The sequence below is a fragment of the Paenibacillus sp. FSL L8-0494 genome, assembly GCF_038003695.1.
Lineage (GTDB): Bacteria > Bacillota > Bacilli > Paenibacillales > Paenibacillaceae > Paenibacillus_AQ > Paenibacillus_AQ odorifer.
In genome coordinates this window covers 5,995,008-6,456,380 of sequence record NZ_JBBOPQ010000001.1, presented here as the reverse complement: position 1 = coordinate 6,456,380, position 461,373 = coordinate 5,995,008, and the positions used below count along the sequence as shown (strand labels likewise).

406 protein-coding genes, 15 tRNA genes, 7 rRNA genes, 2 pseudogenes, 3 riboswitches and 2 other annotated features (1 of these 435 cut by a window edge) are annotated in these 461,373 nt (G+C 44.1%); of the genes and pseudogenes, 375 read left to right on the top strand and 55 right to left on the bottom strand.

Annotated elements, in window-relative coordinates:
• From NYE35_RS29165 to NYE35_RS28845, 65 genes are all read left to right on the top strand, one after another.
• Positions 1 to 701, top strand: partial view of a M23 family metallopeptidase gene (locus NYE35_RS29165; RefSeq protein WP_036681550.1) — the 3' portion only. 43 nt of this gene lie to the left of the window's left edge; the window shows 701 of its 744 coding nt (coding positions 44-744); the start codon falls outside the window, past its left edge; its stop codon occupies positions 699 to 701.
• Positions 702 to 973: 272 nt separating this feature from the next.
• Entirely contained in the window at positions 974 to 1,261 is a 288-nt protein-coding gene (spoIIID, locus tag NYE35_RS29160) for a sporulation transcriptional regulator SpoIIID (RefSeq protein WP_036681548.1), read from the top strand.
• Positions 1,262 to 1,390: 129 nt separating this feature from the next.
• Positions 1,391 to 2,389 (top strand): rod shape-determining protein, encoded by a 999-nt coding sequence (locus NYE35_RS29155; protein ID WP_036681546.1) that lies wholly within the window; start codon positions 1,391 to 1,393, stop codon positions 2,387 to 2,389.
• A 47-nt stretch (positions 2,390 to 2,436) separates the two neighbouring features.
• Positions 2,437 to 3,315, top strand: coding sequence for a flagellar hook-basal body protein (locus NYE35_RS29150; RefSeq protein ID WP_038573634.1), 879 nt, complete (start codon positions 2,437 to 2,439; stop codon positions 3,313 to 3,315).
• Between the two features lie 52 nt (positions 3,316 to 3,367).
• Positions 3,368 to 4,189 carry a flagellar hook-basal body protein gene (locus NYE35_RS29145; RefSeq protein WP_038573632.1) on the top strand — a complete coding sequence of 274 codons (822 nt, stop codon included), beginning with the start codon at positions 3,368 to 3,370 and terminating at the stop codon, positions 4,187 to 4,189.
• A gap of 10 nt (positions 4,190 to 4,199) precedes the next feature.
• A complete protein-coding gene (locus tag NYE35_RS29140; RefSeq protein WP_036681538.1) occupies positions 4,200 to 4,424 on the top strand; it encodes a DNA-directed RNA polymerase subunit beta in 225 nt (74 codons plus the stop codon).
• A gap of 263 nt (positions 4,425 to 4,687) precedes the next feature.
• The gene (gene fabZ, locus NYE35_RS29135; RefSeq protein ID WP_036681536.1) at positions 4,688 to 5,110 is read left to right on the top strand and encodes a 3-hydroxyacyl-ACP dehydratase FabZ; all 423 of its coding nucleotides are present in this window, start codon (positions 4,688 to 4,690) and stop codon (positions 5,108 to 5,110) included.
• 42 nt (positions 5,111 to 5,152) lie between these two features.
• Positions 5,153 to 6,874, top strand: a complete 1,722-nt coding sequence (locus NYE35_RS29130) for a phospho-sugar mutase (protein ID WP_036681534.1) — start codon at positions 5,153 to 5,155, stop codon at positions 6,872 to 6,874.
• Between the two features lie 128 nt (positions 6,875 to 7,002).
• The gene (locus NYE35_RS29125; protein ID WP_076106989.1) at positions 7,003 to 9,039 is read left to right on the top strand and encodes a DUF5693 family protein; all 2,037 of its coding nucleotides are present in this window, start codon (positions 7,003 to 7,005) and stop codon (positions 9,037 to 9,039) included.
• Entirely contained in the window at positions 9,015 to 10,148 is a 1,134-nt protein-coding gene (gene csaB / locus NYE35_RS29120) for a polysaccharide pyruvyl transferase CsaB (RefSeq protein ID WP_036681529.1), read from the top strand. The genes NYE35_RS29125 and csaB overlap by 25 nt, the downstream gene beginning before the upstream one ends.
• Positions 10,149 to 10,154: 6 nt before the next feature.
• The gene (locus NYE35_RS29115) at positions 10,155 to 10,910 is read left to right on the top strand and encodes a WecB/TagA/CpsF family glycosyltransferase (RefSeq protein ID WP_036681526.1); all 756 of its coding nucleotides are present in this window, start codon (positions 10,155 to 10,157) and stop codon (positions 10,908 to 10,910) included.
• Positions 10,911 to 11,026: 116 nt separating this feature from the next.
• Entirely contained in the window at positions 11,027 to 12,154 is a 1,128-nt protein-coding gene (locus NYE35_RS29110; RefSeq protein ID WP_036681523.1) for a glycosyltransferase family 4 protein, read from the top strand.
• Between the two features lie 160 nt (positions 12,155 to 12,314).
• Positions 12,315 to 16,241, top strand: coding sequence for an S-layer homology domain-containing protein (locus NYE35_RS29105; RefSeq protein ID WP_341122338.1), 3,927 nt, complete (start codon positions 12,315 to 12,317; stop codon positions 16,239 to 16,241).
• A 154-nt stretch (positions 16,242 to 16,395) separates the two neighbouring features.
• Positions 16,396 to 16,737, top strand: a complete 342-nt coding sequence (locus NYE35_RS29100) for a hypothetical protein (RefSeq protein ID WP_036681520.1) — start codon at positions 16,396 to 16,398, stop codon at positions 16,735 to 16,737.
• 542 nt (positions 16,738 to 17,279) lie between these two features.
• Positions 17,280 to 20,090, top strand: a complete 2,811-nt coding sequence (locus tag NYE35_RS29095) for an Ig-like domain-containing protein (RefSeq protein WP_179088126.1) — start codon at positions 17,280 to 17,282, stop codon at positions 20,088 to 20,090.
• Positions 20,091 to 20,177: 87 nt separating this feature from the next.
• Complete coding sequence (locus NYE35_RS29090) at positions 20,178 to 20,717, top strand: hypothetical protein (protein WP_038573625.1); 540 nt, start codon at positions 20,178 to 20,180, stop codon at positions 20,715 to 20,717.
• Between the two features lie 153 nt (positions 20,718 to 20,870).
• The gene (locus tag NYE35_RS29085) at positions 20,871 to 21,140 is read left to right on the top strand and encodes an alpha/beta-type small acid-soluble spore protein (RefSeq protein ID WP_036681516.1); all 270 of its coding nucleotides are present in this window, start codon (positions 20,871 to 20,873) and stop codon (positions 21,138 to 21,140) included.
• 339 nt (positions 21,141 to 21,479) lie between these two features.
• Positions 21,480 to 22,682 (top strand): methionine adenosyltransferase, encoded by a 1,203-nt coding sequence (gene metK, locus NYE35_RS29080; protein ID WP_036681514.1) that lies wholly within the window; start codon positions 21,480 to 21,482, stop codon positions 22,680 to 22,682.
• Positions 22,683 to 22,882: 200 nt separating this feature from the next.
• On the top strand, positions 22,883 to 26,917 hold the full coding sequence (locus NYE35_RS29075) for an Ig-like domain-containing protein (RefSeq protein ID WP_341122337.1): 4,035 nt from the start codon (positions 22,883 to 22,885) through the stop codon (positions 26,915 to 26,917).
• A 214-nt stretch (positions 26,918 to 27,131) separates the two neighbouring features.
• Positions 27,132 to 29,864, top strand: coding sequence for a stalk domain-containing protein (locus tag NYE35_RS29070; RefSeq protein WP_341122336.1), 2,733 nt, complete (start codon positions 27,132 to 27,134; stop codon positions 29,862 to 29,864).
• 57 nt (positions 29,865 to 29,921) lie between these two features.
• Positions 29,922 to 31,082: a sensor histidine kinase gene (locus tag NYE35_RS29065; RefSeq protein ID WP_036681511.1), complete on the top strand. Its 1,161-nt coding sequence runs from the start codon at positions 29,922 to 29,924 to the stop codon at positions 31,080 to 31,082.
• Positions 31,083 to 31,086: 4 nt separating this feature from the next.
• Positions 31,087 to 31,809 carry a response regulator transcription factor gene (locus NYE35_RS29060; protein WP_036681509.1) on the top strand — a complete coding sequence of 241 codons (723 nt, stop codon included), beginning with the start codon at positions 31,087 to 31,089 and terminating at the stop codon, positions 31,807 to 31,809.
• 135 nt (positions 31,810 to 31,944) lie between these two features.
• A complete protein-coding gene (locus NYE35_RS29055) occupies positions 31,945 to 32,388 on the top strand; it encodes a glycosyltransferase family A protein (protein ID WP_051491194.1) in 444 nt (147 codons plus the stop codon).
• A 138-nt stretch (positions 32,389 to 32,526) separates the two neighbouring features.
• Entirely contained in the window at positions 32,527 to 34,539 is a 2,013-nt protein-coding gene (locus NYE35_RS29050) for a DEAD/DEAH box helicase (protein ID WP_341122335.1), read from the top strand.
• Positions 34,536 to 35,390: a ComF family protein gene (locus tag NYE35_RS29045; protein ID WP_256717638.1), complete on the top strand. Its 855-nt coding sequence runs from the start codon at positions 34,536 to 34,538 to the stop codon at positions 35,388 to 35,390. The genes NYE35_RS29050 and NYE35_RS29045 overlap by 4 nt, the downstream gene beginning before the upstream one ends.
• A 166-nt stretch (positions 35,391 to 35,556) precedes the next feature.
• Positions 35,557 to 35,967: a TIGR03826 family flagellar region protein gene (locus NYE35_RS29040; protein ID WP_038574933.1), complete on the top strand. Its 411-nt coding sequence runs from the start codon at positions 35,557 to 35,559 to the stop codon at positions 35,965 to 35,967.
• Positions 35,968 to 36,070: 103 nt separating this feature from the next.
• A complete protein-coding gene (flgM, locus tag NYE35_RS29035; RefSeq protein WP_036678454.1) occupies positions 36,071 to 36,358 on the top strand; it encodes a flagellar biosynthesis anti-sigma factor FlgM in 288 nt (95 codons plus the stop codon).
• A 12-nt stretch (positions 36,359 to 36,370) separates the two neighbouring features.
• Positions 36,371 to 36,871: a flagellar protein FlgN gene (locus tag NYE35_RS29030; RefSeq protein ID WP_036678457.1), complete on the top strand. Its 501-nt coding sequence runs from the start codon at positions 36,371 to 36,373 to the stop codon at positions 36,869 to 36,871.
• A gap of 54 nt (positions 36,872 to 36,925) precedes the next feature.
• Complete coding sequence (flgK, locus tag NYE35_RS29025) at positions 36,926 to 38,509, top strand: flagellar hook-associated protein FlgK (protein ID WP_326047541.1); 1,584 nt, start codon at positions 36,926 to 36,928, stop codon at positions 38,507 to 38,509.
• Positions 38,510 to 38,524: 15 nt separating this feature from the next.
• Positions 38,525 to 39,442, top strand: a complete 918-nt coding sequence (gene flgL / locus NYE35_RS29020) for a flagellar hook-associated protein FlgL (protein WP_341122334.1) — start codon at positions 38,525 to 38,527, stop codon at positions 39,440 to 39,442.
• A gap of 14 nt (positions 39,443 to 39,456) precedes the next feature.
• Positions 39,457 to 40,023: a DUF6470 family protein gene (locus NYE35_RS29015; protein ID WP_341122333.1), complete on the top strand. Its 567-nt coding sequence runs from the start codon at positions 39,457 to 39,459 to the stop codon at positions 40,021 to 40,023.
• 114 nt (positions 40,024 to 40,137) lie between these two features.
• Entirely contained in the window at positions 40,138 to 40,584 is a 447-nt protein-coding gene (locus NYE35_RS29010; RefSeq protein ID WP_341122331.1) for a flagellar assembly protein FliW, read from the top strand.
• A 1-nt stretch (position 40,585) separates the two neighbouring features.
• Complete coding sequence (gene csrA / locus NYE35_RS29005) at positions 40,586 to 40,828, top strand: carbon storage regulator CsrA (RefSeq protein ID WP_341122329.1); 243 nt, start codon at positions 40,586 to 40,588, stop codon at positions 40,826 to 40,828.
• A 219-nt stretch (positions 40,829 to 41,047) separates the two neighbouring features.
• A complete protein-coding gene (locus NYE35_RS29000; RefSeq protein WP_341122328.1) occupies positions 41,048 to 41,860 on the top strand; it encodes a flagellin N-terminal helical domain-containing protein in 813 nt (270 codons plus the stop codon).
• Between the two features lie 88 nt (positions 41,861 to 41,948).
• Positions 41,949 to 42,761: a flagellin N-terminal helical domain-containing protein gene (locus tag NYE35_RS28995; protein WP_076137237.1), complete on the top strand. Its 813-nt coding sequence runs from the start codon at positions 41,949 to 41,951 to the stop codon at positions 42,759 to 42,761.
• A gap of 99 nt (positions 42,762 to 42,860) precedes the next feature.
• Positions 42,861 to 43,922 (top strand): tetratricopeptide repeat-containing glycosyltransferase family 2 protein, encoded by a 1,062-nt coding sequence (locus tag NYE35_RS28990; RefSeq protein WP_341122326.1) that lies wholly within the window; start codon positions 42,861 to 42,863, stop codon positions 43,920 to 43,922.
• Positions 43,923 to 44,013: 91 nt separating this feature from the next.
• Positions 44,014 to 45,900, top strand: a complete 1,887-nt coding sequence (locus NYE35_RS28985; protein WP_341122325.1) for a glycosyltransferase — start codon at positions 44,014 to 44,016, stop codon at positions 45,898 to 45,900.
• Between the two features lie 31 nt (positions 45,901 to 45,931).
• Positions 45,932 to 47,548, top strand: coding sequence for a glycosyltransferase (locus NYE35_RS28980; RefSeq protein WP_341122323.1), 1,617 nt, complete (start codon positions 45,932 to 45,934; stop codon positions 47,546 to 47,548).
• Between the two features lie 3 nt (positions 47,549 to 47,551).
• Entirely contained in the window at positions 47,552 to 48,319 is a 768-nt protein-coding gene (rfbF, locus tag NYE35_RS28975; RefSeq protein WP_076279140.1) for a glucose-1-phosphate cytidylyltransferase, read from the top strand.
• Complete coding sequence (rfbG, locus tag NYE35_RS28970; RefSeq protein WP_445321960.1) at positions 48,320 to 49,396, top strand: CDP-glucose 4,6-dehydratase; 1,077 nt, start codon at positions 48,320 to 48,322, stop codon at positions 49,394 to 49,396.
• A gap of 19 nt (positions 49,397 to 49,415) precedes the next feature.
• Positions 49,416 to 50,645 carry a class I SAM-dependent methyltransferase gene (locus NYE35_RS28965; protein WP_341122321.1) on the top strand — a complete coding sequence of 410 codons (1,230 nt, stop codon included), beginning with the start codon at positions 49,416 to 49,418 and terminating at the stop codon, positions 50,643 to 50,645.
• Positions 50,646 to 50,768: 123 nt separating this feature from the next.
• Complete coding sequence (rfbC, locus tag NYE35_RS28960) at positions 50,769 to 51,305, top strand: dTDP-4-dehydrorhamnose 3,5-epimerase (protein WP_341122319.1); 537 nt, start codon at positions 50,769 to 50,771, stop codon at positions 51,303 to 51,305.
• Positions 51,302 to 52,237, top strand: coding sequence for an NAD-dependent epimerase/dehydratase family protein (locus NYE35_RS28955; RefSeq protein WP_341122317.1), 936 nt, complete (start codon positions 51,302 to 51,304; stop codon positions 52,235 to 52,237). Before rfbC (NYE35_RS28960) ends, NYE35_RS28955 begins: the two co-directional genes overlap by 4 nt.
• Entirely contained in the window at positions 52,221 to 53,405 is a 1,185-nt protein-coding gene (locus tag NYE35_RS28950) for a class I SAM-dependent methyltransferase (RefSeq protein WP_341122316.1), read from the top strand. Before NYE35_RS28955 ends, NYE35_RS28950 begins: the two co-directional genes overlap by 17 nt.
• A gap of 372 nt (positions 53,406 to 53,777) precedes the next feature.
• Positions 53,778 to 54,122, top strand: a complete 345-nt coding sequence (locus tag NYE35_RS28945; protein WP_076279145.1) for a hypothetical protein — start codon at positions 53,778 to 53,780, stop codon at positions 54,120 to 54,122.
• Positions 54,123 to 54,257: 135 nt separating this feature from the next.
• A complete protein-coding gene (locus NYE35_RS28940; protein ID WP_076137249.1) occupies positions 54,258 to 54,641 on the top strand; it encodes a flagellar protein FlaG in 384 nt (127 codons plus the stop codon).
• A 21-nt stretch (positions 54,642 to 54,662) separates the two neighbouring features.
• Entirely contained in the window at positions 54,663 to 56,156 is a 1,494-nt protein-coding gene (gene fliD / locus NYE35_RS28935) for a flagellar filament capping protein FliD (RefSeq protein ID WP_341122315.1), read from the top strand.
• 22 nt (positions 56,157 to 56,178) lie between these two features.
• The gene (fliS, locus tag NYE35_RS28930; protein ID WP_036678499.1) at positions 56,179 to 56,568 is read left to right on the top strand and encodes a flagellar export chaperone FliS; all 390 of its coding nucleotides are present in this window, start codon (positions 56,179 to 56,181) and stop codon (positions 56,566 to 56,568) included.
• Positions 56,561 to 56,896: a hypothetical protein gene (locus NYE35_RS28925; protein WP_341122314.1), complete on the top strand. Its 336-nt coding sequence runs from the start codon at positions 56,561 to 56,563 to the stop codon at positions 56,894 to 56,896. Before fliS ends, NYE35_RS28925 begins: the two co-directional genes overlap by 8 nt.
• A 234-nt stretch (positions 56,897 to 57,130) precedes the next feature.
• Entirely contained in the window at positions 57,131 to 57,328 is a 198-nt protein-coding gene (locus tag NYE35_RS28920; protein ID WP_019915069.1) for a cold shock domain-containing protein, read from the top strand.
• A 317-nt stretch (positions 57,329 to 57,645) separates the two neighbouring features.
• Positions 57,646 to 59,079 (top strand): S-layer homology domain-containing protein, encoded by a 1,434-nt coding sequence (locus NYE35_RS28915; RefSeq protein WP_341122313.1) that lies wholly within the window; start codon positions 57,646 to 57,648, stop codon positions 59,077 to 59,079.
• 229 nt (positions 59,080 to 59,308) lie between these two features.
• On the top strand, positions 59,309 to 59,857 hold the full coding sequence (hpf, locus tag NYE35_RS28910) for a ribosome hibernation-promoting factor, HPF/YfiA family (RefSeq protein WP_036678506.1): 549 nt from the start codon (positions 59,309 to 59,311) through the stop codon (positions 59,855 to 59,857).
• A gap of 270 nt (positions 59,858 to 60,127) precedes the next feature.
• Entirely contained in the window at positions 60,128 to 62,635 is a 2,508-nt protein-coding gene (secA, locus tag NYE35_RS28905) for a preprotein translocase subunit SecA (protein WP_036678509.1), read from the top strand.
• Between the two features lie 364 nt (positions 62,636 to 62,999).
• A protein-coding gene (gene prfB, locus NYE35_RS28900; RefSeq protein ID WP_143758633.1) for a peptide chain release factor 2 occupies positions 63,000 to 64,113 on the top strand; the annotation gives its coding sequence in 2 pieces (ribosomal slippage) (positions 63,000 to 63,071 and positions 63,073 to 64,113; 1,113 coding nt in all).
• Between the two features lie 99 nt (positions 64,114 to 64,212).
• Positions 64,213 to 65,097 (top strand): YitT family protein, encoded by an 885-nt coding sequence (locus tag NYE35_RS28895; RefSeq protein ID WP_036678511.1) that lies wholly within the window; start codon positions 64,213 to 64,215, stop codon positions 65,095 to 65,097.
• 177 nt (positions 65,098 to 65,274) lie between these two features.
• Positions 65,275 to 66,330, top strand: coding sequence for an N-acetyl-gamma-glutamyl-phosphate reductase (gene argC, locus NYE35_RS28890; protein ID WP_076212557.1), 1,056 nt, complete (start codon positions 65,275 to 65,277; stop codon positions 66,328 to 66,330).
• A 20-nt stretch (positions 66,331 to 66,350) separates the two neighbouring features.
• Complete coding sequence (gene argJ, locus NYE35_RS28885; RefSeq protein ID WP_076273703.1) at positions 66,351 to 67,583, top strand: bifunctional ornithine acetyltransferase/N-acetylglutamate synthase; 1,233 nt, start codon at positions 66,351 to 66,353, stop codon at positions 67,581 to 67,583.
• 41 nt (positions 67,584 to 67,624) lie between these two features.
• A complete protein-coding gene (gene argB, locus NYE35_RS28880) occupies positions 67,625 to 68,455 on the top strand; it encodes an acetylglutamate kinase (RefSeq protein ID WP_076099670.1) in 831 nt (276 codons plus the stop codon).
• A 69-nt stretch (positions 68,456 to 68,524) separates the two neighbouring features.
• Positions 68,525 to 69,811, top strand: a complete 1,287-nt coding sequence (locus NYE35_RS28875; protein ID WP_341122312.1) for an aspartate aminotransferase family protein — start codon at positions 68,525 to 68,527, stop codon at positions 69,809 to 69,811.
• On the top strand, positions 69,808 to 70,776 hold the full coding sequence (argF, locus tag NYE35_RS28870) for an ornithine carbamoyltransferase (RefSeq protein ID WP_036678521.1): 969 nt from the start codon (positions 69,808 to 69,810) through the stop codon (positions 70,774 to 70,776). Before NYE35_RS28875 ends, argF begins: the two co-directional genes overlap by 4 nt.
• 292 nt (positions 70,777 to 71,068) lie before the next feature.
• The gene (locus NYE35_RS28865; RefSeq protein WP_036678522.1) at positions 71,069 to 72,304 is read left to right on the top strand and encodes an argininosuccinate synthase; all 1,236 of its coding nucleotides are present in this window, start codon (positions 71,069 to 71,071) and stop codon (positions 72,302 to 72,304) included.
• Positions 72,305 to 72,398: 94 nt separating this feature from the next.
• A complete protein-coding gene (gene argH / locus NYE35_RS28860) occupies positions 72,399 to 73,814 on the top strand; it encodes an argininosuccinate lyase (RefSeq protein WP_341122311.1) in 1,416 nt (471 codons plus the stop codon).
• A gap of 137 nt (positions 73,815 to 73,951) precedes the next feature.
• Positions 73,952 to 75,151, top strand: a complete 1,200-nt coding sequence (locus NYE35_RS28855) for a phosphoenolpyruvate hydrolase family protein (RefSeq protein WP_341122310.1) — start codon at positions 73,952 to 73,954, stop codon at positions 75,149 to 75,151.
• 150 nt (positions 75,152 to 75,301) lie between these two features.
• The gene (locus tag NYE35_RS28850) at positions 75,302 to 76,510 is read left to right on the top strand and encodes a Tm-1-like ATP-binding domain-containing protein (protein ID WP_341122309.1); all 1,209 of its coding nucleotides are present in this window, start codon (positions 75,302 to 75,304) and stop codon (positions 76,508 to 76,510) included.
• Between the two features lie 43 nt (positions 76,511 to 76,553).
• Complete coding sequence (locus tag NYE35_RS28845) at positions 76,554 to 77,390, top strand: phosphoenolpyruvate hydrolase family protein (RefSeq protein WP_042192344.1); 837 nt, start codon at positions 76,554 to 76,556, stop codon at positions 77,388 to 77,390.
• 130 nt (positions 77,391 to 77,520) lie between these two features.
• On the opposite strand, the gene NYE35_RS28840 is transcribed toward NYE35_RS28845, so the two are convergent.
• Positions 77,521 to 78,309, bottom strand: a complete 789-nt coding sequence (locus tag NYE35_RS28840; protein ID WP_036678530.1) for an alpha/beta hydrolase — start codon at positions 78,307 to 78,309, stop codon at positions 77,521 to 77,523.
• Between the two features lie 188 nt (positions 78,310 to 78,497).
• On the opposite strand from NYE35_RS28840, the gene NYE35_RS28835 reads away from it, so the two are divergent.
• From NYE35_RS28835 to NYE35_RS28825, 3 genes are read left to right on the top strand one after another with little or no spacing between them, the layout of a single operon-like run.
• Positions 78,498 to 79,046: a type IV pilus modification PilV family protein gene (locus tag NYE35_RS28835; protein ID WP_076179798.1), complete on the top strand. Its 549-nt coding sequence runs from the start codon at positions 78,498 to 78,500 to the stop codon at positions 79,044 to 79,046.
• Positions 79,030 to 79,572: a type II secretion system protein gene (locus NYE35_RS28830; protein ID WP_076179799.1), complete on the top strand. Its 543-nt coding sequence runs from the start codon at positions 79,030 to 79,032 to the stop codon at positions 79,570 to 79,572. The genes NYE35_RS28835 and NYE35_RS28830 overlap by 17 nt, the downstream gene beginning before the upstream one ends.
• 14 nt (positions 79,573 to 79,586) lie before the next feature.
• A complete protein-coding gene (locus tag NYE35_RS28825) occupies positions 79,587 to 81,386 on the top strand; it encodes a hypothetical protein (protein ID WP_076179800.1) in 1,800 nt (599 codons plus the stop codon).
• A gap of 85 nt (positions 81,387 to 81,471) precedes the next feature.
• On the opposite strand, the gene NYE35_RS28820 is transcribed toward NYE35_RS28825, so the two are convergent.
• Entirely contained in the window at positions 81,472 to 86,073 is a 4,602-nt protein-coding gene (locus NYE35_RS28820) for a DUF5057 domain-containing protein (RefSeq protein WP_341122308.1), read from the bottom strand.
• A gap of 364 nt (positions 86,074 to 86,437) precedes the next feature.
• Between NYE35_RS28820 and NYE35_RS28815 the strand changes: the two genes are divergently transcribed.
• The 8 genes from NYE35_RS28815 to NYE35_RS28780 all read left to right on the top strand — a co-directional run bounded on the left by NYE35_RS28815 (position 86,438) and on the right by NYE35_RS28780 (position 94,939).
• Positions 86,438 to 88,102 carry a GspE/PulE family protein gene (locus NYE35_RS28815; protein WP_038573557.1) on the top strand — a complete coding sequence of 555 codons (1,665 nt, stop codon included), beginning with the start codon at positions 86,438 to 86,440 and terminating at the stop codon, positions 88,100 to 88,102.
• A 43-nt stretch (positions 88,103 to 88,145) separates the two neighbouring features.
• The gene (locus NYE35_RS28810; protein WP_341122307.1) at positions 88,146 to 89,195 is read left to right on the top strand and encodes a type IV pilus twitching motility protein PilT; all 1,050 of its coding nucleotides are present in this window, start codon (positions 88,146 to 88,148) and stop codon (positions 89,193 to 89,195) included.
• Positions 89,195 to 90,400, top strand: a complete 1,206-nt coding sequence (locus tag NYE35_RS28805) for a type II secretion system F family protein (RefSeq protein ID WP_076144668.1) — start codon at positions 89,195 to 89,197, stop codon at positions 90,398 to 90,400. Before NYE35_RS28810 ends, NYE35_RS28805 begins: the two co-directional genes overlap by 1 nt.
• A gap of 190 nt (positions 90,401 to 90,590) precedes the next feature.
• Complete coding sequence (locus NYE35_RS28800; RefSeq protein ID WP_076144670.1) at positions 90,591 to 91,082, top strand: type II secretion system protein; 492 nt, start codon at positions 90,591 to 90,593, stop codon at positions 91,080 to 91,082.
• A gap of 102 nt (positions 91,083 to 91,184) precedes the next feature.
• Complete coding sequence (locus NYE35_RS28795) at positions 91,185 to 91,934, top strand: prepilin peptidase (protein ID WP_341122306.1); 750 nt, start codon at positions 91,185 to 91,187, stop codon at positions 91,932 to 91,934.
• A 15-nt stretch (positions 91,935 to 91,949) separates the two neighbouring features.
• Positions 91,950 to 93,551 carry a pilus assembly protein PilM gene (pilM, locus tag NYE35_RS28790; RefSeq protein WP_076140755.1) on the top strand — a complete coding sequence of 534 codons (1,602 nt, stop codon included), beginning with the start codon at positions 91,950 to 91,952 and terminating at the stop codon, positions 93,549 to 93,551.
• Positions 93,535 to 94,140 carry a type 4a pilus biogenesis protein PilO gene (pilO, locus tag NYE35_RS28785; RefSeq protein ID WP_038573548.1) on the top strand — a complete coding sequence of 202 codons (606 nt, stop codon included), beginning with the start codon at positions 93,535 to 93,537 and terminating at the stop codon, positions 94,138 to 94,140. Before pilM ends, pilO begins: the two co-directional genes overlap by 17 nt.
• A 196-nt stretch (positions 94,141 to 94,336) precedes the next feature.
• The gene (locus NYE35_RS28780) at positions 94,337 to 94,939 is read left to right on the top strand and encodes a DL-endopeptidase inhibitor IseA family protein (RefSeq protein WP_051491029.1); all 603 of its coding nucleotides are present in this window, start codon (positions 94,337 to 94,339) and stop codon (positions 94,937 to 94,939) included.
• Positions 94,940 to 94,976: 37 nt separating this feature from the next.
• On the opposite strand, the gene NYE35_RS28775 is transcribed toward NYE35_RS28780, so the two are convergent.
• Positions 94,977 to 95,384, bottom strand: a complete 408-nt coding sequence (locus tag NYE35_RS28775) for a CBS domain-containing protein (protein WP_076140758.1) — start codon at positions 95,382 to 95,384, stop codon at positions 94,977 to 94,979.
• 153 nt (positions 95,385 to 95,537) lie between these two features.
• On the bottom strand, positions 95,538 to 96,965 hold the full coding sequence (locus tag NYE35_RS28770; RefSeq protein ID WP_076140760.1) for a VanW family protein: 1,428 nt from the start codon (positions 96,963 to 96,965) through the stop codon (positions 95,538 to 95,540).
• A 342-nt stretch (positions 96,966 to 97,307) separates the two neighbouring features.
• Between NYE35_RS28770 and ftsE the strand changes: the two genes are divergently transcribed.
• The 5 genes from ftsE to NYE35_RS28745 all read left to right on the top strand — a co-directional run bounded on the left by ftsE (position 97,308) and on the right by NYE35_RS28745 (position 103,241).
• On the top strand, positions 97,308 to 97,994 hold the full coding sequence (gene ftsE, locus NYE35_RS28765; protein WP_036678556.1) for a cell division ATP-binding protein FtsE: 687 nt from the start codon (positions 97,308 to 97,310) through the stop codon (positions 97,992 to 97,994).
• Positions 97,984 to 98,898 (top strand): permease-like cell division protein FtsX, encoded by a 915-nt coding sequence (gene ftsX / locus NYE35_RS28760; protein WP_036678558.1) that lies wholly within the window; start codon positions 97,984 to 97,986, stop codon positions 98,896 to 98,898. Before ftsE ends, ftsX begins: the two co-directional genes overlap by 11 nt.
• A gap of 28 nt (positions 98,899 to 98,926) precedes the next feature.
• Positions 98,927 to 100,225, top strand: a complete 1,299-nt coding sequence (locus NYE35_RS28755; protein ID WP_341122305.1) for a murein hydrolase activator EnvC family protein — start codon at positions 98,927 to 98,929, stop codon at positions 100,223 to 100,225.
• 124 nt (positions 100,226 to 100,349) lie between these two features.
• Positions 100,350 to 101,816, top strand: a complete 1,467-nt coding sequence (locus NYE35_RS28750) for a S41 family peptidase (protein WP_076107072.1) — start codon at positions 100,350 to 100,352, stop codon at positions 101,814 to 101,816.
• A gap of 399 nt (positions 101,817 to 102,215) precedes the next feature.
• The gene (locus tag NYE35_RS28745) at positions 102,216 to 103,241 is read left to right on the top strand and encodes a PDZ domain-containing protein (RefSeq protein ID WP_341122304.1); all 1,026 of its coding nucleotides are present in this window, start codon (positions 102,216 to 102,218) and stop codon (positions 103,239 to 103,241) included.
• Positions 103,242 to 103,714: 473 nt separating this feature from the next.
• Here NYE35_RS28745 and NYE35_RS28740 read toward each other — a convergent pair whose 3' ends face one another.
• A complete protein-coding gene (locus NYE35_RS28740; protein ID WP_076107075.1) occupies positions 103,715 to 104,368 on the bottom strand; it encodes a response regulator transcription factor in 654 nt (217 codons plus the stop codon).
• A 17-nt stretch (positions 104,369 to 104,385) separates the two neighbouring features.
• Complete coding sequence (locus NYE35_RS28735) at positions 104,386 to 105,543, bottom strand: sensor histidine kinase (protein WP_076107076.1); 1,158 nt, start codon at positions 105,541 to 105,543, stop codon at positions 104,386 to 104,388.
• Positions 105,544 to 105,707: 164 nt separating this feature from the next.
• On the opposite strand from NYE35_RS28735, the gene NYE35_RS28730 reads away from it, so the two are divergent.
• The 6 genes from NYE35_RS28730 to NYE35_RS28705 all read left to right on the top strand — a co-directional run bounded on the left by NYE35_RS28730 (position 105,708) and on the right by NYE35_RS28705 (position 114,095).
• The gene (locus tag NYE35_RS28730; protein WP_036678569.1) at positions 105,708 to 106,643 is read left to right on the top strand and encodes an ABC transporter ATP-binding protein; all 936 of its coding nucleotides are present in this window, start codon (positions 105,708 to 105,710) and stop codon (positions 106,641 to 106,643) included.
• 17 nt (positions 106,644 to 106,660) lie between these two features.
• Positions 106,661 to 107,833 carry an ABC transporter permease gene (locus tag NYE35_RS28725; RefSeq protein WP_051491030.1) on the top strand — a complete coding sequence of 391 codons (1,173 nt, stop codon included), beginning with the start codon at positions 106,661 to 106,663 and terminating at the stop codon, positions 107,831 to 107,833.
• Positions 107,826 to 108,986 carry an ABC transporter permease gene (locus NYE35_RS28720; protein ID WP_341122303.1) on the top strand — a complete coding sequence of 387 codons (1,161 nt, stop codon included), beginning with the start codon at positions 107,826 to 107,828 and terminating at the stop codon, positions 108,984 to 108,986. Before NYE35_RS28725 ends, NYE35_RS28720 begins: the two co-directional genes overlap by 8 nt.
• 122 nt (positions 108,987 to 109,108) lie before the next feature.
• Positions 109,109 to 109,432: an L-rhamnose mutarotase gene (locus NYE35_RS28715; RefSeq protein ID WP_038573529.1), complete on the top strand. Its 324-nt coding sequence runs from the start codon at positions 109,109 to 109,111 to the stop codon at positions 109,430 to 109,432.
• Positions 109,433 to 109,654: 222 nt separating this feature from the next.
• Positions 109,655 to 110,809, top strand: a complete 1,155-nt coding sequence (locus NYE35_RS28710) for a cation:proton antiporter (protein ID WP_036678577.1) — start codon at positions 109,655 to 109,657, stop codon at positions 110,807 to 110,809.
• Positions 110,810 to 111,086: 277 nt separating this feature from the next.
• Positions 111,087 to 114,095 carry an efflux RND transporter permease subunit gene (locus NYE35_RS28705; protein ID WP_339824442.1) on the top strand — a complete coding sequence of 1,003 codons (3,009 nt, stop codon included), beginning with the start codon at positions 111,087 to 111,089 and terminating at the stop codon, positions 114,093 to 114,095.
• Positions 114,096 to 114,164: 69 nt separating this feature from the next.
• Here NYE35_RS28705 and NYE35_RS28700 read toward each other — a convergent pair whose 3' ends face one another.
• The 7 genes from NYE35_RS28700 to NYE35_RS28670 all read right to left on the bottom strand — a co-directional run bounded on the left by NYE35_RS28700 (position 114,165) and on the right by NYE35_RS28670 (position 122,212).
• Entirely contained in the window at positions 114,165 to 115,352 is a 1,188-nt protein-coding gene (locus tag NYE35_RS28700) for a copper amine oxidase N-terminal domain-containing protein (protein ID WP_341122302.1), read from the bottom strand.
• 44 nt (positions 115,353 to 115,396) lie between these two features.
• Complete coding sequence (locus NYE35_RS28695) at positions 115,397 to 116,677, bottom strand: hypothetical protein (RefSeq protein ID WP_341122301.1); 1,281 nt, start codon at positions 116,675 to 116,677, stop codon at positions 115,397 to 115,399.
• 16 nt (positions 116,678 to 116,693) lie between these two features.
• Positions 116,694 to 118,352, bottom strand: a complete 1,659-nt coding sequence (locus tag NYE35_RS28690; protein WP_038573521.1) for an HlyD family efflux transporter periplasmic adaptor subunit — start codon at positions 118,350 to 118,352, stop codon at positions 116,694 to 116,696.
• The gene (locus NYE35_RS28685; protein WP_370510553.1) at positions 118,349 to 120,577 is read right to left on the bottom strand and encodes a peptidase domain-containing ABC transporter; all 2,229 of its coding nucleotides are present in this window, start codon (positions 120,575 to 120,577) and stop codon (positions 118,349 to 118,351) included. Before NYE35_RS28685 ends, NYE35_RS28690 begins: the two co-directional genes overlap by 4 nt.
• A gap of 208 nt (positions 120,578 to 120,785) precedes the next feature.
• Positions 120,786 to 121,034: a hypothetical protein gene (locus NYE35_RS28680; RefSeq protein ID WP_341122300.1), complete on the bottom strand. Its 249-nt coding sequence runs from the start codon at positions 121,032 to 121,034 to the stop codon at positions 120,786 to 120,788.
• Between the two features lie 12 nt (positions 121,035 to 121,046).
• Positions 121,047 to 121,301 (bottom strand): hypothetical protein, encoded by a 255-nt coding sequence (locus NYE35_RS28675; RefSeq protein ID WP_036678596.1) that lies wholly within the window; start codon positions 121,299 to 121,301, stop codon positions 121,047 to 121,049.
• A gap of 437 nt (positions 121,302 to 121,738) precedes the next feature.
• Complete coding sequence (locus NYE35_RS28670) at positions 121,739 to 122,212, bottom strand: hypothetical protein (protein ID WP_341122299.1); 474 nt, start codon at positions 122,210 to 122,212, stop codon at positions 121,739 to 121,741.
• A 313-nt stretch (positions 122,213 to 122,525) separates the two neighbouring features.
• On the opposite strand from NYE35_RS28670, the gene NYE35_RS28665 reads away from it, so the two are divergent.
• Entirely contained in the window at positions 122,526 to 123,317 is a 792-nt protein-coding gene (locus tag NYE35_RS28665) for a helix-turn-helix transcriptional regulator (RefSeq protein ID WP_036678603.1), read from the top strand.
• A 118-nt stretch (positions 123,318 to 123,435) separates the two neighbouring features.
• Here the strand turns inward: NYE35_RS28665 and gcvPB are convergent, their stop codons facing one another.
• From gcvPB to gcvT, 3 genes are all read right to left on the bottom strand, one after another.
• Entirely contained in the window at positions 123,436 to 124,896 is a 1,461-nt protein-coding gene (gene gcvPB, locus NYE35_RS28660) for an aminomethyl-transferring glycine dehydrogenase subunit GcvPB (RefSeq protein ID WP_036678605.1), read from the bottom strand.
• Positions 124,893 to 126,245, bottom strand: a complete 1,353-nt coding sequence (gcvPA, locus tag NYE35_RS28655; RefSeq protein ID WP_036678609.1) for an aminomethyl-transferring glycine dehydrogenase subunit GcvPA — start codon at positions 126,243 to 126,245, stop codon at positions 124,893 to 124,895. The genes gcvPB and gcvPA overlap by 4 nt, the downstream gene beginning before the upstream one ends.
• Before the next feature lie 107 nt (positions 126,246 to 126,352).
• Positions 126,353 to 127,465, bottom strand: coding sequence for a glycine cleavage system aminomethyltransferase GcvT (gcvT, locus tag NYE35_RS28650; RefSeq protein ID WP_094901220.1), 1,113 nt, complete (start codon positions 127,463 to 127,465; stop codon positions 126,353 to 126,355).
• 186 nt (positions 127,466 to 127,651) lie between these two features.
• A riboswitch (glycine riboswitch) is annotated at positions 127,652 to 127,750 on the bottom strand.
• Positions 127,751 to 128,028: 278 nt separating this feature from the next.
• On the opposite strand from gcvT, the gene gcvH reads away from it, so the two are divergent.
• Positions 128,029 to 128,421, top strand: a complete 393-nt coding sequence (gcvH, locus tag NYE35_RS28645; RefSeq protein WP_036678614.1) for a glycine cleavage system protein GcvH — start codon at positions 128,029 to 128,031, stop codon at positions 128,419 to 128,421.
• 428 nt (positions 128,422 to 128,849) lie between these two features.
• On the opposite strand, the gene NYE35_RS28640 is transcribed toward gcvH, so the two are convergent.
• Entirely contained in the window at positions 128,850 to 129,680 is an 831-nt protein-coding gene (locus NYE35_RS28640) for a flagellar motor protein MotB (RefSeq protein WP_036678617.1), read from the bottom strand.
• Positions 129,677 to 130,459, bottom strand: a complete 783-nt coding sequence (locus NYE35_RS28635; protein WP_038573511.1) for a flagellar motor protein — start codon at positions 130,457 to 130,459, stop codon at positions 129,677 to 129,679. Before NYE35_RS28635 ends, NYE35_RS28640 begins: the two co-directional genes overlap by 4 nt.
• A gap of 179 nt (positions 130,460 to 130,638) precedes the next feature.
• Between NYE35_RS28635 and uvrB the strand changes: the two genes are divergently transcribed.
• The 7 genes from uvrB to galU all read left to right on the top strand — a co-directional run bounded on the left by uvrB (position 130,639) and on the right by galU (position 144,659).
• The gene (uvrB, locus tag NYE35_RS28630) at positions 130,639 to 132,630 is read left to right on the top strand and encodes an excinuclease ABC subunit UvrB (protein ID WP_036678623.1); all 1,992 of its coding nucleotides are present in this window, start codon (positions 130,639 to 130,641) and stop codon (positions 132,628 to 132,630) included.
• Positions 132,631 to 133,123: 493 nt separating this feature from the next.
• A complete protein-coding gene (uvrA, locus tag NYE35_RS28625; RefSeq protein WP_036678625.1) occupies positions 133,124 to 135,997 on the top strand; it encodes an excinuclease ABC subunit UvrA in 2,874 nt (957 codons plus the stop codon).
• Positions 135,998 to 137,027: 1,030 nt separating this feature from the next.
• On the top strand, positions 137,028 to 137,237 hold the full coding sequence (locus tag NYE35_RS28620) for a DUF2759 family protein (protein ID WP_036678627.1): 210 nt from the start codon (positions 137,028 to 137,030) through the stop codon (positions 137,235 to 137,237).
• Positions 137,238 to 137,365: 128 nt separating this feature from the next.
• Positions 137,366 to 138,463, top strand: a complete 1,098-nt coding sequence (locus NYE35_RS28615) for a S1C family serine protease (protein WP_094902726.1) — start codon at positions 137,366 to 137,368, stop codon at positions 138,461 to 138,463.
• 27 nt (positions 138,464 to 138,490) lie between these two features.
• A complete protein-coding gene (locus NYE35_RS28610) occupies positions 138,491 to 140,404 on the top strand; it encodes a stalk domain-containing protein (RefSeq protein ID WP_094902724.1) in 1,914 nt (637 codons plus the stop codon).
• 523 nt (positions 140,405 to 140,927) lie between these two features.
• Positions 140,928 to 143,450 (top strand): U32 family peptidase, encoded by a 2,523-nt coding sequence (locus tag NYE35_RS28605; RefSeq protein WP_094902722.1) that lies wholly within the window; start codon positions 140,928 to 140,930, stop codon positions 143,448 to 143,450.
• 321 nt (positions 143,451 to 143,771) lie between these two features.
• The gene (gene galU / locus NYE35_RS28600) at positions 143,772 to 144,659 is read left to right on the top strand and encodes a UTP--glucose-1-phosphate uridylyltransferase GalU (protein WP_036678633.1); all 888 of its coding nucleotides are present in this window, start codon (positions 143,772 to 143,774) and stop codon (positions 144,657 to 144,659) included.
• A 75-nt stretch (positions 144,660 to 144,734) separates the two neighbouring features.
• On the opposite strand, the gene NYE35_RS28595 is transcribed toward galU, so the two are convergent.
• Positions 144,735 to 147,488, bottom strand: a complete 2,754-nt coding sequence (locus tag NYE35_RS28595; RefSeq protein ID WP_076107098.1) for an O-antigen ligase family protein — start codon at positions 147,486 to 147,488, stop codon at positions 144,735 to 144,737.
• Between the two features lie 132 nt (positions 147,489 to 147,620).
• Here NYE35_RS28595 and rfbA point away from each other — a divergent pair, with 132 nt between their 5' ends.
• From rfbA to NYE35_RS28470, 25 genes are all read left to right on the top strand, one after another.
• Positions 147,621 to 148,493 (top strand): glucose-1-phosphate thymidylyltransferase RfbA, encoded by an 873-nt coding sequence (gene rfbA, locus NYE35_RS28590; RefSeq protein ID WP_038573503.1) that lies wholly within the window; start codon positions 147,621 to 147,623, stop codon positions 148,491 to 148,493.
• A 36-nt stretch (positions 148,494 to 148,529) separates the two neighbouring features.
• The gene (locus NYE35_RS28585; protein ID WP_244886397.1) at positions 148,530 to 149,909 is read left to right on the top strand and encodes an ABC transporter permease; all 1,380 of its coding nucleotides are present in this window, start codon (positions 148,530 to 148,532) and stop codon (positions 149,907 to 149,909) included.
• Positions 149,910 to 149,923: 14 nt separating this feature from the next.
• A complete protein-coding gene (locus NYE35_RS28580; RefSeq protein ID WP_038573500.1) occupies positions 149,924 to 151,141 on the top strand; it encodes an ABC transporter ATP-binding protein in 1,218 nt (405 codons plus the stop codon).
• A gap of 2 nt (positions 151,142 to 151,143) precedes the next feature.
• Entirely contained in the window at positions 151,144 to 152,580 is a 1,437-nt protein-coding gene (locus tag NYE35_RS28575) for a class I SAM-dependent methyltransferase (RefSeq protein WP_052097350.1), read from the top strand.
• Positions 152,581 to 152,601: 21 nt separating this feature from the next.
• The gene (locus NYE35_RS28570; protein WP_341122298.1) at positions 152,602 to 156,408 is read left to right on the top strand and encodes a glycosyltransferase; all 3,807 of its coding nucleotides are present in this window, start codon (positions 152,602 to 152,604) and stop codon (positions 156,406 to 156,408) included.
• Positions 156,409 to 156,459: 51 nt separating this feature from the next.
• Positions 156,460 to 157,398 (top strand): NAD-dependent epimerase/dehydratase family protein, encoded by a 939-nt coding sequence (locus tag NYE35_RS28565; RefSeq protein ID WP_038573497.1) that lies wholly within the window; start codon positions 156,460 to 156,462, stop codon positions 157,396 to 157,398.
• A gap of 3 nt (positions 157,399 to 157,401) precedes the next feature.
• Entirely contained in the window at positions 157,402 to 158,391 is a 990-nt protein-coding gene (locus tag NYE35_RS28560) for a glycosyltransferase family 2 protein (protein WP_038573496.1), read from the top strand.
• A 217-nt stretch (positions 158,392 to 158,608) separates the two neighbouring features.
• Positions 158,609 to 159,967, top strand: a complete 1,359-nt coding sequence (locus NYE35_RS28555) for a DUF2142 domain-containing protein (protein WP_038573495.1) — start codon at positions 158,609 to 158,611, stop codon at positions 159,965 to 159,967.
• Positions 159,968 to 160,019: 52 nt separating this feature from the next.
• A complete protein-coding gene (locus NYE35_RS28550) occupies positions 160,020 to 160,730 on the top strand; it encodes a glycosyltransferase family 2 protein (protein ID WP_038573494.1) in 711 nt (236 codons plus the stop codon).
• 14 nt (positions 160,731 to 160,744) lie between these two features.
• Positions 160,745 to 161,113, top strand: a complete 369-nt coding sequence (locus tag NYE35_RS28545; protein WP_038573493.1) for a DUF2304 domain-containing protein — start codon at positions 160,745 to 160,747, stop codon at positions 161,111 to 161,113.
• Between the two features lie 108 nt (positions 161,114 to 161,221).
• A complete protein-coding gene (locus NYE35_RS28540; RefSeq protein ID WP_254924606.1) occupies positions 161,222 to 161,488 on the top strand; it encodes an EamA family transporter in 267 nt (88 codons plus the stop codon).
• Between the two features lie 223 nt (positions 161,489 to 161,711).
• A complete protein-coding gene (gene rfbC, locus NYE35_RS28535) occupies positions 161,712 to 162,260 on the top strand; it encodes a dTDP-4-dehydrorhamnose 3,5-epimerase (RefSeq protein WP_038573489.1) in 549 nt (182 codons plus the stop codon).
• A 54-nt stretch (positions 162,261 to 162,314) separates the two neighbouring features.
• The gene (gene rfbB, locus NYE35_RS28530) at positions 162,315 to 163,337 is read left to right on the top strand and encodes a dTDP-glucose 4,6-dehydratase (protein ID WP_076222327.1); all 1,023 of its coding nucleotides are present in this window, start codon (positions 162,315 to 162,317) and stop codon (positions 163,335 to 163,337) included.
• A gap of 24 nt (positions 163,338 to 163,361) precedes the next feature.
• Entirely contained in the window at positions 163,362 to 164,225 is an 864-nt protein-coding gene (gene rfbD, locus NYE35_RS28525) for a dTDP-4-dehydrorhamnose reductase (RefSeq protein ID WP_076222326.1), read from the top strand.
• A gap of 118 nt (positions 164,226 to 164,343) precedes the next feature.
• The gene (locus tag NYE35_RS28520) at positions 164,344 to 165,369 is read left to right on the top strand and encodes a glycosyltransferase family 2 protein (RefSeq protein ID WP_076222325.1); all 1,026 of its coding nucleotides are present in this window, start codon (positions 164,344 to 164,346) and stop codon (positions 165,367 to 165,369) included.
• Between the two features lie 157 nt (positions 165,370 to 165,526).
• Positions 165,527 to 166,426, top strand: a complete 900-nt coding sequence (locus NYE35_RS28515) for a glycosyltransferase family 2 protein (RefSeq protein ID WP_052097542.1) — start codon at positions 165,527 to 165,529, stop codon at positions 166,424 to 166,426.
• A complete protein-coding gene (locus tag NYE35_RS28510) occupies positions 166,423 to 167,829 on the top strand; it encodes an undecaprenyl-phosphate glucose phosphotransferase (protein ID WP_038573482.1) in 1,407 nt (468 codons plus the stop codon). The genes NYE35_RS28515 and NYE35_RS28510 overlap by 4 nt, the downstream gene beginning before the upstream one ends.
• Before the next feature lie 108 nt (positions 167,830 to 167,937).
• Positions 167,938 to 168,804, top strand: coding sequence for a phosphatidylinositol-specific phospholipase C/glycerophosphodiester phosphodiesterase family protein (locus tag NYE35_RS28505; protein ID WP_036678660.1), 867 nt, complete (start codon positions 167,938 to 167,940; stop codon positions 168,802 to 168,804).
• A gap of 226 nt (positions 168,805 to 169,030) precedes the next feature.
• Positions 169,031 to 169,750 (top strand): heptaprenylglyceryl phosphate synthase, encoded by a 720-nt coding sequence (locus NYE35_RS28500; RefSeq protein WP_094902717.1) that lies wholly within the window; start codon positions 169,031 to 169,033, stop codon positions 169,748 to 169,750.
• Positions 169,751 to 169,811: 61 nt separating this feature from the next.
• On the top strand, positions 169,812 to 172,151 hold the full coding sequence (pcrA, locus tag NYE35_RS28495) for a DNA helicase PcrA (protein WP_036678664.1): 2,340 nt from the start codon (positions 169,812 to 169,814) through the stop codon (positions 172,149 to 172,151).
• 77 nt (positions 172,152 to 172,228) lie between these two features.
• Positions 172,229 to 174,241 carry an NAD-dependent DNA ligase LigA gene (gene ligA, locus NYE35_RS28490; RefSeq protein ID WP_341122297.1) on the top strand — a complete coding sequence of 671 codons (2,013 nt, stop codon included), beginning with the start codon at positions 172,229 to 172,231 and terminating at the stop codon, positions 174,239 to 174,241.
• 181 nt (positions 174,242 to 174,422) lie between these two features.
• Positions 174,423 to 175,130: a response regulator transcription factor gene (locus NYE35_RS28485; RefSeq protein WP_036678667.1), complete on the top strand. Its 708-nt coding sequence runs from the start codon at positions 174,423 to 174,425 to the stop codon at positions 175,128 to 175,130.
• 19 nt (positions 175,131 to 175,149) lie between these two features.
• Positions 175,150 to 176,262 carry a sensor histidine kinase gene (locus NYE35_RS28480; RefSeq protein ID WP_341122296.1) on the top strand — a complete coding sequence of 371 codons (1,113 nt, stop codon included), beginning with the start codon at positions 175,150 to 175,152 and terminating at the stop codon, positions 176,260 to 176,262.
• A 62-nt stretch (positions 176,263 to 176,324) separates the two neighbouring features.
• The gene (locus tag NYE35_RS28475) at positions 176,325 to 176,909 is read left to right on the top strand and encodes a hypothetical protein (protein WP_341122295.1); all 585 of its coding nucleotides are present in this window, start codon (positions 176,325 to 176,327) and stop codon (positions 176,907 to 176,909) included.
• 53 nt (positions 176,910 to 176,962) lie between these two features.
• Complete coding sequence (locus tag NYE35_RS28470) at positions 176,963 to 178,765, top strand: transglycosylase domain-containing protein (RefSeq protein WP_256715550.1); 1,803 nt, start codon at positions 176,963 to 176,965, stop codon at positions 178,763 to 178,765.
• Between the two features lie 4 nt (positions 178,766 to 178,769).
• On the opposite strand, the gene NYE35_RS28465 is transcribed toward NYE35_RS28470, so the two are convergent.
• Positions 178,770 to 180,026 (bottom strand): MFS transporter, encoded by a 1,257-nt coding sequence (locus NYE35_RS28465; RefSeq protein ID WP_341122294.1) that lies wholly within the window; start codon positions 180,024 to 180,026, stop codon positions 178,770 to 178,772.
• Between the two features lie 404 nt (positions 180,027 to 180,430).
• Between NYE35_RS28465 and NYE35_RS28460 the strand changes: the two genes are divergently transcribed.
• From NYE35_RS28460 to NYE35_RS28080, 77 genes are all read left to right on the top strand, one after another.
• Positions 180,431 to 181,988 (top strand): 16S ribosomal RNA (locus tag NYE35_RS28460).
• Between the two features lie 101 nt (positions 181,989 to 182,089).
• A tRNA-Ala gene (locus NYE35_RS28455) sits at positions 182,090 to 182,165 on the top strand.
• Between the two features lie 142 nt (positions 182,166 to 182,307).
• Positions 182,308 to 185,234 (top strand): 23S ribosomal RNA (locus NYE35_RS28450).
• Positions 185,235 to 185,308: 74 nt separating this feature from the next.
• Positions 185,309 to 185,425, top strand: a 5S ribosomal RNA gene (gene rrf / locus NYE35_RS28445).
• Together the 16S, 23S and 5S rRNA genes with 1 tRNA gene alongside form the textbook arrangement of a ribosomal RNA operon.
• Positions 185,426 to 185,847: 422 nt before the next feature.
• Complete coding sequence (locus tag NYE35_RS28440) at positions 185,848 to 187,020, top strand: GNAT family N-acetyltransferase (RefSeq protein WP_036680463.1); 1,173 nt, start codon at positions 185,848 to 185,850, stop codon at positions 187,018 to 187,020.
• Positions 187,021 to 187,313: 293 nt separating this feature from the next.
• Positions 187,314 to 187,775 carry a CtsR family transcriptional regulator gene (locus tag NYE35_RS28435; protein WP_341122293.1) on the top strand — a complete coding sequence of 154 codons (462 nt, stop codon included), beginning with the start codon at positions 187,314 to 187,316 and terminating at the stop codon, positions 187,773 to 187,775.
• Between the two features lie 30 nt (positions 187,776 to 187,805).
• The gene (locus NYE35_RS28430) at positions 187,806 to 188,330 is read left to right on the top strand and encodes a UvrB/UvrC motif-containing protein (protein ID WP_036680467.1); all 525 of its coding nucleotides are present in this window, start codon (positions 187,806 to 187,808) and stop codon (positions 188,328 to 188,330) included.
• A 28-nt stretch (positions 188,331 to 188,358) separates the two neighbouring features.
• Positions 188,359 to 189,423, top strand: coding sequence for a protein arginine kinase (locus NYE35_RS28425; RefSeq protein ID WP_076225055.1), 1,065 nt, complete (start codon positions 188,359 to 188,361; stop codon positions 189,421 to 189,423).
• 35 nt (positions 189,424 to 189,458) lie between these two features.
• Positions 189,459 to 191,927, top strand: a complete 2,469-nt coding sequence (clpC, locus tag NYE35_RS28420) for an ATP-dependent protease ATP-binding subunit ClpC (RefSeq protein ID WP_341122292.1) — start codon at positions 189,459 to 189,461, stop codon at positions 191,925 to 191,927.
• A 186-nt stretch (positions 191,928 to 192,113) separates the two neighbouring features.
• Entirely contained in the window at positions 192,114 to 193,481 is a 1,368-nt protein-coding gene (gene radA / locus NYE35_RS28415) for a DNA repair protein RadA (RefSeq protein WP_036680472.1), read from the top strand.
• A 13-nt stretch (positions 193,482 to 193,494) separates the two neighbouring features.
• Entirely contained in the window at positions 193,495 to 194,571 is a 1,077-nt protein-coding gene (disA, locus tag NYE35_RS28410) for a DNA integrity scanning diadenylate cyclase DisA (RefSeq protein WP_036680475.1), read from the top strand.
• 64 nt (positions 194,572 to 194,635) lie between these two features.
• Positions 194,636 to 195,373, top strand: a complete 738-nt coding sequence (pssA, locus tag NYE35_RS28405) for a CDP-diacylglycerol--serine O-phosphatidyltransferase (protein WP_036680477.1) — start codon at positions 194,636 to 194,638, stop codon at positions 195,371 to 195,373.
• A gap of 178 nt (positions 195,374 to 195,551) precedes the next feature.
• Positions 195,552 to 196,640, top strand: a complete 1,089-nt coding sequence (locus NYE35_RS28400) for a PIN/TRAM domain-containing protein (RefSeq protein ID WP_036680481.1) — start codon at positions 195,552 to 195,554, stop codon at positions 196,638 to 196,640.
• Positions 196,641 to 196,735: 95 nt separating this feature from the next.
• A complete protein-coding gene (gene ispD, locus NYE35_RS28395) occupies positions 196,736 to 197,434 on the top strand; it encodes a 2-C-methyl-D-erythritol 4-phosphate cytidylyltransferase (RefSeq protein WP_036680484.1) in 699 nt (232 codons plus the stop codon).
• The gene (ispF, locus tag NYE35_RS28390; protein WP_036680486.1) at positions 197,431 to 197,919 is read left to right on the top strand and encodes a 2-C-methyl-D-erythritol 2,4-cyclodiphosphate synthase; all 489 of its coding nucleotides are present in this window, start codon (positions 197,431 to 197,433) and stop codon (positions 197,917 to 197,919) included. The genes ispD and ispF overlap by 4 nt, the downstream gene beginning before the upstream one ends.
• A gap of 51 nt (positions 197,920 to 197,970) precedes the next feature.
• On the top strand, positions 197,971 to 199,434 hold the full coding sequence (gltX, locus tag NYE35_RS28385) for a glutamate--tRNA ligase (protein ID WP_341122291.1): 1,464 nt from the start codon (positions 197,971 to 197,973) through the stop codon (positions 199,432 to 199,434).
• Between the two features lie 553 nt (positions 199,435 to 199,987).
• Positions 199,988 to 200,680 carry a serine O-acetyltransferase gene (gene cysE, locus NYE35_RS28380; RefSeq protein WP_036680489.1) on the top strand — a complete coding sequence of 231 codons (693 nt, stop codon included), beginning with the start codon at positions 199,988 to 199,990 and terminating at the stop codon, positions 200,678 to 200,680.
• 49 nt (positions 200,681 to 200,729) lie between these two features.
• Complete coding sequence (cysS, locus tag NYE35_RS28375; RefSeq protein ID WP_076099625.1) at positions 200,730 to 202,136, top strand: cysteine--tRNA ligase; 1,407 nt, start codon at positions 200,730 to 200,732, stop codon at positions 202,134 to 202,136.
• Complete coding sequence (locus NYE35_RS28370; protein ID WP_038573467.1) at positions 202,133 to 202,567, top strand: Mini-ribonuclease 3; 435 nt, start codon at positions 202,133 to 202,135, stop codon at positions 202,565 to 202,567. The genes cysS and NYE35_RS28370 overlap by 4 nt, the downstream gene beginning before the upstream one ends.
• 36 nt (positions 202,568 to 202,603) lie before the next feature.
• On the top strand, positions 202,604 to 203,368 hold the full coding sequence (gene rlmB / locus NYE35_RS28365) for a 23S rRNA (guanosine(2251)-2'-O)-methyltransferase RlmB (RefSeq protein ID WP_076179553.1): 765 nt from the start codon (positions 202,604 to 202,606) through the stop codon (positions 203,366 to 203,368).
• 2 nt (positions 203,369 to 203,370) lie between these two features.
• Positions 203,371 to 203,892: an NYN domain-containing protein gene (locus tag NYE35_RS28360; RefSeq protein WP_036680494.1), complete on the top strand. Its 522-nt coding sequence runs from the start codon at positions 203,371 to 203,373 to the stop codon at positions 203,890 to 203,892.
• A 158-nt stretch (positions 203,893 to 204,050) separates the two neighbouring features.
• On the top strand, positions 204,051 to 204,695 hold the full coding sequence (sigH, locus tag NYE35_RS28355; protein ID WP_036680496.1) for an RNA polymerase sporulation sigma factor SigH: 645 nt from the start codon (positions 204,051 to 204,053) through the stop codon (positions 204,693 to 204,695).
• 391 nt (positions 204,696 to 205,086) lie between these two features.
• Positions 205,087 to 205,236: a 50S ribosomal protein L33 gene (rpmG, locus tag NYE35_RS28350; RefSeq protein ID WP_076099620.1), complete on the top strand. Its 150-nt coding sequence runs from the start codon at positions 205,087 to 205,089 to the stop codon at positions 205,234 to 205,236.
• A 20-nt stretch (positions 205,237 to 205,256) separates the two neighbouring features.
• Entirely contained in the window at positions 205,257 to 205,448 is a 192-nt protein-coding gene (gene secE / locus NYE35_RS28345) for a preprotein translocase subunit SecE (RefSeq protein ID WP_036680497.1), read from the top strand.
• A 21-nt stretch (positions 205,449 to 205,469) separates the two neighbouring features.
• Positions 205,470 to 206,003: a transcription termination/antitermination protein NusG gene (gene nusG, locus NYE35_RS28340; RefSeq protein ID WP_036680499.1), complete on the top strand. Its 534-nt coding sequence runs from the start codon at positions 205,470 to 205,472 to the stop codon at positions 206,001 to 206,003.
• Between the two features lie 74 nt (positions 206,004 to 206,077).
• Entirely contained in the window at positions 206,078 to 206,503 is a 426-nt protein-coding gene (gene rplK / locus NYE35_RS28335) for a 50S ribosomal protein L11 (protein ID WP_036680502.1), read from the top strand.
• Between the two features lie 82 nt (positions 206,504 to 206,585).
• Positions 206,586 to 207,278, top strand: a complete 693-nt coding sequence (gene rplA / locus NYE35_RS28330) for a 50S ribosomal protein L1 (protein ID WP_036680504.1) — start codon at positions 206,586 to 206,588, stop codon at positions 207,276 to 207,278.
• A gap of 67 nt (positions 207,279 to 207,345) precedes the next feature.
• Positions 207,346 to 207,498 (top strand) — a sequence feature (ribosomal protein L10 leader region).
• Between the two features lie 64 nt (positions 207,499 to 207,562).
• On the top strand, positions 207,563 to 208,066 hold the full coding sequence (gene rplJ / locus NYE35_RS28325; protein ID WP_076099619.1) for a 50S ribosomal protein L10: 504 nt from the start codon (positions 207,563 to 207,565) through the stop codon (positions 208,064 to 208,066).
• Positions 208,067 to 208,131: 65 nt separating this feature from the next.
• On the top strand, positions 208,132 to 208,491 hold the full coding sequence (gene rplL / locus NYE35_RS28320; RefSeq protein WP_036680508.1) for a 50S ribosomal protein L7/L12: 360 nt from the start codon (positions 208,132 to 208,134) through the stop codon (positions 208,489 to 208,491).
• A 111-nt stretch (positions 208,492 to 208,602) separates the two neighbouring features.
• Entirely contained in the window at positions 208,603 to 209,202 is a 600-nt protein-coding gene (locus NYE35_RS28315; RefSeq protein WP_038573463.1) for a class I SAM-dependent methyltransferase, read from the top strand.
• Between the two features lie 422 nt (positions 209,203 to 209,624).
• Entirely contained in the window at positions 209,625 to 213,170 is a 3,546-nt protein-coding gene (gene rpoB / locus NYE35_RS28310; protein WP_038573461.1) for a DNA-directed RNA polymerase subunit beta, read from the top strand.
• 116 nt (positions 213,171 to 213,286) lie between these two features.
• Positions 213,287 to 216,898 (top strand): DNA-directed RNA polymerase subunit beta', encoded by a 3,612-nt coding sequence (rpoC, locus tag NYE35_RS28305; protein WP_036680514.1) that lies wholly within the window; start codon positions 213,287 to 213,289, stop codon positions 216,896 to 216,898.
• A gap of 180 nt (positions 216,899 to 217,078) precedes the next feature.
• Complete coding sequence (locus tag NYE35_RS28300; RefSeq protein WP_038573459.1) at positions 217,079 to 217,330, top strand: ribosomal L7Ae/L30e/S12e/Gadd45 family protein; 252 nt, start codon at positions 217,079 to 217,081, stop codon at positions 217,328 to 217,330.
• 133 nt (positions 217,331 to 217,463) lie between these two features.
• Entirely contained in the window at positions 217,464 to 217,883 is a 420-nt protein-coding gene (gene rpsL / locus NYE35_RS28295) for a 30S ribosomal protein S12 (protein ID WP_036680518.1), read from the top strand.
• Positions 217,884 to 217,928: 45 nt separating this feature from the next.
• A complete protein-coding gene (rpsG, locus tag NYE35_RS28290; RefSeq protein ID WP_036680520.1) occupies positions 217,929 to 218,399 on the top strand; it encodes a 30S ribosomal protein S7 in 471 nt (156 codons plus the stop codon).
• Positions 218,400 to 218,446: 47 nt separating this feature from the next.
• Complete coding sequence (gene fusA, locus NYE35_RS28285) at positions 218,447 to 220,525, top strand: elongation factor G (RefSeq protein WP_036680521.1); 2,079 nt, start codon at positions 218,447 to 218,449, stop codon at positions 220,523 to 220,525.
• Positions 220,526 to 220,634: 109 nt separating this feature from the next.
• Positions 220,635 to 221,825, top strand: coding sequence for an elongation factor Tu (tuf, locus tag NYE35_RS28280; RefSeq protein ID WP_036680523.1), 1,191 nt, complete (start codon positions 220,635 to 220,637; stop codon positions 221,823 to 221,825).
• A 265-nt stretch (positions 221,826 to 222,090) separates the two neighbouring features.
• Entirely contained in the window at positions 222,091 to 223,440 is a 1,350-nt protein-coding gene (locus NYE35_RS28275; protein ID WP_076273159.1) for a globin-coupled sensor protein, read from the top strand.
• 225 nt (positions 223,441 to 223,665) lie between these two features.
• Entirely contained in the window at positions 223,666 to 223,974 is a 309-nt protein-coding gene (rpsJ, locus tag NYE35_RS28270) for a 30S ribosomal protein S10 (protein ID WP_017692074.1), read from the top strand.
• A 42-nt stretch (positions 223,975 to 224,016) separates the two neighbouring features.
• On the top strand, positions 224,017 to 224,640 hold the full coding sequence (gene rplC / locus NYE35_RS28265) for a 50S ribosomal protein L3 (protein ID WP_036680532.1): 624 nt from the start codon (positions 224,017 to 224,019) through the stop codon (positions 224,638 to 224,640).
• Positions 224,641 to 224,665: 25 nt separating this feature from the next.
• Complete coding sequence (gene rplD, locus NYE35_RS28260; RefSeq protein ID WP_036680536.1) at positions 224,666 to 225,289, top strand: 50S ribosomal protein L4; 624 nt, start codon at positions 224,666 to 224,668, stop codon at positions 225,287 to 225,289.
• Positions 225,289 to 225,582 (top strand): 50S ribosomal protein L23, encoded by a 294-nt coding sequence (gene rplW, locus NYE35_RS28255; protein ID WP_036680537.1) that lies wholly within the window; start codon positions 225,289 to 225,291, stop codon positions 225,580 to 225,582. The genes rplD and rplW overlap by 1 nt, the downstream gene beginning before the upstream one ends.
• 29 nt (positions 225,583 to 225,611) lie before the next feature.
• The gene (rplB, locus tag NYE35_RS28250; protein ID WP_036680541.1) at positions 225,612 to 226,442 is read left to right on the top strand and encodes a 50S ribosomal protein L2; all 831 of its coding nucleotides are present in this window, start codon (positions 225,612 to 225,614) and stop codon (positions 226,440 to 226,442) included.
• Between the two features lie 76 nt (positions 226,443 to 226,518).
• Positions 226,519 to 226,797, top strand: a complete 279-nt coding sequence (gene rpsS / locus NYE35_RS28245; protein ID WP_036652940.1) for a 30S ribosomal protein S19 — start codon at positions 226,519 to 226,521, stop codon at positions 226,795 to 226,797.
• 33 nt (positions 226,798 to 226,830) lie between these two features.
• Positions 226,831 to 227,163, top strand: a complete 333-nt coding sequence (gene rplV, locus NYE35_RS28240; protein WP_036680546.1) for a 50S ribosomal protein L22 — start codon at positions 226,831 to 226,833, stop codon at positions 227,161 to 227,163.
• A 13-nt stretch (positions 227,164 to 227,176) separates the two neighbouring features.
• Positions 227,177 to 227,842 (top strand): 30S ribosomal protein S3, encoded by a 666-nt coding sequence (rpsC, locus tag NYE35_RS28235; protein ID WP_038573452.1) that lies wholly within the window; start codon positions 227,177 to 227,179, stop codon positions 227,840 to 227,842.
• Positions 227,843 to 227,844: 2 nt separating this feature from the next.
• Positions 227,845 to 228,279, top strand: coding sequence for a 50S ribosomal protein L16 (rplP, locus tag NYE35_RS28230; protein ID WP_036680552.1), 435 nt, complete (start codon positions 227,845 to 227,847; stop codon positions 228,277 to 228,279).
• A complete protein-coding gene (rpmC, locus tag NYE35_RS28225) occupies positions 228,269 to 228,466 on the top strand; it encodes a 50S ribosomal protein L29 (protein WP_019908232.1) in 198 nt (65 codons plus the stop codon). Before rplP ends, rpmC begins: the two co-directional genes overlap by 11 nt.
• Positions 228,467 to 228,509: 43 nt before the next feature.
• Positions 228,510 to 228,776 (top strand): 30S ribosomal protein S17, encoded by a 267-nt coding sequence (rpsQ, locus tag NYE35_RS28220; RefSeq protein ID WP_036680554.1) that lies wholly within the window; start codon positions 228,510 to 228,512, stop codon positions 228,774 to 228,776.
• A 38-nt stretch (positions 228,777 to 228,814) separates the two neighbouring features.
• Positions 228,815 to 229,183 carry a 50S ribosomal protein L14 gene (gene rplN / locus NYE35_RS28215; protein ID WP_036680556.1) on the top strand — a complete coding sequence of 123 codons (369 nt, stop codon included), beginning with the start codon at positions 228,815 to 228,817 and terminating at the stop codon, positions 229,181 to 229,183.
• 48 nt (positions 229,184 to 229,231) lie between these two features.
• On the top strand, positions 229,232 to 229,585 hold the full coding sequence (rplX, locus tag NYE35_RS28210) for a 50S ribosomal protein L24 (protein WP_076099615.1): 354 nt from the start codon (positions 229,232 to 229,234) through the stop codon (positions 229,583 to 229,585).
• A gap of 31 nt (positions 229,586 to 229,616) precedes the next feature.
• Positions 229,617 to 230,159 carry a 50S ribosomal protein L5 gene (gene rplE, locus NYE35_RS28205; protein WP_036680558.1) on the top strand — a complete coding sequence of 181 codons (543 nt, stop codon included), beginning with the start codon at positions 229,617 to 229,619 and terminating at the stop codon, positions 230,157 to 230,159.
• Between the two features lie 49 nt (positions 230,160 to 230,208).
• Positions 230,209 to 230,394 (top strand): type Z 30S ribosomal protein S14, encoded by a 186-nt coding sequence (locus NYE35_RS28200; RefSeq protein WP_013312154.1) that lies wholly within the window; start codon positions 230,209 to 230,211, stop codon positions 230,392 to 230,394.
• A gap of 32 nt (positions 230,395 to 230,426) precedes the next feature.
• Positions 230,427 to 230,825 carry a 30S ribosomal protein S8 gene (rpsH, locus tag NYE35_RS28195; protein WP_036680560.1) on the top strand — a complete coding sequence of 133 codons (399 nt, stop codon included), beginning with the start codon at positions 230,427 to 230,429 and terminating at the stop codon, positions 230,823 to 230,825.
• Between the two features lie 30 nt (positions 230,826 to 230,855).
• A complete protein-coding gene (gene rplF / locus NYE35_RS28190; protein ID WP_036680562.1) occupies positions 230,856 to 231,398 on the top strand; it encodes a 50S ribosomal protein L6 in 543 nt (180 codons plus the stop codon).
• Between the two features lie 84 nt (positions 231,399 to 231,482).
• Positions 231,483 to 231,851 (top strand): 50S ribosomal protein L18, encoded by a 369-nt coding sequence (gene rplR / locus NYE35_RS28185; RefSeq protein ID WP_036680564.1) that lies wholly within the window; start codon positions 231,483 to 231,485, stop codon positions 231,849 to 231,851.
• 27 nt (positions 231,852 to 231,878) lie between these two features.
• Positions 231,879 to 232,376, top strand: a complete 498-nt coding sequence (rpsE, locus tag NYE35_RS28180; protein ID WP_036652980.1) for a 30S ribosomal protein S5 — start codon at positions 231,879 to 231,881, stop codon at positions 232,374 to 232,376.
• 14 nt (positions 232,377 to 232,390) lie between these two features.
• On the top strand, positions 232,391 to 232,576 hold the full coding sequence (rpmD, locus tag NYE35_RS28175) for a 50S ribosomal protein L30 (protein WP_036680567.1): 186 nt from the start codon (positions 232,391 to 232,393) through the stop codon (positions 232,574 to 232,576).
• Positions 232,577 to 232,616: 40 nt separating this feature from the next.
• Positions 232,617 to 233,057 carry a 50S ribosomal protein L15 gene (gene rplO / locus NYE35_RS28170; protein ID WP_036680569.1) on the top strand — a complete coding sequence of 147 codons (441 nt, stop codon included), beginning with the start codon at positions 232,617 to 232,619 and terminating at the stop codon, positions 233,055 to 233,057.
• On the top strand, positions 233,057 to 234,355 hold the full coding sequence (gene secY / locus NYE35_RS28165) for a preprotein translocase subunit SecY (protein WP_076099614.1): 1,299 nt from the start codon (positions 233,057 to 233,059) through the stop codon (positions 234,353 to 234,355). Before rplO ends, secY begins: the two co-directional genes overlap by 1 nt.
• Positions 234,356 to 234,451: 96 nt before the next feature.
• Positions 234,452 to 235,096, top strand: coding sequence for an adenylate kinase (locus NYE35_RS28160; RefSeq protein WP_038573451.1), 645 nt, complete (start codon positions 234,452 to 234,454; stop codon positions 235,094 to 235,096).
• Positions 235,097 to 235,100: 4 nt separating this feature from the next.
• Positions 235,101 to 235,853 carry a type I methionyl aminopeptidase gene (map, locus tag NYE35_RS28155; RefSeq protein WP_038573450.1) on the top strand — a complete coding sequence of 251 codons (753 nt, stop codon included), beginning with the start codon at positions 235,101 to 235,103 and terminating at the stop codon, positions 235,851 to 235,853.
• 11 nt (positions 235,854 to 235,864) lie between these two features.
• Positions 235,865 to 236,173: a KOW domain-containing RNA-binding protein gene (locus NYE35_RS28150; RefSeq protein ID WP_036680581.1), complete on the top strand. Its 309-nt coding sequence runs from the start codon at positions 235,865 to 235,867 to the stop codon at positions 236,171 to 236,173.
• 2 nt (positions 236,174 to 236,175) lie between these two features.
• Positions 236,176 to 236,391: a translation initiation factor IF-1 gene (infA, locus tag NYE35_RS28145; RefSeq protein ID WP_036652996.1), complete on the top strand. Its 216-nt coding sequence runs from the start codon at positions 236,176 to 236,178 to the stop codon at positions 236,389 to 236,391.
• Between the two features lie 53 nt (positions 236,392 to 236,444).
• Entirely contained in the window at positions 236,445 to 236,558 is a 114-nt protein-coding gene (rpmJ, locus tag NYE35_RS28140; RefSeq protein WP_003322638.1) for a 50S ribosomal protein L36, read from the top strand.
• Positions 236,559 to 236,577: 19 nt separating this feature from the next.
• Positions 236,578 to 236,946: a 30S ribosomal protein S13 gene (gene rpsM, locus NYE35_RS28135; RefSeq protein ID WP_036680583.1), complete on the top strand. Its 369-nt coding sequence runs from the start codon at positions 236,578 to 236,580 to the stop codon at positions 236,944 to 236,946.
• 19 nt (positions 236,947 to 236,965) lie between these two features.
• Positions 236,966 to 237,361, top strand: coding sequence for a 30S ribosomal protein S11 (gene rpsK / locus NYE35_RS28130; protein ID WP_019908251.1), 396 nt, complete (start codon positions 236,966 to 236,968; stop codon positions 237,359 to 237,361).
• Between the two features lie 130 nt (positions 237,362 to 237,491).
• Positions 237,492 to 238,436 carry a DNA-directed RNA polymerase subunit alpha gene (locus NYE35_RS28125; protein WP_036680585.1) on the top strand — a complete coding sequence of 315 codons (945 nt, stop codon included), beginning with the start codon at positions 237,492 to 237,494 and terminating at the stop codon, positions 238,434 to 238,436.
• A 34-nt stretch (positions 238,437 to 238,470) separates the two neighbouring features.
• Entirely contained in the window at positions 238,471 to 238,836 is a 366-nt protein-coding gene (rplQ, locus tag NYE35_RS28120; protein ID WP_019908254.1) for a 50S ribosomal protein L17, read from the top strand.
• Positions 238,837 to 239,153: 317 nt separating this feature from the next.
• Positions 239,154 to 239,936: a tRNA pseudouridine(38-40) synthase TruA gene (gene truA / locus NYE35_RS28115; RefSeq protein ID WP_036680587.1), complete on the top strand. Its 783-nt coding sequence runs from the start codon at positions 239,154 to 239,156 to the stop codon at positions 239,934 to 239,936.
• 229 nt (positions 239,937 to 240,165) lie between these two features.
• A complete protein-coding gene (gene rplM, locus NYE35_RS28110; protein WP_036680589.1) occupies positions 240,166 to 240,603 on the top strand; it encodes a 50S ribosomal protein L13 in 438 nt (145 codons plus the stop codon).
• 20 nt (positions 240,604 to 240,623) lie between these two features.
• Positions 240,624 to 241,016, top strand: coding sequence for a 30S ribosomal protein S9 (gene rpsI, locus NYE35_RS28105; RefSeq protein WP_025706574.1), 393 nt, complete (start codon positions 240,624 to 240,626; stop codon positions 241,014 to 241,016).
• 197 nt (positions 241,017 to 241,213) lie between these two features.
• Positions 241,214 to 241,852, top strand: a complete 639-nt coding sequence (locus NYE35_RS28100) for a hypothetical protein (protein WP_076273158.1) — start codon at positions 241,214 to 241,216, stop codon at positions 241,850 to 241,852.
• 228 nt (positions 241,853 to 242,080) lie between these two features.
• Positions 242,081 to 242,773, top strand: a complete 693-nt coding sequence (locus NYE35_RS28095) for a phosphoadenylyl-sulfate reductase (RefSeq protein WP_036680616.1) — start codon at positions 242,081 to 242,083, stop codon at positions 242,771 to 242,773.
• 37 nt (positions 242,774 to 242,810) lie between these two features.
• Complete coding sequence (gene sat, locus NYE35_RS28090; protein WP_094902172.1) at positions 242,811 to 243,980, top strand: sulfate adenylyltransferase; 1,170 nt, start codon at positions 242,811 to 242,813, stop codon at positions 243,978 to 243,980.
• A 78-nt stretch (positions 243,981 to 244,058) separates the two neighbouring features.
• Complete coding sequence (cwlD, locus tag NYE35_RS28085; protein WP_038573445.1) at positions 244,059 to 244,799, top strand: N-acetylmuramoyl-L-alanine amidase CwlD; 741 nt, start codon at positions 244,059 to 244,061, stop codon at positions 244,797 to 244,799.
• 90 nt (positions 244,800 to 244,889) lie between these two features.
• Positions 244,890 to 245,999, top strand: coding sequence for an Mrp/NBP35 family ATP-binding protein (locus tag NYE35_RS28080; RefSeq protein ID WP_076317120.1), 1,110 nt, complete (start codon positions 244,890 to 244,892; stop codon positions 245,997 to 245,999).
• 59 nt (positions 246,000 to 246,058) lie between these two features.
• Here NYE35_RS28080 and gerD read toward each other — a convergent pair whose 3' ends face one another.
• Complete coding sequence (gerD, locus tag NYE35_RS28075) at positions 246,059 to 246,745, bottom strand: spore germination lipoprotein GerD (RefSeq protein ID WP_036680627.1); 687 nt, start codon at positions 246,743 to 246,745, stop codon at positions 246,059 to 246,061.
• 131 nt (positions 246,746 to 246,876) lie between these two features.
• Between gerD and NYE35_RS28070 the strand changes: the two genes are divergently transcribed.
• Both NYE35_RS28070 and NYE35_RS28065 read left to right on the top strand, forming a co-directional pair.
• The gene (locus NYE35_RS28070; RefSeq protein ID WP_038574906.1) at positions 246,877 to 247,467 is read left to right on the top strand and encodes a KinB-signaling pathway activation protein; all 591 of its coding nucleotides are present in this window, start codon (positions 246,877 to 246,879) and stop codon (positions 247,465 to 247,467) included.
• Between the two features lie 243 nt (positions 247,468 to 247,710).
• The gene (locus NYE35_RS28065) at positions 247,711 to 248,532 is read left to right on the top strand and encodes a PPK2 family polyphosphate kinase (RefSeq protein WP_094902170.1); all 822 of its coding nucleotides are present in this window, start codon (positions 247,711 to 247,713) and stop codon (positions 248,530 to 248,532) included.
• Positions 248,533 to 248,582: 50 nt separating this feature from the next.
• On the opposite strand, the gene pdaB is transcribed toward NYE35_RS28065, so the two are convergent.
• Positions 248,583 to 249,386 carry a polysaccharide deacetylase family sporulation protein PdaB gene (gene pdaB / locus NYE35_RS28060; protein ID WP_036680629.1) on the bottom strand — a complete coding sequence of 268 codons (804 nt, stop codon included), beginning with the start codon at positions 249,384 to 249,386 and terminating at the stop codon, positions 248,583 to 248,585.
• Between the two features lie 108 nt (positions 249,387 to 249,494).
• On the opposite strand from pdaB, the gene NYE35_RS28055 reads away from it, so the two are divergent.
• The 20 genes from NYE35_RS28055 (at position 249,495) to NYE35_RS27960 (ending at position 257,329) form a co-directional block, all read left to right on the top strand.
• Positions 249,495 to 250,106 (top strand): stage II sporulation protein M, encoded by a 612-nt coding sequence (locus NYE35_RS28055; RefSeq protein WP_036680630.1) that lies wholly within the window; start codon positions 249,495 to 249,497, stop codon positions 250,104 to 250,106.
• Between the two features lie 252 nt (positions 250,107 to 250,358).
• Entirely contained in the window at positions 250,359 to 250,589 is a 231-nt protein-coding gene (locus tag NYE35_RS28050; RefSeq protein ID WP_036680631.1) for a hypothetical protein, read from the top strand.
• 360 nt (positions 250,590 to 250,949) lie between these two features.
• A 16S ribosomal RNA gene (locus NYE35_RS28045) occupies positions 250,950 to 252,507 on the top strand.
• A 124-nt stretch (positions 252,508 to 252,631) separates the two neighbouring features.
• Positions 252,632 to 252,748, top strand: a 5S ribosomal RNA gene (rrf, locus tag NYE35_RS28040).
• Between the two features lie 46 nt (positions 252,749 to 252,794).
• A tRNA-Ile gene (locus tag NYE35_RS28035) sits at positions 252,795 to 252,871 on the top strand.
• 24 nt (positions 252,872 to 252,895) lie between these two features.
• Positions 252,896 to 252,971, top strand: a tRNA-Ala gene (locus NYE35_RS28030).
• A gap of 139 nt (positions 252,972 to 253,110) precedes the next feature.
• A 23S ribosomal RNA gene (locus NYE35_RS28025) occupies positions 253,111 to 256,037 on the top strand.
• A gap of 74 nt (positions 256,038 to 256,111) precedes the next feature.
• Positions 256,112 to 256,228 (top strand): 5S ribosomal RNA (gene rrf / locus NYE35_RS28020).
• A 6-nt stretch (positions 256,229 to 256,234) separates the two neighbouring features.
• Positions 256,235 to 256,310: transfer RNA gene (locus NYE35_RS28015), tRNA-Asn, on the top strand.
• Position 256,311: 1 nt separating this feature from the next.
• Positions 256,312 to 256,387: transfer RNA gene (locus tag NYE35_RS28010), tRNA-Thr, on the top strand.
• Between the two features lie 11 nt (positions 256,388 to 256,398).
• Positions 256,399 to 256,473: transfer RNA gene (locus NYE35_RS28005), tRNA-Glu, on the top strand.
• Positions 256,474 to 256,513: 40 nt separating this feature from the next.
• Positions 256,514 to 256,589 (top strand) — tRNA-Val (locus NYE35_RS28000).
• Positions 256,590 to 256,632: 43 nt separating this feature from the next.
• Positions 256,633 to 256,707: transfer RNA gene (locus tag NYE35_RS27995), tRNA-Gln, on the top strand.
• Between the two features lie 5 nt (positions 256,708 to 256,712).
• A tRNA-Lys gene (locus NYE35_RS27990) sits at positions 256,713 to 256,785 on the top strand.
• Positions 256,786 to 256,801: 16 nt separating this feature from the next.
• A tRNA-Leu gene (locus NYE35_RS27985) sits at positions 256,802 to 256,885 on the top strand.
• A 6-nt stretch (positions 256,886 to 256,891) separates the two neighbouring features.
• Positions 256,892 to 256,966 (top strand) — tRNA-Gly (locus tag NYE35_RS27980).
• Positions 256,967 to 256,973: 7 nt separating this feature from the next.
• Positions 256,974 to 257,050, top strand: a tRNA-Arg gene (locus NYE35_RS27975).
• Positions 257,051 to 257,082: 32 nt separating this feature from the next.
• Positions 257,083 to 257,156, top strand: a tRNA-Pro gene (locus NYE35_RS27970).
• 11 nt (positions 257,157 to 257,167) lie between these two features.
• A tRNA-Gly gene (locus tag NYE35_RS27965) sits at positions 257,168 to 257,241 on the top strand.
• A 14-nt stretch (positions 257,242 to 257,255) separates the two neighbouring features.
• Positions 257,256 to 257,329 (top strand) — tRNA-Pro (locus NYE35_RS27960).
• A gap of 100 nt (positions 257,330 to 257,429) precedes the next feature.
• Here the strand turns inward: NYE35_RS27960 and NYE35_RS27955 are convergent.
• Both NYE35_RS27955 and NYE35_RS27950 read right to left on the bottom strand, forming a co-directional pair.
• Positions 257,430 to 257,843 (bottom strand): ImmA/IrrE family metallo-endopeptidase, encoded by a 414-nt coding sequence (locus NYE35_RS27955; protein WP_036681396.1) that lies wholly within the window; start codon positions 257,841 to 257,843, stop codon positions 257,430 to 257,432.
• Between the two features lie 28 nt (positions 257,844 to 257,871).
• Complete coding sequence (locus tag NYE35_RS27950) at positions 257,872 to 258,303, bottom strand: helix-turn-helix domain-containing protein (RefSeq protein ID WP_038573442.1); 432 nt, start codon at positions 258,301 to 258,303, stop codon at positions 257,872 to 257,874.
• Positions 258,304 to 258,591: 288 nt separating this feature from the next.
• Here NYE35_RS27950 and NYE35_RS27945 point away from each other — a divergent pair, with 288 nt between their 5' ends.
• From NYE35_RS27945 to NYE35_RS27830, 24 genes are all read left to right on the top strand, one after another.
• Complete coding sequence (locus NYE35_RS27945) at positions 258,592 to 259,089, top strand: ArpU family phage packaging/lysis transcriptional regulator (protein ID WP_038574900.1); 498 nt, start codon at positions 258,592 to 258,594, stop codon at positions 259,087 to 259,089.
• 530 nt (positions 259,090 to 259,619) lie between these two features.
• Complete coding sequence (locus NYE35_RS27940; protein WP_094902363.1) at positions 259,620 to 260,033, top strand: phage tail terminator family protein; 414 nt, start codon at positions 259,620 to 259,622, stop codon at positions 260,031 to 260,033.
• Positions 260,030 to 260,209: a hypothetical protein gene (locus tag NYE35_RS27935; protein WP_036681241.1), complete on the top strand. Its 180-nt coding sequence runs from the start codon at positions 260,030 to 260,032 to the stop codon at positions 260,207 to 260,209. The genes NYE35_RS27940 and NYE35_RS27935 overlap by 4 nt, the downstream gene beginning before the upstream one ends.
• Positions 260,209 to 261,531, top strand: a complete 1,323-nt coding sequence (locus NYE35_RS27930; protein ID WP_038573439.1) for a phage tail sheath family protein — start codon at positions 260,209 to 260,211, stop codon at positions 261,529 to 261,531. The genes NYE35_RS27935 and NYE35_RS27930 overlap by 1 nt, the downstream gene beginning before the upstream one ends.
• A 1-nt stretch (position 261,532) precedes the next feature.
• Entirely contained in the window at positions 261,533 to 262,003 is a 471-nt protein-coding gene (locus tag NYE35_RS27925) for a phage tail tube protein (RefSeq protein WP_036681245.1), read from the top strand.
• Between the two features lie 126 nt (positions 262,004 to 262,129).
• On the top strand, positions 262,130 to 262,552 hold the full coding sequence (locus tag NYE35_RS27920) for a phage tail assembly chaperone (RefSeq protein WP_076296481.1): 423 nt from the start codon (positions 262,130 to 262,132) through the stop codon (positions 262,550 to 262,552).
• A gap of 194 nt (positions 262,553 to 262,746) precedes the next feature.
• Positions 262,747 to 264,792 (top strand): hypothetical protein, encoded by a 2,046-nt coding sequence (locus NYE35_RS27915; protein WP_094902365.1) that lies wholly within the window; start codon positions 262,747 to 262,749, stop codon positions 264,790 to 264,792.
• Between the two features lies 1 nt (position 264,793).
• A complete protein-coding gene (locus tag NYE35_RS27910) occupies positions 264,794 to 265,546 on the top strand; it encodes a LysM peptidoglycan-binding domain-containing protein (protein WP_076105552.1) in 753 nt (250 codons plus the stop codon).
• A 9-nt stretch (positions 265,547 to 265,555) separates the two neighbouring features.
• Entirely contained in the window at positions 265,556 to 266,518 is a 963-nt protein-coding gene (locus NYE35_RS27905) for an XkdQ/YqbQ family protein (RefSeq protein ID WP_076105553.1), read from the top strand.
• Positions 266,519 to 266,523: 5 nt separating this feature from the next.
• Positions 266,524 to 266,820, top strand: a complete 297-nt coding sequence (locus tag NYE35_RS27900; RefSeq protein ID WP_036681399.1) for a DUF2577 domain-containing protein — start codon at positions 266,524 to 266,526, stop codon at positions 266,818 to 266,820.
• A complete protein-coding gene (locus NYE35_RS27895) occupies positions 266,817 to 267,248 on the top strand; it encodes a DUF2634 domain-containing protein (protein ID WP_076099869.1) in 432 nt (143 codons plus the stop codon). The genes NYE35_RS27900 and NYE35_RS27895 overlap by 4 nt, the downstream gene beginning before the upstream one ends.
• Positions 267,241 to 268,299 carry a baseplate J/gp47 family protein gene (locus NYE35_RS27890; RefSeq protein ID WP_094902367.1) on the top strand — a complete coding sequence of 353 codons (1,059 nt, stop codon included), beginning with the start codon at positions 267,241 to 267,243 and terminating at the stop codon, positions 268,297 to 268,299. Before NYE35_RS27895 ends, NYE35_RS27890 begins: the two co-directional genes overlap by 8 nt.
• Position 268,300: 1 nt before the next feature.
• Complete coding sequence (locus NYE35_RS27885) at positions 268,301 to 268,714, top strand: phosphoglucomutase (RefSeq protein ID WP_094902369.1); 414 nt, start codon at positions 268,301 to 268,303, stop codon at positions 268,712 to 268,714.
• Position 268,715: 1 nt separating this feature from the next.
• Entirely contained in the window at positions 268,716 to 269,738 is a 1,023-nt protein-coding gene (locus tag NYE35_RS27880; RefSeq protein ID WP_094902371.1) for a DUF2793 domain-containing protein, read from the top strand.
• Positions 269,739 to 269,749: 11 nt separating this feature from the next.
• Complete coding sequence (locus NYE35_RS27875) at positions 269,750 to 270,085, top strand: hyaluronate lyase N-terminal domain-containing protein (protein WP_076208480.1); 336 nt, start codon at positions 269,750 to 269,752, stop codon at positions 270,083 to 270,085.
• A 3-nt stretch (positions 270,086 to 270,088) separates the two neighbouring features.
• On the top strand, positions 270,089 to 270,700 hold the full coding sequence (locus tag NYE35_RS27870) for a putative phage tail protein (protein ID WP_036681263.1): 612 nt from the start codon (positions 270,089 to 270,091) through the stop codon (positions 270,698 to 270,700).
• 11 nt (positions 270,701 to 270,711) lie between these two features.
• Positions 270,712 to 272,247 carry a hypothetical protein gene (locus tag NYE35_RS27865; RefSeq protein WP_094902373.1) on the top strand — a complete coding sequence of 512 codons (1,536 nt, stop codon included), beginning with the start codon at positions 270,712 to 270,714 and terminating at the stop codon, positions 272,245 to 272,247.
• Between the two features lie 20 nt (positions 272,248 to 272,267).
• The gene (locus NYE35_RS27860) at positions 272,268 to 272,711 is read left to right on the top strand and encodes an XkdW family protein (RefSeq protein WP_094902375.1); all 444 of its coding nucleotides are present in this window, start codon (positions 272,268 to 272,270) and stop codon (positions 272,709 to 272,711) included.
• Positions 272,712 to 272,736: 25 nt separating this feature from the next.
• Positions 272,737 to 272,955 carry a hypothetical protein gene (locus tag NYE35_RS27855; protein WP_036681268.1) on the top strand — a complete coding sequence of 73 codons (219 nt, stop codon included), beginning with the start codon at positions 272,737 to 272,739 and terminating at the stop codon, positions 272,953 to 272,955.
• Positions 272,956 to 273,049: 94 nt separating this feature from the next.
• On the top strand, positions 273,050 to 273,331 hold the full coding sequence (locus tag NYE35_RS27850; protein ID WP_036681272.1) for a hypothetical protein: 282 nt from the start codon (positions 273,050 to 273,052) through the stop codon (positions 273,329 to 273,331).
• A 2-nt stretch (positions 273,332 to 273,333) separates the two neighbouring features.
• On the top strand, positions 273,334 to 273,534 hold the full coding sequence (locus NYE35_RS27845; RefSeq protein ID WP_036681274.1) for a hypothetical protein: 201 nt from the start codon (positions 273,334 to 273,336) through the stop codon (positions 273,532 to 273,534).
• Positions 273,527 to 273,916, top strand: coding sequence for a hypothetical protein (locus NYE35_RS27840; protein WP_340952431.1), 390 nt, complete (start codon positions 273,527 to 273,529; stop codon positions 273,914 to 273,916). Before NYE35_RS27845 ends, NYE35_RS27840 begins: the two co-directional genes overlap by 8 nt.
• The gene (locus tag NYE35_RS27835; RefSeq protein WP_341122290.1) at positions 273,888 to 274,580 is read left to right on the top strand and encodes a M15 family metallopeptidase; all 693 of its coding nucleotides are present in this window, start codon (positions 273,888 to 273,890) and stop codon (positions 274,578 to 274,580) included. Before NYE35_RS27840 ends, NYE35_RS27835 begins: the two co-directional genes overlap by 29 nt.
• A 12-nt stretch (positions 274,581 to 274,592) precedes the next feature.
• Positions 274,593 to 274,874, top strand: coding sequence for a holin (locus tag NYE35_RS27830; protein WP_341122289.1), 282 nt, complete (start codon positions 274,593 to 274,595; stop codon positions 274,872 to 274,874).
• A 104-nt stretch (positions 274,875 to 274,978) separates the two neighbouring features.
• Here NYE35_RS27830 and NYE35_RS27825 read toward each other — a convergent pair whose 3' ends face one another.
• From NYE35_RS27825 to NYE35_RS27810, 4 genes are all read right to left on the bottom strand, one after another.
• On the bottom strand, positions 274,979 to 276,289 hold the full coding sequence (locus NYE35_RS27825; protein WP_341122288.1) for an MBL fold metallo-hydrolase: 1,311 nt from the start codon (positions 276,287 to 276,289) through the stop codon (positions 274,979 to 274,981).
• A complete protein-coding gene (locus NYE35_RS27820; RefSeq protein WP_341122287.1) occupies positions 276,286 to 277,965 on the bottom strand; it encodes an ABC transporter permease in 1,680 nt (559 codons plus the stop codon). The genes NYE35_RS27825 and NYE35_RS27820 overlap by 4 nt, the downstream gene beginning before the upstream one ends.
• Positions 277,966 to 277,970: 5 nt before the next feature.
• Positions 277,971 to 279,050 carry an ABC transporter substrate-binding protein gene (locus NYE35_RS27815; protein WP_341122521.1) on the bottom strand — a complete coding sequence of 360 codons (1,080 nt, stop codon included), beginning with the start codon at positions 279,048 to 279,050 and terminating at the stop codon, positions 277,971 to 277,973.
• Between the two features lie 90 nt (positions 279,051 to 279,140).
• Positions 279,141 to 280,109 carry an ABC transporter ATP-binding protein gene (locus NYE35_RS27810; protein ID WP_076099886.1) on the bottom strand — a complete coding sequence of 323 codons (969 nt, stop codon included), beginning with the start codon at positions 280,107 to 280,109 and terminating at the stop codon, positions 279,141 to 279,143.
• A 165-nt stretch (positions 280,110 to 280,274) separates the two neighbouring features.
• Here NYE35_RS27810 and NYE35_RS27805 point away from each other — a divergent pair, with 165 nt between their 5' ends.
• The 8 genes from NYE35_RS27805 to glmS all read left to right on the top strand — a co-directional run bounded on the left by NYE35_RS27805 (position 280,275) and on the right by glmS (position 292,412).
• Entirely contained in the window at positions 280,275 to 281,168 is an 894-nt protein-coding gene (locus NYE35_RS27805) for a LysR family transcriptional regulator (RefSeq protein ID WP_036681285.1), read from the top strand.
• A gap of 234 nt (positions 281,169 to 281,402) precedes the next feature.
• A complete protein-coding gene (ppc, locus tag NYE35_RS27800) occupies positions 281,403 to 284,195 on the top strand; it encodes a phosphoenolpyruvate carboxylase (RefSeq protein ID WP_341122286.1) in 2,793 nt (930 codons plus the stop codon).
• Between the two features lie 514 nt (positions 284,196 to 284,709).
• Entirely contained in the window at positions 284,710 to 285,276 is a 567-nt protein-coding gene (gene sigW / locus NYE35_RS27795; protein ID WP_036681288.1) for an RNA polymerase sigma factor SigW, read from the top strand.
• Between the two features lie 121 nt (positions 285,277 to 285,397).
• Positions 285,398 to 286,012 carry a zf-HC2 domain-containing protein gene (locus tag NYE35_RS27790; protein WP_036681404.1) on the top strand — a complete coding sequence of 205 codons (615 nt, stop codon included), beginning with the start codon at positions 285,398 to 285,400 and terminating at the stop codon, positions 286,010 to 286,012.
• A gap of 214 nt (positions 286,013 to 286,226) precedes the next feature.
• On the top strand, positions 286,227 to 287,057 hold the full coding sequence (cdaA, locus tag NYE35_RS27785; RefSeq protein ID WP_036681290.1) for a diadenylate cyclase CdaA: 831 nt from the start codon (positions 286,227 to 286,229) through the stop codon (positions 287,055 to 287,057).
• Complete coding sequence (locus NYE35_RS27780; RefSeq protein WP_051491181.1) at positions 287,050 to 288,510, top strand: CdaR family protein; 1,461 nt, start codon at positions 287,050 to 287,052, stop codon at positions 288,508 to 288,510. Before cdaA ends, NYE35_RS27780 begins: the two co-directional genes overlap by 8 nt.
• Before the next feature lie 88 nt (positions 288,511 to 288,598).
• Positions 288,599 to 289,939: a phosphoglucosamine mutase gene (gene glmM / locus NYE35_RS27775; protein ID WP_036681292.1), complete on the top strand. Its 1,341-nt coding sequence runs from the start codon at positions 288,599 to 288,601 to the stop codon at positions 289,937 to 289,939.
• Positions 289,940 to 290,579: 640 nt separating this feature from the next.
• Positions 290,580 to 292,412 carry a glutamine--fructose-6-phosphate transaminase (isomerizing) gene (gene glmS / locus NYE35_RS27770; protein ID WP_036681297.1) on the top strand — a complete coding sequence of 611 codons (1,833 nt, stop codon included), beginning with the start codon at positions 290,580 to 290,582 and terminating at the stop codon, positions 292,410 to 292,412.
• Positions 292,413 to 292,888: 476 nt separating this feature from the next.
• On the opposite strand, the gene NYE35_RS27765 is transcribed toward glmS, so the two are convergent.
• Entirely contained in the window at positions 292,889 to 293,563 is a 675-nt protein-coding gene (locus NYE35_RS27765) for a DUF4097 family beta strand repeat-containing protein (RefSeq protein WP_094902380.1), read from the bottom strand.
• Between the two features lie 253 nt (positions 293,564 to 293,816).
• On the opposite strand from NYE35_RS27765, the gene NYE35_RS27760 reads away from it, so the two are divergent.
• The 9 genes from NYE35_RS27760 (at position 293,817) to NYE35_RS27720 (ending at position 300,432) form a co-directional block, all read left to right on the top strand.
• Positions 293,817 to 294,611 carry a MerR family transcriptional regulator gene (locus tag NYE35_RS27760; protein WP_052097344.1) on the top strand — a complete coding sequence of 265 codons (795 nt, stop codon included), beginning with the start codon at positions 293,817 to 293,819 and terminating at the stop codon, positions 294,609 to 294,611.
• A 500-nt stretch (positions 294,612 to 295,111) separates the two neighbouring features.
• Entirely contained in the window at positions 295,112 to 295,489 is a 378-nt protein-coding gene (locus tag NYE35_RS27755) for a GNAT family N-acetyltransferase (protein WP_076099892.1), read from the top strand.
• A 192-nt stretch (positions 295,490 to 295,681) separates the two neighbouring features.
• Positions 295,682 to 296,170: a DUF2199 domain-containing protein gene (locus NYE35_RS27750; RefSeq protein ID WP_038573408.1), complete on the top strand. Its 489-nt coding sequence runs from the start codon at positions 295,682 to 295,684 to the stop codon at positions 296,168 to 296,170.
• 574 nt (positions 296,171 to 296,744) lie between these two features.
• Complete coding sequence (locus NYE35_RS27745; RefSeq protein ID WP_036681352.1) at positions 296,745 to 296,963, top strand: helix-turn-helix transcriptional regulator; 219 nt, start codon at positions 296,745 to 296,747, stop codon at positions 296,961 to 296,963.
• Positions 296,947 to 297,381 (top strand): hypothetical protein, encoded by a 435-nt coding sequence (locus NYE35_RS27740; protein WP_094902382.1) that lies wholly within the window; start codon positions 296,947 to 296,949, stop codon positions 297,379 to 297,381. The genes NYE35_RS27745 and NYE35_RS27740 overlap by 17 nt, the downstream gene beginning before the upstream one ends.
• Before the next feature lie 58 nt (positions 297,382 to 297,439).
• Complete coding sequence (locus NYE35_RS27735) at positions 297,440 to 297,811, top strand: iron chaperone (protein ID WP_076296443.1); 372 nt, start codon at positions 297,440 to 297,442, stop codon at positions 297,809 to 297,811.
• Between the two features lie 419 nt (positions 297,812 to 298,230).
• Positions 298,231 to 299,019: a helix-turn-helix domain-containing protein gene (locus tag NYE35_RS27730; RefSeq protein WP_094902384.1), complete on the top strand. Its 789-nt coding sequence runs from the start codon at positions 298,231 to 298,233 to the stop codon at positions 299,017 to 299,019.
• Between the two features lie 357 nt (positions 299,020 to 299,376).
• Positions 299,377 to 299,877, top strand: coding sequence for a hypothetical protein (locus NYE35_RS27725; RefSeq protein ID WP_094902386.1), 501 nt, complete (start codon positions 299,377 to 299,379; stop codon positions 299,875 to 299,877).
• 30 nt (positions 299,878 to 299,907) lie between these two features.
• Positions 299,908 to 300,432, top strand: coding sequence for a hypothetical protein (locus NYE35_RS27720; RefSeq protein ID WP_038573400.1), 525 nt, complete (start codon positions 299,908 to 299,910; stop codon positions 300,430 to 300,432).
• A 55-nt stretch (positions 300,433 to 300,487) separates the two neighbouring features.
• Here NYE35_RS27720 and NYE35_RS27715 read toward each other — a convergent pair whose 3' ends face one another.
• On the bottom strand, positions 300,488 to 301,321 hold the full coding sequence (locus tag NYE35_RS27715; RefSeq protein WP_052097339.1) for a helix-turn-helix transcriptional regulator: 834 nt from the start codon (positions 301,319 to 301,321) through the stop codon (positions 300,488 to 300,490).
• 170 nt (positions 301,322 to 301,491) lie between these two features.
• On the opposite strand from NYE35_RS27715, the gene NYE35_RS27710 reads away from it, so the two are divergent.
• The 15 genes and pseudogenes from NYE35_RS27710 (at position 301,492) to NYE35_RS27640 (ending at position 325,237) form a co-directional block, all read left to right on the top strand.
• Positions 301,492 to 303,543, top strand: a complete 2,052-nt coding sequence (locus NYE35_RS27710; protein ID WP_038573399.1) for a beta-galactosidase — start codon at positions 301,492 to 301,494, stop codon at positions 303,541 to 303,543.
• A gap of 69 nt (positions 303,544 to 303,612) precedes the next feature.
• Positions 303,613 to 303,722: riboswitch (TPP riboswitch) on the top strand.
• 102 nt (positions 303,723 to 303,824) lie between these two features.
• Positions 303,825 to 305,567 (top strand): phosphomethylpyrimidine synthase ThiC, encoded by a 1,743-nt coding sequence (gene thiC / locus NYE35_RS27705; RefSeq protein ID WP_038573398.1) that lies wholly within the window; start codon positions 303,825 to 303,827, stop codon positions 305,565 to 305,567.
• Between the two features lie 85 nt (positions 305,568 to 305,652).
• Positions 305,653 to 306,639: a phosphotransferase gene (locus tag NYE35_RS27700; protein WP_076099896.1), complete on the top strand. Its 987-nt coding sequence runs from the start codon at positions 305,653 to 305,655 to the stop codon at positions 306,637 to 306,639.
• A gap of 253 nt (positions 306,640 to 306,892) precedes the next feature.
• A complete protein-coding gene (locus tag NYE35_RS27695; RefSeq protein ID WP_094902388.1) occupies positions 306,893 to 310,426 on the top strand; it encodes an alpha-amylase family glycosyl hydrolase in 3,534 nt (1,177 codons plus the stop codon).
• A 93-nt stretch (positions 310,427 to 310,519) separates the two neighbouring features.
• On the top strand, positions 310,520 to 311,398 hold the full coding sequence (locus tag NYE35_RS27690; RefSeq protein WP_076273178.1) for an aminoglycoside phosphotransferase family protein: 879 nt from the start codon (positions 310,520 to 310,522) through the stop codon (positions 311,396 to 311,398).
• Between the two features lie 249 nt (positions 311,399 to 311,647).
• The gene (gene ahpC, locus NYE35_RS27685; RefSeq protein WP_036681373.1) at positions 311,648 to 312,211 is read left to right on the top strand and encodes an alkyl hydroperoxide reductase subunit C; all 564 of its coding nucleotides are present in this window, start codon (positions 311,648 to 311,650) and stop codon (positions 312,209 to 312,211) included.
• 14 nt (positions 312,212 to 312,225) lie between these two features.
• Entirely contained in the window at positions 312,226 to 313,755 is a 1,530-nt protein-coding gene (ahpF, locus tag NYE35_RS27680) for an alkyl hydroperoxide reductase subunit F (protein WP_036681374.1), read from the top strand.
• 266 nt (positions 313,756 to 314,021) lie between these two features.
• On the top strand, positions 314,022 to 314,843 hold the full coding sequence (locus tag NYE35_RS27675; protein WP_036681377.1) for a methyl-accepting chemotaxis protein: 822 nt from the start codon (positions 314,022 to 314,024) through the stop codon (positions 314,841 to 314,843).
• Positions 314,844 to 314,959: 116 nt separating this feature from the next.
• Entirely contained in the window at positions 314,960 to 315,676 is a 717-nt protein-coding gene (gene deoD / locus NYE35_RS27670) for a purine-nucleoside phosphorylase (RefSeq protein WP_076273179.1), read from the top strand.
• A gap of 302 nt (positions 315,677 to 315,978) precedes the next feature.
• Complete coding sequence (locus NYE35_RS27665) at positions 315,979 to 321,522, top strand: fibronectin type III domain-containing protein (protein ID WP_341122285.1); 5,544 nt, start codon at positions 315,979 to 315,981, stop codon at positions 321,520 to 321,522.
• Positions 321,456 to 322,121 (top strand): S-layer homology domain-containing protein, encoded by a 666-nt coding sequence (locus NYE35_RS27660; protein WP_341122519.1) that lies wholly within the window; start codon positions 321,456 to 321,458, stop codon positions 322,119 to 322,121. The genes NYE35_RS27665 and NYE35_RS27660 overlap by 67 nt, the downstream gene beginning before the upstream one ends.
• A gap of 416 nt (positions 322,122 to 322,537) precedes the next feature.
• Positions 322,538 to 323,382: pseudogene (locus NYE35_RS27655) on the top strand (cation diffusion facilitator family transporter).
• A gap of 74 nt (positions 323,383 to 323,456) precedes the next feature.
• Complete coding sequence (locus NYE35_RS27650) at positions 323,457 to 323,777, top strand: metal-sensitive transcriptional regulator (RefSeq protein WP_036681383.1); 321 nt, start codon at positions 323,457 to 323,459, stop codon at positions 323,775 to 323,777.
• Between the two features lie 106 nt (positions 323,778 to 323,883).
• Positions 323,884 to 324,213, top strand: a complete 330-nt coding sequence (locus tag NYE35_RS27645) for a four-helix bundle copper-binding protein (RefSeq protein ID WP_076099969.1) — start codon at positions 323,884 to 323,886, stop codon at positions 324,211 to 324,213.
• A gap of 175 nt (positions 324,214 to 324,388) precedes the next feature.
• On the top strand, positions 324,389 to 325,237 hold the full coding sequence (locus NYE35_RS27640) for a globin-coupled sensor protein (protein WP_341122284.1): 849 nt from the start codon (positions 324,389 to 324,391) through the stop codon (positions 325,235 to 325,237).
• A gap of 279 nt (positions 325,238 to 325,516) precedes the next feature.
• Here NYE35_RS27640 and NYE35_RS27635 read toward each other — a convergent pair whose 3' ends face one another.
• Positions 325,517 to 325,687, bottom strand: coding sequence for a hypothetical protein (locus NYE35_RS27635; protein ID WP_155288200.1), 171 nt, complete (start codon positions 325,685 to 325,687; stop codon positions 325,517 to 325,519).
• A 137-nt stretch (positions 325,688 to 325,824) separates the two neighbouring features.
• On the opposite strand from NYE35_RS27635, the gene NYE35_RS27630 reads away from it, so the two are divergent.
• From NYE35_RS27630 to NYE35_RS27615, 4 genes are all read left to right on the top strand, one after another.
• The gene (locus NYE35_RS27630; RefSeq protein ID WP_341122283.1) at positions 325,825 to 326,118 is read left to right on the top strand and encodes a PadR family transcriptional regulator; all 294 of its coding nucleotides are present in this window, start codon (positions 325,825 to 325,827) and stop codon (positions 326,116 to 326,118) included.
• Positions 326,119 to 326,163: 45 nt separating this feature from the next.
• Positions 326,164 to 326,700 (top strand): DUF2812 domain-containing protein, encoded by a 537-nt coding sequence (locus tag NYE35_RS27625; RefSeq protein WP_036681393.1) that lies wholly within the window; start codon positions 326,164 to 326,166, stop codon positions 326,698 to 326,700.
• Between the two features lie 233 nt (positions 326,701 to 326,933).
• Positions 326,934 to 327,521: a glycosyl hydrolase family 8 gene (locus tag NYE35_RS27620; RefSeq protein ID WP_341122282.1), complete on the top strand. Its 588-nt coding sequence runs from the start codon at positions 326,934 to 326,936 to the stop codon at positions 327,519 to 327,521.
• On the top strand, positions 327,460 to 328,167 hold the full coding sequence (locus tag NYE35_RS27615) for a hypothetical protein (protein ID WP_341122281.1): 708 nt from the start codon (positions 327,460 to 327,462) through the stop codon (positions 328,165 to 328,167). The genes NYE35_RS27620 and NYE35_RS27615 overlap by 62 nt, the downstream gene beginning before the upstream one ends.
• Before the next feature lie 80 nt (positions 328,168 to 328,247).
• Here NYE35_RS27615 and NYE35_RS31500 read toward each other — a convergent pair.
• Positions 328,248 to 328,453, bottom strand: a pseudogene (locus NYE35_RS31500) (hypothetical protein); the annotation flags it as partial.
• A 617-nt stretch (positions 328,454 to 329,070) separates the two neighbouring features.
• On the opposite strand from NYE35_RS31500, the gene NYE35_RS27610 reads away from it, so the two are divergent.
• The 3 genes from NYE35_RS27610 to NYE35_RS27600 all read left to right on the top strand — a co-directional run bounded on the left by NYE35_RS27610 (position 329,071) and on the right by NYE35_RS27600 (position 333,024).
• Positions 329,071 to 329,871: a CPBP family intramembrane glutamic endopeptidase gene (locus tag NYE35_RS27610; RefSeq protein ID WP_094903311.1), complete on the top strand. Its 801-nt coding sequence runs from the start codon at positions 329,071 to 329,073 to the stop codon at positions 329,869 to 329,871.
• 137 nt (positions 329,872 to 330,008) lie between these two features.
• Complete coding sequence (locus tag NYE35_RS27605) at positions 330,009 to 332,390, top strand: ATP-binding protein (protein WP_094903313.1); 2,382 nt, start codon at positions 330,009 to 330,011, stop codon at positions 332,388 to 332,390.
• Positions 332,368 to 333,024 (top strand): response regulator transcription factor, encoded by a 657-nt coding sequence (locus tag NYE35_RS27600; protein WP_038573390.1) that lies wholly within the window; start codon positions 332,368 to 332,370, stop codon positions 333,022 to 333,024. Before NYE35_RS27605 ends, NYE35_RS27600 begins: the two co-directional genes overlap by 23 nt.
• On the opposite strand, the gene NYE35_RS27595 is transcribed toward NYE35_RS27600, so the two are convergent.
• Positions 333,005 to 333,370, bottom strand: a complete 366-nt coding sequence (locus NYE35_RS27595; RefSeq protein ID WP_076099965.1) for a hypothetical protein — start codon at positions 333,368 to 333,370, stop codon at positions 333,005 to 333,007. The genes NYE35_RS27600 and NYE35_RS27595 overlap by 20 nt on opposite strands.
• 122 nt (positions 333,371 to 333,492) lie before the next feature.
• Here NYE35_RS27595 and NYE35_RS27590 point away from each other — a divergent pair, with 122 nt between their 5' ends.
• The 9 genes from NYE35_RS27590 to arsC all read left to right on the top strand — a co-directional run bounded on the left by NYE35_RS27590 (position 333,493) and on the right by arsC (position 341,092).
• Positions 333,493 to 334,011, top strand: coding sequence for a DinB family protein (locus NYE35_RS27590; protein WP_038574881.1), 519 nt, complete (start codon positions 333,493 to 333,495; stop codon positions 334,009 to 334,011).
• Between the two features lie 16 nt (positions 334,012 to 334,027).
• Positions 334,028 to 334,171, top strand: coding sequence for a hypothetical protein (locus NYE35_RS27585; RefSeq protein ID WP_162636847.1), 144 nt, complete (start codon positions 334,028 to 334,030; stop codon positions 334,169 to 334,171).
• Positions 334,172 to 334,378: 207 nt separating this feature from the next.
• Positions 334,379 to 336,340 carry an ABC transporter ATP-binding protein/permease gene (locus tag NYE35_RS27580; protein WP_094903317.1) on the top strand — a complete coding sequence of 654 codons (1,962 nt, stop codon included), beginning with the start codon at positions 334,379 to 334,381 and terminating at the stop codon, positions 336,338 to 336,340.
• A gap of 28 nt (positions 336,341 to 336,368) precedes the next feature.
• Positions 336,369 to 337,037, top strand: coding sequence for a response regulator transcription factor (locus NYE35_RS27575; protein ID WP_038573388.1), 669 nt, complete (start codon positions 336,369 to 336,371; stop codon positions 337,035 to 337,037).
• A complete protein-coding gene (locus NYE35_RS27570; protein ID WP_094903319.1) occupies positions 337,038 to 338,381 on the top strand; it encodes a sensor histidine kinase in 1,344 nt (447 codons plus the stop codon).
• A gap of 27 nt (positions 338,382 to 338,408) precedes the next feature.
• Positions 338,409 to 338,825 carry a GNAT family N-acetyltransferase gene (locus NYE35_RS27565; RefSeq protein WP_094903321.1) on the top strand — a complete coding sequence of 139 codons (417 nt, stop codon included), beginning with the start codon at positions 338,409 to 338,411 and terminating at the stop codon, positions 338,823 to 338,825.
• A gap of 81 nt (positions 338,826 to 338,906) precedes the next feature.
• Complete coding sequence (locus NYE35_RS27560; RefSeq protein ID WP_036680319.1) at positions 338,907 to 339,233, top strand: ArsR/SmtB family transcription factor; 327 nt, start codon at positions 338,907 to 338,909, stop codon at positions 339,231 to 339,233.
• 128 nt (positions 339,234 to 339,361) lie between these two features.
• Positions 339,362 to 340,651, top strand: coding sequence for an arsenic transporter (locus NYE35_RS27555; protein WP_076273496.1), 1,290 nt, complete (start codon positions 339,362 to 339,364; stop codon positions 340,649 to 340,651).
• Positions 340,652 to 340,672: 21 nt separating this feature from the next.
• Positions 340,673 to 341,092 (top strand): arsenate reductase (thioredoxin), encoded by a 420-nt coding sequence (gene arsC, locus NYE35_RS27550; RefSeq protein WP_076296875.1) that lies wholly within the window; start codon positions 340,673 to 340,675, stop codon positions 341,090 to 341,092.
• A gap of 17 nt (positions 341,093 to 341,109) precedes the next feature.
• Here arsC and NYE35_RS27545 read toward each other — a convergent pair whose 3' ends face one another.
• A complete protein-coding gene (locus tag NYE35_RS27545; protein WP_094903323.1) occupies positions 341,110 to 342,294 on the bottom strand; it encodes an oxalate decarboxylase family bicupin in 1,185 nt (394 codons plus the stop codon).
• Positions 342,295 to 342,458: 164 nt separating this feature from the next.
• On the opposite strand from NYE35_RS27545, the gene NYE35_RS27540 reads away from it, so the two are divergent.
• From NYE35_RS27540 to NYE35_RS27525, 4 genes are all read left to right on the top strand, one after another.
• Positions 342,459 to 343,313: a copper amine oxidase N-terminal domain-containing protein gene (locus tag NYE35_RS27540; RefSeq protein ID WP_094903325.1), complete on the top strand. Its 855-nt coding sequence runs from the start codon at positions 342,459 to 342,461 to the stop codon at positions 343,311 to 343,313.
• Positions 343,314 to 343,368: 55 nt separating this feature from the next.
• Entirely contained in the window at positions 343,369 to 344,925 is a 1,557-nt protein-coding gene (locus tag NYE35_RS27535; protein WP_094903327.1) for an SAM-dependent methyltransferase, read from the top strand.
• 45 nt (positions 344,926 to 344,970) lie between these two features.
• Positions 344,971 to 345,231 (top strand) — a binding site (T-box leader).
• Positions 345,232 to 345,312: 81 nt separating this feature from the next.
• Positions 345,313 to 346,992, top strand: a complete 1,680-nt coding sequence (locus NYE35_RS27530) for a glutamine--tRNA ligase/YqeY domain fusion protein (protein ID WP_094903329.1) — start codon at positions 345,313 to 345,315, stop codon at positions 346,990 to 346,992.
• Positions 346,993 to 347,198: 206 nt separating this feature from the next.
• Positions 347,199 to 348,491, top strand: a complete 1,293-nt coding sequence (locus NYE35_RS27525) for an Nramp family divalent metal transporter (protein WP_076104178.1) — start codon at positions 347,199 to 347,201, stop codon at positions 348,489 to 348,491.
• Positions 348,492 to 348,587: 96 nt separating this feature from the next.
• Here NYE35_RS27525 and NYE35_RS27520 read toward each other — a convergent pair whose 3' ends face one another.
• The gene (locus NYE35_RS27520) at positions 348,588 to 349,736 is read right to left on the bottom strand and encodes an N-acetylmuramoyl-L-alanine amidase (RefSeq protein WP_076104179.1); all 1,149 of its coding nucleotides are present in this window, start codon (positions 349,734 to 349,736) and stop codon (positions 348,588 to 348,590) included.
• 149 nt (positions 349,737 to 349,885) lie between these two features.
• Here NYE35_RS27520 and NYE35_RS27515 point away from each other — a divergent pair, with 149 nt between their 5' ends.
• A complete protein-coding gene (locus NYE35_RS27515) occupies positions 349,886 to 350,893 on the top strand; it encodes a TIR domain-containing protein (RefSeq protein WP_170914300.1) in 1,008 nt (335 codons plus the stop codon).
• Entirely contained in the window at positions 350,890 to 351,129 is a 240-nt protein-coding gene (locus tag NYE35_RS27510) for a hypothetical protein (RefSeq protein ID WP_036680302.1), read from the top strand. The genes NYE35_RS27515 and NYE35_RS27510 overlap by 4 nt, the downstream gene beginning before the upstream one ends.
• A 60-nt stretch (positions 351,130 to 351,189) precedes the next feature.
• Here NYE35_RS27510 and NYE35_RS27505 read toward each other — a convergent pair whose 3' ends face one another.
• Positions 351,190 to 352,275 (bottom strand): LLM class flavin-dependent oxidoreductase, encoded by a 1,086-nt coding sequence (locus NYE35_RS27505; RefSeq protein ID WP_076104180.1) that lies wholly within the window; start codon positions 352,273 to 352,275, stop codon positions 351,190 to 351,192.
• 542 nt (positions 352,276 to 352,817) lie between these two features.
• Between NYE35_RS27505 and NYE35_RS27500 the strand changes: the two genes are divergently transcribed.
• Positions 352,818 to 354,101: an ArsB/NhaD family transporter gene (locus NYE35_RS27500; protein WP_036680299.1), complete on the top strand. Its 1,284-nt coding sequence runs from the start codon at positions 352,818 to 352,820 to the stop codon at positions 354,099 to 354,101.
• Positions 354,102 to 354,692: 591 nt separating this feature from the next.
• Here NYE35_RS27500 and NYE35_RS27495 read toward each other — a convergent pair.
• Positions 354,693 to 357,923: an S-layer homology domain-containing protein gene (locus tag NYE35_RS27495; RefSeq protein ID WP_341122280.1), complete on the bottom strand. Its 3,231-nt coding sequence runs from the start codon at positions 357,921 to 357,923 to the stop codon at positions 354,693 to 354,695.
• Between the two features lie 326 nt (positions 357,924 to 358,249).
• Here NYE35_RS27495 and NYE35_RS27490 point away from each other — a divergent pair, with 326 nt between their 5' ends.
• The 8 genes from NYE35_RS27490 to NYE35_RS27455 all read left to right on the top strand — a co-directional run bounded on the left by NYE35_RS27490 (position 358,250) and on the right by NYE35_RS27455 (position 366,034).
• On the top strand, positions 358,250 to 359,026 hold the full coding sequence (locus NYE35_RS27490; protein WP_036680296.1) for an ABC transporter ATP-binding protein: 777 nt from the start codon (positions 358,250 to 358,252) through the stop codon (positions 359,024 to 359,026).
• A 106-nt stretch (positions 359,027 to 359,132) separates the two neighbouring features.
• A complete protein-coding gene (locus NYE35_RS27485; protein ID WP_036680294.1) occupies positions 359,133 to 359,936 on the top strand; it encodes an ABC transporter permease in 804 nt (267 codons plus the stop codon).
• Between the two features lie 35 nt (positions 359,937 to 359,971).
• Positions 359,972 to 360,859 (top strand): ABC transporter permease, encoded by an 888-nt coding sequence (locus NYE35_RS27480; RefSeq protein WP_036680293.1) that lies wholly within the window; start codon positions 359,972 to 359,974, stop codon positions 360,857 to 360,859.
• Positions 360,860 to 360,883: 24 nt separating this feature from the next.
• A complete protein-coding gene (locus NYE35_RS27475; protein ID WP_036680291.1) occupies positions 360,884 to 362,491 on the top strand; it encodes an FAD-dependent oxidoreductase in 1,608 nt (535 codons plus the stop codon).
• Positions 362,488 to 362,820 carry a 4Fe-4S dicluster domain-containing protein gene (locus NYE35_RS27470; protein WP_036680289.1) on the top strand — a complete coding sequence of 111 codons (333 nt, stop codon included), beginning with the start codon at positions 362,488 to 362,490 and terminating at the stop codon, positions 362,818 to 362,820. Before NYE35_RS27475 ends, NYE35_RS27470 begins: the two co-directional genes overlap by 4 nt.
• A 47-nt stretch (positions 362,821 to 362,867) precedes the next feature.
• Positions 362,868 to 363,926 (top strand): ABC transporter substrate-binding protein, encoded by a 1,059-nt coding sequence (locus NYE35_RS27465; protein ID WP_038573371.1) that lies wholly within the window; start codon positions 362,868 to 362,870, stop codon positions 363,924 to 363,926.
• Between the two features lie 159 nt (positions 363,927 to 364,085).
• Positions 364,086 to 365,696, top strand: coding sequence for an FAD-binding protein (locus NYE35_RS27460; protein ID WP_094903438.1), 1,611 nt, complete (start codon positions 364,086 to 364,088; stop codon positions 365,694 to 365,696).
• Positions 365,693 to 366,034, top strand: coding sequence for a 4Fe-4S binding protein (locus tag NYE35_RS27455; RefSeq protein ID WP_036680283.1), 342 nt, complete (start codon positions 365,693 to 365,695; stop codon positions 366,032 to 366,034). The genes NYE35_RS27460 and NYE35_RS27455 overlap by 4 nt, the downstream gene beginning before the upstream one ends.
• 66 nt (positions 366,035 to 366,100) lie before the next feature.
• Here the strand turns inward: NYE35_RS27455 and NYE35_RS27450 are convergent, their stop codons facing one another.
• On the bottom strand, positions 366,101 to 366,646 hold the full coding sequence (locus NYE35_RS27450; RefSeq protein WP_038573366.1) for a glutathione peroxidase: 546 nt from the start codon (positions 366,644 to 366,646) through the stop codon (positions 366,101 to 366,103).
• A 628-nt stretch (positions 366,647 to 367,274) separates the two neighbouring features.
• Between NYE35_RS27450 and NYE35_RS27445 the strand changes: the two genes are divergently transcribed.
• The 6 genes from NYE35_RS27445 to NYE35_RS27420 all read left to right on the top strand — a co-directional run bounded on the left by NYE35_RS27445 (position 367,275) and on the right by NYE35_RS27420 (position 373,619).
• Positions 367,275 to 368,351 (top strand): bifunctional 3-deoxy-7-phosphoheptulonate synthase/chorismate mutase, encoded by a 1,077-nt coding sequence (locus NYE35_RS27445; protein ID WP_036680279.1) that lies wholly within the window; start codon positions 367,275 to 367,277, stop codon positions 368,349 to 368,351.
• A gap of 195 nt (positions 368,352 to 368,546) precedes the next feature.
• Positions 368,547 to 369,992 (top strand): SulP family inorganic anion transporter, encoded by a 1,446-nt coding sequence (locus NYE35_RS27440; RefSeq protein WP_036680277.1) that lies wholly within the window; start codon positions 368,547 to 368,549, stop codon positions 369,990 to 369,992.
• A 218-nt stretch (positions 369,993 to 370,210) separates the two neighbouring features.
• Positions 370,211 to 370,693 carry an RrF2 family transcriptional regulator gene (locus tag NYE35_RS27435; protein WP_036680276.1) on the top strand — a complete coding sequence of 161 codons (483 nt, stop codon included), beginning with the start codon at positions 370,211 to 370,213 and terminating at the stop codon, positions 370,691 to 370,693.
• A gap of 21 nt (positions 370,694 to 370,714) precedes the next feature.
• Positions 370,715 to 371,713 carry an LLM class flavin-dependent oxidoreductase gene (locus NYE35_RS27430; RefSeq protein ID WP_038573362.1) on the top strand — a complete coding sequence of 333 codons (999 nt, stop codon included), beginning with the start codon at positions 370,715 to 370,717 and terminating at the stop codon, positions 371,711 to 371,713.
• Positions 371,714 to 371,906: 193 nt separating this feature from the next.
• Positions 371,907 to 372,680: a hypothetical protein gene (locus tag NYE35_RS27425; protein WP_094903437.1), complete on the top strand. Its 774-nt coding sequence runs from the start codon at positions 371,907 to 371,909 to the stop codon at positions 372,678 to 372,680.
• Between the two features lie 105 nt (positions 372,681 to 372,785).
• Positions 372,786 to 373,619: a prohibitin family protein gene (locus tag NYE35_RS27420; protein ID WP_036680268.1), complete on the top strand. Its 834-nt coding sequence runs from the start codon at positions 372,786 to 372,788 to the stop codon at positions 373,617 to 373,619.
• A 75-nt stretch (positions 373,620 to 373,694) separates the two neighbouring features.
• On the opposite strand, the gene NYE35_RS27415 is transcribed toward NYE35_RS27420, so the two are convergent.
• A complete protein-coding gene (locus tag NYE35_RS27415; RefSeq protein ID WP_038573358.1) occupies positions 373,695 to 374,687 on the bottom strand; it encodes a ketoacyl-ACP synthase III in 993 nt (330 codons plus the stop codon).
• 10 nt (positions 374,688 to 374,697) lie between these two features.
• Complete coding sequence (locus tag NYE35_RS27410) at positions 374,698 to 375,039, bottom strand: hypothetical protein (RefSeq protein WP_076099934.1); 342 nt, start codon at positions 375,037 to 375,039, stop codon at positions 374,698 to 374,700.
• A gap of 297 nt (positions 375,040 to 375,336) precedes the next feature.
• Between NYE35_RS27410 and deoC the strand changes: the two genes are divergently transcribed.
• The 7 genes from deoC (at position 375,337) to NYE35_RS27375 (ending at position 384,735) form a co-directional block, all read left to right on the top strand.
• Positions 375,337 to 376,014, top strand: a complete 678-nt coding sequence (gene deoC / locus NYE35_RS27405) for a deoxyribose-phosphate aldolase (protein WP_094903436.1) — start codon at positions 375,337 to 375,339, stop codon at positions 376,012 to 376,014.
• Positions 376,015 to 376,325: 311 nt separating this feature from the next.
• Positions 376,326 to 377,618, top strand: coding sequence for a homocysteine synthase (locus NYE35_RS27400; RefSeq protein WP_036680260.1), 1,293 nt, complete (start codon positions 376,326 to 376,328; stop codon positions 377,616 to 377,618).
• Between the two features lie 206 nt (positions 377,619 to 377,824).
• On the top strand, positions 377,825 to 378,895 hold the full coding sequence (locus NYE35_RS27395; protein WP_341122278.1) for a hypothetical protein: 1,071 nt from the start codon (positions 377,825 to 377,827) through the stop codon (positions 378,893 to 378,895).
• A 981-nt stretch (positions 378,896 to 379,876) separates the two neighbouring features.
• Positions 379,877 to 381,016, top strand: a complete 1,140-nt coding sequence (aroB, locus tag NYE35_RS27390) for a 3-dehydroquinate synthase (protein ID WP_341122277.1) — start codon at positions 379,877 to 379,879, stop codon at positions 381,014 to 381,016.
• Between the two features lie 324 nt (positions 381,017 to 381,340).
• Positions 381,341 to 383,305, top strand: coding sequence for a heavy metal translocating P-type ATPase (locus tag NYE35_RS27385; RefSeq protein WP_076104185.1), 1,965 nt, complete (start codon positions 381,341 to 381,343; stop codon positions 383,303 to 383,305).
• 183 nt (positions 383,306 to 383,488) lie between these two features.
• Positions 383,489 to 384,430 (top strand): thioredoxin-disulfide reductase, encoded by a 942-nt coding sequence (trxB, locus tag NYE35_RS27380; RefSeq protein WP_036680254.1) that lies wholly within the window; start codon positions 383,489 to 383,491, stop codon positions 384,428 to 384,430.
• 68 nt (positions 384,431 to 384,498) lie between these two features.
• Positions 384,499 to 384,735 carry a glutaredoxin family protein gene (locus NYE35_RS27375; RefSeq protein ID WP_036680252.1) on the top strand — a complete coding sequence of 79 codons (237 nt, stop codon included), beginning with the start codon at positions 384,499 to 384,501 and terminating at the stop codon, positions 384,733 to 384,735.
• A gap of 135 nt (positions 384,736 to 384,870) precedes the next feature.
• On the opposite strand, the gene NYE35_RS27370 is transcribed toward NYE35_RS27375, so the two are convergent.
• Complete coding sequence (locus tag NYE35_RS27370) at positions 384,871 to 385,071, bottom strand: hypothetical protein (protein ID WP_036680251.1); 201 nt, start codon at positions 385,069 to 385,071, stop codon at positions 384,871 to 384,873.
• 193 nt (positions 385,072 to 385,264) lie between these two features.
• Positions 385,265 to 386,425: an ROK family transcriptional regulator gene (locus tag NYE35_RS27365; RefSeq protein WP_036680250.1), complete on the bottom strand. Its 1,161-nt coding sequence runs from the start codon at positions 386,423 to 386,425 to the stop codon at positions 385,265 to 385,267.
• A gap of 268 nt (positions 386,426 to 386,693) precedes the next feature.
• Here NYE35_RS27365 and xylA point away from each other — a divergent pair, with 268 nt between their 5' ends.
• The 4 genes from xylA (at position 386,694) to NYE35_RS27345 (ending at position 393,299) form a co-directional block, all read left to right on the top strand.
• Positions 386,694 to 388,010, top strand: coding sequence for a xylose isomerase (gene xylA, locus NYE35_RS27360; protein WP_036680248.1), 1,317 nt, complete (start codon positions 386,694 to 386,696; stop codon positions 388,008 to 388,010).
• Between the two features lie 250 nt (positions 388,011 to 388,260).
• Positions 388,261 to 389,757 carry a xylulokinase gene (xylB, locus tag NYE35_RS27355; protein WP_076128710.1) on the top strand — a complete coding sequence of 499 codons (1,497 nt, stop codon included), beginning with the start codon at positions 388,261 to 388,263 and terminating at the stop codon, positions 389,755 to 389,757.
• 207 nt (positions 389,758 to 389,964) lie between these two features.
• On the top strand, positions 389,965 to 391,752 hold the full coding sequence (locus tag NYE35_RS27350; RefSeq protein WP_076273151.1) for a sensor histidine kinase: 1,788 nt from the start codon (positions 389,965 to 389,967) through the stop codon (positions 391,750 to 391,752).
• On the top strand, positions 391,749 to 393,299 hold the full coding sequence (locus NYE35_RS27345; protein WP_076275108.1) for a response regulator transcription factor: 1,551 nt from the start codon (positions 391,749 to 391,751) through the stop codon (positions 393,297 to 393,299). The genes NYE35_RS27350 and NYE35_RS27345 overlap by 4 nt, the downstream gene beginning before the upstream one ends.
• A 78-nt stretch (positions 393,300 to 393,377) precedes the next feature.
• Here the strand turns inward: NYE35_RS27345 and NYE35_RS27340 are convergent, their stop codons facing one another.
• On the bottom strand, positions 393,378 to 393,779 hold the full coding sequence (locus NYE35_RS27340; protein ID WP_076142236.1) for a hypothetical protein: 402 nt from the start codon (positions 393,777 to 393,779) through the stop codon (positions 393,378 to 393,380).
• 453 nt (positions 393,780 to 394,232) lie between these two features.
• Here NYE35_RS27340 and NYE35_RS27335 point away from each other — a divergent pair, with 453 nt between their 5' ends.
• The 7 genes from NYE35_RS27335 (at position 394,233) to NYE35_RS27305 (ending at position 403,430) form a co-directional block, all read left to right on the top strand.
• Positions 394,233 to 394,550 (top strand): transposase, encoded by a 318-nt coding sequence (locus tag NYE35_RS27335; protein ID WP_036683594.1) that lies wholly within the window; start codon positions 394,233 to 394,235, stop codon positions 394,548 to 394,550.
• The gene (locus NYE35_RS27330; protein ID WP_341122426.1) at positions 394,499 to 395,425 is read left to right on the top strand and encodes an IS3 family transposase; all 927 of its coding nucleotides are present in this window, start codon (positions 394,499 to 394,501) and stop codon (positions 395,423 to 395,425) included. The genes NYE35_RS27335 and NYE35_RS27330 overlap by 52 nt, the downstream gene beginning before the upstream one ends.
• Positions 395,426 to 395,812: 387 nt before the next feature.
• Positions 395,813 to 396,793 (top strand): ABC transporter permease, encoded by a 981-nt coding sequence (locus tag NYE35_RS27325; RefSeq protein WP_036680239.1) that lies wholly within the window; start codon positions 395,813 to 395,815, stop codon positions 396,791 to 396,793.
• A gap of 64 nt (positions 396,794 to 396,857) precedes the next feature.
• Positions 396,858 to 397,763, top strand: a complete 906-nt coding sequence (locus NYE35_RS27320; RefSeq protein ID WP_036680237.1) for a carbohydrate ABC transporter permease — start codon at positions 396,858 to 396,860, stop codon at positions 397,761 to 397,763.
• A 142-nt stretch (positions 397,764 to 397,905) separates the two neighbouring features.
• Complete coding sequence (locus NYE35_RS27315; RefSeq protein WP_080742630.1) at positions 397,906 to 399,663, top strand: ABC transporter substrate-binding protein; 1,758 nt, start codon at positions 397,906 to 397,908, stop codon at positions 399,661 to 399,663.
• A 115-nt stretch (positions 399,664 to 399,778) separates the two neighbouring features.
• Positions 399,779 to 402,151 carry a glycoside hydrolase family 95 protein gene (locus NYE35_RS27310; RefSeq protein WP_341122275.1) on the top strand — a complete coding sequence of 791 codons (2,373 nt, stop codon included), beginning with the start codon at positions 399,779 to 399,781 and terminating at the stop codon, positions 402,149 to 402,151.
• Between the two features lie 139 nt (positions 402,152 to 402,290).
• On the top strand, positions 402,291 to 403,430 hold the full coding sequence (locus NYE35_RS27305) for a transglutaminase domain-containing protein (RefSeq protein ID WP_076224285.1): 1,140 nt from the start codon (positions 402,291 to 402,293) through the stop codon (positions 403,428 to 403,430).
• 109 nt (positions 403,431 to 403,539) lie between these two features.
• Here the strand turns inward: NYE35_RS27305 and NYE35_RS27300 are convergent, their stop codons facing one another.
• Positions 403,540 to 405,021, bottom strand: coding sequence for an amino acid permease (locus tag NYE35_RS27300; protein ID WP_052097335.1), 1,482 nt, complete (start codon positions 405,019 to 405,021; stop codon positions 403,540 to 403,542).
• A 199-nt stretch (positions 405,022 to 405,220) separates the two neighbouring features.
• A riboswitch (Lysine riboswitch) is annotated at positions 405,221 to 405,426 on the bottom strand.
• Between the two features lie 101 nt (positions 405,427 to 405,527).
• Positions 405,528 to 406,664: a virulence factor gene (locus tag NYE35_RS27295; protein WP_341122274.1), complete on the bottom strand. Its 1,137-nt coding sequence runs from the start codon at positions 406,662 to 406,664 to the stop codon at positions 405,528 to 405,530.
• A 223-nt stretch (positions 406,665 to 406,887) separates the two neighbouring features.
• Here NYE35_RS27295 and NYE35_RS27290 point away from each other — a divergent pair, with 223 nt between their 5' ends.
• Both NYE35_RS27290 and NYE35_RS27285 read left to right on the top strand, forming a co-directional pair.
• Positions 406,888 to 407,853, top strand: a complete 966-nt coding sequence (locus NYE35_RS27290) for an MBL fold metallo-hydrolase (RefSeq protein ID WP_076100575.1) — start codon at positions 406,888 to 406,890, stop codon at positions 407,851 to 407,853.
• A gap of 155 nt (positions 407,854 to 408,008) precedes the next feature.
• Entirely contained in the window at positions 408,009 to 409,634 is a 1,626-nt protein-coding gene (locus NYE35_RS27285) for an ABC-F family ATP-binding cassette domain-containing protein (RefSeq protein ID WP_038573336.1), read from the top strand.
• 325 nt (positions 409,635 to 409,959) lie between these two features.
• Here NYE35_RS27285 and NYE35_RS27280 read toward each other — a convergent pair whose 3' ends face one another.
• Positions 409,960 to 410,145, bottom strand: a complete 186-nt coding sequence (locus NYE35_RS27280) for a hypothetical protein (RefSeq protein ID WP_036680230.1) — start codon at positions 410,143 to 410,145, stop codon at positions 409,960 to 409,962.
• Positions 410,146 to 410,278: 133 nt separating this feature from the next.
• On the opposite strand from NYE35_RS27280, the gene NYE35_RS27275 reads away from it, so the two are divergent.
• Positions 410,279 to 411,148 carry a cation diffusion facilitator family transporter gene (locus NYE35_RS27275; protein WP_341122273.1) on the top strand — a complete coding sequence of 290 codons (870 nt, stop codon included), beginning with the start codon at positions 410,279 to 410,281 and terminating at the stop codon, positions 411,146 to 411,148.
• A 203-nt stretch (positions 411,149 to 411,351) separates the two neighbouring features.
• A complete protein-coding gene (locus tag NYE35_RS27270) occupies positions 411,352 to 412,437 on the top strand; it encodes a C40 family peptidase (protein WP_341122272.1) in 1,086 nt (361 codons plus the stop codon).
• Positions 412,438 to 412,658: 221 nt separating this feature from the next.
• Here the strand turns inward: NYE35_RS27270 and NYE35_RS27265 are convergent, their stop codons facing one another.
• A complete protein-coding gene (locus NYE35_RS27265; protein WP_036680226.1) occupies positions 412,659 to 413,036 on the bottom strand; it encodes a hypothetical protein in 378 nt (125 codons plus the stop codon).
• A gap of 223 nt (positions 413,037 to 413,259) precedes the next feature.
• Positions 413,260 to 413,427, bottom strand: coding sequence for a DUF1328 domain-containing protein (locus NYE35_RS27260; RefSeq protein WP_036680225.1), 168 nt, complete (start codon positions 413,425 to 413,427; stop codon positions 413,260 to 413,262).
• Between the two features lie 189 nt (positions 413,428 to 413,616).
• On the opposite strand from NYE35_RS27260, the gene NYE35_RS27255 reads away from it, so the two are divergent.
• The 9 genes from NYE35_RS27255 to NYE35_RS27215 all read left to right on the top strand — a co-directional run bounded on the left by NYE35_RS27255 (position 413,617) and on the right by NYE35_RS27215 (position 424,096).
• Positions 413,617 to 414,123, top strand: a complete 507-nt coding sequence (locus NYE35_RS27255) for a DUF948 domain-containing protein (protein WP_036680224.1) — start codon at positions 413,617 to 413,619, stop codon at positions 414,121 to 414,123.
• A 59-nt stretch (positions 414,124 to 414,182) separates the two neighbouring features.
• Positions 414,183 to 414,707, top strand: coding sequence for a hypothetical protein (locus NYE35_RS27250; RefSeq protein ID WP_341122271.1), 525 nt, complete (start codon positions 414,183 to 414,185; stop codon positions 414,705 to 414,707).
• 237 nt (positions 414,708 to 414,944) lie between these two features.
• Complete coding sequence (locus NYE35_RS27245) at positions 414,945 to 416,111, top strand: SpoIIE family protein phosphatase (protein ID WP_076179350.1); 1,167 nt, start codon at positions 414,945 to 414,947, stop codon at positions 416,109 to 416,111.
• Between the two features lie 2 nt (positions 416,112 to 416,113).
• Positions 416,114 to 419,782: a response regulator gene (locus NYE35_RS27240; protein ID WP_076275112.1), complete on the top strand. Its 3,669-nt coding sequence runs from the start codon at positions 416,114 to 416,116 to the stop codon at positions 419,780 to 419,782.
• A 79-nt stretch (positions 419,783 to 419,861) separates the two neighbouring features.
• Positions 419,862 to 420,728 (top strand): CheR family methyltransferase, encoded by an 867-nt coding sequence (locus NYE35_RS27235; protein ID WP_051491113.1) that lies wholly within the window; start codon positions 419,862 to 419,864, stop codon positions 420,726 to 420,728.
• Positions 420,729 to 420,749: 21 nt separating this feature from the next.
• Entirely contained in the window at positions 420,750 to 422,420 is a 1,671-nt protein-coding gene (locus tag NYE35_RS27230; RefSeq protein WP_038573327.1) for a response regulator, read from the top strand.
• Positions 422,421 to 422,516: 96 nt separating this feature from the next.
• The gene (locus NYE35_RS27225) at positions 422,517 to 422,855 is read left to right on the top strand and encodes an STAS domain-containing protein (protein WP_036680220.1); all 339 of its coding nucleotides are present in this window, start codon (positions 422,517 to 422,519) and stop codon (positions 422,853 to 422,855) included.
• Positions 422,856 to 422,873: 18 nt separating this feature from the next.
• Complete coding sequence (rsbW, locus tag NYE35_RS27220) at positions 422,874 to 423,329, top strand: anti-sigma B factor RsbW (RefSeq protein WP_036680217.1); 456 nt, start codon at positions 422,874 to 422,876, stop codon at positions 423,327 to 423,329.
• Positions 423,326 to 424,096 carry a sigma-70 family RNA polymerase sigma factor gene (locus NYE35_RS27215; RefSeq protein ID WP_036680216.1) on the top strand — a complete coding sequence of 257 codons (771 nt, stop codon included), beginning with the start codon at positions 423,326 to 423,328 and terminating at the stop codon, positions 424,094 to 424,096. The genes rsbW and NYE35_RS27215 overlap by 4 nt, the downstream gene beginning before the upstream one ends.
• A gap of 189 nt (positions 424,097 to 424,285) precedes the next feature.
• Here the strand turns inward: NYE35_RS27215 and NYE35_RS27210 are convergent, their stop codons facing one another.
• From NYE35_RS27210 to NYE35_RS27200, 3 genes are all read right to left on the bottom strand, one after another.
• Entirely contained in the window at positions 424,286 to 424,618 is a 333-nt protein-coding gene (locus tag NYE35_RS27210) for a DUF5665 domain-containing protein (protein WP_036680215.1), read from the bottom strand.
• Positions 424,619 to 424,766: 148 nt separating this feature from the next.
• Positions 424,767 to 425,264 carry a YtxH domain-containing protein gene (locus NYE35_RS27205; RefSeq protein WP_038573324.1) on the bottom strand — a complete coding sequence of 166 codons (498 nt, stop codon included), beginning with the start codon at positions 425,262 to 425,264 and terminating at the stop codon, positions 424,767 to 424,769.
• Positions 425,265 to 425,519: 255 nt separating this feature from the next.
• Positions 425,520 to 427,280 carry a glycoside hydrolase family 13 protein gene (locus tag NYE35_RS27200; protein WP_341122518.1) on the bottom strand — a complete coding sequence of 587 codons (1,761 nt, stop codon included), beginning with the start codon at positions 427,278 to 427,280 and terminating at the stop codon, positions 425,520 to 425,522.
• 452 nt (positions 427,281 to 427,732) lie between these two features.
• Between NYE35_RS27200 and NYE35_RS27195 the strand changes: the two genes are divergently transcribed.
• The 4 genes from NYE35_RS27195 (at position 427,733) to NYE35_RS27180 (ending at position 432,551) form a co-directional block, all read left to right on the top strand.
• Entirely contained in the window at positions 427,733 to 429,079 is a 1,347-nt protein-coding gene (locus NYE35_RS27195) for a sugar ABC transporter substrate-binding protein (RefSeq protein ID WP_076142229.1), read from the top strand.
• Between the two features lie 18 nt (positions 429,080 to 429,097).
• Positions 429,098 to 430,405: a sugar ABC transporter permease gene (locus tag NYE35_RS27190; RefSeq protein ID WP_341122270.1), complete on the top strand. Its 1,308-nt coding sequence runs from the start codon at positions 429,098 to 429,100 to the stop codon at positions 430,403 to 430,405.
• Positions 430,402 to 431,238 carry a sugar ABC transporter permease gene (locus tag NYE35_RS27185; RefSeq protein ID WP_036680210.1) on the top strand — a complete coding sequence of 279 codons (837 nt, stop codon included), beginning with the start codon at positions 430,402 to 430,404 and terminating at the stop codon, positions 431,236 to 431,238. Before NYE35_RS27190 ends, NYE35_RS27185 begins: the two co-directional genes overlap by 4 nt.
• 308 nt (positions 431,239 to 431,546) lie before the next feature.
• A complete protein-coding gene (locus NYE35_RS27180) occupies positions 431,547 to 432,551 on the top strand; it encodes an asparaginase (protein WP_036680204.1) in 1,005 nt (334 codons plus the stop codon).
• A 130-nt stretch (positions 432,552 to 432,681) separates the two neighbouring features.
• Here the strand turns inward: NYE35_RS27180 and NYE35_RS27175 are convergent, their stop codons facing one another.
• Positions 432,682 to 432,906, bottom strand: coding sequence for a DUF1128 domain-containing protein (locus tag NYE35_RS27175; protein WP_036680203.1), 225 nt, complete (start codon positions 432,904 to 432,906; stop codon positions 432,682 to 432,684).
• Positions 432,907 to 433,050: 144 nt separating this feature from the next.
• On the opposite strand from NYE35_RS27175, the gene yyaC reads away from it, so the two are divergent.
• From yyaC to NYE35_RS27145, 6 genes are all read left to right on the top strand, one after another.
• On the top strand, positions 433,051 to 433,575 hold the full coding sequence (gene yyaC / locus NYE35_RS27170; RefSeq protein ID WP_036680201.1) for a spore protease YyaC: 525 nt from the start codon (positions 433,051 to 433,053) through the stop codon (positions 433,573 to 433,575).
• A gap of 108 nt (positions 433,576 to 433,683) precedes the next feature.
• Complete coding sequence (locus NYE35_RS27165) at positions 433,684 to 434,490, top strand: alpha/beta fold hydrolase (RefSeq protein ID WP_036680199.1); 807 nt, start codon at positions 433,684 to 433,686, stop codon at positions 434,488 to 434,490.
• Between the two features lie 194 nt (positions 434,491 to 434,684).
• Complete coding sequence (locus NYE35_RS27160) at positions 434,685 to 435,356, top strand: DUF6483 family protein (protein ID WP_341122269.1); 672 nt, start codon at positions 434,685 to 434,687, stop codon at positions 435,354 to 435,356.
• A complete protein-coding gene (locus NYE35_RS27155) occupies positions 435,314 to 436,174 on the top strand; it encodes a PhzF family phenazine biosynthesis protein (RefSeq protein ID WP_235219441.1) in 861 nt (286 codons plus the stop codon). Before NYE35_RS27160 ends, NYE35_RS27155 begins: the two co-directional genes overlap by 43 nt.
• Positions 436,175 to 436,262: 88 nt before the next feature.
• Positions 436,263 to 437,453, top strand: a complete 1,191-nt coding sequence (locus NYE35_RS27150; RefSeq protein WP_081382568.1) for a class I SAM-dependent methyltransferase — start codon at positions 436,263 to 436,265, stop codon at positions 437,451 to 437,453.
• Positions 437,454 to 438,326: 873 nt separating this feature from the next.
• Positions 438,327 to 440,933, top strand: coding sequence for an O-antigen ligase family protein (locus NYE35_RS27145; protein WP_341122267.1), 2,607 nt, complete (start codon positions 438,327 to 438,329; stop codon positions 440,931 to 440,933).
• Here NYE35_RS27145 and NYE35_RS27140 read toward each other — a convergent pair.
• Both NYE35_RS27140 and NYE35_RS27135 read right to left on the bottom strand, forming a co-directional pair.
• Complete coding sequence (locus NYE35_RS27140; RefSeq protein ID WP_076104198.1) at positions 440,922 to 441,578, bottom strand: SdpI family protein; 657 nt, start codon at positions 441,576 to 441,578, stop codon at positions 440,922 to 440,924. The two genes, NYE35_RS27145 and NYE35_RS27140, sit on opposite strands and share 12 nt — an antisense overlap.
• Positions 441,578 to 441,916: an autorepressor SdpR family transcription factor gene (locus NYE35_RS27135; RefSeq protein WP_051491108.1), complete on the bottom strand. Its 339-nt coding sequence runs from the start codon at positions 441,914 to 441,916 to the stop codon at positions 441,578 to 441,580. The genes NYE35_RS27140 and NYE35_RS27135 overlap by 1 nt, the downstream gene beginning before the upstream one ends.
• 216 nt (positions 441,917 to 442,132) lie before the next feature.
• On the opposite strand from NYE35_RS27135, the gene NYE35_RS27130 reads away from it, so the two are divergent.
• The 20 genes from NYE35_RS27130 (at position 442,133) to NYE35_RS27035 (ending at position 459,495) form a co-directional block, all read left to right on the top strand.
• A complete protein-coding gene (locus NYE35_RS27130) occupies positions 442,133 to 442,891 on the top strand; it encodes a glucose 1-dehydrogenase (RefSeq protein ID WP_076100948.1) in 759 nt (252 codons plus the stop codon).
• 350 nt (positions 442,892 to 443,241) lie between these two features.
• Complete coding sequence (locus NYE35_RS27125; protein WP_036680184.1) at positions 443,242 to 443,856, top strand: DedA family protein; 615 nt, start codon at positions 443,242 to 443,244, stop codon at positions 443,854 to 443,856.
• Entirely contained in the window at positions 443,853 to 444,419 is a 567-nt protein-coding gene (locus NYE35_RS27120) for a thioredoxin family protein (protein ID WP_038573311.1), read from the top strand. Before NYE35_RS27125 ends, NYE35_RS27120 begins: the two co-directional genes overlap by 4 nt.
• Before the next feature lie 4 nt (positions 444,420 to 444,423).
• Entirely contained in the window at positions 444,424 to 445,053 is a 630-nt protein-coding gene (locus NYE35_RS27115) for an MBL fold metallo-hydrolase (protein ID WP_076100951.1), read from the top strand.
• A 545-nt stretch (positions 445,054 to 445,598) separates the two neighbouring features.
• Entirely contained in the window at positions 445,599 to 446,144 is a 546-nt protein-coding gene (gene sigY / locus NYE35_RS27110) for an RNA polymerase sigma factor SigY (RefSeq protein WP_036680178.1), read from the top strand.
• Entirely contained in the window at positions 446,131 to 446,460 is a 330-nt protein-coding gene (locus NYE35_RS27105) for a YxlC family protein (protein ID WP_036680177.1), read from the top strand. The genes sigY and NYE35_RS27105 overlap by 14 nt, the downstream gene beginning before the upstream one ends.
• Positions 446,457 to 446,672 (top strand): hypothetical protein, encoded by a 216-nt coding sequence (locus NYE35_RS27100; RefSeq protein WP_036680176.1) that lies wholly within the window; start codon positions 446,457 to 446,459, stop codon positions 446,670 to 446,672. Before NYE35_RS27105 ends, NYE35_RS27100 begins: the two co-directional genes overlap by 4 nt.
• A 52-nt stretch (positions 446,673 to 446,724) precedes the next feature.
• On the top strand, positions 446,725 to 446,916 hold the full coding sequence (locus NYE35_RS27095; protein WP_036680175.1) for a PLDc N-terminal domain-containing protein: 192 nt from the start codon (positions 446,725 to 446,727) through the stop codon (positions 446,914 to 446,916).
• Positions 446,916 to 447,830 (top strand): ABC transporter ATP-binding protein, encoded by a 915-nt coding sequence (locus NYE35_RS27090; protein WP_038573303.1) that lies wholly within the window; start codon positions 446,916 to 446,918, stop codon positions 447,828 to 447,830. The genes NYE35_RS27095 and NYE35_RS27090 overlap by 1 nt, the downstream gene beginning before the upstream one ends.
• The gene (locus NYE35_RS27085) at positions 447,827 to 448,597 is read left to right on the top strand and encodes an ABC transporter permease subunit (protein WP_076104199.1); all 771 of its coding nucleotides are present in this window, start codon (positions 447,827 to 447,829) and stop codon (positions 448,595 to 448,597) included. Before NYE35_RS27090 ends, NYE35_RS27085 begins: the two co-directional genes overlap by 4 nt.
• A 147-nt stretch (positions 448,598 to 448,744) precedes the next feature.
• Positions 448,745 to 449,128, top strand: coding sequence for a hypothetical protein (locus tag NYE35_RS27080; protein WP_036680170.1), 384 nt, complete (start codon positions 448,745 to 448,747; stop codon positions 449,126 to 449,128).
• 256 nt (positions 449,129 to 449,384) lie between these two features.
• A complete protein-coding gene (locus NYE35_RS27075) occupies positions 449,385 to 449,882 on the top strand; it encodes a sigma-70 family RNA polymerase sigma factor (RefSeq protein ID WP_036680329.1) in 498 nt (165 codons plus the stop codon).
• A gap of 24 nt (positions 449,883 to 449,906) precedes the next feature.
• A complete protein-coding gene (locus tag NYE35_RS27070; protein ID WP_341122266.1) occupies positions 449,907 to 451,079 on the top strand; it encodes a DUF4179 domain-containing protein in 1,173 nt (390 codons plus the stop codon).
• A gap of 156 nt (positions 451,080 to 451,235) precedes the next feature.
• Positions 451,236 to 451,523 carry an Asp-tRNA(Asn)/Glu-tRNA(Gln) amidotransferase subunit GatC gene (gatC, locus tag NYE35_RS27065; RefSeq protein ID WP_036680166.1) on the top strand — a complete coding sequence of 96 codons (288 nt, stop codon included), beginning with the start codon at positions 451,236 to 451,238 and terminating at the stop codon, positions 451,521 to 451,523.
• Positions 451,524 to 451,550: 27 nt separating this feature from the next.
• Positions 451,551 to 453,008, top strand: a complete 1,458-nt coding sequence (gatA, locus tag NYE35_RS27060; protein ID WP_036680165.1) for an Asp-tRNA(Asn)/Glu-tRNA(Gln) amidotransferase subunit GatA — start codon at positions 451,551 to 451,553, stop codon at positions 453,006 to 453,008.
• An 11-nt stretch (positions 453,009 to 453,019) separates the two neighbouring features.
• Positions 453,020 to 454,465 (top strand): Asp-tRNA(Asn)/Glu-tRNA(Gln) amidotransferase subunit GatB, encoded by a 1,446-nt coding sequence (gatB, locus tag NYE35_RS27055; RefSeq protein ID WP_036680163.1) that lies wholly within the window; start codon positions 453,020 to 453,022, stop codon positions 454,463 to 454,465.
• Between the two features lie 122 nt (positions 454,466 to 454,587).
• Positions 454,588 to 455,058: a GNAT family N-acetyltransferase gene (locus NYE35_RS27050; RefSeq protein ID WP_036680161.1), complete on the top strand. Its 471-nt coding sequence runs from the start codon at positions 454,588 to 454,590 to the stop codon at positions 455,056 to 455,058.
• A gap of 45 nt (positions 455,059 to 455,103) precedes the next feature.
• Positions 455,104 to 457,005 carry a DUF4097 family beta strand repeat-containing protein gene (locus NYE35_RS27045; protein WP_341122264.1) on the top strand — a complete coding sequence of 634 codons (1,902 nt, stop codon included), beginning with the start codon at positions 455,104 to 455,106 and terminating at the stop codon, positions 457,003 to 457,005.
• A gap of 126 nt (positions 457,006 to 457,131) precedes the next feature.
• Complete coding sequence (gene perR, locus NYE35_RS27040) at positions 457,132 to 457,563, top strand: peroxide-responsive transcriptional repressor PerR (protein ID WP_036680160.1); 432 nt, start codon at positions 457,132 to 457,134, stop codon at positions 457,561 to 457,563.
• A gap of 210 nt (positions 457,564 to 457,773) precedes the next feature.
• Positions 457,774 to 459,495, top strand: a complete 1,722-nt coding sequence (locus tag NYE35_RS27035) for a glycosyl hydrolase family 18 protein (protein WP_341122262.1) — start codon at positions 457,774 to 457,776, stop codon at positions 459,493 to 459,495.
• A gap of 117 nt (positions 459,496 to 459,612) precedes the next feature.
• Here NYE35_RS27035 and NYE35_RS27030 read toward each other — a convergent pair whose 3' ends face one another.
• Entirely contained in the window at positions 459,613 to 459,978 is a 366-nt protein-coding gene (locus tag NYE35_RS27030; protein ID WP_036680151.1) for a DUF2614 family zinc ribbon-containing protein, read from the bottom strand.
• A gap of 127 nt (positions 459,979 to 460,105) precedes the next feature.
• Here NYE35_RS27030 and NYE35_RS27025 point away from each other — a divergent pair, with 127 nt between their 5' ends.
• Complete coding sequence (locus NYE35_RS27025) at positions 460,106 to 460,984, top strand: nucleotidyltransferase-like protein (protein ID WP_036680149.1); 879 nt, start codon at positions 460,106 to 460,108, stop codon at positions 460,982 to 460,984.
• Positions 460,985 to 461,373 lie beyond the last annotated feature (389 nt).

The following is a 461,373-nucleotide window of genomic DNA, read 5'->3' as shown; positions in this document are numbered from 1 at the left end:
TCAAAAAAACTCAGGGAGATTTACCTGGTGCAAAACCTTCTTCATGGAACAGACTGGTATCTAAACGTTGGGTATTCCCAGCAGTCTACACGGCGGCAGCGGCAATTATACTAACCTTGGTGTGGGTCTATCAGGATGCCGGCCAAAAGCCGCTCAACCAGGACACTGCCGCCACTTCGCAGCAAGTAGGAACTTCCGCTAATGAAGCTGGTACAACAACCGGAGGTCCAGATGCACTTGAAGTTGTTGCTTCAACGGAAAGTATGACTTGGCCAGTAGCTAATCCAGGTGAAGTAGAAGTAGTTAAGCCGTATTATGATGAGAATGGTACAGAGGACAATCACGTTGCCGCTATGGTGCAATATAACGACAAATTTATTCCTAATGTCGGAATCGATATTGCCCGTGAAGACAACAATACGTTCGATGTCAAAGCAGCGCTCAGCGGTGAAGTGACCAGAGTGGAAGATGTTGCGGTATTAGGTAAAGTGATTGAAATTACCCATCAAGGTAATTTGAAGACTGTATACCAAAGTCTTGGTGAAACAAAAGTTAAACAAGGCGATGTAGTGAAGCAGGGAGATACTCTTGCCACAGCTGGTCGCAGTGAGATCGAAAAGAACCTTGGAAATCATGTACACTTTGAAGTGTACGAAGATGGCAAAGTAGTCAATCCATCGGATTTACTGCCACAGCGATAAAAATTTCTATAGCAGGGGGCGAAAGCCCCCTATTTTTTTGTGTATATAGGGATTTTTAAGGTTATGTTTGTGATGAGCCTTTTGTTTACGCGGGAAACGGTTGTTGACCTAAAGGGACAGCGACGGCTTTTCATCATGCTAATAACACGGGTTATTAGGTTGTCCATTAAATAAAATGAGCCCTCCATAGCTTGTCATGTCTTGAAAGCGCGAATATATAAGCCCGCCCCTCATATAATGTACCAAACTATCCACAGTTGGGAGGCGGGAGCGTGCACGATTACATCAAGGAACGTACGATCAAAATCGGACGCTGCATCGTGGAAACCAGGCATACGGTCCGGACCATAGCCAAGGAATTTGGCGTTTCAAAGAGCACGGTGCATAAAGATTTAACTGAGCGTCTGCCAGAGATCAACCCTGATCTGGCCGATCAGGTGAAGCACATTCTCGAATATCACAAGTCCATCCGACATCTTCGGGGGGGAGAAGCCACAAAAATCAAATATAAAAAATCGACGGGGAAAAAACGTGAGGTTGCTGTAGCATCAAAGCCATGAGATTTTCGGAAATTTAAGGAAATATTCAGCTTTAATACATTGTGTACTTCCCCTAAAGTATGGTATTTTTAAATTTAGTACTAACTGCTGTTTTTTCAATTAAAATAACACTTTGGGGGCTCTTTCATTATGTTTAGCAAGGATATCGGAATCGACCTCGGCACGGCCAATGTGCTCATACATGTTAAGGGAAGGGGAGTCGTTCTGGATGAACCTTCCGTGGTCACACTTGAAAGTGATACGAAGAGAGTCCTTGCGGTGGGAGAACAGGCACGTCGCATGGTTGGACGTACACCTGGAAATATTATAACAATCCGTCCTCTCCGGGATGGTGTCATTGCAGATTTTGAAATCACAGAAATGATGCTTAAGTATTTTATCGACCGCGTTGGCGGCCGGTCCTGGTACGCACGGCCCCGTATTCTGATTTGCGCCCCTACAAATATTACATCTGTGGAACAGAAGTCCATACGGGAAGCGGCGGAGCGGAGCGGGGCTAAGGAAGTTTTTATGGAGGAAGAGCCAAAAGCCGCTGCAATCGGAGCGGGAATGGATATTTATCAGCCTAGTGGGAACATGGTCGTCGATATCGGTGGCGGAACGACGGATGTAGCCGTACTTTCTATGGGCGACGTCGTTACCGCTTCTTCGATTAAAGTCGCAGGAGACAAGTTCGATGAGGCCATTTTAAGATATATTAAACAAAAGTATAAGCTGTTAATCGGCGAACGTACGGCAGAGGATATTAAGGTTACAATTGGCACCGTGCGTCCAGGCCTGATGCAGGCTGAAATGGATATTCGTGGTCGTGATATGGTAAGTGGACTCCCTCAGACGCTCACTATTACTTCAGGCGAGGTAAAAGAAGCACTATGGGATCCGGTTTCTTCTATTGTGGCAGCTGCTAAGTCCGTTCTGGAACGTACACCGCCTGAGCTATCCGCAGATATTATTGACCGGGGTGTTGTTCTAACTGGTGGTGGCGCTTTACTTAATGGATTGGACGAGCTCCTCTCGGAAGAATTACATGTTCCGGTGTGGATAGCGGAAGACCCGATGCATTGTGTAGTTAAGGGAACAGGAATAATGCTGGATAATTTGGACAAGGTCGTTAAGAAAAAGTTCTAAGCAGCCGATATAAAAGGTAGCAAAAGATTCGGAAGGGGACTACCTTCATGATAAGAGGATTATATACAGCCGCTGCAGGTATGGTTACACAGCAGCGTAGACATGATACGGCAACACAGAACATCGCTAACTTGAATACAACGGGGTACAAGCAGGTTGACAGTGTCAATCATGCTTTTCCGGATGTATTGATCTCTGCTATGAGTAATGGCAATACCAAGCCAGTGGGGCGTCTTAACACTGGGGTTTTTGCAGAACAGTCGATATCCCAATATTTACAGGGTGATTTAAGGGAGAGCGGCAAGACCATGGATTTTGCTTTATCTACGGATTTGCAAGTAGCTGATCCTGTGACAGGTCAAAATATCTCCTTTGATGGTTCGGGCAAATATGTAAGCCCTGAGGGTGAGGTTGTTTATCGTCCACAGGCCTTCTTTACTGTACAGGATGCTGAAGGGAATAATCTGTATACGCGAAATGGGAGCTTCTCAATAAACGCGGCTACAGGAGAGGTACTGAGCAGTGGTGGCTTCAAGGTTCTTGATTCCACAGGCAAGCCCCTTGTCTTGACAGGAAATCAGGACACCCTTAAAGTGGACGGGCAGGGTAATTTGCTTAATCCAGTAACAGGACTTCCGACAGGGACCAAGCTTGGTGTGAGTGTAGTAACAAAGCCACAGGAGCTTGTACGTGACGGTAATGGTGTATTTCACGCTGATGATGTAGAGGCGGCAGATATCCGTTTCTCTAACGGAACAGATAACATGCAAGTACGCCAAGGTTACTTGGAAAGCTCCAATGTAGATCCTACTCAGGTTACTGTGGATTTGAATGCCGCCTATCGGGCTTATGAAGCGAACCAGAAGATTGTTCAATATTATGATGGCAGCTTGCAGAAGGCTGTAAGTGAAGTTGGCAGGGTTTAGGCAGTGCTTAGGAAATGAGCTTTACAGGTAGAGCTTATAGGAGGTTTGATCTATGAACAACTCAACGATTAGTGCAGCAGTCTCCATGTCGAGCCTTCAGCAGCGGCTTGATATTATAGCGGATAATCTAGCCAACATGGATACCAATGGTTATAAGAGCAAGCAGGGCTCTTTTGAGGACGTGCTGACTCGTGTACAACAGCAATCGGATGATTATGACCAACCGGGCCGTTCTACACCCCTAGGCTTTAATATGGGTTTTGGGACTTATGTGCCTTCGATCTCAACGAATTGGGAAGAGGGTCCCCTTAAAGAAACAGGGAGTCCGACCGACTTAGCCATTCAGGGCAACGGGCTTTTTGGTGTTCAGGTCAATGGTACTACGGCGTACACACGTCAGGGTGATTTTCACTTTATTCCTGACACGACTGATGCCAAGATGATGGTATTGGTTGATAACACAGGAAACTCCGTTTTAAATACAGAGGGCAAACCTCTAACGGTTCCTGTAGGTGTGAATGCTGCTATCGATGAATCCGGTCGTGTGTTAACGAAAAAGACGGAGAATGGACCTGTTCAGGTAGCGGGTACTATAATGATAGTAGAACCTAAGACACAGAATGCCTTAAAGGCTGTCGACGGGAATTTCTATATGCTTGCAGATGGAGTTACAGCACAGCAGGCTTTTGTACAAAGAGCGGCAGGCGAGGCATCTGGAATTGGAGTGCGCTCAGGATGGCTGGAGCAGTCGAATGTCGATATGACCTCAGAAATGACAGAAATGATGCAGATTCAACGCACGTATCAACTCGTAGCTCGGGCACTTTCGTCCAGTGATCAGATGTTTGGTCTAGCCAATAACATGCGCGCGTAGAGGTGAAGGAATGGATCGACAGGAAAAAGTTAAATCGGAAGAGAAGAAAGAACCCTCTCCACGAGGGATCTCCAAATGGACCATGATACAATGGGTTCTTATTCCCTTGCTTCTCGTAGCTGCACTTGGAGGCGGCCTGGCCGTCGGTTACGTTGTCCTGGGTAAGAAAGAGTTAAGCGATGCTCTGCAGTGGAGCACGTGGAGACATGTATATGATTTGGTTTTTGCTCCATAAATGAAGATGATTTAACCACTCCCTTGTTATACAAGGGAGTTTTCTTTTTTATGCTGAAAAATGTATAATGGTGGGGGGCCTCGGGCAGCAAAAAGGGCCCTCTCCGCCATGCTGCCGCATCCGGTGGAGAAAGCCCCTTATCTCAACCTCCACTTCTGCAGTTGGTGAAGGATAAATATAGTTTTTACCGAACCTGCCTAATTTTATGCATTTCGGCAAAGAATAAAAGAAAATGTGCAACATCCGAAAGGAGTTTTGTCATAATGCTGGATATCAACCAAATTCAAGAAATCATCCCCCATCGGCCTCCATTTCTGCTGGTGGACAAAATTATCGAGATTGAAATGGGCAAAAAAGCTGTAGGAATCAAAAATGTAACGATCAATGAACCGTTCTTTGTAGGTCACTTTCCGGGCTATCCGGTAATGCCGGGTGTACTGATTACAGAAGCCCTTGCACAAGTGGGTGCGGTTGCTATCCTGGGAGTAGAGGCTAATCGCGGCCGAATCGGTTTTTTAGCTGGGCTGGACGGATTCCGTTTCCGTGGTCAAGTGGTACCGGGCGATACACTTACTCTTGAAGTAGAGATCACCCGTCTTAAGGGCAGCATCGGAAAAGGACAAGCTACTGCTTCCGTTGAAGGTAAGGTTGTAGCCTCTGGAGAAATTATGTTTGCTCTGAGCTAAATATTTTATTTTTTTATAAATATATCTAAAGGAGAGATTCATATGACTCAATTAAGTGCAAAAGCGGCAGACACATTATCCCGCTGGTTGCAGGACCCTTCTGTTGACGAGGCTACAAAGGCAGAGCTTCGCGCTCTGGAGAATGAGCCACAGGAGCTTGAAGAGCGTTTTTACAGAGACTTAGAGTTTGGTACAGGCGGCTTGCGTGGGGTTATTGGTGCGGGCAGCAATCGTATCAATCGTTATACTGTTGGCAGAGCTACACAAGGCTTCGCTAATTATATTCTAGAAAAGCATACTGGAGAAGGCAGACCTTCGGTTGTTATCGCGCATGACTCTCGCCGCTTCTCGCCTGAATTCACACTTGAGGCTGCTCTCGTACTGGCTGCTAATGGTATCGAGGCGCATTTGTTTACTTCCCTTCGTTCAACACCACAGCTGTCATTCAGTGTGCGTTATTTGAAAGCAACGGGTGGTATTGTAATCACCGCGAGCCATAACCCTCCTGAATACAATGGTTATAAGGTCTATAATTCGGAAGGCGGACAGCTTGTACCACACGAAGCCGAAAAGGTCATTTCTTACATACTAGAGGTTGACACTTTTGATGGTGTAAAGCGGATTTCGCAAGAAGAAGCTGAAGCTCAAGGGCTGTTGCACTGGCTAGGAGAGAAGGATGACGAAGCGTTTACTGATACTGTTGCTGCGGTCAGTCTTGCAAGTGAAGAGATTGCCTCTACGCTTGGAAAAGACTTCAAAATCGTATACACTCCGCTGCATGGTACAGGTAATTTGCCAGTCCGCCGTGTACTTGAGAAAATCGGCTTCACCCAGGTGCATGTTGTACCTGAGCAAGAGCAGCCGGATTCTGAATTCTCTACAGTGAAATCTCCGAACCCGGAGGAACGTGAAGCTTTTACGCTGGCTATGAAGCTGGGCGAAGAGTTGAATGCTGACCTTTTGATTGGTACAGATCCTGATGCAGACCGTATGGGTGCGGTAGTTCGCGACAATGAAGGTAAATTTGTTGTTCTGTCCGGCAATCAATCCGGAGCACTGATGATTCATTACTATTTGAGTCGTTTGCAGGAACAAGGAAAGCTGCCTCGCAATGGTGCGGTTGTAAAGACTATCGTTACTAGCGAAATGGGGGCTGCTGTAGCTTCTCATTATGGTGCAACTGTATTTAATACGCTGACTGGCTTCAAATATATTGGAGAAAAGATGACGCAGTTCGAACAATCCGGAGAATACACATATCTTTTCGGATATGAAGAAAGCTATGGTTATCTTGCAGGCAATTATGCTCGTGATAAGGATGCTGTTCTTGCTGCTATGCTTATCGCTGAAGCAGGTGCTTATTATAAAGCTCAAGGCAAAACATTATATGATGTTCTTCAGGAATTGTACGAGCAGTTCGGATACTTCTTGGAAAGCTTGGAGTCCCGTACGCTGAAAGGCAAAGATGGCGTTGCGCAAATTCAAGGAATCATGAATGATTGGCGTTCTAATGCACCACAAGAAATTGCTGGATCTGCCGTAACAGAAATTCAAGATTATTCCCTGGGCTTAAATGGACTGCCGAAGGAAAATGTACTGAAGTATTTGCTGGCTGACGGATCTTGGTTCTGCCTGCGCCCTTCCGGCACAGAACCTAAGATTAAAGTTTATTTTGCAGTAGTGGGTGACTCCCTGCAGAATGCTAAGGATAAGGTTGCTGCACTGTCGAAACAAGTTATGGCTCGCGTTGACGGGGGACAATAATAAATATAGAGTGCCTTCTATATTGTGAATTATATTTTATGTAGAAACGGGTACCGTCTCTAAAAGGATGACGATCCGTTTCTACTTTTGTTAAAAGAGTTTTTAAAGCGAAAGAGGAGGTACTTTTGGTGCGGCAAAAATGGCAACGTTGGAATATTACTTCCCGAAAGTGGCTGTGGATCATAGTTGTGGTTGGCGTTATAGCAGCCTTGCCTGTGGTCTATGATCGACTGCAGACGGAGAAGTCTTCCAAGACAGTAGAATTTGTATTTGATTATCGTGATCTGGTTGATGTAGCCAGCTATCGTGCAAATCCACAAGATTATATTTCCGAGCAGTTAGATCGCCTTAAAGACGCGGGTGTTCAGAGTATGGCGATTTACGAAAGCACACTGGAAGATTATCGTAAGGCGCGTCGTCTGATGATATGGGGTGCGGCTGATATAGCTAATCTTACGGACACGATCATTCCTGAAAATGAGAACTATACCTATATTCTTTTTACCAGTGCTGATTACAGCGATACTTTAGCGCCTGTAATTAAAGAAGCATTTAGTAATCTTGGGATTAATTCAAGAGACTGGAGTTTCCGCGGACAGCAGGGTCTTATCATTGAGACCCCGCTAGAAGATGCTACATTGAAGCCGCTCCAGCCCGATCCATTTACATTGGAGATGCTGCACAACAAGGGATTCAGTATTGTACCTCGTCTTGTGGATTCTCTGACTTATAATGAAGCCACGGTAAAGAAGCTGTTGGATCGTTATGAGGAATTGGGTGTTAAACGGATTCTATTTGAAGGTGAGTCTGTTAAAGGGTTTAATGATGATGCCGATACTGGCAGTATCACTGACTTTGCTAATCTCCTTAAAGAACGTGGAATGGGGATTGCAGCAATTGAGAATATTAAGAAACAGCAAAAGGGCTTTAACAGGCTCGCTTATTTGCTGGATTATAATGTGACACGTTTATATTCCCTTAGTGAGGGAGATTCTGCCTTAGATCCAAAAGTGATTTCGGACCGTTTCGCTCTGGCAACAAAGGATCGGAATATCCGCATGATCTACTTAAACACGATTCCTGCAAGAAATACTGCTAAGGCACAGGTTACAGATACATTAGATAACCTTATTACCAGCCTAAGCGAACCAGGCGGAGCTGTTGAGCAGATTAAAGACAATGGATTTAAACTGGGACAAGCTACGGCATTTGAGGTTGTAGATTCCTCTTATCAACGTTACTTTAAGCTAGTTGCGGTGGTTGGAGCAGTGTCTTTAGTGGCTCTGCTGGTCTCTTACTTCATTCCACAGCTCACGCTTGCTGCCTGGGTGTTAGGTCTGATTGGAAGTGCAGGCCTGATGCTAGTGAAGCCTGAAATGTTTGAACAAGCGCTCGCGCTTGCCGCTGCGATAAGTGCACCAACGCTTGCCGTTGTGCTTGCCATTCGTAAGGTTAATGAAATGGGGCCACCTCTACGGAGCAATCCCCTTACCTATAAGGCTATGAGCCCGCAACGCCGGTTTACACATAGTTTAGTGCTTTATTTTAAGACTTCACTGATCTCTTTGAGCGCTGTGCCGTTTATGATAGCACTGCTTAATAATGTTACTTATAGCCTGGTTCTCAACCAGTTCCGTGGTGTCAGTCTGCTTCATATGGCGCCTATCGGTCTTGTGGCACTTTACGTGCTTTTGTATCGTGGGGATTTTGTCTTTAACAAGACAGGTAAGCTGCTGCGGACACCAATCACATTTGCGATGATTATCATTGCCTTTGTTTTGGCGGTTGTTGGTTATTATTACATGACCCGTACAGGTAACGGTGGCAGTGTGAGTCCGCTGGAAATGGTTTTACGTACCTTCTTGGAAAATACGGTTGGCGTTCGACCGCGTAATAAAGAGTTTTTGCTAGCGCATCCGTTATTAATTCTTGGTGCATTCTTGGCCTTTAGATATCGGAATGCAGCGTTTATCATGATTATTGCTGTAATCGGTCAGCTCTCCATGGTGGATACCTTTGCACATATTCACTCGCCAGTTCTGATCTCGCTCATTCGTGGCTTGCTCGGTCTTGGATTAGGACTGATCATTGGTGTGATTGCCGTAATCGTATGGCAAATTGCAGAAGGGTGTTGGAAACGATGGTCGCCACTCCTAAAAAGATAGTTATTTCCGGTTATTACGGTTTCCATAACAGCGGGGATGAGGCGGTACTGCAATCTATATTGATTGCACTGCAACAACATTCTCAAGCTGCAGGTATAGAGATCGAACCCATTGTCTTGTCCATCGATCCTGAGTGGACTAGCGCCACATATGGAGTGAAATCTGTGCACCGGATGAAGCTGGTTGAAGTCCGTCAAGCTATTTATGAGAGTTCTGGTCTGATCAGCGGTGGAGGTAGCTTGCTGCAAGATGTAACAGGAAGCAAGAGTATTCCTTACTATTTAGGTATTATCAAGCTTGCGCAGTGGATGGGTAAACCGACCTTTATTTATGCTCAAGGTATCGGACCTGTGAATCGTAAGCTTTTCCACCCATTAATCAAATCAGTGTTTCGCAAATGTACCTATATCTCTGTGCGGGATGAACAATCCCGCGAGCTTTTACTTTCTATGGGATTAGAACAGAAGAACATAGAGGTTGTTCCTGACCCGGTGATGGGCTTATCTTTACCTGATGATACTGATGCTGCTGAATTACCAGAGTCTTCAGATTCACTTCCGGTAGTAGGTATTTCGGTACGTTATTGGGAACAAGATCGCAAGGAGCTGGACGCTCTTGCTCAAGGCTTGATTAAGGCGAATCTTGAGAAACCATTGCATTTAAGATTCCTTCCGTTTCATCTTCCATCTGATATTGAAGCCTCACGTTATGTGATGGAGAAGCTGGAAGAAAATATAAGCCAGCATGGGGGTCAGGTCAGTATTTGTGAAGATGCCAGTCATCCGCAACACATGCTGCGGGAAGTAGGGCAATGTGAAGTGCTGATCGGAATGCGTCTTCATAGCCTGATTTATGCCGCAGGGCGGCGAGTTCCGCTGATTGGTATCTCTTATGATCCGAAAATTGATCATTTTCTAGACAGAGTTCGGTGTCAGCCTGTGGGCACGACCCAATCATTAGATGCTGGACAAGTTGCTGCTGAGATAGGCCATCTTTTGGAAACAACAGAGGGATGGAGAAATGAGCGGGAGACGATCCTCTCCTCGTTGATTCAAGAAGCAGGGGCTCCAGCACGGCAAATCGTAGAATATTTCCACCATAAAGGATGATCTAAAGTGAAAGCAGAAAGCGCGGTACCTACAGTTCCTATTTTTGGGATTAGAGTCTCCAAGGTGGATATGGCAGCAACTGTTGCTTATTTGACAGAGGCGGTTCATACCCGTATCCCGCATCAAGTGATTACAGCTAATCCGATTATGGTTATGGCTGCTTTGGAAGATCCAGCTTATATGGAGATAATGAAGTCAGCTGAATTGGTTGTCCCAGATGGAACCGGTGTGGTATGGGCTGCTAATTATTGTAAGGAGCCTGTAACCGAACGGGTAGCTGGGTTTGACCTGTTACATGAATTGATGCAACAGGGTGAAAGATATGGATGGAAGGTATATCTCCTTGGTTCTACACCTGAGGTGATTCAGGAAACCGCTGAAAGGTTACAATTGCAATATCCGCGTGTTATTATTGCAGGATATCATGACGGTTATTTTGGTCCGGAATCGGACGATGAAATTATTGCTGGAATTGTTAAAACCAATCCTGACTTATTATTTGTGGCCAGAGGCGCGGATAGTCAGGAACCATGGATTGCAAAACACAAATCCAAGTTAGGTGTTCCGATCATGATGGGGGTCGGCGGCAGCTTTGATGTAATTTCTGGCAAGAGCAAGAGAGCGCCAAAAGTTTTCCAAAAAATGAGAATTGAATGGTTGTACCGTTTATTAAAAGAGCCTACGCGGTACAAAAGAATGCTTGCGTTGCCGAAATTCGCATTAAAAGTGGTGCGTGAGAAAGATAAAGTAACAAAAGTCTAGTCAAATGCCGATATTCACCTAGAAAATCAGATGAATAGCCTAAAAAAGGGATTGGAATTTGTTTTTGTAACAGCGTATAATTCAATGCGGTAGAGAAATGGGGGTCGACTGATCAAATGTTAATCATATACATCGCTGGATTTATCGTATGCATGGGACTCGCACTTGGCCTCACACCTTTGGTGAAAAAATTCGCCATTAAGATTGGTGCGACAGATGTGCCGAATGCTCGTAAAGTGCACACGAAAATTATGCCCCGCCTTGGCGGATTAGCTATTTTTCTGGCGTTTGTGTTAGGCCTGCTTGCCGTATTGCCGATTATTCCATATGAGTTCACTCCGCGGGAGGCCAACTTCATCAAAGCGCTGCTGTGTGGCGGCGGACTGATTGTACTTATCGGAGGTTTGGATGACCGATTTGAATTATCAGCAAAGTTGAAGCTGCTGGGCCAAATTGTTGCAGCATGTATTGTAGTTTTCGGTTTTGGTATTACTGTAGATTTTGTGAATATTCCATTTAACAATACGTATTCTTCATTGGAAAGCTGGATTGCTATCCCGCTTACGATTTTCTGGATTGTTGGTGTCACCAATGCTGTTAACCTGATTGACGGGTTGGACGGGCTTGCTGCTGGTGTATCAGGGATTGCGATTGCTACGATTGCGGTAATGGCTTTCTTGATGGGTAACACGATGGTTGCCATGTTATGCCTGTTGCTTCTGGGCAGCATAATCGGATTCTTGTTCTTCAACTTCCATCCCGCCAAGATTTTCATGGGGGATACGGGATCGCTGTTCTTAGGCTTCTGCTTAGCTTTACTTGCTTTGCTAGGGTTTAAACAGATTGCCGTGGTTTCGTTTATTACACCTTTGCTTATTATTGGTGTACCGTTGTCGGACACGTTCTTTGCGATCGTGCGCCGTAAGCTGCAGAAGAAACCAATCTTTGCACCAGATAAAGGTCACTTGCATCATTGCCTTCGCGAGCTAGGCTTTAGTCATCGTCAGACTGTGCTCATTATTTATGGTATTGCTGCATTTTTCGGAGTTTTAGCTGTTATTCAATCCTCTGCCGCTCTTTACGAGGCGAACTGGGTTACCTTTGTAGTCATCTGCATCATGCTCTTCTTCTTGCAGATCGGTGCGGAAGTTACAGGTTTGATCGGTAAGACTAAACGTCCGCTGATTGATTTCTTTTTAAGAATTCGTATGAAGGCTAATCCGGAAAGAGGTTCCAAATCTTAATTTATTAATGGTATTATTCTAATATTTTCTATAACTAACAAAACTCATCCCTTTTCGGATGAGTTTTTTGTTGTTTTCCCTAAAAATATCGCTTCCTATGACCGATAAAGAACAAAGTGAAGGTTTACGAGAATTTATACTCAAAGGAGAGATATAACACATGCAACGCTTTAAGAGACCGTTCGTTTGGCTGATGCTGGCGGCTTTGATCGTTTCTATGTTCCCAGGTAAATACACGCCCATAGCGGCAGCGGCTACCACGAGCTCCACGACTTTCTTCAGTCCGGATGATCTCACATTACGGAATACTGTTCTGTTGAAACAGGATGTTGTAGCAACAACAGCTAATCCTAATCCTGAGGGACTTATTGACCGTTCTAGTGTTTACAAAGTAAGTAGCCCTACCTTTTCAATTACAGGAACCTACTCTCAGGTAACATCTTCCACGATGAAGGTTACTGTAGAGCAGCTTACAAAAGATAGTCAATCTAATAAATGGGTAACAGATGCTACTCACCTGACTACGGGAGCGGTAACAACAGATACCAATAGCCCAGATAATCGTTTTGTAGCATCTGGTCTTGTTTTGTATACAGGTTTTAATAAGGTGACCTTTTCTGGTATGCAAGGGAATCTCCAACGTTCAGAATCATTTTATGTTCTTTACGATAAAGTTCCCTATGTAACAGAATTAAAAGTTTTGGGTGGTCCTTCTGCGCTTAATTTAAATGAAGGAACACAGGTTGTCGTACCAGTATCTACAGTTACTCTTCAAGGTAAAGTAACGAATGCCACTAAAGTCAGTGTCTCCGTGAATGGAGGAACTGCATTACAAACTTCCCTATTGGAAGACGGAACATTTTTCACACCCGCGCTGAACTTGAGTCCGGGATTAAGTACGCTTAAGATTGTTATTCAAAATGCTTCGGATTCAATAACAATAGACAGATCCGTATATTTCTTTGATAAGGATCAACCGTACGCTTCTTTGAACATCAACCACGACAATGCGGACTATAATATCTTAAATGATAATGTGCCTACGTTGACTGCTGATTTGACTCCAAGTGTTGCAGGTTTTACTGGACAGATCTTAGTTCCATATAACGTGGCTCCGTTTGCAACAAATGCTGTGCTAACTCTTAATAAAGGTAATAGTTCCGAAAAAGTTGTAACGATTAGTGCTGTGACAGAAGAATTAACAATTCCTGGTCCTGATGGCGTTACTCCAACGTATAAATTGGTTAAATTTAAGACTGCAGCTGATTTAGAAATCTTGGCGGGTGTAAATGACTTTAAATTGTCTGTCGATTATGGCAGCCACAGCAGTTCTCATCTTTATTCATATAAATTTTTGAAAAATGAGACTGTTATAACAGAAATGTACTACCTTCCTGGATATACAGGCTCAGGTGATCTTACCAATATCTCTAAATTGCCATTGAATGGCCAACAGTTAGAGACGGATAGTTTCTATATAATGGCGAAGACAAATAGATCAACAACCCCGGCAGATATAACTGCAAACTATTTGCCATTGAGTAATAAACCACTATCCATAGTTTATGTAACTGCAGGCACAGGAACAAATGAATATATTTATAAAATATCAGGGTTCTCTAATGGTCAACAAAAGGTACAATTCCGTTATAAAGGATCAGAATCCTTCTATAATGCTGATATTTCATATGTATCGAAAAACTATATATATGTAAGTAATCTGCAAGATGGTCAGACCTACGAATTCGATTCCAGTGTAGAAAGAAAACTTAATGTTTCGGGGGAATATATCGGGTTCGAAAATATAGAAAATGCACAAGTGCAAATTAACGGCACAGACAGTAACTCATTAACTAGCAATCCTTTTAAGCTTGAAGTAGAAAAAAACTCAACAGTAAATAAAACAACTTTTAATTTCACTGTGATAATCAGTCAGACGGGACCCCTGGTATACGGTGAGAATAAAATCGTATTTACTGGAGTCTCAAGAGATAATGCTGGTAACCAACGTATTATCAAAAAAGAACTTAAAATCTACATCATTGATACCAATATTTCTGGGGTAAAACAATTCCATCCTACTTTAGGGGATAATCGTTTACCATTTACAACTACAACCCTTTCTAATGAAGTCGAGCGTAATGCCATGCTGGCATTGCCAGCTGAGATTGTATATAAGGATGAAAAATATACAACAAGCAAAGATAAATTCGACTTGGTACTACAAGGTAGTGGTGCTACAACGCTGAATCTTTATCAGGGCTCTACTTTGGTGTTTACTTCGACGGGGCAAGATAAGCTGCTAATTGACGGTACGGAATCCGCTGGACCTATTGGTCCTAAACGTTATCCTGATGAAGTGGCTGCAAATGGTCTGTACTATGACTACATTGGCAGTGCTAAAAACTTTATTTTAAGATTACGTGACATTAAATTTGATGCCCCAGGAAGTCAAGTTTATACCCTAGAGCTTATTAACAAAACAGGAGCAAGAACTACACAACGTCTTGAAGTAGTGCGGGAAGTTGCTCCATATCGTCTTCTGTCACCTGTAGCGACGGTAGGTGAGCAAATTGTTGTTAACAAAAACTTTGTTCGTTTTGATATTGAGGCTGAAGGTGCCACTAAAGTAATAATTGGCAAAGAAGAAGCAATTAAACGTACGGATTTGCCAAATCAAGATCGCTTCACCTATGATTATGTGGGTTTAAAAGCAGACAAATCGAATCCTATTAAGATACAAGTGGTTCGTGCTAACTCCACAATAAGCGATACCATAAATGTGTATTATGCCAGTGCTGTGCAGATTGATACACAATATATGGCGGAGAAGGTAGCTACGAAGTATAGTGTCTTTAATAAAACCTTGGAATTGAACTTCCCTAAAGGTACGATTATGAAGGGATATACTAGCTCTGGTGCTGCAAAATATTATCCTAATACAAAACTGTTGTTTGGTATCGCGGATCCCGCTGATGGCGTTGTTGAACGTAAGAATGATTACGGGAACATTATCAACGTAACGGGTAGTGACGACAGAACCGAAGGCGGGGGCGGGCAGCTTGTGATTCCACAGGATCTTGCTCTACGCTTTACATCAACCGTTTCTACTAATAACTTTTCGAGAGTATCGGATATCTATTGGCTTAGTGGGGGTCTAGGAAATGATGGCGTTAATCTTGAGACCAACGGGGTTACCCCGCATTTCGTGGATGCAAGTGGAAAGACTGGATACTTTACACAGTATAGTCAAACGAGAAAAATCGTACCTTCCCAACGTGGTGAATTGACGCTTACTTTCAACTCCAGCATTGTGGATGAAGTGGGATCGACTATTACAGTATTCCGATATACAGATTCAGGCAAGTGGGAGAACTTAGGCGGGGTCGTAGATACGAAAAAACATACCATCACCGTTCCATTCGATGAATTTGGTTATTACACTGTTATGAAGCTGCGCCGTGGTTTTGTTGATATTACGAATCATCCATGGGGCAGAAATATAATGAATGGATTGTATTCCAAAGGATTTATGACTAATCTTCGAGCAGATGCATTCGGAGCCGATGATTTGACCACTCGTGGTGAATTCGCTACATTGTTGGTGAAATCATTAAGTATTCCTTTGAACTATGATGCTAATAAACAAACCTTCTTTGATATTGTGCCAGAAGCCGTCGCGGCCACATGGGATTTCAAACACATTGAGACAGCTGCTAGGGCAGGTATTGTTACAGGCCTCAGTGATGGCTTCTTTGGGCCTGATCAAGCCTTAACACGTGAACAAGCCGCAGTAATGATAGCTAGGGCGTTGAAACTCAAGATGTCTTTGAATGACAGTAAACTGCTGGCAAGCTTAAGCAAATCATTTGTTGATACAAGTAACATGGATTTCTACTCACGTCCTGCAATTGAAGCTATATCTAAAGCTAAGATTATGGAAGGAAGCGCTGTGACCGTTACAGGCCAAAAGAAGCCCGTCTATAACTTTAACCCGAAGGGTAAGTTGACTAGAGCAGAGGCTGGTAAGATTACTGTGGCACTCTTACAGAAGAGTACAAGCATCTTCCCTAAGAACTTTAACTAAAGAATAAAAAAGTGCTCCGGCTTGCGAAAAGTATTCGTAGGTCGGAGTTTTGATGTAAAGATAACAATTACCAGCGACATAAATTTTGTAATCTGCACCGATTTACGATACAATAATGTAGAAAATATTATTTTCTGAAAGGTGAAAGCCATCGATGAAACCGATTTTATCAAAAGCACAGTTGGATTACATGAAAGCCAAGAATATGTTTGAGAATAGAGCAAAAGTGTTGGAGAAGGAAATTGCAGCTAAACGGGCACTACAGGAGATCACTCAAGAGGTCATGGAAGAACTGGTGCAAGCAACAGGATTCCACGATTCATACAACGAGCTTGTTGTTACTGAGAATGCTCTGATCGAATGGTCTCATACTACAATCAAGCATGAGAAGAGCTACCGCGAGAACCGCGCAGCTATTGATGCAATGTATGACAATGTGAACTCGAGTCCTGAGAAGCGTCAGGAATTGATCCAATTATCTATGAAGATTCGTTAGAAACAATGTAATAGAAGCAGGCGTCGGCAACGGCGCTTTTTTTGTTTTTTGTAGGAATGTTTAAATTAATAGTACAAGTGTTAATGATTCTTAGTAAATATTGCATAATGACGTTTAGAAAGCGACTATGATATACTGTTTTCCGTAGGCACCCATGATTAACAATAGTTAGTAGAACATACATATGTATCTTCTAATGGGATCACACCGGAAAATATAAAAAAGAAGATTTTTTTTGAGAAACCGCAACTTTTTCAAATCTTCTGCGTTTAAGGTGTAGAGTCATTTACACAGAGGCTGAAATTAACCGCTGGTAAAGCCAATTTAACAAAATGGAAAAATTAGCTTTACGTGACTTGAGGCACATTGTATAATACTTAGGTATAATTAGGAATCTAGTATTGTCATGTCCTAAAATCGTTTACCAGTTTCTGTGATACCCGTCACAGACATTATTTATACTTAATTTGCTCAACTCGGGAAAGGGGGTGCATCGGCTAATGAGTGACATGAGCTACTCAACTAAAGAAAAATCTCAGTTTATGAACGTCCAAGGAGGAGAAAAAAAGGTTATGAAGAAAATTTTATCCGTAGCATTATCTACAGCAATGGCATTCTCGATGTTTGCCTCTGTAGCGTTTGGTGACGCAGCAACAACTCCGCAACAAAAATTTGATGCTTTGGCAGCGAAAGGTATTCTCAACGGATACCCAGATGGTCAAGCTCACCTTGAAAAAGATCTTACTCGTGCTGAGTTCGCGAAGATCGTTACTAAATTGTTCGACCTTACTGAAGTAAGTAACAAATTGTCTTACAAAGACAAAGGTTACAACGCATCGAACTGGGCTGTGCCTTACATCGAAGCTGTTACTGCAGTAAACTACATGCAAGGTAAAGATACTGTTAAAGGTATCTTCGATTACAACGGTAAAGTAACAGTTGAAGAAGTTGCGGCTGTATTGTTCCGCGCTTTGAAATTGGAACAACCAACTACAACTGATAACTCTGCATCCGCATGGGCTAAAGGTTATGCTCAAGCAGTAATCAATGCAGGTTTGGTTGCTAAAGACACTAACTTCAAAGCTAACGCTAGCCGTTCTTTGGTAGTTGAAACAGCTTATGCTGTTGATCAATTGAGCCAAGCAGCTACAATCGTTTCTGCTGAAGCATTGAGCCCAACTAAAGTAGTTGTTACTTTCTCTGACAAAACTACTACAACTGTTGAATTGACAACTGCTCTTGTAGCAGGCGTTGAAACTACAATCAACTTCAAACACAATGATCATGATTACACTACAAAAGTAACTTTGGCAGCTCCTAAGGTTGTTTCCGCAGAAGCTCCAAATGCTAAACAAGTAGTAATCAAATTTAACCGTTCAATCGATGTTGATACACTGGCTGAATCCAGCAAAGTTATCGACGGCGTAGTAAAAGTAACTAAAGTGGGTAGTGATGTTAACGAAGTAGCTAATGCTAATGTTACCTTCAACGCTGACAACACTGAAGCTGTTATTACCCTGCCAGGAGTTAAATTCCTTAAAGGTAACTACACTGTAGTTCTTAACGATGCTGTAACAACAACATCTGCTGAAGCTATCCCAGCTTACACACAACTGATCACTGTTGCTGATACAGTTGCTCCAACACTTGCTTCTGCTAGCTCTACTGCAAAAGCAACTACTAAAGATGTATACGTGAAATTCAGCGAACCAGTTAAAACTACTGGTATTGTTGCTTACGTAAATGGTCAAGTAGCTACTGTAACTGTAACAAATGATACTTACACTGAGTATAAATTGTCTGCAGGAACATTGGATAGCGGCAAAACTTACGATGTATCGTTGCTTAACGTTACTGACTTTGCAGGTAATGTAGCTAATCCTAACCCAATCAAAACTACTGTAACTGTAGTTTCTGACGTTGCTGCTCCAGTAATCAAGAGCGTAACTCCAGTAAGTGACAAGTATGTTGAAGTTGAGTTCGACAAAACAGTTGATCGTGCTTCTTTGGTTGGTAATGTTCGCTTGTTGAACTCCGTTGGTGAAAGCCAAGGTACGTTCCAAGTGTTGACTACTGACAATGGCAAGAAGTTCACCCTTCAAAGCCCATTGACTAGCTTCCCTTCAACTGGAACTTTCACTGGTTCTGTAGTATTCGGAGCTTCTGTAAAAGATACTCTGGGTAACATTTTGGGAACAGCTGCTAGCCAAGCAATTACCTTTACTAAAGACACTGTAGCTCCTACTGTAACTGGTGTTACTTACACAACTACAGCTGTTAATAAAGGTCTGGTTCTGAAATTCTCTGAAAATGTTGTATACAAAGGTAAAGGCACCCTGCAACTGATTAATGATACTACTGGTGAAGCTACAACTGTACTTCACAATTCTAGTCTTGTTAAAGGTAGCGGAAGTACTTTCACTATCACTGGTGTAAGTGTACCAACTGCTGGTAGCTACACATTGCGTATTCCTGCAGGATTGTTCGTAGATAAATCCTACAGTGCAAATGAACTGACTGCTGCAGTATTGCCTGTAACAATCGGATCTACTTCAACTGACGATAAAGCTCCAGAATTGTTGGTTGTTAATGGCGCTGCTCCTATCAAGTTCTATGATAGCAAATCTGTTGGTGATGACACTTATGGTGATGCTTTGATCACTGTTGATCTGTTTGATGCTAGCGGTTTGAAATCATCCACAATTCTTGATAAAAACAGCTACACATTGAACAATGCTGGTCTTCCAAGCACTTCTTACGTTACAATTAAAACATTGAACGAAAAAGGCGAAGAAGTATCATCTGCTACTAACCCAACTCGTGCTCGTGCATATGTATATATCCCTAGCTCCAGCATCACAGAAACTAAAGACTATGTCTTTGCTGTGAATGGTGTTACTGATACTGCTGGTAACGTAATCGATGGTACAGTTGCACAACAAAAAGGTAAGCTGACTAGCAGAATTAGCCCTGCGTTTGATTCAGCTGTAGTATCCAGCGGAGGTTCAACTGAACTGATTCTCGGATTCTCCAAAGACCTGAATGAAGCTACAACTGAAGCTGACTTGAAAGCGAACCTGGAATTCTACATCAACACTGATGTTAATTCTAGCAACAAAATTTCATCAGATAACATTCTTTCTATCACTCCGATTAAATACGGATCTGATAAAGGAAAATGGTCTGTTAAATTCTCCAAGAAAATCATTGATTCCGCTGCTGGTGCTAAAGAAGAACTTGATCTTAACGCCAACGGTGTTAACAGAATCATTGTTAAAGTTAAGAAAGACGCTGCAATCTTCGATGCTGATGGCAACAAGATCAAAGGCGAAACAGAAATCTCCGCTAAGTAATCTCCGATTACCGAAGCACAGAATAGCCTCTTCGGAGGCTATTCTTTTTTTATAGGTTTTTATCCCCAATAATGAGGAGGAACTTCTTTGAAATCGGTATGGAAAGTAACAACCGCTGCTGTATTGCTGGCTGGTGGTATATGGGCTGGGTCTTTGCTAAACATTACTGCTGAAGGTGCAGGTGTTGGTTCTCAGCCTGGCACAACGGATGATCCTGTAGTTACTAAAAGCTACGTCGATCAGCAAATTCAGAAAGCACTTTCAGGTGGTGCAGTGACGACTCCGGTAGCGACTGCTACACCTGCGCCTAGTGCAACCACAGCGCCAGTAGCTACACCTGGTCAAAATAGCAGTAATGAATCTGTGATTGTTGATGTGAAGCCTGGCCAAACTTTAATTGCTTCTGCAGGCGCTGAGTTTATCGTTCGCGCGGGTAAAGCAGTAATCGTTTCACAAGATGCGAATGGTGTGGCCGATTTAACAGATGGTAAAGATCTTACAAATGGACTAGCTGCACCATCTAACCACTTATTGTCCTTCCCTCGTGATGGTCGTGGTATAGCTGTTCAAGAGGGTCAAACCCTTGGTCTTGTTGTGATGGTTCGTGGTGGATATACCTTGAAATAATGTGTAATGATATATATTCATAATGCCCGTAAACGGACTTAATCATACCTTCAAACTGTTTTCCAAAGTTACAAATCATTGGCGCGATTGAAGATTAAGTGATGGACGCACAATATTCCTGTAATCTTACAAATTCACAGGAGGTGCTGTAACATGGCACGTAATAATCGTACAGTCGTACCTGAAAGTCGGACAATGCTGAAACAAATGCAATATGAAATTGCAGCTGAATTTGGTTTATATGGGGCTCATTATGGAGGCGGGGCAGACACGGAGTTTGCTTCTGAGTTAGGAGCAGTCGGAGGTAGTGGTTCTGGCCGTAGTCAGTACCTTGGGCATCTGAGTTCAAGGGATAATGGGTCTGTTGGAGGAGAAATTACGAAGAGACTCATTAAGCAAGCTGAACAGTCTCTTTTTCAATAATATCAGGGGTTAGGATACCCTTATTCCTTATCTGATATTGCTTTTTTATAGCGTGAAATCAATATTCATACTCTCACGGGGGGCTCTGTGTTTAATTGACACCACCCCCTAAATAAGATAATATGACTTTTGAGGAAAGCCTTAGACCTTTTCCATATGGAAAAGGTTCATTTTTTGAAGAGTTTAGTGAATGCAGGCATTAAATTTTGCGAAAATCCTTCATAAAAAGAAATCAGGCAAACCTGAATTATTTATATTATTTAGTTTTATTATTTGGCCTGTTATCATTAAGGAATCCCTTATACAGTGTCAGACTAACCATATGGGAGGTTGTTATACTTGTCTATTAAAGGGCGTCATTTGTTTACTTCTGAGTCCGTTACGGAAGGGCATCCGGATAAAATCTGTGACCAGATTTCCGACGCAGTATTGGATGCATTTTTAGTTAATGATCCTAATGCACGTGTAGCCTGCGAAGTAGCAGTAGCAACAGGTCTTGTACTGGTGATCGGGGAAATCAGTACCAAATCAGAGTATGTTGATATTCCTGCCATCGTACGCAATACCATCAAAGAAATTGGATACACACGTGCAAAGTATGGTTTCGACTATAATACATGTGCTGTGTTGAGTTCTCTTAACGAGCAGTCCGCTGATATTGCCCAAGGTGTTAACTCTGCTTTAGAACACCGGGATCCTGCTCAAGTAGCTGAAGAAACAGCTAATATTGGTGCAGGCGATCAAGGACTCATGTTTGGGTTTGCTACGAACGAGACACCTGAACTGATGCCACTGCCGATTGCTTTATCACATCGTATTGCACGTCGTTTATCTGAAGTTCGTAAAAATGGAACCTTGGACTATCTTCGTCCAGACGGCAAAACACAAGTTACGATTGAGTATCAAGATGAAAAACCTGTACGCGTAGACGCTATCGTAGTATCTACACAACATGCAGAGGAAATTTCTCTTGAACAAATTCAGGCGGATATTAAAGAACATGTTATTTTGCCTGTTGTTCCTGCGGAACTGCTTGATGCAGAAACCAAATACTTTATTAACCCAACCGGACGTTTTGTTATTGGGGGTCCTCAAGGGGATGCTGGTCTAACTGGCCGTAAGATTATCGTCGATACATACGGCGGATATGCTCGTCATGGCGGCGGAGCATTCTCAGGTAAGGATCCAACTAAAGTGGACCGTTCTGCGGCTTACGCGGCTCGATATGTAGCTAAGAATCTTGTAGCTGCTGGTTTGGCCGACAAATGTGAGATCCAACTTGCCTATGCCATCGGTGTAGCTACTCCTGTCTCGATAAATGTGGATACATACGGAACAGGTAAAATCAGTGAAGAGAAAATGGTTCAACTGATCAGCAACAACTTTGATCTTCGCCCTGCGGGCATCATTTCTATGCTTGATTTGCGTAAACCGATTTACAGACAAACTGCAGCTTACGGTCATTTCGGACGTACTGATGTTGATCTTCCATGGGAACGCGTAGATAAAGCAGAATTGCTAAGAGATCAAGCAGGGTTGTAATTCATCATACGGTCTTATAATATGTTAACCCGCAAGTTGGCCATGGTGTCAGCTCTGCGGGTTATTTTGCGTGCAAAAACGAGCAAGGCTAGTGAAACTAACCATAGAGAAGTAGACTACTAAACTTTGCCAGCCTTTTAGCCGAAATATAAGAATATACATAAAGACGATAGTATGGCTTGAGAGGAGTCTATCACGGAATGAGAAGAAAAATTTCAATATGGACGGCACTTATTCTAGCGGGAGAGTTAGTACTTGGTTCGGGTTATCCTGCTATTGGAATAGGGAATTCAGCAGTGTACGCTGCATCAGAGTTTGGTATAACAGTCTCGCCAGCGCCTGGAGCAAGTTATGTAAATATCGGATCATCTCTTAGACTGAGCTTTGATCGTCAAGTAAACCCGCAGTCAGGTGAAATTACCATCACGGGTCAGGGTGATAGCTCACCTTTTTTAACGATTCCTATTGGTAGTTATGGTCTAATTGGTAGTTCAAAAGATTACGAGCTTAAGCTAAATCAACAGTTTACTTCAAACAAGACTTATACAGTGACAATCCCTAAGGGGTTGTTCAAGGATAATGATGGTAATGAGTCAGGTGTTACTTCATGGGCATTTACCACTGCGCCTGAGAGTAATACAGCGATTACGGCAGGCAACTTTTCACCTGCTAATAATACAAGAGTGGATGCAGGAGCCCTTAAGGAGCTAAGTCTAACCTTAAATAAAAACCTGTTAAAAGGTGGAGGTTCCATCCGGATTTTGTCGTCTGCAGATAATGCAACCGTACAAGAGTTCAAAATTAAGGATGATGATACTAGAGTTAACGTTCAGACTGATGCTAACTCTACTACAGTTAAACTAACATTGGATAAAACATTGGCCTCCGGAAGTAACTATTATGTTCTTATAGATTCTTATGCTTTTAAGGATGTTGATAATCGAACGTATTCCGGGATTTCAAGCGGTGATGTGTGGAGCTTCTCTACTAAAGGTGTGGCAGAGATTCCAGTGACTCCTGCACCGGCAAACGGATCAGGTGGGGTATCTACCACTGGAGCCCTACAGCTTACATTTGATCGTCCTATGATGCCTGCAGCTGGAACCATAACAGTATCTCCAGGTGCAGCTAACGATGCTAGAACGAGATGGCTTAATGTAAACTCCCCAGCCGTTACAGGAGGAAGCAGCAGAACTATAACATTACTTCCAGCATCAGCAGCATCACCCTTGCTAAACAGTACGCAGTATACGGTGACGATACCGCAGGGAGCTTTTTATGATCAAGACGGAAATGTATTTCCAGCTTCGGGTGCGTATACCTGGACATTTACAACGGCTTCTTTGACAGGACTTAATGTCAGCGCGCTAAACCCAGCTGACCGGAGTGAATCCATAGCTAACAACAGATCATTTTCTGTCACATTCAATCGTAATGTGAATTATAACAGTGCCGTGGAAAATGGTGTAGCGCTTTATAAAAGTGGTGGCGCACAGGTTCCGGTTACTGTTAACCGGAGTACAACTGCAGCAAACGAATATGTAATTACGCCTAAAACAGCTTTAGATAGCGACTCAACCTATTATATTGATATTGCTAAAGGAGCCTTTGTAGACGCTATTGATGCTAATGTTATCTATGATGGACTAAGCGGCAAAAATTCATGGAGCTTCCGGACCTTGTCTCAGGACAAAACAGCTCCACAGCTCACATCTGCATCACTCGAGAACAATCGGACCATTCGTTTAAAATACAATGAGAGTCTTAACTCTTCCATTGCACTGTTGATCTCCAGCTTTGGTGCTACGGTGAATGATGAGAATCGTACAATTGAAAGTGTCTATATCCAGGGAGACAGCGCCTATGTGGTACTCAGTACAGGGGTAGCGGTTGGACAGAACGTGAAGGTTAGCTATACAGGGGGGCTGCGGACCATTCAAGATCCAAGCGGAAATGCAGCCAGCACCTTTAGCTCAAAGCAGGTTACTAACACTATCGAGTCCTCCATGCCTACACCAAAAGATGGACGGATCACAGGTAGAACTGTAGCGTTGAATTTCAATGACTCTTTAAAGGCAGTTTCCTCTTACGCACATAGTCAGTTTCTAGTGACTTCAGATGGGGGATCTCTAGGGGTCAACTCCATAAGCTCCAGCGGGAACACTGTATATTTAGGGATAAATAGCGATGCTTCTAATGGCCAGACCGTTCGTGTCTCCTATTATGCAGGCTCTTATCCTTTGCAGAATTCTTTTGGACAAAATATTGCGGATTTCACAGATTTCTACATTCGCAACAGCAACGATACAATTCCACCCGTGTTCCAAAGTGCAACCGGAGGTGGCAATAAAATCCTTCTGAATTACAATGAAGGCTTGTCAACGACAAACCTCCCGATGAACAGCCAGTTCTCTGTGCTTGTTGGCAGCACTCCTAACTATGTTACGAATGTATCCGTCAGTGGCTCACAGGTCACGCTAACGCTCCAGAGTGCTTTGACGGTGAATCAGAATGTTACGTTATCCTATGTTCCGGGGACTACCGGAATAAGCGATTTAAATGGAAACCGTGCAGCTTATATTAACCTGCAGCCTGTGTCCATCTCGGAAAATAGCGGCACTAGCATACCTGAGATTAGTTCTGCCACCATCAATGGCGACGAGCTTACGGTTACATTCAGTAAAAACATGCAGGCATCTGGTTCCCTCTATGCTAATCAGTTCGGAGTTAGAGCAGATGGAAGCAGTATGGGTGTACAAAACTACACTTTGTCAGGGGATATTTTAAAAATAACAACATCCTCAGCAGTAAAAACCGGGCAAACTGTTGATTTGTCTTATATGTCAGGTTCAGGTACGATCAAGGATTTAAGTGGTAATATACTGTCCTCCTTCTCTTCACTTTCTGTTAAGAACCTAACCGGCGTGAGCACCGGAACGGGAAATCGTCCATCCTATCTAGGGACGATTGCAACAAGTGAGTTTGGAAAAGAATACGCGCTGCTGAAGAGTGACTCTTCACAAATCGTGGATGACCGTTCGTTATACAATCAATCTGTAAAAAGATATACCTTAAACACAGATCGCCTGACGGCCAGTTTTGAATATCTGTATAAGGCAAGTAGTGATACATTAGCTTTTGAGGTGCCTGCTACAGAACAATCGGCCTATGTGACTGTTCCTTTAAAGCCTTTGCTTGATGCTGTAAATCGCAGTAAAACCACAAAATTTATGATACGTTATGGCGATCACTTATATAGCGTAGGACTAGACGATATCGATATGAACGGATTAGCGACAAGCTTGATTGCAGACAGTAAAAATATCTCGCTGGTGTTCCGCTTAGAAAAGGTTCCGGCAGGTACGTTCTCCCCATTTGAGCAAAAGCTAAAAACTATGGGGATGCAGAGCGTTACTAGTCTTATGGATGTCCGGGTGACTGCGATAGTAAGCAGCAATTATTCTAATGCTAAGGCATTATCGGTACCTGGAGAATACACTGTGCGTACAACTTCTTCATTGAACAATGCGCAGACATCTGCTGCTAGACTGGATCTTTCCTATTACGATGCAGCCTATCTGCCAACAAAAGTAAGTACGGTAGGTAGCTATACGATTATTCGTGCTCGTACGGAGGGTAATCAGGTGTTAGGAACTTTTATATCAACCCGGGCCTTCTCAGATATGAGTAAGCATTGGAGTAATTCGATCGTAGCTGAGCTTAGTGCAAAGACTATCATCGATAGCAGTTACGGGACTACATTTAGTCCAGAAAAAAAGATTACCCGTGCAGAGTTTGCAGTAATGCTTAGCCGGGGACTTGGTTTGCTAGGCGATCGCGAGACCGCACAGCGCTTCCGGGATGTGCAGCCTTCCACACAAACGGGAGACTATATTGGTGCAGCAGCTAAGGCTGGTATTATTACAGGCAACACGGATGGCTCCTTCCGGCCTAATGATAATATCACTCGTGAGCAGATGGCAATCATGATGATTCGGGCAATGGAATACACCAAACATCCTATTACATTAAGCGGCACTTCTGCTTCAACGCTGGCTCGCTTCAAGGATAAGTCCAAAATTCAGAATCAAAGTGCAGAATTCGTAGCTAAAGCTGTGCAATCGGGGATTATTTTGGGAATGACCACAAGTGAGTTCCAACCTCAGGGTAATGCCACTCGTGCACAAGCTGCTGTGATGTTGCATCGGATGCTGAAGCAAACAGAATATTTATAGAATAAATAGATTGGTAAAGCCTGGCATTCTGCTGGGCTTTTTTTATGTTAATAGTTTGTGTTACGAGACTCTATAAAGCTTGAAATCTCTCAATTTCGCAACTTTTTCGCTTATTTTCAGTCTATTAAAAGAGTACTAGAAAAATAGGAACCAGTTTCCAGACTTTTGATAACGGACTTGAAGAGTAAAAAAGAGATGGGAGAGTTACGTCGAAATGAATGAAGTTTTCATGGAGAAGAAGAGTAGAGAAGTTGTTCGGGGAATGAAATTATCATCTACTAAAAAATGGGTTTCCGCTTCATTAGCAGGTGTGTTGTGGATTATGCCGGTAATTGGCAGTGAAGGCTTAGCTATGTTTGGTCATAGTTCCACACCAATTGCTGCCGCAGCCACATCTAATTTTAAAGTAAGCAAGCTGGGAGAAGAAGTAATTACTTCGGGCGCCATTATGATGAAATACAAATATACGGCTACACGTTCAGGAGCGAGCGCTTCTGGCTTGGCGGATGTTATTCGCGTTGACCTCAACAATCCATATGTTTCTTTAGATGTTATGACAGGTAAAGGTGGAAACCTGACAACACGTCAAAGTACTGGCGGGATGGCTAAGGAAACTGGAGCCGTGGCTGCAGTAAACGGAGATTATTTTAATACAGGCGGGGAAGGTGCTCCGATTGGTGGACAAGTATCCAGTGGAGTATTGGTATCCACCCCTTCGCAATTGGATGGAATGTATGCCTTTGCAGTGACTAAGGACCGCAAGCCTCTTATTGATGAGTTCAGCTTTGAAGGAATGATAACCGCACCTGACGGCGCACAGTTTGAGATATCCGGTATCAATAAAGGTGCTTATAGTCCTGAAGGTGGAAGCTCTACTTATAGCCATGCTAATGCAATGTATATCTATACGGATGTATGGACCGCACTCGATCGTCCCAAAAACAGCTCAACCACACCGACAGAGGTGCTCGTTGAGAACGGCGTAGTTACTCAAATATCTGAAAATGCTGCGCTTCCTACAGCGGTTCCAAAGGGAGCTTATATTTTGCGGGCCCATGGCTTAGCCGCACGGTATGTTACTGCCCATCTGACTGTTGGACAACCGGTAACAAGTGTGTACTCCCTGAAATCCAAGACTACGCAGCAATCGCTAGATCCTGCTAATCTGCAAACAATGATTGGTGGACATACGATTCTTGTAAATAACGGAAAAGCTGCAACGTTCTCTCGCTCGACTAGCAGTATTGGCGGTTATCGTGCACGTACGGCTTTAGGATACTCTCAGGATGGACGTTATGTATATATCATAGCTACTGAAAAAAATGGCAACAGCTCAGGAATGTCATTAACCGAGCTGCAATCTTTTATGACCAATATTGGAGTCTGGAAAGGGCTTAACTTAGACGGAGGCGGCTCTACAACGATGGTAGACCGGCCTCTCGGTGAAACCTCAGCCACACTAACCTTTAATACAGAGTATGGCACAGAGCAGCGCAGCATCGTTAACGCGCTTGGTGTTTATACTAACGCACCACAAGGTGAAGTGAAAGGAATTAAAATTAGCGGAAGCACTTCACTATTAGTTGGACAAAAGGCTACTTATTCGTTAAAAGGTTATGACACTTACTATAACCCTATAGATGTAGCAGCAGGCAATCCTACTTGGACATCAAGTGGAGGAAGCGCAACTGTAAGTGCAGGAGAAGTAACGGCAGTGAAGCCAGGCACCGTTACCTTAACGGCTAAAAGCGGCGTAGCAAGCGCTTCTACAACCCTTACAGTCTTGGGTGGAGATGATCTATCCAGCATGAGTGTAGGCACTGCTACAGCGCCACTGACAGCTGGGACAACTGTATCTGTCCCTGTAAAGGCCGCTACGAAGAGTGGAGCAACCATAAGCGTTCCAGATTCAGCGCTGAAGTGGGAGTTTGTAGGCTTTAAGGGAGTCGTGCAAAATGGCAAGCTTACTGTAAACTCTGTGGATGCAGGGGTTACTACAGGTTACGCTATTGCTCGTTATGATGGGTTTAGCACAGCGGTTGTATTATCGACAGCAGCAGCTACAACATGGGAAGATTTCGAGAAGGTAAGTTATCCAGTCAACTTTACTACCAATGTGCCAGCGGTACAGGGGACTGCAACAATAGTAGACGGATCGGCTGAAAGAGTAGGGTCCAAGGTGCTGTCACTCAGTTATGATATGACGGCTGGCAGCGGTAAAATGTACGCTTATGCTCAACTTAACGGCACAAGTGGAAAAGCCGTTCCAGCGCTTGCAACTTCGATGTCAGTTGATGTGATGGGCGATATGAGCTTAAATTGGCTGCGTGCTGAGTTTGTAGACAATAGTGGAGCTACAGCCTATGTAGATCTTGCGAAGATTATCGATTGGAACGGTTGGAAGAACATAAACATCGACTTGTCAGGATCAGGGATTAAATTCCCGGCTACGCTGAAGAGACTTTATGTAGTCAATGTAGAGGAAGGCCAAGATGAACGGGCGAAGACAGGTACCGTTGCTTTTGATAATATCACCTTCACAATGCCTTCACTTTCCAGTGATGCAGGGTTACCAAAGGGTACAGCTTCGATGAGCATCGGCTCCAAAGCAATGACCGTAAACGGAAATAAGAAGGCTATTGATGTAGCTCCAATTGTGAAAGACGGCAGTACTTATGTGCCGATCCGTTATGTGCTAGATGCTTTTGGAGGGAATGCTACCTGGGATCAGGTGAATAAGAAGATCATGGTGTTGCGCGGAGCCAAGGCACTGGATCTGACGGTAAATAAAAAGGAATACCTGTTAAATGGTAAGCGACAAAGTGCTGAAGTAGCACCTATTATTTTACAGGGTAGGACTTTAGTACCTCTGAGACTAGTTTCTGAACAGTTAGGATTAACTGTAAAATGGGAACAGAAAACGAAGACCGTAACTATCGAATCGTGATATGTTAATATATAAGGAAAACCTTAATACGATCCGATAGAAAAGGGGCAAGCATCCGTGGAATTTCAAGCCGATGCGATTGATCGCGTTATTAAAAATACCATCGACGTGATGGAGAGCAGCAAGTATCAGATTTTTGAAATATTGCAGGTTGCACGTGATGAACTTGCTGCACTCAACAAGGAACTGCAGCGGGTCATGGACGAAACGGATGAAACGTTGAAAAAGGTAGACAAGCTGGAGCTACAGTATCACCGCTCCAGAATCCGGCTGACAGAGGTCAGCCGGGACTTTGTCCGCTACTCAGAGAAGGATATCCGTATTGCTTATGAGAAGGCTACGGAGCTTCAGCTCGAACTCATGATGACGCGTGAGCGAGAGGTCTATCTTCGAAGCAGACGTGATGAATTACAAATGCGAGTGCGCAGTGTCGAAAATTCTGTAGAGCGTGCAGAGTCAATTGGTTCGCAAATGAGCGTAGTGCTCGAATATTTGTCGGGAGAACTAGGCCAAGTGACGAGAATTGTCGAATCTGCGAAGAACAGACAGATGATCGGACTCAAAATTATCCTGGCTCAAGAAGAAGAACGGAAGAGAATTGCCCGGGAAATTCATGATGGTCCCGCTCAAATGCTGGCAAATCTAGTCCTTAGGACGGAAATTGTAGAAAGAATGCTGGTAAAGCAGGAATTTGGGCTGGTGCAGGACGAAGTAGTAGATTTAAAAGGGCAGGTTCGTAACAGCCTGGAAGAAATGCGTAAGGTTATTTTTAATTTACGACCGATGGCTCTCGATGATTTGGGCTTAATTCCGACTTTGCGGAAATATGTGCATGATTTTGAAGAGAAGACGAAACTGCGGACGACTTTGGAAACCCGGGGACAGGAACACCGACTATCTTCAGCGATGGAGGCGGCGGTATATCGTCTTGTTCAGGAAGCATTGTCTAATGCAGCAAAACATGCCTACCCAAGCTTCGTATTGGTGGAGATTACATACCAAGCGCAGTTAATTAAGATTGTGATTAAAGATAACGGATTAGGCTTTAATGTACAAAAGTTAAAAAATCAGCAAGGTAATCGGGAAAGCTTCGGGCTAGTAGGTATGCGGGAACGTGTAGAACTGCTTGAAGGAAGAATGGAAATTGTATCAGCCGAGAATCAGGGGACAACAATCGTGATCCATATTCCGACGAATGTGGAGAAGGGGAAGGAGTAGTGTGATGGAGAACTTAAACTCTAGTAAAACGCCCATTAAGGTTCTTTTGGCGGATGATCATCAGCTTTTTCGTGAAGGGCTGAAACGCATTTTGAATATGGAGGAGGATATCGAGGTCATAGGGGAGTGCGGCGACGGTATTCAGGTATTAGAGTTTTGTAACGGGACTAAACCGGACATCGTATTGATGGACATCAATATGCCTGTTGAGAATGGCGTAGAAGCCACTCAAAAACTTCGGGAAATGTTCCCGGAGGTTAAGGTAATTATTTTATCCATTCATGATGATGAGAGTTATGTATTTGAAACCCTTCGTAAGGGCGCCAATGGTTATTTATTGAAGGATATGGAGGCCGAATCCCTTATTAATGCCATTCGTTCGGTCTGTGAAGGACATGCCTTTATCCATCCAAAGGTTACTGGAAAGCTTATCAATCAATTGCGGCGTATGACTTACCTTAACGAGACTGGTGTAACTACAGATACAGTGGTGAAGGAAGCTGGTGTTAAATTTATTGCTGGCGATAACAATCCTCTGACCCGCCGTGAAGCAGAAGTGCTGCGTCTAATGGCTGAAGGTAAGAGCAATAAAATGATCGGTGAATATTTATTCATTAGTGAAAAAACAGTTAAAAACCATGTTAGCAGTATTTTGCAAAAAATGGAAGTGGATGATCGGACTCAAGCCGTTATTAATTCGATTAAATATGGCTGGGTAACCTTGTAAAAGCTTCACAGTAATACGTTACATATAGGAAAGAAATTAAGTAGACACAGCTTGCTTCCCTGATGGGTATTCTAGGCAGTCACCGACCTTTTAATGCCGGCATATAGTGTTGGTATACAGAGGAGGTGCATCTCCATGGTAGCCCAGTTGATATGGATTGCGGTTGTTTATGTATCCGCTGCAGTGATGATTCATATGTTGCATAACCGGCAGAAGGTGCGTAAAACACCGCAGTCCGGAAAATGGATTCATTATATTTTTATTACCCGTAATCATGAATCTGTTGTGGAATGGTACATTCGGGCACTGACATTTCAAGCTCTTCTAACCGGAAAACGATTGCGAGTAACGTTCATGGATGATGGTTCGAGTGATGGAACACTTGGGATAGTTTCCAAAATGGCCGCTAGCGGCTGCTCTATCGATCTTGCAACATCTTTGTACTCTCTTCAGATGAGTGAAGAATTACAGCATGAAGGAATTGTAGTAGACTTGCGGCTGTCAGGGCAGTCTGTATCGCTGCCTTTTATGGGGATGGCAGGAAGTAGGGGATGCGAATCAAAGCGCAACAGATCTTAAGTAAATATGTAAGTAACGGGTGAAGCACACTCTCCAAGAACTGGGGGAGTGTGCTTTTTGCGTTTGGGGAGACGGAGTCGTGAATTTGGGATCAAATATGGAGTTGCTAAGTACAAGCGAAAGGTAGGAGGGATTATTATGCAAGTCGCTGTATATGCTGTGGAATGCAAGGGGAGCTGGAGGGTTAGAATTTCATTAGATCTTAGGGTAGATAGATGGTGGTGGTCTGTAGCTAGACCGGAGAAGAAAGATGGGAGTTCCTTAGCGGCGAATAGATTGGTTCTGCTTTCTTCTGCGTTGCCGCTAGGTTGGGCTGTGAAGCTCCGGGACAACTTTAAACAAAGAAGCGCAATGGGAACCTGGGGGATTAAGGAGTGGGGGCAATATATTAATAGTATGCTTGAGGCTGAGTTGAGAGAGGAGAAAGAGACAGGGGGACTGTGGGAGGCACAGTGGCTGAATGATGGAATATTCATATGGAAGCCTAATGAATCAAGTTTCGGAATAGATCAGGACAATAAGAAGAATGAAAGATACGATTGGTGTGAAAAAGAGGATTTTCAATCTGGATTACTAGAATCTGATTCAGAACAATTATTGCGGGCTGTGGCCGGGCGCTCTTTATTGGAGCCGGAAGTAGAAGCGCTGCTGGCAGAAGAATTGCCAGAGCTAGGGGGTTGCTGGCGCCAGGCGGCACAACTGGCGCATCTGCAGGGGCGGCTGTTGCTTACAGCCGCCGTAGGCAGTGCGCCCCCGGCTGCGCACGGGGCGCGGGCCCGCCAGCTCCCTGCGGGTGCTGGCGTTATGGTGCGGGCGGCGGCTAGGCTGCCGCACTTATTGTGGCGCGGCGCTGTCGCTCGCCGCGCGGTTTCGCGCTGCCTGCGTTGCGGCAGCGTGCCCACCGGCCGCACGGCATGCGCCGCGTGCGGGCTTATGGGCTGCGCCTATTGCGAGGCCTGCCTCGCGCTTGGGCGCAGCCGGGCTTGTGCGCTGCTGCTGCGCAGCGCAGCACTTCCGGCCGTGCGGTGCACGGCCGCCCTTGACCCCGCCGCGGCCGCAGGCCGGTGGGGGCTGAGCCCAGCGCAGGCGGGAGCCGCTGGCGCTGCGCTGGGTTTTCTGGCGGAGGCGCGCAAGCGCTCCGCCAGTACCTGCCCAGAGCGGTTTCTGCTCTGGGCGGTAACGGGAGCGGGGAAGACGGAGATGATCTTCCCGCTCCTAGAGGCTGTGCTCGCCGCCGGAGGGCGGGCGCTGGTAGCGACGCCGCGCCGCGACGTCGTACTTGAGCTCGCGCCGCGGCTCGCCCGGGCTTTTCCGGCGGAGGACATCGCCGTACTTTATGGCGGCAGCGCAGATCGCTGGGTGAGCGGTCGCTTAACGCTCGCTACCACCCATCAGCTCCTGCGCTTCCATCAAGGTTTTGATCTCGTAATCATTGACGAGCTGGATGCGTTTCCCTACCACAATGATCCTATGTTGGCCTATGCCGCTGAACAAGCCTGTAAAGTGGACGGCTCTTTCATTTATTTATCAGCTACGCCACCACAAGAAATGCAGCGTTTGGTCCGGTTAGGCAAGCTTCCACATGCCAGAGTGCCTGTCCGCTTCCATGGTCATCCCTTGCCTATCCCGCAGCATTTGAGTATGCCCTCTGTTCTAACCTTTCTGAAGCGTGGAAGTTTGCCAAGATCGCTTATACAGAATCTTCAAAAGTCACTGGAGCGAAAAGCACAAATTTTTCTGTTTGTGTCTCGCATAGCTCATATCGAAGGCTTGCTGATCCTACTTCGTCGTAGCTTTCCTGGCGTGGTTATCGAAGGCACCTCGTCCAAGGATTCATTTCGGGCAGAGAAGGTGACTGCTTTTCGCAACCATATCATCTCTTTGTTAGTAACTACTACGATCCTGGAACGGGGAGTTACCGTGCCACGCAGTGATGTGTTTATTTTGGATGCAGACAGTGGTCTTTTTGACGAAGCCTCTTTGGTTCAGATGGCAGGCCGTGCTGGTCGTTCTAAAGACGATCCTGACGGGCATGTTGTATTTGCCTCCCCTCAGTGGAGCCGATCCCAGCGTGGAGCGATTGCTCAGATTCGTACTATGAATATCATCGCTCGCCGCCAAGGATATATTCGTAAAGGTGGGGCTATATGAATACCAAGCTTACAGGGTTACGAAAATCTCTGTCTTTCCTCCTTACCCCCTCCGTGCCTCAATGTCTAACCTGCGGGAAGTACAGCCCACAGTCCTCACAGTTGCCTGGTATCTGTAAGAATTGTGCGGAATCCATTCCTTGGATACGCATTCCACGTTGTTTGATATGTGGGCGGCATGTAGGCTGTCCAGACTGTACTCGCAGCGCTGAGCCCTCACCCATTGTATGTAACCGGAGTGCGGTAGCCTACACTAATGAGATGAGAGAATGGCTCGGTCAATATAAATATCGCGGGAATGAACGATATGCCCCTCTGCTTGGTCTCATGCTGGATAGGGCATATTTAACCCTAAAGGAGGAGAAGCAACAGGGGGCTCTTTCATCCCAGAAGGCATCGTTTTTTCATCTTATTCAACATAAAAGGTACAAAAAAAACAGCCTTTGGTCAGCTGATTTATTAGTTCCGGTACCTGTCAGTGATTCAAGGCTTCTAGACCGGGGGTTCAATCAAGCGGAAAGATTGGCCGATGTTCTATCTCATCATAGGAAGATTCCTCAGCTACCGCTACTAATTCGTACGCATCATACGGTTAAGCAGAGCTTTAAAGGACGTGCGGAGAGACTGGCAGATATGAAGAATGCTTTTGGAGCGAATCCGGCAGTCTCCACACCATTTAAGGATTGGCTGAAAGATAACTCACCTATAAGCCGTCCTATTCGAATTATTATTGTTGATGATATCTATACAACGGGAAGCACGATTCGTGCTTGCGCCGAAATTCTAAAACAAATGGTTTCAAACTATGATTATGCTACAGAAATCTATAGCCTAACCTGGGCGCGTTCCTAAAGCGAAAATGCATGATTGTGAACAGCTATATCTATTTCATTAAGGATTAGTTGCGGTTGGTAGCGTTTCTTCTGTCCCATAGACGAATTCCTTGCAATCATGTAATCTAGGAGCATAAGAATATTATGCATTGCACAGAATGTACGGAGAGGAGCGGCTGCTTGTTATGAATCTAGACAATTGTCCAAGGTGCGGCCGGTTGTTTGTCAAGAATCTTATGGGGTTGTGCCAGGCCTGTATCAAAGAGCTGGAGCATGAATATGAGATCTGCGTGAATTATTTACGGGAAAACAAAGGAACCAACATTCAGGAGCTCTCCGATGCTACGGGGATTTCTATTAAAGAGATTACCCGCTTTATTCGAGAAGGCCGGATTTCTATAGCTAATGCACCCAATATGATGTACCCTTGCGAAGTGTGTGGTACACTGATTCGGGATGGCCATATGTGTGACAGCTGTCGTAGCCGGCTCAGGAAAGATCTCACGAATGCTGTCAAGGAAAATTCTGCTGAGGATACTACTAAAAAGACATCTGATGGTGCATATCGTGCCATAGATAAGCTGCGTGACCTATAAAATCTGCAAAAAAACGTTTGCAGCTATAAAGAATGTTTCAGTCTACGCCGATAAACTTAGTAAAGATTATCGGCTTTTTTATATTAGAAGGAAGGTGGAAGTTATGAAAATTAACGAGACCGGACGAATTAACGCGATTAATCCGTATCAACGCAGCGCGGAAGCGCAAAGGCAGGAACAAATGAAGAAAAGCACACGCAAGGATGAGGTTTCGATCTCTGATGAAGCGATTCAACTCTTGCAAGCACAAAACACTGGCAAGAATGATCCAGAACGCGCACTTAAGATCGACAATCTAAAGCAGCAGGTCTCCGCAGGTACCTATCAAGTTGATGCATCTAAGCTAGCAGAGAAACTCGCCCCTTACTTCAAGCAATCCTCCGAGAATTAGGTGAAAACATCCATGGCATTGACGACATTAATAGAACTATTGGAGCGGCTAGATGGAGTGCATGTTCAAATGCTGGATCTGGCCGCTGAGAAGAAACAGACAATTATGGATAACAAGGTGGATGCGTTAATCGACATCCTTAATCGTGAATCCAAGCTAATGAAGGTAATTGGGCAGCTCGAGGAAGAGCGAATATTAGCCGCATATACCGTTTTGCAAGGTGTGGGTATTCGTTCCAACCTGAACCTGAATCTAACGGAGCTGTCCAGGCTTATCTTTGACCCTGAAGACAAGGCACGACTGCTGCATATTCAGCAGAAGCTTTCAGGCACTTTGCATCGCCTGAAAGAAGCCAATGACCTAAATCAGAAGCTGATAGAGCAGTCGCTTACATTTATAGATTATTCTTTGGATCTGTTGGTCGGAAGACCAAATCAGGATATCACTTATCATCGTCCGTCCGACAAAGGTAACAACGTAAATCGGTCGGGGATTTTTGATGCACGAGGTTAGAATTGTACTGATGAAGTGTTCTGCCGGAGCAGAACATAAGGAGGAGTAAGAAGCATGACATCCACATTTCACTCGATAGAGACGGCGAGACGCAGCCTTTTTACTCAGACCGCAGCTCTTAATACAACTGGACACAATATCGCTAATGCGAATACCGAAGGTTATACTCGTCAACGTGTTAATATGCAAGCCTCTTTACCTATTGAAGCGTACGGATTGTTAAAATCTACCGTTCCCGGTCAAATGGGGACAGGGGTGGAATTCTCATCTATCGATCGGATTCGAGAAATGTTTCTGGATGATCAGTACCGTGGTGAGAACGCTGCTTTCGGCAACTGGAGTCTTCAAGCAGATACGCTCTCTAAGCTGGAAGCTATCGTTAATGAGCCATCGGATACAGGCATTCGTACAGTTTTGGATAACTTCTGGAAATCGTGGTCGGATCTAAGTAAGAACCCTGAAGATCCAACAGCCCGTAAGATTGTAGTGCAAACTGCACAATCTTTGACGGATGCTATGAACTATATGAGCACGCAACTGAATAATCTGGAGCGGGATCTAACCACTAATATAGATGTTAAGGCAAAAGAAGCTCAGGGTTACCTGACCGCTATCGCAGATCTAAATAAATCGATCTATAAGATTGAGGGTATGGGGGATCATGCGAACGATCTACGTGATCAACGCGACCTGATGGCGGACAAGCTCTCCAAAATTGCTAATATTACTGTTGTAGAGACGGAAGCAGGTTATAACATTTCTTTAGGGGGACAACCTCTCGTAGAGGGTGGGGAAGTAACTGCAACCGTAGATGGCGCGTTTCTTAATAATGCTTATGCCTCCGGAACCTTGAAGGGCGGCGAGGCTTACGGAATGATTTTTTCCAATAATACCTATGTTGCCGATTACAAGAAACAGCTCAATGATTTGGCGAGCACTATTGCTACAGGTGACGTTGAAATTACAGTGCCAGCTGGCTCCAATCTTCCTGAGGGCACAGTGTTGACTAGTGATGCCAAGATTACACAAGCTGACGGTACCGTAGTTACTTTGACCGCTGGTCAGGCCATGCCTAAGGGCGCAACAATGTATGAGGACGCCAAGACCATTGTCAAAGGGTTAAACGGACTTCACAAGTTAGGTTACGCGATGGATGGAAGCGTCGGACGCGATTTCTTTGTAACATCAGGTGAGGCTGGAACAATCAAACTTAATCCCGAAATTGCAGCTGACGTAAACCTATTTGCAACTTCGTTACGTACAACTATTGATGCTGATGGTAAAACACAGGTTGTTAAAGGAAATAACACCTTGGCACTCTTATTGACTAACCTGAAGGATAGTAAATTTACTAAGCCGGACGGCAGTGTGAGCAACACTGTGGGTGGACTTTTTGGCTCTATGGTTGGTCAACTCGGTATTCAATCACAGGAAGCTGCACGTCAGACCGATAACTCTGATTATCTGGTAGAGCAAGTTAACTCCCGTCGTCAATCAGTCAGCGGAGTATCACTAGATGAAGAAATGTCGAATATGCTAGTATTCCAGCATGCTTATAGTGCCGCAGCGCGTTTTATGACTACTTTTGATGAACTGCTCGACAAATTGATTAATTCCACCGGCACAGTCGGCAGATAAAAGGAGATATAGCGTATGTTGAGAGTAACCTCTAACATGATGAATTCACAGCTTCTGCTTAACTTAAATCGTAATGCACGTACAATGAACGATACACAGTTACAGCTTTCCAGCGGACGCAAAATCAACAAGCCTTCCGATGATCCAGTAGGGATCACGTATTCCCTGCGCTACCGTGCGGAGCTTTCCTCTAATGAACAATATACTAAGAATGTAGATAGTGCTCTTTCGTGGCTTGATTACAATGATACAGTGCTGGGTCAAGCTGGAGATGTCGTTCAAAAGATTCGTGAACTGACTGTACAAGCTTCGACAGGAAGTAATCCACAGTCTGCACTCGATAGTATTAATGAAGAAGTATTACAGTTAAAAGAACAACTTGTCGATATCGCTAACAGCACATTGAACGGTAAATATATCTTTAATGGTGAGCAATATACCACTAAACCTTATGATTTTTCTAAAGGCACAGATGGTACATATGATGTATCTAAGCCGATTACTACGGATACAGGTCAGATTCAGTTTGTTGTAGGTGAGGATGTACGAATGCCAATTAGTACGACTGGTAATGACATATTTGGTAATACTGGGGAAGCGGATAATCTGTTTACTATTATTAATAGTATATCAGATGCTTTAAAATCGGGTAATACTTCAGCAATATCCAATCAACTTAACACTATTGATTCAAGGATGAATACTATTCTATCCGCTCGATCTGAGGTTGGAGCAAAAACTAATCGTGTAGAATTGATGCAGGAACGGTTAAGTGATTTAAATATCAACCTAACAGATCTTCAAGCTAAGACTGAAGATGCTGATTATGAGGGGTTGATCATGCAATCGAAGATTCAGGAGAATATTTATAACGCGTCCTTGTCAGTCGGTGCTAAGATTATATCTACAACTCTTGTGGACTTTATTAGATAACAGAGGTGGTTATCGTGCTACAACCGCTACTACAAATACGCCAGACACCTGCTTTGATTGGCATGGATGCTGATTTAGGGATCTTATCCATCACCCAGCCCAAAGCAGAGGTGAATATTACAACCACTTCGGCGGAGCTTACGGTTGAATCTTTTCGTCCAGAGCTTTTAATAGACCAATCTAGAGCTTGGGCGGCTTTTACCGGGGGCAGTTTGCCCGACATGAACAAGCGAATTTATTCAGGCATACAGCAGTTGTATCTTCAGGGAATTGCTAGGAAGGTAGAACAGGGAAATCGAATGGCCCATTTTTTTAAACCAGGCAATACGATTGCGGAAGTATATGGCACAGACACAGAACCAAATTCGTTTCCTGAGACTCGAGGACCAGCATCATACGATAATGTGGATATTCATTTTGAGACAAGGGATCCGGAAATTGAATTTCACCCTGCAGAGGTTCACATTCAAGTGGAAGGGCGTCGTCCGGAAATTGAATACACTCGTGGCAAGTTAAATATATACATGCAGCAATACGCTTCCATACATTTTATTCCGCCGGAAGTGAATTTTCAATTGTAGCTCTTGAGCTATAGATGTGCTTGAGAGCGCCTCTATAGCTTTTCTGCTTTTTTTGAAATGTTATTAATAAAAGAAATAATTTTTACGTAGTAATACTTTTAAGGAGTGATCATTTTGATTATAGAGACATTATCCTGGGGTACATTGGAAGTAAATGAAGATCAGTTATTTCATTTCTCAAAGGGAATACCCGGGTTCGATGAAGAGACTGATTTCGTACTGATAACTATGGAGGATACTTCCTTTTGGTATTTACAATCGGTTAGGGAGAAGGGATTATCGTTTCTACTAGGCGATCCTTTTTTGTTTTACCCATCTTATGAATTTGAACTTCCTGATGCTGATGCTGAGGAATTAGAGATTCAATCGAGTTTACTGATTCGCTGTATTATTACACTGAAGGATCAGATTCAACTATCCACAATAAATCTGCTGGGACCTATCGTATTGAATCCTGATGCTAACACCGGAAAGCAGATTGTTTTGCATAGTGCTTCATACCATACAAAGCATCCCTTGTTACAGGAGAAGTTGATTGTAGACGGAAAGGATGGTGGATAATATGCTCGTGCTTTCCCGTAAGAAAGGGGAGTCTATCGTTATACAGGATCAGATAGAGTTGACGGTTCTAAGTGTGGAAGGGGATACTGTTAAGATTGGTATCTCGGCTCCAAAACATGTTGATGTATTCCGCAAAGAGATATACTTGTCTATTCAGGAAGCAAATCGTGAATCAGTCGCGACTGCACCATCTGATCTTAACGTGATCATGGATCGACTAAGAGGAATCCAAGATAGTATTTAAATCTCACGAAAAAGCGGGAAAATGCATGATGTGCAGACCCGTTTTTTTAGTATAGGATAAAAGTTCTGAAAAATTATTGATTATTACTAAATTACTCTAAACAGATCATGGTATGTTGTCGATATATAGTTTAGACGCTGAACCCGCAGGGCGGCCGACCTTAACGGTTTGGCGTACCACATGGATGTGGAACTAATATATTTCAAGGAGGAAATTCAAATGATTATCAACCACAATATCGCGGCGCTGAATACTCACCGCCAACTATCTATTAACACTGGTAACACTAGCAAGAACATTGAGAAACTCTCTTCCGGTTTACGTATTAACCGTGCTGGTGACGATGCCGCTGGTTTGGCGATCTCGGAGAAAATGCGCGGTCAAATCCGTGGTCTTGATCAAGCATCTCGTAATGCTCAAGACGGTATCTCCATGATTCAAACTGCTGAAGGTGCATTGAATGAAACTCACTCCATTCTTCAACGTATGCGTGAACTTTCTGTTCAATCCTCAAATGATACTAACGTAACAGCTGACCGTGCAGCGATTAATGAAGAGTATCAAGCATTGGCACTCGAAATCACGCGGATATCAAATGACACAGAATTTAATACTCAAAAACTTTGGGATGGATCTACAACAGCTGTTGAATTCCAAATAGGCGCTAATAAAGCACAAACTATTTCCTATACTTTCTCTAAAGCTGATGCTACTACATTGATGGTTGCTATAGGTGATTTGACAGATAAAACTAAATCACAAACAGCGCTTGGTAATCTTGATATAGCGATTGGTAAAGTATCTACAGAACGTTCTAAGTTAGGTGCTGTTCAAAACCGTTTGGAGCATACTATCAATAACTTGAATACTTCTTCTGAGAACCTCACTGCAGCTGAATCCCGTGTTCGTGACGTAGATATGGCTAAAGAAATGATGGCGCAAACAAAGAATAGTATTCTTTCCCAAGCTGCACAAGCTATGCTTGCACAAGCGAATCAACAGCCACAAGGCGTTCTTCAATTGCTTCGTTAATCTAAAGTAGAGTTAAGATGATTTAACCAATAATATATATACACCTATCACATGGATGTGAGGGTTAAAATCCAAGGAGGAAATTCAAATGATTATCAACCACAATATCGCGGCGCTGAATACTCACCGCCAACTATCTATTAACACTGGTAACACTAGCAAGAATATTGAGAAACTCTCTTCCGGTTTACGTATTAACCGTGCTGGTGACGATGCCGCTGGTTTGGCGATCTCGGAGAAAATGCGCGGTCAAATCCGTGGTCTTGATCAAGCATCTCGTAATGCTCAAGACGGTATCTCCATGATTCAAACTGCTGAAGGTGCATTGAATGAAACTCACTCCATTCTTCAACGTATGCGTGAACTTTCTGTTCAATCCTCAAATGATACTAACGTAACAGCTGACCGTGCAGCGATTAATGAAGAGTACCAAGCATTGGCACTCGAAATCACACGGATATCAAATGACACAGAATTTAATACTCAAAAACTTTGGGATGGATCTACAACAGCTGTTGATTTCCAAGTTGGTGCTAATGCCAATCAAAAGATATCTTATACTTTTGGTGACATGGATGCAGCAGCGTTAATGACTACTGTTGGTGATCTAACGACTAAAGCTAATTCACAAACAGAGCTAGTAGCTGTGGATGCAGCGATCGCTAAAGTTTCTACAGAACGTTCGAAACTTGGTGCTGTTCAAAACCGTTTGGAACACACAATTAATAACTTGAATACATCTTCTGAAAACCTCACTGCAGCTGAATCTCGTGTTCGCGATGTAGATATGGCTAAAGAAATGATGGCTCAAACGAAGAATAGTATTCTTTCCCAAGCCGCACAAGCTATGCTTGCACAAGCGAATCAACAGCCACAAGGCGTTCTTCAATTGCTTCGTTAATTTTTACTGTTTTAGGAGGGACCTTAGTTTAACTAGGGTCTTTTTTTATTTTATTAATTAATTAATTTATTTATTTATTTATGATTGGAGGATTTTTTTATGCTAACTTTAGCAATGATTGTAAAAAACGAATCAGAGAAGCTCGGAAGATGCCTTGAGAGTGTGAGGTCAATCGTAGATGAGATAGTTGTAGTTGATACTGGATCTGTAGATGATACCAAGAAAATAGCAAGTGCTTATGGAGCGAGAGTATTTGATTTTCAATGGGTGAATGACTTCTCAGCTGCAAGGAATTTTGCGTTGGAACAGTGTGAAGGAGATTGGATTTTAGTATTGGATGCTGATGATCGTATCATTAAAGCTTCACGGAAAGAAATTGATGATTTTATCACTAATAATAATTCATTGGGACGAATCAGAATTACTAATAGTTTTGATTACGATGGGGAGTTAAGAGAGTCAGAAGCGAATGTTACTAGGTTATTTCCAAAGGGGCTATTCTACACAGGAAAAATCCATGAGCAGATTGTTTCCGATCTTCCAAGGAAAAATGTGCCGATTTATGTTTATCATGATGGGTATTACAAATCAGATAAGTACAAACGAAATATAAAAATGCTTGAACTTGAGCTAGATGAATATCCTGATGATAATTATCTTCTTTATCAACTAGGTAAAGAGTACAGAATAATAAAGGATTTTATTAATGCTGAGGCCTATCTATCAAGATGTTATAGTGGAATTACTGATATAGACGGGTACAAGCCACAATTGATAATCGAGTGTTTGTATACAATGTTAGGGGTGGGTAATTTCGAAGAGGGACTTGCACTGATAGAAAAGGAGGCTAGGCTGTTAAGCGATTTTCCAGACTTCTATTTCGTCAGTGGTTTGTTTTACATGGAACTAGTTTTTAGTGATATCAATAAATATATAAGATATTTTCCATTAATAGAGAAATCTTATCTAAAGTGTTTATCTATAGGAGATACGGATAAATATGAGAGTGTAAAAGGGACAGGTACATTTTTAGCAACCTATAATTTAGCGGTATTTTATGAAACTACTGGTGATTTGAATAAGGCCAGGAAATATTACGAGTTATCTGCCCAATATAATTATAAGTTGGCTCGTAAACGTTTTGAAATTCTAAGTGGTTAATATGCTGATTTCATTTTCTTTACTTATCATGTATTTGGTTACGACCGATAATAATAGTATGAATTTTTATCCCTAGAACTGAGAGGTAGTCATGAAGAAAACAGTGTCCTTATGCATGATTGTGAAGAACGAGGAGAAAACACTTGCCCGATGTCTGGATAGTGTCGTTGGTAAGGTTGAGGAAATTATTATTGTAGATACTGGTTCAGAGGACAATACAATAGAAATTGCAAAGCGATATACCTCTAACATATATAGTTTTCAATGGACAGGAAGTTTTGCTGAAGCAAGAAACTTCAGTATTCGGCAATCTTCATGCGACTATATTTTGGTAATGGATGCAGATGAATACCTTGATGAAGATTCAGATATTCATAAGGTATGTGTTACTGGGTTCGATTATTATGTTTTGAAAATTAAAAATTATCTATCATTCGATCAAACATTTATTCATTATAACGTAAGGTTATTCGTAAATAATGAAAACCTCTACTTTGAAAATCAACTTCATGAGCATTTAAATATATTTGATGAAAGATTTAAATTTGTGGGTAATGATGTGGATTTACTTCTTCATCATACTGGTTATAGTAATGAAACCATAGAAGAAAAGGACAAGCTGCAACGGAATCTTCCTATCATGATTAGGGAAGTTGAAGAAAATCCTAACGGCTTTAATTTGTTTAATATGGGGAAATTATATTTAAGCCTTGGTCAATACCATAAAGCAGTGAATTACTTTAAGAAAGCCTATCCCTTAAGTAAAAGTACCTTGTATTTGCCCGATCTATTAACTTTGTTTGCATCTACTCTAGGTAAACTAAATAGGTATGAAGATGGTTTGAGTGTTATTAATGAAGCTGTACGTTTGTATAGTGAGGATTCTGAAATGAGTTATACTCAGGGGCAATTATTTATGGAGGCTGGATATCTTAAAGATGCAGAGCTATCGTTTAGAAAGTGTCTTTTGATGGGGGATCAGGGACAAGGGGCTATGGTTTACGAAGGGTCAGGTGGCTATAAAGCGAGATTTATGCTGGCTGAAGTATATGAGCGGCAAAGGAAGTTGGCTGAGAGCTATGAGTTAGTAATCAAAGTTCTTGAAGAGAAGAAAACACATATACCTGCACTCACAAAATATTTCGAGATCGTTTCTAAAGCTAACATACCTGCGGATGATGTATATCAAAATTTAGAGCTCATCTATAACGTTGAGAACATTAATGACTTACGAAATCTGATTGATACACTATATGAACTAAGACATCCACTTTTAAATGAATATATTGCGAAGTATAAGTTACAAACTCAGCCATATATTTGTGCTGTTGCATCGCAGTATAACAAAAAATATGAGTTAGCTCGGATACAGTGGTCCAATATTTCACAGCTACCTGATGAAGTAGGAGGAGATCTGCTGTTGCTTGCAATAATCCTTCAGGATCTGTCTCTTTTTCATAGAGTACGGCCACTTCTAAATGTGAGCAAAAAGGAAAGTGAAACAATAGTCAATTTGATTAATAGAGAAGACAATTCTACTATCCGCTTAACCTCTCATGTGGAAAAATTGCTTTTTGAAGTTTCTCGTCACCTTGTAATCTTGCAAGAGTTTGATGTTTTTCAAGTTGTATTAGAGTTTCTTTATAGAGGTAGTGTTGAAACTAAATATAACTTGTGCTTTTTCCTTGCAGAATATAGTTTTGTTGAGGTAGCTATTGATATGTTAATCAAATTATATGATGAACAACCATACAATATAAAGACTATCACGTTACTAGGAGATCTTTGTTTACATAGTGGGTATATTGAAGATGCTCATCTATTCTATAGCAAGCTTATGGATCTGAAACCTGATTATAATACTTATGAACGCTGTTATGACTGTTATAAAAAACAGGGCGATATTAAAGCTATGAATATCTTAAAGAATGAAATTAAACGAAAGTTCCCTTTAGTTTCTTGGGTGGATGCGTCTTAAATTAATCAAAAAAATGAATGGGGATTAAATAATGATAGCTCAGAGAATTCAAGAATATATTCATAGTGGTGATCTCTATAAAGCTAAAGAGTTGATGTCAGAGCTTGAAGATAATAGCTATTTGGTTAAAGAGGTCGAAATCTACACGATGAAAGCTGCTATAGCCGTAGCTGAGAATAAACTACATGAGGCAGAGGAATTGTTATTGAAGGGATTACTTATTGATTCAGAATATATAGATGTGCTTTTTAACCTTGGATATGTCTATAAGTTGCGTAACAATCTTATCCAATCAAATTACTTTTTTGAAAAAGCGATAGATGTAACAAGGGATAATGCACTAATTAATGCAATCGAACAATTTATCGAAGATAACAGATATCTCAATTCGTTAACTGAGAAACCACTGGTAAGTATTATTGTATTGGCGTATAACAAATTGGATTACACTAAATTATGTATAGAAAGTATATTGAAATATACACTAGACATTAGTTATGAGTTAATTCTTGTTAATAATGGTTCAACAGATGGGACTAGGGAATATTTTGATTCATTGCCATCTGTCAAGCCGCTTCATTTGATGAAAAATGTAGGTGTTACTAACGGTTTTAATGAAGGTATGAGAGTCGCTGAGGGTAAATATACGGCTTGTGTATGTAATGATTTTATTTTCACTCCTCGTTGGTTAGAGAATTTATTAATATGTATTGAGTCTGACGAGAGGATAGGGTATGTATCACCTGGGGCTAGTATGATTAGTAATCTACAGCAGATTAACGGTGAATATAATAACCTTGAAGAAATGCTTCAGTTCGCAGAACGTTACAACCATTCGGATCCTCGCAAATGGGAAGAACGAGTAAGACTGCTTCCATGTGTATTAATGGTTAGAACAGAGTTACTTAAACAAATCGATTATTATGATCCTAGATTTTATTATGGTGAGTTTGCTGATGATGATATTAGTTTTCGTATTCGAAGAGCAGGTTATAAGTTGATATATTGTAAAGACACATTTACTTATCACTTTGGCTCTGTTACGGTGCGAGATGATCAGGTCAATAATAATTCACTAAATGTAAGTAGGGACATTTTTATAGATAAGTATAATTTGGACTCATGGACAGATGCTGTAATGAATATTGGATTGCTTAAAGAAATTTCAGTTAAATTGTCATGTACTAATGCATCAATTTTAGGAGTCAATACTAGATGTGGTAGTAACCCATTGCAGTTGAAAAATATGTTGAGAGAAAAAGGAATACTTGATACGTGTATAACGAATTATTGTTTGGATCATAAATACCTGCAAGATATCATAACGGTTTCAGATGACTACATCCAAGGAGATATTGAAAATATTGATATTGAGCTGAAAAATCAGAAATTTGATTATATCATTTTCGAATACGATTCAAATAATTTAAATAATCATCCTCTGATCATTGCGCAATTGAGCTCCAAGCTAAATCATGGAGGTCAATTAGCATTAATCTTAAAACACCCTCAATTCGACAAAAATAACATTAGTAAGGATATTGAACGTATTCAAATATCTGGTATGACGTACTATTACTGCAATGTGGCAGCTACAAACAATTCCTCTGGGGTGGAATTGGAGATTATCCTTAGAAGGGATGTTTAGCGGGTGAAAGCAGTTATATTAGCAGGTGGGCTAGGCACAAGATTGAGCGAAGAAACAGTAGTTAAGCCCAAACCAATGGTGGAGATTGGTGGGGCTCCAATGCTTTGGCATATTATGAAAGTATATTCGAGCTATGGAATTAATGAATTTATTATATGCCTGGGTTATAAAGGATATTTAATAAAGGAGTTTTTTGCGAATTATTATATGCATACATCAGATGTTACATTCGATTTCACAACTAATGAAATGCAAGTTCATAAAAATAACTCGGAATCTTGGAAAGTGACATTAGTTGACACAGGTGAACACACCCTAACGGGAGGAAGGCTAAAGAAAGTCCAACAGTATGTTGGTGATGAAACTTTCTGCTTTACATATGGAGATGGTCTTTGTGACGTTAATATATTAGAACTTGTAGAATTTCATAAAAATAAAAATAATCTCTCAACAGTAACAGCGGTTCGGCCACCGGGAAGGTTTGGGGCGTTTGAGTTTAAGAAAAATGAGATTATAGGATTTCAGGAAAAGCCAATGGGAGATGGAAACTGGATTAACGGGGGATTTTTTGTCCTTGAACCAGAGGTTTTTGACTTAATAAGTGGTGATAATACAACGTGGGAAGAAGAACCTATGGAGAGGTTGGCGAAATCTGGAGAACTATCAGCCTTTATGCATGAGGGATTCTGGCAGCCAATGGACACTCTAAGAGATAAGAACAAGCTAGAAGAAATGTGGAACACAGGGACCGCTCCTTGGAAAGTGTGGTAATTGATGCAAACTAATTTTTGGGTCTCTAAGAAAGTACTTATTACAGGACATACAGGCTTCAAGGGTAGTTGGTTATCGTTATGGCTTCAGCATTTAGGAGCTGATGTATACGGATATAGTAGTTCTTTACCAGTGAGTGAGCCACATTTATATGGAATTGCTCAAGTTTCAAAAAATATGGACTCTATGTATGGTGATATATTGGATTACGAACGGCTACAAATATTTATTCAAAAGATTCAACCAGAGATCATTTTCCATCTTGCTGCTCAACCTTTAGTAAGAGAGTCATATATTGAGCCGATAGCTACATTCTCTACTAATGTTATGGGTACGGTTCATATGTTAGAAGCAGCTAGGCATACTGAATCAGTCCGATTAGTTATTAATGTAACCACAGATAAATGCTACGAAAACAGTAGTAACTCATTACTGGGGTTTATAGAGAAGAACCCTGTTGGAGGTTCTGATCCTTATAGTGCGAGTAAGGCATGTTCTGAGATTGTGACAACCGCCTATGAAAGATCATTCTATACGAATAGTAGTAAATTATTGTCATCTGCCAGAGCGGGCAATGTTATAGGTGGAGGGGATTGGGCTCCTGATCGTATTATTCCAGATATCATTCGCTCTATTACTAATAAACAACCATTGAATATCAGATATCCCCAAGCTATCCGACCTTGGCAGCATGTATTGGATTGTTTGAATGGGTATTTGTTGTTAGCCCAAAAAATGTGGGAATCAGGAGAAAAGTATATAGGATCGTGGAATTTTGGCCCTGGTGAATCCTCAATTATATCTGTTGCTCAGCTCATTGAAGAATGTAACAAATATCTTGGGAATAAATTAGAGGTGTTATATGAATCCGATACTCAGCCATATGAAGCTACAACGCTGGTCCTCAACAGTGAGAAGGCTGAAAAACTGTTAAATTGGGGTATAGAGTTGCCTGTTAAACAATCAATTGAATGGACGATGGATTGGTATACAAACTATATGAGTAATAGTCTTAATGATTTAACGTTAAGACAAATAAGTAACTATGAAAAAATAAAAGCTGCTAGACTTTCATAACATAAGGGGATATGAATAAATGTCAACCGGAATATGTCGTTTTTGTGGTACAGAACTAAAGACCACTTTTCTAGATTTGGGGATTTCCCCTTTGGCAAATTCTTATGTGAAATCTATAAATCAGATGGAATACATGTATCCATTAAGAACTTATGTTTGTGATCACTGCTTTTTGGTTCAGGTAGAGGAATTTGAGTCTCCAGAACATATATTTAGTGAGTACGCTTATTTCAGCAGCTATTCGGATAGTTGGTTAAATCATTGCCGCATTTATGTTGAACAAATGATAGAACGGTATCGTTATACAAGTGAGACACGTGTAATTGAAATTGCTAGTAACGATGGTTATCTATTACAGTATTTTAAGGAAAAAGGGATCTCTGTATTAGGGATCGAGCCTGCAGCAAATGTCGCGAAATCCGCTATTGAAAAAGGGATCGATACTTCGATAAATTTTTTCGGAACTGAATTAGCAAAAAGCCTAAGGGAAGCAGGGAAGATGGCAGATCTCTTGCTCGGTAATAATGTACTTGCCCATGTTCCTGACTTAAATGATTTTGTCGAAGGAATGCAAATTCTATTACAGCCCCAAGGGACTATAACGATGGAATTCCCTCATTTGTTTCAGCTCTTAGAACATAATCAGTTTGATACTATATATCACGAACATTATTCCTATTTTTCATTTACGACTGTTAGTCGACTTTTTGCTAAGCACAATCTTTCGATCTATGACGTTGAGCAGTTGGAGACTCATGGTGGTTCTATACGAATTTATGCATGTCATTCAGAAAATAAAGAACTTGCGATCAGTCCGGCTGTTTATGAAATGCTGGAAAAAGAATTAGTATATGGTATGACAAATGTAGAGACGTATACAGGGTTCTATACAAAGGTAGTTCAATTAAAGAGACAGATTATGAGTTTTCTTATTGACCTTAAGAATCAGGGGAGCACTATTGTAGGGTACGGTGCCCCAGCTAAAGGAAATACCTTAATTAATTATTGTGGTATTGATCGTGACTATTTGGATTATACAGTGGATCGAAGTCCATACAAACAGGGAGCTTTTCTTCCAGGATCGAGGATTCCTATTTATTCGCCAGATCAGTTGAAGTTGACAAAACCAGATTATGTATTTATTCTACCTTGGAATTTGAAAGAGGAGATCATGGAACAGACCTCTTTTATTCGTGAATGGGGCGGTAAATGGATTATACCAGTACCGGAGGCGTCTATTATTGAATAATCAGGAAATCACAGGGAGTCATATTCATACGAAATATTATGATGAAGAAGAAAAACCTTCAATAACTATAGATCCAGATGGGGATTGAAATGTATAGCAACAGAGTAAATGGAGGCAGATTAAATGCACTTTACAGAAACGACATTAGCTGGATCCTATCTAATAGAATTGCAGTTATTAACTGATTCGCGGGGGCATTTCGCAAGATCTTGGTGTCATGAAGAATTCGCGAGTCGAGGATTGGACAACTCTTTTGTACAGTGCAATATTTCATATAATAAAAAAAAGGGAACCTTAAGGGGCTTACACTATCAGGCATTTCCTTATGAAGAAACAAAATTAGTTCGCTGTACTAAAGGTTCCATTTATGATGTTATCGTTGATATTAGGCCTAATTCACCGACCTATAAACAATGGTTTGGTATAGAATTATCAGAGACTAATTATAAAATGCTTTATATACCCAAGGGTTTCGCACACGGATTTCAAACTTTATCTGATGATACTGAAGTATTTTATCAGATGGGCCAAGTTTATAAAGATGAGTACGCACGTGGAATAAAATGGAATGATCCGGACTTTAATATAGTATGGCCGAAAGAAGAAAATGATAGAATAATTTCCGAAAAAGATTTGAATTATGTTAGGTATAAGCAATGAAAAAAATTATTGTAACTGGTGCAAATGGATTTATAGGAAGTCATGTACTAAATGAGTTGGCAGTAAAAGAGGATCAAATCTATGCAATTACGTCAAGTCTTGTAAACAAAAAAAATACCGATAAAATTACTTGGCTGAAGGTCGATTTACTCAATGACGATCAGATGAGGGAGATGTTTACATTAATAAATTCTCCTACGCATCTTTTGCATCTTGCATGGGACACTACACCAGGTCAGTATTGGAATTCGTCTGCGAATTTTAAATGGCTAAAAGCGAGCTTATCACTATTTGATATGTTTTGTTCTTTAGGAGGAAAGAGGATTGTAGGTGTGGGATCCTGTGCCGAATATGATTTGAGTCAGGGGATTTGCAGTGAGCTGGAGACTCCTCTTAATTACAATAGTATATACGGATCTAGTAAAAATTCATTATTTCATATGTTAATGTCGTACCAAAAACATTATGGAGTTTCTAGTGCATGGGCACGGGTGTTTTATTTGTATGGCCCTCGGGAACATGAACTTCGTCTGGTTCCTTCTGTTATTTTATCCTTATTAAAAGGTGAACAAGCAAAATGTACACATGGACAGCAAATTCGTGATTATCTGTATGTTAAGGATGCAGCAAAAGCGTTAGTTAATGTATTAGATAGTGAGATTAGTGGTCCTATTAACATTGGTTCAGGTAAGCCAATTAGATTGCATGAAATTGTAAGTAATATAGCGGATATTCTAAATAAGAAGGAACTTATTCAGCTTAATGCAATCCCAGCTTCAGTAGATGAACCGGAAATTGTGTTGGCTAACGTAGAACGGTTGAGAGAAAATATTGACTGGAGTCCTTCTGTCACTTTAGTACAAGGAATATATGAAACCGTAGAGTGGTGGCAATCCTATCTTTTTGGAGGCAAGAATGGTGACGAGAAATAACTGTCCAGTATGTGAATCAACAAATCTAAAGAGCATCATAACTCGTGAGAATATACCAGTGTTTCAAAATCTATTGATTAATAGCTTAGAGAGCGCAAAGCAGATTGTAAAAGGTGATCTAAACATTCTCCAATGTATAGACTGTGGTTTTGTTTATAATAGCTCTTTTGATTCGGATAAGGTTGTTTATGGTAGTGATTATGAGAATACTCAGTCCTATTCGTTGTATTTTGAAAAGTATTTAAATGAACTTACTTCTAACCTTGTTAATAAAAACGGCGTAAGAAATCTAAATGTTGTAGAAGTAGGTTGTGGAAAAGGTATTTTTCTAAGAAAAATAGTTGAAGCTGGCAATAATTATGGATATGGATTTGATCCGAGTTATATTGGACCTGATGTGGAGCTAGATGGGAAATTGAGATTCGAGAAGAGGTTGTACGATGAAGAGTGTGTTCATATAAAGGCGGATGTTGTTATTTGCCGGCATGTTATAGAACATATTTCGGAGCCACTAGTTTTACTAAAGACAATTAGAAAGGCACTAATTCATTCTCCTAATGCTAGAGTCTTTTTTGAAACACCATGTGTAGAATGGATTTTTAATAATAAAGTAATGTTTGATTTTTTCTATGAACATTGTTCTTATTTCAATAAGAGTTCTCTAGCTAAAGCATTTGAATTAGCTGGATTTGAAGTAGTGAATATTGAACATCTATTTAATGGCCAATATATGTGGTTAGAGGCTAGGCTTGTGGAGACTAGTGAGAAATTCGATGATTTCACATCTATAATGGATATTGTAACAAATAGTATGCAGTTTTCTCAGCATGAGAGGGAATGGAAGCAGAAAGTACAGGATCGTCTCGCTGAGCATTCTGAAAAGGGTGAAATTGCGATTTGGGGTGCAGGTGCCAAAGGTGTAACCTTTTTGAATTTAATTGATCCAGATTTGAAGTATATTAATTGTGTAATAGATGTGAATCCAAATAAAGTAGGCAAATATTTACCTGGAACAGGTCATGAAATAGTTGGTATTAACGTATTACAAGACAAGGAGTTATCAACGGTAATTGTAATGAATCCTAATTATTTGGAAGAAATTAAACAGATAATTGTACAGCAGCATTTAAATATAGAGCTAATAAATATTGACTCTTGGAATGATTGAAAAAATCCACCTTTCAAAACATGTTAATGGAAAGGAGCGATTCTAATAGAACTATCCCTCCCTTTATATAACTTTAAAGAGTATACATCAGCTCAACTTAATCATTTTTTTCCAGACAAACAAATAGTCCATTTTCAAGAAGTTGGGAACTCTCTATTTGATCTTGCCTTAGATCGTACAGAGTATTGTTTTTCCAAGATAGCTTTGGAGTCTTACAGGAAAAATGGTACTACATTCTTCAATCATCTGCATTCTGATCAATACGCTATTTTTCTTTGGTTCTTGTCGAATACCGTATGGAAAGAAAGTGGAAATACGGCATTAGCTAATAAAATTTTTTATATTAATAAAGCATTTCATGGATTTAGTTGTATGTACGATACGAATTTACCAAATATTTTTTTGCTCTTTCACACTGTGGGAACGGTGCTGGGCAAGGCTGAATATTCCGATTTCTTAGTCGTTGGGCAAGGTAGTACGGTTGGGGCTCAAAATGGAATCTATCCGAAGCTGGGGAAAGGTGTATCGTTACTGCCTTATTCCTCAATCGTTGGTAATTGTATAATTGGCGATAGAGTTTCAGTAGGGATTGGTGCATCAGTCTATGAAAAGAACATTGAAAGTGGAATGGTTGTTTATAGAGAAATGGACGGATCCATTAGATGTAAATTTAAACAAAGATGTTGGGCACAGCAGCATTTTTTAATAGATATATAACATACTAGTTTATAGAAGAGGCACTATTATTGATCTAGAGTTAACCTATTAAAAATAAATTCATAACTCCACTGCAATAACTTTGATCTTATACCGATATATAAACTAATACTAATTTTCGTGGAGGTTTTGCTAATGGATTTCCAGTTTTCTCTATCAGCCAAATCGATAGATCGGACTAACAGTAATCCGAATTACGAGACCACTAATAAGAAAGATAACAACGAGAGAACGAAAGCAAATAGTGCCTCGGACTTAATTACAATGGAAAGACAAGGAATTAAGGTTCCAATTGGGGAAGAACAACTGCTCCGAAACATCGCTCGTGCTGTTAAAGCATTAGAAGGGCCAACGACCTCCTTGGAAGTAAGTATTCATGAGAAAACCCACGCCTTAATGGTAAAAGTTATGAACAAAGAAACAGGTGAACTGATACGTGAGGTTCCACCTGAAAAAACACTTGATTTGGTAGCTAATATGATGGAAATCGCTGGAATTCTTATTGATGAACGTGTATAGAGAGGAGCTGTATGAGACGCGATGAGAGTAAGTGGACTTTCTTCTGGAATAGATGTTGATAGTATTGTAAAAGAAATGATGACAGCAAAACGGGAACCGCTAAATAAACTTAATCAACAGAAAACAATTTTGGGGTGGCAAAGAGACAGCTATCGTGAGTTTAACGCTAAGTTAGTTGACCTTAAAATGAATAAATTGATTAAATGGAATACTGCCTCCCAAATGAATTCACAAAAAGCTATTGTGTCGGGAAATACATCTGCGATTCGGGCCGAGGCTACTGCAGCTGCTAATGGAGTTGAAATGTCGGTTACTGTGGAAAAGCTTGCATCTAAATCCTCATTAGATTCAACAACTAAATTAACAACGTCTTCTGGCGCAGGTAAAGCTACACTAAATACGCTACTTAGTGACTTAGTAAGTAGTACAGCCTCTCCTTTTGAGCTTGTGATTGACGGGGGAGAGACAATTACCTTTACATCTGAGGATACCATTTCAACAGCCATGGCTAGAATTAATAACAGTTCGGCAAACGTAACTGCGGTCTTCGATGAAGTTAGTGGGAAGTTGTCGATTAAGGCTAACAAATATGGAACAGACAATGTTATTGAAAATGATAAGTTAAGTGGTTCTTTTTTAGACTTAATGAATATGGATCGTAATGACCCTAGTTCATTCCACGGTGCAGCTGATGCATTAATTAAAGTGAAAACATCCGGAGTGGAAGAAGAATATACTTCAAACTCTAATACGTTAACAATAAATGGGGTGGAACTTACACTTCTAGCTAAAAGCGATACCACTGGTGGTGTCTCAACGATATCGACTCAGACAAGCCCTGATAAGTCTATGGAAACCATCAAAGCATTTGTCGAAACATATAATGACCTTATAAGTCTAATGGCAAACAAAATAGGTGAAGAGAAGTACAGAGCTTATACCCCTCTGACAGATGAACAGAAAGCAGCAATGACAGACAAAGATATTGAGTTGTGGGAGGAGAAGGCTAAAAGCGGCTTGCTTAAAAATGACTCTATTCTTTCAACTGCAATTTCGGATCTACGATCAGCAATAACATCAAAACTAGGCGATCTTAGTTCAATTGGGATTACTACAGGGCAATATTTTGAGAATGGAAAACTGTATCTAGATGAGGATAAACTTAAACAAGCTATATTAACCAATCCTCAAAAGGTAAATGATTTATTCCGCGGTACAGCAATAGATAAAACAGGAGGAATATTTGGGGCGGTATCTAATGCAGCCGATAAAGCCTTGGATAAAATTGTTTTGAAGGCAGGTACATCAAAATATTCTACAGATATTAAAAGTGTATATAAAACAGAAAGTGTTATGGGTAGAATGTTGAAGGATTATGACTCGCGAATCAGTAATTTGCAAGATCGCTTAAATGATTTGGAGACCAGATATTACAAACAATTTACTGCGATGGAAACAGCAATGAATAAATACAACTCTCAGTCCTCAAGTTTGACTAGTCTCTTATCGAGTTAATATGAAGTAAAGGGTGACACAAATGATAAATTCTCCTTATGAAAAATACCGTCAGTCATCGGTAAAAACATCGACCCCCTCACAGTTACTGATTATGTTATTTGATGGAGCGATTAGATTTGTAAGGGCGGGTATGGAAGGAATAGATTCAGTTGACTATCAAAAGACAAACATTAACCTGGGGAAAGCGCAAACAATTGTTAGTGAATTGATGTCGACACTGGATCCTACCTATGACATATCTAAAAGTTTGAATGATCTATACGAATATATAAATCATTTGTTGATTCAAGCAAATGTGAAGAAGGACAAGGTACCTGCAGAAGAGGCGTTACAGTATTTGACTGAGTTTCGAGTAACTTGGTTAGAGGCGTCAAAGCTGGTACCAACACATGAGAAGACCCATGGATAATTGTATCTTAGAGTTAAATAAGATTACTCAAGATATTATTAATAGACTAGATAATTGTTCATATGAAGAATTAAATGATTTCGTCGAACAACGTCAAATTTTGATAGATCAACTCGAACAGCATGTGAAAAAACAGTCGATCGGTGTAATCCAGCATCATCAGTTACGAGAGTTGTTGGAGACCGATCCTATGATAATTACAAGAATGCAACAACTTAAAAGCGAGGCAGCTAAGTGGCTTCAACAGAGAGAACAGGCCAAAACACAGCGCAACGCCTACGAGGCCGCCTACACCCCAGACAGTTTTCTTATGGATCGCAAAAAATAATTTATCGGTGTTTCACTATAGGAGTAGACGGGTATTAAATACCGTCTGCTCCTTTTTTTGATCATTGTACCGAATCTATTTCTTGTTTATGGAAAATTTAATAGTTTATTTTACGTGGTAAATTATTGAATGTAAACATTTTCTTTTCCAATTGACAATAAAGAAGTTACGGTGGTATAGTCGAATTGTGAGCAAGACTCACGTTCATCTGATGACGAAGGGAATGTTTAATCAATGGAAGGTAAAGTAAAATGGTTTAACGCAGAAAAAGGTTATGGTTTTATCGAGACTGCAGACGGTGGCGACGTATTCGTACACTTTTCCGCGATTCAAACTGATGGTTTCAAGACATTGGATGAAGGTCAATCCGTAGAATTCGATATCGTTGAAGGTGCACGTGGACCACAAGCAGCTAACGTAATCAAATTATAATCATCCGGCGAAGCCGAACTACATATAAGTAGATGGTTAGCAATTTAGACAGCGCTAGCAGGGATCTTGGAATCTTCCAAGATCCTTTTTTTGTGCGTTCATATGTGTCTAGTATAGCCAATCCTAGTAAAGAAAATAGCCTATTTTGTAAATTCATTTTATGGAAAATGTTAGAACTCTGCAAAAGGTGGGTAATAGATATACGTTGAGCTGTTTATCTTACCTCGACACACACTATGTTAGCCTAGGTTACTACATTCACGAAAAAATTCAATATAGCCTAAGCTATCAAAACAATTAGGAGGGTGATTAGCAGGATGAAGAAGATGTGGCGCGGTCTTATGACCGGAATATTAGGTACTAGTATGTTATTAGGGTCTCTCGGCAGCGTATCTGCTGCAACTGTACCTAAGGATATTCAAGGCCACTGGGCACAAGGTCAGCTGCAGGAATGGCTAGATAGAGGATACCTTGGAGGCTACCCAGATGGAACGGTGAAACCAAACAAAGCAATTACGCGTGGTGAGTATGTGACTATGGTAAATCGCCTGTTAGGGTTTACAACTAAAGCAACAGTAACTTTCAAAGACATGAAGAGCACAAACTGGAATTACAGTGAAGTGGCTAAAGCCGTGGAAGCTGGATATATCGGAGGATACGAGGATAATACGTTCCGTCCTAATAATCCGCTTACAAGAGAAGAGGCAGCTGTAATTACTGCAAAATTACTTAAATTGAGCACCAATACAACTTCGAACAAATTTAAAGACAATGCACAAATTGCAGCATGGGCAAAAGGTGCTGTAGCAGCCGCAGTGGAAAAGAAGATTGTTAACGGTTATCCAGATGGAACCTTCGGTCCTAAGAGATCGTTAACACGTGCCGAGGCTGTAGGTATTATCAATACTTCAGCTATCTATTATCCTGGTAGTGGCACAGGTGGTGGTGTAACACCTACACCAACTCCAACGGCTACTCCGACACCAACAGCTACACCAACCCCAACTGCTGCTCCAGGTGGTAGTACTGGCGGAGGTTCTGGCGGTGGTAACGGTGGCGGAAGTAGCACAGCGCCAACAGTAAGTGGGGCAACCTACGGTAATGTTGGTTCGGTCACAGCGGATGTATACCTGACACCTTCCGTAACTGGTGCAGTATACTATGTTGTAGCTCCTTATAATGCTGATGTAACTGCTCCAACTGCATTGCAGGTGGAAAAAGGACAAATTAGTAACGGGACTGCAAGTGGTATCCATGGTAGTGTTGCGACTGTAGCTAACACAACGGTTACATTCTCTGTTTACGGATTGAATCCTGGTACAGAATATGCAACATATATCACGCTTGCGGATGTAGCTGGTAACTTATCTACTGTAACGACAGTTCGGTTGACTACTGCTCAAGCTACTGCTAGCTCGATTTCGCTTTTTGAGCCGGGACAAGTTAGTACAGTTACAGCAGATGTATATGTTAAATATGGTGTAACAGGTGGCGATACAACCCCAGTTAGATATGTAGTATTGCCGGCAAATGAGAAGGCACCTACTGCAGCGCAGATTGCCTTAGGTCAAAATGGTAGCGGTACTGCATTGGCTGCTCCATGGACTAACACGCTTACGTTTGCTCCTGGTGTAAAGCATACACAGACTTTAACTGGTTTAGCAGCAAATACTGCCTATAAGGTATATGTTATTGCAGGATCGGGTTCTCAATGGTCTCCTGTAGAAATTATTCAAATTCATACCAAATAGCCTGACCTTATGTGATTTCATTCGGAGAATATAAGAGTGGAATCCGTACTATAATAACGACAGGTTTACTTTTGGTCCGGTAGGGCGATTGGTTGCTCTTACCGGACTTGTTTTATTTGTGAACGCTATGACAACATTTGTTATCTAAATGTAAGGGCTGTAAGGAATTGCTTTTTACTTAGCGCTTACAATTTGGTATAATGAAGGTGTAACTAAAGGAGGAGTGGCCATGCAATTCACCATTCGAGGTCAACAAATTGACGTGACCGACGCTTTGAGAGAGTATGTTGATAAGAAGCTCAGCAAACTTGAGAAGTATTTCGAAGCACCCCCTACCTCTGAAGGGTCTGTGACGCTTGGCGTAGTTCGCGGCCTTCATACGGTGGAAGTAACCATTCCGCTTGCTGGCGTGACGCTTCGTGCGGAAGATCGCAGCGATGACATGTATGCTTCCATAGACGCCGTTGTGGACAAGCTGGAACGCCAAATTCGCAAACACAAAACGAAGCTGAACCGTAAGTTCCGTCAAGAGGGACTCAAGACGCTGTTTGTGGATGGAGCTAGTGCCGCTGTTGCTGTAGAAGAACAAGATTATGATGATTTAGAAGTGGTTAGGAACAAACGCTTTACGATGAAGCCGATGGATGTGGAAGAAGCGATTCTTCAAATGAACATGGTAGGACATAATTTCTTTGTGTTTTCCAATATCGACACCTCGGAAGTTAGCGTAGTTTACAAACGTGATGATGGTAAATATGGACTGATTGAACAGGGCTAAGATACGATGATGCCAGTTATGCTCTAAGTATAAAGGGCCTCGAGAGTTAGTCAGGACTTAAGAAATTTAAACCGAGCCCCTATTCGCTTATAGCGAATAGGGCTCTTGTGCGTATATATGAAAAAATGTGGCTGTTACACCTTGTATTGCGGCATCTCTTACAAACTGTTACAATTTATGAAGCAGCGGAATCGAATTTATAAATGGCCCTTTCAATTTTGTGAGGATGGGCTCGGTTCCACCATCTGTGTTGCATGAAAGGGGTTAACCATGCTAGGACTTGTAAAGAAAATATTCGGAGACACAAACGATCGTGACGTTAAACGTCTCATGAAGACAGTCGATGTAATTAATGGATTGGAGCCGGAATTTGTAGCACTATCCGATGAAGCTTTAAAAGCTAAGACGGAAGAGTTCCGCGCCCGTATTGAGAAAGGCGAAACCTTGGAAGAAATTCTTCCTGAGGCGTTTGCAACCGTACGTGAAGCTTCCAAACGGACGCTTGGCATGCGGCATTTTGATGTACAATTAATTGGTGGTATGGCTCTGCATGAAGGTCGAATCTCCGAGATGAAGACTGGTGAAGGTAAGACTCTAGTAGGAACATTGCCGGTTTACCTGAATGCTTTGCTTGGTAAAGGCGTACATGTAGTAACGGTCAATGACTATTTGGCTCAGCGCGACAGCGCACAAATGGCACAAATCTATAACTTCCTGGGCATGACGGTTGGGGTTAACCTAAGCGGTATGGACCATGCTGATAAACAAGATGCTTACGCCTGCGATATTACGTATGGCACGAACAACGAATTTGGTTTCGATTATTTGCGTGACAACATGGTGCTTTATAAAGAACAAATGGTTCAGCGCCCTCTTTATTTCTGTATTATTGATGAAGTGGACTCCATTCTTATTGATGAAGCCCGTACACCTCTTATCATTTCCGGACAAGCTGAGAAGTCTACTGAATTGTACTTTGCAGCAGACCGTTTTGTGAAAAAGCTTAAAGCTGAAGAAGACTACACAGTTGATATCAAAGTGAAGTCCGTAGCCTTGACTGAAAAAGGTGTAGCTACTGCTGAACGCGCTTTTGGTATTGAGAACTTGTATGATCACAGTCATGTAACCTTGAATCACCATATCGTCCAAGCCCTGAAAGCAAACGTAATTATGCGTCGTGACGTAGACTACGTTGTTAACGAGGGTGAGGTCGTTATTGTTGATGAATTTACGGGACGTTTAATGTCAGGCCGTCGTTATAGTGACGGTTTGCACCAAGCGATTGAAGCGAAGGAAGAAATCGAAGTACAGAATGAGAGCATGACGCTTGCTACGATTACTTTCCAGAACTATTTCCGTATGTATCGCAAATTGGGCGGTATGACAGGTACAGCTAAAACTGAGGAAGAAGAGTTCAAGAAGATTTATGGTCTTGAAGTTCTTCAAGTTCCTACGAATAAACCAAATCAGCGCATAGATATGCCAGATGTCGTCTACAAGAGTGAGAACGGTAAGTTCAACGCTGTTGTGGCAGAAATTGTAGAGCGTCACAAAAAGAACCAACCTGTACTTGTTGGTACAGTATCGATTGAGAATTCAGAGCTCGTATCTGAAATGCTGAAGCGCAAAGGCGTTAGACACCAAGTGCTTAACGCGAAGCATCACGCTGCTGAAGCTGAAATCATTACACATGCAGGTCAGCCAGGTACAGTTACGATTGCTACCAACATGGCAGGTCGTGGTACGGACATCGTTCTGGGCGAAGGTGTGACAGATCTTGGAGGTCTGCATATCATTGGTACAGAGCGTCATGAATCGCGCCGGATTGATAACCAGCTGCGTGGTCGTGCGGGTCGTCAAGGGGACCCAGGTTCTACACAATTCTACTTATCCCTTGGTGATGAGTTGATGAAGCGTTTCGGCGCTGACAACGTTTTGAGTATGATGGATCGCCTTGGGTTTGAGGAAGATCAGCCGATTGAGAGCCGCATGATTACGCGTGCTGTGGAATCTGCTCAGAAACGTGTTGAAGGTAATAACTTTGATATTCGTAAAGTCGTATTGCAATATGATGACGTTATGAATCAACAGCGTGAAATTATTTATAAACAACGCCGTGAGATTCTGGAGTCTGAAAATATTAAAGATATCGTGCTTGAAATGATCAAGCCGGTTATTGAACGTATTGTTCACGCACACTGCAGTGACGATATTCCTGAAAACTGGGAGCTGCAAGAAGTTGCTGATTACGTAAACAGCAAGCTGCTTGAAGAAGGTGCTTTGACTCGCGATATTCTGTGGGGCAAGGAAGCAGAAGAGATCATTGAGTACATCTTCGAACGTGTACTTGAGAAATATGCTGCTCGTGAAGAACGCCTGGGTTCAGAATTGGTACGTGAATTCGAGAAGGTAATTGTGCTGCGCTCCGTGGACAGCAAGTGGATGGATCATATCGATGCGATGGATCAATTGCGTCAAGGGATTCACCTGCGTGCTTACGGTGGTACAGATCCACTTCGCGAGTATCAATTCGAAGGTTTCGAAATGTTTAATACTATGACGGCTACGATTCAAGAAGAAGTAGCTACTTATATTATGAAGGCTCACATCGAGACAAATCAGGAGCGTCAATCCGTTGTAGAGGAAAATAAAATTTCCACTAACAGCGAACCTGCTGAGAAACGTCCGGTACATGTTGAGGCTGCGGCTGGTCGTAATGATCTTTGCCCTTGCGGAAGCGGCAAGAAGTACAAGAACTGCCACGGTCAAAACGCATAAGACAAACGTTTAGTAGCGCTCATATTCAGGTGTTGAAGATGTAAGTCTTTAACCCTGATCTCTATGGGTATACTAACCATAAAGAGCGGCTGGGCCCGGGGGTATCCCCCGTTTACGGCCCAGTCGCTTTTTTGGATATTTAGCACTTGAGTGAATGTGGAATGGAGAGAAGGTTTGGAACTGGAAAAACGGAGTGTTGCCTTTGTTTCGGGATTCCAACCGCTATGCGGTTATCAATTCAAGGAATCTGGAAACAACAGCGATCGGAAGTCCAATCCTTCTCGGAATGGCTGAACATTCACTCATTACTAACTTTCCAATAGCGAGGACCGTAACAACCTATTTTGAAAGGTGAAGTGACCATATGATTGAAGCTAATGTAAAGCAGGATCTGCGTGAAATAGGCAAGAAACTAACTGACCTTAGGGGGTCTCTTTGACTTAGATCTTAAGCAAGAGATGATCTCGAACTTTGAAGAAAAAATGGCTGCTCCAGGCTTCTGGGATAATCCAGAGCAGGCACAGAGCGTGATCGGCGAGATGAATGCCGTGAAATCGTCCGTGGATCAATACGAGAAGCTGCAACAAGAATACGACGATGCTGCAATGATGGCGGAGCTTGCGGATGAAGAGGGCGATGAAGGTCTTGCGGCAGAGATTGGGGAGACGATCAGCAGTTTAGGCAGTAAAGTTGATGAATTCGAGCTGCAATTGCTACTTAACCAGCCGTATGACAAGCTGAATGCTATTCTTGAGCTCCATCCGGGTGCGGGCGGTACGGAATCCCAAGACTGGGGCCAGATGCTGCTGCGGATGTATACCCGTTGGGCTGAAAAACGTGGATTCAAGGTTGAGGTGCTGGACTACTTACCGGGTGATGAAGCGGGAATTAAGAGTGTCACACTACTTATTAAAGGCTTCAACGCCTACGGATATCTGAAAGCTGAAAAAGGTGTACATCGGCTAGTACGGATTTCTCCGTTTGACTCTTCGGGCAGAAGACATACTTCTTTTGTATCCTGTGATGTCGTTCCGGAAATTGCCGATGATGTAGAGGTTGAGATTCGTACGGAGGATCTTAAGATCGATACGTATCGTGCAAGTGGCGCCGGTGGACAGCATATTAATACCACAGACTCCGCGGTACGGATTACTCACTTACCTACGGGTGTGGTGGTAACCTGTCAGAACGAACGTTCACAGATCAAAAACCGCGAACAAGCGATGAAAATGCTGCGTTCCAAGCTATATGAGCGCAAACTGCAAGAGCAACAGCAGCATTTGGATGAGATTCGCGGTGAGCAATCCGATATTGCTTGGGGCAGTCAGATCCGTTCCTATGTATTCCATCCGTATAACATGGTTAAGGATCACCGTACTTCCGTGGAAACGGGGAATGTTGGCGCTGTGATGGACGGAGATATTGATGCATTCATTGATGGTTACTTGCGTAGCCAGATCAAGATTGAGGCAGAATAAAAGAGAGTTTCGGGGAAACGGATACCATTCATGGATTAGGATGGGATGGCCGTTTCTTCTTTCGTAGAGCAAGATGACACTTTAAGGAGAGCCTTTGAAATGCAAAAAGTCAATTCACGTAATAAACCCCCACTGATTCCTCTGAATGGGCCACTCCGACATGTGGTGGATACGATGTTAATTTTGCTCGGATCGCTAGTTACAGCGCTGGGGTTTAATCTTTTTTTTCTGCCTAATCATATTGCTTCTGGTGGTGTATCTGGTCTGTCTGTATTGGCTGAAGCTTGGTTTGGGGCTGAACCGGCATTTACGCAGTGGGCGCTTAATATTCCGTTGTTTGTACTCGGGGTAATCTTCTTGGGTAAACAATACGGAGTTCGCTCGCTGCTTGGGAGCTTTGTGTTGCCGCTCTTTATCTTGTTGACAAAAGATTTGCCTGCACCTACCACCAATCCACTCTTAGCTTCCATTTATGGCGGTATCTGTGTGGGGGTGGGGTTAGGTCTTGTGTTCCGCGGACGGGGCTCGACAGGTGGACTTACTATTTTGGCGCAGATTATTCAAAAGATATCCGGTCTCAGCTTCTCGATTTCCGTAGTGCTGTTGGACGGGACGGTCATTGTGCTGGCTGCTTTTATACTCGGTATGGAACAAGCACTATATGCACTGATCGGTCTGTTTGTTACAGGTAAGGCCATTAATGCGATAGAGGTAGGCTTCCGTTATACAAAGGTGGCTTACATAATCTCGGACAAGACGGAAGAAATATCTGAGGCGATTTTGAATGATCTGGATCGGGGTCTGACGAAGCTAGATGCACATGGCGGTTATACTGGTGATGAGCGTACGGTGTTGATGGTTGTAGTAGGCCAGAATGAGGTTTCCAGATTAAAAGCGATTGTTCAATCGGTAGATACTAGTGCTTTTGTGATTATAACTGAGGCGCATGAGGTGCTGGGTGAAGGGTTTAAAAGAGAAGTGTAATTTCTCCTCAAGGAGAAGCTATGCTTCTCTTTTTTTGTAAATACAATTATATTTAGGAATAAAGAAAGTTAACACTATGTGTTGTATTTATATTAATTGAGTCGTATAATAATACATATTTCTAAGACGGTATGCATTATATTATTTATTATAATTCATGATAAGCAGGAAGTGGGGATGACAGTGGAAGGCAAGCTGAGAGCGGCGATTGTTGGATCAACGGGTTATGGGGGCGTAGAGCTGATTCGGCTGCTACAAAGTCATCCTAAGGTAGAGATTACTTCGGTAATTTCCTCATCAAGTGCAGGGGATGCTATAGAGGAAGGTTTTCCGCATTTGACGGGCATCATTGATCGAAGGCTGGATGGCGTTGACCCGGCTCAGATGGCTGAGCGGGCGGATGTGGTATTTACGGCGACGCCGTCGGGTGTGAGCGCAAAGCTGGTACCGCAGCTGCTGGAAGCTGGACTTAAGGTCGTGGATCTGTCCGGTGATTTCCGATTGAAGGATGGTGCAGAGTATGAGCACTGGTATAAACATCCGGCTCCGGCTGATGAATATCTAGAGCAGGCTGTATACGGACTTTGCGAGGTGTTTGGAGAGCGTGCGGCTGGGGTAGATTTTATATCTAATCCAGGCTGTTATCCTACAGCTACACTTCTTGGACTAATTCCTGCAATTCAGGCAGGTTGGATTAAACACGACAGTATTATTATTGATGCTAAATCAGGAGTTACTGGAGCAGGACGCGGAACAAGCCTGATGGTGCATTATGCAGAGATTAATGAGAACTTTAAAGCTTATAAAATCAATAAGCATCAACATATACCAGAAATTGAGCAGACGCTCACAGAGGTTGCTGGAGAAAAGGTAACGGTAACGTTCACCACACATCTCGTGCCGATGAGCCGGGGAATTATGAGTACGATGTATGCAGGGATGATGGACAATTATACGGAGCAGGATTTTGTGAATTTATACCGTGAATATTATGCGGGCCGGCCATATGTGCGGGTGCGTGATGTAGGTGTGATTCCGGCGACAAAAGAAGTTAGCGGCTCTAATTATTGTGATATCGGATTTGCAACAGATACTCGTACAGGGCGGGTGACCATAGTCTCCGTCATTGATAATGTTGTAAAAGGTGCGGCAGGGCAGGCAATACAGAACCTTAATTTGATGATGGGATGGGAGGAAACCCTTGGCCTCGGCTACACACCTGTGTATCCATAAGGATCAGCGGTACAAATAATATGAGCGAGATTGAGTTATTTACCACCTTGGAGGGTGGAAGTATCACTTCACCTAAGGGTTTTAAGTCCGGAGGATTGCATTGTGGATTAAAAAAAACAGATCGCAACGATCTCGGAGTGATTCTGTGTGAAGTTCCGGCAACGGCTGCGGCTGTGTATACGACGAATGTTTTTCAGGCGGCTCCGCTGAAAGTGACTCGCGAAAGCCTTTCGAACGGAGTATTGCAGGCGGTTATCGTGAACAGCGGGAATGCCAATGCCTGCACAGGCGAACAAGGCGAAGCAGATGCTTATGAGATGCGCGCTGCTGCGGCTCAGCATTTAGGTGTGGCCGTTAATGATGTGGCTGTTGCTTCGACTGGAGTTATCGGTGAACTGTTGAAAATGGACTGCGTACGTAACGGGATTACTGCAATACCAGAGAAGCTGGACGGAGGAGCTGTTGGCGCGGAGGAATTCTGCCAAGCTATTCTTACCACCGATTTAGTTAAAAAAGAGATTGCCGTGAAGGTGCTCGTTGGCGGTGTAGAAGTTACAATTGCCGGAGCTGCAAAGGGCTCAGGGATGATTCATCCTAACATGGCTACGATGCTTGGCTTTATGACCACAGATGCTGATATTGCAGCGGAGGATTTACTTAGTCTTTTGCGTTCAGCTACGAATGTTACTTTTAATATGATTACAGTCGATGGAGATACTAGCACCAATGATATGTTAGTGTCGATGGCGAGTGGGCTTGCCGGTAATGAGAAGCTGACACGGCTGCATCCGGATTGGGACGCTTTTGCTGCTGGATTCACTTATGTGTGCCAGACGCTTGCCAAAGCGATTGCTCGAGATGGCGAAGGTGCAACTCACCTGATTGAGGTTCAAGTGAATGGGGCTGTTCATGATGAGGCGGCGGCAGCGATTGCTAAGACAGTGGTTGGTTCTAGTCTAGTGAAATCTGCTATTTTTGGAGCGGATGCGAACTGGGGGCGGATTATTGCTGCGGTTGGGCGCGCGGGTGTTCCGGTATCGCCGGAGCATGTGAACATTTCGTTAGGGGATATTGAGGTGCTTTTGCACTCGAAGCCAATTGCTTTTGACGAGGAAAAGGCTTTGGCCTATTTGCAAAAAAGTGAAACTGTGCTGATCACTGTGGATCTGCATGATGGAAGCGGAAAAGCAACGGCTTGGGGCTGTGACCTAACTTACGATTATGTGCGTATTAACGCTGCATATCGCACTTAATTTATGGCGTGTTAAGCCCAAAAGGGAAGGATATCGATTATATGACGCTAAATAGCGAGCTTGAACTTATAGATGCTTTAGATGGTAGTGGGTTGTTTGTAATGAAATGCGGCGGCAGTACGCTTGCGGCTCTACCTGATTCTTTTTTTGAGGATTTGCGAGATTTGCAGGAGGAGGGCATTCAGCCAGTAATTGTTCATGGTGGAGGGCCAGCCATTTCTGAGAATCTAGCGAAACTGGGCATTGAAAGCAGCTTTGTGAATGGCCTGCGAGTAACCACCGAGGAAGTACTAGATGTTGTAGAGATGACCCTGGCAGGGAGTATAAACAAGGCGATTGTCCGGCGAATTCAAGGGAGCGGCGGTCTAGCTCTGGGGCTTTCGGGCATCGATGGGAATATGATCCTTGCTAAACCAGTAGCGAACAGCGCCGAAGTAGGTTTGGTAGGAGAAGTAACGGAAGTTAAGGCTGAGATCGTAACTGGTATTGTTGGGATGGGTTATATTCCTGTCATTGCACCTATCGGAGTAGATGCAGCAGGTCAGCGCTACAATATTAACGCAGATACGGCAGCAGGGGCAGTTGCTTCCTATGTGGAGTCTCCCAAAATGATCGTCGTCACAGATGTGCCAGGCATCATGAGTACAGTGGAAGGTGAAAAGATTGTGCTTCCCTCCGTTACTGTACAGGAAATCGAAGCCTTGATCGAAAGTGGGGAAATCTACGGTGGCATGATCCCCAAAGTGCGGGCAGCTATCGATTGCATTCAGGGCAGCGTATCAGAGGTTATCATTGTGGATGGAAAAGAACCACGGGTGCTTAGTCGAGTACTGCAAGGTGAAGCGATAGGTACACGTATTATTCGTTCGTAGAATCATAGATGAATACAAATTAGAGGCGCAGCCTGTTCACAGGAGCAGCCGATGGGAGAGTGACTTAGAATGAGCAAGCTTACACAAGCGGAGTTGGATTCGCAAGCAGGGGCACAGCAGACCGATACAGTAGGATCAGGTACACCGGATGTTGCAGCAGGCAAGCTGAGTGCAGTGTTCCCTTCTTACGCCAGATATGATATCAGCCTAGTTAAAGGCAAGGGTACCTGGGTATGGGATGATAAAGGCAATAAGTATCTGGATTTCACCAGTGGATTGGCTGTGACCAGTCTAGGTCATGCTCCTGAAAAAGTCGGCGCTAAGCTGAAGGATCAGATTGATACGCTCTGGCATGTCTCGAATCTGTTCCATATTCCGGGACAAGATAAAGTTGCCAACCTTCTGACAGAGAATAGCTGCGCTGATCAAGTATTTTTCTGCAATAGCGGGGCAGAAGCGAATGAGGCTGCTATTAAGCTGGCCCGCCGTTACCATCAGAAGATTAAAGGTGTCGACCGTTATGAGGTTATCACATTCGAACAATCCTTCCATGGACGTACACTGGCAACACTAACAGCTACAGGCCAGCAAAAGGTAAAAGAAGGCTTCCTGCCGCTTCCAGCAGGTTTCAAGACCGTACCCTTGCATGATCTCCCAGCGTTAGAAGCTGCTATCGGAGATCATACAGCTGCTATCATGCTGGAGATGGTACTTGCAGAGGGTGGCGTGCTTGAGGTAGAACCTGAGTTCTTGAACGCTGTAGTGGCCTTGTGTAAGAAACACGGATTGCTTCTGATTGTAGATGAAGTACAGACAGGTATGGGACGTACAGGCAAGCTGTTCGCTCATCAGCATTATGGAATTGAACCGGATATTTTCACCTTGGCAAAGGGGATTGCTAGCGGGTTCCCGGCAGGTTTAATGCTTGGCAAAGGATATTTGCGTGAAGCCTTCTCAGCGGGCAGCCATGCGTCCACCTTCGGGGGAACACCGCTAGCAACAGCTGTTATGGCAGCGACGATTGAGACGATGCTGGAAGATGAGCTTCCACAGCGCGCCGAAGATATGGGTAAATATCTGACAGGTCTTTTGAAAGAGAGGCTGGTGGACTGTTCTTTTGTGAAGGATATCCGTGGTAAAGGACTGTTGATCGGGATTGAATGTCAATCCTCAGTAGGCGATATTGTACTGGCTGGACAAAAGAAAGGCCTGTTGTTCGTGACAGCCGGTCCTAATGTTCTTCGTCTGCTGCCTAATCTATATGTAAGCAAAGAGGAGATCGACCAAGCGGTGGACATCCTATGCGAACTCATTCATACTTATGCTAAACAAGCAAACGGGGAGGTAAGCTCATGAGTCAGGGCGTACAGAGTAACAAGCACACCATTGCGCAGCAACTGAAAGGCCGTGATTTACTGGAGCTGAACGATTACAGCCCGGAGGAAATTACGTATCTGATTGATTCGGCGATTGAGCTTAAGAAGAAGCAGAAAAATGGCGAAGAATTTCAGCCGCTGAAGGGGAAAACGATTGGTCTTATTTTTGAAAAATCCTCTACACGTACGCGTGTGTCGTTTGAAGTTGGAATGTATCAGCTGGGAGGGCATGCCCTATTCTTGAGCAAAAATGATATCCAGCTTGGACGCGGAGAAACCGTTGGAGATACAGCGCAAGTAATGTCGCGTTATCTCGACGGGATTATGATCCGTACCTTCGGCCATGACAAGGTTGAAGATCTCGCTCGTTATGCTTCTATTCCCGTAATCAACGGTCTTAGCGACCTGGCACATCCTTGCCAAGTGCTGGCGGATTATCAAACGATTTATGAGCACAAAGGAAAGCTCAAAGGCCTGAAGCTGGCTTACATCGGCGATGGCAACAATATGGCGCATTCCTTAATGATTGGCGGAGCTAAGCTGGGCGTGGACGTATCTATCGCCGGACCGGAAGGTTATGAGCCAGATGCAGCGGTTGTCGCAGAAGCTCGTGAGATCGCTAAAGAAACCGGAGCGAAGATTGTGGTCACTCGCAGCCCGCAAGAAGCTGTACAAGACGCTGACGTCATCTATACAGATGTATGGGCGAGTATGGGCTTCGAGGAGGAGCAAAAGGCACGTGAAGCGGCATTCAAGGACTATCAGGTCAATGAGGAGCTTGTAAAAGGCGCTAAGAGCGATTATCTCTTCCTGCACTGCCTGCCAGCCCACCGTGAGGAAGAGGTCAGCACAGGCGTAATTGACGGCCCTAACTCGGTGATCTTTGATCAGGCTGAGAACCGCCTGCATGCGCAAAAAGCTTTAATGGCTGCGTTGATGAGTTAAGGAATTTAAAAAATATAAAATATAAATCACTATATAAATTGAATTAATGTTGGGCGAAGTTAGACTTTGGACGATGGAGTAATGGAGCGGAATTTTTGGAACTGTAGGAGCGTAGCGTTCGCCTTTATCATCAGATTTCATCCGCACAATGCGGTTTGAAATAAAAGAAATCTGATGATAACAGCGACCGGAAGTCCAAATATTCAGTGTAATTGCGATTTATCGTCAGAGTGCTGGCAAAGGCACGTTTATTTTAATTTATATAGCCCACACGAAAGGAAGTTGCCACACCATGGCTAAAGAAAAAATTGTACTCGCCTATTCCGGCGGATTGGATACATCCGTTATTTTGAAATGGCTTAAAGAAACCTATGACGCGGAGATCATCGCCTTCACAGCCGATATCGGCCAAAAAGAAGAGCTCGACGGTCTGGAGGAAAAAGCACTTGCTACTGGCGCATCGAAAGTATACATCGACGATCTGCGCGATGAGTTCGCTAGCGATTTCATCTACCCGATGTTCCAATCTGGCGCACTTTATGAAGGCCAATACTTGCTCGGAACTAGTATTGCTCGTCCATTGATCGCTAAGCGCATGGTAGATATCGCCATCGCTGAAGGCGCAACGGCTATCGCGCACGGCGCGACAGGCAAAGGGAACGACCAAGTCCGTTTCGAGCTTGGCGTAGCTGCATTGGCTCCGAACATCAAGGTGATCGCACCTTGGCGTCTAGAAGAGTTCCGCAATCAATTCCCAGGTCGTGCGGAAATGATCGCTTATGCGGAAGCTAATGATATTCCGGTACAAGCCTCTGCGGCGAAGCCGTATTCGATGGACCGTAACTTGCTGCATATCAGCTATGAGAGCGGCGTACTGGAAGATCCTTGGTTTGATCCAAGTGCACCAGAGAACAAAGGAATGTTCCTACTGAGCAATGCTCCTGAGGATGCTCCGGATGAAGCGGAATATTTGGAGCTCGAATTCGTTAAGGGAGACTGCGTAGCCCTGAATGGGGAGTCTTTATCACCCCTTCAAGTTATGGAGAAACTGAATGATCTAGGTGGTAAACACGGCATCGGACGTGTAGATATGGTTGAGAACCGTTTTGTCGGCATGAAGAGCCGCGGCGTGTATGAGACTCCAGGTGGAACGATCCTGTTCGTCGCTCATCGCAAAATGGAATCCATCACGATGGACCGTGAAGTGATGAACCTGCGTGACAGCCTGATCACTCGTTACAGCACTTTGGTGTATAATGGTTTCTGGTTCGCTCCAGAGCGTATCGCACTGCAAGCTCTTGTAACACAGAGCCAACAAAATGTAACGGGTACTGTTCGTCTTAAACTGTACAAAGGCAACATCATCGGCGCTGGAGTGAAGAGCCCAGTCAGCCTGTACAATCCTGAGATTGCAACGATGGAAGCTGATCCTACACAAGCTTATGATCAAGGGGATGCCACTGGTTTTATCCACTTGAACGCTTTGCGCCTTAAAGTTTCTACAGGTGTAAATGGAGCTTCTAAATAGTACGATAACATATACTTAAACGGGCAACCCCGAAGGCCGTTCCTCCCGTCAGGATAGGAGCGGCCCTCTGGCGTCCAAGAGGAGGAAACAACAGGTGAGCAAGCTTTGGGGCGGACGGTTTACTAAAGGAACGAACAAGCTGGTGGAGGAATATACGGCTTCCATTGGCTTTGATAAGGCTTTGGCCAAAGAGGATGTGCAAGGCAGTCTGGCACATGTCACGATGCTGGGCAAATGCGGAATCCTTCCACAAGGAGACGTGGAAACAATCAAACAAGGTCTGAACAAAGTGCTGGACAAGGTCAATGCTGGAGAGGTTGTTTTCTCAGTATCGGATGAAGACATCCATATGAATATTGAAAAACATCTGATCGAGGAAATCGGTCCAGTTGGTGGTAAGCTGCACACAGGACGTAGCCGTAACGATCAAGTGGCGACGGACATGCACCTTTACTTACGTGGCCGTGTAGTTGAGCTAGTTAGTTTGCTGCATGAGCTGCAGGAAGCTTTGATCGAACAGGCAAAAGACAATGTGGAGACCATCATCCCTGGTTATACGCATTTGCAACGGGCACAGCCGATCCTGTTTGCTCACCACCTGTTGGCTTACGTATCGATGTTCCGCCGCGATGCAGAACGTCTGACGGACAGCTACAAACGGATCAACGTGCTACCACTCGGAGCAGGAGCGCTTGCTGGAACGACCTTCCCGATTGACCGTCATTTTGTAGCGGAACAACTGGGTTTTGACAGTGTGTATGAGAACAGTCTGGATGCTGTCAGCGACCGCGATTTCATCGTGGAGTTCTTGGCGAATGCTTCCCTTATCATGACACATCTATCCAGACTCAGTGAGGAACTGGTCCTGTGGAGCAGCACAGAGTTCAGCTTTGTAGAACTGGATGATGCTTTCTGCACAGGCAGCAGCATTATGCCGCAGAAGAAGAACCCTGACGTACCAGAACTGGTACGGGGCAAAACAGGCCGTGTTTACGGCAACCTGATTGGTTTGCTGACGGTGCTGAAATCATTGCCACTGGCGTACAACAAGGATATGCAGGAAGACAAAGAAGGCATGTTCGATACGGTTACTACGCTGACTGGTGCACTACAATTGTTCGCACCGATGATCTCCACTATGAAGGTGAACAAAGGTCGTATGCGTGAAGCTGTGAACACGGATTTCTCGAATGCAACGGATATCGCCGACTTCTTGGTAGGCAAGGGTCTTCCTTTCCGCCAAGCGCATGAAGTAATCGGGAAAACGGTACTCTACTGTATCAATGAAGGCAAGTTCCTCTTGGATCTGACGCTGGAAGAGTTCAAGCAATTCTCACCGCTTTTCGACGAGAATATCTATGCTGTTCTTCAGCCGGAGGCTGTAGTTAACGCTCGTAACGTTTATGGCGGCACAGCAACCGTTCAGGTGAAGGCTGCAATTGAACGGGCGGAGCTGGCATTGCACGAAGCTAATGAATGGGTTGTACAACACGGGGATGCTATATTGTAAACCGTATCAATATCAAATCTCGCCTCAGACCTTTATAGGTGGCAGGCGGGATTTTTTTTATTATCTAAATGAACTATGACTGGATTAGCAGTATTCTTTACGGTTATCCTTAGGTTAGGATAGGAGGGTTCGTAGATATGAACAGAAAGCAAACCCTAGACGAGCTTAGATCGGAATTAAAAGTAGGCAATCATATTATTGGAGTAGCCACCGGTGCTGGTATAACGGCAAAGTATGCGAAGCAGGGTGGAGCTGATTTCATTCTGATGTTAAACTCGGGTAAATTTCGCCAGATGGGGAGGAGCTCTCTCGCTGGTATTTTACCATTTTGTAATAGCAATGATATGGTGATGGACTTTGCATCTAGAGAGATCATACCGTTGGTCAGAGATATCCCTATTATTTTTGGCCTCAATGCAACTGATCCGACAAAAGATATGGAATCCTATATAAGTGAAATAAAGAATAGAGGCTTTGCCGGCATTAATAATTACCCCACGGTTGGTTTAATAGATGGTCAATTTGGAGAAGCGCTCGAAGAAGAGGGGAATGGTTATCTACTTGAAGTAGAAGCCATAAGAATAGCCCATGAGAAGAATTTGTTTACCATTGCTTTTGTATTTGACGAAATCCAGGCAGCACAGATGATTGAGGCTGGAGCGGATATTATTTGTGCCCATCTAGGTCTAACAGAAGGCGGGTTATTAGGCGCTAAGAAAGTATTCTCTCTGGAAGCTGCCAAGGTTAAAGCGGACAAGATATTTAATACATGCAATGAGCTAAAGCCAGATTTAATTAAGCTGGTTTACGGTGGTCCGGTGAAAACGCCAATTGATGTGCAATATATGTACAGCAATAATCAAAACTTGATGGGATATATCGGAGGCTCTGCTTTTGAAAGAATTCCATCGGAGAAGTCCATTACGAATATAACCAAAGCTTTTAAAGTGTCGGGGACGCTGGATGAAGATGATTTTATGGTCAAAATGTTAGATGGCATCACAAAGCACTATGATTATGTTGAATTTGTAAAAGAATACGTAGCTCAAAATTATAGGAATGAGATCTTGTTTGCAGATTTAGCTAAGGTGGCACATGTATCCCGAAGTTACTTGAGTAGTTTGTTTACCAAAAAAGTAGGCTGCAGCTTTCAAACGTATCTCGTGCAATTTCGGATGGATAAGGCGGCGGAAATATTACATAGAGACCATATCCAGTTATCTGAGCTAGCGCCATTAGTTGGATACCAGGATTATGCGCAGTTTAGCAAAATGTTCAAGAAGTATAAAGGGTTCTCTCCAAAACAATATAAATCTAACATAAACACAAAAACATAAGACATAAAAGCGTTTTCATCCATAAATCAAAGAAGTATGATTAACTCATAAGTTGATCATGCTTTTTTGAAATATAAGAAAGCATAAGTTTCACATTATACATTATGCTTATATTTCTTGTTGCAGATATTTGAAGAGGAGGTTGAAGAAATGAAGACGATTGCTATTGCCGGAACTTTTGACACCAAGGGTGAAGAATATCTCTACATTAAAAATTTATTGGAAAGCTTGGAGCTGGGTACGTTTACAATTCATACAGGTGTGTTTGAGCCCACTTTTACACCGGATATCTCTAATAGAGAAGTAGCAGCAGCCGCGGGTGTAAGTATAGATGAGCTCGTTGCCAAAAAAGATAGAGCACTAGCAACAGAATTATTAACCAAAGGTATGGAAAAATTAGTACCTGAATTATATAAGCAAGGCAAATTTGATGGAATTATCTCCTTTGGGGGCACTGGAGGCACTTCACTTGTAACACCGGGTATGCGGGCATTACCTATTGGTGTACCTAAAGTGATGGTTTCGACCGTAGCTTCAGGGAATACTGCTCCATATGTAGGCACTAGTGATATTGTCATGATGCCATCCGTAGTGGATGTTGCCGGACTGAACTCTATTTCAACAAAGATTTTTACAAACGCAGCTTTCGCCATCGCCGGTATGCTTAAATTTGAGAATAAACAAGTGATAGAGAAAAAACCATTAATAGCTACAACAATGTTTGGGGTAACAACCCCCTGTGTGACGGCAGCCCGTAACTATCTTGAAGCTAGAGGATATGAAGTGCTTGTATTCCATGCAACAGGTGTAGGTGGCCAGTCCATGGAAGCGCTAATCGAGGCTGGTTTTATTGAAGGTGTATTGGATCTGACCACAACAGAATGGGCGGACGAAATTATTGGCGGCGTGCTGAATGCTGGACCTCACCGGTTAGAAGCTGCTGGTAAACATCATATCCCACAGGTTGTCTCGGTAGGCGCGCTTGATATGTGCAACTTTGGCCCTTATGATACGGTACCAGCCAAATTTGCTGTACATAAGTTTTATAAACACAATCCAACAGTTACTCTGATGAGAACAACAGTAGAAGAAAATGAAGCCATCGGCAAAAAGCTTGTCGAGAAATTAAATATGGCCAAAGAGAAAACGGTGTTAATGCTGCCGCTTAAAGGGATATCTGGCATTGATGTCGCAGGGGAAGCTTTTTATGGGGTAGAGGAAGATCAAATGTTATTTGATACCTTAAGAAATGGTGTAAACAGAAATGTTGTCGAGGTTATCGAAATGGATTGTGCCATTAATGATGTGGAGTTTGCAGAAGCAGCAGCGCAGAAGCTAATAGATCTCATGAGCAAATAAGATTTTTATAAGATAAATAAATATTTAAATGGAGGCGTTACACATGAACAAAAATACAAGAACTGAAATCATGGCGAAGTTTAGAGAAGAAGTGGCAAATGGAAAGATTCTTTTAGGCGTGGGAGCCGGCACAGGAATTACTGCGAAAAGCAGTGAAGCTGGCGGAGCAGATATGCTGATTGTTTATAATTCAGGAAGATACAGAATGGCAGGCCGTGGATCACTGGCGGGGTTATTATCTTATGGGGATGCCAATCAAATAGTAGTCGAAATGGGCTCGGAGGTATTGCCTGTTGTAAAAAACACCCCTGTATTAGCAGGCGTATGCGGAACAGATCCATTTAGAGTAATGGAGGTTTATTTAAAACAACTTAAGGAACAAGGTTTTAGCGGCGTACAAAACTTCCCAACTGTAGGTTTGATCGATGGCGTATTCAGACAGAATCTAGAAGAGACCGGTATGGGATATGGTTTAGAAGTAGATATGATTAGAGCTGCGCATGAATTGGATATGCTCACCACTCCTTATGTATTTGATCCTGAGCAAGCAAAAGCCATGGCAGAAGCCGGCGCAGATATTTTGGTGGCACATATGGGCTTGACTACCAAAGGTACAATTGGAGCTAAGACTGCTCTGACATTGGATGATTGTGTAGAAAGAATCGAAGCGATTATTAAAGCAGGGAAAGCAGTAAATCCAGATATTATGGTGATTTGTCACGGCGGACCGATTGCAGAGCCAGAAGATGCGGCGTACGTAATTGAACGGACAGAAGGCATAGACGGATTCTTTGGTGCATCGAGTATTGAAAGATTTGCTGCTGAAAAAGGAATCACAGAACAGACTGGATTATTTAAAAAAATCACCAAACAAGCATAATTGCCTTCGGCGTCCTTATAAGGACGGTAAGCAATTAAGCGAGAAGAACCCTCCGAAGAGGGCAATCTGAGTAGAACAGATATTAAGGTGCAGCTTATGGCTGCATCTTTTTGTTGTCTAATAAGTACAGCTAGTTACTTCTTAAAGGTAGCCATGCCAGCACATCGCGGATTTTGGCATCCCAGTATCCCCATTCATGTGTCCCCGGACCTTCTTCGTAGGTTAAAGAAAGTGAGGTTGCCTGGCAGGCATCGCGGAATCTCAAGTTATCGGTGTATAGGAAATCTTCTGTGCCACAGCATTGATACAACGCTGGTTTTGGTCCCGTGGAGCGGTTCACTTCCTCAAGCAGCCAAAGAAGGTCTTCCGGCGTTCCAGCGGTATCTTCTTTTCCGAAGATCATTTCGTATTCTTTGCTTTTAGTGGTAGCACCTTCCCCGTTCAAGAAATTATGCGCCATATCAAGTGCTCCAGACAAACTCGCTGCTGCTGCAAAAGATTCCGGTTTACGCAGTCCCAGCTTAATCGCTCCATAACCACCCATCGACAACCCGGCTACAAAGTTCTCCTCGCGTTTATCGGAAAGCGGGAAAAATGAGCGCGCCAGCATCGGCAACTCCTCACTAATGAAGGTCCAATAACGGCCCCCCATGGCCATATCTGTGTAGAAACTGCGGTGCACATTTGGCATTACCACAGCTATCCCCATCTCCGCTACATACCGTTCTATGGAAGTCCGGCGCAGCCAGATCGAATCATCGTCAGACAAGCCATGCAGTAAATACAAAGTAGGGTGAAGATCACCTCTTGTTACATTACTCATCCCGATTTGTGTAGTTGTTTTTTGCGGCAAAATTACAGTCATTGAGGTATTCAAACCTAGTACTTCTGAATAAAATTTGCACTCTATTAAAGCCATTTCATTCATCTCCTCTCTTTCCAAATCATAGCATAGACCAAAAGGGAGAGATATTGTAGAAATATCTGAATTATAAGGGTTTTGAGGATTGCTGTAGCTGGATATGAGAGAATATAATGGAAGTAGAAAATTTAGGAAAAACGTGCAAATACGAAAAGTATTTTCATAGGCGAGAGGCGGAAAGTAGGATGAAACCGGGCCTAAAGCAGGAAAAAGGATTTACATTAATCGAAGTGCTGGCAGCTATAGTTATTTTATCGATAGTTTCTCTGGTGCTTACGTCTTACTTTACTAACGCCATGAGTTACTCTAAATCGAACCAGAACAAAACGATTATGGTCAATCTGGCGCGGAATGCGCTATTTTATGTGGAGAAGCAGGATTTTAAGGCGATGAAGGAATTTTTTACGCAAGGGGAAGATGCGATAGAGGCTGAAAAATGCCAAAAGGATACGGATGATTCTCTGAAGTGTGAGGATTACAAAGGGCTTGTTCAGGATACAGAAATCTTAAACCAGGTTTTGAATCCTGCAATAAATGGTGTGAACTATCAGATAGATATTAAATATCAGCGTGATCTACATAACCAAAGCTTGGAATCTAGTGATCCGGAGAAACAGAAGATGGCAGTATATTTGTTGCCTGTGTTGGTCAAAGTCAGCAGAGCGGATTCTTCTGGCGGACCTCAAAGTGAACCTGTTGTGGAGGGATATATTACCGATGAGAAAATTCGTTAATCTTCTTCGCAGAGAAGGCGGCTTTACATTAGTAGAGCTAATTGTGGCACTATCATTGTTTACAGTTGCAGCAGGAATTATTTCGGGGATAACAATGCTGGGCTTACGAAGCTATCATAAAATATCGATTGAAAACTCATTACGAGACGAAGGTGATTTGTTAATGTCCGCAATTATAACGGAGTTGTATACATTTGCTCCTGAGAAGGTCACTCCAACTATTCTCAAAAATGATTCAGGGACTATTATTGATAGCTACATTACGTTAGAACGTCAGGATGGAACTAAGTCTCAGATTCGTATTGTTAATGGTGCTCTTACAATAGCAAATCCTGATGTAGTCGATCCACCAGTAGATGCAAGAACTGAGACGATATCTAAATTAGAACAGGATTCTGCTATAACTTTAGAGTGTCAGAATAGCATCCCTTGTGATAGCGGCTTGATATCTATAGATTTATCGCTAGTTCAGAGCTACGACGGAAGGGATTACCCATTGGAGTTGAAAAGTAAATTCGGATTCTAGGAGGAGCAGGAGGGATGAAGAATAATGAAAGAGGCTCAGCCCTAGTATTAGTTATGTTTGTTGCTCTTCTACTTACTATACTCGGAGTAGCTGTACTCGGGGCAACGATGGGTGGCGCACAACGAACGGAGACAAGGGAAAACGACGTGCAGAGCCTGCATCTGGCTCAAAAGGGGCTCGATGAAGCAGCGGCATACATACAGACGAAGTTGGACGGGCGTACGGATATTGATCCTGATCATATGGAAGATGAGATTAAAAGTATTGTTAATGAGGTGACCACCAAAGTTGTCGGCGTTAACAATGGCGTAAGTACGGGGCTATCTGGAGCTGGCGGTACGATCAAAAGCATCACCTATGAGAAGCAGGATAAGCAAAAATATTATGTCGATATTGAAGCACAAGCCACAGTTAATGGCGTCATCAGACAGCTGAGACAAAAGATAGTCATTGATACCTATCCTGATTTTCTTAAATATGCTTTTGGATCGGAAAAAGTATTAACATTAAACGGAGCACCTGGTCTCCATGGCAATATATATGCGGGTGAAGAACTAAACATCAGCGATACGGCTGTTTATACGTATAAGAAAGTGAAAGATCTTAAAGAAAAGACTCAATATCCTAAAGTAGAATTACTAAAAGACCCTGCCAGTCTAGCATCTACGGAACCTCTTCCTGAGGTGCATGTGCAATCACTTGAAAGTATTAAATATTCCGGAAATGGAATTATTAATGCAGCAGTAAATAAAAACAACGCCTCAATTATTCTTCCTAACATACTGGGAGTTAATAAAGAGCAGGTGTTTATCAAACCGCAAAAAAAGTTCGTGCAGATTAATGTGCTGGAATCGTTTCTTGATAAAGTGGAGGAAGCGACAGGGTTGACCGGGAAAAGGTCTGAACTTAAGCAAGCTATTAAGGATAATCAACTGGGGAATTATTTAAGCACAACAACATTAGATAGACTACCCGATGAGAATCCACCCTACACTGAGCCAGTACTTGAAGATAATCCGACAAAAGAAGAAAAGGATAAGTATGAACTAGAGTGCAGCCAATACGAAGAACAATTGAGAATATATCAGAACTCCTTGTTGGATAAAGATTTGAATAATTCTACGTTTTATAACGGTAATCTGCTTATCGATGGAATTGATTACAAACAGTTAAAGTTTAGTGATGAAGCCAAAACAGGTAATCCTTCTAATAAGCCCAAATGGCTTATTGTTAATGGTGATCTGGAGGTAAATAACTATAGCCCAGATATAACTAAAATTTTGGAGATACAAGCTAATATTCTAGTTACAGGTAATGTTACTATTAAAGGTCAGGTGAAATTCAACTCTACTATGTTTGTTTTAGGAGAAACGAAAGTAGAGGATGCCGTGATCCAAGGTTTAAGTAGTAAGGAGTTAGTCCTCATATCTCAAGGAGATGTGCTCATTAACCGAATTGATACTTTTACTAATCCACCTAAGAAAAAAGTTGAGCAGGATTCATTTTATATGAAAGCTTTTTTTTACACGGATAGTGACGCTGATTTGTACGGAGTGGGGTCAATCTTTTGGTTAAATGGTGGCTTCTTTGCCAAAGGGAATCTTACAGTAAACGCAGTACTAGGAGGAGTAACTGAGCCCTTAGATCCGGCTCTCGGCTTTAATTTTGAAAATCAGGATGCGGATCGATATAATTTGGGTCACCGTTTTCAGATTCAATATAATCAGGATGTTTTTACTCATCAGCAGTCTAGCCTCCCGCGTGTGCAGCAGGTGAATGTAACTGTAGGCCCTCTGGAGCTTGTGAGTCATTGAGACCAATTGAAAAAGGGTATCCTTAAGCGAGTGCTTAGGGATACCCTTTTTTTCGTTGGAAGTTTCTTATTTTTAAATGTAAAGATTAGTAACGATCGTCATTCTGGGGTTCTACAACCTTAACCGTAATATCTGCTTCTGCTGTTGTGCCTGTGCTTCCGGTATAAGTCACTGTAATGGTGGTTGATCCCTTTTTGACACCGGTAACAATTCCTCTGGTATCAATATTGGTTCCATTATCGACACTGGCGATTGAAGAATTGTCGCTTACCCAGCTCAAGTTATCTTTGATGTCTTTTATCGAGACGGAGGTTGGGAATGCCCATAAAATATTGGTTAATTGGAAAGTATGGCCCACTTCAATAGTAATAGACTGTTCTTTAAATCTTATTCCCGTTAACTCAACGATGTTAACCTCATGTGTTGAAGTCATATCTTTGAATGAAACCTCAATCAGCAGTCCTTCTTTAGCGGTATCACCAGCCGTCAATTTAGCGGTTGAGCCATCACTAGAAGGCGTAAGAGTAGCAATATGATCATTCGTAATAGTGTCATCCGTAATATTTTTATCCGTTGATTTCACGAATCTCCATCTTAGCGTTGCTGGATCAGCATACGTAGGATTTCTACTTGCGCTTAGATCGATTTGCCCTCCTATCAATACCGTTGTTGGACCTGTAATCGACAATGAGGTTAGTGGGTTAGTAACTGTTATGGTTTTCTCTTGGGTAATTGGAACCGGGTTACTTGAATTTACAGTAAGACTTACTAGGTAAGTTCCTGACTGCGTCGCACTGAAAATCTTTTCGGTATCATCACCGGGATACTCTGGATTGGTATTAATTACAGCAGTGCTTGCCCCAGAGGTAATGTTTTTAACGGACCAGATATAGGTTATGTTGGTCTCAGGTTCTTTACTGTCTTGAACGTACGAGGCACTTAACGTAATGGATTCATAGATTTTCCCTGTTTCATATCCTTTAATTGATAGAGAACGAGAATTACGTTCTTCTACAGTTATGAATGCAGTACCAGTAACTTCGCTACCATCAAGAGCCTTAACAGTGACTTGTGCTGATCCTTTGGCCAAACCGATAATATCGCCACTGTTGGAGTCTATTTGCACAACTGAAGCATTACTAGTTGTCCAGAGGAATGCAGAATTACTTAAATCTGAAGGCGTAACTATTGGGATTAGTCGAATCTCATCTCCTACATAAATAGTTTTGTCATCCAATTGCAGGGCGTTAATCTTATATTCGGCTGTAAAAGTTAAAGTCTCAAACGAAATTGTAGTCCGCGCTAAATTAGTCGATGAAGGATCTGTTGGGATTGGAACAGGTAGCGGATAGATTTCCGCTGGTAGGCTACCGGCAAAAGGGAAATGGTATAAAGTGGCACTACTCATATTCATTGAAGCTCCAATGATTGTTCCATACACCTGTCCTCCATCAAAGTTTATAGTAGATCGTGGTGCCAGAATGGTTCCGTATACGTTGGCTTGGGAAATTAGCAAAGGCTTGGCGTTAGGGAAGTTGTATAGCACACGGCTACCGTCGCTCCCCAGTGGGAAATGTAAGAATGGTTCACTGTTACTGTCTTGTTGTACATTAACAATTACCGTTGATCCTTGCGGAACCTTAAGCTCGGAACTGTTAAGCGTATTTAACGCTGAACTAGAAATATTAACAATATTGATATCTGAGTTACCTGTGACCGTAAGTTTTCCGTATTCATGAGTCGCCGTGGCATTGGAAGGCAGCTTGGCAATAGCATCAGAGAGTCCAAGGAGATAACTCTCTTGCTTGTTGAAATCGAGAAGTTCTCCGTAATTGATGGTACCATTTTGGATAGAACCAGGACGTTGGTCTTTAACGGTGCCTTTAACCATTAGGTTTCCGTAAACTGTTCCTTCAGGAAGGGAAACATCTCCGCCCGTGACAATACCATATGGCACTTGGTCTTTAAATTGTTCATTTACTGTAATACCCGCGTTGTTGAAGTTGACTGTTCCCCCGGAAGCCAGTGGTCCCTTGATAGTTCCACCACGAAGTGAAGTGGTATGAAGGATAAGTGCATTGTATTTACCTAAGATTCCTAGCGGTGGCAATGTGGCATGAATATCGATATAACTAAGTTTGGAATCATTTAAAATATAGGTTTGGGTCTCGGTCGGTTTAACTGTGATTTGGAACGTTATAGGCTGTTCAGAGTCTGGTTTATAGATTTGGGCGCCGTTCACCGTTTTTAATGAATAGGTTATGTCATTTAGATTGCGTGTCAATCTAAATCCACTGGTTGCATTTCCAGTGACGATCGTACCGGCAGGTAATTCTCCTGAAATCTCCAGGTTAGGTGGGAGATTCTCGGTAAATACAATATCCGATATTAATTGTGTGTTAGAGGTCTGGTTGACCGTGCCGACTTTATCAAACGGTACAGATTTTGGGGTGATGGAATAACTAAGAGTGACCGGTTCTCCCTTTTCTATTTTGCCATTCACAACATTCTGAGAGAGAGATCGTGTTACACTCAAATTGGTGTTTGACGGCAGGACATTTACTCTGAGCGTTTTACTTGAGAGCGCACCATTTTGATCCCAAGCTTTAATTTCGATGTCGAGTAGACCTCCGTTTGGAAGCGGATTGTCAACTGTTCTATATATATTTTGACCGGATTTGATGTTCATCTTACTTATTTCAATCTTGGGAAAGTACGTGTTCCCTGATTTGAAACGGACTTCAGTTGTTAGATCACGATCGTTAAAGTCCAAATCAGTTACTGTATAGTCGACAAGGAGTGTTTCTTGATAAGACGGAATCGATGAATCATTAGCCGGCGTATGCACGGTAATCTCTGGAGCATGATTGGCCCCAATAAAAGCACGATACATAGTATTAACGAACAATTGTTGTTCCCAGTCCGGGAATTTCTTTAGATTGGCTGGAATATCACTTACTCCAAAAAAGTGACCTGTACCTGAGTAGGTAATATTTCCTTTGGAATATGTGTAATATTGATTCCAGCTATCCTCGGTATCACGTTGGTATTGATTATATTCTCCATTTGGTTTTATCCTCGTACCTGATGCTTCACTTTGAATGTTATACCAAGATACTACTTCAGGATCTTCCAAATTAAGTGTGAAGTACTGGTTATGTGTTGGTGCAATTTGTGGTGTGGAAATATCGATTTGCTGGTTGCTGTCGTCCCTCTTGCTTAGATAAAAAGGATATTGCATCAAAAGCCCGTCATTCACCGGCTTAACCTTGGTGGAAAGATTGATGGCATTATGGCCTAAGTTGGTCTCAGGATTCACCTGACCAGTAATCCCCATGAAATTATTGATCCAGTTCTTTTTATTTGCATCTAAATTAATGATGGTATCGTGAGTGAACAAGGCGCTTTGCTTGAAGGTACCAGTAAATTGTGTAATAGCGTTGATCGCATTAGTGTTTAAATTAGATTTTTTGTAGTATTCGTCTACAAATCCAAAGATGAGCATGTCATAAGTGCCATTTAGTCCGTAACTATGTGTTGCAGCATAGCTGTCATCAATATAGTTTTTGAATTCAGTCATCGTTTTGATTTTTATATCGAGCTTATAGTCAGATGTATCGAGAAAATTCGGATTCATATTACTAGTGTTCAGGAGGCTGCTTTCTGTTAGAGTGTCAGGCATAACCTGAAGAATATTTACTATGGTTTTCTCGCCACGGTAACGAATTACACCGCTGTCGAAGTCTTTTAATTGTGTACTGTGGTAATCATTAACTTCTAGCTTCCAGTAGAGTAACCCAGAGTATGTTTTTGGCAAAGTGTATTCAATAGTTCCGCTGGATGTACTAATCTCAGTTTCAGCAACGACCTGTTTTTCTCCCATTTTGATGGATTTATCAAGACCAACGTACAGTTTGACTGAGAGCGGAGCACTATTTTGTGTAGAGGGTGTGGTGACATTGAAATTAAAAGAAAGCTTCTCCCCAGGAACATAGATTTTGCTGTTAGTTGCATTAGGGTCATAGTTGGGAATTCTATTCGTAATTTGTAGATGAGGGCGTTTCTTCAAGTCGTTTATGTATTTGGAGTCTTGTTTTTTTAAATCGGCAAAAATATCCGCGAGTTCACTGTCATCTACAAACTTAACATTTGGGTTGGAGGTGGAAAGACGATAACTGTTAAAAGAGCTGTACAGTATACCTTGCTCAGTTTGAGGTTTTGCATCTTTGTCTTTAAAGGGCTGGCTATGAAAAAAAACATATAATCCCTTGTTGATAAATTCCTTTGTAATTTGATCAGCCTTCAGATGAGTAATGTCGTTCTTCATACTTTTGGTATTAAGGGCCTTAGCTCTATTTTCCTCAGAGGCGGGTTGTTGATTACTTACCTGTGCAGGATTGTAAGTTCCCTTCCCGATATATACTGCATCATATCTCCCGTCCAGATCATCCCGCAGCGCCACAAAGCGCTTCATACTCATCGTGTCAATGGTAAGGTTAGATATTCCCGTTTTTAGAGACGCAAGCTCACTAACCCCATTCTCCGTAACCTCCAGCATACGAATTTGGTATTCATTTGAACTGGCATCGACATTCATAAAGTGATTTTTGATCGGCAGAACAAGCAGAAGGAGAAGCAGGGTAGTTACTGTAAAAATAAAAACTTTTTTGTTGCTGGCAAGTTTCATTGTCATCTCTCCCTGATTGTTAACTATTGGCAGATATGGTTGTATTCCGTCTCGTATATGCTAGATTCCGACAGCCTTTTTCATTCCGTGTCGTTGTAAAATTATCCAATCTATGTTATATACATTCTAGGACATTCAGCATTGATAGACAACATAAATCTATTGAAATATACCTATTAAATTATAACTAAAGTCCTAGTTAGATTGAAAAATACTCAAAATTGACAAATTTATGGAAGGCGTATTTATGGTAATTATATCTTTCGTTTTTGAGCGAATTTTGCTGGGAGTTTGATTTCTATTTATATAAAAAATATCCATTATTTCAGCCGGCATAAATAACGGCATACGGAGATGAATAGACTTGGCTATCGCGAAAAAGAGACTGGGAGACTTGCTGGTAGAAAATAATATTATTTCGCAGGACCAGTTGCTTGAGGCTCTCGCGGAACAGCGTAAGAGCAAACGTAAGCTCGGCGATCTGCTAATCTCTCAAGGCTATATTACGGAGCAGCAGTTGATTGAAGTGCTTGAATTTCAACTCGGCATCCCGCATGTCAGTTTATTTAAATACCAGATAGATCCCGCAATCACGCAGATAATCCCTGAAAGTATGGCTAAGCGATATCAGGTGCTTCCATTCTTAAAAGAGGGCGGCAAGCTGATGGTTGCGATGGCGGACCCGCTGGATTATTTTGCGATAGAAGATTTACGTATGAGTACTGGCTTCCGGATCGAACCCGCTATTTCTACGAGAGATGAGCTGCAGCGGGCGATTGCGCGTCACTATGGCATGCGCGATTCTATGAATCAGATGCTGGTAGAACTCCCGACACAGGAAGAAATAGAAGAGACAGAGATTACAGATGAGGACTCCCCAATCGTACGTTTGGTCAACCAGATGATTCAGCAGGCAGTTGCTCTGCGGGCGTCTGATATACATATGGATCCAGGTGAAAATAATTTAACCATCCGCTACCGCATTGACGGAACCTTACGGACAGAGCGGATTATTCCTAAGCAGATGCAGGGCTTTATCACCGCCCGTCTGAAAATAATGGCCCGCCTGAATATTGCAGAACGGCGTTTGCCGCAGGACGGGCGGATCAAAATGCAGTTCGATTACAAAATGGTAGATATTCGTGTGTCTTCATTACCAACGATGCACGGAGAGAAGATTGTGCTGCGGTTGCTAGACTTAAGCACAGGGGTCAAATCCATAGATGCTTTGGGATTCAGTGAGGGGAATGCAGAAGCTTTTAAGGAGATGATAGCTCGTCCTTATGGGATTTTGCTGATCACAGGACCTACCGGTAGCGGAAAAACAACAACTTTATATTCAGCGTTGAATCAACTTAATGTAGAAAGCGCAAATATTATCACAGTCGAAGATCCAGTGGAATACCAGCTTGAAGGAGTAAATCAGGTGCACGTAAACTCGGCTATTGGACTAACCTTTGCAGCTGGGCTACGTTCGATTCTTCGACAAGATCCGAATATCGTAATGGTTGGTGAAATACGGGATGCGGAAACTGCAGAAATTGCTGTTCGCGCCTCATTAACGGGTCATCTAGTATTGTCTACTTTACATACAAACGATGCGATTAGCTCCGTCTCCCGATTGCGGGATATGGGGGTAGAACCTTATTTGATCGCTTCTTCGCTGATTGGTGTGGTAGCACAGCGGCTGGTGCGCAAAATCTGCACTGACTGCAAAGAAACCTACAAACCATCTGAACAGGAAGCAATTATGCTACGTAGCTTAGGACTACCTGCGGAAGAATTACAGCGTGGACGCGGCTGTGGTAGCTGTAACAATTCTGGCTATCGTGGACGAATAGCGATTCATGAAGTACTCAGTATTGATGATCACTTACGGCAACTCATTACAAACACTGCCTCAGTAGAAGAACTGCGTGCAGCAGGTAAAGCGCGTGGGCTTGTTCAACTGATGGATGACGGACTGCTCAAGGTCAGTCAAGGAATTACAACGCTTCAAGAAGTCATGCGCGAGACGGTCTCACATTAGAGGTTAACAGGGATTTAGCATTCTAACTTAGGGGGAGCGGCTAATGCCAACGTATACGCGGGATATTAGACAACTATTACAAACGGCTTACTCCTCCAAAGCTTCTGACTTACATATTTCCGTAGGATCACCGCCGGTTATTCGGATGGATGGAAAGCTGCACTCGCTTGAGGGTGAATCCGTGGTTGCTGAAGAAGCGGCAGATATGGCCAAAACGCTACTTGGTAATGAACGAATTGAAGCATTTCGGAATGCGGGCGAGTTCGATTTTTCATATCCGCTTGATGGTGGGGTAAGATTCCGGGTGAACGTTTATCGTCAGCGGGGCGAGGTTAGTATCGCCGCCCGGGCCATTCCTGCAGAGATTCCGAGTCTGGAACAGCTGTCGATGCCTTCGATTTTAACTACTTTGTCGCTTAAGCCACAAGGTCTAATTTTGGTTACAGGACCCACAGGCAGCGGCAAATCTTCTACGCTTGCAGCTATGCTGAATTATATTAACCAGACGGAGAGCAAGCATATAGTGACGTTGGAAGATCCGATAGAATTTCTACATAACCATGGAACCTGTCTAGTAGATCAACGTGAAGTGGGAAGTGATACGGCTAGTTTTGCTAATGGATTACGTGCTGCCTTACGTCAGGACCCGGATGTTATTCTCGTTGGTGAGATGCGGGATTTGGAGACCATTTCAGCAGCGGTTACGGCCGCAGAGACAGGTCATCTTGTGATGGCAACCTTACACACAACAGACGCACCACAGACGATTGACCGAATTATCGACGCTTTTCCGGGCCATCAGCAGGGACAGGTTCGTTCACAATTAGCATCAGTGCTGCTGGCAGTAGTCAGTCAGCGGTTGTTCCCAAGGGCTGGAGGTCGGGGGCGTTTATGCGCAACGGAAATTTTGGTCAATACACCTGCCGTAGCCAATCTTATTCGTACCGAAAAAACACATCAGATCAAAAATGTAATGCAAACCGGGCGCTCACAAAGCATGCACACCTTGGACATGAGCATCCGTGACTATTTATCGCAGGGGCTTATTGATCCAGCAGCAGCTAAGGCGTTTATGGCGGAGGTGAGCAGCTGATGCCTCTTTTTGAATATCAGGTGAAGACATCCGCGGGCAAATCTATCAAAGGGAAACTAACAGCAACCGATAAACCTACGGCGATGGAGGAGCTACGCAAGCGGGGACTTACGGTATTTTCACTGATTGAACGCAAAACCACAATTTTATCGATGGACATTTATATTGGTAATCCCGTTAAGCCGCTTCATTTCATCATTTATTGCAGGCAGTTTGCCACGCTTATGCGGGCGGGGGTATCGATTGTGGATGCAACGCGTATTTTGGCAGAGCAGACCGAGAGTAAGCCACTGCGCAAAGCGTTAGTAGATGTTAATTCCAGCCTGATGCGGGGGATATCGTTCTCACAAGCCGTTCAGGATCATAAAAAAATCTTCCCGCAGCTATTTGTCAGCATGATCCGTGCCGGTGAGGAATCCGGTGATATTGAGGGGACGTTGGACAGGCTGGCTATGTTTTTTGAGAAACAGCACACCACGACAGAGAAGATAAAATCAGCGCTTACGTACCCGATTACCGTAGGGGTTATGGCGATTGCCGCGGTTATCTATCTACTTTGGGCGATTGTGCCGCAGTTTGTAACGATGTTTGAATCGATGGATGCCGAGCTTCCGGCAATTACACAGATGGTCTTGGCACTTAGCAAAAGCATTCAAGGTCAATGGTATTTCTGGATACTCGGAGTACTTCTCCTAGTGATAGCTTTTCAGATTACAAAACGTACGGAAAAGGGTGCTTACGCTCTGGATTATGCCAAGCTTAAGATACCTGTGTTCGGTAAGCTGAATCAAAAAGGCTCGATTGCTCAGTTTACGCGCACTTTTTCTTCTCTTTATGCCAGCTCTGTACCGATTCTACAATCCTTGGTGATTGTTGAGGAGGTAGCAGGAAATAAGGTCATCGGGAGATTCATCCGTAGTGCAGGCGATTCGCTGAGACAAGGAAATCCACTATCTGAGCCGCTAAAAAAAGCTTGGGTCTTTCCGCCACTAGTTACACAGATGATAGCGATTGGCGAAGAGACAGGGGCGCTCGACACGATGTTGTCCAAGGTAGCTGATTTTTATGAGATGGACGTGGAGAATACCGTCGACCGTCTGAAATCGCTGCTTGAACCGCTGCTGATTGCTTTTTTAGCTGCTGTTGTAGGTGTCATTGTAGCTGCCATTATGCTGCCGATGTTCAGTCTGTACGGTAATATGTGAACCTCTTGGTTCCTTGTATATATTGAGAGGGGTGACGCCGGGGAGGCGGGGCAAGATCCACGAACTTACGCTGGCGATTAGACGACGATGGACGAGCTGTTTCCGTAAGCACAAGATAGATGATGCTGGATTCACTGAAATGAAGAATATAGGTCTTATCAATCACACACCACTTAGAGGGGGAAATCAAATGTTAGCACAAGCGATTAAGAGAAGATTAAGCAAAGAGGAAAATCAAAAGGGGTTTACGCTGATTGAGTTGCTGGCGGTTATTGTTATTTTGGGGATTATTGCGGTTATTGCAATACCGATGATTGGTGGAATAATTAATAATACTAAGGAGGACGCTAATGCATCAACTGCTCGACAAATTTATGATGCTGCACGTATGTATGTGACTGCCGAGTTAAATGGAACTTATCCATCAGGTACATTAAGTATTCCAATTACAGGATCAGCCGCATCAGGAAGTACTGCTGCTGTTTCTGGTCTTCAACAAGATGGCTACCTAGAGAGAGGTCTTGTATTACCAAGTACTAAAGCTGCCATTACAGGTGGAGTGGTTAATTTTGTGAATGGGCAATTAAGTACGACTACAGGTACTCCAGCTCTGACTATTATAACAGCGGCTGGAACAGAAACCTTCACGGCACAAGAAGTTTTGGACTCTGAGAAAAAATAAGGATCTTACATTTATTGGTTTAATGAAGTTTGATTATAATATCCTTAGGAATCGGACTTCCCGATTCCTTTTTTAAAATCCAGAAGCTAACAGAGGACAGCCATGATGATATTTATCGCAAGTTACATCACATTACTGGGTCTGATTCTAGGCTCCTTTTATAACGTAGTGGCGCTGCGGGTTCCGGCCAAGGAATCCTTGCTTAATCCGCCGTCACATTGCCCGAACTGCAACACGCGGCTAAAAGCGCGGGATTTGATTCCGGTGGTAAGCTACCTGCTGTCAGGAGGCAAATGCCGATACTGCGGAACAAGGGTATCGCCATTATATCCGCTTGGAGAAGCGGCAACGGGTTTGCTTTTTTTATGGGTGTATTTGCAATTTGGCCTGACGGGTAAGGGAATCATCGGGTTCATTCTTGTGAGTTTAGCGGTTATCGTGACGGTTGCGGATTTGAAGTACATGCTGATTCCCAATAAGGTATTGTTGTTTTTTTTACCGCTGCTGCTGATTCTTGTACTGTTATTTCCGGATGGACCGATATGGCATCATCTGCTAGGAGCTGTGCTTGGGGGAGGGGTTCTTATCCCTTTTGTTCTATTAGGTGGCATGGGGGCTGGAGATGTGAAGTTATTTGCGCTGCTGGGTTTGGTGATTGGCTTTCCGAATGTGATTTTGGCTTTTTTTGTGGCTTGTCTGCTTGGGAGCGTGGTGGGCGGACTGCTGATGCTGCTCGGTGTAATCAAACGTAAACAGCCGGTACCCTTCGGCCCATGGTTAGCTATAGGAGCTTTAATTAGTTTTGGATATGGTTCACACATCATCGGCGCGTATCTCTCGCTTATCGGATAGGAGGACATCGATCACATGCTTGGATTAGGCCCCAAAGTGGCCGGACTTTCAATTGAAGCTGCCGGAATCCGTTATATTAGTTTTAAGAATAAACAGTCATGGGAAGTCCGTAAAAAACGGTTTCTCCCGCTCCTTCCAGGCATGATCATTGAGAATCAGGTGGCGGATAGCGAGGCGCTTTATGATCGGGTAAGGCAGTGGGTGAAGAAGGAAGGCTTACGGGGCAGTAAGGTTTCTTTGTCCATTCCCCCTTCACAGATCATTATCCGTAAAATGAGTATTCCTAGTACCAATGACAAACAGGTAGAACAACTCGTGAAGCTGGAAGTGGAGACGGGACTGCATTTACCTTTTGAAAATCCTGTCTACGATTATGTAACGCTCGAAGTGGGTGAGGAGCAAAGCCATCTGCTCGTATTTGCTGCTCCGCGAAAATCGATTCAGGATTACGTAGAAATTCTGGAGCGGGCGGGTCTCCGGATAAGCAGTGTCGAAATTTCGGCAACCGCCTTGGCGCGTGCTATAACCACTGGGCACGGGGAGAGCTTTGCGGAGACGATGCTGATTAATATGGAGCCATCGGTAATGGACATTTATATGTTCAGAAACGGGAATCCGGTCTTTATTCGTACGATAAACTTACTTGATCTACATAAAGGAAGAAATTTAGCGGGAATGGATCTTTTGACAGACAGTGAAACCTTGGCAGAAACAGCTGTCGCTGTAGAAGAACATTTATCGCCCGAGCAAATGGTGGAAATCACTGCGGAAATCTCCCGTATGCTCAGCTTTTATCAATACAGCTTGCATGACGGTTCCACTCGTATCAATAATTTAGTGATTACGGGCACTCCCTCAATTCGTAAACAACTGGACCTAGAACTCCAGCAGTCCCTAGCTGAACTTGAAATAACACCAATAAGTCTGGAACAGATGGCTAGTGCTGCTGTTTCTGACCCTGAACTAAATGATTACCGTGTAGCTGCCGGGACTGCTCTAAAAAATAGCATCAACACGGATACGATTGATTTATTGCCGAGAGAAGATCGGGAGACGTTGCTATTTCCTTATGTCACGATGGGGCTTGTAGCGATCTGGCTGCTGGGGATGATCGGAACGGGGATTTATTTTTCTGCCAATAAGGGTCAAATCTCTAACGGTAAAGAACAGCTGCAAGGCCTGCAGGATCGCAGTTTTATGCTCCAAGTTGAGCTCGCGAAGCTTAAGAACAGCGGACCTGGACAGCTAGATCGGAAAGCAGCCATCACAGTACTTCAGGACAATAAGGTGATTGCAGTCCCTATGTTGGACGAATTAGTGGAAGGATTGCCTAAGGAGGCACTAATCCGTGATATTAACTATACCTACCGGACATCTATAGATCTGACTGTAAATGTATCCACTATGGAGGATGCGTCCAACTATTTAAGACAACTTCGCCAAATGTCTTTTACGACCGATGCCTCTATTCAAAAGCTTACTGAAGGAGCCGAAGATGCCATTTCATACAATACGTATACGGCTATTTATAAAGTGAACTTAGCAGCGGCTAAGCAGCAGGCAAATAATACAGATGCAAGCCAAGGGGAGGTGAGCAGCGATGGAACAGATCAATAAATATCGCTCTCCCATCGTACTAGGTGTGTTAATTCTATTCCTGATATTGTTTGCGTTCTATATGCTGGGTGTTCAGCCGGCCAATAAGGAAATTTCCGCACAGAGCAGCGAGATCAGTCAGTTGGAAAAGGAAGCAGAAGTCCTCCAAAACAAAATCTATGAGCTGAAGGGCAGCGGCACTGAGGGAGATCTAGAACAGAAGGAATTACTGGGGGAACTCCCAAAGGGCGATGACAGCGAAGGTCTGATTGTTGATTTGCGGGAGGTTAGCACGTCCTCACAAGCGCGGCTAAAGGATCTTAGTTTTGTTATGGATGAGGCTAATCCGATTCAGCAAATGACAGGTTCAGCTGAGGTGTCATTCCCGACGGTCAAACAGATCAAAATGACTGCAGTGGTGGAAGGGACATATTCGGGGATCCGGCAATGGATGGATGAACTACAAGCCTTACCCCGTATTGTGAATGTGGACTCTTTCAATTTTCAGCAATCCTACGAGGATCGTACTAAGAACAATACGGAGAGTATTTTGACTGCTAACGTAGCTTTTACAGCGTATTTTGAGGCCACCGCAGCAGCATCCGATTAGGGTTCTTGTACTACTTTATTTAACTATATTACTCCGCTTTTCCTGTGAATCAGGAGGGTGGAGTTTTTTTATATTTTCAAAAGAGTTGTAATACGTTTTCATTCCTCTGTTTATTGGGTATTTTAGCTTGCGGGGTGCATAAGCTGAAACAGTGGCGATCGCCTGTATTTTTCAGATGAAAGAGGAGGAACTTCAGATGAACAAAAAATGGATGCTTGGTTCGTTGGCCCTATCCTTAGGCCTTTTATCAGCAGGTAGCGGAGTTATGGCAGCTTCATCATCAGTGGGAAGCTCGGCAATAAAAAATGTGGCTGTGATTGGCACAGGAAAAGAAGGCCCAGCTACTATAAACAATTTGACGGTAAAAAGTGTGGTACCGCTTGTTGTACATGCCAGAGCAATCTATTTCTATACTAGCCGCGGGGGCAACTTTTTCCCGATGGAAACCTTCATGTATAAAGCGCAAGAGTACCGTTACCTTTCCAATGATATTGGGACAAAGGCGAAGCTGATGAATTACATAAAAAAAGCCTACACGCATAATGCAGCAGCTTATTATGTGCAGACTCAATTTTTGGAGCATGAAGGTAGAATGTCACAGGTGAATGCGGATCTTGGAAACTCATTAATGTTTGAAAAAGCCACCGCCCGAATGCTCTCCAAAACTGCAACAACCGCTGAATTTGACTTAACAGTTCCTTATTCGAGCGGGCAGGAAGGCAGTGAGTCGGTGTATGTGAAGCTGAAAAAGGTGAATGGATACTGGAGAATTGATACGTCACCGGATATTCTTTTTTGAGGAAGGGTTAGGGTAGAAGAGGAAGGGCAAAGAGGCTCTACGCTTGGGCGCGGATAAGGTCAGAGGTATAAGCAACACCAGCGAATTTACCTTTGCGAGTGATAATGACACAATCATTTTTCATAGGGTCTGGGCGGTTCATAGCGAGGCTCAATACCGTATCGAGTGGAGTGGAAATGTCAAGAATGAGCGGGGTTTTGTTCATAAGCTTCATGGCAGGTTCTCTGTAGAACAGATCTACTCCGGATCTTCCTGTAGCTTTTAAAAAGAAACGTTCGCTCATCAACAATCCGAGGGGTTCATTCATAGCATTGCAGACGACGATACATTTGGATTCTGGATGCTGAAACATGACGCGAAGGGCTTCTCTGCAAGTGCGTGAGGCAAAAATAGCAGGAGCACTGCGGACAATACCAGTAAGATCATTTACAAGAGCTGTTGTCATAGGATGTTCATCCTTTCTGATTATGGGTCTACTTCTAATGTACCCCTGAATCGTAAATTTCAAAGCCGGGTAACGTAAGCTACAGGTAAAATAGATTGCTGGCAAAAATAACCGGTCAGACCTTAGGGGCTCTGACCGGTTATTTGTTGTTAGCTATTCACTGCGGACCCCGTCCTCCACCAGCTGCTTTCGGGGGACATCGGGGATTATGGATTTGCTCACGCCTCCACGATTAATGGCGATTAATCGTTTTTGTGCGTAATATACGTCGCGGGACAGTTTATTCACCTCAGTGGATTTACCGTCAACATACTTTGTAATGTAGGTTTCTACAATATATCCGGTTTTCCCATTTTGAATAACGCGTGAGCTGCCACGAGGCAGTGAAGAATCGTTTACGTATTTATCGACTGGAGGGAGTACTTCTACTGTTTTTGAATGAACTTTGTAAGTGACATTTTGCGGAAACGTGCCGAACAGCTTTATGGTCAGTGATTTACCCTGCACAGCTGCTTTAATTATGAGATATTTGCCAGTCGTATTGCGAAAACGAAAGTTGATATAACCTTCAGCGAATGTTGCGTCCTGACCTTTGGGCAAGTAGTTGACGGGCAAGGAATGATTACGGCGTTCCACAATTTCTAGCCCTATACGCAGTGCGGCATTGTAAAGAGTGCTCGACACTTGGCAGATCCCTCCACCAACACCTGCTTGCAGCTTGCCGTTCACAATCACCGGCGCTTCACGGAAGCCGTAATTCACCTTTGCTTTTTCTATAGCTTTTCCATAATCAAAGACGGCTCCAGGCGGGAGAATGGTTCCATCCACAGCTTTGGCAGCAGCTTCCACGTTGTAGCTTCGTCCAGGTCCACTTGCACCTAGAGAGGTGCTGAACTGCATTACTTTTCGCTCGATACCTTGTTCCTTTAATTTCTTTAAAGTTATGTCAGGCTGCAGAATTAACAAAGGGACCTCCATCGTGATTCCTTTCTCCAGCAGGGTATTTAGATGATTAAAGCTGGTGGGGGCAGCTGCTCCTAAGGAAGTCTCCAGAGCTGTCCAATCAACCTCCAGGGAAGTTTTCTCAGAAGTATATACGATTCGGTCATCGCCTGTAATTCGCCGCGTAGCGTCCACTGGTTCACCAAAGGACTCCTTCTCCCAAGTGGGACTTAGAATTTTCTGGAATTGTGCGATTTCCAGATGAGTTTCAAGCTTCCACAGCTGAGGGAAGTTATAGCGTGCCTTTACCCGCTCCCAAAGCGTTCCTTCGGCAAGCTCTTTTAAGCCCTGCTGAAAAGCAGCGGCTTCATAACTCAACCCAGTCTTACTAAGAGTTAGGGGTAAATCTGCATTGCCCTCCACTTTTAGCACTAGAGGGACGGATTCTAGGGCATGCAGCCGTTTATCCAGCTGGGAGCGGACCTCGGTGAGGGTGATGCCTCCGACCTGCCAGCCGGCAAGGGTTGTACCCTTTGGAAGCGTGGTTTTGCTGCCATATAGATGAAGCCCTCCGTAAATACAGGAGCCGATAAGGACGAGTGCGATAACCACTATGAGGGCAGCATGGATTTTTTTCATGATTAATCTCCTTTTGGGGATTTGGATTGCGCTAAGCAGGCGCGGCCCTGTAACAGAACTTAAAGAACACTTCGTGGGATACCGATAATAAATTAGTAAGAAATAAGTAGTCTCTAATAAAGGGAGTTACGACATCTGATAACAGGCACCGCTAGGTGCTTTTTTATATGTATATGTCCAGTCACTACAAAACTTTCGAATAGTCGTGCAGTTACGGGGTACTCAATCAGTTACAGATTTGTTACAATAGATACATTGCGGAAATATTGAAGTTTATGGAAACTTGAGGTGGACAATGTCGATTCGCACAAGTGGAAAATGTCATAATTGGGAAGTGAGAAAATGATTGAAATGCAAGATGTATGGAAAACGTACCCTAACGGAACTCACGCACTGCAAGGAGTTTCAGTGAAAATCGACCGCAATGAATTCGTGTACGTTGTCGGCCCTTCCGGCGCGGGTAAATCTACTTTTATGAAATTGATTTATAGAGAAGAAGTGCCTACCAAAGGACAGATTTCGGTGGGAGGTTTCAATATAGGAAAGCTAAAACCACGCAAAATCCCTTATGTCCGCCGTAATATCGGCGTTGTATTTCAAGATTTTCGGCTTTTGCCCAGAATGACGGCATACGAGAATGTAGCTTTTGCTATGGAAGTTATTGAAGCGCCGAAAAAAGTCATCAAGAAACGTGTGAATGAGGTTCTTGATTTGGTTGGGCTGAGAAGTAAAGCGAATCGTGAGCCCTCACAGCTTTCTGGTGGTGAGCAGCAACGGATCGCTATTGCACGGGCTATCGTCAACAATCCTTCTGTTATTATTGCGGACGAGCCTACAGGTAACTTAGACCCCGAGACTTCATGGGGCATTATGCAGCTGCTTGACGAGATTAATTTTCGTGGAACAACGATTGTAATGGCTACCCATAACAGAGATATTGTGAACAAAATGCGCAAACGGGTGCTTGCGATTGAGAATGGAAACATTGTCAGAGACCAAGCGAGAGGGGAATATGGTTATGAGTTTTAAAACCTTCTTGCGACATGTGCGGGAAGGCTTTAAAAGCGTATTCCGTAATGGCTGGATGTCGATCGCCTCAATCACTTCGATTGTTGTTTCTCTTTTTGTTCTAGGTGTATTTATTCTTCTTGTCCTCAACGTAAATTCTGTAGCTGATGAGGCAGACAGTCAGGTACAGATCAAAGTGCACCTAGCTTTGAATACAGATCAGAAGATGCGCGAGACCCTGCAGACTGAAATTGGCAATATGCCGGAGGTCAGCAAGATTACGTTCATCTCCAAGGAACAGGGACTTAAAGATCTCCGCGCGGATATGGGCGAGGAGGCAGCAGAGCTTCTGGAAGGGTTCGATGAAGATAATAACCCGCTTCCAGATACCCTTCAGGTAGAGGTTATTGAACCTACAACCGTTGCTTTTGTGGCTGAGAAGATTCAAGCCCTTAACAAGACACATACCGAGCAGCCTATCTACAAAGTGAAATATGGCAAAGGCTCGATAGAAACATTGTTTAAAATCACGCGTGCCGTACGTAACATTGGCTTTATTTTTGTAGCGGGGCTGGCACTTATGTCTATGTTCCTCATCTCCAATACTATTCGGGTGACGATTCTTGCCCGGCGTAAAGAGATTGGGATTATGAAGCTGGTAGGCGCGACAAATTATTTTATTCGTTGGCCTTTCTTTATAGAAGGGGCATTAATTGGACTCATTGGATCATTGATTACTTCGGGCGTTTTATATGCCGGCTACAACGGTTTGGAATCTTCGGTACAGGGAGATCCTATGCTCGGATTGCAGTTGATCCCTTTCAGTGATATTTGGCTGCTGCTCGTGGGTCTGTTAGTTGGACTAGGCGTGCTAATCGGCGTCTGGGGAAGTACGGTTTCTATTCGTAAGTTTTTGAAAGTTTAATTTAAGAGTGAAGGATGGGGAGTGCGAGTTGAAGAAGATTGCCGCCGGACTAGCCGTAATGTTACTAGCTGTCACTATATTCCAACCCTCTGATGGATATGCCAAAAAAACAAGTGTTGCCGAGATCGATAAGCAATTAAAGCAGCTGCAACAAGAGGTGCAGGAAGCTAAGGCGCAGCAAGAGAAAGCGGAGTCCCAAACACAGGAAGCGCAGCACTATAAGAATAAGACAAATATTAATTTACAATATGTATTGCAGCAAGTGGATCAAGTTAAAGGTAAAATGACCGACATCTCTAACAAAATTTCCGATACAGAAGAATCCCTTAACGTTACAGCAACGGAATTGGATGAAGCAGAGGCACGAGTGGCCTCAAGAGAAGAACTCTTAGGATCCCGTGTCCGGTTGATGTACACGGATGGAGCGGTGTCTTACCTAGATGTTTTGCTCTCATCGACAAGCTTCTCTGATTTTCTGGGCCGCACCGATTCGCTTAAGATGATTGTGGATCAGGATCAGGAGCTGTTAGTCCAACACAAGCTGGACAAGCAGACAGTTGTAGAGAAGAAGCAGGAGCTTGAGGGGCAATATGCTCAAGCCAAGCAGTTATACACCTCCTTGGAAAATCAGAGAAGCCTGCTGAAAGAGAAGGAAGCGGAGAAGCAGGAGCTTATCGCATTTTATGATAAGCAGATTCAAGAAAGCGATGATCTAAGTGAAGAGCAGAACGAGAAGCTGGTTAAGCTGGCGAGCGAACGTTCTGCTTTGGAAACCCAAAAGGATAAGATTAAAGCTGAGGAAGCGGCTCGCAAAGCAGCAGCCGCCAAAGCAGAAGCAGCACGCCGGGCAGCAGCAGCGGCCAAGAAAGCTGCAGCTAGCAAGGCAAGCAGCAGTTCAAGCTCCAGCTCCTCAACCGCGTATGCTGGTGGAGATGGACCCTTCCTGCTGCCTGTAGGTTCGGCAAGAATCTCTTCCTCCTACGGACCACGGACACACCCAATTACGGGTGAGAAGGGGAAAGTACACACCGGGGTAGACTTTGCAGTTCCACAAGGAACCAATATTCATGCGGCTGATTCCGGAACGGTAATCGTAGCTGAATGGTATAGCGGCTATGGATATTGTGTAATTGTTGATCATGGCGGCGGAGTTTGGACCCTCTACGGACATATCCGTAAAGGTGGTATCAAGGTTAGCCCTGGGGATAGAGTCAATCGTGGGGATGTGATTGCTGAATCCGGTTCTACAGGTAATTCGACGGGCCCCCATCTCCATTTTGAAGTTCGGATCGACGGCAAGACAGTAAATCCGATGCCCTATCTCTAATTTTTAAGAACTTATAACTCATATTATTTGAACGTACGGCATATACTGGAAGAGATACCGTACCTTTCAGGACGGACTTATGGAGTTGTTTGCGAGATGGACAAGAAGGGACGGTGGGAACATCATGTTAAAAAAAAGCACAGCGGCGTTTATGATTATCGCCGCCCTGCTATGCGGTAGTCTGGTGACCTTGGGCGTGACGGGTTATAGTCATGTTATTGGACAAGCTGCAGGAGAAGGACTGGCCTCAGCATTGCAGGTTACTGGCCTTCAGCAGAAGGAATCCCAGAAGCTTGGAACTGCTCTCAGTCTGATTGAGAGCAATTACTACGAGACAGTAGATCGGGAGAAGCTGATAGACGGTGCTGTCAACGGTATGATGGAAGCGCTGGGCGATCCTTATTCCAACTATATGGGTAAAGAAACAGCTGAGAAATTCGAAGAAAGCATTGAGGGTTCCTTTTCAGGTATCGGTGCGGAGGTCTCTTCGGATAATGGCAAGGTAGTCGTGGTCTCTCCGATCAAGGGCTCACCTGCTGAGAAAGCTGGGATTCAGGCCAAAGATGTTATCTTGTCCGTTAACGGTGAATCGCTGGAAGGTATGGAGCTGAATGCAGCTGTTGCCAAGATTCGCGGTCCTAAGGGCAGTAAGGCCACTTTGAAAATACAACGTTCCGGCGCTGTAGAGCCGCTGGAATTTGTTCTTACCCGGGATGATGTGAAGCTCGAAACAGTCTACGCTACCATGGAAAAGGACAATGTGGGCGTAATCGAGGTTACGCAGTTCTCCTTGAATACCGCAGAACGATTCAAGGAAGAGCTGGAGAAGTTAGAGAAGCAAGGCATGAAGGGACTTGTTATTGACGTCCGCAATGATCCAGGTGGTGTTCTTCCGATTGTTATTGAAATGGCAGAGCAATTTGTTCCAGCTGGCAAATCTATAGTGCAAATAGAATACAAAGACAAAAAACGCGAAGTTAGCACCTCAAAAGGATCGAGTAAAGCTTATCCAGTGGTCGTGCTGATGAATAAAGGTAGCGCAAGTGCTTCGGAAATATTGGCGGGTGCCTTGCAGCAGTCGGCAGGAGCTAAGCTAATCGGTGACAATTCTTTCGGTAAAGGCACCGTGCAGACGAGCTTTGACAAACAGCTTGGAGACGGCAGCTTGCTGAAAGTTACCATTGCCAAATGGCTTACGCCAGACGGCACATGGATCCACGGCAAGGGAATTAAACCGGATATCGCGGTAGCGCAGCCGGATTACTTCTCGGTGGCTCCAATTAACAAAAGCGTGGCGCTGCAATATAATATGAACAACGCTGATGTGAAGAGTGCACAGACGATGCTGGACGGTTTGGGTTACAAGCCTGGACGTAAAGATGGCTATTTCGATGCTGGCACTAAGGACGCAGTGAAGAAGTTCCAAAGTACAGCAAAGCTCCAAGTCACAGGCATAATTGACGCCAAGACAGCGGAGGCGCTGGAAGCAGCGCTGATCAAGGTCATTCAAGACCCTGCTCACGACAACCAACGGAATAAAGGGATTGCTGAGATTCAGAAGGAAATTAAGGCGGCAGCGTCGAAAAAGTAAGAAGGCTGAATTCAGCCTTCTTTTTTTCTTTTAGATAAGAAAATGCCAACCGACGTAGAGGAATTAGAATATATACAAATCAGTCATCGGACGAAAAGGAGTGTGACGAACAGTTTGAATGTGATTCAGGAACTGTTAGGAAGCTTGGGCACTGCGTTCTTACACTTATTGATCCAGCCGTATTACTACATTGCTATTATATTTATTGCGTTATATTACCGTAGGCAGGTGGCATTAGAACGAAAGCTGATACATGTAAAATTACATAGCTGGGGTCAGGAAACGTGGCGGACGGTATGGAGTGGTTTAGTCCTGGGTTTGGTCGTCTCTATAGCAGCCGTTCTGCTAGGAATATCGTTATCAGGTACCGCTGTAGCCTGTATTTGGGTAGTTAGTCTCGTGTTGTCGCTACTGCGTGTGCGGTATTTGTGCTTTGCGTATTCTATAGGCTTGTTAGGTATCATTCAGTTTGTAATTTCTTTCTTTCCAGATGCTTTAGATAGTGGAACGGTAGGGAATATTACCACCGCCATACGGGAGATGGATATTCCTGCTTTGCTAGTGTTAGCTGCGCTGCTGCACATGGCGGAGGCACTGCTGGCCCGCAGACAAGGGGCCAAGCTTGCAACGCCGCTCTTCCTGAAGGGAAAGCGAGGCATGGTCGTTGGCGGCTATCAGCTGCAGGCCTTCTGGCCGCTGCCGCTGTTCCTGCTGATCCCATCGGGAGCAGGAACGGATTTGCCATGGCACTCGCTGCTGGGCGGCAGCCTTGGCATCGTCTCTTTGCCCGTCATCATCGGCTTCAGCGAGATGACGCAGGGCATGCTGCCCGGGCGCAAGGCGGCCCGCACTGCAGGACGACTGCTGATCTACAGCATCGTCCTGCTCGGCTTAAGCCTGCTTGCCGCTTGGTGGAGCCCGCTGACTCTGGTCGCGGCGCTCGCAGCCATTGTGCTGCACGAAGGGTTAAGCTGGTACAGCGCTCTGGAAGAGCGCAGCATCAGCCCCATCTTCGTGCATCCACCGCGCGGCCGCAAAGTGCTGGCCGTGCTGCCGGGCAGTCCCGGCCAGGAGCTGGGCATCCTGCCCGGCGAGATCTTACTGAAGGTCAACGGGGTCCTGTTGACCGATGCGGCGCAGCTACATGAGGCGCTGCGCATGAATCCAGCGTTCTGCAAGCTGGAGGTGCTGAACCGTGAAGGGGAGAGCAAATACCTTCAAAGCCCGATCTATGATGGGGATCACCATCAGCTCGGTATTATTTTGGTGCCGGAGACGGATGGGATGATTACCGCTGAGGCGAAGCCTTCCAGCATCTACAGCATCATCGGGATGAAGACAGGCATACGCAGCCGGAACCTTCCGGACGGCCAACTTAAACGAAAAAAAACCACTGAAGCCAAGCGGGAATCAGCGGAAGGATAACTAGAAGATGCCCCATCAGCCATGAAATGGTGAATGGGGCATCTTTGTTTTGATTAGATGGTAGTTTCGCGTGCGAGAAGTTGCTATCGGACCCAGTTGCCCCTAATCGCAGCATTTTCGCTTTTTTAGAATGGTAACGGACCCGAAAGCCACTATTGGCATTAAAAACACCCCAAATGAGCCTCTTTCTGAGGAATAACGTCGCTGGGGTCCGAAACTCTGCTCAAACGCCGATAAAATTGTAAATAGCGTCGCTGGAGTCCGAGCCCGCCCGCGCCAAGGAGTAACGTCGCTGGAGTCCGAAACTCTGCTCAAACGCCGATAAAATTGTAAATAGCGTCACTGGAGTCCGAGCCCGCGCCAAGGAGCAACGTCACTGGAGTCCGAGCCCGCGTCCAAGGAGTAACTTCACTGGAGTCCGTAAGAAAAACTAACTTTGGCAGCGGCCTATTCACATGTTATATGTTACTAGTTCAACCCCGCATGTTCTTCAAATAAAAAATTGCAATTTGCGTACGATCGCGGAGCTCTAATTTGCTTAATATATCCGTTATGTAATTTTTGACGGTACCTTCGCTTAAAAAAAGCTGTCCGGCGATTTCTTTGTTGCTATGCCCCTCAGCGATAGAAGCCACTACAGCCAGCTCTGTTTTGGTCAATCCGAACGATTCCAGTGGCTGTACCTGTGGCAATTCTTGCCGTGCCGTAGGCTGCAGAAAGGTTGCCAGCTTGCGGGCGATATCAGGGTGGATAAGCATGTTCCCATCAAAAACCGTTTTAATGCCCTGGATGATCCGGTCTGGCGGTATGTTTTTGAGCAAATATCCACTAGCTCCGTTACGCAGTGCTTCAATGATATATTCATCGTCATCGAAAGTGGTCAGCATCAATATCGCAATTTGCGGAAAAGCCTGCTTAATCTTCTCCGTTCCTTCAACGCCACCGCAGCCGGGCATGCGGATATCCATCAGAGCTACATCGGTCTTTAATCCTTTTTGAAGTAATTCCAAGGCCTCGTTACCTTCACAAGCTGCTCCGGCAACTTCAATATCTGGGTCCATACCTAGCAATACTTGCAGACTTTGGCGAATAAAGGGGTCGTCGTCAACAATCAACACTTTAATCATTAGCATGGCTCCTTTCGTTATACAATCTCATCTTGCTTATAAATGGGCAGCCGTGTAACGACTGTAAAATGTGGCGCCTGCCTTAGTTCGAGTGTTCCGCCGATCAGATGAGTGCGCTCGTACATTCCTTTCATCCCGTCTCCACCACTCCCCAATAATTTGCGGAGCTTCTCTTCTTCTGGAAGTGATCCATTGTTGCTAACCTCCATAGTGATTCCTGCTTGCGCGTAGTCAATTTTGATCCGGATGGACGTTGCTTTTCCATGCCGCAAGGCGTTGGTTATAGCTTCACGGGCGTTTTTGTACAGGATTACTTGAATACTGGGATAGAGTGGATAAGGTATGCCCTGTACTTGGTATGAGGTCTCGATCCCCGTCTCACGTCCAATTTCTTCGAGCAGCCGGTCTAACGCATAAGCTCCCTCAAGCTTCGGAGTGTAGTTGATACGTTTAACTGCGGACCGCATATCGTCCATGCTGGCCGACAGCTGGTCACGAATCAGTTCCATCATTTGCATTCCGCTCTCGGGAGAGGTAGGCAAGGTCTGGAGGGCGGCCTCCATCATCATTTTAATCCGGATTAGCCGGTGGCCGATATCGTCATGGAGCTGTCGTGAGATGCGGACGCGCTCTTTGGATTGGGCAGACTCTTCTACTTGCGCGCTGAACTCCAGCAGGCGGTTGCGAGCTTCATCGAGCTCGAAATGCTTTTTGCGTAACTCATCATATAGAAGAAGAGTGTCTTCGCGCCTCTGGCCAGCTTTTAATAATAGCTTATTTAGGTAGGCAGTGAGCAGAAATGAAAAGTTAATGTAAGTCACTACGAGCGATGGAGAATTCTGGAGTGCAACGTTCAAAGCTATCAGATGTACACCTGTGAACACATAAGGCACTGCTTTAGGCTGGAGTCTGGAATAATAAAGCAGTGCTGATATAGCGGGGAAAATCATCATGCTGCCATATTGATAACATAACCAGGCCGTGAACAAGATTTCAATGATACTAATCAAAGCATGAATGGATCGAGGGAGCTTTGGCACCATGACCACAAGGAATAGAAGCATCAGGATATGCAGCGTGAAGATTCCATAATCGTTATATTGATAGACATAAATGGTAATAAACGCAGGGATTAAGATGAGTCCGTAACGCAATAAGTTTAGCTCTCTGGGCACGCCTTAGTCATCCTTTATGTTTTTTAATAATCTTAGCATATTATCCCACTACTTCAGGAGATGACTTTAGTCACCTTCAAAAAATGACCTTTCGTACATCCGTAAAAATTCAACCTAGAATAAAATTGAAAATATAGAAGCACACACGACAGGGGAGATAAGAGATGGCAATCGCGGTGTTGACCGATGTGGTGAAACGGTATGAGAACAAATTAACGGTAGATCATGTGAATGTTACGATTCAAGCAGGAGAGATCTTTGGCCTGCTAGGCCCGAACGGGGCAGGTAAAAGTACAACTATAAGTATGATTTGCGGCCTGCTAAAGATTGATAGTGGAGACATTGTTATTGATGGGTTATCAGTCTCTTCGTATGCACTGGAGGTTAAGAAAAAGATCGGCTTAGTTCCGCAGGATTTGGCTTTGTACAATACAATGACAGCAGCTGAAAATGTGACTTTTTTCGGAAGATTGTATGGTTTGCGGGGAAAATTGCTGAAAGAGCGGGTGGCGGAAGCTCTTGCTTTCACAGGACTTAGTGACCGTGCCAAAGAAAAACCAGCCACTTTCTCCGGAGGGATGAAGAGACGTTTGAATATCGCCTGTGCCATCATGCATCATCCAAAGCTGATTATTATGGATGAGCCGACCGTAGGGATTGATCCGCAGTCTCGTAATCATATCCTTGAGTCGGTCAAAGAGCTAAATCGGCTTGGCTCAACCGTCATCTACACTAGTCATTATATGGAAGAGGTTGCAGCCATTTGTGATCGGGTAGCGATTATGGATAAGGGACATATCATTGCTTGTGGTACGGAAAAGGAGCTGCGGGAACGGGTTTCTCAGGAAGAAAAAATAGTGGTCAAAGCAACGAACATCACCCCGGAGCTAATCAATGAGCTTAGTCTACACCCGCGGATCACGAGAGTGGAAAGTAAAGAGGGAACGGTAGAAATGTATCTCCCCTCCTCACAGGATGAGCTGCAGGATATCTTATTTATTTTTGCTAAACATGAAGGGGTTATTGGTTCTTTGAATATAGAGGAGCCGGATCTGGAGACATTATTCCTTAGTTTGACAGGACGGACATTGCGCGATTAAAGGAGGGAGAGAACGCTTTGAGAAATATTTGGACAATTATGATTTATGAGCTTCGCAGGCTGTTTATTTCACGCTCAATCATCATTAATATGTTTCTGCTACCGCTGCTTTTGATCTTTCTGCTGGGTGCCTCCCTTTCCAGTGTAATCGGTGATAAGGCAGCGTCTGAGATTGATCCAGTACGTGTTGGTATAGTTAATCTTTCTGGAGAAGGATATGAAAGCTCGGCGATGATAGACAGCTTTTTGAAGACGCCGGAGCTTAAGGATATCATCATTCCGGTCAAAGTAGGGAGCCGAGAGACAGCGGAAAGCGGCTTGCGTACCGGAAAATATGGTTATGCGGTTATTGTTCCTCCAGGCTTCGATAAAAAAGTACAAAGCGGTGATACTGCACAGCTAGAGTTTATTCTGGGTAAAGATCGGACAGATAATATGGTTGCGGGGACGGTATTCGATAACTTTTTGAACAATATTAACTATAAGCAGTCCGTAGCTATGACGCTGGGTCCAGAAGCTTTGACTGTTACTGCACCAAGTTCGGGGGAGCAGCCTTCTGTTAAGGTTGGGGCGCTCAGTGAAGGTGGCCGATCCTATACAGCCTCCCAATTCTATGCGGTATCCATGATGCTGATGTTTCTGCTATATAGCGGTTTGACCGTCAGTACCTCTCTTTTTAATGAAAAAGAAAATCATACCCTCTTCCGAATAACTTCAATGCCGGTAAAAGGTTCTGAGCTGTTTATTGGTAAAATGTTAGGTGTAGGGGTTGTAAGTGTAGTGCAGTGTGCAGCGATTATTATCCTGACTCACTTGTTGTTTGGCGTAAATTGGGGCAATCGTCCGGGCTTGCTGCTGCTCTTCTGTCTCTTAATGATCATTGCTTCCATGACGTTATCGATTGTCATTTCAATGTTTAGCAAAACTAAAGCAAGTGCAGGAAGTATTATTAATGTTATCACTGTGGTCATGACCTTTATTAGTGGAGGGATGGCTCCACTTCCGGAATCATGGGTGAACTCCGTCGGGGCATTTACCCTGAATCACTGGGTGCTACAAGCTGTTCTAAAAATGATGCTGCATGCAGAGGTCTCAGAGATTTTGCCGAATCTGCTGGTCATGTCGATCATCTGTCTAGTTCTATTCAGTGGAGCGGTTATCTCGTACCGGAAGGTAGGTTACCATGGATAAGATCTTAACGATTGCTTGGAATATGGTGAAAAGAACAATCGGTTCTCGGAATGGGCTGCTTACGTATATTCTTCTGCCCTGTATTGTCGTGTCGGTGATAGTAGCAATTAGTGGAAGTATGGGTGAAAGACCGGCTACTATTTTATATTCGAATATGGATGATGGTGCAGCAGGTAATCATTTGCTTACCGAGCTGGAGAATACCGGTGATTATAAGCTTGTAGAGAAGACAGATGAGGCTAATTTGAGGGAGAGTATTATCGATCAGAACGGAGAAGCCGGTGTTTTGATACCGCAAAACTTCACCTCCGCACTGCTTGCTGGAGAAGAGCCGCAAATTAGTGTGTATGAGCTTAAGGCTACCGAAACATCAATTATGGTGAAAATGAAAATCAGTGTAATTGCTGATGAAATGCGAAACACTGCGGGACTAATTGGAGCAGCTCGGGCTGAGGCTACTGGCTCGGACTCACAGTTTGCTGCCGTAATGCAGAGAGCAGAGCAACATAGTGTAGGCAGTATAAGAACAGATTATGATTTATATCCCAAAGAGGGCTTAAGCATCGTCACAGGATTTACTTTGATGTTCTTAATGGGGCTGGTTACAAGTTCAGTGTCGCTTATTATGGATGATCGAAGAGAAAGAACGATGAAACGTATGTTCAGTGCCCCGGTTCGCTCGTATGAGATTGCCCTCGGTAATTTTCTGGGAAGCTTCATCGTTGGGTTAATTCAAATCATTGTAATACTTGCCTTAGGCCGTTATGTGCTGCAGTTTGACTTTGGGTTACCGCTCTACTTGTATTTCTTGGTTCTTGCAGCATTTATGCTCGTTTCCATGGGTTTAGCTAGTACGGTAGCAGGTCTGATTCGCAATCCCAATAATACGGGCATGCTTAATTCGCTGATCCTGACCCCGACATGTATGCTTGGAGGCTGCTTCTGGCCGTTATCCATTATGCCGGACTATATGCAGAAGGCAGCTAATTTTGTACCGCAAAAATGGGCGATCCAAGCGATCGATATCGCTGCTACAGGTGGGGGCTGGAATGAATTATGGCTGCCCTTTGCCATCTTGGGCCTTATGGCCGCCGTGCTGCTGGCGATTGGTTCTGCTATTCTTCGTCCGAGTGAAGCCGGAATTAACGCTTAAGAAATTTCCAGAGAATATAGATATGCATAGCTTGGACTACTCTATTCAGGTACAATAATAGGTATCAAATGTCCCTAGTTCTTAATATATGCAAAAGAGGGGATTTCTAGGAGGATGAGCAGATGAGCAGCAATAAATTGGCTTGGACATGGCGGGTGAAGGAAGAATGTTTAGAGGAGTATGTAGCTATGCATTTAAATCCTTGGCCAGAAATTTTGGAGGAGCACAGTAAGGCTGGTATTTCTAACTATTCCATCTTTCAGAATGGCAATCAATTTTTTTACTGTTATGAGTGTGAGGATAGTAAGGCGGCTTTTGATTACATTGCCAAAAGTGATGCCTGCAACCGCTGGAATGCGATTACCTCTAAGATGGTTGAAGGGTCATTTGATTTCAATGATGAGGTGCCTATGCAGCCCTTACGTGAAGTGTTCTATCTGAAATAAGTAATTGCATTCTAGAACAAATCAAATGTGCATAATTATATTATCGGCGCATCTGGTTTACAGTTATTTTAAATATAGGTATAATATAATTTATAAAGTTAAATTGAATAATTATTTGTTTTTTGGAGGAGCCTGTCAACAAGGGCTCCTCTTTGTCTTTTTTTGGCTTGGAGAAGCTCCTGGTTGGCAGTTCTTATATACAACAAGGGAGTGGATAGAAAGATGGAGTTTGTTTTATATCTTATGCTGATCATATTGTTCACCAAAGTAGCTGGTGATCTATCTGTGCGGCTTGGGCAACCAGCTGTGCTAGGCAAGCTTATTGTGGGAATCATACTGGGGCCTGCGGTACTGGGCTGGGTTCAGGATGGAGAGTTTATTCATTATATCTCTGAGATCGGTGTTCTACTGTTAATGTTCATAGCAGGGCTTGAGACGGACCTGGATCAATTGCGCAAGAACTGGAAATCAGCTTTTGCAGTAGCCGTCGGTGGAATTATATTACCCTTTTTGGGTGGGTTCGCCTTAGGAGAAATGTTTGGTTTTGCTTATCATAATGCATTGTTTATGGGCGTTATTCTTAGTGCAACATCGGTCAGCATATCGGTGCAGGTGTTAAAAGATATGAATAAGCTGAACACACGTGAAGGCTCTACAATTCTGGGGGCTGCTGTAGTAGATGATATTCTGGTTGTTATTTTGCTCGCTGTTCTGATGAGCTTTTTCGGTACAGGGGCAGACGTTTCTATTGGTCTTCTAATTGGGAAAAAGGTGTTGTTCTTTGCCGTAGCGATTGTTGCCGGCTGGTTTATTGTTCCTCGGGTCATGAAATGGATGGCTCCGCTGAAGGTGACAGAGGCAGTTATCTCAGCAGCGTTAATGATTTGTTTCGCATTCGCCTATTTTGCTGAAATCATGGGGATGGCAGGAATCATTGGTGCCTTTGCGGCTGGGATTGCTATCTCGCAAACTTCCTTTAAGCACACGGTAGAATCCAAGCTCGAGCCGATTGCTTATTCGATTTTTGTGCCGGTCTTTTTTGTAAGTATCGGACTTAGTGTTTCCTTTGAAGGGGTAGGCAGTCAAATAGGCTTCGTGATCTTGCTTACGGTGGTTGCCATTCTGACCAAGCTGTTTGGTGGCGGTCTGGGCGCGCGTCTTACAGGCTTTGATAACCACTCGTCTGCCATTATTGGGTCAGGGATGATTTCACGGGGGGAAGTTGCGTTGATCATTGCCGCCACAGGGCTGCAAAGCGGCTTGTTACAGCAACAGTATTTTACTTCGGTCATTATTGTTGTCATTGTAACTACACTTGTAACGCCGCCACTATTGAAATTTATGTTCCGTGATCCAGTACGTGCGGAAGGGAAATAAACCATAACAAAAGGGAGTCCTGTTGGCCATTTATATGGCTAACGGGGCTCTTTTTTTATGCTCACGTTCCAGTTGCCATCATCAAGAAAAAGTACGGGGATCTGTCTGCAGAAGGGGAAAGTTCCCCGTCTTAAGACTGAGTACGAAACCAGCCGTAGGGCTGTTTTGACTTCAGCCAAAAATGACTAAACTAAATCTCGGGATGGAAATTAATACATAATCAAACAGACATAAGGGGAGTGCCAGAAATCATGTGGAGTGGAAGGGGAAAAAGAAAATGAAATGGTTAACAAAATGGTCGTTCGGTAACAAGGCTGCGGTGGGGCTTTTAGTAGTCATGGCTCTTGTGGTGGGAGGGATGAGCTACACTTCGTTACCGATGGAATTTATGCCAGAGGCGGATAATCCTCAAGTGACTGTAACTGTGCTGGGTCCTGGCCAGGATACACATGCTATGGAGACTAATGTAACGAAGCCGATAGAAGCTGGAGCAGCTTTTGTGAAAGGGAAGAAGGAAATACTGTCCACTTCCGGAGACGGATATGCGCAGGTGAATATTTTTTATGATTCGAAAACGAATATGAAGGATGCTGCGCAGGAGGTCCAGAAGGTCGTCGATTCATTGAAGTTTCCGGAAGGGGTAATGGCTCCTTTTGTACTTCAGTTGAATACCTCCATGATTCCTGTATCCCAGGTTACCCTTACTTTTGAAGAAGGCCTGACTAAAGAGAATCTTAAGCTTGCGGAAGAAACTATCATTCCAGAGATGCAAAAAGCTGAAGGGGTAGCGAACGTTGCTTTATATGGTAAGGTAACTCCGCAGGTCAGTGTTAAGCTGGACCCAAAATTAATGGCTGAGAAGGGAGTCACGACTCCACAAGTATTAGGTTTACTTCAAGGACGTAATGTTTCGGCATCCCTTGGGGAGCAAACGATTGGTGGGCAAACCGGTAATGTTAACGTAGTTTCTACGATAGATAGTATGGATACTTTAAAAAAGCTTCCTGTATCTGCGGGCGTTAAGCTGCAGGATATCGCTGCTGTCGAATTGAAGCAGGATCAGGAAAGTGTCAGCCGTTCGAACGGGAAAGACGTTCTATTCGCCATTGTGACCAAAGAGGCTAATGCGAATGCAGTCAGTGTCGGAGATAACATTCAGGCTGCCGTAGATCATATTAATAAAACTATTCCTAATGCAGAAGCAGCAGTGGTATTCAGTACATCGGATATGGTAGTTACCTCGGTGAACAGTATGATGCGTGAGGTATTGCTAGGTGCATTATTTGCGACGATCGTGATTCTGTTGTTCCTGCGTAACCTGCGGGCTACTCTGATTACGGCAGTATCCATTCCGCTTTCGTTAGCGGTCACCTTATATCTGCTGAACATTTCCGGCATAAGCTTAAATATCATTACACTCGGGGGAGTCGCGGTTGCGGTAGGCCGCTTGGTCGATGATAGTATCGTGGTGATTGAGAACATTTACCGTAGGCTGCAAAAAGAACCCCTTTCCCGTGAAATGATTATTAGCGCAACTGGGGAAGTGGCTAGAGCGATTACCTCATCAACCATTGCTACTGTAGCAGTATTTCTGCCGATGGGTCTCTTGCGTGGTAGTTTGCAAGCTTTCTTACTGCCGTTTGCTTTAACAGTGACCTATTCATTGCTTACTTCACTCGTAGTAGCTTTGACGGTTGTTCCTCTGTTAAGCTCATGGCTGCTGAGAAGGACATCAATGAAAGAACATGAACCTTCTAAATGGTTTATCCGCTTTCTGGACTGGAATCTTCGCCGTAAATGGGTTAGCTTATCGTTGGGTCTCCTGCTTCTGATTGGCTCCATTGCTGCTTATGTGACTATGCCAAAAGGGGCACTCGATGCATCAGATGCCAGCTATGTTTCTGTTCAGATGAATTATCCGAAGGATGTTCCTGTCAAAGATATTTTGGAAAAGGGAAAGCAGTTAGAACAAGATTTGATGAAGCAGCCACAAGCAGAAACGGTAATCATGCAATCAGGGAATAGTGCGGACGCCGCTAAGTGGGGGAATGTTACCTCTGAAACCTTAGTGGACTATACCGTTGTTATGAAAAAAGGTGCAGATGCTCAGGCTTTTATTGATCATGTTCGTGAGGTAAAAGATTCATACACTGGAGCAACGCTTGTTGCCAACCAAATGAGCATGATGGGATCCAGCTCTACCAGCGAATATATTGATATTGTCGGAGATAATCTTACGGATATTACTAATGTAGCAACAGAAGTTACTGCTAAGCTGAAGACCGTAGAGGGGATTCAAAAAGTCAGCAGCAATATGGAGGATACCAAACCTGTATTTTCCTTTAAGGTAGATCCGGCGCAAAGCAATGCGCAGGAGATTTCGATGCAGCTGTCAGCGATGCTTAATCCGATTCCAATGGGGCAAATTGAGCTCGATGGTGACGCAGCAGGTGTAGTGTTAGATCCTATGGTTCAGCCGCAAACGGAGCAGGATTTAAAAGCACTGACGCTCATGACGGTTGAGGGGCCGAAGCCACTGTCTCAGCTCGCAACTTATGAGGTTCGGAATGAGCCTGCAATGTTGTTCCATAAAGATGGGAAGCCGTATGTACGAATTACAGCAGAGGTTGATCCGAAGAAGGTATCTGAGATCGGTGCGAATATTAAAAAAGAAACGGATAGTCTTACACTTCCGAAAGGCGTGACCTTATTTGCAGGCGGAGCGTCAGTTGATCAGTCAGAGGATTTCAACGACCTGGGTATGACGGCATTAATCTCCATCGGGTTGGTGTATCTGATCATGGTACTCACCTTTAAAACTCTTCGGGCTCCACTGGCGATTATGTTCTCCTTACCGCTCGCAGCGATTGGTGCGATTGTTGGACTTATCGTGTCCGGTGTAACGCCTGACTTCACAGCTCTATTTGGGGCGTTGATGTTAATAGGTATTGTTGTTACGAATGCCATTGTGCTCATTGACCGGATTAAGCAAAATGAAGCCACTATGAGTATCCACGAGGCTATTCTAGAAGCTGCCGGAACACGGATGCGTCCGATTCTCATGACGGCGATTGCCACCATTTGCGCCATGACACCGCTGCTGTTCGGCCATGCCGAGATGGGCAGCATCGTCTCGCAAAGCTTGGCGATTGTAGTCATTGGCGGCTTAACCGCAGCAACACTGCTTACGCTGATTGTAGTGCCGGCGATTTACGAGTTGTTCTACTTCCGTAAATCGGCAAAAGAGCGTAAAGGAGCAGAAAAAACTAATGCTCCGGCGCTTTAAATAGGCAAACGGCAAGCCTCCGGGTTAATGGGGCTTGCCGTTTTTATGTTTTGTTACAAATCCTTATAATTATGGAGTTAACTTGTCTACACTAATCGGATAGGTCTGATCCAGCATCCATTTGCCTGCTTTGGATTTCTTCAGCGTTGTGACAGAGGTGGAGCGGTTATCCTGAAACTCAGGACCCTTAAGCTTGATGCTCGTCTGAACCATATATACGGCTGTGGTATCCTGGGTATAATGAATGATTTTGGCAGATTCCAGAGTGAACTGTAGATCATAGACTGTGAAAATTTGGCTGAAGAGCTGTTTGGTTTGTTCGAGAGCAGGGGACTCAGGATCAATAGTAGATAGCACACCTTGAATATTCTCTGCATTGGTATAGTCCAAGTTGCTCTTAAGCACAGCTAATATATCCGTTTCATCCGACTTCGTCACAGCTGGCTTAGCGTTCAGCAGTTTATCTGGGAGTATATATTGTACGCCTTTAATCTGCAGGTTGTTGATTTTCCAGTCTTCAGTGCTGGCAGTACGCGTTAAGCTATAAATATATTCAGAGGTATTGTCTAAGGTGAATGGACCGCTGAGGTGTGTAGTCGTTTCAACGGCGTGAACCGTAGCCTCTGTGGGTTGAAGGCTGATAACCTCTAATTGATCAAGTGAAGTGGTCGAATCGTATTGTTCCATTTGGCTCTTAATCTGTGGCCCGATGACCACAAGAGGAGACTTGCTATCGATTAGGCTCATGAACCCTTCATAATTCTCATTGTTGGTATAGGTTACGTATTTTTCAAAAAAAGCATTGATTTCCTGCGGGTTTACCTGGTTAGTCTTGCCTGTAATGGTTACTGTCTTCGAGTGTGCATTCCAGGAGACTTCATTACCTGTAGCCTCCCCAACGAAGCGCAGCGGAATGTAAGTGGAATTATTGATGAGCTTAGGGGCAACAGAAAGTTGGGTTATTACACCATTGACGCTGGCCTGCTTGCTGCCTAGTTGCAGTGTAATCGTAAGCCCTTCCTTAGTACCCGTTATGGTACCTGTGGTTTGATTCCAATCGATTGAAAGTCCTAGTTTTTCAAAAACCGGGCGAAAAGGAACGACAATTGTACCATTATCATTGAAGGGAGCCTGTCCCTTCAGTGCGAGCTGTTGCTGATTGATCTGAATGGAGATTGGCTTCTCTGCGGCATGGACAGGCCATGCGATAGCGGTAGAAAGAAGAGTTGCTGCGATTATGCTGGATATGGTTTTCATCTTGTGATTTCTCCTTTGAGTTATGAATGATAATTTAATGGTTATTAGAGGATGACTCCACTAAGAGCCAGAGTAACCTTTGCTTGGAATAAAGCGTACTTTACTTTTTGCTTATCGAATTGCCGATTTAAGTTGAGTAAATCGAGCTTGTTCTGATCTGCCTGAGCTGCTGAAATTAATCCGCTATTTAAGAGAGTATCATTATCCTGGGAGACGCGTACGAGCTCCAGTTGCTGCTCTTTCAGCTCTGAATATTCAAAATCAATTTCATTGGCTTCCGGCCTATAAGTTGCCAGTTTTTCTTCGAGTTGTTGTTGTACTATATTTTTGTGTGAAATCTGGCTGGCCCATAGAACAGAATAATAAGTGACGAGTTCAGCATCGGAAGCTTTAGCTGCATCAAGATTATCTTTGGCGAGTGTGATTCGTGCATCTTCCTCGCGTAAATCATAATTGCTAGAGAGGCTGACTACAGTGTTCCAATTCACAGGCTCTGGTGCACTGGAGATGACATCATCCAGCAGGACTTCTGAATAGGATGATAATCCTAACTCAAGCTTAAATTGTTCTAGCTGAGCTTCATAACTCCTAAGGTTACGTTCAAAAGCAGATTTTCGTTCCGCATTTTTACGATTAAAATCGTCCAAACTTCTCTTAGACAGTAGACCATGCTCGTATGATCGCAAGGTATCCACAGAATGTTGAAACCAATATTGGCTTTCTTGTTTGTCATACTCAATCGTTTTTTTTAGAGAAGAGAGTTGATAATATTTCTGCACAGCGTAGTAGCGGATGAGGGCTTCTGTTTTTTGAAGTCGTAACTGATTAATTACTTTATCTGTTTCTAATGTGCGCAACTGGTCACGAAATTCCTTGAGCTGCGCTGTTTTAGTCTCTTGATTGTAACTGTTTTGGCTTTCAGTCTGAGCGCTAACCCATTGATTCAGAGATGTGTTAATCATAATTTGAATGAGAATGGATTGATTAACCCCTGCCTGTTCTTCTTTACTTAAATCAGAGTAACCAGGAATACTACTGATAAAAATATCAGGATTTACTGGCAGCAGTCCGCTAGTTATGACTACATTTTTTTGTTCCAGCTTTTTCTTTTCAGATGATACATACGAGAATTTGGAATCCGTTTCTGCAATATTCCATTGTGAGAGCTTGATATCTACATAGTTAGTTAATGCTAGCTGGATTGTTTCTTCCATGGAAAGCAATTTTGTTGCACTAGATACCTGCGTATCAGCATGAGCTGTAATGGAATGCGGCAATAGGAGTAATAAGAAGGAAAGTATCAAGAGAGCTGTTTTCTTTAACATTTAGCTGGCAACCTCACTATTCCTTTAAGTTGATTTTTTCAAGAACAAAATCAATGATCTTCTTGGAGTCGGTAATAACAGAGGCTTGCGCTATCATCCCTACACGAAGCTCTCCACGTTCACCTCTGCGATTAACAAGTGGGTCATTGGATATCGTTGCTTCCACCAAATAGTAGCTTAGACCGTCTTGCTGAACAATTGAATCTGTGCTGATAGATGTAATCGTACCTTTTTGGGAACCGAAACTTTGTTTAGGGAAGGCTGAAAAGCTGAAATCAACTTTATTGCCAATCGCTATTTTTCCTGCTTCTGCGTTAGGTACGGCGATGCTCATTTTATATTTTGACTCGTTGCTAGGAATAATGGAGATCAAGGCTTCGCCGGATTGTACCATGTCCCCGATGTTGGTTTCTTTTAAAATATTAATGGTCCCAGAAATTGGTGCTATGAGCAGTCTTTTGTTTCGTTCAAGCTCAAGTTGCTTAATAGCCTCTTGCAGCGTAATTAAGGTTCTTTTATTTTCTTCTATTGCTGAATGAATCTGTACAATACGGTCAAGTTTCAACTTTTCCAATGAGGTTTTTTCGGTTGACCGGTTAAGTTTCTCTTGATTCAGTAGATCATTTTGCTGCTCAGCCAGCTGTTTCTTTTGCATTTCTAAAGTTTTTCGTTCTGAAACTGAGGGATCATGCCCATTTATTAGCAAATCGAGGCTGACCTCTATCTCAACCAATTGTTGATTGTAATTGGTGATATTGCTTTCTGCGCTGAGCACGGCTTCGGTTTGGAATTGGTTGATTTGCAAATATGAACTTTCATATAGATGCTGTTCATCTGTAATCTGAGATTGAGGCACAAGGCGGTCCCCCAAGCTGAGCGAACGGTTGTAGATTTCTTTTTTCTCAGCAGATTGTTTAGATAGTTGCACATATTTAATTTGGTATGTATTATATTGTTCCGTCCGTTTGGTATCTGTAGATGGAAGCAGATTTTGATTCTCTTTGATGGATTGCACAAGCAATTTCTCGTTTGTAATTTCAACATTCAGCAGTTTCTTTTTTCGTTCCAGTTCAATTTTATTTTGAAGAGATTTATCCAAACTGGATTCGGCACTAAAGGCAGAAGATTCTTGCAAACCTATATTCTCGTGAATGGCAGCTGTAAGCTGATCCTGGGTTCCTTGATAGGTCTGCTGCTGCTGGCTGTATTCAAGGAGAAATTGTTCTACCATGTCATAATAGTAAACTTCGTCTGCATGTTCAGAAGAAAATTGATTGTTTAAATTGCTAATGCTTTGTTTATAAAGCTCGAGATAGTGCAGTTTCTTAGTGAGCTTATTGATTTCGGAGTTACGATTGGATAATTCTATATCGAGTTCTTTATGCTCAAAGGAAATTAACTGCTCGCCCTGCTTAATTTGCATCCCTTCATGGATATATACCTGTTCCACTTTTCCCACAGATGAAGTCTGAATGGTACTGACTTTTTCATTGGGCCTAACTACAGCAGAGGCTTTGGCGACTTCATCGATCTGGCCAAAATAGGACCAGACCAACGCAGACCCCAATAGAATAAATAAGATAAGTATGAAAATAGAAATCACAGGACTGGTCTTGGATTCCATGATTTCTCTGCTATCGGTCATTTCTGATAAGTTATGTATTTGTGCGCTCATACGAGAGACACCTCGCCTACTCCTGCAGCAGCATATTGAATGGTGTGATCTTGTTTTTGTTCAACCCCGGGGAGTTGATCTTTCCACAAGCCGTAGTACTTTCCACGGTAATCTAGAAGCTCCTGATGTGTCCCACACTCAATAATCCGCCCCTGATCCATGACATAAATTCGGTCACAACGCATGATTGTACTCAAACGGTGAGCGATAATAATCGTAGTCATGTCTTCAAAAGCATTGATCGTCTCCGATACTGCCTTCTCCGTTGTAGAATCCAGGTTACTAGTGGCTTCATCCATAATAAGAATATCCGGCTGTTTGAGCACCGCTCTGGCGATAGCCAGTCGCTGCTTCTGTCCTCCGGAAATATTGGTCGCATTCTCTTCTAACAAAGTGTTGTAGCGGAGTGGAAGCTGATTGATGAATTCGTGAGCCTGTGCGGTTTGGCAGGCGGTAACAATCAGTTCCAAATCCATATCCTGATCGACACCCAGACATAGATTTTCCCGAATTGTTCCGCTAAAAAAGAAAGTATCCTGTGAGATATATGCGATCCGCTGTCTTAAGCTATCTAAATGAATATCTTTAATGTTGTAGTTGTTAATTAAGATATCGCCTTCTTCGTGTTGGTAAAATTGCATAATTAATTTGATTAGTGTGGTTTTACCCGAGCCGCTCTCACCGACAAAGGCAATTTTCTCACCCTGTCTAAGTGTCAAATCGATATCATGAAGTACAAGGGAACGTGTACCGTATCTGAAGCTGACACGATCAAATTTAATATCACCTTTTAATGAAGCAGGTTGAATCTTCTTGTCCTCATCATTATGCTTCTCCGCTTCCAAATCAAGAATTTCTCCTAATCGGTCAGCAGCGACAATGGCCGTTTGCAAAGTGGGCTGGAGGTTGATTAAGTTCTGGATGGGTTGCAGGAAGTAAGCCAATAACGAGTTATAGGTAATCAATTGGCCCATTGTCATATTGCCTTTTATCACTTGTCTTGCTCCGACCCACAGTATGGCTACTCCTCCAACGAGTTGTACAAAACTCTTGAGGGAGGCTTGAATGTTATTGAAAAGACCAAAACTGAAGACAGATCTCAGAAATGAGATGAACTTCTGTTCAGTTTCATAGCCCACTTTCGATTCTGCATGATAGGCTTTAACTGTCTCGATACCATCTATTGATTCAACAATATAGGAGGTGAGCTGAGCATTTTTTTCCATCTGTTCGCGGTTTAAACGGTCAAATGGTTTGTGGAAGCTCCAAACCAATACCAGATACATTGGCACCATAAGTATAGTAATTCCGAATAAAAGAGCACTTTGCGAATATAGAATAATTCCACCGGCAATAACCATGATAATATCGATCATGATGGTTAGTGTTGCGCTGGAAATGGCATCTCGTACTTTCGAAGCATCCATAAGCCTTGATATTATTTCTCCTGTCTTACGTGTACCAAAAAAATTCATTGGGAGCTTTAACACATGGTGGTAATAGCCAAGTATGAGTGAAATATCGAGTTTTTGGCTCAACGTCAGTAAGATATGGCTACGAAAGGCATTTAATAATATTTGAAATATGTAGAGAATGATGACTCCAACAGATATTATGTTAAGTGTCTTTTTTAATCCAAAGGGTAGAATTTCGTCTAAAAGAAATTGGAAATAGAATGCAGCAAGTATACCTAAGATAGTGTAGAGTATAGATGTTAGAAAAATTCCTCCTAGCATTCTTTTTTGAGGAATCAGCAATCCAAAGAAACGAGCAAATAGACCTTTTGTTTGGTCCCCTTTTTTGAATTGAGGAGTGGGTACCATTAAGATAAGGACACTTGTCCAGATTTGGAAGAAATCTTCCGGTGTATATTTAACTATGCCTTGGACTGGATCTGCAACAATTATTTCCTTATTTGATATTTTATGGATTACAACATAGTGTAATAATGTCTGATCTATAATGACATGGGCAATAGCGGGAAGTGGGAAGTTTTCGAAGAAGGCTTCATGGCTTCCCTTGACTCCTTTTGCTGTAAACCCAAGTTTTTCTGCTGCTTTTATGAGTCCATATATATTGGTTCCCATTTTATCAGTTCCGGCTACTTCACGAATTTTAGTGATTGGATATTTGAGACCGTATTGTTTGGAGATAGTTGCTAGACAGGCTGCACCGCAGTCTTTAATATCAAGCTGTTTAATACAATAGTATTTCTTAAACAGAATAAACCCCACCTACTATTAGTGATTTGTACATATTCATTGGGATCAACAATATCTTATCCATGTAGAGAATGATTTCGTAACTGAAACAAAATCTTTTTGTAAATAAGCCTCACTAGAAGATTGCTTCTCTGACCTAATAGAAATCATAATAAGCTCCAAGTGAATGATATTTATTCTCTTGGAGCTACTAAATATTCAGGAAAGTGTTTTATATATTTTTATTAGCAATTCCTGCGGAAATTATAATGATACTAGATGTAGTTAAGGCAGTATAGCCAAAGGCGCATGCTGCTACTACTGGAAGACTAACTGGTGCTGTTGCCGCAACTGCTATTAAAGTGGCTCCAGCAATAACTCCACCTATACCAGTTGCAATTTGTCCCCAAAGAGCACCGCCCTGAATATCGTACAATTCAGATCCTTTTAATAATTCAAAACCACTACTTGAAATTTCCAATTCAATCCCCCCTTATCCAAATATTGCGACTCCTACGCCTGCTACTGCAGCAGCTAAACCTAATGCAGGAAGAGCTGGTACTGTGGCAATTGCTCCTAAGATTGCGCAGCTACTAGCGATTGCTGGTACTCCAGCAGCAGCAACCCCAACGCCCACTACTGAAGAGGCTACGCCGACTGCTTTAGTTAACCAGCCACCACCATTAAGATCCATCAACGAAGATAAATCAAGTTCTTCAAACGTACTATGATTAAAACTGAGTTCCATTATGTCACCTCCTTTAATCATGATTTATATTAAATCGGGAGTGAATGATCAAATGAAAATCCCTGATTTAATTCCATATTCATTTTTCGTGTTTGGCTAGAAAATTCAATCCAATTAATATGAGAGCGATAAATCCTGTGAAACAAAAGGGTATCCATATGGGACCATTAGTAATCCTATTCATTTTGGCTATCAATATAATTCCTGAGCAAATAACTGAAAAATACACCTTCCAAAGCTTAATATTTTGATTTCCCAGTCTAAGCTTATTCCATTCACTGATGATAAATAGATTCAAAATCAAAAGAGTTCCTAATACAGTAATTGTAGTATCTTGAAAGGTATCGATATAATAAATAAAACTCAAGATAGTGAAAATTAATGTGATACTAAAACAGAAAATCACTATTTTTTTTTTCATAGCCGGCTCCTCATTTTTATAAAATAGATGGATTTACACCTACATAAATGTCAATAATCATTTTTTCTAAGGAAGCTTCAGAGTTATCTGAAGTGTACACATTATAAAATGCTGTGATTTGTTGAAGTCCCTTATCTGATATGTACTTTATAATAGATTCATATGTACTTTGTACTCCAACAGGGTTCCCCATGAATCTGCAGGATAGGGCATTAACTAAGTGGAAAATTTTTTTGTGTTTATAAGTTTGATCTGATGGAAAAGGCTTATTGAGAGGAATCATAATCTCCATGTCCATTAAATATTCCCCATTAACAATCTCCACCGAGAATGTGCTCGTAATAAGGGGTCCTGCTTTCACTGCTTGATATTTTTCTATTATTTTTGCAGTTTGAGCTATTTCTATTTGTAATTCTTCTTGATTCATCTTCTTTCTAACGGAAAGGACATTTTCAAGCAAAATTTCTTGATTTTTTTGAATTTCAAACAATTCAGCACCTCCTAAAAAAGATCATAACTATGTGAATTTTCACAAACCTATCGTAATTGTTAAACTCCCTGATGAGTGGATTAATAACTTTATAGTAACTAGAATATCTATTAAGATACATATCCCTCAGTACATATTCCCTTTTGAGTTAATCTGTGCTAAAATATATTTTTTTTACAATAAATCCACTTTATTTAACAATTTTTTATCTTTTTGATCTAACACAAACCTCACGACTTATGTCATTGTTTTCTTTTGAATGGAGTGTTATGCTCTGTTTAATTAATACCATAAGTTGGGAGAATGGTTTGTTTTGGATATTCTTGAATGTGAACGAGCTTGGTTTACGGTAGATGATGTAGATAAAAAATCTAATAATTCCTTGTGTGAATTTTGCCAACCTTGGAGTAACCTCAAAACAGAAAAATCCTTTTCTATAGAAGAGCTGGTTCCCTACGAGGTATTGGTTGAAGTACTACATTCAGAATTGGCGAAAGTAACGGAATTTCTCTTATTGCCCTTTGTTTTTTTCTTAACAGATCAAGCCGGCAATATTATTAATATTGTTGCTCCTTTCGAAGCGTTTCAGAAGAAAGTAGATCATTTTGGAATTAGGAGTGGAACTAACCTTTCGAAGCAATTCTCTGGAGTAAATGCAGTTTCACTAGCGATGGAGGTTAAATCAATTGCAGTAGTGCGTGGAGAAGAGCATAGTATGCCAATGTTTAAAGAGTGGAATTGTGTATGCGCTCCTATAATGATAAATGGTTGTATATGTGGATATATCGACATTTCATTTGAAGCCGAGAGGCAAATTGGCTTTTCGATTCTCTTTATTAAACAATTATCCGAAAAGATTGTTCTGAAGTTGAAGGAACGAAGCCCAAAGTTAATTGAGTACAGATTTCAGGAAAAGTGTGATTCGTATCGATTATCGCCCAGAGAAAGGGAGGTAGCGTATCACTGGTCACTAAGAAAAGGTGCGTTGCAAATTTCCAATGACCTTAATGTGAAAGAGGGGACTGTGCGGAATATCGTTAAGAGTATTTATAGTAAGATGGATATCAGCGAGAGATGGGAATTGATAGAAATACTTAAGTTGTAAATTTTGATGATAAACATCAAAATACTCGTTTGTACATAAGATATAAAAGCCATCCTCCGAAATTAATCAACAACGGAGGATGGCTTTTATCTGTCTAGAACATTTTTTTGATAAGTACTTAACCGCAAGAACAATTCAAAACTGGCTTACGCGCAGCCTGTGTCTCATCCAAACGGCTAATCTCTGTGGTATGCGGTGCGTTGATTACAATTTCTGGTGTCTCCTGCGCTTCTTTCACAATCTGAATCATCGTATCGATGAAGCCGTCGAGCGTTTCTTTACTTTCGGTTTCCGTCGGCTCGATCATCATGCATTCCTCAACAGTCAGAGGGAAGTACACGGTTGGCGGGTGGTAGCCGAAGTCGAGCAATCGTTTAGCAACGTCTAAGGTGCGCACGCCATATTGCTTGAGGTTTTTGCCGGACATCACGAATTCATGCTTACATACACCCGGATATGGGATTTCAAAATACGGCGCCAGACGGTGCATCATATAGTTCGCATTCAGCACAGCATTTTCGGATACCTCACGCAGTCCGTCTGGACCATAGGTCCGGATATAGGCATAGGCACGAACCAGAATACCAAAGTTTCCATAAAAAGCTTTCACGCGTCCAATAGATTCAGGACCACCGAAGTGAAGTGAGAAGCTGCTATCTTCATTCTTTACCACAGTAGGTTGTGGCAAGAATGGAATGAGGATAGATTTTACGCCGACTGGTCCGGCTCCAGGGCCGCCACCGCCATGTGGGGTGCTCATTGTCTTATGCAAGTTCAGATGCACAACGTCAAAGCCCATGTCGCCAGGGCGGGTAATGCCCATAATGGCATTGGAGTTGGCTCCATCGTAATAGAGTAAGCCCCCTGCTTCATGCACGATCTCAGCAATCTCGACAATTTGGGTCTCGAACAAGCCGAGTGTGCTTGGGTTAGTCAGCATCAGTGCGGCTGTGTCGCTACCGACGGCTGCCTTCAGTGCTTCAAGATCGACCATTCCTTTATCTGTGGAAGGGATCGTGATCGTTTCAAGTCCTGCTGCTGAGGCACTAGCAGGATTGGTTCCGTGCGAGGAATCCGGCACGATAACCTTAGTACGCGTCTCGCCGCGACTTTCATGGTAGGCGCGGATCATCATGAGGCCGGTCCATTCACCATGAGCACCTGCGGCAGGCTGTAAGGATACTGCATCCATGCCCGTCAGCGCGGACAGATCATTTTGTAGGGTATACATTAATTCAAGTGCGCCTTGAATACTTTCTTCCGGTTGGTAGGGATGAATTTTGGCGAAGCCGGAGAAGCGGGCAACATCTTCGTTAATCTTCGGATTGTATTTCATCGTGCATGAACCGAGTGGATAGAAGCCATTGTCTACACCAAAGTTGCGACGTGAAAGAGAAGTGTAGTGACGAATGACATCCACTTCCGATACTTCTGGAAGTACGACGGGTTCGCTACGGAGTAAATCCGATGGAATTAGGGATTCCAAGGTTTCTTCCTGCGGCACATCGCATAGTGGCAAAGAATAGGCCGAACGGCCCGGACGGCTTAATTCAAAAATTAGACTTTGCTCCGGTTTCATAAACAGCCCTCCAGTGCGCTAGCGAATTGGTCGATTTCGGTTTTGCTTCTTTTTTCCGTTACGGCAACCAGCATATGTCCAGCAAGTTCAGGATAATCACGACCCAGATCATAACCCCCAAGATAACCTTCCTTCAGCAGCTTCGAATTAATAGAGGCCACACTGCTGCCTTCAGGAAGCTTCACGACAAATTCGTTAAAGAATGGGGAGGAGAAGGCAAGTTCAGCACCTGTTAGTCCGCTGAGTTTATTAGCAGCGTAATGGCTTTTGCGAATATTTAGCTCGCCTACTTCACGCATGCCTTCTTTGCCCATAACGGACAAGTAGACGGATGCGCAGAGAGCCAGCAGCGCCTGATTGGAGCAGATATTCGATGTCGCTTTTTCACGACGAATATGCTGCTCACGCGCTTGAAGTGTAAGAACGAAGCCACGTTTACCGTTACGGTCTACCGTTTGGCCAACGATCCGGCCTGGCATGCGGCGCATCAGGTGATCAGCTACGGCAAAGAATCCGCAAGTTGGACCCCCGAGAGAAGCTGGAATACCAAGTGGCTGAGCATCACCCACTACGATGTCGGCTCCAAGTTTGCCCGGAGTTTCAAGTACACCTAGAGCTATTGGGTTCGCGCTGACTACAAGAAGACCTTTAACCGCGTGAATCAGCGGCTCAACCGAGCGAAGATCCTCGATGCTGCCGAAGAAGTTAGGCGATTGAATAAGCACTGCGGCAGTATCTCCATCGATAGCTTCAGCGAGTTTAGCTTGATCGGTAACACCGTCTTTATAGTCAATCTCCACCACCTCCAGACCCCAAGCATTAGCCGAAGTACATAGCACTTGGCGAGCCTCAGGATGAACGGTACGGGAGACGATTAATTTTTTGCGTTTGGTAGCACCAGCCGCGAGAACCGCTGCTTCGGATAAAGCTGTAGCGCCATCATACATACTGGCATTGGCAACTTTCATACCGGTTAGTTCGCAAATGTAGGATTGGAATTCGAAGATCGCTTGCAGCTCACCTTGGCTGATCTCCGGTTGATAAGGAGTGTAGGCAGTGTAGAATTCAGAACGGGAAATGACATGGTTGATGACCACAGGGATGTGATGATCGTATAATCCGGCGCCGAGGAAGCTGGCGTGAGAATCAAAGTCGGCATTTTGGTCAGCCAAACCTTTCATGTGGCGCAGCAGGGCGTATTCATCGAGTGGTTCAGACATCGGCATAGTGCCTTGGTAACGTACCGCTTCAGGAATATCGGAGAACAGCTCATCTATAGACTGAATCCCGACGGCCTCCATCATCTCTACGCGGTCCTGTTCTGTCATGGGCAGATAACGGTGCTTCATTAAGGTTTCACTCCTTGGCTTTTTTTAAAATATAAGAAAGTACAATTTTCACGCTATACTTTATCCTTCTATTTCTCGCTTAAAAGCTCACCGTCCTTATATGGACGCTAAAGGCGTTTATACTTGTAAAAAGGGGCCTTGATCACTACAGCCTTAAGCTGCTTGCCGCGTATCTCTACGTAAACCTCTGTGCCTATTTCACTGTAAGCAGCATCAATCAAAGCCAACCCCAGGTTCCGTTTCAGCGTAGGGGACTGTGTTCCGGTTGTGACCTCACCAATCTTAACCCCATCTGCCCAAACAGGATAATGGGAGCGTGGAATGCCTCGATCAATCATTTCTAGGCCGACAAGGCGACGGGGAATCCCAGCTTCTTTTTGCTGTATTAGTGCATCGCGTCCGATAAAGTCTATTTTGTCCAGCTTCACGAAGAACTGTACTCCTGCTTCAAGCGGGGTGATGTCAGCGGATAGTTCCTGACCGTACAGTGGTAATTTTGCCTCAAAACGCAGGGTATCCCGTGCACCCAGTCCAGCAGGTGTTAATCCGTGGGGCGCGCCTGCTGCAAGCAGTCCGTTCCATAACGTTTCTGCACCTTCCAGCGGAGCGTAAATCTCGAAGCCATCTTCACCGGTATAACCCGTACGGGAGATAAGTACCTCTACACCGCAAACGGTGGCGCGTTCGATGAAATGGAAAGGCTTGAGTGTTGAAATAGGAGCATCAGTAACTTCCGCGAGAATGGTTTCTGCCAGAGGACCCTGCAAGGCGAGCAAAAGCGTCTCGTCAGAGACATTAGTGAGCGTGACTTCGCCGAATTCAGAGGTCAAATGCTCTTGCAGCCACTGGAAGTCTTTGTCGATGTTGGAGGCATTAACGACGAGCATATAATGCCCTTCGCTTAGGCGATACACGAGTAGATCGTCGACAACTCCGCCATTTGGATAACAGAGCAGTGTATATTGTGCCGCACCATCCGTGAGACGGCTGACATCATTGGTTGTCATTTTTTGCAAAAAGGCTTCTGCACCGCTCCCAATCACCATGAATTCACCCATATGCGAGACATCGAACAGCCCAGCCTGCTGGCGAACGGCTTCATGCTCTTTTACGATACCTGTAAACTGTACTGGCAGCTCCCAGCCACCGAAGTCAATGCATCTGGATTCCGCATAAGCGGAATAGAGATCATAAAAAGGTGTTCTTCTCAAAGCATCCATGTCGTCACTCCCCTTGATCTGATTACATACGAAAAAAGGACAGGCAGAAGCAATCATGCATAAATGCACAAATCGCTTTCTGCTCTGTCCTTTGTACCTGAGAGTTACCCTGCCGTAACTAGCTTGCAGGTTTCCCCGTTGGTGATCTGACGCATCTAGCCTTGCGTCTGATGCTCTCCAGAGATACGTCCGACAAAGGTCCTTTTGCCTGAGAGATTCACCCCTGTTAGGGCTTACTCCTTCGGCGCCGTCTTCAAGTGAGACAGTCTCTCCCTATGCCATCATCCGCAACTATATTTATTTCAAATATAAGAAAGTATATGGTTCACATTATACATTATCCTTATATTTCTCCGAGAAACGGCGATTGTCTATAAAAAGACGACAACGTCGTTTCTTCTTGTATGTCTCCATTAAACGGGTATAGTCGGGCGCTGTCAACAAGAAAACGTCGAAAAAATGACAAATTTAAATTTCCTGTTAGTAATATTGACATTGTGAGCCGGGATAACTTAGGCTATAACTAAATTTAGAACTCCAAATTGGAAATGAGGCGGCTTGAAATGAGTGAAGTATTAGACAACCTTCTTTACAGCGAAGAGCATGAATGGGCACAGCAAGTAGAAGGACGAGTAGTACGTGTTGGGATTACGGACCATGCTCAGCATTTATTAGGCGACATCGTATTTGTTGAGTTTCCTGAGGTAGGATCAACCATTTCGGCCGGTGACAGCGTAGGCAGTATCGAATCCGTTAAGACGGTATCGGAATTGTATTCGCCCGTCTCTGGGACGGTTACCAAGGTGAATGATGGATTAGAAGCTAGTCCGGAGCTTATCAATGATCAGCCATATGGCGGGGGTTGGATTTTTGAGATTGAAGTTGATGGAGAATATGCTGATGCTGTAAAAGGTCTGTTAGATGCAGCCGGTTATAGCGCGTTAGTTGCTGAATAATTGGAAATTGGGGACGGGAAATAGTCTGATCAAGTGTGATGTTTTTAGCAGCAAGTTTCTGCGATTTGGGGACTTGCTGTTTGTGTTTCTTATGTAGATTGTGCGAGTATTCGTAAACCCAATCGAGTGGTTTGAGGGTCTAGTGGAGTATGGAATTAGGGAAAACCTCCCTCATTTTAGACGATTATAGCTTGAGAGTTAGGGTTTTAGGGAATTCCTCCCTAATCATCTCGGTAAAACCACTATTTCAGACTAAAAAGAGTAATAATCAGGGAGTAATTCCCTCATTCCGCGATTGGATACGATAATAGGTGAATAATCAGGGAGGTTTTCCCTAATTAAATTGGATGAAGCCCCTTGTTAGCTCAATGTGGTAATTGCAAAGGCTCCTGCCGCCGAACTTAGCTCTGAGCGCAAACAACTATATTTTATTCCACCTCTTGAAGCTGTCGAAGTACAATGATCTCTACGCGTCGATTTTTTTGTTTGCCTGCTACCGTAGTATTATCTGCTGTTGGTCGGGTATCGGCATAACCTGCATATTGAAAAGTGTCCGGGTTCAGTCCTTCATTATCTAAGAAAAAGCGCAGCACAGAAAGCGCACGAGCACCCGATAGCTCCCAATTGTCGTTATAACGGGAAGCTGATGACACTGGTGTATTATCCGTATGTCCTTCAATGCTGATCGTTGCCCCGATATCTTTGAATAAGCCTGACAACTGCTGAAGAGCAGGAAGGGCTGGTGACTTCACATCTGCTTTACCCACATCAAAAAGAAAACGGTCGCTGAGCGTGATTTCTATGCCCTGCGGTTTGTCGGCTACAAATATTTGTTCACCGAGATTATTCTCCTCCACATAGTGGGTGATCACACCCATTAACTCAGCAAGCTTCGCCTCTTGTTCTCGAAAAGCCAACTCCCGTGCTGAAGGTGTTTCATTCTCCGTTTGTTTATCAGAACCGTCATTTGGTTTTGCAGTTGCGTTCCCATTCCCATCTGTACTCTCTGGTTTGTTGTCAGGGGTCTTTCCAGCATCTAAAATACCATCTCCGCCTTCAAGAACAGTGCTGCTCGACTTGAAAGTCTGGGATAAAGAGCCGGTTACGATATTGTATTTGTCAGTGTCCAGGCTGCTCATCGCATACAATATAACGAAAAATATAAGTAAAAGCGTAATTAGATCTGCGTAAGTAATCATCCAACGATCACGGCTTTCTCGATTCTCTACCCGCCGTTTGCGCCGGTCTCTTTGTCTCATATAAAACCTCTTGCTTCTGCACGGTCATCTGTGGTGGTGTCTGAAATGAAGGAGTTCAGTTTTTTACGCACCAGCAACGGATGATCCCCGTTTTGTAGAGAAAGAATGCCTACTAGCAGCATCTCCATGCTATGCAGCTCACTTTGGCTGCGGGATTTGATTTTGGAAGCAATGGGTAAAAATATTAGATTAGCGATGGCTACTCCGTACAGTGTTGCAGTGAACGCTACTGCGATAGAGGTACCTAGATTTGATGGGTCTGTAAGGTTGCCCAGTACCCTAATGAGTCCCATAACTGTACCGATGATCCCCATCGTTGGAGCATATCCACCAGCGGCTTCAAAAATCTTGGCGTAGCTTTCATGCTTCAATTCTTTCGCATCCATTTCCAATTCCAAAATCTGTCTTACCTGCTCAGGGTCAGTGCCATCGACGATAAGCAGCAGTCCTTCACGGGTAAAAGGATCAGGATGTACCTCCGCTTGTTTTTCGAGCATTAAAACGCCGCCACGGCGGGCCACTGTGGCCATTGCGATGAGCTCTTCTGCCTTCTCTTCATCACGTTCAGGATTGCGGCCAAAAGCCATGCGCAGAGCGGTGGGAATGGAACGTAGCTTAGCTGCCGGGAAGCTGATCATTACGGCGGCAATCGTACCTCCAAATACAATCAAAGCTGCATTAAGCTGCAGCAGTCCGGAAAGGCTTCCGCCTTCCCAGAGGTAGCCGCCGATTAGCGCAGCCAGTCCGGCCACTAGGCCGATTATTGCGGTAATATCCATGCTTCAAGCTCCTAACATTTCTGTGTATTATGGTTTGCATCGATCTAAGCAACACTGTATAATGAACGGGAACACATATTCTTATCTTCCATATTTTTTACTATCGTATGGAGAGAGAAGATTCAGACAACAATTATAATATATTAATCTAGTTTAGACGATAGAGGGGAGACGGGCAAATGAGTGATATTGTCGTCAGTACGAAGACTTTTGAATTGGAGTCCGAGTATACACCCCAGGGCGATCAGCCTCATGCCATAGATGAATTACTACAAGGCATCCGGCAGGGTAAGAAGCACCAGACGCTGCTGGGAGCGACAGGTACAGGGAAGACCTTTACTGTCGCGCAAGTTATTTCCAAATTAAATCGCCCCACGCTGGTTATTGCGCATAACAAGACACTGGCTGCCCAGCTGGCAAGTGAGTTTAAGGAGTTTTTCCCGAATAATTCGGTAGACTATTTCGTCAGCTACTACGACTATTACCAACCAGAGGCGTACATTCCCTCCTCCGATACTTATATTGAGAAAGATTCCAGCATTAACGAAGAGATTGATAAACTTCGCCACTCCGCGACAAGCTCCTTGTTCGAACGGCGTGACGTTATTATTGTAGCGAGTGTGTCTTGTATTTACGGTCTCGGTTCACCAATGGAATACGGAAGCTTGCTGTTGTCCTTGCGGGTTGGGATGGAGAAGCCGCGCAATGAGATTCTGAGCAGACTGGTGGATATTCAATACCAGCGCAATGATATCAATTTTGTACGCGGAACATTCCGTGTACGTGGTGATGTGGTTGAAATCTTCCCGGCATCTCAGGGTGAACATGCGATTCGCGTTGAATTGTTTGGCGATGAGATTGAGCGGATCACTGAAATTGATGTTTTAACGGGTGAATTGATCGGTGAACGCGACCATGTCGCCATTTTTCCGGCTTCTCACTTTGTTACCAAGGAAGAAACGATGCGTGTAGCAATAGTCAATATTGAACGGGAGCTGGAAGAGCGGCTGACCGTGCTTCGTGACGCAGGCAAGCTCCTGGAAGCGCAACGTCTGGAACAACGGACACGTTACGATATTGAGATGATGAAGGAAGTGGGTTTCTGTTCGGGGATCGAGAACTATTCCGGGCCGCTAACCTTCAGGGAGCCAGGAGCAACTCCATATACGTTAATGGATTATTTTCCTGATGATATGTTAATTGTCGTAGATGAATCCCATGTTACCCTTCCGCAAATTCGGGCGATGTATAACGGTGACCGGGCGCGTAAGACAGTGTTGGTAGAGCATGGTTTCCGTCTGCCTTCTGCACTGGATAACCGTCCGCTTCAGTTCGAAGAGTTCGAAGATAAAGTGAACCAGATCATTTACGTTTCCGCGACACCTGGACCTTATGAAATGGAACACTGCGAAACTATGGTGCAGCAGATTATCCGTCCGACTGGGCTATTGGATCCAATCATTGAGGTTCGTCCTACAGAAGGCCAGATCGATGATCTGATTAGCGAAATCCGTGACCGGGTTGAACGTGATGAACGTGTACTCGTTACCACTTTGACGAAGAAGATGTCGGAGGATCTGACAGACTACTTTAAGGAAATCGGTATTAAGGTTCGTTATATGCACTCTGACATCAAAACACTGGAACGGATGGCGATCTTGCGGGATCTTCGTCTCGGTACGTTCCATGTACTGGTAGGGATTAACCTCCTGAGAGAAGGTCTCGACTTACCGGAGGTATCTTTAGTTGCAATTCTCGATGCCGATAAAGAAGGGTTCCTTCGTTCCGAACGTTCACTAATTCAGACGATTGGCCGTGCGGCTCGTAACTCTGAGGGTCGTGTAATCATGTATGGTGATCGTATAACTGATTCGATGGAGAAAGCGATGAGCGAAACATCGCGCCGTCGCGCCATTCAGATTGCTCATAATGAGAAACATGGCATTACCCCAACCACCATTAATAAAAAAGTGCGTGACATCATCGAGGCGACGAAGGTTGCTGAGTCTAAAGCCGATTATCTCACAGGTGTTGGTGGCAAGATGAATAAGAAAGAAAAACAAAGTCTGATCCAGCGTCTGGAAGCTGAAATGAAGGACGCTGCCAAGAACCTGCAATTCGAACGTGCGGCAGAGCTGCGTGACGCATTGCTGGAGCTTCGGGCTGAGTAACAAACCATTAATGCATCACCGATATTTAAAATAGGTATTGAACGGTGCTGTCCTAGACCGTTCTTTTTGAATCAATAGAGGGCCGCGTATCCAGTAATGTTTATGGCACTTAAACGTATCCCGCAGGGACAGCGCCCGCAATGTACTTGGCACTTACGCGTATCCCGTAGGACAGCACCAGGCAATGTACTTGGTACTTATGCGTATCCCGCAGGGACAGCACCATGCAACGTCTATGACAGTTGCTTGTACCTGCTTTTAGGTAGTGCGAGAATGTCCAAGCGGTCCCGCAGGGATAAGCGCTCTGAGCATTATAGTCACTAAGTTACGTCCCACCATACTCCTTCTCCAGAAAATGCGGGTGTCCAGAGGGTGCAACCCTTGGGGCCCTCCCTTGGAAGAGAGGGTTTGGGAGGGATCGAAAGGCTTTGAAAAGGCTTTGAGAATATTTTGAAATAAAGTTGAAATAGTTTTTTTAAAAGGAGAGGTTCCGTTGGCGAACGAAAATATTGTAATTAAAGGCGCGAGGGCGCACAATCTCAAAAACATCGATGTGACGATTCCACGTGACCGTTTCGTCGTGCTGACGGGACTTAGCGGCTCAGGTAAATCGTCGCTTGCATTTGATACGATTTATGCTGAAGGACAACGGCGTTATGTTGAATCTTTGTCGGCTTATGCACGTCAGTTTTTGGGACAAATGGAGAAACCAGATGTGGATTCAATTGATGGTTTGTCCCCGGCGATATCTATAGATCAGAAGACAACAAGCCGGAACCCACGCTCCACGGTAGGTACAGTTACGGAGATTTATGACTATTTGCGGTTGCTCTTTGCACGTATTGGTCATCCCCATTGCCCAGAGCATGGTATTGAGATTACCTCCCAGACCGTTGAACAGATGGTAGACCGGATTATGCAGTATCCCGAGAAAACTCGGTTGCAGATCCTGGCGCCAATCATTTCAGGACGTAAAGGTGAGCATAAAGGGCTCTTCACAGATATCTCCAAGCAAGGCTTCGTACGTGTGCGTGTGGACGGGGAGCTAAGAGATCTGTCTGAGGATATTGAACTAGAAAAGAATAAAAAACATACAATAGAAGTTGTGGTAGACCGGATCGTTGTTAAAGACGATGTGGAGACCCGACTGACGGATTCACTGGAGACGGCGCTTAAGCTTTCGGGCGGTAAAATCCTTGTGGATATCATCGGCCAGGAAGAGCTGCTTTTCAGTTCTAACTTTGCTTGTCCAATTTGTGGTTTTAGTATTGAAGAGTTGGCACCACGGATGTTCTCTTTCAACAGTCCGTTTGGAGCTTGTACAGAGTGTGATGGACTTGGCATGAAGATGGTGGTCGATCCAGACCTGCTTATTCCTGATGCTGAGAAATCCATCGAAGAAGGTGCTTTTTTAGCTTGGACTGGAAGTACTTCTAATTACTATCCGCAATTCCTGAAGTCGGTTTGTGAACACTTTAAAATTCCACAGAACGTTCCGGTAAGCAGTCTGACACCTGATCATATGAATAAATTACTGAACGGTACAGGCAGTGAGAAGGTCCGCTTCCGTTATGAAAATGATTTCGGTCAAAAGAAAGATGCGATGGTTGCTTTTGAAGGGATTATACCTAACCTAGAGCGGCGTTACCGTGAAACTGCTTCGGATGGTATTCGTGAATTTATCGAAGGATTTATGAGTGCTAAGCCATGTCATGTATGTAAAGGTAAACGTCTGAAAAAAGAAATATTAGCTGTGACTATCAATGATCATAATATTTCTGATGTTACGGACCTTTCAATAGGAGACTGCCAGCATTGGTTTGAAGAGATAAAATTGAGCGAAAAAGAAACAGCCATCGCCAATCTCATTCTAAAAGAGATCTGCAATCGGCTTGGATTCCTTGTGAATGTAGGCTTGGATTATTTGACGCTTAGCCGTGCAGCGGGTTCGCTTTCCGGTGGTGAGGCGCAGCGTATTCGGTTGGCTACTCAGATTGGTTCAAGTCTCATGGGTGTATTGTACATTCTGGATGAGCCAAGTATTGGCTTGCATCAACGGGACAATGATCGCCTGATCTCTACGCTTGCGCATATGCGTGATTTAGGCAACACGCTGATTGTTGTAGAGCATGACGAAGATACGATGATGGCAGCGGATTATATTATTGATATTGGTCCGGGCGCAGGTATTCATGGTGGACAAGTTATGGCTCAAGGGACGCCAGAAGAGATTATGAAAGATCCAAATTCATTAACGGGTGAATATTTAAGTGGACGTAAATTTATTCCGGTTACCGCTAAACGCCGTCCTACCGATGATCGATGGGTAGAAATACGTGGTGCTAAAGAGAATAACCTGAAAAATGTGAATGTGAAGATTCCATTAGGTGTATTTACAGCGGTGACAGGTGTATCGGGTTCCGGTAAATCCTCGCTTATCAACGAGATTCTTTACAAGAGTTTAGCACGGCAGCTGAATAAGGCTGTGAAGGTGCGTCCTGGTCAGCATAAAGAAATTCGTGGACTAGAAAATCTCGATAAGGTTATTGAAATCGATCAGTCGCCAATCGGGCGGACACCGCGCTCCAACCCAGCAACTTATACAGGTGTATTCGATGACATCCGTGACCTATTCTCCAAGACAAATGAGGCTAAGGTACGTGGTTTCCAAAAGGGACGCTTCAGCTTTAACGTAAAAGGCGGACGTTGTGAAGCTTGCCGTGGAGACGGGATCATTAAGATTGAGATGCACTTCTTGCCGGACGTATATGTCCCTTGCGAAGTATGTAAAGGCAAACGGTATAACCGCGAGACACTAGAAGTGAAATATAAAGGCAAAAACATTTCAGATGTGTTAGAGATGACGGTAGAGGACGCAACAGAGTTTTTTGTGAATATTCCGCGTATCCATCGTAAAATGCAAACACTGATGGATGTAGGACTTGGTTATATTAAGATTGGTCAACCGGGAACCACTTTATCCGGTGGTGAAGCACAGCGGGTAAAATTGGCTTCTGAGCTCTACCGTCGCAGCACGGGTAAAACACTTTATATTTTGGATGAGCCTACGACAGGCCTGCATGTAGATGACATTGGTCGTCTGCTTGAGGTATTGCATCGTTTGGTGGATTCCGGAGAATCGGTTCTTGTTATTGAACATAATCTGGATGTAATCAAGACAGCGGATTATATCATCGATATGGGACCGGAAGGTGGTAGCGGCGGTGGTACCGTCCTGGCAACAGGAACACCGGAGAAGATCATTACTGTCACAGAGTCTTACACAGGTAAATATCTGAAGCCGGTTCTGATTCGTGATACAGAGCGGACCGAAGCGCTTATGCTTGAGACGGCGGAAACCAAATAAACAGTGAGTAATATAACCTATGTATAATAAGGCCTCGGTATCTTGCCGGGGCTTTTATTGTAGGTTGTAAGCAATAATTTCTTGAAGGGAAACATCTGACAACTAACAGCTAATAGCTAACCTCGTCCTCTAGAATGGAGTCAAAGCCACTTAAGGCGTTGTAGGATTATCTGGTAATTGTGCGAAAGATGGCTCATAGATATATGATGTGATATTTCTAGCAAAAGTTATACGAATTCTATAGAAAAAATGGATTTAATAATAGGCAAGGTAGGCATATGTAGGACATGTTCGTAGTAAGATTCAATGAGGAGTATTCTGTTGATAGGGTTAACGGGTAATTGATTAAAGTTAGGGTCAAAAGTTCCTTGAAAACCGAATAATTAATCATCATATCACTCTATCAAATAACTGTTTGTTAGATTAGGGAAAACCTCCCTGAAAATCCGAGTTTTTAGATCATATAAGGTAAAATCCGGGAAAATCTCCCCAATTATCGGGTGAATTTACTCATATACCCGGTTTTCTAATGATTTTTAGGGAGGAATTCCCTGATAACCACAAAATGAACTGTTAATCGGACAATTTTAGGGAGAATTTCCCTAATTCTTTAAAAACCTAAATTTTGAGCTCAGAATGTTAAGTTCTAAGTTCTAAGTTCTAAGTTCTAAGTTCTAAGTTCTAAGTTCTAAGTTCTAAGTTCTAAGTTCTAAGTTCTAAGTTCTAAGTTCTAAATTTCAATTCACTGCTCAATTTATCTCAACTCTAAAGCAGTTAACGGACTTTCTATTGTAACCTTCATGACGATAGAGTTGATTGGGCTCACAGCACTTTTCACTAAGCCGCACCCAATTGTCAGTGATTAATCTCATCGTCATTACGGATTTTGCAGGGATAAAATATATTTTTTGCGACAAATACATAATTTTTCTACAAAACCTATTGCATCGCCCAAATGGTAGCGATAACATAGAAGGTGATATGGGGATTACTGGATCTTGCTTGACAACATTTTTGAGGAGGTAAGGTTATGCTGCTTGCAGAAGTTGCCGCGCAAGGACCGTCTAAATTTCATACCTTTGATGTGTTTATGATTTTATTTACCATCTTGATTTTGGTCGGGGTTGTTCGACTATTGAAAGCTCCCCAGAAGAACAAATTTGCCATTGGTTTTGGAGCCGTTAGCTTGCTGGTTTTTGTGATCTCTGACTATGCCATGGTGATGCATTGGTTAAGTTAATGAAAGAACTAAATTGAACAGCTTTGCACCAAAAGACTCCTTTAACGCCATGGGCGCATTGAAGGCGTCTTTTTTCAAATAATATAATGTAAAATTTATCCATGAGCAAAGAGAGGGTCTGGTGAGGAATGAGGAGTATTGGGGAGAAGCTGGCGAGGAAAGGACTAGGTCTATTACTATGCGGCGTAATGCTGTCAGGAGTATGGAGTCAGTCGGTGTTTGCTTTTGATAGTACTAGTAAGGTGGTCAGTAAAGCGGCGGCAGAAGATCCGATACCTGGAATTATTAAAAGTATCACTCCCTCTGTTGTGGGCATTATCGGCAAAGACGAGAGTGGCGGGAATAGTGGCCCGGATGATCGGTATAATCTGACGCATGGCTCCGGCATCATTGTGAAATCGAACGGATGGATTGTAACCAATGCTCATGTAATCAAGGATCTGCAAAATGCCATAGTAGTCACCTCGGACTCCAAAACCTACAGTGTTAAAGAAACATATCTGGATGAAGTTAGTGATCTTGCGCTGATCAAAATCAATGCCACCCATTTAAAGCCCGCCAAGTTTATTCCAGCGAATAGCAAAACAGTGGTTGGGGAGAAGGTTATTGCTATCGGAACACCGATTAGCTTTTCTCTACGAAATTCAGCGACTGTAGGCGTTATAAGTGGTCTTAACCGTGAGGTAGATGCGGCTTATCGTCTTATCCAGAGTGACACAGCGATTAATCCCGGAAATAGCGGAGGGCCGCTAGTAAATATGAAAGGTGAGGTGCTGGGAATCAACAGCCTGAAATACTCAGCGGTGGGTGTGGAAAATATGGGGTTTTCGATTCCAGCGAATACTGTGCAGTATATTATGAACCAGCTTTTAAAATATGGTGAGGTCCAGCATCCGAGTCTGGGGCTAGAGCTGGAGGCAAGCTGGTCTACGGTTGTGGGATTGCCAACGCTGGATCCTTTGTCCGTCACTAAGGTAGTGTCTTCAGAAGCGCTCAAGTCAGGGGTTGCTGAAGGGGACGTCTTGTATAGCATCGATGGGCATCGTGTGGTCTCACTAGTTGATATTAATGAATTGTTCAAAAGCTACCTGCCGGGAGCAACTGTGCGGCTGGTTATGCAAAGCGATGGGGATATCGTCGTCCGTAAACTCGTGCTCACTCAAGGTGATCCGTTGTTAAGCGGAGATGATTATGAAACGGATGGGGACGAGCACGCGGAAGAGTGATTAGCAAACTGGAGAGGGGGACGGTAAATGGGCTTGAAAATTTTAAAACAAGGATTTTGTGCGATGCTGGCCTTATTACTGCTATTTTCTATATTACCCATACAAACAGCATTAGCTTCACAAGGAGATAAGCTACAGCTGAGTCTAAAAGTTGGCAGTACTTCAGCTACGGTGAATGGTAAGAAGGTGGTTATCGAGCGGCCTTATACGGAGAACGGAACGGTTATGGTCCCGCTTGGGGTTTTTAAAAAGACGTTTGGCAGCACTGTTTCCTTAGAGCAGAACAATGTGGTAAAAGTAACCTATGGTGCTCATTCAGGGGCGATGACGATTGGGAGCGATATCGCTTGGAAGGATGGAATCAAAGTTAAACTGGGTTCAGCGCCCCGGATGGTTTCAGATGTGCTGATGGTACCGCTTCGCTTTGTAGCTGATGTGTTAGGTGCGACACTCTCTCAAGGGAGTGGGGATGAGCTAATGGTTACCCTAGTTCCTATAGACAGCGAAGAAGATACGCCAGAGGAGACTGGGATTGACAGCGATGTTGGTAAGACTCAAATTGGAAACAGCTATTTTCAATGGACACTGAATTATCCCTCAGGGCTGATTGCTGGAAATAGCGGTGGAGATGAAAGTGTGGCTACCTTTTCAAGTGCGGACAATCTATATTATGTGGAGATTCATGTAAGTGACCAGGCGGTTGCGGTAGATGCGGAAGGGCTGCTGGAACAGCTGGTTCGGGAGGTCGAGGCAGGTGGGGAGTTGATATTGGATCGGGAGTCGTTCCCCAAAGCCGCGATACCTTATGCTAGATTGATCAGTAAAGATTCCAGTGGAGCGCTCTGGGAAAGCAGACTGTTATATGCTGAAGGTCGACTCTACGAGATTTATTTGACGGATAACAAAGCAGTTAATTATAAAGATTTTGCTAAATACACAGGATTACTTAACTCTTTCCAGCCTTCTTTTAATACTAAAAACAAAAAAATCCGTGATCTTTCTACGGTGAAAAGTGGATTGCGTGACGCGTACAATGAGGACTATGGGATTTCACTACAGGTTCCCGCAGATTGGAGTAAGGACGACCAGCATCTCTATTATGAGAGTAAGCAGGGAAGTCATCTGAGTGTGGCGGTTACCTCGGCACCTGCTGGTTCTACACTAGAGAGCTGGGCTGAAGATCTGAAAACGAAAACTAAAGAGAACTTTGTAGCGGATGCTTATGTTCTGAAAGACAGCAACAAGTCGGAGATCTCCGGTGTATCTGCACAAATCAATGAGCTACAGCTAAATTACGGCAACGGTGTTACTACAGAATATCAAGCTCTCATACTCAAAAATGGGTATCGCTATTATTTTGAATATGTAACAGCTGCTGGGCAAGATGACGATAAGGCAAAATTCAAAGCCATCATATCCTCTATTGATATTGATTTTGATCTGCTGAAGGAGAACTTCGGGCGACTCGCTAGTGATGATTATAAGACGCTCAAAAATAAGACATTAACCAAAGTATCCAAAACCTACGGTTATGCCATTGATATTCCAAGTTTATGGACACCTTATCAGGATATTTTTGAGACGCAGTCGATTGAATATCGCTTCAGCGGAGGACGTCTACAGATCAACTCAAAATCCGAGGGTTCAGTGGATTATACAGTTAATGTTCTCAAAGATGCTTATCAAAATAAAAATAATGATCCCAAAGGCCCTCGTATAGAAAGTGTAGTGGAGTCTACCTTTGCGGATGTCCCTGCTACGATCATAACTGCACATCAAATCAAAAATGGTATCCCTCTTCGCAGCAAGCAGGTTGTGTTTGGTAAAAATGATGTGGTCTACATGATTACCGTTACGCTGAATGATGCCAATGCCACTGCAGAACAGCAGGCTCTATTAGACAAGACGTTACAATCGTTTCGGTTTACAGGCAGCAAGTAGTTAAAAGAGTACCAATGTCGTAGCTGACACACGAATAGAAGCGTATAATTCAATCAGACGAAGAACGTCCCAGTTGCCGATTTGGCTTGGGGCGTTCTTTTTTGTATAAAGAGGGAAAAGGGATTGGACCCAATGTTATCCAAGTTGGACACAATGTGAATAACTAAAGGGTGGATTAGTGTATTCGATTTGATACAACATTCTATTATATGTCACGATATTCCTAGTGAATTGTTGTAAATGTTGCAACTTTTTGTGCCAGTTGTCGATACTAGAGTGTGAGAATGATGCTTTATGTACAACATTTAGTTGTCGAAGCGCTGGATTAGGCAATAAAGTTGCATGTTCTACAACATTCATGGAGTAAAGTGCAATAGGCAAGAAGTCAGCTTCCTGACAGCATTATGACTTTTATTCTATATAAATGTTGGTAAACGCATAGCGCTCAAGTGTGATATTTGATACAATTATCAAGTTAATCAACTAGAAATGACCCGTCAAATGGCGGTTTGGGAGGATATAAATGAAAGAGCAACAAATACGCAGAGAAGACGTGGAGCTATTGGCACCCGCAGGTGATTGGGACTGCATGCGTGCAGCGGTAGCAAACGGAGCGGATGCTATCTTTTTTGGCGTAGAGAAGTTTAATGCACGGGCCAGAGCGAACAACTTTCGCATGGACGAGCTGTCGGAAATTATGGCGTTTTTGCATAGCTATGGTGTGAAGGGCTTTTTGACCTTTAATATACTGGTTTTTGAAAATGAATTGTCTGATGCAAAAGAACTGATTGATGCATGCGTGGATGCTGGCGTGGACGCAGTAATTGTACAAGATTTAGGTTTGGTCAAAATGATCCGCGAAATCTCACCGGATTTCCCGATTCACGGATCGACACAGATGACCATTACTTCGCCGGAAGCGGTCGAGTTTACTAAACCTTTTAGTTTGGAACGTGTGGTATTAGGTCGTGAGAACAATCTGAAACAAATTCGTACGATCGGGGAGCAAGCCCGCCTGCCGATGGAAGTATTCGTACACGGTGCTTTGTGTGTTTCCTACTCCGGTCAATGTCTGACCTCTGAAATGTGGGGCGGACGTTCTGCCAACCGCGGTGAATGTGCGCAGGCTTGCCGCCTGCCTTATGATCTGATGGTGGATGGTGAGGTAAAACCTATGGGAGACGTAACTTATTTGCTCTCTCCTAAGGACCTGGCAGCAATTGATCTAATGCCTGAGCTGATCGAGGCGGGTGTGACTTCTTTTAAAATCGAAGGTCGCCTCAAAAGCCCGGAATATGTAGCGAATGTAGTTAGTAAGTATCGTAAAGCGATTGATCGGTATTTTGAAGGCGATCTGTCTAAACCTTCGAAGGAGGAGGTGCGTGAGCTGCAACAAAGCTTCTCCCGCGGGTTTACACATGGTTTCCTGGATGGAACGAACAATAAGAAACTGGTAGACGGGACTTTCCCAAAAAGCCGTGGTGTATATTTGGGGACTGTTGAGCAAATTCTGCGTGACGGAGTGGTCTGCCGTATTCATGCACCGCTTAAGCGTGGGGACGGAATTGTTTTTGACGCTGGGGATCCGACGAAAAAAGAAGAAGGCGGTCGTGTCTACGACCTTCGTCGTAAAGGTGTGAAGCTGGAAGGCGAAGCCGGAGAAGGTTGGATCATCGACATCGTAGCCGGTCGTAATGATGTAGATCTTCGTCGTCTAAATGTCGGTGACCGCATTTGGAAGACAAATGACCCTGCGTTAGATAAGGCGCTGCGCCAGACTTATGAAACCGAAAAGCCGTACCGGGTATTTCCGGTACATGTTAGAGTGCAAGGCTGCGTCGGCGAGAAGCTGACGACTTGGTGGACGGACATTCAGAAGAACGTTACCGTCCGTGTGGACTCGGAGCTCGCGCTGGAAGCCGCGCAAAAGCGTCCGATGGATACCGCGCTGCTGGAAGAACAATTCGGCCGCCTGGGCGGGACCGTGTTCCAGCTTGACGCGTTGGAGTCGCATCTGCAAGGCGAAGTCATCGTCCCTATGCGCGAGCTGAACAGCATCCGCCGCCAAGCGGTGGAGCTGCTTGCGGGCGAGCGCCCGAAACCGCCCGTCTACGTGAAACGGGCGATCGAGGTTTACGGCGACGCCACCCGCAGGGGTGTCGCTCCGCAGCGCGCTGGTGAAGCGGAGCTCACCGCGCTGTGCCGCAGCCTGCCGCAGGTGCAGGCTGCGCTCGAGGCCGGCGTGAGAAACATCTACGCCGACTTCGAGTTTATCAAGCAGTTCCCGGCAGCGGTAGATGCGGTACGGGCTGCAGGGGCCAGCATAGCGCTGGCCACGCCGCGCATTCATATGCCGGGCGAGAACGGCTACCACGCGAATATTCTTCGCTTGCAGCCGGATGCTGTGCTCGTGCGTAATACAGGCGCGTTATATTATTATCTGCGCCGCCGCCAGGAGCAACCGGATGCTGTGCATCCACGCCTGATTGGCGATTTCTCATTGAATATCGCCAATCATAAAGCAGTGGATTTGTTCCTTGAGGCAGGCTGTGACATAGTAACGCCATCCTATGACTTGAACATTCAACAGATGGTCGATCTGCTTGAGCACAGCGATACTTCCCGGATGGAGGTCGTTATCCATCAGCATTTGCCGATGTTCCATACTGAACACTGTGTGTACTGTACCTTTATGAGTGAAGGCACTGACTATACGAACTGTGGTCGTCCTTGTGAAGAGCACCGTGCTTCTTTGCAAGACCGTATTGGAATGTCACATCCAGTTCGTGTGGATGAAGGCTGCCGTAATACCGTCTATAACGCTGTTGAGCAGTCTGGTGCGGAGTATTTGAACAATTTCCGTGACCTAGGAGTATCTTCATACCGTGTGGAGTTCTTGGAAGAGACGCCAGAGCAAGTGGCTGAGGTAATCAGCCTCTACAGCCGCGCTCTGCGTGGTGAAATCTCTGGGACGCAGGTATGGAAGAGCCTAAAGGCTACTAACCAACTTGGCGTAACGCGTGGGCAATTGGTGAACGCGAAGTAATAAGAGTTAAGAGTTAAAGATAAGGGCTAAGTAACTACCAGGTAGATGCTGGTATTGCTTAGCCCTTTTTATTAGATTTGATCTCGTCCTCATCCTAATTTGCATATACTAAATAATAGTATATTATTGGGGCAGCAAAGTATTTAAAATAGCAATTTGATTATAATTCCTACCCTCTTATTTCATTGGAATAGATATACAAATATAACAAACACTCTGACATAAATGTGCTGTAACTGCTATAATTGAAAGAAATATGCCATTTTAGGGTACTTACAGATATGTAATTGAAAAGAGTATATGATAGAAGGAGTTAATGTGATGAAGATCCGTAAAGCGATTATTCCCGCCGCAGGTCTCGGCACTCGTTTTTTACCTGCAACTAAAGCAATGCCTAAAGAAATGCTACCGATTGTAGATAAACCGACGATCCAATATATTGTTGAAGAAGCTGTTGCTTCCGGGATCGAGGATATTATTATTGTAACAGGGAAAGGTAAACGTGCGATTGAAGACCACTTTGATAACTCTTTTGAACTGGAATTTAACTTAGCAGAGAAGCAGAAGTGGGAGCTGCTTGAATCTGTTCGTAAATCTTCCGAAATGGCAGATATCCACTACATTCGTCAAAAAGAACCAAGAGGTCTCGGACATGCAATTTGGTGTGCACGTAAATTCATAGGAAACGAACCGTTTGCTGTCCTGCTAGGCGATGATATTGTTGAAGCGAATAAACCTTGTCTCAAACAGATGATAGATGTTTATGACGAGTATAAATCTTCTATCGTGGGTGTTCAGCCTGTTCCATGGGAAGAAGTATCACGGTATGGTGTTGTAGATGCTTCGCCTTTGGCAGAACGGGTATATAAAGCTAATCGTCTAGTAGAAAAGCCAAAGAGAGAAGAGGCTCCTTCTAATCTAGCAATTTTAGGACGATACATCTTAACTCCACGTATCTTCGATATGCTAGGTGAGCAGCAGGTAGGTGTAGGTGGAGAGATCCAACTTACTGATGCGATAGCACGTCTAAGCGAGGTTGAACGAATTATTGCCTATGACTTTGAAGGTAAACGTCATGATGTGGGTGAGAAAATGGGCTTTATCCAGACTACCATTCATTATGCACTTCAACACGAGGAGCTTAAAGATGACTTGCTTCGTTATATGAAAGAGCTTGTCGAGAGCGAAGCAGCTAAGGTCGGGCTATAAGTAAATCTCATATAATCTAAAAAAAGGCGCGCCGCTGTTATTACAGTGGCGCGCCTTTATGGTTTCTTTCTTTTATTAAAATTGTGAATTTGTAATGGCCTCAACTTGTGCTGCTTCCGCAGGATCAGCTGCGATCAGCGAATCGTATAGTGCCTGATCCTCGCCACCAGTTTTCGCCAGTGCAGCAAGGTACCAACGAGCAATCTCACGATTGGTTGCATCAGCGAAATCTTGGCTTAAGGCTGTTTTTAAGATGGAGGCTGCAATTTGTATCTTTCCAGACATATATTGCATTTTCCCTACCTTCAGTGTCACATCCGGAGTAAATGTCTTCGAAGGATCATTATCCGCAAGTACATGATCGTAGGCCAAAAGCCCAATAACAAAGCCAGCTTTCATGTTGTCTATTCTATCTGGATTATCTTGTTGTGCATAAGCTGCCTGCCCCAAATCAAATGAACGGCTGATGAGTGAACTGTACCAATTTATATCCCATGGAGTTTCACTGTTCATAATATCCGTGTAATTAGCATCTGAATTAAGCTTGAGAGTGGTCTTCGCCGCATCCTCTTGTCCGGATAAAAGTTGCATTTTGCCAACGTTTAAAGCAATAGTTGGCGTTACTGAGAAAGGACGCCCTTGCAGTTGTTCTGGTGGAAGAGTCTTCAGATGTTCAATCCCAGCTAGAACGTGGTTATATGCTTCTTGCACTTCATTGAAATACTCTTGTTTCTTTGTCTCATCCTTTTGATTAAGTGCTTGCTGACCTAAGGCAAAGGAACGGCTGATTATTGCATCATACCAATCGATATCCCAGTTGAACTTATCTGCGTTGTCACGGTAAATACCCAAGGCGACGTCGCTTTGACCTTTCAGATCGTAGTAGCTCACTAATTGGAGCAGAAGATTTTTGTTGTATGGCTCATCTTTGAGTGCGCGAGTTAATACACTGTATGCCTCGTCAAGGAACTGTTCCTGTTGTGTTTGACTAAATACCTGCTGATCCAAGGCCGATAGATAAATTGTCGATTCTGGATGACTTGGACGTTTGTTCAAAGTCTCAATCAATGGGGCTCTAAGCTCTTCGTAGGAAGTGCTATAACTTCTCAATTGTTTAGCTTTCAAAGCAGAGTTACTGGAGCCAATATAGCTGATTGACAAGAACACTAGGAACAAGGTTCCTAAAGAAAGCACAGCGAGGTATCCAAAACGGATGCCCGCTTTATTCCAATTTTTCCGCAGTGGCTTGCTATCCATAACGGAGGCCATTCCGGCAAGGCCAATAAAAACTAGTATGCCCATAAAGGCATAACTCATGTTGAAATCAAGTAGACTGTGCACAAGAATAGATAGAGCAATAATTAGATAGAAGAAACCATTCTCAAATTCGTTTTTATCCCGTTTTACATATCCACGAATATATTTATAGAAGATATACAGAATGAAGCTCATAAATATGATAAATCCAACAATACCTACTTCAATGAGGAATTGTAAGAAGAAGTTATGCACCTGCCGGCTTGTATAAGGGTTGTTCTGATAATGCTCATACAGCGAGGCCCAGCCTCCTCCACCAGCACCGAGGATCGGATAATCCTTAACTACCTTCAAGGCATCCTTATAAAAAGTAATCCGCTCGAGTACGCTATGTTGCTGGAAATTGATGTTCTCGAGGCGAGTCTCCATATTGTCAGGTAAGATGCTTTTTGCACTCGTACCGATAAGCAAGAAAGCTACAATAGCAATTAGAGCGACAGATCCGAGCGGAATCCAAAGACCTGTCCGTTTACGTGACGACACTTTCTCCAATTTCATATGTAACCATGGAGATACGAAACGTTGGATCATCCAGCCGATAATGGCAACAACTATTGAAGCACCCAGCAGGTATCCCCAACCCTTTAAGGCAGCGGATGAAGTGAAATTTGTATTTAACTCTAAGCCCAGATTGGTCACTGGAGTTGTAATTAGTAGCGAAGCAATACCAGCAACTCCTAGATGCAGAATCCAAAGGATTTGCTGTGCAGGTTTTAGGAATAGAAGTAGGAGTATGAATACTACAGGTAGCAGGACTAAGCCGCCACGAGATAACGTCAGTAAGATAGAAACAATGATAGGTACCAACATAAAGCTGTGTGTTAACGTTCCATACCAATTTTTAGAGCGAATAAGCGCGAATATCGCTACAAATAGAAAGGCCATCAAGAAGGCAGCGTACGTATTTGCGTACTGAAAGATCGAAGTCAGACGAAGTCCGTTAGAGTCAGTCATAACAGCATCTAAATAGACATCATTTCGGACGGTGTTTGAGAACCAACCTATAAGATCTCCTGCTAATTTACCACTGCCTAGCCAATTTAAAAGTCCAAAACCCACTATAAAATACGCAATCGCTAATATAGCATTTTGAATGACAACATTTACTTGCTTTTGCTTCATGAGATAAAAGGCTATAATGAAAACTGCGGCATATGTACACTGAATGAACAGCATATTCATCGCCGTATAATGCGAAACTGCGACAAACAGTGACAGAGCATAGGTCACAGGGAGCAATAATGCTGCCCAAGCTACTAAATCACTCTGCTCTTCAAGCTTGAATTTTTTGTAGTTCAAGCCAACACAGACTAGCAGCATCAGTGCGCTTAATAGTGCGGATACGTATATTGGCTTCTCGTAATCTACTAGCGATCCATTAAACAATCCCACTTGAAATGGGGTCCAACACAAAAATAGAATAAAACCAACAACTAATGCCCAAATCGGACTTGCTATCTTTTCAACATTTCTCGACTGAGCGGCGTTTTTACCGTATACTGGTTTCGACACGTTATAATCTCCTTTTCCTGTAATTACATGAGTATTAATAGCATACATGTAGTATTTTACTACAAGACTAGTAAACAGTAACAGTTATTCCTAAAGAATAATAACACTAATTAATGAACGAGGCGATCAATTTTGAAAGGCATAATATTAGCAGGAGGTTCTGGGACTAGGTTGTATCCACTAACAAGAGCTATATCAAAGCAGATGCTTCCGATTTACGATAAACCTATGATTTATTATCCGCTATCAGTTTTGATGTTGGCGGGTATAAAGGAAGTTTTAATTATATCTACTCCTCGAGACTTACCTTTTTTCGAAAATTTACTAGGAGATGGTTCAGCTTTAGGAATGAAGTTGATGTATAAAGTTCAAAGTGAACCCAATGGATTAGCGGAAGCGTTCATTTTGGGTGCTGATTTTATTGATGGTGATGCTGTTTCTCTTGTATTAGGAGATAATATCTTTTATGGTCTTAATTTCTCTAAGATATTGCAAGAATCCTCTAAACTAGAAGAAGGAGCCTTAATATTTGGCTGCTACGTAAATGACCCTAAAGCGTACGGTGTGGTAGAGTTTGATCAGGATAAGAGAGTGATTTCAATTGAAGAAAAACCACGAAATCCTAAATCGAATTTTGCAGTTCCTGGGCTCTATTTTTTCGACAAAGATGTTGTGCAAATCGCGCGTAACGTAGAACCATCTGCAAGAGGGGAATTAGAGATAACTTCTGTAATTGAAAAATATCTGGAGCAGGATAAATTAAAAGTTGAACTAATGGGAAGAGGTATGGCATGGCTAGATACGGGAACACATGACTCCTTACTGCAAGCTTCGAATTTTGTAGAGGCCATTCAGAAAAGACAAGGGCTTTATATATCTTGTGTTGAAGAAATAGCGTTTCGCATGAATTATATTGGGAAAGAACAGTTAGTAGCATTGGCGGAGCCTCTTTTGAAAACTGATTATGGAAAATACTTAATTGATGTTGCGGAAGGTAATGTCTGAGATTGTTATATATAATTAGCAGAGGGGCACTATATAGTGAGATTTAGTAAAAAAAGACTTGCGAAATTTGGAATTGTTGGAGTGATATCTCTTTTTATTTTTTACGCTTTTTTCATATTTTTTATTCAACCATCTAACAAAATGAAATTGGAGCTAACTGTAAAGAGTGGAGAAAAAGATTATTTTCAAGTGTATTTTTTAAAGAATAATGAGCAGTTAAATGAGGAACAGTCGGTAGTTGCGAATTATAATAAAGTGGGAAAGTTTGAACCACTTAAGTTCCCTTTAGATGATGATGTTCAAAAATTAAGATTAGATTTAGGTACAAAACCTGGAGATTTATTTATAAGCAATATATCTATTAGCTCACCCTTACACTCTTATGAAATCAACATGAAAGATATTGATTTAAAAAACAGTAATCAAGTAGAAAATTTAAAATACGAACAAGGAAATTTGTCTGTTTCAGTTTTAGGAGAAGATCCTTATATTGAATTTGTTCCTTCGAACGAGATAAAAGAAAATATAATAAAAGATAATCAAACAGTTCAGCAACTTCTTGCCTTTGGTATAGCATTATTAACTGCTATTATTTTTTTAGTTTTTGTGAAATTACGTTCTGATATCAAATATTTATTTCAAGAGCTGTATTACAATAAGAAGATGCTCTATTTCTTATCGGTAAATGATTTTAAAACAAAGTATGCAGGTTCATATTTGGGTGTGATTTGGGCATTCGTACAGCCAGTCGTTACTGTTTTGATATATTGGTTTGTTTTTGAAGTTGGATTTAGATCGGGTTCGGTACATAGTGTTCCTTTTATACTATGGTTAGTGGCAGGTATTGTTCCGTGGTTCTTTTTTGCGGAAGCCTGGGGAAGTGCGACAAATTGCCTAATGGAGTATAGTTATTTAGTAAAAAAAATAGTTTTCCAAATTAGATTACTTCCTTTAGTGAAGATAACATCTTCTTTCTTTGTACATTTATTTTTTGTTATTCTGACCTTTATTATCTTCCTTCTGTATGGTGTTAATCCCTCTATGTACGCTACACAGGTAGTGTACTACTCATTGTGTACGATCTGTTTTGTCTTTAGTTTATCGCTCATTTCGAGTTCCCTCATAGTCTTCTTTAAAGATTTAGGACAAATTATTAGCTTGATATTACAGTTTGGTATGTGGTTAACCCCAATTTTGTGGAGTTCAACTATGCTTCCGGCCTCTTATCGTTGGATACTTAAAGTGAATCCTGTCTATTATATTGTCGAAGGATATCGTGATGCTCTAATTAATAAGGTATGGTTCTGGGAACGGTATAACCAATCTATTTATTTTTGGTTACTCACATCGATATTGTTCTTAATAGGTATTACAATTATGAAGAGAATGAAACCACATTTTGCAGATGTGCTTTAGAAAAGGTGAGGGATATGAGTAAAGAGTTGGCTATTAGAGCTGAAAATATAACAAAAGTGTACAAGCTTTATGAGAAGCCTGTACACCGTTTAAAAGAGTCTTTGAGTATTCGGAAAATGACTTACCATCGTCCCTTCTATGCACTTAACGATGTTAGCATGGAAATATATAGAGGCGAAGTAGTTGGTATAATTGGAAAGAACGGATCAGGGAAGTCTACAATTCTAAAAATTATTACTGGTGTGTCATCACCTACCTCTGGAGGGGTTTATGTTAATGGCAAAGTCTCTGCATTATTAGAACTTGGTGCAGGATTTAACTTGGAGTATACAGGTATAGAAAATATATACTTGAATGGTATGATGATGGGGTTTGGTCGAGAGGAAATGGATGCAAAATTAAATAGTATTCTGGAATTTGCAGATATAGGTGATTTTGTTTATCAACCAGTTAAAGCTTATTCCAGTGGTATGTTCGCAAGGTTAGCTTTTTCAGTAGCTATTAATGTGGATCCAGAAATATTAATAGTCGATGAGGCGTTGGCAGTTGGTGACCTGAAATTCCAAATAAAATGTATGGAAAAGTTTAGTGAGTTTCGAGACAAGGGTAAAACTATATTATTTGTTTCTCATGATATAAACAGTATAAAGCGTTATTGCAACAGAGCAATCTGGTTGAATTCAGGAAGGATCGAAGCACAGGGCGACACCGACTTGATATGTGATCGTTATACCGATTATCTGAAATACGGCGAAAAATCTACAAAATCTAATGAAAATGAGGATAATAAAGAAAAATTAAAACTGAATGATGATATGATAGGTGTTATCGAAAGATTTCAGATTATTGATACTAATGGTAAGGAAATTGATGAAATCGAATATAACTCCAATTTCAATTTAAAGATTGATTTTGAAATGAATACTGATAATTTAGATATAGTTATTGGGGTAGCTATTCATACTATCGATGATATCTACGTCTGCGGTGTTAATACTTTATTAGATAAAGAAAAAGTTTCTTATAAAAAAGGAATAAACACTATTTATTTGGAATACGAAGGATTTAATTTATTGGGTGGCAGCTATTATTTTGATGTAGCAATTTTTGAAAACAATGCTCATGTACCCATTGATTATAGAGCAAGAATTAAAGAGTTTTTTGTAAGATCTGCTTATATAGGTGAGGGTATTTGTGTTCTTCCGCATAAATGGAAAATGGATGGTGATTGATAGTGAAATATGATTTCGATTTGGATGTCTCGTCTAAAAACTCTTTGTCACTTATTATAAAAAAAATCAGACCAGGGTCGACAGTATTAGAATTTGGTCCTGCTGCTGGAAGAATGACAAAATATTTAAAGGAACAATTAAATTGTAAAGTTTATATTGTTGAGATAGACGAAGTTGCTGCAAAGAAAGCTTCATTTTTTGCTGAAGATGTAGTAATAGGTAATATCGAAGATTTTAAATGGTTTGAGCAGTATGAAAATGTGAAGTTTGATCACATTATTTTTGCTGATGTATTAGAACATCTCTACAATCCTCAGATTGTTATGAACAAATGCGTAGAACTCCTAAAAATAGGGGGTTCTTTGTTGATTTCAGTTCCCAATATTGCCCATAATAGTGTCATTATTGATTTGCTGCACAACAAATTTGAATACAGAAAAACGGGTCTACTTGACGATACTCATATACGTTTTTTCACATATACCAGTTTAATAAATATGATATCTACCTGTAATTTAGCTGTTAAGTGGGAAGATGCAATTATAAAACGCGTGGGTGAAACAGAATTGGGTAATTTTTTTGATGGGTTACCAAATGGTGTTGTTAAATTCCTGAAAAATAGACCCTTATGTGATTTATACCAATTTGTTATGGAACTACAACCCCAACAGGAGAATTCTAGCAAAATAAGAAATGTTGTAACTAAGGGAGATTACTATTATTCGCAGCTATATGTTGATTGCGGTGATGGTATCACAGAAGAACAAAGCTTAACGATAAGAGCGAATGCTTCTTCTCGAGAGTATGAATTTGATTTAATAGGATACGAGGGGATCGAAAGATTGCGATTTGATCCATTGAATGTGAATTGTATCATTAATATAGAGGAAATCGTTTGTATTGATAAAAACGGTGAGCAACTAGTTATAGATAGATATGGTAATAACGCGGATTTTTCAGATGGGAGTACGTTTTTGTTTCTTCATGAAGACCCACAAATTCTCTTTGATTCACCACGAATGGAACTAAGTAGAATTATCGTTAGACTGAGTTGTATAGATTATGAGTTTAGTAAGCCTGATTGGTTATTAGGAAAACTCAGAGGTTCTGAATATAAAATACAATCGATAGAAAAGGAATATACTGATCTCCTGTTGGAAAATTCGAATTTAAAGCTGAAAAATAAGCAATTTGAAGTTCTTCTTGAAGATAGTCTGGAGAAGAGTAAAGAAAGTATAGAGGAATTGTTGCAGAGAATATCAAGTGTAGAAGAAAGGTCAGACAAAGAATTAATCTTGAGGAAACAAGAAGAATTGAAGGTTAGTCAAATAACTGAAGAGTTAAATATGAAAACTGAAGAATTGAACGTGAGAGTTAATGAACTCAATAAAATATATTCAACAATTCTAGGAAAACTAATTGCTAGAATGATTAAATAAACGAGATTGGTGTGATAAAAGTTGAATGAAGCTACAAATTTAGTACAGAATATTATCGAACGAAATCATATCAAAAAAAATATTTTAAGGCAAACGACTCGGTTAAATTCTTTAGAAGTTGAGAACGCATCTGTAGGTACGCACGGACTATTAGTTTCAGAAAATAATAAGTCAGTATTTATTAATTTCAAACTTGAAACCAGTAAGAAATATTATAAATTAGTATATAATATTTCGAATACAGAGACTACTGGAGAAGTTATATTACATGTGAAAGGCAATAATCAAAGGCATGAAAAGTACCATCTAGGAACATTTTATGGAACTCCCATTGTGTATTTCTTAAAGTGTGATTTTGATGCGGAGATTATTACATTGGAAATAGCAGAGGCTTCTTCTTTTACTCTCGGTCAGTTGGAACTAATTGAGATATCCAATTCTGAGTATAAGGCGAATAAATTGAAGCAATATACGGGGAAGTTACGCAGGGTTGTTAGTAAACAACCACATCTGAGAGCAAAATTCTTTAAAGAATTGAAGGAGAACGGGCTAAAGCAGGCTATCCAAAAAACGAAGAGTAAACTCTATCAGAACGTGGATAGTTACAATAATATTCAAGTGAGCGGTCAGGATTTTAAAAGGGAAATCTCGTTAAAACAGAGTAATACTGTTTTATTTGTTTCTCATGATGCGCAAAATGCGGGGGCATCTATCCTTTCTCTTAACATTGTAAAAACGTTAAAGAAGGTTTTTAATAAGGATGTTATTGTTTTGTTACTAAAAGGCGGTCCACTTGTTAATGAGTTTTCCAAGTATGCTACCATAATTAATTTCAATCAGAATTCTCTCTCCTACTTAGAGAATGAAGAAGAAGTTAACAAAATAATTAATGAGTTTAAGGATAAAGGAGTAAATATTTGTATCTCTAACTCCGTTGTTTCAAATATCCTTACTAAATTAATGTTTGAACATGGTATAAAGGTTATTTCACTTGTCCATGAACTACCCACTTCTATAAAGACTTATGATTTTATAGAAGCAGCAAATTATGCTGTTCAATATTCTGACAAAATTGTGTTTCCAAATAATTTTGTTAGAGAGTCTTTCGCAGATTGTTTTCCAGTAGATGAAAAGAAGGTACATATAAGACCTCAAGGCATATATAACAAACGTAGAGGTGCTTTGGATAAACAGGCTGCAAAAAAGAAACTTTGTGAAAATTTGAAGATTGAACCAGATTCGACTATCCTCTTAGGCGGGGGATACGGTGATCTTCGTAAAGGGTTTGATATTTTCTTCTCAATAGCAAAAGAAATGTTAGTGGGGGAGAATGGAGGAAAACTACATTTTGTATGGGTTGGGCAAGTCGAACCAATACTGGAAAAGTGGATGAAACATGATGCGGAAATCTTAAAGTTAGACTCATATATCCACCAAATTGATTTTCAAACTAATCTTTCCCCGATCTTACAGGGAGCTGACTTATTCTTACTTCCTTCACGGGAAGATCCATTTCCTTCTATTGTATTAGAGGCAATTGATAATGGTACGCCTACAGTTACTTTTGAGGGGAATGGCGGCATGGGGGAATTTATTAAAAGGTTAGGTGTTAGACCAGCCCCATATTTGAATACTAAAGATTTTGCATCAGAGATTTATAGGATTTTAGGCGATGAGCAATCATATGAAAGTATAAAGCAACTTGGGCTGGAATTAATCGAAAAGGAATTGGATTTTTCAGATTATGTTAACCAATTGTTGCATATGACACAAGGTGAGGAGACTTTTAGCAAAGAGGTTTCTGTAATCATCCCCAATTATAACTATGAAAATTATATCGAAGATAGATTGAACTCTATTATTTATCAAACAGTGAAACCAAAAGAAATTATTTTTCTGGATGATATGTCTACTGATAATAGTGTGCAAGTGGCAGAAAGAATACTAAAGAGATCTAATATTCCTTATAAGATAATAAAAAATGAAGTGAATGTGGGTTGTTTTGGCCAATGGATCAGAGGAATTAAAGAGGCTACTGGAGATCTAATATGGATTGCTGAAGCTGATGATTTATGTGAGAGTAATATGCTAGAGAAGTTAATCCCATCATTTGATGATGACGAGGTGAACTTGGCTTATTGCCAATCTGAAATTATAGATGGAAACTCTACTAAAGTTGGCTATATTTATTCTGAGTATACAAAGGATTTGTCATTAACTAAATGGGATTCTTCATATTGCATTGAAGGTAGAGAAGAAGTAGTCGAGGGGCTGGCTATTAAGAATACCATCCCTAATGCTAGTGCTGTATTATTCAGATCTTCTGCACTTGAGGGACTGGAAGAAATGCTATGCGATTATAAGATTGGAGGAGACTGGTTAGCGTATTTATATGCGCTAAAATTAGGAAAGATCTCTTTTGTTTCCGATATATTGAATTATCATAGAAGACACTCTAGTAGCATTGTAAGCAGAAGTGAGCAGAAGCTTGAATTGTTTAAAGAGATGTTAGCTATCAAATTATTTATTTTAGAGAACTTTGAGATCCCCGGATTTATAGTAGATAGATTTCTTCAACATATTCCAAATGAATATGCAAGATTAGGCTGTAAAGGTTATGAGAGTAAGGATATACTGAAAAACGATGTATTAGCTGATAAATTCTTGAACTTAGAAAATGAAGCTAGAAAGAAAGTTAATTCGGTTAATTATTTACGTATCAAAAAAAGGATACTATTTGTTGCTCCTGATTTTGAGGTGGGAGGAGGACAAATGTTGGTTGTTAGATTAGCCAATTTTTTTGCTTCCTTTCAAGATGTGTATGTGTACAATGCTAGACCTTGGTTAGAAGATTCAATGATGTCAGGTATGATTTCAAAAAATGTGAATGTTTTGAAAAGTAATGGTAACCCGGATGAACTGAGATCATATATTAATGATTTGAAAATTGAGGTTATAAATAGTCATATTTGGTGGTCCGATAAAATTACCTATCATGCAATTCAAGGTAATCAAAATATTAATTGGGTGTTAGCTATGCACGGATGCTACGAGGCATTAATAGAAAATCCTGATTGGGATAATGATTTTTCAAGTCTAGTTAAACCTGTTCTTGATCGAGCTAACAGTATTATTTATGCAACTAATAAGAATAAAAGAGTATTTGATACTGTTGAAGTAAATAATATCGATAAGTTATACAAAGTGTATTATGGATATCAATTACAAAATATCGGTTTAAAAGATAAGACGGAACTTGGTATAGCAGAAGACGATTTCGTATTTGGCCTTGTATCTCGTGCAATAAAAGAAAAGGGTTGGGAAGAGAGTATCACCGCTGTTATTAACTTAAATGAAGAACTTGAAAGAAAGATTCATTTAATTTTAGTAGGGCATGGTCAATACGCTAATGAGATGAGAGAGAAATATAAAGATAATAAGTTCATCCATTTTATCATGGACTTGAAAAAACCATCTGAATGGATCGGATGGGTAAAAGCATTTGATGTAGCAATCCTTCCGAGTTATTTTATATCTGAAAGTCTTCCCAATTCTATCATTGAATATCTTGCTTATGATAAGCCTGTAATATCTACTAATATTGGAGAAATTCCAAAAATGTTACATTCTGTAAAAGAGGATAAATATGCAGGTATCATACTTGAACTTAACGAGGAAAGAATAGTTGATGTTCAAGAACTTACAGATGCAATGCGAGTGATGGTTACAGACTCAGGACAATACTCTGAATATGCAAAAAATACGAAATTATTATTCGAACAATTTAAAATGAGCAATTTTGCGTCTGCGTATTTTAGATTGTTCTGATTTTCCCCCTTTTATAAAGAGGGAGAGACCGACGAAAGGGTTGTTTAACTTATGAATGTTTTTATATTGGGCGGGGCTGGATTTATAGGGGCACATCTAACGAAAAAAATGTGTGAAAGTAACTATAATGTTACTGTGTACGATCGACACATCACCGATAAAAGTTTGCCAGATGTTGAATTCACTGCAATAGAAGGGGATTTCTTGACGGAAGATCACTTTGATAATTTACTGGAAAACCAGGATGTTGTTATACATCTGATAAGTACGGTATCTCCTTATTCTTCCATGTTAAATATTACCGACTCCTATAGGAATGATGTTATAAAAACCTTAGAACTGCTTGAAGCAGCGAAGAGAAAGAGGATAAAGAAAGTGATTTTCTTGTCCTCGGGAGGAACTGTTTATGGAGATTTCAATGAGGTAGATCTTCTAAATGAAGACAGCAACTCTCACCCTTTGAATCATTATGGGATAATGAAACTTACTATTGAAAAAATTCTATTAATGTACAATCAACTATATGATATGAATAATATTATTTTGCGTGTAGCCAATCCGTATGGTCCTGGACAAGACCCTGAGAAGAAGATTGGTGCTATTTCAGTGTTTTTAGACACTATATTAACTCGTAATACTATTACCGTTTGGGGCGATGGTTCAACGGTAAGAGATTACATTGAAATATCAGATGTGATTGAGGCAGTTATGTCTGCTGTGGAATATATTCATACAGAGCATAGCGTTAAACCTATTTTTAACGTGGGCACAGGAATTGGTACAAGTATTATTGAGATAATCAAACAGATTGAGATTATCACTAAGGTTAAAGCACATGTGGATTACAAAGGCATGAGAGATATTGATGTGAAGCGAAATGTACTCGATCCAAGAAGAGCTAAAGAATATCTGGGATTCGAGTCTAAAATTAATGTTGATCAGGGGATAAGAAAACTGTTGTCCGAACGCGACAAGTTTTTAAGGGAATAAATCATGAATGTATCTATCGTTATTCCTAATTTTAATGGCGAAAAATTTTTGATTGACTGTCTGACTACTTTAAAAGAACAATCATATCAAGATTATGAAACTATATTGGTTGATAATGGTTCGACAGATGATAGTATTAAACTTGCACTAGAAATAATGCCGGAAATTAATTGCCTATTACTAGATGAGAATAAAGGATTTAGTGCTGCAGTAAATCAAGGGATTTTAAATAGTAAAGGTAAATATGTGGCCTTACTAAATAATGATACTCTTCTAACGGTCAAATGGCTTGAAAATCTTCTCGCCTGTATTGAGAGCGATGAAAATGTTTTTTCTTGTTCCAGTAAAATGATCCAATTTCATGATAATAAACTCATAGATAATGCTGGTGATGCGTTTACTGTGTTTGGATGGGCATATCAAGAGGGACATGGTGAAAATATAAATAAATACTTGGATAATAGGTACATTTTTACTTCTTGCGCGGGTGCGGCAATATATAGACGGGAAGTTTTTGATAAGATAGGTTATTTTGATGAGCAATTTTTTGCATATTTAGAGGATGTGGACATTGGTTATAGAGCTCGTATAGAAGGTTACGATAATTTATATTGCGCAGAATCAATTATCTATCACATAGGAAGTGCTACCACAGGAAACGGATATAATTCTGTGAAAGTAAAATTATCTGCCAGAAATAATGTATACCTGCTCTATAAAAATATGTTAGGGATTCAACTGCTTCTCAACGCCCCATTCCTAATTGTAGGGCATTTATTTAAATATCAATTTTATAAAAAAATTGGTTTTCAAAAGGAGTATTCTGAAGGAATACGTCAAGGTATTACCAATAGGAAAAACCTTACCAAAACTGAATTTAAAATTAGTAATATGCGTAATTATGTTAGTATACAATGCTGGCTTATTAAAAAGGGTTTGCAATACGGAATTGTGAAAATTAAGAAGATGTTAAAATTGAAAAATGATATCTGATAATATTTATAGAAGAAATAGTTCCTAGGATATCGTACTCACTAGAGTAACATTAATAATTTAGCGATCAATTATGGAATGATATTTTAATATTATCTGATTGTGAAAAAGTGTGTGATTTATAGTGAATTAATGTTTTTTATTTATTTTACGCTATAGATTTTTTCTTGTTTAATAGAATAATTCGGATAAATAGAGAAAGAAGGTGGGTACAAGAATGAGTAGGAAATTAAAGCCTCAAAATATTTTTTTGATTTTAGCATCTATTTTTGGACTGATATGGGTGGTGTTTGTTCCTCCATTTCAATCAGCTGATGAATTCGCCCATTTTTATCGGGCTTATGAAATTTCAGAACGTAATTTAGTAACTGAAAATATTAATGGTGAGATCGGAAATTACCTTCCTATTGCAATTAGGGATTTTGAAGCTGCGGTTGGAGGAGGGACCATCACACGGAATTATGAAAACAAAGCAACGATTGAGAGTTTGAAAAATGCTGCTAAAATTCATGTTGTTCCTGGTGAAAATGATTTTTTTCTTTTTCCAAGTTCCGCGGTTTATCATCCAATAGTATATTTACCACAAGCAATTGGGATCAAATTGGGAAATTTACTGAATTTTAATTTATTATTTACTTTCTATTTAGGTCGACTTTTCAACCTATTTACGTACATAGCGATGACCTATCTCTCGATAAAATTAATCCCCAAGTTGAAATACACTTTTTTATTGCTCGCTATTATGCCGATGACTATTAATCAAGCAGCATCCCTTAGTGCAGATGCGCTAACAAACGGAGCACTATTTCTGTTTTTCGCCTACCTCATGTATTTAATTTTTGATCCCAATATTAAATTTATTTCTAGAAAACAATTTATTTCTTTATTAATAATAACTTGTATAGTGGCGGCTTCTAAGAATGCATATTTCCTCATTTGTCTTTTGGTATTTCTATTACCAAAAGAAAAGACAGCCAGTTTCAAGCAGTATATTACTTACGTCGCTACTATAGTAGCTTCAAGTTTACTTGTTCTGTTGTCATGGGGGCTAATATTAAAGAGTATTAAAGTAACTTTTCCAATTGATCCTATGATGCAATTGAGTACAGCTTTGCATCACCCTTTTGATTATATTCATAAATTGGTAAATACTTTTATCGATTTTGACTATTTATATGTTCAATTTGTTGGTGTTTTTGGTTGGGGAGAGACTTCTGTACATTATTTCAGTGCCATTATCTACCTATGTATGCTCGTGACGTCTGTAATTATTGAAATGAAAAATAGCGATAATAATCTTCTTCATATTAAGAAAGGATTTATTTTGTTTGCAGTATCATTACTAACTGTAATTATTATAGCATCCACGTTATATCTTACATGGACGCAAGGTGAGGATAATGTCATATATGGATTGCAAGGAAGGTATTTTATACCGATATCCATAATATTTCTGTATTCTATTTATTTATTGACTCCAATTATTAAAAGGATACGGCAACAATATATCTACATGGCTTTGATCTTTATTGTTTTGTTGTTATCCTTGCAAAAAGTTGTGCATCGATTTTGGTAAGGTATTATTTTCCTGGAACCAGTTAGAACAACACATCTTAAAGGGAGTAAGTATGAATAAAAAGAAAATCCTATTGATAATACCTGCTTATAATGAAGAAGATAATATTTTGCGGCTTTTAAACAATATCAAAGCAACTAACATTCCGAATTCAGAGATATTAGTCATTAATGATTGTTCAGCTGATACTACTAGTCGTATGTGTAAAAATATAGGGGTTTCAGTTGTGGATCTTCCGTGTAATTTGGGTATTGGTGGAGCAGTTCAAACGGGATATAAATATGCTCACAATTTTGGTTTTGACATTGCTATTCAAGTAGATGGGGATGGTCAGCATAATCCTAAATATATTTCCAAATTAATAGAGCCCTTATTAAATGATGAAGCTGATTTGGTAATTGGTTCTCGTTATATTGAGAAAACGGGATTTCAAAGTTCAAGGATAAGAAGAATTGGTATAAATTATTTTTCTAATCTTTTGTTGCTCCTTACTAATCAAGTCATTACTGATCCGACATCTGGATTTCGTGCTTGTAATAAAGGTGTAATTGAACTTTTCTCGAAGAGATATCCTACAGATTATCCAGAACCTGAGTCAATAATGTATCTAAAGAGAAACGGGTTTTCTTTGAAGGAAGTTCCTGTGGAGATGAAATCGAGGCAGGGAGGAAAATCGTCCATCACAAAATTGAAATCAGTATATTATATGCTGAAAGTCTCTTTAGCTATACTTATTGATAAAATGAGAAAGCAAATTGTATAAGAAGGAAGTAAAATATGATATCTTATAAGCTTCAAGTTATTTTGTTAATTGGTTCTGTTCTTTGCTTTGTTCTTCTTATCAATATGATTCGTAAATATCGTATTGAGTTGAAGTACTCAATGTTATGGTTATGTATAATGTTAATTGTCCTTGTTCTTTCCATATTCCCCAGTTCGTTTGAAACGATTGCTGGTCTGATGGGTATAGAGATACCTGTAAATGCACTGTTCTTGCTTTCTATTTTTGGAGTTACTTTAATTTTATTTTCATTAACTATAGTGATATCGAGGTCAACAATAAAAGTGAAAGAATTATCACAAGAAATTGGGTTGCTTAAGTACGAAGTGGAAGAGTTAAAACGAACAAAAAATAATGAAAAATGAGGTGATACTACGTTACGTTCATCTGGTATAATTAATGCTTTGTTGCTTTTATTTAACATTGTCATGTTAGCTTCGGGACAAATTTTCTTTAAATTAGGACTAGAGAAAATGGGAGGGGTTAGTTTAAATAATGCATGGAAAGCATTATTTAATATCCAAATTATAGCAGGTCTACTGCTATATGTTTTTGCAACATTAGTTTGGTTTGTTGTTTTATCTAGAGTGCCTTTAAGTGTTGCTTACCCTGTACAAAGTATAGCTTATGTTCTAGGCTTACTCGCTGCTCTGTTCATATTTAATGAACCAGTTTCACTTATGAAATGGCTAGGAATGATAGTAATAATGGTTGGCGTTTTTGTAATAGCAGTGGATTAATCTATATGGATATTATTTTTGATCAGGTGAAGATATATTTATTTTTTTATCCAAATACAGCGTAATATAAAGATTATTATTTTCACACCGTGAAGACTTAAAAAATCCTTGTGACTGAAACCGATGGACATAATTCTCAATGAAAGCTAGTGGTTAACACAGGTAATCACATGCCGAAGAATTAGGAAAACTGGAACTTTAGATGTAAAGGAGTTTTGTGATTATGAAAGTTACACCTCTACAACTACAAGGCGCTAGTATACTAGAACCTGTGGTCCACGGCGACAACCGGGGTTTTTTTATGGAAAGCTACAACGAAGAAATCATGCACAAGCTTGGCGTTAACTATCAATTTATCCAAGATAACCAATCTCTTTCTGCAGAGGTTGGGGTGTTGCGTGGCTTACATTACCAGTTAAACCCTAAAGCTCAAACTAAATTAATTCGCGTCTTATCCGGTGCTATTTATGATGTTATCGTCGATATCCGTCGTACTTCTCCAACATTTGGGCAATGGGTGGGAGTAATTCTTAGCGAATATAATAAGCGTCAGCTACTGGTGCCTAAAGGCTTCGCGCATGGTTTTTGTACGTTAGTGCCTAACACCCAAGTATTATATAAGGTGGACGAATATTATTCCCCTGAAAATGATCGTGGCATATTATGGAATGATCCAACCTTAGGTATTGATTGGCCGACTTCTAGTCCGATATTGTCGGATAAGGATCAACGTCATCCATTACTGAAAGATGCGGAAATAAACTTTGATTAACAGTGGTAAGCAAGAACTTGAATATAATCTCAAAGAACAAAAGGTGGGCTATAAATGAAACTGCTAGTTACTGGCGGGGCTGGGTTTATCGGCAGCAACTTTGTGCTGTACATGTTACAACAACACCCTGATTACGAAATTGTTAATGTAGATGCATTGACGTATGCAGGTAATCTAGAGAATCTGAAAGCAATTGAGAATAATCCTAATTACACTTTCGTGAAGGCCGACATTACAGATGTTACTCTGATGGATGAACTGATTAGCCAGGGTGTGGATGTCGTTGTTAATTTCGCGGCTGAATCGCATGTGGATCGGAGTATTTTAGAGCCGGAAGTGTTTGTGAAGACGAACGTACTTGGAACACAAGTACTTTTGGATGCGGCGAAAAAATACAGTATCACTAAGTTTGTTCAAGTATCTACGGATGAGGTATATGGATCACTGGGTGCGACTGGATTATTCACCGAAGAAACTCCTTTGGCTCCTAACAGTCCATATTCAGCAAGCAAAGCAGGCGGAGACTTGCTAGTACGTGCATATCACGAAACGTTTGGACTGCCAGTGAATATTACCCGCTGCTCAAACAATTATGGCCCGTACCAATTCCCGGAAAAACTTATTCCGCTGATGATCTCCCGCGCACTTGCTGATCAAGCGTTGCCTGTTTATGGCGATGGAATGAATATCCGCGACTGGTTGTATGTTGAGGATCATTGCAGCGCGATTGATCTGGTTATTCACAAGGGTGTGAACGGCGAAGTCTACAACATTGGTGGTAATAATGAACGTACGAATGTGCATATTGTAAACACGGTATTGCAGGAACTAGGCAAGCCTGATTCTTTGATTACTTATGTTCAAGACCGTCCTGGTCATGATCGCCGTTATGGTATTGATCCAACTAAGATTATGAATGAACTGGGATGGAAGCCGAAACATACATTTGAAACAGGTATTAAAGAAACTATCCAATGGTATCTCAATAACCGCGAGTGGTGGACCCGTATTCAATCTGGGGAATACCAAAAATATGCTGAACAGCAATATGGTGATCGATTAGGTGACTCATTGTAATTTTGATACGGGGGTAAAATAGCTATGAAGGTACTTGTTACAGGTGCGGCCGGACAACTAGGTCAGGACGTAGTTTTACTGCTCCAGCATCAAGGTCACGAAGTGTTGGCTTGCGATCGTCAGGAGATGGATATTACTGATCTGGATCAGTGCATCCAAGTTATTGGCGGTTTTGGACCGGATGCGGTTATTCACTGTGCTGCTCATACGGCAGTAGATGCGGCAGAAAGTGATATTGATGCAGCTTATTTAATTAATGCTACTGGAAGCCGAAATGTAGCGCTAGCTTCTGAAAAAGCTGGAGCCAAGCTGGTGTATATTAGCACGGATTATGTGTTTGATGGTATGGGAGCACAGCCTTACCATGAATATGATAATACAAACCCTAAGAGTATATACGGCAAATCGAAACGTGCGGGTGAGGTACTCGTTCAATCCCTCTCCTCTAAGTATTTCATCGTACGAACATCATGGGTGTACGGCAAATACGGGAATAACTTTGTCAAAACAATGCTAAAGCTTGGTCAAGAAAAGCCAATGCTTCAAGTTGTCGATGACCAAAAAGGTTCGCCTACTTATACAGTCGATTTAGCTCGATTCTTGCTTGAGCTTGTTCAAACTGAGAAGTATGGTGTATACCATGCGTCAAATAGCGACTCTTGTACCTGGTTTGAATTTACACAGGCGATCTTTGTAGAGGCCGAGGATATTTTGGGTTTCAAATTCACTGCTACGCTTGAACCGTGTGCCACGGAACAGTTTCCGAGACCTGCACCACGTCCTCGGAATTCGGTGATGGAGCATCTGTCGATACGTACGAATGGTTTTGAGGACATTCGGCCTTGGCGTGAAGGCTTGAGAGATTTCCTCTTAGAGCTAAAAGAATAGAATAACACCAATTGAAACTCCCAAATCGTTTATAACGATGCGGGAGTTTTTTGTGTTCTTTCGTTATAATAAGAAGGAAGCAGGTAGTTAATTAGAAATTACAAAGTCGAGGATACTCATGAATAACAAAACAGTTAGTGTACATATCGTGACCTACAACAGTGCGGATGACATTATAGATTGCTTAGAGGCAGTAATGGCACAGGATTATCCTATTGAGAAAATTGTTGTTGTGGATAATGCGTCTTCGGACGATTGTGCAGAGAAAGTGAATATGTTCTTTAACGCGATCGATAAAGGGGCTTTTTCAAGTAATTCACTAGAGGATTTAGAACCGTTCAATTCACAAGCTAACATGGAAGCGCCCACGAGCCTGCTACTTATCCAAAATCAAAAAAACACAGGCTTCGCCCCAGCTCATAACCAAGCTATAGCTACTACAGAAACAGATTATGTGCTCGTTCTCAATCCGGATTTGACGCTGGCTCCAGACTATATCTCTAGACTAATCGCACAAATGGAAGCCAACCCGCAGATCGGCAGCGCCACAGGTAAGCTTTTGCTAAAGGTTGATCACGGATCAGTAGATAGCACTGGTCTTCAGATGAACAAGGCACGTCGTGCGTTTGACCGTGGTGCAGGTGAGCCAGCAGAACAATGGACACAGTCGGGGACAGTATTTGGCGTTTCTGGGGCTGCGGCGATGTATTCTCGGCGGATGATTGAAGACGTTAGTGTTGGTGGGGAGTTTTTCGATGCAGATTTTTTTGCCTATAAGGAAGATGTGGATGTGGCTTGGAGGGCGGAGTTATTCGGCTGGCGGGGATATTATGATGCTGAGGCAATTGGGTATCATGAACGTGGGTGGAAAACGTCTGGCCGCAGTACCAAACCGATGTTTATCCGACGAATATCTTACATTAATCGCTACAAAATGATCTACAAGAATGAATCGGCTCGAACTATGCTGAAGACAATCTTGGTTTCTCTTCCCTATGAAATTGCCGCTCATGGTTATATGCTTCTGAGAGAGCCAAAGTTAATCGTAGCATGGAAATCCTTTTTTACTCAGCTCCCAGCGTTGAAAAAGAAACGAAAATATATACAGACCGTCGTAAAAGAGAGAAAGAAACCCGTAAATTGAACAGTATCTGGTAAAACCTCCCTGAAAGGTCATCTCCTCTCAGGGAGGTTTTATGTTATAATAATTGTCGGTAGATTACTATATTTGTCAGGAGCGTTACGCAGTGAATGTAGATGTAAGCATACTTATTGTCAATTACAACACGTGTCGCCTGACGATGGACTGTATCAGGTCGGTATATGACTCAGAAACGAACTATTCCTATGAGATTATTTTGATAGACAACAATTCCCATGATGATTCGGTAGAGATGATTGGTAGAGAGTTTCCAAGTGTCATGTTGATCGCAAATAACGACAATGTCGGTTTTGCCCGTGCAAATAATCAGGGGATGGAAGCTTCATCCGGACGTTATGTGCTTTTGCTCAATTCAGATACGGTGGTACGCAGGGACACGCTGGAGACGATGATCTCCTTTATGGATGGTCGGTCCGATGTTGGGGCGTCAGGATGTAAGATTATTTTGCCAGATGGGTCGCTGGATAAAGCGTGTAAGCGTGGATTTCCTACACCGTCAGCTTCCTTCTATTATGCTTTTGGTTTCAGTAAGTTATTTCCAGATCGACCGAAGTTTAACGGTTACCAGTTAGGTTATCTGGACCCTGATCTTGATTACCCGATAGATTGTCTGGTGGGTGCGTTTATGTTGTTGCGGCGGGAGACGATTGATCAGGTCGGCGGATTAGATGAAGAGTTTTTTATGTACGGTGAGGATTTAGACTGGTGCTATCGTATTAAAGAGGCTGGGTGGGAGATTTATTATTATCCGAAGACTTCCATCGTACATCTTAAAGGCGGCAGTGCCAGACGTAGACCGTTCAAGATCGTCTATGAATTTCACAGGGCAATGATTTTATTTCATCGTAAGCATTATAGTAGGAAGTACAACAGTATTATAAATGGAACAGTATATGCTGGTGTTGGTGTGAAATTTGCTCTGTCCCTTTTGCGGAATGCCCTAATCTTTCCTAAAGCAGTTCCATCACCTGCACAGAGTCTTAGCTCTGCTACGGAAACTGGCGCTCGTAACGATAAGAATACTGAGGTGAGATTATGATTCGGCGGAATCAGAAATTTTTGACACAGCTCTATATGGTTGCTGACTTTCTTGTCATCCAACTGTCCTTTTTAGCGGCTTGGTGGATCAAGTTCAAGAGCGGATGGATGGAATCCTATAACACGCTGCCCGTAGAGTCTTACGCTTATTGGAGTTTAATTTATGGCGGAGTGGCAGTTCTAATTGGTATACTCCTGTCACTGTATTTGCCTAAGCGTAAGAAACGTTTTGTCGATGAATTTCTGAAGATTTTTCAAGTGCATATAATTGGTATTTTTATTCTGCTGGGTTTGATGTTTTTTGTGAAAGAAATTGATATCTCCCGTGTCTACCTTGCTATTTATATGGGATTTAACGTTCTTTCCATTATGCTTTACCGTTATGTGCTGAAGAAGATGCTTAAATCTTTGCGCGAAAAAGGATTGAACCGCCAGTTCGTACTTATCATCGGCGCAGGTACTCTTGGTAAAAGATTCTACAACAATTTGGAACAATATCCTGAGCTTGGATATGAAGCCATTGGCTTTTTAGACGATTACCATACTTGGGACGGGATTGAGGAGCAACGGTATAAACCTATCCTGGGAACGGTCGATCAGTTATCCGGAATGCTGGAGATGCTGCCTGTGGACGAGGTTATTCTAGCCTTGCCGCTCGATGCGCATTCTAAATATCCTTCGATTATTGCGGCCTGTGAAAAAGCAGGGGTACGCACATTGATTATTCCGGATTTCTTTGATTATTTACCGGCGCGTCCTTACTTTGATAACTTCGCAGGTATGCCAATGATTAATGTTCGTGATATTCCACTGGATATGACGGGTAATAAGATGGCAAAACGTTTGTTTGATATCGTGTTCTCTCTATTCGCGATTATTATGATATCTCCCGTGATGCTGATCGTAGCTCTCGGCGTACGTCTTACCTCACCGGGACCGATTATATTCCGGCAGGAACGGGTGGGACTTAATCGGCGTAATTTTATGATGTATAAGTTTCGTTCAATGAAGATGCAGCAGGACGGGGAAGAAGATACAGGTTGGAGTACGCGGGAAGATCCGCGTAGAACTCGATTTGGAACCTTTATCCGTAAGACAAGTCTGGATGAGCTTCCGCAATTTTTTAATGTGTTACTGGGTCATATGAGTGTAGTTGGCCCACGGCCAGAACGACCATTTTATGTAGAACAATTCCGTGATGAAATTCCGAAGTATATGGTGAAGCACCATGTGCGTCCAGGAATTACGGGCTGGGCACAGAGCAATGGGCTGCGCGGGGACACTTCAATTGAGGAACGGATTAAGCACGATATTTTCTATATCGAGAACTGGTCCTTACTGTTCGACATTCGAATTATTTTCAAAACGATTCGCAACGGCTTCGTTAACAAAAACGCATATTGAGACCTGCACTTATTTAGATTTGTGAAATTTTAATAATACCCCGTTTTGCCACTGGCAGAGCGGGGTATTAAATTTCTAATCTAAACTTTGTAAAGGAAACTCACAACTATGAATAAGAAAAAGATTATTGCAACCGTAGTAATGATTGTCGCACTAATAATGATATTTGTAATAACGTTGAACAAAGAGGAAGAGCAACCCGTGAGCGGCTTTGAAGCGCACAAAATCGTTGCACATGCCATGGGGGGAATCAACGGCTATGCGTATACCAATGCTTGGGAGGCATTTGTCGCTAACTATGAACGGGGCACTCGCGTATTTGAAGTTGATTTTTTGCTATCGAAGGATGATCAGTTGGTTGCTCGGCATGAATGGACAGGCAATATGAGCAAGCTTTTAGGTCAGTTGGAGGTTCTCCCTGCTAATAAACAGGGTGTGGCACTAGATTACGAGGAATTTATGGACAGCCCCATCCTGAATATATACTCTCCCCTTGATATTGAGAAGGTGCTTGATCTAATGCAGAATTATCCAGATGCTTATATCGTTACGGATACCAAAGAAATCCAACCGGAACTTATAGAGAAGCAATTTACATTGCTGACCGAAGCGGCGCAGCGTCGGGATCCAGCGTTGTTGGAGCGGATAGTTCCACAGATCTACAATCAGCCGATGCTTGATGAGATCAATAAGGTGTATTCTTTTCCAGAAGTGCTTTACACCCTGTACCAATCTAAGGATACGGATGAACAAGTTATTGAGTTTGTTAAAAAAACAGGTGTGGATATTACGATGCCAGTTAGCCGGGCCACCAAGAGTTTTGTCAAACAGTTAAAAAATATTGGAGCTCGTGTATACGTTCATACAGTGGATGAAGAGGATGAGATTAGAGAGCTATCTCGTATGGGTGTAGACGGATTTTATAGTGATTTTGTGCCTGAAAATGATTTGAATAACCTCAGAGGTATACGCTGAAATCTTTCTCCACTCATTACAACTAATATATCCCTGCAAAGTGCTGCTTTCCTCAGATGCGTATTCAGGTACTTTGCGGGGACCCAAAATTTATATGCGAAAAAATGTTCGTATTTTTGTTCGCTTTAAATTGACACACCTCCTGTGCTGGCATAGACTAGATCTATATCTTTTGCGGCGGCAGGAGTGTTTTGTCTTGCCCAAATGACAATTAAGGATGATTCTCATGAAATCAGTACAGCAAATGATCAAACCTTGGCGGCATGTGTTTAAGTTGGACCCGGATCGTATGATTTCTGATGAGGATTTGGAGGCTGTTTGCTTGTCCGGCACGGATGCCATATTGATAGGGGGCTCTACAGGAGTAACCTATGAGAATACAGTAGATCTCTTATCAAGAGTAAGACGTTTTGAGCTGCCCTGTGCACTCGAGGTATCCGAACTTGAAGCTGCTGTACCCGGATTTGATCTTTATATGATTCCTATGGTGCTAAATACACCCGATCCAGCTTGGATTGTAGGTCATCATCGTCGAGCTATAGAGCGTTATGGATTTATGATCCCATGGGATCAGCTGCTAACGGAAGGTTACGTCGTTTTGAACAGTGATTCTTCAGTTGCGCGGATTACAGGGGCCGAGACAACCATTAATGCTGAAGAGGCGGCTGCGTATGCCCAGGTTGCGGACAAGCTGATGTCTCTGCCAATAGTATATCTTGAATATAGCGGTAGATTTGGGGAGATGGAGACAGTACGTATCGTGCGTGAGATGGTGGAGCAAGCCCAACTATTTTATGGAGGCGGCATTACTTGTGAGGCGGAGGCCGAGCAGGCAGCAGCTCTATGTGATACAGTAGTTGTCGGCAATATTATTTATCGGGATGTAGAGCAGGCAATTCGTACGGTATTAGCTGTTAAAAAGACGGTGCAAGAGCAGTTCGAGTAGCGGCTAGCTTATGGACTACTTATGATTTGTAATTTCATTTTTGGAAAGGAGCATGTTACACATGCAACTTATTAACATACAAGACGCGGTCAGCCGATTGAATCCTCCACAAAGGCAGGCTGTCGAAACTACTGAAGGACCCCTTTTGATTATGGCTGGTGCGGGCAGTGGGAAGACGAGAGTGCTGACTCACAGAATTGCCTGGCTGATTGCTAATCGAAAGGCGCCGCCTTGGGCGATTTTGGCGATTACATTTACGAATAAAGCTGCGAGGGAAATGCAGGAACGTGTATCTAAGCTCGTTGGACCTGAGGGAAGAGATATTTGGGTATCTACCTTTCACTCCATGTGTGTTCGGATCTTGCGGAAGGATATTGAGCGGATTGGATTTACCTCCAACTTCTCGATTCTGGACTCTACAGATCAGTTATCAGTCATTCGTAATTGCATGAAGGAACTGAATATTGATACGAAAAAATTCGAACCGAAAGCTGTACAAGCCATAATTAGCGCATCTAAGAATGAGTTGATAACTCCGGCGCAGTATGAGCAAAAAGTCGGTGATTATTTCGAAGGTTTAGTTGCTAAGGTTTATAAAATGTATCAAAGACGTTTGAGAAGCAATAACTCGCTTGATTTTGATGATTTGATTATGAAGACTATCGAATTATTTAAGGAAGTTCCCGAGGTTCTGGATTTTTACCAAAAGAAATTCAAATACATCCATGTGGATGAGTATCAGGATACGAACAGAGCACAATACATGTTGTGCCGCATGCTGGCAGACAGCCACCACCGCATTTGTGTGGTAGGGGATAGTGACCAGTCGATCTATCGCTGGCGTGGTGCGGATATTACGAATATTCTTAATTTTGAAGAGGATTATCCGGAAGCGAAGACGATTCTGCTAGAACAGAATTACCGTTCAACCGCTAATATCCTGAATGCAGCCAATGGGGTAATCGCGCTTAATAGTGGCCGTAAACCGAAAAAGCTGTGGACCGATTCCGAGGAAGGCGCCAAGATTAAGGTGTACCGGGCGGATTCCGAGCATGACGAAGGATATTTTGTAACCGGAGAAATCAGCAAAAATGTGAAACAAGGTCAAGCCTACCAGAATCACGCGATTTTGTATCGGACGAATGCTCAGTCACGGGTAATAGAGGAAATTCTGATCAAATCAGATATTCCATATCAAATCGTTGGCGGGATCAAGTTCTATGATCGTAAAGAAATCAAGGATCTGCTGGCATATCTGCGTTTATTGTCTAACCCTGATGATGATATCAGCCTGACGCGTATTATTAATGTTCCTAAGCGTGGATTAGGAGATACAACGGTTGGTAAGCTGGCAGCTGCGGCTGGTGAACGTGGTGTTTCTATTTTCCGCGTTCTGCAAACGGTCGATGATTTGGGCTTTGCTGGACGGACGCGGAATATGCTAGTAGAGTTCTACGATATGATTGAAGCTCTGCATCGTATGGTGGAGTTCTTGTCTGTAACCGAATTGACGGAAAAAATACTGGAGATGTCGCAGTACCGTTTGGAGCTGCAAAATGAAAATACACTCGAATCACGTTCGCGGCTAGAGAATATCGATGAGTTCTTATCGGTGACGATGGAGTTTGAAAAGAACAATGAAGACAAGTCGCTGGTCTCCTTCCTCACGGATCTTGCACTTATCGCAGATATCGATAGTGTGAACGATGATGAAGAGGATCGTAGTGATGCGGTTGTGTTAATGACGATGCACAGCGCCAAAGGTCTGGAGTTCCCGACGGTATTTATCGTCGGAATGGAAGAAGGCGTGTTCCCACACAGCCGTGCCTTCCAGGACAACGACGAGCTGGAAGAGGAACGCCGGCTTGCGTATGTAGGGATCACCCGCGCGGAGAAACAACTGTTTCTCTCTTGTGCGCGGATGCGCACGCTCTTTGGGCGGACGACGGCGAACCAACCGTCCCGCTTCTTAGAGGAGATTCCGGAGGAACTGAAGGAAGATACCGTTAAGACTCAAGACCGCTTCCAGCGCGGAGGCGCGGAGGTAGGCGGTGCTTACGGCGGACGCGGCTTCGGCAGCGGTGGCCGTGGGAACTTTGGCGGCCGAGGTGGCGCCGCCGGAGCTACACCGGCAGGCGGCGGAAGCACGGCGTCAGCGGCGGCAAGCAAGAGCAGCGTGACCGTGACCTCCGGAGGCGCACAGCGTGCTACCGGAGCAGGGGCTGCAGCAGCTGGCGATTACAAAGCGGGTGACAAGGTCTCCCACGGCAAATGGGGCACCGGCACCGTTGTATCTGTTAAAGGCAGCGGGAATGACACGGAGCTGCAGATTGCTTTTCCGGCACCAGTGGGTGTGAAACGTCTGCTTGCGGGGTTTGCGCCGATTACCAAAGTGGAATAATAGCAGACAACGATTAACGAACGGATATTTAGACCACGCTAACTTTAGGAAACTTATTGACGGAGGGATGTACCTGCATGGATGCTATGCATGTGATGGAAGAGCTTGTTGCGGAATTAAATAATTATAATTACCACTACTACACGCTGGATGCACCGCTAGTCAGCGATAAGGAATACGATGTTTTATACGACAAGCTTGTAGCACTGGAGGCTGAGAGTGGCTTCGTGCTACCAGATTCGCCTACACAACGTGTAGGTGGAGAGCTGCTTAAGGGCTTCACGCCGCATCGGCATCTGGCACCGCTTTGGAGTCTGGATAAAGCACAGAATATTGAACAGCTGCGCAGCTGGAATACCCGGGTGCTCCGGTTAGTGAATGAATACAATCTTAAAAATCCAGACAACCCTCTTCCTGATCCTTGTTATGCAGTAGAACTGAAGTTCGATGGCTTAACGCTGAATTTAACCTATCGTAATGGTGTTCTCGAACAGGCATCGACGCGTGGCAATGGTGTAGTTGGCGAAGGAATACTTGCACAGGTGAAGACCATCAAATCCGTTCCATTGACGATTCCCTTCAAGGATGGGGTCATTGAGGTTCAGGGTGAAGGGATTATGAATCTGTCTGTGCTGGCGGATTATAATACAAGGGCTGCAGAGCCGCTGAAGAATGCGCGTAATGCAGCAGCAGGTGCACTGCGTAATCTTAATCCGAAGACTACTGCGGACCGCCGTTTGAACGCTTTTTTCTATAATGTAGGCTTTGCAGAAGGCGCGGAGTTCGCTGACCATCAGGAAATGATGGATTTTCTGCGGAATAACAAATTTAAAGTGAACCCATACCTGACCTACTGCAATGATTTTGATGATGTAACTGAGCAGCTCGCTGGAATCGAGGAGAGTCGTTCGAGTCTTGATTATCTCATTGATGGGGCTGTAATTAAGATCACGGATTTTAGAATCCGTGAGGTGCTTGGATATACTGACAAGTTCCCGCGTTGGGCAGTAGCTTATAAATTTGAAGCCGAAGAAACGACGACCGTGCTGGAGTCCGTTAGCTGGAATGTAGGTCGTACAGGTAAAGTGACTCCGCTGGCTCGGGTTGAGGCTGTAGAGCTTGCTGGAGTTACCGTTCAGAACTGCACCCTGAATAATGTGGGTGATATTGAGCGCAAAAACTTGAAATTTGCCCTAGGTTCGCGGGTCTTTATTCGCCGTTCCAATGATGTTATCCCAGAAATTCTCGGCAAGGTAACAGAGGAGAATGACGGTGGAGAGATTATTTTCCCTGAGGAATGTCCAGCTTGTGGATATCCGTTAGAAATGCGCGGAGCACATCTTTTCTGTAACAATAAACTGAATTGTAGGCCGCAGATTATCAGTCGGATCACCCACTTTGCTTCGCGTGATGCGATGGATATTGAGACATTCAGTGAGAAGACGGCGGGTCAGCTCTATGATGAGCTTAATGTACATGACTCTGCGGATCTGTATGAACTGAACTTTGAGCAGCTCGTACAGCTGAACCGTTTTGGTGAGAAAAAAGCACAGAATTTGCTGCAAGCTTTAGAAGATAGCAAAGGTAGAGATCTTGCTTCATTTCTCTTTGCGTTAGGGATCCCTAACACAGGTAAAGCAACGACGAAGATGTTGGCTGATCATTTCCGCGATCTGGATGCCGTGATGCAGGCCAAAGCCGAGGAGCTCGCTGAGTTACCAGACATTGGTGGGATTGTCGCCGAGAGCATTGTCAGCTTCTTCGCAGATCCAGTTGTAGTAGCTAATGTTTCCCGCTTGCGGGCGTTGGGTGTGGAAGCGAAGGCTCCTGAGGCGCCACGTCCTGTTAGTACCGATTCCTTCTTTAGTGGCAAAACGGTCGTATTGACCGGTTCCTTGCAAAAGCTTACCCGAGATGAAGCAGCTGAACGTCTGGAAGCACTCGGAGCAAAGGTGTCGGGAAGTGTGTCCAAGAAGACGGATTTAGTTATCGCTGGTGAAAAAGCTGGCAGTAAGCTGGCTAAAGCGCAGCAGTTAGGTATTCAGGTCATTGAGGATGAAGATGAGCTAATTCGCTTGTTGGATATGTAAGTAACAAACTATATTCGATTCCAAGAGGTTCCAGGTTCCATTTCGTTTAAGTACGAGAGGAGCAGGGGCCTTTTTTGCGTGGATTACAACTAAACGTTTCTTTTTTAGAAAAAAATTCGGATGATCTGCTAATATATAGGCTATAGATATTTATTACTATATTTGAAAGGAAACCCTTCCTGTGAAGAGAGAAACGATATTGTTAGTAGACGATGAGAAGGAAATTGTAGAACTGTTAACGATTTATCTCTGTAATGAAGGCTATAGACTGCTAAAGGCTTATGATGGAATGGAAGCGCTGGAATGTCTGCAGAAAGAGGAAGTTGATCTAATTATTCTTGATGTCATGATGCCTAAAATGGACGGGCTAGCTGCATGTATGAAGATCCGTGAAGAGCGGAAAATGCCAATTATCATACTATCAGCCAAAAATACAGATATGGACAAAATCTCCGGCCTGAGCCTCGGGGCAGATGACTACGTGGGCAAGCCGTTTAATCCCTTGGAGATTGTGGCACGAGTAAAATCACAGCTGCGCCGTTATCACGGATTTAATAAGGATAGTAATACGTTGGGAAACGACAGCAAACTAAGCTTTGAGGATCTGACTATAGATACGTCTAAGCATGAGGTGTATGTAGACCAGCAGAAGATTAAACTGACTCCGCGGGAATTCTCTATTCTAGAGCTTTTGGCGAGACACCAAGGTCAAGTGCTTAGCTTGGAGCAAATTTACAATAAGGTATGGAATGAACCTTTTCTAGATGGCGGTAACACAGTGATGGTACATATTCGTAATCTCCGAGACAAAATCGAAATCGATTCGAAACGCCCACGTTACATACAAACCGTCTGGGGAGTTGGCTATAAATTGGACGGACCTTCCTGAAAGGATTAGGTGAGGCTTCTTGAATTCTAAATATATAACGACGATTCGCTGGAAGTTTATGTTCGCTTTTTTGCTGAGTGTGCTTTCAGGCGCTTTGCTGCTTATGGCAGGGTACCAACTCGTCAACTTTATGATCTATCTAAATCCGGCTTCAGAGTCGGCGCCCTATTCACGCATACTGCGCTGGATTATTAATCATATTGGTTCTATGCCACTAATGACAGCAGCGGGTATTATCAGCTTTTTATTATTCTTTTTTATCTACACTCGTAAAGTTGTGCTGTATCTGGAAGAGATCACGAAAGGGATTCGAGAAATTACAAGCTCCGGGATGTCCCATAGAATTGAAGTCAGAACCACGGATGAGCTGGGTGTGCTGGCTGAGAATATTAATGAAATGGCTGAGCGTTTGCAGCACTCCATAGAGGAGGAACGTAAAGCTGTAAATGCAAAAAATGACTTGATCACAGGTGTTTCCCATGATTTACGCACCCCGCTTACCTCTGTCTTGGGTTTTCTGGAATACATCGAACAAGATCGATGTCAGGAAGAAGCGGAAATACGGTATTACGTGGATATAGCCTACAACAAATCCCTGGTGCTGCGTAAACTGATCGATGATCTTTTTGAATACACACGTGTAAATAGTGGAGAGTACCCTTTGGTTATGCAGAGATTGGATTTGAAGGCTTTCATACGGCAGCTGGCGGAGGAGTCAGTTCCTGAACTAACAAAGGCGGATATGCTCTATGAGATCAAGGACGTTGCTGATGAGTTATGGATAGAGGCTTCGCCTAAAGAATTAGTACGTGCTTATGAAAATCTGATTACTAACGCGATCCGTTACGGCAGAAGCGGCGGGAAATTGGAGATAGGTTTCAGTAAAAAGGAAAATGATGCTGTGGTCCGTATTAGCAACTTCGGAGAGAGGATTGCGGAAAGTGATATCCCTTTTATTTTTGAACGATTCTATCGGGCAGAAAAGTCGCGTTCACAGCATACAGGCGGCTCAGGGCTTGGACTTGCGATTGCCAAAAGTATCATCGAACGCCACAATGGCGTTATTTATGTAGAAAGTACATCTCTTCGCACGGATTTTATTACCCGTTTCCCATTCTTCATAGAATCTTAAGAAAACTCTGGCGGGTTCTTAAGATTTGGAAGTTATCCTTGTGGCACAAGGAGGGAACTACCATGCCAAAACTTCGGACGGTTCGTATCAGCTATTTATATATTTTTATGGGTTGCGCTCTTTTGAGTGCTGCCTTTCTTTTTGTTGTCCAGCGGGCTGTCGCTTTGCTGTATTCTCATTATTCGGGCCAATCAGAAGCCTTTTTTGTCCGGCTTATTCATTGGGTTATTAATCATATGGGTCAAACCCCTAGTGCCATCCTTCTATTTATTCTAGTCTTCGGTGGGCTGTATGTTCTTCGTTCACAGAAAATAGCTGATGATTTGCGCTCGCTAGTGGTGGGAACCTCGGAGCTGGCAGACAAAGGAGTCGCTCAGAACATCAAGGTTCTTTCTGGAGGAGAAATAGGTGAAATTGCTGCTAACCTCAATCGAATGCAAAGAATAGAAGTTCCAGATAGGGATGCAAGTTCAAAGCGGATAGAGGACACACCAGCAGTAGCTTTATTAATAAGGACTAGGGCGATACTTCGCACCCTCCGTGAGGTTGAAGAGGATGAGGCGGAAGTACATACACTTCTTGCAGCAGCGAATGATGAAGTGCGCAGTATGGAGCGGTTCCTGGAGAACCTGATTATCGAATCATGAGCAGATGGAATGCACGCACCCGGATATTGCGAGTAGGGTACCTATTATTTGATGTGAGTGTTATTAGTACGGTATTGGCGCTTTTGATTTTGTTCTATGTATACCAGTATGGGGGGGGCGTACTTAACCGGCATGAGGATAGGCTGCAATTGCCAGAATCAAGCCTCATCACAGCTTCAGATGGAACAGTTATACGAATGACTCCGCTACCGAGCTCGGGTTATAGGCTTACAGCAGAGCTTGAGGAGATGCCGGCTTTATTAATAGATACTTTTTTAACAGTAGAAGACCGCCGTTTTTATAGCCATCAAGGGGTCGATTATAAAGGGATATCACGCGCTTTCTTAAAAAATATCTTGGACATGAGTTTATCAGAAGGTGGCAGTAGTATTACTCAACAGCTTGCTCGCAATCTTTATTTGAACAGAGATAAGAACATGCTGCGCAAGTTAAATGAAACCTCTATTGCTTTTGCCTTGGAGCAGCGACTGACGAAACGTGAGATTTTGCAGCTGTACCTCAATCAGATTTATATGGGGCGGGGACAATATGGAGTAAAAGCAGCAGCGAAGCGTTACTTCGGCGTGTCTGATCTGAAAAAATTGGAGATCTGGCAAATAGCCACTCTGGCGGGAATCCCTAAAGGACCCTCTATTTATAACCCAGTAGACAATAGTGCATTATCCAAAACGAGAAGAAATCTAGTGCTAAAGATGATGTTCAATCAGCGACTAATCACGTATGAGCAAATGCAGGAAGCTCTGAATAAACAATATCAGCCTCCAGCTGCGGTCGAAAATGGGGTTGCCGGAGTGTATTATGTGGATGCCGCCCTTAAGGAAGCGGCTCAGATCACAGGGAAATCCGTAGAGGAGCTTCGTACAGGCGGCTACACTATAGTTACAGGTTTGAACATCAAAGCACAGCAGGCACTTGAGCAGGCCGTTCTCAAAGAGGCTTCATTTCCACCTGACGGAAAAGATCAGCAGGTAGAAGCAGCTATGACCATAATGGATCATCGTACAGGAGAAGTAGTGGCGTTGATTGGTGGGCGAGATCAAAACGAGGGCAATTTGAACAGAGCTATTATTGATGCACGTCAGCCTGGTTCCAGCTTTAAGCCGATCATTGATTATGGACCTGCACTCGAGAGCGGGAAATTCAACTCGAATAGTGTGCTGTCCGACCGTAAAGTTGCTTATGGCAGCTATAAGCCTGAGAACTTGAACGGTATATACCAAGGTCAGGTTACAATGAACACAGCTTTGCAAAAGTCCATCAATGCACCAGCTGTATGGCTATTGAAGCAGGTTGGAATCTCTTCTGCGCGGCAATTTGCCGCCAAATTAGGAATTGTACTGACGGAGGAGGACAATCATTTATCTATAGCTTTGGGGGGGCTTCATAATGGGGTTTCTCCACTAAAAATGGCCCAGGCCTACAGTGTCTTTGCTAGTGGAGGCAAATTTAATGCGGCTCATATGGTGCGCTCCATAACGGATTCAAAAGGGAAGGTCTTGTATACTCATCCCTCTGAATCACGTCAGGTAATCTCGCCGCGTACCGCAGAAGCGATGACGGCTATGTTACGCAATGTTGTTAATGAAGGAACAGGGAAAAAAGCGCAGATGAACAGACCAGTAGCGGGAAAGACCGGTACGACCCAATTGGACTTGGCTGGCGTGAGTAAGAAAGCCAATCGGGATCTTTGGTTTGTAGGCTATACTTCGGAGTGGACAGCTGCGGTATGGATGGGTTTTGATCGTACGAATCAGGATAATTATATGACTGAAGGCAGCGGGAAGGCTGCCGCTCTATTTTCTACAGTAATGAGTAAAGCCTTAAGTGATCATTGAGAAGTTATTGCGCCGCCCATTCTTCTAATTTCTCATCTCTAGGAAGCAGCAAGGCAAGAAACCCAAGCAGCGGGAGGAAGCCGCAAGCGATGAACACTTTAGCAATCCCGATATTATCAATGAGGTTGCCGAGGACTAATGAGCCGATCCCGCCGAGTCCAAAAGCAAGTCCCGTGATCAGACCTGAAACTGTGCCAATGTTGCCCGGATATAGCATTTGAGCATAAATGACGGTAACCGAGAAGCTGGACAGAAGTATAAAACCGCCAATCAGCAGCAATACAGCCGCCCATAATGGACCTACAAAGGGTAGAGCAAGCGCAAAGGGGACGGTTCCGACCATTGACAGTAAGATGAGATTACGCCGTCCAAAACGGTCAGCCAGCGGACCCCCAAAAAATGTACCCACTGCGCCAGCAGCCAAATACATAAAAATATAGATTTGGGCTTTATCCAGTGTCATTTGATATTTGTCCATTAGATAGAAGGCGTAGTAGCTACCGATAGAAGCGCCATACCAAGACCTAACAAAGACTAGGAATACAAGAATAATCGTTGCTGTTCGTATGCTTTTTCGGCGGGTGGGGTCGATTGCTCGTGCTGTTGATTTTTTATGAAAGGTATAACCGGCATCTAGCATTTCTCTATACCAGCGAGCTACATAGGTCTGAACAGCGATTCCGGCAGCCGCGACGATCGTGAAGCCTAGGGCACCAATCTGGCCAAAGGGGATGAATACCCATTTCGTAAGCATTGGACCAAGGGACTGTCCAGCATTGCCGCCCACTTGAAAAATAGATTGCGACAATCCCTTTCGCTGACCTGCGGCCATATGAGCAACACGCATACCCTCTGGGTGGAAGGTGGCTGAACCGAATCCGATCAGGATAACCGAGAATAAGACCAGAAAATAGCTATAGGCATAAGCCAATAGAAGTACACCTAAAAATGTGCTGCACATACCTAGTGGTAATAATATAGGACGGGGTTTACGGTCTGCAGCATATCCAATGACGGGTTGGATTACTGATGACGTCATATTTAAAGCGAATGAGATCCATCCAATCTGGGCGAAAGAGAGCAGTAGATTATCTTTGAGAATAGGGAAGATTGCTGGAATGACTGCCTGTATAGAATCATTAAATAAATGAACAAAACTGACAGCTAACAAAATTTTATAAATCGTTGCCTGCTGCAGATTACGCTGCTCCTTGTCCTTGCTGTCTACCGTGGACGCAGCGTCTGTAGGTTTGGTCTTCATTTTGACTCCTCTCTGTACTGTTAGTTAGAAGGTAAGATTGGCGAATACGATAAATTCTATTTAGCCACAAATAATGGATGAATGGTATCAATTTGTGTTGTATCGAAGTTATTTATACGAATGATTTTTTTATTTCAAAAAAAGCTTGCAAACTCAATGACAGCATGGTATATTATCTCTTGTGCTTACGACGCATCGCACATACGAAACACAAGCGATGAAAAAATAAGTTGACAAGATAGAAACAAACATGATACACTCTAATTCCTGTGCAAGAGACATTGAATGTCGAAATGCTGGGAGCAAGTTCTTTGAAAACTGAACAAATGGAACACGTTAATTTTTAAAGAGATTCATTTAATGAATCGTCAGTTTCAAAATGAGCATATCGCTCTTTTCAATACTAATTGGAGAGTTTGATCCTGGCTCAGGACGAACGCTGGCGGCGTGCCTAATACATGCAAGTCGAGCGGAGTTATTTTGAAAGCTTGCTTTCAAAATAACTTAGCGGCGGACGGGTGAGTAACACGTAGGCAACCTGCCCTTCAGACTGGGATAACTACCGGAAACGGTAGCTAATACCGGATAATTTCTTTTTTCTCCTGAGAGAAGAATGAAAGACGGAGCAATCTGTCACTGAGGGATGGGCCTGCGGCGCATTAGCTAGTTGGTGGGGTAACGGCCCACCAAGGCGACGATGCGTAGCCGACCTGAGAGGGTGAACGGCCACACTGGGACTGAGACACGGCCCAGACTCCTACGGGAGGCAGCAGTAGGGAATCTTCCGCAATGGGCGAAAGCCTGACGGAGCAACGCCGCGTGAGTGATGAAGGTTTTCGGATCGTAAAGCTCTGTTGCCAGGGAAGAACGTCCGGTAGAGTAACTGCTACCGGAGTGACGGTACCTGAGAAGAAAGCCCCGGCTAACTACGTGCCAGCAGCCGCGGTAATACGTAGGGGGCAAGCGTTGTCCGGAATTATTGGGCGTAAAGCGCGCGCAGGCGGCTATTTAAGTCTGGTGTTTAAACCTTGGGCTCAACCTGAGGTCGCACTGGAAACTGGGTGGCTTGAGTACAGAAGAGGAAAGTGGAATTCCACGTGTAGCGGTGAAATGCGTAGATATGTGGAGGAACACCAGTGGCGAAGGCGACTTTCTGGGCTGTAACTGACGCTGAGGCGCGAAAGCGTGGGGAGCAAACAGGATTAGATACCCTGGTAGTCCACGCCGTAAACGATGAGTGCTAGGTGTTAGGGGTTTCGATACCCTTGGTGCCGAAGTTAACACAGTAAGCACTCCGCCTGGGGAGTACGGTCGCAAGACTGAAACTCAAAGGAATTGACGGGGACCCGCACAAGCAGTGGAGTATGTGGTTTAATTCGAAGCAACGCGAAGAACCTTACCAGGTCTTGACATCCCTCTGAATCTGCTAGAGATAGCAGCGGCCTTCGGGACAGAGGAGACAGGTGGTGCATGGTTGTCGTCAGCTCGTGTCGTGAGATGTTGGGTTAAGTCCCGCAACGAGCGCAACCCTTAACTTTAGTTGCCAGCAGGTAATGCTGGGCACTCTAGAGTGACTGCCGGTGACAAACCGGAGGAAGGTGGGGATGACGTCAAATCATCATGCCCCTTATGACCTGGGCTACACACGTACTACAATGGCCGGTACAACGGGAAGCGAAGCCGCGAGGTGAAGCCAATCCCATCAAAGCCGGTCTCAGTTCGGATTGCAGGCTGCAACTCGCCTGCATGAAGTCGGAATTGCTAGTAATCGCGGATCAGCATGCCGCGGTGAATACGTTCCCGGGTCTTGTACACACCGCCCGTCACACCACGAGAGTTTACAACACCCGAAGTCGGTGGGGTAACCCGCAAGGGAGCCAGCCGCCGAAGGTGGGGTAGATGATTGGGGTGAAGTCGTAACAAGGTAGCCGTATCGGAAGGTGCGGCTGGATCACCTCCTTTCTATGGAGAATCGTTCTCTGCAATGAGAACATTCAAATCGGAAGCTAAGCTTCCAAAACTAATTAACGTGTATCCATTTGTTCGGTTTTGATGGAATTTGCGGGGCCATAGCTCAGCTGGGAGAGCGCCTGCCTTGCAAGCAGGAGGTCAGCGGTTCGATCCCGCTTGGCTCCACCAACAAACTTCATCTATTTGTTATGTCTATACACTTGATCCTTGAAAACTGGATACCGAAACGAATTTGCGTTTTAGAACATCTTTTAGCAACTTGTGCAAACAAGTAAATGTTATTAGTGAGATTTTTCTTCGGAAGAATCAAGGTTAAGCTAATAAGAGCACACGGAGGATGCCTAGGCGCCAGGAGCCGACGAAGGACGTGGCGAACAACGAAACTGCCTCGGGGAGCTGTAAGCAAGCTTTGATCCGGGGGTGTCCGAATGGGGAAACCCAGCTGTGGTAATTCGCAGTTACTCATACCTGAATACATAGGGTGTGTAGAGGCAGACCAGGGGAACTGAAACATCTAAGTACCCTGAGGAAGAGAAAACAATAGTGATTCCGTCAGTAGCGGCGAGCGAACGCGGAACAGCCTAAACCAAGGGGCTTGCCTCTTGGGGTTGTGGGACGTCTCACATGGAGTTACAAAGGAATATGGTAGGTGAAGAGGTCTGGAAAGGCCCGCGATAGAGGTAAAAGCCCTGTAACCTAAACTGTGTTCTCTCCGAGACGGATCCCGAGTAGTGCGGGGCACGTGAAACCCCGTATGAATCCAGCAGGACCATCTGCTAAGGCTAAATACTACCTGGCGACCGATAGTGAAACAGTACCGTGAGGGAAAGGTGAAAAGCACCCCGGAAGGGGAGTGAAATAGAACCTGAAACCGTGTGCTTACAAAAAGTCAGAGCCCGATCTATGGGTGATGGCGTGCCTTTTGTAGAATGAACCGGCGAGTTACGTTTAACATGCAAGGTTAAGCCGAGAAGGTGGAGCCGCAGCGAAAGCGAGTCTGAATAGGGCGATTTAGTATGTGGACGTAGACCCGAAACCGTGTGATCTACCCCTGTCCAGGGTGAAGGTGCGGTAACACGCACTGGAGGCCCGAACCCACGTACGTTGAAAAGTGCGGGGATGAGGTGGGGGTAGCGGAGAAATTCCAATCGAACTCGGAGATAGCTGGTTCTCCCCGAAATAGCTTTAGGGCTAGCCTCGGTATAAGAGTAGTGGAGGTAGAGCACTGATTGGGTGCGGGGTCCGCAAGGATTACCAAGCTCAGTCAAACTCCGAATGCCATATACTTATTGCCGGGAGTCAGACAGTGAGTGCTAAGATCCATTGTCAAAAGGGAAACAGCCCAGACCATCAGCTAAGGTCCCCAAGTGTGTGTTAAGTGGGAAAGGATGTGGAGTTGCACAGACAACCAGGATGTTGGCTTAGAAGCAGCCACCATTGAAAGAGTGCGTAATAGCTCACTGGTCGAGTGACTCTGCGCCGAAAATGTAACGGGGCTAAACACACCACCGAAGCTATGGCTAGATACGTATGTATCTGGGGTAGGGGAGCGTTGTGTAGGGGTTGAAGGTGTACTGAAAAGAGCGCTGGACACTACACAAGTGAGAATGCCGGTATGAGTAACGAAAAGATCAGTGAGAATCTGATCCGCCGAAAGCCCAAGGTTTCCTGAGGAAGGCTCGTCCGCTCAGGGTAAGTCGGGACCTAAGGCGAGGCCGAAAGGCGTAGTCGAAGGACAACAGTTTGAAATTACTGTACCACCGTAATCCGCTATGAGCGATGGGGTGACGCAGGAGGGTAGTGACGCGGACTGATGGATGTCCGTCTAAGCAGTGAGGCTGATGTGTAGGCAAATCCGCACATCATTAAGGCTGGGCTGTGATGGGGAGCGAAAATTATAGTAGCGAAGGTCATGATCTCACACTGCCAAGAAAAGCCTCTAGCCAGGAGAAGGTGCCCGTACCGCAAACCGACACAGGTAGGCGAGAAGAGAATTCTAAGGCGCGCGGAAGAACTCTCGTTAAGGAACTCGGCAAAATGACCCCGTAACTTCGGGAGAAGGGGTGCCCCGGTAGTGTGAATAGCACGAGGGGGCCGCAGTGAAAAGGCCCAAGCGACTGTTTAGCAAAAACACAGGTCTGTGCGAAGCCGCAAGGCGAAGTATACGGGCTGACGCCTGCCCGGTGCTGGAAGGTTAAGGGGAGTGGTTAGGGGTAACCCGAAGCTATGAACCGAAGCCCCAGTAAACGGCGGCCGTAACTATAACGGTCCTAAGGTAGCGAAATTCCTTGTCAGGTAAATTCTGACCCGCACGAATGGCGTAACGACTTGGGCGCTGTCTCAACGAGAGATCCGGTGAAATTTTAATACCTGTGAAGATGCAGGTTACCCGCGACAAGACGGAAAGACCCCATGGAGCTTTACTGCAGCTTGATATTGAATTTGGGTACGATCTGTACAGGATAGGTGGGAGCCGTAGAAATCGGAGCGCAAGCTTCGGTGGAGGCGCCGTTGGGATACCACCCTGATCGTATCTAGGTTCTAACCTAGTACCCTTACCGGGTACGGGGACCGTGTCAGGCGGGCAGTTTGACTGGGGCGGTCGCCTCCTAAAGAGTAACGGAGGCGTTCCAAGGTTCCCTCAGAATGGTTGGAAATCATTCGCAGAGTGCAAAGGCATAAGGGAGCTTGACTGCGAGACCTACAAGTCGAGCAGGGACGAAAGTCGGACTTAGTGATCCGGTGGTACCGCATGGAAGGGCCATCGCTCAACGGATAAAAGCTACCCTGGGGATAACAGGCTTATCTCCCCCAAGAGTCCACATCGACGGGGAGGTTTGGCACCTCGATGTCGGCTCATCGCATCCTGGGGCTGAAGTAGGTCCCAAGGGTTGGGCTGTTCGCCCATTAAAGCGGTACGCGAGCTGGGTTCAGAACGTCGTGAGACAGTTCGGTCCCTATCTGTCGTGGGCGCAGGAAATTTGAGAGGAGCTGTCCTTAGTACGAGAGGACCGGGATGGACGTACCGCTGGTGCACCAGTTGTTCCGCCAGGAGCATGGCTGGGTAGCTACGTACGGACGGGATAAGCGCTGAAAGCATCTAAGCGTGAAGCCCCCCTCAAGATGAGATTTCCCAATTAGTAAGACCCCTTGAAGACGACGAGGTAGATAGGTTGGAGGTGGAAGTGCAGCAATGCATGGAGCTGACCAATACTAATCGGTCGAGGGCTTATCCTATACTTAGAATGCAAATTCGTTTCGGATTCAGTTTTCAGGCGATTAAGCCTGAGCATTTACGCTGTAAATGCCCGTTTGGTGGCGATAGCGGAGGGGTTCCACGCGTACCCATCCCGAACACGACCGTTAAGCCCTCCAGCGCCGATGGTACTTGGACCGAAGGGTCCTGGGAGAGTAGGACGTTGCCAAGCACAAATAGACCACTGTTGATAACTCGACAGTGGCTTTTTTGCGTCTATTATAGATTGTGGAAAACTTGTGGATAATTCATTGGAATTTGCAGAAAACTTACGCACATGTGGATAGATAATTAAAAGGCAAAAAATCACCGAATGGTGTGGATTAAGTACATATTTATGTAGATCTGTCAACAGAAAACCTAAGTAATACACGGGTTGCTGTGGATATAGTCAGATTTATGTGGATAGAGGGATTGATAAGTGGATAATTATTTTAACTTGAATAGGACAAGATTACAAGACTATTTTTGAAACTGCTTAAAGCTGTGGATAACTAAAAAAAAGTTCGAAAAATATCCTTATAATTCGCACACAATACACTCTCTTGTTATACTAACCATAAAAGTAAATTCATAAATGGTGAGGTGAGTTTTGTGGATATCAGACAGTTGCACTCAGAAGAGTTTGATCTAAGCATGGATTTATCTGAATATGCTTTTCAATACAAGCTGCCTAGTGAGAAAAGGGCTAATGCTAAGGAAAGATTTAAAGCAGAACGCGTATGGGGTGCTTTTGAAGAAGGTACTTTGGAAGCCAAACTTACTCTTCTTCCATTCCAAGTGTACATACAAGGTAGATTAGTACCTATGGGAGGGCTCGCTGGGGTAGCGACATGGCCAGAGAATCGCAGACAGGGTCATGTGGCAAAGCTCCTAGCGCATACGCTGCAAACGATGAATGAGGCGGGGCAGACATTATCTTTTCTGCATCCGTTCTTGATCCCCTTTTATCGCAAATTTGGTTGGGAAGTTTATTGTGAATATAAGAAATACTCCATTCCTGTTGCCAAGTTTCCCAAGAAGGTTGAAGTTGAGGGCAAGGTAAGACGCGGTGTTAAAGATATCGGAGTATTGGACAACTTATACAATCGTTTTGCAGTTAGATATAACGGAACACTTAAGCGTGATTTGGACTGGTGGGAGAACTCTGTTCTGGATGATGAAGGTCAGACTGCGGTATTTTATTCACAGCTTGGGGAACCTGAAGGATACGTATTATATAAGATAGAAAATAGAGAACTGGTCATTGATGAATTTGTGTTTTTGAACGAACAGGCCCGGCAGGGGCTGTGGACATTTCTTGCGAATCACGATTCAATGGTGACCGGTGCATCGCTAAAACTGGTGCCATCCGATGATATGTTACCCTTTTTGCTGCCTGATCCGCGTATAGAGCAGGAGAACTATCCTTATTTTATGGCGCGTATTGTGAATGCTAAAGTATTTGTGGAGAGTTATTCTTTTAAGCGTCACAGCAGTCAGAAGAAACAGGTTATTTATATTGAAGATAAATATGCACCATGGAATGACGGGTTGTGGGAATGGACGGTCTCCGAAGAGGGAGCAGCAGCTTTCTTGCGTATAGAGGGTGAACGGGATGCAGCTGACTTAAGCTGTGATATTGGCACGCTGACGATTCTAATGTTTGGATATAAACGCCCTGCAGAGCTGGCTCGTTATGGACTTGTGACTGGTAGTCCGACGGCTCTGGAATGGCTCGAAGAAATCATTCCGCAAGCTGAAACCGCACTTTTTGATCATTTTTAGAAAATAATTAGGCTCTCCCCTTCGAAAGATGCTGGGAGAGTTCTTTATTTCCGAATACATTCGCTGAAAAAAGTGAAAAATAAGAGAATCCTCTTGGAATTAGCACAGAATATGTTATAATATTAAAAAGTCAAAGAAAGTCAAAGTCAACGCACCTGATGACATACAGTGCGATCCTCTGAATCGTGAAGTTTTCTTCAGACTTATATGAATGAAGTTCACTAATGAATGTCATTAAGGATGCGGGCCGCAACCGATATTATGAAGCTTTAAAGAGCACTGGAGGATGAGTGATGCGCAATATCTCTGATATTATTGAACAATATCTGAAGAATATTTTGCATGAAAGTCCCGAAGGTACGGTGGAAATCCAGCGAAATGAACTGGCGGACCAGTTCTCATGCGTACCGTCACAGATCAATTATGTTATTAGTACACGCTTTACACTGGAAAAAGGCTATGTGGTGGAAAGTAAGCGTGGTGGCGGGGGATATATTCGTATTCAACGTTTTGAATTGCCGCCCAACGTGGCACTGCATGCCCATTTAAACCATACTATAGGTGGCGGGATAGATCAGAACGCTGCCGAAGGGTTGATTTATCAACTGGAGGAAGCTGGTTTTCTAAGCAAGCGTGAGGCGTGTCTTATGCGCGCTGCTGTTTCTCGGGATTGCCTAACGGTTAAGATTCCATATCGGGATGAGATTCGGGCCAAGATTATGAAGGCGATGTTAATCTCTTTGTTAGGCAAATAATTGTCAATCATAAGGGAGGGGCTTTCGCTTATGCAATGTCAGGAATGTGGCGTCAAGCCAGCAACACTCCATTTCACCAAGATCGTGAATGGAGAGAAGACAGAATTTCATATCTGCGAGAGCTGTGCGCGGGAGAAGGGTGAACTGATCCCGGGAACTGCTGGAGGATTCTCCATTCACAGCTTGCTGTCCGGTCTGCTTGATCTTGAAGGGGCCGGTAAGGAAAAGACGGCTGCTACGAAGACTACGCAGAGTCTGCAATGTGAGAATTGTGGGATGACGTACTCGCAGTTTAGCAAATTGGGTCGTTTTGGCTGCAGCTCCTGTTATAAATATTTTAACAGTGCACTGGACCCGCTCTTTAAACGGGTGCATGGCAGCACTTCGCATGTAGGCAAGATTCCCAAACGTGCTGGAGCACAGATTGTGTTCAAACGGCAAATTGATGAATTGAAGCTGGAATTACAGCAAAGTATCGCACAGGAGGAATTCGAAACTGCGGCAGAGCTGCGGGATCAAATTCGCCAACTTGAAAAAGAAATGGCACAAGAGTAAAGTCTTTGATATATAGGGGGGATATGACATGTCAAGTCTCCGATTTACTGAACAAGCGCTTAGTGATTGGATGCGCTCGGGAGGCAGTCACTCCGAGATTGTAATTAGCAGCCGTATGCGTATTGCACGTAACTTAGAGCATCTTCCATTCCCTATGCTTGCTTCCTTAGAGCAATCGGAAGAAGTATTAGAGCTGCTGGCCCCTGTGTTTCATGGGGAAACTGCTGCCGAATTCGGATCTTTTCAACTGATAAAGCTTGCTGAAGTGAATGAACTGGACAAAAAGGTATTGGTCGAGAAACATCTCATCAGTCCTAATCTGGCTAATGATTCACGTGGTGCAGCTGTGATATTAAATGAAGATGAGTCGGTCAGCATCATGATTAACGAAGAAGACCATCTGCGGATCCAATGTCTGTTCCCGGGTCTTCAGGTAAGAGAAGCATGGGAACGTGCGACAGCCATCGATGATATCTTCGAATCGGCTGTTAATTACGCTTTTGATGATAAAAGAGGATACTTGACCAGTTGTCCCACCAATGTGGGTACAGGGCTGCGTGCCTCAGTAATGCTGCATTTGCCAGCACTAGTAATGACCCAACAGATCAATCGCATATTGTCAGCAGTGAATCAAGTGGGATTGACTGTAAGAGGAATTTATGGTGAGGGCAGCGAAGCAGTAGGGAACATCTTTCAAATTTCCAATCAGATTACTCTCGGTCAAACGGAAAGTGAAATCATCGAGAACCTTCACAGTGTAGTCACCCAGATTATAGAGCATGAACGAAATGCCCGTGAAAGGCTGCTGGTAGATTCCGCTTTAAGAATTACAGACCGAGTGAAAAGATCTTATGGGATTTTGTGTTATGCAGCTCTAATGGAGCTTAAAGAATCCGCACAACGGCTGTCTGATGTGAGACTTGGGGTCGACCTTGGCATACTGGAAGGCCCTTCGATTTCCGTGCTTAATGAGCTTAACGTTAAGACACAGCCAGGATTTCTGCAAAAAATGTTCGGTGACGAGATGAACGCCACTGAACGGGATATGTATCGGGCGAAACTGCTCCGAGAAACACTGGGAACACAACTTTAATATAGATATTTATTATTCATGGAGGTGCAGGAGATATGATGTTTGGAAGATTTACGGAACGCGCACAAAAAGTGCTAGCTCTAGCGCAGGAAGAAGCTGTTCGTTTAGGACACAACAATATTGGCACAGAACATATTTTGCTAGGACTTATTCGTGAAGGAGACGGCATTGCTGCTAAAGCATTAATCGCTTTGGGTCTGGGTCTTGAGAAAATCCAGGACGAAGTGGAGACACTGATTGGCAGAGGCCAAGAACAACCTACGAACATTGCTTATACTCCTCGCGCCAAAAAAGTAATCGAGTTGTCGATGGACGAAGCCCGCAAGCTGGGACATACGTATGTCGGCACTGAGCATATTCTGCTAGGACTTATTCGTGAAGGAGAAGGTGTCGCGGCTCGTGTGCTTAATAACCTCGGCATCAGCTTGAACAAAGCTCGTCAGCAAGTGCTTCAGCTTCTGGGAAGCAGCGAGGCTGCATCCAGTCATAGCGGAACACCTGCTAATGTCAGCACACCGACTCTAGACGGCCTAGCACGCGATTTGACGGCTTATGCCAAGGATGGCAACCTGGATCCGGTTATCGGTCGTAGCAAGGAAATTGAACGTGTTATTCAGGTACTGAGCCGCCGGACGAAGAACAACCCCGTGTTGATAGGTGAACCTGGGGTTGGTAAAACAGCTATTGCTGAAGGCCTGGCCCAAAAGATCATTAATAATGAAATTCCAGAAACACTGCGCGACAAACGCGTAATGACGCTCGATATGGGTTCTGTAGTGGCTGGTACTAAATATCGCGGTGAGTTTGAAGACCGCCTCAAGAAAATCATGGATGAGATTCGCCAAGCGGGGAATATCGTACTCTTTATCGATGAGCTTCATACGCTGATCGGTGCTGGTGGCGCAGAAGGTGCTATTGATGCATCTAACATTCTTAAGCCGGCTTTAGCCCGCGGAGAACTTCAGTGCATCGGTGCGACTACGCTGGATGAATATCGTAAATATATTGAAAAAGATGCAGCTTTGGAGCGTCGTTTCCAACCAATTACGGTGGATCAGCCGTCTCCAGAAGAAGCGGTACAAATTCTATTTGGACTTCGTGATCGTTATGAAGCACATCACCGTGTGAAAATTACGGATGAAGCTATCGTGGAAGCTGTAAAGCTGTCTGATCGTTACATTCCGGATCGTTTCCTGCCGGATAAAGCCATTGACCTTATCGATGAAGCAGGGTCTAAAGTAAGGCTTCACTCTTACACTATCCCGCCAAATCTGAAGGAACTAGAAATGCGCTTGGATGATATCCGCAAGGAGAAGGATTCCGCTGTTCAGAGCCAAGAGTTTGAGAAAGCGGCTGCCCTGCGTGATACGGAGCAAAAAATCCGTGAAGAGCTTGATACGACTAAGAACCAGTGGAAAGAAAAACAAGGACGCACGGATTCTGAAGTTACTCCTGAAGATATCGCACAGGTTGTAGCAAGCTGGACGGGGATCCCTGTAAGCAAGCTGAAGGAAGAAGAGACCGACCGTCTGCTTAACATGGAGGCTCTGCTGCATGAACGAGTGATTGGTCAGGACGAAGCTGTTAAGGCTGTCAGCCGGGCATTGCGCCGGGCGCGTGCGGGTCTTAAAGATCCGAAACGTCCAATGGGCTCGTTTATCTTCCTCGGTCCTACGGGTGTAGGTAAAACTGAGTTGGCACGTGCGCTTGCTGAAGCTATGTTCGGCGATGAGAATGCGGTCATTCGTATTGATATGTCGGAATACATGGAGAAGCACTCCACGTCCCGTTTAGTTGGTGCCCCTCCTGGATATGTCGGCTATGAAGAAGGCGGCCAATTAACAGAGAAGGTACGTCGTAAACCATACTCTGTAGTACTGCTTGATGAAATTGAAAAAGCGCATCCGGAAGTATTCAACATTTTGCTGCAAGTGCTTGAAGATGGTCGCCTTACCGACTCTAAAGGCCGGGTAGTTGACTTCCGTAATACACTTATCATTCTGACCTCTAACGTAGGCGCACAGGCAATCAAGAAGAATTCGACACTTGGATTCACGGCTGTGCAAGATGCAGGAGCAGAATACGGCAATATGAAGGGCAAGGTTATGGAAGAGCTCAAGAAGAGCTTCCGTCCAGAGTTCTTGAACCGGATCGACGAAATCATCGTCTTCCACTCACTCGATGAGAAACATATCGCTGAGATCGTTACGTTGATGTCTGATGAGCTCCGCAAGCGCCTGCGTGAATATGATGTTGATTTCATACTCACGGATGCAGCGAAGGCCTTCTTGGCTAAAGAAGGTTATGACCCAGCCTTTGGTGCACGTCCATTGCGCCGGGCAATTCAGAAGCATATTGAGGACCGTCTTTCTGAGGAATTGTTGAGAGGAAATATCCAAAAGGGTGATTCCCTCAATATTGATGAGGTCGGCGGAGAACTTGTGGTGACTAAAGTGGACGCTCCAGTAGCGCCAGCGCTTGAAAAAGAAGTAGAATCCGAATAAAATAAACAAGGCTTTCGCTCCTGATTTATAGAGGAGCGGAAGCTTTTTTTATTGGAAATAGATCAATTTAAAATATACATTTAATGCAAATACCGAATGACCTTTCGTTAAAGGGGTAGAAATGGTAAACTTTCATTAGAAGAAAATGATCCGAATTGTAAACAGTTCGGACCGTAAGGAGAACAAATGGCTAAAGCAAAAACAAAATTTTTTTGCACCGACTGTGGATACGAATCGCCAAAATGGTTCGGGAAATGCCCAGGGTGCCAGGCTTGGAACTCCATGGTGGAGGAAACGGAAAGCGTAGTCAAAACACAGGGAATGAATGCCCCTATTTTTCATAGTAAAGAAAAGGCACAGTCGATCATAAGTATAGAAAGTGACAAGGAACCGCGCATACTGACAGGTATAGGTGAGCTTAACCGTGTTCTCGGTGGGGGGATCGTACCAGGATCGCTGGTACTAGTAGGGGGAGACCCAGGAATCGGTAAATCTACGCTCTTATTACAGACCTCGCACGCCCTTACAACACAGGGATTGCGAGTACTGTATATCTCGGGCGAAGAATCGGTAAGGCAAACTAAGCTGCGCGCGGATCGCCTCGATGCGTTGTCAACGGAGCTTTATGTACTATGTGAGACAAATATGGAAAGCATAGAAGAAGCGATCGAACAAATCCAGCCACAATTTCTTGTCATCGATTCTATTCAGACCGTATTTATGCCAGAAGTAACGAGTGCGCCAGGCAGCGTGACCCAGGTTCGGGAGTGTACGACAAGATTTATGCGTATCGCTAAGATTCGTGGAATTGCAACAGTTCTCGTTGGTCATGTTACCAAGGAAGGGGCTATTGCTGGACCACGGATGCTTGAACATATGGTGGACTGCGTGCTGTATTTTGAGGGTGAGCGGCATCATACGTATAGACTTTTGCGGGCTGTAAAAAACCGCTTTGGCTCTACGAATGAAATCGGCATTTTCGAAATGGGTGAAGCGGGGCTTACCGAAGTAGAGAATCCATCGGAGCTCTTTTTATCGGAACGTCCGCTTGGCGTGGCTGGTTCTACTGTGGTGGCTAGTATGGAGGGAACTAGACCTGTGCTTGTAGAACTTCAGGCACTTGTTGCTGCCACCCACTTCCCTTCCCCACGGCGAATGTGCACAGGCATGGATCACCAGCGGATGGCACTTATTATCGCTGTACTCGAGAAACGGATGGGCATGTTCCTGCAGAATCAGGATGCATACCTTAATGTTGCCGGGGGAGTAAAGCTGGATGAACCGGCGATTGATCTAGCTGTAGCTATTAGTATCGCCTCCAGTTTTCGTGATATTTCAACAAAACCTTACGACGTTTTCTTCGGAGAAGTAGGACTTACCGGTGAGGTAAGAGGCGTTTCGCGCGCGGAAATGCGCGTTAAGGAGGCCGCAAAACTTGGCTTCCGGCGGGTGATTATGCCTGAGAAGAGCATGAAGGGATGGAAGCACCCGCAAGATATCCAGATTATTGGCGTCAGTACCGTAGCAGATGCACTATCGGTCGCGTTAGATTAGGGGGCACAGGGATATGAAAGAATATAACCAATTAGAGAATATGAATGATCTGCTCAGACTGGCGGCACCGGGTACACCTTTTCGGGAAGGTTTGGAGAATGTGCTGCGCGCTAAGACAGGGGCACTTATTGTCGTAGGGTACAGTCCTGAGGTGATGGACGTAGTGGATGGCGGATTCTCCATTAACTGCGATTTTTCGCCCAATTATTTATATGAGCTAGCTAAAATGGACGGAGCTATTATTCTAAGTGAGGATTTAAAGCGTATATTGTATGCTAATACACAACTTATACCGGATTCCTCTATCTCATCCATCGAGACGGGGATCCGTCACCGGACCGCGGAGCGTGTAGCGAAGCAAACGGGTAAGCTGGTGGTTTCCATTTCACAACGCCGCAATATCATCACGCTTTATCAAGGCTCGATACGTTATGCACTCAAAGAGATCGGCGCAATTTTGGCAAAGGCTAACCAAGCGATTCAGACACTCGAGAAGTATAAAGCAGTGCTCACGCAAGGACTGACGAATTTGTCAGCTTCAGAATATGAGGGCATTGTTACCGTTGCTGAAGTAGTGGGTGTTATCCAGCGTGTAGAGATGGTTTTGCGCATAAAAATGGAGATCAAACGCTATATCAACGAATTGGGCAACGAAGGACGCCTGATCAGCATGCAGATGGAAGAACTGGTTGGAAATACAGAGGAAGAAGCATGGCTTCTATACAGAGACTATGCTAAGGAAGAGCAGGAAGATAAAATCCGTGAAATTATCGCCGGTCTCAAACGGATAAGCGATGATGATCTGATGGATGACAACCATATTGCCCGTATACTGGGTTATTCTTCTACGGCAATTACCTCTGAAGAAGTGGTGACTCCACGCGGTTATCGCCTGCTTAACAAAATTCCGCGGCTTCCGAATGTGATCATTCACAATCTGGTGGAGCGGTTTGAAATGCTGCCTAATTTGATGTCCGCAAGCATAGCTGAATTGGATGAAGTGGACGGAATTGGGGAGGTGCGGGCCCGTAATATTCAGGATGGGCTCAAACGTTTACAGAAGCAAGTTCTTATTGACAGGCAAATGTAAATAACATACAATCACGTAATATTGGGGACGTTAAAGGCCAAAGTTAGAAAATTGAGGTGAAGAAATGATACAAAAATCAATTCCGAGTCTTTTTACGATAGGTAATTTGATGCTCGGAATGTTTGGTATCATGATGGCGTTTGACGGTAAGATTAGCATGGCCGCTATCATGGTTATTATTGCTATGCTGTTAGACGGCTTAGATGGTCGAGTAGCTCGCGCTCTAAAATGCGAAAGCGAATTTGGCAAGGAGTTGGATTCCTTATCTGATGTCGTTTCTTTCGGAGTCGCACCGGCCGTTATTTTGTACGTCTCAAGCCTGCAGGATCTGAACTCTGCATTAGGCTGGACAGTAACTGCGATTTTTCCGGTGTTCGGTGCTTTGCGGTTAGCCCGTTTTAATGTTCGTCCGGGGGTTCCGGGTTATTTTATCGGTTTGCCAATTCCTGCTGCAGGTGGTGTACTGGCCACATTAGCTCTTTTTAATAAAGATGTTTCGGCTCCGTTTATGATCGTTGCTACACTGCTCTTATCCTATTTGATGGTCAGCACTGTTAAATATCCTAATTTCAAAAAGATTGGATTGCCGAAAAAAGCGGTGGTTGGAGCGCCAGTGGTTATTGTTGTTGCAGTGGCTGTAGCTGTTGTGTTCCCAGAGCAAATCGCTAAGCTGATCTTTGTCTTACTTGGAATTTACGCATTATACGGCTTTAAGCAAAATATTGATCGGTTGACAGCCAGACGCCGTCATCGTCGTCGTAGCCGTTCAGAGGATAAAGTGTATCACTCCAAGAATGGTTAATCGGCCCATAAAGGTAAGGTAACTGAATAAATTATGACCAAAGGTTTTGTCTTCCCTGGGGGATGGCAAAGCCTTTTTGCATTTCCAGCGCTACCCCAAGTTTATCGTCTTGAAAATTGGAACATACTGGTGAGGAATAGATCCATTTAGGATGAATAAAAAGGAGGTGCGTTAGGTTATGTGGAAAAAAGTGATTTTGTCTTTTGCCTTAATATGTGGTGCTTGGTCAGGTTTTTCGCTATACCATGCGCTCGAAAGAGGATTCCCCAAGGGGATGGAGAAGCTGGGTGAAAGCTTACCTGTTGAAGGAAGCATTTTATTTACGGTGCTGGGTGCCATTATTTTTTTGTTTGCGGGGTCTTTATGCGCGGAATGGGGAGGTTCAAAACTGCGGGAGGCGGTTCACTACTGTTCGCGTATTCCAATGAATGAATTAGCTGCAAGTGCAGCTGGGCTTACAGGGGGGCTTCTGTTATCTCTCTTGTTATATCCTGCAATGATCTGGCTGGGGAAAGCTGGGCAGCTGCTGCAAGTGCCGGCAACGTTAGCTTTTGGATACCTGGGACTGCGGATCGGTTTGGAGAAAAAAGAGGAGCTAGCTGCACTTTGGACATCTGGACGCTGGGGCCAAGCGGCTGAGCCGGAAGGCCGCGGGCTTGAGGAACATAAAATCCTCGACACAAGTGTTATTATCGATGGAAGAATCGCTGACATTTGTAAGACGGGATTTATTGAGGGAACCATTGTCATACCTGAATTCGTGCTTGAAGAGCTCCAGCATATTGCTGATTCTTCGGATCTGTTGAAGCGGAACCGGGGACGGCGTGGGCTTGATATTCTAAACAAAATTCAAAAAGAGCTTGATGTGAAGGTATTGATCTATGAGGGAGATTTTGAAGAAATCTCTGAGGTTGACAGTAAGTTAGTGAAGTTGGCGAAGGTACTGCAAGGTAAAGTAGTCACTAATGATTTCAACTTAAATAAGGTTTGCGAATTGCAGGGCGTTTCCGTACTGAATATTAACGATCTGGCGAATGCTGTGAAGCCAGTAGTGCTGCCTGGTGAGGAAATCGTAGTTCAGGTCATTAAGGATGGCAAAGAGCATGGGCAAGGTGTAGCCTACTTAGACGATGGAACGATGATTGTTGTAGAGGGCGGACGGGAATATATCGGGACTACGATGGAGGTTCTGGTCACTAGCGTGCTGCAAACTTCGGCCGGACGAATGATATTTGCTAAGCCAAAACTTTTGGAAAAAGCGCAATAAGTGAAGATAAAGTGTATGGGGACTGTCCTATGGGTTGGAAATGCCCGCCAAACACGTTATGATGGGATTATACGTGAAAGACAGGAGCCAGATTAATGTCAAACAGTGTGGGCGTCGTCATTGTGGCGGCAGGCAGAGGAACGCGAATGGGAACTGCGGAGAGCAAGCAATATTTGTTACTGCAGGGGAAGCCGATTATCGTTCATACGCTGGAGGTATTCCAGCAGCACGAATTGATCTCTGAAATCGTGCTCGTAACCGGTGAAGAGGATGTTGAACGCTGCCGGGAATGGATACAGCTCTATAAGCTGGACAAGGTTAAGGCTATAGTAACTGGTGGATCTGAGCGTCAGCATTCCGTACATAAAGGGTTGTTGAAACTTACGACACAGTGGGTAATGGTACATGATGGTGTTCGTCCGTTTGTACAGCCGAATGAAATTGAGGCTTGCTACGAACGAGCGAAGCAGATGGGTGCTTCGGTTCTTGCTGTACCCGTCAAGGATACGATCAAACAGGTGGATAATGAAGGACAAGTACTGTCTACGCCGGATCGGCGAAGTCTGTGGGCGATTCAAACCCCGCAGACTTTTCGTCTTTCTGATTTGCTGGAGGCTTATGCAGCGGCGGAACGGGATGGCTTTCTGGGCACCGATGACTCCAGCTTGGCGGAGCGTGCGGGGATTCCGGTTTCTGTGGTAGAGGGAAGCTACAGAAATATTAAGATTACGACACCTGATGATTTGGATTATGCAGAATTCACAGAAAGAAACAGGGGAGAGGGACAATCATGATCGCTGTAGGACAAGGATTTGATGTGCATCAGCTGGTAGAGGGCAGGCCTTGTATTATTGGGGGAGTTACGATTCCTTACGAAAAAGGATTGCTTGGGCATTCCGATGCAGATGTACTGCTGCATGCAGTTAGTGACGCGATTCTAGGCGCACTTGGACTTGGTGATATCGGCAGACATTTTCCGGATACAGATCCAGCCTTTAAGGACGCAGATAGCTTGAAGTTATTAGAAGAGGTATGGGCACTTGCTCGTGAGCGAGGATATAAGCTGGGAAATATCGATTCAACAATTATCGCCCAAAAGCCTAAGATGGCTCCATACATTCCACAAATGACCGAGATTATCGCACGTGCGCTTAATGCCGACCCGTCCAAGGTGAATGTTAAAGCTACTACAACTGAGCAGCTTGGTTTTGCCGGACGCGGCGAAGGAATTGCCGCACAATCTATTGTCTGTCTACTCCAAGATGTGATATCATCTTGAGATGGTCTAAGTAGTAAATTAAGTTCAACCATATGAAGCGGAGGGAATACAATGACGGATGAAGTCCGGGTGCGTTACGCACCGAGCCCTACGGGACATTTACATATAGGTAACGCCAGAACGGCGCTGTTTAACTATCTGTTCGCCCGTAATAAAGGCGGTAAATTCATTATCAGAATTGAAGATACAGACGTAAAGCGCAATGTCGCTGGTGGTGAAGAGAGCCAGCTTAAGTATTTGAAATGGCTGGGTATGGATTGGGATGAGAGCGTTGATGTGGGCGGAGAGTACGGACCTTATCGTCAGACAGAACGTCTTGACTTATATCGTGTACATTGGCAGGATTTGCTGGACAGAGGTCTGGCTTACCGCTGCTATTGCACAGAGGAAGAGCTGGAAGCGGAACGTGAAGAACAGACTGCTCGCGGAGAAACGCCTCGTTATTCTGGCAAACATCGTGATCTGACTGAAGAGCAACGTCTAGCTTTTGAAGCTGAGGGACGAGTTGCCAGCATTCGCTTCCGTGTGCCAGAAGATCGTACGTATGCGTTTGATGATCTCGTAAAAGGCAGTATTTCTTTTGACACAAAAGAAATGGGTGACTTTGTTATTGTGAAGAAGGACGGAATTCCGACCTATAACTTCGCGGTAGCTGTTGACGATCATCTGATGGCTATTACCCACGTATTGCGTGGAGAAGACCATATTTCCAACACACCCCGCCAGCTTATGATCTATGAAGCGCTAGGCTGGGAGCCACCTTTATTTGGTCACATGACGCTTATTGTTGGCGACAACCACAAGAAGCTCAGCAAACGGGATGAATCCGTTATTCAGTTTATCGAGCAATATGATGAATTGGGTTACTTGCCTGAGGCTCTGGTTAACTTCATTTCTCTGCTTGGCTGGTCTCCAGAGGGAGAAGAAGAGATCTTCAGTAAAGAAGAACTTATTTCTATTTTTGATGCGGACCGTTTGTCCAAAAGCCCGGCTGTATTTGATAAAAACAAGCTGGCGCATCTGAATAATCATTATATTAAGCATGCTGATCCTAAACGGATCTCTGCACTGGCTATTCCACATCTGCAAAAAGCGGGTAAAATACCTGCTGTGCTGAACGAAGAGCAACAAACATGGGCGGAAAGCCTTGTCGCGTTGTATCAAGAGCAGATGACTGCAGCTTCTGACATCGTGGCGCTATCGGAACTGTTCTTCCGCAGTCACCTAGAGTTAGAGACGGAAGCAGCGCAGGTTCTGGCTGAAAGCCAAGTCCCTGAGGTATTGTCTGCTTTCCTGGCTAAAGTTGAAGCCTGTCAGGATTTCAGTGCAAGCAACATGGCTGTTCTGATTAAGGAAGTACAGAAAGAAACAGGTCATAAGGGCAAAGCACTCTTTATGCCAATTCGTGTGGCTCTGACCGGACAAACGCACGGACGTGATCTTAATATAACCATTGCTTTGCTCGGCAAAAATCGCGTTATCGAACGTTTGAAATCACAAATTAAGGGCGCTTAAGGTCGTATTTCATACGACTAAACCCCCTTGTCAGTATCTTGTCTTTTGCGCTAAGATAGAATTATATGATAATAGCTGTGATCAGGAGAAGTACGTCCATTGAAGACAATTGCCAGAGAGAATAACCGAGAAAGGGACACCCTTTCGGGCTGGGAGTTATTCATTTGTCCGGGGCAGAACATGCGCCTGTGAGCTGCACGGTTGAATGACCTTTTTAAGGCTCATTAGATCGCGCCGGGAACGTCGCCGTTAATGATGCCAAGTGGAATGAAGAAATTCTGCCGTTTGTTACAATAGCGGCTCATTTGATTCGTTCAAGCAGAGTGGAACCGCGGTTAAACGTCTCTGCAGCATTATGCTGCAGGGGCGTTTTTTGTCTAAATATAAGCAAAAATAATTTTCATACAATACTCTTTGTCTTATATTTTTACGAGATAACAAACCAAGCGAACACTCACAGCATATGTATGATAAGGATGATGGGCCTGGAGACAATACCTTTCTTGTGTACCTGTAAACAGGAGATAAGGAAGTTAAGAAGAGAGGAACCGTGATGTTTAAGCATATTAAGTCGGACATTCGGGCGGTATTTGATAACGATCCTGCTGCCCGCAGCTGGTTCGAGGTTGTCTTCACATATGCCGGCTTGCACGCCATTTGGGGTCACCGGATCGCCCACTCTTTTTTCAAACGCCGCTGGTATACAATGGCTCGTATGGTTTCGCAGTTTAGCAGATTTATGACTGGTGTTGAGATCCATCCCGGAGCTGTCATCGGAAATAGGCTGTTTATTGACCATGGTATGGGGATAGTTATCGGAGAAACCTGCGAAATCGGTGATGATGTTATAATCTATCAAGGGGTTACGCTTGGAGGAACCGGAAAAGAAAAAGGTAAGCGACATCCCACGGTTGGCAACAATGTAGTTATTGGTTCCGGTGCGAAGGTTTTAGGATCTTTTCGTATTGGTGACAATTCAAATATAGGTTCGAATGCTGTTGTGTTGCGTGAAGTGCCTAACAACAGTACAGTAGTAGGGAATCCAGGTCGTGTGGTAAAACGTAATGGAGAACGGGTATCCGATCGGCTCGATCATACGAAGATGCCTGACCCGCTTGTCGATTCACTGCGGTTTTTGCAGAAAGAAATCGAAGAAATTAGGGAAAAGCTTGGCGCAGAAGATAAACAAAAAACCGCACAGCGGATAGCAGAAGCTCAGCAGTATATTGGTGACTATGAAATTTAAGCATCCCGGTATTAAGGAATCCGGAAGAACAGAAAGGGCTGGAATAAGGATGGCTTTACAAATATATAACACAATGACACGCAGCAAGGAGCAGTTTGTGCCCCAGGAGCCGGGCAAAGTTAAGATGTATGTGTGTGGTCCAACCGTTTATGGATATATGCATATCGGAAATGCTAGACCTATAATTGTTTTTGATATGGTCCGGAATTACTTGGAGCAGTTAGGTAATGAGGTGCGTTATGTTACGAATTTCACGGATGTTGATGATAAACTGATTCGCAAAGCCGAAGAAATGAACACTACTGTAGCAGAGGTAGCGGAAACTTTTATTGCTGCTTACCGTGAGGATCTGGAAGGGCTTGGTGTTAAACCGGCAACCTTGAATCCCCGTGTAACGGAAAGCATGGAGCTGATCATTGGATTTATTAAAGAGCTTGAGGAAAAAGGATACGCATACGAAAGCGGCGGCGATGTATATTACCGCACTTCAAAATTTGAAGACTACGGTAAATTATCTCGTCAGAATCTGGATGAGCTGCAGTTTGGTATCCGTGTTGAGGTGGACTCACGTAAGGAAAAACCGGAGGATTTTGTGCTTTGGAAAGCAGCCAAACCTGGTGAAGTGCACTGGAGTAGCCCTTGGGGAGACGGACGTCCAGGCTGGCATATTGAATGCTCGGCTATGGCGCGCGAGTTCTTGGGAGATACGATTGATATCCATGGTGGTGGACAAGATTTGCAGTTCCCGCATCATGAATGCGAATGCGCTCAGACCGAAGCTCTGACTGGTAAACCACTCTCTAATTACTGGATGCATAATGGATTCATCAACATCGGAGACGAGAAAATGTCGAAATCGCTCGGTAATGGCTGGCTTGTAAAAGACATCCGTGAGCGTTTTAAAGCAGGAGCTATCCGCTATTTCATGCTATCGACCCATTACCGCAACCCGTTGAATTTCTCAGAGGAATCTATGACTTCCGCCGAAAAGAGCGTTGAACGGATCACGCTTGCAGAGAGTAACGTTAAACATCGGCTTGAACTCGCTGCTGATGGTGCTCAAGGTGAGGTCAACTCAGAGATTAATGATAAGCTGTCGGCTATAGTGGCCAATTTCCATGCTAGAATGCAGGATGACTTTAATACGCCTGATGCGATCACGGCTATGTTCGATTGGGTGAGCCTGGCAAACCATACGCTTGCGAATAACGAGGCTGCTCCTGCTGATTTTGCTGCATTACTGCAAGCTTTTGGCGAAATGAATGCTGTGCTGCGTTTGACGCCTGAACTGGAAGAGGAAATTGCAAGTGAAGAAGTTGAACGGTTGATCGCCGAGCGGGTTGAAGCTCGTAAGAATAAGAATTGGAGCCGGTCTGACGAGATCCGTGATGAATTAGGCCGCTTGGGCATATTGCTTGAGGATACTCCACAAGGAATGCGGTGGCGTCGTAAATGAGTGAGGAACGCAAGTTTGATAACGGATGGTTTCCTTATGAGCCTTCCAAACCTGCGCGACTACTTTCGCCTATTGTTCTAGCTTATGTAGGAGATGCTATCTATGAGGTGGCTGTTCGCCAGTATTTAGTATCTCTTCCGAATTTGCGTCCGAACCATTTGCATCGTTCTGCTACAGGGCTGGTATCCGCTAAAGCACAGTGTGCAATTCTGAACTTTTTGGAGCCTAGTCTCACGGAAGAGGAGAAGGATGTCGCCCGTCAGGGGAGAAATGCGAAATCGGGAAGTGTTCCTAAGAATGCGGATGTGCTTGAATACCGTCATGCTACAGCTTTTGAGTGCTTGATTGGTTACTTGTACTACACAGGACAACAGGAGAGAATAGAAGAAATTGTGCACAAGGGTATACAGTTTATGTTGAAACAGCCGTGATAGGCTTTGGCGAAATAGAAAATAGGAGAAGTGAACATGGAAGAAGAATTGAAGACTGAAGAGGAAATATTGGCAGGGAAGCATTCTGTGCTTGAAGCGCTTCGTGCTGGTCGTACATTAAATAAAATATGGATCGCAGAGACAGCCCAGAAGCATCTGACAGCACCCATCGTTGCCGAAGCCCGGAAAGCGGGAATTGTCATTCAGCATGTGGACAAGCGTAAGCTGGATCAACTGGCACCAGGTGTGCAGCATCAAGGGGTGGTTGCACAAGCAGCACCATTTGCCTATGTTGAAGTGGATGATTTGTTAGCTATAGCAGAAGCCAAAGGAGAACCGGCATTCCTTATTTTGCTTGATGAAATTGAAGATCCTCATAACCTGGGTTCGATTCTGCGGACGGCGGATTGTACTGGAGTACATGGGGTAATCGTACCTAAACGCCGTTCGGCTCAGATAACTGCGACCGTGTCCAAAACATCCGCGGGTGCTGTGGAGTATGTTCCGGTTGCCCGGGTTACAAACCTGGGTCAGACCATTGACCGTCTAAAAGAGCAGGGAGTCTGGGTAGTAGGAACAGACGTGGATACCGATCAGAATCTATACCAATCCGATATTTTCACGGGTCCGGTAGCTGTTGTAATCGGCAATGAGAGTAAAGGAATGGGACGCCTGATTCGTGAAAAATGTGATGTGCTTCTTAAGCTGCCGATGGCCGGAAAGATCAATTCATTAAATGCCTCTGTCGCCGCAGGAGTCATTATGTATGAAGTGATACGCCGCCGGCAACAGCAGGGATAGCTATGGCCGACTGGCGCGATGTGCTGCTTGTGGATGGATATAACATGATCGGTGGCTGGCCGGAACTTGTGGCACTGTCCCAGATTGGTATGCAGGAAGCACGCGACCGCTTGATGGATTTGCTGGCAGATTACCAGGCTTTCTCTGGACGAAGAGTTATTGCTGTTTTTGATGCATACCGTGTTCCGGGGTTGGGAAGGTCTTTTGTCCAGGGTAAGGTCCAGGTGTACTTCACCAAGGAAAAAGAAACCGCAGATGAATGCATTGAGCGACTGGTTGGGGAATATAGCAATCGGCGCCGGCAGATCTATGTGGCTACGAGTGATTTTATAGAGCAGCATATTATTTTTGCACAAGGTGCATTGCGAATTTCGGCAAGGGAATTGCATCTGGAAATTGAAGAGAATCAAAAACAAGTAAAAAAAGCTATCGAACCTGGCGGTGTCAGTTCTACTCGTCATTCTTTGGAAGACAAACTGCCTCCCGATGTGCGCAGTAAGCTGGAAAAATGGCGCAGACAGTGAGATCGAGGAAGAATCAGGAAATATTTTATTCCAATTTATGCTATTCTAGATTGATTTTGGACAAACTCCGGTTGACGGTGGAAGGTAACATAATATATACTGATCCTATATTTCGCGAAGTAACGATGTGTCTTGCGTTGCAGCCGGGGGGATTCTTGGTGAGTGTCGACCTCAAGGAAATAATGCTGTCTGAGTATGATTTCATAAGTGATGAAGATATTGTCGAGGCTTTCCGTGGTGGCGACAGTGGCGCATTAGAACACTTGATTAATAAATACCGTAACTTTGTACGTGCTAAAGCCCGCTCTTATTTCTTGATCGGGGCAGACCGTGAAGATATTGTACAAGAAGGAATGATTGGTCTATACAAGGCTATTCGTGACTTTAAAGGTGACAAGCTCTCTTCATTTAAGGCTTTTGCTGAGCTCTGCATTACACGACAGATTATAACGGCTATTAAGACGGCCACTCGTCAGAAACATATTCCGCTGAACTCTTATGTTTCCTTGGACAAGCCCATTTATGACGAAGATTCTGATAGAACACTTATGGATGTCATTTGTGGAACACAGGTTCTAGATCCAGAAGAGCTAATTATTAATCAAGAAGAATTCATTGGTCTTGAAGATAAGATGGCGGAGATTCTAAGTGACTTGGAGCGCAAGGTTCTGATGTTGTATTTAGACGGAAGATCCTATCAGGAGATTGCTGAAGATCTTAAGCGGCATGTGAAGTCTATTGATAACGCTCTACAACGAGTAAAAAGGAAATTAGAAAGATATCTAGAAGTACGTGACAATTGATGATATAATGAACAAGAGAGGGCTCGGACATCGAGTTCTTTTTTTTAGTCTTTTTGAAATCACCCGGATAGAATTAGGTGCTTGCACTATAAATTTCTATTTGAGCCGATTTTAGTCGTTGCCGTTGAAGGTAGGTTTATACACAGACGGAATACCCCATAATGGTAAGGAAGACAGCGAAGTGTGAGGAAGAGATAGACCCAAAGACAGGGTACGGCCATATGACTACTAAACCCGGAATTACCCAGTGCAGAACGGAATTCTTTCGTTGACACAGACCTTGACATTATGCTAAAGTGTTTTAGGTAGGCCTAAATTCGCGGCTTTTTTTTAGGATCAATATTTGCGTCTTCTAATGTGAATTAGAAGGACGTCTCGGGAGGTGCACATCATGCGGGTAATTATCACTTTGGCTTGTACAAGTTGCAAACAAAGAAACTATGCGACTACCAAAAACAAGCGAAATCACCCCGACCGCATGGAGATGAAGAAATTTTGCAAGTATTGTAACTCGCAAACTCCTCATCGCGAAACCAGATAGTCTGTGGAGGTGTAGTCGGCATGAAACGTAGTTTCAAGTCTATGTTTTCCTTTTTCACTGAGAGCTGGAGTGAACTCAAAAAGGTTCGCTGGCCAAGTCGTAAAGAATTGACCAACTATACATTGATCGTTCTCGGTACGATTGTAGTTGTCGCTATTTACTTCTGGGTTCTGGACATCGGTATTTCCGCTGTGATTGAAGCGATTATTTAGAGAGGTCCCAGGTGGCTTGATATGGAAAAAAGATGGTATGTCGTTCATACCTATTCTGGGTATGAGAATAAGGTCAAAGCCAATTTGGAAAAGCGCGTTGAGTCCATGGGCATGGAAGACAAAATATTCCGCGTTCTTGTTCCTATGGAAGAAGAAATCGTAAACAAAGACGGTAAGAAAAAAACCGTTATGCGTAAAGTTTACCCCGGATATGTTTTGGTGGAAATGGTTCAGACTGATGATTCCTGGTATGTTGTCCGCAATACTCCGGGCGTTACTGGATTTGTTGGTTCGACAGGCTCAGGGTCTAAACCAACAGCTTTGCTTCCGGAAGAGGTAGAACAAATTCTGAAGCATATGGGCATGGTTGAACCTAAAGCGAAGATTGATTTCGAAATCAAGGAATCCGTACGTATTATGGTTGGTCCGTTTGCGAATTTTGTGGGCTCCGTGGAAGAAATTTTGGCTGACAAGAGCAAGATCAAAGTGCATGTTAACATGTTTGGACGGGAAACCCCGCTAGAGTTGGATTTCACTCAAGTGGAGAAAATATAACATAAGCTAGGGTTTCTTGTGGGAGAGCGCTATTGGCGTTCGAAGACCACTATTTTTGCAAGGAGGTGTCACTCATGGCTAAAAAAGTTATTAAAATGGTGAAACTGCAGATTCCTGCAGGGAAAGCGAATCCAGCGCCTCCAGTAGGTCCGGCGTTAGGTCAAGCAGGTGTCAACATCATGGCATTCTGTAAGGAATTTAATGCTCGTACTGCCGACCAGGCTGGCTTGATCATTCCGGTTGAAATTACAGTATTTGAAGACCGTTCCTTTACTTTCATCACTAAAACTCCTCCGGCTGCTGTTCTGCTTCGCATCGCTGCTAAAGTAGAAAAAGGATCCGGCGAACCAAACAAGAAAAAAGTAGCAAAAATCGGCCGCGCTGCGGTACGTGAAATTGCTGAAACAAAAATGCCTGACCTTAACGCTGCAACTGTTGAAGCTGCAATGCGTATGGTTGAAGGTACTGCCCGCAGTATGGGTATCACAATCGAAGACTAGTAGTTTTCGAAGAATCGGTCATTCGTGACCCGCAAGTATGTGGGAGGAATTTCCGCTAACACCACAAAGGAGGAACATTTTCATGGCTAAACATGGTAAGAAATACCAAGAAGCTGCTAAGCTGATCAACAGCGAAGCAACTTACGAGCCTTCAGAAGCTGTAGAGCTTGTGAAAAAGGCAGCGACTGCTAAGTTCGACGAAACCGTTGAAGCAGCAGTTCGTCTGGGTGTAGACCCGCGTAAACAAGACCAAGCAGTTCGTGGTGTTGTTGTCCTGCCTCACGGCACTGGTAAAACACAACGCGTGCTTGTATTTGCAAAAGGTGAAAAAGCGAAAGAGGCAGAAGCTGCTGGCGCTGATTTTGTTGGTGATCAAGACATGATCAACAAAATTCAACAAGGCTGGTTTGAATTTGATGTCTGCGTAGCTACACCTGATATGATGAGTGAAGTCGGTAAACTGGGTCGTCTGCTTGGTGGTAAAGGTCTTATGCCTAACCCTAAAGCTGGCACAGTTACATTCGATGTTTCCAAGGCTGTGCAAGAAATCAAAGCCGGTAAAATCGAATACCGTCTCGACAAAGCAGGTCAAATTCACGCGCCAATCGGTAAAGTGTCCTTTGATGCTGCACAATTGAACGATAACCTTAAAGCTCTTATCGACGCTTTGAACCGTGCGAAACCAGCTGCTGCTAAAGGTGTATACCTTAAAGGCATCTCGATTTCTTCCACAATGGGTCCTAGCGCTCGTGTGAACACAACCGTCTTCAGATAATTAAGGGTTGACTCTTTGAGTCAATTTTGATAATCTATAACAGTTGTGAAACTTAAGGTATCAATCTTAACCTTGAATATGCTTACCGTAGACAGTAGGTGCCTTAGTGCTTAATTTCCTACCGAGGTGTTGTGATAGAAACAAGAAGTAACGAGCTCGCTCGTATAACTTTCGTTTTATCAAGCCTTCGTGATTCTGCGGAGGCTTTTCTACTGCCTGCGTAGGAGCGGTGAAGCTTTCCTTGGAAAGAACGCCGACACATAAATTTTCAGGAGGTGTATACATTGGCAAATGCAAAAGTAATTCAAGCAAAACAAGACGCGGTTGACGTCGTTACTGCAAAACTGCAAAACAGTCTTTCGACTGTTGTAGCTGACTACCGTGGATTGAACGTTTCCCAAGTGACTGAACTACGTAAGCAACTTCGTGAAGCTGGCGTTGAGTTTCAAGTCCTGAAGAACACATTGCTACGTCGCGCAACTGCTGCGGCTGAGTTGAGTGAATTGGATGAAGTTTTGACTGGTCCAACAGCTATCGCATTCAGCACAACTGATGCAGTAGCACCAGCTAAAATTTTGAACGATTTCGCCAAGAAAAACGACGCTTTGAAATTGAAAGGCGGCGTAGTTGAAGGTCGTGTCATTGACGCGGAACAACTGAAAGCACTGGCTGAGCTTCCATCCCGCGATGGTTTGCTGTCCATGCTGCTTAGCGTACTTCAAGCTCCAATGCGCAACTTCGCGCTTGCAGTTAAAGCTGTTGCTGAAAAAGAAGAACAAAGCGCGTAAGCCTTTGACTCTTGCAGCATAATCAATACCACAAATAAATTTAAATATAAAATGGAGGTTCAATCATGAGTAAAGAAGCAATCTTGGAAGCAATTAAAGGCATGAGCGTATTGGAACTGAACGACCTGGTTAAAGCAATTGAAGAAGAATTCGGCGTAACTGCAGCAGCTCCAGTAGCAGCTGGCGGTGCGGTAGCAGCAGTAGCTGAAGAGCAATCCGAATTTGACGTAATTTTGACAGGCGCTGGCGCTTCCAAAATCAACGTTATCAAAATCGTTCGCGAAATCACTGGTCTTGGCTTGAAAGAAGCTAAAGATCTTGTAGACAACGCACCAAAAGCAATCAAAGAAAAAGTAAGCAAAGACGAAGCCGAAGCTACTAAAGCAAAATTGGAAGAAGCAGGCGCAGCTGTAGAAGTGAAGTAATTCCTTCTATTACTGAAAACCCCTTGAACTTGTTCAAGGGGTTTGTTTTATAAATAGAGTTAGTAGGGCGTATATACCAACTGCTAACATAATAGGAAAGGGAGGAAAGAGATGTCGCAACATTATTATTCGCAGCAGCCGGAAGTACGTCATGACAGACGTAGCATTGATACCGTACTAAGAGGCAAAAGCTTTCGTTTTACGAGCGATGCCGGTGTATTCTCTAAAGGAGACATCGATTACGGTAGCCGAGTTCTTATTGAAGCTATGATAATTCCGGACGGTTCAGCGGTGCTTGATGTAGGTTGTGGTTATGGGCCGATTGGCATAAGTGCAGCATACCTAGCTCCCAAAGGACATGTGACCATGATTGATATTAACAGTCGTGCGGTAGAACTGGCGCGTGAGAATGCTCAGCACAATGGAATCCGGAATGTTACGATAATGGAAAGCGATGTGCTCGGCGCATTGAATGAGCAGCAGAAGTTCGATGTGATTCTAACTAATCCTCCGATTCGTGCAGGAAAAGCTGTAGTGCATAAGATATTTGAAGATGCGTATGAACACTTAAATGAGGGTGGCTATCTGTGGATTGTAATTCAGAAGAAGCAGGGCGCTCCATCAGCAGTGGCAAAACTAGAAAGCTTGTTCTCAATGGTGGAAGAAGTGGGGAAAGACAAAGGCTATCGTATTATTAAAGCGCAAAAATAAAATACAATAGGTTATTGACATGTGATAGTGATAATGGTATTATTATAAAATGTCAGTATTAAGATAGGCTCCATGTCTTTAGTTTGCTGAAATGTCAAGCAATATATTGTCGCCCGGCTAGCGCATGCCGCACGGCAAGTTTTTGCGAGTTGGTTGTCTATGCTCTAACGCAGCGAATGCTACGTGGTAATAGATAATAGCGCATAAACTATTGCTTGGTGACGTATAATATGTACGTTTTGGGCAAATCTACTTGATAAGGAGTATTTTGGTCATGGATAAATGCGCTCTTTTTTCGAAGATTTCGATAAGGGCTTTTCTTTTATTTATGACTGAATCCTTGTAGTATGGTTCCATTATACGGTTCCAAACAAGGGTTCGCAATCAATTTTTAAGTGAGTAGACATGAGGGGTGAGTAAAGTTGGCAGGACATCTTGTTCAGTATGGTCGACGCACTCGGCGGAGCTATGCGAGAATTAACGAGGTACTCGAGGTCCCGAACCTGATCGAGATCCAACAAAAATCTTATGATTGGTTTTTGGAGGAAGGATTGCGGGAAATGTTTCAGGACATCTCGCCGATCCAGGATTTCACAGGTAATTTGGTACTAGAGTTCATTGATTACAGCCTGGGTGAACCGAAATATACGGTTGACGACGCTAAAGAGCGGGACGTAACGTATGCGGCTCCTCTGCGTGTAAAGGTGCGGCTCATTAATAAAGAGACCGGTGAGGTTAAAGAGCAGGAAGTGTTCATGGGAGATTTCCCGCTGATGACGGAGACCGGCACTTTTATTATTAATGGTGCGGAACGGGTTATTGTCAGCCAGTTGGTTCGCTCTCCAAGCGTCTATTTCAGCACAAAAGTGGATAAGAACGGCAAAAAAACCTACACCGCCACAGTAATCCCGAACCGCGGAGCCTGGTTGGAACTTGAAACCGACGCTAAGGACATTATGTATGTTCGTATCGATCGGACTCGTAAAATTCCTGTTACCGTACTTTTGCGTGCTCTCGGTTTCGGTAGTGATGCCGAAATTCTGGAATTGCTTGGCAATGATGAATATATTCGCAATACGCTGGATAAAGACAACACGGACTCCACGGAGAAGGCGCTTATTGAGATTTATGAGCGTTTGCGTCCGGGCGAACCGCCGACACTAGACAATGCCAAAAGTTTGCTGGTTGCGCGTTTCTTTGATCCAAAACGCTACGACCTAGCTAATGTAGGCCGTTACAAAATCAATAAAAAGCTACACATTAAGAACCGTCTTTTCAATCAACGTCTTGCTCAGCCTTTGGTTGACGACTCTACTGGAGAAATCCTGGCAGAATCCGGCCAAATGGTCGATCGTAGACTGCTTGATGAATTGATTCCATATTTCGAAAAGAATGTTGCCTTTAAAAACTACCGTGTTACTGGCGGAGTTATGGACAGCGAAGATATTCCTCTTCAAACAATTGACGTGTTCTCGCCAATTGAAGAAGGCCGGGTTATTAAGCTGATTGCTAACGGCAACATCGACAAATCTGTTAAGCATATTACTCAAGCTGATATTATATCCTCAATCAGCTACTTTATTAATTTGCTTCACGGAATTGGCAATACCGATGATATTGACCACTTGGGTAACCGTCGCCTGCGTTCTGTGGGTGAACTCTTGCAGAATCAGTTCCGTATCGGTTTGTCCCGTATGGAGCGTGTTGTTCGCGAAAGAATGTCAATTCAGGATGCTAATGCGATTACGCCACAGGCTCTGATCAACATTCGTCCGGTCATCGCGTCCATTAAAGAGTTCTTCGGTAGTTCCCAGCTGTCTCAATTTATGGATCAGACGAACCCGCTTGCGGAACTTACGCATAAACGTCGTCTGTCCGCACTCGGACCTGGTGGTTTGACACGTGAACGCGCGGGCTTTGAAGTTCGTGACGTCCATCACAGTCACTACGGTCGGATGTGTCCAATTGAAACGCCGGAAGGTCCAAACATCGGGTTGATCAACTCCTTGTCCACCTTTGCCCGCATCAATGAATACGGCTTTATTGAAGCACCGTATCGTTGGGTGGATCCGAAGACTGGTAAGGTGACTGAGCAAATTGACTATCTGACTGCTGATGAGGAAGATAATTATGTAGTTGCTCAGGCTAACGTGTTGATCGAAGAAGATGGCACCTTTAAAGAAGATATGGTAATCGTTCGTTACAACAAAGACTCAGACAACATTACAACGATGCCAAGTAATCGTGTCGATTACATGGACGTTTCGCCTAAACAGGTTGTATCTGTCGCTACGGCGCTTATTCCGTTCCTTGAGAACGATGACTCCAACCGCGCACTGATGGGATCTAACATGCAACGTCAAGCCGTTCCGCTTCTAATTCCAAAAGCTCCGCTGGTCGGAACAGGGATGGAACATAAATCCGCTAAGGATTCTGGCGTATGTATCGTTTCCAAGTATGACGGTATTATCGAACGTTCTTCAGCTAATGAAATTTGGCTGCGTCGCGTTGAGACTGTCGAAGGCAAGGAAGTTAAAGGCGATATCGTTAAATATAAATTACACAAATTTATGCGTTCTAACCAAGGTACCTGTATTAACCAACGTCCTCTAGCTAAAAGAGGGGACATTGTTAAGAAGGGTGATATCCTGGCAGACGGTCCTTCCACAGAAATGGGCGAACTTGCTCTTGGCCGTAACGTAGTCGTTGCGTTCATGACTTGGGAAGGTTATAACTACGAGGATGCGATCCTGTTAAGTGAAAAGCTGGTTAAGGAAGATGTATATACTTCGATTCATATCGAAGAATACGAATCTGAAGCTCGCGACACTAAACTGGGACCTGAAGAAATTACGCGCGATATTCCGAACGTCGGCGAAGAAGCTCTGCGCAATCTTGATGAGCGCGGAATCATCCGTATTGGTGCGGAAATCAGCGCTGGTGACATTCTGGTTGGTAAGGTTACTCCTAAGGGTGTGACTGAACTGACAGCAGAAGAACGTCTCCTGCACGCTATCTTTGGTGAGAAAGCTCGTGAAGTACGGGATACCTCTTTACGCGTTCCTCATGGTAGTGATGGTATTATCGTGGACGTTAAAGTCTTTACACGTGAGAACGGCGATGAGCTGCCTCCTGGTGTAAATCAATTGGTTCGTGTCTACATCGCTCAGAAACGTAAGATTTCTGAGGGTGACAAGATGGCCGGACGTCACGGTAACAAGGGTGTCGTTGCCCGTATCCTGCCAGAAGAAGATATGCCGTTCCTTCCGGACGGTACGCCAGTACAGGTTGTTCTTAACCCTCTGGGCGTTCCTTCTCGTATGAACATCGGACAGGTGCTTGAGGTCCATATTGGTATGGCCGCATTGCGTCTGGGAATTCACATTGCAACGCCGGTATTTGACGGAGCGCGTGAGTACGACGTGTTTGATACGATGGAAGAAGCAGGTATGCAGCGTAATGGTAAGACTGTATTGTATGATGGCCGTACAGGTGAACGCTTCGAACGTGAAGTTACTGTTGGTGTCATGCACATGATCAAACTGGCGCACATGGTTGATGATAAGATTCACGCCCGTTCAACAGGACCTTACTCACTAGTTACGCAACAACCATTGGGTGGTAAAGCTCAATTTGGTGGACAGCGTTTCGGGGAGATGGAAGTGTGGGCGCTTGAAGCTTACGGTGCTGCATATACATTGCAAGAAATTTTGACCGTGAAATCCGATGACGTGGTTGGTCGCGTGAAGACGTACGAATCCATTGTCAAAGGTGAAAATGTACCGGAACCAGGTGTTCCTGAGTCGTTCAAGGTATTGATCAAAGAACTGCAGTCCCTGGGTATGGATGTTAAGATTCTTAGCGGTGACGAGCAGGAAATTGAAATGAGAGAATTGGACGATGAGGACGAGACGTCAGGCGACAAACTAAGCCTCAATTTAGAAGGTTCAGAAGTCGGAGTAGAATAATCAAGCTGGAGCTTAAAAGTTCCATTTTATAAAGGACCGCACGCCCTCTTTTGATGTAACAGTCAGAAGAGGGTAAAGCGGTACTAAATCAGGATTAGGTTAAGGAGGGTTGCTCCTTGTTGGACGTTAACAATTTTGAATTTATGAAAATCGGACTCGCTTCTCCGGAGAAGATTCGTTCATGGTCCCGCGGAGAAGTTAAGAAACCGGAAACCATTAACTATCGTACATTGAAACCGGAAAAAGAGGGTCTTTTCTGTGAGCGTATCTTTGGACCACAAAAAGACTGGGAATGTCATTGCGGTAAATACAAACGTGTCCGTTATAAGGGCGTAGTCTGCGACCGTTGTGGCGTTGAGGTTACCCGTGCTAAAGTTCGTCGTGAACGTATGGGTCACATTGAATTGGCTGCTCCGGTATCTCATATCTGGTATTTCAAAGGTATCCCAAGCCGCATGGGGCTTGCACTAGATATGTCTCCAAGATCACTTGAAGAAATTATCTATTTCGCATCTTATGTTGTAACGGATCCAGGTGAAACTCCACTGGAAAAGAAACAACTTCTGTCCGAGAAAGAATATCGTAGCTACCGTGAAAAATACGGTTACGGGTTCCAAGCCGGCATGGGTGCTGAAGCTGTTAAAAAGCTTCTTCAAGATATCGACATCGATAAAGAGCTGGAATTCCTCAAAGAAGAACTGCGTACGGCCCAAGGCCAACGTCGTAACCGGGCGATCAAACGTCTGGAAGTCATTGAAGCATTCCGTAACTCCGGCAACAAGCCTGATTGGATGATCATGGATGTTCTTCCGGTTATTCCTCCGGAGCTTCGTCCGATGGTTCAGTTGGATGGTGGCCGTTTTGCTACGTCCGATTTGAATGATCTCTATCGCCGTGTTATTAACCGGAACAACCGTCTGAAAAGACTGCTTGATCTCGGTGCTCCTGACATTATCGTGCAGAACGAAAAACGGATGCTCCAGGAAGCTGTCGATGCTCTCATCGATAACGGCCGTCGGGGACGTCCGGTAACCGGTCCTGGTAACCGTCCACTTAAATCGCTCAGCCATATGCTGAAAGGTAAACAAGGACGTTTCCGCCAGAACTTGCTCGGTAAACGGGTTGACTACTCTGGACGTTCCGTTATCGTTGTAGGACCGTACCTCAAGATGTATCAGTGCGGACTTCCTAAGAAAATGGCGCTAGAATTGTTCAAGCCTTTTGTTATGAAAGAATTGGTTAATAAGGGCCTTGCCCACAACATAAAGAGCGCGAAACGTAAAGTTGAACGCGTAAGTCCTGAAGTTTGGGATGTACTCGAAGAAGTAATTAGAGAACACCCAGTGCTTCTAAACCGCGCACCAACACTTCACCGTCTCGGTATTCAAGCATTTGAACCGATTTTGGTGGAAGGTCATGCTATTCGTCTTCACCCACTCGTATGTACGGCGTACAATGCCGACTTTGACGGTGACCAAATGGCGGTGCACGTTCCTCTGTCTGCGGAAGCTCAAGCGGAAGCACGCATTCTCATGCTTGCATCTGGTAATATCTTGAACCCTAAAGACGGTAAGCCAGTTGTAACACCTTCCCAGGATATGGTCCTTGGTACTTTCTACTTGACCATGGATAACAAGGAAGAAAAGGGTAGTGGTATGATTCTGCGTACCGTTAACGAAGCTGTATCAGCTTACCAACGCGGAACTGCAGGACTTCATGCTCGTGTTGCTATTCCGGCTAAAGCACTTGGCAAAACATGCTTTACGGAAGAACAACAAAATGCAATGTTGATTACTACGATCGGTAAGATCATCTTTAATGAAATCTACCCAAGTAGTTTCCCTTATATCAACGAAGCAACCAAAACCAACTTGCTGCACGGCACACCAGAGAAATACTTTATCTACGAAAAAGGCGCGAACATTCGCGAGCTGATTGAATCTGCTCCAGAAGCCAGTGCTGTAGGTAAAGAATATCTGGGTCTGATAATCGCTCGTTGTTTTGAAACTTATCACACAACCAAAACTTCTATGATTTTGGATAAAATTAAACAGCTCGGATTCACTTACTCCACACGTTCTGGTGTTACAGTTGCCGTGTCGGACGTTATTGTTCCTGAGGAAAAGGTTACCATCCTGAAAGAGTCTGAAGCTAAGGTTGATGTGGTTGCTAACCAATATCGCCGTGGTTTGATCACCAATGACGAACGGTATGACCGTGTTATTGAGATCTGGTCGAAGACTAAGGATGATCTTACGAACATCCTGCTTAAGTCGATGGACCGTTTCAACTCTATCATGCTCATGGTTGACTCTAAAGCGCGTGGTAACAAATCGCAGATCACTCAGCTGGGTGGTATGCGTGGTCTGATGGCAACACCTTCAGGTCGGATTTTCGAATTGCCAATCAAGGCGAACTTCCGTGAAGGTCTTACCGTCTTGGAGTACTTTATCTCCACTCACGGAGCGCGTAAAGGTCTTGCCGATACCGCACTTCGTACCGCTGACTCAGGGTATCTGACACGTCGTCTTGTTGACGTTGCCCAGGACGTTATTGTCCGTGAAGAAGATTGTGGAACCGATAAAGGCTTCACAGTTAGTCGTATTCAGGATGGTAAAGAGGTTATCGAGGATCTGTATGACCGTATTGAAGGTCGTTACTGCTTCGAAACTGTTCGTCACCCAGAAACAGGCGAAATCATTGTTCACCGCAATGATTTGATTGACTCCGATAAAGCGGAGGCAATTGTAAACGCAGGTGTAACTAAGCTGCAAATTCGTTCTGTACTGAGCTGCCGTGCCCGTCATGGTGTTTGTAAGAAATGTTACGGACGTAACTTGGCAACTGGTAAACACGTTGAGATTGGTGAAGCAGTTGGTATTATTGCGGCACAATCTATCGGTGAACCAGGAACCCAGCTTACAATGCGTACGTTCCATACCGGCGGTGTTGCCGGTGATGACATCACTCAAGGTTTGCCGCGTATTCAGGAGTTGTTTGAAGCTCGTAACCCTAAAGGTCAAGCTACAATCAGTGAGATCGATGGCGTAATCAAGGAAATCCGTGAAACCAAAGACCGTCGCGAAATCGAGGTTCAAGGTGAAGCAGAATCCAAGACTTATTCCATAACTTATGGTTCACGTCTACGTGTTAGCGAAGGCCAAGAAATCGAAGCCGGCGATGAGCTGACAGACGGTTCGATTGACCCTAAAGAAATGCTGCGTATCAAAGGGATCCGTGGGGTACAAAACTACATTCTGCAAGAAGTACAGCGTGTATACCGTAACCAAGGCGTTGAGATCAATGATAAGCACATTGAAGTTATGATCAAGCAAATGCTTCGGAAGATCCGTATCATTGACGCAGGTGACACAAGTCTGTTGCCAGGTGCATTTGCGGATATTCATGAGTACGAAGGTGCTAACAAGGAAGCTATCTTGTCTGGTAAAGAGCCTGCTGTTGCTAAACCAGTCTTGCTCGGTATTACCAAGGCGTCTCTTGAAACTGATTCCTTCTTGTCAGCTGCATCATTCCAAGAAACTACTCGTGTCCTAACAGACGCTGCTATCAAAGGTAAAGTAGATAAGTTGCTTGGACTTAAAGAAAATGTTATTATCGGTAAGTTGATTCCTGCAGGTACTGGGATGAACCGTTACCGTAACGTTAAGCTAAGTGATCCAAATGCAGAAAGCGAACTTGAATCATTAGAGACGGTTCCTGCTGAATAAATTAGCAATCATGGTAGTGTGCTCATGTCATACCTACTCATAGGTGTGGCATGAGTGTTCTGCTGTGTATAATTTCTATAAAAATTGTTGCTGAATTTCTTGACACCATCTATTGATAATGCTAAAATGTCTAAGGTGCGTGAGTAGCCATGTTATCCTTGTTCATTGGAGGTAAAGAGAATGACTGATGATAGAGGACTACAGGATGCTCAGGTCAAGATCGGTACCAAACAAACCGTCAAGGCGGTAGAGTTGGGCCTAGCCGCAGAAGTCTATGTGGCAGAGGACGGAGATCAAAGGCTTACTTCCAGGATAGTTTTGCTTTGTAACAAACAAGGTGTTAAGATCACATATGTGGATACGATGCTGAATTTGGGCAAGGCCTGCGGAATAGAAGTTGGCGCTGCGATGGCAGCCGTCTTAAAACAATAGCTACAGAAATGTTTTTGTACTGGGGTGAACACCAGCAGCAAGAACTTTTCATTTGTCTTTTTATGAACCGCCTGGGTCTGTGGGCTTAGAGTTCTTAAATCGACTATCATTTCAGGAAGGGGGTGGCAACAACATGCCAACAATTAACCAATTGGTTCGTAAAGGCCGTCAAGCCAAAATCGAAAAATCTAAATCTCCCGCTCTTCAAAAAGGGTATAACGCCCTCAAGCGTGAGGCTACAAATTTGAGCGCTCCGCAAAAACGCGGTGTGTGCACTCGTGTAGGCACAATGACTCCACGTAAACCAAACTCAGCGCTTCGTAAATATGCCCGTGTTCGTTTGACGAACCGTCTCGAGGTAACAGCTTATATCCCGGGTATCGGACATAACTTACAAGAGCACAGTGTTGTATTACTTCGCGGAGGTAAAGTAAAGGACCTTGCAGGGGTTCGTTACCATATCGTTCGTGGTGCTTTGGATACAGCAGGTGTAGCTAACCGGATGCAAGCTCGTTCTAAATACGGTGCAAAACGTCCTAAAGCTAAGAAGTAAGATAACAATATCTGAATAATAAACATTTAAGAAAGGGGGATATCCATGCCACGCAAAGGTCCAGTTACAAAGAGAGACGTATTGCCAGATCCGTTGTATAATAGCAAGTTGGTTACTCGTTTGATTAACCGCATTATGCTGGGTGGTAAAAGAGGTGTCGCTCAAAGCATTCTGTACAATTCATTCAAATTGATTGAAGAACGTACGGGTAAAGATCCGATGGAAGTTTTCGAAGCTGCCATCAAGAATATCATGCCGGTTTTGGAAGTCAAAGCTCGTCGTGTCGGTGGTGCTAACTATCAAGTACCTATCGAGGTTAAACCGGAGAGACGTACTGCTCTGGGATTACGTTGGCTCGTAAACTACTCTCGCAACCGCGGTGAGAAGACTATGGAAGAGCGTTTGGCGGCTGAGATCATCGACGCTTCCAACAACACAGGCGCTTCTGTTAAGAAACGTGAAGATACACACAAAATGGCTGAAGCAAACAAAGCGTTCGCTCACTACCGTTGGTAGGATAAAGGTCATTCAAATAACTTATATTTTGAAGGGAGATCCATTTCATGGCTAGAGAGTTCTCCTTAAAAAATACACGTAACATCGGGATCATGGCGCATATTGATGCTGGTAAAACAACTACCACAGAGCGGATTCTTTTCTATACAGGCCGTACGCACAAAATCGGTGAAGTTCACGAGGGTGCTGCTACAATGGACTGGATGGAGCAAGAACAAGAGCGCGGAATCACGATTACGTCCGCTGCTACGACTGCTGCGTGGAAAGGTCACCGCATCAATATCATTGATACCCCAGGACACGTTGACTTCACTGTTGAAGTTGAACGTTCCCTGCGTGTATTGGATGGGGCAGTTGGTGTATTTAGTGCAAAAGAGGGCGTTGAGCCTCAGTCTGAAACCGTATGGAGACAGGCTGACCGTTATAACGTTCCCCGGATTGCATATGTAAACAAAATGGACATTATCGGTGCGGATTTCCTTAACGTAATCGAAACTATGCGTGATCGCCTTCAAGCCAATGCAGTTGCTATTCAATTGCCAATTGGTGCAGAAAGTGATTTCACTGGTATTATCGACCTAGTTGAGCAAAAAGCACACATGTTCAGGGATGATCTGGGCCAAAACATCGAAGTAACGGATATTCCGGAAGAATATTTGGCCAAAGTTGAGGAGCTGCGTCTCGAGTTGATCGAGAAAGTTGCTGAACTTGATGAGGATCTGACTATGAAGTATTTGGAAGGCGAAGAAATTACAATTCCGGAAATTAAAGCTGCAATTCGCAAAGGCGTAGTTGAAGTTAAATTGTTCCCTGTAATTGCTGGATCTTCCTACCGAAACAAAGGGATTCAGCTTATGCTGGATGCTGTTGTTGATTACTTGCCTTCTCCTCTTGACGTTCCAGCTATTACTGGACATCTTGATGACGGTACAGAAGCTGTTCGTCACTCTTCGGATGAAGAGCCGTTTGCAGCTTTGGCATTTAAAATCATGACAGACCCTTATGTTGGTAAACTTACGTTCTTCCGTGTTTACTCAGGCGTACTTGAGTCCGGATCATACGTAGTTAATGCAACTAAGAACAAGCGTGAACGTATTGGTCGTATCCTTCAAATGCATGCGAACAGCCGTCAAGAAATTTCCATCGTGTATTCTGGCGACATCGCAGCTGCTGTTGGTTTGAAAGATACCAGTACAGGTGATACACTGTGTGATGAGAAGAATCCAGTAATTCTGGAATCAATGAACTTCCCTGATCCAGTTATCGAGATCGCTGTTGAACCAAAAACTAAAGCTGACCAAGATAAAATGGGTGTTGCTCTCGGAAAGTTGACTGAAGAGGATCCAACTCTTCGTGCTCACACTGATGAAGAAACAGGCCAAACAATCCTGGCTGGTATGGGTGAACTTCACTTGGACATCATCATCGACCGTATGCGTCGTGAGTTCAAAGTAGAAACCAATGTGGGTAAACCACAGGTTGCTTACCGCGAAACGTTCAAGGCACCTGCTCGCGTCGAAGGTAAATTTGTACGCCAATCTGGTGGTCGTGGTCAATACGGTCACGTATGGGTTGAATTTGAACCCCTCGAACCAGGTACTGGTAGCAAATTCGAAAGTAAAGTTGTGGGTGGCTCGGTTCCTAGAGAGTACATCGCTCCTGCACTTGCGGGTATTGAAGAACAAATGAAAAACGGCGTACTTGCTGGCTTCCCGCTAGTAGACGTTAAAGCTACCATCGTAGATGGTTCTTATCATGATGTCGATTCCAACGAAATGGCATTTAAAATTGCCGGTTCGATGGCACTCAAAGCAGCTAAAGACAAGTGTAAGCCTGTCCTGCTTGAGCCAATCATGAAAGTAGAAGTAACTGTTCCTGAGGAATATATGGGTGATGTAATGGGTATGCTGAACTCCCGCCGTGGCCGTATCGAAGGTATGGATTCCCGTGGTGGAGCGCAAATTATCCGTGCTAAGGTGCCTCTTTCCGAAATGTTCGGATACTCTACAACACTTCGTTCTGGTACACAAGGACGTGGCGTATTCTCAATGGAGCTTTCTCACTATGAAGAAGTTCCTAAATCCATTGCGGAAGAGATCGCTGCAAAGAACAAAGGCGCTGAATAATTACCAGTTTTAACTTGCCGTCCCGGGTATAAACACTCAGTCATCTAAGATTACACGTATGCGGGCGGCTCAAATATAAGGAACCCCACATTAAGGAGGAACTGTTCAAATGGCAAAGGCAAAGTTTGAACGTAACAAACCGCACGTTAACATCGGTACTATTGGTCACGTCGACCATGGTAAAACGACTCTGACTGCTGCAATCACTACTGTATTGTCCAAAACTTACGGTGGCGCAGCTATCGCATTCGATCAAATCGACAAAGCTCCTGAAGAGCGCGAACGTGGTATCACAATCTCCACTTCCCACGTTGAATATGAAACTCCTAACCGTCACTACGCTCACGTAGACTGCCCTGGTCACGCCGACTATGTTAAAAACATGATCACTGGCGCAGCGCAAATGGACGGAGCTATCCTGGTTGTATCCGCAGCTGATGGCCCAATGCCACAAACTCGCGAGCACATCCTGTTGTCCCGTCAAGTAGGCGTTCCTTACATCGTTGTCTTCTTGAACAAATGCGACATGGTTGAAGACGAAGAGTTGTTGGAATTGGTTGAAATGGAAGTTCGCGACTTGCTTAGCGAGTATGACTTCCCAGGCGACGATACTCCAATCATCCGTGGTTCTGCTCGTGAAGCTCTGCAAAACCCAGATGGCGATTACGCTAAAAAAATCATCGAAATGTTTGAAACAATCGATGAGTACATTCCACTTCCTGAGCGTCAAACTGACAAGCCTTTCTTGATGCCTGTCGAAGACGTATTCTCCATCACTGGCCGCGGTACTGTGGCAACTGGTCGCGTAGAACGCGGAACAGTTAAAGTCGGAGAAGAAATCGAAATCGTTGGTATTCACGAAGATACTAAGAAATCCGTAGTTACGGGCGTAGAAATGTTCCGTAAATTGCTGGATTCCGCTCAAGCTGGGGACAACATCGGAGCATTGCTTCGTGGTGTTGACCGTAACATGATCGAGCGTGGCCAAGTATTGGCTAAGCCGAACTCCGTTAAACCACACACTGAGTTCACTGCTCAAATTTACGTTCTGACAAAAGAAGAAGGTGGCCGTCATAAGCCTTTCTTCACTGGATACCGTCCACAGTTCTACTTCCGTACAACTGACGTAACTGGTATCATCAACTTGCCAGAAGGTACTGAAATGGTTATGCCTGGTGATAACATCTCCGTAACCGTACAACTGATCTCCCCAATCGCTATTGAAGAAGGTACTAAATTCTCCATTCGCGAAGGTGGCCGTACAGTTGGTGCTGGTAGCGTAGCTTCTATCCAAAAATAATAATTCGACTTCTATCTGCGGGTAGATTCCGAATTACAAACACCCCTGATTCTTCTTGCGGAGAATCAGGGGCTTTTTTTTTTTTTTTTCTCTGAAAAGGATTTATTATTCGACAAAGATTGATAATCAAAGCATACTATTATGATCTTTTTCTACATAATTCGTCAAATTACAACAATCAATTGTTTACAATTATACTAATCTTAGAGTAAAATGAAGGAGGTATAATAATGTAAAATAATAGGAGTTGTGGGAGGGTGTTAATATGGGGAAATGTCCTTTTTCCTTCATGCATGCGTTAACTGCACGTAATAATAATGTGGATTCTCCTGCCTCTCGTTCCTTAGACTTCAAGGATCAGAATCATTCTGTTGCGGAGTCTTTTCATAAACTGGAAGGACATGGCGAACTTAACGAGCAGATGAGGATGATTGATCTAACTGAAGCAGATCTGAACTTACTACGCAGGGTGAAACCTGTTGTTGAGCAGAATATAGACTATATCATTGATCAATTTTACAATTCTGTATTAGGTGTAAATAAACTCGAAGCTATTATTTTGGAACATAGCAGTATAGATAGGTTAAAAACTACTCTACGTGGTCATATCCTAGAGATTTTTAATGGAAAGGTTGACGATGAGTACATAGCAAAGCGTCTAATGATCGCTAATATTCATAAAAGAGTAGGGCTTGAGCCTAAATGGTACTTATCTGCTTTTCAGAATCTTCAGAACGTATTTATACGCGTTATATATAATGAAACAAACGATGACAATATACGCCTTCGAGTGGTTCAGACGGTGACTAAACTGCTTAATCTTGAGCAGCAATTGGTGCTAGAAGAATATGAGAAGGAGAATATAAGAGAGAAGGAGGAGCAATATTTATTAGTAAAAAATGAATTGAAACAAAAAATTTCAGAGTTTAGCGTTGAACTGATAGATTATAGCATCGATACTAATGCTGCTGTGAAGCAGCTAGTGGCAAGCAGCAATGAAGTAAGTAGAACATTCCAACGTACGGCTTCATCCGCTCTGGAGTCACAGGGATTAGCTGCAGATGGGCATGAACACTTGGACGATTTGACTGAGCAAATTAATCTCATATATCAGACCACCAGTGAGATGGAAGACTCGATCATTGAGTTAAGCGATTCCTCTAAACAAATTCAAAAAATCGTGAACTCAGTAAGGGAAATTGCTGATCAGACTAAAATCCTCTCACTTAATGCAACGATTGAAGCCGCAAGAGCTGGTGAGCATGGTAGAGGGTTTAGTGTGGTTGCTCAAGAAGTTAGCCGGCTTGCGGAGGATACTAAGAATACTGTGATTCAGATCGTAGAGCTAACAAATAAATCAGGACTCCTCACTCAGCAGGTTGTAGAAGAGATTCGTAAGGTGCAGGACTTAACTAAGAATGGGAAACACCAATCGGTCGAGACTAGTCTTTTGTTCTCTGATATTGTAGACGCTATGCGTAGCAGTACACAGGAGATTGTAATAGTGGAAGAAGAAATAAGAACCTTAATCCAAACCATTGAGGGGATCGGAACTGCAACGGCTCAGACTGCTTCCTCCGCAGAGATTTTTAAGTCTGCGACAGAGAATCTTTAACATATATATAGTAGAAGAACAGCGCATGAAAAAAATATGCGTTGTTTTTCTATTTTTGCTTGCAATACTGCTGCCTATTATATATAATAATAAATGTTGTTCTGAGACGTTGCGATGATGTGAGAGGTTACTGACACACCCGGCCCCTTTGCCATGGGGACGAGGTCAGAAAATTTTCACGGAGTATGTCCGATACCAAATTGGGCGATAGAAGGAGGGACTAAAATGGCAAAGCAAAAAATTCGTATTCGCTTGAAAGCATACGACCACAGAATTCTTGATCAATCCGCTGAGAAGATTGTTGAAACAGCAAAACGTTCGGGTGCAGGTGTGTCCGGGCCGATTCCGTTACCAACTGAGAAGCAAATCATTACTATTCTCCGTGCGGTACACAAGTACAAGGATTCCCGTGAACAGTTTGAACAACGGACTCACAAACGTTTGATCGATATTGTGAACCCAACACCACAAACTGTGGATGCCTTGATGCGCTTGGATCTACCGTCCGGTGTAGATATCGAAATCAAATTGTAATTCTATTTTAAGTAACTTAGGAAAAGAAAAGAGGTGTCAACATTGAAAGGTATCTTAGGAAAAAAACTCGGTATGACTCAAGTGTTTACTCCAGAAGGTAACGTAATTCCTGTTACTGTTATCGAAGCAGGACCTTGTGTAGTACTGCAAAAGAAAGACCTGAATATCGACGGATATGAAGCAGTGCAATTGGGCTTTTCTGATAAAAAAGAAAAACGCTCCAATAAGCCTGAACAGGGTCACGCCAAAAAGGCAAATGCAACACCTAAGCGCTACGTTCGTGAAATTCGCGGTGTTGATCTCGGGTCTCTCGAGGTTGGACAAGAGCTGAAGGCTGATATCTTTGCTGAGGGCGAATTTGTTGACGTAACTGGTACATCTAAAGGTAAAGGTTTCCAAGGTAACATCAAACGTTGGGGACAAAGCCGCGGACCAATGGCACACGGATCGCGTTACCACAGAAGACCGGGTTCCATGGGTTCTATCCAAGCTAACCGTGTTCCTAAGGGCAAACGCCTTCCAGGACATATGGGTCACACGACTATTACGGTTCAAAAGCTTGAAATTATCAAGGTTGATGTTGAACGTAACGTATTGCTGGTTAAAGGCGCTATCCCAGGTCCTAAAAACAGCTTCGTGAAAGTTAAACAAACCGTTAAGAAATAATTATTGAAGAAAGGAGGAACATGAAATGCCAAAAGTAACACTTTTTAATATTAGTGGCAACGAAGTTGGTGAAGTGGAATTGAGCGATACAGTATTCGGTATTGAACCGAATGAGCACGTTCTACATGAAGCTGCGCTTATGCAAAGAGCTTCCCTACGTCGTGGTACACACAAAGTAAAAGGACGTTCTGAAGTTCGTGGCGGTGGACGTAAACCTTGGAAACAAAAAGGTACAGGTCGCGCTCGTCAAGGCTCCATTCGTTCTCCACAATGGAAAGGCGGCGGCGTTGTCTTCGGACCAACACCACGTAGCTATTCCTGGAAACTGCCTAAGAAGGTTCGTCGTTTGGCGATCAAATCCGCTTTGTCCTCGAAAGTACTCGAGAATGACATTATCGTATTGGATAGCTTGACAATGAATGCTCCGAAAACGAAAGAATTCGCAGCAATCTTGAACAATCTGAAAGTAGATCGTAAAGCGTTGATCGTAGCTACTAGCTATGATGATAACGTAGCACTTTCCGCTCGTAACATCCCTGGGGTGAAATTCGTAGCGGCTGACGGCATTAATGTTCTTGACGTACTGACGTACGACAAACTGATCATCACTAAAGAAGCAGTTCTGAAGGTAGAGGAGGTGTTCGCGTAATGAAAGATCCTCGTGATATTATCAAACGTCCGGTGATTACGGAACGTACTTCCGACTACATGAGCGAAATGAAATACGCTTTTGAAGTGGATATCCGTGCTAACAAAACCGAAATCAAAAAAGCTGTCGAGGCTATTTTCAAAGTAAAAGTAACAAATGTGAACACAATGCGCGTACCTGGCAAACTGAAACGTTATGGTAAATATTCTGGTTACACTCCAGAGTGGAAAAAAGCCATCGTTAAGCTTAGCCCGGACAGCAAACCGCTTGAATTTTTTGAAGCGGTAGAATAATACTCTGTTGAAGTAAGGAGGGAACTACAGTGCCAATCAAAAAGTACAAACCGACCTCTCCGGCAAGACGCGCTATGTCCGTGTCTACGTTTGAAGAAATTACAACAAACCAGCCAGAGAAATCGTTGCTTTCTCCGCTGTTCAAACATGCGGGACGCAACAACCAAGGTAAAATTACGGTTCGTCACCATGGCGGCGGACATAAACGTAAATACCGTATTATCGACTTCAAGCGGACTAAAGACGGCATACCAGGTAGCGTTGCTACAATCGAGTATGACCCGAACCGCACATCTAATATTGCTTTGATCCACTATGCTGATGGAGAGAAACGTTATATCATCGCTCCTAAAGGTCTAAGAGTTGGGGATAAAGTAGAGTCCGGTCCTGCGGCCGACATCAAAATTGGTAACAGTCTTCCACTGGAGAACATTCCAGTAGGTACAGTTATCCACAACATTGAGTTGAAACCAGGTAAAGGCGGACAATTGGTTCGTGCAGCTGGTACAGAAGCTCAATTGCTTGGTAAAGAAGAAAAATACTGTTCCGTTCGTTTGTCATCCGGTGAGGTTCGTAAGATCCTTAGCGTATGCCGTGCAACTATCGGTTCCGTAGGTAACGAAGATCACGAATTGATCAAAATCGGTAAAGCTGGACGTAGTCGCTGGCTCGGCCGTCGTCCTGAAGTTCGCGGGGTAGTAATGAACCCTAACGATCACCCACACGGTGGTGGTGAAGGTCGCGCTCCAATCGGACGTAAATCGCCAATGTCTCCATGGGGCAAACCAACCCTTGGTTACAAAACGCGTAAGAAAAACAAGGCATCTGATAAATATATCGTTCGCCGCCGCACTAAATAAGACGCTTCTGGCAAGTTAATAAAGCGCGAAGCGTCGATTCGCGGTTTGAAGAACCGGATGAAGGGAGGATTCACACATGGGTCGCAGTTTAAAGAAGGGGCCGTTTATCGATGGCTACCTGCTTAAAAAAGTTGAGGAACTGAACGAGGCTGAAAAAAAGGTTGTAGTTAAAACTTGGTCCCGTCGCTCAACCATTTTCCCTCAGTTTATCGGACATACGTTTGGTGTATATGACGGCCGTAAACACGTGCCTGTATACGTAACAGAAGATATGGTAGGTCACAAGTTGGGCGAGTTCGCGCCAACACGTACTTACAAAGGCCACGCGGGTGACGATAAGAAAACAAGAAGATAATAATAAGGTCTCTGTTTGAAAGGAGGTTAAACAATGGAAGCAAAAGCACATGCAAGATCGGTGCGAATTTCCGCTCGTAAAGCGAAACTGGTTGTTGACTTGATTCGCGGTAAGCAAGTGGGGGAAGCAATTGCTATTCTTCGCCACACTCCGAAATCCGCTTCTCCGGTCGTTGAAAAGTTGCTTAATTCGGCAATTGCGAATGCTGAGCATAACTATTCTTTGGACGTGAACAGTTTGTTCGTTAGCGAGGTTTTCGTTAACCAAGGACCTACTATGAAACGTTTCCGTCCGCGCGCCATGGGCCGCGCAAGTCGGATCAATAAACGCACGAGCCACATTACACTGGTGGTATCTGAGAAATAAGGAGGGATAACACGTGGGTCAAAAGGTAAATCCAATCGGACTCCGAATCGGTATTATTCGCGATTGGGAATCTAAATGGTATGCAGGAAAAGATTTCGGTACTCTTCTGATGGAAGACGTCAAAATCCGGGAATACCTTAAAGGCAAATTGAAGGATTCCGCTGTTTCCCATATCGAGATCGAAAGAGCGGCTAGCCGCGTGAACGTTACAATTCATACAGCTAAACCAGGTATGGTTATTGGTAAAGGCGGAGCAGAAGTAGAAGTACTTCGCAGCGCAGTTACAGCAATCGCTGGTGGCAAAAAAGTACACATCAACATCAATGAAATCAAGCACCCTGAATTGGATGCAATTCTTGTAGCTGAGAGCATTGCTCAACAATTGGAACGTCGTGTATCGTTCCGTCGTGCCCTCAAACAAGCGATTCAAAGAACTATGCGTTCTGGCGCAAAAGGGATTAAAACTCAAGTGGGCGGACGTCTTGGCGGAGCTGAGATTGCTCGTTCAGAAGGTTATAGCGAAGGAACAGTTCCACTTCATACGCTTCGTGCCGATATCGATTACGGAACGGCTGAAGCACATACAACTTACGGTCTTATCGGCGTAAAAGTATGGATCTACCGTGGAGAAGTTCTTCCCCCAGCTAAGAAACAAGCTGCTCAGGAAGGAGGCAACTAATCATGTTGGTACCAAAACGCGTAAAACACCGCAAGCAACAACGCGGACACATGAAGGGTATGGCAAAAGGCGGTACTGAATTGAACTTCGGCGAATTCGGCCTGGTTGCACTTGAACCGTCTTGGATCACTAACCGTCAGATCGAAGCTGCTCGTATCGCGATGACACGTTATATCAAACGTGGCGGTCAAGTTTGGATCAAGATTTTCCCAGATAAACCTATTACTCAAAAGCCTCTCGAGGTTCGTATGGGTAGTGGTAAAGGTAACGTTGAGAAATGGGTAGCCGTAGTTAAACCGGGCAAGATTATGTTCGAACTCGGAGGCGTGTCGGAAGAAATCGCTCGTGAAGCGATGCGTCTTGCCGCTCACAAGCTGCCTGTAAAGACTAAGTTTGTGAAACGTGAAGAATTGGGTGGTGAAGCAAATGAAAGCTAATGAACTTCGCAACTTAACCACTGCTGAGATTGAACAAAAGATCGCTGGATTCAAAGAGGAACTTTTTAATCTCCGTTTTCAATTGGCAACTGGCCAATTGGACAACCCAACTCGGATTCGTGACGTGCGTAAGGAAATAGCTCGTGCTAAAACCGTGATCCATCAAAGAGTGCTTGGGATTAGTTAAGTGAGACGGATCGCAGATCCGTATTCAGGAAGGAGGCTAACTAATGAGTGAAGAACGTAATGCACGTAAAGTGCTAATCGGTAAAGTGGTCAGTGATAAAATGGATAAAACCATCGTAGTTGCTGTTGAAACCTATAAAAAACACAATTTGTACCACAAACGCATCAAGTCTACGAAGAAATTCAAAGCACATGATGAGGGAAATGTTGCAAAGATTGGCGATACCGTAAAACTCATGGAAACTCGTCCGTTGTCTAAGGACAAACGTTGGAGACTAGTTGAAGTGGTAGAAGCAGCGGTTATCATCTAAGATAATCAAGAGAGTTTTTCCGGAAGGAGGAAATTATAATGATTCAACCATTTACACGTTTGCATGTGGCTGACAACTCTGGTGCGAAGGAACTGATGTGTATCCGCGTACTGGGTGGTACTGGACGCCGTACAGCAGCAATCGGTGATTTGATCGTTTGTTCCGTTAAACAAGCAACACCAGGCGGCGTTGTCAAAAAAGGTGATGTTGTTAGAGCGGTAGTTGTTCGTACGAAACGTTCCGTTCGTCGTAAAGATGGATCTTACATCGCATTCGACGAAAATGCAGCTGTTGTTGTTAAAGACGACAGAAGCCCTCGTGGAACACGTATCTTTGGACCAGTTGCTCGCGAACTTCGCGATAAAGACTACATGAAGATCGTTTCCTTGGCACCGGAAGTTATCTAATAAACACGGCACCAATAAGTTGAAGGTTAGTTATAGGAGGTGTAATAAATGCCTAGAGTGAAAAAAGTTCTGGAATCCCATAACAATAAACTGCACGTGAAGAAAGATGACGTGGTGCTTGTGATTAGTGGTAAAGACAAAGGCAAAAAAGGCCGTGTCATCGCTGCTTATCCTCGTGAAAACCGCGTTCTGGTAGAAGGCGTCAATATGGTGAAAAAACACCAAAAGCCGAACCAGCTGAATCCACAGGGTGGAATTATTGAGCAGGAAGCTTCGATTCATGTGTCCAACGTAATGCACATCGATCCGAAGACCGGCAAAGTAACCCGTATCGGTTACAAAGTTTTGGACAATGGTAAAAAAGTTCGGATTGCTAAAAGATCCGGAGAGATTATCGACTAATCTAGCCCTTAAGAAAGGAGGTTAAATCTTCATGGCAGCAAGAATGAAAGAACGTTTTCTTAACGAAATTACACCTGCTTTGATGCAGAAGTTTAACTATACAACTGTTATGCAAGTGCCTAAGATCGAGAAGGTTGTCATCAACATGGGTGTGGGTGACGCTGTTCAAAACTCCAAAGTACTTGATGCTGCAGTTAATGACATGCAGTTGATCGCTGGTCAAAAACCAGTAATCACTAAAGCTAAAAAATCCATCGCTGGTTTCAAACTACGCGAAAATATGCCGATTGGGGTTAAAGTAACACTGCGCGGAGAGCGTATGTATTACTTTTTGGACAAATTGTTCAACGTAACACTTCCACGTGTACGTGACTTCCGTGGTGTTTCCACTAAAGCCTTTGATGGCCGTGGTAACTACACACTTGGTCTTAAAGAACAATTGATCTTCCCCGAGATCGAATATGACAAAGTGGATAAAGTCCGCGGTATGGACATCGTTATTGTAACGACTGCTAAGACGGACGAGGAATCCCGCGAGCTGCTGGGTCAGCTGGGAATGCCTTTCGCAAAATAAAGTCGGTTAATCCATTTTCTCCGAAAATGTTTAGGAGGTGTCAGGCTAAGTGGCAAAAACTTCGATGAAAGTTAAACAACAACGTACGCCTAAGTTTAAAGTACGTGCATATACACGTTGCGAACGTTGTGGTCGTCCACATTCGGTACTGCAAAAGTTCAAAATTTGCAGAATTTGTTTCCGTGAATTAGCTTATAAAGGCCAGATCCCTGGCGTGAAAAAAGCAAGTTGGTAAGAAGTTTATAAACGGGAAGGAGGTTTACACACATGACTATGTCTGATCCTATTGCAGATATGCTTACTCGTATTCGTAACGCTAACATTGTGCGTCACGAGACGGTAGAAATGCCTGCTTCTACTATGAAGAAACAAATCGCTGACATTTTGAAGCGTGAAGGTTTCATCCGCGATGCGGAATTCGTTGAAGATAGCAAACAAGGGATTATCCGTATCTTCTTGAAATACGGCCCTAACCAAGAGCGTGTTATTTCTGGTTTGAAAAGAATCAGTAAACCAGGCCTTCGCGTATACACGAAGAGCAATGAAGTGCCTCGTGTACTCGGTGGTCTAGGAATCGCGATTATCTCCACATCTAAGGGAGTTATGACCGACAAAGAAGCTCGTCAATCAAAATCTGGCGGAGAAGTTGTCTGCTACATTTGGTAATAAACGTCACAAGATAAGGAGGTGCAACACATGTCTCGTATTGGTCGCAAACCAATCGCAGTACCTAGCGGTGTAGATGTCACTTTGGACAACGCCGTTATTACAGTAAAAGGTCCAAAAGGTTCTTTGACTCGTGAGCTTCATAAAGACATGAAGGTTACAGTTGAAAATAACGAAATTACCGTTGTTCGCCCGTCGGATAACAAATTGCATCGTTCACTTCACGGCACAACCCGCTCCGTTGTCAACAACATGGTAGCAGGTGTGACTGAAGGTTTCTCGAAATCTCTGGAACTGGTTGGGGTCGGATATCGTGCAAGCAAATCCGGAGATAAAATCGTTCTGAACGTTGGTTATTCCCACCCGGTTGAAATTACACCGGAAGCTGGTATCGAGTTCGAAGTTCCTGCGAACACGAAGATCATCGTTAAAGGTATCGATAAAGAACGCGTTGGCGCATACGCTGCTAAAATCCGTTCCGTTCGTGAACCAGAACCGTACAAAGGTAAAGGTATCAAATATGAAGGCGAGCGTATCATCCGCAAAGAAGGTAAAGCTGGTAAGAAGAAATAACCAGTTTAAACTTAATTGTAAGATACCCCGTGCATCTTAAAGTGAAGCTGTTTACGGCAAACTGAAGGGAGTGAAAGGGAAGTCATGATTACAAAAGAAGATAAAAACAAGGCTCGTCTCAAAAGACACCTGCGTGTTCGTAAGAAGATCCAGGGAACTACTGAGCGTCCACGTTTGAACGTATTCCGTTCTTCGAAACACATCTACGCTCAACTGATCGATGATGTTAAAGGGGTTACTATCGTATCCGCTTCTACACTTGATAAAGATCTGAGCGCTAATATCGGTAATGGCGGCAGCGTTGAAGCTGCAGCGAAAGTTGGCCAATTGGTCGCTGAGCGTGCCAAAGAAAAAGGCTATGCAGTGGTCGTATTCGACCGCGGAGGTTACTTGTACCATGGACGGATTCAAGCATTGGCTGATGCAGCTCGTGAAGCTGGTCTTGAATTCTAGAATAATTCTTAAAAGGAGGTTAACGACTTGCGTGTAGATCCGAACAGTTTAGAACTGACAGAAAGAGTTGTACACATTAACCGTGTTGCAAAAGTTGTAAAAGGCGGACGCCGTTTCAGCTTTAGTGCACTTGTTGTTGTGGGCGACGGCAACGGCTACGTCGGTGCTGGTATCGGTAAAGCCGGCGAAGTTCCGGATGCCATCCGTAAAGGCATTGAAGACGCCAAGAAAAACCTGATTCACATCCCAATCGTAGGAACTTCGATTCCCCATCTCGTTACTGGACACTTCGGCGCAGGACGCGTGTTGCTGAAACCAGCATCAGAGGGTACTGGCGTTATCGCTGGCGGTCCAGTTCGTGCGGTATTGGAATTGGCAGGCGTTGGCGACATTTTGACAAAATCACTGGGTTCTTCGAATTCCATGAACATGGTCAATGCAACTTTGGAGGGACTTTCCCGTCTGAAACGCATTGAAGAGGTCGCGAAACTTCGCGGCAAATCTGTCGAAGAATTGCGCGGTTAAGGAGGGGAACGTCAATGGCAAAATTGCAAATTACCCTCGTACGTAGTGTAATCGGACGTCCAGAAACACAACGTGTTACTGTTAAGACGCTCGGCCTGCGTAAACTCAACACGACAGTGGTTCACAATGACAGTCCTGCAATTCGCGGAATGATCAATAAAGTGAGTCACTTGCTATCTGTAACTGAAATTGAAGGCTAAACGCCTCGCATAAATTAACAAACATAAGGAGGTGCAAACGATGAAGTTACATGAACTTGCTCCAGCTCCTGGTTCCCGCAAAGAACGCAATCGCGTTGGTCGTGGTCCTAGTAGCGGAAATGGTAAAACTTCCGGTCGCGGTCACAAAGGTCAAAACTCACGTTCTGGCGGTGGTGTTCGTCCGGGCTTCGAGGGTGGACAAAATCCGCTCTATCGTCGTCTGCCTAAACGTGGTTTCGTCAATCCTACCCGTAAAGAGTATGCGATTGTGAACCTGGAAGATCTGAATAGCTTTGCAGAAGGAACTGAAGTGACTCCGCAGTTGTTGCTTGAAACTGGTGTTGTCAAGAATTCCAAAAGCGGCATCAAGATTCTCGGCAACGGTGAGTTGACCGTAAAATTGACTGTACAAGCAAATAAGTTCTCTCAATCTGCGGTAGAGAAAATCGAGGCTGCCGGCGGTAAAACCGAGGTGATCTAATGTTCAAGACGCTTAAGAATATCTGGCATGTTGAAGATTTGCGCAAAAAGATCCTGTTTACCTTGTTCATTCTGATTATCTACCGTATCGGTTCGTTTGTTCCGGTTCCTGGTGTGAACAAAGATGTACTGCAAACAGCAAATCAGAGTGGTGACGCTTTGATGGGACTCTTGAACACCTTTTCGGGCGGAGCGCTCAAAAACTTCTCGATATTTGCGATCAGTATTTACCCGTACATTACAGCATCCATCATCGTGCAATTGCTGTCGATGGATGTTGTTCCTAAGTTTGCTGAATGGGCTAAACAAGGGGAGCACGGGAAAAAACAATTGGCGCAAATCACTCGTTACGGTACAGTGATATTAGCCCTGATCCAAGGTTTTGCTACGTCGATAGGGTTTAACCGGATTTATGGAACTCAAATGATGCCGAATGCGACATTTGCTGATTACTTGCTGGTTGCCATTATCTTGACGGCGGGTACTTCTTTCTTGATGTGGCTTGGTGAACAGATTACCGAAAAGGGAATCGGGAACGGGATTTCGATCCTGATTTTTGCGGGAATCGTCGCCGCCATTCCGGGATATATCACAAGTACGGCTAACTCAAGTTTTATTCAGCCGGATCAGGTGTTCCTGAATATTCTTAAAGTCGTTATCGTGCTGATTGTGATTGTAGCGATTATTACAGCAGTTATCTTCGTACAGCAAGGTATTCGGAAGATTCCTGTTCAATACGCTAAACGCGTAGTCGGCAATAAAATGTACGGTGGACAGAATACACATATCCCATTGAAAATTAATGCGGCAGGTGTAATTCCGGTAATCTTCGCCGTATCATTGCTTCAGTTCCCAGTTGTTCTCTCCAGTTTCTGGTCAACACATGCCTGGGCTCAATGGATTGCTAAGTATTTAGCAACCGATGCTCCACTTGGTATGCTTCTGTATGTAGTGATGATCATTGGATTCACGTTCTTCTATACGTTCGTGCAGATGAATCCTCAGCAGATGGCTGATAACATGAAGAAGAATGGTGGGTACATTCCAGGTATCCGTCCTGGTAAAGCTACAGAGAAATATTTGACTAGAGTAATGTCTCGTCTGACTATGTCCGGCGCTTTGTTCTTAGCTTTGATCTCTGTTCTGCCGATGTTCTTCGGTGCTTTATCTGGATTGCCTAAAGAAGTTCGAATTGGTGGTACATCACTGCTGATCGTAATCGGTGTGGCATTGGATACTATGAAGCAGATCGAGAGCCAATTGATCAAACGCCATTACAAAGGCTTCATCAATAAATAGGTGATAGGTTCCGGTGAAGCTTAAGTTTTTATTCTTCCCGGCACCTATTATGCTGTTTCTTGCTTGGTGGCGAACTTTTGGGGGGAGAGAGAAATCGTGAACATTTTATTCATGGGCCCTCCTGGGGCAGGCAAGGGAACACAAGCGGCAGAAATCGTTAAAGAATTTGGTATTCCTCATATTTCGACAGGAGATGCTTTCCGTTTGGCAATCAAACAGGAAACTCCGGTAGGATTGAAGGCCAAATCATTTATAGATCAAGGTTTGCTTGTACCAGATGATGTGACCATTGGGATAGTCGAAGAACGGTTGCAGCAGTCCGATTGCGAAAAAGGATTTCTATTGGATGGTTTTCCAAGAACTCTTTCGCAAGCGGAAGCGCTGGATGATATTCTTAGCCGTTTGAACACTTCTTTGGATCATGTCATCAACTTGAATGTTGACCGTGGATTGCTAATGGCGCGTCTTACTGGACGTCGTATCTGCAGCGTTTGCGGAGCATCCTACCATTTAATCTTCAACCCGCCGAAGCAAGATGGCATTTGCGACATTGATGGCGGTGAGTTATATCAACGTCCGGATGACAACGAAGAAAGTGTAGGCAAGCGCCTGGATGAGTATGATAATAAAACAGCGCCGCTGCTTGCGTTTTATGATAATAAAGGTCTTTTGCGTCAGGTAAACGGGGAAAACGAAATTAATGTCGTTACTTCTGAAATCGTGTCTTTAATGCGGGGTTAATGTAATGATCATTTGTAAATCCGAACAGGAACTTGCCTTTATGAGGGAAGCTGGTCGAATTGTTGCCGAGAGTCACCGTCTTATTGCTCAGGCCATTGAGCCTGGCATTACAACGGGCGAGCTCGACAGAATCGCCGATCAATACATTCGCAGTCAAGATGCTGTGCCGTCTTTCAAAGGCTACAACGGTTTTCCTGCCAGCATTTGCGCTTCAGTCAACGAACAATTGGTGCATGGATTTCCAGGTAAACGTAAACTGATCGAAGGCGATATTGTTACGCTGGATATCGGTGCAGAGTACCGCGGTTATCACGGTGATTCCGCCTGGACCTACGGTGTGGGCAGCATTTCCGAAGAGGCTCAGCGTTTGCTGGACGTTACGGAAGGCTCCTTGTACGCGGGACTGGCGTTAGTTAAGCCGGATGTGCGCTTGTTTACAATCTCCCATGCTATTCAGCAGTACATCGAAGAGGCTGGTTTCTCAGTCGTACGTGAGTATGTTGGTCATGGTATTGGGGCAAAACTGCATGAAGAACCGCAAATTCCGAATTATGGCATAGCGGACCGCGGACCACGTCTGAAACCGGGTATGGTGCTCGCGATTGAGCCGATGGTAAACGCAGGAAAGAGACATGTCAGAACACTGGAAGATAACTGGACTGTCGTTACGGTTGATGGCTCACTATGTGCTCACTTCGAGCATACAGTAGCAGTTACTCCGGACGGCATGGAAATTTTCACAAAACTGAATGCGTAGGTGATCTCCTCTTGAATACTGTGAGCAGCCCGCAGGTTGGTCAATTAGTGAGAATTCTCAAAGGCAAAGATGCCGGAGAGGCAGCCGTTGTTATCGCAGTTGTTGATAGCAGATTTGTATACATTGCAGATGGAGACAAACGTAAGTTTGATGGGCCAAAGAAGAAGAATATTCTTCATCTTGAGCTCATACCCTTCATCAGCAGTGAGGTTGTGGACAGTTTGAAGGAAACTGGGCGGGTAACAAACGGAAAGCTGCGATTCGCAGTCATGAAGTATGCTGGACCCACCGGAATAAGTGCTGATGAGAAAGGAGACTAACTGTGGCTAAGGAAGATGTCATTGAAGTAGAAGGTACTGTCCTTGAACCGTTGCCAAACGCAACGTTTAAGGTTGAGCTTGAGAACGGTCATCAAATACTTGCCCATGTATCCGGTAAATTGCGGATGCACTTTATCCGTATTTTGACCGGAGACAAAGTGGTCGTGCAGTTATCGCCTTATGATTTATCAAAAGGTCGTATAACTTACCGTAAATAGATGGGAACTACGAAAAAAGTTTTGCTTCGCAAAACTTTGAGGAGGTAATTAACATGAAGGTAAGACCTTCTGTAAAGCCCATTTGCGAGAAATGTAAAGTAATCCGCCGCAAAGGGACTGTTATGGTGATTTGCGAAAATCCGAAACACAAACAAAAACAAGGTTAAGAAGGGGGTGTAGCGTAAAATGGCTCGTATAGCTGGAGTGGATTTGCCACGTGACAAACGCGTTGAGATCGCCTTGACTTATATTTTCGGAATCGGTAAAACGACTTCTCAGAAAATTCTTAATGAAACAGGCATTAGCGCTAATACACGTGTCCGTGATTTGACGGAAGATGAAGTCAGCAAACTGCGTGAAACGATCGACAAAACGGTTAAGGTTGAAGGTGACCTGCGTCGTGAAATTTCCTTAAATATTAAACGTCTTACTGAGATCGGCTGTTACCGCGGTGTTCGCCACCGTCGTGGATTGCCTGTTCGCGGTCAACGTACTAAAACGAATGCCCGTACCCGGAAAGGCCCGCGTCGTACGGTAGCAAACAAAAAGAAATAATAAGGGGGGATAAGAGACAATGGCTAAACCGAAAAAAGTCGTACGTACCAAACGTCGCGACCGTAAAAATATCGAATCCGGCGTGGCACATATTCGTTCCACGTTCAACAACACCATCGTTACCATCACGGATCCTCACGGAAATGCAATTTCCTGGGCAAGCTCCGGCGGCCAAGGATTTAAAGGTTCCCGTAAGTCCACTCCATTCGCAGCGCAAATGGCAGCTGAATCGGCAGCTAAAGCAGCTATGGAGCACGGCATGAAGTCGGTTGAGGTTATGGTTAAAGGACCGGGCGCGGGCCGCGAAGCAGCCATCCGTTCCCTTCAAGCTGCAGGGCTTGAAGTTAACCTTATTAAAGACGTAACTCCGGTTCCTCACAATGGATGCCGTCCGCCTAAGCGTCGTCGCGTATAGTGAAATCAGTATTGTGAATGTGGTATAATTCTGACGCATCTGCTAATAATAGGTGTTTAGGCATACTACATGATGCACCTGATGGGGTGACAGTTTCATATAGGAGCGACGTTGAAGGAGGGGTAAACTCGTGATAGAAATCGAAAAGCCGAAGATTGAGACCGTAGAAGCTAATGATGAAGGTACCTATGGGAAATTCGTAGTTGAACCGCTGGAACGTGGGTATGGCACGACTCTGGGGAACTCGCTTCGCCGGATATTGCTTTCTTCGCTTCCAGGAGCCGCAGTGACTTCGGTCCAAATTGACGGCGTTCTGCATGAGTTCTCGACCGTTCCAGGCGTAATGGAAGATGTGACGGAAATCATTCTGAACCTTAAAGCCTTGTCTCTGAAGATTCATTCAGACGAGGAAAAAGTGTTCGAGATTGATGCTGAAGGGGAAGGCATCGTTACCGCAGGTGATATCCGTGCGGACAGCGATGTTGAGATCCTCAATCCGGATCTTCACATTGCAACGCTGGGACCTGGTGCGAGACTTCATATGCGTATTTTTGCAGGCCGTGGTCGCGGCTATGTCCAAGCGGACCGGAACAAACGTGACGATCAGCCAATTGGTGTTATTCCAGTTGACTCCATCTACACTCCAATTTCACGCGTTAACTACGGCATAGACAATACACGTGTTGGTCAAGTGACCAACTACGACAAATTGACGCTTGAAATTTGGACGGATGGAAGTATCAGACCGGAAGAGGCTGTAAGCCTCGGAGCCAAAATTTTGAACGAGCACCTCGTTCTGTTCGTAGGTCTTACGGACGAAGCGAAAGACGCCGAAATTATGGTTGAAAAAGAAGAAGACAAAAAAGAAAAAGTACTTGAGATGACAATCGAAGAGCTTGATCTTTCTGTTCGTTCCTACAACTGCCTCAAACGTGCTGGTATTAATACCGTACAAGAGCTTACCACGAAGACTGAAGAAGATATGATGAAGGTGCGTAACCTTGGTCGCAAATCTTTGGAAGAAGTTCAGGAAAAGCTTGAGGAACTTGGTTTGGGTCTCCGCACAGAAGAATAGCTGCAGATTGCTTTAGTAAAGGAGGGAAAACACAATGGCATACCAAAAATTGGGCCGTGATTCCAGTGCGCGTAAAGCGTTATTTCGCGACATGGTAACGGATCTGTTTTTATACGAGCGCATCCAAACAACGGAAGCTAAAGCGAAAGAAGTTCGTTCTATCGCTGAAAAGCTGATCACTAAAGCTAAAAAAGGTGATCTTCATGCTCGTCGTCAAGTAGCTGCATTTGTTCGCCGCGAGACTGTTGATGGTGAACAAGATGCAATTCAAAAATTGTTCTCTGACATTGCTCCTCGTTACACTGAGCGTCCAGGTGGATACACTCGTATCCTTAAACTAGGACCTCGTCGTGGCGACGCTGCGCCTATGGTTTATCTTGAATTGGTAGACCGCGCGTAGTATCACAAGTATTGATTTCCGATGCTTCCCTTTCATCCAGCCCTCTTTGGAGTAAAGATGGGGGAAATATCAGCGTTATTGTGCTGCAGAGGCGCAAGACTCTGCTGTACTAATAACCGTGGGAATCACCTTGGTTCAATTGAAGGAGCTCCCGCAGGGGCTCTTTTTTTTGAAATTAAGGATCCTATAGGACTTGTAGTTCTATATATGAAAAATGGATGCCGTCCTTCTAGGGACGGCGAAGCCATTTCTTCAAATAGAAGATCAGACAGTGCTTCGATCGACGTTCTGCTGACCGGTTTAAAAAGGAGAACGGAATGCGCAATCTATTGATGAAGGTCAATTATGACGGAACGAATTATGATGGCTTTCAGACCCAGCCTCAGGGCAATACGATTCAGGATCGGCTGGAGCAAGCCATACTCCATCTGACTGGTGAGAAGCTGAAGATTACTGCTTCAGGCCGCACAGATGCCGGAGTACATGCCTATGGCCAGCCTTTTAACTTTACAACCTCCTCTCGAATCCCAACTGAACGTTGGTGTCTAGCGCTTAATGCCCGGCTGCCACAAGACATCGTGGTTACAGAGGCTAGGGAAGTTCCGCTAACGTTTCACTCTCGTAGAGGGGCTAAGCGTAAAACTTACCGATACACGATTAATGGCAACAGGTTTCCAGATCCGTTTCAACGGCGCTGGCAGCTTCACCATCCAGTGAAGTTGGATATTCCTGCGATGCAGCAAGGCTTAACGCAAATTATAGGGACACATGACTTCACTTCGTTTGCATCACGACGGTCTACGAAGACTTCTCATGTACGAACGATCTTTGAAGCTCATATGGAAGTAGATCGCAGTATGTGCCGACCCTCTTCATCAGATCAAGGAGTTATCCATACTTATATAACGGGTAGTGGATTTCTTCAGCACATGGTTCGCATTATTATGGGGACTTTGATCCATGTGGGGGAAGGTAAAATACCTGCTGATAAGGTTGCTGAAATATTGGCAGCATGTGATCGATCACATGCTGGTCCAACAGCTGTGGCCATGGGGTTAGCTTTGTGGAGTGTTGAATATGACGAGATTGAAAGTGAATAGTTTTTTCTATAAATTTCTTCCTAATTAATAGGCTAAATGTTTAAAAATCACTTGCACTTGTTATGTTTATACTGTAATATAAAAGTTGTGTTTTCTTGATGGCTATCCCACAGCCCCGATCAGGAAAATGCCAAAAAAATGCTTTGCTTAACTCACATAATCGTAATTCAATGAGAAACAAGATATACGAAACAGAAGATTTTCGTACGAGAACAAGGAGGAAACATTCATGCGTACCACCTATATGGCGAAGCCGAACGAAGTTGAACGCAATTGGCACATTATTGATGCCGAAGGCAAAACACTCGGTCGTTTGGCCAGCGAAGCCGCTGCTTTGATCCGTGGCAAACACAAACCGCAATTCACTCCACACGTTGATACAGGAGATTTCGTTATCGTAATCAACGCTGAGAAAATTCACTTGACCGGTAAGAAATTGCAAAACAAAAAATACTACCGTCACTCGATGCACCCAGGTGGTTTGAAAGTTACTAATGCTGAAACTCTGCTGAACACTAAACCAGAACGCGTAATTGAATTCGCGGTTCATGGTATGATTCCTAAGACTCGTCAAGGGGACCACATGAAGCTGAGATTGAAAGTATATGCAGGCGCCGAGCATCCACATGCAGCACAAAAACCTGAAGTTTACGAACTTCGCGGATAAGAATAGAGGAGGACAGTTTCATGGCACAAGTACAATACTATGGGACAGGTCGTCGTAAACATTCGGTAGCACGTGTTCGCCTTGTACCGGGTGAAGGACGCATTGTCATTAACAAACGTGAGATGGACGAATATTTCGGTGTGGAAACACTGAAAATGATCGTAAAACAACCTTTGAACCTGACTGAAACACTGGGCAACTACGATGTAATCGTTCTTGCACATGGTGGCGGCATTTCCGGTCAAGCTGGAGCAATTCGTCACGGTATCTCCCGTGCATTGCTTAAAGTTGACCCTGAATATCGCGGTGCATTGAAGAAAGCCGGCTTCCTGACTCGTGACCCACGTATGAAGGAACGTAAGAAATACGGCTTGAAGGCTGCACGTCGTGCGCCTCAGTTCTCGAAACGTTAATATCTACAGAATTCAACCCTTGGCCTTACGGCCGAGGGTTTTATTTTTTTATATCAGAACAGAATCATATTTAGAGCTGTGTTTCAAACTAACCTATTTCTTTCGGAATAGGTTTTTTTATATTTATAATTTTTTTATTTAAATCATAGCAACTTTTTCCATTTATAGGCGTTTGAGGTTATAAAGGTGGTCAATATATGAAAAAACAAAATAAGTTTCTTTCAATAGGTGTGTTGGCTTTCGTATTGGTTGTCGGTGCTGCAGGATTGATTAACAATAACAAAGCTGTAAAGGGAGATAATTCTCCTGCATTTATTAGTTCTGAAGCAAAAGTTATTGGTTATCGTGATTTTAATGAGCTAGACAACACGGCTGAATTGATACTGAAAGGCAAAAAAGCTAAAGTCATAAATACATTTATCGATAAAAATGAATTTGGTGAAACGATTGATTATCATACGCAATCTGCAATAAAGATTAATCAGATTTTCAAATCCGATAATCCAGATATTGTAGAGGGCTCTGAAGTTACTGTGCAAGAAAATGGAGCTATCGAAACAACAGAAGATGGAACATTGATCTATGGAATTGAAGGTTATCAGTTAATGAATGAAGATGAAGAGTATTTATTATTCTTAGATAAAAGTTTAACCGATCCTAATGTTTATTTTGTTAAAGGAGTTTACTACGGTAAAATTCCTTTGAGTGAACCAAAAGTGAATAAGATACTGGAACAGTCTGAGGAAGAGTCTTCTCAAGATTTAGAAATCTATGGTGAGTATCCTGAAGCGTTAAATACTATATTTAAAGAAGCCTTAGAAAAATACGGGAGATAAAAAAGCACATAAGAAACCTTTAGCCGTTATGCTTAAGGGTTTTTCTTGTTTAGCCCCTTTCCACAAGAAATGGGCTTTTTTTGCATCTATTTACTAATTCTAACGGTTGAAACGCATTGACTTCCTCAGTAAAAGTTATATACTATTTCATATAGAATTAGTTGGTTTTATTACTTCTTTTACCTCATTTATTCATACGATTAATATTTTGGATGGAGGAATACCTTAATGAACCTGCTCGAGAAAGAGGATTTAATCAAAGTTAAGGCCGAAGAATTAGAAACTGCATCACCCGAGGAAATTATCCGCTGGGCTGTAGAAACATTTCCTAACATTACTTTTGCCTGCAGCTTTGGTGCCGAAGATGTAGTGCTAGTTGATATGCTTCACAAAGTTAGTCCGTCTACAGACGTCTTTTATCTCGATACAGATTATCATTTTAAGGAAACCTATGAGACCAGAGATTTGATGGCGGATAAATACGGGCTGGAGTTCGTACGAGTGTCTCCACAAATCACTCCGCAGGAGCAAGCACTTCAACACGGTGATGCGTTATGGACAGTAGATCCTAACCAATGTTGTGGGATTCGTAAAGTAGAGCCGCTGACTCGTATCCTATCTCAATATGAAGCTTGGATTACAGGCATTCGTCGTGACCAAGCGCCTACCCGTGCTAATGCCAAAAAGGTTGAGTATGATTATAAATTTGGTTTGGTTAAGTTTAATCCAATTGCGGATTGGACAACTGAGGATGTATGGAACTATATTCGTGAAAATGATGTAATTTATAACCCTCTACATGACCGTAACTATCCAAGTATCGGCTGTGAGCAATGTACACGTCAGGTTATGCCTGGTGAAGATCCGCGTGCTGGACGTTGGGCTGGATCAGAGAAGACTGAGTGCGGATTACACAAGTAAGACCTATCCCCGTGAGAACCCAGAAGGAGAGACGATAATGACTTCAATACGTCCGCATGGCGGAACATTAGTAAACCGTGTAGTAGAGGGTACAGAAAGAGAAGAATTGCTGCAGCTTGCACGTGAATATAAGGCGATTGCCGTGAACACCTGGACTTTATCTGATTTGGATCTAATAGCGGTAGGTGCATTTTCTCCACTAACTGGATTTTTGAATGAACAAGATTATCACTCCGTAGTCAAAAACATGCGTTTAGAAGATGGCACAGTGTGGAGCATTCCAATAACACTTGCTGTAGAAGAGGATGTGGTCTCTGGTTTAGCTATTGGAGACAAAGTATCTCTAATCGGTGAAGAGGATGGCGAGATCTACGGTTTAATGGATATTGAGAGTATTTATACGGTTGATCAAAACCTTGAAGCGCAAAATGTATTCAAAACAACAGACCCTGAACATCCAGGAGTAAGTAAGCTGTTGGCCCGCCCGGCTACCTATGTAGGAGGACCAATTACAGTGCTGAATAGACCACAGCCAGAAAAGTTCGGAGAATTTTATTTTGACCCTTCAGCTACACGTAAGATATTTGCAGACAAAGGCTGGAGAACAGTTGTAGGCTTCCAGACGCGTAACCCAGTTCATCGTGCACATGAATATATTCAGAAGTGCGCTATGGAGGTTGTAGACGCTCTGTTCTTAAACCCGCTTGTGGGTGAGACGAAGTCTGATGATGTACCGGCAAATGTACGAATGAAGAGCTACCTGGCGCTTTTGGAGAATTATTATCCTGAGGATCGTACCTTTCTAGGTGTTTTCCCGGCAGCCATGCGTTATGCAGGTCCGAGAGAAGCGATTTTTCATGCTATGGTTCGCAAAAATTACGGCTGCACCCATTTTATTGTCGGACGTGACCATGCGGGTGTAGGTGATTACTACGGAACTTATGAAGCACAAGAAATTTTCGCGAATTTTACCGCTGAGGAACTTGATATTACTCCATTATTTTTTGAACACAGCTTCTTCTGTAAAAAATGCGGAAATATGGCTTCCAGTAAAACCTGCCCGCATCCTGGCGACGATCATATGACTTTGTCGGGTACAAAGGTACGGGCTTTGCTTCGGGAGGGTCAATGTCCACCTCCTGAATTTACGCGACCTGAGGTTGCGCAGATTCTAATTGAAGGCATGACTCAAGAAGTAACAGCTTAATCATCGTTAGCTAGTACTATTTGGCCTTCTTGTCCCATATAGATGAGTATTATCTATCGGGACGAGGGGGTCTTTGTTATGTCTGGCCGAAAACACAGTAAAGTCTCGGTCTGGATCTCATGGAGCAGTATCAAAAAATGTATGCTGGGCGCGACACTGCTGGCTATAATGATCGGCATTATAGCGTATGACATGCCTACTGCCAAAACGTTAAATTATTGGAGTCTTCCTTTGTCTGGTAAAGTGATCGCTATCGACGCTGGACATGGGGGAGCAGATGGAGGGGCAGTTAGCCGGGAAGGGCTAATTGAGAAAGACATTAATCTTGCGGTCTCTCTTTATTTACGTGATTACCTGCAACAGGCAGGGGCTATTGTTGTGATGACCCGTGAAGGGGATTATGATTTAGCTCAGGAGGGCACTAAGGGCTATTCTAAGCGCAAGACTGAAGATCTTAAGCAAAGAGTAAGAAGCATTGAAGAGAAGGGCGCAGATCTTTTTATAAGCGTTCATATGAACAGTGTACCTTCGAACCGGTGGAGCGGGGCGCAGACCTTTTACTATCCCAATCACAAGGATAATAAAGCTATCGCAGAGTTTGTACAGAGTGAGCTGAAGACTACACTGGAGAATACTGATCGTGTAGCTAAGACTGTAAATACTGTTTATCTATTAAAAGCATTAAAAATACCTGCGATCCTTGTAGAGGTCGGTTTCTTGTCGCACCCTCAGGAATCAGTTCTGCTCGGAGATGATGTTTATCAACGCAAGGTAGCGACTAGCATATATCGTGGCATTCTTCGTTATGCTTCCGAGTAGCCGGGACTACTCATCAGGAGATGGGTAATGCTATAATAGACAAAAACTCCGGAAGAATTCTCCTCCGGAAAGGAAACAGAGGTGCTTTCCATGCTGACTAGGGAACATATCCAGGAAATACTGCAGTCATTAACAGACCCGGAAACCGGAAAAAGCCTTGTGGAACTACAGCTGATCCGTGACATTATGATTAAAGAAGATCGTATTTCTTTGTCAATCGTATGTCTGGATCCTGAAGAGCAAAGTCGCATGGACCTAGAACAACAGGTTCGTGAGTTGCTTGAAGCGGGTGGAGTCACTAATGTACATATCCGGCTGCGTGATGCAACCGATTATGAACGTGCTCTGCTTCGCGGAGAGAGTGCTGGGGAAGAGCCATTGGCTGATGAACCGGGGAAACTTAAGGGACATGCAGCAGGCCTTGACGATCATGAATTAATCAATGAGAACTCTGGTGTTAACTTTATCGCCATTGCCAGTGGTAAAGGCGGGGTTGGAAAGTCTACGGTTACTGTGAATTTGGCAGTAGCTCTGGCTAGAAAAGGTAAAAAGGTTGGATTGATTGATGCGGACATTTATGGGTTTAGCATCCCTGATATGATGGGAATCGAAGAGGGCCCCGTTGTAGAAGAGGGAATCATTATTCCTGTGGAACGTTTCGGAGTGAAGGTCATGTCTATGGGCTTCTTTATCCGTGAGAATAGTCCGGTAATTTGGCGGGGACCTATGCTTGGCAAAATGCTGCGCCAATTCTTTGGTGATGTGGGCTGGGGAGAACTTGATTATATGCTGCTTGATCTTCCTCCAGGTACAGGTGATGTGGCGCTTGACGTACATCAGATGCTCCCTCACAGCAAAGAGATTATTGTTACGACCCCTCATGCTACCGCAGCGTTTGTGGCGGCTAGAGCGGGCTCTATGGCTCTGCAGACAGAACATGAGATTATTGGAGTCATTGAGAACATGGCTTATTATGAGTGTAAAGACTGCGGTAAAAAAGATTATATTTTTGGCAGAGGTGGAGGCGCGCGGCTTGCGGAGACACTCCATACGGAGCTGCTTGCACAAGTTCCATTGGGCGCACCGGACAACCATATTTCTGAACCGGATTTCTCGCCTTCTGTATACAAGGAAGACACACCAACTGCCTTGTTGTTTGCTGATATCGCCGATAAGCTGATTGCGAAATATGAGCACTAATTATTGTGCATAAAAAGAGGCCGTCCCACTTTGTTAGGTGGGATAAGGCCTCTTTTTTGTTATGTGCTTGAATCATCGCCGCTACCGCTGCCACTTTCACCACCGCTGCCGCTGCCTTCCTGTTTATCGCCGCTTTCGCCGCCCTTTTTCTGTTCCTTCGGCTCGAGCTCGTCCTGAACGACCTTTTTAAGTAAATTCAATACCTCCATCCGGAATAATGGAGTCTGCATAGATTCCTGGATGGTCTTCATGGATTGCTTTCGGTAGTCAGGTGTTTTGGTGAGATTAAGAAACATGGTCATCATTTCTGGAGACTTCATGATTTCTTCGACGGATTTTTGATATGTGGGATCTTTAATTAGTTGCAGGTGCAATTCTTTGCTTTGTGATTGAATGGCTTTAGCAAAATCGCCTGCGAACTTGGGATCAGTCATAATTTTCTCGATTTCCTTTTGATATTCCGGTGCAGTGAGGGTATCTTTAACAGCGGTTTTTATATCCTCTGTTGTTTGAAGTGGCATCATTTTCATACTCATTCCGCTGGTGCCTCCAGAACTGGAATTTGATAATGATTCCTCAACCGCTTTTTTCCCATCTTCACTTTTTAATATATCAATAACCATGGTCTTCATTTCTTTATAACTGCCCTGACCAGAAGAAGAACTGCTCTGCTCACTTCCGCAAGCCGTTAAGGCCATAACAAAGCTTAAAGCCAAACCCACAGATCCGATAAATCTCCATTTCATTGGCGCTGCCCTCCTTTATTAGGATTCTCCAGTTGTATTATGCCGCATTAACACACATTTATGTTGCTGATGTAATGGTGTTTTGTCGGTATCCTTGGTAAAATAAATCTGACATAGGGGAGGTGAAGTGGCTGAGTATAAAAAAATGGTTTTATTTATTTTGGACAACCCTTCTAATAGGAGCGGGCGGAGCAGTAATCGCAGGTCTGGCACTGCAATTCGTGAACGGTCGAATTGATTTCAAAAGTGTCGCTGATTTCTTTTTATACCCGTTGATACTATTCGGCTACGGTATGCTTGTCAGTGTTTATGCGCAACTTGGTTTTTTTGCTTATCTAATTTTGAATTACATGGGCAATGGTGTTTTCCCACCAAAAATTTGGAAATACATACAACTGGTGCTTTCTGTGCTCGCATTGCTTGAACTGATTTTTTTGCGTACCGTCGTTGGCGGGGAAAGAAGTGTCTTGTCTGATCTAATACTAGGAATCTTTATTTTGTTAGCTGCCATTATTGTGTCTTATTTCAAAGTGAAAAGTACAAACATCTCAGCTTGGATTCCAACCCTCTTTTTTATGACAGCTATTTCAATTGTGGAAATTATCGGCGTGCTCCGTATAGGTGTTGATAGTGCGACAGTGTTTATTGTTGTTCCGCTCATCGCCTGTAATGCATTCCAAATTTTGATGCTTCACCGTATTCTCAAGCCGGCAGCCGGATAAAGGCTGGGGCGAATTCAGCAAATCATGAACCCCGTGCTCTGGCCTTCAGAAGACGGGGTTTTTTGCTCTAGGATGTATCCTAACGATTAAAATCCGCTGGAGGAGGTTAATCTTAAAGAACAATAGAGCGGATTCTTTGTGTGTAGCAACGCTCACAAAACTAAGCAGATGCTTCCGAAGCGAGTTTTGTACGTAGTAATACAAAGCGTAGCATCGCTCACAAAACTTTCAGGAGGGGAATATATGGACATCAAGCGCTATATGATAAAAGACACAAATGAAATCCAGCTTAACAAGCTGGACCCGGACGATACAGGTAATTTTAAATCAAAAAAAGAAGCAGAAGCCAAAACAGAGCAGTTAAAGGAACGGTTGGCAGAACTTCAAGATATTCTTTTTGCACAGAAAAAGCATTCACTGCTAGTAATTCTGCAAGGGATGGATTCCAGCGGTAAGGATGGAACGGTTAAACACATTTTTTCAGGGATCAATCCACAAGGCTTTACAGTGACCAGCTTCAAGAAACCTTCTCTGGAGGAAGAAGCTCACGATTTCTTATGGAGAGTGCATCAAAAGACACCCCCTAAAGGCTACATCTCTGCATTTAACCGCTCACACTATGAAGATGTATTGGTACCGCGGGTACATGGGGGACTGAAAAAGGATGACTTGAAGCGCCGCTTTCGTTACATACGGCAGTTTGAGGAGATGCTGGTGGAAGAGGGAACGACAATTATCAAGCTTTTTCTGCATATTTCAAAAGAAAAGCAGCTTAAGAAAATCAAAGAACGGCTTGAAGATCCCAAAAAACACTGGAAATTCGACGCAAGTGATCTACAGGAGCGGGAGTTTTGGGATGATTACCAAGAGGCATATGTAGATGTTTTTAAGGAGTCTAGTATTGATAAAGCACCCTGGTACTGGATACCAGCCAATCATCAATGGTACCGCAACTATTTGGCCTTATCCATCGTTGTAAAGACACTGGAGAGTCTGGATCTGAGCTATCCGAAGCTGAATACCCCCACACCCGACATATCGGAGCTCATTTCCCCGCGTCATTAATATTTGGATAAGACCAACATCTATTGCGGTACCTAAGATTGGGAGGAGCGTTACAGCCCAGCAGCATCCTCTAAGGCACTATTTAGTGAGGCCGAGTCACGAACCTCTTTACCCTCTGCGTTGCTTTGGCTGATCAGCTCAGAGACGGTAACGAATTCATAACCTTGTCTGCGGAGCTCATCGATAATTTGCGGAAGAGCTTCGTGAGTTTGTTTGCAGGAATCGCTGGCATGCAGTAGAACGATATCACCAGGATGTGCTTTAGTCGTTACACGCTTCACGATATTGTCTACACCTATGTTCTTCCAGTCTAGAGAGTCTGTGTCCCACTGGATGACTTTGTAACCAAGATCATTGGCCACTTGCAGAACTCTTTTGTCAAAATCACCATTAGGCATACGAATTAGATTGGGTTCTTTACCGGTTAATTCTGTAAGCACAGTGTGAGCCGTTGTGATCTGAGTGCGAATCTCTTCGTTACTTAGAGTGCTGTAATTGACGTGTTTATGGCCATGACTGCCAATTTCGAATCCTGCGTTTTTGATGCTTGTTACAATATCCGGGTGAGTCTTACTCCATGGTGACGATAGGAAGAAGGTGGCTTTGTCCACTTTCTTGTCTTCAAGTACCTTCAAAATTGGTTCGGGTCTCTTTTCCCCCCAGCTAATATCGAAGGTTAGGGCAATCAGCTTCTTCTCTGTTGGCACACTGTAAATGGCAGAAGGTCCAGCCTCAGAAAAAACGGTGATATTACCCCTCTCGACATAGACAACTCCAGCAGCAAGAAGCACAGCGGCGAAGATATAGATGAACCTTTTGATCTTTTTGCCGCTGAATACATAAAAAGAATTCATTAATGACAGCGCTCCTCTCCCATGCGAAATGCTTGTTTGTTCTAAATGTATGCTCGTACCGCACGGTTATGACCTAAGAAACAGAGATCACAATTTCAGGAGGTATTTATGTTGTCGTTCTTCACGTTTGTTAAAGATATTAAATCGATCCGCAAGGCTTTGCTGCTGTCCTGTCTGCTCTTCGTAATAGGAGCGGTTGTTGGCTGGGTAGCCACAAGTAGTCTGGAAAAACTATTGGTTCAGCAATTGGAAGGGCTAAGTGAGATCAGCGGAAACTTAAGAGACACCTCTAATCCGCAATGGAACTTCTTTGTATTTATATTTTTGAATAACGCCATCAAGGGCGTGGTTATTATTTTCCTGGGAGCGTTGTTCGGCATATTGCCAGCTATATTCTTATTTATAAACGGAGCGGTAATTGGCTACTTGATACATTTATCCGCACTGCAAGGACAGGATTTGTTCGATTTAATCGTAAAAGGATTACTGCCACACGGGATTATAGAGATTCCGGCAATCATTATCGCGTGTGCCTTTGGACTGCATTTTGGCGGGAAAGTGATTTCAAGTTTATTTCGATCTACAGATAGAAAAGAGGAGAGAAGCGCAGACTGGTCTGCTTTCATGCGTCAAACACTTACGGCTTCCATATGGACTGTAATCCTGTTATTTGTTGCAGCCATTATTGAAAGTACAATTACTTTTTCACTTTTATCATAAAACTTCCGGGAATAGAGCATAACATTAAGGGCGTTCATCCAAGGATTACCTAAAGGTAAGGAGTATATAATCGAGACGAAACCATAAAGGGAATTTTTAATAATTATGGTTATAAAAAGAGGACTCCGGTTAATCTAGTGTAAGAGGATCTTAAGGCAGCTTTCTCCATGAGATGTACTTACTGATTATGCAAAAAGGTTTTGGGGGTTTAGAGAAGGTGTTAATTGCAACTTCATGAAGGAGGCCAAGCATATGTTGGGAATGTTGTTTAACGAAAAGGAATGCAAGGAACTGGATTATGTTTTGAGAAAAGAACTAGATGAGATGCTGTTAGATTTGAGTGATCAGCGCTTGGACCAAAATATCAGGCACGCCATCGCTAATAGATATAAGACTGTATTCCGGATGTATGCTCGCTTCGCTCCTCAGAAAGAGCTTTCCAAGTATGCATGGGGTGGACGTTCTTCTCAGTATAAACACTGAAGATATACGAGAATTGCTACAGTTTTATAAAGTTTTCAGATTATTTAATAAAATAGCTTGACTAAAAAGGAGTGCTCATGATAAATTATATCTCGCGCTCCTTTTGCTTGTGTAAAAGGGAAGCGGAAGGCAAGAAAAATTGAAAAAAAAGATTTTTCAAAAAAAAAGACTTGCCAAACAGCTTAACACTGTGATATATTATAAAGGTCGCCGCTGATAAACAACGACGACGAAATGAGAGACATTGATCTTTGAAAACTGAACAACGAGTGAGTAGGAAATCACGCAAGTGAAATCCAAATTAGAGAATTAATTTTCTCGTCAGATGTTTCAAAATGAGCATATCGCTCTTTTCAATACTAATTGGAGAGTTTGATCCTGGCTCAGGACGAACGCTGGCGGCGTGCCTAATACATGCAAGTCGAGCGGAGTTATTTTGAAAGCTTGCTTTCAAAATAACTTAGCGGCGGACGGGTGAGTAACACGTAGGCAACCTGCCCTTCAGACTGGGATAACTACCGGAAACGGTAGCTAATACCGGATAATTTCTTTTTTCTCCTGAGAGAAGAATGAAAGACGGAGCAATCTGTCACTGAGGGATGGGCCTGCGGCGCATTAGCTAGTTGGTGGGGTAACGGCCCACCAAGGCGACGATGCGTAGCCGACCTGAGAGGGTGAACGGCCACACTGGGACTGAGACACGGCCCAGACTCCTACGGGAGGCAGCAGTAGGGAATCTTCCGCAATGGGCGAAAGCCTGACGGAGCAACGCCGCGTGAGTGATGAAGGTTTTCGGATCGTAAAGCTCTGTTGCCAGGGAAGAACGTCCGGTAGAGTAACTGCTATCGGAGTGACGGTACCTGAGAAGAAAGCCCCGGCTAACTACGTGCCAGCAGCCGCGGTAATACGTAGGGGGCAAGCGTTGTCCGGAATTATTGGGCGTAAAGCGCGCGCAGGCGGCTATTTAAGTCTGGTGTTTAAACCTTGGGCTCAACCTGAGGTCGCACTGGAAACTGGGTGGCTTGAGTACAGAAGAGGAAAGTGGAATTCCACGTGTAGCGGTGAAATGCGTAGATATGTGGAGGAACACCAGTGGCGAAGGCGACTTTCTGGGCTGTAACTGACGCTGAGGCGCGAAAGCGTGGGGAGCAAACAGGATTAGATACCCTGGTAGTCCACGCCGTAAACGATGAGTGCTAGGTGTTAGGGGTTTCGATACCCTTGGTGCCGAAGTTAACACAGTAAGCACTCCGCCTGGGGAGTACGGTCGCAAGACTGAAACTCAAAGGAATTGACGGGGACCCGCACAAGCAGTGGAGTATGTGGTTTAATTCGAAGCAACGCGAAGAACCTTACCAGGTCTTGACATCCCTCTGAATCTGCTAGAGATAGCAGCGGCCTTCGGGACAGAGGAGACAGGTGGTGCATGGTTGTCGTCAGCTCGTGTCGTGAGATGTTGGGTTAAGTCCCGCAACGAGCGCAACCCTTAACTTTAGTTGCCAGCAGGTAATGCTGGGCACTCTAGAGTGACTGCCGGTGACAAACCGGAGGAAGGTGGGGATGACGTCAAATCATCATGCCCCTTATGACCTGGGCTACACACGTACTACAATGGCCGGTACAACGGGAAGCGAAGCCGCGAGGTGGAGCCAATCCCATCAAAGCCGGTCTCAGTTCGGATTGCAGGCTGCAACTCGCCTGCATGAAGTCGGAATTGCTAGTAATCGCGGATCAGCATGCCGCGGTGAATACGTTCCCGGGTCTTGTACACACCGCCCGTCACACCACGAGAGTTTACAACACCCGAAGTCGGTGGGGTAACCCGCAAGGGAGCCAGCCGCCGAAGGTGGGGTAGATGATTGGGGTGAAGTCGTAACAAGGTAGCCGTATCGGAAGGTGCGGCTGGATCACCTCCTTTCTATGGAGAATCGTCTTCTGCAATGAAGACATTCAAATCGGAAGTTTAACTTCCATAATAGAACCTTCGGGTTCGAATACTCACTCGTGTTCAGTTTTGAAAGAGCAAGTCTCTTTCGTATGCGTTTGGTGGCGATAGCGGAGGGGTTCCACACGTACCCATCCCGAACACGACCGTTAAGCCCTCCAGCGCCGATGGTACTTGGACCGAAGGGTCCTGGGAGAGTAGGACGTTGCCAAGCGGACAACCAATTCATTGGTTGATTCACAATGTTATATATGTTATATGGGCTTTTAGCTCAGTTGGTTAGAGCGCACCTCTGATAAGGGTGAGGTCGGTGGTTCGAGTCCACCAAGGCCCACCATATAACATTATAGAGTAATTTTATGGGGCCATAGCTCAGCTGGGAGAGCGCCTGCCTTGCAAGCAGGAGGTCAGCGGTTCGATCCCGCTTGGCTCCACCATAAATTTTTAAATGAATAACTTTTTCAACTTGATCCTTGAAAACTGGATACCGAAACGAATTTGCGTTTTAGAACATCTTTTAGCAACTTGTGCAAACAAGTAAATGTTATTAGTGAGATTTTTCTTCGGAAAAATCAAGGTTAAGCTAATAAGAGCACACGGAGGATGCCTAGGCGCCAGGAGCCGACGAAGGACGTGGCGAACAACGAAACTGCCTCGGGGAGCTGTAAGCAAGCTTTGATCCGGGGGTGTCCGAATGGGGAAACCCAGCTGTGGTAATTCGCAGTTACTCATTTCTGAATACATAGGAAATGTAGAGGCAGACCAGGGGAACTGAAACATCTAAGTACCCTGTGGAAGAGAAAACAATAGTGATTCCGTAAGTAGCGGCGAGCGAACGCGGAACAGCCTAAACCTAAGAGCTTGCTCTTAGGGGTTGTGGGACGTCTCACATGGAGTTACAAAGGAATATGGTAGGTGAAGAGGTCTGGAAAGGCCCGCGATAGAGGTAAAAGCCCTGTAACCTAAACTGTATTCTCTCCGAGACGGATCCCGAGTAGTGCGGGGCACGTGAAACCCCGTATGAATCCAGCAGGACCATCTGCTAAGGCTAAATACTACCTGGCGACCGATAGTGAAACAGTACCGTGAGGGAAAGGTGAAAAGCACCCCGGAAGGGGAGTGAAATAGAACCTGAAACCGTGTGCTTACAAAAAGTCAGAGCCCTATTAATGGGTGATGGCGTGCCTTTTGTAGAATGAACCGGCGAGTTACGTTTAACATGCAAGGTTAAGCCGAGAAGGTGGAGCCGCAGCGAAAGCGAGTCTGAATAGGGCGATTTAGTATGTGGACGTAGACCCGAAACCGTGTGATCTACCCCTGTCCAGGGTGAAGGTGCGGTAACACGCACTGGAGGCCCGAACCCACGTACGTTGAAAAGTGCGGGGATGAGGTGGGGGTAGCGGAGAAATTCCAATCGAACTCGGAGATAGCTGGTTCTCCCCGAAATAGCTTTAGGGCTAGCCTCGGTATAAGAGTAGTGGAGGTAGAGCACTGATTGGGTGCGGGGTCCGCAAGGATTACCAAGCTCAGTCAAACTCCGAATGCCATATACTTATTGCCGGGAGTCAGACAGTGAGTGCTAAGATCCATTGTCAAAAGGGAAACAGCCCAGACCATCAGCTAAGGTCCCCAAGTGTGTGTTAAGTGGGAAAGGATGTGGAGTTGCACAGACAACCAGGATGTTGGCTTAGAAGCAGCCACCATTGAAAGAGTGCGTAATAGCTCACTGGTCGAGTGACTCTGCGCCGAAAATGTAACGGGGCTAAACACACCACCGAAGCTATGGCTAGATACGTATGTATCTGGGGTAGGGGAGCGTTGTGTAGGGGTTGAAGGTGTACTGAAAAGAGCGCTGGACACTACACAAGTGAGAATGCCGGTATGAGTAACGAAAAGATCAGTGAGAATCTGATCCGCCGAAAGCCCAAGGTTTCCTGAGGAAGGCTCGTCCGCTCAGGGTAAGTCGGGACCTAAGGCGAGGCCGAAAGGCGTAGTCGAAGGACAACAGTTTGAAATTACTGTACCACCGTAATCCGCTATGAGCGATGGGGTGACGCAGGAGGGTAGTGACGCGGACTGATGGATGTCCGTCTAAGCAGTGAGGCTGATGTGTAGGCAAATCCGCACATCATTAAGGCTGGGCTGTGATGGGGAGCGAAAATTATAGTAGCGAAGGTCATGATCTCACACTGCCAAGAAAAGCCTCTAGCCAGGAGAAGGTGCCCGTACCGCAAACCGACACAGGTAGGCGAGAAGAGAATTCTAAGGCGCGCGGAAGAACTCTCGTTAAGGAACTCGGCAAAATGACCCCGTAACTTCGGGAGAAGGGGTGCCCCGGTAGTGTGAATAGCACGAGGGGGCCGCAGTGAAAAGGCCCAAGCGACTGTTTAGCAAAAACACAGGTCTGTGCGAAGCCGCAAGGCGAAGTATACGGGCTGACGCCTGCCCGGTGCTGGAAGGTTAAGGGGAGTGGTTAGGGGTAACCCGAAGCTATGAACCGAAGCCCCAGTAAACGGCGGCCGTAACTATAACGGTCCTAAGGTAGCGAAATTCCTTGTCAGGTAAATTCTGACCCGCACGAATGGCGTAACGACTTGGGCGCTGTCTCAACGAGAGATCCGGTGAAATTTTAATACCTGTGAAGATGCAGGTTACCCGCGACAAGACGGAAAGACCCCATGGAGCTTTACTGCAGCTTGATATTGAATTTGGGTACGATCTGTACAGGATAGGTGGGAGCCGTAGAAATCGGAGCGCAAGCTTCGGTGGAGGCGCCGTTGGGATACCACCCTGATCGTATCTAGGTTCTAACCTAGTACCCTTACCGGGTACGGGGACCGTGTCAGGCGGGCAGTTTGACTGGGGCGGTCGCCTCCTAAAGAGTAACGGAGGCGTTCCAAGGTTCCCTCAGAATGGTTGGAAATCATTCGCAGAGTGCAAAGGCATAAGGGAGCTTGACTGCGAGACCTACAAGTCGAGCAGGGACGAAAGTCGGACTTAGTGATCCGGTGGTACCGCATGGAAGGGCCATCGCTCAACGGATAAAAGCTACCCTGGGGATAACAGGCTTATCTCCCCCAAGAGTCCACATCGACGGGGAGGTTTGGCACCTCGATGTCGGCTCATCGCATCCTGGGGCTGAAGTAGGTCCCAAGGGTTGGGCTGTTCGCCCATTAAAGCGGTACGCGAGCTGGGTTCAGAACGTCGTGAGACAGTTCGGTCCCTATCTGTCGTGGGCGCAGGAAATTTGAGAGGAGCTGTCCTTAGTACGAGAGGACCGGGATGGACGTACCGCTGGTGCACCAGTTGTTCCGCCAGGAGCATGGCTGGGTAGCTACGTACGGACGGGATAAGCGCTGAAAGCATCTAAGCGTGAAGCCCCCCTCAAGATGAGATTTCCCAATTAGTAAGACCCCTTGAAGACGACGAGGTAGATAGGTTGGAGGTGGAAGTGCAGCAATGCATGGAGCTGACCAATACTAATCGGTCGAGGGCTTATCCTATACTTAGAATGCAAATTCGTTTCGGATTCAGTTTTCAGGCGATTAAGCCTGAGCATTTACGCTGTAAATGCCCGTTTGGTGGCGATAGCGGAGGGGTTCCACGCGTACCCATCCCGAACACGACCGTTAAGCCCTCCAGCGCCGATGGTACTTGGACCGAAGGGTCCTGGGAGAGTAGGACGTTGCCAAGCGGATATTCCCTGATAGCTCAGTTGGTAGAGCACTCGACTGTTAATCGAGTTGTCACAGGTTCGAGTCCTGTTCGGGGAGCCATGCTCTCATAGCTCAGCAGGTAGAGTGCTTCCATGGTAAGGAAGAGGTCACCGGTTCGAATCCGGTTGAGAGCTCCACAGATTTGCAAGGCCCGTTGGTCAAGGGGTTAAGACACCTCCCTTTCACGGAGGTAACATGGGTTCGAATCCCATACGGGTCACCAACTTTTACTTGTACTTACCCTTAGAGGGTCCCATAGATATGGAGGCTTAGCTCAGCTGGGAGAGCATCTGCCTTACAAGCAGAGGGTCGGGGGTTCGATCCCCTCAGCCTCCACCATAATCTTCCTAAGAGATTGTGGGCAACATAGAGGTACCATCAATGGGGATTAGCCAAGCGGTAAGGCAACGGACTTTGACTCCGTCACTCATAGGTTCGAATCCTATATCCCCAGCCAAGTGCGAGCCATTAGCTCAGTTGGTAGAGCACCTGACTTTTAATCAGGGTGTCGAAGGTTCGAGTCCTTCATGGCTCACTTTTATTATTATCATGCGCGTGTGGCGGAATGGCAGACGCACCAGACTTAGGATCTGGCGTTTCACGACGTGGGGGTTCAAGTCCCTTCACGCGCACCACTTATTGCGGACGTGGCTCAGCGGTAGAGCATCGCCTTGCCAAGGCGAGGGTCGCGGGTTCGATTCCCGTCGTCCGCTCCATAATTTTGCGCCCTTAGCTCAGCTGGATAGAGCGTTTGACTACGAATCAAAAGGCCGGGAGTTCGAATCTCTCAGGGCGCGCCATTTTTATTATTAAGCAATTATAGTATTTATAACGGGATGTAGCTCAGCTTGGTAGAGCACCTGGTTTGGGACCAGGGGGTCGCATGTTCAAATCGTGTCATCCCGATTTTCACCTTTGCGGGTGTAGTTCAATGGTAGAACTTCAGCCTTCCAAGCTGATAGCGTGGGTTCGATTCCCATCACCCGCTCCATAATTTTATAGTAACGGGATGTAGCTCAGCTTGGTAGAGCACCTGGTTTGGGACCAGGGGGTCGCATGTTCAAATCGTGTCATCCCGATACTCAGCTTAATCGCTGCTCAAAAGCTCTTACTTCGGTAAGGGCTTTTTTGTTATGTATTGAATAAACATATAAATACAGCCTAAGAACGTATGTTCTATTATTCCTCCAAAAAAAATCGGACTTCCGGTGGAATTCCAATCCGTAGATAATAGTTTCTCCATGATTCCTCTTGTTCGGGGCTTCTGCCCGAAGAAAGTAATTTTACAGCAAAGACATTAGCTTGACGTTCAAGCTTCCCAGGAGAGAAATAGGAGCTTTCCTCCAGAAAAAAGCGATTGATCCCCTTGTGAAGCCGATCATGCCCTAATTCATGCGCACAAACGAAGCGCTGCCATTCTACAGGCAACTCATTATGAATGACGATAAACCTTCTTCTTAGTTTTCGATAATATAATCCCTTTGTGCCAGTCCCCAGGTTCATGAAACGAATTTGAATGCCTAGTGCTGCGGCAAGCTCGAACGGGCAGTTGGTTTTATATTTTTTAATCAGACTATTGATCAGTTCATCCATGTTCTTCACCTGCAGCATGTTAGTATAGTTATTTAGTGTCTTTGGATTTTTTTCTCTTATTCATCTGTTTGGCTTCCCAGAACAATCCGGTTAGTACATCTTTTATCCTCTGTTTATCTTCTTTGTCTAATGGAATCCCATCAAACATCAGCTCTCCATCATCCTCTAGCATTTTTCGAAAGTCTCGTTTATCTTTGCTTGTAGCCCAATCTGGGACAGCCTCATCGCTTGAAAGAGTCTGGTCCTGCAAATACCCTGCCTGATCCATTAGCTCCTCGTAGGGGACGCCAGTGGCCTCAGCAATTTTGCGTAACGTGGTTGGTTTAGGAACCCCTCTTAATCCATTCTCAATCCGGGAAATTTGCGAACCGCTAATTCCGGCTGCTGCTGCTAATTGATTAATGGTGAGTCCCTTTGTTTCCCGAAGATGCTTCATATAATCCCCGAATTCCTGTTTCATCTCAACTCACTCCTTATTGGCTGTAACCTTATGATAATAATATAAGCCATTTTTGCCAATAGGTAAACAACAAAGCGTATATTATTGCCAAAAGGCAAGATAATGGAGGGATATACGCTCTTTTTCGATAAAAACAGCCTAAAACGGGGTTTTACGAGATTGGTAAAGAAGTGGTATATTATAGAAAAATACGAACAGAATACGAACAAGATTTATTTTATCACATTGGGCTGGAAAATTCCGCAAATTTAATCTCATTCAGTTAAACCCAAAAGGAGTGCATAAATGATGAACATATCAACTTTACCAGAGTTGGACCGTCGCCGAACCCAGGTCGCTATAGAGAGCATGTTGGAGAAATACCGTATTTTTAAGACCGTTACATTTGAAGCGAAGGAAGCAAGCACAACTTATTCATACACAGAAAGATTTCATGGTCCTACTAACACTGTAACTGATCAGACTGCTGCGATAGCTTCTTATAATGTGGACATCCCCGCCGCAAGGAGGGCTTACTGTTCCGCAATAGACTCTGTGGTAGAGAGACTCGATACGAGAGAACAGCAGCTGGTACGGGAAAGGTATATGAGAAGAGACGAGATGTACGATTATACGATTTACAATCATGTGTTTGATCCACCGGTAAGTAAGGACACTTACGTGAAGATACGCTCGAAGGCTTTTTACAAGATGGCATTAGCGTTAACGGATCTCGGTTTACTATCTCTGCAAACTTTAGTAACAACAGCGCCTAGGGTAAAGAAAGAGAAAATGAGTATTACTTAATAGAAATAGAATAGTGTGATTAGTAAAGAAGACTGTATCGTCCGAGCGGATGATGCGGTCTTTTTTTGAATTATAAGAAAGTATAAGTTTCAGGATGTACTTTATCCTTATAATCCCGCACAAAAACTTGCCGTCCATAAAAGGAGGGACGAAGGCTCTTAAGCTTGTCTTCAATTATGTTCCTCCGAAAAACCGCTCTATACCATCCAAAAGCTAGCCAAAACCTCGTCCGTTTACCCTCTCCGCAAGGAAAATATGGGGGTATGATTATAACATGGCAAATGAAGCAAAAGAACACCGCAAGAGCATGAATGCTCTGCTAATAGTTCCGCCCTAAGGGTGATGAGAACAAACCTAGCGGTGAAAGATTCTTCTCGCATTTGCCTAATGAAGAAGGGATATTATCCAACCTCGGATAGTATCCTTTTTTCTTAAACTAGTTGAGGGGGTGTCTGCTTAATGTTCATGCAGTTGAAGGTTAACACCATCAAAGATCGACGAACGATCGCAGATCAGAAAGGAATGGAGTGATGTCGGTACAACAATTGCGAGAACACATTACAAGTACACTTGAACGGTATTTTCCTGATGTGCCTGTATATGTAGAAGGAGAAAAACCTCAAACAGCCTATTTTCATCCCGGACTGATCTCAGCAACACTGGATCGGCAGCGGGAGGGCAGGTATTTAGCGGTCTACCGTTTTGGCATCCGTTATGAGCAAGGCAATTTGCTGGAAGCTGAAAGAATGGCAGATAAGCTAAGTGAGGCGATGGCAGGGATGGAGCAGGATGGTGGAGCTTTTCGTGTAGTTAGGCAAGCTTGGGAAGCTGGAACTGAGGGGCATGGGCCGCTGTTTACAGTTGACTATATGTTGTATTTGCAAAACGACGAGCCTGACAGCATTAAGATGGGACAAATGATTGGAGGAGAACGATTGAAATGAGTACTAAAGGGAGTAACGGGAATGGGTTCAGTAAGGAACAGATTGTGAATTCCTCACTTTTTACGCCGAGGGAAAAGGATATATTGAACGTTATTTTGCAGGATGGCAAGAACTATACGCTCGAAGAAGCAAAGCAATCTATGGGATTGTTCAAAAATAAGGAGGTAATGAACTAATGGCAGGCGGAACATGGACAACGCAAAATAAGGTGCGCCCTGGGGTATACGTAAATGTAGCATCAAATCAAGGTGCCATCGGCAAAATGGGAGAACGCGGGATTACGGCATTGGCGCTTGCCCTATCTTGGGGAGAACCGGGAGTAATCATGAAGATTACCCCGCAGGATGATGTGAATAAGCTGCTAGGAGTTGATTTGGAACATCCAACTCTATTGCCAGTGCGTGAAGCGCTGAAACGGGCGGGAACCTTGCTGCTCTATCGATTGAATGAAGGCGTTAAAGCGGCAGTCACAAATAACGGTCTTCAGGTAACAGCTAAATATGGCGGTGTACGCGGAAATGATCTTTCGATTGTGATTGAGAAAAATATAGAGAATGTTGCTCTTTTTGATGTAAAGACTTTGCTTAATGGAACAGAACTGAACAAGCAAACGGTTGGAACGGCTGAGGAGTTGGTCGCGAACGATTATGTTCAATTCCAGAAAAATGGTGCAGAAGGCTTGAAGCTAATTGCAGGCATGCCGCTTACAGGGGGGGCTAACGGAACCGTGACGAATGGAGCACATAGTGACTTCCTGTCTGCTCTTGAGGTGCAAGAATTCCAAACAGTGGGTCTAGTATCGCAGGATAGTGCTCTCAAGGCACTCTACAGTTCTTTTGTGAGACGGCTTCGGGATACAGAAGGGAAAAAGGTACAGGCTGTACTATCCGATTATGCGGCTGCAGGTCATGAAGGTGTGATTAGCGTGAATAATGGGGTAGTACTGAGCGACGGAACTACGATTGATAACGTCAATGCCGTTGCTTGGGTAGCTGGTGCTACAGCAGCAGCAGCTGTTAATGAATCGCTGACTTATCAGGGTTATGATGATTCGGTGGATGCTGATGTAAGACTTAGCCATTCTGAGACTACAGCTGCGTTGCTAAAAGGAGAGCTTATCTTTACTTACAGTGGCGGACGGGCTGTGGTGGAACAGGATATTAATACATTTACCGCATTTTCACCGGACAAAGGCAAAGCATTCTCCAAAAATCGTGTACTTCGCGTGCTGGATGGAATTGCAAATGATATGAAGCGTATTTTTGAGAACTACTATATCGGTAAGGTCGCGAATAATGAAGATGGCCGTGCTCTTTTCTGGTCACAGTGTGCGACTTATATGAATGATTTGCAGGATATGGGTGCGATTGAGGGCTTTAACGCGCAGACAGATGTTGTAGTTGTGGCTGGTGCAGATAGTGACAGTATCGTGCTGGATGTGGCTGTGAAACCGGTAGATTCCGTAGAAAAAGTATATATGAAAGTGAAGGTGGTTTAAGATGGCATTTTTAAAAGCTAGTGATACGATTTCCGGCCAGGAGGGCCGTGCTTATGCTGTGATTGGTACGCAAACCGAAGAGATGTTCTATGTGAAAACTCTTGAGGCTACAGTAGAAAAAACAAAGGCAGAGGTGAAAACACTGGGCCGCCGGGGTGTTCAGCATAAAGCGACTGGATGGTCGGGCAGCGGTTCGATGACGATTTTTTATATGACTAGTCGTTTCCGCCAGATGATGCTCGATTATATGAATACGGGTGTTGATCAGTACTTCGATATTGAGGTTACGAACGAGGATCCATCGTCCAGCGTGGGGGCACAACGGATTATTCTAAAAGGGGTGAACCTCGATAGTGTCATCATGGCCTCACTCGATACAGAGTCAGACGCTCTGGAAGAAGAAGTTAGCTTTACCTTTGAAGATGTGCAGATTGTGCAAGCTTTTGGTGCTCCGGCAGGTTCCGGGCTTTAATTAAGACAACTAGATAGAATGGAGTAAGCAAGACCCGAACGTAGAATGAGCGACGGGTCTCTTCTCTGTCTATTGGCAGCTAGTAGCAGGAGAAGTATCTAAATAAATAATTCTAGGAGGAAGACAATGAGCGAATTAAGTTTGTTTTTTGCCCAAAATGTAGCATGTGACACGACCGAGGAGTTTGTGGTATCCCAGCGTTTTAAGGATAAGGAAGGAAATGCGGTGGCCTGGAAGCTGCGCAGTATGACTGAGGATGAGAATCAGGAATGCCGCAAGACCGCAACCCGCAAAGTCAAAGGGAAAAACGGAGTGTATACCTCTGAAATTGAGCCTAACGATTATATGGCGAAGCTGATGACCTCAAGTGTAATGCATCCGGATCTAAAAAATGCTGAATTGCAGCGTTCTTATGGCGTACTTGGTGCTGAAACACTGCTGCGTAAAATGCTGCTTCCGGGTGAATTCGCGGCGTTGGGTGAGCGGGTGCAGGCCTTAAATGGTTTTGGCACGGATATGAACGAGCTGGTGGATGAAGTAAAAAACTAATCAACGAGGGCGATAGTGAGGCCAATTTTGCTTATTACGCCCTCCATGAGCTGCACATTTTACCCCATGAGCTGATGAAGCTGTCTTCCCGCGAACGCGCCGCAATATATGCGATGATTGCTGTTCGTGTGGAGAAGGAGAAGCGCGATCAGGCACGGAGTAAGGCGAGGAAGAGATAGTTAGGGGGTGAGAGAATGGCAGGTGTACAAAATAATATAGCTGGAATACAGCAAGTTTCCAATCAATGGATCAATGATATAACCAATCAGATTACAACACAGGTCTCGGCAAATATTTCAAATTCCTTTTCAGCAACCTTAAACCGTATCAGTATGAAAATAGTCAATAAACCCGTGTACAACATCACTAATAATTACAGTGCAGCTTATACCAGAATTCAAGCTTCTATTGGAGGTGCGGTTCAGGCTCAGGAGAGACTGAATGATGCGGCTGATAGAGGGGCTGGAGGAGCTGAAAAGCAAGCAGGAACCTGGGAAAAGCTTACGGGGGCCTTTGAAAAGGCTAAGGGTATGGTGGAAAAAGTTAAGGGTGTCATGGAGAAGGTGCTTGTGCCAGCTGCTGAGCAGCAAAAGTGGGAAGATCTTTTCAAAGCAAAAACCGGAAATGCTGATGTTGGTGTAGCTATGTTTGATAAATTCAAGAAGAGAGCGCTAGAAACCGGACAGGACGTCAGCAAGTCTATGGAAAGTGTCTTGTCGTTTTATCCTAAAACACAAAATACGGACCAGCTAGATAAGCTAATGGATTATTCCACAAGGCTTAGTATGATGTCTCCAGAAGGTAAGGATATTGGCGATACTTCATCAGCTATTAATTCTGCATTTGATGGAGACTCTAGTGACTTAGCATCGATGCTTCAGGTAGATGAAGAGGAGCTTGGTGGACTCGACCTAGTAGCCAGTACGGGGAACATGGGCGCTTTTTTAAGTACTTTGGGAGATATCATGACAACGGCAGGTATGACGAGTACTTCGCTGCAAACCATGATGGATTCACCCGTAAATCAGTGGCAGACACTTCTTGGAAACTATAACAATTCCTTAGCTGGCATGGGACAAGGGGCACTTGCAGCATTTTCTCCGCTGTTAAGCATTCTTAACGATGCGTTCTCAGAAGGAACCTTTCAGCCTATTATCGATGGGATGGCCATTGGATTGGCTATTATAGCACAAGGTTTTTCACAAGTTGTACAGGGAGCCTTATTCCTTTGGAGTGTTCTTAGCAGCACGTTGCCTTATGTAGTACCCATTCTTTTGGGAATTGTTGCTGGGATTATTGCTTATAAAATTGCTATGGGTGCAGCAGCAATCGCAACAAATATGTCAGCAATTGCGACTGGGATCGCTACCGTAGCGCAAGGGATTTACAACGCTGTGTTAAATGCCAATCCTATTGCGCTTGTAATTGGACTTGTTATTGCACTTATTGTGGCTTTTTTAGGAATTGTTGCAGCTCTTCAGCCAGTAAGAGATTTTCTTGCCAATATGTTCAGGGCTCTCGGACAGATCGTTGCAGATTTTGTAGGTTATGTGATTGATCTATGGACCGGATTTATTAATGGTATCATTGATGCTGCCAATTTTTTATTAGGTGGTATTAATAAAGTAATTGGGGCTGTTGGTAAATTTATAGGTATAGAATCAGAGATTAATCTTCATCTTGAACGGGTTGACAGCAGTCAATTTAAACAGAACGTGGAGATGAGCATTGAAAATACTTTTGATACGGCTGCGAAATATACGCAAGAATTTGATGTTAACAAATTTAAAGAAAGCCTAAACGTAGGGGGGAATACGAATAACGAGACTACAATCAATCAATGGAATACTACTCATCAAGATGATTCAACGAAACCTCCGAAATCGCCTACCATTCCTGAGGTTCCAGTAGTTCCTGTGACGAAAACTCCTGCGTTAAATACGCCTTCCGCTGTAGGTTCTTTTCAAAATGCAGGAGTACCTGGTAATCTGAACACCGTCAACCGTGTGAACGAGCTCGGCTCCATCAACGACACCGTAGACATCTCCAGTGATGATCTGAAAATGCTCCGCGAGCTGGCCGAGATTCAGGCGATCCAGAATTTTGTGGAGCTTACGCCGACGGTGCAGGTGACGACCGGAAATATTAACAATGCCGGAGACATTGATACGATTATCAACAAGATCGGGCAAAAGCTGAACGAGGAGTTTGTCTCTACGGCGCAGGGGGTGTATACGTAACGTGGAAGAGTACGGGATTTTTTTGGGTTTTAATAATCAGGAGGATGCAATCCGGCTGCCAGTCAATCCAGAGACCTTGGAAATCAAGGAGAGTGGAGATGGAAAAAGCTATACCATTATCGATCTGGGTGAGATCAATACGATTGCTTATCCGAAGCTTACGGAGATCACGATTGAAAGTATTTTTCCGGCACAAAGGTATCCGTTCGTATTGGTGCAGGAGGACGGGCTGAAGAGACCTTTTGAATATGTGGAGCTTATTAAGAAATGGATGACGAGTCGTCGGCCCATTCGGTTTGTGTTCTCCGGTGTGAGGTATCCCGATGATACGAAAAAGGATAAAAAGAAGTTAAACAAACCACAGAAATGGCTAGAGGAATCTTCAATTAGTGAGGATGCATCTTTAAAAATTGATTTTGCTGTGAATATGGCTATGAGCATCGAAGGTTTCACTTGGAAGCTTAGTGCGGGTACGTCAGGGGATATTGAATATTCGTTATCTCTCAAAAAATACGTATTCTATCAGGCGGTAGCTGTGAAGGTTGTTAAAGGTGAAGTGAAGGCGGAGCAGAAGAGGGCCAATGAAAAGGCAAAGCCTACTACCTATACCTTAAAAGCTGGAGACAGTCTATGGAGCATCGCTCAAAAAAACCTAGGAGATGGCTCGAAGTACAAAGCCATTCAGAAGCTTAATGGCATTCCGGATAGTGAGCTGAAAAAGCTGCCCATCGGTAAAGTCATCAAGCTGCCGTAGGAGGCTGTTATGGAACTGCTAGTGAAGAATAAAGAAGGGAATATATGGGATATTTCTGGCATCGTCTCAGATATTTCTTGGAAAACTGCACGGTCAGGTAAACCGTCAACGCTAGAGTTAACGCTTGTGGACAACGGAATTTATCAGCTCCCCAAGTTCGGGATCAGCAACGGTGATATTATTCAGTTCAGTAAAGATAATGTAGATGTATTTTACGGATTTGTGTTCAGCATTGATACGGGCTCGGATCAAGAGATTAAGCTGACTGCCTATGATCAGATTCGTTATTTGCTGGGCAATGGTAGTTATGTTTTGCAGGATGTTACGGCTAGTGATGTGATCAAGAAAATAACAACGGACTACGGATTAAAGACAGGTGTGCTGGAGGAGACAGAGTACCGGATTCCTTCTTTAATTGAAGATGACAAAAAGCTGTTGGACATCATTATGGGAGCCATCGGCAGTGAGCTTCAGTTTAAGGGGCGGCTGATGGCTTTTTACGATGATTTTGGGAAGCTGACGCTGCGTAAACCGGATTCTATGCTGCTTAACCTGGTGCTGGGAGCGGGGCATTATCTGTACGATTATTCGCTCAAAAAAAGTATTGATGACGATACGTACAACACGATTTTTCTGTACAAGGACAACGAGGCATCGGGCAAACGCGATTTCTATCCGGTCAGTGACAAGGACAATGTGAAACGCTGGGGTATCCTGCACTTGTATCAAAAGGCTGATGACAAAGCGAATGCTGCACAAATTCAGGAGAAGGCAAACAATCTGCTGAAAATGCACAATCGTGAAAAGCTTAGTCTCTCCATACAGGCGATTGGTGATATGCGTGTAAGAGCAGGCAATTTCATTTATGTCCTATTGGATGAATTCGAGACTCAATTGTTTCTGGTGGACCAATGCAGCCATAAGATTTCTGGAGGGGAGCATACAATGTCCCTCGATATTAAGGTGGTGTAGAAATGATGTTAGATATTATTAAAAAAGCAAGTCTAGGAGCCGTGGGAAGTACAAATCCCGTGGCTTTTTCTTATGGAACGGTAACGGTGGCAGCTCCTTTGCAGATTCAGGTGGATCAGCGGTTTGTTTTATCGGGGAATGCGTTAGTGCTGCCTGAATCGGTAATGGAAAGCAAGATAGACATCGAGGGCAAAGAAGTAATACTTCGGCGAGGATTAGCGAGTGGGGACCGCGTATTAATGGTTCGAATGCAGGGCGGACAAAGCTACATTGTTCTGGATCGGCTGGTGAGTCCGATATGATCCCGGCGATTGGAAAAGCTGGACCGATAACGGCCCTGCTTGAGGGGGAGGTCAACCTTGAGCGTGGGGAAAGTCCTAGTCTTACGTACCGAATGGATTGGGAGAGAAAAAGGATTACAGGCCAAACGGATGGACTGGAAGCAGTTCAACAGGCAGCGGCAAAAATTTTGCGAACCGATCGGTTTGAACATCTGATTTACAGTTCGGATTACGGAACAGAGTGGCGGTTGGTGCTTGGCAAGGATCGGCTGCTGGTTAGAGCTGAAATCAGACGTATCGTTAGTGAGGCACTACTTCAGGATGAACGAATCCTTAGCTTAGAGAATATTGTTGTTTCGTTTACCGGAGATAATCTAACTTTTGACTGCAAGGTCGTCACACGTTACGGAAATTTTCAGCTGAGAAAGGAGTGGAATGAGGATGTATGAGGATCAGACGTATGAGGCTCTTTTGGAGCGGATGCTGGACCGGATTCCATCAGGATTGGATAAACGCGAGGGCAGCATCATTTATGACGCGTTGGCTCCAGCAGCCGCTGAGTTGGCACAGATGTATATTGAGCTGGATGTGAATAATAATCTGTATTTTGCAGATACGGCTACCGGAGAGTACTTGGAGCGAAGCATCTCCTGGTCAGGCATTGTAAGGCGTGAAGCCAGCAAGGCACAGCTGAAAGGGATTTTTTATAAGGCGGATGGAGGATTGTTGGATGTTCCACTCGGCAGCCGCTTCTCACTCGAAATGCTGAATTATACGGCTGTGGAGAAGTTATCTCCTGGAGTGTATCGCTTGGAAAGTGAAACCGCTGGAGAAGAAGGAAATCGATATTTTGGCTCTTTACTGCCAGTGGATTATATTTCAGATCTAGCGCGCGGAGAAATAGCCTCTCTTCTCATCCCTGGGGAGGACATTGAAACGGATGATGCGTTACGCCAGCGTTATTTGGATTCAGCCAGACGCCCAGCTACTAGCGGAAATAAATATCACTATATGGAGTGGGCACTGCAAGTTTCGGGTGTGGGAGGCGCACGTGTTTTTCCATTATGGAAAGGTCCTAAAACTGTGAAGGTGATTATTGTGGACGCCGAAAAAAAACCTGCATCCGAGCTGTTGGCGGCTCAGGTACAGCAATACATTGATCCAGTTTCAGGAGCGGGTGAGGGACAAGCGCCGGTAGGGGCTGTTGTGACCGTGGCGCCGGCTGCGGGCAAAAACATCAGTATAAGCGCCAAGGTAACCCTTGCTTCTGGCTATGCACTGCAAGCTGTAAACCAAGGCTTTCAGGTGATGCTTGAGAAATATCGCAAGGAGAAGGCTTTTTCAGCAACCTATATCAGTCAGTCTGTCATCGGGGCATTATTGCTTGCTACTGAAGGAGTCGCGGATTACACAGAGCTGAAGTTGAACAGTGGAGCGGGCAATGTGATGTTGAACGAAGAAGAAGTACCGTTGTTCGGTAACGTTCTACTGGAGGTGTAGCATGGGTTATCCAGAGCAAATTGATATTTTTCAAGAAAAACTTAATAAAAAGGCAAACGGTAGCAGCTATGTTATCGAAGAGAGATTACCGCTTGTAAATGGCGTTCACAGTGGTCTTCTAGCGCATGACAATATTAATAATCAGACCATTGCGGTGTACACAGGGTCACAGTATTCCGGGATCGAGCTACGCAATTTCACTGTGTCTTTTCCGGATGAGGCGCCCTGGCGGCGGTTGATTAAGATTTTTGCCGATGTGCCTGAGGTATATGTGACTTACGAAACCCCCGGCGATACGGTTGAAGCAGAGGATATTAACGGTTTGCAGGTGAGTCTTACCGCTGTCCAGACTGAAATAGAGCGTTATAAGAACAAGGGCCAGATTGACGGAGGATCATTTAGAAGAGAGGTGTAAAATGGCACAGACCATACAAATAAAGCGGGGTACAAAGGCTGAGCTAACGAGTTATGGCGTGTTGAAGGCAGGTGAGCTTGGTTTTTGCAGTGATACTAAGGAAGTTTATATTGGTGACGGCACGTCCAATTCCATGGTCGGTAGGGCGCTGTCCGGGCCAGAAGCTTCGCGTCCGGTTGCAGGATCCGTTGGTCGTTTGTATTACGTGACTACGGGTTCGAATAGCGGATATTTATATTTTGATGATGGGGCAGCATGGCGGCGGGTGAATGCGCAGAAGCTTACCGATCTGACAGGTACAATTGATGATATCGCTGATGGAGCAACCTATGCGAAGGTGCTTAAAGCGGATATTAGTGCGGGACATATCAATAAAGTATCGGATGGGACAAATGTAAAGACTGCCGCTGAGATCAAGACTCACATTGATGATGTGGCCAAGCACCGGACGATCAATGATGCGGGGACTACGATTACAGACTTGTGGTCTGCGCAAAAGATTAAAAATGAAATTGAGCTGGCTAAGCATAACATCGAACCGCAAGCATCGGTAAAAGACCAGAACCTGCTGGCTCCACCTGCCAGTCCGGTTGAAGGGGATCGATATATTATTCCAGCAGGGGCAACCGGGGCATGGGCGGGCAAAACGAATCAAATTGTTGAATACCAATCTGCCGCTTGGGTATTTTATGTTCCTGCCGTAGGTTGGACCGCTTACGTCGATGATGAGCAGAAAATTTACAGCTGGAACGGTAGCGCATGGGTACGTACCGGTGGTGCACTACAGACCATTACAGCCGGGAACGGGCTGATTGGTGGGGGTCAAGCCGATGCTGTGACGCTGAACATTGGTGCGGGTAATGGGATCACGGTCACTGCAGACGCGATTGCGGTTACCGCTGGAAAAGGAATCACCGTGGATGCAGCTGGTATAGCTGTAAGTGTGGATGGAAGCAGTATCGTTTATGATGCTGCGAATGGCAATAAACTTACCGTGGCCAGTATTGATGGCGGAACATTCTAGGGGGCGGGACAATGGCTCTAAAAACATTGATTCAAATACGCCGCGGCTTGGAAAGCGCCATTGGAGCGCTGGCTATTGGTGAGCTTGGATATTGTACAGACAGTGGCAAGCTGTACATTGGTTCCGCCGCTGGTAATGTCTTGCTGGTAGCCGCGCAGAGTACCGGGGATATGCTGAAAAGCATTTACGATACGAATAACAATGGCAAGGTGGATTTTGCGCAACAAGCGGATAGTGTAGCTTGGGCGGGGGTAGCGGGTAAACCAACGGTATTTCCTCCAGCGGCGCATACACATGATTATTTGCCCAAAGGCCCCCTAACCTGGAATCAACTGAAGGGGGTGTAGAGGATGAGTTACGGCAGCTCTTTATACAGCGAATTGCAATATTCCGCAGATAAAGATTCGAGCCATCCGGGTGAAGTCGAGGCGCCTGATCTAATGCAGTATTTACCGGATTATTACAAGGATGTCCGCGAAATGGAGAAGCTTCAGGAGACCATCGGGCTAGAAATTGGTGGACTGAAGGTAGGTACTATAGATGTACTGGATCAGGCGTTTATTGAAACGGCTACAGTGAGCCTTGGTCGCTGGGAATCCGAACTTGGACTCAGCAGCGATCCATCCAAGTCTTATGCCACTCGTCGAGAGATGATTAAGGCAAAGCTGCGTGGAAATGGGACCACCACACCGGAGATGATTCAGCGGACGGCATCAGCTTTTTCAGGTGGAGTGGTTGAAGTAAAGGAAGTGCCTGAGGAGTACCGTTTTGAGATTCATTTTGTGAGTACACTAGGGATTCCTCCGAATATGGCAGGGTTGATTCAAATCATCGAAGAGATTAAACCTGCGCATTTAGCTTATGAATTTGTGTTCAGCTATACCTGGTGGGACTCTGTTAAGGCTTTGACTTGGGAGAGTGCTCACAGTAAAACATGGAACGAATTAAGAACTTATAGATAGGAGAGTGACATATGCAAACCACAGGAAATTTGGGCTTAAAGAAGCCAGAGGGAACAGATATCGTTGATATTGCCGATCTGAACGGGAATATGGATATTTTGGACAATGCCGTTAATGGCAAGGTCGATAAAGTAACAGGCAAACAGCTGTCCACGAACGATTACACCGCCGCCGAGAAAACGAAGCTGGCGGGTATTGCTACGGGAGCGAATAATTATGTGCATCCTAATCACACGGGGGATGTCACTAGTACTGGTGATGGAGTTACGGCTATTGCGGCTGGGGTGATTGTAAACGCCGATGTTAATGCTTCAGCCGGAATTGATGCTTCGAAGATTGGAACGGGAGTGGTCTCAAACGCGGAGTTTGGGTACTTGGATGGGGTTTCTAGTGGGATTCAGGGGCAGTTGAATGGTAAGGCGCCGTTGGTTACTACGCCTCAGCAGACGACAGCGGATATTACGTACTACGTACGGACGGACGGGAATGATTATAATACGGGATTGGTGAATACGGCGGGTGGGGCGTTTAGGACTATACAAAAGGCGATTAACAGTATTCCTAAACATGTTCTTCATAGCGCTACTATCAATGTCGCTGCCGGTACGTACGCCGAAGATATCTCTTTTGCAGATGTGAGTGGTGGCACGGAAGTATGGCTTAACGGAGGAACAAGCTACGAGACGGCCGCAAACTTCAAGGTTAAAAGTATGACCTTTTACGGTGTTAGTAATCAAGTAGTTGTAACTGGATTCACAGCAACTTCTACAACGAGAGTCGGATTTTTTATTAATAACTCGATATTTATTCAGATGCTATATTGCCGTATATTAGCAGATGGCAAGGCAAACTCCGTTGGAGGATTCGAGGCTAGTAACCATTCTGGTTTGCGACTTTACGGCTGTGAAGCTTCTAATCGTAATGCAGGCATCGTCAGTAACCAAGGATCAACGGTAATATCCAGAAATAGTTTTGGGACCTCAAATACTATTGGACTTTCAGCATACGACGGTGGCACAATAACAAAAAAAGACGGTCAGCCCGCGGGCACAATAAATGAACAGATTGACGCAGGTATCATAACTAGGGGTGTACTTAACCCATGGGGAGATAACACGATTGATACACGCCCCTTTGCAGCAATGTATATGGATGCCGGTGGCGACGTACCTTTAACTGCCGGTGTAGATAAAAAACTTTTTTTTAACGGTGTGCACATGAGTCAGAAGGGAGTAGCTGAACCTTCACAAGGCGGTTTCTATGCGCCCGAGAGAGGGATTTATGAATTATCTGTTCGGGTTGGATTTGGGATTACGACGAGTGTTACAAGCGGTGTTGCAATTAAGATCTATATAAACGGAGTTCTAAACTGCACATTGAGCGAGGGAGCTATCACAACTGCACTTATAGGCTGTACCCTTAATGGTAATACTACTTTGGTTTTAAATCCAGGAGACCGTGTTCATATCTATGCCGTTGCCCTTCACAATTCAAATGTTTCATGGGCTTCTCAGTACACATATGCCACTCTTGCGAGAGTGGCATAACTAATGGAGGTGACTAAAATATGGATTTAATGAAGAACTTGCTATTCCTATTTCCAGATAGTCAGTTGGGAGTCGATTTCACTTTGAGAGACGACGGCCCAATAGTAAAGTATCTTAAAGAACCTTTGCTTACGAAGCATGTACAGACGCCTGGTGAGACTACGGAAGAGGTAGATTGGATAGAAGGCGTACATTATATACTTCGTCCAGCACACCTCGCAGAGTTAGAAGAGGGCGTAGATTATGAAATAGAGGAACGCGGCCCATACATCGCAGCCTGGAACCTAGAAGTCCCGCAACCAACGGAAGCAGAACTGGAAGCGGCGTGGGAAGCATATCTAGAAGCAGAAGCTAACAAACCACCAGAATTAAGCGAAGTCGAGCAACTCCGTGCTGAGAATACTGCTTTGCAAGACAGGCTTCAAGATGTCGAAGTCATTATGGCTGAATTACTCAGCATATAAACCCAAAAGGAGGTGAGTTGTAATTATGACAATGGATTCAATAACAGCCGCCAAAATCCGCTTGATGGCCAATGCCTGCATCACTCGTTTTGATCGTGAGGAGGGTCCGATAGAGAATATCATTTCTTCCTATAACATGCAGCCGGATAATGAGATTTTGGTTAAGGATCAGATTATCCAGAAACGATCAGAATTTCATTTTGCTGAAAACGATTCGACTGAGCAAGCTTCATCAGCCAAATAATTAGCACGCATCCACACAGGAGCGTGTTTTTTTGTGCCCTCGGTGGTGCCGGGGGCTATTACGCATCAACATCATTACAGAAAGGAGCGGACGAATGGGCGAAGGGGATATTGCGCAATTGGAGAAGCTGCTGCCGCTGGCGGATAAGTATGGGCTGGCTTATATTGTTGCTTTCATTTTGATGATCGTGCTGATGGTGTTATTGCGTGCGATTGTCAAAGGGAACCTTGTACCGCGAGAAATGCTGGATCGGGCAGAGGAGGATCGGGATCGTCTGCAAGCGATTTTGGATAAGGAGCGCTCGGAGTTTATGCAGCCCACACTGGACGTCTTAAAGAAACTGAAGATTGACCATACGGAAGACAGGGGGAGTTAGAAATGCTGTCACAATGGATTCGGCGGCTGCTTCTCCCCCGGCATGTTGATAAAGAGATGGAGCTCCGTAGAGCCTCTACCAGCGTTACACTGACCATAAGTCATTATAAAAATGTCTCGCAGGAAATTCAGGAGGAGATTGATCGTAACCGGTTCGCCAAATATTTAGTTTATGATCGAGGGGATCATGATGCACATGATTGAATTTTTATTATTGGTGCTATATGGCACTAATACGGCTTGCGGATTATACATTATTCATCGCCACAGGCAATATTTTTACGAAAGATTCCAAAAAGGTGTGGTCAGCGTGTTTATGCTGGCTATGCTTTTTTTCTTATTGGCTTATACATTCAATATGCTTATCGTTCTACTATTCCGTTTGGCAGAATTACTAGGAGTGGACATGGCAACATGGCTGACTTGGCTTAATTATAGCTGGGCTATTGCCCAATTCGGTACAACTGGTGGAATTATAATATTAGCGATACTGACACGTTCGGGGAAATACGACCAATTTATTTATCTGAAAAAGATAGACAGAAAAGAGGAACTTCATGCTGACAATAACTCAGGTAAAAAATAAATCAGCCCAACGCCTAACAGGACTACACCCCGTAGTCCGTTCCGCTGCTACTGCTCTAATCGAACGTTGCTACAAACTCAACATCCCCATTCTCATTACGCAGGGACTTCGCACAATTGACGAGCAGGATGCTCTATATGCCCAAGGCCGCACCAAGCCCGGAGCGATTGTCACCAATGCACGTGGCGGATATAGCTATCATAATTTTGGATTGGCCGTAGATTTTGCTCTTTTGCTGCCGAATGGATCTAGTGTGTCTTGGGATATGTGCCGGGACGGTAATAACAACCAGATCGCAGATTGGCAGGAGGTTGTAAAGGAGGCAAAAGGGCTGGGCTTCGAGTGGGGAGGCGACTGGACAAGCTTCAAGGATTACCCCCATTTTCAAATGGCGTTTGGGTTAACACTCACACAGTTACGAGCAGGGACAAAGCCCTCAACATCTGCGGTGGAGTCAGCGTATAAGGTCATCAATCGGAAGGAGGAGGAAGAATTGAAGAGTGATGTTATTGCTGTCGTAAAGGTTAACGGGGTTAAAGTTGCAGATGGAGTGCTTGAAAAAGGCATCACCTACGTCCCTGTACGTGTTATTGCAGAAGCGCTGGGTGCTCAGGTAGGTTATGATTCAGCGACTCGAACGGTTGAGATTACAAGTACCCGCTAAGGAGGGAAAAGGATGGAAATTGGAACAATTTTAGATGATGTTATGGCGTTCGCCTCTATATTAGCGGTATTCGTACTGGCACTGGTTCAGTTGGTCAAAAATAGCATCAACATCCCGCGTAATGCAGTCCCGATTATCGGACTGGCGATAGGTTTGCTCATCGGCGTAGTAGCGTATCCTTTTACCGAACTTGATTTAGTGCTTCGCCTTTGGGCTGGGGGTCTTGCAGGCTTATCTGCAACCGGGTTGTTTGAACTAGCTTTTAAGGATCACCCGGGCACGACGAAAGAGTAAGTGGATAATAGGTACGAATCATAAAAAAGGGCTGTTCCAAAAAGTCTGAAAAAGACCTAAGGAAGAGCCCCATTGTTTTTCTCATGATGTTACATAAATAAGATTCAGAACGAAAGCGTGCTGCCGGGTTGTAAAGAATATAGTCCTGTGAAACCTTCTCCCTTTAATATAGAAGCTACTTGGTCGATATGTGGTTTGGGAGCATGGACGAGCACTGTCCGGTGGCTGGGAATCGTTTGGAGCATTTTGCGAATGTCCGGCAAGCCTTGATGGACTTTATAGCGGATAAGTGAGACTGTACAGCGCACGCTGCTAGATTCTCCGATCATAGCTTGCTTAACAAGGCGATGTCCAAAGCTTCCCGCCGCTAAATGTCCCGTAAAAATCACATGGTTGTCAGGAGAAACAGAGAGCTGGTGAAAGTATTCTTGTGCTTTTGCTGACTGCATCATCCCGTCATTAGTGAATACGATAGCTCCCTTAAGATTCAACATTGCCTTCGCGCGTTCGTCCGAATTAGATACAACACACAAGCTTTTTCTGTTAAAAAGCGCATTTACGCGCTGAATAGCGTCCTCTTTCAGCCATTCCACCTTGTTGCTTAAAGCTCGTAAAGGAGCGACGAGTGCTTCTTCAACGATCAACTGATGATCTGGAAAACATTCATTTGCCCATACGATCAATTCCTGGCTTCTGCCATGGATAGGCACGGGAAGGAGGACTGAGCCCCCTTTTTGCAAGGTGTTATGGATGGCTATCTCTAATTGCTGTAATTTTACAAGCTGCTCATCAGGATCTGCCCCATAAGCAGCATCGATAATGGACAGATCAGCCACATTTTTAGCTTCGGCTTCCATAATTGCTGGGGTGTCTGCCGTGAGCAGCTGCGACTCCTCCGTATAATCCCCCGAGAAAAATACAGTTTTGTCCTCCCATTCTAGGCCCAGCCAAACCGAACCTGCTAAATGCCCGCTACGTCCCCATTGAACTCGAAGGTTAGGCGCAAGCGTCAGCCAAGTTTGAGGGGAGACATACTCCTCTAAATACTTGAATTGAATAGCTTCTTTATCCGTTTCCTCATAGGGGAGCGGGGCGGATTGAGCTGCCACATATTTATCCCAGGCCTCGAAATAATCAGGAAGCTGTAATGAGGTGGATCTAGTAGTCCATACCTTACCTCTGTATCCGTGTTTATAAAGTAAGGGCAGCGCTATGGAATGATCCTCATGAGCATGAGACAGAAATACTGCCTGCAAATGTGGAATAATATCCTTATCAAGTAGGGGGTATTCCCCTGGGCCTTCTTTTTTTACGCCACAATCGAGCAGGATGCCATTTCGTGAATCCTTGCCCTGCAAAAGATAGGAGGAACGGCCATGCTCTCCGGCCCCTCCCCAAATCGTTAGTCTGCTCATTGTTGTCTCCGCTTTCTATCTGGGCTTAAATATTCTAAGACTAATAGTAATAGGGTAGTGATGCCTACAGAGATTACAGCCATGGCCATCCCCATCGCTACCGCCCCTTGTTCAAACTGGGCGAAAATATAGGTCGCCGAGGTCTGCATTGAAGGTGGCAGAATGAGTAACGAGGCTACCAGTTCCCGATTGGAAATGGTGAAGGTCATCATCCAGCCAGCCACCATCCCTGGAAGGATGAGGGGAAGCAGGATACGGCGGAACACATACAGCTTACTACCTCCGAATACTTGTCCCGCTTGTATCAGAGAGGAATCGATCTGCCCATAGCTTGCTTTTACATACTGAACAGTATAAGGAAGGAAAAGTACGACATAAGTCAGTACAACCATCCAGTAGGTATTATAGAGCGGGATAGGCATCCAGCGGGCATTCCACAGCAGAATTAGCCCTACTACAATTACAATTCCCGGGACTGTATTTGGAAGCAAGCTGAATAAATCTGTAATTTTCTGCTTGAATGTAGCCCCTTTTCCTACCGTTAGGGCAAACCAAGTCCCGAGAATAACAGCGATACTGGAAGCAACGATAGCTAATGTAAAGCTATTTAATAAGGCCTCAAGTCCTTGCGAACCCGGGGATAACAGCTCTGCATAATGTTTTAAGGTTAGATTGCTCCAGGATACACCTTCTCCCCGAAGCTTCAATAATGAGGCTGTTATGATAGAGAAATAAGGAATGCCGATGGATGCCAGAAGCAATAGAAGAACATAACCCCAGCTAAGAAACCCTACGATTCCTGTACTCTTATAACGGTTAGTACGAGTTCCTTTTCCACCGATCAGACGGTAAGAGTAGCGGCTGCTAATTACAGTTTGGATGTACCACATGACAAGGCAAACTCCGAGCAGCAAGGAGGCTAGTGAAGTAGCCTTACCGAAATCAATCGGCCAACTGGAGATATATTTATGGATCTCAGAGGTCAGAACGTAAAAGCCGATCCTACGGCCAAAGGTCGCAGGGGTACCGAATTCAGCAATTGTTTTAACGAAGATGAGCAGTGCTCCAAGCCCATAGCTAGAGAGCAGTAAAGGAATAATCACTCTTTTAAATCTGTAAAAGAAGGGGGCGCCGTGAACAGAGGCTGCTTCCTCCAGATTGCCCCCGATCTGCAAAAGCGCATTGCGCAGCAGCAGATACAGGAAGGGGAACAGGTGAAGGCTCATGATCAGCACCATACCCCCATAGCTAAAGAAATACGGTGTAAGCACGGAGGAGGAGGGCAGAAATTGCTCCATATACCCACCCGTCTGCATAAACAACATCCAGCCCATAGAACCAATGTAAGGCGGCGTCATAAATGGAATTAACAGCACGACATCCAGCCAGTTGTGGCGCCCTAAGTCAGTTTTTGCCATAATCCAGGCTAGAGGCAGCGCAAACAAAGTAGTTAGCAGAATAACGCTTACCCCAAGCCCGATAGAATTCAGCAGTACCTCTACTAGGTCATTGCTCCCCATAATGGTTCGTAGTGGTGCGGTTATATCGAGATGCCCCTCTGGATAAACACTGGTCCAGAAAATGAGCAGGAGTGGCAGCAGCACGAGCACGGTTAGTATAAATAAAGCCAGTCCACCGCTCACCCATTTAAATGAGCGCAAAGAGTTAGTATTCATTACGCTTATTTAAAAATTTGTGTGAAGGTCGAGGAAACTTCATCGCCGTGCTCGTTCATCCATTCCCAATTCACATCAAATGTTTTAATTTCTTCAAGATTGGTACGATTTTCTGCCTTCACGTCAGTTCTGCCTGGCAGCAAATAGGCTTTGGCAACAAGGGCTTGCGCTTCATCGGATAGAAGGTAGTCGATAAAAGCCTTAGCGTTATCTACATTCGGGCTTGTCTTAATGATCGCAGCGGGACGAGGGCTGATTACAGTTCCTTCAGCAGGGTAGACGATATCCACAGGTTCTCCGTCAGCTTTTGCTTTATAAGCCATGTAATCTACGCCAGCAGCAACGACGGATTTAGCACCGGTAATCACCGGATCAAGTGCCTCTTGATTGGCGCCTGCCATAGCTACTTCATTGCTTTTATATTGTTTAAAAAGATCCCAGCCACTGTCCCCCTTAGCACTTAAATACCCAGTCATGAAATCAAGAGCCGAGCCGGAAAGTGAAGGATCGGGGATATTGACTGCACCCTTCCATTCCGCTTTAGTGAGATCATCCCATGAAGTCGGAGGTGTGCTTACTTTTTTAGTATTGTAGACAATCCCCAGTGCGGATGCGCTATAGCTAAAATAATTGCCATCTGCTGTGTCTGACCAATCGCTAACGAGCTTATCTGCATTAACCGCCTCTTTATATGGAAGTAATAATCCGTCGTTTTTCATTCCTTGCATGGACGGAAGAGAGGCGAGGACAACAACATCAACGACCGGATTGGATTTTTCTGCTTCCATGCGGGCAAGTATTTTTCCTGTAGTGCCTTGGAACATTTCAACCTTAACGCCAGTTTTGGCTTCAAAGCCGTCTTTGATTTTATTGGCTAAACCTTCAGGGCCTGCACTGTAAACGACAAGATTGCCGCTTAGTGTCTTTTCTGTTGGTTGTGGGGCTTCAGTTTGCGTCGCCGCCGCAGTATCGGTTTGGTTGTTGCTTGCGTTAGCCGCAGGGGTGTTCGAGGAGCCGCAGCCCACTAGAGTAATGCCAAGTGCAGTTGTTAGAAGAAGTGAACTTAACCCTTTTGTCTTTTTCATTTGATTCAATGTAATTGCCTCCCTAATATTGTTGTGTGCATCTTGCTGCATGGAACAGCATCATATAGAGCCATTCCATGCAGTGGACGCTTAATTCAGATGATGGATTTGGTGCTCTGAAGCGTACAGCTGAATCTTTTCCCCTACAGGTAGGCGCCGATCATGATAAGCGGTCCAAGTCCCATTGTGCTCCATGTTCAGAATGATCTCATAGCGATCCCCCATATAACTCACATGCTGAATAGTCCCTGTAAAAGGAAGAAAGGAAGCATCCTCCTGAGACCAGCGTAAATGTTCTGGACGCAGCATCTGTTTATCCGGAACGATCCAGTTGGATTTTCCAATAAAGTGGGCTACAAAAGGATGGCTCGGTTTTCGATAAATGTCCTCAGGAGAACCACTCTGTAAAATAGTGCCACCTTGCATTACAACTACTTCATCTGACATAGACATCGCCTCGGTTTGATCATGCGTCACATACAGGGCTGTAATGCCCATGTTTTTCACCAAGGAGATTAACTCCAGCCTCATTTCATCTCGCAAGACCGCATCTAGCGCACTTAATGGCTCATCGAATAATACAAGCTGAGGGCGCATGACTACGGCTCGGGCAAAAGCAACCCGCTGCTGTTGTCCACCGGACAGCTGGTGTGGAAAACGCAGCTCTAACCCCTCCAGCTTGACCGATCGAAGTGCCTCCTGTACCCGAACCCGTAAATTCTTTTTTTGTTTGGAAGCTCGAAGTCCGAAGGCTACATTCTCGAACACAGTCAGATGCGGCCAGAGGGCGAAATCTTGAAAAACCATGCCAAAGTTACGGCGATGAATAGGGTGGCTAATTCTTTTGCTGCCTGAAAAAATAAACTCATCATCGATCAGAATTTCTCCTGCATCCGGTGTTTCCAGCCCAGCAATCAGACGGAGTAGTGTCGTCTTTCCACAACCTGAAGGACCGAGTAATGTCGTAAAGCTTCCAGCGGGAATCTTCAGATCTGCAGCCTTTAAGGCATGCACATCTCCGAATTTCTTTTCCAATCTGTGGATTGTAATTTCCTTCATTCTATCTACCTGCCTGTTCTTAAGCTTGTTCTTAGTGTAAAGGTAAAGAATTCCCGCTATATTTGCTGAATGTAACTGTGATATTAACTTTTTTGCCGATTTATTTTAACATTCATAGAATTCTTCTATGTTACCGTTTAGGAAAAGGCGAGGGAGTGGAAGAGAATGAACCTTAATCTAATGAAGCTGGAAATTGTAGAACTGCTGAATAAACATAAAAAAATTACCACGGTAGCAGATAAACTTGGACTAAAGCAGCCGACCGTTACGTATCATTTGAAGAATTTAGAGCAGCAATTGGGGGAGAAGTTATTTGAATCCAGAATGGATAAAATGATTCTTACGGAGAGTGGCAAAGCGTTTCTTCACTATGCGATTAAAATCAATGCGCTTGCAGCGGAAGCGGAGCGGGTGGTAAAAGAGTTCAGTCAGGCAGGCCGGGGGACGCTGAAGATTGGTGCCAGTTATGTTCCAGCTACATATATTCTTCCAAAAATATTGGGGCTGTTTGGCGAACAACATCCGGGGATTACCATTTCTTTATCGGTTAAGCCTTCACCGGTGATCAAAGAAATGCTTGCCAGTCATGAGATTGATCTTGGTATCTTGTCTACGGAATCTTTTTATCTGCCTGATCTGCATACTCAAGCCTTATGTGAAGATGAGCTTGTCCTTGTTTTTGCACCTACACATGATTTTGCCGGATTTTCTAATTTAAACTCGGCGATGATCGCTTCAGCGAGCTTTATTTTGCATGACAAGGAATCAAGCACACGCCATTTGACGGATAAATGGTTTGAACGAGAGGGAAAAGAATCAAAACCGCATATTTTGCTCGATTCACTGGAGGCGATTAAGCAATCGCTTATGAGTGGACAGCATGTCTCATTTATTTCACGACTTGCTGTGGAGGACGAGGTAGCCAGAGGAAGATTGCTAATGCGAGCCATTCCGGATTATAATTTTGAAAGACATATTTATTATTCGTATAACCGTGATCGTCATTATTCTCCTTTAATTGGACTGTTCATTGACCAGCTCCGCACAATCCGAATATAAGCATACATAGAGAATATACGATAGAGCCATTATATATATGAAAGAATACATAAAATATAAGGACTGTATAAATTCAGAAATTGGTGTATAATCTTAGGTACTGTGTCGCTTTACAGCACAAAAAAGTTGCAGATTTTCAAACGGTTTTATTGTATGATATGAGGAAGCTTTAATAGACGATATTTAGACAGACAAACTTAACACATTGATCCGGAAGAGAATGGGGGGAGCAGCATGACCGAACTTACGACTACCGTCAGCAAAAGCAACTCTAACAATCTGCTGCGACGGGACGTACGGTTCTTGGGGAACATTTTAGGAGAGGTCTTGGTTCACCAAGGCGGTAACGAACTGCTAGAGATCGTGGAGAAGATCCGCGAGACCAGTAAATCGCTACGCTCACTATTTTTACCTGAACTGCATAGTGAATTTAAGGAGTTAATCAATTCTTTGGATCCGGAGAACCGTCATCAGGTAATAAGAGCGTTCGCCATTTATTTTCAATTGGTGAATATTGCCGAACAGAACCACCGGATTCGCCGTAAACGTGACTATGAACGTTCAGCTGGGGAGACAGTTCAACCCGGTTCTATAGAAAGCGCTATTCAAGAGCTTCGTGAACGTGATTTCTCTCATGAGGAAGTCAACGAGATTATTGAAGGATTGTCTCTGGAACTTGTAATGACGGCACATCCAACGGAAGCCATGCGCCGTGCGATTCTCGATATTCATAAACGGATATCCGATGATGTTATGGGTCTTGATAACCCTACTCTAACTTTCCGTGAACGTGAACAGCTTCGCGAGAAGCTATTGAATGAAGTGATTACGCTTTGGCAAACGGATGAGCTACGTGACCGCAAGCCAACAGTACTCGATGAAGTGCGCAATGGAATGTACTATTTCCATGAGACTATTTTCCATGTATTGCCGGATGTGTATCAAGAGCTTGAACGCTGTCTGAGCAAATACTATCCTGGACAGAATTGGCATGTGCCAACCTACTTGCGTTTTGGATCATGGATTGGTGGAGACCGTGATGGTAACCCTTCGGTAACCTCAACGGTCACTGCGCAGACTTTACGCATGCAGCGTAAGCTGGCCATTCGTGAATATCAGCGGATTATGCGTGAACTCATGAAATATCTAAGCTTTAGCACAAGTATTGTTAAAGTAACGCCTGAGCTAGTAGAATCCATCGAAGCTGATCGTCAGATCATTAACCTAGGCAAGATGGAAGAATGGCGCAATGACAATGAACCTTACCGTATTAAACTTAGCTACATGATCTCTAAGACACAAAATGTTTTGGATGATGAGAAAAAGGATACTCCTGAGCGTTATGCTACACCTGAGGAGTTCATAGATGATTTGAATGTCATTGACCGCAGTCTACGGTATCACTACGCCGACTATGTGGCCGATACTTATATTAAAAAGCTAATCCGCCAAGTGGAGCTGTTCGGATTCCATACGGCAACTCTTGACGTGCGTCAACACAGTCAAGAACATGAAAATGCCATGACAGAAATTTTGGCGAAGATGAACATTTCGCCGGACTACTCTAAGTTGACGGAGATCGAGAAGATTGATCTGCTGGAGAAATTGCTGAATGATCCACGTCCGTTGACCTCTTCTTACCAGACGTATACTGAAAGTACAGAGGAGTGTCTGGCTGTTTACCGGACGATCTTCGCATCGCAGGAAGAGTACGGCAAACAATGTATCACCAGTTATCTGATCAGTATGGCTGAAGCTGCGAGTGACATTCTGGAGGTTATGGTCTTCGCCAAAGAGGTAGGACTATTCCGCAAGGATAATGACGGTACAGTTGTATGTACCCTGCAAGCAGTGCCACTTTTTGAAACGATCGATGACTTGCATGAAGCACCGCAAATTATGAACACACTGCTCAATATGCCGATCTACCGTGATGCGGTAAGAGCAATGAATGATTTGCAGGAAATCATGCTTGGATATTCAGATAGTAATAAAGATGGCGGCGTGGTTACTGCTAACTGGGAACTGCGTGTTGCCCTAAAAGAAATTACAGCGACAGCGGATAAGTTCGGAATCAAGCTGAAGTTCTTCCATGGCCGTGGTGGAGCGCTCGGCCGCGGGGGTATGCCACTTAACCGCAGTATTCTTGCTCAGCCAGCTTCGACAATTGGCGGCGGGATTAAGATTACCGAGCAGGGAGAAGTGATCTCCTCCCGTTACTCGATGCAAGGGATTGCTTACCGCAGTTTGGAGCAAGCGACATCTGCACTTGTAACTGCAGCAATTAGTGCGAGAGTGCCACAAGCGGATCTTTATGAAGAGAAATGGGAAGAGATTGTTGCCCGGATTTCTGAAGTCTCGCTGAACAAATATCAGGATTTGATCTTCCGTGATCCGGATTTCCTGACTTATTTCAAAGAATCAACACCTCTGCCTGAGGTAGGAGAGCTTAATATCGGTTCCCGTCCTTCCAAACGGAAGAACAGCGATCGTTTTGAAGATCTGCGCGCAATTCCTTGGGTATTTGCATGGACACAAAGCCGTTATTTGCTCCCAGCCTGGTACGCTGCTGGAACCGGACTGCAGAGTTTCTATGAGGGTAAGGAAGAGAATCTGAAGATAATGCAACATATGTATGAGAACTTCTCATTCTTTACTACACTGATAGATACGCTGCAAATGGCTATTTCAAAAGCGGACTTGATCATTGCTAAGGAATACGCCAGCATGGGCAAGAACGAGGAAGCACGTCAACGGATCTTTGGCCAGATTGAAGATGAATTTAATCTGACCTCTGAGCTGATCCTGAAGATTACAGGCCAGCAGGATATTCTGGATAACGTTCCTGTGATTCAAGAGTCGATCAGACTCCGCAATCCATACGTTGATCCGCTTAGCTATCTGCAGGTTCAATTGCTATCCGAGCTTAGAGCGCTCCGTGAAATCGATGGAGATGATAGCGAACTGCTTCGCGAAGTATTGCTTACCATCAACGGCATTGCCGCCGGTCTTCGGAATACCGGCTGATATAGTCCTAACAACAAAAAGTCCGCCCTATTTGGGGCGGACTTTTTTTGCCTAATACAAGTTGTTGTGATCATAAACTGTATATTGCTGCTGTGAACTTTACTTGTTCCTAAATATTGGAGAGTCAAACCCGATATTTTTTTTATTACCCTACCCAAGTAACCGAGATGTAATCGGAGGTAAATAAAGTGGCACTTATTACTTCGGTGATGGAGCAGCGTAGAGAATATTTGGAACTGTAGGAGCGCCAGCGTTCGCCTTTATCCTCAGATTTCGACCGCTATATGCGGTTTATAATCAGGAAATGTGAGGATAACAGCGACCGGAAGTCCAAATATTTCTCGGAGCCGCACTTAATCGCCTATACCAAGTTGTCCAGTTTTTAACTCAGTTTACATAGAAGGTTACAATACAATCCTTGATTTTTACACAAACTTGAATTACGATTTAATTGCTTGTACCGTGGATATTTGCGAAGAAATACCAAGGGCGGCAAGTCTGGGGGAGTTAACAGGTGGAGAATTTGGAAGGCAGATTGACAAAGCTCGCCTTGAAGGGCGACCAAAGGGCATTTGCCGAGCTTGTGGAACTATATAAAGACAAAATATATCATTTAGCTTACAGGATGTTGAACAATCGCCATGAGGCGGAGGATATTGTTCAGGAGACCTTTTTGCGTGTGTATAGGAATTTGGATCGTTATGATGATAAACAGAAGTTCTCCACATGGATTTACCGGATTGGAACGAACCTCTGTATTGATAGATTGCGTAAACGAAAACCAACCTATTCGCTGGATGCTGAAATGAACGATCAGGAGGGCCTTGATGGCTATTCGTTGATTCCGAGCGACAATGTGACACCTGAGACCGAACTATTGCTCTCTGAGACGCAGGGGCTAATCTATGAAGCAATTGACAGTCTGCCTGTGAAATACAGGTCGGTGATGATTCTGAGATACCTGCAGGATCTGTCCCTTCAGGAGATTAGTGATGTCCTGGATATGCCCGTGACCACGATTAAGACGCGTGTACACCGAGGCCGTGAATTTTTGCGTAAAAAATTAGGCCCAAAAATGTAAAAATAGATTTTATTTATGAAACATCTTTTCGAGAGCGACGTATGTAAGTTAAGCAAGTCTTATGTGTCCTGACCCTTTGTCTTAGGATAATTAAATAGCACTCATGAAAGGATTGGCTCCTATGGAATGCAAACTGGCCGTCTCTATGATGCATGACTACTTGGATGACGACTTGCCCGAACAGCAGCAGAGGGAATTGAAGGAGCATCTTCTATCCTGTCCAGATTGCCGTGCAAAGTTTAAAGAATTGGAACAGACAGATATGTTGATGTTCTCCCTAATGCATCAGAATCCTGTAGCTTCAGATGATCTTGTGAGCCGGATAATGAGTTCATTGCCAAAGACTAAGAAAGAAAAAGCCTTTATTACCTGGATCAAGAGACACCCTGCACTTACAGCGGCATCTCTATTCCTTGTCGTTATGCTGATGAGCACCGTAACTTTTTGGAGTCCAGACAGACAACTTGTAGTTAGAGGTGTTGATTTGGATCAAGTGGTCATCAAAGGGGATACTGTAATTGTACCTTCCGGCAAAATAATTACCGGAGACCTTACCATAGAGAACGGTAAAGCACAGGTATATGGAGAAGTGAACGGCAACGTGACAGTCATTGACGGATCTCTATATCAGGCTTCAACAGCTCATATTTCTGGGCAAGTCAAAAGCATAGACCAGGCAGTAAGCTGGTTCTGGTATAAAGTGACGAACATGTTCTCTGAAGTTGCCTACCGTTAATGCGGGCAGTGGTTACCTTGAGCAGGAATATTAATTAGCGCCTCTTTTTCCGGAAAGATGGCGCTTTTTTGTTTCCTTAAATTGGGTGGTTTCGGAAAGGATTGAGGGACTAAACTTGCAACTGAAGCCCGAACGTTATAACCTAGATATGATACAGAGCTAACAGACATTTTACATAAACCCAGCTAATTTGAAATGACGGGGGTTTTAGGCAATGAGTTATTTTACTGAGCTAACATGGAAAGATTCCATTAAAGATATAATTGATATCCTAATCGTCAGTTACATTATTTATAAAGTGCTTAATATGGTACGCGGGACGCGGGCGATTCAGCTTTTAAAAGGGATATTGGTTCTGGTCTTGATTTGGGCGGTAAGCACAATCTTGGACTTGTATACACTTAAATGGCTAATGAATCAAATGTTTACTTTCGGGGTCCTAGCTGTCTTTATCATTTTTCAGCCGGAACTACGAAGGGGACTGGAGCAGCTTGGACGGGGCAGATTTTTCGGACGGGCTGGAGAAAGTGACGAAGAGATCAGTAAGTTAATCGGCGAAGTGATTAAAGCCGTGAATTATTTATCTCGCAGAAAAATAGGGGCGTTAATCGTTTTTGAGCGGGAGACAGGGCTAAACGAATATACAGAGTCAGGTATACCCATGCGTTCCCTGGTCAGCTCCGAATTACTCATTAACATCTTCATTCCCAATACACCTCTGCATGACGGAGCCCTTATTATGCAGGGAAATCAGATTGCTGCGGCTGCTTGTTACTTGCCTTTGTCCGAGAATCCTTTTATCAGCAAAGAACTGGGAACCCGTCATCGCGCTGCTATAGGAATAAGTGAGGTTGCGGACTCGGTGTCTGTCATTGTCTCAGAGGAGACAGGGCAGATTTCCCTTGCAATTAATGGCCAGATCGTGAGAGACATTAAGGAAGAATCCATGATATCGAAGCTCCATCAAGAGCTTAGTGTAAGTTCATCGCTGAAGGAGAAGGGTTCAACTTTCTGGAAACGGAAGGGGGACAAGAATCATGGATAAGTGGATGAACAATAACAATTTCAATAAGATTCTGGCCCTTGTGTTCGGGATCATTTTGTTTACGATGGTTCATGTCGATACTGCGCCTTCTGGACAGACAACAGTGGATATTAAAACAAAAACTATTGAGAATGTGAAGATTGAAGTGACCGGCCTTGACGAGGATAAATATGTCCTTGAACCTTTGGCTGTCGACAGTGTGAGTCTGGAGGTAGCGGGTAAAAATTCCGATATCTCCTTTCAGTTCTCGGATGACTATAAAGTAATGCTTGATCTGACTAAGGTCGAACCTGGAGATACCACGTTGCCACTTTATTATAAACTGCCAAAAGGTGTATCCCTGGTAAGAATGAATCCTAAAGAGGTTACCGTACATGTAGAATCACGGAATACAAAGTCTTTTCCCATATCCTTGGTTACGAAGGGGAAACCTGCAGAGGGCTACCAAATAGGCACCCCGGTCCTGCAGCCTACAGATACTGTCGAAGTCACACTTGCTGATAATGAACTGAGCAAGGTAGCTAAGATACAAGGAACCATTGAGCTTAACGGTGAAAATGAGACATTTAAAGAGAAAAAATTGAAGCTACACGCTTATGATAAGGATGGAAATGAAATTAAAAATGCTGTAATTGAGCCTTCTACTGTATCCGTGGAATTGCCGATTACCTTACCGTTTAAGAGTTTGCCGCTGGAGATTGGCTTTACTGGACAACTTCCGGATTCTCTCGTATTATCCAAATTGACACCTGAGCAGGAAGCAGTCGTAGTGTATGGACAAGCAGAGGCTTTGGCAGCTTTATCAGCCTATGAAGCCACTGTTAACCTTAGTGCAATAGATTCTGCTGGAACGAAACAAGTAAAGGTCGATTTGAAGCCTCCGGCTGGAACGGAGAAAGTCATGCCCGAAGCTGTGAATGTTTCATTAACCATCTCAGAAATTGCTGAGCGGACGATTGAGGCGGTACCTGTCAAGCTTCAGGGTGTGGGGGATGATCTGGAAGGAAGTATTGTTAATCCTTCAAGCAAGGAAATAGCGCTTACCTTAAAGGGTGCGCCTGCTTTACTAGATCAACTTGATAAGAAAGATATAGGGGTTGTGGCTGATGTTAGCGGTCTTTCGGCTGGAACCCACGAGGTTTCTTTGCGGGTATCGCTGCCCCAGTTTATCGCACTAGCCAATTCAGGGGTGCCTCTTACTGTGACCGTGCAGCTGTTATCACCTGCAGCGCCAGTTCCTACACCTCATCCAGATACGGGGGGGGTAACTACTACTCCTGAGCCAAGTTCTGAACCTGTTATAGGTGATGAGGAACCTACGGAGAAGCCCACTCATAGCGGAGAGGCTGGAGCAACACCAACGCCTGTACCAACGGATACCAATCCGGAGAATAACGGCACAGCTAACACAAGTACGAATTCCGAAAATCCTGTAGGTACGGGTGGGACGTAATCTTTTGAGCCCAGAGGTACACCAAAATAGTATGCAAATCATATGATAGTACATTAAGCTAACGTAGCGTATTCAAAGGAGAAAAATAATGGGGAAGTATTTTGGAACAGACGGTGTGCGGGGAGTAGCAAACCGTGAATTGACTGCAGAAATGGCTTATAGCATTGGCCGTTGTGGAGGATATGTACTAGCGGGTAACTTGGATAAACCGAAGGTTGTTATCGGAATGGATACACGTATTTCCGGTCCTTTATTGGAATCCGCGCTGATTGCGGGCTTATTGTCTATTGGAGCTGATGTAATCCGTATAGGCGTAGTTAGTACACCTGCTGTTGCCTATATTACGAGATTGTTAAAAGCAGACGCAGGCGTCATGATCTCAGCTTCTCACAATCCGGTAGAGGATAACGGCATTAAGTTCTTTGGTGGGGATGGCTTCAAGCTAACAGATGAAACCGAACTGCAAATTGAAGAGCTTATGGATGCGGAGGTAGATGAATTGCCTCGTCCTATCGGTTCAGGTTTAGGTATGGTTACCGTAGATAATGATGCTAAGTATCTTTATCTGGAGTATTTGAAAACTACCATTTCTCAGGACTTTAAGGGAATCAAGGTTGTACTGGACTGTGCGCATGGCGCAGCGTATGAGCTTGCTCCAAGACTGTTCAGAGAGCTTGGCGCTGAGGTGATCTCTATCGGGGCTGAGCCAGATGGATTGAATATTAATGATGGATTTGGTTCGACACATCCAGAGACTTTGCGTGAAGAAGTCTTACGTCATGGAGCTGATTTGGGACTTGCTTTTGACGGAGATGCAGACCGCTTGATCGCTATTGATAATAATGGTGATGAAGTCGATGGTGACTTTATCCTTTGTATTTGTGGCGATGCGATGAACCGTGCAGGTAAGCTGAAGGATAGCACGATTGTATCAACCGTTATGAGTAACATCGGATTTTATAAAGCTACCGAGAAATTATCCCTGAATACCGCTAAGACAGCTGTAGGGGATCGTTATGTTATGGAAGAAATGCGTCGTGGAGGCTTTAATCTAGGTGGAGAACAGTCTGGACATGTTATTTTCCTGGATTACAATACTACTGGTGATGGTATTCTTACAGCTATTCAGCTGGTAGACACACTTAAGGCTACAGGCAAACAGCTTAGCGAAGTTAAGAGTATGATGACTAAATACCCGCAGGTGCTGGTTAATGTTCGTGTACAGGATAAGACTAATTACCCTAATAACGTAGCTATAGAAGCGGCTATCGCTGAAGTAGAAGGCAAGCTAGGCGACAATGGCCGTGTGCTTGTACGTCCGTCAGGTACGGAATCTCTAATCCGCGTTATGGCAGAGGGACCGGATAAGGCAGATCTGGATCTTTATGTGAATCAAATTGTGGAAGTAGTTCAACGCGAATTGGTATAATCCATTACCTTAACTATAAGGCTGGTGCAGTGAGCGAGAGCGATTCGGACTCGTTGCACCAGTGTTATTTTATTTTAGGATTGGATCGTTTGAACTGGTTTTGTAAAATTTAGGTTGGTGCGCCATTGCCAAAGTACTACAAGGTGCATATAATAGATTAAGTGTCATTCTAGAAGGAAAGCGGGGATTGTGAGGTTAGCAATAGCAAGCGCCAGAGCTTGGTCTAGCGCGGGGGAGAAGGGAAAGCTGCTTACTTGTTATGTAGGCTATGGCTTGAACGGATCACGGCAGACGTAAGCTGACGAGGTGGAGGTGTTCGAAATGTTCGGCGGGGACCTCCCGGTGATGCACCAGAGCCGTAAATGGATACGGAAAATGAAAGGGCGACCTTTCACACAACGTTTTCATGGGTGCAATAAATTATATTATTCATGTGTGCGCGCATCAGAAGGAAACACGTTATTTCTGCCACGGCAGAGGAGAAGGCTGTGCATTTCATGAACATTAGAATGTAAGTGACAGTTTATTTTGTTGATCCTAAAATACAACAGAATATTTGCTTTTTCTCAAAAACATGCCGCACGGCACGTTTCTTTCCTTATGCCGCCACATTACGATAACTCGGACGGGGGAAATTATAATGTGTGGTATTGTAGGATATATTGGTAATCAGAATTCGCAGGGAATCTTGGTTGAGGGCTTGAAGAAATTGGAATATCGTGGATATGATTCCGCTGGTATTGCTGTATTTACCCAAGAAGGACTGCAAGTAGTGAAAGCTCAAGGCCGTTTGGCGAATCTGCAGTCGAAGCTCCAAGACAGCCCGCTGGCAGGTAGCGCAGGTATCGGACACACACGCTGGGCCACTCACGGTAAACCATCCGATGAGAACTCACATCCACATACGGATAACAGCATGAAGTTCTCGGTAGTTCACAATGGTATTGTCGAAAACTATCTGGATCTGAAAGAAGAGCTGATCGCTGGCGGATGCCACTTTGTCTCTGAAACAGATACAGAAGTTATTTCACATCTGATTGCTCGCGAATATGACGGGGATATCGTGAAGGCTGTACAAAAAGCGATTACGTTCATGCGCGGTGCGTTTGCATTAGGCGTCCTGACTGAATATGAACCAGATAAACTGGTGGCTGTGCGTCAAGCTAGCCCGCTCATTATCGGTCTTGGCGAAGGAGAAAACTTTATCGGGTCAGATATTCCTGCACTGCTTGAATATACCCGTAACGTATATATTTTGAATGACGGCGAAATGGCTGTGCTGACAAGAGATGCTGTCGAATTGATGACGATTGAAGGCAATTTTATTTCTCGGGAAATGATTACTGTCGATTGGGATGCAGTTACCGCAGAAAAAGGCGGCTACGAGCATTTCATGCTGAAAGAAATACACGAGCAACCTAAGGCTTACCGCGACACAATGCGTGGTCGCATCAATGCGGAAGGCAACAAGGTTGTATTGCCTGAATTGAACATGACTGAAGAACAAATCAAGAACATCCGTAACATTCAAGTCGTTGCTTGCGGAACAGCATACAACGCAGGTGTGGTAGGACGTACTATGATCGAATCCTTGGTTCGTATTCCGGTTGAGAATGATATTGCTTCGGAATATCGTTATCGTTCACCAATCGTGACTCCAGAAACGTTGGTTATCGTAGTCAGCCAATCCGGTGAGACTGCAGATACTTTGGCAGCTCTGCGTGAAGCTCAAGCTAACGGTGCACATGTATTGGCGATCACTAACGTAGTGGGCAGCTCTATTGCTCGCGAAGCAAACGATGTGTTGGTAACCTTGGCGGGTCCGGAAATTGCAGTAGCTTCGACCAAAGCTTACACTTCACAATTGATCGCGTTTGGATTGTTTGCTCTTTACTTGGCTGAAGTTCGTGGAACACAAACCGAAGCACAAGTTACTAAGATTCTTGCAGCTATGCAATCTCTGCCAGAGCAAGTGGAAGAGATCCTAGCTCAAAAAGAAGCAATCAAAGGTTATGCTGAACAAATTTCTGAGCACAAAAACTTGTTCTTCATCGGCCGCGGCGTAGACTACGCTGTTGCTCAAGAAGGATCCTTGAAGCTGAAAGAAATTTCTTATATTCACTCCGAAGCTTATGCTGCAGGTGAATTGAAACACGGTACATTGGCTCTGATCGAAGAAGGTGTTCCAGTTATTGCCCTGGCAACTCAGGAAGCTGTACTTGAGAAGACCGTCAGCAACATCAAAGAAGTGAAAGCTCGTGGCGCAGACGTGCTGGCAATCACTCACCAAGAGCATTTGACTGACCTGCTTAGATCAGTTGATCAAGTGTTCGTGATTCCAAAGACACTTCCAATGCTGACAGCAGCTTTGTCCGTAGTGCCTCTGCAATTATTGTCTTATTATGCTTCTCTTGCGCTGGGTCATGATGTGGATAAACCACGTAACTTGGCGAAGAGTGTTACTGTGGAGTAGGTTTGGTGATATAAAAGTACAGTTGTTGTCAAAAAAAAATAAAGTATTAGACTGAGATGCTTCATTAAGCTAACTGGCAGGATAGTTTGAATATCCAATATACGGTATTATTTAAATTATATCGTTAGTAGTACTTTTTATATGCATCGGATACATTCAGTTCCAAAGGATGGTTCAAAACAGTCAAACAAAATCATGAAGGTATAAGCCGCTGTAATGCGGCTTATACCTTATTTTGATGGAATTCACGATCAAGCTTAATTTTGGCCCTCGGGTACATCATAAGATAATCGATTTACGGGTCGGATTAACAACTTTATCAAGGTGATTTTCCATTACAAGAGGGAGGGATATTGTATCGGTCATAGGCCGGTGGAATAGTCGAAGAGGTAGGACCAGAAGTTTCAAAAGTGAAACAGGGGTTATCCCTTTCAATATTGTATCTGACTTCATACGAGCTAATATTTAACTACTGGCTACTCAGAAAATTGTAAGGTAATATCGCCGTTATTTGTATAAGCAGATAATTTTTTTGAACCATTCTCTTTATTGGCAGGCAAATTGCTATCTCCTTTCTTTACCTTGCTTAAGATCGCGAAATCATCATATGACCCTAGAATTGAACCGCTAATATTTCCGTTTTTTGTTTCAAGGGTTATAGCCGTCCCTGCATTCAATTTGTCCAGTTGGATATTTCCGTTATTTATGTTTACTTCCACTGTCCCCAAAAACGCGATTGTTGGGAATACAATACTTTCATTTGATGTTTTTAAAGTCAAATTTTTTAAAGTTGCGTCAGGTATCCATACCTGAATAGTTCTGGTTACTTGCGAGCCTTTTCCTCCGATATAGTCGTTCCATTCCTTATTACTGTCACTTACCATTGATAGTTCTTTATCATCAGATAGATCAATCTTGTAAAAATCTTTCTCACTTTCATAGTAAACAATATGAATTTGTTCATCTTTAGATTGGAGGATAGTTATTTTTTTGTCCTTTACATCAATTGTTAAAGTATCAATCTTTTGGGCAGGGATGATGTAATTTTTTTCCTCCATGGAAGTGGAGTGGGAGGAGCATCCTGCCAATGATATCAATAGTGTCACCAATATGCCTATAGTAGTTAGTAATTTTTTTGCAGTACTTTTCATTATAAAATGCTCCTTTGTTAAATCATTTTTCTTTTTAATGCCAGTCCTACGAATACCAATCCTAAGCTGCTCTGCAAAAAAAATTGCGATATGCAACTAAGCATTAGAGCTAAACATAATGATCTTGAAAAAGTCTACCCAAATATGTTGCAAGAGTTGGATCGGATCATTTTTGTATTTCGTTGCGTTTATCAGTCGCATATGTTTTAATCATCATAAACTTTTGTGTTACAAAAAGGTCAAGAGGGTAGATATGAACAACTATTTTACAATTAAGCAAGCAGCAGAAATCGTAGAGATGACCAGTGAGACCTTGCGGCACTATGATCGTATTGGGTTAGTCAAGCCATGCCATAAAGATGAATTGTCGGGATATCGATACTATTCCGAGCAGGAGCTCGTAAAGCTGCAAACCATTGAACTGCTCAAAGCAATGGATCTTACTTTAATGGATATTAAAGATATATTGCAGCAGAATGATCTCTCTAAAGTAATTGATTTTCTAAAACAGGCAGAAAAAAGAGCAGACGATAAAATTGCTCGTCTGCAGTATGCAAAATCGAAAATTAAACGTGCCTATCTACATTATGAAAATAAGTTCCACAACGATTATAGTCAAAGTGAAAATTACTTTGTCAGACACATAGAGGAAAGGGTAATTATGTTTTCGAATAAAATGGAAAGCCCCACACTTAAGAATTTATGGGACTATCACAGACATTTCTATCAACAAATTGAGACTTCTCTGCATTCACAATTTCTGTTTGAAGATATGGCGGGAATGTTTACGACTGAAGGAATAACACGGTTATTTGCTGTTTGCTTGAAATATCCGTCTTTAGAGGGGTTAACTGTGCTACCAGAAGGGGACTATCTGTGTGCAAACTGTACCGAAGAGAATAAGAATGCTGTATTACAAAATTTACTTGAAAGGGCAAAGACGGAATACGATGTGTGTCCAGATTTTGTTCTTCATAACATTATTGTGACTGGAATATTGCAGTGGGATTATCAGATACAACTGTTCATTAAGAAAAGCACATGTTAGATTAAAAACAAAGGAAAGGTTTAGGAAGAGAAAATCGTTTGATTAAAAGTAGCTAATTTAGCGGCTTTTTTTTGATTAAGCAATCACGTTTCTTGCCCCAGGCTGAGGACAAGAACGTTATACTTCGCCGATTAGCTAAATATTTAACTATAGTTCAATGTTATCTATTTAGCTAACTGGCAGATTAACGCTATATGCCTCTTAGGATTTGTATGCTTAAGTGAAAAAAGTATTATCATGAATTCTCTAATGTGAATAAATACAAATTCCACTTCAGTTAATCCATTTTCTATACATATTTTTTAATAGTATATTGAGGTAAATAAAGTGATTATTCACTTTGATAAATCCGAAATTTCTTTGTTGGTATTATTTTATGGCTTCGTAAGGATTGCAAAACCATCGAAATATGGGAGTTTAAAACAGATGTTGTGCCGTAGTTAGTTTTATGAAAGGAAGGTATAGGGGTGAGTATTTATTACGCTCCAAGCTAAGAGGATATCACTAAGGATGCACTCCAAGAGTTATTTCTTTCGGTAGAATGGGAGTCTGGCAAGTATCCAAACGAGCTTTTACAAGCAATCGGAGGGTCTCATTCAATTGTTACCGCTTGGGAAGGAGGAAAGCTTGTCGGTTTAATAAATGCTTTGTCAGATGGTGTTTTAACGGTATATTTTCATTATATGCTTATTAATCCGAGTTATCAGAGTATAGGTATTGGTATAGGTAAGGAAATGATGAATATAATGCTTGATAGATATAAAGGGTGTAAAACAAAAGTATTAATTTCTTATCCTCATGCAGTGAATTTCTATAATAAAATTGGCTTTAATACAGAGGATGGAGCTACACCAATGTTTATCTCAGAGTTGATATGATTAAACTAATGGGTCACGATAGTTTAATCGCAACAAGAAGGCAGCCGATCAGAGGATCAGCTGCCGTTTTTATTGAATTAAAAGGGCAGGATAACTAAGTAATTTCGCGAATACTCAACAGATGGAATTATCACAAAGTTCCCAAATAAGACGTTATAAGAAATCGGCGAGAAACTATAAGGAGCAGAAAACATGAAATGCCCTCACTGTAACAACGAATTAAGTGAACTTCCTTTATGTTACGGAAGTGAAGCACCATATTATTTTTACACTGTACCAGAAGAGAAAAGAACAGAATTAATTAGAGATTTTTGTGTAATTGATGAACAGCATTTCTTTATTAGAGGACATATTGAAATACCAATAATTGATAGCAAAGAGAAATTTATATGGAGTGTGTGGGTTTCTCTTAGTGAAGAAAACTTTCTGAAGTCTAATGAATTATTGCACGTAGAAGGAAGGGAGACGGAAGAACCTTATTTTGGTTGGTTATCGACTGAACTTTCAATATATCCAATAACTACATTATCGTTAAAGACAATGGTGCATACACAAGAGGTTGGTGCTGTTCCGTTAATAGAATTAGAACAAACGAATCATCAACTTGCAGTTGAACAAAGAGAAGGAATTACAATGGAGAGAGTTAAAGAAATTGCTCATTTAATAAATCATAGTCAGTAAGAGAAGAATTTGAAAGTATAGTCGAAGAAGCTGCCGACATCTTATTAAATCATATCTACGCCGCTCTGCTTGGTCTGCTAAGGATTTTCGGTGAACCGTAATTAGCAGACAACCCTGCAAGGCTAAACTCGGTGCGTAATGTCGTTTAAGCTAACAGGAGACTTTTGTTCAATGAAACAGAGACAGTCTAATATTTTATTTTCTGCTGACAATGACACGTTAGTCCCGATGATGTGAATAATCATCGGGACTTTTTTATTAAAAAGGCAAACTTTCGGAGGGTATATTCTTGAGGCAGGCTAAGCTAACTGAACTTTTCTTTCATAAGTTTTCGCCCGTAAAACACTCAACGTCACCCCGTACTCCTATTAGGGAGTTAGCGGGTGGCGTTTTTTCATGCCCAATTCTACAGATGTAGTATCAACAAGGCGTGCCCTAAATCATTACACCTATAAAGATCACGGGTTAAATTGCAATCAATTTCAGCTGATGGAAAGTTAGCTTTACATACACACTTCAATGTGTTATTCTTACGGAAAGTTAACTTTCCATAATTGCTTCAGGAGGTAAGATATTGAAAAACAGGCTTGAAGAGATTAGAAAAGAAAAAGGTATTAAACAAGAAGAACTAGCGGATAAATTGGAAGTATCCAGGCAAACGATTGGTTCACTTGAAAATGGCCGGTATAACCCATCCATCATTCTTGCATTTAAGATTGCGCGATTTTTTGAAATGAGTATTGAAGATATTTTCATTTACGAGGAGGAGCTGGGTAATGAAAACGGCAAGTAAATGGGTGCTCTTAACAATTGCAGGTGCTATTATGGTTTATATGGGTGGATTTATTTTAACTGACGAGAAGCTAAAAGGAATTTCCGGTTTGCTCATTGGTGTGGGTTCAGTCCTTGCAGTGCTTGGAGTAGGAAATATGGGGTATTCGTTATGGCTTAATAAGCCTCAGAACAAAGTAAAAAATGATGAGAAAGTTAGAATGAGTAAAATTGAGGCTAATGACGAACGGAAAATAAGAATAAGAGAAAAAGCCGGTTGGAAAACTAATATTGTTAACTTTTACATCCTAATGGCTCTAACTGTTGTATTTAGTTTAATGGGAGTAGATCAAACTGTAGTCACTGTGTTATGTGGTGTTTTTGTTTTTCAAATCTCCTTAGGAATCTTCCTGTTTAATTATTATGCTAAGAGAATGTAATTGGAGTGACGTAACATCAATTAGACCATTTGAAAATATTTTTTTAGGAGAGAATGACATGGAAGTATTTGCAGAATATTTAGCGCAAATTGATAACCCGCAACATCGGGAAAGAATGGAAGAAGTTTTGACTTGGGTAGCCAGAAAATTCACTGATTTAAAGCCAAAAGTTGCGTGGAATCAGCCTATGTTTACCGATCACGATACTTTTATTATTGGCTTTAGTGTATCCAAACATCATTTGGCGGTTGCCCCTGAAATTGCAGGAATTAATCGTTTTTCTGATGAAATTGTGCAGGCAGGTTATGATCACACCAAGCAGTTGTTACGCATCCGGTGGGAAAGTCCAGTTGATTTCTCATTACTTGAAAAAATGATCGAGTTTAATATTTTGGATAAGGCAGACTGTTCAACTTTTTGGCGGAAATAAAACGTATTATTTAGCGTTCAATTCATTTTAAGCAAATTTATATGTGGAAGCACCGTAGGACAAGTCACTTTAATACGTGATTTGTCTTTTTTATTTGAATTCTCAGCACAAAATATTCAATATTTTGGAAGGTGGATGGAATGTTGAAAGCGAATTTATACACGTTAGTTCAACCTGTTATGCGGAGACAATCCTAGGAGGCTAAGACTATGACTCGGTGCTGGAACGCTCTAAGCCACTAGTATTCCTGAACGCGGAAACGTTTAAGAGGTCAGGGTATTGCTGCGATTCTAGATGTCAGAAGAAAATGTATTACGCATTTGCAACTGCAAGTGTCGTAAACGCAACCTCAATCATATAGCATAGACTCCATTGTTTTTCTATAATTAAGGCAAGATATAGCAAAGGAGAGCAAGCAAATGTCTTTCAGTGAAAAATTGTTGCAACTTAGAAAAGAAAAAGGTTATTCCCAGGAAGTGCTGGCCGAAAAACTGTGCACAACCAGACAGGCAGTCAGCAAGTGGGAAAACGGACAGGGGTACCCCGAAACCGAAAAATTGCTAATGATTGGAAACCTGTTCGAGGTGTCCATTGATTATTTGCTAAAGGAGGGCGAGGTAAAGGGCGGCGTTGAAGAGCGTGGGTATTATGTCAGCCAAGAGATGGCGGAAGGGTATTTGATTCATCAGCGAAAGTCATCCAATCGCATTGCGACAGGTGTGTGCCTTCTAATTATGTCTTTTTTGCCGTATTTGATGCTTCGGAAGGAACAAGTCATTTATTCTTTTCTTATTATCATTTTGTTGGCGGCAGCGGGTGTCGTTGTTCTTGTGTCCGCCATACTGAAAGACGAGGAAAGGTACCATGTGCTGGATAAAGAGGCTCTTATGCTGGATCAAGGTTATGTGAAGCAATTAACAGAACGTTTGAATAGATTGAAGAGTAGGTACGCAGCTGTGATCATTGTGGGTGCTGGCATGTTGGCGGTAGGTGGAATGGGCTTTTTGCTAGAGAGAAAGGGGATCTCCAAAGGCGTGTTAATTCCTTATTATCCTATTTGCGTCATTTTGATTACTATAGGCACATATGTAATTATTCGAACATCTACTTTGTTGTCCTCCTATAGTCTGCTGATCTACAATGAGAAGCATATTAATCGGAGGAATGACGGCTTTTGGAGAAAAATAAGAAAAAAGTTGGCAGAATAATAAGTTAGGCTCTTGAATCAATGTATAATATTTGGCAGATGTCTATTGTTAACAATATATAACGAATCCTGATTAAGAAAGCAAATAAGTTAAGGAATATTATGTTAATGGGGAACTTTAGTTCAATGAAACAGCGAAAGTCTAGGATTTTATTTTCTCGTCCATTGCTGTCGCTGTTTCAATTTCTAGGGTCAGTTTAAAACTTATTTTATGAAGTCAGACGGTATAACAATTAGAAGAGCAGCGTGGAATGGAGAGCCTATAAGACGCTAAAGAGTTTGATGATACTAAATTCATACAACAAGATTAATCTATGGGGCTATCGCGGAGATAATAAACAATGCAAGGAGAGAACCTATGAAAAAATTAAGGACAATCATAGTTCCGTTATTCTTAATCTTTTTATTGGGATGTAGTGATGAGGAAATTAGCGATAATTCAAAAAAAGAATATAGCAAAGCTGAACAATTTATTACCGATATGGGCTATCTGATCATTAGTAATGAAGGAATTGTTTCTGAATATTTATTAGATAAAAAACTGCTGACGGAAATGCCATACATACAATATTGGAGTGTTCAAAGTGTTGATCCAATCGATTATATAGGTAAGGAAATAACTACAAGTAAGTTAATCGTTAAAAACCACCCCTTAGATAATGAGAAGGATAATACAAAAAAACAAACCCTGATTTTTCTGCTAGAAGCAGACGATGAAGTGATAGGAGGCTATAGTTTTCCTGATTTCGATGAATTACATATGGGTTGGGTTTACACCATTGATGGAAAAACACTCGAAGAATTGACCGGAGAAGCTTTCCCGAAATGGTCTAAGGAGTGGAATTTAAGATATAAATAAAGGTTTGGGAGTATTTATAAAGGAGCAGATATGAAAAAACTAATCCTAGTACTTGTAGCTGTGGTTATTATTTCGAATGCGATATGGAGTTATTTATATTTCAATAAAGAGGTCGAAACAAATTTAAACACTGGTGTTCAAGTATATACGCTTAAGGGTACAGGGGATACATGGGATGTTTTAGATTACAAAATAATAATTTCATCTAGCAAAATTTTACGGGGACATGGGAAGTTAGTGTTCAAGGGAGACCCAAGCGCTTTAGTGAATAGTAGCTATTATAAGTATGAAGTCAATGAAAAAAACACTAATAATAAGGATGAAACAGTTCTTGTAAATGAAGCTAGGTCAACGGATGGACCCGTTTCAATATTAAGTAACACTGATATCGGGTCTATAACAGGTCCGTATTCGTATGACGAATTAAATAAAAATAGACAAAATTATGAAAACACCACTTTATCTATTACATGGAATGATAATGAAGGGGAGATTCATTCCGAAACAATAAGTTTAGATATTGAGAGTGAAATTTCTCTTAAGGATGATCTTTAAGGGTGATAAGTCCAAGAGACTAAGATTGAATCTCTACGGACTGAAGGAAGATCGTCTACGCCCCAAAAGCCTGCCGGTATTTCACAGGAGACATGCCTTCAAACCTTCTGAACACTTTAATAAAATAGCTGGATTGGGCAAAACCGGACTGAGTCGCAACCTGAGCAATGGAGAGTCCTGTGGAAACCAGTAAAAGCTTGGCTTTAGCCAGCCGACAATCGGTTAAATAACGGTTTGGAGTTTTGCCCATAACCACCCGGAACAGCCTTAGAAAATGATAGCTGCTGTACCCGGTCAATCTTGCCATCGATTCCAGAGACCAAGGGCTGGCACATTCGACATGAATGATATCTGCAGCACTCCGGATGGACTGTCTAACCTCGTGCGGTACTGAGCCGTGAAGCGGCTCGGAGTTCTGCAGCAATTTAACTAGAAGCTCATACAGCAGAGCAGATAGTCTTGGCTCGCTACGGGTCACGTAGGAAGCGCTCAGTAGGTACATTTCCTCGAATAGCTCGTCCAGCTTAGCATCCAAATCAAAAGTGAACAGGTATGCACGGGACTGGTCCACTTCCTCTAATAAGGGGAGGACGATTTCAATATTAAAATGAACCCATCGGACATCCCAAGGCTCGCCTGGGTCAGAGCCGTATTGCTGATAAGCCCCTTTTGGGTACAGAAAACCTCGTCCTCTACTCATCGGAATACGTTCGCCCTCATGGAATACATAACCCTCCCCACCAAAGATCAAATGCAGGTTATAACTCCCCAGAAACCCTTCGCTTCTTCTCTCTGTATGTTGTGGAAAGTGAGTGTAATGTCCCAAAAATTCAGGATAACAGACATATTTTGAAAAAGCCGGTGTCGGCAAATACCATTGTTTCTTCATGTTTGGCAGCACCCATTTCTGTAGCGCAACAGAGCGCAAGTTGGATTAAGGCAATAAACGCAAGATTGTTATATGATAGCAATATTTTGTTATATAAGACCTCTTATCATTGATACTACAATAGAATTATAAAATATTGAAAGCATATTTTTAATACTTTGGAGGTAATGATGAAGAAACCTGTCGCAACTGAAAAATTCGAGCTTGGCGTTTGTTATTATCCGGAGCACTGGCCAGAAAACATGTGGGAGGACGATTATCGCCGGATGCGTGAACTCGGCTTTACGATCATTCGGATGGGGGAGTTTGCTTGGTCTATTTTTGAACCCACAGAAGGGGAGTTTCAGTTCGGGCTCTTTGATCGGGCGATTGATCTAGCACATAAATATGGTCTTCAGGTTGTACTTGGTACTCCGACGGCAACGCCTCCAGCTTGGTTGACTGATAAATATCCAGAAGTATTAAATGTAACCTACGAAGGTGTTACACTTCAGCATGGCATGCGCCGCCATTATAATTACAGCAGTCCTAAATACCGGGAACTGTGTGCACGTATTGCAGAACAAATGGCTGAACATTACGGCAATCATCCGGGTGTAGTTGGCTGGCAAATTGATAATGAGCTCAACTGTGAGATCAGTGAATTTTATTCGGAGAGTGACCATAAGGCCTTCCGGGAATGGCTACAGCAGAAATATGTTACGCTTGAGCATTTGAACGAGGCATGGGGAGCTGTTTTTTGGAATCAAAGCTATAGTGACTGGTCTCAGGTCTATCTTCCACGTCCGACTCCAGTACCGAAGCAACCCAATCCTCATCAGGCATTGGATGAAAAACGGTTTATTTCGGACAATACAATTTCTTTTGCCAAAAACCAAGCGGATATCATTCGTAAACTTGCCCCTAAGCAATGGGTAACCACGAACGGTCTGTTCGGTCATCTCGATAGCCATGAAATGACGGATGAACTGCTGGATTTCTTCAGCTATGATTCCTATCCTCAGTTCTCTACTATTTTTTATGACCCGAATGAGCGGAATCCGCTGAATGATAGAGGCTGGGGACTGTCATTATCTGTTGTTCGTTCGATATCCCCGAATTTCTGCATTATGGAGCAGCAGTCAGGCCCGGGTGGCTGGGTGAACCGGATGGATATGCCTTCTCCAAAGCCCGGGCAGATGCGGTTATGGACTTATCAGTCGATCGCTCATGGGGCAGATATGGTGTTATATTTCCGCTGGCGGACAGCTACGATGGGCAATGAAATTTATTGGCATGGAATCAATGACTATCATAATCAGCCTAACCGGAGAGTGCGGGAAGCGGGGCAGATCGGTCAGGAGCTGGCAGCAGCAGGTCAAGCGTTTATCGGTACTCATAATCAGGCTAACGTTGCTATTGTTCGTGATTATGACAATGAGTGGGATGGAGAATACGATGTTTGGCATGGCCCGTTTATGTGGAAGAGCAATAAGGAGTGGTACAAGGCTCTTCAGCGGAAGCATATCCCGAATGACGTGCTCTATCTGCGCAAAAAAACAACGCTGGAGGAGCTTGCAAGGTACGACGTGCTTATCTATCCTCACCCAGCGATTATGACAGATGAGACAGCGTCTCTGCTGGATGAATATGTTCAACAAGGCGGCAAACTGATCTTCGGCTGTAGAACTGGCTATAAGGATGAGCGCGGTCAATGTTATATGCGTCCTTTCCCAGGTACTGCTAAGGATCTATGCGGGATCACAGTTGAAGAATTCACAATGGTTAAGGGCAGTCGTCAGCCAACAACAATTAGCTGGTCGGGCGCGACCGAAGTCGTTACAGGAGCAGATGACTTTAATGATATTCTCAAAATAGAGGAAGCTTCGGTTGAAGTGATGGCGGTTTACGCCTCTGATTATTATGCGGGAAAACCGGCGGTAACTAGAAATCGTCGCGGCAAGGGTGAGGTTTGGTATTACGGAGCCGTATTTAACGAACAGGCAGCGGCTGAGATCATAAAATTAATTGATCTACAATCGCCAGCAAATTGGCTGGAGCTCCCAGAAGAGGTAGAGCTGCAAGTCCGTACCGGAGCTTCTTCCAGTTATGCTTTTTTGCTTAATTATAGTGAGACTCCTGTCACGATCCATCTTCATGAGACCAAAACAGATTTACTGAGCGGCACAACATTGTCGGGCGAGGTGCTTCTGGAAGGATTTGGGGTATTGGTGTTATACTAACGTACACATTGATCTCACATTTGAGTAGATTTGGATAATTCTCTCTTTTCGGTTATACTTTGAAGTAGCAATTATAGTCACGGGAGCTTGGTGGGACCAGGCTGAGAGGATAGTTATAACTATCGACCGTCAAACCTGATCTGGATAATGCCAGCGGAGGAAATGGAGCTCTATTTCTATTTGTCTACTCTAAGGCCGCATCTTATACAGATGTGGCCTTTTCTATGTGTGGGGAGTAGACCGTCTCCGCTTGATCAAATCACCTTATAGGAGGAATTGAGATGACAAGCGAATTGAACAACGATCCAATCAATCTATCAGCTTTTCCAGCAAGTCAAAAAGTCTATGTAAAGGGTTCACGGTCTGATATTCAGGTCCCTATGCGGGAGATCTCACTTAGTCCAACTGCGGGCATAGACGGCGAAGAGGAGAATGCCCCAATTCATGTCTATGACACAAGTGGGGCTTACACGGATGCTAATATTCATACTGATATTCGTCAGGGGTTAGAGCCCAATCGTCTAAGCTGGATTGAGGAACGAGGGGATGTGGAAGCGTACGAAGGAAGAACCGTGAAGCCTGAAGATAACGGGAATGCAACGGGAAAAGCTGTGGCGGAAGTGTTTCCAGCGCTCCATAGAAAACCTTTGCGAGCGAAAAAGGGGCGTAATGTCTCTCAAATGCATTATGCACGCAAAGGGATTATTACTTCGGAAATGGAATACGTTGCGATTCGTGAGAATGTGACACCGGAATTTGTAAGAGATGAAGTAGCCCGCGGCCGCGCCATCATTCCAGCGAATATCAATCATCCAGAGAGTGAACCAATGATTATTGGGCGTAATTTTTTGGTAAAGATCAATGCCAATATTGGAAACTCCGCAGTATCCTCATCCATAGAGGAAGAGGTGGAGAAAATGAGATGGGCTACCCGCTGGGGTGCAGACAATATAATGGATCTCTCCACAGGTAAAAACATCCATACGACACGCGAGTGGATCATCCGTAATTCTCCTGTTCCTATTGGAACGGTGCCTATTTATCAAGCTTTGGAAAAAGTGAATGGGAAAGCGGAAGATTTAACGTGGGAAGTATACCGTGATACGCTCATTGAGCAAGCGGAGCAAGGGGTGGACTATTTTACCATTCATGCGGGAGTTCTGCTTCGTTATATCCCGTTGACGGCACAACGTATGACAGGTATTGTTTCAAGAGGTGGCTCCATTATGGCGGCATGGTGTCTTGCGCATCATCAAGAGAACTTTTTATATACACATTTTGAAGAGATATGTGAAATCATGAAGCTGTACGATGTTTCTTTTTCCCTAGGCGATGGATTACGTCCGGGTTCGATTGCTGATGCGAATGATGAAGCACAATTTGCCGAGTTAGAGACGTTAGGTGAATTAACAGCTATGGCTTGGAGTCATGATGTACAGGTGATGGTAGAGGGTCCAGGACATGTGCCGATGCACTTGATTAAAGAGAATATGGATAAGCAACTTGAAACTTGCAACGAAGCCCCTTTTTATACGTTAGGTCCACTGACTACAGATATTGCGCCGGGGTATGATCATATTACCTCTGCTATAGGTGCAGCGATGATTGGTTGGTTCGGTACAGCAATGTTATGTTACGTAACTCCGAAGGAGCATCTTGGCCTGCCTAATAAGGAAGATGTACGTGTAGGGGTCATTACTTATAAAATAGCGGCACATGCCGCAGATTTGGCGAAAGGGCATAAAGGAGCACAAGACCGGGATAACGCTCTTTCGAAAGCCCGTTTTGAATTTCGTTGGCGTGATCAATTTCATTTATCGTTAGATCCTGAGCGAGCGCTCGAATATCATGATGAGACATTGCCTGCGGAAGGCGCTAAAACAGCTCATTTCTGTTCCATGTGCGGGCCGAAATTTTGCAGTATGAAGATCTCTCATAATATCCGTAATTCGACGAGAATTGAATCAGGAATGCAAGAGAAGGCAGAAGAGTTTCTCCAAGGCGGGAGCCTCATTTATAGATAACTTTTTCTGCTAAAAAGAAATATCTAAAAGAAGTCGTCATTGGCGGCTTCTTCTTTTATACTTTGAATAGATAGGAGTTGATGAAATGGAAGCGATTCGTTCAGAGGAAGCCATTTTAGAGGATTTAAGTAATAGTTTCTATCATTTTTTTGGATTGAAAGTCCTTCATGCTACCCCAATAAAACGTGGCTGGTTAAATCTTAAATGGAAAATCACAACGGATTCAGGGCAATTTCTACTTAAACAATACAACAAAAAAAGATATAAATTGTATAACCCAGAAGAGCTGAACTTTGCCTTTTCTCAACAGAAAAGATTGTATCTACAGGGGCTCCCATGTCCCGGATTGTTGGCTTATAACAATAATGTTTTACTGGAATCAGATCAGGGAGAAACGTTTATGGCAATGGAATATTGTGAAGGCCGTGTCATAGAGCCGGGTAAGATTAATATCCATCAAATGTTTGATTTGGGTCGTGCCACAGGTAAAATGCATCGTTTATTAAATGATGGGACCATTAGTTTGAAAAGAACCCCACAATTTATTCCACAAAGCCCTGAGGAACGTTTAGAACATTGGAATGTACTCCTACAACAATCAAAGGAAATGGGTAAAACCTCACTTATCACTGACCTAGAGATACAACTAAGAGCGACTGAAGAAATAGATCCGGAAATATTCGAAGGACTTGAAGCTGGATGGGCACATCGTGATTTATGGGTTGATAATCTTTTATTTCAAGATAGCCAATTGTCTGCAATTCTAGATTTTGATCGGTTCAAATATGATTATCCGCAGCTAGATGTAGCGCGAGCAGTGATGTCATGTGCTCTAGATGAAGATTTAGATGGAGCACTAGCCTCAGCATTTATTGACGGATATCGTGAGGAACGAACGGTGGAGCAGGGGGATTTAACAAAATCATTGCAGTTGTTGTGGTATATGGAAAGCCCGTGGTGGATTAATGCCGCGATGGACAAACATAGTGTACCTCCAAAACGTTTTGCAAAAGAAATGAATTGGCTGGCTAAGAACCTGAACAATTTACCTGCTATCTTAGGGAACTTATAGTGAAAACGATTGAATTATAGCCTAAAAGATGCATTGACCAGCCAAAGTTTGGCGCCTATAATCTTAACAAGGAAAATCCACCACATATAGAGCTATTTGTAAACGCATTCAATGAGCTTTTTCCTTATTTATCATGGAAGGAGGAGATCAAAACTATCAAGTATTTCTTTTTTTCTCATTTTTGCAAACGTTTGCACCACACGATAAGCATAAAAATCGTAGCTGCACTAAAAATTATGAGGAGGTTATTTACTTGGTATCCAAACAATCCAGGCGTTATATTTCGTGGTTAATTATTTTTTCGCTCATTTTTAGTTTATTTGGTTTATCGGGTGGAGCATCGGCCAGCAATACGGATCATACAGTCACCTATACCAATCCTACAGCGACAGCTGTGACCTTACATTGGACTACGAATAACTGGGCTAATACTACGGACACGGTGATGACCAAAAATGGAACCACGTTCACCGCCAACCTCAATGTTCAGGAAGGTGCCACCCTTATTTATTGTTATCACATCACGGCTCCAACGGATAGTTGGGACAATAACGGCGGGAAGAACTGGACGGTGGTTATTCCGGTTGCCGGGAAATACGAAGCAGAGAGTGCATCCCTGTCTGGTGGTGCAAAAGTAAATACGAATCACATCGGATATTCGGGCACTGGTTTTGTTGATGGATATACAACTACAGGAGCAGCCACCACTTTTAACGTCCAGTCTTCCGCAGCAGGGTCCTATAATGCCACACTTCACTATGCTAATGCATCTGGCAGTGCAAAAAAGGTGTCCATTTATGTCAATGGAATAAAGGTTACACAGACAACATTAGCAAACCTGGCCAACTGGGATACATGGGCAGACCAAATAGAAATACTCTCCTTACAGGCAGGAAATAACACGCTTGCTTATAAATATGACTCGGATGATAGCGGGAATATTAATATCGACTATGTGACCCTTTCGGCCGGAGCTACCCCAACACCAACGATAACTCCTACCCCAACAGTGACGCCAACACCTACGGTAACTCCTACACCAACGGTGACACCAACACCTACGGTAGCTCCTACACCAACGGTGACGCCAACACCTACCGTAACTCCTACACCAACGCCAACACCAACACCTACCGTAACTCCTACACCAACTTCAGCGGGGCTAACCGTTCACTTTAAGAAACCAGCAAGCTGGAATGCAGCGATCCGCATCCATTACTGGAATCTGAATCCGGCAACCGTTCCGACTAGTGGAGCATGGCCGGGAATACTGATGAAATCGGACGGAAACGATTGGTATAGCTATACTGTTCCAAATGCTACAGGTGCAAGCCTGATCTTTAATGACGGCAATGGCAAACAGACGGCTGACTTATCTCGCAGCATAAAAGAGGGCTGGTATAACTCAGATAATGTATGGTATGACGCCAATCCAGACGTTCCTAAGGTTCCGGTGATAACCGTCTCTCCTGTGCCCAAAACCTATGATTCTGCCCAAACGGTGACACTATCCAGTACAAATAGCGGCGATAAAATTTATTATACGACCAATGGCTCGACACCTACGACAACCTCAACGTTGTATACGACTCCAATCCAAGTACCTTCATCTTTGACTATCAAAGCATTCGGCGTTAACTCTATAGGGCAAGCGGGTAATGTAGGCTCTTTTGCTTATGTGATTGATCTGAATGCCGATTTGCAAGCTCCGATTATCACTGCGAATCTGCCTGTTGGGAATTCGAGCTCAGCGGTTTCCGTATCTTTTAATATAAAAGACAACAAGGCGGCAACAACTACAGCATATTACACAGATAATGGTACGGAACCAACAACGAGTTCAAAAGTCTATATCTCAGGCAATGCACTGACATCTCTTGCAGGACCGTCTATCTTAATTAACAAGACGACAACCTTAAAATTTCTTGTGATCGATGGTGCCGGAAATGAAACCAAACAGAGTTTTGTTTATAACATTGGTAATAAGGGCGATTTTCGTGAAGATACGATTTATTTTGTAATCACTTCCCGGTTCTATGACGGTGATTCCAGTAACAACGAGCATGCATGGGAGGATGCCAAGGCAGGAAATCCGGACTCTGATCCAGCTTGGAGAGGGGATTTCAAAGGACTGATTCAAAAGCTCGATTACATTAAAGCCCTAGGCTTCAGTGCCATCTGGATTACACCTGTGGTGCAGAATGCCAGCGGTTATGATTATCATGGGTACCATGCAATTAATTTTGCAAAAATAGATCCAAGATATGAATCCGCAGGGGCTTCTTATCAGGATTTGATCAATGCGGCGCACGCTAGAGGGATAAAGGTTATTCAAGATATTGTCGTCAATCATACCGGTAATTTTGGAGAAGAAAATCTGTTCCCGATGTTCAAAAAAGATCCGGCGGCGGCGGACACCGTGAGTAACATGCTCAAAATTACGGATAAGCTGCCAGCTAACTATGATTCCATGACCCCTGATCAGCAATATCAGGCAAGACTTGCCTTAATGAAGACTGCGGAGACTAACAATAACATTTACCATACGGAAAAAAGTCTTTCTTGGGAGTCTTATACCGTCCAGACAGGACAGATTGCGGGAGACTGTGTGGACTTAAACACAGAAAATCCTCTAGTGAATCAGTATCTAATCGACAGCTATAATCAATATATTGATATGGGTGTGGATGCTTTCCGGGTCGATACTGTAAAGCATGTAAGCCGGTATATTTTTAACAAATATTTTGTGCCGGCATGGAAAACAAGAGGGGGCTCAGACTTCTTTGTCTTTGGGGAAGTGGCTACTCGGTACAGAGATGTGTGGAACAGTGGAATCCCCGCGATATCAACACCATTTTATACTTGGAAAAGCTCAAAATCCTATCCGGGTGACGGTCAAAATGATTACGCTTCCAACAAGCTATCGGTGGAACAAGAGTGGGCAGATAACTCTACTACAGCAGGACAGCCTACCTCGAACAATGCTTTTTTAACAGGAAATACTTATCATACGCCTGACTATTCGATGAAATCGGGTATGGATGTTATTGATTTTCCAATGCACTGGGCCTTCAAGACTGCTCAGGAAGCATTCAGTATGAGAAGCGGTGATCAATTCTATAATGATGCTACCTGGAATGTAACTTATATTGACTCTCATGACTATGCACCTGACCAGGCACCAGAAAATCAAAGATTTGCCGGCACACAGGACACTTGGGCTGAGAATCTCGCTCTGATGTTCACCTTCCGAGGAATACCTGCGATCTATTATGGTTCTGAAATTGAGTTTAAAAAAGGATCAGTCATAGATGTAGGTCCAAATGCACCGTTAAGTACAACAGGCCGTGCTTACTTTGGCGATCATATTGAGGGTAGTGTTACTGTTCAAGATTACGGTAAATATACCAATGCTACTGGCACACTTGCAGACTCGTTAAATTATCCTCTGGCGAAACATATCAGACAACTTAATTTAATCAGAAGAGCTGTTCCTGCTTTGCAAAAAGGCCAATATTCTACAGAAAATGTATCAGGTGATTTGGCATTTAAAAGAAGATACACTGATAGTAGCAAAGGAATCGATAGCTTTGCTTTGGTTACGATCTCAGGAAATGCAACATTCACCGGAATTCCTAACGGAACTTATGTGGATGCGGTCACTGGTGATACGAAAACCGTTACCAACGGTGTGATCACAATCAACTGCTCCGGTAAAGGAAATGCGCGTGTATATGTATTGAACGGTAGTGGTGGAATCGGAGAGTCAGGAACCTATCTGAAGTAGACCCTTGTATCCATTTCATAGTTAAAAAGAAGCAACATCAGCCCGGATTCCGCAACTGGTGTTGCTTCAATTTCATATATGTGGAGAGATATTATGCATACTATAGACGTCGATTTAGTAGCAAGATTAATAAATGAACAATTTCCTGAATGGTCCGATTTAGAGATCAGGTCTGTAAAATTCAGTGGGCATGATAATCGGACTTTTCATTTAGGTGAACAGATGAGTGTGAGATTACCAAGTGCAGCCGCTTATGTTCCTCAAGTGGAGAAAGAACAACTATGGTTACCTTTTTTAAAGAAAGGACTGACGTTACCTATTTCAACACCATTAGCAAAAGGGACACCTACCAAAGAATATCCTTGGCCTTGGTCTATTAATAATTGGCTAGAGGGAGAGACTTTATCCCATGAGAACATTAATGATCTCAATCAATTTGCGAGAGACTTGGGAAGCTTTTTAATTGAATTACAGTCTATTGATGCTAGTGGGGGACCTTTAGCCGGAGAGCATAATTTTTATAGAGGTGGGTCCTTAGCTGTATATGATGAGGAATCTAGAAATGCGATTGAGCATAATAAAGATATTTTTAATGAAGGTCTATTGAAAAAGATCTGGGAACTGGCATTAGACTCTGAATGGGAGTCAGAACCAGTTTGGGTTCATGGTGATGTCGCACCTGGAAATATATTAGTCAAAGACGGACAGCTTTGTGCAGTCATTGATTTTGGCATATTAGGGGTGGGTGATCCTGCTTGCGATGCTGCAATGGCGTGGACTTTTTTTGATGAGGCTAGTAGAAGAATCTTTAAAAAGGTATTAAACATGGATGCACAAACGTGGAATAGAGCAAGAGGGTGGGCTTTATGGAAAGCACTGATCACCTATAATGGAAATCGATATTCTAACCCAACAGTAGCGGAAGAATCCTTGAATATTATCAATTTAATAGTAGAAGACATCGAATTGTAGAAATTGAACTACATAAAACATGTAAACTAAACCATAATAGTCAATAAGTACGAATGAGCATCAGTCAGATGATAAAGTGTTGTATTTAAATCTGAAAGAAAGGAATTTGTATGAACATTTAGCGACTGACAACGATTATCATATTAGAATTATTATAAATAACTTGACAGGCCTTAATTTGGTTAATTATAATAATTATAAATAGTATTCACTCTATTCATAAATTAAACCCAAAGGAGATTAAACAATATGTCATTAATCGGAACAGAAGTACTACCATTCAAAGCAAGCGCATTTCAAGATGGGAAATTTATCGATGTTACAGAAGAAAACTTCAAAGGTAAATGGAGTGTAGTTTGCTTTTACCCAGCTGACTTCACATTCGTATGCCCAACTGAACTAGAAGATTTGCAGAACCAATATGAAACCCTCAAACAACTAGGTGTTGAAGTATATTCCGTTTCTACTGACACACACTTTACACATAAAGCATGGCATGAAAGCTCCGCAGCAATTGGCAAGGTGAAGTACATTATGATCGGCGATCCTTCCCATGTGGTTTCCCGCAACTTTGATGTATTGATCGAAGCTGACGGTCTTGCTGATCGTGGTACATTCATCATTGATCCAGACGGTGTTATTCAAACTGTTGAGATTAATGCTGGTGGTATCGGCCGTGATGCTAGCGCTCTTGTTAACAAAATTAAAGCAGCGCAATATGTACGCAATCATCCAGGTGAAGTTTGCCCAGCGAAATGGTCGGAAGGTGCAGAAACTCTTAAACCAAGTCTCGATCTTGTAGGTAAGATTTAAGGAGCGAAAGCTAAATGAAACTAGATCAAGAAATAAAAGCTCAACTAGCGCAATACCTAGAACTCTTGGAAGGCGATGTAGTACTGAAACTCAGTGCAGGCGCTGACGAGGCATCACAAGAGATGACTGAACTAGTTGATGAAATTGCCAAAATGTCAGCTAGGATTACGGTGGAAAGAACCGAACTATCTAGAACCCCAAGCTTTAGTGTAAATCGTGTGGGTGAAGATACGGGCGTAACCTTTGCCGGAACTCCGCTTGGACACGAATTTACCTCATTAGTATTGGCTCTGTTGCAGGTTAGCGGAAGAGCTCCTAAGGTTGAGCAAAGTGTAATTGATCAGATCAAAGGCATTAGTGGCGAATATAAGTTTGAAACTTATGTTAGCCTGAGCTGTCATAATTGCCCTGATGTTGTACAAGCACTGAATCTTATGAGTATCTTTAATCCGGGCATTACCCATACGATGATTGACGGTGGAGTATTCAAAGAAGAGGTAGAAAGCAAAGAAATTATGTCTGTTCCAAGCGTCTACCTTAATGGTGAATTTTTCGAAAGTGGTCGTATGACGGTTGAAGAAATTTTAGCTAAAATGGGCAGCAGTGTGGACGCATCAGAGTTTGACAATAAAGCTCCATATGATGTGCTTGTTGTCGGCAGCGGCCCAGCTGGTGCAAGTGCAGCCATTTACGCGGCACGTAAAGGTATTCGTACAGGTATTGTTGCTGAACGCTTTGGCGGACAGGTTAACGACACGCTTGGTATCGAGAACTTTATTAGTGTGAAGTACACTGAAGGTCCTCAACTCGTAGCTAAACTTGAAGAGCAGGTAAAAGAGTATGGCATTGATGTGATGAAATTGCAGCGTGTCAGACGTCTAGACAAAAATGACTTAATTGAAGTTGAACTCGAGAACGGCGCTGTTCTAAAGAGTAAGACGGTCATTCTGTCTACAGGTGCTCGCTGGCGGAATATGGGCGTGCCTGGTGAAGCTGAATTCAAGAACAAAGGTGTAGCCTACTGCCCACACTGTGATGGTCCTTTGTTTGCAGGCAAAGATGTTGCAGTTGTTGGCGGCGGTAACTCAGGTATTGAGGCAGCTATTGACCTTGCAGGTATAGTGAAGCATGTAACGGTTCTGGAATTTGCTCCAGAGCTCAAAGCTGATGCTGTGCTGCAAGATCGTCTTTATAGCCTTCCTAACGTTACTGTTCTTAAAAACGTGCAAACTAAAGAAATTACCGGAACTGATAAGGTAAATGGTATTTCTTATGTTGATCGTGCGACAGAAGAGACTCACCATGTTGAATTGCAGGGTGTATTTGTACAGATCGGTCTGGTTCCAAATACAGAATGGCTAGGTGACACAGTTGAACGTACTCGTGTAGGTGAGATTGTTGTAGATAGCCATGGTGCTACTAGCTTACCAGGAGTATTTGCTGCTGGTGACTGCACTAATAGTGCTTATAAACAAATCATTATCTCGATGGGATCCGGTGCAACTGCAGCGCTAGGAGCATTTGATTATCTGATCCGTAACTAATCGATATTATTAGTAACAGCAAGAGAACGAAAGCCCTCACTTTTCACAAAGTGGGGGCTTTTTTTATGTTATTCGTCTTTTGTGAGAGAGAAATGGGTGTTTGTAAACTTTTTTGGAGGATTTTATGAAGATTTTCGCGAATACATATCTAAAATATGAATTAAGCAAAATTAAGGATTTAGATTAAATGCATGTATGTAAGGCATGATCTGGTTAGACTTGGTGCGCTATAAATAACGTTTTGCTGGAATGGAGACTATATTTCTGTGATTAACAACATTGAATCTTTAGACAAATTTATCTCACTTATGCCTATTATAAAATTATCTATCCCCGCTGATTTATCAATAGCGATATGTGATTTGGAACGGTTCGTTGCTTATTTTCCTGGCGACACCATAAATTTAAACATTAACGAAGGACAACCTTTACACAAAGAAGAACCGCTTTACTTAGCGATACAAGAGAATCGTACCTTGAAGTCCGATGTTCCAGCCCACTTTTATGGATTTGAGTTTACAGGTACAGCAACACCTCTTCACGATCAAACGGGACAAGTCATTGGCGGGATTGCAGTTCAGATTCGAAGACAAAGTGAATTAAAAGCCATTGTAGAACAAATCTCGGAATCATTATCCCAAGCCAATGAGCAAATTAATAATATTTCCTATGGTGTAAGTTCACTTTCCGATCACTCTCAGGAACTACTCATTCAATCTCAGCAGGCTGGAAAAGATGTGGAGAATACAACAGAAGTCCTATCCATTATAAATAGGGTTGCTGATCAAACGAATTTACTTGGGCTGAATGCTGCAATAGAAGCAGCGCATGCAGGTGAGAAAGGTAGAAGCTTTGAAGTCGTAGCCAAGGAAATCCGGAAATTTTCAAGGGAAACCGTCGCCTCGACGCAAAACATAAATAAAACCATGTTACAGATTAAGGGAATTACGAATCAAATGGCTAATTCGATAGAGAAGATAGCAGCTATCGGCCAAGAACAGGCGGCGTCTGTTCAGCATACTTCTACATTTATTGAGGAAATAAAGATAATGTCCCAAAAACTTAACGAGTTTGCTAATAAATTATAAAAAGAGATTCAGTAGCAGTATTTTTGTCGCAATAAAAGAAAATTTTAAACGTATATTTAAAATGATGAATGGTATAGTAAGATAGTAATGAGTAATCAACATAGGAGGAATAAATTATGTCAACGCCGCACAATGCAGCACAAAATGGTGAAATCGCCAAAACAGTATTAATGCCAGGAGATCCTTTGAGAGCGAAGTATATTGCAGAAACCTATTTGGAGAACCCAACCCAATTTAATACGGTACGTAATATGTTTGGATATACAGGAACTTATAAAGGCAAAGAGGTTTCTGTAATGGGTTCGGGAATGGGAATGCCAAGTATCGGTATTTATTCTTATGAACTATACAAAAACTATGGTGTGGAAAACATCATTCGTATCGGTAGTGCTGGAGCATACACAGATAAATTGAATTTATTTGACGTGGTGTTGGCGGATAGCGCGTGGAGTGAATCTACATATGCCTATGTGCAAAGCGGTGTAGAAGGAGATATCCAGCTGCCAAGTAAAGAATTGAACGAAGTCATTGAAGCAACGGCTACACGTATTAACAAGCCAGTTCTGACGGCGAGAATTCATTCCAGCGATGTATTCTATCATGAAGACAATGTGCCTGGAGTTAATGAATTTTACAATGAACATGGCTGTGTTTGTGTAGAAATGGAGAGTTATGCGTTGTTCCATAATGCGAAAGTGTTAGGTAAACAAGCTGCATGTATTCTTACCATTTCTGATTCGTTAGTTACTCATGCTGTAACCACGGCAGAAGAAAGACAAAATTCTTTCAACGGCATGATGGAAGTAGCTTTAGAAGCAGCGATTTCTATTTAATAAAAAAGATTAAGTAGCTTAAAAAGTTCTACGAGCAAAAGCTTGAGAGCCTATTAAATTCAGGATTAAGTCCTGATATTTAATAGGTTTTTTTTCTCATTTGTAAGGTTGTGGAAATGGATAGGTGAAGCGTGTAAATTATTGTTGTTTTTAATCAAAATTTAATGTTAAATTCGTAATAATTCTCTCGGATTATACCGATATAAAAATCAAACCAAATGGCTACAAATCTTAGAAAAGACATCTAATCTCCATATGGTGGAAGTATTTATATTTTGGTGTAATGCCAAAGGGGGAAAATTGTGATTAAGCGGAGTGGCAATCTTTTATTAGCAATAAGTTTAGTATTCTCTATCGTCAGTTCTCTGTTTATGCCTGCAGTAATTTATGCAGCACCCAGCAATAGCAATATCATAGATCAAAGCTCCACATCAGCTGGAAATTTGAGCAGTGTTGCATTTGGTAACAATGTTTTTGTAGCGGTGGGCCAAGGAGGGATATCTACATCATCAAATGGCGTAGATTGGTCTATCTCCAATAAGGCGGGGAACCCCAAACTAACTTCTATTGTGTTCGCTAATGGGCTGTTCTTAGCTATTGATGGTAGCGAAAAGGCAGTATACAATTCACTCGATGGTGAAAATTGGACAAAAAAAACGTTAGCTATCACACCGGAAAGGTTGAAAGCGGTCAATGGAAAGTTTTTTGTATGGCAGTCAGTATATAAACCTGGCACCAATCCACCTTCTTATAATGTAACTCTTCTACAATCCTCGGATGGCATTAACTGGACAGACACAGGAATCACTTCTACCAATGCAATATTCGGAATGCAAAGCTTAACGGATATTGCTTATGGCGACAACAAATATGTGGTCTCTGCTAACAATGCTGTCTATTATACCTCAACGAATCTGATCAATTGGACAACGGTTACCTTAACCGATCTTGTGATCAACCACTATAATTCTAGCTGGCCTTATGTTACGAATGTAATCTATTTAAATAATCGTTTCTTTAGTTATATCGTGACTCCTTATGCTAAAAAAGTATTCACCTCTACAGACGGTGTTAACTGGACCGTTGATGCCTCATGGGATAATAAGCAATTTTATGGGGGAGGTTCTTTAAATGGGAGCTATTTGTTGTTTGGGCAGGGCGTAATTTATAAATCTCCTGCGGCTCCGCTGGACAGCAGCCAGTGGACATCTTCGGATACCCATACAACAATGATGGTGAACAATATGGTTTACGGAAATGGCAAATATGTTGCCTCAGGGGGCAGCGGCTTGCTGGTTTCTTCTGACCTCTCGGCGTGGAGTAATGTCAGCGGTAATCTGAAAAGTATTGCTAAGGATGGTAATGGCAATTATGTTGCTGTCTCATCCGGGGAATATGGCTCTATTTACAAATCTACTAGCTCCGCAGTATGGAACGATGTCACACCCTCTAAGCTGCCGGGAATGAATGCGGTCACTTATGGAGCAGGGAAGTTTATTGCGGTTACAGATAAAGAAAACTACAATCTTAACGCCAAAGTGGTGACCTCGACCAACGGTGACACTTGGACTACGACAGATACCGGAGTGCAGGACAATCTGACAGGTATTGCTTTTGGCACAAATCAGTATATTGCAGTTTCCGATTATGGCGGAATTTATTCTTCAGTTAACGGAACCTCATGGACAGAGAGATTTAAAAATGGGGATTTTGCATTTAATACAGTAGCTTACTTGAATAATCAATTTGTAGCTCTTGGGATGAAATACAACAGTACTACTTATGAGCAAGAGAGCGTTGTTATCGCAAAATCATCGGATGGAATACAGTGGAATGTGCCCCTAGAGATTGGGTTCCCCAATACTTCTTTGAAGGGAATTGCCTATGATGGCAGAGCTTATATTCTGGTTGGAGAAGATACAATTAGCCAGCAGGCAGTAATTCTAACCACTGAGGATTTGGTAACTTTTACGAAGGTTACAATATCAGCTAGCGCACTAAATAATATCAGCTTTGGTAATGGAAGTTTTCTGGCTGTTGGAATGAAGGGGGAGTTATTCTCTTCGGCAGACGGTTCCACGTGGACTCAGGAAACATCAGATCTTACTTCTAATCTTAATGGCATTATTTACGATGGTACTAACTTTAAGGTCGTGGGGGATTATTTCACTAAAATGACCTTGAACCTAGGACCTACTCTTGCATATAGCATCACCGCCTCAGCGGCGACGTTGACACCTGTCGTAGGTGTGGATAATGGCATTACGCTGACCGTGAAGAATTCGCTGGGCGACACGGACACTCTGTTTACCGGAACAAAAGAAGTGACGGTAACGGGTTATGGTGTTGCGCCGGACGGATCGTACGGAAGCTTAGGAAGCACCGCTTTGGCAGCTTCACCGAGCAAGATCAACGTTAATTTCGTTGATGGTGTAGCTCAGGTGAACCTGAAGCTGAATAAAGCGGGAGCACAGGCTGTTGTGTTCAGCCAAGCAGGCGTAACCTCGCCAGCGGCAACGGCGCTGAACATTGCACCTGTCGCAGGCAGCACAGCGACAATGAAGCTGACCACAGGCGTAAGTGCTCCGCAAGCCAATGGCGGTAGCTTCGCGCAGCAGCCAGTAATTACTTTGCTGGATCAGTTTGGGAATGTAAACATTGGCGACAGCAGTACGGTTGTTACTGTGTCGAAGAAGGATGCAGGAAGCTGGACGTTGACGGGGAATGTGACGTTGACGGCAGTAGCGGGTGTCATTACCTTTACGGATCTGGGAGCTACGAATGCAGCTGGAATCACAGGAGCCCAACTGGCATTTGATGCGACAGGTCTTGCAGAGATCACTAGCGCTACCGTGAATCTTCCACAACCACAGGGAGCGCAAAGCATCACCGCCTCAGCAGCGACTTTGACACCAGTTGTAGGTGTAGATAATGGCATTACGCTGACCGTGAAGAACTCGCTGGGCAATACAGATACAACGTTCACCGGAACAAAAGAAGTGACGGTAACGGGTTATAATGTTGCGCCGGACGGAACGTACGGAAGCTTAGGAAGTACCGCTTTGGCGGCTTCACCGAGCAAGATCAACGTTGATTTCGTTGAGGGCGTAGCTCAGGTGGATCTGAAGCTGAACAAAGCTGGCGCGCAAGCGGTTATGTTCAGCCAAGCAGGTGTAGCCTCGCCAGCGGCAATGGCGCTGAACATTGCACCTGTCGCAGGTAGCACAGCGACAATGAAGCTCACTACGGACGTAAGTGCGCCACAGGCTAACGGCGGCAGCTTCGCGCAGCAGCCAGTAATAACACTGCTGGATCAGTTTGGGAATGTAAACATTGGCGAGAACAGTACGATTGTTACTGTTTCGAAGAAGGACGCAGGGAGCTGGACATTGACGGGAAATACGACATTGACGGCAGTAGCGGGCGTCATTTCCTTTACGGATCTGGGAGCCACGAATGTAGCTGGAATCACCGGAGCCCAACTGGCATTTGATGCGACAGGACTTCCACAGATCACTAGTGTAGCGTTGAATCTTCCACAACCACAGGGAGCGCAAAGCATCACTGCCTCAGCGGCGACGTTGACACCTGTCGTAGGTGTAGATAATGGCATTACGCTGACCGTGAAGAATTCGCTGGGCGACACGGACACTCTGTTTACCGGAACAAAAGAAGTGACGGTAACGGGTTATGATGTTGCGCCGGACGGAACGTACGGCAGCTTAGGAAGTACCGCTTTGGCAGCTTCACCGAGCAAGATCAACGTTGATTTCGTTGAGGGTGTAGCACAGGTGAACCTGAAGCTGAACAAAGCTGGCGCGCAAGCGGTTATGTTCAGCCAAGTAGGTGTAGCATCGCCAGCGGCAACGGCGCTGAACATTGCACCTGTCGCAGGTAGCACAGCGACAATGAAGCTGACCACGGGCGTAAGTGCTCCGCAAGCCAATGGCGGTAGCTTCGCGCAGCAGCCAGTAATTACTTTGCTGGATCAGTTTGGGAATGTAAACATTGGCGACAACAGTACGGTTGTTACTGTGTCGAAGAAGGATGCAGGAAGCTGGACGTTGACGGGGAATGTGACGTTGACGGCAGTAGCGGGTGTCATTACCTTTACGGATCTGGGAGCTACGAATGCAGCTGGAATCACAGGAGCCCAACTGGCATTTGATGCGACAGGTCTTGCAGAGATCACTAGTGCAGTTATTGACCTTACCTGGCCTGAACTTGCTGCGCCAAGTATTGAGTCTGTAACGGCAGGAAACGGACATATTCGAATTACTTGGAGTCCCGTATATGGTACCGATAGTTACGCTGTATATCAGTCTACAGCTTCAGGTGTTTATGGAGCTGAGGTAGCTACTATAAGTGGCTCTGAGAACAGTTACGATGCTGTAGGATTAATTAATGGAACTGCTTATTATTTTATTGTTAAAGCTGTTAATCCTGATGGTATCAGTGCGGCTTCCAATGAAGTAACTAGAACGCCTCAGGTTCCAGCGCCGGGCGCGCCAATACTTCATTCACCTGTGGCAAGTAATGGCATCATCGGCTTAACATGGGATCCGGTGAAGGGTGCGATTGGATACACTATATATCAAGGTATCACTTCCGGAATCTATGAGACACAAGTGGCTACAGTAAGCGAGTCCGTCTACAACTATGATGTGACAGGGTTAACTAATGGCCAATCTTATTATTTCGTAGTTAAGGCATCTAATCCGGGCGGGGAGAGTGCAGCTTCTAACGAAGTCAGCACGAAACCAAGAACATCACCATCTGCACCTACGGGCTTAATAGCAGTAGCGGGAGATGGCGAGGCGACTGTGACATTTGCAGTTCCTGATTCGAACGGGGGAACTCCAATTACGAATTATGAGGTTACTGCTTCTCCGGGTAATATCGTAACAGTTGGGGCAACAAGTCCAATAACGGTAACAGGTCTAGCGAATGGAACAACTTATTCGTTTACAGCTAAAGCGATTAATAGCGCTGGTAGTAGTGTAGCTTCTGAAGTTTCGAACTCCGTGACACCAAAGTCATCAACGGAGGTTGAGGTTACACCTACACCGCCAACACCAACACCAACACCAACACCAACAGAATCACCGACATCAACACCGACTGCACCACCTGCAACAACTGCACCACCTGCAACAGCAGGATCCACTGCTACAGCTACAGCTACACCATCTAGCAGCATGGTTGAGGTATTGGTGAACGGTAAGGTTGAAAATGCCGGAACAGCAACGATATCTGAGCATAACGGGCAGACGGTTACCACGATTGTTGTAGATCAGGCAAAAATAGAGCAACGCATCGAAAAGGAAGACCAGAATGCAATTATAACTATCCCTGTGACTGCGACTTCAGATGTGATTATTGGCGAGCTTAATGGTCAAATCATCAAAGATATGGAGCAGAAGCAGGCGCTGTTAATCATTCGTACTCCAAAGGGTACTTATACAATATCAGCAGCACAGATTGATATCAGTGCAATTTCAAAACAGTTTGGCACAGACATTGCTCTACAAGATGTGAAGGTGCAAATTTCAATTTCTGTTCCGACTGCGGATGTACTGAAAAGAATAGAAATGCTGGCAGCCAATGAAAAGCTAACGCTGGTAGCTCAGCCATTAGATTTCACGGTGAAAGTTACTTACGCTGGGAAAACTGTTGAACTCACTAAGTTTAATACCTATGTGGAAAGAACTATTCCTCTTGCGGATGGTGTAGACCTTAAGAAGATTACGACTGGGCTAGTGCTTGAAGCAGGGGGACGATCCGCCATGTACCCACACAGATTGTTGCCATTGATGGCAAAAACTTTGCGAAAATACACAGTTTAACGAACAGTACGTATTTTGTAGTTCAAGATCCACAGAACTTCAAGGATGTCGTCACCCACTGGGCTAAGGACATTGTCAATGAGATGGCTTCCCGTAAGGTTATTAATGGAGTCGGTGACGATTTGTTTAACCCTAATCAGGAGATTACACGTGCAGAATTTGCGGCGATTATCGTACGTGGATTGGGATTGAAATTGGAGAGCGGAACAACATCCTTTACGGATGTGAAGGTCTCAGATTGGTATAATGATGCGGTGCAGACAGCTTACTCCTATAAGCTAATCAACGGTTTTGAGGATGGAGCGTTCCATCCTACAGACAAGATTACTCGGGAACAGGCGATGAGTATTATTGCTAAAGCTATGGTGATTACCGATTTGAAGACAAAACTTCCTGCCAAAGAAGCAAGCGAGCTGCTGAGCATTTACACGGATGCGAATGAAGCATCAGGCTGGGCGAAGAGTGGCATTGCAGACAGCCTGCAAGCAGGAATCATCACGGGCAGAAGCGGAAATGTACTTGCCCCACAAGCCTTCATTACGAGAGCAGAAGTTGCGGCTATCATCCAAAGATTGCTGCAACAATCAGATTTGATTTAATACACGGTACTGATTCGAGAGGATCCTTCATGCAGGAAGAGCTGCGGAGGGTCCTCTTTATTTTATTAGGTCAGAGACAATCATTTGTTGCTTTTTTATTGACAAGAAGAAAAATCCAGTTAATAATAACATATGAACACATGCTCATATGTTATTATTAACTGGAGCTTTTGAATGTAACTACGCAGGGCTACGAATACTATCTAGCTGAAGGTAATAGGAGGTTAAGCATGATGAACAAGAAGAAAAGACACAATCATCAGGTCGAGAATGCACACAGGCAACAGGCCAATCACGATCACAGTAACCACGACCACGCTCATGAAGGACACAGTCACTCTCATGAAGGACACAATCACTCGCATGGCGCTCACGGGCATCATCATTTTGATCCAAGTGGAAATAAAAAAGGGCTTATGATTGCGTTAATCATTACGGTTGGAATTATGTTTTTGGAGTTTTTTGGAGGGTTAATTACCAACAGCTTAGCCCTGTTATCGGACAGTGGGCATATGCTAAACGATGCAAGCTCTCTAGCATTAAGCCTAGTAGCGGTCTGGTTCGCAACCAAACCTGCTTCTCCGAACAAAACGTACGGATTTCATCGATTTGAAATTTTAGCGGCACTTTTAAACGGAGTTACTTTATTTGTAGTTGCTGGATTTATCATTGTAGAAGCTTATGGGCGATTTTTTGATCCGCCGACGGTTGCCAGTGGTTCTATGATGCTGATCGCAAGTATTGGTCTTTTAGCCAATGTAGCTAGTGCATGGTCGCTTATGAGAAAAGGGGATGTGAAAAATAATATTAATCTCCGTAGTGCTTATCTCCATGTGCTTGTGATGCTTTAGGTTCGGTAGGGGCGATTATTGCCGGTTTAATTATGATGATTTTTGGCTGGTATGTTGCAGATCCTATCATAAGCGTTCTGGTTGCTCTATTGATTCTTAGAGGGGCATGGGGAATTATCAAACATACCGTTCATGTCCTTATGGAAGGCACACCGATTACAATTAATCCAGCTGAAGTAAAGGAAATCCTCGAAAGCATTGAGGGGGTTAGAAATATTCATGACCTGCATATCTGGACCATAACTTCGGGCTTAGATTCACTCAGCTGTCATATCTTAATTGAAGAGGAAGCAGATGACCAACGCATTTTGCAGCAAGCGATTCGGTTAATTGCCGATCATTTCAAAATTCAACATACAACCATTCAGGTTGAAACTTCCGCTATAGTTCATGAAGAATTGAAAATCTAATCAATGATTTATTTTTTGAATAGAATAGGGGGGCTATAGTATAATAAAAATACGAGGAAAGGGGTGATCGGTGCATGGATAATCTGACTCACGAGCATGAATCATGCAGTACGGATGAGCGGAAAAGTCATCACTCAGATAAAACTAAAAAGAATTTGATTAGCCGGCTCAATAGAATTGAAGGTCAAGTTAGAGGGCTAAAAGGGTTAATTGAAAAAGACACCTATTGTGATGATGTGCTGCATCAAATCTCCTCGGTCCAATCTGCATTGAACGGCGTGGGCAAGCTTTTGCTGGAGCATCATATGAAAAGTTGTGTAGTGGAACGTATCCAGGATGGTGAGAACGAGGTACTGGATGAGCTATTAGTTACCATCAATAAATTAATTAGATAATTGATCAATCGGAAGGATTCCTTGGAATCCTTTTTTATTTGCTCAAATTGGGTATATATAGAGTAGGGGACTATCCTAATTTATGATTTCGAGAGGAGTATGTGTTATGGCACATCAAAACTACAAAGTGTGTATTGAAGAGTGTTTGAAATGTATGGTAGCTTGTAATCACTGTTACTCAGCTTGTTTGGATGAGGATCATGTGGGGATGATGAAGGAGTGCATTCGCCTGGATCGTGAATGTGCTGATATATGCGAGTTCGCAGCTCATGCGATGTCGATGAACAGTAAATATGCAAAAGAAATTTGTCTGGCTTGTGCAGAAGCTTGTGAAGCCTGCGGCAACGAATGCCAAAAGCATGATCATGAACATTGCCAGCAATGTGCAGAAGCTTGTTTTGCTTGTGCAAGAGTTTGCCGTGAAATGGCGGCATAAATTAAAGCTTGAAACTGAAAGGGCTGCCGCGGCAGTCCTTTATTCATGAATAGGAAGCCAAATCTAAGGGCAACTAGTGAGGTTTTGTAAAATTATTAAGCAATATAGGTAAATATAGTGTTAAAATTTATTGAAATAATACCTTTATAATCAAGAGATATAGATGCCATAGGGGATGGCTGAGAAAAATAAACAGAATGAGGGGGATGTTAACAACGTTATGATCAATCTTAGTCCAGAACGACTCCAGCAAGTTAGCTACATAGGGATTACTGAAGCTGATTTAGAATTATTAAAAAGCAAGGAGAAAGAATTCAAATTAATCGTTAGCTCATTGGTTGAGGAACTGTATAAACAGATGACGATGGAGCCAGAATTGCTCCACATCATTGAGCAGCACAGTACACTGGATCGATTAAAAGAAAAACAGCAGTGGTATTTTTTATCCATGGCCTCTGGTGTGATCGATGAAGCATTTATTGAAAGACGTTTGCTTATCGGGAAAATCCATTCTCGTATTGGATTAACAACGAATTGGTATTTGGGGACGTACATATTATATCTGGATCTGGCTACTGCTTATTTTGAACGGATATTACCAAACGAGTGGAAGCCTGTTATTCATGCCTTAACCAAGATGTTTAATCTCGATTCACAGCTCGTTCTTGAAGCCTATGAAGTGGATGAAAAAGCAAAAATTGAAAACTTGCTGGAGAAGCAAAATCACCTGCTTACAGGAGTGAGTTCAGCCGTTCAGGAGCTGGTATCTTTGATGGTTCAATTAAAGGATAGCAGTGAATCGATAGAAAGTTTAGCTAGTAAAAATGCTGATTATCAAGAGAAAACGCATCAAACGGTATTATATTTAGACAAAGAGGTGGAGTCTATTCATCAAGTGGGTACGATGATTAGAGAAGTGGCTGATCATACGCATCTTTTAGGCTTAAATGCGGCTATTGAAGCGGCCAGAGCTGGGGAGTTTGGAAGAGGGTTTGAAGTTGTGGCTAATGAGGTTCGTAGCTAGCCCGCCGCTCAAAGGATTCATTGGTAACCATTGACCAGAAACTAGACAATATCAATGCCACCCTTTCCAAGGTGAAAAAAGAATCAGAACATAACTCCATGTATTCCAAGGATCAGGTCAAAAGCTCTCAAGAGCTGGCTTCCTTCGTGAACTTAATTGAAAAAGTGACTGCTGAGTTAGAGAGCTTGAAATGAAGCTGCCACGGATTGAAACACTCCTTCAGAAAATTCTGAGGAGTGTTTTTTTGTTTGAAATATAAGAAGTTATTAGCGGTCTAGCTTAGACATCAGTTTTGGAGACACCGTTTAAGCTGGGCACATAATCAGCAGCCTTATCGATGTTCACCATCTGAGCGGCTTCATTGAAATTGTTGTTATTCTCCGCATTGTTTTTCTTACTTGGTTGATGTTTACCTGGAGCTTCTTTGGGATTGGCACTATTTTTGGGCATGACATTCACCTCCATATTCTTCACCTAGTATGAGAAGGTAGTTTGAATTTTATGCCAGCAGTTGACAAGTGTATCATTAAAAGATATAGTTCATTTAATGATATATCTTTTAATGATACATATGAGGAGGTGATTAAGTGTCAAGAACGGACTCATTGGAAATGGGAGAGCTCACAGACACTGCATTTTATATTCTCTTATCTTTAGTCGAAGCCAAACACGGATATCTAATTATGAAATCGATCGAAACGATGACGAACAATCAATTTTCAATTGGGCCTGCTTCCATGTATACAACCATTAAGAAGCTGTTAGCGGCTGAATTTATTGAGCTGTATAAAGAAGAAGAGGATGACAAACGAAAAACGTATATTGCAACAGAAAAAGGGATTGGATTGCTAAGAAAAGAAGTAGAGCGCCGAAAAAAATGATTAGACATGCAGAACAAATTCTCAAATAAAAGGTGGGGAATAGGCATGAAGAATACAAAATATGTGACCAGCGGGGGCTTAGCTTTTACTGAAAAAGGTGATATGCAGAAATTGAGTAAGTATGCCAAAAGGGGCTGGCTCCTGGAAAGCTTTGCACCATTTGGTTATAAGTTAAGAAAGGGAGATCCCCAGACTTTTGAGTACAGTGTAGATTATCACACGAATGTGGATGAGGAGTATTATTTGATTTTTGAAGATGCCGGATGGACCTATGTCTGTTCTGCCGGAAATGGGTTTCATATCTTTCGGGCAGCTGCAGGTACGGCGCCTATCTACTCAGACACTGGGACCCTCATTGACAAATATGAACGTGAAAAGAAAACGATGAGCAAAGCAGCCTTGCCATTGCTTATAGCTTTGATTGTTTTTATCTTCCTAGCGATCTTGGGCGTTAATGGATGGTTACCTGAGATGGTGAGGAATATCAGCCTAGTGTTAGTAGTGGTCACACTTTGTATGTTGGTCTTTCCGGGTCTTCCATACATTGCGTATCGACTTAAATTAAATAAATTACGAGAATAGCGAATGAATTTTTATCTAAAGGATGTTTGCACAGCCATGAATGAAGTTGGTTGTGGGATCATCCTTTTTTAGTTGAGGAGTGAGAACAAATCTAAGTCTCAGATATATAGTACTAATGATCTATTAATGGGATTTATTATATATTAATTCCATATTCTGTATTACAATGATGACGAATACGAATTAGCTTGCTGTTTTCTTTCAAATTACCACAATTGAAGAGGAGGCAATGAATGATGAAGAAGAATGCAAAGCTTAGGTTGAGTTGGAGAAGCCTTATTGTCGTATGTTTGATAATTAGTATTCTTCCTGCCGGTTCCGCGTTTGCAGCAGTGAACAAACCTTTTCCGCAACACACCACCTACACGAGTGGATCTATCAAGCCGAACAATGTAACCCAGACCAGTATGGATAATTCAGTGAAGACCAAATGGGATGCGTGGAAAACGGCCTATCTCAAACCAGCTGGCACTGGCAAATATTACGTTAAGTATAATTCAGATGGAGAAACGGTATCTGAAGCACATGGTTACGGGATGTTGTTCACAGTTTTGATGGCTGGTTATGACAGTAATGCTCAGACTTATTTTGACGGCTTATATAATTATTACAAGGCTCATCCAAGTACAATTAACCCTTATTTGATGTCCTGGAAGCAAAATAGCAGCTTTCAAAACATTGAAGGAGAGGATTCGGCTACAGATGGAGATATGGATATAGCTTTCTCATTGCTGCTTGCGGACAAGCAGTGGGGAAGTAGTGGTACGATCAATTATTTACAAGCTGCAAAGAGATATCATCAATGCGATTATGGACAATGAGATTAACCAGACACAGTGGACGATCCGTCTAGGTGACTGGGCGAATAGTGGCTCGTATAATACAGCAACTAGACCTTCGGATTTCATGCTAAATCATTTAAAAGCATTCCAACAGGCTACAGGAGATACCCGCTGGACGAATGTTATCGATAAAACGTACACGATTATAAATAGCCTTTATACGGGTTATAGTTCTAGCACTGGACTCTTGCCTGATTTCGTAGTTTACTCTGGGGGTGTGTATAAACCTGCTGCGGCGAATTTCCTTGAGGATGCCAATGACGGGAATTACAATTACAATTCTTGTCGTACCCCATGGCGGATCGCAACAGATTATTTGATTACTGGAGACAGCAGGGCGCTTACGCAGCTTAATAAGATGAATAGCTGGATTAAGACTAAAGTAAGCAGTACACCTGGTAGTATAAAAGATGGGTACAAGCTAAACGGAACCGTATTTGGAAGTTACAATAGCGGTGCTTTCTATGCTCCATTTGGGGTCAGTGCGATGACCTCATCAACTTACCAAAGCTGGTTGAATTCTCTCTGGAGCCACACAGCAAGCAGTGCTGCAGAAGATTACTATGAAGACAGCATCAAGCTATTTTCGATGATCGTTATGTCTGGCAACTGGTGGACCTATTAAGAGAATATTTAGGTAGAAAAAGGCTGCCCCCAAAACGTTCATGCCCAAAACTATAAAAGCCAAACAGAACAGCGATTCTCCTAATATTGGAGAATCGCTGTTCTGCATTTTTGGTCAACTGCAGCTTGCTTCAGTAGATTATGGGCAAGTGAAAGCCACCCGATCTCTAACGTCACTTTTTTGTGCCGCAAAGCAGAAATCACTGGAATCCCCGAGATCCCCGCAATCTTCGTTTGTTCTTCGGTTATCCAAATACACTTTGCGGTTTCATCATTCGGCGTACGGCGGAGCATCCTTTATTTGATAACCAATTGAATCAAGGGGCGTACCTAGTGATGCTCCAAATGATGCAATAAGCGAAGCACTTATACAGCAATTAGGGAATTTCTCCCTGAAATTCAGAGATTTCTGTTCATAAGACATATAATTAGGGAAAACTTCCCTAAATTTTGGCCGATTCAGTAACTAATAAAGAAATCTCCCTGATTATTAGGGAGGAATTCCCTGATTTTGTCCTTTTAGAGCGAATATCGGCTATTTTCAGGGAGTATTTCCCTAATTAGTTTACACTTACGCTGCACATCGCACATCGCACATCGCACATCGCACATCGCACATCGCACATCGCACATCGCACATCGCACATCGCACATCGCACATCGCACATCGCACATCGCCTATCGCCCATCGCCCATCGCCCATCGCCCATCGCCCATCGCTCACCATTTCCCTATTTTTGGGACAACCTTTCTGAAGACTTTGCGGCATACAGATAAGCAGTACCGCAAAAGAATTGTGGTTTTAACGAACGTTGTTTTCGGTGAAACGTCCTGCCAGTTTATATACAATTGGATTAAATAGGGAAATATAGTTCCTTATATCTAAAAAAGGCAGGTGATAATATTGCTCTCAGACAAGAAACAATCTCTACTATTTATTATTATCGTATGGGCAATGGCGTTAGGGATGTTGCTGCTTCCGGAATCGGCACAGGGTCTGTATGGTTTTACTCCTTTTTTCGCAGTATGTATCATGATGTTTCTGATTGTGAGAGATGGATACAGTGCTGAGGGATGGAGAAGGTTGGGTTTCAAATTTAGGGGAGGCAAAGAATACATATTGGCTTTAGTTATTCCCTTAGGTTCACTGGGAGCGGGTTATGCTGTCTATTGGATGGAATGGACTTCAAGCTTAATTCCTCCAGATTCATGGATCGAGATTGTTATATATTTGCTCGTTTACATTGTCCTTGGTTCGTTATCTGCTTTGGGGGAAGAGATCGGTTGGAGAGGTTGGCTGCTCCCGCGTTTTCAATGGATGGGAAGAGTAAGTTCTAGTGTAACAATGGGCTTAATCTGGGCTATATGGCATTATCCGGCGATTCTTGGGCCGCGTGCTTATCATTCCTCTGGAAGCCGCTGGCTCGTGGTGGTGCTCTTTACCTTATCTGTTATGTTTGCGGGCATCATTATAAATGAACTGCGTCTGTCCTCCGGTAGTATTTGGCCGGCAGTGCTTTTACACGGAACTAATAATGCTGTAGATAGTGTTTTGCACAATATTACTGTCAGTTCTTCACCTATGTTGGAGTATGTGGCCGGGGAGAGCGGTTGGGTTCCAATGATTTTATATGGGTGCGCAGCTATATGGATTCTGAATCGAAACCACAGAGTGAAACAGCAAAAAGCCAGAATAGAGCTATAATTCAATGCGGACATTTAGAAGGGAAGCAATATCATGCATAAAAGTATATAATTTCCTGTGTGATTCATATAAAATGGTAGGGGAATACCAACTAAGAATAGAGATATGTATAATTTTGTTCGTTCGGGGGATTTGAAATGACAGTAAAACTCCGCCAGTTATTCATATCAGGGTTACTTTGCATTTTTGCTTTTCTTATTATTCATTTTGTGGGGGTCATTCACTCTAATATCTTGCTTGGCGTTGGTCTGGAGCAGAATGAACGAGGGCAATATTATATTGCTGAGGCAGACGTTTTTAGCGAAGGGTATAAACAGAATTTAAGGGAAGGGGATATCTTATTACGGGTTAATGGGAAACCGATTGACAAAGTGGACGAAGCTGTTAGATATGGAAGCTTAACTCAGGTTCAATCCGTTGACCTTCTTCGTAACTCCAAGGGGGGTGCTCCACTTGCTTTGCATTATGATATTGAGAATAAATCCTCCATATATCATACGTTTACCCAGCTTGTAGTCCCTGGAGCGACATTTGTTTTTTTGGCAGTGTTAAGCCTTCTATTATACCGCAGGAGAAGCGGGGAGCGCTCAGCAGAGCTGCTGATTTCATTCTTTTTATTAGTCGGAATAACTTACTTTGCGGGATATGCTTCAAGTAGATCTGATCTTATAGGTAGAATCGCGATGGGTTGCGTGTTGCCTTTAATTCCACTGGTTTTTATTCACTTTCTCCAAGTATATCTGAAACGATTTGGTGTGTTAGTTTTATCTACTACTGTAATCAAAATATACTACGGCCTGGTTATTTTATTAAGCCTATTTTCCACCTCCAGTCTAATGGTTTACTCATGGGATAGATCCTTGTATTCCTTTATAAGGTTAATTATTATTGGGTTCTTTGTTTTCGGGATTTTTTACAGCATATTTAAGCTGCTACATTTATACATTACTTATCGAAGCACAGCGCTTAAATCGATGTTTAAAATTATGCTTACCGGACAAATCCTTGCGTTTACACCTTTTGTTCTCTTCTCAGCTGCACCCATTGCTGTTGGGGTCAACTTGATTCCTTACGAAATTACTACGATCTTTTTGTTTTTGATGCCAGTTACTTATTTTTATCTGCTGACGGCTAGGCAACTATTTGATATTGATTTCGCTTTTAATCGGTTTAAATATTATTTATTAATTGCTTTTTTTCCGGCGCTAATGATTGTAGCCGTACTTGCGATCATTCAGAGCAGGCAAGAGTATGATTGGATCAAATGGATTCAGATGTTTTTGGTTGTATATTTATCTATTACAATTTTTTTATTCTTTAAGGAGAAAATAGATTATTATTTCCGGCCTAAACTGTTCCGTGAGCTTTATCATTATCAAGGTAGTCTGGAGCGATTCTCGAAGCAAATCTCCAAGGTGATGAAGCGGTCTGATTTGGAGGCTGCAATTTACAAGGAAATCAATGAGATTTTACCGGTTAGTCGGTCTGCTTTTTTTGAGAGAGATGAGGATATGAGTAACCTCGAACAAATAGTCGACAATTCGGGCCAAGAGATCAACATAGAATTTGTATCGAAATCTCCAGTTTTTAAGGTAGGAGAAGTAGTTCAACTCAAACAGGGGATCTTACTCGTAATCGGACGTCACCAAAAAAAATTTCATCTCCTCTGGATTGATCATAAGAAGAACCATACAAAGCTTAATTCGGATGAGCTTAACTGGTTAAATACCCTCGCAAATTATGCGAGTATTGTCTATGAGAATTTATATCTTATTGAAGGCTTGATTGAAGACCTTGAAGCAGAGATGAAAAAAGAGCTGCATGCAGCACCATGGGTTCTACGCCTGATCTTTAACTTATCAGAGAAAGAACGCAGAAAGCTGGCGGCGGATTTACATGATTCTGCTCTTCAGGATCAGCTCATTTGGCTTCGCAGGCTGGAAACACTGATCTCCGATCACGATATTGACGCGGATATTTTGCCAGAGCTGCTTCAGATTAAAGAGGGACTTCTGGATGTGATATATCAGATTAGGGAGACCTGCAATGAACTGCGTCCGCCGCTGCTAAGAGAGACCGGAATTGTGAAGGCACTGGAACTATTGTTTGAGTATGCCCAGCTGCAGTCTAACTACATTATCACCTTTACATCCAGTCCGATTGGTGAGCTAAGTGATGATCTGGTGATTGCGTTGTATCGAATAGTACAGGAGCTCCTGCGGAATGCCGGGAAACATGCCAAGGCGAATCAGATTGAAATTGAGCTGGACCAGCAAGAGCATCTCTATTTCCGATATAAGGATGATGGGATTGGCATGAATATAGTTGATATCAGGGAATCTTTTCAGCATATGGGCCTGTCCGGCATCAAAGAACGTGTTGCGAGCTTAGAGGGGCAATGCACTTTTAACTCGGAGAAAGGGAAGGGACTGGAGGTTATTATTTATTTACCGACAATGGCTTTTGTAGAAGAAAAGCACAGAGGAGGCGATGACGATGATACGTATCTTGTTGGTTGATGATCATCCTTCAGTCGGAGAAGGAACCAAAACTATGATTGAGCAGGACGCGGATATGGAGGTTACTTTTGTTTTGTCAGCGATGGAAGCTTTGGATAGGCTGGAGCAACAAGAATTTGATGTGATCTTATGCGATCTCAACATGCCTACGATCAGCGGACTTGAATTCGCTAAAAGAGCCGTTCAACGTGATCCTGAATCTAAAGTGGTGATTTATACCGGATATGAGATCAGTGCTCATTATAATCTTTTGATGGAGTCAGGGGTCACAGGATTTATCTCTAAGACAGCTTCCCGAGAACAGTTGTTAAATACCATTCGTTGTGCACTGAGGAATGAGGCGGTCATTCCGGTGTCTTTACTTAAACAGCTACGAAGAAATGATATCAAGATTTCTAATCACCGGGATAATCGGCTGCTTGAAGAAGTGTCCATTAATCAAAGAGAACAGGAAATACTCCAAGAAGTAGCTAGTGGAAAAAGCAATAAAGACATAGCCAGCAAGCTTTTAATGTCACAAAGGACTGTGGAGTATAACCTGACGAGAATCTTTGAGAAGCTTAGTGTACATTCCAGATCCGAGGCTATTGTTGAGGGTAAACGACTAGGTCTTGTTAGGATGGAGACTTTCTAAGTTGAACAATCATAAGAGTGATGGAGACAGCAAGGGTTCCCAGTAGAAGAAATATGTCTCCTTCAAATTGGCCACCTAAGATCATCATTGCAATAAATTGAATAACGGCGACGATCAATCCGATCTGAAAAAATCGGTATTTTCCTTGCTTGATCGCAACATACATCTGAATGATCCCTACATTTAATAGAACATAAATAACAACGGCAATCGCTATCCACAGCCATTTAGCTTCCTCTGTTCCAGCAAATGTGGACCACATCGCTAGTGGAAGGGCATAACAATTAATCCCTATTAGAGCAATGGCCCATACAACCCAATACATAGTTTTGTTAGTTTTATTCATGGTGTTAAGCACCTCACTTTGACATCTTGATCGTCATTACCTGTAATTCATAATTCTGAACCATTCTGGTATTTAGATGTATTATTCTGAAAAAATCAAGGAGGAACATCCATATGATTGACATGAACCAACTATTTTTGATTACAGATATCCCAGGTTACTCGCCGCAAATCAGCCGACTTTTATCCATGATGAACTATGCAAGATATACAACATTAGAAGCCGTTAAGGGTCTAACTGTGGAACAACTGGATTATTTATTGGATGCTCAGAGTAACTCTATTGGAGCGTTATTATTGCACTACGCTGCTGTAGAATATGCATATCAAGTGGCAACGTTTGAGCAAAGAGATTTGTCTGAAGAAGAGCTAACAAGATGGGGACCAGCATTAAATTTAGGCGACGAAGGACGAGCCAATATTAAGGGGAATGACCTGAGCTATTATTTAGATCGCCTAAATGAAGTTAGACAAAAGACTTATGAATTATTCGCAACCGTCGATGATAATTGGTTATATACTGAAGAGGAATTCTGGCATAACAAACCTGCGAACTACTATTTTATGTGGTTTCACGTTTTTGAGGATGAAATCAATCATAGAGGCCAGATTAGGCTGATCCGAAAAAGAGCACTAGCTTAAGAAAGGAGGCGCGCGAATGGAGTACATAGAGAAAAATATAAAGCCTTTATTTAAGAAATATCCGCTGCTCTCGAAATTTGTATTAACAGTGGTGATTATAGACATCGTTTATTACGCCGGCAAACAAGTTGGAGGATTAGCTTATTACCTCATGCACTAATTTCTTTTGAAAATAAGCCGAATAGAAAAGGCGAGTTCCACTCATTTTGAGTGTGAATTCGCCTTTTTATATTGCTTAACCTAAATATCTGCTGTAGCTCTGACTCTTCCATGTGGCTATCCAGTTCATTATCAGTTCACACAAATTTGTTAGGATATGAAACATCAAAAGAGATATAGAGCATGACCAGGAGAGGAAGAGAAACAAATGAAAATATTAGAAGTTAAACATGTAAAGAAATCATATACTTTGTACGGTAAAGAAAAGGTGCCAGTACTCCATGATGTGAATCTAAGCTTTGATACAGGTGAATTCGTCTCTATTCTAGGTGAGTCTGGCTGCGGAAAGTCCACACTGATGAACATCATTGGGGGAATGGACTCCGATTATGAAGGCGAGGTCCTTGTTCGCGGAAAGAATTTAAGCACGATGACCGAAAAGGAAATGGATGATTATCGCAAGAACAATATTGGCTTCGTTTTTCAAAATTTCAATCTGATCCCGCATCTGTCAGTTTTGGAGAATGTTACAGTGGCGATGCAGATGACGGATACCAGTGAGAAGGATCGTAATAAACGTGCTATAGATATTTTGACTGAGGTAGGCTTGAAAGAGCACCTGAAAAAACGTCCCAATCAGCTGTCCGGTGGACAGAAGCAAAGAGTGTCCATTGCCCGCGCGCTAGCGAATAATCCTGATATTATTTTGGCAGATGAACCTACAGGGGCCTTGGACAAGGATACCGGCGATCAAATTTTATCCTTATTGGACAGCATAGCCAAAAGAGGGATATTGGTCATTACCGTGACCCACTCACAGAAAGTAGCCGACTCTGGTACCCGTATCGTAAAGGTGGAAGAAGGACGGATTAAAGATGATATTCAGTTAAAGGACCGCTCCTTGATTAGTTACGATGGAGGAGAGGGTTCATCCCGAAATCTCAGTTTATTTGCATCTTTTAAAATGGCTCTGCAGAATATGAAGCTCAACGCCAAACGTAACGTATTGGTAGCTTTGGGTGGGTCTATTGGTATTTTAAGCGTACTGTTGATGCTTTCCTTAGGGAATGGAATTACGAACTATATGAATGACGAAATTAATTCAAGTATGGATCCTTTACTCGTGGATATAACTAAACCCAGTGAAGAAGCTAAAGGCATGCAAGGTCCAGAGGCAATGATGTTGCCCGGCGAAACGTTTACGGCTGCCGATATTGAAACCATTCGAAATATTCCAAATGTTGATTATGTAGAAACCATCACTTCCATTTCGGGCAAATCTACTATGGTTTTTGCAGATCAGACGGTTAGTCTTACACAATTAACTACCTTAACGGATGCTTTTGATAAAGAGACGATTACCGCAGGGGCTTTTCCAGAGGACAAAGAGATATTATTACCCGTGAAAACGGCAAGTAAATTAAGCGGAAACGACAGTCCAGAGTCTTTGGTAGGGAAGTCGATTCATCTATATATTAGTGAAATGGATGCTAAGCATAAACCGGTCACATTGGAACAAGAAGTCACTATCTCTGGTATTTATGAAAGCACTGATCCAAGAGCGCAAATGCAACCCACGGGTTATCTTCCAGCGCAGACTTTGGAGCAAATGTATGCTGACAAGGGGATTACAATAGGTCCAATTCAAGTTAATGCTTTTGCAACCGATATGAAATATGTGAATGATATTAATGCAGCCGCTGTTGATGCTGGGTTCTCAGGTTCTCAATCGGCAAAAATCATGGAGCGAATCACAACTTATGTGAATATGGCTACTATAGTTCTCTCTGGTATTGCCGGGATTTCACTTCTCGTATCAGGGATCATGATATTGGTTGTGCTATATATCAGTGTAGTGGAACGGACTAAGGAAATCGGGATTCTTCGGGCAATTGGCGCAAGGAAAAAAGATATTAAGCGTATATTCTTTTCTGAATCAGCTTTATTAGGTGTATTCAGCGGTATCTTTGCAGTACTCTTTGCCATTGTCATTAGTTATGTGTTAAATATTTTCTTGGACAATGCTTTTGGAGTGAAACTTATTAATCTATCCGGTTATTATGTGTTATTTGGGATCGTTGTGAGTACCCTGATTAGTATTATCGCCGGTTTGATGCCATCCTCTAAGGCTGCCAAACTGGATCCAATGGAATCTCTACGATATGAATAAATAGGTTAGCGGAGAGGATAATTGAGAGATGAACACGATTCTAGTGGCGGATGATGATTCTCATATCCGTAGATTAATACGATTATATCTTGAAAAAAACCAATTTTCCGTAGTGGAAGCAGCAGACGGTCAAGAGGCATTAGACATTCTAGCGCATACAAAGATCGATTTGGCGATTGTAGATGTAATGATGCCGAATGTAGATGGTATTGAATTGACCGAAGATATCCGATCTTATATCGATATTCCAATTCTGATGGTTACAGCTAGAGGAGAATCTAAGGACAAAGTCAGAGGATTTAATGCCGGATCAGATGATTATTTAGTCAAACCGTTTGATCCCATAGAATTGGTCCTGCGGGTAAAATCACTATTAAAAAGATATCATTTAACCTCCTCGAGTGTGATTCAATTAGGCGCAGTGATGATTGATCTGGGGAATTTGACAGTTGTTGCGGCTCAGAGAACGGTGGAGTTGAAGAAAAAGGAATGTGAGTTGTTATTTGCTCTGGCGGGTTCGCCAGGGCAAATATTCACGCGTTCTCAGCTCATAGAAAATATTTGGGGTGTCGATTATGAAGGCGACGAGCGTACGGTAGATGTGCATATCAAACGTCTGAGAGAAAGATTGGAATCGATTCCTGAGCTAATTATTTCTACGGTAAGAGGACTTGGATACCGTCTGGAGTTGGCCTAAATGTTGAAAAAAAGCCTGCGTCTGCGTATTGTCATTACGTTCATTGGGATTGTGATCGTCAGCTTAATGATCTCTTTTTTGCTAAATGTACGGTTTTCCGAAAATAATGTGACCCCAAACCATATCTTCATTAGAGTAGCTGGAGACGTAGCCAAAGTGCTTACCCTAATCGATGATCCGGAAAAAACACAGGCATTTACTAAACTACTCAATAAATATGGTGTCGATATTGCGAAAGTGAGAGTGAATGAGTGGAGTGATGCTGTTTTTTCAGTGGATAAGGAGAAGGTTGCCGCTCTATTTAAGCCAGACTCCACAGACGCAGTGATGCTTAATGATAAGTCTGGTGTTGCTATTGTTGGCATTCCCATCGTAGATAAGGAGAAAGCTGCGCTCATCATTAAAATTGATTTTTCGTCGAGCTTGATCACATTCAGACGTAACGTATTTTTTACACTTCTAACGGTTTTAGTCATCGGAAGTTTACTGATTCTCTTGATGTCCGGTTTCATTGTGAAGCCTATCAAACGTCTGACGGAAGCTGCTAAGAAAATGGCATCAGGCGATTTATCTGTACGATTGACGCATAAAAATCAAGATGAGTTCGGGGAACTGATGGAAAGCTTTAATCATATGGCTAGTGAGCTGCAAAAGATAGATTCAGTTCGTGATGATTTTGTCAGCAATGTCTCTCATGAAATGCAGTCTCCGCTTACGTCGATTAGAGGGTTTACTAGAGCGCTGCAAGATGGTGTCGTTCCAGTAGAAGAGCAAAAAGAGCATCTGGATATTATTTATCAGGAAACGCTGCGCTTATCCCGCCTAAGTGACAATCTGCTTAGATTAGCCTCGCTCGATTCAGAACATCATCCGGTTAATCTCACCACTTTCCAGTTGGATGAACAGTTAAGAAGAGCGATCGTTCTGGCGGAACCCCAATGGGCACAGAAAAACATTCAGATAGAATTAGATTTATCGCCCTGCGAAATTACGGTGGATAAAGATTTATTTGATCAAGTCTGGCAAAACCTAATCAATAATGCTATAAAATATACAAGCCAAGAGGGTATCATTCATGTCGAAATCGTGCGTTCTATAGAGTTTGTGAAGGTTTCTATTAAAGATTCTGGTCAAGGCATACCAGAGGAAGCATTGCCCTGCATTTTTGATCGTTTTTATATGGTGGATAAAGCGCGGAGCAGCGTTCATAAAGGGAATGGACTTGGATTATCCATTGTATTAAAAATTCTAAAAATGCATGATTGTAAAATAGAAGTGGAGAGCAGGGTTGGGGTAGGAACCCAGTTTATCGTCTCGATCCCTATCTCTCAGCCCTATGAATAGTTAATGAGCTGAAGCTTAAGGCTAACGCTGCCCCTTTCATTTGTAAACCAAGCACTAGAAGACTCTCAAAAAGTTCCCAGAACTCGGTTCGCGCAAGCCATAGTTGCAGTAGGAACTGAACATTTGATCGGCATGATTGAATTAAACATTAGAAGCCATACGGACAGAAGCGGCGAAATCGGCTATATTGTCCATCCTGATGCCTGGGGACAGGGAGTCGCTACAGCAGCGGCCAGACGAATGTTAAAGTTCGGTTTTGAAGAACTGCAACTACATCGAATATACGCGACCTGTGACCCTAGGAATAGTGGATCATCCAAGGTGCTCACCAAGATAGGTATGACCTATGAAGGAAGATTAAGGGATGCTTTACTTATTAAAGATGGGTGGCGGGATTCTTTGATGTTCAGTATGTTGGAGCATGAGTGGACGGTAGCCCGCTAAAAATTAACTCTTGCTTCCCACTGGTAAGTTCACTAGAATATAAGTATTAGCTTATATACTTTCGAAAGGAGGAGAGAAGGAATGCAGACACTAACGGAAATTGCTGAAGACTTGAAGCTATTCGGAGATAAGACCCGATTGGCAATGCTTTCTCTTCTGAAAGAGCGGGAATGGTGCGTGTGTGAATTCGTTGATATCTTTGACATTTCCCAGCCGGCGATTAGCCAGCATTTACGGAAATTGAAAAGTAGAGGAATCGTTAGGGAAAGCAAGCGGGGACAGTGGGTACATTATTCGTTAAATGTCGAGGATAAACCACATCTTAAGGCTGTTCTTCAACAGATGCCTAGTACCAAATCGATATTGGCTGAACTGAATAAAGAGGCTAAAGAGCCATGCTGCGACTAAATTTCAGGTAAGGATTTTTTTGATTTATATATAACCATATAGTTATATAATGATGTTGGATTGAAGTCACATGCTTATATAGGAGTGTTGAAAAAGATGTGGATTGGCAGTAAAAGGGGGATGGCACTTTGCCTATTGTAGCTATCCTTATATTTTTAGTAACTTTAATCCTTGTAATCTGGCAGCCCCGTAATTTATCGATTGGATGGTCAGCCTGCGGTGGCGCGATCATAGCTTTGCTAGCTGGGGTAGTCAGCTTTAATGATGTTCTGGATGTAACGCAGATCGTGTGGAATGCTACTTTAGCGTTTGTGGCTATTATTCTGATTTCTTTAATTCTGGATCGAATCGGATTTTTTGAATGGGCTGCTTTACATATGGCACGGGCTGCCCGCGGGAATGGCAGACGAATGTTTGTGTACGTCATCGTTCTTGGCGCGTTAGTGTCTGCATTTTTTGCGAATGATGGAGCGGCTCTGATTCTTACGCCTATTGTGCTTGCGATGGTAAGGGCGCTGCATTTTGATGAGAAAAAAGTATTTCCGTTTATTATCGCCAGCGGTTTTATTGCCGATACCACCTCACTGCCGCTCGTGGTCAGCAATCTGGTCAATATCGTATCGGCGGATTTTTTCGGGATTACGTTTATGGAGTATGCAGGCAAGATGATCATACCTACGCTGTTCTCACTTGTGGCGAGCATCGTGGTGCTCTATTTCTTTTTTCGCAAAAGTATTCCCAAGCACTTTAACGATTCACAGCTAAAAGATCCGCATGAGGCGATTAAAGACAAAAAAATGTTTCGGCTTTCATGGATTGTATTGGCTGTTCTATTAGTAGGATATTTTGTCAGCGAATTTTTAGGTATTCCGGTATCTGTGGTTGCGGGGATCATAGCTATTTTGTTCCTGCTTCTCGCGAGAAGAAGCCCTTTCGTCAAGGTGAAAGAAGTGATTACAGGAGCGCCTTGGGCGATTGTGTTCTTTTCTATTGGAATGTATGTCGTAGTATATGGACTTCGGAATGTTGGGCTGACGGATTTACTTGCTAAGATGATTGGGTCTATTGCTGATCAGGGCTTATTTGCCGCAACGATGGGTATGGGCTTCATAGCTGCATTGATCTCATCGCTGATGAATAATCTGCCTACCGTTCTGATTGACGCGCTTGCCATTGATGCGACGCATACCACTGGAATCATTAGAGAGGCTTTAATATATGCGAATGTTATAGGTTCGGACTTAGGACCGAAGATCACTCCGATTGGCTCACTCGCCACACTGCTGTGGCTGCATGTACTTTCGGCTAAAGGCGTGAAGATTTCTTGGGGAACGTATTTTAAGACAGGTATTATTTTAACCATTCCAACGTTATTTATTACGCTTTTAGGTCTTTATATGTGGTTGTTAATTAACTAATTTGAATAGGGGAAGATCAAGATGAACAAGAGAACGATTTATTTTTTATGTACAGGGAATTCCTGCAGAAGTCAGATGGCTGAAGGCTGGGCTAAGCAATATCTAGGAGAAGGATGGAGCGTGTACAGTGCAGGTATTGAAGCTCACGGTCTAAATCCAAAAGCTGTACAAGCCATGAGCGAAGTAGGCATAGATATCACGGGCCAGACCTCGGATATTATTGATGCTAATCTGCTGAACAACGCGGATCTGGTCATTACCTTATGTGGAGATGCTGCGGATAAATGTCCAATGACCCCTCCGAAGGTCAAACGGGAACACTGGGGCTTCGATGATCCGGCAAAAGCGCAAGGGACGGATGAAGAGAAGTGGGCAGTGTTCCAGCGTGTGCGTGACCAGATTGGAGATAGAATCAAACATTTTGCAGAGACTGGTAAATAAGCAAAGGAGGAAGTAACCTATTCTTTTAACTTAGGGTATTTCACCACTGGCCATTTCACTTTCCGTAAGGCATCGGTCACTTCGGGTCCAACGTTCAAATTACTTTGAACCAATTCATGGGGAGTGAGAGCCATCCATTGGTTCAGAGAGACGTCGGCAAAACGATCACTTTTGAACATTTCGAGGAACCACAACGATTCTTCTCCTGTATTCTGAATATAATGTCCAAATGCAAAAGGAACATACCCAACATCGCCAGCCCTGTAATTAAAGGTACGTGCCGCACCGTTTCCGGCAAACACAGTCATCCGTCCTTTTCCGGTAAGATAATATTGCCACTCATCGTTGTTGGGGTGCCAGTGGAGTTCTCTCATTCCTCCAGGTTCAATCTCTACCAGTGCAGCAGCCACGGTCTTGGAGATCGGAAAGTTGCTGGAATCAACGATTCTGACGCTCCCGCCAGGAGTCTTCAATGGAGGCTGTGCCAATAGCGAATGTTTGAAACTCTGTGGAATTTCTCCGTAAGGCGACTGCACCTTTTGGCTTTGTAATGAGCCGGGAACTTGATCCTGATAAATGTAAACCTGTTCAGTGGGGATGGAGTCAAAGGTCTCGGCAGGTATTCCAAAGTTAGCTGAAAGAACCTCTTTGGGCGTATGGGCGAACCAATCGGAAATAGACAAGGTATTCAGATCGGAGAAGCTCCCGTCGTCAAAGACTAGGAGGAATTCGCAGCCTTCTTCAAGACCTTGTATAGAGTGAGGAATACCCGGCGGAAAATACCATAGATCACCAGGTTCTACATCTGCTATAAAGTTCCGCCCATTCTGGTCCACAGCAGTAATCCGAGCGCGGCCTAACAGCATATAAGACCATTCCGCTTGCTGATGCCAGTGAAGCTCTCGTACTCCACCGGGGGTCAGGCTCATATTCACACCTGCCAGTGTAGTTGCGATAGGGAGTTCTCTGACGGTTACTTCTCTGGACCAGCCACCATGATTAAGCTGCATATGCGCATCGGAGAAAGAAAATTTCAAATTGGGAACCAGGCCCGCATCAGTCACCGGAGGAACGAACATATCCGGATTCTCAAGATCCCGCATAACGTCGCGGGGTCCTTTATCTAATCCCCCTGTGCCATCGCTTCGGATGGGCTGGGGGATGTTTGTTTTTTTTGCCGAATCCTGTCCAGCAGAAGTCATAAGATGTTCTCCTTTCTTGTTCCTTAAGAGTTCAATGAAAATATATGCGGAATGCTGTCTTTTATGATGGATAGCAGAAGTGGTACAAGTTGACATGTGTAGGGTCATCATTGATTATTACTAATAGAGGCTAAGGTTCTAGATGAACTGGAGAGGGGTTTGTGATGATTCACATCAAGGAGTCCTTACAACGATTAGGGAAAATAAAAGCTTATGTAATAGGTCTTTTAGTGATTATGTTCGCCGCGGGATCTGCGGTTACACCTACATCGGTGTCAGCAGCTGTCCAGTTAGGGACACAGGTAATGCCACTGTCATACGGGGGATATTACGTGCTTTTTCCAGGTAAACTCGCCCCTTATTTCAAAGCAGGTAAATTAATGGTGCCGATTCGAGCCTTCTCCAATGCGATTGGTGCAGATTTGTTCTATGACGCTCTGAGCAAGAGTGTTACTGTTTCACTGTTGGACCGATCTGTAGGAAATATTAAAGCAGGGCAGCTAGAGGCAGATTTTAATGGGGAGACCGTAGAATCATTAGGCGTTGCTCCAGAGGTAAAGGATGGCACTCTGTTTGTTCCGGCTTCCCCTATTTTAGAAGGGCTTAAGTCTTTTCGCTGGGAAGTGCAATTTAATAATGTGAATAAATTAACCCTTGGCATTGGAGCCAGAAAAGGGGAGGAATGGGTGAAGCCTGAGGCAGATCTTGCCCTTGCTCCTTATCCACTCGAAACGACAGCACATCCGTATCCTTTATATCCTACTATGCTAACGCAGGCTCAATCCGGGAAAGAATATAGATTAACCTTAGGCGTGCAAAATACCTCCGGATTCATCATCCCTAAAGGAAACGCGGAATTAGAGCTGGTGAGTGTGGACAGTAAAGGAAATTCTTTTTATCAAACGTTGAAAGGACCTGATTCTTCAACCTCCAAGGCGGCATTATTATCATTTTCCGTTTCCATTCCAACAGAGGCTGAATACGTCATTTTCAGGTCACGCACATTGAGAGCGCAATAAGGCAATTGCTATAGATTATTCAAACAAGCTAGACAGAGAGCGGGTAAAGAAACAGATGACAGGTAACAAAGAGCAGCAATATCGCTTCAGCGAAGCACCGATTTGGGAATTGCAACGAACATATTATGAAGAGCAGGGATTAAAGGCTTGGAATAATGATCAGGTCCCGCAGTACATCACGAGTAACCCTATGATTGCGACAGCATACGCAGAGATGATCTTTGGATTCCTGCAAGACCGGGCTGGACAAGGGCATCTCTCAGAGACCGTTACGATTCTAGAACTTGGAGCTGGAGCAGGCCGGTTAGCCTTCCATGTGCTTAAAAAGCTATGTGAAATCGTAGACTACGCAGATATTCCTCTTCCTCGTTTTCGTTATGTGATGAGTGATTTGCCTTCCAAAAATATATCCAGCTGGCAGCAGCACCCGAGCCTACTTCCTTACGTAGAGCAGGGTATTTTGGACTTCGCACGTTTTGATGCTGTGCAGGATGTAGAACTACATTTAGTACACGCTAAGCTCAGCATTCGGCCGGGTGATTTACAGCAGCCATTGGTGATTGTGGCAAATTATTTTTTTGACAGCATTCCGCAAGAATTAATTTATGTGGATGAAGGAAAAATATATGAATGTGAGGTTTCGATCCAGTATTCGGCGGAAGTTGATCCGGATAACCCCTCCGATGCGCTCGGCAAAATCATCCCGCAGTACCATTATCGGCGTGCGGCTAGTTATGAAGAGGAGACTTATCCCTATCATGACGTTATAGCGCTTTATCAGCAGAAGCTGGAGGATTCACATATACTCTTTCCGGTGGTGGGGCTCACTTGTCTGGAGCGGCTTGCGCGGCTCTCTACAGAGGGATTCGTGCTGCTTACAGCGGATAAGGGCGACCATCGCTTAGAGAACTGGGAATTTGCAGAACCTCCATTGCTGATTCATCACGGAAGCTTCTCTTTGACTGCGAATTATCATGCGATAGAACATGTGCTGAAACAAAAAGGGGCGCATTCAATATTCACCAGTCATTACTATAAAAACCTGAACATCGGCTGTATTCTTATGCTTCCAACTCCGTTGAGCTATACAAATACTCGGCTGGGTTACAAGCGGTTTATAGAACGTTTTGGTCCCGATGATTTCTTTAGTATGAAGGAATGGATGGATCAGCAATTAGATACGATGGGGCTGCAGCAAATTTTGGCCTTTTGGCGTTTGGGTGGGTATGATGCTGAATGGTTTATCCATAGTGCTGAACAGATTTCGGAGCTACTGCCCAGTGCCAGTGATGAAGAAATGCTGGATTTACAGCGAGGAATACAGTTGATGTGGACTGGCTATTATCCGATGGAACAGAGTTATGACCTGTCGCTAGATGCGGGGTTACTGCTGTATGAAATGGATAAATTCGCGGAAGCATTGGTTTACTTAGAACGCTCTATGCATGCCAATACGGAAGAACCATTAGCATCAGTGCTTTATAGCATGGCAATTTGTAACTACGAGCTAGGAGCTGAAGCTGCTGCATTGGAATACGCGCGTAGAGCTTTGTCTGCAGAGCCTGACAATGAAGTAGTATTGGAGCTTCTAACGGCGCTGAACGAAGAATAAGCACATTTACATAGGGTTATCTTTTTGGTATCCTATACAAAATAATCAAACGCGATGACGAGAAGAGTACATGAAATCATTTCTTCACAGAGAGCCCTGGATGATGAGAACAGGGTAAGGGGGATTTTATCGAAACAAGCCTCTGAGCGGCATATCGGAACCGGACTAAGGGGATGGTATGACGGGAGCTCCTGTTATAGAGCTAGAGTATAAGCACTGCGTAAGATGTTTTGCCGTACTTGATGAGATTAATATGGTGACATATTAATGAACCTGGGGTGGTACCGCGAGAATTTCGTCCCCAAGACCATAAGTCTTGGAGGTGAGGTTCTTTTTATTTTGCAGATTAAGCAGGCGGATATCACTTATAAACAGGAGGTAACACCAATGAACGAGGAACCGGAAGTATTAGCAGAGAGCTACATCGACAGATTGATTCAAGAAGAGCTGGGAGCAGGGACTTACAGTAGAGATATTTGCACGAGATTTCCACCTGAGCCTAACGGGTATCTGCATATTGGCAGTGCGTATGCTATTCACACGAACTATACGACTGCGAAAAAGTATGGCGGGAAGTTCCATTTGCGCTTTGATGACACCAATCCTTTAAAAGAGGATTTGGAGTATGTAAATGCCATCATCGAAGATATTCAATGGATGGGCTATCCACCGGACCATATTTTTTATGGATCAGATTATTTTGAGAAAATATACAATAGCGCAGTTACGTTAATCCGAAAAGGAAAGGCTTATGTCTGTGATTTATCACCTGAAGAGGTGACAGCCTATAGAGGGACGCTTACGGAGCCGGGAAAAAACAGCCCGTTCCGGGAGCGTTCTGTAGAAGAGAATTTGCGGTTATTTACGGAGATGAAAGCTGGAGATTATCCGACGGGAGCCAGAGTGTTGCGGGCTAAAATAGATATGAGCTCACCTAATATCAACTTACGTGATCCGGTGATTTACAGAATCATTCATGCGGAGCATTATAGAACGGGTAACGAATGGTGTATCTATCCGATGTATGATTTTGCCCATCCTATACAAGATGCTATCGAAGGGATTACGTATTCCTTATGCTCGATTGAATTTAAGGATCATCGGCCGCTCTATGAGTGGGTACTGAATGAGCTGGATACCCCTGAAGCTCCCAAGCAAAGAGAGTTTGGACGGGTGAACATCACCGGAGTTGTGACGAGTAAACGGTATATCAGACAGCTGGTTACAGGCCATTATGTGGACGGTTGGGATGACCCAAGACTTCCTACGCTTCGCGGTTTACGCAGAAGAGGTTTTACACCGGAGAGTATCCGGAATTTTGTGAAGGAAATTGGATTTGTCAGAAATAGCACCATTGTGGATATTGCCATGTTAGAGCATGCGCTTAGACAAGATTTGAAGGCAAAGGTTCCATGTGTGATGGCTGTTCTTAAGCCTTTAAAAGTGGTCATTACTAATTATCCTGAGGATCATAATGAAGGGCTGACGATTGAGAATAACAGTGAAGATAAGTCACTTGGGGAAAGAGAGGTTCCTTTTTCACGAACCCTTTATATTGAACAAGAAGATTTCATGGAGGAGCCGCCAAAAGGTTATCACAGGCTGACTATGGGGAACGAGGTAAGGCTAAAGGGTGCTTATTTCATTAAATGCAACGAAGTAATCAAGGACGAAGTTACCGGAGAAATCCTAGAGCTTCGCTGCACCTATGATCCGAGAACGAAGAGCGGAAGCGGGTTTAATGAACGGAAGGTTAAGGCAACCATTCACTGGGTATCGGCAGATCATGCTATCAAAGCTGATGTTCATCTATATGAGCGGCTGCTGAAAGATAACGACGGTCCTAAAGAAGACGGTGAGCGCTGGGACGCGTATCTTAATCCGGATTCCTTGACGATCCTGAAGGATTGTTTGCTGGAGCCATCGATGGGCAACGCAATGCCAGAAGATAAATTTCAATTGATCCGGCATGGATTTTTCTGTGTGGATACGAAGTACACCACGGCAGATAAGCTGGTGCTGAATCGGATAGTACCGTTGAAGGACACATGGAAGAAAAATTCATAAGCAGCTTAAGCTAGGCGAAGATCGGGTAATTTCTGATCATCGTCTAGCTTTTTTTGTTATTGGTCATAAGTATTATAAGCAAATGAAAATTCCATATGAAACATATTTACATTTTTCAGAAATAAGCATATACTTTAAATATAAGTTGCACAGGGGAAACTTTCGTGTATATAGACAACTTTTTCAGGGCAAGAGGAGGAATTGAAATGCTCGAACAAACTTTAGTAGAACAACCACATATAAAACAACATAAGAACTCTGTTTCAGCACAAGCCGTACTTAACGGGGAGATCAAAGGGATTAAACGATTACTTCCTTTCCTAGGCCCAGCTTTTATCGCTGCAGTTGCTTATCTGGATCCGGGTAATTTTGCCACCAATATTACGGCAGGCTCCAAATATGGATATCTTTTATTGTGGGTGATCGTAGCCTCTAATCTAATGGCTGTACTAATCCAAGCGTTATCCGCCAAGCTGGGGATTGCGACAGGCAAGAACTTGCCTGAGATCGCTCATGATCGTTTTCCGAAGAGTGTATCTATCTTCTTATGGATTCAAAGTGAACTGGTGATTATAGCTACGGATCTGGCAGAGTTTATCGGGGCGGCATTAGGATTATATCTCTTATTTGATATTCCCATGCTGCCAGCAGCACTGATTACTGCGGTGGGCTCATTTGCTATCTTAGAGCTGCAACGCCGGGGATACCGCTCCCTAGAGGCAGGGATTGCCGCGATGATCCTTATAGTCGTATTAGCCTTCGCTTTTCAAGTTATTGTAGCTAAACCGGATATGGGAGCAGTTGCCGTAGGCATGTTTACACCTAAGTTTGAAGGGGTGGACAGCATCCTTTTGGCCGCAGGAATTCTAGGTGCAACCGTGATGCCACATGCGATTTACCTGCATTCATCACTTACACAGAACCGTATCGTCGGGGTGAATGAATCGGAGAAAAAACAGATTTTCAAATTGGAATTTATAGATATTATTATTGCGATGATTATCGCAGGTGCAGTAAATCTGGCTATGGTAATTGTCTCCGCGGCATTGTTTTTCAAAAATGGTCTCGTGGTTGAGGATCTGGATGTCGCGTTTCAGCAATTTGGTCACTTAGCTGGGCCAGTAACGGCGATCTCGTTTGGGCTGGGACTACTCATTGCGGGACTGTCGAGTTCCTCCGTAGGGACTATGGCTGGCGATGTGGTTATGCAAGGCTTCATCAACAAAAGAATTAACCTGTACTTGCGCCGTGCGATTACCATCATTCCCCCACTAGCGATCATTGGTTTTGGTGTGAATCCAACGAAGGCACTCGTAATAAGTCAAGTGATTTTGTCCTTTGGGATTGCGTTCGCGTTGATTCCACTGGTTGTGTTTACAAGCAACCGCCAGATTATGGGCGGGTTAGTGAACCGCAAAATGACAGCCACTCTGGGCTGGATTATCTCCGGTCTGGTTGTATCGTTGAACTTGTTCTTGGTCTATCAAATGCTCGTATAAGGAAGCAGTCAAAAGAGCCCGACCCACAAATCTCCTCAGATCATACCTGAGAGATACATGGGTCGGGCTTTTTTTTTGGAGGGTTGTTCCAGCCAGTTATTTAAAATAATCTGCTACGCCTTCGGCGATGGCTTTAGCCGCTTTTTTCTGATAGGAGGTCTTGCGGACAATGGACTCGTCTATAGGATTGGTAAGGAATCCAAGCTCGACCAAGGTAGCTGGAATCCGATTCTCCCTTAGGATGTGATAATCGCCAAAGGACAACCCGTTGCTCTTCAGACCGATGCCTTGCCCCAGCCGGGTTTCAATCGCCCGCGCGAGCTTCAAATCATCCGCTTCTGAATAAAAGAAGGTCAACGTTCCGGACACATTTTTAGGTGAAGAATTATAATGAACGCTTACAAAAGCGTCAGCACGCAGGGCTTGGCTCATCTGAACACGACGTGCTAACGTGGGCTTTTGATCGTCTCGGGTGCGAGTCATCTCTACCCGTGCTCCTTTAGCAACAAGAGCATCCCGGACATAAAGTGCAGTGTGCAGATTCAAATCCTTTTCCATGGTGTTATATGTAGTGCCGAGCATGCCCGGATCACTGCCGCCATGACCAGGATCGATGACGATCAGCTTTCCTCGTAGTCCGCCTTTATGCTGGACGGTGCTTATGCTGCTTGTACTGCTTGGTGTGCTTCCGCTTCGGATATATTGCTCTGCCACCCAACCAGTTTCACCGCTGGCTGTGCGAATTCGAGCCCAGCCGTTCTGATGAAGAAGGAGAGTGACTGTATCCTTGGCTTTTAAAGAACCGAGCACCTTATATTGTGTTCCTGGGCCACTTCGGATGCGTAGAGAATCAGCCGTGACTGTAGCCTTTGAAGTTCTACTAGAAGCATTGGCTGATGTTGACGAGGCAGTATTGGTTTTAGTAGCAATAGACGTTCCAGAAGCGCTGGATTGCAGGGAGTTGCTGTTCACCTTTTTTAGGTAATAACCCGCTACCCAGCCAGAGGTGCTCCCCGCCTTAACCTTTAACCATCCGTGCTGCTCATCAGTCACAGTAACCCGAGCCCCATTCTTAATTGATCCTACAACAGTTGCATTCTTAGCCGGTTCATCGCGTACATTTAAAGAACTCGCATATACCTGTGCGGTATAACTTCCTGCTGCTGTCTTTGCTTCAGCAGACTGTGGCGCTGCTATACCCAAAAGGCAAGCTGTGAGCAGGGTGACACCTATCATTTTGTTCATAGTATCCTCGCTTTTTGAGAGTAGTCGTAATTCCTTACCCAATTTACGAGGTTTAGAATAATATTTTTTGAGAATAAGGCCTCTTTTCTGGTGGTCTAAAGACTTGTATAATTATTACATATCGGGAAAGAGGATGAAGGAGCATTGCCGTGACTAAACCAAAGCTATTCATTGGATCTTCCAGGGAGTCTATACGTTATGCAAGAGCGATTCATGAGCAGCTGAAGAGGGATGCTGAAGTGCATCCTTGGTATGCCAACGCTTTTCGTGCGAATGAATACACCATGGAGGCGTTGGAGAGAAATTTGGATGAGAGCGATTTTGCCGTATTTGTGTTCTCGCCAGATGATGTCGCCAAAATCCGTGGTAAATATTATTATGTGACCCGCGATAATACGGGGTTTGAAATGGGTTTGTTTTGGGCTAGATTGCGGCGCAGCCGTGTTTTTTGTCTAGTACCTGATCAGGTAACTGCGCGTGATGATCTGATCCCTGGAGAAAATGTAGAAGAATATCATCTGCTATCTGATTTAGCAGGAATTACATCGTTAGAGTATGAAGTGCATCACGATAATCCTACGGCTGCTGTGGATGTGAGCTGTGGTAAGATTATTGATAGTATTCAAGAGCGTGGAAGATTCCGTGACCCGCTTAAAGATTTAGAGCAGCTAAAGATGGATTTAAGGCGCAAGGAAAGTATCCTTCATTTTTTTTGGCAATATAATAGTAATGTGACCATCTCCGAGAATGGAGAGAAGTATCACGCACTTAGTGAGGCGATACGCAATTCCTTTTTACCTCCGAAGCATTGTCGTGTAATCGGTGCAGCTATCTGGCAGGCACAAGCGAAGGAACAACTAGTTCAGGTGGGGGGGAATGTCGGACGCGGTCACTCCTATCCCTTGTCTGTAACGAAAGGGAATGAGAAGCAGCCTAGTGTGGTAGATGCATTTTTATCGAGTAAATGGACTTTTTTTCAACGCACGGAAGTTGCAGAGGTATATATCCTATGCTATCCTCTAGGTAAGAAGTATGTTCTTTCCGTTCATTTCTCAGGAAGTGATGGATTATCTGCAGATGATCTTAAGGCGGTAGTTGGGAATAATCAGGATTTATTCCGTACCATCAATCATTTAGTAGGAGAGGATTCAGCATGAAGAGAATAAAAGGTATTAACAGCTTATCTGATGCTGTTCTCCGATCTGCGAGTGGTGGGAGCAGGAGTGCAGGCGGCGATGACAAAAGCACCAAAAGAAAAGCAGGCTCGAGTCATTCTGCTCAGCAGCCAGCTTCAGCTCAGATTTATACTGCACCTTCTTTGGACGGCGGAGACGACGAGTATAAGAAGCTTATCAGCGGAAAAGTAGATAATAATAAACCATCCTTTGCGTGATTTTTTTATAAAAAGGGGGCCTCAGCCATTGGCTTGAGGGCCCCTTTTTGGTATTCCATTCTAACGGTTGTTCTTCTTGGCGATCTCACGCCGTACGACAGGTGCAACCTCTGTTGCCAAAAGCTCAATGGCTTTGGCTACCTTAGCGTAAGGAAGGCCGCCGATATCGAGCTGAGTCATAAAGCGGCTATGACCGAACAGCTCATGCTGATAGAGAATTTTTTCGATAATTTGCTGCGGGCTGCCCACAGCCATCGTGTTATCAGCAGATACATATTGCCCAAAGTCATCACGAGACACCTTGTACTCTTGACCCGGTTTTGGACTGATAGAGTTACGGTAACTATAGTAGTAAGGGTAATATTCGTCCAACGCCTGCTGTGAGGTTTCAGCAATGTAGCCGTGGCTAGTGATCGCAATCTTTAGATCCTCAGGTGCATGTCCTGCTTGAATTCCGGAACGCCGATAGGTTGCGGCAAGCTCTTGAAAAGGCTCTGGACTGCCGCTTAGGATGGCGATAGCCATTCCGGTCCCGAGCATCCCGGCCTTCTCCGCGCTTTCTGGAGAACCGCCTACACCAATCCAGAGTGGAAGATTCTCCTGTAATGGACGTGGAGCAATCTCCGAATCCTTCAGCGATGAACGGAAGGAGCCCTCCCAGTTCATAACTTCATGTTTGTTAAGCTCCAAGAGTAAATTGATATTCTCGGAGAATAGACGGTGATAATCTTCAAGCTCATACCCGAAGAGCGGAAAAGACTCCACAAAAGCACCACGCCCCGCAATAATCTCTGCACGTCCATTCGACAGCAAATCAAGTGTGGCGAAATCCTCGAACACCCGTACAGGATCAATGGTGCTTAATACGGTTGTTGCGCTCGTTAGTTTAATTCTGTTAGTAACCTGAGAAATGGCAGCCAGTACGACTGGCACCGAAGAAATTACAAAATCAAGACGATGATGCTCACCTACACCAAATACATCAAGTCCCGCCTCATCTGCCAGCTTAGCTGCAGCTACAACTTCGTCGAGACGTTGTTTTGGACTGATCTTCTTCCCTGTATGACAATCCGCTACGATGTCTCCTAAGGTATAGATACCAAATTCAAAATCGGATGCTGGTGCTGCGGTTGCTTCGTTACTCATGCTCACAAACCCCTTGTTATTCATATATTTGCTAAAGCCTGTCCGTGTATGGAGGAATGTGATTATTATAACACAATGACTTACAAAATGTAAGTTTGTGAGTAAATGTTTTGATTTATTCTGTTGTTTTTGACAAAATGGAATAATAATCCATAAGGGTTATATCCTGCTCGTCTGATGTTATTATATTTGATTTTAAGAATCTATCCAAATGAGGCAGTTACTTATATGAGGAGGAGTTTGGTGCCTGGGACATGACATGTATGTAGCCCAGACCGATGGGAAATTGGTTGCTATTGATCTAAACGGTATGATTATTGTGCAGAGTAAAGGGACGTTAACTGCTTTCAAGGAGCCTCAGGCTCTGAAAATGAAATAATCGAAGCCACAACGGCTCTCCGATAACCATCCGGCAGAGTCGTTTTTAGTGGAATGATTCCACAATCCCAGTGCGAAAAATACAAATCTATTTTATGATAATAAGGTTATATGATGAGTAGACTGTAAGTTAACCAAATTACATAGAAGGACCGAGGGATATTATGGAACAGCAAGCGGTTTGGGCGATAGGTATTTTTCTGCTGATTTATGGACTTATTATTTCCGAAAAGATTCACCGTACCATTCTGGCGATGTTAGGCGCTATCGTCATGATAGCGATGGGCATTGTGGATCAGGAGACGGCACTGCAGCACATCGATTTTAATACTATAGGATTGCTTGTAGGAATGATGATGATTGTAGGGATTACCGCAGAGACGGGGCTCTTTAAATACGCAGCTGTGAAATCAGCTAAGTTGGCGAAGGGGAAGCCGAAAAGAATACTGATTGCTTTGTTTGTGATTACCGCAGTGGCTTCAGCCTTTTTGGATAATGTGACGACAGTGCTGCTTATGGTGCCAGTCACCTTCAGTATTACAAGACAACTGCGCATACATCCGCTGCCTTTTTTGATGTCACAAATTATCGCATCTAATGTAGGCGGAACGGCAACCTTGATCGGAGACCCGCCTAATATCATGATTGGCAGTGCTGTTAAGGAGCTGACCTTCATGGCTTTTATTAGCAATCTGACACCCGTGATTATCATCATTGTTTTGGCGTATATCCCGCTGCTGTTATTGATGTTCGGTAAACAAATTAAAACCACACCTGAATTGCAGCAGAGCATCATGGACATGGATGAGAAGGTTATGATTACGGATCATAAGCTGCTGCGAAAATGTCTGATCGTACTGGCAATTACGATTGCCGGGTTCTTTTTACATCAGGCGTTACATTTGGAGTCCGCTACAGTTGCACTGGCCGGTGCATTTTTACTGCTGCTGCTGACCGGAGGGGAACATATGCTGGAAAAAGCTTTTCACAGCGTGGAGTGGATTACGATCTTCTTTTTTATCGGACTGTTCGTGTTGGTGTCAGGGCTTGTAGAGACAGGTGTGATTGCAGAGCTGGCTGCAAAAGCGATTGAAATAACGAATGGTGATGTGCTGATGAGCTCAATGATGATTTTATGGGTCAGCGCCATAACCTCAGCATTTCTGGATAACATTCCTTTTGTAGCAACTATGATCCCTCTGATTCAGGAGATGGGCAATATGGGGATCAGCAATTTGGAGCCGTTATGGTGGAGTTTGGCCTTAGGGGCTTGTCTGGGTGGCAATGGCACATTGATTGGTGCGAGTGCTAATTTGATCGTAGCGGGTTTGGCAGGTAAAGAGGGGTACCCGATTACGTTCATGAAGTATTTGAAGGTCGGTTTTCCTTTGATGCTGTTGTCCATTGTGATCTCCAGCGTGTATTTATATTTAAGATATCTGATGTAAGCAGCGTTACTAAGAGCCAGGGAGTAATATGCTTGAAGTGATATTTTGAAACGGCAGGTAGAAGTTGTGGAGGAAGTAGAAGGAGTAGTGGAAGTAGAGGAAGTAGAGGGAGTAGAGGAAGTAGAGGAAGTAGAGGAAGTGGAAGAAGATGCAGGAGTATAAGTAACAAGTGGAGGCAAAATGCAGATGTTGAAGCGGTGAACATATGTTGAAGTGACGGTGGGAGCATATAAGTGTATTTTGTACAGTTATAACTCATCGAATAAATTGTCCCCAAAAAATAGCTGTATTCAGTACACTTATTTTCATGATTCCCTCAGCTAAAGGTGGTTTTTCTGGATTTTAATTGTATAGAATACAGTTATATTTAGGACAACCCCTTTTTTATACGAAATAAGTGTACAGAATGCAACTAAATCAAAGATTTGATCTAGATTCGGCGATTAAAATATACGGGGGATCCGGAGGAGTTATTCCGAGGTTTACCCAAAGTCGACTTAACGCTACGCAATGCAGATAAACAAGCAGGCAGTGATTCTCCAATATCTGGAGGCTTACTGCCTGCTTGTTTTTTACAGTAGAAAGGGCTGCTTAAGGAGTATGACTTCCAAAATACTGGTAACTTCCTTTGGGATATTGATTCCACTCGCCCTCAAGTGAATACTGCTGTGATCCAGTGTATATACCAGATTTACGGACAATAGTTCCACCTGTGGAGAGGAATTGCTGAGTAGAGGTAGGGTCACCGAGAACATCTACGATTTGGCCGTTTTTCTTCAGTACTAATGCTGTAATATTATATGTTTTTGGATTATAAAGACTCAGCTCATCATTGTAATAGGAGATATTCATTAAATCAAATGCGTCCCCAAAAGTAGAATCTATAAACATATACGGCATTGCTACAGATACAGGAAATAATGGCCGGGAATAAACCTGTTTGGTTTGGGTGGCTTTCATAAATTGGTGGACTTCAAGGGTGTAACCTTCTGCTTTTCCTGCGGGATTACCATTTCCTTTATAGTACAGCTCAACTGCGATTCTGCCGTCACCGCCGTCCAGATACTCTGAGAAGAATAGCTCGGAGGTACCCTGTGAAGCCACACTTATAGATAATACAACCGCTTTGCCATCAGAACCTACTATCCATACCGTTCCTGGACTTGTAGGACCATTCCATATAGCTCCATTCAGAGTTGCAGGTCCGCTCAATGAACCTGTGCTGCTTTCTGTATACACTTTAAATTGACTCTGATTAGGAATCAGCTTGGAAATATCGAAGGAAATATTGGACACACCTTGCTTGGTGGTTATTGGCACAAAGCCGTTGTTTACAAGCTGGGCTGTAATCAAGGTGAAAGTTGAGGTGGTTGAACCTCCTTTATTATCCATTGCTGTGAGGGTCACTAAACCACTAGCTGAACTATTAGCTGCCGGAGTTACCGTCAGAGTGTTGCCATTAAGGCTAAGTGTACCAGCATTTACGTTATCTATAGAAGCTGAATAAGTAAGCATGTCATTGTCTGGATCTTGAAAAAGCTGGGCCAGATCAAATATACGTGGTGCCGTGATACCTGGTGTTAAGAGTTGAGTAGTGATTCCAGATATCGCAATTGGTGGCTGATTAGACGTTACAGTGAATACAAAAGTAGAAGTGTTAACGCCACCTTGGCCGTCCATTGCTGTTATTGTAATCATGGCCGTACCTGAATTGACCGGCACAAGGTTGAGATGATTCCCATTTACAGATACAGTGGCAACGCTAGCGTCAGAGGATGCAGCTGCGAATGTAAGCGGGTCGCCGTCCGGATCAATGAACACATTACTGATGTCGACGTTTTGGACACCGTTTGTGATCAGAGCAGATATTGGATCAATATTATTTTGCGCGACTGGTGCATGGTTCACCGGAGTCGGCGCCGGAGTAGGCTCAGGAGTCAGCACCGGAGTAGGACTAGGAGTCACTACCGGAGTAGGACTAGGAGTCGCTACGGGAGTAGGCTCAGGAGTCGCCACCGGAGTAGGACTAGGAGTCGCTATCGGAGTAGGCTCAGGAGTCGCGACCGGAGTAGGGCTCGGAGTCGCGACTGGAGTAGGCTCAGGAGTCGCGACTGGAGTAGGCTCAGGAGTCGCGACTGGAGTAGGCTCAGGAGTCGCGACTGGAGTAGGCTCAGGAGTCGCGACTGGAGTAGGCTCAGGAGTCGCCACCGGAGTAGGACTAGGAGTCGCGACCGGAGTAGGACTAGGAGTGGCCACCGGAGTAGGCTCAGGAGTCGGTACCGGAGTAGGCTCAGGAGTCAGCACCGGAGTAGGACTAGGAGTCACTACCGGAGTAGGACTAGGAGTCGCGACCGGAGTAGGCTCAGGAGTCGCCACCGGAGTAGGACTAGGAGTCGCTATCGGAGTAGGCTCAGGAGTCGCGACCGGAGTAGGGCTCGGAGTCGCGACTGGAGTAGGACTAGGAGTCGCTACCGGGGTAGGGCTCGGAGTAGGCGCCGGAGTAGGACTAGGAGTGGCTACCGGAGTAGGGCTCGGAGTCAGCACCGGAGTCGGACTAGGAGTCGGTGCCGGAGTAGGCTCAGGAGTCGGATCGCTCACGGCGGCGTTAGCAGACGTGGACGAAGTATACGCAGGAGCAACGGCTCCAGATGTATTTTGAACCGTTTGGATATTATCTTGAATGGCTGTGTAATTTGTTATGAAATGTGAAGGCAGACTGTTGCCAGGCAACTGCAGATTTTGAATAGACAAGGAGGGATCGATGGTGATCTTAGCGCCGCCTTCAACTATTTTTAAGGTTTGCAGGGAACCGCTACCATGAATAGTAACTGGAGTTATAGAATCCACAATGATCTGCCCAATTTGGCCCTGAAAAGTTATACTCGAAACGCCATTTTTAATCTTCAAATCACCGGTAACATTGCCTTTAATAACAACATCATTTCCAGAAATATTGAGCAAAGAACCGGAGGGTAAGCCGGAGGTATTTAGTTGAACCCCTTTTTGTACAATTTCAAGCTCTTGCAAACCATCTACATGACGATTCAAGGAATTGAACTTAAGGACAGCTCCTCTTAAAGCATCATGGTTGTTATCACCCATTAATTCTTTGAGTTTACCTTCAATGAGGTAAGGCGTGCCATTGATCGTTACGAAATCCCCATCTATACTGTCGATCGTTGCAGTTTGTTGTTCTTCTTTAAAAATATTCAGCAGAAAAGAAGCCATATCCTGCCGCTGAACAGTACCTTTGGGGCTGAACATATCTTCGGGAGAGTCTATAAGTTTAAGGCGTAATGCGACATCGGTATACTCTTTTGCCCAATTGCTAATTGTGGATTCGTCCTTAATCTTGTTGGCTTGTCCGCCTTGCGCTCCAGTTCCGCGGATGGCACGTACAAATATAACTGCAAGCTCTTCTCTAGTTACAGGTCTGGATGGATTAAAATCACCTGTAAGATCACCCTCCATAAATCCTGCCTTTTTAACAGCCTCAATAGCGGACACACTCCAACTGGAATCAGATACGTCTCTAAAGGAAGAAGCGGAGTTTACTGAGGAATCTAGCTTTAAGGTCTTCGCTAAAATGGCTGCCAGCTCTTGGCGAGTCATTGTCGCAGTGGGTCTGAATTGTCCGTTGGGATCGCCTTTAAGCAAGCCTAGACGAGCAGCCTCGAGGATTGCGGCACTTTTCGTCTGTTGTATTTCGGTTAAATCGGAGAACGGTGGAGTGATTTCAGCTGCAGATGCATAGAGAGTACCACCGAACAAGGTGTTAAGGGCAACAAGTGTTGCTCCCCATTTTAATGATATGCTTTTCAAGCAAAAGCCCCTTCCTTAGAACCAATTTGTCATAAGCTTACTTCATTATATCGACGCAAAAGTGAGGTTTTTTAATACTTTCATCCTACTAAAAGTGATTTAATTCATTGCTTTTCTAACTTATGAACTAGAAATAACTCCACTTCTGTTCCATAAAAGGGCTTGTTTTTTGTTGACAGCTTATAAAATCGATGATATTTTAAATATTATAATTCCAATTGATTTACTTTGAATAATGATTGCCGACTGTTCCTACAGAGGTATTGCGAATGTAAAAACGCAATGCCTCTGTTTTTTTGTCCAGACAGATTAAAGGAGGGGTCAAGGTGGGAGAAGCGTTGCTGTCTATTTCGAACCTAAATAAACGTTTTGAGTCTGCCGGTGGTCATGTTCAAGCACTCCATAATGTAGATCTTCATGTACAGGAGGGCGAATTTATTACAGTCATCGGCCCCAGCGGCTGTGGAAAAAGTACACTATTACGCATCGTAGCCGGTCTGGATAGCGGGTACACTGGCAGCGTCACCCTGGAAGGGGCGGAGATTGGGGGTCCTGGGATCGATAAGGGTTTTATTTTTCAGGAGCATCGCCTCTTTCCCTGGCTTACCGTTGAGAAGAATATTGCCTCTGATTTACCGCTAGGGAACAAGGAAGTCAGGCGGAAGGTCGATGAATTGATTGATCTGGTGAAGCTAAATGGATTTGAGAAATCTTATCCCCGCGAGTTGTCGGGAGGGATGGCCCAGCGGGTAGCAATAGCTCGTGCACTTCTGCGCAATCCAAAAATACTGCTGCTGGACGAACCGTTTGGTGCACTGGATGCATTCACTCGGGCCCATATGCAGACGGTATTGCTGGACATTTGGCGGGCTAACCAAACAACCATGATTTTTGTAACGCATGATATTGATGAGGCTGTGTTCTTGGGTAATCGAGTAGTGATTCTAGAGCCACGTCCCGGGAAAATACGTAAAATTGTACCGATAGATTTACCGTATCCACGGAAAAAAACAACGACCTCCTTTCAAGAGCTGCGTTTGAAGGTGTTGAATTATTTTGAAAAGGTAGATGAGCTAGAGCTTACAGACGGAGCCGGAATATAAAATAGGTCGACCATACCCATGGAGACTTTCGAAGGCATTACTATTCGAGGGTCTCTTTCTGTTTATTTAAAGTGATTGTAAAGCTGAAAAAAGGTGGGTTCAAAGTATGACAAATCGGGCTGTAGCCATAAGAACTTCCGGAAGACCCGGAAAGGTGGCAACACTAGGACTTGGTCTTTTGCTGCCGGGCAGTGTGCTGATTCTGTGGCAGACGCTCGGGCATTATGGAATGATCTCGGAGATGCTGTTCCCTACGCCGTATACGATTGCGGAATCTTTTGTAACTTTAGCGGCTTCAGGCGATTTGTGGCCGAACTTTAGGATCAGCTTGATCAGAGCTTTTTCTGGATTCCTGCTAGGTGGTGGACTGGGTCTGCTGTTAGGACTTCTCGTAGGTCTGTTCCGTAGATCGGAGAAGCTGTTAGATCCCTCCTTGCAAATGATCCGTATGATTCCCAGTCTGGCGGTAGTACCGCTGTTCATTTTATGGTTCGGGATCGGTGAGGAGTCGAAGGTGCTATTGATTGCTAAGGGAGCTTTTTTCCCACTTTATATTAATACGTTCATGGGAATTCGCGGCGTGGATAACAAGCTATTTGAAGTTTCCCGGGTACTTGGCTTCAGCCGGTTGAAGCAGATTGGCAGGTTAGTACTTCCAGCAGCGCTGCCGAACATTATTCTTGGAGTTCGTCTCTCTCTAGGGCTTTCTTGGCTGGGGTTAGTAGTGGCAGAGCTTATTGCATCTACCTCAGGCATTGGATACATGATGTCCGATGCGCGTCAATTCGCGGACACACCAGTGGTGTTCGTGGGAATTATTATTTTTGCCGTAGCTGGATTGTTGAGTGATTCCATTGTCCGTTACATTGAACGACGGTTGTTGAGATGGCAAGACAGTTATCGCGGATAACCTTGAACGCTCATTAAACAAAAGGGGGATGCACCATGAGCGATGGAGTAGAAGCTATTATCAAAAATACTAAAAGAGCCAGAGAAACGCTGGATAGCAGCGGCACAGCTCCTTTATCCAAGAAGACACCGAAGAAACCCGCAATACAAGTTGCATGGAAACCCTTGCTCTCTGATTGGGGAATGGGTGCAATTATCCCGGTGGTGACGTTAGTCCTTTGGCAGCTGGCAGGGAGTACGGGGCTGGTCTCAGCAACCTTTTTGCCGACTCCGCTTTCGATTGCAAGAGCTTTTACCGACTTGTTGGTTACTGGAGAGTTAACTCATCATCTGGGTGTCAGCATGGGTAGGGCGGGCATCGGATTTCTTATTGGAGGTGTGTTGGGTCTTCTATTCGGCGTACTGACTGGCTTGTTTCGCAGTGTAGAATATGTGCTCGATCCTAGCGTACAAGTGCTTAGGCTTGTTCCCCATTTAGCTATAGCGCCGCTCATTATTCTCTGGTTCGGGTTTGGAGAGATATCTAAAGTTGTGATCATTATGACAGGCTCATTTTTTCCGCTCTATATTAATACGTTTATGGGCATCCGCAATGTGGACAATAAATTGTTCGAAGTAGCTCGTGTATTGGGATTCAGTCCATATCAGAAGCTGCGCAGGCTTATACTCCCGGCGGCGCTGCCTGGAATTTTGTTAGGGCTAAGGTTGTCGCTGGCTGTAGCTTGGATTGGTTTGGTTGTAGCAGAGCTTATTGGATCACAGTCAGGTATTGGGTTTCTTATCAATGAAGCGAAGCAGAACTCTAATACAGAGGTTGTATTCGTAGGCATTATTATTTTCGCAATTGTCGGTAAGCTGATCGATTCCTTGTTCCGGATTATTGAACGAAAGTTCCTGTTCTGGCGCGATAGTTACGAAGGCTAAACAAACTGAGGAGGTCTTGAACATATGAGTGGATCGGTCAAAAAAGGATCGGTGAATTTGGTGGCAGACGTGCTCGTTATCGGAGGAGGTCCGGCAGGAACGTGGGCAGCCCTTACTGCATCGGCGAAGGGGGCCAAAGTAATCCTTGCAGATAAAGGGTACTGCGGTTCAAGTGGGGCAACGGCACCGTCGGGAACGGGGGTCTGGTATGTGAAACCGGATGAGAAGCTCCGGAAAGAGGCAAAAGCAAGTCGTTATGCGCTTGGCGGTCAGCTGGCTGAATCTCGCTGGATGGACCGGGTGCTGGATCAAACCTATGCCAATATGAACAAGCTGGGTGTTTCCGGTTATCCATTCCCTGTAGATGAGCAGGGCAATCAATTCCGAAGAAGTCTGCAAGGACCGGAATATATGAAATTAATGCGTAGGCTGGTGAAAAAGGCAGGCGTTAAAATTCTAGATCACAGCCCAGCTTTGGAACTCCTGGCGGATGAGCATGGCGTAGCTGGAGCGGCTGGAGTTCATACTCAGAGTGGAGAAACCTGGACTGTTCAGGCAGGAGCAGTCGTCATTGCTACCGGAGGCTGCGCCTTCCTAAGCAAGGCACTTGGCTGCAACGTGTTGACCGGAGATGGCTATCTCTTCGCTGCTGAGGCTGGGGCGAATCTGTCCGGCATGGAATTCTCCAATGCCTATGCGATCTGCCCTACGTTCTCTTCGGTGACCAAGACGGCGTATTACAGCTATGCCAGCTTTTATTATGAGGATGGAAGCATTGTGGAGGGAGCCGGTTCCAAGAAAGGCCGTTCTGTAATTGCCCGGAATCTGTTGGCAGGTAATCAGGTGTACGCCAAGCTGGATGGGGCACCAGAGGATTTAAGACCGCTGCTGCGGGTGGCGCAGACGAACTTTTTCCTTCCTTTTGACCGCCAGGGAATTGATCCGTTCAAGGATGCGTTTCCGGTTACTTTGCGGCTCGAAGGCACGGTTCGGGGGACGGGTGGCATCCATATTACAGATGAAAGCTGCGGCACAGGTGTTCCCGGACTTTACGCGGCAGGAGATGCTGCTACCCGCGAGCTGATTTGCGGAGGTTTTACTGGCGGAGGCAGCCATAATGCGGCGTGGGCGATGTCTTCAGGTTCTTTTGCTGGTGAAGGAGCTGCTGTCTATGCACAGAGTCTGGGGTCGCACGCTGCGCAGCGTAGTCCAGTCGGCTTATCATCATCACCACTGGTGCATCAGGAAGTGAAGCCGGGAGTGGCGGCCCAAACGGCAGAGTATGTGTCTGCTGTACAGGCTGAGGTGAAGCCGTATGACATCAATTTGTTCCGGACAGAACAAGGGCTGACTTCTGCACTAGATCGTCTCGATGGGTTGTGGAAAGAGCAACGAAGCCGCGAAATTCAACGCACGCCAGAAGGGGTCAAGGCACGTGAAGCCGAAGCCATGACCGCAACAGCCCGCTGGATGTACAATTCTGCACTTGCTCGTACAGAGACGAGAGGCATGCATAAGCGTGAGGATTTCAAGGCTACAGATCATGGCCAGCATCATCGTTTGATCAGCGGCGGATTAGATCAGGTATGGGTGAAGACGGAAGCCGTGGCTAAGGAGGGTGTTCTATCGTGATTGAGGTGATCAGCGCTGCCAGATGTGTAGAGTGCAACCAATGTGTATCTGTCTGCCCGACTAATGTTTTCGAACGGGTAGAGGATGGCATTCCTGTTATTGCCCGGCAGAGCGATTGCCAGACTTGCTTTATGTGTGAGCTGTATTGTCCTGTCGATGCTCTCTACGTTGCACCAGACTCTGAGAATATTATTGGTGTGACAGAAGCGGAACTTCAGGAGCAGGGACTACTTGGCGGTTATCGTGAAAAAGTAGGCTGGGGTAAGGGCAGGCAGCCGGTAGCAAGCCATGACTTTATGTATAAATTGGCGTCGAGGGCAGGGTTCTGAGCTTGATTAAGATTTAAATAAATAGCATAAACCTAGGGGGAGAAACAATGAAACAAGCGTACAGAGAGATTCAAGGGAAACGTTCAAGGAAGATTCGTTTTGCACTTTTAACTACAATTATGATGGCCATGCTGGTGCTTCAGGCTTGCGGAAATAATACGGGCGGCAATGGAGCATCTGCCTCCGGGGGATCAAATACGGAGAAGGCGGGAGAAGAGGCCACGAGCGATGTTCCAGCGGTATTGAACTTTGGGTTTATCGGTTCCAACAAATTGAATGTGCCTGGCGGCGCAGAGGGTTGGGGCTTTTATAAAGGGATTATTCAAGAAGAGTTGAAGAAATACGGCATTACTGAAGTGAAGCTTACTGGCTTTCCAAACGGTCCGGATCAGACAGAATCCTTGATTAGTGGTCGGCTGGATATCGGCAGCCTTGGAGATACACCTGCTATTATTGCCTACGCTTCTGGAGCCAAGACCCGTCTGATTTCACAATCTTCCGCGAACACGATCGGTTATTTGATCGGCAAGAAGGATGGGCCCAAGACGGTGAAAGATTTGCAAGGTAAGACTATCGCAATTCAAAAGGGCTCCTTCATGCACCGCTATGTTGTTGGATTACTACAGGAAGAAGGAGTAACCGACTACAAACTCGTGCATATGCTCATTCCTGATGCTACCGCAGCTTTAGCCCGTGGAGATGTAGATGCTACAACAAATCTAGGCGTTCCTGCGCTGAAGCTGATTGACCAAGGCTACACTCACTTAGATGATGCCTCGAAGCACCCGAATCTGCTTGGTTCTAGCGCAACAGTTGTGTCTGAGGATTATCTGGCGAAATTCCCTGATTTTCCGAAGGCATGGAACGAAGCTAGAGAGAAGGCCTTGGCAGACTTGAAGCAGCATGAGGATGAGTATTATCAATTTCTGGCTGAAATCGGAGATACAACGCCTGAGCTGGCGAAGCAAGTGAATCCGATTAGTGATATCAAGGATACTGCGTTCACTGATGAAGGAATAAAGCTGCTGGAAGGTACCAAAAACTTCCTCGTCGAAGAGAAGTTAGCGAAAAAAGACTTCAATATTAGCGATTGGCAGTTGAAATAAAGTTGCTTAAAGGCTGCTTTAATTGAACTTAAGATTCTTCTATAAAGGTAATTGAGTGACTGCGGTGAATGTTTGGATTTTCGGCCGCCTCTCCGCCACTCCTCCCTTTAGTGATTTTTAAGTTCAACTAACTCAGCTAATGGTGTAGGAGGAAAAAAGATGTCGCAGCTTAAGAAGGAAATGACAGTGGATGTCCTCGTGCTTGGCGGAGGTCCTGCTGGGGCGTGGTCGGCATGGAGTGCAGCCTCGCAAGGTGCAAAGGTAGTCCTGGCGGATAAGGGCTACTTGGGCACAAGTGGAGCAACTGCACCGGGTGGAACAACGTTGCTCGTGATCCCTCCCATTGCCGAGCTGCGGGAGCAGGCAGTGCAAGCCAGACTTAAGGCCGGCGGATATTTATCGGAGAATGCCTGGATTCACCGGGTGCTGGATCAGGTAGAGCAGAACCTGGCTCAAGTGGAGCAGTGGGGGTATCCGTTTCCGAAGGATGAAGAAGGAAACTCACTGCGTACCCATCTCCATGGACCAGAATATATGCGGATTATACGAAAAGTTGTGCGCAAAGCAGGGGTCACAATTCTTGATCAGTCACCAGCGCTGGAACTTCTTCACGATGAACACGGTGTTGGTGGAGCGCGTGGGATCAACCGCCTGACAGGAGAGTCCTGGGAAGTGAAGGCAAATGCCGTTGTGATGGCTACCGGAGGTTGTGCTTTTCTCAGCAAAGGCCTTGGTTGCAACGTGCTGACAGGGGAAGGATTGTTGATGTCCGCAGAGGTGGGAGCTGATCTTTCGGGCATGGAATTCAGCCGCCAATATGCGCCAAGCTTTGCGGACGGAACCGTAACACGTGGCCGCATGCTGGCTTGGGCCACCCTTTATGATGCGGACGGTCATCCGTTGCATAGAGGGGACCGGACCTTTGGCAGCATTCCTGAGCTGATGCTGAAGGGTCCGGTTTACGCTTCGCTGGATCTGGCGGACACCGCGGAGAAACAGGATTTTCTGCGCAAAGCGCATCCGATTTTCTTTATGCCGCTGGAGCGGGCGGGAATTGATGCGTTTAAGCAGAAATTCCCGCTCACCCTGCGCTATGAGGGCACGATGCGCGGCACTGGGGGTCTGCGCTTGAGCGGCACGGATTGCCAGACGACCGTGCCCGGACTCTATGCGGCCGGAGATGCCGCATCTCGCGAGAAAGTGACCGGCGCTATCTCCGGCGGCGGGGCTTATAACGCTTCCTGGGCCATGTGCAGCGGAAGCTGGGCTGGACAGGGAGCCGCGCAGCATGCGCTGTCCTGCCGAGGACAGGCGAACAGCCGCAAGCTGACCGCAGCGGGACGCTACGGGCTGGCGGCTGGCGCCGATGCCTCGGAAACGCTGGAGGTGAAGCCGCTAATCGCGGCAATCCAGCGTGAAATCCTGCCGCTGCAGATCAATTATTTCCGCAGCGAGCTAGGCATTTCTTCAGCCTTGAAGCGGCTGAATGCCTTGATGCCCTATTTGAACGGGCAGGCTCCTGCCAGCGTTCAGGGCATCGTGCAATCGCGTGAAGCCGCGGCTATGCTCGCGGTCGGCAGGTGGATGTACACCGCGGCACTCGCCCGGAAAGAGACCCGCGGACTGCAAAAGCTAGCGGAATATCCGGAGCTTGATCCGCGCCAGACTCACCGGCTAATCTTATCCGGTATTCAACATATAAGCATCAGTACAGAGGCTGTGCCCCATGCTCATGAACTGAATGCGCTGAAGGAGGGGCAAGCGATATGATCGAATTAATCAGCTTGGAGCGTTGTGTTGGTTGTAAGCTGTGTACGAAAGTATGTCCGACGAACGTATTCGAAATGCAGGGGAAGATTCCGGTCATTGCCCGTCAGGAAGATTGCCAGACCTGTTTCATGTGTGAAGCTTATTGTCCTGTAGATGCTTTATACGTGGCACCACAGGCGGATCAGCTGATCGGTGTAAATGAGGAGGCGTTAATCCAGTCAGGCGCGTTGGGAAGCTGGCGTGCTGAAATCGGCTGGGGACCAGGTGCGAATGGCTCGATGGCGGAGAGGGATACGACTCCTTATTTTGAAGTGTTTACCGAGCAGTACCGTACATGAATAAGCAGAGGCTTAAACCCAAAAAATCCGCCCGAAAGCTAGGCGGATTTTTCATATATTAGAAACTTACAGCAGGGCTTCGATAGCTGGTTCAATATCCAGCGGGTCCACCGTAGATTCGAATCTAGTGACAACATTGCCTTCGCGATCAATCAGGAATTTAGTGAAGTTCCACTTGATTTCGTCATTGTTCAGAGCCTCTGGATCTTTGTCTTCAAGCATGCTTTGCAGCAGCTTTCCTGAAGAATGGTTGATATCGAACCCTTCAAATCCAGCCTGTTCTGTTAGGTAGGTGAAAAGAGGGTGTTTAGCTTCGCCTTTTACGTCAACCTTTTCAAAGAGTGGGAAGGTTACCCCGTAATTAATTTGGCAAAATACATTAACCTCTTCATTGCTGCCGGGTTCTTGCTCTCCAAATTGATTGGAAGGAAAGCCGAGAATTTGGAGGCCACGTTCCTCGTACCGCTCATAAAGCTTTTGCAGATCTGAATATTGGTGGGTAAATCCGCACTTACTTGCTGTGTTCACTATCAGTAGTACTTTACCTTTGTATTGCTCTAGCTCGATATCTTTTCCCCGAATACTGCGTGCTGAATATTGATAAATGCTCATGGCTGCTACATCCCTTCAGTTAAGTTATCTATGCTTTTTGAAAAAGAACAGGAAATATTTATAATAATTAAATTGTAAACAATTCAATTATCGCTGTCAAACAATACAGCTTGAAGGAATTGGAACCGTAATTGCCAGGTTGGAATAGGATAGATAATGGGTATGGATCAGTCAAAAAAATTTATTGCGTTAAAGCTACTCTGCGTTCCATTATTATCTTGCATCGGGAACGTTTTTTGATTAAGATAGCAGAAACCAGCGCAAAAGCCGCGCTGACATAGATAAGGACTATGACGAAGAGAGTAAGCATTATAGCGGATCTTAACAGGGAAGGCGTGCCGGAGACTGAGAGCACCCTCATGAGACGATTAATGCCGAAGTTCACTTCCGAGTCGGCCCCTGAAGTAGTTTGTCACAGGTTGTGGCAGGTATGAGTAGGGAGGCCCGCGCCCCGCGTTACCGGGTGAAAGACAGAATTAATTCTTAGTCAGGGGAACATGAGATTCTATTCCTTTGTGCTAGTATTCGGGTTAATTCTAAATAAGGGTGGTACCACGGCTCCTCGTCCCTTGCGACGGGGGGCCTTTTTGCGTTCCAAATTATAACAAAAAGAGGGAGTGGAAGGGTAATGAGTAACGTGGAATTGGATGTTCTTAGAGGTCGTCTGGATGAAATTAATGGGCAATTGCTGGAGCTGATCTCCGAGCGGGCTAAGATTGTTCAGGAGATTGGAGTAGTTAAAGAAAAACAAGGTGTCCCTAAATTTGATCCGGAACGGGAAAAACAGATGCTGGATAAGCTCGTAGCGAGCAACAAAGGCCCTTTCACTAACGGGACGATCCGTAGCCTCTTCAAACAAATTTTCTCAGCTTCTCTGGACTTACAAACAGATGATCATAAAAAAACTTTACTGGTAGCCCGCAAGAGCCACAAAGAGGATACAGTGATTGTTTTGCCGGGAGATGTAACGGTTGGCGGTGCTTCTTCACTGATGGTAGCCGGTCCTTGCTCCGTGGAAAGTGAACTGCAGACTCGCACCGTAGCTGCCGCCCTGCAAAAAGCCGGAGTACGTGTAATGCGTGGCGGTGCCTTCAAGCCTCGGACTTCACCTTATGATTTCCAAGGGCTGGGAATGGACGGTTTAAGAATATTACGAGAAGCAGCAAATGAATATGGACTGCTGACCATCAGCGAAATTGTAGATCCAAGACATATTGAAGAGTCGCTTGATTATGTGGATATCATCCAGATCGGTGCACGTAATATGCATAATTTCGAGCTGCTAAAAGCGGTCGGAGAAGTCGACAAGCCGGTGCTGCTGAAACGTGGATTGGCTGCCACACTCGATGAATTCATCCATGCAGCGGAATACATCATGTCTCGTGGAAACACACAGATCATGCTGATTGAACGTGGAATTCGCACCTATGAAAAAGCGACCCGCAACACGCTTGATATCTCAGCAGTGCCAATTCTCAAACAGGAATGCCATTTGCCAGTATTGGTTGATGTAACTCACTCGACAGGCCGCAAAGACATCCTTATTCCATGTGCGAAAGCCGCACTCGCAGCTGGAGCTGACGGCATTATGGTGGAAGTGCATCCTGATCCTGCAACCGCATTGTCTGATGCCGCTCAGCAGCTGAACATTGATGAATTCAACACCTTCTTTAATGAAGTGAAAGCTTCCGGATTGTACCGGTAATCTAGAAATATAGAATTTGCATGATATTTTAAGGATTCGCTAGAAAATGAGGTGTATAAGCGCTTACAAGTCTAACTAATCTTTTTGTGAAGGTTAAGGTGGGTCGAGTACAATAAGCAACATTAGCGTTGCACCGGCCCCGGGTCTTTTCTGACAAAAGATCCACACATTTTAATAGTCACAGGAGGAAAATAGATTTTGAAGCAGCTTACCTTAAATAATGGGTGGTTTTCTAACACTCGAACCGATATTTTATCGGGGATGACCGTAGCCGTTGCGCTGATTCCTGAAGCGATCGCTTTTTCGATCCTGGCGGGAGTAAGTCCGATGGTTGGTTTATATGCCTCTTTTTGTATTGCGATTGTAACGGCACTTGCCGGAGGCAGACCCGGAATGATCTCGGCGGCTACGGGAGCTATGGCTCTGTTAGTCGGAAGTCTCGTACTAGAACACGGAATAGAGTATCTGTTCGCGGCAACTGTACTGGCTGGTGTGTTTCAGATATTGATGGGGATGCTAAAGCTGGGGCGGTTTATCACGTTTTTGCCACAGCCGGTCATGACAGGGTTTGTCAACGCGCTGGCGATACTGATTTTTATGGCACAGCTTACCCATTTTAAAGGACAAGGCTGGGTGATGTACGGACTGGTAGCTCTGACCTTGCTTATTATCTACATGGTTCCTCGGTTTACCAAAGCCGTACCTTCAGCACTTGTAGCGATCGTTATCGTTTCTGTTCTTAGCATCGCTCTTCATCTGGACGTAAGAACCGTAGGCGATATGGGGAATATTACAGCAACTTTGCCACTATTCCATCTCCCGCAAATCCCGTTCACGCTGGATACTCTGCTTATTATTTTGCCATATTCACTTTCACTGGCCGTAGTTGGGCTATTGGAATCCCTGATGACTGCCACCTTAATAGACGATATTACGGGCACAGGTAGTGATAAGAACAGAGAGGCGAAGGGACAGGGGCTTGCGAATGTAGTTACTGGTTTTTTCGGAGGGATGGCAGGCTGTGCGATGATTGGCCAGTCGATGGTTAACATGAAGTCAGGAGGACGCACGCGTCTGTCCACGTTTGTGTCAGGAATCTTTTTATTGTTCCTAATTATCGTACTTGGCGATGTAGTGAAGCAGATCCCGATGGGCGCGCTCGTCGGCGTAATGATAATGGTCTGTATCAGTACCTTTGAATGGGGCTCACTCAAAACTTTAACCCGTGTTCCGCTAAGCGATGCGCTGGTTATGATTGTGACGGTGGTCACCGTGGTGGCTACAGATAACCTTTCTATTGGGGTTTTGTTTGGGGTTCTGCTAAGTGCTTTAACGTTTGCTTGGAAAATAGCTTCGATCCGCCTAACTGTTCAGGAAGCAACCTCTTCCAAAACATATGCGGTTTCCGGCCAGCTGTTCTTCGGCACGACAAGCCACTTCATTCATGAATTCGCCTACGATAGCGATCCGGATCATATTATTATCGATTTTTCACACTCCCATGTGTGGGACCAATCCGCTGTCCATGCCATAGCGAAGACGATGAGCAAATACGCCGAGCATGGCAAAAAAGTCACCATTACCGGACTTAATGACCAGAGCTCACAGCTGGTTCAGCGGGTGGGATTATCATTACAGTAGGATATACAAAAAAATAACAGATACCCTCAAAAAAGATTGCGCTGTATGCGTGATCTTTTTTTTATAGCAGATATTAACTGAAAGAAAAGGCCAGCAAGGTTTTACTTTGGGTTTAAAATAATATAAAGTATAAAGTGGATAATGTTTATCCGCTTTATACGCGGACGGTATTATATACAGTTTGAATCAAGCTATTTACGTAAATCGAGGTGCTGTACATGCATATGAAAACAGGGGTAGAACAGTCGGTATATGCACTGGTTCTACTCAACATGCTGCCGGATAAGGCGGTGTTGTCTGGGGAAGCGATTAGCCAGCAGCTCGGAGCATCGGCGACCTATTTTCAGAAACTTTTAAGAAAGCTGGTAACCGCAGACATCATCACGTCTGTTCCTGGCATTAAAGGCGGTTTTAAATTAAAGAAAAGCCCTGAAGATATTCGTGTATATGACGTTTACCTCGCGGTGGAAGGCCAGCAGTCGCTGTATTCATCGAATGGGATTCTGGTAGACATGTTGGATTTAGAAAAAGAAGACAGCTGCTGCCTGTTAACGAATCTGATGGAAGAAGCTGAATCCTCTTGGAAAGCTGTATTAAAGCGAGAGACTATTGCTTCGTTGTCGGAGGAAATGCGTGCTGAACGCTTTAAAGATAAGATTGCAGTCTTAGAGGAATGGGTCAGCAATAAAATGGTCATCTAACCAAAGAAGGGATGTATTCGCATGAGATTAAGCGTATTGGATCAGGCACCCGTGACAAGCGGTAACACAGCGGAAGGTGCCCTGAATAAAGCAGAAGAACTGGCTATTTTAGCAGATGAGCTGGGATATAGCAGAATGTGGATGGCAGAGCACCATGGCGGAAATACTTTTGCTAGCTCAGCTCCGGAAGTAACGGCTGCCCGTTTAGCCGCCAAGACCAACCGTATTCGAATCGGCACCGGCGGTGTAATGATGATGCATTATTCTCCTCTTAAGCTGGCGGAAGTATTTAAAACGTTAAGTGCTTTTTCCCCGGGGAGAATTGATTTCGGTGTGGGACGAGCTCCTGGTGGCGATACAAGCGCCATGTACGCTTTATCTGAAGGCCGTGAGTTAATGCTGCATAATATGTATGACAAGCTTGGCATTACCATGCAACTGCTTAGTGATCAGATTCCGGAAGATGAGCTATATGCCAAAAATCTCGCTGCTCCAACGAAGGTGGCGCTCCCTGAAGTATGGTTGTTAGGCTCGAGCGGCAATAGTGCGCGAAAAGCTGCACAAATGGGAGTCGGATACTCCTTCGCACAATTTTTTAATGGTGCGATGAGTAATGAGATCTTGGACCATTACCGGAATAACTACCAGCCTTCTATCTTTATGGACAAACCAGAGATCAGTGTATCCTATATGGTGACCACAGCAGAAACGAAGGAAGAAGCTGAGTATGAAGCGTTACCGCAGGATATTTTTCGGTTGATGATGAGTAAGGGCCGGATTACTCAGGTGCTGACACCAGAAGAAGCTCAGAACATTTCGTTATCGGAAATTGACCGGATGTCAATCAAGGAAGGGCGCAAGATTCATTTGGTTGGTGCGGTTAAAGACATCGCCGTACGTTTGCAAGAAGAACAAGCACAATATGGATTCCAAGAAGCAATGATATGCAGCATCCCACATTCGCAGGAGAAACGGCTAGAGGTTTACCGACTACTGGCGCGTGAACTGCTAGGCTCTTGATTCTTGATAGCTAACCTTAACCCGCATTTCATGCGGGTTTTTTGTATGCCAATTTAGCTTTTTGATCGATGCATACCCTCAAAAGACAATAAATTAACCCTACCGCCTCCTAAAAGTAACATTTGAATGCCTAACTTCATCTATGATTAATGAAAGATTAAATTATAAAAAGAGGCTAGGAAGTGATCAAGAGATGTTTCCTTTACATAAATCCATTACGCTGACAGCCTTGCTTCTAATGAATCTGCTTGCAGGTTGCCAACATCAGGTGGACCCATCCCCCCTTCAATCGGGTGACTACTACCACACCTCAAGACCGAAGCCAACAGACACCGCTGCTAACCTCATTAAGCTGGAGTGGAGGCTGGTGGATACAATGCCCATAGTCTCTCAACTAAGTGATCCACCCACAGGCGCTACTTTGATTGCAGAGAAGAAGCTGGATGATTTCGGAGGAGTCAAAGTGAGTGTGTATACGATGGCTAGTGACGAAGACTATGTGTATGCCAGAACTTCTACTTCCAAAGGACAATACAGTCTAGGGGCGATAGGAACTTATAATTATCGTCAACCGGAGGATATCAAGGTAGAAGTAGTGCGGTTGTTTAGCGAAAAGGTGCTGAAAATCACCGGAGGACTAGGAGCAAATAACTCGCTCAGTAACTATTATTTAATCGACGAGAGCGGTAACCCCTCGGGTTTGCTGCAAATAGATACCGGACATTCCAAAGAACTGGATGTTGATCAGGATGGATCTTTTGAAGGGGTAGCCGCACATGGAAGTCCGATGAGTGCCTATATTTATCGCTGGAATATTGATCACGCTGAGGTAACATACGTTAATGATGCTTTAAAGGCAGACTCCGTGGTGCTAACGGATGAAGGAATATATGAAGCTTCTAATATCGGGGACAAGCAGAGCAGAAGATTTCGGTTGACCGTAGAAGGACTGATCTCAGAGCGGTAACGCCATGACCACTGCTGTTGAAATATTTCCTGCGACCATTTACCCCAAACCTCCGTATAGACGGTTAAGCTTGAATGATTATCCATAATCTAGGAGGGGTATTGGATGAATATGCAAATGAATCCGAAATTGAAACAGCTGCGCCCGGGAAAAATAGTCAGCGGGATTGCAGCGGTGCTCATTGTATTGTTGATTGGCGCGAATTCTTTCGTATCAGTGGAATATGGGCATGTAGGTTTGTACAAAACCTTTGGTAAATTAAATGACAATACATTGTCACCCGGCATTCATTTTAAAATTCCGTTTATCCAAACGGTGATTCAGGTCAATACACAGGTAACGAAGGCGGAGACCGATACTTCAGCCTCTTCAAAGGATCTTCAGCCCGTGTCCACACATGTGGCGGTGAACTATTCCGTAAATAAGGCTTCCGCCTTTAATCTGATGAACAATATCGGAGGTAATTTTGATAGTGTAATTATCAATCCGGCCATTCAAGAAATCGTTAAAGAAGTGACAGCCAAATATCCAGCAGAGGATTTGATTACGCGTCGTGATGTAGTGTCGAGTGAGATTAGTGAGCACTTAACCGCTAGGCTGGCAAAATATGACCTGATCGTCAACGATATTAACATCGTTAACTTTAAATTCTCGGAGGCATTTAACCAGTCGATTGAAGCAAAGCAGGTCGCCCAGCAGCAGGCATTGAAGGCCGAAAATGATCTCCGGCGGATTGAAATTGAAGCGAAGCAAAAAATCGCCCAGGCGCAAGCAGAGGCTGAATCTTTAAGACTTAAGAAGCAAGAGGTTACACCTGAGCTGGTGCAGCTGAAGCAAATTGAGGTTCAGGAGAAAGCGCTGGAAAAATGGAACGGCGTGCTGCCATCTGTAACAGGGGGAGCCACACCTTTTGTGGATGTTCAATCCCTGACTAAATAATTCATTATTGGGTTTCTGATTTATTTCCTTTGATGAAAAAGCCCTACTTCTATAGAAGTAGGGCTTTTTATGCTATTAATATTGATAAAGCATCGTAGGAATTTGCCAGCCAGCGCCAACTGACCAAAAGAAGACATAATCGCCACGTTTGATTCGTCCGTCCTCGACTCCGCGTTGAAAGGCGATAAAAGGACTGCTTGTGGCTGTATAGCCGAACTCGTCGCCTACATAAATGAACTTCTCTGCGGTTAGTCCGAGTCCGATTTGGATGAGCTCGATATTTTTCAGTGAGAATTGTGAAAGACAGAATGCAGAGATATCGTCCGTAGTCAGGCCGTTGCGTGAGAGAAGCTCTTTCATATCCGCTATAGCTGCGTCTACACACACTGTACCGTCAAAAGGGGTCCACCGTATCCGAATCTGCTCTGGGGTCATACCCTCTTGATAAATATTCGACAGGCCGCAGGCCGGGAACATAATATTCTCGGAGCCCTCAGAATCGGTGTAATAAAGGGAATCTATGAAGCCTGCATGCTCGTTGCTGCGCTCCAGAATCACTGCTGCTGCGGCGTCCCCAAAGTTAGGGTAAGTAATTTCATCATCTGTATTGCAGTTCACTGAACTGTAGTCGCTTCCTACGACGAGTGCGTACCTGATGCTGGGATTGGCTTGCATATAACGACTTGTCTGCTCCACGGCAGATACCATTCCTGCGCAGTTAGCATTGGAATCCTGCGTAATGGTCCGGTGTTTACCTTGAAGCATACGGTGTAGTAGAAGTGCATTGGTAGGATAGGTGTACTCTGGCGTCTGTGAAGCGAACATGATCATGTCCATATCCTCACCTTGCAAATTCGCTTCGCTAAGCACTTTTTGGGCAGCCTTTAATCCCATCGTCAGGGCATTTTCACCCTGTTCTTTTACGATGTATCTCCGGTCGCGACCCATGACTTCTAGGAATCGTTTGATGTCCTTGCCCATACTCTGAAAATGCTTCAGATAATATTCGTTATCTACGATATGCTCTGGGTGGTAATAAGCAGCTTGGCGAATCGTTATATGTCCCAAGTGGCGCCTCCTATGCTTCAATAATTTCGTAATTTTCTAATTTCGTAGCCCGTGCCACTCGGCTTAGCTGCATTTTTAGGACAGGGCTTTTGGCAATAATAAAGGTTACTTTTTTAAATCCGGATTGTTTATACAGTATGTAGCATTGCTCAAGCATGGGAAGTGTGTCCTTTGAGGATACATTCAATGTCTTGCAATCTAGGATGATCTCATATTGTTTCGGGTCGAATGCACTTATGATTTGGTTGTACTCATTAATGAAACGTCCTGCATCTTCTGGCGACATAGTTCCTTCGACTTGTACATTCAGTTTTTGATCTGCAGCATTTGTGGCGAAATTGAAGTTTCCCATTTTTGATTAATCTCCTCCTAAGTATTATCTAAGAAAAATTTTGATGAATAGGATAAAAAAACCTATTTATCTAAGACTATTATCGTATTTTTAATTGGGAAAGTTTAGGGGATTAAACCTTTATTTTTTTAAAAAGATAATTTAGGGAATGATAAACTACTTAAAATCCATAAAATCTGCACAAATTAAGGTTTGAGGTAGGCATGCTCACCCTGTTTGCTTTGCAAAGCAGAGTTCTATTGGTATGATTACAGAGATGAAAAAAACTACTATCCAAATCATGGAGGAATAATAAAAATGAGCGAAATTACACTATCGGGGATTATTGATCATACACTGCTTAAAGCAGATGCACGGAAAGAAGACATTATTAAATTGGCGGAGGAAGCTAAAACTTATAAGTTTGCTTCTGTCTGCGTAAACCCTGCTTGGGTAGCTACTGCCCATGAAGTGCTGAAAGATACGCCTGAGGTTAAAGTATGTACAGTTATCGGCTTCCCGCTGGGATCATCGACAACAGAGAGCAAAGCATTCGAGACTACCGATGCTATCGCTAAAGGTGCTGGCGAGGTGGACATGGTCATCAATATCGGAGCATTAAAAGATGGCAACGATGAGCTGGTTAAACGTGATATTGCAGCCGTTGTAGATGCAGCTCGTGGCAAAGCACTGACAAAAGTCATCATTGAGGCTTGTCTGTTAACGGAAGGAGAAAAAGTTCGTGCCTGCAAGCTATCTGTTGAGGCTGGAGCAGATTACGTAAAAACATCCACTGGATTCTCTACAGGCGGGGCAACGAAAGAAGATATCGCGCTTATGCGTGCTACAGTTGGACCTAATATCGGTGTAAAAGCTTCCGGTGGTGTACGTAGTGCAGAAGATGCACATGTAATGGTACAAGCAGGTGCAAGCCGTATTGGAACTAGTGGTGGTGTAGCGATTGCTAAAGGCGAAACAAGCCAAAGCAATTACTAAGCCGAAGGGCTGAATCGGAAGCGGCGAGTGAGGAGGACAAGCTCAATCGCCGCTGTCCTGATTCAAGCTATTAACCGATCAGTTTGATTAGGAATTGTGTTTTATACATAAGGTTGAGGTTTTTATTAATTTATATTGAAAGCGTTATCCAGTAGATAGAGGACACTAGCAGAAGCATTTGACCAAAGTACAATAATTCACACCGGAATAATGAGATTTTTTTCTTTTCAAATGATGTGGTTTGTGAGAGAATGAGTACAATTCAAAATTGTTAATCATTTCTATACTTAATTATAGGGGAGGAAATACCTATGTCAGAAGATCGCAAGCTGTCGTTTGAAACTTTGGCTGTCCATGCAGGCCAGGAAATTGATCCAACTACTTTCTCACGTGCTGTTCCGCTTTATCAGACCACTTCCTACGGGTTCCGTGATGCTGATCATGCAGCGGATCTGTTCGCGCTAAAAGAATTCGGTAATATTTATACTCGGCTGATGAACCCAACTACGGATGTATTTGAACAGCGCGTGGCGGCACTTGAAGGTGGGGCAGGTGCGCTTGCTACAGCTTCCGGGGCAGCGGCTATTTCCTTTTCCATTCTAAATATTGCGGGCGCTGGGGATGAAATTGTATCTGCTGCAAGCCTGTATGGCGGAACTTATAATCTTTTCTCGACAACACTGCCTAAGCTTGGTATTAAGGTTCATTTCGTAGATTCGGATAATCCTGAGAACTTCCGTGCTGCGATTACGGATAAGACCAAAGCTTTGTATGCAGAAACAATCGGCAATCCACAGGGAAATGTTCTGGATATTGCGGCAGTTGCAGCGATTGCCCATGAACATGGGATTCCTCTCATCGTAGACAATACGTTCCCAAGTCCATATTTATTGCGTCCGATTGAGCATGGCGCGGACATTGTTGTCCATTCAGCAACCAAATTCATCGGTGGACATGGTACATCCATTGGTGGGATTATTGTTGACGGTGGTAAATTTGATTGGAAGGCAAGCGGTAAATTCCCAGGTCTTACGGAGCCAGATCCAAGCTATCATGGAGTGGTTTATACGGAAGCGGTGGGCCCGATTGCTTATATTATTAAAGCCCGCGTTCAATTGCTTCGCGATTTAGGGGCGGCGATTTCTCCGTTCAACTCTTGGATGCTGCTGCAAGGTCTGGAGACTCTTCATTTGCGGATGGAACGTCATAGCCAGAATGCGCTGAAGGTAGCACAATATTTGGAGGCACACTCCGATGTGGAATGGGTAAGTTATTCGGGACTTCCTACGCATCCATCTCATGAATTAGCGCAAAAGTATTTGCCTAAAGGCCAAGGAGCGATCCTAACTTTCGGTATTAAAGGTGGAAGTGCTGCGGGACGTAAATTGATTGAGAATGTGAAGCTGTTCTCTCATTTAGCGAATGTGGGTGATTCCAAGTCATTGATCATCCACCCAGCAAGCACAACACATGCACAACTGTCGGATGAAGAGCAAATCACAGCCGGAGTAACGCCGGAATTGCTGCGTTTGTCGATCGGGACGGAATCCATTGATGATATTATCTATGATCTGGAGCAAGCTATTGCAGCCAGTCAACAATAGAAGTTTATATTTCGAAAAGCATTACCGCTCTGCGGTGATGCTTTTTTTGTTGCGTAAAAAAGTTGGAATATTCATCGGATTTGGCAACGCTTGCATATTTCAGGTGTGGCTCCCGTATTTATAAGTGAGGTAATGAAATGTCGGTCGCTTATGTTATATAGCTTGGCATACCGGCAGCAATCCAAAGATAAAGGGTGGGTGCGAGGATGAAGGGTGAACGTCAGCAGGATGGTTTGCGGAGTAGTGAAGAGCGCCCGTTCAAGTTCATGTATAAGGCTGGTGATCGGACTGTGGGAATGGAAATGAGCCAAGCTGGGTCCGTAGCCTCGGCTGCCGCAGAATTTATCGCTGGAGTAGAGCAGAGGGATGTCATTGAGCCTTTGAAGCGGTCTTATTTTAAGCGGCCGGGGGAACCATCGACATTCCTAGTGCTGCGTGAAGGAAGAGAAGAACGTCTTGCTGGACGGGAAGGAACAAGGACTGCTCAAGCGGGCCCTTGTTTGATACGGAGTGAGGAATGGCTGCTGGAACCAGAGCTGTTCTGTCTTTATGAGAACTGGTTATCTAGCGAGGATGAACTGCAAGCAGCACGGATTCTGCAGCGAATCTCTTATCGTCTGCGCGCAGCTGCTGCCGAACTGCTCGAATCGCCGGATGGCGAATGGGCAGCGGTCACCCTGCTGCATCCAGAGTCGCTTGCGGTGGCGCAGCCCACCAAGCTTGCCGCGCTTCAGGACGCGCAGCTCGAAGCGCTGTTCGCTGCGGTGGCAGAGAGCCAGCGGCAAGGCGGCGATTGCCGCCTGGACCTGCTGGTCGCCTACACCGCAAGCGCAGCCGAATTCGCCGCGAAGCGCGAATTCATCGAAGACGTGGCCGATCAGACACTCGGCCACGCTTATGCGGCGGCATGCCGCATCGGGGTGCTGATCGCGCCCGATGTGGAGCCTGCCGCCGCTGCGGAAATCGCGCGTATCGCCGATTTCCTAGTGCTGGACGGCGCGGCGGGCGAACACGCGCCGGAAGAGACCGCCGCGGAGGACTTCGCCCTGGCGGCGGGGAAGATCTTTGCCGCCGTGACGAGCGTGAAGCCGGCGGCGGTGGTGCTCGCCGCGGGGACACCGGCAGCGTCGGCTTTGGCCGATCTGTATCAGATCGGGCTCAGCGGGATCTTTTGCAGCGCCGGTCAGCGGACCGAAGCGCTGCTGAGAGCGGCCTGCCTGATCTGGATCGCCAGGCAGCGAGAAACGCTGGATACTGCCGCCGGTGGAAGGCAGTAAGCTTTTTCTGATGAACGATACGGTGCAGTTCATATAAGAATCGTAAAAAGACTTCAGAGCAGCGATTATCCGGTTATCGGGGAATCGTTGCTCTGTTTTTTTGGTCGTTAGCTGCCTGCTCCACAGCGTACATATATCCCAGTACTCAACTCCGTACTCCTACCTGTGCTCAACCTCCGCACCCCTCAACCCCCGATGTTTAAGGACCCAGATGACGCTATTTGCCTGATTTTAGCTTTTTAAGCATGGTTTCGGACACCAGAGACGTTATTCGTTAGGAAGAGGTACATATTTGGTGCTTTTCAAGTCAATAGCTGCAATGGGGTCCGTTAGAATACCAAATGTGTTTAAAACCAGCGATTAGGGTCAGCTGAGTCCTATAGTAGCTACATACGCGAGCAACATGCATCATTCGTTCATCAATCGTGTCGTACTCATACTTTGTATTCAAACTCCGTGCTCAAACACTGTACCCACCGCACTTAAACTAATCTGCACTCAACCTCCGCACTTAACCTCCGCCCCCCTCAACCCCCGATGCTTAAGGACCCAGATGACGCTATTTGCCTGATTTTAGCTTTTTAAGCATGGTTTCGGACACCAGAGACGCTATTCGTTAGGAAGAGGTATATATTTGGTGCTTTTCAGGTCAATAGCTGCAATGGGGTCCGTTAGAATACCAAATGTGTTTAAAACCAGCGATTAGAGTCAGCTGAGTCCTATAGTAGCTACATACGCGAGCACCCAGCATCATTCGTTCAACAATCATGTACTCATACTTTATACTCAACCTCCCTACTCATCCCCCGCACTCAAACTAATCAGCATCGAACCTCTGTACTATCACCAGGACCAACAAGGCAACATTAGTTTTGGAACATCCACATTTGTTTCCAGCTTCTTCTTACATTTTACATAAACAGGATATTGACAGTGGAGGCTCGAATTTTATTAGCATCTTACTGAATAGGGGTGCTGTAGATGTCCACGAATTTTAGAGTTGGCTTGCAAAAGGTCGTAGATCATTCTTACGATATTGAGATTGGGGAAGGTCTTTTTGGCGCTCTGATTGAGGATTTAAAACGTGGAATTGTCGAGAATGTAAGCAAATTCGCGATTATTACAGATTCCAAAGTTGAAGCCCTGTATGGGCAAGCCTTGCTGGAACAACTGCTTCAGAATGATTTTCAAGCGGAGCTTTTTTCTTTCCCTGCTGGAGAGAAGTCCAAAACCCGAGAAACGAAGGCAGAGCTGGAGGATCGGCTATTAAGCCGTTCTTATGGACGAGATTGCTGTATCCTTGCCATTGGAGGCGGGGCGGTAACGGATTTGGCAGGTTTTTTGGCTGGAACATTTGGTCGGGGAGTGCCAAGTTTGAACTATGCAACTACCCTTTTAGCAGCAGCGGATGCTTCTATTGGTGGTAAAACGGGCGTGAATACACCGGTTGCAACCAATCTAATTGGTGTTTTTCATCAGCCTAAAAAGGTCTACATCGACCTAGCCACTTGGAGAACGCTTCCGGTACGTGAGCTTCGCAGTGGTTTGGCTGAAACAATCAAACATGCCTGCATCGCGGATGCTGACTTTTTTGAGTTTCTTGAACAGAATATGGAGCGAGTTGTCTCCTTAGAAGGCGAACTTGTATTAGATCGAGAGGTTTGCGAACGGATTGCTTTTCATAATTGTGAGATCAAGTACAGCGTGGTGGAAAAGGACGAACTGGAGAGCAACCTGCGCCAAATTCTAAATTTGGGGCATACTGCTGGCCGAGCGTTAGAGGCTTTAAGTGGTTATGAATTATTACATGGTGAAGCTATTGCGATTGGACTCGCGGTTCAGGTGCAGCTGGCAGAGCAGTTGGGGTATGTAACGGCTGACGAAACTCAGCGTGTGATTGCTTTGTTGAAGAAGGCGGGACTTCCGACTGAAATACCAGCAACCATTACAAATAGAATGCTGATCGATAAGATGTATACGGATAAAAAGGTTCGCAAAGGGCGTATACGGTTTGTGTTCCAAGCTGGAATTGGAGTGATGAAGTCTTTTGAAGGTGGAGCTTATTCGACGCCAGTCGAAGAGCAAGTCCTATCCGAGCTTTTAAATAAAATACGCAGTTAAGATAGGAAAACGTTATTTTAAATTTATGACGAATAGCCCAGAAGGTAGGGTTTACTTTTTCGTTCAAGGTGGTATTATTAAAATATAAGTTGCACTAAGGAAATATAGTTGTACTGTTGCAACAATGATTATCATTCTCACTACTCATAGTTATCATTCATGCTGTCCCGGCTAAGCCGGGGCAGCATGTGTCATTTTAGGGGTCTTAAGAATGGCTCTCATTATCATTTAGACAAAACAAAGCGTGTGCTCCCGAAGCAAGTTTTGTTGCGAAGAGAAGTCAATGAAGTAATCCTACACAAAACTTTCAGGATGGTGATTATTATGCAAGCAACATCAAAACATTTACCCCAGCAAACCTCAATCTCCGGCAGCATGAAGAAACCAGGCGCTCCAAAACGCCGGTTCGATGTGAGAGCCATGCTCAGCAACTCCGAGATGCAGGCTGCGCTTGGCAGCGGAGTGCTTATGCTTTTTGCTTGGGCTATGGGTAGCTGGTCAGAAGTTTTCTCTATAGTACTTTATGTTATTTCGTATACCATTGGTGGCTGGAACAAAGCCAAAGAAGGCGTTGAGACGCTCGTCAAAGAACGTGATCTCGATGTGAACCTGCTGATGATTGCGGCTGCACTAGGCGCAGCTACCATTGGGTACTGGAATGAAGGTGCTATGCTCATCTTTATTTTTGCGCTTAGTGGAGCACTTGAGAGCTATACGATGGAACGGAGTAAGAAGGATATTTCCTCACTTATGGCCTTAAAACCAGCCACAGCCATGCGGATTGAAAAAGGAAGCATGAACGAGGTAGCTATTGATCAGTTAGTAATCGGAGATCTGTTGCTTGTACGTCCAGGGGATCTTATTCCTGCAGATGGTAAGGTGTACAGAGGAGAATCGGCAGTAGATCAGGCTTCCATTACAGGAGAGTCAGTGCCTGTTGAAAAATGTGCCGGCAGCGAAGTATTCGCAGGTACGGTCAATGGAGAAGGTCCTCTTTATATTGAAGTAACGAAATCAGCAGAGAACACACTTTTTTCCAAGATCATTAAGATGGTAGAAGAAGCAGAGACGGATGTTCCAAATTCACAGCGATTCATTAAAAGACTGGAAGCCATCTATGCACGGGTAGTTGTCGCCTCGACTGTGGCTCTTATTTTCCTTCCACCCTTTTTGCTGGACTGGAGCTGGAGCGCAACCTTTTATAAAGCGATGGTTTTTCTTGTAGTAGCCTCGCCTTGTGCGTTGGTCTCATCGATTATGCCTGCGATGCTGTCGGCTATTTCCAAAAGTGCGCGAAAAGGGATTTTATTTAAAGGCGGGGTCCACCTCGAAAATATGGCCCGGACCTCTGTTGTAGCTTTTGATAAGACAGGGACCCTTACAGAGGGAACTCCGCAGGTGACAGACTTTATTGCAGCTGAAGGCTACAACCGGGAAGAATTACTGGCGATTAGCGCATCCATTGAGCATATGTCCCGCCATCCATTGGCGGAAGCCATTGTGCGTAAAGCTGAGGAAGAATATCTGGAGCTGCGAGGTGTGCAGGAAAGTAAAACCATCACTGGCTGGGGAATTGAAGGTCAAGTTGACGGGCATCTCTGGAAAATTGGTAAGTCCAATTTACTGGATGAGCTGACTTCGTCTGCGATGGATTCTGAGCTAGCATTCTGGAGAACTAAACGGCAGCAGTTGGCGGAAGAGGGGAAGACTGTCTCCATTATTTTGGACGGTGAGCATATTGCAGGTATGATTGCATTGCAGGATACAGTTCGCCCACAAGCAGAAGCTGCAGTGCGGAAGCTGCAGGAGCTGGGGATTAAAGTGGCTATGCTTACGGGTGACCGGGAAGCTACAGCAAAAGTTATTGCGGCTTCAACCGGAGTAGATTTAGTATTTGCCGACCTTTTACCAGAGGATAAAGTAAAGCATATTAAGGCGCTTCGTGAAAAGCACGGTAATGTTGTGATGGTGGGTGACGGTGTGAATGATGCGCCTGCTCTGGCTACAGCGACTGTTGGCATGGGTATGGGCATGAAAGGCAGTGGTGCAGCGCTTGAGATAGCCGATGTAGTGCTTATGAATGATAATATTGAAGAGATCGCCTCGACCATTTCATTGGCACGGCGTTCACAGCGTATTGTGAAGCAAAATATGATTTTTGCTGTAACAGTAATCGCGGTTCTGATGATCAGTAACTTTGTGCAGGGCATCGCCCTTCCTTTTGGCGTGATCGGTCATGAAGGCAGTACGATATTAGTTATTCTTAATGGGCTGCGATTGTTGCGGTAAGAGGTCAGTGATGTTATTGCGCATTATTTATTGCCAAAAATTAAATTGTTCACAAATGATTTTTTCCTGAGGGAGTCTGGCTTATTGACATTTTTGCTTTCAGTTAGCATAATTAAGACTACATTATAATTATTTTAAATAAGAAGCGACGTCACTGCCGTCTAATTCAAGGAGGATATAGATATGTATAAATCAATAATTGTTGGAACCGGACCGGCGGGGTTGACTGCTGCTATCTACTTGGCTCGTGCCAATTTGAACCCACTAGTAATCGAAGGACCCCAACCTGGCGGACAATTGACCACCACTACAGAAGTGGAGAATTTCCCGGGATTTCCTGATGGGATTATGGGTCCAGACTTAATGGATAATATGCGTAAACAAGCTGAACGTTTTGGTGCGGAATTCCGTACGGGTTGGGTGAACAGTGTAGAACTTGGAGAACGTCCTTTTAAGCTTAATGTTGAAGGGTTGGGTGTTCTTACGACGGATACCTTGATCATTTCCACTGGCGCTACGGCAAAATACCTCGGTATCCCAGGCGAACAGGATAATGTGGGACGCGGTGTGAGCACCTGTGCTACCTGTGATGGATTCTTCTTCCGTAATAAAGAGATCGTGGTTGTTGGCGGTGGTGATTCTGCGCTTGAGGAAGCGGGTTTCTTGACTCGTTTTGCCTCCAAAGTAACTTTGGTACACCGTCGTGAAGAACTACGTGCTTCCAAGATCATGCAGGATCGCGTTCGCGATAATGTTAAAGTAGCTTGGAGCCTGAATCGTACTCCTCTGGAAGTAACTTCTGGAGATAAAGGCGTGAGTGGACTAAAAGTGCTGAACAATGAGACAGGACAAGAAGAAATCATTGAAGCAAGCGGAGTGTTTGTGGCAATTGGCCACCATCCTAACACTGCATTCTTGGGTGGACAAATCACAACTAATGCTGAAGGTTATATCATGACTAATCCCGGTACTTCTGAAACTAATATCCCAGGCGTATTCGCTTGTGGTGATGTGCAGGATACCCGTTATAGACAAGCGATTACGGCAGCAGGCAGTGGATGTATGGCAGCTATGGATGCTGAGAAATACATTGAAAGTCTGGAACATAGCGCGGTCATTCTGTAATTTGGTATAGAAAACTCCCAGTGCTACAATAAATAACATAACTGTAATCTTCCATAGGAGGTCTAATGATGGAAAATGTAATTGTATATACTTCAACAAATTGTCCACATTGCCGTCAGGTGAAGAGCTTTTTGAGCGAAAAAGGCGTAGCCTATGAAGAACGTAACATCGAGCAGAATGATGATTACGCACAGCAGGTTTGGGATATGGGAATGAGAGCTGTTCCTGTAACTGTAATTGGTGAGTACAAAATCGTGGGGATGAACAAAACTCAGTTCGACAAAGCATTGGCGACTGTTAATTAAATAAGATTTCTGCGAAGAAATTGCAAAAGGTCGCTTCCATTTTGGAGGTGACCTTTTTGTGGTCTAGGTATACAAAAATAGCCTGACGCTTATATGCGCAGGCTATTTTTTATGATGTAAATCGCAAAGTTCAATTTAAGCTTGAGTGAAAGAGGTAATGATCTGAAATAGGACGTATACAGCAACACCGCTGCCGATCAGAATGAATCCTGATTTCTTTTTGGCTTGAAAAAAACGGAGCACACCGAGACTGATCAAAGGGGCAATAATGAGCAGAAAAAGCAACACAGTGATGAACATCTGTGCCGAGATATCAGACGTATCAACATAGGTCATGGACTCGCTCTCCATTTCAAAAAAGGGGTTGTAGTGATAAATGTCACACTAACTTATCCTTTATTATATAGGATTTAAGTTGCTTTTACTGCACTTTTGATCCACCTAAATGCGTCAATTTTACGTCAATTCTATCCGCTTATGAATTTCACTCGTGAAACTGTCCCGCAAAATCGTTGTCCATTAGACTACATTAAACGGTGACCCGAATATCGCCTAGAAAATGCATAACCGCAGAGAACCCCGCGCCTATCATCGTGCCCCGGCTGCCCAGCTTGGAGAAGGTAATCTCGAGCTGCTGCTTATGATAAGGAAGCGTACGCTCCGCGACAACCCCGCGAAGAGGCTCCCCTAACCAGGCTTCTGCTTCGGATAAAGCTCCACCGATGACAATCAGCTCTGGATTAAAGCTATTGATTAGATTCGTTACTCCGATGCCGAGATATTCACCCATAGATGAGAAGTGGCGCAAGGCGTCTTCTTGTCCAGCGGCTGCATAACGGACCAGTTCTTGTGTAGTATGAGCAGGGAGGGAGAACTCGGAATGGTCATAGGTTTTTTCCGAGGCATATAGCTCCCAACAGCCACGACTCCCACAACTGCACGGCTTGCCTTTTGCTTCAATCGTCATATGTCCGGTCTCGCCGGCATATCCTCGTGCACCTTTGTACAGCTCGCCGCCAATAATAATACCGGATCCGATCCCTGAACCCGCACTGATGTAGAGCAGATGTCTAACATCTTTTGCCGCCCCAAAGTTCAGTTCACCTTGTGCACCGGCGTTAGCTTCGTTATCAATAGTAACTGGAACCGCGAATTCCCCCTCCAAAATACCCCGCAGGTCGACCATTTCCCAGCCAAGGTTGGGAGCAAAAAGAACAACCCCGTTCTCATCCACCATCCCGGGGACACCTACTCCGATGCCGACGATACCGTATGGGGATTCAGGTGCTTTATCAATCAAGTCTGAGATTATTTTTTTCATCCGTTCCAGTACATAAGGCAGCGCATGATTATCCAGAGAGAAATCGCTTTCGAAAAGAATGCCACCACTTAAATCACATAAGACGGCTGTCAGCTGCTTCACTCGCAACTCTATGCCGATTACGCTGCCAGCCATGCTATTAAAATGCAGCATTAGCGGTTTACGGCCGCCACTGGATTGACCTGGTCCAACTTCAGTCACTAATTCTTGAGCGCATAGCTCTGCCACCAGATTGGATACGGTAGCTTTATTCAGTCCGGTCATCTCTGAAACCTTGGCGCGCGAGAGCGGAGAGTTCCTTCGAATAGTATGTAGTACGATCGATTTATTGATTTTTTTGACCAGCGCCTGATCTCCGGTAACCTTCACGAATCACACATCCTTTTTAGCATAGTTCCCTTTTGTTGTATGCCACTTAGTCTAGAGTGATGTGCTGGAAATTGCAATACATCGGCAGAAAAGAGGAAATCTATGTTTGTTGGATTTTTTGAATATTAAACGGATAGGCAAGGGAGACTTAAAGAGGCGGAAATTTTATAAAAAAACTTTGTTTAACCAATATACAAAGTCAAAAAGATGTGTTAAGATGATGCTGTAAACGCTTGCTAGCGTAGCACAATATGAGGAGGATTACACAATGGCTTATTTTGAGACAGTGAACAAAATCTCTTACGAGGGAAGCCGTTCCACCAACCCTTATGCATTTAAATTCTACAATCCTAAAGAAGTCGTAGCCGGCAAAACTATGGAGGAACATCTGAAATTTGCAATGGCTTATTGGCATACATTAACTGCTGGCGGTTCTGATCCGTTTGGCGCTGAAACTGCAATTCGCAGCTGGGACAAATTGAGTGGTCTTGATAAAGCTAAAGCTCGCGCTGAAGCAGCATTCGAATTTATGGACAAGATGGATCTGCCTTACTTCTGCTTCCATGATGTAGATATCGCACCAGAAGGCGCATCTTTGCGTGAGTTCTACAGCAACATCGACACTATCGTTGATATCCTTGAACAAGGCATGAAGACTTCCGGCAAGAAATTGCTGTGGAATACAGCTAATATGTTCACTAACCCACGTTATATGCACGGTGCAGGTTCTACACCTAACGCTGATGTTTTCGCACATGCAGCAGCACAAGTGAAGAAAGGTCTGGAAGTTGGTAAACGTCTGGGCGCAAGCAACTATGTATTCTGGGGCGGCCGTGAAGGTTACGAAGAATTGCTGAATACAGATATGGGTCTTGAACAAGATAACATTGCACGTCTGTTCAGCATGGCTGTAGATTACGCTAAGGAAATTGGTTTTGATGGTCAATTCCTGATCGAACCTAAACCAAAAGAGCCTACTAAACATCAATATGATTTCGATGCAGCAACAACAATTTCGTTCTTGCAAAAATACAAGCTCGACAAGCACTTCAAGCTGAACCTTGAAGCTAACCACGCTACGCTTGCAGGTCATACTTTTGAACATGAACTTCGTGTAGCTCGTATTAATGGCATGCTTGGATCACTTGACGCTAACCAAGGGGATACACTGCTTGGTTGGGATACTGATGAATTCCCAGTTAACATCTACGATGCAACACTTACTCTTTATGAAGTATTGAAGAATGACGGTCTTGGCAAAGGCGGAATTAACTTCGATGCTAAAGTACGTCGTCCTTCCTTCGAGCCAGAAGATCTGTTCTTGGCACACATCGCTGGTATGGATACTTACGCAAAAGGCTTGAAAGTTGCTGCTAAATTGATCGAAGATCGCGTATTCGAAGACTTCGTTGACAAACGCTACAGCAGCTTCACTGAAGGCGTTGGAGCAGACATCGTTTCGGGTAAAGCAACATTGGCTTCTTTGGCTGAATATGCTTTGAACAATGAGAACCCACGTCCTAACCAATCCGGACGTCAAGAATACCTGAGAGCTACCCTTAACCAATACATCTTGGCTGAGTAGTCCTTATAGGGAGCTTGAAGCTTAAGCTTTGAGTCCAGTTTGAACAAATGCAACGGGGGTTGCTGAAGAGAGCATTCTTCGGCAGCCCCCTTTTTGTAGCCAAAACTAAGCGGATGCTTACGAAGTAAGTTTTATTCGAGGTAACTCAACGTAGTAAACGCTCATAAAACTAAGCAGATGCTTACGAAGCGAGTTTTATTGCGAAGAGAATCAAGAAGCTAAGCTCCATAAAACTTTTAGGAGGTCAAAAATGAAATACGTTATAGGTGTTGATTTGGGGACTAGTGCAGTGAAGACTGTTCTAGTGGACCCGCAGGGGAAGGTGGCTTTTGAGCATTCTGAGTCCTACCCGCTAAGCAGACCCCAACCGAACTGGAGTGAGCAAAATCCTGAGGATTGGGTAAAGGGCACGCTGGTCAGCCTGCGCCGTCTGATTGAAGTATCAGGCATTGACCCGTCTCAAGTAGACGGTCTAAGTTTCTCCGGACAAATGCACGGATTGGTACTGGTAGATAAGGAAGGGCAAGTGCTGCGTCCAGCTATTCTTTGGAATGATACCCGTACTACTGCACAATGCCGTAAGATTGAGAAGACGCTTGGAACGAAGTTGATCGATATCGCCAGAAACAAAGCATTGGAAGGTTTTACACTGCCAAAGATTCTGTGGGTTCAAGAGAATGAACCAGAAGTATTATCACAGGCGCATCAGTTCCTGCTGCCAAAAGACTATGTACGCTATCGGTTGACGGGTGATTATGCAATGGATTACTCCGATGCTGCCGGAACGTTGCTATTGGATGTAGGCTCTAAAGAATGGAGCGCAGAAATCGCAGAGGCTTTTGAACTTCCACTTTCTCTTTGTCCTAGATTGGTAGAATCCTTTGAACAGACTGGAACCTTATTGCCGGATATTGCTGAAGCGTCAGGTCTTTTATCTTCAACAAAGGTATTTGCTGGTGGTGCGGATAATGCTTGTGGCGCGCTCGGAGCGGGTGTATTGGGAGAAGGCCGGACCATGTGCAGTATTGGTACATCTGGTGTAGTTCTTTCTTATGAGAGCAATAAAGATTTGAATCTCGAAGGCAAAGTCCATTTCTTTAACCATGGTGAAAAAGATGCCTACTATATTATGGGGGTTACACTAGCTGCTGGTCATAGCCTTACGTGGTTTAAAGAAACCTTTGCGGCGGACAAAAGCTTTGATGAGCTGTTAAGCGGAGTTTCCTCTATTCCAGCTGGCAGCGGCGGCCTGTTATTCACTCCTTATATTGTAGGAGAACGTACACCACATCCAGATGCAAATATTCGCGGAAGCTTTATTGGTATGGATTCAGGGCATACGTTGACGCATTTTACACGAGCAGTATTAGAAGGCATTACCTTCTCACTGCGTGAATCCATTGAGATTGTACGTGAGTCAGGCAAAGAGATTACAGAGATCATTGCAATTGGTGGTGGAGCTAAAAATGAGGCTTGGCTGCAAATGCAGGCTGATATTTTCAATGCATCTATCGTGAAGCTAGAAAGTGAGCAGGGTCCGGCAATGGGAGCAGCTATGCTGGCGGCTTATGGAAGCGGATGGTTCACATCCCTTGCGGAATGTGCAGAAGCGTTTATCCGTCCTGCTGATGTTTATAAACCAGATCCGAAACAAACGGCAATCTATGATGGTTTATTCAACCTCTATCAGGAAGTTTACGGCCAGACCCGCGAATTGAATAACAAGCTGGCTGCATATCGCCAATAAAGCGCCATTTATCTATCTGTCTGATATAAAAAAGGTCTTTCGCATCTGGCGGAAGGCCTTTTTAAAGACCATCTTCATTATAGAGGTGATGAACGGCAATATTCAAAAATGTTGCCGTTTTCATTTTTCTTCTGTAAAGTATGGAATATCTCCAAGGTAGTGGCAGCCTGTAAATGAGATAGCGAAGGTTTCGGGGGGCGAAAGGCCATGTTTCAATGGTTTGTTAAGGTGCTGAATGACATCAAAATCCGCAATAAGCTGCTGCTTGCTTTTTTACTGACTACACTTTTGCCGGTATTACTGGTAGGGGGTTATCTTACGATTGAGATGAGGACCATGGCGTTTGAGAATGCACTGGAGCAAGCTTCAATTAACGTAGATCGGGTAAAAAAAAGAACAGAAGAAGTCATCGGTGTATCGCAAGATATAGCGTATCGATTGTCCAATGATGCCCGGCTGAAAAAACTCGCCATACGCCAGTATGTAAGCACTTATGATGTGGTTGAGGCTTATCGGGATTACACTGATATGCGTGAATACCTAAGATTATATAAAGACATATCCAACATACGTTTATACACTGATAATGCTACGCTGCTTAACAACTGGGAGCTGATCAATCCTTCGTCTGCCATTAAGGAGAGCCAGTGGTATCAGAGAGCACAGCGGTACGATAGCCTCGTCGGTTGGGAATATATAGAGGATGAGCGTGATCAGCGGAATTATTTAAGCCTTGTCCGCAAAATCGAGCTGGAGGGCTCCAGTAAAATTGGTGTGCTCGTTATTAATGTAAACAGTCACCAGCTAACCTCGATTCTGAGCCAGGAGTCATTTGACACCATGATCGTGGATGATCAGGATAACATCATTGCTGCGAACCGGAGCGATCGAACAGGAAAGAAACTGGCAGATGTTTCTTTTGATACAAAGCTTTTGGGGCAAGGAAGCGGGAGCTATGAGGCAGAAGTAGATGGTGAAGCCTCCAAAATAGTGATAGAAGAACTTAAACCACAAGCCAGCCGTAACGCCCTGCGAATTATTTCTGTTTTTTCTATTGATAGTATAGTCAAAGAACCTAATCGGGTGATTAAGCTTTCGATTACCGTGATTGCCGTAAGCGTTTTATTGGCCTTTTTAATCATATATAGTTTCTCTTCGTTATTTTCACGTAGATTATTGCAGTTAAGCAGACATATTAACCGCGTTAGTACGGGTGATTTTGACACTTCATTAAAAATTGATGGCAAAGATGAGATTGCTCTGCTAGCTCGTCAGTTCAATTCTATGGTGCGGAGTATTAACGATTTGATGTTCGAGGTACAGGAATCTAATGACCAGAACAGTCTGCTGGAACAGAAACAGAATGATATCCGTTTTAAAATGCTGGCAAGCCAGATCAATCCTCATTTCTTGTTCAATGCGCTGGAATCTATTCGTATGGAGGCCCATATGAAAGGGCAAGTGGAGATTGCACGGGTAGTGCGTCTTCTTGGCAAAATGATGCGCAGTAATCTGGAGGTAGGCCGAAGTAAAATTTTGCTTAGCCAGGAGCTTGAAGTGGTTCGTTGTTATTTGGATATTCAGCAATTCCGTTATGAGGATCGTTTGAAATATCAATTTATTGTAGACCCTGCCGTCGAATCGCTCTACATCCCGCCGCTGATTGTGCAGCCGCTTGTGGAAAATGCGGTGATTCATGGGCTGGACAACACGATGGATGGAGCAATGGTTACGGTGAATATCAAGCGTGAGCAGAATCATGCGGTCTTTACCATTACCGATAATGGAGCCGGGATCACTCCGGACAAGCTGGAGCAGATCCGTTATACCCTTGAGGTTCGTGATGAGCAGGAAGAGGCACGGATCGGGCTGCGCAATGTACACGACCGTTTGAAGTTATCCTACGGTGTTGAATATGGACTGAATATCGAAAGCCGGATGAATGAAGGAACATCTATTACGTTTCGTATTCCAATGGAGGACATAAATCTATGATCAAAGTATTGATTGTTGATGATGAGCCAAAGCTGCGGGAAGGCCTTCGGGCTCTAATCCCTTGGGAAGAGCTGGGGTATACGGTGGTGGCTACGGCCGCCAACGGCTTGCAAGCTCAGGAGAAATATCATATTTTTTATCCGGAACTGATTGTGGTGGATATCCGCATGCCTGGTATGGACGGGCTGGAGTTAATCGGTGAGCTGCGCGAAGAAGGCTCGACCAGCCATGTGCTGATTTTAAGTGGTCATGCGGACTTTGAGTATGCCAAACGAGCCATTTCTTACCGCATTGACGGCTATTTACTGAAGCCGGTGGATGAGGAAGAGCTGATCAACTATTTAGAGGAACTCAGAGTCACGATCGCTCAGGAAGATCGCTTTAGCCGCTGGAATGAAGAGGAGCCTGCCCGTAATCGTGAAAGCCTGATGCGTGCATTGCTGCAGCCTTCAACTGCGGAGGAGGGGGAGAATGATCCTGCTAAGCATGCGGCAGCACTGGGTCTTAAACCAGACCGTGTCGAAGTGATCCTACTCGAACTACTCGCGCCTGCGGGCGGCAGTGAGGAAGGAGAGCGGGCCGTTAAGGCCGCGGTAGAACAGTATTTTGGCAGCAGTGAAGAGCGGATGTTTTTCATGATGCCGCCATATATTGGATTCCTGCTGCAAGAGCCGCTACCAGGAGAGCAGGAACAGGAGCGGCTGATGGAAGAGCTTTCTTCCTTAATTTGTCGCGAGGGATACGACTTCAGCGCAGCAACGGGAGGCCCTGTAGCAGGACCAGAAGAGGCGGCACAGTCTTTTCAAGTGGCGCGTGAACTGCTGCGCCGGGCATTCTTTTACCGCAAAGGGATTCTGATCAGCGCCGATCTCTCCGGTATGTTGTTTCCTGGAGTGGCGGAGGCGTACGCCGAAGAAGGGCAGGATGCGGAGAGCCGCCTAATGCTGGCTGTTGAAACCGGAAGCCGCGCTGCCATTGAACCGCTAGTGGATACGATCTGTGCGGAGCTACTGGCTGCGGGCAGTGAGGAGCAGCAGATCAAAGATACATTTGTGCGGATTCTCAGCACGGTGTTGGCCCGTCTCGAACCGGTCTATCCAGAGATTCGTAGCAATGCCGCTAAGCATTCCCCGCCGATCGGTGAGCTCTACCATAGTCACTATCTGGTAGACCTGCAAGAGCAGGCCGTCAATTTCATGGCGGAGATCGCCGATCAAATGTCCAGTGGCAGCAAAGGGAATGAGATCAAAAAAATTACGGAGCTAATCAACCGCCGTTACAATGAGAATCTTAAGCTTGAGACCTTATCCGAGTTATTTAATTACAACAGCGCATATCTAGGTAAAATGTTCAAGAACACTACCGGTGAATACTTCAATACGTATGTTGACAAAGTGCGGATTGAGAAGGCGAAGCAATTCCTAGCACAAGGCATGAAAGTATATGAGGTGGCCGAGAAAGTAGGGTACATGAACCCCGATTACTTCAACGCCAAGTTCCGTAAATATGTAGGGCTCTCCCCGAGTTCTTTTCGCAAAAACATCTAAAATAGAAGCCCAAAAAGCCACAGTTGCAGTTCAGGTATAACCTGAGCTTTAGCTGTGGCTTTTTTTCTTAAATTAAAGCTACTTCACTAATAATAAATCTAATCGTTGCTGCAATTCTTGATTTGCAGGGTCTTTTAGAAGGGCTAGAAGTAACTCTTGAATTTGATCCATCTCTTTAAAAGGTTCATTTTGCACATATTTGTCATGTATTCTGGTTTCCAAGGTATATCCATAATCGAACCCTAATGTTGAATACGTCGAAAGGGCAGCAATTTTACTCGCTTGCTCTACAGCAAGAATGCTTGGTGTTGAGGATCGTTCTAATTCCAGTCTTAGACCGTCGAGTTCTGATGTCAGATTAAGGTCCAACCTATCCATTAATCTGTTATGACTTACGTTGTTATTGAATTGAAATAAATTTAGTGTCAATAATACTGCGGCGATAATCAATAATAATATCTTGATGTTTTTGTTTTTCATTGCTCTCCTATTACCCTCCTTCAGGAAAAGAAATTGCAGGTACAACAGATAATGTCGACTCGGCATGTGCATATAAGGAATATGTATCTGAAATAGTTGAAGTACTGATGCATCAGGTAATATTTTCTAGCTAAGAAGATATTAAAGTAATTAATTTTAATTGAACCATACGGAGGTTTTCGTTGAGGAGCAGGGCAGGGGTTACGGGTATACTTGTTACGCCTCATCTGAGAGCACATTACAGTCTTCATTCGCGGGTATGACGGACTCCAGAGTCGTTATTTGGGCTATTTCGAGTCCAATTTCGATTTATCGGACTCCATGTACGTTATTAGCTGCAAATGTTCTCCAAAAGGTGGTTTTTTAAGTGAATAAGGTCTTTATTGAAGCTAGAATAAAAAGTGGACAGTAGTTAACAGACTGGCGATAATGAGTCCACGGAGGTGTGTTCACATGGGAGAACATCGACAACGGTACAACGAAGAATTTAAAAAACAGACAGTGCAGTTCATTCAAGAGCAAACAAAGACAGTGGGCGACTTGGCGGAAGAGCTCAACATCCCAAAAAGTACCCTGCATCAATGGATGAGCCAGTATCGAGAACTAAAGAATGAACCGGCAGCTAGCGTGGATCGAGTACGGGAACTCGAGGCACAGTTGAAAGAAATGAGCCGTCAACTTCAAGAAAAAGATAACAAGATTGCCGATGTGGAAGAGGAATTAGCGATCGTAAAAAAAGCAGTGCACATCTTCAGCAAACCAAGGAACTGAGATTCCAGTTTATTGAAAAACATCGCTCCGAGTTTCTCTTGGAGAAGATGTGCATGACCCTACATGTGTCACGGAGCGGGTACTACAAGTGGCGGACAGAAAAAAACAGTACGCATATGCTTCGTAAGGCTGCGATAATGAAGCGAATTCAGTATCATTTTGCAGACCATCAAAAGCGGTATGGGAGTCCGAAGATCACCCGCCTGTTACATCAAGAAGGTCATACCGTTACCGAACGCACGGTGAGTGTGTACATGCGACATATGAAGCTTCGCTCCATTGTCTCCAAAACGTATCGCGTACAGACCACTGACTCCAATCATGACCATCCGATTGCCCCGAATACGCTGAACCAGCAATTTAAAATACTCAAACCCAATTCAGTATGGGTTACCGACATTACGTACATTCCTTGCCGGGGAGGGCGCTTGTACCTGGCTAGTGTAATGGACCTTTGCACGCGCGAAATCGTGGGGTGGCGCTTGGAGAACCATATGGAAACTAGCTTAATTTCGGGCGCCTTACAAGATGCTTACGAAGCTAAACAACCGGAAAAGGGTCTATTACATCACTCCGATAGAGGTTCTCAATATACTTCTCATGAATACAGGCAGCAGTTGAAAGCGTATGGCATGGAGTCCAGCATGAGCCGCAGAGGTAACTGTTATGATAACGCCTGTATCGAGTCGTGGCACAGCATTTTGAAAAAGGAGCTCATTTATTGTAATCCACGATTCAAAACTAAGGAGCAAGCCTACCAGACACTTTTTCAATATATTGAGTTTTATTATAACCGCAAGCGAATGCATGGCGCGCTGGGGTATCTTTCTCCAGTTCGTTTTGCTGAGCAATTGACTAGAATGTCTGTTGCGTGAGTGTCCACTTTCTTGACAGAGGTCCATATAGTCCGCCTAACCCAATAAGAAGTGCAATTTGCTTAAATAAGGTCATTTCAGTCCGCGCCTTCGCTTCCGGCCACGTTCACTTATAGAACGTTAGCTCGGGGCGTTTTTTAATTATGGGGTGAAGTATTAATTGTGTGAAATAGACAGGGGATTAAGCATCGTATTGATTTATGAAATTAAATAATTTCACTTGATTTTATTTTCAGTAAATTCATGATTATTTTCAGTGTTTTCAACAATGTATCCGCTTTATTTTGGCTCTAAATCTCTAATTTTCACCTGATTTTAGGTCGAATTTATAGGGTACTGCAATCGCTTACAGAGATTTAGAATATAGACATAGAGAGGAGGGGCTTTATGAAAGCGGACACAGTAACTTCTCAAATCCCGCCGGATACCCGAACACGCAACAAAAAGCCTGCTTCAGGAGGACGGTTTTGGAGAAGCTTTAAGAATCAAAAGTACTTATGGATGATGTCGATACCTTTTGTGATCTGGGCATTCGTCTTCAGTTATCTCCCGTTATGGGGTTGGACGATGGCTTTTCAAAAGTACAAGCCCGCACGTGGCTTTTTTGAACAAGAATGGGTAGGTTTTGAACACTTTAAGACACTGTTCAGTGACTCGCAATTCCTTCTGGCGCTGCGTAATACGCTAGCGATGAGTGGAATGGGTTTGGTCGCAGGCCTTATCTTTCCGATAACGTTTGCAATATTGCTTAATGAAGTGCGTCTCGGTTTCTTTAAACGATTTGCTCAAACAGTCTCGTATTTGCCTCACTTTGTATCATGGGTGGTTGCAGCAGGGATTGTAACTAAAATGTTATCTGGTGAAAATGGTATTGTAAACGATATCTTGTTAGGAATAGGATTCATAGACGCACCTATCCAGTTTATGGCCCAGGGCCATCTCTTCTGGGGAATCGTTACCTTATCGGATATTTGGAAAGAGACCGGATGGAATGCCATCATCTACCTTGCAGCTATCGCAGGTATTGGGCCTGAATTGTACGAAGCAGCCCGGGTAGACGGTGCCAGCAGACTTCGTCAGGTATGGCATATTACACTTCCGGGTATTCGCCCAACAATTACTGTACTACTCATTATGTCGATTGGTAATTTGCTCAATATCGGCTTTGAGAAGCAATTCCTGCTTGGAAACAACCTCGTTACCGACTATTCTCAGGTGCTAGACCTGTATTCACTGAAATACGGACTGGGCATGGCGAGATATTCCTACGGTACAGCGATCAATATATTCAACTCAGTGATCAGTGTAATTCTACTGTTTACGATTAATGGAATCTTCAAACGCACAACAAAAGAGAGCCTTCTGTAATACAGAGGCCCTTCAACCCAATCGTGGCAGCAAATTGCCCTTTTCATGAAAGGAGAGCGTTACCGTGGGAGAATCAGCTATCACCAGAAAGTCATGGTCAGACCGGATCTTTGATTTCTTTGTATATTTTGTAATCCTGTTCGTGGTTGTAATCACGATTTATCCGTTTTTGAACGTGCTTGCAATCTCACTAAATGATTCAGTGGATAGTGTGCGCGGTGGAGTTACCATCTATCCCCGCCAGTTTACTTGGGACAATTACTTGAAAATCTTCACCTTCTCGGGATTAATCACCGGGTTTAAAATATCCGCTTTGCGGACAGTTGTCGGTACTCTATTCGGACTGATCAGTGCCTCGATGCTGGCGTTTACGATCAGCCGCCCTGACTTTGCAGGCCGTAAATTCGTTTCCACATTCTTGGCAATGACCATGTATATCTCTGGAGGAATGATTCCTATATACATGCTGATCAAGGATCTGCATATGATGAACAGCTTTGCAGTTTATGTCCTACCTGGATTGGTCAGTGCTTTTAACGTTTTCGTCATCCGCTCCTTTATCGACGGCCTGCCATATGCATTGCAGGAATCGGCGAAGCTAGATGGAGCCAATGACTTTACCATCTACTTCCGGGTCATTTTGCCACTGATGAAACCAGCGTTAGCAACAATTGCGCTGTTCCTAGCAGTAGGTCAATGGAATGCTTGGTTGGATACTTATCTGTACAATGGTTCGAGCCCTAACTTGACCACATTACAATTCGAACTGATGAAGGTTCTGCAGACCACAACCAGTGGTAACGGAGGCGACTACCGCTCCAACATTGCTTCGCTGGCTTCCAATCAGGTCTCACCGGAGTCGCTCAAAATGGCGATTACGATTGTCGTAACCGTACCGATCCTGTTGGTTTATCCGTTCATTCAGAAGTATTTTGTTAAAGGTATGACACTTGGTGCTGTGAAGAGCTAATCACAGTTCAACGGGGGGAGCTTAGTCTCCCCTATGCTTAAAACCTATTGTGTATCCGTTTTCTTTTGGCAAGCTGGGTAAAGTATTAACAGGTCTTCACCTGTGATACGATAGATAAACAATTTTAAGGAGGGTTTATTTAATGGGAAGTAATAGAAAGATAAAAGCCAAAGCTACGGCATTAACGCTCACTTCTATTATGCTGCTCGGTGTGCTTGCAGGCTGCGGCGGTAACAATGGCAACAACGGTAATGCTGCAGCTGGAAATACAGGCGGCAACGCAACTAATGCTGGAAATGCGACCAATGCGGCTGAGGATATTTCCCCGCTCACGATGACCTTCTTCAGTGCAGACCCTAACCCGAACTGGACAGGTATGCAAGATGAAGTTGGTAAAGTGATTACGGAAAAAACGGGAGTAACCCTAAATGCTGAATATGCAGTTGGTGATCCTCAACAAAAAGTAGCCTTGATCGCAGCGAGCGGTGAATATCCGGATTTGATCAGTGCTAAGACTGATGTCAGCAAGCTGGTGGATGCAGGCGCAATGCTTGATCTAACAGACCTGATTGAAAAATATGCTCCGAATATCAAAAAAGTATTGGGCGAAGAAGGCATGAAACGTTCACGTTACAGTGACGATGATCATGCGATTTATGCCATCCCTACCTATGCAGGTGTGGACAACAAATATTTTGATGCTGGTGGCGGATTTGAACTACAGCACCGTGCTGTTAAAGAAGCTGGATATCCTGCAATCAAAACTGTTCAAGATTATGAGAACGTAATCAAGGCTTACTTGGAAAAACATCCTACCGATGAAAATGGTAACAAAAACATCGGCCTGACTCTGAATGCAGACGATTGGTACATGTACATTACAGTAACTAACCCAGCATTTATTACTACTGGTTCTCCTGACGATGGTGAATATGCGATTGATATCGACACCCAAGAAGTAACTTATCACTTCCGTCGTCCGGCTGAAAAAGAATATTTCCGCTGGCTCAACCACATGAACGATATCGGATTGCTTGATCCAGAAAGTTTCGTTCAAAAGTATGATCAGTACAAAGCTAAAATCGCTACCGGCCGCGTTATTGGTTTGATTGACCAAGACTGGGGTTATGGCGATGGAGAAAGAGCATTGAAAGCTGAAGGCAAGCTGGATCAAGGCTATGGACACTATCCTGTAACCTTGTCTGAGGAGTACAAAGAAACCTCCTTCTGGCCTACAGGCTTCATGGGTGGTAACGGAATTGGGATCAGCGTAGATGCTAAAGATCCAGTTCGTGCAATTAAATTCCTGGACTACCTAGCTTCCGACGAAGGTCAAGTATTGGTTAACTGGGGTATTGAAGGCAAACACTACAATGTTGTTGATGGCAAACGTGTCATTCCTGAAGATGTGAACGACCGTAAATATAATGACACTACCAATTTCCAAAAAGAAACTGGCTTGGGTAATGTCGGTTCAAACTACGCATTGCTGAGCGCTCACTATGGCGACGGTGTATTGGATCCATCTGGTAACTACTACACAACTCGTTTCCCTGAGCAAGTAACCGTAGGTTACAATGCGGTTGAAAAAGAAACACTTGCTGCTTACAAAGCAACCACTTGGAAAGACCTCTTCCCAAGTGAAGATGAGTTCAAAGTTAAACCTTGGGGCGCGGCATGGAACATCACGATTCCTGGGGATAGCGAAATCGTCGTTCTTGACAACAAGCTGAAGGATATCAGTTGGAAACGGATCCCTGAAGCAATCTTGTCTAAACCAGCTGATTTCGATAAAGTTTGGGATGCTTACATGGCTGAGCTAGATAAAGCTGGTGTAACGAAAGCTGAAGATTTGCGTGAAGAGCTGGTTAAACAACGCGTGAAACTTTGGAATGATTAATTATTAAATTTCGTCTAATACAATAAAAGCATGAAGATGGCGGGAAGTCCGAACGAAAGTCCGGGCCTCCCGCTGATTGCTTTTCACCGGTCATAACAGGACAGGAGGAATATACATGGGAGAGAGCAAGAACTCCGGACAGCATGAGTTATGGTACAAGCAGCCGGCGGCTGTATGGGAAGAGGCGCTGCCCGTAGGTAACGGCAGGCTGGGCGGCATGGTCTTTGGTGGAATCGAAGAAGAACGGATTCAATTAAATGAAGACACCTTATGGTCGGGTTTCCCGCGGGATAAAGCCAATTATGAGGCACTGCGGCATTTAGCCCCAGCCAAACAGCTAGTAGCAGAGGGAAAATACAAGGAAGCAGAAGCACTGGTGGACGCCAAAATGTTAGGCAGCCGGACGGAATCCTATCAACCACTTGGAGATTTGCGATTGAAGTTTAATTTTGCAGGTGCTGTAGAGGATTACCGGAGGGAGCTTGATCTGGATCGGGCGTTGGCTACGGTATCCTATACTGCCGGTGGTGTAAGGATCGTACGTGAAGTATTGGCCAGCAGACCGGATGAGCTTATAGCTCTTCATATCCGTGCGGAGGGGGGAGAGGGCCAAGCTACTCTGCCAGATTTCTGGGCGGATCTGGCATCACCACATCCTTTCAACTCGGAGATTACTCCGGATGGCATGCTGATTATGACTGGCCGTGCCCCGTCGCATGTGGCTGATAACTACGTAGGGGATCACCCGCGTGCCGTATTATATGAAGAGGGGCTTGGCATAAGTTTTGCTGCGGTTATGGAGATCCAGACGGAAGGTGGGACTTGTGCAGCGGAGAACGGCTCGCTGTTGATTTCTGGCGCGCACTCCATTACCCTTCGTCTGGCTGCGGCAACCGATTATGCCGGGTATGACCGGATGCCGGGAAGCGGTGGCAAGCTGCCAGCGGAATTGTGCCTAGAGCAGTTAGCTTCAGCCTCAAAAGGATACGCAGAGCTTAAGCAGCGCCACCTAGAGGATCATCAATCCCTGTTCCGCCGTGTGCAGTTGACGCTTGCATCTGCTGCCTCCCGGGGAGAGCTTCCGACTGATGAGCGAATGGCACAATACCGCGAAGGACAGGCGGATCCTGAACTGGAAGCGCTACTGTTCCAGTATGGCCGCTACCTGATGATTGCTGGCTCACGGCCGGGGACACAAGCTCTGAATCTGCAGGGCATTTGGAATCCCTATATTCAGCCACCATGGAACAGCAATTATACGACAAATATAAACACCGAAATGAATTATTGGCCGGCCGAGTTATGCGGATTGGGCGAATGCCATGAACCTTTAATAGATTTTATTACGGAGCTTAGCGTGGCTGGCAGCCGTACAGCGAATATTCATTATGCCGCACGCGGCTGGACAGTACACCATAATACCGATTTGTGGCGGATGACTTCTCCATCGGACGGTAAGGCGATGTGGGCTTTTTGGCCGATGGGCGGGGTATGGCTCTCTCGCCATCTATGGGAGCGTTACGCTTTCCGTCCAGATGAGGACTATTTGCGCACAGCTTATCCCATATTAAAGGGAGCCGCATTGTTTTGTCTGGATTGGCTAGTAGAGCTGCCTGATGGAAGATGGACTACAGGTCTGTCTACCTCGCCAGAGAATGTATTTCTGACTGCTGAAGGCATACCATGCAGTGTCTCGGCTGGCTCAGCCATGGATTTATCGCTCATCGCTGAGTTGTTCAAGCACTGCATTCAGGCTGCTGACATTTTAAATACCGATGTAGAGCTGCGTCAGGAGCTTATGCAGAAACAGAAGCAGCTTGCCCACCAGGGGATCGCACCGGACGGAACTGTCCGCGAATGGAATGAGGATTTCGCTGAACAAGAGCCTGGGCATCGTCATGTTTCTCATTTGTATGACCTGTACCCTGGGAACGTAATTAGCCCTTCCTCCACACCAGAGCTAGCGGAGGCGGCAACATTCACACTGAAGAAACGCATAGAACACGGAGGTGGCCATACAGGCTGGAGCGCAGCTTGGTTGCTTAATCTTTATGCGCGTCTGAAGGATGGCGAGAGTGCGGTTAGCTGTCTACGTCGCATTTTGCAAGATTCCAGTTTGCCGAACCTGTTCGGTAATCACCCTCCGTTTCAGATTGATGGAAACTTCGGAACTACAGCCGGGATAGCAGAAATGCTCTTGCAGAGTCATCAGGAGGGTCTGGAACTATTACCTGCTCTTCCAAAGGAATGGTCTGAAGGCAGCGTGAAAGGTTTGGTGGCACGTGGTGGCTTTGTCACGACTATAGAATGGAGCGGGGGCTGTTTAACAAGGGCAGAGGTTACCTCGACTCATGGCCGATCCTGCAGAATTGTTCAACACCAGCCTTTGCTCATTCAAAAACCGGATGGTACACAGATTGAAGGAGCGGGGCTGGAATTTGAAACAGCAATCGGAGAGACCTATATCATTACACCCCTAAAGAAATAATCCATATCGGTCTGGCTTAGTGGCTGTTCTCAGAGTAGAATTATTCTACAGAGAACAGTCTTTTTTTGCCCAAGTCCTCATTATCTATTAAATGGAGGGTTTTGAATAAGTCTGTAGGAGCCGGAGGATCAGAATAATTATGTGGAAAAAACGCTTCACGTTGGCAAAAGTCATTCTTGGAGGAGTGATTATTTGCGCAGCCATTCCCCCGACATTGTATTGGACCTGGGGGTATGCTTATGCGGCCACGACTTCACCGACCGTTCGTTCTGTGAGTGAAATTGCCCAGAAGCTAACCGGTGCGATGAATAATCGTAGAGAGACTATCACTTTTACTTATGAGGGGAAAACCTCGAATTTAAAAACACAGATACAAACGGGTCTAGATCAAGCGATGAATAGCGATCCCTATTTGTATTACATCATAGACAGCTACGGATACACTTATCGAGGGAGCAAAAGCTCTGTAAAGGTTACAGTAGAAGTGAAATACTTGGAAACGCTGGAGCAGACCGCTTTTGTGAACAAAGAAGTAAAGGCAACGCTCAAGAAGATCATTACACCGGGTATGAATAATCATCAGAAGGTTAAGGCTATCCACGACTGGGTGGTGCTGCGTCTGAAGTATGATACCTCTTATCGTAAATATACGGCTTATGAAGGTCTGAAGAGTGGCAGTGCCGTTTGCCAGGGGTATTCGCTGTTGACCTATAAGCTGCTCAAGGAAGCGGGATTCAGTAATAAAATCGTTGAGGGCACTGCAAAACAGCCGGGAGGACGCAGCCAGTCTCATGCTTGGAATCTAGTGCTGCTCGAAGGGAGATGGTATCATCTCGACACAACTTGGGATGACCCGACACCTGATAAAGCCGGCGTGGTAAGCACCGCGTATTACTTGAAGACTGATGCACAAATGCGTCAGGACCATAGCTGGACGAAGTCTTATCCGGCAGCCTCGGTTGCCTATTATAAGACCTTGTCGGCACTTGTAGAGCGTGGAGGACAGAGCGCCGGGGTGTATAAGCAGCTTCAGAAGGACCTTAATTATGAGCTGTATGCCGAGGAGCGGATTGTACGTTCAGCAGCAGATTTAATTCAGCTGGCGAATAAGGCTGTCGCTTCAGGAGAGGGATCTTTATTATTCCGTTATCACGGTAGTGGAACCCAGCTGAAGAATGATCTACAGGAGTTATATAAACTTGGACTAGAGGATGTGTCTTATTCTAGCACTTCTTTTGATAATACGGGTGATCTAAAAGTGTATGTGACTTGGGAATAGGCAAAGGGCTAAGTAAAATCAGGAGTTGAATATACTAGATTGATTTATATAAAAAGGGATATCCTGCAGCCTTTCAGGCTTCTGGATATCCCTTTTTTGAGGAGTCTATTTATTCTGGGTGAGTACTAAGATCGCATTTATCCAAAGGAATAATATTACTCTTGCGGAAGAAGCGATAGCCGGCCCAAATCAAGACGAATAATGGCAGGCTGATATAGGAAACGGCAATACCGTACCAGTCGATGCTTCCACCTGAGAAGGCGCCCATATTCTGGCCAAGGATGGCTACCGCACAAAGTACTAAGGCAAATATAGGTCCAAACGGGAACCATCTAGCCCGGTAAGGCAGCTCATCAAGGGAATGACCTTGAGCTATAAAGGCGCGTCTGAAACGATAATGGCAGACAGCGATGCCGAGCCAGTTAATAAATCCACACATACCGGAAGCATTAAGCAGCCAGTTGTATACGGCACCGTCACCAAAGAATGATGCCAAAAAGGCCAACATACCGACAGCTGTGGTCACGAGCAAAGCTCCAACGGGAACACCGCGGCGATTAAGCTTGCCTAGAGCACGTGGAGCCATTCCATCCTTAGCCATAGCGTACAGGACGCGGGTGGAGGCGTACATTCCCGAGTTCCCGGCTGACAATACGGAGCTGAGAATGACAGCATTCATGACGGATGCGGCAATAGCAAGCCCAGCTTTATTAAATACGATCGTAAATGGACTGACTCCGATATCATCAATACCACCGCGTAGCAGATCTGGATTCGTGTAAGGAATCAGCATTCCAATTACAAGTATAGCGAGGATATAAAAGATTAATATACGCCAGAATACTTGGCGAATAGCAATAGGTACGTTGCGGCGAGGGTTCTCACTCTCACCTGCTGCAACACCGATTAGCTCGGTGCCTTGGAAGGAGAATCCCGCAGCCATAAAGACACCGACGAAAGCGAAGAAGCCACCGTGGAAGGAGCTACCCCCGATCTGGAAATTGCTGAAGCCTACGGCTTTTCCACCCATGATTCCGAAAATCATCAAAACTCCGACAATAAGAAAGGCGATAACAGTAATAATTTTGATAATGGCAAACCAATATTCTGATTCTCCGTATCCACGAGCAGACAGGAAGTTAAGACCGAACATCAACAGCAGGAATACAAGACTCCAGAGAAAGGAGGGACTGTCCGGGAACCAGTATTTAATAATGACGGTGGCGGCAGATAATTCTGCTGCAATCGTAACCGCCCAGTTATACCAGAAGTTCCAGCCGATGGCGAACCCAAAAGCGGGGCTGACGAAACGCGTGCCGTAAGTGCTAAATGAGCCCGAATCCGGTAAATAGGTAGCGAGCTCTCCCAGACTGGTCATGAGGAAATAAACCATAACACCAACAGCCGTATAGGCTAGAAGTGCTCCACCGGGTCCGGCTGAAGCGATAGCGCCACCACTGGCGAGGAAGAGTCCAGTACCAATAGATCCTCCAAGCGCAATCATGGTCAAATGCCTTGCTTTAAATGATTTTTTTAGCTCAGGCGGGTTACTAATGTTGCCTTGTGCTAGATTTTGCTGCTTGCCCTGCATGATTTGACACTCCTTATGATCTAATCTTTCAATTCATGAACGGGGAGTGCTGAGCTGCTTCCTCCCGCAGAGCGAGAGAGTGTATTTGGTGGTCTCCATGAGGTAATGGACAAACACCAAACATACAAATTCTGTAAACGCAAAGAAACCGCAGACTATATCTGCGGTTTCCATCTATACAGCTCCGCATCATACTCCCTGTGAAGATAGCGCAACACATTATGACCTGCTGCTTATGCAGGTTATACAATGTGACAGTTCCGTGCCTTTCGGCAACGGCCCCAGCCTGCACCGCTGTCAGAGCGACAGTGCAAACTTCGGCAGATATTCCTTTCGACGCGATTCATAGACGGCTCTAACGTCTCCACGCGCGTACTCTTTATATCCGCGACCTCTACCTCATCTTAGTATGACGAGGCTATCTTTACTTCATTCATTTATAAACAACAGGAATTAGTATAAAGCAAGTTCGCAAGTCAAGCAATGACAAAATCCGGTAGGGAATGTTAGCTGCGACGACGCTCTGACATTTGCTGCCAAACGGTACCGGCAGCAGCTTCACCGGAAGCGATACGTTCCAAAGCCATTTTGGCCTGAAGTCCAACCTCAAATTCCGGATCTTCCGCCGCAACTGACAGCGCTGCTTGGGCATCGGATGTGCCCACCTCATAGAGGAAACGAGCTGCGCGCCAGCGGACAAGCTTGCTCTTATCCGTCAGTGCCGCCGTCATCACAGGCGTGGCGGCAGGATCGCCGATGTCGGACAGCGTATCGCCTGCCGTACGTCTCACGGCTGGCGCGCTGTCTGCCATCGCCTCATAGAGCAGCTCCATCGCTTCGGGCGTGCGAAGGTCGCCTAGATACACGACCGCAAGCCTGCGAATATGCAGCTTGGGATCGTGCAGCGCCGCCTTAAGCTCCGGCAGGAGCTCCGCCGTCGGCGTAAGATCCTCCAGCGCGGCGTAGCGCACGCGCCAATCCTCATGCTTCAGGTCTCGCAGCAGCTCATCCTGACTGCGGGTTCGTCTCTGCTCGACGAACTCGCCTTCAGCGCCGTGCGCAATGGCTTGCTGCACGAGAGAGTCGAGGCGTTCCTGCGGATACGCCGCTTCGACCTCTTGCTCCACCTCGCGTGCAATCTCCGCGGGCTCGCCATAACGCACGCCGTAATCAGTGAGCTTACGCTCTTTAATCATCACGGCGCTAGCCACATCCATAACCGCCTTCGTGAAGCGGTTTGCTAAGGAGATGCGCTCTTCATTCGCGCCGGTCTTAACGCGGATTTGCAGCGGAATTCCGCGGAACATCTGGACGAAGACTTGGGCTTCGCCGAAATGAGCGCCAGCGTTCTCATCGGCAAGATTCCAATCGTCAATTAAGCCTTCGCTGTTGCCGAAGCGGTTCTGGACTTCTCTTAGAATCGCTGCCCAATCCGCATTGCCCTTGCGTTCGAGCGCTGCAAAGTCAGCAGCATGATAGATGCTAATAACGCCCGGTATCGTTAACATTTCGCGTGCCCAGGCAGGTGCGGAACGTTCACTTTCTGGTGTATAGGTTCTGCGGATTCCAGGTTCCAGACTTTCGTCCAAATGAAGCTTCATCGTATTTGGACTTGGAGTCGGTTCAATAAAAGTAATCTTCATACGTAGCTCCCCCTTGAACGGTATATGCACCGCCATACTTTATACACATATTATCTCATTTCTGGCGTGAAACACAAAAGGGTGCTTAGATATTTTGCGGAAAAAGGGCGCACCCTTACCAAGTAACTTGTATATTTTGCAAAATACTCTGCCGTTCAATATAGTTGTATTATATTCGCTAAAGTAAAGCGTGCTCGGCAAACTTCTAAAGATGAGGTGCTCTATGGTTAAATTTCGCTACAATAACCTCGACAATGTGAGTACCGATAAAACACTTAAAGAGTTTCGTAAGTGGCGGGAGGAACGTCGACGGAAGAAAAAAGATTATTCATATGTAGTGCCAAGTACGCCACCGAGGTTAGCTTATCTGGCGGAGAATCGGCTGGAGACTACCATTACGTGGATTGGGCATTCAACGTTTTTTCTTCAATATGAAGGGATGAATATCATTACTGATCCAATCTGGGCGAGAAGACTAGGCTTTGAGAAAAGATTGGGGCAACCTGGGATTCCGCTCAGCGAAGTGCCTCCCATTGACCTGATTCTGATCTCGCACTCTCATTATGACCACTTGCATATGGCTTCTATCCGTAAATTATATAGAGCAGGGACAACCCTTGTTGTTCCTATAGGCTTGAAACGAAAGATGCTCCGCAAAGGATTTCGCAACTGCATAGAAATGGAATGGTGGCAGGAAAATACGCTGGGTAAAATTAAGCTTACCTTCGTGCCGACTCAGCACTGGACGCGGAGAACGCCTTGGGACACGAACACTTCGCATTGGGGAGGATATATTCTGCAGCCGATCGAATCGGATAGCGACAAGCTGCCCCCAAACCTGTATTTCGCAGGAGATAGCGGTTATTTTCCGGGTTTTAAGGAGATTGGGAGCCGCTATAAGCTTCATGTTGCACTCATGCCGATTGGAGCTTATGAACCGGAGTGGTTCATGACCTCGCAGCATGTAACCCCTGAAGAGGCTATACAAGCATTTGTAGATGTTGGAGCAGAGACCATGATTCCGATGCATTACGGCACCTATAGACTTGCTGATGATACGGCCCGGGAAGCGCTGGATCGGATGGAAAGTGCCCGGCTTAAACAGGGTATTTCTGAAGAACGAATCCGTACGCTTAGCTATGGCGAAACGCTTATTATACAACCCGAGAATCGTATAACTGGACAATAATTGAAAAAATTCCTCCTAACTGGCGACCTCTGTACAGCAGCTGGAATAACTTTAGTATTGGAGAGAACAGCTGAAAAGGCTATTTTACGGGCTTTTTGCTCTCTATTTATGCTATAATGAGCCGAAACCCTAAGTGAAAAGGATGGTAATGCGTAATGATTAGCACAAGCGGCGTAACACTCCGCTACGGAAAACGCGCTCTCTTTGAAGATGTAAACATAAAATTCACCCCTGGTAACTGCTACGGTTTGATTGGCGCCAATGGTGCCGGTAAATCAACCTTTCTGAAAATTCTGTCTGGCGAGATCGAAGCAAATACCGGTGAGGTACATGTTACACCAGGCGAACGTCTCGCAGTACTCAAACAGAACCATTTTGAGTATGATGAATTCCCAGTACTTGAGACCGTAATTATGGGTCACACACGCCTTTATGAAATTATGAAAGAAAAGGACACGCTTTATGCGAAGTCCGATTTCACAGAAGCGGATGGCCTGCGTGCAGGGGAGCTTGAAGGTGAGTTCGCTGAGCTTAACGGCTGGGATGCTGAGCCAGATGCAGCTGCCATGCTGATTGGTCTCGGAATTATGCGTGAACTGCATGACAAAAAAATGGCCGAACTGAGCGGCAATGAAAAGGTACGGGTACTCTTGGCGCAAGCCTTGTTTGGCCGTCCAAATAACCTGCTGCTAGATGAGCCTACCAACCACTTGGATCTCGAATCTATTGGCTGGTTAGAGAACTTCCTCATGGACTATGAAGGTACTGTTATCGTCGTATCCCATGACCGTCACTTCCTGAATAAAGTATGTACGCATATTGCGGATATTGATTTTGGCAAAATCCAAATGTACGTCGGCAACTACGACTTCTGGTATGAGTCCAGTCAGCTTGCGCAAGCTTTGCAGCGTGATTCGAACAAGAAGAAGGAAGATAAAATCAAGGAATTGCAGGCATTTATCCAGCGTTTCTCGGCCAATGCTTCCAAGTCTAAACAAGCGACATCACGTAAGAAACAACTTGAGAAAATTACACTGGACGATATTCGTCCGTCGAACCGTAAATATCCGTTCCTCAACTTCAAACCTGAACGTGAAGCGGGTAAACAATTGCTGACAGTCAGCGGTTTGTCCAAAGCGGTTGAAGGTGAAAAGCTTCTTGATGAAATCAGCTTTGTAGTAAACAAAGGGGATAAGATTGCTTTTGTGGGCCCTTACTCCCAGCCTAAATCACTGCTGTTTGATGTGATCATGGGTGAGCAAGAAGCGGATGCGGGGGAATATACATGGGGAGTAACTACAACTCAAGCGTATTTCCCGAAAGACAACTCCAGCTATTTCGATGGTGTAGAAATGAATCTTGTAGAATGGCTACGCCAGTATTCTAAAGATCAGGACGAAACTTTCCTGCGTGGATTCTTGGGCCGTATGTTGTTCGCCGGAGAAGAAGCACTGAAGAAAGCAAGCGTGCTGTCCGGGGGCGAGAAGGTTCGCTGTATGCTGGCCAAAATGATGCTCAACGGCGCAAACGTGCTTGTGTTCGATGAACCAACCAACCACTTGGATCTGGAATCCATCACGGCACTGAATAACGGGCTGATCGATTTCGATGGCACGATTCTATTCACTTCCCATGACCATCAGTTCATCCAAACCATTGCTAACCGCATCATCGAGATTACACCTACAGGTGTAATTGACCGCTCCATGAGCTACGATGAATATTTGGAGAATCCAGAAATTAAGGAAATGCGCCAGCGCATGTATCCTGTAGAAGTATAATATTTAATTTTCGCTATGCGGAAGGAACCCATGAAGCAGCTACTCTAATCCTTTTAGGATCAGGGTAGCTGTCTTTATAATTTCGATTTTGAAAAGTTATTAACAAGTAGAATTCTACGGGGAGTATACGCGGGGCTTCTAAGACGGGAGTCTTTAGCCCTTGAGTTTTCCAAAGCGCATGTTTTCAGCTGACTAATCGTACAATAAAGAGAATCAGTTATGAATTTGAAGAGTTCTAATCCATCCTATCAGGCAGGACGAACGTATAAACGGCTGCGTTTCCCCGAGGGATTCGCAGCCGTTTATGTTTAAATATAAGTAAATACTAAGATCCGCCAGTACGACGGCGTTGGTTGTTAGGCTTTTTGTTATTTTGGCTTTTTAGCGGTTTGGCGGAACCAGCCTGAAATGTGGATCCAGGTTTGGAGGAAGATTGTTGTTTCTTCTGCTCCAGTTTTTTACGGATAGCTTCCGCTAAGTTGATTTTTCCTTTATCGTTGCTTTCGCTCATTATGATAACCTCCTTCGAAGCAAGTCCTTACACTTTATTCTAATTGTTTTTAAATGCTGCCACAAGGGCAAGAATAATTGAAAGAATTCTTTTCCGTATTTTAAATAATCGGGGAAAAAGAGGGGGAGCCAAGATGACTGATATTTACGAAGATATACGTAAAGGGGAACGAGGAGCTTGGGTTAGCATAGCGGCTTACCTCATCCTATCATCATTCAAGCTGGTTTGCGGTTATTTATTTGCATCTAGCGCACTCGTAGCGGACGGGGTCAACAATTTAACAGATATCGTGGCATCCATAGCTGTGCTGGTGGGTTTACGGATTTCGCGGAAGCCACCTGACTCTGACCACGCTTATGGGCATTTCCGCGCAGAGACCGTAGCGGCGTTGTTGGCTTCTTTTATCATGGCGGTAGTGGGCATTCAAGTGATTGTAGAGGCGGTGCGGTCCTTTTTCGATCGTACAAAAGAAACGCCACAGCTCTTGTCGGCAGGGGTGGCTATTGTATGTGCAATGGCTATGATGGGGGTATATATATATAACAAAAGACTGGCCAAGCAAATTAACAGTGGGGCACTTATGGCAGCGGCTAAGGATAATTTTTCTGATGCTATGGTCAGTGTTGGAGCCGCAGTTGGGATTGTAGGCGCACAGTTTGGATTGCCATGGATTGATTCCGCAGCGGCTGTTCTTGTCGGACTCATTATCTCCAAGACTGCTTGGGATATTTTTCGTGATTCGACCTATCGGCTTACCGATGGCTTTGATGAAGATAAATTGATGGATCTACGCAGTACGATTGCTCGAACGCCGGGAGTAGAAGAGATTAAAGATGTGAAGGCACGGGTTCATGGTAATCATGTGCATGTGGATGTTGTAGTGGAGGTGGATGCGAATATTTCTGTGACGGAAGGTCATGAAATAAGTGATTCCATCGAAGAAAGAATGAGCAAAATGCATAATATTATGAATGTGCAGGTGCACGTGGAACCTAAAAAATAAATTAAAAATGCTATATTAAGGGAAAAACACACATATTCAAGGAGAAATCAAGACTTTAGACCTGTATGTTACCATAAAGTGGCATGATTATATGTGAAATTTGGAGCATGTTCCAAATCCCGGGCAAGCCTATAATGAGGGCATAAAGGAATAATGTAGTACAATCCTTTATTGAAATCTCATCATGGAATTTGGGGGAACGTATGATCAAATCACATAAGCAAATTACAGCATCTTTGTTAGTATCTGCTGCAATTGTTGCAGGTTTAGGAGTATCTGCTCCTGGACAAGCAGCGGCAGCCTCAAGTTCATCTAATTCAGTTACAGCAGCTTCAGCCGTTCAAACAGGTGTGATCGAGGCTAGTGTTCGCCTTCGCAGCACCCCTTCTACTGACGGAGAAATAGTGAAGTACTTGCAAAAGGGAGATCAAGTGCAGATCCTTTCGCAGCCTAACAGCTATTGGTATCAAGTAAAAACGGCTGATGGTTCAGTGGGTTATACAAGTGCAGGAGATAAGTATATCAGCGTATCCTCTGCTTCAGTAACGACACCATCGGCACAAACTGGCACCATTAAGTATGGTGTGAATCTTCGGGTTTCACCTTCAACAAGCGGAAAAGTAATGAAGCTTTTGAATAAGGGAGAAAAAGTAGAAGTTCTGGCACAGCCTAACAGTTACTGGTATCAAGTTAAAGCGGCGGATGGTAGCATCGGATATATAAGTTCAAGTGATCAATATAGTACACTTTCAGGAAACGGTGGGGGATCTGGAACGGTAACGCCTACACCAACGCCTACACCTACACCTACACCTACACCCAATCCGCCTATAACAACACCGGGGGCTTCAGCCCAAATCGAACGGGTAATTGCTGCAGGCATGGGATATCTAGGAACGCCTTATGAGTATGGCTCCAGCAGAAATGATACAAGAACCTTTGACTGCTCGGACTTCATCCGGCAAATTTTTATGGATGCTGCGAATCTCAAACTGCCGGCGGATTCCCGTCAACAAGGAGATTGGGTGAAGTCGAATAGTACGATGGTTACGTCTATTTCCAATTTGAAGCGCGGCGACTTAATGTTCTTTATGGATTATAAGGGGAATTCTGCTTCTGCTTATGAGGGAATCGACAAATCTACAGCTAGAATATCGCATGTTGCTATGTATCTAGGAGATGGACAAGTTCTACAAACTTATTCCGTAGCTTCAGGCGGGGTAAGAGTAGATAAACTAAGCGCTTCTTGGATGAATCGTTTTCTCTACGGAGGTTCGGTCATTCGCTAAATATATGAAAAATGCAGGAAGCGACAGCATCGCATGTTTGTGACGGGTGAACGATGGCGGGCGTACGCGCAAGAGGGCTATCCTTTTAGTAGAATTCTCTACTGAAGGGGTAGCTCTTCCTGTTTTATCTGTTCAGAATATGTACTCTCCACATAAAAAAAGGGCAGTACCATCGGCCATTTTTCTGGCTCTTGGGACACCCTTTTTTCGCATATTGATAATTAAGGTAAGATCACATTGGCTGTTACAGGAACCTTAACCCATGCTTTTCCTAGCCAAGTGTAGATTTCTCTCCATTCATTACCCCAAGTGTCCGAAATAACTTCACCTGTTGTATCAAGAGTCTGAACGCCAAGCCAGCCTGCTGGAATTATACCTCCGACGGAAAAGTAGAAAGGTGTTTTCTCGGTCAGCACTATTTGTGGTGTTGCTGGAATCATATCCGCTGGAGTGATAATTGTTTCAAAAGAATTGCTGTAAGTGCTTCCAGTTACGGTTGCAGGATCCGTAGTAGTGTTAGTTACTTCAGCTGCTGAAGCTGTAGCAGCAATGGAAGCCATAAGACCTAAGGCTACTGTAAGGCTGGCGATTTTTTTCATGTTTGGTTCCTCCTAGTGGGGATTGGATGTATTTTTTTCCAAAAGCGCTGTTTGCTAATATGCTAGTAAACGTAAATGATGCGTGATGAACCACCCATTCAACATTTCTTATTTTCTCAAGTGACATCCGTGCAGGAATGACCTATACTTTCTGCATGATGAATAAGATATATGGATAGATATGGGAGGGATACGACAGTCACACCATTAAAATGAGGGGCTACTACATAGATCTACCTCTGCGTCCCGTGAAGAGAGAAATTACAAACAGAACCAGGAAGACGAAGAACAGGATCTTAGCAAGACCAGCGGCGGCGGCTACAAGGTTGAAGAAACCAAAGATTCCGGCGATTACTGCGACTACAAGTAGTATTGCGGACCATTTTAACATTACATATCACCTATCCTTTTTTGATTAATGTAGTCATTGTATAAACGGGGACTTTGATTTTGAAACAAAAGGGAAGAGGGACTCTTGACAAGACTCGACAAGATGTTTCGGCTTATGGGACCAGGGGTAACTATGCAGTATACAAGGCTGATTAGCCGATATTTATGAGATATGGAAGGGGTTATGAATATGATCATTGAACTTAGTGTAGCTCTCGTCGCAATTGCATTCGCAGTACTTGTTTTCTTTTTAATTAAAACCTTAAAGTCGGCAAAGGATTCACTCGACAAAGTCAGCCAAACCTTGGTGGAAGTACAGAAGACGATGGATGAGCTTACTTATGAAGTGAAAACGACGGTCAGACACGCAAATGAAATCACTGCCGATGTACAGCATAAGATTCAAAAGATTGACCCAGTCATCGATTCTGTCAAGAATCTGGGTGATGTCATGAATGAGCTGACCTTAACGGTCAAACAAGTGTCAGTCACAGTGATTGAGAAATATCGTAAATCGCGTGAGCTGAAGGAGAAGAGTAAGGAAGTCTCTATAAAAGAAGCTCCGTTAACTCCTGCTGAAGAACGTACTGTTAACTCCTATGATGCCATTTATGCTGAGAAGTCACCGGGAAAAATAGCTACAGTGCTAAAAGGTGTAGACGTAGCTGCAACTCTTTGGAAGAAATTTCGTCATTAAGCATAAGATAGTAAAGCTTCTGTAATCGGTGGCTGCAGATAAGAAAGGTGGGACACAACATGAACATGATGATCCTTTTATTTGGTCTTCTTTTCCCATACTTTGATGCGTCTCCACAGTTGGCGCCTATCGCTACTTTTATTGAACAACCTAAGTCGGTTCTCGCATTTGAACAAGCTTCAGAATCCAGCCCATATATCAATGACTTTGATTCTCTGCAAGGTGTTGCTTTATATGCCACAAAGGAAGAAATGTTTCTGGCCAAAGGCAATCCGCTTGCGGTGACAAATGATCCATTACAAGAGACGGTGGAGTACCACTACGCAGATGTGACAGTGGGTGTGGGCGAGGGGATGGTACTTTATGTACATGTTTCACCTCCGCAAGCACGGCAGTTTGGTTTACATGTAGATGGTGTAGAAATCGATCCTGTAAGAGATAATTTGCAAGATACTTTGGGCAAACCGTATTTTATAGCTGAAGATGGGGATGTATATATGAGAGGGAATAATGCACTCAAAATATATCGAAATTTGGCGGGTGAATTTGAAGGAATTGATTTATTTGATAGTATTTCTTCCTAATGTGTTTCATATTTGAGCAAATTGGTTAATAAACATAGGCTGTCTTTAGAATAGAGTAACCTCCAGAACCACTAGGTATAGTGGGGCTGGAGGTTACTTTGCTGAATACGTAAATTGATCCTATGACTATATTTACATATTATGAAAATAGAAATAACACTGTAAAATAGCGTATGATAGAGTTAGTAGGTTTGCAGAATTTTACGGTCGTAATACTATTCGTGTGAGGTGAAGATGATGAGAATCTTAATCGTGGATGACAATCCGACTAATGTTATCATTATCCGTGAAATCCTGAAAAAAGAAGATTACCGAAATTTCGTAACCGCATCTTCTGCCAAAGAGATGTTGGAACGGCTTGGAATCGGTTCTGGGAGTGAAGATGGACGTCCCCGGATGTCAGATATTGATCTGATTTTACTGGATATGATGATGCCAGAAATGGATGGGATCGAAGCATGTCGTGTTGTGCAGCAATACGAACATCTTAAGGATATTCCAATAATAATGGTTACAGCTGTAGGCGATTCTAAGAAATTGGCCGAAGCGCTGGATGCAGGTGCAGTAGATTATGTTACGAAACCTATTAATAAAGTGGAGCTAATGGCCCGGATTCGGCTTGCTCTGCGGTTGAAAAGTGAGAAAGATTGGCATAAGGAACGGGATCAGCGGATTCAGGAGGAATTGAGACTGGCTGCACTCGTGCAGAATGCTGTACTCAGCCTACCCCTGCAGGAAGAGAATTTCGAGGTGCATGCTATCTATCAGCCTTCCTCTGAATTGGCGGGTGATTTATATGCCTGGTATCCCCTCGGGGATGGCCGATATGGCGTAATCCTCCTGGACATTATGGGACACGGTATATCGTCCTCTCTTTTTTGCATGTTCCTTGCGTCAGTATTAAAGGACACGGTAACTACTTATGTAGAGCCGGAAAAGGTAATTCAGGAACTCAATCGAAGGTTTAACCAACTTTATATTGAGAAAAAGCTGATTCAATACTATTTTACGACGATTTATCTTGTGATCGACACTCGTATAAAGCGTATTGACTACGTTAACGCCGGGCATCCACCTGCGCTATTTTTTGAGGGCGCAGCCAAGACTCCGGTCTTGCTGGAAAGCAATTGTCACCCTGTAGGCCTGTTTGAACGAATCGATATTCAGCCTCAGAGCTTGACCTACGAAGATGAAGGGCATTTGGTTCTCTATACAGATGGTCTGCTGGAGCTGGTTGAGGGTGAACAGGAAGAGCAGCTGAAGTTTATGATTAAGCATTTAAATGTTGAGCATGAATGGAAGGAAGAAACTATACGGGCTGCTTTTTTCAATGCTGATGTTCCTAAAGAGCGTGACGATGACAAATGTATAGTGTGGATCTCACTGAAGAAGGGAACAGAATGAGGATGAAAATAAAGGCTAAACTCTTAATTGGTTTTAGTGCGATGCTGGCGATTATGCTGGCACTTACTATGATTGGATACGATCGTTTGGATTATATGAATGGTCAGCTTGAGGGTTACCAGGATAGATATATGAAGGGGCGTTCTTCTTCAGGTATGCGTGGAGAAGTGAATGATATGGCGCGGATATTAACGACGACCATGTTAAGCGCTGATACATCAACGGTAGAATCACAAAAAAAAGAGATTGATAAAAAAATAGCTAAGGCTAATGAGCACTACGACAAAATAAAAGAATCAATGACTAGCGCTGAAGAGATGCAGATCGTTAATCAAATTGATGATTCTTATACGATCTATCTAAATTATCAGGAAAAAATATTGAAGCTGTTATCAGCTGGTTATTTCCAGAATGCCAGCACGTATTCTAACACAGAGGGACAAGCGATTCAGAATGCCGTGTTAAATGCTCTGAACAGTCTCTCTGATTATAATGCCTTTATTATGAATGAAGAGAGCGCAAAAGCTAAAGATGCCTACCAAAGCTCTACTCAGATGGTCATCTTGATGATGATTGTGGGTCTGCTACTTGGACTTGGAGTTGTTCTTTGGATCATTCCAAGCATTACGCGGGGGCTTAACGTCGTTTCGATGATGATTACCAGCTTTGGCAACGGCAGAATCCGGGCCATAAGGCGTATAAAGGTTACTTCGAAAGATGAGATTGGTGAGGTTGCCCTTGTCTTTAAGAAAATGGCGTTAGATCTTGAAGAGAAACAGCAAATGGAACAGGCTTATGCACAGGCGCAGAATGATCAATCCTGGCTGAATGCAAATGTTGCTCAGGTGACAGAACTTCTCCGGGGGGTTAGCTCATTGGATCAGGTCTCACAGACCTTTATTAACGAGTTCACCCCTGTGCTGGGAGCCCAGTTTGGGGCAGTATATTTAAAGGATGCTAACCGTCCAGATTTTCTGCGAAGCAGTGGTTATTATGCAGTAGATAGCGATAAGAAACCAAAGGAAGGTTTTGTGATTGGAGAAGGACTCGTAGGACAAAGTGCGCTTGATATGCACCCAATCAGATTGGAACGGGCTCCTGAAGATTACATCTCCGTGAAATCCGGCTTTGTGGATTCACAGCCAGGATATATTTCCATTCATCCGCTTATTTTTGAAGACGAGCTGCTCGGTGTAGTAGAATTCGCTTCATTCCAGCCATTTAGCAGTCTGAAAAATGATTTGCTGCAACAACTTGCGAATAATTTAAGCATTATTTTCAATAATATTAGTCGTCGTCTGATTGTAGAGAAATTACTGCGTGAGTCACAAGCACTTACGGAAGAACTGCAATGTCAGTCAGAAGAGCTGCAGACTCAGCAAGAAGAACTGCGTCGTTCCAATGAGAACTTGGAAGAGCAGACGGACGCACTTAAGCGTTCAGAAGAACTGCTGCAACGTCAGCAGGAGGAACTGGAACATTACAATACGGAACTCGTCGCCAAGACTCGTGCACTAGAGGAGCAAGTGCAGGAGGTTGAGGAGAAAAAAGATGAAATTGAGCATGCTAAGGTTCAGCTAGAGAAACAGGCTATGCAATTATCCGTGACTAGTAAGTATAAATCAGAATTTATGGCGAACATGTCCCATGAATTGCGGACGCCGCTCAACAGTCTGCTGATCTTGTCCCAGCTGCTTACCGAGAACAAGGATGGTAATTTAACGGAGAAGCAGGTTGAATTTGCCCATACGATTTATATGTCAGGTGCTGACCTGCTTAAGATGATTGATGAAATTTTAGACCTGTCCAAGGTTGATGCAGGAAAAATGGAACTGAATCATGAAGAAATTAAACTGACTGAGCTGAAAAGCTTTGTGAAGCAGAATTTTGCTCCACAGGCGCTCAAAAAAGGACTCTCCTTACGGATAGCCTTTAACGAGCCGCTGCCAGATAGCGTAATTGCCGATAGTCATCGGTTGAAGCAGGTCTTAAGAAATCTGCTTTCCAATGCCTTTAAATTTACAACCGAAGGTTTTATCGAGTTTTCAGTTAGCCCGGCAGATACTAATCTCTTGCCACTAAATCTGCCGAGTGATAATGAATATATTGCTATTGCTGTGAAGGACAGTGGCATTGGTATTCCGGCTGACAAAACAGATATTGTATTCGAAGCCTTCCAGCAAGTAGACGGAACAACCAGCCGTAAATATGGAGGCACGGGCCTGGGATTGTCGATCAGCCGTGAATTGGTTCGTATAATGGGTGGAGCTATTGTGCTCGAATCCCGTGAGGGACAAGGCAGTACCTTCACTTTGTATTTGCCGGTGAAGGCAAATTACAGTAAACAACCTGCAGAAATAGAAGCTGCTGTGTCCAAAGAGGATTCAACATATGATGAATATATTGGAGACATGCTTCCAACCTTAGTGCCAGCAGCTGTTAACGTACCCCTTCCACAACTGACAATTGAGGATGACCGTGACAATTTGACGGCGAATGACAAAGTCCTGCTTATTATTGAAGATGATGAAAGCTTTGCGAAAATCTTGCTAGACATGGCTCGTGGTCGCAGATTTAAAGGCTTAGTAGCGCTTCAAGGCGATATTGGACTGCAGATGGCAAAAACTTATTTGCCAGATGCGATTATTCTCGATATACAGCTGCCTGTAATGGACGGCTGGACCATTCTTAGAGAGCTGAAAAGTGCATCTCAGACCCGTCACATTCCTGTTCATGTTATCTCAGTGAACGATGAAGTGAAGCAAGGATTGATGATGGGGGCTATGGCGTATCTAAGAAAACCATCTTCAAGAGAAGCATTGGAGCGGGCTTTCTCACAAATTGAGAACTATACGTCCAGCACTGTGAAGTACCTTCTGATTGTAGAAGATGATGAGATTCAACGTCGTTCCATTATGGAATTGATTGGTCATGATGATGTAGCTATTACCGCGGTATCAACCGGCAATGAGGCACTGATGGAGCTGCGCAAGCAGAGATATGATTGTATGGTTCTGGATCTTATGCTTGGGGATATGAACGGCTTTGAACTGCTGGATCAGATTCGTGATGATGAGGAATTAAACGATCTTCCTATTATTATTTATACAGGTAAGGATTTAGATAGCAAAGAAGAGACACAGCTCCGCAAGTATGCTGAATCCATAATTATCAAGGATGTTCGTTCTCCGGAACGACTACTGGATGAGACAACGTTGTTCTTGCACCGGGTAGAAGCCAATCTTCCGGAAGATAAACGTAAAATTTTGCAGAAGCTGCATAACAAGGAAGAGTTATTCGAAGGGAAGAAAATACTGCTCGTCGATGATGATATTCGTAATGTTTTTGCACTCTCTAGTGTACTGGAAGAATACCACATGGAAGTGAAGTTTGCGGAGAACGGACGTGAAGCGCTGGAAATGCTGGTAGAGCAAGAAGATTTTGATCTCGTGCTTATGGATATGATGATGCCGGAAATGGACGGATATGAAGCTATGCGCCGAATCCGTGAAATGCCGCAATATCAGAAACTGCCTATTATTGCGCTTACCGCCAAAGCAATGAAAGAGGATCGCGCCAAATGTATTGAAGCGGGAGCTTCTGATTATATGAAGAAACCGATCGCAACAGGTCAACTTCTTTCGTTAATGCGTGTCTGGTTGTATTCGTAAACTCAAATTTGGGGTAATACCTTTTTAAGAACTAACATGACTAGAATTACGGTGTGTTAATAAGGGAGTCGGGATAACAATGAAAGCGATAGAACACGGATATGAGGAGCAGCCCGTTATGGTAGGAAGTGACGAGTTGGAGCAAATTGAGATCGAGCTGCTCCTTGATGGAGTACACCGTTTATATGGATATGATTTCCGGAATTATGCGTTGCCTTCTTTGAAGCGGCGTATCTGGCATCATGTGCATGCGGAGAATGTACACAGCATATCCGCGCTGCAAGAAAAGGTGCTGCATGATCGCGCCTGTTTTGAACGATTTGTCTATAGTCTCTCCATTCCGGTTACCGAAATGTTTAGGGATCCGGGGTTATTTTTAACGTTTCGCCAGAAGGTAGTTCCGTTGTTGAGGACTTATCCCTATATTCGTATCTGGCATGCTGGATGCTCCACTGGTGAAGAAGTATACTCTATGGCCATCCTGCTTCATGAAGAAGGGCTTTACGATAAGGCTCGGATTTATGCCACAGATATGAATGAGCGTTCTTTACAGCAGGCTAAAGAAGGCGTCTATGATATTAGCAGAATGAAGCAATACACTAAGAATTATTTGGAGGCGGGAGGTACCCGGGCATTCTCTGAATACTATACAGCGAAGTATAACTCGGTTATTTTACAGCCATATTTACGCAAAAACATTATATTTGCTGAGCATAACTTAGCTACAGATACTTCTTTTAATGAGTTTAATGTTATTTTCTGCCGCAATGTGATGATCTATTTCAATGATGAGCTGCGTGATCATGTTCACGGCTTGTTTCATGAAAGTTTAAGTCGTTTTGGAATACTTGTTCTAGGCTCTAAAGAATCCATTCACTTTACGAAGTACAGCGATTGTTATGAGTCTTTGGACAGAGTAGAGAAAATATACCGTAACATAAAATAACGCATGAAGGAGGGTGGTCCTATGGGGTTTCAAGAACCAATTCATATACTACTAGTAGATGACCGTCCTGAAAATCTGCTGGCGCTGGAGGCGGTACTTGAAAGCCAGCATTATGAGCTAGTCAAAGCCACCTCCGGCGAAGAAGCGCTGCGGTGTTTGTTAAGGTATGATTTTGCTGTCATCGTACTGGACGTGCAGATGCCAGGTATGGATGGGATCGAGACCGCAAAGTTGATTAAAGCCAGAGAAAAAACAAAGGAAATTCCGATTATCTTTATCTCTGCGAATAGTAAGGAAGCGGAGCATTTATTCGCGGGCTATTCTGCAGGGGCTATTGATTATATGGTTAAACCCTTCATTCCACAAATTCTGAAGTCTAAGATACAAGGTTTTGTCGAGATGTATATTACGAGCAAAAAACATCAGACTCAGACCATGCTGCTGCAGCAAAAGACGAAAGAGCTGGAAATCATAAATAGTGAGCTCGTAAAGGCTAAGGAAGAGGCGGAGATCGCCTCCAAAGCGAAGTCGGAATTTCTGGCTATGATGAGTCATGAGATTCGTACACCAATGAATGGCGTAGTGGGTATGATTGATTTATTAATGGAGACTGACCTTGCTCCTGAGCAGAAGGAGTATTCCGAGATCATTCGGAAAAGTGCAGACACGTTGATTACGGTTATAAACGATATTCTTGATTTCACCAAAATGGAATCCGGTAAAATGGAAATCGAAGAGCAGCTGTTCGAACTTCGCACATGTATTCAAGAGGTGTTCAGCCTCTTTTCGGTGGAAGCGGGAAAAAAGAACCTGGAGCTCGCTTATTTTATCGATCAGAAGTTGCCTAGACTTTTATATGGAGATATGGCTCGTCTACGCCAAGTATTAATTAATCTGATTGCTAACGCAGTTAAATTTACAAATCAGGGCGGTGTCTATTTAGTCGCTTCCATCAAAGAAACATCTGGGCACAAGGTAGAAGTCGAGTTTACGGTCATGGATACAGGGATTGGTATTTCTCCAGAGAAATGCGACCGATTATTCCAACCGTTCTCACAGCTGGATTCTTCAATGACACGGAAATACGGGGGGACAGGGCTTGGTTTAGCCATATGTAAATCCCTTGTAGGCATGATGGGCGGAGAAATACGGGTAGAATCCATGGAGCAAAAAGGAGCTACCTTTATTTTTACGATTCAAGCATCCGTACCTGGAGAAGATTTGACAGGAGGTTATCAAGAAGAGGAATCGCCTCATCTTCTTCTTAATCAGGAGAGCAGAAGCCGAATTCTTGTTGTAGATGACCATCCTATCAATCAGCGTCTGATGGTTAGCATGCTAGATAAGCTCGGCTATGAAGCTGATATGGCTGAGGACGGGAAACAGGCTGTGCAAATGGCGCTTAAGCAGCCCTATGATTTTATCTTTATGGATCTCCAAATGCCAGTAATGGATGGCCTGGAGGCAACCGCCCAAATCCGTCGAGAAGGCGGTCCGGCGGCTGAGAAGACTATTATTATTGCAATGACTGCGAATGTCATGGATGGCATTCAGAATCGCTGTAAAGCCTCAGGAATGGATGACTATATCAGCAAGCCACTTAAGATGAGCAGTATTAAGCAGATTATCTCTCGGTATTCTAGCAGCGATAATCGGATGGCTGAACCAGATACATCTATTTTTCAGGCGTAACCCAAGATTTACTAGTTTATATTTTAATGTTATTTGTTTCAAAGGTAGGACTATGAGGTTATTAATATAGAAAATATTTATCAGGAGAGATCGTCTATGAACACGCATAAAAGTAATAAGTTTCACGCTAAGACAGAGACAAAAGAAAATGTATGTACGGTTTTCCTGAATGGTGAACTTGATCTATCCGTTGCTTCCGATTTCCGTTTGGTAATGGAGCCGCTTGTAGGTGATACGAAGCATGATTTAGTAATAAATCTTAAAGAATTAAAATACATCGATAGCACGGGTATTGGTATTCTACTTTCGATCCTGAAATCAAGACAAGGTATGGACGTTAAGTTTATGGTTGAGGATGTTCCTCCCCAAATTCAGAAGCTGTTTGACATGACTGGTATTACCAAGTTTTTTGCCTCCCAAGAGAATTCCCACTAGGAAAGGATAGAACAAAGAATGAGTGATGATGTGCAAAAAGTAATTCTTCAGCTGCCGGCTAGCGCAGAGTATGTGGATATTGTTAGGTTAAATTTATATGGTATTGCTTCAAAAATGGGCTTCACCTACGAAGATATTGAAGATATGAAGGTAGCTGTATCAGAGGCGTGTAACAATTCAGTATTGTACGCCTATGGACAACAAGACGGAATGGTTGATGTAATCTTTGAGGTGGGTGAAAGTGCCTTATCCATTACAGTCAAAGACGAGGGGGAGAGCTTTGACGGTTTGGAAGACTCGTCCAGTGAGCGTATGACACTGCATGATAAAGAGTTGAGTGACGTTCAGGTCGGCGGTTTAGGGTTCTACTTAATGCAAGCGTTGATGGATGACGTGAGCGTTGTAAGTGAGGCCGGAAGAGGGACGGTAGTAACTTTGAAGAAGCACCTTAACTTTAGCGAGGAAAAGGTATGAGTGATAAGGTGACTCCCCCCGAGTCCATGAATGAAGCAGTCACCCAAATTTGGGAATATCAGCAGACTAAGGATAATGAACGCGCAACAGTGCTGATACAGAAATATGAGCCTATGGTAAAAATGGCTGCTGGAAAAATTTCTCGCAACCGCCCCGACTTGTATGAGGATTTATATCAGGTCGGGCAAATGGCGCTCATCCGGTTATTACAGCAATATGATATTAGCCTTGGAATCCCTTTTGAGCCCTATGCGATGAAAAGCATGATTGGACATATGAAGAATTTCCTACGTGATAAATCTTGGTACATACAGGTACCTAGACGGATTAAAGAAAAGGGGGCACTTGTTCAACACGCGATTGACGAACTAACAGTGAAGCTGGAACGTTCGCCTGCGGTGGATGAGATTGCTCATTATCTTGATTTGTCTGTTGAAGAAACTGTAGAAGTACTGGCGGGCAGAGAATGTTATCATTACGTCTCCCTAGACTCGCCCCTTTCTCAAGAGGAGACAGGAGCTACGCTAGGCGAGCTGATCAGCTCTGACGCAAATGATTACGAGACCGTAGAGAAACGTATGGATTTGCAACAAGCACTAGGTCAATTGAAGGAACAGGAGCAGCAGGTGCTGCTGTTAGCGTTCCAAGATGGACAATCCCAGCGGGCGATCGCCCAGAAGCTGGGGGTATCACAGATGAGCGTTTCACGCATACAGAAGCGGGCCACTGAGAAGTTAAAGCAGATTATGGCCAACTCTTCCTATTGAGTTCCTGTATGGGTAGTATACATTTTCGACGATAAGGACATGCCTCTCTCCGCTGACTGGAGACCCGCATGTCCTTTATTTGTATACTATTGTAGACTTATTCCCCCGCTTGTCCGTCCAACCTAGAGGATTAGACGGACAAGCGGGGGAAGCGGTCGATAGTTGGGGAATAGATCGATAGTCTTGCGGTTAGCTATTAGCATCAATGTATTTTTTAATTTCGCCAAGATACTCTCCGATTACTGGAACATTAAGAAAAAGACTAAGAATGTAGCCTAATAAACCAAGGACTACAAATGTTCCGAGAGATAGTCCAAGTCCCCGAGATATACCGGCCATCAGGTTTGTGATGATTCTTTTTTTCGGATCTGAATAGTTGTCGAGAATGTCCTTGAATTCTGATTTTTCCAGTGAGTGAGCGATCTTATCAAGACGACTGTTTAAGCGTTTCACTTCATGTCGCAACTCGAAAGGATGTTCATCAATTTCATAAGGTTTTGTTTGGTTATTTGAATCTGCCATGCGCCATCCCTGCTTTCTATAGCCCTAACGGGCATTAATTGAATGTCTAGTTGTATCTGCTGATGTGAATAAAGGTATAACTAAACAACAGCCAGCTGCGGTCAGCTGGCTGTTGTTTGTTAAAGTGATAGCTGTATGATGCCGCAGATTAGTAATTGGATTTATAGGAGGATTTTACATCCTCTTTCGCATCCTTAGCCTGATTGGCAACCTCTTTAGAGGATGCTTTGGCTTCATCAGCTACGTCTTTAGAGGCGTCTTTAACATCCGAGCTTACATTGCTTGAGGCTTCACTTACAGTGTCACCAATTTTACTTCCAGCCTCTTGAAGAGTGGCGGCAATCTGTTGTTTGCTGTCACTGACAGTGGTATAGATATCAGAGGCTTTATCTGATACCGTACTAGCCAAATCGGTTGCTTTTTCGCCAACGGTTGTCGCAATAGCTTTGGTTTTGTCAGTTACGGCACCAGCAACTTCTTTGGTCTTGTCTGTAGCTAGAGAAAGTTTATCTGACAGATCACTGCGCATTTCACGGCCAGGCTTTGGTGCAAATAGCAAGGCTGCTGCGGCACCAATTAAGCTACCGATAAAGATACCTTTTAATAAGCTGCTTCCGTTCTCTACTTCATGTTCTACGTTACTCATCACCAATCACTCCTTATAATTTATCTTACTTCGTATATAAACTTTGGCGTATGGGCTGAAACAGTTGAAGAGCAAGGGGGAGATTACGGGAGGTTAAGGGAGGATACGGTAACCTAGATGGCTTTAGGTCATATAAACCGCGTTTTTGAGGCTTTATCAACATTTGTTTATGCGCAAAAAAAGAAGGGTGAAGACAGGCTGTGATATGCAGCATATGTCTCCATCCTTCCACGATTGAATTTAGAATGTTACGGATTAATCATTAACGGCTTGGAGTACCGCATAGCCGAATTCAGGCAGATTCAGATGCAGCTGGGATGTGGAGGTTTCAGTCCGCTTCTGCGTCTTTAGGTTTACCCATATCATGTCTGCCCCGGTTACAGGAATGATGACATCGGCCATAACATCTTCATTATTCAATACGATTATGAATCGGCTTTGTTTGTCCCACCGCTCATATACAAGCAGCTTTGGATAACCCGGAATCTCCAGCGCTTTAAATCCACTGCTCCGGAATGCGGGATGAGATTTACGAAGGCTGATCGTCCAGCGATAGTATTCGAGCAATTCTTGATTCTGTTTCTGGGAGTCCCACTCCATGCATTTTCGGTTGTCCGGGTCGTATCCGCCATCCATGCCGATTTCATCGCCATAATAAATACAGGGTGCTCCCTGAAAGGTCATCTGGAACAAAACGGCCAGCTTTAACTTCCTGATGTCACCGCCACAAAGTGTCAGGAAACGAACTGTATCATGGCTGTCTAGCAGATTAAAGGCGGCTTCCGTAATTTGTTGCGGATAATTCGCTAGCATAGTAGCAACCGACTGAGAGAATTGTGCAGCATTGATCTGTCCGTGGGCGAAAAAATTAATTTGAATATTCGTTAGCGGGTAATTCATAACGGCGTCAAACTGATCGCCAAGCAGCCACGGCAAGGAATCATGCATGATTTCTCCTACGAGATAGGCCTCTGGATTAACGCTTTTGATCGTACTGCGGAATTGCCGCCAGAACGAATGGGAGACTTCATTTGCGACATCAAGCCGCCAGCCGTCTATACCGATTTCCTCGATCCAATAGCGGCCTGCATTCAGTAGATATTCTATGACTTCAGGATTCTCAGTGTTGAATTTAGGCATGATAGGCTCGAATGCAAATGTGTCATAGGTGGGAATTCCGTCGATGACCTGTGGCGGCCACTCGCGTACATGGAACCAATCGGCATAACGCGAAGATTGCCCGTTCGCGAGCAGATCAACAAATGGCGGGAAGGTATGGCCGCAATGATTAAAGACACCGTCCAGGATGACACGGATGCCTTTGGAATGACAGGAGTCCACAAACTCTTTCAGCAATGTGTTGGTGCCAAAATGAGGATCGACCAAGTAATAATCTTCTGTATCGTATTTATGATTGGTGGTTGCCGCAAATAGAGGATTAAAATATATAGCATTGATGCCCAATTCACAGAGATAATCCAAATGATCTAGTACACCCTGCAAGTCTCCTCCGAAGAAATTCCGAGGACTCGGTGTGCCGCCCCATTCGAGTACATCTGTCGGATCGTTGGTGGGATCACCATTCGCGAAACGCTCCGGGAATATTTGATAAAATACTGCATCTTTCACCCAAGATGGAGGGGAGTGCACATCTTCACGATTCAAAAATGGAAAGTCGAACAGACCCTCATATACAACAGCAGGTGGCTCTGGATAAAATCCTTTTTCCAAAAAATAAAGGACTTCGTCTTTGTTATAAAGCGCAAAGTAATACGCGAGTCTGCGGTAAACAGGACGGACGGAGGCTTGCCAGTAATCGAACAAGCCGTCAGAAGCGAGGCGCTGCATTGGAATGACCTCATGCGTTTTGTCCCAGCCAAATTTATCTCCACAGAAAAGGTCGATCTGTGATACGTTGTCCCGCTTAGTTCTTAGGCGAATATGAAGTGTAGACTCATCGTAGGCATATGACCAATTTTGTCCCATACGGTGATAAACGGCTTCCGGTTGAATCATACTCATTTTCCATCCCTTCGGGCATGTAAACGCAAAAAAGGGCCAACCTCATGATTTTCAGAGGTTGAACCCTTGGCGGTTTCATTGCCTTTAAATTTGTCTGCATCTTACCATAACCCTCAAGAGCAAAGCAAGAGGTTATTTCACAAGAATTTACAATATGGAATATTTAGTATGTGGTAGGAATAAAGAGAAAATAAGAGAAAAGATAAGATAAACTTTGTTAAACCGTCTTGTTTGGACTTATACCCTGATTGCAATCAAAATTATGGATATTATAGAATGAGGGCGAACGAACTTGATTTTTCATAACACGCATTCAAATTAAAGGCACTGTTACCTGCAAAGGTACAACCTCGGCACTTTGTGCAAATGAGGTTGTACCTTTTTTATATGCTTTTTTTCAATGCGGGTTAGGTTTAATCACTCATGATCGAAGGGGAGATGAGCAAATGAAGAAGAGTAAACGTTCCAAAATGCAAGCGGTAACATTTAGTTTAGTCCTATGCCTGCTGTTAACTTTGACGGTCACCGCATGCGGTTCTGGCAATGGGAACTCCGCATCAAAGCCGAATTCGAGTCCGAATTCCGCAGTGAACGAGCCGGGGGGAACCACAAATGAGACAAATACCGAAGAGAAAACCACTGATGAGGAAATGAAGCCAGAAGCAGGGGCCAAACTTATGGTCTGGGAAGCCAAGGAGCAGCTTGAATACATGAAGCAGGTAGCTGCTGATTTCGAAAAAGAATATGGTGTTCCCGTCACGGTTGAGGAAATGGCGGGTGGCGATCAAGGCGCAAGACTGGCGACGGATGGTCCGTCTAAACTTGCTGCAGATGTGTTGACTCTGCCCCATGACCAGATCGGGCAAGCCGTAAAAGCAGGGCTGCTTTTGCCAAACGATGTTTTTGAGGAAGAAACCAAATCAACGATGGTGGCAACAGCCGTTCAGGCATCGTCTTATGATGGCATTCTTTACGGTTATCCTAAATCGGTGGAAACCTATGCGCTGTTCTACAACAAGGACCTGATTCCTGACGCTCCTAAAACGTGGGATGATGTGATTGCTTTTGCAGATACGTACAACAATCCGAAGGAAAACAAATTCGCAATCATGTGGGAATTCGTCGGATATTACAGCTATCCGTTTATTGGCAGCTTCGGCGGATATATTTACGGAGACAACAATACGAATTTCAAGGATATTGGATTGAACAATGAGGGCACTATCAAAGGATTTACGTTTCTGCAGAGCCTCAAAAAAATTCTGCCTTTGAATGCAGGAGATATCACTTATGACGTGAAAACCCAATTATTCCAAGAAGGTAAGCTGGCGATGAATATCGATGGGCCATGGTCCATAGCGGCGTTTAAGGAAAATGTTAACCTGGGTGTGGCTCCTCTTCCAAAGGGACCTGACGGTCAAGACAGTCTTTCTTTCTCCGGTGTCAAATCGTATTATGTTAACTCATATACGGAATATCCGGTCGCAGGCCGTTTGTTCGCACATTTTGCAAGCAACAAGGAGAACCAGCTTAAGAACTTTGAGATGACGGGAGCGATTCCTGCGAGTATAGAGGCTGGAGAAGCGCCGGAAATCAAAGATGACCCTATTATTGGCGGATTCTTCGAGCAATTCCAAAATTCCGTTCCAATGCCTTCCGTTTCAGAAATCAAATCCGTCTGGGAACCCCTAAAAGCAGCGTTTGTGTCCCTGTGGAACGACTCGAATCTTGATGTTAAACAGACGCTGGATCAGACTGTAACCACGATTCAGGCCGATCTGGAGTCGAAGTAAAGGGCAGGTGATTTAACCATGAGGAAAAAAACAGGCGCAGCGCTACTCTCGGCTATTATTCCGGGACTGGGCCAGTTCTACAACCGGCAGTGGCTGAAAGGATTGGTATTCCTGCTGGTGGGGTCTGCTGGAATTTACTATATTGCTAATGATCTGATGGGACATTTGCATGGCTTAATTACGCTTGGGGAATTTCCAAGCCGTATGGTCAAGGTAGGCAAATTAACCCGGATGGTGGAAGGCGACCACTCCATTTTTATGATGATCAATGGTCTAATGGCATTGCTGGCGCTGCTCTTTTATACAGCTTTTCATTTACTGAACATCAGAGATGCATTCCTAGTTGGAGCTGCACGGGACCGGAAAGAGCCCATTCATTCATTCGCTGAATCGCTCAGAGCTATGGGGCGGAGGAATTTTGCCTATCTTGTCCTCGCGATTCCCTTTGTGGCCGTGGTTTTTCTGACGATATTACCACTTGTTTTTTCGGTGCTACTGGCGTTTACGAACTATGCCGACCCGATTTTACCGCCAGCACATCTTGTAGACTGGGTGGGTTTCGGTAATTTTAATAAAATGCTTAGTCTGGATGTCTGGAGTTCCACCTTCGGTGGAGTGCTGACTTGGACCTTGATCTGGGCGGTTATTGCTACTGCGACTACTTACATTGGAGGTGTGCTCATTGCAGTACTTATTCACCAGCCCCGTGTCCGCTGCAAAAAGCTTTGGCGCACACTTCTGATCGTTCCGTTCGCTATTCCCAATATGATTTCTCTGCTCGTCATGCGCAATATGTTCAATAATCAATTCGGACCGATCAATAGTTATTTAAGAGCCTTGGGATTGGAGGGGGTGGCCTGGCTAACCAATCCTTTCTGGGCTAAGGTCACTGTAATTCTGGCTAATATGTGGATCGGCATTCCGGTGACCATGATTCTGGCCTTCGGGGTGCTGACAACAATTCCGAAGGATATGTATGAAGCGGCAGAAGTAGACGGTGCTGGGTCATTTTATAAATTCCGCATGATTACGCTGCCCATGGTATTGTTCGCAACCGCACCTATCCTGATTATGCAGTTTGCCGGCAATATTAACAGCTTTAATGTCATTTATCTAATGACTAACGGAGAACCGGTTAATCCCAACTACCAGTACGCGGGCCACACTGACTTGCTGGTGACTTGGCTTTATAAACTGGCGCTGAACCAGTCGCAGTATAGCTTTGCTTCTGTCATCGGGATTGTCATCTTCCTGATGGTCGCGACATTCTCCATCTGGAGCTACCGGCGGACGCGATCCTTTAAAGAGGAGGATATGATTGCATGAAGCTAAGACTGACGGAAGCGTTAAAAACGTTTGGAAGCCATTTATTGCTGATTGTGCTCAGTTTTATTAGTCTTTTCCCAGCCTTCTGGATTATTATGTCTTCGTTCAAAACAGGAAACAGTTTGTTCAGTGACTCATTGATTCCTAAGAATTTTACCTTTGTTCATTACAAGGAACTGTTTGAGCAAACTAAATATTTGTTATGGTTCATGAATACGCTAAAGATTGCGGCGTTGTCTACGCTGCTCGGCACCTTTTTGCTGCTGCTGACTTCGTACGCCATTTCTCGTTATCGATTTACGGGCAGAAAAACTACACTAACCGCGCTCCTGGTTCTGCAGATGTTTCCGGGATTTATGGCTATGATTGCAGTTTACGTGCTGCTGAACACACTTGGGCTACTGAATTCTCATTGGGCACTTGTGCTCGTATACAGCAGCGGCGCTATTATCACGAATGTTTTTGTGGCTAAAGGTTTTTTTGATACGATTCCTAAAAGCTTGGAAGATGCTGCGCGAATGGATGGGGCGAGCCATATGAAAGTATTCCTTTCTATCATGATCCCGTTATCTAAGCCGATGCTCACCTATGCCAGCCTTATGATTTTCAACGGCTGCTTTGTGGATTTTATATTCGCCGACCTTGTATTGCGCACGGAGGATACAAGAACGCTCGCCGTTGGGCTTTACCGGATGGTGAACCAGAGCAACTCAACCGAGTTTACGTTGTTCGCTGCCGGAGCGGTATTGGTCGCTCTCCCAGTCACGCTGCTGTTCATTTTCCTACAGCGTTTCTTGGTGGATGGCCTTACCGCAGGTGCAAGCAAAGGATAAGGCGAACTGCGCTACCCTTGTGAAGCTACGCTGAATTCGATAAAAACCGCTTTCTACTCAGAGATCAAGGTTCTGAGAAGGAAGCGGTTTTTTATATTTTATCCGGTTTCTATAATCTTCTTGGTGTGGACAGGATTGAAGAATAATGAAAATAGGAGTAGAATTCCTCATGGAACCAACACTTAAGGGAGTTTGTGGAGTACTCAAAAATCCCCGGAGCACGGGGTTATTTTCTAGCATTTATTAAATGTGAATACTAATAAGTCCTTGTGAGTTATAGAGCATCTAGAGAAAAGAGGAGAGATATTTTGGAAACCGTATTAGTACGAGAGTATCGGGCGGATTTGCTGGAATGTGTCCATAGTGGGCATATTGCCATCGTAGGAGAGAATGGAAATTTAATGGGGTATGCAGGTGACCCGGAATTTGTATCGTTCACCCGTTCAGCTGCTAAACCCCTTCAGGCTATTCCAGGCGTACGTGGGGGGATCGTGGAGCATTACGGCTTTACTCCCGCAGAGGTTGCCCTGATGACCGCCTCTCATCGGGGAGAGAGCTACCATGTTGCTGCGCTAGAGAGCATATCCTCCAAGATTGGCATCGATGAGCAACAAATGATCTGTGCAACGAGTTACCCGCTGGATTATTCCAGCAGGGAGAACGCCATTCGTGGTGCGGGCAAAAGAAAGTTCTATCATAACTGTGCGGGCAAGCACATGGGCATCTTAGCTTACAGTAAGCTCAAAGGTTTGCCGCTTGAAGAATACTCACAGCCGGAGCAAACGGTGCAGCGTGAGATTATCGACACCATTGCTTATATGGCTGGTGTGGCCCCAGACAGCATCGGTTTAGGTACGGACGGATGTGGACTTCCGGTATTTGCTCTGCCTCTGACCGCCTTGGCGACAGCCTATTTGAAATTAGCCAATCCGGATTTGATTGCAGATGAAGCTACTCGCAAAGCGGTTACTACTATTACAACGGCAATGAATGCTTATCCGGAGATGGTTTCTGGATCTGGTCGCCTTGATTCTATTCTTTTGGAAGATGATAATATTATTGCTAAAGGTGGATTTAAGGGTGTGTATTGCTTCGGTTTACGCCGTGAGCGACTGGGGATTGCCTTCAAGATTCTGGATGGGTCGGAAGAAGAGTGGGGACTTATTGTACAGGGAATTTTAAACCAAATTGGTTATAGTCAGAAAAATACCTTGGAAAAGCTGCGCAATGCATTTTCAGGCGTGATTTACAATGACGGGGGTACACGAGTAGGCCATGCGGATACCGAGTTCAAGCTTAATTTCATAAAGTAGGATCATATAAAAAGAGCCCTTCGACTACGAATCCATCTTCTGGATACGCAGCGAAGGGCTTTTTTCTACGAGAAGCGGTGGTCATCTTTAAAGGACGGCAACATCGTTTCTTCTTGTATAGGGAGAACTATTATTTATGACGTAGACGGCCGAGTTCGGAGACGAGTGCTTCCACCTGAGAAATACTCAGTCTGTCGCTGCCCATGGCTACCTCATATACATCATAGATATCTTCATAATGATCTACTGAAAAAGCGGAGGCTTGCATCGCCGCAGCACTGGCCATTTTTAATTTGTTTTTGATAGCCTCGATCATATACTCAACATTTTCCTGACTAGGCTTTGTTAAATCCATTAGGTTAAAACATCCTCTCTGTATACTGATTCATGTATTTTACCATGTTTGGCAGCTTGACCACCATTTTTTTGTCGGGTTCACTGAAATCATGTTAAATTAAAGGCATGAGATCAAAAAATATCATCGAAGGGAGCAAATGTATTGGCAATCAGAGAACAGGGAAGCGGAAAACGCATTAAAATGGACGATGCTGGACTGGTGTCCTTTTTCATGGAAATAGCTGCTCTGCATCCCGCCGAGGAAGTCACGTTTCTTTGTATCGGAACAGATCGATCTACAGGAGATGCACTCGGTCCGTTGACGGGCAGCAAACTTGTGGAACATGGCTTCCGACATGTAATCGGTACGTTGCCGTCTCCTTGCGATGCAGATAATTTGGTGGCCAGAGTGGCTGAGATTCCCTCCGGGCATATTGTAGTTGCGGTAGATGCTTGTCTGGGCCCTCCTATCGCGCTTGGATATTACTTCGTTTCGAGTGAGCCACTGCTGCCTGCACAATCGGTGGGGGCAAATCTTCCAGCCGTAGGTCACTATAGTTTGGCGGCCGTTGTGGATATGAATGGCCCGAAACCTTATCGGACGCTGCAGACTACTCCACTGCATAGAGTGATGGTTATGGCAGAACATATCGCTATAGCGGCAGCAAAAGGATTCGGACTCCAGTAGTACCCATTGGGCACTTAAAAATAAGCTGTCCGTTTCAAGGTGAGCTGTTTTGCTTAATAATAGATATTAGACACATTATCTTAGTATTCTAGAAAGAGGGAAGCAGCCATGGAAAGAGTTCGTTGTGACGGAAGCAATATATGCTACAGTGATCAGGGGAAAGGCGAAGTTATTGTATTGCTGCATGGCTTTTGTGGAAGCGCTGAATATTGGGAACAAGTCATTCCTGTCTTAAGCAGCGGCTACCGAGTGATTGCTCCCGATTTACGTGGTCACGGAGCTTCGGAAGCTCCACTAGGACCTTATAGTATTGAACAAATGGCAGATGATGTTCTGGGTCTGTTAGATTCGCTGGAGATTGCTGAATGCATCATGCTTGGTCATTCGCTTGGCGGATATATTACGCTATCGTTTGCTCAGCGTTATGCTTCTCGATTGAAAGGCTTTGGATTAATTCATTCTACTGCTTATCCAGATAGTGAAGAAGCTAAGGAAAAACGACTGAAGAGTGTCAGCGCGATTCAAAATGAAGGGATTACTCCTTTCGTAGACAGCTTCGTACCAGGCTTGTTTGCTGAAGCAACCGCTTCTGCATCCCCACAGCTGCTGGAGCGCGCTAAAGAAATCGGCTACAAAACGCCTCCACAAGGAGCGGCAGGAGCTGCACTGGCGATGCGTGAGCGTCCAGATCGACGGGATGTAATTACGGCCACTACGTTGCCGGTATTGCTTGTTGCTGGCGAGCAGGATGGATTGATTCCTGCTGAACGAACCTTTACTGCGGATAAACCAAATGTAACGCAAGCAACGATATCGGGTGCAGGCCACATGAGTCTTTTTGAAGCTCCTGAACGGTTAGCCGAGATCATTAAGGATTTTGTCCAGGCTTCCGTTTTAGATAATAGCCGCGTATAAAAAATCTTCTACAAAGAGGCAGCACGGCGCCATTCTGGCGTGTGCTGCCTCTTTCTTTTAGGGCTATCTAATTACCTGGTATTCTCCTTAACTGGCATAGAATTCGGCAATGGTTTAAGATAAATCAATAGAATAATTTAAGTGGTATGAGTCCTGTAGTTTTTGCTACCACAGTACGGAAAAGGAGGATGTGCATGTTTCGAAGAGACTATATTGTCCGGATGATCGAAGATATGACGGCGATGGTTGCCAAGGTACTTACTCTAAAGCAGGAACGGAAGACGACAGAAGCTTTATGGGAAATCGATGAGCTGTTGAACCGGCATTTTCCGCTGAATTCACGTCTTTTAAATTCACTATCTGTAGAAGATATCATAGATATGTTTCGTTTTGGCGGTGTGGTTGAGTCCGATAAGCTTCAAGGTCTGGCCAAACTGCTGAAGGAAGAAGGCAGTATTTATGCCGCAAATGGCGATAAGGATGCAGCATTATTTAGAAGTATGAGAGCTTTACATTTATATTTGTACGCGGATCTTCACGGTGCAGACCGGGAGCTGCTGCATATGACTCAGGAAATTGATGAACTCTTGCAGGATGTGCAGGCCTATCGGCTCCCGGCTAAAACGGAGCGGCTACTGATGGAGTATATGGAGTCGGTAGGGCTATATAGTAAAGCGGAGGACAGCCTCTACCGGCTGTGGGAGCAGGGAGAAAATGTTGTAATAGAAGGGGATAAGCTATACAATCGACTGCTGCTCAAATCATCTGCAGAATTGGAACAAGGTACTCTTCCTCTGGAGGAAGTAGAGCAGGGGTTAAAAGAGTGGGGCAGGATAACAGCGATACGAAAGGAATCAGGAACCTGATGAATACGATGAATATCCCTTTATATATTATCGATGCTTTTGCAGAACAGGCTTATTCAGGCAACCCTGCGGCGGTATGTTTACTGGAGCATCCCGTCGATGAAGGTTATATGCAGAAGACAGCAGCGGAAATGAACTTGTCAGAGACAGCTTTTCTCTGGCCAGAGGAAGATGGATATCGCCTGCGCTGGTTTACACCTAAAGTTGAGGTCAAGCTATGTGGTCATGGGACTCTAGCAAGTGCACATGTATTATGGGAGAGGGGACTGCTAGCTCCTGATATGGAAGCAAGGTTCTATACACGCAGTGGGTTGCTCAGAGCTTCTCGTTCAGGAGATTTGATCTCACTGTACTTCCCGCCTTATCAGCTTCAACCCTCTCCTGTAATTTCAGGTCTCGCAGCAGCGCTTGGTATTGCAGAAGCGAATGTGGTGGAAACTATGCGATATGCTGACAATGTGCTTGTACGACTGGATCAGGAAGCACGGGTTCGCGAACTCAGCCCTGACTTCGGAGCTTTATCCGGGCTTGAAGGGAGAGGCTTCGCGGTTACCGCAGAAAGCTCTATCGAAGGTATTGATTGTGTATCACGTTTTTTTGCGCCGAAGGTAGGAGTGAATGAGGATCCGGTAACAGGCTCAGCGCATACTGCACTGGCACCTTTTTGGGCGGATAGACTCAATCGTACGCAGTTGACCGCTTATCAAGCTTCGAAACGTGGAGGTTTGCTTCAGTTAGAGGTAAGTAAAGACCAGATTAAGATGTCTGGGCGAGCATTAACTATAGTTAGTGGAGAGCTGCATGTTAAGCCCTGCTAGAACAAGGAACGCCCCTTGTTAACACGTGATATAATGAACGATGATGGTTAGGAGACATAGATTCTCCATTTTTAATCCCGAAAGTGAGATGTGCGTTGTGGAATCTTTAACAGCTCTAATTGAACAACTAATTAACGACCGTACTTTGATTACGGCTACCCTAAGTCAAGTGCGTTATAAAGGCGAAAATTGTACCAAGGTGCAGGTTAAACCTGTTGAACTAAAGGGTAAGCTGCATTATCAGTTTGCGTCCTATATTGGTACAAAGGTAGAACATCGCAACGTACCCGCAGAATTGGCGGCGGAAGAGATATCTCTTTTATTTAGAGAAACATATCGGCAAGGCTTGTTGTGTACAGTAGAAGCCGATTATCAGGTGCTTATTAGCAAAAAATTCAAAGTATCAATCCTAACTAAGTCTCCAAGTAAAAAAGAAGAGCCGGATCTAGCTCACAACCGCCGCAAACGTTATGTGCTGGAGGATGGAGAGCCTGTGCCATTTCTGGTGGAGCTTGGCATCATGAACAAAGAAGGCAAAGTGCTGGCCAAAAGATATGATAAATTTCGGCAGATCAATCGTTTTCTGGAGATGGTAGAGGACGTGCTTGCCGATCTGCCAACAGGCCGACCGTTGACGATTGTGGATTTTGGTTGTGGAAAATCATATTTGACCTTTGCACTGTATCACTATCTGACCGTTCGCAAGAAGCGGGAGCTTAATATCATTGGGTTAGATTTGAAAGCAGATGTGATTGAGCATTGTAACGAACTTGCTGCCAAAATCGGTTATGATCACTTGAAGTTCCTTGTGGGTGACATTGCTGAGTACAATGAGCTGGAGCAAGTAGACATGGTGATCACACTTCATGCTTGCGACACAGCTACTGATGCTGCCCTTGAAAAAGCGGTACGTTGGGGAGCGTCTGTTATTTTGTCCGTGCCTTGCTGCCAGCATGAATTATTCGCACAAATCGAAAATGAAGTAATGAGCCCTATGCTTTCGCATGGCATACTGAAAGAGCGTTTTTCCGCCTTGGCTACAGATGCCATTCGCGCCAAATTGCTCGACATGATGGGCTATAGCAGCCAGCTGCTGGAATTCATCGATCTGGAGAATACGCCGAAGAACATTTTGATTCGTGCCGTTAAGAGTTCAGCCGGGGACAACTCCGTCAAATGGCGCGAATACACCGCATTCCGCGATTTTCTGGGAGCAAAACCCTACCTCGAACGCGTATGCGCTGATCTGCTTCCCACTGGGAGTTCGGTAGAAGGGTAGAGGGTATTAAGGTAGAGAGCGTAGAACGGTAGGACTGTAGAATGGGCACTTATAGGTGCAGGCTAATTCGATCAGTTGTACTTTTTACAACTATATAGCTTTTTTAATGGGAAATTGGATAGTACAGCTAGTGCGATCAAATGGTTAGGACGGTACGGCTAGTGTGATCTAATGGTTAGGACGGTGCAGCTAGTGCGATCTAATGGCGAGTTGGTTTAGTTGTACTTTGTGCAACTAAATATGCTCAGAAGCTGCGTTTTAGTGATTTAGTTGCACTTTGTGCACTTAAAAACGAACAATACTCTGCATATGGCGGGATTCTCGAAAAACAGTTGCACAAAGTACAATTAAAGTGGAAGTAAGCAGCGAAAGCACGGGATTAGTTGCACTTTTTACAACTATATAGCTTTTTTGAATGGGAATTCGGATAGTACAGCTAGTGAGATCAAATGGTTAGGATGGTGCAGTGAGTGCGATCCAATGATGAGGACGGTACGGCTAGTGCGATCTAATGGTGAGTTGGTTTAGTTGTACTTTGTGCAACTAAATATGCTCTGAAGCTGCGTTTTAGTGATTTAGTTGCACTTTGTACACTTAAAAACGAACAATACTCCCCATACGGCGGGATTCTTGAAAAATAGTTGCACTAAGTGCAATTAAAGTGGAAGTAAGCAGCGAAAGCACGGGATTAGTTGTACTTTTTACAACTATATAGCTTTTTTGAATGAGAATTCGGATAGTACAGCTAGTGCGATCTAATGGTTAGGACGGTACGGCTCCTTTGTGGAGAGGTATCGTCTTTTTGCGTTCTAGTCTTGTATAAGGGAAATGTGGAAAGGATAGAGATAAATTAACGAATACAGGGGTATCTAAATGTGGCGTTTTAAAAAAGACTGGAGTCTGGAATCATCAATTGCATATATTTGTGGAGGCTTAGTGATAGCGGCTGGGGTGGGTGCTTGTTTGTTGCGGGGATTGTTTTTTACTGATGAGATGTATCCCTTTCTTACCTTATGGTTTGTGCTGTGTTGTGCGTGCTCGCTTTATATTCTTGTTGGGGTTGGCATATGGAGAAGAAGTGGGGGAGGAGTAGGTGCAGGTGCAGTAAGAGGTTTTACGGGAGTCAATGGGGTTAGTAAAGTTAGTGAAGTTAGTCAAGTTAGTGGAGAAAATAGGGCGTTAAGAATATTATTAAGCGTCCCTTTAATTATTCTATCGCTTTATGTGATTCATTGGTTGTGCGGGCCACTTTCTTCCCAGGGAACTATGAATGAAATGCTGCGGTGGGGCTTGTATGCTAGCTTTGCAATATTGGTTTGTTTTTGTGCGGTGAACCTGGTGGGACGCCGGATTTTAAATGTAATTTGGTCTATGCTGGGTATGACTTTATGCCTGAGCGCTTTATTGGCTGTGTGTGGAGTGGTAAAGTTGCCTTTCGCTGTGGCCTACAGCAATTCAGCAGAAGTGAGCGCCACAGGGGTTAGATTAGCAGGATTGATGGAATATCCGAATGCTTTTGGTGCTGTGATGGCTGTTTTTCTGCTGGAACGGCTATTTGCTGTTGCTGTTTATTATGGGGATCCAAAAAAGAGCACGAATATGTTGGGGGCAAGAAGTGTTGGGCTGGGGATGGAGTGCGCAGATGCGGAACGGAGGAGCAGAGGGGAAGAAGGCGTAGAAGCGGAGCAGGGAAAAGCGGGAAGCACGACCGCCGCGCTGCTGCGCTTGCTGCCGCTGTTCCCGTACACCGCCGCGCTGCTCCTCACCGAGTCGCGCGGCGCATGGCTGACGGCGGCTTGCGCCTGCGCCGCCGTCTTGCTCTGGAAGCGGCAGCTAATCGCGCCGCTTCTTGCTGCTGGCGCCGCGCCTGTGGCCGCCGCGGCGCTACTCTACCGCCAACTGGCCCGTGCCGGGTTGGCGGTAGAGCCAGTGCCCGGCCTGCTGTTGCTGGCCGGGCTTTGGGCCGGCGCGCTGCTAGCCGGCCTATGGCTGTGCCGCCGCCAATGCCAGCGCGGCGCGGCGGGCACTGCCCGAGCCGCCATGCTGGCATTGGCGGCGGCAGGTTGGACGGCGGCGGGGATCGCCGTCCTCCTGCACGTGCGCGAGCGGATCACCGGACCGTCATCGACGGTATCCGCGCGCGGGCTGTTCTACCGCGACGCCTGGCGGCTAGCGGTAGAGGCACCTTGGCTGGGACGTGGGGGTGAGACTTGGCGGCATTCATACCTTGCCGCCCAATCTCGCCCTTATGTAGGCAGCCAGGTGCATAATGGATACCTCGACATCCTGTTGAACTTAGGATTCGTTGGTCTTGCAGCCATACTCCTTATGCTGTTGGCAGCAGGCTGGCTGCTGGCTACTAAATCGCTGCGGTTGCTGCCGCCGTTTCTGGTCATCGTCTTGCACAGCGTCGTCGATTTTGATTGGAGCTATGGATTATTTTGGCTGCTGCTATTCTGGCTGCCAGCGATTGCTCTGGCTGAGCATAAGCAGAAACATCAATCTGCGCCAACCCACCCTCAGTCTGAGACCAAGCTGCCAACTCACTCCACATCCACGAACCCGCTCACCAATGTCACTACACCAGCGAATCCACTAATCGCTCACTCCACATCCACGAACCCGCTCACCAATGTCACTACACCTGCGAATCCACTAATCGTTCAATCCGCATCTACGAACCCGCTCACCAATGTCTCTGCACCTGCGAATCCACTAATCGCTAACTCTATATCTACGACCCCCCTTACCAATGTCACTACACCTGTGAATCCGCTAATCGCTCACTCTACATCTACGAACCTGCTCACCAACGTCACTACACCAGCGAATCCGCTAATAGTTTACCCTACATCCAAGAATCCGCCCCAAATCCGTCTTCGCCGACTAATCGGAACTGCGGCATGTTGTTTTTCGCTTATGCTGGGGGTGCTATCTTTTCACGCCGCTCAAGGAGAGAAGTTCTATCGACAAGCGATTATATCGGTGAGTCCTTCGGTGAAGGTAGAGTTGCTAGAGCAATCGCTGGCGTGGAATCCCCAGTCACCTCGAACGGCTATAGTATTATCTAGGCTGCTCTCGGGTGAACAGAGCGTAAGTCTGCTTCGGCAGAGTTTGTTGTATTCTCCCGAGAATGCCAGCTTAAGCTGGGAGCTGGCTGAACGATGGATGAGCAGCGACCATCCGGGGGCAGCGTTATATTGGATAGGCCAGAGCCTTAGGCTGGATAAGTACAACAATGCCAAGTGGGTGAAGGCGATTGAAGGGATGCTTCTTATGGGGCAAAAGAAGCTTGCAGAAGGAAATCGAAAGGAAGGCCTAATCTGTGTCGCCTCTGGGAATGAACTTCTTTTGAAATATAGAAGGTTGGCAGAAGAGGAGGCTAATAAAGGAGGGCAACATAATGACCGCGAGTTCCGAATGACAGAACAAGCCGACGACTTGAGTCGACGGCTTAGTATGTTTGCTTTACGATTTTAGCGGACGTGAAATCATCCAGGAGTAGAGAATGGGCACGATAATTGCAAGTACGAGTGCCGTAATAATAAGAAGCTGAGACAAGGCTCCGCTCAAAAAGGCTCCTGCAAAAATAAGTAGGCCACCGATCATCCACATTATCCCGGATAGGCGATGTGTTTTTCGCCATACCTCGGGGTTGGCGAGCGTCCAGGCTGTACGAACCCCAAACAAGTAATTATCTTTTACCTGTGGCATGTAGTTGCCGAGAGCAATAAACATTATTCCGACAGCTCCTATGGCGATCTTCCCAACGTTTATATCTTTACCTAGACCGTAAGCAATCGACAGCACCAGCATTAGATTAAAAAGCACCCCAATAGCAAGTCTGCTCATGGCATAGGCGTTTTCGAATTTTTTGTAATTTTCCCGCTTAGGATCGATGCTGCGTGTGAACTGCATGATTAGCGGGAGCACAATCCCTAAGATTCCGAACACAAAAATAGCAATATTTTTGTCCCAGTATCTGTTGACCTTACCCGTAATTCCAAACTGTGCTGGTAACTCCTGCGGCAGCTTGCTGTAATTGATCAGAGCGTAGGCTAATGTAGCTAAACCTAATATTACGATGAGGGTATCCTGCCATCTCCATTTGAAATCTTTCATCATTAATCCGCCTCCTTTTTGGAATCGATATCCTGACGTTGCTGCTTTCCGTCCAGCGATTTACTCTCCGTCTCCGTTTGCTTACCTGTACCAGTGAGCTCCAATAACCAACCGAGAACCTCTTCGAGGACTGTGGTGTTTAGCGAGTACATAATAAATTGTCCTTTTCGCTCATCCTGTACCAGATCGGCATGCTTCAGCGCATTCAGATGGTGAGAAATGCTTGGCTTAGACATGTTGAAAAAATCTGCGATTTCACCTGCGGTTCGATCTTTCTCCCTTAGTAACCGAATGATTTGGCGACGGGTAGGATCAGCTAGTGCTTTAAAGGATTCATTCATATTCCACCCTGCCTTTCGATATTTAAATAATTATCTAAATATATAATAGCTCTTCACTTTCATAGCTGTCAATGCAGTATTCACTTAGCAATAGCGTGTGTAAAAGTGTCACCGAATCTTTAAAATTAACTGCCGTCCAAAGCCGACTCCTGTTAATACTAACGATGGGCATGCATTCCTTGATGCACCGAACATACGATGCAGAGGAGCAGATATATGATACTAACCAATAAAGTCGCAATTGTTACAGGTGCAGGATCGGGGATTGGAGAAGCGATTGCTCTTCTTTTTGCCCAACAGGGGGCTAAAGTGATTGCTGCGGATATCCATCTGGACAATGTAGAAGCGGTGGCCAAAAAGGCAGAAACGGGTGAGGGACACGGAGTTATCTATCCCGTAAAGGCAGATGTCTCGAAGGAAGAGGACACACAGCGAATGATTGATGCCGCAACCACACAGTTTGGAGGCCTTCATATCCTTGTTAACAATGCCGGTATTATGGATAAAATGACGCCAGCGCACGAGATCACTGATGACATGTGGGAGCAGGTGCTTGCGGTCAACGTAACCGGTCCGATGAGAGCCATTCGTAAGGTTTTGCCGATTTTTATGGCACAGGAAAGCGGATGTATCATCAATGTAGCCTCTATTGGCGGCTTAGCGGGCTCGCGTGCGGGAGTGGCTTATACTTCCTCTAAACATGCTGTAATCGGGATGACCAAAAATATAGGATTTCAATACGCTAAGCTTGGAATTCGCTGTAATGCCATAGCGCCGGGCGGGGTAAAGACAAATATTGATCTGTCTGATCCAAGCCCTTTTGGGAGTCAAAAAGCGGGCGAAGGAATGGCGTCGATGCCACGGACAGGGGAAAGCAGTGAGATTGCTTCGGTAGCCTTATTTTTGGCTTCAGATGCTGCAAGCTTTTTGAATGGGTCGGTGATAACGGCTGATGCCGGTTGGATGGCTTATTAATTGAGCGCAGATAAAAAGGTGTTCATTTTCCCTTTATTGGTGGAATTTGTTCACCTTTTTTGTTTATGCCTGTTACTCAAACTCTTTTTAAGTGTGGATTGGAAGATGGAAGCTGCTTGCCACGTAAGTAGAAGTGATAAGGTTGCTTGTGCTAGAATAGGCTAAGAGAAACTGGAAAATATAGCAGAGCGGCAAAGCTTTTAAAAATATAAGAAAGTATAAGATTAGTATCTATGCTTTTATGTTCTTATATTTCACTCGCTTAAACGCTTAGCGTCTTATAAAGATGCCAAAGGCGATTAGCTTGATACATGTAGCCATATTCTGCGGAAAAGGGAGGAGGAGCACGTTTGCATTTTATTTCTGATCTGATCTCGACATTATTTGAATGGATTCAGAGTCTTGGTTATTTTGGGATTATGATCGGACTGATGATTGAAGTTATTCCGAGTGAAATTGTATTGGCTTTCGGTGGTTTCTTGGTATGGAGTGGAGATATTAATTTTTTCGGCGCAGTATTGTTTGGTACGATAGGCGGAGTGATTGCCCAGATCTTTGTATATTGGATTGGCCGTTATGGGGGCAGGCCTGTACTGGAGAAATACGGGAAATATATTCTTATCCAAAAGAAGCATATTGATCATTCGGAAGAGTGGTTCAATAAATATGGGACAGGCGTAATCTTTACGGCACGCTTTATTCCCGTTGTTCGCCATGCCATTTCCGTTCCAGCGGGGATTTCTCGTATGCCTTTAGGTAAGTTCACTTTATTGACTACACTTGCTGTTATTCCATGGAGTGCTTTGTTTGTATATCTCGGTATGACATTGGGGAATAAGTGGGAAGATATTGACGAAGTAGCAGCTAAGTACACCAACGAAATTATTCTTGTAGCGTTAGCACTAATCATCATTTATTTTGTGTATAAGTGGTTTAAATCCAAGAAGAGAGGGACTGCAAAATGAAACCGAATGTAGCTCATAAATTTGGAAAAGGTCTTACACCGCGCCAATTTGTAGAAAGCATGACGAAGAACCAGCAGGCTTTTGAATCCTGGTATGAGAAGTTTTCTTGGGAAGATGAGAGCGACAAGGAATATTTCGAAAGTCTGAACCATCGTGACGATTTGCGGGTACTTATCCTTGCCGCTGATTGGTGTGGAGATGTAGTACGTAATGTCCCTGCGGTTTTCCGTATTTTGGAGACTGCCGGAATGAAGACAGAGGTATTCATTTTGGAAGAGAATCAGGAGCTTATGGATGAATTCTTGACCATGGGCGGAAGATCTGTTCCGATTGTGATCTTTGCGGATACCGGCGGATACGTGCTTGGACATTGGGGTCCTCGTCCAGAGCATGTGCAGAGCCTAATGAGAGAGTTCAAACGTGAGAATCCTGATCGTGAGGCTGCTGATTACGACAGCAAAATCGCAGAAGTACGTAAGGCTATGGGGCATGCTTATGGGGAAGGAACGGAATCACAGGCAGTTATCGCAAAAGAGCTGCGTAGTCTGATTTCCGGATTCTAGACCGATGCTAAATATACGTTCGTTTAATTTAGGTCCGCTTCAGACCAATGCATACTTGCTGACAGGTGCGGATCCAACGAAGGGAATCATTATTGATCCCGGCATGAATCCTGCGGCATTAGTGCGGAGTATCGAAGGGATGGAGATCGAGGCTATTTTGCTAACGCATGCGCACTTTGACCATATGGGCGGCGTAGACGAAATTCGTAAAGCTAAGAAATGTCCTGTTTATTTACATCCACTAGAAAGTGAATGGCTCAGCAGCCCTAAGCTGAATGGTTCATTGATGTGGACTGATATTTCGCCTCCTCTGACTACAGATCCTGCAGAGTATGATCTGGCAGAAGGACAAGTTCTGCAATTCATCGGACATACCTTCCGGGTGTACCACACACCTGGGCACTCTCCGGGCAGTGTCAGCTTCCTATGCGGGAATGATTTATTCTCTGGAGATGTACTGTTTAAGATGGGAGTTGGGCGCACCGATTTGCCTGGTGGCAGAGAACGTGATTTGTTCGATTCTATTCGTGGCAAGCTGTACAAAATGGATGATGAAGTGAAGGTTTATCCAGGTCACGGCTCACGAACAACTATCGGTTTTGAAAAAGTTCGTAACCCTTATATTCCTCAATAAACAGTCATTCTAGTAGAACTGACAAGAATCGGGGAATTTTTGATAGACAAAGGGATACAAAAGGACTACACTATTGTTAATTAAATGTAACATTAACCTCGCGAAGCACGCAGACTGCGGAATTAATCCCGGTTTGCGTTCTTTTTTTTGTCTACATATAGGTTTAAAAGCATGGGGGGAAATAGATTGGAGAAGAATATGTATTACCCGTTGGATTACGGATGGTATGACTCCAAGGAGAAATGGACTAGTTTTTGCAGCAGTAAATGCCAATGTTTTTCAGAATGTTCTGGAAGGGGAGGTTTTTGTACTTCCATAGAACGCAGGGACATACAATCTGAGAATAAGGATGGGAGAATACCAGTGGTTTCAGGAGGCGAGCCCAGAAGAACGCCTCTTTTTTGGCATTTTCCAGCAGAAGCAGGATTGCTTCAGCCATGGCGGCGTAAGCTCTGGGAGCTCAAAAAATAATATTAAAACGGAATGAACGAATCACTATACATAATCGTATTACAAATAAGAACTAATCCTGAATGGAGGGGCAGATGAGCGATCAGGCGCTGGAGAAAATCAGGCAGGCACAGCAGGGAGATACTTCAGCACTGTCTTCACTGCTGCGAGAACATTATACTTTTTTGTTCAAATATTTACTTAAAGTGACTATGGACCCGTTACTGGCAGAGGATCTTGTACAGGACACGATGGTCAGATGTATGGAAAAAATCAATACCTATAACGGTTCTTCTTCGTTCTCCTCTTGGTTAATCACCATAGCTACCAGAATATTCATCGATCGAAAGCGGCGCTGGAAACGTGAGGCAGATTGGAAGAAACGGGAACAACAGGCCCAGGGCACCCGTTCGATTCGTTGGCGGTTTGAAAGCAGGGGGGAAGAATGGAGTGAAGTACTCGATTCCATCTCCAAGCTACCCTCTGCTCAGAGGGTAGCTGTGCTGCTGAAGCATTATTATGGCTATAGCTATGAAGAAATCGGTGTGATCATGCAAATTCCTTCAGGCACGGTCAAATCGCGTGTATCCCTTGGTCTTAACCAATTGCGAAAGGAGCTGAATGAGGATGGAGAAGGATAAGGAGCCAGAACTGTATTTGCACAAGCTTACTGAAGAGCTTGAGCGTTTGGATGCGCAATATGATGATATCACCCCACCTTCGTTACAGGAACTGGAGTGGTTAATGGCTGATGCAGCTGTGCACAGAAAGAGAAGGGAACGTAAAGAACTACTGTTATTCTGGGGGGTCTCATTGATCCTGATCTGCGCATTTCTATCCATTCTCACTTCTGCACCCATGATCTATTGGATTATTCAGGCGATCATTCCTGTTGTAGGACTGGGTGGCTTAGGGATCGCCAGGATCAGAAGAAATAGAGAAGGTGTACAAGAATGAATGAGCTACAAGATGTGCCTCTTTGGTTGTGGTTTGGCATAGCAGTAGCATTAATGCTGCAAGGGACCTTACTGTTCCGGGATGCAAGACGGCGCGGAAAAAAAGCTTGGTTCTGGGGATTGTGGGCGATTACTACAGTTCCGTCCCCAGCATTAGTCTACTTACTCGTTGTCATACTTCCTGACCGACGTAGAAGGAAGAAGCAGTTGTAAAGCTTTAGTAAGAAGCTCGTTCCTTTCATCCTATTACAAGGAGTGGTACTTCATGGAAGAGGTAAAATGGGGTTTAATCATGCCGTTAATTATTCTTCAGGCTTTGCTTGCAATTATTGGACTGATATCACTGGCCAAAGCGGATAACGTTCGTGGCCCAAAATGGATGTGGATTATTATCATTATTTGCGGAAATATATTAGGTAGCGTAGCTTATTTCACAATAGGAAGGAAAGATGTCTGATGTCACTCCTTCAAGTTATGAATTTGCGCAAAAGCTATGGGGCGCATATTTCCGTAAATGATATAAGTTTTGAAATTGAGAAAGGACGGTGCGTCGCTTTATTGGGGCCTAACGGTGCTGGGAAAACGACCACACTTCGTATGCTGGCAGGGCTGCTTGAACCCACCTCTGGCATGATTTCATTTGAGGGGAGCCGTCCTGGAGCCGAATATCGCAGAGGATTAGGATATGTGCCACAGTCTCCAGCTTTTTATGGGTGGATGACTGGACATGAGTATGTTGTTTTCGCTGCAAAGCTTAGTGGAATGGGAACTAAAGACGCAACCAGCAGGGCATTGGAATCGCTCGAGCGTGTAGGGCTTAAAGGTGATGCTCGTCGCCGGATTGGTGGATACTCCGGCGGGATGAAACAGCGGCTGGGTCTGGCTCAGGCGCTTGTGCATCGGCCTCGTCTGTTATTGCTTGATGAGCCTGTATCTGCACTTGATCCGATTGGCCGCAGAGAAGTAATGGGACTGGTGCGGGAAATACGTGAGGAGACAACTGTAGTTTTCTCTACACATGTGCTGCATGATGCAGAAGAAATTTGCGATGATATTATTTTAATGAATCAAGGCTTGATTGCTGAGAAGGGATCTTTATCACAGCTTCGTTCACAATACAGCCTTCCTGTTATTCGTTTACGTACGGAGAAGCAAGAAAAAGCTATTCAGTGGCTGGAGTCTCTTGCTGCCAAACCGTTTGTACTGGAGACTCAGTTGTTCGGAGATCATGCCATTTTTAATGTCAACGATGTAGACATGGCCCGTTGGACGATTCTGCAAGAAGCGGCGCAGCTCGAAATTCCATTACTGCAATTTGAAGCGGGTTCTTCCACGTTAGAGGATTTATTTATGAAGGTGGTGGGAGTATGAGAAGCGCCTGGGTCCTTTATCGCAAAGAAATGCTCGAAATGGCTCGCAGTTATAAGTTAATCTGGATACCTGTCGTTTTTATCCTATTAGGCATTATGCAGCCGTTAACTACTTATTATTTGCCGGAAATATTAAAAGCTTCAGGTGATGTTCCTCCAGGTCTCCTAGAGGGGTATGAAATACCGAGTGCCGCAGCTGTGATGGCGCAATCTTTGGGACAGTACGGAACGATCGGAATGTTAGTATTGGCGCTTGGCGCGATGAATGTTTTAGCTGGTGAGCGCTATAGCGGAACTATGGAATTAATTCTGGTAAGGCCGGTTTCTCCAGCCGCAATAGTGTTCGCTAAATGGGCAGCACAGCTGACCCTGTTGATCGTTGCTCTAGGATTAGGTGCAGCGGGCGCTGCTTACTACACGGAGCAGTTGATTGGTTCACTATCTTGGGGAGATGTCATCGCAGCTGCTGGAGTATATGGATTGTGGCTGTTATGTGCTGTATCAGCTACGTTGTTGTTTAGTGGGTTTTTAAAATCCCCAGTTGCCGCTTTTTTAGCATTGGTGCTAATGGCAGCATTATCATTAGGCCAAAGCTTATTGCCTTCATGGTTTGAATGGGCACCTGCGGGGCTTGCCGGGTTGTCGGCTGAAATCCTTATGGCTGGAGAAGGATTCAGGGTTGGACCCTATCTTTCAGCAGCTATTTTGATCTTGATTTGTTTAGTGGGTGCTGCACTTTTGACAAGGAAGAATAACTTAACCGCTTGAAACTTAAGTTATGTTTTTATTAAATATAGTATATTTTCATAGAATTTGTAGGATCGGCCAGCCTTCAACTAGACAGTTCTATCTTTTTTTAGTAGACTGTTGAAACAAGCAAAATCTTGAAAGATTTTGGGGTTAGGAGGTAGGGCGATGCTGCGTTTAGGAGAGAAGATTGTCATTGTTGCGGACGCTTTCGAGCAGAGTCTTCCTATCGGGGAATACGGCTACCTAATTGCTTACGACCGCAATCCCGATAATGCGTTTGACTATGTTATTCGTGTACCAGAGGCGAATAGGAACTTTTATGTTCCGGCTGAGGACATTGAGGCGGAAGAACATTTATTAGTAGCTGAGGCTGAAAGAGCAACGCATGAAGCGTTGATTGATTACGCTTTGTCCACGTACAATGAGAAGCTGTTCCATCATTTGATGAACGGTGAAGATATGGATATAGAAGAGACGGAATCAACGTCAAGCGAAAGCATGTCCCAAGCGGATTTCATCAAACAAGTGAATCTTCGAGCTTGGATTTAAGGAAGGCCGGCGCAAGCCGGCTTTTTTGTTTTGTCATAAAAAGTATTTCCCCCACATTAATCCTCTGAATTTACACATCATTTTCAAAATCTTTTCTTTTATTCCTTCTTTATAGTTTTCGAAAGTTTGTTTTTTATTTTTTTGGTATACAACCAATCTCCTGTTTTATGTATCTAAATTATTGAGAGCCGAATACGAGAATGCAGATCTGCGGTATAGGCGTTTTAACTTAAATAAAGGAGAACCTCAAGTGAAGATGATAACCGCTGTTCAAAAAGCGAGAAATGGCGATAAAGAAGCGTTTATCCAGCTATGCCGGCAGATTGAACCTGAAATGTACGGCATGGCCCGATCTATTTTGGGCAGGGACGAGGAATGTGCAGATGCCATGCAGGAAGCCACCCTAAAGGCTTACCGGTCTATCCATGGATTGCGGCAACCAGAATTTTTCAAGACATGGATGCTTCGCATCCTTATAAACGAATGTCATAAGCTCCAACGCAAGCGGACAAATATTGTGGAGTTTGGAGATCCCCTTACTGCTTTGGAATGCCATTCCTCCGGTGCAGAATATGAGAAAATTGAGCTGCGGGAAGCAGTAGAACGATTGGATACTTCGCTCCAGACCGTGATATCGCTGCATTATTTTCAGGACATGCCCGTTAAGCAAATTGCCGATCTTCTGAATATTTCCGAAACGGCAGTCAAATCGCGCCTCTACAGAGCAAGAAAAAACTTATTGAATGGATTCTAATGATATTTAGAAAGGATGGAACAGATGAAGAAGAGAACAGCGCAAGAGCTTGAATTGCTTTTGAAAGATATGGACATCCTCCCGGCAAATGAGCTTCCCTCTATGATTCGCCAACGTCAAGAGGATACGTATACAATGCTGGATCATGTGAAGATAAAGAGATCCACGCACGAATTTCGTAATGTTAAGAGGACAGCGCTTGGCTTCGGGGCAGCTCTTGTTTTGGGGGTTATCGTGCTTGGAGGCGGCTTTACTTCTCCCGCATTGGCTAGGTCGCTGGAACGTATTCCGTTAGTCAATAGTATTTTTGAGCTCGCAGGTGATATGGGACTTCAAGCGGCGAGTCGCCAAGGCTTAACGACTGCAGTTGATACCAGTGATCAGGTTCAAGATGTTATTATCCGTGCTAATGAAGTTATATATGACGGCACACGGCTTTCTGTAGCGTTGAAACTTGAAGGTGAAGATGAAGAGGGAGTATTCAGTGGAGACATTCAGGATTTGCAGGTATTTATTGATGGACAGCCTTTAAACGCTGCTGGGGAGGAAGAAGAGGATTCTTTTAAACACAATATTGGCCTTATCCTTTCTCCGGGAGTAGATGAACAATCGTTGATTTTGCAATTTTCAGAGAAATCCTATGATGAGGGAGGCATTACTTTACCAGAGCAGTTCCAAATGACAGTAAAAGGTCGTCTGTCCGGAATCGATGATGATTTTCAAATTGAAATTCCTGTAAAAAAGGATACGAGTCATAATATTGTTCAGCAACCCGGAATCAGTCAAACTTACAATGATGTAACGACCACAGTGGAGAAGATTACACAGACTCCGGCAACTACACAAATACGGATGAGTGCTGTAGCCCTCGAGGGTATTCCTTATACTTATCTGACAGATACCAATAACCTGGCATTAAATTATGAAGTCTATGATGATAAAGGTAACCTGTTGCAATATGTAAACGGCACCAATGGTTGGTCGGATTCGAAAAAGATAGATGACACAATCCATTATAGTCTTAAAGAGGATGTTAATATTGTACCGCTGCCCAAGGATGTAAAAGCACTGACAATCAAAACCTTTTTCTACAAATATACTGGAGAGGGTAGTGGAAAACGAAATTTGCTAGACAATAATGGATACCCGGCAGTCGAATATATTCCGCAGCTGGAAATGACAATCCCTATATATTGATGAACGATACGCTCCTTTAAAATGTGTAGGAATCCCCTTCACTTTGATAAAGGAGCGTTTGTTTTACAGCCCATCATTGAATTGTCCAAGCTTCTACAATATAATTAAAAACGTTATCCGGGCGCTTTAGCCCTTTAAACAGGAGGGATTTTTCTTATGAGCATTACCGTTAAAGATGTGCAGCATGTGGCCAAGCTGGCTCGTCTGCAGCTGAGCCCGGAAGAAGAGGCAACCTTTACAGAACAAATGAATGCTATTTTACAATATGCCGAGAAATTAAATGAGCTAGATACGGAGAATGTAAAGCCGACCACGCATGTGCTGCAAGTCAGCAATGTAATGCGGGAGGATGTTGTGAAGGATAGCCTTACGCAAGAGGAAGCACTTCTTAACGCTCCAGATGATGAAGACGGACATTTCAAGGTTCCAGCTGTTTTGGAATAACTACATAATTAGAAAGGGGGAAGAATCTTGAGCCTGTTTCAAAATCGATTGCCTGAAGTACACCGCATGTTAACTGCTAAAGAGGTATCGGTCAGTGAACTGACTGAAGAATCGCTGGCGATTATCGCTGAGCGGGATAAGAACGTAAATGCATTTTTGACCTTGAACGAGGAGGGCGCACGTGCGACAGCACGCGCTTTGGACGATAAACTGGCATCCGGAGCAGCACGTGGATTGCTGTTTGGTCTTCCTGCCGGAATCAAGGATAATATTGTAACTAAAGGCCTGCGCACAACTTGTGCCAGCCAATTTTTGAGCGATTTCCAGCCGATTTATAACGCTACTGTAGCTTCTAAATTGCAGCAGGCAGATGCCGTAACAATCGGTAAATTAAATATGGATGAATTCGCAATGGGCGGATCTAATGAGAATTCAAGCTTTGGTCCTGTACGCAATCCTTGGGATTTAGAACGTGTGCCGGGCGGTTCCAGTGGCGGATCTGCTGCAGCAGTAGCTGCGGGCGAAGTGTTCTTCTCACTAGGTTCGGATACTGGGGGTTCCATCCGCCAGCCAGCTTCCTATTGTGGTGTTGTAGGTCTCAAACCTACTTACGGTCTTGTATCACGTTACGGGCTGGTAGCCTTTGCTTCCTCACTCGATCAGATAGGACCATTAACACGTAATGTAGAGGATTCTGCCTATGTGCTTCAAGCGATTGCTGGTTATGATGCCCAAGACTCTACTTCTGCTAAAGTAGAAATTCCTGATTATTTGAGTTCACTGACTGGTGATGTTTCCGGACTTCGCATTGCTGTACCTAAGGAATATTTGGGAGCAGGTGTCGATGCTTCTGTGCGTGAGACAGTCTTGTCTGCACTTAAAGTGCTGGAAGGAATGGGTGCTGTCTGGGAGGAAGTATCATTACCGCATACGGAATACGCAGTAGCAGCTTATTATTTGCTGTCCTCTTCGGAAGCTTCATCTAACCTTGCGCGTTTTGACGGTGTGCGTTATGGCGCACGTGTAGATGAAGGCGGAGGATTGCTTGATCTATATCTTAATTCCCGCAGCCGCGGCTTTGGCCCTGAGGTCAAACGCCGTATTATGTTGGGTACTTATGCACTCAGCTCCGGGTATTACGATGCTTACTATTTAAAAGCACAAAAGGTACGCACTTTGATTAAACAGGACTTTGATGACATCTTTAAAAAATATGATGTGGTCATCGGGCCAACAGCGCCAACGACAGCATTCAAATTGGGCTCACAGACTGAAGATCCGCTGACCATGTATCTGAACGATATTCTCACGATTCCTGTAAGCTTGGCGGGTATTCCTGCTGTGAGCGTTCCGTGTGGTTTTGCGGAAGGCATGCCTGTAGGTCTGCAAATTATCGGTAAGGAATTTGACGAGAGCACGATTCTGCGTGTCGCTCATGCCTTTGAACAAAATACAGATCATCACAAGCAGCGTCCACAGCTGTAGTAAAGGAGGGAATGGGATTACTTATGTCTAAATACGAAACGGTCATCGGCTTGGAAGTTCACGTAGAGCTTCATACCAACTCCAAAATCTTTTGCGGATGCTCCACTGAATTTGGAGCCCCACCTAACACTCATACCTGTCCTGTCTGCTTGGGTCACCCCGGCGTATTGCCAGTGCTCAACAAACAAGCGGTAGAATACGCTATGAAAGCAGCGATGGCGCTGAATTGCACCATTGGTGATGTTAGCAAATTCGACCGCAAGAACTATTTTTACCCGGATTCACCAAAAGCTTATCAGATTTCACAATTTGATCAGCCTATCGGGCTGAACGGTTGGATCGACATTGAAGTTAATGGAGAGACCAAACGGATCGGCATTACTCGTCTTCATTTGGAAGAGGATGCAGGTAAGCTTACGCACGTAGATGGCGGTTTTGCCTCGCTTGTCGATTTTAACCGGGTGGGAACACCGCTTATCGAAATCGTATCCGAGCCTGATCTGCGCTCTCCTGAGGAAGCTCGTGCTTATCTGGAGAAAATCCGTGCGATTATGCAGTATTGTGACGTATCCGATGTCAAGATGGAAGAAGGATCGATGCGCTGTGACGCGAACATCAGTCTACGCCCAGAAGGACAAGAGGAATTCGGCATTAGAGCAGAGCTTAAGAACATGAACTCCTTCCGCGGTGTATTGCGTGGACTGGAGTATGAGCAATATCGTCAGGCTGAGATCCTGGATGATGGTGGAGTTGTTGTGCAAGAGACTCGCCGCTGGGATGAAGCACAAGGGAAAACATTATCGATGCGCGGGAAAGAAGAAGCGCATGATTATCGTTACTTCCCGGACCCGGACTTGATCGTTCTGCATATTGATGATGCTTGGAAAGAATCCATTCGTTCAACGATTCCAGAACTTCCGGATGCACGGAAAGCTCGTTATAGCGAGGAACTGGGCCTGACAGCTTATGATGCAGGCGTTATTACATCCTCTAAACTGTTAGCGGACTTTTTCGAAGGATGTCTTGCCTATACGCAGGATGCCAAGGCTGTAGCTAACTGGATTATGGGTGACTTGCTTGCCTATTTGAATGGTAATAATCTGGAGTTGTCGCAGGTACAAATTACACCACAAGGGCTAGGCGAGATGATCGGACTGATTGCAGCCGGAACCATCAGCAGCAAAATCGCTAAAACAGTATTTAAAGAAATGCTAGAGAGCGGTAAACTGCCAGCTGTTATCGTAGAGGAAAAAGGTCTGGTGCAGATCAGCGATGAAGGTGCTATTAAAGGGATTGTGGAAGCAGTCGTAGCCGCCAATCCGCAATCTGTGGAAGATTATAAAGCAGGTAAACAGAAAGCAATCGGCTTCCTGGTCGGACAAGTTATGAAAGAAAGTAAAGGTAAGGCGAATCCGGGTCTTGCTAATAAACTTCTCATCGAGGTATTGAGCAGCTAAACGCTTGTCGTCCATAAAAGGACGCCGAAGGCGTTTATACTTGGGGTAATATACTTATGTAATAAGCTAAGGGCTTGTCGGCAACGGCAGGCCCTTAGCGGCATATAAGGGGACTGGTTAGGATGAATACAATTAACAAGCTAAATCTGCAGGATGAAAGCACCGTTAATGAATTATGGAGTCTTCAGCATAAGGCCTATAGACTGGAAGCTGAACTAATCGGCTTTCGTGAAATTCCACCTTTGATGGAGACGAGAGAAATGCTGAGCAGCTCTAAAGAGGATTTTTATGGCTGCTTCGATAAAGATGAGGAACTAATGGGTGCTGTTGCTGTAGAGGAAGAATCTCCTGGCAAATTGACGATTACACGAATGATGGTGGGGCCGGACTTTTTTCGCAGAGGTATTGCTAGCCATCTTTTGGAATATGTATTTGAGCATTTTGCAGGGATGGAGCAATTCATTGTGTCGACAGGCAAAAAGAATACACCCGCCGTTTCGTTGTACAGTAAACATGGCTTTATGCCCACCGGTGTGGAGGAAGTCGCTCCAGGAGTTGAATTGATTGAATTTCATCGGAGTGGTTCTCTTTGAAAAAAGATATTCATAGACAACTATTTACGAAAGGAGGAGTCCAAAATGAAACATGACTCTGCAATGCTCCCAGAGCAGGAAGAACTGCAAGATTCTGTTGATATAGAGACTAAGGAGAATGAGATACAGAAGAGGATTATTCCTCCGCGTCCGAAGCGGCGCCACCGCAAACGTAAATTTATCGCTGGACTGCTGGCAGCTCTCATCCCTGGGACGGGGCATTTGTATTTTGGGCTTCTCCGAAAAGGGATCACCTTCATCTTTCTAATTCTTTTGGATATCTCAGCTTTATTGTATTTCTCATCCATCGGGATGCAGATTAATGTTCCACTACTTATTTTACTTGCGCTCATTATTCCGGCGATCTATTTTTATAACGTGTATGACGTATTGCAATCAGCGGATAGGCTTCTTCGCTTCCCAGAGGATCATGAGCTTGATATCCCTGTGACCAAAGCAAACGTGGCTCCTAAGCGTCGTAGTATCGTCAGCGAGCCTGGGATATCCTTTGGGCTCTTACTGCTATTAGGGGGCGCCCTGCTTATTCTGTTCCGGCAAAAACCAACATGGCTCCAGTTCTTTATTGAACATTATGCTGAAATGGCTGTATCTGTCATTATAGTATGCGGTGGCTTATTTATAGGAGCTAGAGAAATTGCCAGAGCAGTTGTGCAGCGTAAAGACAATGAACCTCGCAAGCGGCGCGTAGGAAGATATACGGCTTCTGTATTGCTGATAGCTATTTCTGTTCCTTTGTTTTTGGATTGGAGAGAGGGAACTGACTATATGCTCCTGCTCTTGAAGTGGTGGCCAGTCATCCCGGTGTTATGGGGGATTGAGTTCCTGCTGATGTTTATCTTCTCTAACCGTTCAGCCAAGGGAACCAGAATCAGATTGGATTTACGTGGGCTTTTATCCGCTATATTGCTAGCTGTGAGTGTATTTATTGTTGCGGAGCAAGAACATTATTTATATCTATGGAAAAATGTCAGTCTTAATCTGACGGCAGCAGCAGTGGATTATGGTGAGGCTAAAGGCAGCAAATATCAGAAAGCCCCGCTAATTGTTCCGGTGGAATTAAATACAGCCAAAATATCTATTGATAGTATTAATGGCGATATTTTATTGCATCGCGCTCCAGTGGATGATATTCAAATTACGACGACAGTTTGGGTAGATCAGTTGGATGGGCCGATGGCTGAAGCTATTTCAGAACAGTCCTTTGTGGACGTTGTTGAAGGGCCCAACATAAAAATAACCTCAAATAGCAAGGCTTATGGAGAATCCGGCAAACGCCAGCCACGCATGGATTTAGATATTTACTTGCCGGAGGATCGCCGCTTTAACCTCGATGTTCGCACCATGAATGGCGGGATCACATTGCAGAATGTAGAAGCCATTGAAGACATTTCTCTGGAAACGGGGAATGGAGAGCTGATCCTTCATCGTATCTTTGGTAATGTTAAGGGAAAAACACTGAATGGAGCTGTCCGTGCCAGATCTGTTCAAGGCAGCGTTGATTTAACGACGAGCGGTGGCAATATGAATGCTTGGGATGTTACCGGTGCTTTGAAATTATCGACGGCTGTCGGCAATATTAGTGCGATCGGAAATAGCAATGATATCGATATTACTACTAAAAACGGTAATTTAGAGGTTGATGGAGCCAGATCCAAGCTACATGCCGAATCTCTAAATGGTACCATTGATGTTCGCTCTTCAGATGTCGCTGGAGACTGGGATATTTATAGCGCAGTTGGTGATATTCAATTGTATTTGCCAGTGTTAAGCAACTATACAGTGAATGGTTCCAGTGGATATGGTGATATTACTTCAGATTTGCCTGAACTTACAATTGATAAGAAAAAAGTATCAGGTGAAGTGGGGACCGGTGAGTTCAAGCTTCATGTTGAAGGAAATAGCAATCTAAATGTTAGGAAATATTGAAAAAAGTAATTTTTCTTATATAATAATAAATATAATGTATAGACTTCGTTGACAACATTGAAAAACCAGTCTTACAATCTTAAGAAGTACTTCTTTTATTTTTAAATTCAAAAGGCGGTGACAGTAATGGGGAGTGGAGTACAACATGCACTGGAACAATTAAAGACAACAGGTGTCCGTATAACGCCCCAGCGTCATGCGATTCTTACGTATTTGATGGAAGCAATGAATCATCCTACAGCTGACGATATATACCGGGCGCTAGAGCCGAAATTTCCGAGCATGAGCGTTGCAACTGTATATAATAATCTCAAGATGTTTATGGAAGCCGGCATGGTTCGCGAGTTGACCTACGGGGATAGTTCCAGTCGTTTTGATGCCAATGTATCTGATCATTATCATGTCATCTGTCAGCTATGCGGTAAGATTGAAGATTTTAGTTATCCATCGCTTCATGATGTAGAGATACATGCGGAGCAGGAAACGGGCTTCAAAATTACGGGTTTGCGTATGGAATTGCATGGAGTTTGCAAATGTTGCAGAGAGAAGCAACAATAAGACAGAATACTACAGTACTCAAGGGCGTATAGCCAAGCTACACAATAAACGTGTGAAATCCGAAAGCGGAGGACTCACGTTTTTATTTTTTTCAAAATAACAAAATATAGTGAAAATGACTAACTTATACTGGTTATCCGGAACCAAGTGGATGTTATAATCGTATTGTTAGACTTAACTTAAAATCATCTAGTATTTGGAGGATATATTTTGGACAGAAGATATAGACAAAAACGCGTTAAAAAGCGCGGAGGTCTTTTCCGACGCTTTTTTGGACTTTTGCTCATTGCGGCAGCAGCTTATTGGGTTGTGTTTTTTGTATTGCCAAATCGCCAGCACATCGATCCAGACTGGAAAGGCCTAGAACATCCTATCTTCGTAAAAGGAGAGCTAACAGGATATTCCGCATCAGGGACCGGTGATAGCATGCTTTTGCCTTTACCATTACTGCAGGAACATGTGGACTCCTCTATTCGTTATGAAGAAAAGACTAAATCGGTCATCCTATCAACGGAAAGTGAACTTCTATATATGCAAGAGGATAAAACCGATGCTAGTCTGAACAATCGTCCGCTGCAGCTGCGGCTGGCACCTGAAGTTAAGGAGAAGATAACCTATCTTCCTGCAGATGTATTAGAGGACCTTTATGGATTTGAAATTGAAGAGGATACGACCACCGGGGCTGTGCTGTTAATGATAGCAGGGGAGACTGTACCTCTGGGGAAAGTGAAAGGTGAAGCAGGAGATAAGACAGTCGCTCTTCGCAACGAAGCGTCGATTCACGCACCCATCGTGGCGGATATGTCCCCAGGAGCCAGTGTGAGTATTTGGAATAAGGAAAATGAGGACTGGCTGTATGTGCAGTTAAGCAGCGGTTACGCGGGTTATGCCAAGGCTAGTGATATTATCTCGGACGGTCAAAAGACAGTGGAACCCAAAAGCACCACTCCCTCACGGGCAGAACGAAGCTGGAAAGGGAAGTCAGTGAATTTGTATTGGGAAGCTGTTTATCAACGCAAACCTGACCCAAGTACATTCGGTGAGCTACCGGGCGTTAACGTGGCTAGCCCGACTTGGTTCAGTATCATAGATGGTGATGGGAATGTGCGCAGTCAGGCTGATAGTACGTATGTGCAGTGGGCCCATGAGCGCGGTTTGGAAGTATGGGGGCTGCTCAGCAATAGCTTTGAACCAGACATAACCACTGAGGCATTGTCGAGCTATGAGAAGCGGATGAACGCGATCGTACAGATCCTCGAGTATTCAGATTTATACAAGCTGGATGGAATTAATATTGACTTTGAGAATGTATATACGAAAGACGGGGAGAATGTTACACAATTTATGCGAGAGCTAAAACCTATGGCTCAAGCCAAAAACTTAATCGTCTCCATAGACGTAACCCCTAAATCCAACAGTGAGATGTGGTCAGCATTCCTTGATCGTAGGGCTCTTAATTCAGTAGTTGATTATCTTATTGTTATGGCTTATGACGAGCATTGGGCTGCTAGTCCTGTAGCGGGCTCTGTTGCGTCTCTGCCGTGGGTAGAAAGCTCGTTAAGCCGGATCATAGAGGAAGACGATGTGCCGCCTGAGAAGCTGATTCTAGGGATTCCACTGTATACTAGAATTTGGACTGAGGCCCAGGTGGATGGCAAGACCAAAGTAAGCTCTAAATCGGTTAGTATGAATGCCGTTGAAAAAATTATTAAAGAGAAGAAGCTAACCCCAACCTTTGATAAGGCAGCTGGGCAGAATTACGTTGAGTATAAGGAAGATGGCGCTCTTAAAAAAATATGGATCGAAGACAAAGTTTCTTTAAAAGCTAGAGTTGAGCTTGCTAAGTCTTTAGGGCTTGGTGGCATCGGTTCATGGAATCGCAGCTTTAGTAATCTGTCTGCGTGGGAGGCATTACAAGGGATTCATAAGTAATTATTATTTCATTCATAATAAACAAAGGGGCTCCCAATATAGGGGCCCCTTTGTTGTATTAAGCAAATGTTTGATTGCATTATAAATCGCTAGTAATAAGCTTCTGTAAGATGTGTTTTATTGATTAAGCTGCTGACTCTTAAGTTGTTCCGCAGTAATATTGGCCTCAGCTGGATCCATAGTAAGGATGGTATGGCAGAACATACAGCGGTCTGTTTTGCCCAGCATTTTGGTCAGCTTGTGACATTCAGGGCATTCCAGTTGGACTGCGCTAGTTGACAGCATCCCAGCCCAGAAATAGATTGCAAGACTTGCCATCATTGAGATTAAACCGATTACAAGACCGATTCCAGCGAATACTTTTCCAGTTGAGCCCCAAAACACGATGCCCGCTGTACCCAAAACCATAAGTCCCATTCCGAGCATTGTGAGCAGTAATCCCCATGTGCGAAAAGCGTTGATCTTAGCCGTTTTAAACTTCATGAGTGTTTGCTCCTAACTAAATATAGTTGGGTTGTCCAGAAGGAACTGTCTTTCATATGTAGAATAATAATTATAACTGAATTATAACTGACTGGACGCAAAATCGCCAAATTTAATGGAGGGAAGCATGGAACTGTCCAATGTAACTTTGTTGAGTGGAGAAACGTTTGATGAGAATGTTTTAGGAGCGGTCGTTTTGCGGCAGAATGGGGATATTCCGTTTCAAAGCGCACTTCTTCAAGATTTTGATATGATAGTGTTAGTATTGCATGAAGAACAGGATAGAGAGCATATTGTTCGCCATACCATTGCCGGTGACCAACGGACCCAGTCAGTCCATATCGGCCTATTTGCTTTGGAGCAGGCTGTTATGGCAGGGGATAATAACGAACTTCTTATCAGTTTGATGAGGGGGGAAGTGATCTGGGACCCCAAGGGAATACTCGAGGAAATGCGCAGCGAGATATTGCAATTTGAAGGACCGATCAAGGAACGGGTCGCATTTATGGAGTTTGCCCGCTTTTTGCATATGTATGTGAAATCCAAGCGCTATATAGAGGCTGGCTTTATTATGGATGCTTACAACTGTGTATTGATAGCCTTATATCATTGGGCAAGAATAGAAGTGAGTGAAGTGGGTGCTTTCCCCGAGCCAGCTATTTGGGAGCAGGTTAAAAGCATGAATACCTCTGTTCATAAACTTTATGAGGAGTTAACGGTCAGTACTGAGACCTTAGAGCAACGTGTGGAGCTTGTGCTTCTTGCATGTGAATTTGGGATTATGTCCAAAATGACGGACTGTTGTCTATTGCTCTTTAATATTTTGAATAGCCGTAAGGAAGCATGGAGCATTAAAGAATTACTGCAGCATTCAGGTCTGAGTCAATTAGAGTCTGAACTACCCCTTGTTTTACGAAAGCTGGTTTCTCGTTCGCTAATCCGAGAGATTACATCTTGGGCTGATGTTCACGAGGGAGAAGGGCATGCGATCCGCTATACATTATAGAGATGAATTAGATACAGTAGAAGATGTTTAATTATAGAGAGATGAGCAAGGATAGGGAGAGGCTGAGCACTCTCTTTTTTATTTGTTTACTAATATGAAACGCTCATATTTATTCAGAAAAATTAATGGTTGACTCTTTCCTTGTTCATGTGTTAAATTATAACTCGTCCCTCTGACACAGAGATGTGCTTTCGAAAACATTCGAAAGACAACCGAAAAAAGAAATTAAAAAAAAGGTTGACTAAAACGAGGGTGCTGTGATATATTATAAAGGTCGCTGCTGAACAACACATCGACGAAATAAACGGCTTGATCTTTGAAAACTGAACAACGAGTGAGTAGGAAATCACGTAAGTGAAATCCAAAATTAGAGAATTAATTTTCTCGTC

What these genes read in the sequence shown, in the direction of transcription:
- trxB (WP_036680254.1), top strand. Translation starts at nt 383,489, where the DNA reads ATGTATAAATCAATAATTGTTGGAACCGGACCGGCGGGGTTGACTGCT.
- secA (WP_036678509.1), top strand. Translation starts at nt 60,128, where the DNA reads ATGCTAGGACTTGTAAAGAAAATATTCGGAGACACAAACGATCGTGAC.
- perR (WP_036680160.1), top strand. Translation starts at nt 457,132, where the DNA reads ATGGGGAGTGGAGTACAACATGCACTGGAACAATTAAAGACAACAGGT.
- secE (WP_036680497.1), top strand. Translation starts at nt 205,257, where the DNA reads ATGAAACGTAGTTTCAAGTCTATGTTTTCCTTTTTCACTGAGAGCTGG.
- rplA (WP_036680504.1), top strand. Translation starts at nt 206,586, where the DNA reads ATGGCTAAACATGGTAAGAAATACCAAGAAGCTGCTAAGCTGATCAAC.
- NYE35_RS27815 (WP_341122521.1), bottom strand. Translation starts at nt 279,050, where the DNA reads ATGAAAAAGACAAAAGGGTTAAGTTCACTTCTTCTAACAACTGCACTT.
- xylA (WP_036680248.1), top strand. Translation starts at nt 386,694, where the DNA reads ATGGCTTATTTTGAGACAGTGAACAAAATCTCTTACGAGGGAAGCCGT.
- argJ (WP_076273703.1), top strand. Translation starts at nt 66,351, where the DNA reads ATGAGCGAGATTGAGTTATTTACCACCTTGGAGGGTGGAAGTATCACT.
- NYE35_RS27335 (WP_036683594.1), top strand. Translation starts at nt 394,233, where the DNA reads ATGGGAGAACATCGACAACGGTACAACGAAGAATTTAAAAAACAGACA.
- NYE35_RS29055 (WP_051491194.1), top strand. Translation starts at nt 31,945, where the DNA reads ATGGTAGCCCAGTTGATATGGATTGCGGTTGTTTATGTATCCGCTGCA.
- NYE35_RS27410 (WP_076099934.1), bottom strand. Translation starts at nt 375,039, where the DNA reads ATGGGAAACTTCAATTTCGCCACAAATGCTGCAGATCAAAAACTGAAT.
- rplO (WP_036680569.1), top strand. Translation starts at nt 232,617, where the DNA reads ATGAAGTTACATGAACTTGCTCCAGCTCCTGGTTCCCGCAAAGAACGC.
- gltX (WP_341122291.1), top strand. Translation starts at nt 197,971, where the DNA reads ATGACGGATGAAGTCCGGGTGCGTTACGCACCGAGCCCTACGGGACAT.
- NYE35_RS28580 (WP_038573500.1), top strand. Translation starts at nt 149,924, where the DNA reads ATGAGTAAAGAGTTGGCTATTAGAGCTGAAAATATAACAAAAGTGTAC.
- NYE35_RS27825 (WP_341122288.1), bottom strand. Translation starts at nt 276,289, where the DNA reads ATGAGCAGACTAACGATTTGGGGAGGGGCCGGAGAGCATGGCCGTTCC.
- NYE35_RS27375 (WP_036680252.1), top strand. Translation starts at nt 384,499, where the DNA reads ATGGAAAATGTAATTGTATATACTTCAACAAATTGTCCACATTGCCGT.
- NYE35_RS27485 (WP_036680294.1), top strand. Translation starts at nt 359,133, where the DNA reads ATGACAAATCGGGCTGTAGCCATAAGAACTTCCGGAAGACCCGGAAAG.
- sigY (WP_036680178.1), top strand. Translation starts at nt 445,599, where the DNA reads ATGAGCGATCAGGCGCTGGAGAAAATCAGGCAGGCACAGCAGGGAGAT.
- NYE35_RS27030 (WP_036680151.1), bottom strand. Translation starts at nt 459,978, where the DNA reads ATGAAGTTTAAAACGGCTAAGATCAACGCTTTTCGCACATGGGGATTA.
- pssA (WP_036680477.1), top strand. Translation starts at nt 194,636, where the DNA reads ATGATACAAAAATCAATTCCGAGTCTTTTTACGATAGGTAATTTGATG.
- rpsG (WP_036680520.1), top strand. Translation starts at nt 217,929, where the DNA reads ATGCCACGCAAAGGTCCAGTTACAAAGAGAGACGTATTGCCAGATCCG.
- NYE35_RS28640 (WP_036678617.1), bottom strand. Translation starts at nt 129,680, where the DNA reads ATGAGACAAAGAGACCGGCGCAAACGGCGGGTAGAGAATCGAGAAAGC.
- flgL (WP_341122334.1), top strand. Translation starts at nt 38,525, where the DNA reads ATGTTGAGAGTAACCTCTAACATGATGAATTCACAGCTTCTGCTTAAC.
- NYE35_RS27245 (WP_076179350.1), top strand. Translation starts at nt 414,945, where the DNA reads ATGAGAATCTTAATCGTGGATGACAATCCGACTAATGTTATCATTATC.
- NYE35_RS29045 (WP_256717638.1), top strand. Translation starts at nt 34,536, where the DNA reads ATGAATACCAAGCTTACAGGGTTACGAAAATCTCTGTCTTTCCTCCTT.
- NYE35_RS27740 (WP_094902382.1), top strand. Translation starts at nt 296,947, where the DNA reads ATGAAAACGGCAAGTAAATGGGTGCTCTTAACAATTGCAGGTGCTATT.
- NYE35_RS28705 (WP_339824442.1), top strand. Translation starts at nt 111,087, where the DNA reads ATGAAATGGTTAACAAAATGGTCGTTCGGTAACAAGGCTGCGGTGGGG.
- NYE35_RS27820 (WP_341122287.1), bottom strand. Translation starts at nt 277,965, where the DNA reads ATGAATACTAACTCTTTGCGCTCATTTAAATGGGTGAGCGGTGGACTG.
- NYE35_RS27845 (WP_036681274.1), top strand. Translation starts at nt 273,334, where the DNA reads ATGCTGTCACAATGGATTCGGCGGCTGCTTCTCCCCCGGCATGTTGAT.
- gatB (WP_036680163.1), top strand. Translation starts at nt 453,020, where the DNA reads ATGGGATTACTTATGTCTAAATACGAAACGGTCATCGGCTTGGAAGTT.
- NYE35_RS28050 (WP_036680631.1), top strand. Translation starts at nt 250,359, where the DNA reads ATGTTGGGAATGTTGTTTAACGAAAAGGAATGCAAGGAACTGGATTAT.
- tuf (WP_036680523.1), top strand. Translation starts at nt 220,635, where the DNA reads ATGGCAAAGGCAAAGTTTGAACGTAACAAACCGCACGTTAACATCGGT.
- deoC (WP_094903436.1), top strand. Translation starts at nt 375,337, where the DNA reads ATGAGCGAAATTACACTATCGGGGATTATTGATCATACACTGCTTAAA.
- NYE35_RS29105 (WP_341122338.1), top strand. Translation starts at nt 12,315, where the DNA reads ATGCAACGCTTTAAGAGACCGTTCGTTTGGCTGATGCTGGCGGCTTTG.
- NYE35_RS28400 (WP_036680481.1), top strand. Translation starts at nt 195,552, where the DNA reads ATGTGGAAAAAAGTGATTTTGTCTTTTGCCTTAATATGTGGTGCTTGG.
- NYE35_RS27340 (WP_076142236.1), bottom strand. Translation starts at nt 393,779, where the DNA reads ATGAAAAACAAAAACATCAAGATATTATTATTGATTATCGCCGCAGTA.
- NYE35_RS27420 (WP_036680268.1), top strand. Translation starts at nt 372,786, where the DNA reads ATGAATATGCAAATGAATCCGAAATTGAAACAGCTGCGCCCGGGAAAA.
- NYE35_RS27370 (WP_036680251.1), bottom strand. Translation starts at nt 385,071, where the DNA reads ATGACCTATGTTGATACGTCTGATATCTCGGCACAGATGTTCATCACT.
- NYE35_RS27920 (WP_076296481.1), top strand. Translation starts at nt 262,130, where the DNA reads ATGAGCGAATTAAGTTTGTTTTTTGCCCAAAATGTAGCATGTGACACG.
- NYE35_RS28955 (WP_341122317.1), top strand. Translation starts at nt 51,302, where the DNA reads ATGAAAAAAATTATTGTAACTGGTGCAAATGGATTTATAGGAAGTCAT.
- NYE35_RS28675 (WP_036678596.1), bottom strand. Translation starts at nt 121,301, where the DNA reads ATGGAACTCAGTTTTAATCATAGTACGTTTGAAGAACTTGATTTATCT.
- rplV (WP_036680546.1), top strand. Translation starts at nt 226,831, where the DNA reads ATGGAAGCAAAAGCACATGCAAGATCGGTGCGAATTTCCGCTCGTAAA.
- NYE35_RS27350 (WP_076273151.1), top strand. Translation starts at nt 389,965, where the DNA reads ATGTTTCAATGGTTTGTTAAGGTGCTGAATGACATCAAAATCCGCAAT.
- rpsH (WP_036680560.1), top strand. Translation starts at nt 230,427, where the DNA reads ATGACTATGTCTGATCCTATTGCAGATATGCTTACTCGTATTCGTAAC.
- gatC (WP_036680166.1), top strand. Translation starts at nt 451,236, where the DNA reads ATGAGCATTACCGTTAAAGATGTGCAGCATGTGGCCAAGCTGGCTCGT.
- galU (WP_036678633.1), top strand. Translation starts at nt 143,772, where the DNA reads ATGAAGATCCGTAAAGCGATTATTCCCGCCGCAGGTCTCGGCACTCGT.
- NYE35_RS27505 (WP_076104180.1), bottom strand. Translation starts at nt 352,275, where the DNA reads ATGAGTAACGAAGCAACCGCAGCACCAGCATCCGATTTTGAATTTGGT.
- NYE35_RS27225 (WP_036680220.1), top strand. Translation starts at nt 422,517, where the DNA reads ATGAACACGCATAAAAGTAATAAGTTTCACGCTAAGACAGAGACAAAA.
- hpf (WP_036678506.1), top strand. Translation starts at nt 59,309, where the DNA reads ATGCAATTCACCATTCGAGGTCAACAAATTGACGTGACCGACGCTTTG.
- NYE35_RS27260 (WP_036680225.1), bottom strand. Translation starts at nt 413,427, where the DNA reads ATGTTAAAATGGTCCGCAATACTACTTGTAGTCGCAGTAATCGCCGGA.
- NYE35_RS27100 (WP_036680176.1), top strand. Translation starts at nt 446,457, where the DNA reads ATGAATGAGCTACAAGATGTGCCTCTTTGGTTGTGGTTTGGCATAGCA.
- pdaB (WP_036680629.1), bottom strand. Translation starts at nt 249,386, where the DNA reads ATGAATTCTTTTTATGTATTCAGCGGCAAAAAGATCAAAAGGTTCATC.
- NYE35_RS27925 (WP_036681245.1), top strand. Translation starts at nt 261,533, where the DNA reads ATGGCATTTTTAAAAGCTAGTGATACGATTTCCGGCCAGGAGGGCCGT.
- NYE35_RS27130 (WP_076100948.1), top strand. Translation starts at nt 442,133, where the DNA reads ATGATACTAACCAATAAAGTCGCAATTGTTACAGGTGCAGGATCGGGG.
- sat (WP_094902172.1), top strand. Translation starts at nt 242,811, where the DNA reads ATGACTTCAATACGTCCGCATGGCGGAACATTAGTAAACCGTGTAGTA.
- NYE35_RS27840 (WP_340952431.1), top strand. Translation starts at nt 273,527, where the DNA reads ATGATTGAATTTTTATTATTGGTGCTATATGGCACTAATACGGCTTGC.
- NYE35_RS27285 (WP_038573336.1), top strand. Translation starts at nt 408,009, where the DNA reads ATGATTAGCACAAGCGGCGTAACACTCCGCTACGGAAAACGCGCTCTC.
- NYE35_RS27205 (WP_038573324.1), bottom strand. Translation starts at nt 425,264, where the DNA reads ATGAGTAACGTAGAACATGAAGTAGAGAACGGAAGCAGCTTATTAAAA.
- NYE35_RS28555 (WP_038573495.1), top strand. Translation starts at nt 158,609, where the DNA reads ATGAGTAGGAAATTAAAGCCTCAAAATATTTTTTTGATTTTAGCATCT.
- NYE35_RS28800 (WP_076144670.1), top strand. Translation starts at nt 90,591, where the DNA reads ATGTTAGCACAAGCGATTAAGAGAAGATTAAGCAAAGAGGAAAATCAA.
- NYE35_RS27465 (WP_038573371.1), top strand. Translation starts at nt 362,868, where the DNA reads ATGAAACAAGCGTACAGAGAGATTCAAGGGAAACGTTCAAGGAAGATT.
- NYE35_RS27325 (WP_036680239.1), top strand. Translation starts at nt 395,813, where the DNA reads ATGAAAGCGGACACAGTAACTTCTCAAATCCCGCCGGATACCCGAACA.
- NYE35_RS27045 (WP_341122264.1), top strand. Translation starts at nt 455,104, where the DNA reads ATGAAACATGACTCTGCAATGCTCCCAGAGCAGGAAGAACTGCAAGAT.
- rplN (WP_036680556.1), top strand. Translation starts at nt 228,815, where the DNA reads ATGATTCAACCATTTACACGTTTGCATGTGGCTGACAACTCTGGTGCG.
- NYE35_RS27090 (WP_038573303.1), top strand. Translation starts at nt 446,916, where the DNA reads ATGTCACTCCTTCAAGTTATGAATTTGCGCAAAAGCTATGGGGCGCAT.
- NYE35_RS28610 (WP_094902724.1), top strand. Translation starts at nt 138,491, where the DNA reads ATGGGCTTGAAAATTTTAAAACAAGGATTTTGTGCGATGCTGGCCTTA.
- ahpC (WP_036681373.1), top strand. Translation starts at nt 311,648, where the DNA reads ATGTCATTAATCGGAACAGAAGTACTACCATTCAAAGCAAGCGCATTT.
- NYE35_RS28425 (WP_076225055.1), top strand. Translation starts at nt 188,359, where the DNA reads ATGTCAAGTCTCCGATTTACTGAACAAGCGCTTAGTGATTGGATGCGC.
- NYE35_RS27585 (WP_162636847.1), top strand. Translation starts at nt 334,028, where the DNA reads ATGGAGTACATAGAGAAAAATATAAAGCCTTTATTTAAGAAATATCCG.
- rplR (WP_036680564.1), top strand. Translation starts at nt 231,483, where the DNA reads ATGATTACAAAAGAAGATAAAAACAAGGCTCGTCTCAAAAGACACCTG.
- NYE35_RS27145 (WP_341122267.1), top strand. Translation starts at nt 438,327, where the DNA reads ATGTGGCGTTTTAAAAAAGACTGGAGTCTGGAATCATCAATTGCATAT.
- rpsM (WP_036680583.1), top strand. Translation starts at nt 236,578, where the DNA reads ATGGCTCGTATAGCTGGAGTGGATTTGCCACGTGACAAACGCGTTGAG.
- NYE35_RS27165 (WP_036680199.1), top strand. Translation starts at nt 433,684, where the DNA reads ATGGAAAGAGTTCGTTGTGACGGAAGCAATATATGCTACAGTGATCAG.
- NYE35_RS28695 (WP_341122301.1), bottom strand. Translation starts at nt 116,677, where the DNA reads ATGTTAAAGAAAACAGCTCTCTTGATACTTTCCTTCTTATTACTCCTA.
- NYE35_RS27735 (WP_076296443.1), top strand. Translation starts at nt 297,440, where the DNA reads ATGGAAGTATTTGCAGAATATTTAGCGCAAATTGATAACCCGCAACAT.
- NYE35_RS27510 (WP_036680302.1), top strand. Translation starts at nt 350,890, where the DNA reads ATGAAGAGAATAAAAGGTATTAACAGCTTATCTGATGCTGTTCTCCGA.
- NYE35_RS27645 (WP_076099969.1), top strand. Translation starts at nt 323,884, where the DNA reads ATGGCACATCAAAACTACAAAGTGTGTATTGAAGAGTGTTTGAAATGT.
- NYE35_RS28510 (WP_038573482.1), top strand. Translation starts at nt 166,423, where the DNA reads ATGATTCGGCGGAATCAGAAATTTTTGACACAGCTCTATATGGTTGCT.
- radA (WP_036680472.1), top strand. Translation starts at nt 192,114, where the DNA reads ATGGCTAAAGCAAAAACAAAATTTTTTTGCACCGACTGTGGATACGAA.
- NYE35_RS28855 (WP_341122310.1), top strand. Translation starts at nt 73,952, where the DNA reads ATGAACAGAAAGCAAACCCTAGACGAGCTTAGATCGGAATTAAAAGTA.
- NYE35_RS28920 (WP_019915069.1), top strand. Translation starts at nt 57,131, where the DNA reads ATGGAAGGTAAAGTAAAATGGTTTAACGCAGAAAAAGGTTATGGTTTT.
- NYE35_RS28740 (WP_076107075.1), bottom strand. Translation starts at nt 104,368, where the DNA reads ATGATTAAAGTGTTGATTGTTGACGACGACCCCTTTATTCGCCAAAGT.
- NYE35_RS27255 (WP_036680224.1), top strand. Translation starts at nt 413,617, where the DNA reads ATGATCATTGAACTTAGTGTAGCTCTCGTCGCAATTGCATTCGCAGTA.
- NYE35_RS27175 (WP_036680203.1), bottom strand. Translation starts at nt 432,906, where the DNA reads ATGGATTTAACAAAGCCTAGTCAGGAAAATGTTGAGTATATGATCGAG.
- NYE35_RS28715 (WP_038573529.1), top strand. Translation starts at nt 109,109, where the DNA reads ATGAGCAGCAATAAATTGGCTTGGACATGGCGGGTGAAGGAAGAATGT.
- fliS (WP_036678499.1), top strand. Translation starts at nt 56,179, where the DNA reads ATGATAAATTCTCCTTATGAAAAATACCGTCAGTCATCGGTAAAAACA.
- NYE35_RS27250 (WP_341122271.1), top strand. Translation starts at nt 414,183, where the DNA reads ATGAACATGATGATCCTTTTATTTGGTCTTCTTTTCCCATACTTTGAT.
- NYE35_RS28615 (WP_094902726.1), top strand. Translation starts at nt 137,366, where the DNA reads ATGAGGAGTATTGGGGAGAAGCTGGCGAGGAAAGGACTAGGTCTATTA.
- NYE35_RS27540 (WP_094903325.1), top strand. Translation starts at nt 342,459, where the DNA reads ATGATTCACATCAAGGAGTCCTTACAACGATTAGGGAAAATAAAAGCT.
- NYE35_RS28925 (WP_341122314.1), top strand. Translation starts at nt 56,561, where the DNA reads ATGGATAATTGTATCTTAGAGTTAAATAAGATTACTCAAGATATTATT.
- flgK (WP_326047541.1), top strand. Translation starts at nt 36,926, where the DNA reads ATGACATCCACATTTCACTCGATAGAGACGGCGAGACGCAGCCTTTTT.
- NYE35_RS28830 (WP_076179799.1), top strand. Translation starts at nt 79,030, where the DNA reads ATGAGAAAATTCGTTAATCTTCTTCGCAGAGAAGGCGGCTTTACATTA.
- NYE35_RS27300 (WP_052097335.1), bottom strand. Translation starts at nt 405,021, where the DNA reads ATGCAGGGCAAGCAGCAAAATCTAGCACAAGGCAACATTAGTAACCCG.
- NYE35_RS28430 (WP_036680467.1), top strand. Translation starts at nt 187,806, where the DNA reads ATGCAATGTCAGGAATGTGGCGTCAAGCCAGCAACACTCCATTTCACC.
- NYE35_RS29000 (WP_341122328.1), top strand. Translation starts at nt 41,048, where the DNA reads ATGATTATCAACCACAATATCGCGGCGCTGAATACTCACCGCCAACTA.
- gcvT (WP_094901220.1), bottom strand. Translation starts at nt 127,465, where the DNA reads ATGGATGCTTTGAGAAGAACACCTTTTTATGATCTCTATTCCGCTTAT.
- NYE35_RS27780 (WP_051491181.1), top strand. Translation starts at nt 287,050, where the DNA reads ATGGATAAGTGGATGAACAATAACAATTTCAATAAGATTCTGGCCCTT.
- fusA (WP_036680521.1), top strand. Translation starts at nt 218,447, where the DNA reads ATGGCTAGAGAGTTCTCCTTAAAAAATACACGTAACATCGGGATCATG.
- NYE35_RS29060 (WP_036681509.1), top strand. Translation starts at nt 31,087, where the DNA reads ATGGAGAACTTAAACTCTAGTAAAACGCCCATTAAGGTTCTTTTGGCG.
- ppc (WP_341122286.1), top strand. Translation starts at nt 281,403, where the DNA reads ATGACCGAACTTACGACTACCGTCAGCAAAAGCAACTCTAACAATCTG.
- NYE35_RS27025 (WP_036680149.1), top strand. Translation starts at nt 460,106, where the DNA reads ATGGAACTGTCCAATGTAACTTTGTTGAGTGGAGAAACGTTTGATGAG.
- NYE35_RS27640 (WP_341122284.1), top strand. Translation starts at nt 324,389, where the DNA reads ATGGCTGAGAAAAATAAACAGAATGAGGGGGATGTTAACAACGTTATG.
- NYE35_RS27385 (WP_076104185.1), top strand. Translation starts at nt 381,341, where the DNA reads ATGCAAGCAACATCAAAACATTTACCCCAGCAAACCTCAATCTCCGGC.
- gerD (WP_036680627.1), bottom strand. Translation starts at nt 246,745, where the DNA reads ATGAAATGGAGATTTATCGGATCTGTGGGTTTGGCTTTAAGCTTTGTT.
- NYE35_RS27830 (WP_341122289.1), top strand. Translation starts at nt 274,593, where the DNA reads ATGGAAATTGGAACAATTTTAGATGATGTTATGGCGTTCGCCTCTATA.
- rpsJ (WP_017692074.1), top strand. Translation starts at nt 223,666, where the DNA reads ATGGCAAAGCAAAAAATTCGTATTCGCTTGAAAGCATACGACCACAGA.
- NYE35_RS27305 (WP_076224285.1), top strand. Translation starts at nt 402,291, where the DNA reads ATGTGGAAAAAACGCTTCACGTTGGCAAAAGTCATTCTTGGAGGAGTG.
- NYE35_RS27430 (WP_038573362.1), top strand. Translation starts at nt 370,715, where the DNA reads ATGAGATTAAGCGTATTGGATCAGGCACCCGTGACAAGCGGTAACACA.
- NYE35_RS27085 (WP_076104199.1), top strand. Translation starts at nt 447,827, where the DNA reads ATGAGAAGCGCCTGGGTCCTTTATCGCAAAGAAATGCTCGAAATGGCT.
- NYE35_RS27195 (WP_076142229.1), top strand. Translation starts at nt 427,733, where the DNA reads ATGAAGAAGAGTAAACGTTCCAAAATGCAAGCGGTAACATTTAGTTTA.
- secY (WP_076099614.1), top strand. Translation starts at nt 233,057, where the DNA reads ATGTTCAAGACGCTTAAGAATATCTGGCATGTTGAAGATTTGCGCAAA.
- deoD (WP_076273179.1), top strand. Translation starts at nt 314,960, where the DNA reads ATGTCAACGCCGCACAATGCAGCACAAAATGGTGAAATCGCCAAAACA.
- rpsK (WP_019908251.1), top strand. Translation starts at nt 236,966, where the DNA reads ATGGCTAAACCGAAAAAAGTCGTACGTACCAAACGTCGCGACCGTAAA.
- rplM (WP_036680589.1), top strand. Translation starts at nt 240,166, where the DNA reads ATGCGTACCACCTATATGGCGAAGCCGAACGAAGTTGAACGCAATTGG.
- NYE35_RS28545 (WP_038573493.1), top strand. Translation starts at nt 160,745, where the DNA reads ATGATATCTTATAAGCTTCAAGTTATTTTGTTAATTGGTTCTGTTCTT.
- NYE35_RS27345 (WP_076275108.1), top strand. Translation starts at nt 391,749, where the DNA reads ATGATCAAAGTATTGATTGTTGATGATGAGCCAAAGCTGCGGGAAGGC.
- ispD (WP_036680484.1), top strand. Translation starts at nt 196,736, where the DNA reads ATGTCAAACAGTGTGGGCGTCGTCATTGTGGCGGCAGGCAGAGGAACG.
- NYE35_RS28515 (WP_052097542.1), top strand. Translation starts at nt 165,527, where the DNA reads ATGGACTGTATCAGGTCGGTATATGACTCAGAAACGAACTATTCCTAT.
- NYE35_RS27905 (WP_076105553.1), top strand. Translation starts at nt 265,556, where the DNA reads ATGGAACTGCTAGTGAAGAATAAAGAAGGGAATATATGGGATATTTCT.
- NYE35_RS27590 (WP_038574881.1), top strand. Translation starts at nt 333,493, where the DNA reads ATGAACCAACTATTTTTGATTACAGATATCCCAGGTTACTCGCCGCAA.
- NYE35_RS27760 (WP_052097344.1), top strand. Translation starts at nt 293,817, where the DNA reads ATGAACAACTATTTTACAATTAAGCAAGCAGCAGAAATCGTAGAGATG.
- arsC (WP_076296875.1), top strand. Translation starts at nt 340,673, where the DNA reads ATGAACAAGAGAACGATTTATTTTTTATGTACAGGGAATTCCTGCAGA.
- NYE35_RS28550 (WP_038573494.1), top strand. Translation starts at nt 160,020, where the DNA reads ATGAATAAAAAGAAAATCCTATTGATAATACCTGCTTATAATGAAGAA.
- NYE35_RS27075 (WP_036680329.1), top strand. Translation starts at nt 449,385, where the DNA reads ATGATAACCGCTGTTCAAAAAGCGAGAAATGGCGATAAAGAAGCGTTT.
- NYE35_RS29145 (WP_038573632.1), top strand. Translation starts at nt 3,368, where the DNA reads ATGAACAACTCAACGATTAGTGCAGCAGTCTCCATGTCGAGCCTTCAG.
- NYE35_RS27280 (WP_036680230.1), bottom strand. Translation starts at nt 410,145, where the DNA reads ATGAGCGAAAGCAACGATAAAGGAAAAATCAACTTAGCGGAAGCTATC.
- NYE35_RS28065 (WP_094902170.1), top strand. Translation starts at nt 247,711, where the DNA reads ATGGACATCAAGCGCTATATGATAAAAGACACAAATGAAATCCAGCTT.
- NYE35_RS27520 (WP_076104179.1), bottom strand. Translation starts at nt 349,736, where the DNA reads ATGAACAAAATGATAGGTGTCACCCTGCTCACAGCTTGCCTTTTGGGT.
- NYE35_RS28500 (WP_094902717.1), top strand. Translation starts at nt 169,031, where the DNA reads ATGAAATCAGTACAGCAAATGATCAAACCTTGGCGGCATGTGTTTAAG.
- NYE35_RS27575 (WP_038573388.1), top strand. Translation starts at nt 336,369, where the DNA reads ATGAACACGATTCTAGTGGCGGATGATGATTCTCATATCCGTAGATTA.
- rpmJ (WP_003322638.1), top strand. Translation starts at nt 236,445, where the DNA reads ATGAAGGTAAGACCTTCTGTAAAGCCCATTTGCGAGAAATGTAAAGTA.
- NYE35_RS28520 (WP_076222325.1), top strand. Translation starts at nt 164,344, where the DNA reads ATGAATAACAAAACAGTTAGTGTACATATCGTGACCTACAACAGTGCG.
- NYE35_RS28795 (WP_341122306.1), top strand. Translation starts at nt 91,185, where the DNA reads ATGATGATATTTATCGCAAGTTACATCACATTACTGGGTCTGATTCTA.
- ftsE (WP_036678556.1), top strand. Translation starts at nt 97,308, where the DNA reads ATGATTGAAATGCAAGATGTATGGAAAACGTACCCTAACGGAACTCAC.
- NYE35_RS27935 (WP_036681241.1), top strand. Translation starts at nt 260,030, where the DNA reads ATGAGTACTAAAGGGAGTAACGGGAATGGGTTCAGTAAGGAACAGATT.
- NYE35_RS27835 (WP_341122290.1), top strand. Translation starts at nt 273,888, where the DNA reads ATGCTGACAATAACTCAGGTAAAAAATAAATCAGCCCAACGCCTAACA.
- rfbB (WP_076222327.1), top strand. Translation starts at nt 162,315, where the DNA reads ATGAAACTGCTAGTTACTGGCGGGGCTGGGTTTATCGGCAGCAACTTT.
- rpsQ (WP_036680554.1), top strand. Translation starts at nt 228,510, where the DNA reads ATGAGTGAAGAACGTAATGCACGTAAAGTGCTAATCGGTAAAGTGGTC.
- NYE35_RS28300 (WP_038573459.1), top strand. Translation starts at nt 217,079, where the DNA reads ATGACTGATGATAGAGGACTACAGGATGCTCAGGTCAAGATCGGTACC.
- NYE35_RS28635 (WP_038573511.1), bottom strand. Translation starts at nt 130,459, where the DNA reads ATGGATATTACCGCAATAATCGGCCTAGTGGCCGGACTGGCTGCGCTA.
- NYE35_RS27080 (WP_036680170.1), top strand. Translation starts at nt 448,745, where the DNA reads ATGCTGCGTTTAGGAGAGAAGATTGTCATTGTTGCGGACGCTTTCGAG.
- NYE35_RS27805 (WP_036681285.1), top strand. Translation starts at nt 280,275, where the DNA reads ATGAACCTTAATCTAATGAAGCTGGAAATTGTAGAACTGCTGAATAAA.
- NYE35_RS27635 (WP_155288200.1), bottom strand. Translation starts at nt 325,687, where the DNA reads ATGCCCAAAAATAGTGCCAATCCCAAAGAAGCTCCAGGTAAACATCAA.
- NYE35_RS28775 (WP_076140758.1), bottom strand. Translation starts at nt 95,384, where the DNA reads ATGACAACAGCTCTTGTAAATGATCTTACTGGTATTGTCCGCAGTGCT.
- NYE35_RS28315 (WP_038573463.1), top strand. Translation starts at nt 208,603, where the DNA reads ATGTCGCAACATTATTATTCGCAGCAGCCGGAAGTACGTCATGACAGA.
- NYE35_RS27720 (WP_038573400.1), top strand. Translation starts at nt 299,908, where the DNA reads ATGAAAAAACTAATCCTAGTACTTGTAGCTGTGGTTATTATTTCGAAT.
- NYE35_RS27730 (WP_094902384.1), top strand. Translation starts at nt 298,231, where the DNA reads ATGTCTTTCAGTGAAAAATTGTTGCAACTTAGAAAAGAAAAAGGTTAT.
- NYE35_RS27940 (WP_094902363.1), top strand. Translation starts at nt 259,620, where the DNA reads ATGTCGGTACAACAATTGCGAGAACACATTACAAGTACACTTGAACGG.
- NYE35_RS28850 (WP_341122309.1), top strand. Translation starts at nt 75,302, where the DNA reads ATGAAGACGATTGCTATTGCCGGAACTTTTGACACCAAGGGTGAAGAA.
- rplQ (WP_019908254.1), top strand. Translation starts at nt 238,471, where the DNA reads ATGGCATACCAAAAATTGGGCCGTGATTCCAGTGCGCGTAAAGCGTTA.
- thiC (WP_038573398.1), top strand. Translation starts at nt 303,825, where the DNA reads ATGACAAGCGAATTGAACAACGATCCAATCAATCTATCAGCTTTTCCA.
- NYE35_RS27790 (WP_036681404.1), top strand. Translation starts at nt 285,398, where the DNA reads ATGGAATGCAAACTGGCCGTCTCTATGATGCATGACTACTTGGATGAC.
- NYE35_RS27870 (WP_036681263.1), top strand. Translation starts at nt 270,089, where the DNA reads ATGAGTTACGGCAGCTCTTTATACAGCGAATTGCAATATTCCGCAGAT.
- NYE35_RS28475 (WP_341122295.1), top strand. Translation starts at nt 176,325, where the DNA reads ATGCCAAAACTTCGGACGGTTCGTATCAGCTATTTATATATTTTTATG.
- rplF (WP_036680562.1), top strand. Translation starts at nt 230,856, where the DNA reads ATGTCTCGTATTGGTCGCAAACCAATCGCAGTACCTAGCGGTGTAGAT.
- NYE35_RS27115 (WP_076100951.1), top strand. Translation starts at nt 444,424, where the DNA reads ATGCTAAATATACGTTCGTTTAATTTAGGTCCGCTTCAGACCAATGCA.
- NYE35_RS27395 (WP_341122278.1), top strand. Translation starts at nt 377,825, where the DNA reads ATGAAGGGTGAACGTCAGCAGGATGGTTTGCGGAGTAGTGAAGAGCGC.
- NYE35_RS28915 (WP_341122313.1), top strand. Translation starts at nt 57,646, where the DNA reads ATGAAGAAGATGTGGCGCGGTCTTATGACCGGAATATTAGGTACTAGT.
- rpsL (WP_036680518.1), top strand. Translation starts at nt 217,464, where the DNA reads ATGCCAACAATTAACCAATTGGTTCGTAAAGGCCGTCAAGCCAAAATC.
- NYE35_RS28825 (WP_076179800.1), top strand. Translation starts at nt 79,587, where the DNA reads ATGAAGAATAATGAAAGAGGCTCAGCCCTAGTATTAGTTATGTTTGTT.
- NYE35_RS27895 (WP_076099869.1), top strand. Translation starts at nt 266,817, where the DNA reads ATGATCCCGGCGATTGGAAAAGCTGGACCGATAACGGCCCTGCTTGAG.
- NYE35_RS29140 (WP_036681538.1), top strand. Translation starts at nt 4,200, where the DNA reads ATGGATCGACAGGAAAAAGTTAAATCGGAAGAGAAGAAAGAACCCTCT.
- rpmC (WP_019908232.1), top strand. Translation starts at nt 228,269, where the DNA reads ATGAAAGCTAATGAACTTCGCAACTTAACCACTGCTGAGATTGAACAA.
- csaB (WP_036681529.1), top strand. Translation starts at nt 9,015, where the DNA reads ATGGTCGCCACTCCTAAAAAGATAGTTATTTCCGGTTATTACGGTTTC.
- NYE35_RS28865 (WP_036678522.1), top strand. Translation starts at nt 71,069, where the DNA reads ATGGCTAAAGAAAAAATTGTACTCGCCTATTCCGGCGGATTGGATACA.
- NYE35_RS27270 (WP_341122272.1), top strand. Translation starts at nt 411,352, where the DNA reads ATGATCAAATCACATAAGCAAATTACAGCATCTTTGTTAGTATCTGCT.
- rsbW (WP_036680217.1), top strand. Translation starts at nt 422,874, where the DNA reads ATGAGTGATGATGTGCAAAAAGTAATTCTTCAGCTGCCGGCTAGCGCA.
- NYE35_RS27690 (WP_076273178.1), top strand. Translation starts at nt 310,520, where the DNA reads ATGCATACTATAGACGTCGATTTAGTAGCAAGATTAATAAATGAACAA.
- NYE35_RS27955 (WP_036681396.1), bottom strand. Translation starts at nt 257,843, where the DNA reads ATGGATGAACTGATCAATAGTCTGATTAAAAAATATAAAACCAACTGC.
- NYE35_RS27530 (WP_094903329.1), top strand. Translation starts at nt 345,313, where the DNA reads ATGAACGAGGAACCGGAAGTATTAGCAGAGAGCTACATCGACAGATTG.
- NYE35_RS27750 (WP_038573408.1), top strand. Translation starts at nt 295,682, where the DNA reads ATGAAATGCCCTCACTGTAACAACGAATTAAGTGAACTTCCTTTATGT.
- rplK (WP_036680502.1), top strand. Translation starts at nt 206,078, where the DNA reads ATGGCTAAAAAAGTTATTAAAATGGTGAAACTGCAGATTCCTGCAGGG.
- NYE35_RS28465 (WP_341122294.1), bottom strand. Translation starts at nt 180,026, where the DNA reads ATGAAGACCAAACCTACAGACGCTGCGTCCACGGTAGACAGCAAGGAC.
- rfbC (WP_038573489.1), top strand. Translation starts at nt 161,712, where the DNA reads ATGAAAGTTACACCTCTACAACTACAAGGCGCTAGTATACTAGAACCT.
- NYE35_RS27315 (WP_080742630.1), top strand. Translation starts at nt 397,906, where the DNA reads ATGGGAAGTAATAGAAAGATAAAAGCCAAAGCTACGGCATTAACGCTC.
- NYE35_RS28750 (WP_076107072.1), top strand. Translation starts at nt 100,350, where the DNA reads ATGTTAAAAAAAAGCACAGCGGCGTTTATGATTATCGCCGCCCTGCTA.
- fliD (WP_341122315.1), top strand. Translation starts at nt 54,663, where the DNA reads ATGAGAGTAAGTGGACTTTCTTCTGGAATAGATGTTGATAGTATTGTA.
- NYE35_RS28965 (WP_341122321.1), top strand. Translation starts at nt 49,416, where the DNA reads ATGTCAACCGGAATATGTCGTTTTTGTGGTACAGAACTAAAGACCACT.
- NYE35_RS28560 (WP_038573496.1), top strand. Translation starts at nt 157,402, where the DNA reads ATGAATGTATCTATCGTTATTCCTAATTTTAATGGCGAAAAATTTTTG.
- NYE35_RS27570 (WP_094903319.1), top strand. Translation starts at nt 337,038, where the DNA reads ATGTTGAAAAAAAGCCTGCGTCTGCGTATTGTCATTACGTTCATTGGG.
- NYE35_RS27710 (WP_038573399.1), top strand. Translation starts at nt 301,492, where the DNA reads ATGAAGAAACCTGTCGCAACTGAAAAATTCGAGCTTGGCGTTTGTTAT.
- NYE35_RS28100 (WP_076273158.1), top strand. Translation starts at nt 241,214, where the DNA reads ATGAAAAAACAAAATAAGTTTCTTTCAATAGGTGTGTTGGCTTTCGTA.
- NYE35_RS27275 (WP_341122273.1), top strand. Translation starts at nt 410,279, where the DNA reads ATGACTGATATTTACGAAGATATACGTAAAGGGGAACGAGGAGCTTGG.
- argC (WP_076212557.1), top strand. Translation starts at nt 65,275, where the DNA reads ATGACAGTGGAAGGCAAGCTGAGAGCGGCGATTGTTGGATCAACGGGT.
- NYE35_RS28435 (WP_341122293.1), top strand. Translation starts at nt 187,314, where the DNA reads ATGCGCAATATCTCTGATATTATTGAACAATATCTGAAGAATATTTTG.
- NYE35_RS27135 (WP_051491108.1), bottom strand. Translation starts at nt 441,916, where the DNA reads ATGAATGAATCCTTTAAAGCACTAGCTGATCCTACCCGTCGCCAAATC.
- uvrB (WP_036678623.1), top strand. Translation starts at nt 130,639, where the DNA reads ATGAGTGATATTGTCGTCAGTACGAAGACTTTTGAATTGGAGTCCGAG.
- NYE35_RS28845 (WP_042192344.1), top strand. Translation starts at nt 76,554, where the DNA reads ATGAACAAAAATACAAGAACTGAAATCATGGCGAAGTTTAGAGAAGAA.
- argB (WP_076099670.1), top strand. Translation starts at nt 67,625, where the DNA reads ATGACGCTAAATAGCGAGCTTGAACTTATAGATGCTTTAGATGGTAGT.
- NYE35_RS27620 (WP_341122282.1), top strand. Translation starts at nt 326,934, where the DNA reads ATGATGAAGAAGAATGCAAAGCTTAGGTTGAGTTGGAGAAGCCTTATT.
- ftsX (WP_036678558.1), top strand. Translation starts at nt 97,984, where the DNA reads ATGAGTTTTAAAACCTTCTTGCGACATGTGCGGGAAGGCTTTAAAAGC.
- ahpF (WP_036681374.1), top strand. Translation starts at nt 312,226, where the DNA reads ATGAAACTAGATCAAGAAATAAAAGCTCAACTAGCGCAATACCTAGAA.
- NYE35_RS29085 (WP_036681516.1), top strand. Translation starts at nt 20,871, where the DNA reads ATGGCACGTAATAATCGTACAGTCGTACCTGAAAGTCGGACAATGCTG.
- NYE35_RS27765 (WP_094902380.1), bottom strand. Translation starts at nt 293,563, where the DNA reads ATGAAAAGTACTGCAAAAAAATTACTAACTACTATAGGCATATTGGTG.
- NYE35_RS27425 (WP_094903437.1), top strand. Translation starts at nt 371,907, where the DNA reads ATGTTTCCTTTACATAAATCCATTACGCTGACAGCCTTGCTTCTAATG.
- NYE35_RS27450 (WP_038573366.1), bottom strand. Translation starts at nt 366,646, where the DNA reads ATGAGCATTTATCAATATTCAGCACGCAGTATTCGGGGAAAAGATATC.
- NYE35_RS27500 (WP_036680299.1), top strand. Translation starts at nt 352,818, where the DNA reads ATGGAACAGCAAGCGGTTTGGGCGATAGGTATTTTTCTGCTGATTTAT.
- pilM (WP_076140755.1), top strand. Translation starts at nt 91,950, where the DNA reads ATGCTTGGATTAGGCCCCAAAGTGGCCGGACTTTCAATTGAAGCTGCC.
- rlmB (WP_076179553.1), top strand. Translation starts at nt 202,604, where the DNA reads ATGGAAGAAGAATTGAAGACTGAAGAGGAAATATTGGCAGGGAAGCAT.
- NYE35_RS27160 (WP_341122269.1), top strand. Translation starts at nt 434,685, where the DNA reads ATGTTTCGAAGAGACTATATTGTCCGGATGATCGAAGATATGACGGCG.
- NYE35_RS28690 (WP_038573521.1), bottom strand. Translation starts at nt 118,352, where the DNA reads ATGAGCGCACAAATACATAACTTATCAGAAATGACCGATAGCAGAGAA.
- NYE35_RS27235 (WP_051491113.1), top strand. Translation starts at nt 419,862, where the DNA reads ATGAAAGCGATAGAACACGGATATGAGGAGCAGCCCGTTATGGTAGGA.
- NYE35_RS27865 (WP_094902373.1), top strand. Translation starts at nt 270,712, where the DNA reads ATGCAAACCACAGGAAATTTGGGCTTAAAGAAGCCAGAGGGAACAGAT.
- NYE35_RS29075 (WP_341122337.1), top strand. Translation starts at nt 22,883, where the DNA reads ATGAGAAGAAAAATTTCAATATGGACGGCACTTATTCTAGCGGGAGAG.
- rplL (WP_036680508.1), top strand. Translation starts at nt 208,132, where the DNA reads ATGAGTAAAGAAGCAATCTTGGAAGCAATTAAAGGCATGAGCGTATTG.
- NYE35_RS27435 (WP_036680276.1), top strand. Translation starts at nt 370,211, where the DNA reads ATGCATATGAAAACAGGGGTAGAACAGTCGGTATATGCACTGGTTCTA.
- rplX (WP_076099615.1), top strand. Translation starts at nt 229,232, where the DNA reads ATGCCTAGAGTGAAAAAAGTTCTGGAATCCCATAACAATAAACTGCAC.
- NYE35_RS28780 (WP_051491029.1), top strand. Translation starts at nt 94,337, where the DNA reads ATGAACAAAAAATGGATGCTTGGTTCGTTGGCCCTATCCTTAGGCCTT.
- NYE35_RS28945 (WP_076279145.1), top strand. Translation starts at nt 53,778, where the DNA reads ATGTACGATACGAATTTACCAAATATTTTTTTGCTCTTTCACACTGTG.
- rpsI (WP_025706574.1), top strand. Translation starts at nt 240,624, where the DNA reads ATGGCACAAGTACAATACTATGGGACAGGTCGTCGTAAACATTCGGTA.
- NYE35_RS27900 (WP_036681399.1), top strand. Translation starts at nt 266,524, where the DNA reads ATGTTAGATATTATTAAAAAAGCAAGTCTAGGAGCCGTGGGAAGTACA.
- xylB (WP_076128710.1), top strand. Translation starts at nt 388,261, where the DNA reads ATGAAATACGTTATAGGTGTTGATTTGGGGACTAGTGCAGTGAAGACT.
- cysE (WP_036680489.1), top strand. Translation starts at nt 199,988, where the DNA reads ATGTTTAAGCATATTAAGTCGGACATTCGGGCGGTATTTGATAACGAT.
- NYE35_RS27625 (WP_036681393.1), top strand. Translation starts at nt 326,164, where the DNA reads ATGAAGAATACAAAATATGTGACCAGCGGGGGCTTAGCTTTTACTGAA.
- NYE35_RS27455 (WP_036680283.1), top strand. Translation starts at nt 365,693, where the DNA reads ATGATCGAATTAATCAGCTTGGAGCGTTGTGTTGGTTGTAAGCTGTGT.
- NYE35_RS28620 (WP_036678627.1), top strand. Translation starts at nt 137,028, where the DNA reads ATGCTGCTTGCAGAAGTTGCCGCGCAAGGACCGTCTAAATTTCATACC.
- clpC (WP_341122292.1), top strand. Translation starts at nt 189,459, where the DNA reads ATGATGTTTGGAAGATTTACGGAACGCGCACAAAAAGTGCTAGCTCTA.
- NYE35_RS27265 (WP_036680226.1), bottom strand. Translation starts at nt 413,036, where the DNA reads ATGAAAAAAATCGCCAGCCTTACAGTAGCCTTAGGTCTTATGGCTTCC.
- NYE35_RS27850 (WP_036681272.1), top strand. Translation starts at nt 273,050, where the DNA reads ATGGGCGAAGGGGATATTGCGCAATTGGAGAAGCTGCTGCCGCTGGCG.
- NYE35_RS27700 (WP_076099896.1), top strand. Translation starts at nt 305,653, where the DNA reads ATGGAAGCGATTCGTTCAGAGGAAGCCATTTTAGAGGATTTAAGTAAT.
- glmS (WP_036681297.1), top strand. Translation starts at nt 290,580, where the DNA reads ATGTGTGGTATTGTAGGATATATTGGTAATCAGAATTCGCAGGGAATC.
- NYE35_RS27950 (WP_038573442.1), bottom strand. Translation starts at nt 258,303, where the DNA reads ATGAAACAGGAATTCGGGGATTATATGAAGCATCTTCGGGAAACAAAG.
- NYE35_RS28875 (WP_341122312.1), top strand. Translation starts at nt 68,525, where the DNA reads ATGAGCAAGCTTACACAAGCGGAGTTGGATTCGCAAGCAGGGGCACAG.
- NYE35_RS28895 (WP_036678511.1), top strand. Translation starts at nt 64,213, where the DNA reads ATGCAAAAAGTCAATTCACGTAATAAACCCCCACTGATTCCTCTGAAT.
- NYE35_RS27650 (WP_036681383.1), top strand. Translation starts at nt 323,457, where the DNA reads ATGGATAATCTGACTCACGAGCATGAATCATGCAGTACGGATGAGCGG.
- NYE35_RS27860 (WP_094902375.1), top strand. Translation starts at nt 272,268, where the DNA reads ATGGATTTAATGAAGAACTTGCTATTCCTATTTCCAGATAGTCAGTTG.
- NYE35_RS29095 (WP_179088126.1), top strand. Translation starts at nt 17,280, where the DNA reads ATGAACGTCCAAGGAGGAGAAAAAAAGGTTATGAAGAAAATTTTATCC.
- NYE35_RS27095 (WP_036680175.1), top strand. Translation starts at nt 446,725, where the DNA reads ATGGAAGAGGTAAAATGGGGTTTAATCATGCCGTTAATTATTCTTCAG.
- fabZ (WP_036681536.1), top strand. Translation starts at nt 4,688, where the DNA reads ATGCTGGATATCAACCAAATTCAAGAAATCATCCCCCATCGGCCTCCA.
- NYE35_RS27715 (WP_052097339.1), bottom strand. Translation starts at nt 301,321, where the DNA reads ATGAAGAAACAATGGTATTTGCCGACACCGGCTTTTTCAAAATATGTC.
- NYE35_RS29100 (WP_036681520.1), top strand. Translation starts at nt 16,396, where the DNA reads ATGAAACCGATTTTATCAAAAGCACAGTTGGATTACATGAAAGCCAAG.
- NYE35_RS29110 (WP_036681523.1), top strand. Translation starts at nt 11,027, where the DNA reads ATGTTAATCATATACATCGCTGGATTTATCGTATGCATGGGACTCGCA.
- NYE35_RS28990 (WP_341122326.1), top strand. Translation starts at nt 42,861, where the DNA reads ATGCTAACTTTAGCAATGATTGTAAAAAACGAATCAGAGAAGCTCGGA.
- rplD (WP_036680536.1), top strand. Translation starts at nt 224,666, where the DNA reads ATGCCAAAAGTAACACTTTTTAATATTAGTGGCAACGAAGTTGGTGAA.
- csrA (WP_341122329.1), top strand. Translation starts at nt 40,586, where the DNA reads ATGCTCGTGCTTTCCCGTAAGAAAGGGGAGTCTATCGTTATACAGGAT.
- NYE35_RS28770 (WP_076140760.1), bottom strand. Translation starts at nt 96,965, where the DNA reads ATGAAAAAAATCCATGCTGCCCTCATAGTGGTTATCGCACTCGTCCTT.
- NYE35_RS28810 (WP_341122307.1), top strand. Translation starts at nt 88,146, where the DNA reads ATGCCAACGTATACGCGGGATATTAGACAACTATTACAAACGGCTTAC.
- NYE35_RS28605 (WP_094902722.1), top strand. Translation starts at nt 140,928, where the DNA reads ATGAAAGAGCAACAAATACGCAGAGAAGACGTGGAGCTATTGGCACCC.
- NYE35_RS27150 (WP_081382568.1), top strand. Translation starts at nt 436,263, where the DNA reads ATGTGCGTTGTGGAATCTTTAACAGCTCTAATTGAACAACTAATTAAC.
- NYE35_RS27560 (WP_036680319.1), top strand. Translation starts at nt 338,907, where the DNA reads ATGCAGACACTAACGGAAATTGCTGAAGACTTGAAGCTATTCGGAGAT.
- pcrA (WP_036678664.1), top strand. Translation starts at nt 169,812, where the DNA reads ATGCAACTTATTAACATACAAGACGCGGTCAGCCGATTGAATCCTCCA.
- NYE35_RS27200 (WP_341122518.1), bottom strand. Translation starts at nt 427,280, where the DNA reads ATGATTCAACCGGAAGCCGTTTATCACCGTATGGGACAAAATTGGTCA.
- NYE35_RS28980 (WP_341122323.1), top strand. Translation starts at nt 45,932, where the DNA reads ATGATAGCTCAGAGAATTCAAGAATATATTCATAGTGGTGATCTCTAT.
- NYE35_RS27445 (WP_036680279.1), top strand. Translation starts at nt 367,275, where the DNA reads ATGAGTAACGTGGAATTGGATGTTCTTAGAGGTCGTCTGGATGAAATT.
- NYE35_RS27725 (WP_094902386.1), top strand. Translation starts at nt 299,377, where the DNA reads ATGAAAAAATTAAGGACAATCATAGTTCCGTTATTCTTAATCTTTTTA.
- NYE35_RS27230 (WP_038573327.1), top strand. Translation starts at nt 420,750, where the DNA reads ATGGGGTTTCAAGAACCAATTCATATACTACTAGTAGATGACCGTCCT.
- NYE35_RS27915 (WP_094902365.1), top strand. Translation starts at nt 262,747, where the DNA reads ATGGCAGGTGTACAAAATAATATAGCTGGAATACAGCAAGTTTCCAAT.
- rfbC (WP_341122319.1), top strand. Translation starts at nt 50,769, where the DNA reads ATGCACTTTACAGAAACGACATTAGCTGGATCCTATCTAATAGAATTG.
- NYE35_RS27595 (WP_076099965.1), bottom strand. Translation starts at nt 333,370, where the DNA reads ATGAATAAAACTAACAAAACTATGTATTGGGTTGTATGGGCCATTGCT.
- NYE35_RS28360 (WP_036680494.1), top strand. Translation starts at nt 203,371, where the DNA reads ATGGCCGACTGGCGCGATGTGCTGCTTGTGGATGGATATAACATGATC.
- NYE35_RS28995 (WP_076137237.1), top strand. Translation starts at nt 41,949, where the DNA reads ATGATTATCAACCACAATATCGCGGCGCTGAATACTCACCGCCAACTA.
- NYE35_RS27535 (WP_094903327.1), top strand. Translation starts at nt 343,369, where the DNA reads ATGACAGGTAACAAAGAGCAGCAATATCGCTTCAGCGAAGCACCGATT.
- glmM (WP_036681292.1), top strand. Translation starts at nt 288,599, where the DNA reads ATGGGGAAGTATTTTGGAACAGACGGTGTGCGGGGAGTAGCAAACCGT.
- NYE35_RS29150 (WP_038573634.1), top strand. Translation starts at nt 2,437, where the DNA reads ATGATAAGAGGATTATATACAGCCGCTGCAGGTATGGTTACACAGCAG.
- NYE35_RS27190 (WP_341122270.1), top strand. Translation starts at nt 429,098, where the DNA reads ATGAGGAAAAAAACAGGCGCAGCGCTACTCTCGGCTATTATTCCGGGA.
- NYE35_RS27875 (WP_076208480.1), top strand. Translation starts at nt 269,750, where the DNA reads ATGGCTCTAAAAACATTGATTCAAATACGCCGCGGCTTGGAAAGCGCC.
- NYE35_RS27525 (WP_076104178.1), top strand. Translation starts at nt 347,199, where the DNA reads ATGCTCGAACAAACTTTAGTAGAACAACCACATATAAAACAACATAAG.
- NYE35_RS27140 (WP_076104198.1), bottom strand. Translation starts at nt 441,578, where the DNA reads ATGATGAAAGATTTCAAATGGAGATGGCAGGATACCCTCATCGTAATA.
- NYE35_RS28565 (WP_038573497.1), top strand. Translation starts at nt 156,460, where the DNA reads ATGAATGTTTTTATATTGGGCGGGGCTGGATTTATAGGGGCACATCTA.
- NYE35_RS29030 (WP_036678457.1), top strand. Translation starts at nt 36,371, where the DNA reads ATGGCATTGACGACATTAATAGAACTATTGGAGCGGCTAGATGGAGTG.
- NYE35_RS27855 (WP_036681268.1), top strand. Translation starts at nt 272,737, where the DNA reads ATGACAATGGATTCAATAACAGCCGCCAAAATCCGCTTGATGGCCAAT.
- NYE35_RS27480 (WP_036680293.1), top strand. Translation starts at nt 359,972, where the DNA reads ATGAGCGATGGAGTAGAAGCTATTATCAAAAATACTAAAAGAGCCAGA.
- NYE35_RS28820 (WP_341122308.1), bottom strand. Translation starts at nt 86,073, where the DNA reads ATGAAACTTGCCAGCAACAAAAAAGTTTTTATTTTTACAGTAACTACC.
- NYE35_RS27105 (WP_036680177.1), top strand. Translation starts at nt 446,131, where the DNA reads ATGGAGAAGGATAAGGAGCCAGAACTGTATTTGCACAAGCTTACTGAA.
- NYE35_RS28710 (WP_036678577.1), top strand. Translation starts at nt 109,655, where the DNA reads ATGGAGTTTGTTTTATATCTTATGCTGATCATATTGTTCACCAAAGTA.
- rpsS (WP_036652940.1), top strand. Translation starts at nt 226,519, where the DNA reads ATGGGTCGCAGTTTAAAGAAGGGGCCGTTTATCGATGGCTACCTGCTT.
- rplW (WP_036680537.1), top strand. Translation starts at nt 225,289, where the DNA reads ATGAAAGATCCTCGTGATATTATCAAACGTCCGGTGATTACGGAACGT.
- NYE35_RS27945 (WP_038574900.1), top strand. Translation starts at nt 258,592, where the DNA reads ATGAACATATCAACTTTACCAGAGTTGGACCGTCGCCGAACCCAGGTC.
- NYE35_RS28095 (WP_036680616.1), top strand. Translation starts at nt 242,081, where the DNA reads ATGAACCTGCTCGAGAAAGAGGATTTAATCAAAGTTAAGGCCGAAGAA.
- cwlD (WP_038573445.1), top strand. Translation starts at nt 244,059, where the DNA reads ATGTCTGGCCGAAAACACAGTAAAGTCTCGGTCTGGATCTCATGGAGC.
- NYE35_RS28730 (WP_036678569.1), top strand. Translation starts at nt 105,708, where the DNA reads ATGGCAATCGCGGTGTTGACCGATGTGGTGAAACGGTATGAGAACAAA.
- NYE35_RS27215 (WP_036680216.1), top strand. Translation starts at nt 423,326, where the DNA reads ATGAGTGATAAGGTGACTCCCCCCGAGTCCATGAATGAAGCAGTCACC.
- NYE35_RS27210 (WP_036680215.1), bottom strand. Translation starts at nt 424,618, where the DNA reads ATGGCAGATTCAAATAACCAAACAAAACCTTATGAAATTGATGAACAT.
- NYE35_RS29050 (WP_341122335.1), top strand. Translation starts at nt 32,527, where the DNA reads ATGCAAGTCGCTGTATATGCTGTGGAATGCAAGGGGAGCTGGAGGGTT.
- NYE35_RS27050 (WP_036680161.1), top strand. Translation starts at nt 454,588, where the DNA reads ATGAATACAATTAACAAGCTAAATCTGCAGGATGAAAGCACCGTTAAT.
- gcvH (WP_036678614.1), top strand. Translation starts at nt 128,029, where the DNA reads ATGAGTGAAGTATTAGACAACCTTCTTTACAGCGAAGAGCATGAATGG.
- map (WP_038573450.1), top strand. Translation starts at nt 235,101, where the DNA reads ATGATCATTTGTAAATCCGAACAGGAACTTGCCTTTATGAGGGAAGCT.
- NYE35_RS29070 (WP_341122336.1), top strand. Translation starts at nt 27,132, where the DNA reads ATGAATGAAGTTTTCATGGAGAAGAAGAGTAGAGAAGTTGTTCGGGGA.
- NYE35_RS29155 (WP_036681546.1), top strand. Translation starts at nt 1,391, where the DNA reads ATGTTTAGCAAGGATATCGGAATCGACCTCGGCACGGCCAATGTGCTC.
- NYE35_RS28840 (WP_036678530.1), bottom strand. Translation starts at nt 78,309, where the DNA reads ATGGCTTTAATAGAGTGCAAATTTTATTCAGAAGTACTAGGTTTGAAT.
- NYE35_RS28985 (WP_341122325.1), top strand. Translation starts at nt 44,014, where the DNA reads ATGAAGAAAACAGTGTCCTTATGCATGATTGTGAAGAACGAGGAGAAA.
- argF (WP_036678521.1), top strand. Translation starts at nt 69,808, where the DNA reads ATGAGTCAGGGCGTACAGAGTAACAAGCACACCATTGCGCAGCAACTG.
- NYE35_RS27880 (WP_094902371.1), top strand. Translation starts at nt 268,716, where the DNA reads ATGGCACAGACCATACAAATAAAGCGGGGTACAAAGGCTGAGCTAACG.
- NYE35_RS28055 (WP_036680630.1), top strand. Translation starts at nt 249,495, where the DNA reads ATGTTGTCGTTCTTCACGTTTGTTAAAGATATTAAATCGATCCGCAAG.
- cysS (WP_076099625.1), top strand. Translation starts at nt 200,730, where the DNA reads ATGGCTTTACAAATATATAACACAATGACACGCAGCAAGGAGCAGTTT.
- NYE35_RS28940 (WP_076137249.1), top strand. Translation starts at nt 54,258, where the DNA reads ATGGATTTCCAGTTTTCTCTATCAGCCAAATCGATAGATCGGACTAAC.
- NYE35_RS28720 (WP_341122303.1), top strand. Translation starts at nt 107,826, where the DNA reads ATGGATAAGATCTTAACGATTGCTTGGAATATGGTGAAAAGAACAATC.
- nusG (WP_036680499.1), top strand. Translation starts at nt 205,470, where the DNA reads ATGGAAAAAAGATGGTATGTCGTTCATACCTATTCTGGGTATGAGAAT.
- NYE35_RS28505 (WP_036678660.1), top strand. Translation starts at nt 167,938, where the DNA reads ATGAATAAGAAAAAGATTATTGCAACCGTAGTAATGATTGTCGCACTA.
- NYE35_RS27120 (WP_038573311.1), top strand. Translation starts at nt 443,853, where the DNA reads ATGAAACCGAATGTAGCTCATAAATTTGGAAAAGGTCTTACACCGCGC.
- NYE35_RS28805 (WP_076144668.1), top strand. Translation starts at nt 89,195, where the DNA reads ATGCCTCTTTTTGAATATCAGGTGAAGACATCCGCGGGCAAATCTATC.
- NYE35_RS28700 (WP_341122302.1), bottom strand. Translation starts at nt 115,352, where the DNA reads ATGAAAACCATATCCAGCATAATCGCAGCAACTCTTCTTTCTACCGCT.
- NYE35_RS27600 (WP_038573390.1), top strand. Translation starts at nt 332,368, where the DNA reads ATGATACGTATCTTGTTGGTTGATGATCATCCTTCAGTCGGAGAAGGA.
- NYE35_RS28835 (WP_076179798.1), top strand. Translation starts at nt 78,498, where the DNA reads ATGAAACCGGGCCTAAAGCAGGAAAAAGGATTTACATTAATCGAAGTG.
- NYE35_RS28080 (WP_076317120.1), top strand. Translation starts at nt 244,890, where the DNA reads ATGCTGACTAGGGAACATATCCAGGAAATACTGCAGTCATTAACAGAC.
- NYE35_RS28540 (WP_254924606.1), top strand. Translation starts at nt 161,222, where the DNA reads ATGGGAGGGGTTAGTTTAAATAATGCATGGAAAGCATTATTTAATATC.
- aroB (WP_341122277.1), top strand. Translation starts at nt 379,877, where the DNA reads ATGTCCACGAATTTTAGAGTTGGCTTGCAAAAGGTCGTAGATCATTCT.
- cdaA (WP_036681290.1), top strand. Translation starts at nt 286,227, where the DNA reads ATGAGTTATTTTACTGAGCTAACATGGAAAGATTCCATTAAAGATATA.
- NYE35_RS27400 (WP_036680260.1), top strand. Translation starts at nt 376,326, where the DNA reads ATGTCAGAAGATCGCAAGCTGTCGTTTGAAACTTTGGCTGTCCATGCA.
- NYE35_RS27580 (WP_094903317.1), top strand. Translation starts at nt 334,379, where the DNA reads ATGAAAATATTAGAAGTTAAACATGTAAAGAAATCATATACTTTGTAC.
- NYE35_RS29040 (WP_038574933.1), top strand. Translation starts at nt 35,557, where the DNA reads ATGAATCTAGACAATTGTCCAAGGTGCGGCCGGTTGTTTGTCAAGAAT.
- NYE35_RS27185 (WP_036680210.1), top strand. Translation starts at nt 430,402, where the DNA reads ATGAAGCTAAGACTGACGGAAGCGTTAAAAACGTTTGGAAGCCATTTA.
- rfbD (WP_076222326.1), top strand. Translation starts at nt 163,362, where the DNA reads ATGAAGGTACTTGTTACAGGTGCGGCCGGACAACTAGGTCAGGACGTA.
- NYE35_RS27930 (WP_038573439.1), top strand. Translation starts at nt 260,209, where the DNA reads ATGGCAGGCGGAACATGGACAACGCAAAATAAGGTGCGCCCTGGGGTA.
- NYE35_RS27295 (WP_341122274.1), bottom strand. Translation starts at nt 406,664, where the DNA reads ATGAAGATTACTTTTATTGAACCGACTCCAAGTCCAAATACGATGAAG.
- gcvPA (WP_036678609.1), bottom strand. Translation starts at nt 126,245, where the DNA reads ATGAAGCACCGTTATCTGCCCATGACAGAACAGGACCGCGTAGAGATG.
- ligA (WP_341122297.1), top strand. Translation starts at nt 172,229, where the DNA reads ATGGATGCTATGCATGTGATGGAAGAGCTTGTTGCGGAATTAAATAAT.
- NYE35_RS27310 (WP_341122275.1), top strand. Translation starts at nt 399,779, where the DNA reads ATGGGAGAGAGCAAGAACTCCGGACAGCATGAGTTATGGTACAAGCAG.
- NYE35_RS28275 (WP_076273159.1), top strand. Translation starts at nt 222,091, where the DNA reads ATGGGGAAATGTCCTTTTTCCTTCATGCATGCGTTAACTGCACGTAAT.
- gcvPB (WP_036678605.1), bottom strand. Translation starts at nt 124,896, where the DNA reads ATGAAACCGGAGCAAAGTCTAATTTTTGAATTAAGCCGTCCGGGCCGT.
- rpmG (WP_076099620.1), top strand. Translation starts at nt 205,087, where the DNA reads ATGCGGGTAATTATCACTTTGGCTTGTACAAGTTGCAAACAAAGAAAC.
- NYE35_RS27290 (WP_076100575.1), top strand. Translation starts at nt 406,888, where the DNA reads ATGGTTAAATTTCGCTACAATAACCTCGACAATGTGAGTACCGATAAA.
- ispF (WP_036680486.1), top strand. Translation starts at nt 197,431, where the DNA reads ATGATCGCTGTAGGACAAGGATTTGATGTGCATCAGCTGGTAGAGGGC.
- NYE35_RS28370 (WP_038573467.1), top strand. Translation starts at nt 202,133, where the DNA reads ATGAGTGAGGAACGCAAGTTTGATAACGGATGGTTTCCTTATGAGCCT.
- pilO (WP_038573548.1), top strand. Translation starts at nt 93,535, where the DNA reads ATGGAACAGATCAATAAATATCGCTCTCCCATCGTACTAGGTGTGTTA.
- NYE35_RS28950 (WP_341122316.1), top strand. Translation starts at nt 52,221, where the DNA reads ATGGTGACGAGAAATAACTGTCCAGTATGTGAATCAACAAATCTAAAG.
- truA (WP_036680587.1), top strand. Translation starts at nt 239,154, where the DNA reads ATGCGCAATCTATTGATGAAGGTCAATTATGACGGAACGAATTATGAT.
- NYE35_RS27545 (WP_094903323.1), bottom strand. Translation starts at nt 342,294, where the DNA reads ATGACTTCTGCTGGACAGGATTCGGCAAAAAAAACAAACATCCCCCAG.
- NYE35_RS29130 (WP_036681534.1), top strand. Translation starts at nt 5,153, where the DNA reads ATGACTCAATTAAGTGCAAAAGCGGCAGACACATTATCCCGCTGGTTG.
- rpmD (WP_036680567.1), top strand. Translation starts at nt 232,391, where the DNA reads ATGGCAAAATTGCAAATTACCCTCGTACGTAGTGTAATCGGACGTCCA.
- flgM (WP_036678454.1), top strand. Translation starts at nt 36,071, where the DNA reads ATGAAAATTAACGAGACCGGACGAATTAACGCGATTAATCCGTATCAA.
- rplE (WP_036680558.1), top strand. Translation starts at nt 229,617, where the DNA reads ATGGCAGCAAGAATGAAAGAACGTTTTCTTAACGAAATTACACCTGCT.
- disA (WP_036680475.1), top strand. Translation starts at nt 193,495, where the DNA reads ATGAAAGAATATAACCAATTAGAGAATATGAATGATCTGCTCAGACTG.
- NYE35_RS27460 (WP_094903438.1), top strand. Translation starts at nt 364,086, where the DNA reads ATGTCGCAGCTTAAGAAGGAAATGACAGTGGATGTCCTCGTGCTTGGC.
- NYE35_RS27070 (WP_341122266.1), top strand. Translation starts at nt 449,907, where the DNA reads ATGAAGAAGAGAACAGCGCAAGAGCTTGAATTGCTTTTGAAAGATATG.
- NYE35_RS27885 (WP_094902369.1), top strand. Translation starts at nt 268,301, where the DNA reads ATGGGTTATCCAGAGCAAATTGATATTTTTCAAGAAAAACTTAATAAA.
- rplP (WP_036680552.1), top strand. Translation starts at nt 227,845, where the DNA reads ATGTTGGTACCAAAACGCGTAAAACACCGCAAGCAACAACGCGGACAC.
- NYE35_RS27475 (WP_036680291.1), top strand. Translation starts at nt 360,884, where the DNA reads ATGAGTGGATCGGTCAAAAAAGGATCGGTGAATTTGGTGGCAGACGTG.
- NYE35_RS27890 (WP_094902367.1), top strand. Translation starts at nt 267,241, where the DNA reads ATGTATGAGGATCAGACGTATGAGGCTCTTTTGGAGCGGATGCTGGAC.
- NYE35_RS27810 (WP_076099886.1), bottom strand. Translation starts at nt 280,109, where the DNA reads ATGAAGGAAATTACAATCCACAGATTGGAAAAGAAATTCGGAGATGTG.
- NYE35_RS27240 (WP_076275112.1), top strand. Translation starts at nt 416,114, where the DNA reads ATGAAAATAAAGGCTAAACTCTTAATTGGTTTTAGTGCGATGCTGGCG.
- NYE35_RS27605 (WP_094903313.1), top strand. Translation starts at nt 330,009, where the DNA reads ATGACAGTAAAACTCCGCCAGTTATTCATATCAGGGTTACTTTGCATT.